Genomic DNA, 456,218 nt, shown 5'->3' on the forward strand with positions numbered 1-456,218 from the left:
GGACGGAAAGCAGCAGCGCTTTGTTATGCTCGATTTGCTCGTTGATTTTTTTTTCAAGCGTTCGCAAGTCGTCAGCTTCAAAAAACTCCACTTTGTCTTCAATCAAATCAAGGGAAATGTTCACCATGTCTTTGCCTCCTTTCATCGACAGTGTAGCAAATTTTCCCGCTTCCATCCACCCGCGCAATAGAAGCGGCGATGGGGAACAATACAAATGACAGCGAGCACGATCATTGAACGGCGGAAGAAGTTATGGTACAGTGGGAGCAGGTTATCATCTAAAGAATACTATGTTTATAGGAATTATAAACTTTATGGAGTGAGGCCATATGGGCAGGGAATTTCTTGGTTTGTTCGAGCAATGGGCGGAGTCATACGATCGATCAGTCGAAGGGGGAGATGAGCAATACCGCGATGTGTTTGCCGGTTATGATCGCATTTTAAACACTGTCGCTGATAAAGCCGGCCGTGTTGTGCTTGAATTTGGCGTCGGCACCGGCAATTTGACGAAAAAGCTGCTGGAGCGCGGCAAAACGGTATACGGCATCGAGCCGTCGGCGCCGATGAGAAAAAAAGCAACGGAAAAGCTCGGCGGCCGGGCGGTCATTATGGACGGCGATTTTTTGCAATTTCCGGTTCCTCCTGAGCCAGTCGACACCATTGCCAGCACGTACGCGTTTCACCATTTGACGGATGAGGAAAAAGACGAGGCGCTCGGCAAATATAGCCAACTGCTCCAAACTGGTGGTAAAATAGTGTTTGCCGATACGGCGTTTCGCGACAAAAAGGCGTTCCGCCAAGCTGTCGAAGCCGCACGGGAGCGCGGCTTCCACGATTTGGCTGACGATCTTGAGCGCGAATATTACACGACGCTTGACGTATTGGCTTCGCTGTTTGCCAGCCATGGCTTTTCCGTCTCCTTTGCGCAGCAAAACGCGTTCGTCTGGGTGATGGAGGCGGTGAAACAACCGACATAGAAAGAGGGAGAACGATGAAGGCAGCCATCATTGGAGCAATGGAAGAAGAAGTGGCCATTTTGCGCGCACGCATGGAAGGGCGCGAGGAAACGGTGATCGCCGGATGCGAGTTTTCCACCGGCCGCCTTGACGGTGCCGAGGTGGTGCTGCTCAAGTCCGGCATCGGCAAGGTGAATGCGGCGATGGGAACGACGCTTTTGCTTGACCGATTCCGCCCTGATTTCGTCATCAACACCGGCTCGGCCGGCGGATTTTTGCCGTCGTTGCGCGTCGGCGATCTCGTCATTTCCGATGAGGTCGTCCACCATGACGTTGATGTGACGGCGTTTGGCTACGCCTACGGGCAAGTGCCCGGCTTGCCGGCGCGCTACCGGGCCGATGGAGCGCTTGTTGAGGCGGCGAAGCAGGCAGCAGCGCGGCTTGACGGTTTGCAGGCGGCGGTCGGTTTGATCGCGACTGGCGATTCGTTTATGAACGATCCGGAACGCGTCAAATTTGTGCGCAGCCAGTTTCCGGAGCTGTGCGCCGTCGAAATGGAGGCAGCCGCCATCGCCCAAGTGTGCGTGCAGTTTGGGACGCCGTTTGTGGTGATTCGGGCGCTGTCCGATATTGCCGGTCAAGAGTCGGATGTGTCGTTTGAACAGTTTTTGGAGACGGCGGCGAAACACTCTGCACAACTGGTGTTGGCTGTGTTGTCCGCCATGCAGAAGCGAAAATAAACGCCAAAACGCAGCCGTCCCGCCGCCAAATGAGCGTGAGGAATGGAGTGACCAACGATGCGGGTAGCAAAAAGCATTCATGAATTAATCGGCCATACGCCGGTCATCGAGATTACACGCTTTCCGTTGCCGGAAGGCGTCCGTTTGTTTGCGAAGCTCGAGTATTTCAACCCAGGCGGAAGCATTAAAGACCGGCTCGGGCAAGAGCTGCTCGAGGAGGCGTTCGCGTCGGGAAAACTAAAAGAAGGGGGCACGATCATTGAGCCGACGGCCGGCAACACCGGCATCGGCTTGGCGCTGGCGGCGATCGGCAAGAACGTCAACGTCATTTTTTGCGTACCGGAAAAATTCAGCGTTGAAAAGCAGCAGCTGATGAAGGCGCTTGGGGCGCAAATTGTCCATACGCCGACCGAAGAGGGGATGGAGGGGGCGATTCGCAAAGCCGAAGAGCTCGCCCGCACGATTCCGGGCGCCTATTGCCCCCAGCAGTTCGAAAACCCGGCCAACCCAAGGACGTATTACAAAACGCTCGGGCCGGAGTTGTGGGACGACTTGGGCGGACAAATCGACGTTTTTGTTGCCGGCGCTGGTTCGGGCGGCACGTTCATGGGGACGGCGACGTTTTTAAAAGAAAAAAATCCGGCCATTAAAACGGTCATCGTTGAGCCGGAAGGATCCATTTTAGGCGGAGGCGAGCCGGGGCCGCACCGAACCGAAGGAATCGGCATGGAGTTTTTGCCGCCGTTTATGGATCCGGAGTATTTTGACGCTATTTACACGATTTCCGACGACGACGCTTTCCGCCGCGTCAGCGAGCTGGCAAGGCGGGAAGGGCTGCTTGTCGGCAGCTCGTCCGGCGCCGCGTTTCATGCCGCTTTGCTCGAGGCGGAACAAGCGAAGCCCGGGACGAACATCGTTGTCATTTTCCCCGACGGGAGCGAGCGATATTTAAGCAAAAACATTTACGAAGGTGGGCGATAAGATGAGACGAAAGACGATGCTCATCCATGGCGGCATCGCAGGCGACCCGTACACTGGGGCGGTGTCGGTCCCAATTTATCAAGTGAGCACGTACAAACAAGAGGAAGTCGGCAAACATAAAGGGTTTGAATACTCGCGCACCGGCAATCCGACGCGCGCGGCGCTCGAAAAGCTCATTGCCGACCTTGAAGGCGGTGAAGCCGGGTTTGCGTTTGCTTCCGGCATGGCCGCCATTACGGCTGTCATGATGCTGTTTCAAAACGGCGACCATATCGTGCTGACCGACGACGTCTATGGCGGCACGTACCGCGTCATGACGAACGTGCTGAACCGGTTCGGGCTTGAGGCGACGTTCGTCGACACGAGCGATGTCGCCAACATTGAAGCGCATATTCGCCCAAACACGAAGGCGATTTACGTTGAAACGCCGACGAATCCGCTTTTGAAAATCACTGACTTGCAAGCCGCCGCCGCCATTGCCCGTGCTCGCGGGCTGCTGTTGATCGTCGATAATACGTTTTCCACTCCGTACTTTCAAACACCGCTTGCGCTTGGCGCCGATATCGTCATCCACAGCGCGACGAAATATTTAGGCGGCCATAGCGACGTCGTCGCCGGGTTGGCGGTTGTCCGCACGCCGGAGCTTGCCGAGCGGCTCCATTATGTGCAAAATTCAACCGGAGGCGTGCTCGGCCCGCAAGACTCGTGGCTGCTTATGCGCGGGATCAAAACGCTTGGCGTGCGGATGGAAGAGCATGAACGAAACGCGCGCGCCATTGCCGCCTTTTTGGCCGAGCATACGTCCGTTGCCCGCGTCTATTATCCAGGCCTTCCAAATCATCCGAACCATGAGCTGGCCAAACAACAAATGCGTGGATTCGGCGGCATGATTTCGTTTGATGTCGGCAGCTTGGAGCGCGCCGAGAACGTGCTGTCGCGCGTGCGCTACTTTACGCTTGCCGAAAGCTTAGGGGCGGTCGAAAGTTTAATTTCGTTGCCAGGGAAAATGACGCACGCCTCGATCCCTAAGGAACGGCGCGAACAGCTCGGCATTACCGATGGCCTGATCCGTTTGTCGGTCGGGCTTGAAGATGTCAACGATCTGCTTGACGATTTGGCGCAGGCGCTTGGCTGAAATTGCCGCTCCCCCCTTCTGTCCATGTATGATACAGTGAAAGGGGAGAGGAGGGATCGGGCTTGAACGAGCAGCAACGAAACGAGCTGCGGGCGAAGGCGGGCGATTTCAAGATGTACAGCCTTGTCTTGTTCTCGCTCGGTGTGTTTTTCTATTTAGGGACGATCATCCCGGGAGCGCTTGAGGAAGCGAAAAAACCGTTCGCCTTGCTGGCGGTTGCCGGGTGTTTGGCGGCGGCGTTGTACTGCTCGCGCCGCGCTGCCCGTTATGTCTGTCAGCTTGAAGAAGAGAACCCATTTGAACCGTAAACCCGCCTTTTGCCGAAAGGTGGGTTTTTTCTCACGATCACGATTGAGCGGAGAAAGCCGCGGCAGGGGAACAGGGAAGAGAAGCGGTTCGCGCGTGCAGCCGAGGAGGAGCTTGTTGACCGCAAATGCTTTTTCCATCAACGATTGTTGTAAACATGTTCAGCAATGAAGGATGAAAGGGGAGACGATGTATGTCCATTGTACTCGTATGGCTGGTGACGTGGATAAAGCAAAGGGGAAACACCACTTGACTTAGTCGAAAGTGCGATCGGTGCTCCGCGCGCTGTTGTTGACCGTCGAATTTCATGAATTGTTCAAAATGTGGCAGAAGCGTTCCCCGTCTTCTTTGGTAAAATAAAAATAAACGAGAAGGCCAAGGAGGAAACGGGGATGTTCGCCATCGTCACGGCAGTTGTGATTACGGCGTCGATTGCGCTCGTCATCGCTGCGGAAGTGAGCGCCGAAGCAGGAGTGTAACAAGGCGGGCGCCTGTCTAGGATGGGAGGGGAACAGCAGGCGAGCTGCAACACAAGAAATGAGTGTGTTTGTTCACTGATACGGGTGGCACGTTTGCCCGCAGCCGGCCTCGTAAAGGGGGTCGGCTGAATTTTTTGTCCAGACACGGACAACATCGCCCCTGCATATACATAACGATAGGCGGTTTCCGCCGATGACAACAGGCGGGGGTGAGAGCATGTCCGGCATTTTCACGGCGTTTACGTTTCTGTTGAAAGAGCTGACGTTTCTTGTCTCGTATATTAAAAACAATGCGTTTCCCCAGCCGTTAAGCGCTCAAGAAGAGGAAAAGTATTTGGCGCTGATGGCAAAAGGCGACGAGCAAGCCCGCAACCGGCTCATCGAACACAACTTGCGCCTTGTTGCCCACATTGTGAAAAAGTTTGAAAATACGGGAGAAGAGGTCGAGGATTTAATCTCCATTGGCACGATCGGCTTGATCAAGGCGATTGAAAGCTATTCGCCGGGCAAAGGAACGAAGCTGGCAACGTATGCGGCTCGATGTATCGAGAACGAAATCCTGATGCACCTGCGTTCATTAAAAAAAACGCGCAAAGACGTCTCGTTGCATGAGCCAATCGGCCAGGACAAAGAAGGAAACGAAATCAGCCTGCTTGATATTTTAAAAGCCGAAGGCGAAGACATCGTCGATGAAATCCACTTGAACATGGAGCTCGAACAAGTCAAACAATATATCAGCGTGCTTGATGAGCGGGAAAAAGAGGTGATCATCAATCGCTTTGGCCTCGGTCGGCAGCGGGAAAAAACGCAGCGTGAAATCGCCAAAGAGCTCGGCATCTCGAGAAGCTATGTCTCGCGCATTGAAAAACGGGCATTAATGAAAATGTTTCATGAGTTTTACCGGCAGGAAAAAGAAAAGCAGTGATCATGAAATTCGGGAATGAGGCAGGCACCTGACCGGCGGCCTGTTTTCTTTTGCCAACGATACAAGTATTTAAATTATTATAAAAAAACAAAATATATTGATAGTTCCTTGCGACAAAGCGGTTTCATTCAAAAGTATTGACAGATTTTATTTTTAACAGCAAAATAATTTTGTCGTTTTTTGTCTAAAATTGTCTAAAGGGGGCGAAGCATGATGAGAAAGATCGGGTTAGCATGGCAGATTTTGATCGGTCTTATTCTCGGGATTATCGTCGGAGTCGTTTTCTACGGAAACCCGAACGTGGCAACGTATTTGCAACCGATTGGGGACATTTTTCTCCGTCTCATTAAGATGATCGTGATTCCGATTGTCGTCTCGAGCTTAATTGTCGGCGTCGCCAATGTCGGCGATGTGAAAAAGCTCGGGAAGCTGGGCGGCAAAACAATCCTTTATTTCGAGATTATCACGACGATTGCGATTGTCGTTGGCCTCTTGGCAGCAAACGTGTTCCAACCAGGCGCCGGCGTCAATATAAAATCGCTTGAGAAAACCGATATTCAATCATACATTGATACGACGAATGAAGTGCAGCACCATTCGATGGTCGAGACATTCGTCAATATCGTGCCGAAAAATGTGTTTGAATCCCTCGCGACAGGAAACATGTTGCCGATCATTTTCTTCTCGGTCATGTTCGGATTGGGTGTAGCCGCGATCGGCGAAAAAGGAAAACCGGTGCTTCGCTTTTTCCAAGGAACGGCGGAAGCGATGTTTTACGTGACAAACCAAGTGATGAAGTTTGCGCCGTTCGGCGTCTTTGCCTTGATCGGGGTGACGGTGTCGAAATTTGGCGTCGCTTCACTTCTTCCGCTCAGCAAGCTTGTTGTGCTCGTTTACGCAGTGATGGCCTTTTTCGTGCTCGTTGTGCTCGGCGGCACCGCGAAATTGGTAGGTGTGAATATCTTTCATATTATTAAAATCTTAAAAAATGAGCTCGTGCTTGCCTATAGCACGTCGAGTTCGGAGACGGTGCTCCCGAAAATTATGGAAAAAATGGAGAGGTTCGGTTGTCCGAAGGCTATCACCTCGTTTGTCGTTCCGACCGGCTATTCGTTCAACTTGGATGGGTCGACGTTGTATCAGGCGCTGGCGGCTGTATTTATCGCCCAACTCTATGGCATTGACATGCCGCTGTCGCAACAAATTTCGCTCGTACTCGTCTTGATGGTGACGTCCAAAGGAATCGCCGGCGTCCCGGGCGTTTCGTTCGTCGTGTTGTTGGCGACGCTCGGCACAGTCGGCATTCCGGTCGAAGGATTGGCGTTTATCGCTGGCATTGACCGCATTTTGGATATGGCGCGCACCGTTGTGAATGTTATCGGCAACTCGCTGGCAGCGGTCGTCATTTCGAAATGGGAAGGGCAATATAACGAAGAACAAGGGAAACAATATATTGCCGAACTGCGCCAGCAAAGCGTCTGACCGGGAAAACAGCGGCTGATCGTTCAGCCGCTGTTTCGCTTTATGCGCAAAAACAGTTGCCGGCCCGCAGTGTGTTCGCTATATTTATAGTGGAACATCATTTTGACAAATCTTGATTAAATGAGGGACGCATGTGAAACGTTGGATCATCATTGCGCTTTTGTCGGCGATCTGTTTATGGCTGCTGCCGTACAGCGTGCCGCTCCTGCTGGCGCTTGCCACCGCCCTCTTGTTGGAGCCGCCTATCCGCCGCCTGCAAGACCAGTATCGGCTGAAGCGCGCGCACGCCGTAACGGCGATTTTTTCACTCTTTTTGGTAATCCTTGGGTTTTCGCTTTATTTTTTAGTTGTCATTTTGGTTCAGCAAGTGATGGCGCTCTCGCAAAACCTTCCGTACGTGCTGAGCGAGGCGACAAAAGTGTTTAACCGCCTCATCGAAACGTGGCGGTCGTATTCAAGTTCGATCCCCCAGGAAATCATTGATTCGCTCGAGCGCGGCGTGCGCACGGTGCAACAGATGCTGCTGTCGTTTGCGACGAATTTGACGCAGTCGCTCGTTCATTATATCACCGCCATCCCGGCGTTTTTCATTCACTTTTTAGTCTATTTGGTCGCACTGTTTCTCATTTGCCTCGATTTGCCGCAGCTGAAGCAAGGCATGCGCCGCTATTTGTCCGAACGGACCGAACAGCGGCTCGGGATGGTCATCGCCCAGCTGAGCAAGGCGGGGATCGGCTTTATTAAAGCGCAATTTTTGCTCAGCCTGGTGACGTTTTTTCTCGCGCTGGCCGGGTTGCTCGTGCTCGGCATTGATTACGCTGCCTTGATGGCGCTCGTCATCGTCATCGTCGACATTTTGCCGATTTTGGGGACCGGCTCAGTGCTTGTTCCGTGGGGCATCATCAGCATGGCGAACGGCGACAATACGCTTGGCGTCGGGCTGATTGTGCTGTTTATCGTCATCACTGTCGTGCGGCGGATCATCGAGCCGAAAGTGTTTTCCACCAATTTGGGCATTTCCCCGCTTGCGGCGCTCGTCAGCGTCTACCTCGGCTTCCAGCTGCTTGGCTTTATCGGGCTGTTTGTTGGGCCGGTCGTTGTCATTTTGATCGAGGCGCTTGCCAAGGCCGGGGTAATTAAGTGGACGATCAAGCTGTGAACAGGTTGCCAGCCGTCGTCCTTTTCCTTTTTTATGAATTGGAACATTGAAACGGAACAGGGCATGAAACGGGTGGAGAGCCTGGAGAAAAGCAAAAGACCGCCGGACAGCAAGGCGGTCTTTTACTGTGCAGGCGCCGGTGAACGGCTTCCGTCGATGCGGGGCAAAATTAAAATCTCGACGCGCCGGTTTTTCATCCGGCCGGCGGCGGTCGTGTTCGTGGCGATCGGCTTGTATTCGCCATATCCTTTGGCGCTGAAGTAGCGAGGGTCGAGTTGCTTGTTCTCAAGCAGAACTTTCATGAAATTGACGGCGCGCATGACGCTCAGCTCCCAATTGGAAGCAAATTTCTCATTATGAATCGGCACGTTGTCCGTATGGCCGCTGATCATGATATTGCGCGGCGGGTTCATGACGAGCAAAGCGGAGATCTCCGCCGCAAGACGCCGGTCTTTCATGCGTACTTCAGCGCTGCCGGAGTCGAATAAAACGTCATCCAAAATGGTGATGGCAAGCCCTTCATCCGTCAACGATGTCTGCAATTTCCCTGTCAAGTGTTTTTGATGAATATAGCTGTCAATTTTCACTTGGATTTGTTTCAGCTCTTCTTTTTCTCCTTCGTTTATAGACGAAGAAGGAGTCTGAGACTGTTGCTGCTGATTTTGCTGCCGCCCTTTTTCGTCTTCCGCAGGCGGTGTGATCGGTTCAACGGGGCTTTGAAAATCAAACACCCCTGTCCCACCGGCAAAGGCGGTGCTGAAGGCGCGGGCGATTTCTTGAAACTTTTTTTTGTCGATCTGGCTGCTGGCAAACAGAACGATAAACAAGGCGAGAAGCAGCGTAAGCAAATCGGCGTACGGAATCAACCAAGATTCGTTTATGTGGTCATCGTGTGAGTGCTTTTTTTTCTTAGCCATTGACCGTTTCCCCTTGCGCTTGCGCCAGCGCCTGATGGCGTTCGCTTTCCGGCAAATAGGACGCAAGTTTTTGTTCGATCATGCGCGGGGCTTGTCCTTCCAAAATGGACAGCACCCCTTCAATCATGATGTAGCGCACGCGCGCCTCTTCCTTCGATTTCCGCCGCAGTTTGTTGGCAAACGGATGCCAAAGCACATAGCCGGTGAAAATGCCGAGCATCGTGGCGACAAAAGCGGCGCTGATCGCTTTGCCGAGCTCAGCGATATTTTCCATGTTCCCGAGCGCAGCGATTAAGCCGATGACAGCGCCCAACACCCCAAGCGTCGGCGCATACGTGCCGGCCTGTGTAAAAATGGCGGCGTTCGCCTCGTGCCGCTCTTCCATGGCGGCAATTTCTTCCGTCATCACATCGCGGATGAACTCTTGCGTCTGCCCGTCGATCGCCATGCTGAGCCCGTTGCGCAAAAACGGATCCTCGATGTCATCCAGCTTCGCTTCGAGCGCCAGCAGCCCTTCGCGGCGGGCGACGTTCGCCCAATCGACGAACAGCGGAATCAGTTGTTCGACCGTCGGCGTCGTTGATTCCGTGAAAATGACTTTGAAAAGTTTTGGCACTTTTTTAATTTCCTGCGTCGGAAAGGCGATCACGACCGCCGCGGCTGTGCCGACGAGAATGATCAAAATGGCGGCTGGATTGATCAATACAGCAGGCGAAACGCCTTTAAAGTACATGCCCAACCCGACGGCGATCACGCCAAGGATGAGGCCGATGACTGATGTTTTATCCAAATTGATCCCCCCGCTTTTTTGTGCAAACGATCCATGCTGTTTTGTTTTATGAAGAAACCATATTTATCATATACTGAATAGAGAAGGTTGAAAAGGGAAAAAGGTGTGACTTTGGACATAAAAAAGCCGCCCAGTCCGTCGGTCAATTGGAAAGGGGCAGCTCCGGCGATCGTCATATTTTTTTCAACTTAAACGTGCCGACCATTAAAAACGATAAAATGAGCGCCAAAAACATAAACGATTGCGGCGGAAAGTACGGAATGGCCAAATAGCCCAACGTCATCAACACTCCGGCAGCCGTGATCGGCAGCCCGGCGAAATAGCCGTTGTTCTCCGTAATGTTGAAACGAGCGAGCCGGAAGGCGCCGCAGGCGATATACAAGATGGTGAACACTGCCCCCGGCGCGCCGAATTCGTAAAACAGCGCTTCGTACATTAACAAGGCGGGCGCGACGCCGAAGGAGACGATGTCGCTCATCGAATCGAGCTGCTTGCCAAGTTCGGATTCAATGTTCATCTTGCGCGCCACAGCGCCGTCAAAGCGATCGACAAACGCTGCTAAAAAAACGAGCAGCACGCTCATATGAAGCTGCCCTTTCAGCGTGGTCAAGACGGAAAAGCCGCCAAGCGACAAGTTCGTCATCGTCAAAATGTTCGCCATGTTTGCTTTCAGCTTTTTTAACGTATAATCTAAATAATCCGATAAGAACAACTTTCCCCACTCCTTTTCCAACAGAAAGCGCCAAAAGAAAATTCTACTACCATTATACTCATTTTGGCGGTAATATGGAAGGTAGTAACGATTGGACGTTTCATAAATTGGAGGGAACGTGCTTGCGAAAATGGCTGTACCGTTTGTTGATTGAGCTGACCAACCACTCGCTTTCTTCAAAGCTGCTCGCTTCGTTTGCCAAATCGCGTCTCAGCGGGCTATTGATATCATCGTATGCAAAAATTTATCATATTAACCAAGACGAAATGGAAAAAAGCCTAAAAAATTATAAGACGTTGCAGCAACTGTTTGTCCGCCGGCTGAAGGCTGGGGTGAGGCCGGTCGATGCGGATGAGCATACGGTCGTCAGCCCGGTCGATGCTGTCATTGAAGACATGGGTGTGATACAAGAAAACTGCGAAATGATCGTCAAGGGAAAGCCGTATTCCATTGCGGAAATGCTCGGTAGCGTGGAAGCGGCGAAGCCGTATGTGAACGGGTTCTTTTTTATTCTGTATTTAAGCCCGAGCCATTATCACCGCATCCACAGCCCAATATCTGGAGTGATCGAAAAGCAGTGGGCGATCGGCCGCAAGTCATATCCGGTCAACCGTCTTGGCTTAAAATATGGGCGTCGGCCGCTCGAGAAAAATTACCGCCTCATCACCGAGGTCACAGCCGGCGGCAAGCGCTTGGCGATTGTGAAAATCGGCGCCATGTTCGTCAACAGCATCGAGTTGACCCATACGGGAGAGCAGCTCGTGAAAGGGGAGGAGATGGCGTATTTTTCGTTCGGTTCAACGGTCGTCTTGCTGTTTGAACGCGGAAGTTTCGCCCCTGACCCACGCATCGTTGCGCCGATGCCGGTGAAAGTCGGCGAACGGCTCGGCTATTGGCGCTAGGCGCCGGGATGAAGGCGGCAAACAAAAAAAGCCCGAAGGCCTCCGTTTCACGACGACAGCTTGATTTTATGGGTCAATGAGCGGCGCTGGATTTCCTTTTCGATCAATTCGATGAATTCCGGGCTTAAGTTGAGTTCTTTCGCCTTGAAGTACGACTCGATCAACAGTTCATCCGATAAATGTTTCATCGGCGAAGCCCTCCTTTTGAATGGAATGAAATGATGGGTTTATACATATAATGGTAGGTTACTTTCAATGTACCACGATTTGCAAAATAGAACAACCGTTCTGTTATCCACAGGGGGTGGTGGATAATGTGTGGAAAACTTGTTTATAAAGTAGTGTAGGCATGATCATCACTTTGTGAATGTTGTGGATAACAGTTATCCACAAACTAGGAGGGCGCGGAATTTGTCGAAAACTTTCTGTTCTGCATGTCTGCAGCCGGTCGGCTGCCAAACTTTGTTTTGAAATGAACGGCCAAATTCGCTATCATGGGAAAAGCAAAGACAAAGGCAGGTGAGCGATATGCTTCATTATTTTTTGCCAAGCCAATTTGTGAAGCGCGTCATTGACATTCAGCCGGACGAGCTGAAGAAAAAAGGGGTAAAAGGAATTATCACCGATCTGGACAATACGCTCGTTGAATGGGACCGGCCCAGCGCCACGCCGGAGCTGGTCGCCTGGTTTGAGACGGTCAAGCGGGCGGGCATTAAGGTTGTGATCGTATCGAATAATAATAAACGACGCGTGCAGTCGTTTGCCGAACCGCTTGGCATCCCGTTCATCTTTGAAGCGCGCAAACCGCTGACGCGCGCATTTTTGCAGGCACTGGCCATGATGGGGCTGAGCAAAGAGGAAGTCGTCGTCATCGGCGATCAGCTGCTGACCGATGTGCTTGGGGGCAACCGGCTCGGACTGAACACGATTTTAGTCGTCCCGGTCGCCCAGACGGACGGATTATGGACGCGCGTTAACCGGAAAATGGAACGGAAAATTTTAAACGCTATGCGGAAAAAAGGCATGATTTATTGGGAGGAATGATCGTGGAGCCACAACTGCGTTGCATCGGCTGCGGGGCGGCCATTCAGTTCGAAAACCCGAAAAACGCGGGGTATGCGCCAAAAAGCGTGCTCGAAAAAGATGCGGAAGAGGTGATTTGCCAGCGCTGCTTCCGCCTAAAACATTACAACGAGGTGCAAGATGTGCCGCTTGACGATGATGATTTTTTGAGCATGTTGCACCGCATCGGGGAATCGAAGGCGCTTGTCGTCAACATCGTCGATATTTTTGACTTTAACGGAAGCTTTATTCCAGGATTGCCACGGTTTGCGGCTGACAACCCGATTTTGCTTGTCGGCAACAAGGCGGATTTATTGCCGCGGTCGGTCAAATACCCGAAGCTGCTGCGCTGGATGCGCCGCATGGCGGAAGAGCTGGGGCTCTGTCCGGTTGACGTCTGTCTTGTCAGCGCAGCGAAAGGAATTGGCATGGCGAAGGTGATGGAAGCGATCAATCGCTACCGTGAGGGCGGCGATGTCTACGTCGTCGGCTGCACGAATGTCGGCAAGTCGACGTTCATCAATCGCATCATTGAAGAGGCGACCGGCAAAGGGAATGTGATTACCACTTCATATTTCCCGGGGACGACACTCGATATGATCGAAATTCCGCTTGAGAGTGGAGCGACGTTGTATGATACGCCAGGGATCATCAACCATCACCAAATGGCGCACTTTGTCGATGCGCGCGATTTGAAAATCATTACGCCGAAGCGGGAAATCCATCCGCGCGTTTATCAGCTCAACGAAGGGCAGACGCTCTTTTTCGGCGGTTTGGCCCGTCTCGATTACATCAAAGGCGGGCGCCGTTCGTTCGTCTGCTACATGGCCAATGAGTTGACGGTTCATCGGACAAAGTTGGAAAAAGCCGACTCCCTTTATGCCAATCAGCTTGGCGAGTTGCTGTCGCCGCCAAGCAAGCGCTATGCCGCTGAATTTCCGCCGCTTGTGCCGCGCTCGCTGTCGGTGAAAGAGCGGAAGACGGACATCGTCTTTTCCGGACTCGGCTGGGTGACGTGCAACGACCCGGGAGCTCAGCTTGTCGTCCATGCTCCAAAAGGGGTCGACGTATTTATCCGTCAATCGTTGATTTAATGGAAAGCGGGAGGGGGAGAAACGTGGAAAAGGTATACGGGTTGATTGGGTTTCCCGTCGAGCACTCGCTGTCGCCGCTCATGCATAATGATGCATTCGCCTGTTTGGGCATTCCGGCGCGCTATCATTTGTTTTCCGTCGAGCCGGGGCAAGTCGGGGCGGCGCTTGCTGGTGTTCGTGCGCTCGGCATCGCTGGCGTGAACGTGACGATTCCACATAAAATGGCGGTTATTCCGTTTTTGGACGAAGTGGACGAACATGCGCGCCGCATCGGGGCGGTAAATACAATCGTCAATGACAACGGCCGGCTCGTCGGCTATAATACGGACGGACCTGGCTACGTCAAGGCGCTCGAGGAGGAAATGGACGTCAGTCTCGACGGCAAGCGGATTTTGGTGATCGGCGCTGGCGGCGGGGCGCGCGGCATTTACTTTTCGTTGCTGTCGACGGCAGCCAAGCGCATCGATATGACCAACCGGACGGTGGAAAAGGCGGAGCAGCTCGTGCGCGAAGGGGAGGATGGCCGCTCGGCGTATTTTTCACTCGCCGAGGCGGAAACGCGGCTTGACGAATACGATATTATGATCAATACCACTTCTGTCGGCATGCATCCGCGTGTCGAGGCGCAGCCGCTTTCCCTTGAACGGCTGCAGCCGGGGACGATCGTATCGGATATCATTTACAACCCGCTTGAAACGAAGTGGCTGAAGGAAGCGAAAGCACGCGGCGCTCGTGTGCAAAACGGCGTCGGCATGCTCGTGTACCAGGGAGCGCTAGCGTTTGAAAAATGGACCGGCCAATGGCCGGATGTCAACCGGATGAAACAGCTTGTCATCGAAGCGTTAAGGAGGTAACATATGCTGACGGGAAAACAAAAACGGTTTTTGCGGGCGCAAGCTCATCATATCAAGCCGATTTTCCAAGTCGGCAAAGGCGGCGTCACCGAAGAGATGACGAAACAAATTGCCGCCGCGCTGGAGGCGCGCGAACTGTTGAAAGTGAGCGTGTTGCAAAACTGCGAAGAAGACCGCTACACCGTCGCTGAGCAGCTGGCAGCCGGGACGGGGGCCGAACTTGTGCAAGTGATCGGCAATACGATCGTCTTATACAAAGAGTCGAAAGAACACAAACAAATCGTTTTGCCTGACTGACAAGCGGCGCGGCCAAGATGAAACGGCGGGGGGAAGGAAGATGGGAAAAATCGGGATTCTCGGCGGAACGTTCGATCCGCCCCATTACGGCCATTTGATTATGGCGAATGAAGTGCTTGACGCCCTTGAGTTGTCACAAATTTGGTTTCTGCCCAACCGCCTTCCTCCCCATAAGCAGCACGAACAAGTGACGAAAAGCGAGGATCGGCTCCGCATGCTCGAGTTGGCGGTGGCCGGTCATCCATACTTTCATGTTGAGACGATCGAGCTTGAACGGGAGGGGCCTTCCTATACGTACGATACGGTCCAGCAGCTCGTCGCCATGCATCCGGATGATGAGTTTTATTTCATTATCGGGGCGGATATGGTCGAATATTTGCCGAACTGGCACCGCATTGACGAGCTGATTAAGCTTGTGACGTTTGTCGGGGTGAAGCGCCCCGGTTATTCCATGGAAACGCCATACCCGGTCGTCGAGGTGGAGGTGCCGCAGTTTGCCGTCTCTTCGTCGCTTATCCGCCAGCGGGTGCAAAACGGGCAGACGATCCGTTACCTCGTGCCGGAAGGTGTGAGACTTTATATTGAGGAGAAGGGATTATATGGAGCGAGAACAGGCGTTGCTGATTGTGAAACAACAGTTGACGGAGCAGCGCTACGAGCATACGCTTGGCGTTGTCGAAACGGCCGTTAAGCTAGCCAACCAGTATGGCGCCGACGCGAAAAAAGCGGAATTGGCCGCCATTTTCCATGACTATGCGAAATTCCGCCCGGTTGAAGAAATGAAACAAATCATTTTGGCGCACAATATGCCCAACGACTTGCTTGCGTACAACAGTGAATTGTGGCATGCGCCCGTCGGCGCCTATTTGGTGCAGACGGAAGTCGGCATTGACGATCCAGACGTGCTGGATGCCATTCGCTACCATACATCGGGAAGAGCTGGAATGACGCTGCTTGAAAAAATTATTTATTTGGCTGACTATATCGAACCGGGGAGGAAGTTTCCCGGCGTTGAGGAAGTAAGGCGCCTCGCCGAGGAAGATCTCGATCGCGCGCTGTTGCAGGCGGTGAAAAATACGATTGCGTTTTTGCTTGAGAAGCGCCAGCTCATTTATCCAGATACGATTCATGCGTACAATTCACTCGTGCGTGAAGTGAAGGGGGAAGAAAAACAGTGACGGAACAAGAGGCGTTGCAGCTTATCGTTCGCGCCGCGGATGATAAAAAGGCGGAAAACATTGTCGTGCTCAATATGAAAGGCATTTCGCCCGTTGCCGATTATTTTGTCATTTGCCATGGCAATTCGGACAAACAAGTGCAGGCCATCGCCCGCGAAATTCAAGACCAAGCGGAAGAGCACGGCTTAGCGGTGAAGCGGGTTGAAGGATTCCAGGAGGCGAAATGGGTGCTTGTGGACCTCGGCGACATCGTCGCCCACGTGTTTGCGAAAGACGAGCGCGACTATTACAATCTCGAACGGCTTTGGGGGGACGCCCCGATGGAAGACGTCGCGGCTGTGCTGCAGCCATGACCTATGCTCGTTTCGCCGATTGGTACGATGCGCTCATGGCCGAGGCGCCGTATGATGCGTGGCAATCATTTGTCGAGCGGGTTTTCGCCCGATACGCCAAACGGCCGGGACGGCGGGTTGTCGACATCGGCTGCGGGACGGGAGAGCTTGCCATCCGCCTCGCCAAGGCCGGATGGCAAGTATCCGGCGTGGATCTCTCTGAACATATGCTCGCCGTCGCCCAGGCGAAAGCGGAGGCAGCCGGTGTCAACGTGCCGTTTTTCGAGCAAAACATGGCGGAGCTGGACGGATTTTCCGGCCTTGATGGCGCCTTCATTTTTTGCGATGCGCTCAACTATTTGACAGATGAAGAGGACGTGAGACGGACGTTCGCCGCCGTCTCCCGCGCGCTCGGTCCTGAAGGGCTGCTGCTGTTTGACGTCCACTCGGTTTACAAAATGGACGTCTTGTTCCGCAATGCCGTCTTCGCCGATCAAGGCGACGATCTCAGCTACATTTGGACGTGCCATCCGCTTGACTGGCCGCACAGCGTCGGGCACGAACTGACGTTTTTCGCCCGCCGCGGCGATCTTTACGAGCGCTATGACGAATGGCACGAACAGCGCACGTTTGAGCGCGCTGTCTATGAGCGATGGCTCGATTCCGCTGGCTTTGAGGTGCTCGAGGTGACCGCCGATTTCACCGATGCGCCCCCGACCGAGACGGCGGAACGGTGGTTTTTTGTGGCGAGGAGGCGATGAGGGCGAGATCGACAAAAACGAAGGCGCTGTTGCCAGCGAAGCATTGGAGACATGGTTGAACACTGCGCCAAATAGGATGAAAAGAAGGAAAGAGCCGCATGGCTCTTTTTTTATGCGCATGTGGAAAAGAAGGGGGTGAATGTATGGCCAAACGTTGCGATCGACGCGATTGACGGCTGGGAAATTGAAAAAGATGTGTGAGTTAGAAGGATTATGCACCCGGCTATTAAGCCGGGTGAGGATTGAAACAAATTTGGTCAGGCCAAGCAGGAATTTGCCGCTTGCTGTCGAATTCATGTTCACGAAAATTGTTGCTTCACCTTTTCCACATCTTCTTGAAACTTCTCATGTGTTTTCGCCAGCACTTCTTCGAAGACGCCGTCGAGCCGCTGTTCGAGGACGGCGATTCCTTCCCCGGTGATTCCGCCTTTGACGCACACTTTTTCCTGCAGCGTCGGGAGCGTGTACAAGTTTTGCTTCATCAATTCCGCGAAGCCGATGATCATGTCGGTCACCAGCATCGTCGCCTGTTCTTTCGTGATGGCGGTTTTGGCCGCTGCGGCGTCGATGAAGCGTTGCAGCAAATAGCTGAAAAACGCCGGACCGCAGCTGGAGATGTCGGAAGCGACGCGGGTGATGGCCTCATCGATATACACCGGCGAGGCGATGCGCCGGAGAAGATCATCGATCGTTTGCCAGCAGTCGGCCGAACAGCGTGATCCGATTGTGATGAGTATGCTGCCGGAGAGCGCGCGGTTTGTGATGCTCGGAATGGCGCGCACGACTTGGCAAGGGACGGCTGTTTCAAGCTGTTTTACGCTGATCGGGCTTGTGATCGACACAAGGCAATGCTCCTTTGTCCAGTGCGGGGCCAGCTGCTGCAACAATGGGTGGATGTCGAGCGGTTTGACGCATAAAAAAACGAGACTGGATTGTTTGACGACTTCAGCCGCATCGGCAACCACTGCCATGCCGGGATGCGCGCGTTGTATCGCGAACGCTTTCGCAAGCGTACGGTTCGTGATGACGAGCTGATCCGCTTTCACAGCACCGGAGTCGAGGAACGCTTCGATTAAGATGGTGCCCATATTCCCCGTACCGATGACACCGATGTTCATGTGTTGTCCCCCCTCCCGGTTTTGGTTCACCGGAAATCTCTTTTTTGATATGTATGAGAAAAAGGCTCGGTTTATGACTTGAGATGGAAAGGATGGGATCGTATGTGGGAGCATGTGCAGGAGCTTGGCAAACGGTATGGAAAAGTCGGGATGTTCTTGTTGTTTGCCGCGGCGGCGGGGTTATGGGTGTTTCATCATCCGACGGATGAAAAGGGGCAAGTCGTTTTGCCGGCGGCGGCTGAAACGGATGCCGCCCGGACGGAAGAAAAAAAGAACGAGGCGTCAAAAACCGCTGTGGTGGATGTGAAAGGGGCGGTCGCGAACCCCGGAGTGTATGAGGTGGCGGCGGACGCTCGCGTTCGCGATGCCATCGCCCTAGCTGGCGGATTGACGGATGAGGCGGATGAAACGAAAGTCAATTTGGCAGCAAAAGTGCATGATGAAATGATGATTTACGTGCCGAAAAAAGGCGAGGATGCACCGGCGTCAAATGCCGTCAGCAAGTCTCCAAGCGATGGGGATCGAAACGGGATGCAAGTGGCCATCAATACGGCGACGGAAGAGGAGTTGATGCAGCTTCCCGGCATCGGACCGGCGAAGGCAAACGCGATCATCGCCTATCGTGAAGAACACGGGCCGTTTCGGCGGGTGGAGGATTTGTTGAATGTGACTGGAATTGGTGAAAAAACGCTGGAGAAATTGAAGCCGTATTTGCTTGTTCCGTAAGCGAGGCGGGGGAGGGCAATGCTTCTTAATTTATGGCGGATCAAGGCTGCTGTGGACGTTTTTCGGCGTTGACGGGGGCAAGAGGCAGTGGGTAGACTAAAAGCATGGACACGAGCGGAGGGATGGAAAATGGAACGCATCACATGGGATCAATACTTTATGGCGCAAAGCCATTTGCTTGCGCTGCGCAGCACGTGCACGAGGCTCGCCGTCGGAGCAACGATCGTGCGCGATAAGCGCATCATCGCCGGCGGGTACAACGGGTCGATCGCCGGCGGCGCCCATTGCATTGATGAGGGGTGCTACGTCATTGACGGTCATTGTGTGCGGACGATTCACGCCGAAATGAACGCGATTTTGCAATGCGCCAAGTTCGGCGTCCCGACCGAGGGGGCGGAGATGTATGTCACTCATTTTCCGTGCTTGCATTGCTGCAAGGCGATCATTCAAAGCGGCATCCGCGCGGTCTATTACGCCCAAGACTACAAAAACCACCCGTACGCCTTGGAGCTGTTTGCTCAAGCTGGCGTCCGTCTCGTGCAAGTGCCGCTGAAAATGGATGTGTTCGCCTTGCTTTCCGGCGGCGGGGAATCATGAAAGGACAAGCCGTCTATCCCGCTGCGGCGGCGCTTTTGGCCGTCGCGGCGGCCTCGCCGTCCCCAACCGCCTGTCTTCTCCTCGTTGTGTATCTCCTTCTTCTTTTCATCCGCCGGCCGCACTGTTTCCTTCCTTCTCTCGTTGCCGCTCTCTCCTTTTTTGCCTATTTTCTCATCGTTGACTATCATAACAACACTTCCCTTTCCGGCGGCCGACATTCGCTTTCCGTTCGTTTTTCCGCCGCGCCGGCAATTGACGGTGATCGATTGCAGGCGGCGGTGCAAGCTGGCAAGGAGCGGGTGCAGCTCCGTTACATCATTCGGACGGCTGCGGAAAAAGAGACGCTGCAAGCGCACCTGGTGCCTGGAACGGTATGCCGCGTCACCGGAACGCTTGAGCGCCCGATGCCAGCTGGTAATCCGTATGCGTTTGATTACCGCCTTTATTTGCGCCGCCACCGCATTCATTGGCTCTTTCTCCCTGAGGCGATCGATCTCTCTGCTTGCATGCGCGTCCGTCCCACTATCATCGAACGTCTTGAAGCCATTCGCGAGGCTGGCGTCCGCCGCATTGAAGCCCGGTTTCCGCCGGAAGCGGCTGGCATCGCCGCTGCACTGATTTATGGGGAGCAGCGCACCCTTGATGAGTCGGTCCTTGAAGGGTATCAGCAGCTCGGTCTCATCCATCTGCTAGCCATTTCAGGAGGGCATGTCACGCTGCTGATTGGCGCTGGTTTTGCCGGTGCGATTCGCTTCGTGACGAGGGAAGCCGTGCTGGCAGGGCTGTTGGCGTTTTTGCCTGTGTACGCCGTTCTCGCTGGCGCTTCGCCGTCGGTGCTGCGCGCTTGTGTGACTGGGATGATGGTGTTGGCCGTTCAGTGGAAAAAAGGAAGGATCCATCCGCTGGATGCGTTGAGTTGGACAACGCTTGCCTTGCTCGTCTTTGATCCCTATATGGTTTGGGATGTCGGTTTTCAGCTGTCGTTTCTTGTCACATTTGCTCTTCTTGCCCATGTGTCGGTGCTCGCCTCTGCTCGTTCGATGCTCCAAAACTTGCTTCAGACCGCGCTCGCCGCTCAGCTTGCCGCACTGCCGATTTTGCTTTACCATTTTTATGAAATTTCTGTTTGGAGCATAGGGCTGAATGTCTTCTTCGTCCCTTGGTATTCATTTGTCATTTTGCCACTCGCGTTTCTATCTGCAGTTTTTCCCTTTTCTCCGTTCATTTGGCTGTTTAGCCGTCTCATTGAGCTGACAGACGCGGTTGTCTATTTTTTCGCGGCCGATCACCCGTTTATGCTTGTGCTCGGCCGTCCGGGTCCGTGGTGCTTAGCTGGCTATCTGACGGCCATCACGGCGGCGTTTTTGGATTGGGAACGCGGCCGCCTGATCCGCGGATTGACAGCGGTGGCGGCGGCGACGGCGCTTCAGCTGGCCGCCCCATACGTGGATCCGCACGGGGAAGTGACGGTATTGGATGTTGGGCAGGGGGACTGTATTTATATTGAGCTTCCTTATCGAAAAGCAGTTTATCTCATTGACACGGGCGGGGCGGCAGAATGGGGAAAGGAATCGTGGCGCAGGCGGGCTCACCCGTTTTCCGTCGGCCGCGATGTCGTCGTCCCGTTTTTAAAAGCGCAAGGGGTGCGAACGATCGATAAGCTCATATTGACGCACGATGATGCCGACCATATCGGGTCCGCTCCTGAGGTGTTCGAAGCGGTCAAGGTGAAGGAAATGGTCACAAGCCCGGGGGCGCTGCCGCGCGTCCAAAAGATGGCGCGCCCGTTTTCCGGGCCGGTCCGCACCGCTGTGCGGGGAGAAAGATGGACAGAGGGAGGCGTGCAGTTCATTGTGCTCCACCCAGAAAAAGGCAACAACGAGGACAACAACGGTTCGCTTGTGTTGCTCGCCCGTCTCGGCGGCTTGATATGGCTGTTTGCTGGGGACATCGAAGAAGAGGCGGAACAGGCGCTCATCGATGCTTATCCGACGTTGCGTGCCGATGTATTGAAAGTCGCCCACCACGGCAGCAAAACGTCGACAACAGAGCCGTTTTTGCGGACAATCAAGCCGCGAGCGGCCATCATTTCCGTCGGGCGCTACAATCGCTACGGGCATCCGTCCTCCGAGGTGCTTATGCGGCTTAGGCAACAGCGGGCGATCGTTTGGCGGACGGATGAAAACGGAGCTATTCGCTATGTGTATGGCGAAAACGGTGGAACCTTTCAGGTGATGAAACCATAAGATGTAGTGCACAAAAAAGCGGAACGTTTCAGCCAAAACAAAAAATAAGGATTGCTTATGTAAGCAATCCTTATCGACCGAAAAATTCGATCAACGTTGCGATGATGAACATGGTAGCGAAAAAGCCGAACGACACGATGAATCCGACGGCGGAATCGACGGCGTCATTTCGTTGGCTTTGCACTTCTTTTTCAAATACGTTCATCGTTTTCCCCCTCCTCGTTCAATCATTTTTAGTATAGACGAAAACGTGTGAAAAATCTACCGCTGCTCGCTTCTTTTCCTTCCTTGACAACAGTTGACACAAATACTTTCAAACAGCCGGGAAAACATAAAAATAACCCGCTGGCCAATAAGGTCCTAGGACTTATAGGCTGGCGTTTATATAAAGGGGAACCGGTTTTTTCGGAAGCCGGTTCCCTTGTAAAATGACGAAAAACGGTGTATCTTTTCTAGCAGAGACGTTTGCTAGGGAATGGAGACGGGAACATGCTGGAACGCGTATGGGGAAACATGGAAAAACGGCGTTTTTCTCTTCTTTATTTATTATACGGCAATGAGCCGTTTTTATTAACGGAAACGTATGAGCGGTTGGTGAACGCAGCGCTTGGCCCCGAGGAGCGCGAGTGGAACTTGGCTGTGTACGACTGCGAGGAAACGCCGGTCGAGGCGGCGCTTGAGGAGGCCGAGACGGTGCCGTTTTTCGGCGAGCGGCGCGTCATTTTGGTGAAGAATCCATATTTTTTTACGGCGGAAAAGGACAAAGAGATCGAGCACGATTTGGCTAAGCTGGAGAACTATTTCAGGGCGCCGGCGCCGTTCTCGATCGTCGTCTTTTTGGCGCCGTATGACAAGCTCGATGAGCGGAAAAGAATTACCAAGCTCGCCAAGGAGCAGTGCGAAGTTGTGGCCGCCGCCCCGCTTCAGGAAGCGGAGCTGCGCGCTTGGGTGCGCCGCCGGTTGGAAAGCCAAGGAGCATCGGTGGCCGAGGAAGCCATTGAGCTGCTTTTGCAGCGGGCCGGAACGCGGTTGTCCGCGCTGGCGAACGAAATCGACAAGCTCGCTTTGTTTGCCGGACCGGGTGGAGTGGTGGATGAGGCGGCCGTCGAGCAGCTTGTCGCTCGCACGCCGGAAGAAAACGTCTTTGCGCTTGTCGAACAAGTGGCGAGGCGCGATATCCCGGGAGCATTGCAGACGTTTTACGATTTGCTTGAACATAGTGAGGAGCCGATCAAAATTTTGGCGTTGCTTGCAAGCCATTTCCGCCTGTTGGCGCAAGTGAAATGGCTCGCCCAAACAGGTTATGGGCAGACGCAAATCGCTTCGGCCCTCAACGTGCATCCGTTCCGCGTCAAGCTCGCCCTTGCCCAAGCCGCCCGCTTTTCCGATGCGGAGCTGACGGAAGCGATCACCGAGCTGGCCGCCGCTGATTATGACGTAAAAAGCGGAGCCATGGACCGCCGGTTGGCCGTTGAGCTGTTGTTGATGCGTTGGGGCGCTCGCCCGGGGCGGAAAAGCCAGCGATAAAAAGCATGCGCCGTTGGCTTTTTTGCCGTCTGCTTCGCCTGCATGGCGGCGCCACAAAGAAACACAAAGAAAAAAGTGGGGACAAAAAAACGACCTGGCGCCAGGTCGTTTTTCATTAGGAAGCTTGAATGCTGTTCAATTTTTTCGCTAAGCGCGATTTTTGCCGGCTGGCGGCATTTTTATGGATAAGGCCTTTGCTCGCGGCTTTGTCTAATTTTTTCGACGCGACAATGAACGCTTCTTTCGCTTTTTCCACGTCTTTCAATTCAACGAGCGCTTCAAATTTTTTGATAGCCGTGCGCATGGCCGATTTCATCGAGGCGTTGTGGGCCCGACGTTTTTCGCTCGTTTTCGCGCGTTTGATCGCCGATCTAATGTTCGCCACGTCCGTTCACCTCCGTTATCGTTCCGATTTTTGCTCTGAACAAGAACAAGTGTTATTCTATCAAACGTGTTTTGATTATGCAAGAGTGTTCAAGCAAAAATCCTTTACGAAATATGAATGACGGCGTTTCATTGCGGCGACAATAAAAGAAAACGGCACAAGGAGGAACGACATGAAACAGCAGCCGCTCGATTTGCGCATGTATTCGGTGCGCACCGACTTGGCGATCGAGGCGCATGAAATTGCGGTCGAGGAGCGTTTGCAACAAAAAAAGGAAGGCGCCTCCCCGATTGAGGGGGTCATCATCCGCGACCAAGAGATCGATGGCGTCAAGCTGTCGCACGCACACGTCACAGAACAAGGAGCGGCATCGATCGGCAAAAAGCCGGGCCATTATGTGACGATTGAGGCGCAAGGCATCCGTGAACAAAATACGGAATTGCAGCAAAAAGTGCAGCGTATTTTTTCGGAACAACTGAGCGCCTTTTTACAACGGCTCCGCATTCCCGAGCAAGCGAGCTGCCTAATTGTCGGGCTTGGCAACCAAAACGTCACGCCGGATGCGCTTGGGCCGCTGACGGTGGAAAACGTGCTTGTCACCCGTCATCTGTTTCAATTGCAGCCGGAAAGTGTTGAGGAAGGATTTCGCCCGGTGAGCGCCCTCGCTCCAGGGGTGATGGGAACGACCGGCATTGAGACGAGCGATATTATTGATGGCGTCGTCCGGAAAACGAAGCCGGATTTTGTCATCGTCATCGATGCGCTGGCCGCCCGTTCAATCGAACGGGTCAACGCGACGATCCAAATTTCCGACACCGGCATCCACCCCGGCTCGGGCGTTGGCAATAAGCGGAAAGAACTGAGCTACGAGACGCTCGGCATCCCGGTCATCTCGATCGGCGTCCCGACGGTCGTCGATGCCGTTTCGATCACAAGCGATACGATCGATTTCATTTTAAAGCATTTCGGCCGCGAAATGCGCGAAAGCCAGCGGCCGTCAAGCGCGCTGGCTCCGGCCGGCTGGGCGTTCGGGCGCAAAAAGAAGCTGACGGAGCAAGATATGCCGTCGCCAACCGAACGGTCGACGTTTCTCGGCATGATCGGCACGCTTGGTGATGAAGAAAAGCGGCGTCTGATTTACGAAGTGCTCGCCCCGCTCGGTCATAACTTAATGGTGACGCCAAAAGAGGTCGATTCGTTCATCGGCGATATGGCGAACTTACTGGCCGGCGGCTTGAACGCGGCGCTGCACCGGCAGGTTGACCAAGGTAACGTCGGCTCTTACACCCACTAGACAAAAAACGGTTCTATCTTTCCCGGCTTGGCCATACGTTAAAGTGAGGAGACAAGCCGGGAAAGGGTGGGAATATGAAACGATGGCGCTCCCCCAACGTCGTGATCGCCGTTCCAGGAGCCAGCTTAAAAAAAATGTTTATGCTCATCATCCTTGGATGCATGATGATGTTTATGCTCGTCGGAGCGCTTACGTCGCTGCGGCCCGAATACCGTCCGTCGTCATCATCGCTGAACAATATGGCCGCCCATTTTCCGGAAGAGATGTTCATTCGCCTGTTTGGGCTCGAAAACCGGTATTTTCTCCAAATGCTTCCAAAAGAACGGCAACAGACGAACTATTCATCGCTGTTGTTCCGCTTGGCGACAAGCATCAACCCCGACGATCCGCGCAGCTTGCTCGGCAGCGAGCTGCCGGGCTTTGCCTTGTATGACAGCAAAATTTTAATCGCCGGAGAAGGGACCGACTACACGAACATCCCGTATGAGTCGGCGCCACCGCTGGAAGTGATGTTTGCCGAGCGGCAGGCGTCGGTCGAGGAGCTTGAGCAAGCCGAGCAAACCCAAGACGAAAAAGCGCTCCCTCCCCCGAAGCAAACGACGCAAGGCCGAAAAGTCGTCTATATTTACCATACACATACGCGCGAGTCGTATTTGCCGGCTTTAAAAGGCGTAACCGATCCAAATTTGGCGTTTCATCGGAGCGTGAATGTGACCAAAGTCGGGGAGAAATTGATGGAAGAATTGGAGAAGAGGGGCATCGGCGCGCAAGTGAACAAAACCGACATCGAAGCGGAGCTGTTGAAAAAAGGAATGACATACACACAGGCGTATAACATGTCGCGGCAGACGGTCGTGGCAGCGATGAAGCAAAACCGTGACTTGCAATATTTTATTGACATTCACCGCGATGCGCGTCGCCGGAAGTATACGACCACGACGATCAACGGTGTTGATTACGCGCGCGTGGCGTTTATCGTCGGCGGTGAGAACGCGGAATACGAAAAAAACTTGCAGCTGGCGACCGAGCTGCACCATTTGCTGCAGAAGAAATACCCGGGGTTGAGCCGCGGGGTCATTAAGAAGCAAGGAGCAGGAACAAATGGGAAATTTAACCAAGATTTATCCAGGAACGCCATTTTAGTGGAGTTTGGCGGCGTCGACAATACGTTCGCCGAGCTGTTCCGTTCGGCTACGGCCTTTGCCGATGTGTTCAGCGAGTATTATTGGCAGGCGGAAAAAGTCGAGGCGCCGGCTCCGGCGGAGAAAAAGTAAAAAGGGGCATCGCATATGGCAAGATGGTTCATCCGGTTTAGCGCAGCGCTTTTCCTCTTGTTTTTTGGCGTGCTGCTCGGCATGCAGCAGGCGCACCGCGGCATTGAGAAGATGCGCGGCTATGCGGATTCGTCGCTTCCCGCCGTCATTGATCTCAAGAAAAACGGAAACGGGGAGATTGAGGCAGCCGTGTTCGGGCAGACAGTGGCGGCGGGCGATTTGCAGAAAAAACAAGAAGTGGTTCGGGAACTGAAAACGTTCAACCTCTTTTCTGAACTCGGCCGGCGGCTGGCCGATGGCGCAACCGCGCTTGTGGAAACGTTGCTGTCATTCGCTGGGCGGGCCGTCGACTAAATCGGTCCGCCGCTTTCGGCGCGGCGCCGGCAGACGATTCACCGCCTCGTATGGGCGGCTTTTTTGTTTGTCATTGAATCTTCTCTCCTCTGTTGCTATAATCAAAGCTAGTGTAGTTTTGCGAAAAAGCAGGAGTGAGAGACGATGAACCGGGAAGAACGGTTGAAACGGCAGGAACGGATTCGCAACTTTTCCATTATCGCTCACATTGACCACGGAAAATCGACGCTTGCGGACCGCATTTTGGAAAAAACAGGCGCGCTGTCGGAGCGCGAGTTGCGCGAGCAGACGTTGGACATGATGGATCTTGAGCGCGAGCGCGGCATTACGATCAAATTGAATGCGGTCCAGTTGACATACAAAGCGAAAAATGGCGAGGAGTATATTTTCCATTTGATCGATACGCCGGGCCATGTCGATTTTACGTACGAAGTGTCGCGCAGCTTGGCGGCCTGCGAGGGAGCGATTTTGGTCGTCGATGCGGCGCAAGGCATCGAAGCGCAGACGCTTGCAAATGTGTATTTAGCGATCGATAACAACTTGGAAATTTTGCCTGTTATTAACAAAATTGATTTGCCAAGCGCCGAACCGGAGCGCGTCCGCCAAGAAATCGAGGACGTCATCGGCCTCGATGCGTCTGAAGCCGTGCTCGCTTCAGCGAAAGTCGGCATCGGCATTGAAGAAATCTTGGAACAAATCGTGGAGAAAATTCCCGCTCCGTCGGGCGATCCAGACGCGCCGCTGAAAGCGCTCATTTTCGACTCGCTTTACGACCCGTACCGCGGCGTTGTCGCGTATGTCCGCATTGTCGACGGGACGGTGAAGCCGGGCCAGCGCATTAAAATGATGTCGACCGGCAAAGAATTTGAAGTGACCGAAGTCGGCGTCTTTACGCCGAAACAAAAAATCGTCGACGAGCTCACGGTCGGCGATGTCGGCTATTTGACAGCGTCCATTAAAAATGTCAAAGATACGCGTGTCGGCGATACGATCACCGACGCCGAACGGCCGGCCGCCGAGCCGCTCCCCGGCTACCGGAAGCTCAACCCGATGGTGTTTTGCGGCATGTATCCGATCGATACGGCGCGCTACAATGACTTGCGCGAGGCGCTCGAGAAGCTGCAATTGAACGATGCGGCGCTCCACTTTGAGCCGGAAACGTCGCAGGCGCTTGGGTTCGGCTTCCGCTGTGGGTTTCTCGGCTTGCTGCATATGGAAATCATTCAAGAGCGGATTGAGCGCGAGTTTCATATCGACTTAATTACGACGGCTCCGAGCGTCGTCTACAAAGTTCATTTGACCGATGGCACCGAAGTTTCGGTCGACAATCCGACGAACATGCCGGATCCACAGAAAATCGACCGCATCGAAGAGCCGTATGTGAAGGCGACGATCATGGTGCCGAACGACTACGTCGGGCCGGTCATGGAGCTGTGCCAAGGAAAGCGCGGCACGTTCGTTGATATGCAATATTTGGACGAAAAGCGGGTCATGCTGATTTATGACATTCCACTGTCGGAAATCGTGTACGACTTTTTTGACGCCTTAAAGTCGAACACGAAAGGGTACGCGTCATTCGACTATGAGTTGATCGGCTATCGGCCGTCCAATCTTGTCAAAATGGACATTTTGTTGAATGGCGAAAAAATTGACGCTTTGTCGTTTATCGTCCATCGCGAGGCGGCGTACGAACGCGGCAAAGTGATCGTGGAAAAACTGAAAGACTTAATTCCGCGCCAGCAGTTTGAGGTGCCGGTGCAAGCCGCCATCGGCAACAAAATCATCGCCCGCTCGACGATCAAGGCGCTGCGCAAAAACGTGCTCGCCAAATGTTACGGCGGCGACGTGTCACGGAAGCGGAAGCTGCTCGAGAAGCAAAAGGAAGGAAAAAAACGGATGAAACAAATCGGCTCGGTCGAAGTGCCGCAAGAAGCGTTTATGGCTGTCTTGAAAATCGACGACCAGAAAAAATGACGGGCAAGGCTGTCTCCTTCGGGGATGGCCTTGTTTGTTTATCGCCATGCGACGCTGACGGGAAGATGAGGGACGGCAGTCCGGCTGCAGCCGAAGGGAGGATGACGATGGCAACATCAGCATATTTTCACATTCCGTTTTGCGCCCATATTTGCCATTATTGCGATTTTAACAAAGTGTTTGCTGCCGGTCAGCCGATTGACGACTATTTGCGGGCGATGGACAAGGAAATGGCGCGGACGGCGGCCGAGTTCGGCAACCGTCTTGAGACGCTGTTTATCGGCGGCGGCACGCCGACGGTGCTGGAGCCGGCGCAGCTTGGGCGCTTGCTTGAGAGCATTCACCGCCATTTTCAGTTTGATCCGCAAACGGCTGAATTTACGGTTGAGGCGAACCCAGATGGGCTGACGAAAGAAAAACTCGCCGTTCTCCGCGAAGCCGGGGTCAATCGGTTGAGCCTTGGGGTGCAGACGTTTGATGACCGGCTTCTGCAAGCGATCGGCCGCACGCACCGGCGCGGGGATATCGTGCAGGCGGTAGAGCGGGCGAGGGAGGCCGGGTTTGTCAACATCAGCCTCGATCTGATGTACGGGCTTCCCGGGCAGACGATTGAGCAGTTTCTCGCCGATTTGGACGCCGCGTTTTCGCTTCACGTTCCGCACCTCTCCGCCTATTCGCTTATCCTTGAGCCGAAAACGATCTTTTACAACGAGTGGCGCAAGGGCCGACTCCATCTCCCGGGAGAAGAGGCGGAAGCGGCCATGTACGAAGCGGCGATGGAGCGAACCGAAGCGTGCGGCTACCAACAGTATGAAATCAGCAATTACGCGTTTCCGGGGTTTGAAAGCCGTCACAACCTCACTTATTGGAACAACGAAGAGTATTACGGCATCGGCGCCGGGGCGCACAGCTATATCGGCGGGGTGCGGCGCGCCAATATCGGTCCGGTCCGCCATTACATCGCCAAGGTGGACAACGGCGAATGGCCGCACCGCGATGTGCACCGGTTGACGCTTCAAGAGCAAATGGAAGAGGAAATGTTTTTAGGGTTGCGCAAAACGGAAGGAGTGTCGAAAGCTCGCTTCCGGCAAAAGTTTGGCCGCGATATGCACGATATCTTCGGCAAGGCGATCCGCGCCGAAGTGGAAAACGGGCGCTTGGAAGAAACGGAGACCCACGTCCGCTTGACAAAGCGCGGCAAGCTGCTCGGCAACGAAGTGTTCGCCGCCTTTCTCGGCGAAATGTAAAGATTGACATTTGCCGGGCGATTTGTTACCCTAGTAATAGATTTAGCACTCGAATTGATCGAGTGCTAATAGAGGTGAGAAACGTGTTAACGGACCGCCAACTGCTGATTTTGCAGGTGATTATCGACGATTTCATTCGTTCCGGGCAGCCGGTCGGTTCGCGGACGTTATCGAAAAAGCACCAAATTGCGTTCAGTTCAGCGACGATTCGCAATGAAATGGCGGATTTGGAAGAGCTCGGCTACATTGAAAAAACGCACATTTCCTCTGGCCGCGTGCCGTCGGAAAAAGGGTATCGGTACTACGTCGACCATCTGCTGCCGCCGCAGCGGCTGACAAGAGCCGATATTCAGAAAATCCGCTCCGTGTTTGCCGAACGCATCTATGAGCTCGAGAAGCTGATGCAAAAGTCGGCGCAAATTTTATCCGACTTGACGAACTACACGTCGATCGCCCTCGGTCCGGCGTTTAAAGAAAGCAAACTGAAGCGAATGCAAATCGTTCCGCTCAACGAGCAGACGGCTGTGGCCATCGTTGTGACCGATACCGGCCATGTCGAAAACCGGGTCGTGACGATTCCGCCATCGGTCAACGCCGGCGACCTTGAAAAGATGGTCAACATTTTGAACGGGCGGCTCAGCGGCGTTCCGCTCATCGATTTAAAAGAAAAAATCAAGACGGAAGTGGCCGATGTGCTGCGCCGGCACATCCGCAATTATGACAGCCTGCTCAATATGCTGATCGACACGCTCGATCTTCCTGAAGAGGAGAAAATGTTTTTCGCCGGCACAGCCAACATGCTCAATCAGCCGGAATTCAGCGACATTGAAAAAGTGCGCCCGCTTCTGAACATCATTGAGCAGGAAAAAGACATTTACCGTCTGCTTCGCAAGCAAAGCCAAAAAGGGGTGCAGGTGTCGATCGGCCGGGAAAACGAATTGCACGGCATGGAAAACTGCAGCCTCATTACGGCGACATACTCGGTCGGCGAGGAGCCGCTCGGAACGATCGCGATTCTCGGGCCGACGCGCATGGAGTATTCGCGCGTCATCACGGTGTTGAACCGCGTCGCTTCCGATTTGTCGGCCGCGCTGACGAAATGGTATCAAAATCAGTAACAATGGCCATATTGGTTAACGGATGGATTCGCCAATCCATCCGTTCCTTGTGGCCATTGATACATAGAATGACGAGCCCGAAGGGGAGGTGAAGGCAATGGAACAAGGGGACAAACGTGCTGGTCAAGCTACATACAACGAGCCGGAGATGGAACAGCCGGCATCGGCGGAAGAGGCAGGCGTGCCACCGGAAGGCGAAAGGGACGACGCTAGGCAAAACGATGCCGCCGGGCAAGGCGATGGGAAGCCGGCGGAGGCTTCAGCGGGGGCCGAACCTGCCGGGGAGGAGCGCGCCGAGACAGAGGAGCTGGCTGCCGCCAAAGCGCAAGTAGCGGAGCTGGAAGCGAAGCTGGCTGAGATGGAACACCGCTATCTCCGTCTGTATGCCGATTTTGAAAACTTCCGCCGCCGGACGCGCCAAGAGCTGGAAGCGGCTGAAAAATACCGCGCCCAAAGTTTGGCGAGCGATTTGCTTCCGGTGCTCGACAACTTTGAGCGCGCGTTGAAAATAGAGACGGAAAACGAGCAGGCAAAATCGATTTTGCAAGGAATGGAGATGGTGTATCGCTCGCTTTTGGACGCCTTGAAAAAAGAAGGCGTCGAGGCGATTGAGGCGGTCGGAAAACCGTTTGACCCCCATCTGCATCAGGCGGTCATGCAGACGGACGAAGATGGCTATGAGCCGAATACAGTCGTCGAAGAGCTGCAAAAAGGCTACAAGCTGAAAGACCGCATTCTCCGTCCTGCGATGGTCAAAGTCAGCCAATAACGGAAATGGAGGGTGATGAGCGATGAGTAAAATTATCGGCATTGACTTAGGAACAACGAACTCTTGCGTCGCCGTGCTCGAAGGCGGCGAGGCGAAAGTCATCCCGAACCCGGAAGGAAACCGCACGACCCCATCGGTCGTGGCGTTCAAAAACGGGGAGCGCTTAGTGGGCGAAGTCGCCAAACGGCAGGCGATCACGAACCCGAACACGATCATCTCGATCAAGCGCCATATGGGCACGGACTACAAAGTGGAGATTGAAGGAAAGCAATATACGCCGCAAGAAATTTCAGCCATCATTTTGCAATATTTGAAATCGTACGCCGAAGACTACTTGGGCGAACCGGTGACGCGGGCGGTCATTACGGTGCCGGCCTATTTCAACGACGCGCAGCGCCAAGCGACGAAAGACGCCGGCCGCATCGCCGGGCTTGAAGTCGAGCGCATCATCAACGAGCCGACAGCAGCAGCGCTTGCTTACGGCCTCGACAAAGAAGAGGATCAAACGATTCTCGTCTATGACTTGGGCGGCGGAACGTTTGACGTTTCGATTTTGGAGCTTGGCGACGGCGTCTTTGAAGTGAAAGCGACCGCCGGCGACAACCATTTGGGCGGCGACGATTTCGACCAAGTGATCATCGATTATTTGGTCAATCAGTTCAAACAAGAGCACGGCATCGATTTGTCCAAAGACAAAATGGCGCTTCAGCGCTTGAAAGATGCGGCTGAAAAGGCGAAAAAAGAACTGTCGGGCGTGACGCAGACGCAAATTTCGCTGCCGTTTATCAGCGCCAATGAAAACGGTCCGCTTCACTTGGAAACGACGCTCACGCGGGCGAAGTTTGAAGAACTGTCCGCCCACCTCGTTGAACGGACGATGGGGCCGGTTCGCCAGGCGCTGCAAGATGCCGGCTTGACACCTGCCGATATTGACAAAGTCATTTTGGTTGGCGGTTCGACCCGCATTCCAGCTGTCCAAGAAGCGATTAAGCGCGAGCTTGGCAAAGAGCCGCATAAAGGCGTCAATCCGGACGAAGTCGTGGCGATCGGCGCCGCGATCCAAGGCGGGGTCATTGCCGGCGAAGTGAAAGATGTCGTCTTGCTTGACGTCACACCGCTGTCGCTCGGCATTGAGACGATGGGCGGCGTATTTACGAAATTGATCGAGCGGAACACGACCATTCCGACAAGCAAGTCGCAAGTGTTCACAACAGCCGCCGACAACCAAACGACAGTAGACATTCATGTGCTGCAAGGGGAGCGTCCGATGGCGGCGGACAACAAAACGCTCGGCCGCTTCCAGCTGACTGGGATTCCGCCGGCGCCGCGCGGCGTGCCGCAAATTGAAGTGACGTTTGACATTGACGCCAACGGCATCGTCCATGTGCGCGCGAAAGACTTGGGGACGAACAAAGAACAGTCGATCACGATCAAATCGTCGTCCGGCCTGTCGGAAGAAGAAATCCAGCGCATGATCAAAGAGGCGGAAGAAAACGCCGAAGCCGACCGGAAGCGGAAAGAGGCTGCCGAACTGCGCAATGAAGCGGACCAGCTTATTTTCACGACAGAAAAAACGTTAAAAGAAGTCGAAGGAAAAGTGAGCGCCGATGAGATCAAGAAAGCGCAAGAGGCAAAAGATGCGTTGAAGGCGGCGCTTGAGAAAAACGACATCGATGACATCCGCAAGAAAAAAGACGCGCTGCAGGAAGCGGTGCAGCAGCTGTCGATCAAGCTGTATGAGCAAGCGGCGAAACAGGCGCAAGACGCTAGAGCGCAAGCCGACGCGGCCAAACGGGACAACGTTGTTGATGCGGAATTTGAGGAAGTGAAGGATGACAAATAATGCTGCCGAAAGTCAAAGTCAGGCCTGCCTTGGCTTTGACTTTTTTTCTAGCATTCACATATTGCCATTAACAAAAGGGAAATGATAAAATAAAATTTATGTGAATGAATCGGGAGTGGATGATCAACGATGGCGAAGCGCGATTACTACGAAGTTCTCGGCGTCAGCAAAAACGCGACGAAAGACGAGATCAAAAAAGCGTACCGAAAGCTTTCGAAGCAGTATCATCCAGACATTAACAAAGCGCCGGACGCCGCGGAAAAGTTTAAAGAAATTAAAGAGGCATACGAAGTATTGAGCGACGACGAAAAGCGGGCCCGCTACGACCGGTTCGGCCATGCCGACCCGAACGAAGCGTTTGACGGCGGCGGATTCCGAGGCGGAGGGTTTGATTTCGGCGGCTTTAGCGGCTTTGGCGGGTTTGAAGATATTTTTGAGACGTTTTTCGGCGGCGGGCCGCGCCAGCGGGCGAGCGGGCCGCGCAAAGGGGCCGATGTGGAATACATGATGACGCTCACATTTGAGGAAGCGGCATTTGGAAAAGAAACAGAAATTGAAGTGCCGCGCGAAGAGACGTGCGAAACGTGCCATGGCAGCGGCGCCAAACCGGGCACAAGCCCCCAGCCGTGCTCACGTTGCGGCGGCAGCGGGCAAATCACGAGCGAGCAGGCGACGCCGTTTGGCCGCATCATCAACCGTCGGACATGTCCGACATGTGGCGGGACGGGCCGGTACATTCCGGAAAAATGTCCGACATGCGGCGGGACGGGCCGCGTCAAGCAACGGAAAAAGATTCATGTCAAAATCCCGGCCGGCGTCGACGACGGCCAGCAGCTGCGTGTCGCCGGCCAAGGGGAGCCAGGGGTCAACGGCGGGCCGCCGGGGGACTTGTACATCATTTTCCGCGTGGAGCCGCATGAATTTTTCGAGCGCGACGGGCTCGACATTTATTGTGAAGTGCCGCTTTCCTTTGCTCAAGCGGCGCTCGGCGATGAGATTGAGGTGCCGACGCTCTATGGCGATGTGAAGTTGAAAATTCCGGCCGGCACGCAAACGGGCACGCGCTTCCGCCTGAGAGGGAAAGGAGTGCCAAACGTGCGCGGCTATGGACAGGGGGATCAGCACGTCATCGTCCGCGTCGTGACGCCGACAAAGCTGACGGAAAAACAAAAGCAACTGCTGCGCGAGTTTGACCGGCTTGGTGGGGAGACGATGCACGACGGGCCGCACGGCCGTTTTTTTGAGAAAGTCAAAAAGGCGTTTAAAGGAGAAGCGTGAGCGCGATGAAATGGTCGGAAATCAGCATTCATACGACGCACGAGGCGGTCGAGGCGATTTCGAACATTTTGCATGAGGCCGGCGCCGGCGGCGTGGTCATTGAAGATCCGTACGATCTTGTGAAAGACCGCGATGACTGGTACGGGGAAATCGTCGAACTCAATCCGGACGATTATCCGGAAGAAGGCGTCATCATTAAGGCGTATTTGCCGGTCAACAGCTTTCTTGGCGAAACGGTCGAACAAATTAAACAAGCGATTAACAATTTATGGCTATATGATATTGACCTTGGAAAAAATAAGATTACATTGAGCGAAGTGAATGAGAAAGAGTGGGCGACGGCGTGGAAAAAGCATTATCATCCGGTGAAAGTGTCGGAGAAGTTTACGATCGTGCCGACGTGGGAAACGTATGAGCCGGTTTCCGATGATGAGTTGATCATTGAAATGGATCCGGGCATGGCGTTTGGCACCGGCACCCACCCGACGACGGTCATGTGCCTGCAGGCGCTCGAAAAATATGTGCGCCCCGGCGATGCGGTCATTGACGTCGGCACCGGCTCCGGCATTTTAAGCATCGCTGCGGCGATGCTCGGCGCCCGGTCGGTGCGGGCGTTCGATTTGGATCCGGTCGCAGTCGACAGCGCACGGCTGAACGTCAAGCTCAATAAAGTGCAGTCGGTCGTTACGGTGGCGCAAAACAATTTGCTTGACCATGTCGATGAGCCGGCTGATGTGATTGTCGCCAACATTTTGGCGGAAATCATTTTGCGTTTTGCCTCCGACGCTTTCCGGCTGCTGAAGCCGGGCGGCCGCTTCATCACCTCCGGCATCATCCAGGCGAAAAAGCAGGACGTCAAAGACGGGCTTCTGGCGGCTGGGTTTGTCATTGAGGAAGTGAACGTGATGGAAGATTGGGTCGCGTTAGTCGCCATCAAGTCGTAAACAAAGAAGGGATGTTCGTTGCAGCGATATTTCGTTTCCGAACGGGAGCGCCGAGGCGAAGTCGTCACGATCAGCGGCGCTGACGCGCACCATATCGCCCGCGTCATGCGCATGAAGCCGGGGGATGCGATCGCTTGCGTCTTTCCGGACGGGCGCACGGCTGTATGCAGCATTGAACAAATTGCCAGTGATCATGTGCGCGCCCGTATTGTACAATGGAAGGAAGAGGAGCGCGAATTGCCGGTGCGCATTTATATCGCCCAGGGGCTGCCGAAAGGCGAAAAGTGGGAGTTTGTCATCCAAAAAGGGACGGAGCTTGGCGCCGCCGGCTTTCTGCCGTTTTTCGCCGCCCGTTCGGTCGTCAAATGGGACATGAAGAAAGCGGAGAAAAAAGTGGAACGGTGGAAAAAAATTGCGAAAGAGGCGGCCGAACAGGCGGAACGCACGTCATTGCCCGAGGTGCGGGCGCCGCTTTCGCTGGATGCGCTGCTTGCTTTTGGCGAAACGGTGGATCAACGTCTATTCGCCTATGAAGAAGAAGGGCGCGGGGGACGGCACGGTTCGCTGCCGGCGCTGCTTGCCGGCCTCAAGCCCGGCGGCACGCTGCTAGCCGTGTTCGGACCTGAGGGTGGATTTAGCCCTGAGGAGGCAAAGCGGCTCCGACAAGGCGGCTTTTTGCCGTGCAGCCTTGGCCCGCGCATTTTGCGCACGGAAACGGCGCCGCTTTATCTGCTTGCCGCGGCTTCCTATGAATGGGAGCTGCGCGCGCCAGATTGGGAGGCGGCGCAACAGTAATCAACGGTTTGAACAAATTCAGTCATGCTGCTAGCTCAGTGGCATGGCCTGCAGTGAGGTGAACAACATGCCAACAGTGGCTTTCCATACATTAGGCTGCAAAGTCAATCATTACGAAACAGAGGCGATTTGGCAGCTGTTTAAAAAGGCCGGCTACGAACGGACGGAGTTTGAGAGCCGCGCCGATGTGTATGTGATCAACACGTGCACAGTGACGAACACCGGCGACAAAAAAAGCCGCCAAGTCATCCGTCGTGCGGTGCGCCGCAATCCGGATGCCGTCGTCTGCGTGACCGGCTGCTATGCGCAAACATCGCCGGCGGAAGTGATGGCGATTCCGGGCGTCGATATTGTCATCGGCACGCAAGACCGGCATAAAATTTTGGACTACGTTGAGCAGTTTCAGCGCGAGCGCCAGCCGATCAACGCGGTCCATAACATTATGAAAACGCGCGTGTTTGAGGAAATGGATGTGCCGTCGTTCACCGACCGGACGCGGGCATCGTTGAAAATTCAAGAAGGGTGCAACAACTTTTGCACGTTTTGCATCATCCCGTGGGCGCGCGGCTTGATGCGTTCGCGCAATCCACAAGAAATCATCCGCCAGGCGCGCCAGCTTGTCGCCGCCGGCTATAAGGAAATCGTGTTGACCGGCATTCATACGGGCGGCTACGGCACCGATCTAAAAGACTATAACTTCGCGGCGCTGCTGCGCGATTTGGATGAGCAAGTGCCGGGGCTGAAACGGATTCGCATTTCGTCGATTGAGGCGAGCCAAATTACCGATGAAGTGATCGATGTGTTGCAGCGTTCGGACAAAATCGTTCGCCATTTGCACATTCCGCTTCAATCCGGGTCGAACACGGTGCTCAAGCGGATGCGCCGCAAATATACGGTGGAATTTTTCGCCGAGCGGCTTGCCCGCCTGCGGGAAGTGTTCCCGGAACTCGCCGTAACGTCCGATGTCATCGTCGGTTTTCCGGGTGAAACGGAAGAGGAATTTATGGAAACGTACCACTTTATCCGCGAGCAGCAGTTTTCCGAGCTGCACGTCTTTCCGTATTCGAAGCGGACTGGCACACCGGCGGCGCGCATGCCGGACCAAGTGGACGAAGAGACGAAACATGACCGCGTCCGCCGACTCATTGCCCTATCTGATCAGCTGGCGAAAGAATACGCGTCGCGATTTGAAGGGCACGTGCTCGAAGTCATTCCAGAAGAGCAAGACAAAGATCATCCGGGCATGTATATCGGCTATACGGACAACTATTTGAAAGTCCGTTTCCCGGGGACAGAAGAGATGGTCGGCGAACTCGTGAAAGTAAAAATCACGAAAGCCGGCTACCCGTACAACGAAGGTGAGTTTGTCCGCATTGTGCCGGATGGGGCAGCTCATTTCGTAAAGTTAAGCTCATAACCTGATATGGAGAGACAAGCACAGACACCCCAGCCTCAGCTGGGGTTTTTTCTTCTTTTTCTCGCGAACTATACAGATGACGGCTAGTTTTTGCCTTGCAGACATGGTATGATGGTAGACGTCAGACCTTTTATCTTTTTGCAGCGGCAGAAAGGGGCAAGTGTCCATGACAGTGAACATTGCGAACATGATCGACCATACGCTGCTCAAGCCGGAGGCAACGAAAGAGCAAATCGTTCAATTATGCGCGGAGGCGAAACAGTACGGGTTTGCCTCAGTATGCGTCAACCCGTCGTGGGTGAAAACGGCGGCGCGGGAACTTTCCGGCACGGATGTCCGCGTCTGCACGGTCATCGGCTTTCCGCTTGGGGCGACAACGCCGGAAACGAAAGCGTTTGAAACGAAAAACGCCATCGAAAACGGCGCGCGCGAAGTCGATATGGTCATCAACATCGGCGCCTTAAAAAGCGGAGCCGACGACTGGGTGGAGCGCGATATTCGCGCCGTCGTCGAAGCGGCAGCCGGAAAAGCACTCGTGAAAGTAATTATTGAAACGGCGCTTTTGACGGATGATGAAAAAGTGCGCGCTTGCCAATTGGCGGTGAAAGCGGGCGCTGACTATGTGAAAACATCGACTGGGTTCTCAGGCGGCGGCGCGACGGTTGAAGACGTCGCGCTGATGCGAAAAACGGTCGGCGACAATGTGGGCGTCAAAGCTTCAGGAGGCGTTCGCGACCGGAAAACAGCTGAGGCGATGATCGAGGCTGGGGCGACGCGCATCGGGACGAGCTCCGGGGTTGCCATCGTCAGCGGCCAAACTGGGCGCGCCGATTATTAAGCCCGCTTTTGGCCATGCAAACGCAAGATGGCCGTTTCGATGATGCCGACAAACGGCAACGCGACGGCTGAACAAATGGTGTTAAACAAGACGCTCACATGGGCGAGCTGCACATCCGGCGCCGGGCTGAGCATGGCGGCAAAACGGGCGAACGGCTCCGTCCAGAAGGCAAAGACGGCAACGCCGGCGACGTTCAGCCATAAATGGGTATAAGCGGTCAGCTGGGCTTCTTTGCTTGAACCGATGGAGGCCAGCAGCCCGGTAATGCACGTGCCGATGTTGGCGCCAAGCAATATCGCGATGGCGGCTGGAAGCGTCAACAACTGTTCGTTTAAAAACCCCATGGCGATGCCGATCGTCGCCGCGCTCGAATGGACGAGGGCGGTCAAGGCAATGCCGACGAAGAGTCCGATGGCGGTCGAGCTGTTCGTTTGCTTGAGCCAGGCGTCAACAAGCGGGTAATCGGCGAGCGGCTTGGCGAGGCTGGAGAAGCCGTTCATGGCAAACAGCAAGGCGGCAAGGCCGACGGCGATCATCCCGATGCTGTAAACGAAGCGGCGGCGTCCTATGAAGACGAGAAGTGCGCCGCCGATGAGAAGCGGAATGGCGCCGTCGCCGATATCGAGTGTCATCAGCTCGGTTGTGACAGTTGAGCCGATGTTGCTGCCTAAAATGATGCCGATGGACTGGCGAAACGATAAATAGCCGGTGGCGACGAGGCCGATCGTCATCACCATGACCGCCGAGCTGCTTTGCACGAGGGCGGTTGCCGCCATCCCGGTGAGAAATCCTTGCCATGGCGCAGCGGTAAAGCGCATGAGCCATCGTTTCAACCGATGGCCGGATAATGCGTAAAACCCGGCCTTCATCATGAACATACCGATCAGAAAAATGGCGGTGTAAATGGCAAACAGCATCAAAAGCGGCCCCACGGGCGATCTCCCCTTTCATCCTATATGTATGGGCCTCGTCCGCGGACGATGACTGCTTTTTTCGGCGCCGGGATCGCGCTTTTTTATTGACCTTTTCTGCCGGCATGTATTATAATTGACAAGTACAATATGCAATGGTTGTTGTTCGGAGGGAGGGAAGCAGGATGTCCAAAACGATCGTTCGCAAAAACGAGTCGATCGACGACGCTCTTCGTCGCTTTAAACGCGCCGTTTCGAAAACGGGTACTTTGCAAGAAGTGAGAAAGCGCGAATTTTATGAAAAACCAAGCGTCAGACGGAAGAAAAAATCTGAAGCGGCTAGAAAGCGCAAGCACTAAGAGCATGCATTAAAGAGGGTGTATAATCGGTGAGTCTTCTCGATCGTTTGAATGACGATATGAAGCAGGCGATGAAAAACAAGGAGAAAGAAAAGCTGTCTGTTCTCCGTATGCTGAAGGCGGCGCTGCAAAACGAGGCGATCAAGCTCGGCAAAAGCCCGCTTTCGGAAGACGAAGAGCTGACCGTTCTTTCTCGTGAACTGAAGCAGCGTAAAGACTCCCTCCGCGAATTTGAAAACGCTGGCCGTTCAGATCTTGTCGAAAAAGTAAAAACCGAAATTGACATCGTTCAGTCGTATATGCCGAAACCGCTGACAGAGGACGAACTTCGCGAACTGATCGAGCAGACGATCAAGGAAGTCGGGGCTTCGTCGAAGGCGGATATGGGAAAAGTGATGAGCGCCATCATGCCGAAAGTGAAAGGCAAAGCGGACGGTTCGCTCGTCAATAAATTGGTGCAACAACAGCTTTCATAAAACAAGCAATGGGCCTTGCCGGCAGGCGGGCCCGTTGTTTTTGAAAAGCGGTGCTAGAACCCCCTTTTGTCTCATACATATGAGATGAAAGGGGGGTCTTTTTGTATGGTGAAGAAATGGCGCCAGCAGATGAAGCGGTGGATGGCGGAAAAGCTCGAGCTTCCCGCCGATATCGTCATGGATCTGCCCCGCATCACGATGGTGGGGCACATACATATTTACATTGAAAACCACCGAGGGCTGCTCGCGTTCAGCGATAAAGAGCTCCGCCTTTTGCTGCAGAACGGGCAGCTGCTTGTCCGCGGCGAACAGTTTGTCATCAAAACGATTTTGCCGGAAGAAATTTTATTGGAGGGGAAAATCAGCCAAGTCGTTTATATAGAGGAGGACAAACGATGAAAAATGGATGGGTTGACACGTTAGCCGGCAGCGTGCGTGTCAAGGCGGAAGGAAAAGGGATCGAACGGCTGATCAACGCCTGCGTGCGCCAGGGCATCGCCGTATGGAATGTGAAAAATCATAGTCGGGAGACGGCGACATTTTTCATTAAGCTCAGCGATGTCAAGCGGTTTCGCCATATCGCCCGGCAAAGCGAGTGCAAGCTTTCGTTTGTCGGGAGAAGAGGGTTGCCGTTTTTTTGGCGACGGGCGCGGCGAAACAGCGGGTTTGGGCTCGGGCTGCTCCTTTTTGCGGCCATTGTATTTCTGCTGTCCAACGTTGTGTGGGGCATTGACATTGAAGGCGCCTCCCCCGAGACAGAACATCAAATCGTCCGCGAACTAAAACGGATGGGCGTCGAGCGCGGCGTGTTTCAATTTCTGCTCGATGACCCGGAAACGTTGCAAAGGAAACTGACCGAACGCATCCATGACATTACATGGGTCGGCGTCGAGTGGGAAGGGACGTTGCTGCATTTCCGTGTCGTGGAAAAAGAAATTCCGGAACCGAAAGAACCGATCCCCCCGCGCCATTTAGTCGCCAAAAAAGAGGCGGTGATCGCCGATTTGTTCGTTGAAGAAGGACAACCGCTCGTTTCCGTCAATGATTATGTACAAAAAGGTCAGCTTCTCGTTTCCGGCGTGATCGGCGCCGAGGGGAGAACGAAATTTGTACCGGCGACCGGAAAGGTGCTTGGCGAGACATGGTACAAGTCCACCGTTGTCCTGCCGCTTGAGACGACGTTTCATGTGTTGACCGGCGCGTTCGCCGAACGGCATTATATCGCAATGGGCCGCTTTTCCCTTCCAATCTGGGGGTGGGAGAAGCCGGCGTTCGCCCATACGGTCATCGAAACGAAAAAGCGGCCGTTTCGGTTTTGGAAATGGGACTTGCCGGTGTATTACGAGCGTGTTACGATTCGTGAAGCCGAGGAAGTGAAACGGAGCTATACGTGGGAAGAGGCGTTTGCAGAAGCGAAAAAGATCGCCCGCCGCGAGCTGCGGGCCAAGCTGCCGGAAGAGGCGGTCATTCGCGGCGAAAAAGTTTTGCATCAGACGAAAGAGAATGGTAAAGTAAGGGTAGAATTGCATTACGAAGTCATCGAAAATATTGCTGTACCACAACCCATCGTTCAAGGAGATTGAGAATGTCAGAGCAGTTTATCACGATCAGCCAACACGTGCGCAATCAACAGGAAGCGGCGGCGCTCTTTGGCGTTCATGACGCCCATTTAAAGCGGATTGAGAAAGAGCTTGGCGTGTCGATTGTGACGCGCGGGGAGACGGTCAACGTCTCCGGAACGCCGCAGCAAGTCCAGCTCGTCGATGAGCTGCTTCGCCATTTATTGATTGTCATCCGCAAAGGGGTGGCCGTCAGCGAGCGCGACATCATCTATGCCGTCCAGCTGGCGAAAAAAGGGGCGCTTGACGGCCTCATCCAGCTGTACGAAGAAGAGATTACGAAAAATGCCAAAGGGAAGTCGATCCGCGTCAAAACGCTCGGCCAGCGTTATTACGTGGCGGCGATTGAACAACACGACTTGACGTTTGGCATCGGGCCGGCCGGAACCGGGAAAACGTACTTGGCGGTTGTCATGGCGGTGAAGGCGCTGAAAAACGGCAGCGTCAAACGCATCATTTTGACCCGACCGGCTGTCGAGGCGGGGGAAAGCCTCGGCTTTTTGCCCGGCGACTTGAAGGAGAAAGTCGACCCGTATTTGCGCCCACTGTACGATGCGCTAAACGACGTGCTCGGAGCGGAGTATGTGCAGCGCCTCATTGAACGCGGCACGATTGAGATCGCTCCGCTCGCCTATATGCGTGGCCGGACGCTTGAGGATGCGTTCGTCATTCTGGACGAAGCGCAAAATACGACGCCGGCGCAAATGAAAATGTTTTTAACCCGGCTTGGTTTTGGGTCAAAAATGGTGATCACCGGCGATATTTCCCAAGTCGACCTGCCAAAAGGAGTCGAGTCGGGGCTGTCGGTCGCGAAGCGCATTTTGGCTTCCATCAGCGGCATTGCTTTTGTGTTTTTGGAGCAGTCTGATGTTGTTCGCCATCCGCTTGTGGCGAAAATTATTAATGCCTACGATGAGGCCGGCTTATAGAGCACAGACCGGGATGGATGGCACAGCTTTTCTTACAAAGCGAGGGGAAAACCGGTGGGAAGGCTTCGTTTTTTTCTCGAGCGGACAAAAGACGTCCGCTTCGTCCGCTTTTGGCTGTTTTTGTTTTTGGCTGCGCTGTTGTTTGCTGTGTTGTACTGGCAAGTGAAACCGCGCCAATATGAGCTGCGCCTGTTTGACGTCGCTAAAGAAACGATCCGCTCGCCGGTGACGGTTGAGGACAAAGAAGCGACAGCCAGGCTGAAAGAAGAAGCAGCCGCCAAAGTGGCAGACGTTTATACGTTGAAAAAAGAATATGCCGAAAACCGTGTCGATCTTCTTTCCTCGCTGTTTGCCGCCATTGAGAGCGTGCAAAACGAGGCGGGTTCGGGCCGTTCGCCCGGTGATTTGACAGCGAAGCTCGAGGAACGGCTGCCGCCGGAGTGGTTTGCCTACCTGTCCTCTGAAGAATGGCGGCGGCTGCTCAGCGCTTCTCCCGGTGAACTCGAGACAGCCAAAGAAGCAGCGTTGACGGCCGTGCATGCGGCCATGAGCGAGCGCATTTCCCAGGCGGAGCTTGACGAGGCGCGCGCGAAAGCAGCGACAGAGCTCAAGTATGCGGCGCTGTCGCCGGCGTTGCGCGAAACCGTCGCCAAGTTGTGCCGGCAGGCTGTCATTCCGAACGTCGTCTACGACCGGACGGCGACGGAAGAAAAGCGGCGGCAGGCGATGGATGAAGTGAAGCCAGTGAAAATTTTGCAAGGGCAAGTGATCGTGGAGGAAGGGCAATTTATTACGAGTGACATTTACCACCGGCTTGAGCTCGTCGGCCTGCTTGGCGGCGGACGCCCGCATTGGCCGGCCGCGGGGCTTTGTTTGTTCGTGCTGCTCTTGCTTGCGCCGCTCGCTTACTATTTCCGCGCCGAGAAGACGAATGAAAACTTGCTGCTTTATGGAGCGGTGTTCACGTTGATGATGGCGGTGATGGTGCTCATTCGCCTGCTGCCGTCCGGCGGGGCCGTTTCGGCCGGCTATCTCGTTCCGGCAGCGTTCGGTCCGATGCTTGTCCGCGTGCTGCTTGGCGAGCGGCTGGCGGTGATGACCGCCATCATTGGGGCGGTGTGCGGCAGCATCTTGTTTAATGAAGAAATCGGGGCGACTGGCGCCGTATCGGTGTCCTTGGCTGTTTATTTGCTCGCTGGCGGCCTGGCTGGGACGTTTTGCCTGCCGAAGGAGCTGGCGAAGGCGAAAATTTGGCGGGCCGGTGTGCTTGTTGCCGTCGTCAATACGGGTTTGCTCCTATCGTTGTTGCTAATGAAAAATGGCCGCTACTCGCTGGCTGAGATCGGCCTTTTTCTTCTCATGGCGGCGGCCTCCGGCATTTTCTCCGCCATTTTGACGATCGGGCTGCTGCCGGTGTTTGAGACGGCATTCGGCATTTTGTCGCCGCTTCGCCTCATTGAGCTGTCGAATCCAAATCACCCGCTGTTGCGCAAATTGTTGACGGAGGCGCCGGGGACGTATCATCACAGCATCATGGTCGCCAATTTGGCGGAAGCGGCGTGCGAGGCGATCGGCGCCGACGGCTTGCTAGCGCGCGTCGCCTGCTATTACCACGACATCGGCAAGACAAAGCGGCCCCGCTATTTCATTGAAAACCAAATGGGCGGCAATCCGCACGATCATTTGTCGCCGCAATTGAGCAAAAATATTATTATCGCCCATGTCACCGACGGCGTCGCCTTGCTTCGCAAGCACCGGCTGCCAAAGGAGATTGTCGACATCGCCGAACAGCATCATGGCACGACGCTGCTCAAGTATTTTTATCATAAAGCGCTCGAGCAAACGGGAGTGGTCTCCGAAGCCGAGTTCCGCTATCCCGGGCCGAAGCCGCAGACGAAAGAGGCGGCGGTCATCAACATTGCCGACAGCGTCGAGGCGGCTGTCCGTTCGTTGGCCAACCCCTCGCAGGAAAAAATCGAAAAGATCGTCCGGGGGATCATCGCCGACCGCCTGCAGGACAACCAGTTGAACGAGTGCGACATCACGATGAAAGAGTTGGAGATCGTCGCCCGTTCGCTTTGTGAGACGCTCAACGGCGTCTTCCATTCGCGCATTGAATACCCGGAAGTACGAAAGGAAAAGGTGAAGCATGCATGACCATTCACATCGACTTTATCGACGAAACGGGCGAAGTGACCGCAGAGCAGCTTGAGATGCTCGAGCAACTCCTTCGCGAAGCGGCAGCGAGCGAGAACGTGCCGGACGGGACGGAAGTGGGCGTCTCATTCGTGGACAACGAGCGCATTCGCCTGATGAACCGCGACTATCGCGGCAAAGACGCTCCGACTGATGTGCTTTCGTTCGCGTTGGAAGAGGAAGGAGAGGGCGAAGTCGACATCATCGGCGCCGATATGCCGCTGGTGCTTGGCGACATCGTCATCTCCATTCCGAAGGCGAAAGAGCAAGCGGCGGAATACGGGCATTCGTTCATGCGCGAGCTCGGGTTTTTGGCCGTGCACGGTTTTTTGCATTTGCTTGGCTATGACCACGAAACGGAAGAGGAAGAGCGCGTCATGTTTGCCAAGCAAGAGGAAATATTGACGCGATTCGGATTGACGCGATAGCCATGCGAGGTGCGAGGGAACGGGATCGTTTCGCCTGGGCTTGGGCGGGAATGAAGGCGGCGGTGAAGGAGGAGGCGCATTTGCGTTTTCACTTGGCGGCCGCCGTTGTTGCCTTTGCGCTCGGTTTCGCTGTCGGGCTGTCGCGCTGGGAGTGGATTGTGTTAGTGCTGACAGTTGGTGCGGTCGTTACACTCGAGCTGGTGAATACAGCCATCGAGCGCACGGTCGACTTGGTGACAGGAGAGTTTCACCCGCTGGCGAAAGCGGCGAAAGATATCGCTGCTGCGGCTGTGCTCGTGGCTGCCGGGGTTGCTGTCATCATCGGGGCGCTGCTGTTTTGGCCGCATCTTCGCTGAACGAACGAGAGATAAAATTCTAATTTTTCTGTTACATTTTTGTTTCAAATGATGAAATTGGCGGCGATTTTTTGTAAAATAAAAGAAAGCAGCGTTTGCTTTCAGGAAAGGAAGAGCCATTCATGGAGATCGAACAGCTCATTGCCGAAGCGAAAAAAGCGCGCGAATTCGCATACGTGCCTTATTCGAAATTCAAAGTCGGCGCCGCGTTGCTGACGAAAGACGGCAGTGTGTACCGCGGCTGCAACATTGAAAACGCCGCTTACAGCGTGTGCAATTGCGCGGAGCGGATCGCGCTGTTTAAGGCGTATTCCGAAGGGGAAACGGAGTTTGCCGCCCTCGCGGTCATTGCCGACACTCCCCGCCCGGTTCCGCCGTGCGGCGCATGCCGTCAAGTGATCGCTGAGCTTTGCCCTAGCGATATGAAAGTCATTTTGGCCAATATCAACGGCGATGTCAAAATCGTCACCGTTCAAGAACTGCTGCCAGATGCTTTTTCAGCGGAGGATATGTATGAATAAGGAAGGATACAAATCAGGGTTTGTTGCCATTATCGGAAGACCGAACGTAGGAAAATCAACGTTTTTAAACCGTGTCGTCGGGCAAAAAATCGCCATTATGAGCGACAAACCGCAGACGACGCGCAATAAAATCCAAGGCGTGTACACGGATGAGGACGCGCAAATCATTTTTATCGACACTCCCGGGGTGCATAAACCGAAGCATAAACTCGGCGATTTTATGATGAAAGTGGCGCTCAATGCGCTGCGCGAAGTCGATTTGATTTTGTTTATGGTCAATGCCGAGGAAGGGTTTGGGCGCGGCGAGGCGTTCATTATGGAGCGCTTGAAAGAAGTCGATACGCCGGTGTTTTTGGTGATCAACAAAATCGACCGCGTTCACCCGGATGAGCTGCTGCCGCTCATTGACCAGTACAAGGATTTGCACCCTTTTGCGGAAATTGTGCCGATTTCAGCGCTTGAAGGAAACAATGTCGAGCGTCTGCTGGAGCAAATTAAAGAGCGGTTGCCGGAAGGACCGCAATATTATCCACCGGATCAAGTCACCGACCATCCGGAGCAGTTTATCATCGCCGAGCTCATTCGCGAGAAAGCGCTTCACTTGACGCGTGAGGAAGTTCCACATTCGATCGCCGTCGTCGTCGAACGCATTGAGCGGCGCGAAGAGACGGGCACGGTTTACGTCGGGGCTGTCATCGTTGTTGAGCGCGATTCGCAAAAAGGAATCATCATCGGCAAGCAAGGCCGGATGTTAAAGGAAATCGGACAGCGGGCGCGCGCTGACATTGAGGCGCTGCTTGGATCCAAAGTGTTTTTGGAGCTGTGGGTGAAGGTGCAAAAGGACTGGCGCAACCGCCTTTCGCAGTTGCGCGACTTCGGGTTTCGCGAGGACGAGTATTGACGGCTAGAAAATTTTACGCGACATAAACGGGTTTTGCCCGAGCCAACCTATAGGTAAAACCACCAATATGCAATGCCTGCAGGCGGAAAGAGGTGTCATTCCATGCTTGAGTTTACGTGGAAGTTGTTTAGCCAAACAGGCAATATCGATACGTACTTGTTGTTTAAAGAGTTGGAACGGGAGCAGCGGCTCGGCGGTGAGGAGCAGAACACCGACCAGAAAGAAATCGACCAGCCGATCTCTTAGCATCGTCACTGGCCCAATTGGTGGTGGTTCAATGTTTGAAAAGTGTGAAGCGATCGTGATGCGGACCATCGATTATGGCGAGACGAATAAAATTGTCACATTGTTTACAAGGGAATGGGGAAAGGTGGCTGTGATGGCGCGAGGTGCGAAAAAGCCAAGCAGCCGCCTTTCTGCTGTTACGCAGCCGCTCGCCTATGGCCATTATTTGATCCGCCGCAGCCGCGGCGTCGGCGTTCTCCATCAAGGGGAGCTCATTGATTCGATGCGGGCGCTGCGTGAAGATTTGTTTGCCGCTGCCTATGCCGCGTATATTGTGGAGCTCACCGACAAAAGCACAGAAGAGCAAAAGTGCAATCCGTACTTGTTTGAGCTGTTGCGGCAGACGTTACAGTATATGAGCGAAGGGCGCGATTTAGAGATCATGGCGTTGATTTATGAGATGAAAATGCTCCCAGTGCTCGGCATTCCGCCGGTGCTTGACCGTTGCGCGCGTTGCGGGGCGACAGAAGGGAGCGTCTCGTTTTCGGTCAAGGAGGCGGGCTTCCTTTGTCATCGCTGCGAGGAGGCCGACCCGCACCGGATGCCGTTGTCGCCGGCGTCGGCCCGGCTGTTGCGCCTGTTTTTCCATATTGATCTTGCCCGGCTGGGCGCGATTTCGGTCAAAGAAACGACAAAGGCGGAATTGAAGGCGGTGCTGTCGGCGTACTACGATGAATATGCCGGCCTGTCGCTGAGGGCGAAACGCTTTTTGCAGCAAATGAGCGTGCTCAAAGACACACTCGCCCCCGATAGCGGCCAGGATGCTTAATTTTCCTTGTAAACGCGTGATGTAGTATAATATAAACAAGGATGATAGCGTGTGGGACCTTTTGGCAAGGTGGTGAGCGACGATCGAACTGAATAAACGCCAGGAACAAATTTTGCAAATTGTCAAAGACTACGGGCCGATCACCGGCGAGAGCATCGCCGAAAAGCTGAACTTGACGCGGGCGACGCTGCGGCCCGATCTCGCGATTTTGACGATGGCCGGCTATTTGGAAGCGCGGCCGCGCGTCGGTTATTTTTATACCGGAAAAACGGGCACGCAGCTGTTCGCCGATAAGATTAAAAAATTAAAAGTTGAAGACTACCAGTCCATCCCGGTCGTCGTCAACGAAAACGTGAGCGTCTATGATGCGATTGTCACGATGTTTTTGGAAGACGTCGGCACGCTGTTTGTCGTCGATGAGGAGTCGCTTCTTGCGGGCGTTTTGTCGCGCAAAGACTTGCTGCGCGCGAGCATCGGCAAACAGGAACTGACAGCGATTCCCGTTAATATTATCATGACAAGGATGCCGAACATCGCTGTTTGTTATAAAGATGATCCGCTGATTGAGGTGGCCGAACGGCTGATCGAGAAGCAAATCGACGCTATGCCGGTCGTGCGCAAAACGGAGAAGGGGTATGAAGTGATCGGCCGCATTACGAAAACGAATATGACGAAAGCGTTCGTCTCATTAGCCAAAGACGATGTGTGAGCGAAATGGAGGAACAAAATGAATCAACGCCTCGTTTATGTCGTATCCGACTCGGGCGGGGAGACGGCTGAGCTTGTCGTCAAGGCGGCGGCCAGCCAGTTTTACGCCTCGCCGGTTCAAATCAAGCGTGTTCCATACGTAGAGGATAAAACGACGTTAGCCGAAGTGGTCGCGTTGGCCAAAATGAACCAAGCCATTATTGCCTTTACGCTCGTTGTTCCGGAAATGCGCGAATTTTTGCTTGCCGAGGCGGCGCGCGAAGGGGTGGTCGCTTACGATATCATCGGCCCGCTCATCGAAAAAATGAGCGGCTTGTTCCAGCTGACGCCAAGGTATGAGCCGGGCCAGGTGCGCGTGCTCGACGAAGATTACTTCAAAAAAATCGAAGCGATCGAATTCGCCGTCAAATACGACGACGGCCGCGACCCACGCGGCATTTTGCGCGCTGATATTGTGTTGATCGGCGTATCGCGCACATCGAAAACGCCGCTGTCGCAATACTTGGCGCATAAGCGGCTGAAGGTGGCAAACGTACCGATCGTTCCGGAAGTCGAGCCGCCCGAGCAGCTGTTTCAAGTCGGGCCAGGCAAATGCTTCGGTTTGAAAATCAGCCCGGACAAGCTGCTGTCGATCCGCCGCGAGCGTTTGAAATCGCTCGGCTTGAACGATCAAGCCATCTATGCGAACATGGATCGCATTAAAGAAGAGCTGGCTTATTTTGACGAAGTCGTAAAAAAAATCGGTTGCGATGTCATCGATGTAACGAACAAAGCTGTGGAAGAAACGGCAAGCATCATTATGAAAAAGATCCATGGGCAGCGCGCTTTGCCCTCCACCCGGCATGAAAATGACTGCTCAAGGCGCTGCATTTTCACGGAAAAGTTGAAGTGTTAAGAACGTTGGATCCGCCTGTTTTGTCCGCACGATTTCCTGCCGGTAATCGTGCGCTTTTTTATGGCATACGTCCCTGAGTTATATTATAATAAAAAATTGCGGGAAAAATGACCCTGCATAGGTTTAGAGTGGGCATAAGTCGAGTAAACTATTTATAGCTGTTTGTCAAGGAAAACAAGGGAAAAGTTTTCGACAAAAACCGCCGGGCGCCCGAAAAAAAAGAAGGATTTTTGGGGATGATGTAGAATAATAGGGGGTGTGAAGCCTTCCCTTGCTTTAGGGGCCAGGTTGTCCGCTGCAACAAAGTCAAAAAAATGAAATGTTCCCTTTGGCCTTGAAATATAATATATCGAAGCGCCCTTTCGCCAGCTTGACGCCGTTTGCTTTACGGAGGCGGCGGGCGGATTGGGAGGGCCGGCTGTTGCGGGCAAGGGGGAAGGCAAAACGGAGGAATTGAAAAAATTTGTCGAAAGTAAAAGGGAAATCGGCTGACAGCCGAGAATAAATTAAATTATGATACGGGGTTGTTCGTATGGGACATCGCATTCCCGAAGAAACGATTGAAGCCATTCGCCGCGGCGTCGATATTGTGGATGTCATCGGCGAATACGTCCAGCTGAAACGGCAGGGCCGCAACTATTTTGGCTTATGCCCCTTTCATGGGGAAAAGACGCCGTCGTTTTCCGTTTCTCCGGAAAAGCAAATTTTCCACTGCTTCGGTTGCGGAGCAGGAGGGAATGCCTTCACGTTTTTAATGGACATCGAGGGCATTCCGTTTGTGGAAGCGGCCAAACGGCTTGCAGCCAAGGCAGGCGTCGATTTGTCCGTCTATGAGCTGGATGTTCGCGGGCGCGATGATGGTCAGACGGACGAGGCGAAGGCGATGACGGAAGCGCATGCCTTGCTGAAACGATTTTACCATCATTTGCTTGTTCATACAAAAGAAGGACAAGCCGCGCTTGATTACTTGCAGGCGCGCGGATGGACAAAAGAAACGATCGACCGGTTTGAAATCGGCTATGCCCCGGATGCACCCGATGCGGCGGCCAAGTTGCTGGAGAGCCATTCCTTTTCTCTTCCGGTGATGGAAAAGGCGGGGTTGTTGATGAAAAAAGAGGACGGGCGATACGTCGACCGGTTCCGGAACCGCATTATGTTTCCGATCCACGACCACCGCGGCGAAACGGTGGGGTTTTCCGGCCGCCTGCTCGGCGAAGGGCATCCGAAATATGTCAACAGCCCAGAAACGCCCGTTTTCCGCAAAGGGGCGATTCTATACCACTTTCATGCGGCGCGGGTGCCGATCCGCAAACGGCAGGAGGCGCTGCTTGTCGAAGGGTTTGCCGATGTCATTTCCGCAGCGCAGGCCGGCATCGATTATGCCATTGCGACGATGGGGACGTCGCTGACCGAGGAGCAGGCGCGCATTTTGCGCCGCCATGCGGACACTATAACGATTTGTTATGACGGCGACAGCGCCGGGATCGAAGCCGCTTGGCGCGCTGCTGAGCAGCTGAGCGCATTGGGATGCCGCGTCAAGGTGGCATCCCTTCCGAACGGTCTTGACCCGGATGAATATATACGTGTTTATGGCGGTGAACGGTTTGCCGGAGAAGTGGCTGCCGCCCGACCGCTCGTGGCGTTTAAAATGGCGTATTTGCGGCGCGGAAAAAATTTGCAGCACGAAGGGGAGCGGCTCCGCTATATTGATGAAGCGCTCCGGGAGATCGGCAAGCTGTCGAGCCCGGTGGAACAAGATTATTATTTGCGCCAGCTCGCCGAAGAGTTTTCGTTGTCGCTTTCCGCTCTTCATGAGCAGCTGTCCCGCAGCCAGCGCGAGAGGACAAAGCCGCGGGAGGCGCCCGATGGGGAAACGGCGCGGCCGATGCTGGCGAAAAAGTTGCTGCCGGCTTTTCAAAATGCGGAACGGTTGCTGCTTGCTCATATGATGAGAAGCCGCGATGTGGCGCTGGTCGTTCAAGAGCGGATTGGCGGCCGGTTTAACATCGAGGAGCATCGGGCGTTAGCCGCTTATATTTACGCCTTTTACGAAGAAGGGCATGAAGCCGACCCGGGTGCGCTCATCTCAAGAATCCCCGGCGAGTTGCAGCCGCTCGCGAGCGAGCTGTCGCTTTTATTGATCGCAGATGACGTTTCCGAACAGGAGCTCGAGGATTATATCAGGCATGTGTTGAATCGCCCAAAATGGTTAATGCTAAAGGTAAAAGAACAAGAAAAAACGGAAGCGGAGCGAAGAAAGGACTTTTTGACAGCCGCCCGCATCGCCAAAGAAATGATTGAAATGAAAAAAATGTTATCTTCCTCATAATATGGTGGTATGAGTTTTTAAAGGAGGTAATGAAATGGCCGAAAAACCAGCCCAATCAAAGCAGGCCGAGGCGGCTGCCGGCGAAACGCTGGAGCAGGTGAAAGAGCAGCTCGCTGAGCTCGGCAAGAAGCGCGGCATCCTCACATACGAAGAAATTGCCGAGCGGCTTTCCGGCTTTGATTTGGACTCCGACCAAATGGACGAATATTATGAATACTTGGCTGACCAAGGCATTGAAGTCATCAGCGAATCCGATTTGGAAGCCGATCCGGACATCGATGAGCTGGCCAAGGAGGCGGAATTCGACTTAAATGACTTATCCGTTCCTCCCGGCGTGAAAATCAATGACCCGGTGCGCATGTACTTAAAAGAAATCGGCCGTGTCCCCCTTTTATCAGCGGAAGAAGAAATTGAGCTGGCGAAGCGGATCGAACAAGGCGATGAAGAGGCGAAGCGCCGGCTGACGGAAGCCAACCTCCGCCTCGTCGTCAGCATTGCCAAACGGTATGTCGGCCGCGGCATGCTTTTCCTCGATTTGATCCAGGAAGGGAACATGGGGCTGATCAAGGCGGTTGAAAAGTTTGATTACCGCAAGGGCTACAAGTTCAGCACGTACGCGACGTGGTGGATCCGACAAGCCATTACGAGGGCGATCGCCGATCAAGCGCGGACGATCCGCATCCCGGTGCATATGGTCGAGACGATCAACAAGCTGATCCGCGTCCAACGGCAGTTGCTCCAAGACCTCGGGCGCGAACCAACGCCGGAAGAAATCGCCGAGGAAATGGATTTGACGCCGGAAAAAGTGCGGGAAATTTTGAAGATCGCCCAAGAGCCGGTGTCGCTCGAGACGCCGATCGGCGAAGAAGACGACTCGCATCTTGGCGACTTCATCGAAGACCAAGATGCGACGTCGCCATCGGAACACGCCGCTTATGAGCTGTTGAAAGAGCAGCTTGAAGATGTGCTTGATACGCTGACCGACCGCGAAGAGAACGTGCTCCGCCTCCGTTTCGGGCTTGACGACGGCCGGACGCGGACGCTGGAAGAAGTAGGCAAGGTGTTTGGTGTGACGCGCGAACGCATTCGCCAAATCGAAGCCAAAGCGTTGCGCAAGCTACGCCACCCGAGCCGCAGCAAACGGCTGAAAGACTTTTTGGAATGACCGTTCGTTCCATAGTTTACTTCTTCGGAAGTAAACTATTTTTTTTCTTCTTCTTTTGGCGAAAGGTGGAATGCAAATGAACCGGAGACGGCGGGAAACGATTATCCGAGAAATCGAGTATTGGAAACGTTCGCGCCTCCTGCCAGAGCATTATTGCAATTATTTGCTCGCGCTTTATACCGAGGGCGATGCTTCCCTGAGCCCGCGCCGCCCGTTGCGCAGCCGGCTGGAGGCCAGCCTTTGTTTATTGTTTCCAGCTGCCGCCCTTGCCATTTATTTTACTGAATTGTCATTTGTTTTGCAAACACTCCTTTGTGCCCTTTTTTTCGCTGTTTGCCTGTTTTTTTGCTGGCGGTGGCGGAACGAACGAGAACTTCTTCACTTTCCGCTCATCGGAAGCGCTTGGATTTTGCTCGTGGCATCCATGTTGGAGGTTGACCGATTTTTCCAGGGGCAAGCGGGTGCGCTAGCCGCTGCCGTGATCGGAAACTGTGTTCTCTGGTTTGTAGTCGGCCGTCTGCTTCGCCTTCGCTACTTTTCGCTCGCCGCTGTCAGCGGACCGCTGCTTGTAGCCGCCGCCATCTGGTGGCGTTGAGGTGTGTTGTTGCCTTTTCGGCAACTTAGGGCTTTTCCTTGTCCATTATTTACAGTAAAATAAAATTGTTTGCAACGTTCTTCATTATACATAAGGGAGGTAAAAGAGATGAACCGCAATCCGCTCATCCCGTTTTTCATCATCATGGCATTCGGGATTGTGCTGACGTTCGTCTTGTCGTTTAAAGGGCTAGGCGATGCGAAGGAAATGGCCAAAGAGAAAAAAGGCGGCGAAAAAACGGAACAAACGGCCGAATTCAATCCGGAACAGTTTTACCAACAAACGTGTTCTGGCTGTCACGGCCAAAACTATGAAGGCGGCGTCGGTCCATCGTTGAAAGGGATCGGACAACGGCTGTCGATGGATCAAATTAAAGACGTCATCCAACACGGGCGCGGCAGCATGCCGCCAGGGCTTGTGCCGGCGGATAAAGCCGATGCCATGGCGAAATGGCTCGCCGGTTTAAAATAATGGATGGTGAACATCCCTTTGCTTTTGGCAGAGGGATGTTTTGTTTAGTACAATAGAGGCGCGCGACCTTGAGAACAGGAAAGGAGGAAGGAGCGGCCGCCTTCGCCCAGCGGTGGAAGGAAGGCGGGCTGCACCAAAGGAGCCATGAACGAGTTTCGACTATCAAAGCGGTTGGCAACGGTCGCTTCCTTCATTCCGAAAGGAGCCGTGCTCGCTGACATTGGGTCGGATCATGCGTATTTGCCTTGCTATGCCTGCCTGCACGGGTATGTGTCAAAAGCCATTGCCGGCGAGGTCGCTGACGGCCCGCTTCGCTCCGCGCAGCAACAAGTGGAAAAGACGGGGCTTTCCGACCGCATTTCGGTGCGCAAAGGAGACGGATTGGCTGTCATCACTCCGGGGGAAGTGGATTGCATCACGATCGCCGGCATGGGCAGCTCCCTTATCACCCGCATTTTGGATGAGGGGAAAGAAAAGCTCGTCGGTGTCCAACGGCTCATTTTGCAGCCGAACATTGGCGCTGAACTGATCCGCCGCTGGCTCTTCGATCATGGGTGGGAGTTGATTGCCGAACGCATACTGAAGGAAGATGGGCAAATTTACGAAGTGCTTGTCGCCGAGCGCGGCGACGCCCGGCGGCCGTACCGCCATCTGGAGGCGGAATTGCTCCTTGGGCCGTTTTTGCGCCGGGAAAACAGCGAGGTGTTCCGCGAAAAATGGCAGCGCGAGCTTCTGCATTGGAAACGGATTATCGCCGATTTGGCGGAGAAAGGGGAAAGCGAGGCGGCTAGGGTGAAAATGCGCGAACTGGAGAAAAAAGTCCAATTGGTAGAGGAGGCGTTGCGATGAGCCGGGTTCCGTACGGTCATGAAGTTATTCAGCTTGTGGAACGGCTTGCCCCGAAACAGCTCGCCATGGAAGGGGACCGGATCGGCCTGCAAATCGGGACGTTGAACAAGCCGGTCCGGAAAGTGATGATCGCCCTCGACGTGCTGGAAGATGTCGTCGCCGAAGCCATCAATCAACGAGTCGATTTGATTATCGCCCATCATCCGCCGCTCTACCGCCCGCTTAAGCAGCTGTTGACGGACGACAGGCACGGGCGGACGATCGCGGCGTGCATCAAGCACGACATCGCTGTGTATGCCGCCCACACGAATTTAGACGTCGCATTTGGCGGGGTCAATGATTGGCTCGCCGAGGCGCTTGGTTTAAGCGAGACGGCGGTGCTCGTGCCAACATATACAGAACCGTTGAAAAAGCTCGTTGTCTACGTGCCGGCGAGTCATGCCGAGGCGGTGCGGGCGGCGTTAGGCGATGCCGGCGCCGGCCATATCGGACGCTACAGCCATTGCACGTTCAACAGCCACGGCATCGGAACGTTTTTGCCGGAAGAAGGAGCACAGCCGTTTATCGGGGAACAAGGGAAGCTCGAAGAAGTGGAGGAAGTGCGCATTGAGACGATCGTTCCTGCTTCCTTGGAACGGAATGTCGTTCAAGCGATGCTGGCTGCCCATCCGTATGAAGAAGTGGCCTATGATCTTTATCCGCTTGACAACGAGGGGCGCCGCTTTGGGCTTGGCCGTATCGGGAGGCTGCCGCAGCCGGTGACGCTGCGCGCCTTCGCCGAACAAGTGAAAACCGCATTTTCCGTCCCGGCCGTGCGCGTCGTCGGCCGGCTCGATGACCTTGTGCAAACCGTCGCCGTACTGGGCGGGGACGGAAACAAGTTTGTCGCTGCTGCCGCCTCGGCTGGAGCGGACGTGTACGTGACCGGCGATGTGTACTACCATACGGCCCATGACGCCCAGGCGCTCGGCTTGCGCCTTGTCGACCCGGGCCATAATGTTGAAAAAGTGATGAAGCAAGGATTAGCCCGCTATTTAATGGCAGAGCTCCGGAAGCGGCAGTGGGAAACGGACGTGATCGCCTCCAGCGTTCATACGGATCCGTTTCAGTTCATCTAAGCGGCAAGCGAAAAAGGCTGTTCCACCAGGCGGTTTTGCCGACTGCGGGACAGCCTTTGTTTATAAACGGGGCGAGCTGTTACTCGTCTTTCTTTACTTTTACTTTTGGCAAAATTTTGTGCAGCGGCACTTTCCGCTCCCGCTGCCATGTCGCCGGGTCGTTCGGGTCAAATTGCTCGAGGAAGTCGATCACTTCCTTGGTGATCGGCGTTGGGGTCGAAGCGCCGGCGGTGACGGCGACTTTTTTGGCATTTTTTATCCAATTGATGTCGATTTCCGTGACATCCGCGACGCGGTACGCTTTCGTGCCGGCAATTTCTTCCGACACTTGGGCGAGGCGATTGGAGTTGTTGCTGCGCGGGTCGCCGACAACGATCGTCACGTCGGCGTCCTTTGCCTGTTCGGCGACCGCTTCTTGCCGGAGCTGGGTCGCGAGGCAAATTTCTTTATGCATTTCCACGTGCGGGTACTTTTCCTTCACTTTCGCCATAATATCGGCGACGTCCCACTGGCTCATTGTCGTTTGGTTCGTCACCATAAGGCGCTTGTTTTCCAACGCGAGCCGTTCGACATCGTCGACCGTTTCCACAAGGTGAATGCGCTCCGGATTGATGCCGACCGCTCCTTCCGGCTCCGGGTGCCCTTTTTTGCCGATGTAAATGATGTCATAGCCATCCGCGAGCTTTTGTTCGATCAAGCGGTGTGTTTTCGTCACATCCGGGCACGTTGCATCGATCGTGACCAGCCCTTTTTCGAGCGCCCGCTTTTTCACTTCCGGCGATACGCCGTGGGCGGTGAAAATGACCGTGCCGCGGTCGATTTTTTCCAAAATCTCAAGCCGGTTTTCTCCATCGAGTGTAATAATGCCTTCTTCGGCAAACGCATCGGTGACGTGTTTGTTATGGACGATCATTCCAAGAATATAAATGGGCCGTGGCAATGACGGATCCAAAGCCGCATTGCGGGCGATCACCATCGCATCGACAACCCCGTAGCAATATCCGCGCGGGGTGATTTTAATGACTTCCATCGTTTTCCCTCCCTGCCGCCGACCGTGCGGCGGTTGTTCACCTTTCATTATATCGGAGAGCGGAAGGGAAGACAAAGAATAATCGCCCCAAACGGCAACAAGCAGCGCTGGGGCGGAAAATGGCTATATATACAGCTTGGGGGTTGATGGTTTGGATGCGGCTGGCGTGCGCTTTTCTGCTAGCTCTTCGCGCTTTGGCCGCGGAACGGGGCGTTTCTTGGCCGCCTGCCCTCCTGATTTTCGTTTCTCCTCTTCAGCCGGTGCGCGCTCCGGTTGGGTGGGGTTCTCCTCTTTTTTATCAGCTGGTTTCAGCTCACGAAAAATGCGGATCATCCCCGGAAGATTGCGGACGAGCGGCCCGTACTGCTGCACCATTGGCACAACGTTTTGTGCGATGCCGAGCATTTTTTGCACGTTGTTTAACATGCCGATAAACCCGCTGCCTGTGTTGGCTGTTGTGGCGGCGTTGGCGGCTGTGTTTTGCAATAGCGGCATCCCCGATGGAGATGGGACCACCGTTGGCGGCTGCCCGCGGGAAAATAAACGGGCTAGCAGGCCGCCTGCGCCGCCGGGGCGAGGGAACGGGGCCGGCATGCGGGCGAACGGGGCGGGCGGGGCACCGATGAATGGAGAAGGCATCATCGGGGGCCGGCTGTATCTCATGGCACTCATGACAGTTGCCTCCTTTCCACTGTGCGGATGAACAATCGTCCTCGTTCATACAATATGCGGGCGGGGCGGGAAAGGTTTTTCCCGCTGCCGTGGTCTTTAGTTGCGGCCGACCTCCGACATTCGCTATAATGGTGAAGCAAATGAAGCGGCTCAGGCAGAAGGGAGTTGTGGTGGAATGACGGAGACGCAGTTTACCCGTTTTTCGTTTCAACCGTTTGTCATCGAAGCCATTAAGGCGCTTCGTTTTTATAAACCGACGGAAATTCAAGAACGCATCATTCCGGGGGCGTTGCGCGGCGAAAGCATGGTCGGCCAGTCGCAAACCGGGACAGGGAAAACGCATGCCTATTTGTTGCCGATCATCGAAAAGATCGATCCGGAGCGTGCGGAAGTGCAGGCTGTCATCACGGCGCCGACGCGCGAGCTGGCGACGCAAATTTATCATGAGACATTGAAGATTACAAAATTTTGCCCGAAAGACCGCATGATCATCGCCCGCTGTTTCATCGGCGGGACGGATAAGCAAAAAGCGCTCGAAAAATTGACGGTGCAGCCGCACATTGTCATCGGCACGCCAGGGCGCATCAACGATTTCATCCGCGAGCAGGCGCTTGATGTGCATACGGCGCGCACTCTTGTTGTTGATGAGGCCGATTTGATGCTGGATATGGGCTTTCTCGTCGATGTGGACCAAATCGCCGCCCGCATGCCGAAAGAGTTGCAAATGCTTGTGTTTTCGGCGACCATTCCGGAAAAGCTGAAGCCGTTTTTGAAAAAATATATGGAAAATCCAACATTCGTCCAGGTCAAGCCGAGACAGGCGGCAAACGAAAACATCGAGCATGTGCTCATTCCGCTGCGTGGGCGCGAGAAGGCTAGGCTGCTTCATGATGTGCTTGTCAGCTACAACCCGTATTTGGCCATCGTGTTCGTCAACACGAGAAAGATGGCGGATGAAGTCGCCGACCTTCTTGCGGAACAAGGGCTGAAAGTCGGTGTGCTGCACGGCGATTTGACGCCGCGCGAACGAAAAAAAGTGATGAACCAAATCCGCGATCTCGAGTTTCAATACGTGGTCGCCACCGATTTGGCGGCGCGCGGCATCGACATCGAAGGAGTCAGCCATGTTGTCAACTACGAACTGCCGGATGATTTGCAGTTTTACATCCACCGCGCTGGAAGGACGGCGCGCGCCGGCTACAACGGCATTGCGGCGACGATTTACGAGCCGTCCGACCAGGATGCGATCGCCCGCTTGGAGAAAATGGGCATTTCGTTCGTCCACCGCGATCTTGTGCGCGGCGAATGGAAAGAGCTCCCGCCATGGAATCGGCGGAGCAAGCGGGCCGGCGAAAAGAAAGACGAACTCGCGCCGGTGATCGCCAAGCTGAAAAAGGCGAAGAAAGTGAAGCCGGGCTATAAGAAAAAGCTGCGCGCCGAGCTCGAAAAGAAGAAAAAGCGGCTTGGCCGTTTCAAATAATTGTAGTCTTGGCCCGGAATGAAACGAAAAGGGAGAGAAGAGGATGCTAAAAATCGGTTCACACGTGTCGATGAGCGGCAAAAACATGCTGCTCGCCGCCAGTGAGGAAGCCGTTTCCTACGGCGCGAATACGTTTATGATTTACACGGGGGCGCCGCAAAACACAAGGCGCAAGGCGATCGAGGAACTCAATATCGAAGCCGGGCGAAAACATATGGCGGCGCACGGCATTGAGGAGATCGTCGTTCACGCCCCGTACATCATCAACATCGGGAACACGGTCAACCTTGATACGTTTGCGCTTGGCGTTGATTTTTTGCGCGCTGAAATCGAGCGGACAGAAGCGATAGGGGCGAGCCAGCTTGTGCTGCACCCGGGTGCTCATGTCGGCGCCGGGGCGGAGGCGGGGCTCCGGCAAATCATCCGCGGGCTGAATGAAGTGTTGACGCGCGAGCAGACCGTGCAAATCGCGCTTGAGACGATGGCCGGCAAAGGATCGGAATGCGGGCGCACGTTCGAAGAGCTGGCGTACATCATTGATGGCGTCGCCTATAACGACAAGTTGTCCGTCTGTTTTGACACGTGCCATACGCATGACGCCGGCTATGACATTGTCAATGATTTTGACGGCGTGCTTGATGAATTTGACCGCATCATCGGTCTTGAGCGGTTGAAAGTACTGCACATTAACGACAGCAAAAACCCGCGCGGCAGCCGAAAAGACCGCCATGAAAACATCGGGTTCGGCCATATCGGATTTGCTGCGCTCAATTATATCGTCCATCATCCACAACTGGAGGATATTCCAAAAATTTTAGAAACGCCGTATGTCGGTGAGGAGAAAAACAACAAAAAACCACCGTACAAGCATGAAATTGCGATGCTGCGGGCAAAGACCTTTGATGATCGATTGCTTGAGAAAATTGCAGCTGACGAGCAATAAAAAAGGGCGTTCCGCCCTTTTTTACTTTTTTTGCACAAATTGCAAAAACAGTTCGTTCGCTTTTTTGGCGATCTCCGGCGAGGTGATTTTCGCCAGCTCGCGCACCCATTTTTTCCGTTCTTGCGGATCGAAAACGTTGAGATCATTCGTCCGGGCCAGATGGAGAATTTTTTTCGCCTGGCTGACGGTAATCGGCAGGCCGTAGTCCCGGCTGTAGGCCGCCAATTCCTCCGGGGTGATCGTTTTCAACTTTTGCTTGACAAGCTGTTGATAAAAATTCATTGCCACCGCCTCCTTCGTTCTTTTCCATCATATGGCGTGAACAGAAAAGGGGTGTATGATATAATGGAAATGAAAGCAAAGGGAGAAAGGGTGGTAATTTGGCGGCAAAACAGCATAAAAAGGAACCGTTGAACCATGTGTTGTACCGGGCGGTCATGATCGCCATCGGCGCGGCATTGGCTGCCTTCGCGATCGAGCGGCTGCTTGTTCCGAATAAAATGATCGATGGCGGCATTATCGGTGTTTCGCTCATCCTCGATTACTTGATCCCAGATGAATGGCGGCTGCTCAATTTTGCCACGCTTGTCATCCTCTTAAACGCCCCGTTTATGTATTTCGGCTACAAGCACATCGGCAAAACGTTTATGTTGTCGACGATTTTAGGCGTTGTCATTCTCGGAGCCGCTGAACGGGCATTTCATCATTTTTCCCCGCTGACGGCCGAGCCCATTTTGGCAACGGTGTTTGGCGGTTTGGCGCTTGGGCTTGGCGTCGGGTTGGTCATTCGCCATGGTGGGTCGCTCGATGGGACGGAAATTTTAGGAATTTTGTTGACGAAAAAAATCCCGTTTTCCGTCGGGGAGTTCGTCATGTTTGTCAACGTCTTTATTTTCGGCTGGGCGGCGTTTGTGCTCGGGGTCGAGGCGGCGATGTATTCGGTCATGACGTACTATATTGCTTCCAAGACGATCGACGCAGTCATCGAAGGACTTGATGAGACGCGGGCCGCTTTTATTGTCACTGATTATTATGCGGAGATTTCGGATGCCATTTTGCACCGCCTCGGCCGCGGAACGACGAAATTGATCGGCAAAGGCGGCTACACCGATGAAGAAAAAGAAATTATTTATGCGGTCGTCACGCGCTTGGAAGTGACAAAACTAAAATCGATCGTCAATGAAATCGACCCGGATGCGTTCATCACCATTATGCCGACGCATGAAGTGCGCGGCGCCCGCTTTAAATCAGCGATTCATTGAGGTTTACAAAACGCGGATGGCGGGGTATACTTGCATAGTGAAGCAAATCAGAATGATTCTGAATTAGCAAGGGAGAACCGCCATGGAGAGTGGGCTTGTTTTGCAAATTGAGGATGTGTCGTTCCGTTATGAAAACGAGAACGTGCTTGAGCATGTTAGTTTAACGGTGCCGAAAGGAGCATTTTTAGGATTGGTCGGCCCGAACGGCTCGGGAAAATCGACGCTGCTGAAATGCGTGCTCGGTTTGCTCAAGCCGTCGCATGGCCGCATTTTGTTGTTCGGTGAACCGGTTGAATCGTTCCGGGCATGGCATCGAATCGGCTTTGTATCGCAAAAAGCCAACAGTTTTAACCGCGGTTTCCCGGCGACGGTTGAGGAAGTGGCGGCGAGCGGATTGACGGCGAAACGCGGCTTGTTCCGCCTGTTGACGAAAGAAGACCGGCGGGCGGTCACGGCGGCGCTTGAGGCTGTTGGGCTGAGCGAGTTGGCGAAGCGCAATATCGGCGAGCTGTCCGGCGGCCAGCAGCAGCGGGTGTTTATCGCCCGGGCGTTGGCGAGCCAACCGGATTTGCTCATTTTAGACGAGCCGACGGTCGGCGTGGATGCCCGCCATGTGCACGAGTTTTATGAGCTGCTTGGCGATTTGAACCGCCGCGGTTTGACGCTTATCTTAGTGACGCACGACATCGGGACGATGACGGAGCGGGTCACCCATATCGCCTGTTTGAACAGACGCCTCTATTTCCATGGAAAAGCGGAGGAGTTTGAACAGCTTGGTGACGAAGCCATTTCGCAGTTTTACGGGCATCCGCTTCACGTTCTCTCCCACGAGCACTAGAGGGGCCATATAAACGATTGACGTTGGAGGAATGACACGTGTGGGAAGCCTTATGGCAGTACGAGTTTTTGCGCAACGCCTTCTGGGCCGGGGTATTGACCGGATTTGCCGCGCCGCTGCTTGGCGTGTTTATCGTTGTTCGGCGGCTCTCGCTCATCGCGGATGCGTTGAGCCATGTCACGCTTGCCGGCATTGCCGCCGGGCTGCTGCTCGGGAAGTCCGTGCCGGCGGCAGCCGGATGGAACCCGCTGTACATCGGCATGGGCTTTTCCGTCATCGGCTCGCTGTTTATCGAAAAGCTGCGTGCTGTGTACCGGCATTATGAGGAGCTTGCCATTCCGATCATTTTATCGGCCGGCATCGGCTTAAGTGTGATTTTGATTTCAGCGGCCAACGGATTTACAACTGATTTGTTTTCGTACTTGTTCGGCAGCGTGAGCGCTGTCAGCCGCTCTGATGTCGGAACGGCGCTCGGCGTCACGATTGTTGCTGTCGCCGTCATTTTCGCTTTTTACAAGGAATTGTTTCTTCTCTCGTTTGATGAGGAATATGCCCGCGTTTCCGGCGTCCGCGCCAAGCTCATTCATTTTTTGTTTATCGTGCTTGTCGCTCTCGTCATCGCGGCGTCGATGCGCATCGTTGGCGTGCTGCTCGTTTCTTCGCTCATGACGCTGCCGGTGGCCGCGAGCATCCGCATCGCCAAAAGCTTTAAACAAGCCATCGCATATTCCGTTTTCTTCGGGGAGCTTTCCGTCATCGTCGGCTTGCTGGCGGCATACGAACTCGATTGGGCGCCGGGCGGAACGATTGTCATGATGGCCGTGGCCATTTTGCTTCTCGTATTAGGATGGAAAAAATGGAGAAGGGGGCGGTCGCGATGAACGTTGGCGAAGCGTTGCGGTTAATGAAGGAAAAAGGGTTTAAATATACGGAAAAACGGAAACAAATGCTCGAGCTGTTTGCCGGCCGCGACAAATATTTGACGGCAAAAGAAGTGCTTGAGGCGCTTCGTCCCGCTTATCCGGGCTTAAGCGTTGACACGGTGTACCGCAATTTGTCGCTCTTTGCTGCGCTCGGCATTTTGGAGATGACCGAGTTGTCAGGAGAGAAACGGTTTCGGTTCGCCTGCGACGCCCGCCGCCATCACCATCATTTCATTTGCACCGAGTGCGGGAAAACAAAAGAAATCGATATATGTCCAATGGAAAGGCTGGCCACGCAGCTCGACGGCTACGAAATCGCCGACCATAAATTTGAAATTTACGGAACATGTCCGCAATGCCAAAAACATCTCCCGATATAAGACGGGAGATGTTTTTCTTATGGCGCCAAGCGCAGCTCGACTTCACGCTTGGCCTCGAGCCAATGCCGGACGCGGATGACATTGTCAGGAAGCGGACCTTGGTTGTATGGCGTGTCAAACAAAATGACCGGGATGCCGCATGCTTCTGCGATCTCACAAGCGTTATCGTATTTATCTTCAAAAAAGGCGGCCAGCCTGTATTGGCGGACGGCGGCGATTTTATCGTGGGATCCGATCAGCTCAATATGGTGGTAATGGATGCCGTGCCGTTGAAACCAGCGTTCGGTGAGCTCGTACAAATGGCGGCCGCGGGCGCTGATGTAATACAGCTCGTATTTGTCTTTCCAGCTGTCAATCACCTCAAGCGCGTAGCGAGCCAGCGGCGCACGTTCGTAAATGCCCGCCTCATTTTCCGCAAGCCACCGGTCCATTTCTTCCTCCGCCACGCCGTATAACGGCGCCAAATTGTATTGTGTAATGTCGTGTAATGCGAGCTCTTTGCCGAATGCTTCGTTTAAATACGGAATAAATGTGCTCGGACACGTAACCGTGCCGTCAATGTCGATCCCGAGCCGGTGTTTCATCGTCGCATCCCCCTTTTAGAAAATATTCACACTGATAAAATGGCACCGGTTTCTCATACTAAGAATGCTCCTTACTTTAGGAAAGCGAGGGAAGCATATGGCAGACGACCGCGAGCGCACGTATAATGGAAGTTACGTGCAATCGATCGAAAAAGAGGAACCAGAACGCACTTTCATGGAAGAAACAGCGGCGGAAGTCGCTGAACCGATTCGCCGCCGCGACGAGCGGGATGAAGAACGCGCGGACGGCGTCGGGCTCGGCTGGCTCGCTTTGGCCCTGTCCATCATCGCCTTGTTTATTTGGCCGATTTTGTTAGGGGCGACCGGCATTATTGTCGGGTTTATCGCGCGCCGGCGCGGCGCGGAAACGCTTGGGGCTTGGGCCATCGGGATTGGCGTCATCGCCATTCTCGTCCGCCTGTTTATTATGCCGTTTTATACGTAAAAAAAGCGAGGGTGTCCCCAAGGCGGGGACGCCCTTTCTCGTTATGCAGGAACATTCCGCTCATTGGGCGGCGCTACCTTTCAGAGCGGCTTTGTTTTCCTTTTGCTTTGCAAAATATTCTTCCGCCAGCTTGTCGATTTCTTTTTTCAGTTCTTCCACCATTTGTTCTTCCGGTACTTTGCGGACAATTTTGCCGTGGCGGAACAACAAGCCTTCGCCGCGGGCGCCGGCGATGCCGATATCCGCCTCGCGCGCTTCGCCCGGGCCGTTGACCGCGCAACCGAGCACGGCGACTTTGATCGGCGCCTTAATTTTGGCGATATAGTCCTCGATTTCATTGGCGATGCTGATCAAATCGATCTCAATCCGCCCGCACGTCGGGCAGGAAATGAGCGTCGCCGCATTGGAGGCGAGCCCGAACGTTTTTAAAATTTCGCGCGCCACTTTTACTTCTTCAACCGGGTCGGCGCTTAACGAAACGCGGATCGTATTGCCGATGCCTTTGCTTAAAATGGCGCCGAGTCCAACCGCGCTTTTGATCGTGCCGGAAAAAAGCGTTCCCGCCTCGGTGATGCCAACATGGAGCGGATAGTCGAACGTGCGCGCCGCTTTTTCGTACGCTTCAATGGCGAGGCGCACATCGGACGCTTTCAACGAAACGATAATGTCGTGAAAATCGAGTTCTTCCAAGATGCGGATATGGTATAAGGCGCTCTCGACCATGCCGTCGGCTGTTGGATATCCGTATTTTTCTAAAATGCGTTTTTCCAGCGATCCGGCGTTGACGCCGATGCGGATCGGCACGCCGCGCTCTTTCGCCGCTTTCACGACCGCTTCGACTTTTTCGCGGCGCCCGATGTTGCCTGGATTGATGCGAATTTTATCAACGCCGCCTTCGATCGCTTTCAACGCCAGTTTGTAGTCAAAGTGGATGTCGGCGACAAGCGGGATGTTGATTCGCTTTTTAATTTCCGGTATCGCCGCGGCGGCCCGTTCGTCCGGGCAGGCGACGCGGACGACTTGACAGCCCGCCTCCTCAAGCCGGCGGATTTGCGCCACCGTCGCCTCGACATCGTGCGTTTTCGTCGTCGTCATGCTTTGAATGATGACTTCGTTGCTGCCACCGATCGTCAGCGGACCGACGCGGACCGGCCGAGTCTTTGAACGATGGATGATTTCACCCACGGGAATTCGCTCCTTTAACATTCAAGTCGCTTTCTGCATTATTGTAACAGTGCCATCCGCCGTTTGACAAGCGATTCGCCGGCTAGCGATAGATCGGTACTTTATAAGTTTTCCCGATTTTTAATGTTTGCGCATGTTCGCCTGGATTTAACCGTTCAAAATCACGGATCAGCTGCTCGAGCGGAACGGGCAATGGACCGTTGAGTTCTTTCTCGATGATGGACAACAACGTATCGCCAGGGCGAATGGTCACTGTCCGGTACGGGATGGCCGCCTGTTTCGACTGGACAACTGCTGCCGCTGTTTCAGATGAAGGGTGAAGCGTTCCGATGACAAGGTCGCGGTAAACGATATAACTGGAAAGAAAGAGAAGCAGGAGAAAAATGAATTTTTTCATGACGCTTCCTCCGCATGCGTATATCTATTTCATATGTATGCTTGTCCAGCGAAAATATGTCTTCCTTAGCAAGGTCGTTGAGTTCATGAGGAAAACACTTCAACAAAAGAATGTCTCCAATTTGAAAAACGGCATCACCGTTCTTCTTTGCCTTCAAGGCTCGCTTGACGGCTTTTTGAAAATATTCCTGTTTTTTGTCTTTACAGAAACTCAACAACTGCTTTATAAGGGCCTAACGATGTCTCGCTACAATGGTCTTGTACGTTGAAAGTACGAAAACAAAACGGGAGGATTTCTGAATGTGGAGCAAACGAGTCAAATTGGGATTGGCCGCCTTGTTGATGACCGGCGTTTTGGCCGGCTGCGGGCAGACTGAAAAGAACAACGCGGGCGGCAATGAAGGAGCGGCAAAGAAAGAAGAAACCTACTCCGGCACCATTGCACTAGTGGGATCTACAGCGCTTCAGCCGCTGGCAGACTCCGGGGGGGCGGCGCGCGCGTCGAGGACGAGGAGAAAGAAGCAAAGCAGCGTAAGCACAAAAAAAGCTGTCCTGCATCGACAGGCAGCTTTTTTATATTTCCCGTTTGGCTGATGGCACTTCCTTGACTGCCAAAAAGAGAACGACAAGCGAAACGAACCAATGGATCAACGCGCCGTAGGGCACGACCGCTTGCACCGTTTCCATCACGGTGAAAAAGACGGTCGACAGCGTAATGGCGTAAGCCGACATCACCCATGTATGGCGGTAGCGCAGCGTTTTGTCGAGCACGCCGGCAAGAATCAGGCCGAAAAAGGCAAAGATGCACACGCTGATGAATTTCCCGGCGCAGGCGAGCACGTATAACACGAGCCCAAAAAGCGGAATGAGCACCGGGAGAAGCGACTGCAAGCTGGCAATAAACACGCGCACGTCCTCATCAGTGATGGTTACGTCTGGAAACGTGGCATAGCTGTAGTGCTGCGCCTGATAGCCGGCGACGAGCACGGCTTCATGCTTCAAGAGCGCGATGGCGTTCGGAAACTGCTCGACGTTCTCACTCGTCACTTTGCCGGTGCTGTCAAAAATGATCGTAAATCCGCCTTGATCAATATGAATCGGCGTGGCCGCCTCCGAGTGAAGTTCGCCGTTTTCAATCGAAAACGACGGCAACTCGTTATTCAATAAGGCGCTCGTTGTGCGGATGCCTTCAGTGAGCGACGAGGAGACATAGTAAAACGTCGGAAGAGTGGACAGCAAAGTCAGCAAAAACAAATAACCGATCGTTTTCCCAATTCCCTGAAATCGAAAGCGGGCGATGTCTTTCGGAGAATATAAGCTTTTCCACAGCTGGACGAATACGTTCATCGCAGACACACCTTTCTTTATCTCCTTTTCCATTGTAGCCGGGAAAGAGGAAGAATTCAACTTGAGACAAAGAAAAAGCGGGCATCTTCCCGCTTTAGTCAGAAGGCAAATGAAAGGTTTCAAGCAAGGCGCGCCATTGCAACACCCGTTCATTTAGTGCATCGGCTTCGGAACGAATGGCAGCCATATACTGTAGCTTGTCATTATGAAGAAACGGTCAACGGTGTGTTGAAAATATGTAAACAAAAAGCAAGGACAAGCAAATCGATTGAAACATTGTTCCAACTTTGGTAAGCTAATCTCAAGCGAACGCTTTGGCGTTCGTGTACATAAATCAAAAAGGAGGAGATCGGTATGCCATTTGAATTGCCAGCATTGCCGTATCCGTATGATGCTCTGGAGCCGCACATCGACAAAGAAACGATGAACATTCACCACACGAAGCACCATAACACATACGTTACAAATTTGAATGCGGCGCTTGAAGGACATCCGGATTTGCAAAACAAATCGCTCGAAGAACTGCTCAGCAATTTGGAAGCCCTTCCGGAAAGCATTCGCACGGCGGTGCGCAACAACGGCGGCGGCCATGCGAACCACTCGCTTTTCTGGACGATTTTGTCGCCAAATGGCGGCGGCGAGCCGACGGGTGAGCTGGCTGACGCCATCAACAAAAAATTCGGCAGCTTCACCGCGTTCAAAGACGAGTTTTCGAAAGCAGCGGCCGGCCGTTTCGGTTCCGGTTGGGCATGGCTTGTCGTGAACAACGGCGAGCTGGAAATCACAAGCACGCCGAACCAAGATTCGCCGATTATGGAAGGCAAAACGCCGATTCTCGGCTTGGACGTTTGGGAGCATGCGTACTACTTGAAATACCAAAACCGCCGTCCGGAATACATTGCCGCCTTCTGGAACGTCGTCAACTGGGACGAAGTGGCGAAACGGTACAGCGAAGCGAAAGCAAAATAATGAACAAAGCGGGGCGAAACAAAACGCTCCGCCTTTTTTTTTCGACGAAGGGGGCAGGCAAAGGGAGCGGTTTTCGTTGCGCCGGGTGCATAGAGGCGGCAGAAATGGCCACACTACCCGATAGATGAAAAGGGGAGTTTGCAATGGCATTTTTCCAAAAACTAACCGGCCAAGAACAAGTGAACCGCGACCTGTTGCTTTTGCTTTGCATCGGCGGGTTTTACGCGCTCGGTGTTTCCCTGTCGAACACGTTTGTCAACATTTATTTGTGGAAACAGACCGGCGATTTTCGCGATTTGGCATTGTACAACTTGGCGGTCGTCACGATGCAGCCGCTGACGTTTATCGTTGCCGGCCGTCTGGCGAAACAGATCGACCGCATTCTCGTTTTGCGGCTTGGCGTGTCATGTTTAGCCGTTTTTTTTGTCACGGTTTTGCTGGTCGGCTCCCGCGCCCATCAATATTTGCTCGTTCTCGGCGCGCTGCTCGGCGTCGGCTACGGTTTTTACTGGCTCGCTTTTAACGTGCTGACATTTGAAATTACCGAACCGGAGACGCGCGACTTTTTTAACGGTTTTTTCGGGGTGTTGACCTCATCAGCCGGCATGATCGGGCCGATTGCCGCCGGTTATATCATCTCATCGCTTCATGGAGCGAAAGGGTATACGTTCGTTTTCTCGCTGTCGCTCGGCTTGTTTCTTGTCGCTGTGCTGCTCAGCTTTTTCTTGAAGCGCCGCGCGGCCGCGGGGAAATATTTATTTTTCCGCATTTTAAAGGAACGGAATGAAAACCGGAACTGGCGGCTCATTACGAACGCCCATTTTTTTCAAGGACTGCGTGAAGGCTCGTTCGTTTTTGTCATTTCCGTGCTTGTCTACGTCAGCTCCCATAGCGAATGGGCGCTTGGCAAGTACGGATTGGTCAATTCCTTCACATCGTTTATCGCTTATTACGTCGTCTCCCGGTTGATGAAGCGGGAATACCGGATGAAAGCCATTTTGTTGGGCGGTCTTTTGCTGTATGCAGCCATTTTTCTCATCGTCTTTCATCCTTCGTACCCGCGCCTTCTTCTTTATGCCGTCACGATTGCCATCGCTTATCCGATTTTGCTTGTTCCGTACTCATCGTTGACGTTTGACGTGATCGGGAAAAGCTGGAAATCAGCGGAAGCGCGCGTCGAATATATCGTCGTCCGCGAGCTGTTTTTAAACGCCGGACGGGTGGCGTCGATTCTTGCTTTTTTGGCGGCGGTGGAGCTCTTTAACGAGCAGACGGGCATTCGTGTGCTGATGTTTGTATGCGGCGCCGGGCATTTGATCATTTATTGGTTCGTCCGCCGCATCCGCTTGACTGATGGCCATCCGGAGCGGGAGCGGCAAGGTCGGCTTTTGCTTCGGCCGAAGCTGGCCAATGAACGGGGCGGCCCGACAGCATAAAAGTCGCCCATGTTTTTCCCTAGCCAACCCCTTCTTTTTCTTTTACAATAGGGGGGAAAGGAGGGCCGGGGGATGAAACGGAAGAAACGGGCACAAGTGCCGATTCGGTTGAACATTTTGTTTTTCTTTGTCTTCTTGTTGTTTTCGGCGCTGATTTTGCGCCTTGGCGTCGTACAAATCGTCTACGGTGAAGATTATCGGCGCGAAGTGGAGCGGACGCAGGATGAAATCGTCAGCACGCCGGTGCCGCGCGGCAAAATTTACGATCGATTCGGCCGCGTGATCGTCGACAACACACCGCAAAAGGCGATTACGTACACGCGCTCCAAAACGACTCAGCCGGAAGAAATATTGGACGTAGCAAGGAAACTCGCCCAATACATCGACATTCCGGATGCAGAGGAAAAAGTGACGGAGCGAGACATGAAAGATTATTGGATTTTGACCCATCCGGAAGAAGCCAAAAAGAAAGTGAGCGAACAAGAACGGAAAAAGCTCGCTGACCAAGGGCTGACACAAAAAGAGATCGACAAAAAGGTGTATGAATGGACGCTTGACCGCATCACCAAGCAAGATTTGGCGCAAATTTCGAAGTCGGAGCTTGAAGTGATCGCCATTAAACATGAGATGGAGAGCGGCTACGCCTTGACGCCGCAGACGGTCAAAAGCAAAGGGGTGACCGACCGCGAATATGCGGTCGTCAGCGAACACTTAAGCGAGCTGCCTGGCGTCAATACGACCGTTGACTGGGACCGGAAATACGTGTATGACAATACATTCCGCTCTGTGCTCGGCAGTGTGACGGAAGAAGACGAAGGCGTCCCGCGCGAACGGCTCGATTACTTTTTAGCCCGCGACTACAGCCGCAATGACCGCGTCGGCAAAAGCTATTTGGAGATGCAGTATGAAGAAGTGCTGCACGGCAAAAAGGCAAAAGTGAAAAACGTTGTTGACAAATCGGGCAATGTCATCTCGGTTGAGCAAGTGTATCCAGGCGAGCGCGGCAAAGACCTCGTGTTAACCATTGATGCCGAGCTCCAGCAAAAGGTTGAGCAAATCATTCAACAAGAGATTCTGGCGACGAAGCGCAAAGGCCGATCGCCGCTCTTGGACCGGGCGTTTGTCGTCATGATGAACCCGAAGACGGGCGAAGTGTTGGCGATGGCCGGCAAGCTTCTTCAAGACGGCAAATTTGTCGACTTTGCCATCGGCAACATCACGTCCGCCTATGCGATGGGATCGGCGGTGAAAGGGGCGACCGTTCTCACCGGCTTTCAAACCGGGGTGCTTCATCCGAATACGTATATCAAGGATGAGCCGCTGTATATTAAAGGAACCCCGGTGAAAAAATCATGGAAGACGATGGGGACGATCAACGAACTGACAGCGCTCAAGCAGTCATCGAACGTTTACATGTTTAAAACAGCGATCGCCATCGGGGGCGGTGTGTACCGTCCGCATGCGCCGCTTCGCATCAATCCAGAGGCATTTGCGACGATTCGCCACTATTTCAGCCAATTTGGCCTTGGCGTGAAAACGGGCATCGATTTGCCGAACGAACTTAGCGGCTTCCAAGGACAAAGCACGCGCGGCGGATTTTTGCTCGACTTAGCCATCGGCCAGTACGATATGTATACGCCGATGCAGCTGGCGCAATACGTCTCGACGATCGCCAACGGCGGCTATCGGATGAAGCCACAGCTTGTCAAAGAAATTCGTGAGCCGTCCATTGGAAAAGAACCTAGCCGCGTCATCAAACGGTTTGAACCGGTTGTCTTAAACCGCGTCGATATGAAAACCGAGTACATTGAACGGGTGCAAGAAGGATTCCGCCGTGTGATGCAAGAGCCGGGCGGAACGGCGTATTCGTACTTTGCGAGTGCTTCGTACAAGCCGGCCGGCAAAACGGGGACGGCAGAGGCGTTTTACGATGGACCGATCCAAAGCCGACGGAATGATCCAACGTACAACTTGACGCTTGTTGGCTATGCGCCGTACAACGATCCAGAAGTGTCGTTCGCCGTTGTCGTCCCGTGGGCGACGCAAGGGGAGAGCGACGGGATTAATGACCGGATCGGCCGCCGCATTTTGGACGCCTATTTTGAATTGAAGGCGAAACGAATGGCTGGAGAGCCTGTTCAACCGCCAGCCGACGGCACCGAAACAACAGAACAATCTTGATGCTGAAGCTGATTCGATAGGGAGAGCTCCTTTTGTCGGATCAGCTCTTTTTATTTTTTAGCGGAAAGAGAAGCTATTGATGAAAAATAATGGATATTGGATATCTGGAGTTTACACAATCTTAACATTCTGTTTAAACCTTATTAACAGCGTCCATTTATGATAGGGCATGTAAGGAAAAACTAGGACATGTAAAAGAAAACAGTCAGGGGGAAAAGCGATGAGCAAATGGAAACGGCTGATGTTGTCGAGTTTGCTTGGCGGAACAATGATGATTGCTGCCGCCTGTGGAGGAGGAAATGGAGCGCAGGAAAACGAGGCGGACAGTGGATCCGCAACGAAAGAGCTGTCCGGTGAAGTGATCATGGACGGTTCCTCGACGGTATATCCAATTGCGGAAGCAGCTGCTGAAGAATATATGATGGAACAGCCAAACGTCAAAGTTTCCGTCGGTGCTTCTGGAACGGGAGGGGGATTTGAGAAGTTCACGAAAGGGGAAACCGATTTTTCGAACGCCTCTCGTCCAATCAAAGAGGAAGAAAAACAGGCAGCTGCCGACAACGGCATCGAGTTCCAAGAGTTTCAGCTTGCCTATGACGGTCTTTCTGTTGTGGTCAATAAAGAAAACGATTGGGTTGATTACTTGACGGTGGATGAGTTGAAAAAAATGTGGACGGAAGACGGCACGGTGAAAAAATGGTCGGATATCCGTCCGGGCTGGCCGGATGAGGAAATCAAGTTTTTCTCGCCTGGTCATGATTCTGGGACATATGACTACTTTGATGAAGTGATTCTGGAAGGAAAAGAACTGGTCAAAACGGCTCAACTTTCGGAAGACGACAATATCCTCGTTCGTGGGGTTGAAGGGGATCAATATGCGATCGGCTACTTCGGTTATGCGTATTACTTGGAAAATAAAGATAAGCTGAAAGTGGTTCCGATCGATGGCGGCAACGGGCCAGTCGAGCCGACAAACGAGACGATTGAAACCGGGAAATACACCCCGCTTTCGCGGCCGCTGTTTACGTATGTGAACGTCAAATCGTTGAAAGAAAAGCCGCAAGTGTATGACTATATGGAATTTTTGCTGGAAACAGCCGGGGACTTGGCGGAAGAGGTCGGTTACGTCCGCCTGCCGGAGGAAAAGTATAAAGAACAGCTTGAAACATTGGAAGGATTGAAATAGGTTTCGTTAGGCAGGCGACAAGGGGTGTCTGTCGGCCTAGACTTGTGACTGCGGTTGGAATAAGTCGGAAAGGAGTTTTCGTTTTATGGGGGTTCCAACGAAGAAAGAACAGCAGTTCTCGGTTCGGGAGATGATCGTTGAAAACCAAGCGCGGCAACATTGGACGAAAAGGATGGAAAAGCTCGCGCCGAAGTTCCTTTTTACATTGGCGGCACTCTCCGTGCTCGTAATGCTCGGCATTTTGTTTACCCTTCTTTTTGAGACGATCGAATTTTTCCGCCGTGTATCGATTGTTGAGTTTGTCACAAGCAAAGAGTGGCTTCCGTGGAATGAGGAACACGGATCGTTCGGAGTCGCTCCGCTTGTGACCGGCACGCTGCTGACGACCGGTATCGCTATGCTTTTGGCTGTTCCGATTGGGCTCGCTTCGGCCATTTACTTGAGCGAGTATGCGTCGGAGCGGACGCGCCGAATCATCAAGCCGGCGCTCGAAGTGCTTGCCGGCATTCCGACGATCGTGTACGGGTTTTTTGCGTTGACGATCGTGACGCCGTTATTGCAAAAGGTCATCCCGGATCTAGAGATTTTTAATGCGCTCAGCCCGGGGCTCGTCATGGGGATTATGATCATTCCGATGATCGCCTCGCTGTCAGAAGACGCGATGAGCGCAGTGCCAAACTCCATTCGCGAAGGCGCCTTGGCCCTTGGCGCGACAAAGTTTGAAGTAGCGCTTAAGGTCGTGCTTCCTGCCGCCGCTTCCGGAGTGATTGCCTCATTTATTTTAGGCATTTCCCGGGCGGTCGGTGAAACGATGATCGTCGCGGTGGCTGGCGGATCATCGCCGGAGTTTACGTTTGATGTTACGAAATCGATTCAAACATTGACCGCTTACATCGTCCAGGTGACAACCGGCGACGCCGGCTATGGGACGACGATTTATTACAGCATTTACGCTGTCGGGATGACGCTCTTTATTTTCACGCTGCTGATGAATATATTGGCGCAATACATTTCCCGCCGATTGAGGGAGGAGTATTGAACACATGGAAAACAAATTGGACAAACCGCTCGTTTGGAGACGAATGAAAGGAAGGCTGGTGCAAAACGCCGTCTTGCAAGCCATTTTTTTTGCTGCTACGATTTTTGGACTCATTGTTCTCGCATTATTATTATCCCGTGTCATCATGCAGGCGATCGGCTGGCTCGATGGTGATTTCTTAAACAGCTTTCCTTCGCGCCGTCCGGAGGAAGCTGGGATTAAATCCGGACTGGTTGGCTCCCTTTGGCTGATGATGATTGTCGCACCGGTTTCGTTTATTTTGGGGGTTGGGACGGCCATTTATTTGGAAGAATACGCGCGCAAAAACCGTTTCACCGCGTTGATTCAAACGAATATTTCCAATCTGGCCGGCGTGCCGTCGATCGTGTTTGGCCTGCTGGGGCTTACGGTTTTTGTCCGTGAGCTTGGGCTTGGGCGCAGTGTCTTGGCGGCCGGGTTGACGATGAGCTTGCTCATTCTTCCAGTGATCGTCGTCGCGGCCCAAGAAGCGATTCGTGCGGTTCCTCAGCAGCTGCGGGAAGCGTCGTATGCCATGGGGGCGACGAAATGGCAAACGATTTGTCGGGTGGTGTTGCCGGCGGCGCTGCCGGGAATGCTGACGGGGGCCATTTTGGCATTTTCCCGCGCTATTGGGGAGACAGCTCCGCTTGTGGTGCTCGGCATCCCGACGTTTATCGCCTACCTGCCGGGCAGCGTACTTGATACGTTTACCGCTATGCCGTTGCAAATTTACAACTGGACAGGGCGGCCGCAAGAGGAGTTTCAGCATGTAGCGGCTGCCGGGATTATCGTCCTGCTCGTCTTTTTAATTTTGATGAATTCGGTCGCGGTATTGATTCGCAACAAGTTTCAAAAGCGGTTTTAACGCAAAAATTTCGGGGAAGAGCGAAAGGAGACCAATCAGATGATGGCAACAAACACAAAGAAAACAAAACTCTCACCGTTGGTCGAATCGTCTGCGGCAACGCCGGCGGTCGAAGATGTTGCAACAAAAGGCGTTGTGTACGAGACAACAGATTTAAACTTATGGTATGGTGAACATCATGCGCTGAAGCACATTCATTTAACAATTTATGAAAATGAGGTGACGGCAATTATCGGGCCGTCAGGATGTGGAAAATCGACCTATATTAAAACGTTGAACCGAATGGTCGAGCTCGTGCCGAACGTCCGCATTGCCGGCCAGCTCGTCTACCGCGGGCGCAACATTTTTGACCCTTCCTATCCGGTTGAACAATTGCGGACACAAGTCGGCATGGTGTTTCAAAAGCCGAACCCGTTCCCGAAATCGATTTACGACAATATTGCGTACGGTCCTCGCATTCATGGCATCCGCAATAAAAAAGTGCTCGACGAAATTGTCGAAAAAAGTTTGCGAGGGGCGGCGCTTTGGGATGAGGTAAAAGATCGGCTGCACGATCATGCCTACGGGTTATCAGGCGGACAGCAGCAGCGATTGTGCATCGCCCGCTGTTTGGCGATTGAGCCGGACGTTATTTTAATGGATGAACCGACGTCTGCGCTCGATCCGATTTCCACGTTGAAAATCGAGGAACTTATTCAAGAATTGAAAAAACAATACAGCATCATTATTGTGACCCATAACATGCAGCAAGCGGCCCGCATTTCGGACAAAACAGCGTTTTTCTTGAACGGAGAAGTGATTGAATACGCAGAGACGAACAAGCTGTTTTCCAATCCGGCCGACCAGCGTACAGAAGACTACATTACCGGTCGTTTCGGATAAAAAACAAGGGAGGAAAGCCTGAAATGCGTGAAACGTTTGCTGATGACTTGCGAGCGCTGCACAACAAGCTGGTTGAGATGGGGCGGTTAACAGAAGTGGCATTGCAACAGGCGATTGACGCGTTTCAAACACAAAACAAACATTTGGCGATGGCCGTCATTGATGGAGACGGCTCGATTGACAAGCTCGAAGAAGAAGTGAACGACTTTGCGTTGTGGCTCATTGCGAAACAGCAGCCGGTCGCGACCGACTTGCGCCGCATCATCGCCGCGATCAAAATCGCGGGCGATATCGAGCGGATCGCCGATTTGGCCGTTAATGTCGCCAAGGCGTGCATCCGCATCGGCGGCGAGCCGTTCGTCATCGACATCCGCTCGCTAGTGTCGATGCACCAATTGGCGGCAGACATGGTATCGGCGGCTATGACGGCGTACGATCGGGAAGATGCATCGCTGGCTGCACAAATTGCCGATATGGATCGTCAGGTTGACGAGCGGTACGGGGAGATGATGAGAGCGCTGCTTGAGATGGAGAAAACAGATAAAGAGGCGCTGGCGCAAATGAACGTGCTGGCTCTCGTCGCCCGGTATATTGAACGGACGGCGGATCATGCGACCAATATCGCCGAGCATCTCCTTTATCTCGTCAAAGGGAAGCATTATGATTTGAATGATTGATGCAAATACAAAGAAGGAGGCAGTCTTTTCATCATTTGCCTCCTTCTTTCCGTTATGGTTTAGCAATCAAGCGGCTGATCGCCGCATAATCCATATCGCTTCGCACGTTATAGGCGCCGGGGCGGATCGAGCGCGTCAGCCCGTGCTGTTGCAAATACTCGCGAAACGTGCGAGCGCTTTGAATAATGCCGGCATCCTCAAGCTCTTTGGCGAACGTTTCCGGAGTGTCGCCTTTTTGGATGACAAGGCGGTATATGTATACTGTTTTCGCCGGTTGCGCAGCCGGCTGTTCAGCCGACGTTTGCCGGCCGCGGCGAAGTTGATCGTATTCGCTTTTCGCAATGGCAACAAGCCCGCGTTGTTCGAGAAACGCTTGCACTTCCGCTTCCGTCGGCGCATCGGGGGCGGAATGATAATACGAGACGCCGATGAATGACGTGGCAACAAGCAGGCCGAGAGCAAAGGCGCGCATCGTCCGTTTCTTCATCGCAGCAATCTCCTCACGATCCGCTCGACCTCGGCAACCGTCAAACCGGTCTCTTGCGCAATCTCTTCGAGCGGAAATCCTTGTTTATGCAAAAAGAAGATGCGCCGCTCGGTGTCGGAAAAAGGACCGCGGCGGGGCGGGCGCCGGCGCTCAGGGATGAGCAGTTCCTCCTCGATGACTTGCAGCCGTTTTTTCATTTGATACGTTTCTTGCGCCAACGAGACAGCCAGCTGGTCAATTTGTTCTTCAAGCGGCTTCCATTCGTCTTTGGCGAAAAAGGAAAGGACAAGCAAAAGAATCGATAAGGCCGCCAAGGCGATGATCGTGTATTCTACCATCATGAATCCCTCCTCTTTTCACTATATCATATCGCATTCTATTTGTGGCCGGTCTTGTGGAAAAAGATAAAATGGAGGGAAATAAAATTTAGAGGTGGAAATCGTCGCAGAAAAATGCTATCATAGAAAGGTCTGATTATATAAAGCACGTTTGGAGGGAAAAAGGATGCGTGTGAACATTACACTGGCATGCACAGAATGCGGCGAACGCAACTATATTACGTCCAAAAATAAACGCAACAACCCGGAACGTCTTGAACTGAAAAAATATTGCCCGCGGGACCGCAAAGTTACGTTGCACCGCGAAACGAAGTAAGCAGTAGGAACGCCATTCCTGCTGCTTTTTTATCTTTCGGGCAGAAAGGGGAGCGACGATGGACCGCAAACGGGAACTGCGCCGTCATATGCTCAGCCGGCTTCGGCAGCTTCCGGCGCCTGAAAAACGAGTTTGCGACCGGCAAATTGCCGGTTATTTATATCAATGGACGCCGTGGAAACAAACCCGGGCGATCGCCATCACGGTGGCGCGGGAGACGGAAGTGGATACGGCGCCGATCATTGAACAAGCTTGGAGGGAAGGAAAAAAAGTCGGCGTGCCAAAATGCGACCCAGCGGCGAAAACGATGACGTTTCGGCGGATCGTGTCGTTTGCCCAGCTTGAAGAGGCGTATGCCGGGCTGCTTGAGCCGATCGAGGAACAAACGACGGCGATGGATCGCGAGGAGTTTGATCTCATTATTGTTCCAGGAGTGTGTTTTGCCAAAAATGGCTTTCGGATCGGCTACGGCGGCGGGTATTATGACCGGTACTTGCCGGGGGCGGCGGCAGTGACGGCGGCGCTTGCCTATTCGTTTCAAGTGGTGGACGACATCCCAGCAGAAGAACATGACGTGCCGGTAGAGTTCATTATTACCGATAAAGGGGTCATTCGCTGTGAGCGGTGAATGGGCGTATATTGCTGCATCCGCCATCGCAGCCGGCGGCGGGTGGCTACTGCGCTTGCTGTCCGTCTCGGGAGCGGCGGCGACCGTTGTTGTCGGCGCCTTGGTTGGGTATGGTTTTTCATGGAGCGGGCTATGGTTGCTGGGATTATTTTTTGCCAGCTCCAGCTTTTTCAGCCATATCGGAAGGCGGAAAAAGGAGAAACTCGCCGAAAAGGTGGCAAAAGGGGGGCGGCGTGATGCGGTCCAAGTGCTGGCCAACGGTGGAGTGCCGGCTGCGCTCGGACTGCTGGCGGCGCTGCTCCCTGACCCGGTTTGGAACGAGCTGTTCGTCGTCGCGGTCGCGGCGGCGAACGCCGATACATGGGCGTCGGAAATCGGTGCCTTGAGCCGGCGTCCGCCGCGGACATGGCCGAGTTTTCAGCCGGTCGAGGCCGGCACTTCCGGAGCGGTGACGCTCCTTGGCACGGCCGCTTCCCTTGCTGGGGCGCTGTTCATCGCCGCCAGCGGCGCGTTGCTCCTTCCCGCTGCACCGTGGCTCCCCCTTGCACTGTTCGGCTGGTTTGGCAGCTGGCTGGATACATGGCTTGGCGCCGCCTGGCAGACCGTTTACCGCTGTCCGGTATGCGGGATCGCCACCGAGCGAAAACAGCATTGCGGTCGGATGACCGTTCAGGTGAAAGGATGGCGCTGGCTTGACAACGATGCCGTCAACGTCTTGTCGGCTGCCGGTGCGGTGCTTGCCGCCGCCCTTGTGCTGGGGCGTTAGGCCGTCTGCTTCATAATTAAGGGGAAAAAGGGAAAAAGAATAACGAGCATGTCATATTGATGAAGGGGGAACACCAATGAACAAATGGTCGTACTCGCTGTTGGCGGTCGCAGCCGGATGGCTCACCTATCGTTATCGTTACCGAATGGCTGACTGGGCGTTGCGCATTCCGCCGTTGCGAAAGCAGCTTGTTCGCTTTGCGCTCAACATTCCGGCGGTGCGCAACGCGGTTGTGTCGCAAATGTTGCGCTAGAGAGGCGGTGGCCGGCTGGCCGTTTTATGATGCCGCGAACGGGAAGCTGGCCACCCTTATCGTCGATTTCAAAGCGGGCGGGTGGAAAAAGCGCGCCTGGGGCGGGAACGGCACAGCCTCCCTCTGGCTTGCGCTGGATCATCCAGACAGCCGGAGCTTTGCTGTCCGCCGGGTTCGGCCTGCTGGAGAAAGGGAGAGGAGAACATGGTTGGAACGATGGATGTATTGTTTTGGCAGCTTGTTCATCTTTTGCTTCGCGGCGGTTACCGCATCGCGCGGATGGCCGAACGCGGGGATGAAGTATGGCTCGAATCGGCCCGCTGGCGGCGGCCGACACTCATCCGCCTCGTCCGCGCCGATTTCGACTGGAGTCGGTCGCTGCGTCTTGATATGGAATATACGTGGCAATTCATTCGGCGGATGGACGGACGGGCAATCGGCAGAGGAGGCCGGGTTGTCAACGTATACATCATGGCGTATCCGCCGGTTGATGACTGGGAGTTTCTCATTGACGAACCGCTGCCGCTTTTAGGGACGGGCGATGGCGCGTTTCATACGCTTCTCATTCATAGCGGCAACATCAATGACATGCTGCCGCGGCTCGAGGAGATGACCGGGGCGACGCTCCGCCCGGCTCCATCTGCGGAAGAGGAAGACCCGTTCGCCGCCGCCGAGCGTTTCAAACATCAAGTGCTGACGGAATGGCGCCGCCAACGGGAGGAAGAGCGGCGCATTTTTGAATACGGCAGGCCGGTGTTCACTTGGCTGCTGATGATCGTGCAAGTCGCTATGTTTTTTGTTCTCGAGTGGAGCGGCGGCAGCACGGACCCCAACGTCTTGATCCGGTATGGCGCCAAATTCAATCCGCTCATTGAGGCGGGGGAATGGTGGCGATTTTTGACGCCGATGTTTTTGCATATCGGGTTTTTGCATTTGTTGACGAACACGTTTGCGCTGTATTATTTAGGGACGACGACAGAGCGGTTGTACGGTTCGCTTCGCTTTTTGATCATTTATGCAACGGCTGGTTTTTTCGGAACGCTGTCGAGCTTTTTGTTCACTCCATCGATTTCGGCCGGGGCGTCCGGCGCCATTTTCGGATTGTTTGGGGCACTTCTTTATTTTGGGACGGTTTACCGGCATCTATTTTTTCGGACGATGGGCATGAACGTAATCAGCTTAATCGTCGTCAACCTGCTGTTTGGCCTGCTTGTTCCCGGCATTGACAACGCCGGCCATATCGGCGGGCTTGTCGGCGGCTTTCTGGCAGCGGGTGCTGTCCATTTGCCGAAGCAGACCGCTTCGGGACGGCAGGCCGGCGCATTGGCCGCCGCGTTGTTATTGGCAGCGTCCGGCTTATGGCTTGGTTTCCGCTAAGGAACTTGGATGAGCATGACTTTGTCTCCATTTTTCGCTTCAAGCAAAACAAGGATTTGACCGTAATCTTTCCGGATCAAAATAAGCGGCACCGTGCTGCCGATCGGCGAGAGGATGGAGCCATCCTCTTTTTTTATGCCGAGAACGTACGACTTATAGATCCCCTCCCATAGGCGGCCGATGATCGTCTGTGTTTTTGTCATCGACAAGCCGGGCAGCGGTTGTTCCGTATAAGCGACAAGCTCCGGCAAATAAAGGGCGTAGTAGTCTTCTTTCGATAGCGAAAAATGGGAAAGCAGCTCGTCCGCCTTATGGCGGAGAAATTCGTTCGTTGCCTTGTTCAAGACGCGCTGCCATTCGCGCTCGGCGTCCGTTTTCGGCCGGCGGAATGATGCGAGCGGATGGTATGGCGAGTCGATGACATACAAATACGCGCTTGACATCGTTTGGCTGCTTGTGATCGTTTCGCCCTTGTGCAGTTCACCATGATGGAACGAAATGGCTTGGAAAAAACGGCTGTCATGCATAATTGCTGTTTTTTCCATGGCGATCGTTCCGGTGTTCGTCTCCCATCGGGACAATACATCAACCAATCGGCCGTCAGCAAACAGCAATGAAACGTCTTGCCGCAAATAGGCGCGGCGGTTCAGCGTGGAGACAGTGGACCAACGCAGCGAATAGCGCCCGCGCTCTTTGTTTGTTGCAATCGCAAGAGTGGTTTTCGCTTCGGTAAACACCGTCTCGCGGTCAAGCGGGAAAAATTTAATCGTTTCCTCGGTGCGCTGACGCTCCCACCACGAAAACAGCGCAGCTATAGCGGCGAGAAAAAACGCTGCTCCTACGGCGGCCAACAACCATCGTCTCATGGCATCCTCCCTGAGCGGACAAGTTTCTACCAATATATGCATAGAAAGGGACATTTATGTATGAATTTCCTGCTGGTTGTCTATGATGGGGAGTATACAGTAACACGAGATGCAGGGGGATGGCGATGGACAAACGTGTGCCGAAACGGCCAGCTTCATGCCGTCTCCAAGACAATGCGGCTTACTTAGCCGAGCGGCTTGGGGTCGGCAAAAGCTTTGATGTCATCCGCCTCGACGTCGAGTATGGCGGCCGGGCGATGGCATTGTTTATGATTGACGGGTTTGTGAAAGACGATATTTTGCATTATTTAATGAGAAATTTGTCCCATCTAGACGAGGGCGAACTGGACGCTGATCCGCTCGAAAAACTGTTAAAAAGGCATCTTCCTTATGTAGAAATCGGGCAAACGAACGATCTCGAGGAGGCGGTCGCCGCCGTGCTTTCCGGACCGACGGCACTCGTCGTTGATGGCGTGGATCGCATCCTTTTAATTGACGCCCGCACCTATCCAGTGCGCGGCCCGCAGGAGCCGGACACTGAGCGGGTAGTGCGCGGGGCGCGCGACGGGTTTGTGGAAACGATCATCTTTAATACGGCTCTCATTCGCCGCCGCGTCCGCGACCCGTCGCTGCGGATGGAGTATGTACAGGTGGCGCGCCGCTCGAAAACGGACATTTGCATTTGCTATATTGAAGAAATTGCCAACCCGGAACTTGTCCGCCGCGTCCGGCAGTCGATTTCCGCCATCGATACGGACGGGCTCGTGATGGCGGAAAAGACGGTTGAAGAGTTTATTTCCGGGCGGCATTGGAACCCGTACCCGGTCATTCGTTATACGGAGCGTCCTGATACGGCGGCCGCCCATTTGTACGAAGGGCATGTGCTCGTCATCGTTGACGGGTCGCCAAGCGTCATTATCACCCCGGCAACGTTTTGGCATCATTTGCAGCATGCCGAAGAATACCGGAACAAGCCGATCGTCGGGGCGTATTTGCGGCTCGTTCGCTTTTTGGCTGTCTGGGCGTCGGTGTTTTTGTTGCCGCTTTGGTATTTATTGATGACGGAGCCGGAACTGCTGCCGGGGCCGCTGCAGTTTTTAGGAAAGGCGAAATTAGGCGATATTCCGCTTTTTGCTCAAATTTTGATGATCGAAATCGGCATGGATATGCTGCGAATGGCCGCCATTCATACGCCGTCCTCGCTGGCGACAGCGCTCGGTTTGGTGGCGGCGCTTATGATCGGCGGCATTGCCGTGGAGGTCGGCCTCTTTTCCAACGAAGTGATTTTATATTTCTCGGTTGCCGCCATCGGCACGTTTGCGACGCCAAGCTATGAGATGAGCTTGGCGAACCGGCTCGTCCGCATTGCTTTGCTCATTTTGTCGGGCCTGTTCGGCCTGTACGGCTATGTGCTCGGCCTTACCGTTTGGATCATCTCCTTGGCCCGGATGTCGTCGTTTGGCATCCCGTATTTATGGCCGTTTATTCCGTTTTCTTATCGGGCGATGCGCGATGTGCTCATCCGCTCGCCGATGCCGCTGAAAAACCGGCGACCGGCGATTCTTCACCCGCGCGACCCTGACCGCTGACGCAGGTGCTGATTTTTAGCGCCTGCGTTTTTTGTCTTGACGGCTGCGGATATTTGCCGATACACTAAAAAGGGAGAAAAGGAGAATCGATGACGATGAAGACAGTATACGATGTGCAACAGCTGCTCAAACAGTTTGGCACGATCATTTATGTCGGCGACCGGATCGCCGATTTGGAGCTGATGGAGGAGGAAGTGAAAGAGCTGTACGAGTCTCAGCTCATCGATGTCAAACAATTGCAGGCTGCGTTATTTGTTTTGCGGCAGGAAGCGCAAATCGAGCGGGAAAAACGAATGAGAAAAGGATGAGGGAATGGCGATGGAACAATGGTTGGTAGGCATCGATCTTGGCGGCACGACGACGAAGATGGCGTTTATTACAGAAGACGGAATTATTGTACACAAATGGGAAATTCCAACAGACACGTCCAACCGCGGCGAACGGATCGTCGCCCATATCGCCCGGTCGTTGGATGAAACGCTCGCCCGGCTTGGCGGAACGAAAGAACAGCTGCTCGCCATCGGAATCGGCGCCCCCGGGCCGGTTCAGGAAGAAACAGGAATGCTGTATGAAGCGGTCAATCTAGGATGGAAACACTACCCCTTAAAACGACAGCTCGAAGAAGAGACAGGGCTGCCGGTGGCCGTCGACAATGACGCGAATATCGCCGCCCTCGGCGAAATGTGGAAAGGGGCCGGGGGAGGGGCGCGCCATTTGCTGTTTGTGACGCTCGGCACCGGCGTTGGCGGCGGCGTAATCGCCAACGGGGCCATCGTGCGCGGGACGAACGGCGCCGGTGGAGAAATCGGCCATATGACGATGGTTGCAGACGGCGGCGCGCCGTGCAACTGCGGCAAAACGGGCTGTTTGGAAACGATTGCGTCGGCGACCGGCATTGTGCGGATTGCCGGCGAAAAGCTGGCTGCCAGCGAGCGTCCGAGCGCGCTCCGCGGCGGCGATGTCACCGCCAAAGCTGTGTTTGACGCCGCCAAAACGGGGGATGCGCTCGCGCTTGAGGTTGTTGAGGAGGTGACGCGCTATCTCGGTTTGGCGTTGGCGAATGCGGCTAATGTGACCAATCCGGAGAAAATTGTGATCGGCGGCGGTGTCTCGAAGGCGGGGGCACTGCTCGTTGAGCATGTCGCCGCCCATTTCCGCCGCTATGCTTTTCCGCGTGTCGCCGCCGGAGCGGAGATCGTGCTGGCAACGCTCGGCAATGACGCCGGAGTCATCGGCGGCGCCTGGTTGGCGAAATCGCTCATCGGCGCCTAAACCGAAACGGCTTGCTCCCTTGCTGGAGCAAGCCGTTGTTTTCATTTTTTGGCGCCTGCCGCATATGTTGAAGGTAGAAGAAAGGGAAGGGGAGATGGCGCATGCGCGTCCAAGCATGGCCTGGCGATACGCTTGAAAAATACGGGCAATGGTTTTCAGTGCCGACGGAGTTGATTGTAGACGCCAATCCACATGTCGACAAAGGAAGGCTGCGTCCCGGACAGACAGTCGCTATTCCGGGATATGGCGTCATCGAGTCATGGGAAACACTCTCCCGCAGTCTATCGCTGCCGATCGAGGCGTTGCGGCGGATGCCGGGGGCGATGGCGGTCATTGACGGAACAGCGCCGCTGCCTATGCGGATCGCCGCTCCTGTCGTTCGCAGCGTCCGGCCGTACGATTTTGCCGCTTTGACGGAGGATATTGACGCGATCGTCCGCCATTACCCGTTTGTGCGCCAGCGGACGATCGGATACAGCGTGCTCGGTTTGCCGCTTGTTGAGCTGCAAATCGGCCGCGGCCCGGTGCGCGTCCATATGAACGGATCGTTCCATGCCAACGAATGGATTACAACGGCAGTATTAATGGCGCTCATCGACGACTATGTGCGGGCGCTTGTCAATGACGACATGTTGGCCGGCCGCCGGGTTCTCGAGTATTACCATAAAACGACTCTTTCCGTCGTGCCGATGGTCAATCCCGATGGCGTCAATCTTGTGTTGAACGGTCCTCCCGAGAAGGAGCCGCACCGGAGTGAAGCCATCCGCATTAACGGTGGGGCCGCTGATTTTTCCCAGTGGAAAGCGAACATTCGTGGCATCGACTTAAACAACCAGTTTCCGGCCCGCTGGGAAATTGAACAGGCACGCAAACCGCCAAAGGGACCGGCGCCGCGTGATTTTCCCGGCTTCGCCCCGCTCACCGAGCCGGAGGCGAAAGCGATGGCAGCGCTGGCTGAAGAAGGGGATTTTGCAATGGTTGTTGCGTTTCATACACAAGGAAAGGAGATTTATTGGGGGTACGAAGGATTGGAGCCGCCAGAAGCGGAGGCGGCCGTCAAGGCGATGGCCGAAGCGAGCGGATACCAAGCGATTCGCTATATTGACAGCCACGCCGGCTACCGCGACTGGTTCATTCAGACATGGCGGCGCAGAGGCTATACGGTCGAACTCGGAGAAGGGGTCAACCCGCTACCGCTCTCGCAATTTGCGCAAATATACCGCGACAGCCTCGGTTTGTTTTTGGCTGCGCTCGAAATGGCTTGAAGGCGGCGTTTGCGGAGAAATGCCGCATGGGCTGCCAATTGCATCGCAATGCTCTGAAAGGTGTGAAAAAACGCAAGAGGCTCCGTCCGCCTCTTGCGTTTTCAGTGTGTGCCTGTCGGAATGCCGTGGTGCAAAATCGTCATCACTGTAAACCAGCCGAAAACCGCCGCTGTGCCAAGCCCAAATAAAAATCCGAGCACATTTTTCTCGCGCAGCGTGCGGAGCATGCCGTAAAGGGCGAGCAACGTCACGAGCGCAAAAATAATGACTGTACCCATCCGTTTTACCCCCTTGTGAAACAGTATGTACAAGCGAGCTCATTCTTTTTCATTGTAATCTTTTTTTTTTCTTTTGTCGAGGTCTGTTCCGCATTTGCATGTTTCTCTTTCATCGGCGGGAGAAAAACGGTAAAATAAGGATAACGCTGACCATGCCAACGATAAGGAGGAGACGGTGATGGAATGGACGCGCATTCCTGTCGGCCCGATTCAGGCGAACGCCTACTTGTTGTCGGCCGCGGACGGTGCATGTGTCATCATTGACCCTGGAGCGGAAGGAGCAACGATCGTGCGCCGAATTGAAGAAAAGAAATTGACCCCGCTGGCGATTTTGCTGACGCATGCCCATTTTGACCATATCGGCGGCATTTCTGATGTGCTCGCCCGCTGGGATATTCCCGTGTATGTGCATGAAAACGAAAAATCATGGCTGCAAGATCCGGCGCTCAACGGTTCACTTTATTTCGGCGGTCCGGTCGTTGTCCGTTGCGAGCCGACATGCCTTACAGGGCGGACGACGTTGACGATCGGTCCGTTTGTGTTTGACGTGCGGGAAACGCCTGGCCATTCGCCGGGCAGCGTCTCGTATTACTGTGAAGCCGCGCAGCTCGTATTTTCAGGCGATGCGCTGTTTGCCGGCAGCATCGGGCGCACCGATTTGCCGGGCGGCAACCACCAGCAGCTGTTGGCAAGCATTCACCGCAAGCTGTTGACGCTGCCTGAAGAGACGTTGGTTTTGTCCGGGCATGGACCGGAGACGACGATCGGCATGGAAATGGACACCAATCCATTTTTGCACGGGTTTTCTTGATTTCCCGGCAGCCGCCGCACGGCAGGGCTTCCGGAGAGGACATGGAAACAGGCAGACAGGCGTCTGCCTGTGAAGCCTGCAAAATAAAAAACCCCTCTCAGCCGCGCCAAGAAGGGTTTTTGGGGGATGTTCTATCCATAATAATGGGAGGGGATATAGTTAAGCTACTACTGTAATCATATACCATTGTTCTCACTATGTCAATAGTAAAAATAAAAAATTTAAGGAAGGAAACCATCATGGGACAACTGTACGAACAAATTGCCGCGGCGTCGGGAGGGCGGGTGTCATACGCCGATTATATGAACATGGCGCTTTATGACGCACAGGCGGGCTATTATATGCGCGAGCGGACGAAAATCGGCAGGAAGGGAGATTTCATTACGAACAGCTCGTTCGCTGCCGTATTCGGAAAAGCGCTTGCTTCGTTTTTCATTCGGATTGTCGAGCGGGGCGGCCTGCCGCCGGCGATTTGCGAGTGGGGGGGCGGGGATGGACGTTTGGCGCTGGCGATATTGGAAGAATGGGAGAAAAAAAGCCCTGATACATACCGTGAGCTGTCGTATACGATCATCGATCAAAGCCTGTTCCACCGTCAAAGGCAGCGGGAAACGCTTCGCGCGGCTGCCGATAAAGTGGAGCAATATGACAACGTCTCCCGCTGGCTCGCCGAGCGTGGGCCGTTTTCTGGGATCGTATTCAGCAATGAATTTTTTGACGCACTCCCGGTTCATGTGATTGCAAAGGAACAAGGGATTCTTTATGAATGTTTCGTCGCCGCCCGTGACGGTCGGCTCGTCGAGGAAAAGGAGCCGCTTTGCAATTTGGATATTGCTCGCTACTTGGCTGAGCGCGGCCTCTCGCTTGCCGAAGAGCAGCGCTTGGAAGTGCCGCTCGCGGCAAGATCATTTTGGCTTGACATCGGGCCGCAGTTTCGCCAGGCGGTGATGGTGACGATTGATTATGGTTATACGGACGAACAGCTGCGGGCGCCGGCGCGGCGGCACGGCAGCTTGCGGGGTTATTTCCGCCATCGGCTCGTCCCCGACCCGCTTCACCGTCCTGGGGAGATGGATTTGACGGCCCATGTACAGTGGGATGCCATCCGCTTGTACGCCCGGCAGACCGGGTGGGAGGAGGTGGCGTTTCTCCGCCAAGATCGGTTTTTGCTTGCTGCCGGTCTCTTGGACGAATGGGCAGTTTCCAAAAGCGCGGAGTTGTTTGCCCCGCCGAGCCGGGAAGACCGGATGCTTCGCGCGTTGGTCGCCGATGACGGCATCAGCCGTTTTTTCGATGTGCTCATCGGACAAAAAGGCGTGAAGCTTCCCATCCCGGACATTTGGGCGGCGCCGGAATTTTTGCCATAAAGACAAACAGGCAGAGAACGGGCTCTGCCTGTTTTCATTCGCCCATGCCGGGCACCATCATGAACGTCGTCCAGTATGTAAAAGCGGCAAAGAAAATCGTCAAATACGCCCCGAAAATGTAAATGTACATTCGCTCGGTCAGTTTCAAAAAGCCGACGAAAAGGAAAAACACGGTTTGGCCAAAGAAGATGAGCGATGTCGTATGCATATGGCCAAGATAAAACATGACGGCAAAAATGCCAGTCCAAAAAGCCAAGACGCGGAACATGCGATCCATTATGTATCCCTCCTTTTTGAGCAATCCATTGGTCTTTACTTATTATAATGTACAATGATTGGGAATGTAAATAACGCTTTCGGACAAGTGGTAAGAAATGATGCCAATGCCGGCCGTTGCTTGCTTCAGACAAAAAAGAAGGAAGGAGGGACGCTGTCACGGACGGATGATGGTGCGGTAGGCGCAGCGGTGGCTGCCTTCCATCATATTTTCCGTTTCCGTTACTTCAGCACCGGCAAACAGCGTCTCGACCATTCCCTCCAAAAAAGCGTGGTGCATGCCGCAGACGGTATCAGGTGCTTGCGCGGCGATTTCTTTGAACGGGCAGTTGAAAATATCGAGGTATAGCACTCCTTTTTCTTCATCATAGTGCAATTGCGGCAAAAATCCAGCCGCTTCGGCCGCCTCTTCCATTATGGCGATTTTGTCCGCCATGGTGAGCGCGCTCGCTGTGCCGTTATGCGGCAAACGGCTGGCGATGAGCTCACGGCCGAACCGCTTTCCTGTTTCACGCAACGCCTCGCTTCCAATGGGACCGAGTTTGGCCATCGTTTGAATGGCGATGCGGGCGAGGAGTTGATAATCGCGGAACGGAAAATACAGCCCGATCACTTCGTCGGACAGGCGGTACAGCCGGCTCGGCCGCCCGCCTTTTCCCGTTTTTTGCGTATCCGATACGACCATGCGAACGTCTTCAAGCTTCGTTAAATGCAAGCGGGCAACGTTTGGATGGATATGAAATTTTTCTGCGATTTCTTGAACAGAAACTTCGCGATGCACTTTTGCCATATATTCATAAATATGAAATCTTGTCGGGTCAGACAATACGCTTGTGATTTTCAGCGTTTGTTCCATTGGTTTCCCTCCTAAATGAATCATTGATATGGTTATTATAATGAAATCGTCCAAAGCGAGGAATGATTTTTGTCACTATTGGCAGTGAGTGGACTGACATTCAAAAAAATTTCACAAAAAAGCTGCGCCAAAAGCAGGATAACGACTCATGCTCGTCGAAATACAAAGCAGTCTGTCGAAAGGAGGGAATATGTGCTGAACGAGATCGAACAAACGGCAAACCGCCTTCTCGCCGAAGCGGTGCAGCGCCGCGCCTCGGATCTTCACCTCGTTCCGCGCCGCCGCGATGCCGCTGTTCGTCTTCGGCTTGATGGCATGCTTGTCGACGTTGGCGTGCTTTCGAAGGAAACGGCGGAACGTCTCATCGCCCACTTTAAATTTTTAGCCGGCATGGACATCGGGGAACGACGCCGTCCGCAAAGCGGCGCCATGGAAGTGGCTGAGTTTGGGGAAACGGTGTATTTGCGTTTATCGACATTGCCGACGCTCTACGATGAAAGCCTCGTCATTCGGCTTCTGCCGCAGCGCTTCTCTCTGCCGCTTCGCGAACTATCTTTATTCTTCCGCTCCACCGCACGATTATTTTCCTTCATGCAGCATCCGCAAGGGCTTGTGCTGTTGACCGGCCCGACGGGGTCGGGAAAAACGACGACCCTCTACACCCTTCTTGATCTTTGCCAAGCTGAAAGGCAACGCAACATCATCACGCTTGAAGATCCGATCGAAAAACAGAACGAACGATTGTTGCAAGTGCAAATCAATGAAAAAGCAGGCATCACATACGCCGCCGGGTTAAAAGCGGCGCTGCGCCATGACCCGGATGTGTTGATGGTCGGCGAGATCCGCGATCATGATACGGCGGCCATTGCCATCCGTTCAGCGTTGAGCGGCCATTTGGTCGTCTCGACGATGCACGCCGCCGATGCAGTCGGCGCCGTCTACCGGCTGCATGAATTCGGCATTCCGCTCGGCGATTTGGCCGAGACGCTGCTTGCCGTCTCTGCCCAGCGGCTTGTCGAGCTTTGCTGCCCGCTGTGCGGCGACGATTGCCATCCATCGTGCGGCCGTCTTGGACGACGCCGGCGCACGGCTGTTTATGAGTTGCTTTGCGGTTCAGCGCTGGAGGACGTGATTCGTTCCCTCTCCAATGGGAGAGGGAAGCCAAAGCGCTCTTATATGACGCTGGCGCGCTTGATCCGCAAGGGGATTGCGCTCGGCTACCTGCCCGTTCGCATGCTTGAGCTCGTCGGAGGGGGAGAAAGATGAAACGCAAAATGTGGCCGCTCGCTGAACAGGCGTTGTTTTTCACTCGGCTCGGCCGGTTGCTCGAGCGCGGTTACCCCCTTGGGCAAGCGCTTGAGTTTTTGGCCATTCAGGCTCCCACACACCGCCGGATGGAAGTGGAACGCTGTTTGCAGCAGCTGCGCGCCGGGCTGCCGCTGTTTGCGGCTGTCGAAGCGCTGTCGGTCGACCGCATGGCGGTTAACCTTCTCTTTTTTGCCGAACGGCATGGCGATTTACCGCGCGGCATGGCAGAGACAGGGGAAGCGCTGGCGCAAAAAGCGCGCTTCTACGAGCAGCTTCACCGCTTCAGCCGCTATCCGCTGTTCCTTCTTTCTTTGCTCATCATCATGCTCGTCTTGATGGAATGGTGGCTGCTGCCGCAGTTTGAACGGGCGGCGGCGGCGTTTTCTCCACAACGCGGGCACACCGCTTGGCTGCTTGCGGTGGTCGCCCATGCCCCTATGGCGATGGCGGCCATCGCCGTCTTGGCGGTGTTCTCTGGGCTGTTTTACACCGCTTATTTCCGCCGCTGGCCGGTCTCCCGAAAACTTCAATTCGCCTTGCGAATTCCAGGGCTTGCTTCGTTTCTGAGACTGTTCCTCACCTGCCTGACTGCCCGACAGCTCGGGCGCTTGCTGCAGGCCGGGTTGTCGGTTTATGATGCGCTCGGCGTGTTCAGCGAGCCGTCGTCCTGGCCATTTTTGCAAATGGAAGGCCGGCGCCTTCGCCACGGGTTGATGAAAGGGATGGCGCTTGACAGATTAATCGGCGCCGCCCGCTATTACGAACAAGAGCTGGCGCTTGTCATCCGCCACGGCCAGTCGAACGGCGAGCTTGGCAAAGAACTTGAACATTACAGCGAGTTTTTGCTGCAGATGATCGAAAAACGGGCCGAGGCTGCGCTGAAGCTCGTGCAGCCGCTTTTGCTGTCGGTTGTCGGGGCGCTGATTGTCGGCATGTATTTGGCCATTTTGCTGCCAATGTTTTCGATGTTGAACAGCTTGTAAAACAAGCGATAACTACATTTGTCGAGCGAGGAGGAATAGTTGTGAACCAAAAAGGGTTTACGCTCATTGAAATGTTGATCGTCCTGATGGTCATTTCCGTGCTGCTGCTCATTGCGATTCCGAACATTGCGAAACATAACAGCATGATTAACGAAAAAGGGTGCGAAGCGTTTCTGAACACCGTGCAGGCGCAAGTGAAGGCATACGAGATGGAACATAACAAAATTCCGACGGTGCAGGAATTGCTCGCTGGCCGCTATATCAAGTCGGACAAATGTCCGAACGGTCATGCCATCCAAATCAGCGCGAACGGCGATGTGAGTGAAAGTGGCTCGTAACGGCGGGTTTACGCTGCTTGAAATGCTGGTCGTTTTATCGGTCGTCCTTTTGCTGTCGGTGTTGGCTGTTCCGGCGTTCGGTGGGGCGGTGCGCCAGCAGGAGGAAGCGCATATGCTGGCCGTGCTGCGCGTCGACTTGTACAGCGCGCAGCAGCACGCCATCGCCCATCGGAGGAAGGTGTCCGTCTTTTTCAGCAATGGACGCGGTGAGTATAGGGCGGTCGAAGGAGGAAGCGGCCGGACAGTCGTTGTCCGCTCGCTTCCTGCGCCTTGGCGGTTTCAGCTCGGCACGCTCCGTAATCCGCTCATCTTTACCGATAATGGCAATATCGAGCAAGCGGGAACTGTTTGGGTGAAAAGCGGCCGGGGCAGCTACAAGGTGACGTTTTTGCTCGGGAAGGGGCGGTTTTATGTGCAAAAAATGTAGCCGCGGATTTTTGCTCATGGAAGCGTTGTTCGCGTTGGCGCTGTTATGGACGGCGGCCGCCGTTTTTCTGCCTATGTTGATGCAAATGGAGCTTGAACGGAACAACCTCGCTCTTGAAGAACAAGCGCAGCGGCTGCTGGCCATTGCGCTGTATGAGGAGCCGCTTGTTGGTGAAACGAAGGCATCGATTGGGCGGACGGTGTTTCGGCTTCGGGCGTATGAGGAAGGAGGGCGGATGTGGAAAGTCTGTGTGCGTTGGAACGATTATGCCGGCCGCGAAAAAGAACGGTGCGGGTACAGCAAGCGATAGGAAGTAAGGAAGGCGGGTTTGCATTGCTTGAGGCATTGATGGCCTTGGCTGTTGCTTTAGCGGTGGCCGCGGTCATCCCGGCGCTGCTTGCTGTCCGCCCGCTCGCCGCAGAGCCGAGCGACGGATTTGCGCGCTTGGAATGGAGGCTGTTTTTGCAGCAGCTGCAAATCGAGTTGAATGAAGCGAAAAAATGGTCGACGGATGGCCGTGTGCTGTACTTACACAAATGGAATGGCGAGACGGTCAGTTTCTCGTTGGTTGCACCAAAAGCGGAACTGATTCGTCAAGTGAATGGAGCAGGCTACGAGACGGCGCTCCGCCATGTGCGGGCGGTGTCCTATCGCATCGGCGCCCATGGCTTGTTTTTGCAAGTGACAGCCGATGACGGCAAGGTGTGCGACGCGTTTGTGGCGCGGATGTTTTAGGCAAGGCGGCGCTAAGCCTGGAACGAAGCGAGCGCATCATTGAGGCTTTATGGCCTCATGCTTTGCGCGGTGTCGGCAAGGAGGAAAAGACGTAAGGGGGGAGGACAAATGGGCCGCCAAGATGGGGTGATTTTCCCGCTTGTCGCGGTCGTCGCGTTGCTGCTAGCGTTTTTTATGACGAATGCCGCACTTTTATACGAGGCGGAGCAGAAGGCGGCGCACGCCGTCCGGCAGGCGGCTGAGGCGGACGAGCTCGTGCAAATGGCGGTGTTTGATGTAAAGGAACAAATTGCAGCAACGGCTGCTGTGACAACGAAACAGGAAGGAAAGTGGACGTATCCGCGCGGGGAGGCGGTCTGCCGGTGGCAAAAGGAAACGGAGGCGAGCGTCCGGGTTTTCTTGACGGTTCGCTCGGCGGCCGGACTGCAGCGGACGGTCGCCTTCACCGTTGCCCTTCCATCGCTCGATATTACGGAATGGACGGAGCAAAACGGGTGAACTGCTCCGCCGGCCGAAATTCATCTCCCGCCTACTCATCGGGCTGTGCCATTTACGTTTCTTGAGGAGGGGACTTCTTTCGGAAAACGGTTAAAAAAGGAAAGATGAGGAAAAACTAAAAGAAAAAAGGGGGGGCTTCGATGGCAGTCAACGACTATGTCAAATTTGTCACCCAGCGGTTCGTCACGTATATGGATATGCCAAAAGAGGAGCGGGCGCGGCGGCGGAGCGCGCGCAAACAAGAGCGGCCGCCGCTCTCTTACCGCTTGTTCGGCATCGTGCCGCTTTCGCTCCGTTTGTTGTTTCGGCGCCGCCTGTAATGGGCGCCCGCTGGCTTGCAGCCGGCGGGCGTTTTTGATGGGGAGGGATGGCGGAATCCGCGCCGGGCTCAGGCGCAGGCTTTTCGCACGGCAGCTCACGATGTGCGAGGCAGCAAGTAAAACAGCCCGCCGTTAATGACGGAAACGGTGATGCGCGGCTTGTACTGTTTTTCAAGCGCTTCTTTCTCGATATAATAACACTCCGGCTTTTCTTCCGTCTCTTTGTAAAACTCATCAAGCAAAGCTAAATCGTCGGCCCAGCGCCGGCGCGCTTCCTCGGCCCATGCATGATCGTCGGCGGCAATGCGGCCGCGGATATATTGCTCGAGGCGGGCGATGCCGCTTGGCGGCTTAATGAGCGGCGAAATTGTAAAACAATAGTCCGGGATTTTCGGCGTCAGCCGGCGCGCGCGGAGCCGCTCGTGGAACGATTCGATGATCGTGCCGCTGATGAGATGAAGGCCGAGAGAGACGATGGCATCTTTTTTTCGGTCGCATTCGTAGGAAATGACAACGTTCATCCCAAGCCATGGATGAAGGGCGGCATGGCTGGCGAGCGGGGCGTCCGGCTCTTCGTACAAACGAATGAAGCTGCCGCGTTTTTGCGCCGAGCGGAACAGCTGATGCAGCCGCGGCGCCCCGAAATGAAGCCGGTCGCCTTTCAGCTTTTCCGTCCGTTCGCTCGGGCGGGTAATCAGCGTGAGCTGCATCGGCTGCGGGACGCCGCCCGTCCGTTCGATGTAATGCCAGTAAAACGGCCGGTTCATCAGCTCTTTATCCATTTCTGGCGTCAGCTGGACCGTCATATAGTCGTCATTCGCTTCCAACAACGTGCACCCGTTGGCGGCAAAATAACGCTCCACAAAACGACGGATTTCATGTTGCTGCATGCCGTTTGCCTCCTTCCTTTCCGAGCTGCTCCGCCAGCTCGATCATCGCGACGATGTTTTCCATTTTGATTTTCATCTCCCCTTCGCTCCGTGAATGAACGAAGGCGTCTTCGAAGTAGCGTTCCAAGTTGGCGAGGTTCATTTTCGCCAAAATGTCGTCCAGCTCGCCGACTACCCGCTCGAACAAGCGGATTTTCTCATAGAGAAGCGTTAAAATATGCTCTTCGACTGTCTGTTTGACGGCGAAGTTGTAAATGTAAACGTCATCTGTCTGCCCGAGGCGATGGACGCGGCCGATCCGCTGCTCAAGGCGCATCGGGTTCCACGGCAAGTCGTAGTTGATGACATAGCGGCAAAATTGCAAGTTGATGCCCTCGCCGCCCGCTTCGGTGGCGATGAACACTTGGGCGTGGTGTTTAAACAGTTCCTGCATCCAGTCTTTTTTGCCGCGCCGGAAGCCGCCGCGAAACGGGACGGATGAAATGCCGTGCTGTTTTAAAAACCATTGCAAATACAGCTGTGTCGCCCGGTATTCCGTAAAAATAATCACCTTATCGTTAATGGAGCGGATCAGTTCAAGCGCTTTTTCCGCCTTTGAATTCGTCGTGACGGCGTTGATTTTTTCCAGCACCTGCTCAAGCGCTTCAGGAATGGCTCCTTCGCATTTCTCCATCATATTTTTTATGGTTAAAAACAGCGCTTCACGGCTGCTGCACGCCTCGCGAAGCAGCGTAATGAGCGAAAACGAACCGGCGAACGGCTCATGGCGGAGCGCCCTCACTGCTTCGTACAGTTCGCGCTCTTCATCCGTAAACTCGATCAACACCGGCTCGACATGGCGCTTCGACCATTCGATCGGTGTATCGGCGCGGCGGTTGCGGATCATTACTTTGTTGACGAGCGCTTTTAAATGCTCGTTCGCCTGCACCGCCCTTGTTTTGCCGTATGTTTTGGCAAACTGCTCGGCGTTGCCTAAATGGCCCGGCTTCAAAAGTGAGACGAGGTTGAAGATTTCCTCAATCCGGTTTTGAATCGGCGTCGCCGTCAGCAACAAACAAAACTTCTTTTTTAAATTTTGCACAAACTCGTAGTTTTTCGTTTTGTTGTTTTTCAGTTTGTGCGCCTCGTCGATGATGATCATATCGTATGGCTGTTCGTAAATGATGGAGCGGTGCGGCTCCTTTTTCGCTGTATCGATCGAAGAAACCACAATGTCGCATTGTTCCCAGATGTAGCTCTTTTTTTGCTGGACGGCCGGGATGAAAAACTTTTCGTTCAATTCTTTCACCCATTGTGAAACAAGGGAGGCGGGAACGAGAATGAGCGCTTTTTTCACAAGGCCGCGAATCATATACTCTTTTAGGACGAGCCCGGCTTCAATCGTTTTGCCAAGTCCGACTTCATCGGCCAAAATCGCTTTGCCGTTCATCTCTTCAACGACGCGGCGCGCCACTTCGAGCTGGTGCGGGAGGATCGTCAAATGCGGCAAGTGCTTAGGCGCCTGCAGGCCGTCAAATTCCGGCACGCTTAAATGATGGGTTGCCTCTAACGCCAGCTCATACATTTCCCAGCTTGCCCACGGCCCGTCTTTTTCAATGCGCTCAAGAAATTCCTTTTTCCACGTCTCGTCCATTTCGATCGCAATGTTCATGTCCATCCCCTTCCCTTGTAACGAATGTTTATTCCGTAAAAACCCTCTTTGTTAGACAAAACAAGAACATTTTGATGACTAATTTCTATAAAAGTTCGATCATTTCCTATTGCCCTTTTTGAGTGGTTAATGGTAGTATAAATTTAGAACATTCGCATGAATGGCGGTCAAGGGCGTTTCTTAGTATGCCCGCTTTGGAAAATTTTATTGATCGGCGGATGACGGCAAGGGGAGAGACTACGGAATGTAGCGCCGAAGGAGCAAGCGGAAACGCGAATCTCTCAGGCAAAAAGACTCTTGCTTGACGCAGCTCTGGAGAGCGCTTGCCTATCGGCGGGCCACCCAAGGGGAAACCGTCGGGACCTCGCTGCCGCCAAGGCGCAGGCAAGCGGCCGACGGGAAACTTTCAGGTGCCAGGACAGAGCCTCTCTTTTTCGCAAAGGGGGGAGTCTGTCCTTTTTTGCGTCATGCATTTCGATGAGGGAGGGAATCGCCTTGTTAAAGCGCACGCCGCTATTTCCGGTATACGCCCGTTACAACGCCAAAACAGTCGAATTTGGCGGCTGGGAAATGCCGGTGCAGTTTGCAAGCATCAAGGAAGAGCATGAAGCGGTAAGGACGCGCGCCGGACTGTTTGACGTCTCCCACATGGGGGAAATTGCGGTCCGCGGCCGCGGAAGCCTTGCCTTTTTGCAAAAACTGATGACGAACGATGTCGCCAAGCTTCGTCCAGGGCGGGCGCAATACACGCTCATGTGCAACGAAGATGGCGGCACGGTCGATGATTTGCTTATTTATCAAAAAGGAGAGAGCGACTATTTGCTTGTCGTCAACGCCGCCAATACGGAAAAAGATTTTGCCTGGCTGAATGAGCACATCGATGCGGATGTCGAGCTTGACAACGTTTCAGCGCAAACGGCGCAGCTTGCTCTGCAAGGACCAGCGGCCGAACGCGTGCTGCAAAAATTAACCAATCTGGATTTGCCGGCGATGCGTCCGTTTTCGTTCCAAGACAATGTGGAAGTGGCCGGCGTAAAGGCGCTCGTCTCGCGCACCGGCTATACGGGCGAAGACGGGTTCGAGATCTATTGCCAGGCAGAGGATGCCATCACGTTATGGGAGGCCATTTTAACAGCCGGGGCCGAAGACGGCGTCCTCCCATGCGGACTGGGAGCGCGCGATACGCTCCGGTTTGAGGCGTGTCTGCCGCTTTACGGCCAAGAATTGTCCGAAACGATCTCCCCGCTTGAAGCCGGGCTCGGGTTTGCCGTCAAAACGGAAAAAGAATCGCCGTTTATCGGCCAGGCCGCGTTAAAGCGGCAAAAAGAAGCCGGACCGCCGCGGCGGCTTGTCGGCATCGAGATGATGGACCGCGGCATTCCGCGCCATGGCTACCGGGTATTTGCCGGGAGCGCTGAAGTCGGATTCATTACGACCGGCACGCAGTCGCCGACGCTGAAGAAAAACATCGGGTTGGCGCTCGTGACAGCGGATGTTGCCGCAGCCGGTCAGGTCGTGGAGGTGGACATTCGCGGCAAGCGCTTGAAGGCGAAGATTGTACCGATCCCGTTTTACAAGCGGACGAAGTCATAAGCAAGAAGTCATAAGCAAGGAGGAAAATACGGTGCTCCATCGTTATTTGCCGATGACGGAAGAAGACAAGCAGGAAATGTTGCGAACGATCGGCGTTGCATCCATTGATGAGCTGTTCGCCGACATTCCAGAACAAGTGCGTTTTCGCGGCGAGTTGAACGTGAAACCGGCGAAGTCGGAGCCGGAGCTATGGAAAGAGTTAAGCGCGTTAGCGGACAAAAACGCCAACGCCAAGCAATATGTTTCCTTTTTAGGAGCGGGCGTGTATGACCACTATATTCCGGCCGTGGTCGACCACGTCCTGTCGCGCTCCGAATTTTATACGGCGTATACGCCGTACCAGCCGGAGATTTCCCAAGGCGAACTGCAAGCCATTTTTGAGTTCCAAACGATGGTATGCGAGCTGACAGGCATGGATGTCGCCAATTCGTCGATGTACGACGGCGGCACGGCGCTCGCGGAAGCGGTGCTGCTTGCTGCCGCTCATACGAAGCGGACGAAAGTGCTTATTTCCGCGGCCGTTCACCCGCAATACCGCGATGTCGTGCGCACGTATGCGAAAGGGCAGAGATTAGAGGTAAAAGAAATTGCGTACGACGGCGGTGTTACCGATCTTCAAGCGCTTGAAGCGGAAATAGGGGATGACGTGGCGTGTGTGGTCGTCCAATACCCGAACTTCTTCGGGCAAATCGAGCCGCTCAAGGCGATGGAGCCACTCGTCCATGAAAAGAAAAGCCTGTTCATTGTCGCGAGCAATCCGCTTGCCCTTGGCATTTTGACCCCGCCCGGCGCATTGGGGGCGGACATCGTCGTCGGCGATATGCAGCCGTTTGGCATCCCGATGCAGTTCGGCGGCCCACATTGCGGGTATTTCGCTGTCAAAGCGCCGCTGATGCGGAAAATTCCAGGCCGGCTCGTCGGGCAAACGAAAGATGAAGACGGGCGCCGCGGGTTTGTGTTGACGCTGCAGGCGCGCGAGCAGCATATCCGCCGCGATAAAGCGACATCCAATATTTGCTCGAACCAGGCGCTGAATGCCCTCGCCGCCTCGGTGGCTCTCTCGGCGCTCGGAAAACGGGGCGTAAAAGAGATGGCGACGATGAACATGCAAAAGGCGCATTATGCGAAACAGGCATTCGAACAGCACGGGGTTGTGTCGCCGTTTGCCGGTCCATTTTTCAATGAATTCGTCATCCGGCTCAACCGTCCGGTTTCTGAGGTGAACGCCCGCCTGCTCGAAAAGGGGATCATCGGCGGCTGCGACCTTGGCGGTGATTATCCGGAACTTTCCAATCATATGCTTGTTGCTGTCACCGAACTGCGCACGAAAGAAGAAATCGATCGGTTCGTCAATGAATTGGGGGATTGCCATGCATAACGATCAACCGCTTATTTTCGAACGAAGCAAGCCGGGACGGATCGCCTACAGCCTGCCGGCGCTCGATGTTCCGGCTGTCGATGTCAGCGAGCTTGTGCCGCCCGATTATTTGCGTTCTGAAGAACCGGAGCTGCCGGAAGTATCGGAGCTCGATTTGATGCGCCATTACACGGCGCTTTCCAAGCGAAACCACGGCGTTGATTCCGGGTTTTACCCGCTTGGATCGTGCACGATGAAATACAATCCGAAAATCAATGAAAACGTCGCCCGTCTCGCCGGGTTTGCCCACATCCACCCGCTGCAGCCGGAAGAAACGGTGCAAGGGGCGCTTGAGTTGATGTACGACTTGCAGGAGCATTTAAAAGAAATCACGGGCATGGATGCGGTCACCTTGCAGCCGGCCGCCGGCGCCCATGGCGAGTGGACCGGGCTCATGATGATCCGCGCTTACCATGAGGCCAACGGCGATTTCAACCGGACGAAGGTAATCGTCCCGGATTCGGCGCACGGTACGAATCCGGCGTCGGCAACCGTTGCGGGGTTTGAGACAGTGACGGTCAAATCGACTGCCGCCGGCCTTGTTGATTTGGAGGATTTGCGGCGCGTCGTCGGCCCTGACACAGCGGCGCTCATGCTCACGAACCCGAACACGCTCGGGCTGTTTGAAGAGCAAATCGTCGAAATGGCGGAAATCGTCCATGCAGCGGGCGGCAAGCTGTACTATGACGGCGCGAACTTAAACGCCATCCTCGGCAAGGCGCGCCCCGGCGATATGGGCTTTGACGTCGTCCATTTGAACTTGCATAAAACGTTCACCGGCCCGCACGGCGGCGGAGGGCCAGGATCGGGCCCGGTCGGGGTGAAAGCTGACCTTGTGCCGTTTTTGCCGAAACCGGTCATCGCCAAAGGGGAAAACGGCCGTTGCTACCTTGACTACGACCGTCCACAGTCAATCGGCCGCGTCAAGCCGTTTTACGGCAATTTCGGCATCAACGTCCGGGCGTACACGTACATCCGCTCGATGGGGCCGGACGGTTTGAAAGCGGTGAGCGAATACGCCGTTTTAAACGCCAACTATATGATGCGCCGTCTTGCCGAGTATTACGATTTGCCGTATGACCGCCATTGCAAGCATGAGTTTGTCTTATCCGGCAAGCGGCAAAAGAAACTTGGCGTCAGAACGCTTGACATCGCGAAACGGCTGCTTGATTTCGGCTTCCATCCGCCGACCATTTACTTCCCGCTCATCGTCGAAGAGTGCATGATGATTGAGCCGACCGAGACGGAGTCGAAAGAGACGCTCGATGCGTTCATCGATGCGATGATTCAAATTGCCAAGGAAGCGGAAGAAACTCCGGAAATCGTTCAAGAAGCGCCGCATACGACGGTCGTCAAGCGGCTTGATGAAACGACCGCAGCGCGCAAGCCGATTTTGCGCTATCAAAAGCCGACAAACTGATCCGTGATACCGACAAACGGCTCGCCCGACAGTGGGCGGGCCGTTTCGTTTGGGGACAGCTGCATTGCTATGGCGGCATTGACAGAAAAGTCGAGTTAGTTTATTATATAAACTAATAGCAATGGCTGATCCATCATTCGCGGTGCATACTAAAAGTCATGACGAAAAGGATGACCGAAAACGTGAGGACAGGGAACATCACTCTTGTCAAAAAAATAAATAAACAGCTCGTCCTGAAATTGATCCGCGACCAACACCCGATTTCACGCGCCGATATTGCGAAAACGACCGGACTGAATAAAGCGACGGTTTCAGCGCTCGTCGATGAGCTGATCGCCGAGCATTTTGTCCATGAAAGCGGCATCGGCGTCTCCACAGGCGGACGCCGGCCGCTCATGCTCCGCTTTAATGCCGACGCCGGTTCGCTTGTCGGCGTCGAGCTCGGCGTTAACTATTTGTACGCCGTGGTGACGAACTTAAATGCTGAAATCATATGGGAGCAGCGGCGTTCGTTCCGCCCGTCCGAAGGGCAGGAGGCGATTGTCGGCGAGATGGCCGAATTGGTTGAAGCCGCGGTCCGCCGGGCGCCGACGACGCCGTACGGCGTAATGGGAATCGGCATCGGGGTGCCGGGCGTTGTCCATACGGAAAGCGGGACGGTGATTTTTGCGCCGAACTTGCGTTGGGGCGATGTGGCGTTGGCATCGGCCTTGCAAAAGCGATGGCCGCAATATCCGGTCATCGTCGAAAACGAGGCGAAACTGGCGGCGCTTGGCGAAAAATGGTTCGGCGCCGGCAAGGAGTTTGCCCATTTTGTGTATATTAGCGCCGGCATCGGCATTGGCGCCGGCGTCGTCCTTCATCATCAGCTGTATCGCGGGGTGAACGGGCTAGCGGGCGAGATCGGCCATCATACGATCGATGTCAACGGCGTCCGCTGTACTTGCGGCAATACCGGCTGCTGGGAAATGTACGCTTCACAAAAATATATTGAACGCCGTTTGGCCGAAGAAGGCCGTTCGGAGTGGCTGGACGACCGCTTTTCCATCGCCGCGATGGCGCTGGCGGCGGAAAGCGATGAACCGTTGGCCGGCATTTTGGAGGAAACGGGGCGTTATCTCGGCATCGGACTGTTGCAGGTGATCTACGCGTACAATCCGGAGGCGATCATTATCGGCGGCCCGCTTGCTCAGGCCGGTGATTTCGTGCTTGATGCAGCGCGCAAAGAGGTGAGGGAGCGCATTCTCGTCAAAAAAGAAAGCGAGCCGTCTATCATCTCCTCCAAGCTGAAAGAGAAAAGCTGCGCCATCGGCGCGGCTGCTTCGGTGCTTGAGGCGGTCGTCCTGCCGCCGGAATTTGAGACGGCTCCTTGACGGCCGCAACAGCAAAGGCGCCTGCCTAGTCCGGCAGCGCGCCTCTTTTTGCCGATCGCTACGCTTTTTTCTTCACTTTCCCGGTCCACGTTTTAAATCCGCCTTTTAAATGGTACAAATCGCGATACCCTTTCCGGTAAAGCATTTGTGCGGCCCGCCCGCTGCGCAGCCCGTTTTGGCAATATAAATAAATCGGCTGGTCTTTGCGCAATTCTTTCATGCGCATGCGCAGTTGGGTCAGCGGGATGTTGCGCGCCCCTAAAATATGTCCAGCCGCAAACTCATCCGGTTCACGGACATCGATCAATTGCGCCTTCCGGTAGCCGGCGCGGAACTCTTCTTCTGTCAATGCTTTGACAATTCTCTTCTGCCAGAAGTACGTAATGACGGAATACACGATGACCGCCCCGAGAATAATGAGCAATGCTTCCACCCGTCATGCCTCCTTTCGCTTTGTCCGCTATTTCCTATTATATAGAGTTGCCGCTCGGAAGCAAAGTGTTTTCGCGATGACATTTTTCTTCCCTTGGCCGGCGTTGTTTGCTAAACTAGTAAAGGTGATTCTGAAAAGAAGGTGGAACGATGGCTAAAAAGGAAGTATGGCGCTTTATTGACTCCGGCGAGGGCTCGCCGTCGTTTAATATGGCGCTTGATGAGGCGCTCTTAGAGTGGCACAGCGAAGGAAAAATTCCGCCGACGGTCCGCTTTTACGGCTGGAATCCGCCGACGTTGTCGATCGGCTATTTTCAAAAAGTGGAGAAAGAAATTGATTTAGACGCGGTGAAACGGAACGGCCTCGGCTTTGTCCGCCGCCCGACTGGCGGGCGCGGCGTTCTTCATGACAAAGAGTTGACATACAGCGTCATCGTCTCCGAATCGCATCCCGCGATGCCGCAGACGGTGACGGAAGCGTATCGCGTCATCTCCCAGGGCATTTTGGAAGGATTTCGCTTCCTTGGGCTTGACGCGTATTTCGCCGTGCCGAAAACAGAAGAAGAAAAAGCGGATTTGCGCAGCCCGCGCTCGGCTGTTTGCTTTGACGCACCGTCGTGGTACGAACTTGTCGTTGAGGGGCGGAAAATCGCCGGCAGCGCGCAAACGCGGCAAAAAGGCGTCATTTTGCAGCATGGTTCGATTTTGCTCGATTTGGACGAAGACTTGCTGTTCAGCTTGTTTAAATATCCAAACGAGCGGGTGAAAGAGCGTCTGCAGCGCGATTTTAAAAAGAAAGCCGTCGCGATCAATGAGTTGACGAGCCGCACGGTGACGATCGAGGAAGCGAAAGAAGCGTTTTACAAAGGATTTGAAAAAGGATTGAACATCGTATTGGAACCGTACACGCTCACCGCCGAAGAGTTGGCGTACGTCGAAGAGCTGGCGCGGACGAAATACGAAAGCGATGAATGGAACTTTAAGCGTTAGGCGGCAATATGGAACATCGCTCCTGTTTTGGCAAAAACGGCATGGCTGGTCCGTTTTTCGCCGTTTTTTGTCTTTTTTTGCTTGACAAAAACGAAATGATCTGTTCTAAATCACAATATATAGTATGATTTTCGTAAAAAATCATACTATATATTGTTTTTTTCTGTTTGATATGGTAAGGTAGAGAAGACAGGGCAACATTGGCAAAAACATGAGAGATTATATAATTATATAAAAGAGGAGAGATAGGAGAATGACGGTGGCGTCGTCCGAAAAAATGAAAATCAATATTGACAAGCTGAACGAGGATATCCGCCTATTTCCGCAAGTGCATCCGATTACGCCGGATATGCACATCACCCATAAAGGCGTATCCCGTTTGGTCATGTTGGACCGTTATTCGTTTAAGGATACGGAAAAGCTGACGCTCACACCGGGCGATTTCGTTGTGTTGACGATCAAGGAGGACCCGAAATTCCCAGCCCGCGGTCTCGGTTTTATCGTCGATATTGACTGGGAGGCGAAAAAAGCGCGCGTGTTGATTGAAGACGAATACCGGCACGTGCTCGAAGGCGAGGAGGCGGAAACCGGCATTGTCCTTCGATCGCTCGACATTATCGACAAGCCGCTCGAGATTTTCTATGAGCAAATCGCCAAGCGCAATGCGACCGGGCTGGCGGCGGTGGAAAAGACCGAAGAAAAGCGGAAAGAGTGGTTCGAAAAGTTTTATCAAGAGCTCGCCAGCTTGAATTTTGTTCCGGCCGGCCGCGTGTTGTACGGGGCGGGTTCAGGCAAGGAAGTGACGTATTTCAACTGCTATGTGATGCCGTTTGTGAAAGATTCGCGCGAAGGCATTTCCGAACATCGGAAGCAGGTGATGGAAATTATGAGCCGCGGCGGCGGCGTTGGGACGAACGGCTCGACATTGCGGCCGCGCCATACGCTTGCGCGCGGGGTGAACGGCAAATCGTCCGGGTCGGTCTCATGGCTTGACGACATTGCGAAGCTGACCCACCTTGTCGAGCAAGGTGGCTCCCGCCGCGGCGCCCAAATGATTATGCTGGCCGACTGGCACCCGGACATTATCGAATTCATCGTCTCGAAAATGCAAAACCCGCGCATTTTGCGCTACCTGCTTGAAAATATGGAAGACGAGGGCATCAAAAAAGCAGCGCGCGACAAACTGAAATTCACGCCGCTCACCGAGCGGGAGCGGACGATGTACGAAGCGATCGTCCGGTACAAAAACGCGCCTGACTACGGCGGCTTCACAGAGGAAATTATCAAAGATGCCGAAGAAAAACTGCGCACCGGCGGTACATACACGGTGCACAACCCGGACTTTTTGACCGGTGCGAACATTTCCGTCTGCTTGACGAAAGAATTCATGGAAGCGGTCGAAAAGGACGAAGAATACGCGTTGCGCTTCCCGGACGTAGAAACGTATTCTGAAGAAGAAATGCGCATTTACAATGAAAAATGGCATGAAGTCGGCGATGTGCGCGAATGGGAACAAATGGGCTACCGCGTCCGCGTCTACCGGAAAATCCGCGCCCGCGAGCTTTGGAAGTTGATCAACATTTGTGCGACGTATTCAGCCGAGCCGGGCATTTTCTTCATCGACAATGCCAATGAAATGACGAACGCTCGCGCGTACGGACAAAAAGTCGTGGCGACCAATCCGTGCGGGGAACAGCCCCTTGCGCCATATTCGGTCTGCAACTTGGCCGCCATTAACTTGGCGAACATGGTGGACAAAGAGCGGAAAGTCGTGGACTATGAAAAACTGAAGCGTACGGTTGAAATCGGGGTGCGGATGCAAGACAACGTCATTGATGCTACGCCATACTTCCTTGAGGAAAACAAAAAACAGGCGCTCGGCGAGCGCCGCATCGGCCTTGGCGTCATGGGGCTTGCCGACTTGCTCATTTACTGCGAAAAAGCGTACGGCTCCGAGGAAGGAAATCAACTTGTGGACGAACTGTTCCGCACGATCGCCACGACCGCTTACCGGGCCTCGATCGAGCTGGCGAAAGAAAAAGGCAGCTTCCCGTTTTTGGTCGGCGAAACGGAAGAAGAAACGCAAAAGTTGCGCGAAGCGTTCATCAACACCGGTTACATGAAACGGATGCCGGATGACATTCGCCAAGATATTTTGAAATACGGCATCCGCAACTCACACTTGCTGACGGTGGCGCCGACAGGATCGACGGGAACGATGGTTGGCGTCTCAACCGGGCTGGAGCCGTACTTCTCGTTCTCGTACTACCGGAGCGGGCGCTTGGGCAAATTTATCGAAGTGAAAGCGGACATTGTCCAAGAATATTTGGACAAACATCCGGAAGCCGACCCGAACCATTTGCCGCCTTGGTTTGTGACGGCGATGGACTTGCCGCCGGAAGCGCACGCCGATGTGCAATGCATCATTCAGCGCTGGGTCGACTCGAGCTTGTCGAAAACGGTCAACGCGCCGAGAGGCTACACCGTCGAGCAAGTGCAAAAAGTGTACGAGCGTTTATGGCGCGGCGGCGCGAAAGGCGGCACCGTCTACGTCGACGGCAGCCGCGATGAGCAAGTGTTAACGTTGAAAGCGGAAGAAAACCGGATCGAAGAACAGCTAGAACTGCTTCCAGAAGAACAAGAGGAAAAAGAAACGAAACGCGCCGTCGTGCTTGTCGATACGATTCAAGATGTGCGCGCCACCGATGTGACGATCGGCTCCGAAATCGGCAACATTTGCCCGATTTGCCGCGAAGGAACGGTCGAAGAGATCGGCGGCTGCAACACGTGCACGAACTGCGGCGCCCAGCTGAAGTGCGGCCTGTAATGGTGATACGGATGGGTTTGGATGGATGAAACGCTGGTTTCCGTAGAGGAACCGGCGTTTTTTTACATAAAAGGCAAAAGCCAAGATGTAGTGGTAAAAGGAGGGAACGAAAGGGGGAGCGTCATGATTGTTCATGTCGTAAAACGCGGGGAGACGCTTTGGCAGTTGGCTCAGCGTTACGGCGTTCCACTCGAGCGGATTGTCGCCGCCAATGAACTGAGCGACCCGAACCGGCTAGCCCCATTCGCTACGGGGCGTCCATCCAATACGATGCGGCGGCCGCCTCGCCGTTTTACCGGTACACGGACGAGCAAGGCCGCCAGCACGAAGTATGGTTTGAAGACGCCCGCAGCGCGTTGGCGAAATTTGAATTGGTGAAAGAATACGGATTGCGCGGAATCAGCTACTGGGTGCTCGGGTATCCGTATCCGGAAAACTGGGTGCTGTTGGAAGACAATTTCCGCATTCGCAAGCGTGGGTAAGCTAAGCAGTTAGAGCGTATGCGCCGGTCATCGGGCATGCTCTTTTATTTTGTTTCTTGGAGTTCGAGCCGCTTTTTGAGTTGATACATTTCCAGATCGTGCTGGCCGATCTTATGATTTAAATATTCAATCGCAATGTTCGCGTTGCGCCAATCATGTGACAGTATCTCGAACATACGCCGATGCTCAGCCAGCTCGTCCTCGATTTTTTTGAAATGGCTGCGCGTTTCGATGATGAAATGGTCCAACTTTTCCTCGAGGCGCTGTTGTCGTTCTTCGAGGCGTTGTTGCCGTTCTTCGAGGCGCTGTTGTCCGGCTTCTAGTCGGTCGAGGCGTTCATGAATCGGCTGCAACTCCTCTTTCAGCACTGAGCGAAGCAATTCGACAAGCTCGTGAGACATTCTGCATCCCCCCTTTCAGCTTAGTTTTATTGTATCATTGCGTTTATGAGCTGTCATGGCAAATCGCAAAGGAGTACGAATGTTTTGAAAGGAGTGGATTTATCTAGTTTGACGTTTGAGCTCATCCAGCATCGGTTTACCAAGCCGGCCAAGCGGGTCATCGAGCAGCGTTACCCGAAAACCAAGCTCGATTTGGACGAATCGAAGCGCAAGTATAAGTGGGGGCGGTACGGCATCGGCAAATACGTGTATCGTGACGAGGAGGCGCAGGAGCTGGAGGAAACGATGCGTTCGTACATTGCCCGCTTTTTCCCGGCGGCTGAGGTGCAGTATTTTACGTAATGCCCCTTTTATGGTACAATAGAAATGATTGCTCTTTTTGTCTGCCAAAAGGGCCGACGCATCGGAGTGACGGTATAGGCCGGGGGATTTGCTGGCGGCAGGCAAACGTTGCAGGAGGGGACAAACGTTGCCGACACCGAGCATGGAAGATTATATTGAACAAATTTACTTGTTGATTGAAGAAAAAGGCTATGCCCGCGTTTCGGACATCGCGGAAGCGTTGTCCGTTCACCCTTCTTCAGTGACGAAAATGGTGCAAAAGCTCGATAAAGATGAATATTTGGTGTATGAAAAGTACCGCGGCCTTGTCTTGACGCCGAAAGGAAAAAAAATCGGCCAACGGCTTGTGTACCGCCATGAGCTGCTTGAGCAGTTTCTTCGCCTCATTGGCGTCAACGAAGAAAACATTTACCGCGATGTGGAAGGGATTGAACACCATTTGAGTTGGAACGCCATCGACCGGATTGGCGATTTGGTGCAATATTTTCAAGAGGACGAACGCCGTCTTGAGGCGCTGCGCGACGTGCAAAAGCGCAATGAGCAAGGGGAGTAAGCGACTGCTTGCTCTTTTTTGTTTTTCGTACTAAACGCCTTTTCTTTCTCTTACATATATATATAAACAGCGAGAAAGGGGAGGCGGCGATGGACATTGATCTCGTCTTTTCCGGCGGCGGAGTGAAAGGGTTTGCGTTGCTGGGGGCGTATGAGGCCATTGAAGAAAAAGGGCTGCGCTGGAAGCGGCTTGCCGGGACGAGCGCCGGGGCGCTGCTTGCTGCGCTACTGGCGGCTGGATACACCGCCCGTGAGATGACGCAGTTGTTCGAGGAGCTTAGGCTGGAGCAGTTTTTGGATGAACGGGCGTCGTGGGTTCCGTTTTCTGTTTGGAAGTGGGTGCGTCTATATTGGCATTTAGGAGTTTATAAGGGAAACGTGTTTGAACAGTGGATCGAATCGGCGCTCGCTGCCCGCGGAGTGCGTATGTTTCGGGATGTACCAGCTGACAGTTTGTATATCGTTGCCTCCGATGTGACGAACGGGCGCATCGTCGTGCTGCCGGATGATTTGGCGATATACGGCATTGACCCCGGCTCGTTTTCGATCGCCAAGGCGGTGCGGATGAGCACGAGCATTCCGTACTTTTTCGAGCCGGTCCGCCTTCACGGACGGGACGGCACCTCCCTCATCGTTGACGGCGGGGTGCTCAGCAACTTTCCGCTGTTTCTCTTTGATGAAGAAAAAGAAACGAAAAAACGGCCGGTGCTCGGCGTTCAATTGAGCGCCAAGCCCGGCCAGCGGCCGAAACGGCGCATTGCCAACGCGCTTGATTTGTACGAAGCGTTGTTTGAGGCGATGAAAGAGGCGCATGACGCCCGCTATATTTCGCGCCGCCATGAAAAAAACATCATCTTTTTGCCGGTGGAAAACGTTCTTGCGACCGATTTTTCCATCGACCTGGAAGCGCGCCGGCGTCTCATTGACTATGGGCGCGAGCGGGCGCGGCAGTTTTTGCAGCGGTGGGCGTTTTGAGCGCCCAAAACAAAAAAGAATCAAGCTAAAAGGAAGCCCGATTCTTTTTTTTGCCTTTTTTGCCCTCGATGACGGTCAAATGCGGAGTCGCCGTTCGCTTTTTCAACGGCCGTTTTAGTTTCGCCGGCTTCGGCTGCTTGTGCGCGGAGCGGGGATGAAGCTTTTTCGACTGCCGCACCGCTTTTAGATACGACAATCGTTCTTTGCTAGTGCGGCGTTGGTAGACGAAACGGTAAAAGAGATAAATCGCGGCTGCAAACAGCGCAACAAACAACAGCTGGCGAAACAGCACCGTCGGATGGGCAAAAAGGGTATACACAATGCCAAGCGTCCCAAGCAAAATCATAAGTCCGGCGAGCGGGTGAACAGCCCTGTGCCGCAATGAATCCACCCCCTTTACGATTACTGCACCGCTTTTTTCGCTTCCGCTTCCGCCTCTAAACGAAGAAGCTGCTGGAACGAAGCGATGGCCACTTCCACTTGGTCGTCGTCCGGCTCTTTTGTCGTCAACCGCTGCAGCCATAGACCGGGATAGCCCAGCCAGCGCAGCAACGGAATGTCCCTCCATTTATTTGTAAACTGCAGCACCTCAAACGAAACGCCGAGCACGACCGGAATTAAGGCGAGCCGGTTCACAATCCGCAGCCAAAGCGGATCGGTCGGCACGAACAAATACAGAAACAAGCCGACGATGACGGTAAATAAAATGAAGCTGCTGCCGCACCGGTAGTGAAGGCGCGAGGCGCGTTGGACATGTTCGACAGTGAGCGGCCAGCCCGCTTCATAGGCGTTGATCACTTTATGTTCCGCCCCGTGGTATTGAAAGACGCGTTTTACAAGCGGCGTCAAGGAAATAAAGTAAATGTAGCCGAGCAATAAGGCAAGCTTAAAAGCCCCTTCAAGCAAAATTTGCCCCGTTTTTCCCGGGATGAGCGGCTTGAAAGCGGCGGCGAGCAACGCTGGGATGAGCGTGAACACCGTTTTGGCGAACAAAAACGAGAGCACGCCGATCGCGGCGGCGCCGAGAATCAGCGTCAGGTTGGAACTGCTTTCGGCCTCCGTCTGTTCTTCCCCTAGGGCGACGTCATACCGTTCGCTTGCAAACTGCAAATGTTTGGCCCCGGTTGCGCTCGCTTCAATAATGGCGACGATGCCGCGGACAAACGGGATTTTTTTGAAGGCGGCCAGCGTCGGATTGGCGCGGCGCGGTGCGGAAAAGTACTCGATCGTTCCATCGGTGCGGCGAATGGCGGTGACAGAATGCGTTTTGCCGGCAAACATGACCCCTTCGACAACCGCCTGGCCGCCGTATAACGGTTTCTCTTGTTTCATCGGGCAAACACCAACCTATTTTTTATGTTTATTATTTTATTCTACAAGAAACGTCCGGAAACCTCTAGGTTGATGTTACTGTTATGATTTCCAAAAAATCCATTATTTACACAGAGGCGGTCATTTTTTTGCTTGATTCATGGGGCGGCAAATTGCAGGTCATACTAACAGACAAGGAGGTGTAGCATGATGGCGGAACAGAAAGGAAAACTGGAGCAAGAAAAAACGGAACGGCCGATGACGCTCGTGCAAAAAACGATTATCACCGGATTTGTCGGCGGGGTGTTTTGGAGCTTGATGGGCTATTTGGCTTACTTTTTCAACTTCAGCGAAATCAGTCCGAACATGGTTCTCATCCCGTGGGTCGCCGGCGATTGGAAATACGGCAAAGCCGGCAATTATGCGGCTATTGTGTTGATCGGCATCATTTCCATTGCGGCGGCGCTTCTTTACTATGCACTGCTAAGGAACATCCGCGGCATGTGGGCGGGAATGTTGTATGGCGCTGCGCTTTGGGTAGTGGTGTTTTATTTGCTCAATCCGCTGTTTCCGAACGTGAAGCCGGTTGCGGATTTAGAGACGAATACGGTCATTACAACGCTCTGCTTGTACATTTTGTACGGCGTGTTTGTCGGGTATTCGGTTTCTTTCGAGGCGCAGGAAATGAACCGGCCGTCGCCAAGCGCTGAACCGCAGGCGGCCAAGGAAGGAAGCTAAGCTGTCGGCCAAAGCAGGCGCATATGGCGGAAACTGCTGCGATCATGGTAAAATAAAGAAGGTTTCCATATTTTTTAGGCGCAGCCGATCTCGCGCATCGGCAACCGCCAACGTATCACATCGCCTTTGTATTACAATATTCATGGGCAGAGGAGAATGAAACATGGAAAAGCTGGAAAGGCTTCGAGCGTTGCTTGAAGAGCAGCATCTTGACGGGCTGTTGGTGACAAACGGCTGCAACCGCCGCTACATTACCGGATTCACTGGCACCGCCGGCGTTGCGCTTGTCAGCCGCCAAGGGGCGGTCTTTATTACGGATTTTCGCTATGTCGAGCAGGCGGCCAAGCAAGTTGAAGGATTTGAAATCGTCCAGCACAGCGGACCGATCGTCGATGAAATCGCGAAACAAGTGAAGCGGCTCGGGATCAAAACGCTCGGCTTTGAGCAGGAGCATGTGACGTATGCGGCGTACAAGGCGTATGAAGAGGCGATTGATGCCGAGCTTGCGCCGACATCCCATGTCGTGGAAAAGTTGCGCTTGATTAAGTCGGAAGCAGAGATTAAGATATTAAAGGAAGCAGCGGAAATTGCCGATGCTGCATTTGCTCATATTTTGTCGTTCATTCGTCCGGGCGTCAAAGAAATTGAAGTGGCGAATGAGCTTGAATTTTTTATGCGCAAACAAGGGGCGTCTTCGTCCTCCTTCGATACGATCGTCGCTTCTGGCTACCGTTCGGCGCTGCCGCACGGGGTGGCGTCCGAAAAAACGATCGAGCGCGGCGAACTCGTCACGCTTGATTTCGGGGCTTACTACAAGGGATATTGTTCCGACCTGACAAGGACGGTCGCCGTCGGCCAAGTCAGCGCTGAGCTGCAAACGATTTATGGCATTGTCCTTGAAGCGCAGCGGCGCGGCATGCGCGGGATCAAAGCGGGCATGACCGGCAAAGAGGCTGACGCACTGACGCGCGATTATATTCGCGAACAAGGGTATGGCGATTATTTCGGACATTCAACCGGCCACGGCATCGGCCTTGAAATTCACGAAGGGCCGACGCTTTCGGCCCGCTCCGATGCGGTGCTGGAGCCGGGCATGGTTGTGACGGTCGAGCCCGGCATTTACATCCCGGGGCTCGGCGGGGTGCGCATTGAGGATGATGCGGTCATTACCGCCGATGGGAACGAAGCGCTCACTCATTCGCCGAAAGAACTGATCATTTTATAACGGATAGCGTGAGGAGGATTTCGGGCAATGATTTCAGTCAACGATTTTCGCACAGGACTTACCATCGAGGTCGACGGCGAGATTTGGCGCGTCCTTGAGTTTCAGCACGTCAAGCCGGGCAAGGGTGCGGCGTTCGTCCGTTCGAAACTGCGAAATTTGCGCACCGGCGCCATTCAAGAGCGGACGTTCCGCGCCGGCGAAAAAGTGAACCGGGCGCAAATTGACACGCGCAAAATGCAATATTTGTACGCCAACGGCGATCAACACGTCTTTATGGACATGGAAACATATGAGCAAATTGAGCTGCCGGCAAAGCAAATCGAATATGAGCTCAAGTTTTTGAAAGAAAATATGGAAGTGTTCATCATGATGTACCAGGGCGAAACGATCGGCATCGAGCTGCCGAATACCGTTGAGCTGAAAGTTGTTGAAACCGAGCCGGGCATTAAAGGCGACACCGCTTCCGGCGGTTCGAAACCGGCCAAGCTTGAAACCGGCCTTGTCGTTCAAGTGCCATTTTTCGTCAACGAAGGCGACACCCTCATCATCAATACGGCTGACGGCACATACGTGTCACGGGCGTAAGAACCTGAACAAGGGCAGCACTGATCCGGAATGTTCCGGGCCGGTGCTGTTTTTATGCGCCAAAGGTGCCCCGTCCTGCTTCGTTGTCCATCCCCGTTTTCACCGGCAAAAACTTCTTCTGAAACGGCTTGTTCCCGCATACGTTTGTACTAATCCATCTCTATTTGAGGAGGGACACATGAAACATTGGCTGCGATCGATCGATTCGTCCGTTTTGGCGATGGCGGGCATGCGAATGTTGTCGGCGCTTATTGAACTGAGTGCAGCGCTGCTGATGTTGGTCTTTAATGATGTAAGAAAGGCGCTCGCCATTAACGCCGTGCTCGCTGCTGTCGGCCCGACTGTGCTGATCGTAACGATGGCGATCGGTCTGCTTTCGCTGGCGGATGAGCTTTCGTTTTCTCGGCTCGCGTTCATCGCGCTCGGGGTGGCGCTCATTTTGTTCGGCATTTACAAGTAAGGCATAAACAGCATCTTCCGCCCATACATATAGACTAGTCCACCAAAAAGGGGGAGGGCCATGGAAGCGGTATGGGGAATTTTGCCGAAAACGATCGCCGCTGTGCTGCAGCAGATGCCTTCCTGGGGGCGCAGCATCGAAGAAATCCGCATCCGTATTTCCCGGCCGCTTGAAGTGATCGTCGATGGGAAGGCCCGCTTGCTGCCATATGAAGTGACGAAAGAGGACGGCGTGTACTTGCTCAACAAGTTGAGCCATTATTCGATTTATGCCGTCGAAGAGGAGCTGAGGCGTGGATTTATGACGATTGAAGGCGGCCATCGCGTCGGGCTCGCCGGCAAAGTCGTTACAGAAGGGGGCAAGGTGAAAGCCATCCGCGATGTCGCCTCCTTTAACATCCGCATTGCCAAAGAGCAAATCGGCATTGCCGATCCGCTGATTCCGTATGTGTATGATGGGCGCTGGCGCCATACGATGATCATCGGTTCCCCGCAGACCGGCAAAACGACGCTGTTGCGCGACGCGGCGCGCCTGATCAGCAGCGGAACTGGGCGCATTCCGGCGCAAAAGGTAGCGATCGTTGACGAGCGGTCGGAAATCGCCGGCTGCGTGAAAGGCATTCCGCAATTTTCGTTCGGCCCACGCCTTGATGTGTTGGACGCTTGTCCGAAAGCGGAAGGGATGATGATGATGATTCGCTCGATGAGTCCGGATGTCATGATTGTGGATGAAATTGGGCGCGAGGAAGACAGCGAAGCGGTGCTGGAGGCGGCGAATGCCGGCGTTTCGATATGGACGACCGTGCACGGGCGCACCGTTCGAGATGTTTGGCAGCGGCCGACGCTGCGTCCGGTCATGGAGCAACGGGTGTTTGAACGGTTTATTGAGTTGACGAACGTCCCGCATCCCGGCTTCATCCGGCGCATTGTTGACGCCAACGGCGCCGTGCTGTACGAGCGGGCGGTGGCGGGCCGATGAAGTGGCTGGGCGCCTTGTTGATTCTTGCCGCCTCCACTTGGATGGGGATGGCAGCCGCCCGCGCCTTGTACGAACGGCCGCGCCAGCTTCGCCAGCTGAAAGCGGCGCTCAGGGCGTTCGAAGCGGAAGTGATGTACGGACATACGCCGCTTGCCGAGGCATCTCAGCATATCGCCCGCCAGACGGCCGCTCCGATTGGCGAGCTGTTTGCCCAGTTTGCGGCGGCGTTGCATGCGTGTGAAACGAGCGTGGCCGAAGCATGGGAAAAAAGCTTGCGGGCTGTATGGGGGAAGACCGCGCTCAAACAAGGAGAGTGGGAAGTAATGAAACAGTTTGGCGCCACGCTCGGCCAGTATGACCGGCTCACCCAGCAACAGCAAATCGCCTTGGCGCTCGCCCATCTTGAGCGGGAGGAAGCGGAGGCGCTGGACGATCAGGCGCGCTATGGCAAAATGGCGAAAAGTTTAGGCGTGTTAGCCGGGCTGCTGCTCGTCATTTTACTCATGTAGACAGGAGGCAGGACGAATGGGCATCGATGTCGATATCATTTTAAAAATCGCCGGCGTCGGCATCGTCATCGCGTTTTTGCATACGGTGCTCGACCAGATGGGAAGGAAAGAATACGCCCAGTGGGTGACGCTGCTCGGCTTTATTTATATTTTGTTTATGGTCGCTTCGATTGTAAGCGATTTGTTTCAAAAAATTAAAGATGTCTTTTTGTTCCGCGGATAGGGGGAGAGGCCATGGACATTTTGCAAATCGTCGGCCTCGGGTTGGTGGCGACGTTCCTCGTTGTGCTGCTGCAAGAACAAAAATCGAGCCTCTCCTTTTTATTGACTGTTTTTGTCGGATGCACCATTTTTTTACTTCTTGTTGACCAAATCAGCAATATTTTGCTGACGCTGCGGGAGATGGCGGAAGGCGCCCACATTCAAATGGTGTACTTGGAAATGATGTTGAAAATTATCGGCATTGCCTACATCGCCGAGTTTGCCGCGCAAATTTCCAAAGACGCCGGCCAAGGGGCGATCGCTGCCAAAATTGAGCTCGGCGGCAAAATCGTCATTTTGGCGCTCGCCGTCCCAATTTTGACTGCCATCATTGAAGCGGTCATCAGCCTCATTCCGGCGGCGCGATAAGGAGGGAACGGATTGAAGCGGACAGCGTTCCTCATTGCGGGGTTGCTCTCTCTCTTTTTTTGCCCGTTCGTCGTACAAGCTGCGAGCGATGGGCCGTACGTCAGCGAGCAGCTCGCTCATTTGGATGTCAGCGACATCCGCCGTTATTGGGAAACGATCGTCCATGAGTATGGGGGCTTTTTGCCGGAAAGCGAAAAAGGGCCGCTCTCCGATTTTTTAAGCGGCGACCGGCAATGGTCGCCCGTCGAGTGGCTGAAAGCGCTCGCCCGTTATTTATTTTATGAACTGCAAGTCAACGGGAAGCTGCTTGGGACGCTCATTTTGCTCGCTGTCTTCAGCACCGTGCTGCAATCGCTGCAAAACGCGTTCGCCCAGCAGGAGGTAAGCAAAATCGCCCACGCCGTCGTCTACATGGTGCTGTTATTGCTCGCCTTAAACAGCTTCCGCCTCGCAACCGGCTATGCGCTCGAGGCGGTGCGGACGATGAGCCATTTTATCATCGCCCTCGTTCCGCTTTTGCTCGCCTTGCTCGCCTCCTCCGGCGGCGTCGTATCGGCGGCGTTTTTCCATCCGATCATTTTGTTTTTGATGAACACAACCGGCGTTGTCGTGGAATATGTCACGCTCCCGCTTCTGTTGCTAGCGGCGCTTTTAAGTGTCGTCAGCACGCTCAGCGACCGGTACAAGGCGACCCAGCTTGCCGATTTGTTGAACAAGGCCGCCCTCGGTTTGCTCGGCCTCATTTTGACGGTTTTCCTTGGCGTTATGTCGGTGCGGGGGGCAACAGCGGCGGTGGCGGACGGGGTGGCGCTGCGGGCGGCGAAATTTGTCACCGGCAACTTCATCCCGGTCGTCGGCAAGCTGTTTACTGATGCAGCCGATACGGTCGTTGCCGCTTCGATGCTGCTCAAAAATGCGGTCGGATTGGTCGGGGTGGCTGTGTTGTTGATGATTGCCATCTTTCCGGCGGTGAAAATTTTCGCCATCGTCATCATCTACAAACTATCAGCCGCGCTGTTGCAGCCGCTTGGCGGCAGTCCGGTGCTGTCTTGCCTCAACATTATCGGCAAAAGCATCGCCTATGTGCTCGCGGCGCTTTTGATCGTCTCGCTCATGTTTTTCTTCAGCCTCACCGTCATGGTTATGGCAGGGAATATTACGATGATGGTCCGCTAGGAGGAACGTTATGCAGCTTGTGATTGAATGGGTGACGAACATCATTTTGTTTTTGTTGTTTGCCATCATCATCGATTTTTTGCTGCCGTCCGGGACGATGCAAAAATATGTCAAAATGGTCGTCGGACTTTTGCTTCTCCTAATTATGTTGACGCCGGTGCTCCGGATGGCTTCGGCGGATCCGGATCAGCTTGTCGCTTCAGCACTTGCCCGTTTTTCCGAAGGCTTCAAGGGGGAAGAGGAGATAAAAAATCAAATGGAACAACAGAAAAAAGAAATACAAGCTTCACAACGCGCATATATTTTAGAACAAATGGCTGTCCAGCTCGAAAACGACGTAAACGGGGAGTTGATGGAAAAGTATGGATTGAAGGCTGATGTCAAAGTTTACGCCGATCACAACGAAAATTGGCGCATGCCAGAGGACATCAAGACGATTGAAGTGGCGCTTTTGAAACAACGCCCTTCCAGCGCGGTGGAGCCGGTTGTCATCGATACAATAAAGCCGCCGGCTTTGCCCGAGAGCGATGCCTCGCTGGCTGAAGAGGTGCGCGCCTTTCTCGCCGGCAAATGGGAAGTCGATGAAAATAAAATTGCCGTGCAATTTAGAGGGAGGGAATAGGGGGGATGCTCTCGTTTTTCAAACGATTTCTTTCTTCCCCGCCCAAAGACGGGAACGGGGAAGGGGCGCGAAAACACATGCCGTTCTCATATGTCGTTGTCCTGCTGCTGGCCGGTGTGGCGCTCATGGCGGCGAGTCACTTTGCAGGTAGCGCAGACGATGCCGAAGCCAAGCCTTCCGCCAATCAGCCGGAATCCCCGTCCGAGCCGGCGTTTTTGTCGAGCAAGGAGACAAAGGATAAAGTGATCGCCGCCTATGAGGAACGGTACGAGAAGGAGTTGAAAGCCGCCCTCGAAGCAATTGAAGGGGTTGAGGATGTCACCGTTGTCGTCAACCTTGACTCAACCGAGCTGAAGCTGTTTGAGAAAAAACGCTCGACCCAGCAGCAAACGACCGAAGAAAGCGACAAGGAAGGCGGAAAACGGACGATTGAAAATCAGTCGACAAACGAAGAAGTGATCATCATCCGCAATGGCGACGAGGAAACGCCGCTTGTTGTCGCCACGAAAAAGCCGGATATTCGCGGTGTGCTTGTCGTCGCCAAAGGGGCCGACAACTTGCAAATTAAAAAATGGATCGTCGAGGCGGTGACGCGCGTGTTAAACGTTCCGAGCTACCGCGTCGCGGTCTTGCCGAAAAAATGACTCAAGTAAGGGGAGAGGAGATCGCCATGTTGAAAAAACAAACGGTATGGCTGTTGACGATGCTAAGCTTAGTAGTCGTACTGTCGGTGTATTATGTCACGGCGCCGAAAGAGATGGGCAACAGCCCGGCGCTCACCGCGAATGAGAAAACAGAAAAGCCGGCCAAACAACCAAGCGTAGCGGTGGAAGAGACTGGAGCGAAAGAGGAGCCGTCAACCGCAGGCGATGATTTGTTTACAGCGCTGCGCATGAAAATTGAGGATGAACGGAGCCGGCTGCGCGATGAGCTGAACGCCATTGTCGCTTCAGCGAACGCGACGGAGGAAGAAAAAAGTGAAGCGCTCGACAAAATTGAAAAATTGCAAGCATTGTCCGAAAAAGAAGCAACGTTGGAGACGCTCATCAAATCGAAAGGCGGGTATGAAGACGTGCTCGTGCGCGCCGATGACAACCAAGTGCGCGTGACGATCAAAGCGAAACAAAGCTCATCTAAATCGGCGAATGAAGTCATTCATATGGTGAAAAAAGAAATTCCGGATGCCCAATATGTCACCGTCGAGTTCCAGCCGGCCGGATGAACGCGCTGCTCTTTGCCAGAGCAGTTTTTTTTGCATAAAAACCTTTCGTTTGCCCTGCAGTTGTGTGTATAATCGTTATGAATACGTTTGATCACCGCCTGCAAAAGACGGGCTGACACTTGGAGAAAGGTGTGAGAACGATGAAAATTCAAGAAATCCGCGAATTGATTCGGTTGGTCGATCAATCCTCAATCGATGAATTTGTATATGAGCAAGGAGAAACGAAAGTACATATGAAAAAAGCGGTTGCTGTCGCCGTTGCACCGGCAGCCGCACCGGCGGCGCCCGCACAGGCAGTGGCAGCGGTCGAACCGACGGCGGCCCCGGCGCTTGCGCCTGTCCAAGTGGCGGCTTCGGAAGTGAAGCAGGCGCCGGAAACGGAACCGACGGCGGCCAAAGAAGCAAAGCCGGCTGTGGAAGGCAACTTGCATCAAATTACATCGCCGATGGTCGGCACGTTCTACGCAGCGCCGGCGCCGGACAAGCCGCCGTATGTGAAGCCGGGCGACAAAGTGAAAAAAGATACGGTTGTTTGCATCATCGAGGCGATGAAGCTGTTTAATGAAATTGAAGCGGAAGTCGATGGCGAAATTGTCGAGGTGCTCGTGCAAAACGGCCAGCTCGTCGAATACGGCCAGCCGTTGTTTTTGGTCAAGCCTGACTAAGGGAGAGAACGGACGATGATCAAAAAAGTGTTGGTGGCGAACCGCGGGGAAATCGCCGTCCGCATTATTCGCGCCTGCCGGGAGCTCGGCATTGAGACGGTCGCCGTCTTTTCGCAGGCTGACCGCGACGCCTTGCATGTGCAGCTGGCGGATGAGGCGTACTGCATCGGGCCGACCGCCTCGAAAGACAGCTATTTGAATTTCACCAACATCATGAGCGTTGCCACGTTGACCGGCTGTGACGCCATTCACCCGGGCTATGGCTTTTTGGCGGAGAACGAGGCGTTTGCCGAGCTGTGCCGTGAATGCAATGTCACGTTCATCGGCCCGAGCCCGGAAGCGATCGCCAAAATGGGGATTAAAGACATCGCCCGCGAGACGATGAGGGAAGCGGGTGTGCCGATTGTGCCGGGCTCGCGCGGCGTTATTGAAAGTCTTGAGGAGGCGCGGGCGATCGCCGCTGAAATCGGTTACCCGGTCATCATCAAAGCGACGGCCGGCGGCGGTGGGAAAGGAATTCGCGTCGCCCGCAACGAAGAAGAGCTCGTCAAAGGCATCAACATCACCCAGCAAGAAGCGGCGACGGCGTTCGGCAACCCTGGCGTTTATATTGAAAAGTATATCGAAGATTTCCGCCATGTCGAAATTCAAGTGCTCGCCGATTCATATGGCAACACCATTCATTTAGGAGAGCGCGACTGCTCGATCCAGCGCCGGCTGCAAAAGCTTGTCGAAGAAGCGCCGTCGCCGGCCCTTGACGACGACATGCGCCGGAGGATGGGCGAGGCGGCGGTCAAGGCGGCCAAGGCGGTCAACTACATGGGCGCCGGCACGGTCGAATTTATTTATGACCACCGGAACAAACAGTTTTATTTCATGGAAATGAATACGCGCATTCAGGTGGAGCACCCGGTCACCGAGCTCATTACCGGTGTCGATTTAGTAAAAGAACAGATCCGCGTCGCTGCCGGTGAAAAGCTGTCGCTCACCCAAGAGGACGTCTCCTTTAACGGTTGGGCGATCGAATGCCGCATCAATGCGGAAAACCCAGCGAAAAACTTTATGCCGTCGCCGGGGAAAATCGCCATGTATTTGCCGCCGGGTGGTCCGGGCGTGCGCGTCGATTCCGCCGCCTACCCGGGCTATACGATTCCGCCGTATTACGATTCGATGATCGCCAAACTAATCGTTCACGCGCCGACGCGTGAGGAGGCGATCGCCCGCATGAGACGGGCTCTTTCGGAGTTTGTCATTGAAGGCATTCATACGACGATCCCGTTTCACATAAAATTAATGGAGCATGAGAAATTCCAAAGCGGCGAGTTTAATACGAAGTTTTTGGAGTTATATGATATTATGAAGGCGGAATAGGAGGTGCCCCATGTCTGAACATATGTTTAACTCCGAACAGGAGTACACCGGGCTTGGCAAAGTCGAAATTGCACCGGAAGTGATCGAGGTGATCGCCGGCATCGCGGCCAGCGAAGTCGATGGCGTTGCGCAAATGCGCGGCAATTTCGCCGCTGGCGTTGCCGAGCGGTTCGGCAAAAAGCATCACGGCAAAGGCGTCAAAGTCGATTTGCGCGATGACGGGGTTGTCATTGACCTTTATTGCTTCGTCCAGTTCGGCGCGTCGATCCCGAACGTGGCGAAAAAGGTGCAGGAAAACGTGCGCCAGGCGCTTTGGAACATGACCGGCTTGGAAACGAGCGAAGTAAACGTGCACATCGTCGGCATTCAGTTTGAAAGCGGAAAACAGGAGCACGACACCGTCGAACAACGGTGACAAAAACAGAAGGCAGCTGCTTTCGGAGCAGCCGCCTTTTGTTTTTTTCGTCAAAGTCTGTTATTGTAATGAACGAGGCCATCAGCGGAGCCGGCGGTGTAAAATCGGCAGCAAGACGGGCGACGGGAAGGGGCTGGCTTTTTCCGAAAAATATGATAAGATTTTAATATAAATGTTCGTATTTAGAGAGGGGGGAAGGCAATGAAGCGGCATGAAGCGCGGGAAAAAGCGCTGCAGGCGCTGTTTCAAATCGACGTCGGGCACATTCCGCCGGAGGAGGCGCTGGCCAATGTGGCAGGAAGCAGCGAAGCGGATCCATTTTTGCGCCAGCTTGTACTAGGCGTCGTCGAGCACCAGGAGGAAATTGACGAGCTGTTGCGTGCCAATTTGGAAAAGTGGACGCTTGAGCGGGTGGCCAATGTGGACCGCGCCATCTTGCGCATGGCGACGTATGAGATGAAGTATGTCGACGATGTGCCGGTGAGCGTCAGCCTCGATGAAGCGGTCGAGCTGGCGAAAAAATTCGGCGATTGGAAATCCGGGAGTTTTGTCAACGGCGTGCTTTCGAAAGTGAAGGCGGCGCTGCAAAAATAGGACAGGCCGCCGGCTGCGCAAGCTTTCGGCGTCAAGTCAGGCAAACCGATATGGATGGACGAACAAGGAGAGGGGAACGAGATACGATGACAGCACAAATCATCAGCGGAGCAGAACTGGCCGCAACGATTCGCGCCGGGTTGGCGGAAGAAACAGCGAAGTTGAAGGAAAGCGGCGTTGAGCCGGGGCTGGCCGTCATTCTTGTCGGCGACGATCCGGCGTCGCATTCGTATGTGAAAGGGAAGCAAAAAGCGTGCGCTGAAGTGGGCATTCGTTCATTTCTTTACACATTTCCGGCGTCCATCAGCGAAGAGGAGCTGTTGGCGAAAATCCGCGAACTGAACGGCGATCCGGCGGTGCACGGCATTTTAGTGCAGCTGCCGTTGCCGGAGCATATCCGCGAATGGTCGGTCATTGAAACGATCGCCCCGGAAAAAGATGTCGATGGCTTCCACCCGATCAACGTCGGGAAAATGATGATCGGCCAGCCGGCGTTTCTTCCGTGCACTCCGCATGGCGTTCTCGTGATGGTCAAATCTGCCGGCATCGACATTGCCGGGAAGCATGTCGTCGTCGTCGGCCGGAGCAACATCGTCGGCAAACCGGTCGGCCAGCTGTTTTTGCGCGAGCATGCGACCGTCACCTACGCCCATTCGAAAACGCCTGATTTGCCGGCCGTCACGCGGCAGGCTGACATTTTGATCGTCGCGGTTGGCAAGGCGCGTCTCATCGGTCCGGACCACGTCAAACCGGGAGCTGTCGTCATTGATGTCGGCGTCAACCGTTTGGAGAGCGGTAAACTGTGCGGCGATGTTGATTTTGACGCCGTCAAAGAAGTGGCGGGCTATATCACGCCGGTGCCAAAAGGGGTCGGTCCGATGACGATTACGATGCTGTTGCACAACACGATCGAAGCGGCCCGGCAGCTCGCCGTGAAGTGAGGCGGTTTCGATGGAAGTGAAATACGTCACCGTCGGGGCGCTGACGAAATACATTAAGCGCAAATTTGACGTCGACCCGCATTTGCGCGATTTATGGGTGAAAGGTGAAATTTCCAACTTTAAGCAGCATTCGCGCGGCCATATGTATTTTACCTTAAAAGACAGCCAGGCGCGCATTGCCGCGGTCATGTTTGCCGGCTACAATCAACATTTGCCGTTCCGTCCCGAAGATGGGATGAACGTGCTTGTGCGTGGGGAAATTTCCGTCTATGAGCCGAATGGGAACTACCAGCTATATGTAAAAGAAATGCAGCCGGAAGGCATCGGTCGCCTGTATTTGGCGTATGAGCAGCTGAAGCAGCGGCTCGAGGCGGAGGGGCTGTTTTCTCCCGTCCATAAAAAGCCGCTTCCGGCGTTTCCGCGCTGCATCGGCGTTGTTACATCGCCGACCGGAGCGGCGGTGCGCGACATTATGACGACGATCCGCCGCCGCTATCCGCTTGCGAAAATCATTTTGTTTCCGGCGCTCGTCCAAGGCGACGGGGCGGCGCTGTCAATCGTGCGCGCCATCGAGCGGGCAAATGAGTTCGGCGGGGTTGACGTGCTCATTGTCGGCCGCGGCGGCGGTTCGATTGAAGAATTGTGGGCGTTTAACGAAGAAATCGTCGCCCGCGCCATCTTTGCTTCGCGCGTGCCGGTCATTTCCGCCGTCGGCCATGAGACCGATTTTACGATCGCCGATTTTGTCGCCGATTTGCGGGCGCCGACACCGACGGCGGCAGCAGAGCTGGCTGCGCCGCACGTCGGGGAGCTGACTGAGCGGCTCGCCGAGCGGAAATGGCGGATGATCCGCGCCATGAAAGAACAGCTCGCTGCCAGCCAGGAACGGTTGCGGCGGCTTCAAGCATCGTACGCTTTCCGCTATCCAAGGCGGCTGTACGAACAAAAAGAGCAGCAGCTTGACGTGTTGCTCGACCGGCTCGCCCGCCAGCGCGAACGGTTGCTCGACAAGAAGCGCCAACAATGGCGTGAGCTGCGCCTGCGGCTGTGGCGCCATCACCCGGCGGCCGAGCTTGAGCGGACGAAGGAGCGGCAAAAAGCGGCTGCCGGCGCGCTTGAAAAAGCGATGCGCACCGCCTTAGAGCGCCATGCGCTCCGCTTTCGTTCCCATGTCGCGCGGCTTGAGGCGCTCAGTCCGCTCCGCATCATGGAGCGCGGCTACAGTTTGGTGTACAATGAGCGGCGCGAGCTTGTCAAACGAATCGGCCAGCTTCAGGTCGGCGAGCGCCTGTCCATCCGGATTCAAGACGGACAAGTCGATTGTCAAGTGACGGGAGTGGAGGAGAAAACAATATGAGCGAAGAAAAAGAGCTGACGTTTGAAGAAGCGATGAAAAAGCTTGAGGAAATCGTCGAACGGCTCGAGGAAGGAAATGTGCCGCTTGAAGAGGCGATCGTCTTTTTTCAAGAAGGCATGAAGCTGTCGAAACTTTGCCATGATAAACTGCAGCACGTCGAAAAACAGCTCGAGTATATGTTGCGCGAAGACGGTCAGCTCGTGCCTTTTTCGCCGGAGGAGGAGTAAGCGGTGGCGCAGCTTTCAGTTGAACAGTTTCTCAACGAGCAAAAACAGGCGGTGGAAACAGCGCTCTCCCGTTATATAGAGCGCTTAGAAGGGCCGGCGAAGCTGAAAAAGGCGATGATGTACTCATTGGAGGCCGGCGGCAAACGAATCCGTCCGTTGCTGCTTCTGTCCACCGTTCGGGCGCTCGGCAAAGACCCGGCGGTCGGATTGCCCGTCGCCTGCGCGATTGAAATGATCCATACGTACTCTTTGATCCATGATGATTTGCCGAGCATGGACAACGATGATTTGCGGCGCGGCAAGCCGACGAACCATAAAGTGTTCGGCGAGGCGATGGCCATCTTGGCGGGGGACGGGTTGTTGACGTACGCGTTTCAATTGATCACCGAAATCGACGATGAGCGCATCCCTCCTTCCGTCCGGCTTCGGCTCATCGAACGGCTGGCGAAAGCGGCCGGTCCGGAAGGGATGGTCGCCGGTCAGGTAGCCGATATGGAAGGAGAGGGGAAAACGCTGACGCTTTCGGAGCTCGAATACATCCATCGGCATAAAACCGGGAAAATGCTGCAATACAGCGTGCACGCCGGCGCCTTGATCGGCGGCGCTGATGCCCGGCAAACGCGGGAGCTTGACGAATTTGCCGCCCATCTAGGCCTTGCCTTTCAAATTCGCGATGATATTCTCGATATTGAAGGGGCAGAAGAAAAAATCGGCAAGCCGGTCGGCAGCGACCAAAGCAACAACAAAGCGACGTATCCAGCGTTGCTGTCGCTTGCCGGCGCGAAGGAAAAGTTGGCGTTCCATATCGAGGCGGCGCAGCGCCATTTACGGCACGCCGACGTTGACGGCGCCGCGCTCGCCTATATTTGCGAACTGGTCGCCGCCCGCGACCATTAAAAGCGGAACGGCCGCCCTTGCTTCGGAGCAAGGGCGGCTGTGTTGCTTTTTTGCTTCCGCCCCATGATAGGTCTTTCATCTTCGCGCCGCGGCCATACAGTGGCGCCAAGGCCGGCGTTGGCGGCAAAAGTCGATTTTTCGCGGCGAATCATGTATAATAATACTACCTGTATTCTAGGGAATCGGCTCGGAGAATGACCGAATGAAAGCGAGTGATCTCATTTGGATTTGACGAAAATTGAACATCCGCGCGTGTTAAAAACGATGTCCATTCCGGAACTGAAACAGTTAAGCGCCGAGATTCGGCGGTTTTTAATTGAAAAGCTGTCCAAAACGGGAGGACACATCGGCCCAAATTTAGGGGTCGTCGAGCTGACGATCGCCCTGCACCGGGAGTTTGACAGCCCGAAAGACAAACTCATTTGGGATGTCGGGCATCAAACGTATGTGCATAAAATTTTGACGGGGCGCGCTGCTGAGTTCGACACGCTCCGCCAGTACAAGGGGTTGTCCGGCTTCCCGAAGCGGAGCGAAAGCGAGCACGATGTCTGGGAAACAGGCCATAGCTCAACGTCGCTGTCGGCAGCGATGGGCATGGCGATCGCCCGCGATTTAAAAGGGACGGATGAATACATCGTGCCGATCATCGGCGACGGGGCGCTCACCGGCGGCATGGCGCTCGAGGCGCTCAACCATATCGGCCATGAAAAAACGGATATGATTGTCATTTTAAATGACAACGAAATGTCGATCGCCCCGAACGTCGGGGCGCTGCACAACATCCTCGGACGGTTGCGAACAGCCGGCAAATATCAGTGGGTGAAAGATGAGCTTGAATTGTTGCTCAAGCGCATCCCGGCGGTCGGCGGCAAGCTGGCGGCCACGGCCGAACGTTTGAAAGACAGTTTAAAATACTTGCTCGTTTCCGGCGTGTTTTTCGAAGAGCTCGGGTTTACGTATTTAGGACCGGTGGACGGTCATGATTTTGAGGATCTGTTTGAAAATTTGCGTTATGCGAAGAAAATGAAAGGTCCGGTGCTCGTGCATGTGATCACGAAAAAAGGGAAAGGCTACAGTCCGGCGGAAAACGACAAAGTGGGAACGTGGCACGGCACCGGCCCGTACAAAATTGAAACTGGTGCGTTTGTGAAAACGAAGGAAGCCGGGCCGTCGTGGAGCGCGCTTGTCAGCGAAACGGTGCGCCGGCTCGCGCGCACGGATCCGCGCATCGTGGCCATTACGCCGGCGATGCCGGTCGGATCGAAGCTGGAAGGGTTTGCAAGCGAATTTCCGGATCGGATGTTTGATGTCGGCATTGCCGAACAGCATGCGACGACGCTGGCGGCCGGGCTGGCGACGCAAGGGATGAAACCGTTTTTGGCCATTTATTCGACGTTTTTGCAGCGCGCGTACGACCAAGTCGTCCATGACGTATGCCGGCAAAACTTAAACGTCTTTTTCGCCATTGACCGCGCCGGGCTTGTCGGCGCCGACGGCGAAACGCACCAGGGGGTGTTTGACATCGCCTTTTTGCGCCATGTGCCGAACTTGGTGCTGATGATGCCAAAAGATGAAAATGAAGGCCAGCACATGGTGTATACGGCTATCCGCTACGATGACGGGCCGATTGCCATGCGTTTCCCGCGCGGAAACGGCCTGGGCGTTCCGCTTGACGAGGAGCTGAAAGAGATTCCGATCGGCACGTGGGAAGTGTTGCGCGATGGCCGCGATGCGGCGATCTTGACGTTTGGGACAACGATCTCCATGGCGCTTGAGGCTGCCAACCAATTGGCGAAAGAAGGTGTCTCGGTCAAAGTCGTCAACGCCCGCTTTATTAAGCCGATGGACGAAGCGGTGCTGCTTGAACTGCTCGAAAGCCGCCTGCCGATTTTGACGATCGAGGAAGCTGTGCTACAGGGCGGCTTTGGCAGCGCCGTGCTTGAATTTGCCCATGACCGCGGCTACCATCAGGCGGTGATCGAGCGGATGGGCATCCCTGACCGGTTTATTGAGCACGGAAGCGTCAGCGAGCTGCTGCGCGAAATTGGGCTGACAGCCGCGCATATCGTTGACCGCATTAAAACGATGGCGCCAAGAAAACAGAAAAGGGCTTGAGACGATGAAAGGGAAAAAAGAACGGCTCGATGTGCTGCTTGTTGAACGCGGGCTGGCGGAAACGCGTGAAAAAGCGAAGCGGGCGATCATGGCCGGCCTCGTCTACTCGAACGACATCCGGCTCGACAAGCCCGGAGAGAAAGTGCCAACGGATATCCCGCTTGAAGTGAAAGGCAACCCGCTCCCGTACGTCAGCCGCGGCGGCTTGAAGCTCGAAAAAGCGTTGCGCGAATTTCAGATCAGCGTTAAAGGAAAAATTGTCCTCGATATCGGCGCCTCGACCGGCGGCTTCACCGATTGCGCCTTGCAGCATGGAGCGAAACTGTCCTATGCGGTCGATGTCGGCTACAACCAGCTTGCCTGGAAGCTGCGTCAAGATGAGCGCGTCGTCGTCATGGAGCGGACGAACTTTCGCTACGCGACGCCGGATTTGTTTACAAAAGGGCTGCCGGAAGTGGCGGTCATCGATGTGTCGTTTATTTCACTTCAGCTCATTTTGCCGGTCGTCAAGACGGTCATCGTTCCAGGCGGCGATGTTATTGCGCTTGTCAAACCGCAGTTTGAAGCAGGGAAAGAAAAGGTTGGCAAAAAAGGAATCGTCCGCGATCCGGCCGTTCATCGCGACGTGCTGGAGTCGATCGTTCAGTTTGCCTGCGCGGAACGGTTCGATGTTCTTCATTTGTCGTACTCGCCGATCACCGGCGGCGACGGCAATATCGAGTTTTTGCTTCATGCCGTCTATTCCGGCGAAGAGCGGGAAGGCGAAAACCGGCTCGCCAAGCCGATTGCAGACGTCGTCAGCGAAGCGCACGCCCGCCTCAGCCTTAAAGAGGGGGAAGAAAACGGCGCCTAAGCAACCGTCGGAAAGAAGTCCCGCCCCCAGCCGGACGGAGCCGCGACTGCGCATCTTAGGGAACGAGGAGGTGGCGCGATTTGAACAAAGGGCAAAGGCATATTAAAATTCGCGAGATTATCATGAACAACGACATCGAGACGCAAGACGAGCTGGTCGACCGGCTGAGGGAAGCCGGCTTCAACGTCACACAGGCGACCGTCTCGCGCGACATTAAGGAGATGCAGCTTGTCAAAGTGCCGATGGCCAACGGCCGCTATAAGTACAGCCTTCCGTCCGATCAGCGCTTCAACCCGCTGCAAAAACTGAAGCGGGCGCTCGTTGACGTGTTCATTAAGCTTGACGGAACCGGAAACTTGCTCGTGCTGCGGACGCTGCCGGGCAACGCCCACGCCATCGGCGTTCTGCTCGATAACTTGGACTGGGACGAAATCGTCGGTACGATTTGCGGCGACGATACGTGTTTAATCATCTGCCGGACGCCAAAAGACGCCAAAAAAGTGTCGAACCAGCTGCTGTCCATGCTTTAACCGAGGACCGGCCCGACTTTCCTCTGCGTCAGAGAGAGGAACAAACGGGGACGGTCCTTTGTTGGGATGTGAACACGTGTTTTATCATTAAGGCAGCCTGGACAAGGCAGGCGCCATTCCAGCGTTCAAGGGGAGGATGGAATGCTCGCTGAACTGTCGATTAAAAATTTCGCGATTATCGAATCGCTCTCGTTGTCGTTTGATAAAGGGCTGACGGTGTTGACGGGCGAAACAGGGGCCGGCAAGTCGATCATCATCGACGCCATTCATTTGCTCATCGGCGGGCGCGGTTCGTCTGAGTTCGTCCGTTTCGGCGCAGAGAAGGCCGAAATTGAAGGGCTGTTTTTGCTTGATGACGACCGCCATCCATGCTGCCAAAAATGTGCGGACATTGGCGTTGATGTCAGCGATGGGATGGTGGTGCTCCGCCGCGACATTTTGGCGAGCGGCAAAAGCATCTGCCGCATCAACGGCAAGCTCGTCACCACCGCCGTGCTGCGCGACATCGGTTCGACGCTCGTCGATATTCACGGTCAGCATGAGCATCAAGAGCTGATGGATCCATCCCGTCATCTGCCGCTTCTCGATGAGTTTGGCGGCGCGGAAACGGCGGCGGCGCTGGCGCGTTATCGCGCTCTGTATGAAGAGCGTGAAGCGTTGGTAAAAAAGTTGAAAAAGCTGAGTGAAAATGAGCAGCAAATGGCGCATCGGCTCGATTTGCTGACGTTTCAGCTGCGCGAAATCGAACAAGCCGGGCTCGAGATTGGCGAAGACGAGCGGCTGATGGAAGAAAAAGTGCGGATTGTGAATTTCCAAAAAATTTATCAAGCCATTCAGCATAGCTACGAAGCGCTCGCCGGCGAAGGACGCGGCTTGGATTCGGTCGGCCAGGCGATGGGCCATCTCGAGGACGTCGCTGCGATGGACGCGGAACTTAAAGAGGCGCATGAAATGGTGGCCAACAGCTACTATTTGCTCGAGGAAGTCATGTATAGGCTGCGCGACCAACTTGAGGAGCTTGAATACGACCCGATGCGGCTTGACGCCATTGAAAGCCGCCTCGCGGAAATCCAGCAATTAAAACGGAAGTACGGAGCGACGATCGCCGATATTTTGCAGTATGCCGAAGCGATCGCCGAAGAAATCGAGACGATTGAAAACCGCGACATGCATGTGCACGACCTCGAGCGGCAGCTTGCCGACGTGACCGGCAAATTGCTTGCCGAGGCGAAAAAGGTGACCAGCATCCGCCAGGCGTACGCCCGGCAGCTGATTGAGCGCATTCAGCAAGAATTGAAAGATTTGTACATGGAAAAAACGCAGTTTGACATCGTCTTCGCCAAACGCGAAGGTCCGCTCGACGCCCCGCTGGTCGACGGCGTGCCGGTCAAATTTGCGGAAGACGGCATCGATGTTGTCGAATTTTACCTGTCGACGAACGTCGGCGAGCCGCTGAAGCCGCTTGCCAAAACTGCTTCAGGCGGCGAGCTGTCGCGCATTATGCTCGCATTGAAGACGATTTTTTCGAAACACCAAGGCGTGACATCGATTATTTTTGATGAAGTCGACACCGGCGTCAGCGGCCGGGTCGCCCAGGCGATCGCCGAAAAAATTTACCGTATCGCCAGCCAGTCGCAAGTGCTTTGCATTTCCCACCTGCCGCAAGTCGCCGCCATGGCGGACACGCATCTGTTGATCGTGAAGGAAACGGACGGAACGCGGACCAAAACGGCCGTGAAAAAGCTCGATGAGGAGGAGAAGGTGAAGGAAATCGGACGGATGATTTCCGGCGTGGAGATGACCGAACTGACGAAGCAGCATGCCAAAGAGCTGCTCGAGCTGGCGGCGAAAATGAAGCGATAGCCTTGCTGTCCGTCCCCCGTCGGGCCGTTGCCCCCGCTGCGAGGCAATGGGCTGCCCGGATGAAAGTCCATCCAATCCGGGCAGCTTTTTTTATAAGCGTTGCGATTATATTTTCCCCTGTTCAGGCAAAATTAAAACTGTAACCGTTTTTGTATGGTGTAGGCGGGAGCGAGGAGAGTGAACGACATTGAAGAAAGAAATGGCCCGAAACATAGCAGGAGTGCTTCTCCTAGGCATGCTGATGGCGATCGGTTTTGCCAAACCGATGAAAGAATATTGGCAAATTCCAAAGCAGCTTGTGCTGTTTGAAGGCGATACGGTCGAATTTCGGGCGTCAGCCCTTCCGGTGCAAGCGGCCGTCCATGACCGAAACGCTCCCGAAACGCTCAATGTTGAGCAAAAAAACGGTTCGTGGTCTGTAAAGGCGAAACAGCGCGGAGAAGAAACGTTGGTTTTGCAGGTCGCCGGAATGCCGATTAAACAAGTGGATGTCAACGTGCTACCGACGCTGAAAGTCATCCCCGGCGGGCAATCGATCGGCGTCAAACTCAATACGGTTGGGGTGCTTGTGGTCGGCTACCACTTAGTCGAAACAGAAAACGGAAAGAAGTCCCCGGGGGAGGCGGCCGGCATCCAAATCGGCGACGTGATCACCGCCATTAACGGGCAAAAAATTGAAAACATGAGCGATCTCTCCCCTTTCATTGAGGAAGCCGGCAAAACCGGAAAACCGCTTCATCTCACCATTCTGCGCGATCAGCACTCCGTCACAGCGAAGCTCGTTCCGCTGAAAGACAAGCATGACGACGTGTACCGCATCGGCTTGTATATCCGTGATTCCGCCGCCGGCATCGGGACGATGACGTTCTATGACCCAAAATCGAAAACGTACGGTGCGCTCGGCCATGTCATTTCCGACATGGATACGAAAAAGCCGATTTTGGTGCAAAATGGGCAAATTATGCGCTCGACCGTCACCTCCATTGAAAAAGGGACGAGCGGCAATCCAGGCGAAAAGTTAGCCCGCTTCTCCGATGGCGAAGAGATGATCGGCACGGTGACGAATAACAGTCCGTTTGGCATTTTTGGTAAACTGACAAAGCCATTGCCGGACAGCCCATTCACGAAACCGATTCCGATCGCTTTGGCCAGCCAGGTGAAAGAAGGACCGGCAACAATATTGACAGTGGTCGAAAACGACAAGGTGGAGCAATTTGATGTTGAAATTGTCAGCAACGTTCCACAAAAGTTTCCAGCCACAAAAGGACTCGTCATCCGCGTCACCGATCCGCGCCTGCTCAAGAAAACGGGCGGCATCGTTCAAGGCATGAGCGGCAGCCCGATCATTCAAAATGGCAAACTTGTCGGTGCGGTGACGCATGTGTTTGTCAACGATCCGACATCGGGATACGGCGTCCATATTGAATGGATGCTGCAAGAAGCAGGAATCGATCTATATGGCCGTCAAAAAAAGGCGAGCTGACCGCGAGTCAGCTCGCTTTTTTTGCAGCCCAAAAATTTTTCAAAAAAGACGGCAAATATTTTGCCGATTGGGCATAGATATTTGGTGAAACATCCGTTAAAATGGAACATGTAAAGATTTTTCGACAAATACATGGTTAAAAAAACGAATATTGTCTAAAGAGCTCATTTTTTGCTATAATTTTTATTTTGCATTAATTTGTGAAAAAGAAAAGGATTTTTTGCTGCTGTTGTCGAATGTACGTTAACGGAAAGTTACATAGGAAGAAAATGTGGGGGAGGACGATCAAGTTGAGCATTAAAGTGTGTATTGCCGACGATAATCGCGAATTGGTGTCATTGCTTGATGAATATATTTCGAGCCAGCCGGACATGGAAGTGATCGGCACGGCGTACAACGGCCAGGACTGCCTGCAGATGCTTGAGGAAAAGCGGCCGGATATTTTGCTGTTGGACATCATTATGCCGCATTTGGACGGACTGGCTGTTTTGGAGAGAATCCGCGCCGGCTTCGAACATCAGCCCAATGTCATTATGCTGACGGCGTTCGGCCAGGAAGACGTGACGAAAAAGGCGGTTGAACTCGGGGCTTCCTATTTCATTTTAAAGCCGTTTGACATGGAAAACTTAGCCCACCATATTCGGCAAGTTTACGGTAAAACGACGCCGGTTGTGAGGAAAGCAGCCCCGGCGCCCCAAGTGCGCGACAACAAGCCGAAAAACTTGGACGCGAGCATTACGAGCATCATCCATGAAATCGGCGTTCCAGCCCACATTAAAGGCTATTTGTATTTGCGCGAGGCCATCGCCATGGTCTATCACGACATCGAGCTGCTCGGCTCGATCACGAAAGTGCTGTACCCGGACATCGCCAAAAAATACAACACAACGGCAAGCCGGGTCGAACGGGCGATCCGCCATGCGATCGAAGTCGCCTGGAGCCGCGGCAATCTCGACTCGATCTCATCGCTGTTCGGCTATACGGTCAGCGTCTCGAAAGCCAAACCGACCAACTCCGAATTCATCGCCATGGTGGCCGACAAACTGCGGCTTGAGCATAAAGCGTCATAAAGGGCGGAACGCGGTGAAGGCAAAAGAGGCGGGCCGAAAAAGCGGTTGACCGGCTTTTTGGCGCCGGCCTTTTTTGCGGCCGGGCGCCTACTCGAAACGCCAAGCCACCCGTTGATGAGGGCGGGCCGCTACGGTTCGTCATGCTCTGTTTCCTTTTTCTCAAGTTCGAGCAATTTTTTCATCAAAATATGCGGCGGCATGTGCATCACTTGCTCGATCGGCACGCCGAGCGCTTTTGCCAGCTTTTGCGCCGTCTCCAAGGAAATTTTCAGCGGCTGCATCATCTTCCCCTCCAGTGCCTCATACATTACTTTTAGTATAACCGATCACTGCCGCATTCGGCCAGCTTTGTCGGCCAAATGGCGAATTATATGGGAAAGGAAGAAACGGCATGACATATATTTTTGCCCACCGCGGAGCGGCGGGAACCCACCCGGAAAATACGATGGCAGCGTTTGAAGAAGCGCTGAAGGCGGGGGCGGATGGCATTGAGCTCGATGTGCAGCTGACGAAAGACGGCGAACCGGTCGTCATTCATGACGAAACGGTCGACCGGACGACGGACGGCAGCGGCTGGGTCAAAGACATCCTATACCGCGAACTCCGCAAGTTCAACGCAGCAGCGAAATGGGACGGCCGTTACGGCCATTGCCCGATTCCCCATCTCGAGGAAGTGCTCGCCTGGCTGGCGCCGACACGGCTTTTAGTCAACATTGAGCTGAAAAACAGCCTCGTGGCTTATGAAAGGCTTGAGCAAAAGGTGATCGCCGTTGTGCGCCGCTATGGGCTCGAGAACCGGACGATTTTCTCATCGTTCAACCATAACAGCATGCGTCTTTGCCGCCAGTTGGCGCCGGAGATCGAAACGGCGCTTCTTTATATGGAGCCGCTCTATGACCCGTGGACGTATGTGCAGGCGATGAACGCAGGCGGGGTGCATCCGTACCACCGAACGGTGACGGCGGACTTCGCCGCGGATGCGCGGCGCCGCGGCGTCGCAGTCCGGCCCTTTACGGTGAACAAGCCGAAAACGGCGAAGACGATGTTCGCCTATAAAGTGGATGCGATTTTCACCGACTATCCGCGTCAAGCGAAGGAATGGAAAGAGAAAACGCCTTAACGAAAACCGTTAAGGCGTTTTTTGGCTTTCCTTGAAATAGATGGTTTCCAATTCCGAATCAAGGCGTTTTTCGTTTTCGTTGAAAACGCGCCTGCACTTTGTTCCGTTTTCGGTCGCGGTGCAGCAAAAACCCGCCAATAAACGCCAACCCGGCTGCAAACAGCACAAGCCCGGCGAGAAATTGCAGCCATAAGGCGGCAAACGGCGGCTGCATGATGCCAAACAACGCATCGCGCATCCATTTAATGCCGAGCGCCGCCGCCAGCCCCGGAACGACTAAAATGAACAGCGCAATCATTCGCCCCATCGCGATCGCGTCCCTTTCCTAGCAGAAATCACTTCACCGATTATCATAACCGTTATCCGTCATTTGTCAAGGAACGAAAAAGCGGGTATGATAAAACTGCCTCGACGGATTGGCAGAAAAGGTTGGTGCAGACGATGAAGTCGAACACATTAATCGAGGAAGCAAGTCAATGTCAAGGTCGGACGGTGGCCGTGGCCGCCGCCGAGGATGAGGAAGTGATCGAAGCGGTGGCGATGGCGCTCGAGCATCGCCTCGGCCGGTTTGTGCTGTACGGAGACCGGGAGCGAATCGGACGGTTGCTCAAAGAAAAAGGGGGGGCGCGTTTTGCCGATGTCGACATCGTTCACACCAATTCGGTCGCCCAAGCGGCCGAACTGGCGGTGCGCGCCGTTCATTTGAATGAAGCAGATGCCTTAATGAAAGGGCACGTACCGACGGCAACCTTGCTGAAAGCCGTCTTGAACAAAGAATACGGGCTGCGCACAGGAAAGGTGTTGTCCCATGTCGCGGTGTTTGACGTGCCGGCGTTCGAACGGCTGATCATCGTGACCGACGCGGCCATGAACATCGCCCCCGATCTCGAGCAAAAAGTGCAAATTGTGAACAATGCCGTCAGCGTGGCGCGTTCCATCGGCATCGAGCGTCCGAAAGTCGCGGCGCTGGCGGCGGTGGAGACGGTCAATCCGGCCATGCCGGCAACCGTCGATGCAGCGGCGCTCGCGATGATGCAAAAGCGGGGACAAATCGAACATTGCCTGCTTGACGGGCCGCTTGCCTTGGACAATGCAGTGTCTATGACGGCGGCGAAGCATAAACGAATTGAAAGCGAAGTGGCTGGACAGGCTGATATTTTGCTCGTGCCGGACATTGAATCCGGCAACATGTTGTACAAGTCGCTCGTCTACTTTGCAAAAGCCAAAGTCGGCGCGGTCATCGCCGGGGCGAAGGCGCCGATCGTCTTGACGTCGCGCGCCGACTCGGCGGAAAGCAAACTGTATTCGTTGGCGCTCGCCATCTGTTCGGCAGTGAAATGAAAAGAAGGAGGCCATCTGAGATGGAATTGTTCAAATATATGGAAACTTACGATTATGAGCAAGTGCTGTTTTGCCAAGATAAAGAATCGGGTTTGAAAGCGATCATTGCCATTCATGACACAACGCTCGGCCCGGCGCTCGGCGGGACGCGCATGTGGATGTACAATTCGGAAGAAGAAGCGCTTGAAGACGCCTTGCGCCTCGCCCGCGGCATGACGTACAAAAACGCGGCCGCCGGCCTCAACTTGGGCGGGGGCAAAACGGTCATCATCGGCGACCCGCGCAAAGATAAAAACGAAGCGATGTTCCGGGCGTTCGGCCGCTTCATTCAAGGGCTGAACGGCCGCTACATCACGGCGGAAGACGTCGGCACGACCGTCGCCGATATGGATATCATCTATCAAGAAACCGACTATGTCACCGGCATTTCGCCCGAATTCGGCTCATCCGGCAACCCATCGCCGGCGACCGCCTACGGCGTATACCGCGGCATGAAGGCGGCGGCAAAAGAGGCGTTCGGCAGCGATTCGCTCGAAGGAAAAGTCGTCGCCGTCCAAGGAGTCGGCAATGTCGCGTATCATTTGTGCCGCCATTTGCACGAAGAAGGAGCGAAACTCATCGTGACTGACATCAACAAGGAAGCGGTGGCGCGCGCGGTCGAGGAATTCGGAGCGAAAGCGGTCGACCCGAACGACATTTACGGCGTGGAGTGCGACATTTTTGCTCCATGCGCGCTCGGCGGCATCATCAACGATCAAACGATTCCGCAACTGAAAGCGAAAGTGATCGCCGGATCGGCGAACAACCAGCTGAAAGAGCCGCGCCATGGCGACATCATCCATGAAATGGGCATCGTCTATGCCCCGGATTATGTGATCAACGCCGGCGGCGTCATCAATGTCGCGGACGAACTGTACGGCTACAATCGGGAACGGGCGATGAAAAAAATCGAGCAAATTTATGACAACATCGAAAAAGTGTTTGCCATCGCCAAGCGCGACAACATTCCAACGTATGTGGCCGCCGACCGGATGGCGGAAGAACGGATTGAAACGATGCGCAAAGCGCGCAGTCAATTTTTGCAAAATGGTCACCATATTTTAAGCCGCCGTCGCGCCCGCTAACAGCGGCGCGGGGCGGCCTCCGCCCCGCCGGCGGATGACGGAGGGACGACAACGATGCAAGAGCAGAAGTTCCGCATTTTAACGATCAATCCAGGTTCGACGTCAACGAAAATCGGCGTCTTTGAAAACGAACGGCCATTGCTCGAAAAAACGATCCGCCACGAGGCGGAGGTGCTTCGGCAATATAAAACGATTGCGGATCAGTATGAGTTTCGTAAACAAACGATTTTGCAAGCTCTCGATGAAGAAGGGATCAATTTATCGAAGTTGAACGCCGTCTGCGGCCGCGGTGGACTCCTCCGCCCGATCGAAGGCGGGACGTACCGCGTCAATGAGGCAATGCTTGAAGATTTGCGCCGCGGTTATTCGGGACAGCACGCCTCCAATCTCGGCGGCATTTTGGCGCATGAGATCGCCTCGGCCTTAAACATCCCGGCGTTTATCGTCGACCCGGTCGTCGTCGATGAGCTTGAGCCAATCGCCCGGATCAGCGGCTTTCCGCTCATTGAGCGGCGCAGCATTTTCCACGCCCTAAACCAAAAAGCGGTCGCGCGCCGCGTCGCCAAGCAGCTTGGCAAGCGGTATGACGAACTGAACTTGATCGTCGCTCATATGGGCGGCGGCATCACGGTCGGCGCCCATAAGCAAGGGCGGGTGGTGGACGTGAACAACGGGCTTGACGGCGAAGGCCCGTTCAGCCCGGAGCGTGCCGGGACGGTGCCGGCCGGCGATTTGGTGGCGCTATGCTTCTCGGGCGACTACTATCGCGAGGAAGTGATGCGCATGCTCGTCGGTCAAGGCGGACTTGTCGGGTATTTGGGCACGAACGATGCGGTGAAAGTCGAGAACATGATCGAAGCCGGCGATGAAAAGGCCAAGCTCGTCTATGAGGCGATGGCGTACCAAGTGGCGAAAGAAATCGGCGCGGCAAGCGCCGTATTGGCGGGCAAAGTGGACGCCATCATTTTGACCGGCGGGTTGGCGTATGGCAAATCGTTTGTCGAACGAATCACTCGCCGCGTGCAATGGATCGCCGATGTCATCGTCCATCCGGGCGAAAACGAACTGCAGGCGCTTGCCGAAGGGGCGCTTCGCGTCCTGCGCGGCGAAGAAGAGGAAAAAACGTATTCAGGGTGAAGCGGCTTCGCCGGTTTCAGTCCGGCATTGATGCGGCAACGGATGAGAAAGGGGAAGACAAGATGGCAAAAGAATACGATGTCGTCATTCTCGGCGGCGGCACAGGTGGCTATGTGGCCGCTATTCGCGCCTCGCAGCTCGGCTTGAAAACGGCGGTTGTCGAAAAAGGGAAGCTCGGCGGCACGTGCCTGCACGCCGGCTGCATTCCGTCCAAAGCGCTGCTCCGCAGTGCGGAAGTGTACGCGCAAACGAAAAATAGCGAGGCGTTTGGCGTCATCGCCGGTGATGTGCGCCTTGATTTCGCGAAAGTGCAGGCGCGCAAAGCGACGATTGTCGACCAGCTCCATAAAGGTGTGCAGCATTTGATGAAAAAAGGGAAGATCGATGTGTACGCCGGCATCGGCCGCCTGCTCGGCCCGTCGATCTTTTCCCCGCTGCCGGGGACGGTGTCGGTTGAGATGAACGACGGCAGCGAAAACGAAATGCTTGTCCCGAAATTCGTCGTCATTGCCACTGGTTCGCGGCCGCGCACGCTACCGGGGCTTGAGCCGGACGGCGAATTCGTGATGACATCGGATGAGGCGCTGCAAATGGAGGTGCTTCCGTCGTCTATCTTGATCGTCGGGGGCGGCGTCATCGGCATGGAATGGGCGTCGATGCTCAACGATTTCGGTGTGGAGGTCACCGTGCTTGAGTATGCCGATCGCATTTTGCCGACAGAAGATGAAGATGTCTCAAAAGAAATGGAAAAACTGCTCCGCCGCCGCGGCGTCAACATCGTCACAGGGGCGCGGGTGCTCACGGAAACGCTCGAGAAAGGAAACGGCGTCACGATCCAAGCGGAGCATCAAGGCGAGCGGAAAACGTTTGCGGCCGACAAGATGCTCGTTTCCATCGGGCGTCAGGCGAACATTGAAGGAATTGGTCTTGAAAACACCGAAATTGTTGTGGAGAAGGGATATATTCAAACAAACGAGTTCGGCCAAACGAAAGAATCGCACATTTACGCAATCGGTGATGTCATCGGCGGCCTGCAGCTGGCCCATGTCGCTGCCCATGAAGGGATTGTCGCCATTGAGCATTTGGCCGGGCGCAATCCAGCGCCGATTGACTATTCGATGGTGCCCCGCTGCATTTACACCCGTCCAGAAGCGGCGGCGGTCGGCTTAACCGAACAAGAGGCGAAAGCGAAAGGCTATGATGTCAAAATCGGCAAATTTCCGTTTAAAGCCATTGGCAAGGCGCTTGTGTTCGGTGAGGCGGAAGGGTTTGTGAAACTCATCGCCGACCGGAACACGGACGATCTGCTTGGCGTCCATATGGTCGGGCCGCACGTGACCGATTTGATTTCCGAAGCCGGGCTCGCCCGCGTGCTTGATGCAGCTCCGTGGGAAGTGGCCCATGCGATCCACCCGCATCCGACGCTGTCAGAGGCCATGGCGGAAGCGGCGCTGGCGGTCGATGGCAAAGCGATTCATTTTTAGTTCGTGGCGGCATGAGCTTGGCGCGTGATCATTGGTTGACTATGTGAATCTAAGGGAGGTTGTTGTGATGGCGCAAAACCGTCATCAAGCGCTCGGATTAAGCGATGACACGGTGTTGGAAATGTATGAAACAATGCTTCTCGCCCGCAAGCTCGATGAGCGGATGTGGCTGTTAAACCGCGCCGGAAAAATTCCGTTCGTCATCTCGTGCCAAGGGCAGGAAGCGGCGCAAGTCGGCGCGGCGTTCGCCCTCGATCGGACGAAGGACTATGTACTGCCGTACTACCGCGATATGGGGGTTGTGCTGACATTTGGCATGACGGCGAGAGAATTGATGCTGGCGGCGTTCGCCAAGGCGGAAGACCCGAACTCCGGAGGCCGGCAAATGCCTGGCCATTTCGGGCAAAAGAAAAACCGGATCGTCACCGGCTCCTCGCCCGTGACGACGCAAGTGCCGCATGCGGTCGGCTTTGCGTTAGCGGCGAAAATGGAAAAGAAAGATTTTGTCACTTTTGTCACCTTTGGCGAAGGGTCGTCGAACCAAGGCGACTTCCATGAAGGGGCAAACTTCGCCGGTGTTCACAAGCTTCCGGTCATCTTCATGTGCGAAAACAACCAGTACGCCATTTCCGTGCCGATTTCGAAACAACTCGCGTGCGAAAAAGTGTCCGACCGCGCTGTCGGTTACGGCATGCCGGGCTATACGGTCGACGGCACCGATCCGCTTGAAGTATACCGCGTCGTCAAGGAAGCGGCCGACCGCGCCCGCCGCGGCGAAGGGCCAACGTTGATTGAAGCGGTGACGTATCGGCTGACGTCGCACTCGTCGGATGACGACCATCGCGTCTACCGGACGGAAGAAGAGCTCGCCGAGGCGCGCGCCAAAGACCCGATCATCACATTTGCCAACTATTTGAAAGAAACGGGCGTTTTGACCGATGAACGGGATGAAGAAATTCAAGCGCGCGTCATGAAGGAAGTGAACGAAGCGACCGACTACGCGGAGAAGGCGCCGTACGCCGAGCCGGAGCACGCGCTTCGCTACGTGTATGCCGAGGAGTAAGGGAGGGGATTTGACGATGCCTGTTATTTCCTATATTGATGCGGTCACGATGGCAATTCGCGAAGAGATGGAGCGCGACCCGCGCGTGTTTGTGTTAGGAGAAGACGTCGGCCGAAAAGGCGGAGTGTTCAAAGCGACGCAAGGATTGTACGAGCAGTTTGGCGAAGAGCGCGTGATTGATACGCCGCTTGCCGAATCGGCGATCGTCGGCGTCGGCATCGGCGCGGCGATGTACGGTCTGCGCCCGATCGCGGAAATTCAGTTTGCCGACTTCATCATGCCGGCGGTCAACCAAATCATTTCGGAGGCGGCGCGCATTCGCTACCGCTCGAACAACGACTGGAACTGCCCGATCGTCATCCGCGCCCCATACGGCGGCGGTGTTCACGGTGCTCTGTACCATTCTCAATCGGTGGAAGCGATTTTCGCCAACCAGCCGGGGCTGAAAATCGTCATGCCGTCGACGCCGTATGATGTAAAAGGATTATTGAAAGCGGCGATTCGCGATGAAGATCCGGTGCTCTTTTTCGAGCATAAACGCGCCTATCGCCTCATTAAAGGAGAGGTGCCGGAAGACGACTACGTATTGCCGATCGGCAAAGCTGATGTCAAGCGTGAAGGAGAGGACATCACGGTCATCACGTACGGGCTGTGCGTCCATTTTGCCTTGCAGGCGGCCGAACGCGTCGCACAAGACGGCATTTCCGTCCATCTGCTCGATTTGCGCACCGTCTACCCGCTTGACAAAGAAGCGATCATCGAAGCGGCGAGCAAAACGGGGAAAGTGCTGCTTATTACGGAAGACAATAAAGAAGGCAGCGTCATGAGCGAAGTCGCCGCCATTATCGCGGAGCATTGTTTGTTTGATCTCGACGCGCCGATTATGCGCCTCGCCGGCCCGGACGTTCCGGCCATGCCGTATGCGCCGACGATGGAAAAATTCTTTATGATCAATCCAGAAAAAGTCGAAAAAGCGATGCGCGAATTAGCGGCGTTTTGAGGCGAAGACATTGCAGCCAAGATAGGAGGGTATCGATGTGGCCATCGAACAATTGACGATGCCTCAGCTCGGGGAAAGCGTCACGGAAGGCACGATCAGCAAATGGCTCGTTTCCCCGGGCGACAAAGTGAACAAATACGACCCGATCGCTGAAGTCATCACCGATAAAGTGAGCGCGGAAATTCCGTCGTCGTTTGCCGGCGTCATCCGCGAGCTGATCGCCAAAGAAGGGGAGACGCTCCCAGTCGGCGCGCCGATTTGCACGATCGAAGTCGAAGGCGCTGCACCGGCTTCGGAAGCGAAGCCGGCGGATGAAGCGCCGAAAGCAGAAGACAACGCCAAGCCAGCCGCTCCGAAAAAGGCCGGCCGGGCAAACAACGGCCGCTATTCGCCGGCCGTGCTCCGCTTGGCTCAGGAACACGGCATTGACCTCGAACAAGTCGAAGGCACCGGCCTTGGCGGGCGGGTGACGCGCAAAGATTTGCTGAAGCTCATTGAGTCCGGCCAAATTCCGAAAGCGGGAGCGGCACCGGCGGCGGAACAAGCGGCGCCAAAAGCGGAACCGAGAACGGAACAACCGGCCACAGCCGCCGCGGCGGCTCAACCGTCTGCCGCGGCCGCGCCAACTGCGCCGCAAGTAGCGCCGGTCAAACTAGCGGCCCCGAACGTCGAAGCCGGAGCGGGCGACATCGAAATTCCGGTCACCCCGGTGCGCAGAGCGATCGCCGCGAACATGCTCCGCAGCAAACACGAAGCGCCGCACGCTTGGACGATGGTCGAAGTCGACGTCACCGATCTTGTCGCCTACCGCGATGCCATCAAAGACGAGTTCAAGCGGCGTGAAGGCTTCAATTTGACGTATTTCGCCTTCTTCGTCAAGGCGGTCACCCAAGCGCTGAAAGAATTCCCGCAGCTGAACTCGACGTGGGCGGGCGATAAGATCATTCAACGCAAAGACATCAACATCTCGATCGCCGTCGCGACGGATGACGCCTTGTTCGTGCCCGTCATCAAGCACGCCGATGAAAAAACGATCAAAGGCATCGCCCGTGAAATCGCTGAACTGGCGGCGAAAACGCGCGCCGGCAAACTGCGCCCGGAAGACATGCAGGGCGGCACGTTCACCGTCAACAACACCGGCGCGTTCGGCTCGGTGCAGTCGATGGGCATTATCAACTACCCGCAAGCGGCCATTTTGCAAGTGGAAACGATCGTCAAACGACCCGTCGTCAAAAACGGCATGATCGCCATCCGCGACATGGTCAACTTATGCTTGTCGCTTGACCACCGCGTCTTGGATGGCCTCATTTGTGGACGCTTCCTTGCCCGCGTCAAAGCGATTTTGGAAAATATGAACAAAGACAACACGCCGATTTATTAACGGTTCCCCCATCGCCATCGGTTGGCGGTGGGGTTTTTGCATGGCGCGATTTCAAACTTCTCTCACAAATGTGAGGTATAATGGGGGCAGAAACGAATAGGTGAAGGAGAAACTCGAGATGAAACGAGAGAGCGTATGGATGCTGTTGTGTTTGTTCTTTATGCTAAGCGGCTGCGCGAAGACATCGTTTCCTCCGATCGCTGATTCGCTGTCGGTCGTCATCAGTCTCGATGTCAAAGCGGAAACGGTCACCTTTTTGAACGCGAAAAATGGCGGCAAAATCGCCCGCTGGAACATTGATCAGCCGTTTCAAGGCGGGGTGTTGAGCCCAGACGGCCGGACGCTTTTTTTGTACGGGCGGGATCTTGACGGGGTCTATCGGTACGATCTCGCGACCGGGAAGCTGCTTGGCGAATGGAAAATAGGAAGCGGCATTGTGAGCGCTGCTCCATCTCCGGATGGCCGCACGTGGTTTTTTGGCGACAGCACCCATCACGCGGTGCGCGTTGTGAGCCGGGACGGGAAAGAAATCGCCCGCCTTTCGGTCGGACGCTCCCCGATGACGCTGCTGGTCAATCGCGCTGGAACGAGGTTGTATGTGATCGATTTTCAAGACGAACGGACGTGGATCATCGATGTGGACCGCCGCCGCGTCATCCGTTCGTTCGCCGTGCCGAAGTTCGCCTTGGGCGGAGTGGTGCGCGAGCGACAAGAGGAGCTGTGGGTCGGCGGGCACGGCAGCGGAAGCCGTGTGGAAACGAACATTCATGTCTACTCACTGCAAGACGGCCGCTTGCTCCGGACGATCGCCGCTCCGGTCATGCCGGTCGATTTCGTCGAAACAGGCCGCGGCGTGTTTGTGCTAAGCCATGGCTCCAACACAGTTTACCAATTTTCCCTAGATGGAAAGAAACTCGCTTCGGCGTCTGTCGGCGCCAATCCATTTGCGATGGAAGCGGCGTTCGGTCGTTTGTATATCGCGAGCTATGACAGCGATGAAATCATCGTGGTCGATGAGGCGACGTTGCGTCCGCTTGTCCGTTGGAAGACGGGAGACGGCCCGCTGCAACTATTCATTCGGGAGGGACGAACATGAGCGAACGAACCGTTTTAATCGTCGATGATGAAGAAGAAATGCGCCTGCTCGTTGGCATGTATTTGGAAAACGCCGGCTTTCGCTGCCTCGAAGCAGGGGACGGGGAAGAAGCGCTGGTGCTGCTTTCGCAACATCCGGTTGATGCCGTGCTGTTGGACGTCATGATGCCAAAACAGGACGGATTCGCCGTCTGCGCCCGCATCCGCGAGCAGTCGGACGTGCCGATTTTGTTTTTGACCGCGCTTGGCGAAGAATGGGACAAAGTGAAAGGATTGAAGCTGGGAGGCGACGATTACATCGTCAAACCGTTCAGCCCGGGAGAGCTCATCGCCCGCCTTGAGGCGGTGTTGCGCCGGGTGCAGCGTGTCCGCGAGCACGACGGACGGCTGCAATTTGGCGACCTTGTCATCGACGAAAAAGGCCGAACCGTGACCGTTGGCGGCAAACCGGTGAAATTGACGTTGAAAGAGTTTGAGCTGTTGCTGTTTTTGGCGAAGCACCGCGGTCAGGTGTTCAGCCGCGACGACTTGCTCGTCAAAGTGTGGGGATATGATTATACAGGAAACGCTCGCACGGTCGATACGCATGTGAAAACGCTGCGCATGAAGCTGAAAGACGCCGCTCGCCATATCCAAACCGTCTGGGGCATCGGCTACAAGTTTGAGGGATGAACATGAAACGGCTTCGGTTAGGACAAAAACTATGGCTGTCGATCGGCGCCGCGGTCGTGGTGACGCTGGCGTTTTCTTTTGGTCTTCTCAATTATTTTTACCGGACGGTGTACATGAAAGAAGTTGAGCGAACGTTGATCGCGGAAGGGACGAGCCTCGCCCGCGACTATCGCGGCGGGGCGGTGACGGAGGCATATCGCCGTCAAATCGAATGGTATGACGAAAAATCAACGGCCACGATCTTATTGATTGACAACCCGCGCGAACTGAGCGCCTGCTTTCCGTTTCCGGTCCACTATGACGCGTTAGTCAGCGGCCGCGACCGGGAAACATTGTTAGCCGGGAAGCCTGTTGTCAAAACGGGATACGAAAAGCGGTTCGGCCGCCGCGTGATGGCGGTCGTCGTTCCGCTTTTGGACGGCAAGCGGCTTGAAGGAGCGATTTACTTGTATTTGCCGTTAGCCGACGTTCAGGAAGCAACGAAGCGGGCGGCCGCCGCGTTTTGGCCGTTGGCCGCCATATTCGCCGCCGCGCTTTTGGTTGTCGGCCGACGGATGGTGCGGCAGATGACCGAGCCGCTGCAGGCGATGGAACAAGCGGCAGAACGCATGGCGGAAGGACGCTACGAAGCGGACATCCCCGTGCGGAGCGATGATGAAATCGGCCGCCTGGCGGAGGCGTTCAACCAAATGGCGGACGCCATTGCTAAAGAAGACGAGCGGAAGCGCGAGTTTTTAGCGAACGTCTCGCATGAGCTGCGCACGCCGCTCAGCTATATGAAAGGATACAGCGAAGCGCTCCTTGCTGGCCTCGCGAAAACGAAGGAAGAAGAAAAGGCGTACCTTCGCCTCATCCGCCGCGAAACGGAGCGGATGGAGCGGCTGGTGCGCGATCTTCTTGACCTGGCGCGCCTTGAAGGGCAAAGCGTGCCGCTCGAGCGCGCGCCGGTGGCGTTCGCCCAAGTGATCGAAGATGTCATCGCCACGTACGAACCGATCGCCGCGCAAAAGCGGATCGAGCTGGCGTGCGAGTTGGACTATGACATCATCGTCAACGGCGACGCCGACCGGCTCGAACAAGTCGTGCGCAACTTGCTTGACAACGCCATCCGCTACACCCCAGAAGGCGGTGTGGTGACGGTGCGGCTTTCCCGCTTTTCGGAAGCGGAAGGCGAGCTTGTCGTCCAAGATACGGGCAAAGGCATTCCAAAAGACCAGCTCCCGTTTCTCGGCCAGCGCTTTTTCCGCGTCGATCGCGCCCGCACTCGCAAAGAAGGCGGCACCGGCTTGGGGCTTGCCATCGTCAAACAAATCGTCTCTCTTCATGACGGCGCGATTTGGTTCGACAGCGACCTTGGACGCGGGATGACCGTATTCGTCCGCCTGCCGCTCGTTCGGGAAGAGGAATAAACATCGTTCAAGATACAGGAATGGATGGTGTATAATCAATATAAAATTAGGAGGAAGGTGGAGGATATGGATTCACCAGAAAAGGAACAGGCCCCTATGACCTACAAAGAGTATGCGACATGGCCGGAAGGAAAACGGTGCGAGGTGTTGGATGGGAACATCATCAGCATGGCGCCGTCGCCGACACCGGAACATCAATCCGTTTCGCTCCAACTTTCCATTGAATTCGGGATGCATCTTCGTGGGAAGGATTGCCGCGTGTTGGCCGCCCCGATCGATGTGTATCTTTTCGAAGATCATCGAAAGGGATGGATGGATGAAAACGTCCGAAACTGGGTATGCCCCGATCTTGTCGTCATCTGCGACAAAAACAAAATTCAAAAAAACCGCATTGTCGGGGCTCCGGATTTGGTCGTCGAGATCTTGTCCCCCGCCACGGCCAAAATCGACCGGATGGACAAACGGATCGCGTACGAGCGGGCCGGGGTGAAGGAATATTGGATCGTTGACCCGGCGAATCAAGTGGTGGAAGTGTATTTGCGCGGAAAAACAGGAAGATTGGAACTTCATGGAGTGTACAACCGGGATGACGCCGTTTTGGTTCATGTATTGAAGGATTTCGTGATCGATTTGCGAAACATTTTCCAATGAATAAATGGCAGTTGAGATTTTCGCTAAGCGGCGATTTGGAGGGGGACGAGGGAGCATCGTCCAAGAGAGCATGCAACAACGCCCTCTTCCTTTCATGTTTTTTCAGGGCTTCTTGGAGGATTTGTGAATCGTTGAGATGGTGTTGTTTCGCCAAGTCATCGAGCCATTTCGGGATCGTTCATGTTTTTTTGACCGCTTTGTTTTCCATTTCATGGCGAAATGGTGGCATCAGCAAGTTGTTTGCCTTTTTGTTCATTGTCCAAACGCGGCCGATGTACTACAATAAACATAGAAACCGTTTTTCCCACACGAAGCGTCATCAGCGTTTTGTTCTGAGCAGACGGGTTCGAGAGGGAAAGGTGCGGCTTGAAAAGAAAGCGGTTTCTTATGTCTGGAAGGCAAAGGGGGATCGGAATGAGCGATGTCGCAAAGATGTCGGACTCGCTGATGAGTTTTCACGGCGCATCGCCCGCAATACGCAGCTGTACTTGCAGGAAGAAACGGGCATTTGCCGGACGATCGATCCATGGGCCGGTTCGTATTACGTCGAGACGTTGACGAACGAGTTGATGAAGCGGGCGTGGGTGCATATCGAAGAAATTGAAAGCTTGGGCGGGATGGCGAAAGCCATTGAAACGGGCATCCCGAAAATGCGCATCGAAGAAGCGGCGGCCCGCCGCCAAGCGCGCATCGATTCAGGAGCGGAAACGATCATCGGCGTGAACAAATACCGCCCGGACAAAGAAGAACCGATCGACATTTTGGAAGTCGACAACACCGCCGTGCGAAAGCGGCAAATCGAGCGGCTGAACGAGCTCAAGGCGACGCGCGATAGCGAGCAGATCGAAGCGGCGCTTGCCGCCATTACAAAAGCGGCGGAAACGGGCGAAGGGAACTTGCTTGAGCTTGCCGTCCAAGCGGCGCGCGTCCGGGCGACGCTCGGGGAAATTTCGTACGCGATCGAAAAAGTGGCGAGTCGCCATCGCGCCGCCATCCGCTCGATCAGCGGCGTGTACAGCTCGGAATACAAAAACGAAATCCAGCTCGAACGGGTGAAGCGGCGGGTGGAGCAGTTCGCCGAACTGGAAGGGCGGCGTCCGCGCATCTTGATTGCGAAAATGGGACAGGATGGGCATGACCGCGGGGCGAAAGTCGTCGCCACAGCGTTTGCCGATCTAGGGTTTGACGTCGACATCGGCCCGCTCTTTCAAACGCCGGAAGAAACGGCGCGCCAGGCGGTCGAAAACGACGTGCACGCTGTCGGCATCAGCTCGCTCGCCGGTGAACATAAAACGCTTGTGCCGCAGCTTGTGGCGGAGCTTGAAAAAATCGGCCGCGGCGACATTCTCGTTTTTGTCGGCGGCGTCATCCCGCCGCAAGACTACGCGTTTTTGTATGAGCACGGCGCCGCCGCCAGCAGCAAAAAGACTGGATGCACGCCATGATAAAGAATATATCGAAACGCGCTTTTTCGCCGACCCGATCGTGAAAGAGAAGCTTCCGATGCTCGAGAACAGCGTCATTTCCGGCGCCAAGCCGGTCACCGCCGCCGTCCGCGAGCTGATTGAAGCATACGAACGGAGCCTCGGCGGCGAAGTATGATATGATAAAGGCAAACCGAAGGAGGTGTTGAGATGTTCCAATTTCAATTTCCGCTCTATCACGACATCGTCGAACAAGCGCGGCGTGAAGCGGTCGAAGCCGGATTTGAAGAGCTGCGTACGCCGGAAGACGTCGATGCGGCATTCCGCCGTCCGGGCACCACGCTTGTCCTCATCAACTCCGTATGCGGCTGCGCCGGCGGCATCGCCCGTCCCGCAGCGGCCCATGCCGTTTACTACGACAAGCGCCCGGACCATTTGGTGACCGTCTTTGCCGGCCAAGACAAAGAAGCAACGGCCCGCGCGCGAGAGTATTTTGTCGGCGAGCCGCCGTCCTCGCCGTCGTTCGCGTTGTTAAAAGACGGAAAACTGTGTGCCATGCTCCACCGCCACGACATCGAAGGGCACGAACCGGTCGCCGTCGTGCAAAAGCTGCAGGCGCTGTTTGACGAATATTGCGAGGAAGTGTGAAAGGAGAACCCGAAGTTCGAAAAGGGACTTCGGGTTTTTGCATGACCATTATTGTTTGTGATAATAGAAATGAAGAAGGAAATTGATCGTATCAGTCAAATAAATGAGCAACAAGTCACAACTGTTTTAGATGGTGTTTCAGAAAATGTCATGAGTAAAATTTACAAAGAATCGGTATTAAAATTATTACTGTATCGAAAAGAATGGCTCGTAAATTGGTATATGGAGGTGAAATAAGCGATGCGCCCTTTTGTGCTTTGGTTAATTTGGCAAAATGAATGTACTCGGCAGCGATATCATATTGGAAACTTATTACACGATGGGGATAAGTATGTATTTTATTATGAACGTGTATATTCCTGCTTTCTATAGCGAGTTTATGTTTAACCTTATTCAAAATAACGGGCGTTATATGGCGAGAATTGAATCAATTCATGTTGAGGCTTTTCCACAGCGGAAAGTAAATATAAGTGTCTACGGTGAGCTCCTCCCATCTTGCCAGACGCAAGATCTCGATATGCTACATGAAATATCGTTAGAAGTGATTTAGTCTGTTCACTGTTTTCTGAAGTAGGCATGTTTGATTTCAGATGAATGAATATGTCCACGAAATCGAAACGCTACTGCAAAACATCAAAGAAGAAGTGATCGACCGTGATGTATGGAATGAGCCCGACCGTGTTTGAACGGCTGATGGCGTATTTCGCGGGCGAAGAAGATATACAAAAAGTCGTTTTGTTCGGCTCGCGGGCGCGCGGCATGGCCCGCTACAACTCGGACATTGACTTGTGCATTGACTAGACCGGAAAACAGAAGTGGAAAATCAAAGAGGATCTTGACGAGATTGTCGGCATTTACTCATGTGATGTGCTCTTTTTCGACGCGCTGAACGAAGCGATCCGGCGCGAAATCGAGCGCGACGGGAAGACGATTTATGAGAAATCTCCGTCGTGAGCCTAGGCGGCCTGCCCTGCATGAGCGGACAGCCGCCTTTTTTGTCCTTTTGCGCCTGTTGGGACAGATCGGCTTCGGAGCGGAGGCCAGGATTGTCCGTTTTTCCTTGCACCGAAAGGGCCGTCATCGGTACAATGAAGTCGGCAACCATTGGCAAAGGAGACTCGCGATGAAAATCGGCTATCGGACATTGAAAACGGCGGTGGGGGTGGCGCTGGCGATTGCCATCGCTCAGCTCATCGGTCTTCATAACTTCGCTTCTGCCGGCATTATCGTCATCTTATGCGTCCAAGTGACGAAAAAGCGGTCGCTTGAGACCGCCCGGGCTCGTTTTGCGGCGTGCGTTGTCGCGATCGGGTTTGCGGCGTTGTTTTTTACCGTCTTCGGCTATCATCCGTGGACGATTGGGCTGTTGCTTTTGTTGTTCATTCCGGTGACGGTTCGCTTGAAAATCAATGAAGGCATTGCGACAAGCTCGGTCATTATTTTGCATTTGTATGCGGCCGGGGACATCACGTGGGGATTGGTCGCCAATGAGATCTTGCTGGTAGCGGTTGGCATTGGGGTAGCGCTGCTGATGAACATGTATATGCCGAGCGCCGAGAAGCAGCTCAAAGAGTACCAGTGCATTGTCGAAGATTTGTTTCGCATTATTTTAAAAGAAATCGTCCGCTACTTGCGCACAAATGAGCTTGATTGGGATGGGAAGGAGCTGCCGCTTGCGGCGGAGACGCTCGACAAAGCGAAAAAGCTCGCCATGCGCCACGCCGACAATCAATTATGGCGGAATGAGGATGAATATGTCCGCTACTTCCGCATGCGCGAGCGGCAGTTGGAAATCATCGAGCATATGCTTCCGCTTGTGACATCGCTTGTCTACACGGTCGAGCAGCGGATGATGGTCGCCGATTTTATCGACGAATTAAGCGATGCCATTCACCCGGGAAATACGGCCGATCGGTTTTTGCGGCGCCTTGCCGAGATGCGCGAACAGTTTAAGGCGATGCCGCTGTCAACGACGAGCGAACAGTTTGAAGAGCAGGCGGCGTTGTTTCATTTGGTGCGCGAATTGGAGCGATATTTAATCATCAAAAGCGAATTCCATCTCGGAAATGAACGAAAACCGCAGCGGCTGAAGGCATGATGCAGGGCATATGTCCATCCGTTTTGGCGCACACTATAGCCAAACGCTCAAGCAAAGGATGGACGGATATGCGGGTATGGTTGGCCATTTGTCTCGTGATTGCCGAAGTATTGGGGGCTCCTTTTCAGACAGCGGCGGAGGCGAAGCCGCTTGTCATTGTGAACAAAGCGATCAATAAGCTCGCGCTCGTCCGCGACGGCCGCATCGAAGCCGTCTATCCGGTGGCGACCGGGGTGAATGCGGCGTTGACGCCGGAAGGAATGTTTACCGTGACGGTAAAGGCGAAACACCCGTATTATCGGAAAAAGAACATCCCGGGCGGAGCGCCGAACAATCCGCTCGGCACAAGGTGGATCGGTTTTGATGCGCGCGGGACGGATGGGCGCATCTATGGCGTCCATGGAACAAACAACCCTGCATCGATCGGGGGCTACGCTTCGCAAGGCTGTGTGCGTATGCACAACCGCGATGTCGAGCATTTGTACGAGCGAGTGCCGATCGGCGCACGCGTGCTCATTCTCCGCAGCAACGAGTCGTTTTACGACATTGCCAAGCGATACGGCGCCATCCAATGAGAAACGCAAGCTTCCTGTTTCGGAGCTTGCGTTTTTTGCCGGGTTAAAACCATAGGCTGATGCCGGCAAGGAGCGTCGTCAGCAGCATGCAAATGAGCATCAAGTAAACCACGAATTTTTGCGTTTTGCGCGACAACGGTCCGTCCTCCTTCCGTCCGCTGTTCTACGTTTATTGTAACGGCAAACAGCGGAGCGGACAAGGAAAAAAGCAGGATGAGAGATGAAACGAACCGCTCCATGGCTTGACCGTTGCGCAGACAAAGAAAAACAAAAAAAGCAGGATTTTTTGTCGAAACGGCGAATAATAAAACGTTGGCCTCATCATTTTGCGGCAAAGGGGTTGCAGACGATGCACGTGAAAAAAGTCGACCATATCGGCATCGCCGTCCGCTCGATTTAGAAAGCGCTTCCGTTTTATGCAGATGTGCTCGGCCTGCCGTTTCTCGGCATCGAGGAAGTCGAGTCGGAGCAGGTGAAAGTGGCGTTTTTGCAGGCGGGAGAGGCGAAACTGGAGCCGCTTGAGCCGCTGTCGGCAGAGAGCGCGGTGGCGAAAGTTATCGAGAAGCGCGGCGAAGGGATTCAGCATGTGGCGCTTGGGGTGGAAGACATCACCGAGCGCATCCGTGAGCTGAAGGAGCACGGCATCCGCATGATTCAAGATGCGCCGAAACGCGGCGCCGGTCATCGGCTTGAACGATTCGGGCGGCGCCCGCATTCAAGAAGGGGTCTTGTCGCTGGACGGGTACGGGCACGTTTTTTACCGCAACGCCATTTACTCCGGGGTCATTCCGCAAATTTCTGTCATCATGGGGCCGTACGCCGGTGGAGCCGTCTATTCGCCGGCTATCACCGATTTTGTGTTCATGGTCGAAAAAACGAGCCAAATGTTCATCACTGGCCCGAAAGTGATTGAAGCGGTGACCGGGGAGAAAATCAGCGCCGAAGATTTAGGCGGCGCCCGCGTGCACAACACGATCAGCGGCAACGCTCATTTTGCGGCGGCGAATGAAGAGGAAGCGCTCGCCGAGGTGCGGCGGCTCTTAGGCTATTTGCCGTCAAACAATAACGAAAAGCCGCCGTTTGGCCCGATTCCGGACGGGGACGATTACCGCCCCGATTTGGCTGATGTCGTGCCGATTGACGCCGTCCGCCCGTACGATGTGCGCCACGTCATCGCCCACGTCGTCGATGACGGATCGTTTCTGGAAGTGCAAAAAGATTTCGCCAAAAACATCGTGATCGGCTTTACCCGCATCAAAGGCGAAGTGGTGGGGCTTGTGTGCAACCAGCCGAAGTTTATGGCCGGCGGGCTTGACATTGATTCGTCCGACAAGGCGGCGCGTTTTATCCGTTTTTGCGATTCGTTCAACATCCCGATCGTTACGTTTGAGGACGTCACCGGCTTTTTCCCGGGCGTCAAGCAGGAGCACGGCGGCATCATCCGCCATGGGGCGAAAATTTTGTACGCCTACTCGGAAGCAACGGTGCCGAAAATTACGGTCATTTTGCGGAAAGCGTACGGCGGCGCGTACGTCGCCTTAAACAGCAAATCGATCGGCGCCGATGTCGTCTATGCGTGGCCGAACGCCGAAGTGGCCGTCATGGGGCCGCAAAGGGCGGTGAACATCATTTTCGCGAGCGAAATTGAAAAAAGTCCGAATCCGGAAGAAACGCGGGCGCAAAAAATTGCCGAATACCGCGAGAAATTCGCCAATCCGTATGTCGCCGCCAAATACGGCATGATCGATGACGTCATCGACCCGCGCGATACGAGAATCAAGCTCATTCAGGCGCTCGAGATGCTTCGAAACAAGCACGAGGAGCGGCCGAAGAAAAAGCATGGCAATATTCCGCTGTAAAAACGGGGTCAAGGGGCCCCGTTTTGTTGCTTGGCCTCTATTTTCGCATACGGATTCGCATCCATCAGGCTCATTCCGCTGCTATGTCTCCCATTGCTTACGGATTTTTTCGTCTGTCGAACCCGGGAGCTCGCGCTGGCGCATTGCGAACGTGGCTGTCAGCGCTGTGCGTGCCGATCGTTCCGGCGTCTGGTTTGGCTCTTGGCGGAACATTTCGGTATACTTAAGGTGGAATACATAAGCAGGAGGAAAAAAGCGATGGTCAATGAACAGCGTCTTGTCGACGAATTTTTTGAACTCGTGCAAATCGATTCGGAAACGAAGCATGAAAGGGACATTGCGAAAGTGCTCAAACAAAAGTTTGAAGCGCTTGGCCTCGATGTGATCGAAGACGATGCGGCCGCGAAAACGGGGCATGGGGCAGGCAACTTGATTTGCACGCTCGCGGCGACGAAAGACGGGGTGGATCCGATTTATTTCACGTCGCATATGGATACGGTCGTGCCGGGCAAAGGCGTGAAGCCATCGATTCAAGACGGCTATGTCGTCACCGACGGGACGACGATTTTAGGCGCGGATGATAAAGCGGGCTTGGCGGCGATGTTGGAAGCGATTCGGGTGTTGAAAGAGCAAAACATCCCGCACGGCGTGATCCAGTTTATCATCACCGTCGGAGAAGAGTCGGGGCTTGTCGGGGCGAAGGCGCTCGATCCGTCGCTCATCCAAGCGAAATACGGCTATGCCTTGGACAGCGACGGCAAAGTCGGCAACATCGTCGTCGCCGCCCCGACGCAGGCGAAGCTGAAAGTCGTTGTGCATGGCAAAACCGCTCATGCCGGTGTGGCGCCGGAAAAAGGGGTGTCAGCCATTACGATTGCGGCGAAAGCGATCGCGAAAATGCCGCTCGGCCGCATCGACGAGGAAACAACGGCCAACATCGGCCGCTTTGAAGGCGGCACGCAAACGAACATCGTCTGCGACCGCGTCGATATTTTAGCGGAAGCCCGTTCCCTCGTTCCGGAAAAAATGGAAGCGCAAGTGGCGAAAATGAAAGAAGCGTTTGAAACAGTCGCCGCAGAAATGGGCGGCCGCGCCGATGTCGAGGTCGAAGTGATGTACCCAGGCTTCAAGTTCAGCGACGGCGACCACGTCGTCGAGATCGCCAAGCGGGCGGCGGCGAAAATCGGCCGGCCGTGCAAGCTGGAGAAAAGCGGCGGCGGCAGCGATGCCAATATCATCGCCGGCTTCGGCATTCCGACGGTCAACCTCGCTGTCGGCTATGAAGAGATCCATACGACGAACGAGCGGATGCCGATTGAAGAGTTGGTCAAACTGACGGAAATGGTCATCGCCATTGTCGAAGAAGTCGCCAATGCCGAGTGAGCATCCCGAGGCTGGATGCTCTTTTTCTCGAGCGGAGAACATTCGCGCTGAAAAGTAGGATGAAAGCTGCCGATAAAAAAAGCAAAGGCAAGATGTGAAGAAGAGAGGGCTGGGGAATGGACAAATACGTCATCTTTCGCGTTGAGCGGGAACAGTACGCCGTTTCGATCGCGTATGTCGTCTCGATTGAAAAAATGACAGCGCCGACCGCCGTTCCGCATATGCCGGACTATATGGCCGGCGTCATGCGCATCCGCGGCGAGCTTGTGCCGGTGCTCGATATGCGAAAGCTTCTATATGGGAAAGCGATCGAGGAAACCGAGCAGACGCGTCTTGTCGTCGCCGCGGTCGACGGGTTGTCGGTGGCGTTTATCGTTGACGAAGCAAAGGAAATTGTCGATATTGAACCGGAAGTCATCAAACCGCTGCAACTCGTATCCGCGGAGCGAACGCCGTATGTCGTCGGGATCGCGACGCTGCCGGAGCGGCTGCTCACGGTGCTGGATCCGCGTGTCTTGTTTGCCCATTTGGACGAGGCAGAGGAGATTCGCGAGCAGGTGGCCGCTGCCCAAGCCGCTGTCCGGGCAGGAGAGACGGTATAGGTGTTTGCCTATACCGTTTTTTTCTTCCGCTCATATCCTAATCATGGAAATGAACTTCAACTCATGAAGAGGAGGCGCATTCCATGGTTCGACCGTTCGGTCCGTATATGGGCGGCTTTTATCCGCCGTACGTTGGCGGCTACGGCCACTATCCGTATGGCTACTATCCTTATTGGCACGGGGGCTACGGCGGCTATCACCATTTTCCATACGGGATGTATGATGGCCACTATCCGTTTTCCCCATACGGCCCGCACTATGGAGGCTACTAAGCATGAGGGGCGTTGCGCCCCTTTCATTTTCAATATGAAAATGGCAAACAAATCCGTCGTGCAGACTCGTTCCTAAATCGGTTTAGAAAAACTTGCAGGCAAACGTAAACGTATGGTATGTTGTTTGATGAACAAACAAAAAAACGGAAAGGGACGTTGAATCATGGCGAAACAGCAAATCGGCGTCATCGGACTGGCGGTCATGGGGAAAAACTTGGCGTTGAACATTGAAAGCAAAGGCTATTCAGTGGCGGTCTACAACCGTTCGCGCGAAAAAACGGACGAGTTTTTGCAAGAAGCGAAAGGAAAAAACATTGTCGGTACATACAGCATCGAAGAATTCGTCAACGCCTTGGAAAAACCGCGGAAAATTTTGCTGATGGTCAAAGCCGGAGCGCCGACGGACGCGACGATCGAACAGCTGAAGCCGCATTTGGAAAAAGGCGATATTGTAATTGACGGCGGCAATACGTATTTTAAAGATACGCAGCGCCGCAACAAAGAACTCGCCGAACTTGGCATCCACTTTATTGGCACGGGCGTCTCGGGCGGCGAGGAAGGGGCGCTGAAAGGCCCGTCGATCATGCCAGGGGGCCAAAAAGAAGCGCATGAGCTCGTGCGCCCGATTTTTGAAGCCATCGCCGCCAAAGTCGACGGCGAACCGTGCACGACGTACATCGGTCCGGACGGCGCCGGGCATTATGTTAAAATGGTGCATAACGGCATCGAATACGGCGACATGCAGCTGATCGCTGAAGCGTACTTCTTGCTCAAACATGTGCTCGGCATGGATGCTGCAGAGCTGCACGAAGTGTTTGCCGACTGGAACAAAGGCGAATTGAACAGCTACTTGATTGAAATTACGGCCGACATTTTCACGAAAATCGATGAAGAAACAGGCAAGCCGCTTGTTGATCTCATTTTGGACAAAGCTGGGCAAAAAGGGACGGGCAAATGGACGAGCCAAAACGCCCTCGATTTGGGCGTGCCGCTGCCGATCATCACGGAATCGGTGTTCGCCCGTTTCCTCTCGGCGATGAAAGACGAGCGCGTGAAAGCAAGCAAAGTGCTCGCAGGCCCAGCGGTGAAGCCGTTTGAAGGCGACCGCGCCCACTTCATCGAAGCCGTGCGCCGCGCGCTTTATATGAGCAAAATTTGCTCATACGCCCAAGGGTTTGCGCAAATGAAGGCGGCTTCTGAGGAATACAACTGGAACTTGCGGTACGGTGATATCGCCATGATCTTCCGTGGCGGCTGCATCATCCGCGCGCAATTTTTGCAAAAAATTAAAGAGGCGTACGACCGTGATCCAGCGCTTTCGAACTTGCTCTTGGATCCGTATTTCAAAGACATTGTCGAACGCTACCAAGACGCGCTCCGCGAAATCGTCGCCACCGCGGCGATGCGCGGCATTCCAGTGCCAGGATTCGCAAGCGCCCTCGCCTATTACGACAGCTACCGCACCGCGGTGCTCCCAGCCAACTTAATCCAAGCGCAGCGCGACTACTTCGGCGCCCACACGTACGAACGCGTCGACAAAGAAGGCATTTTCCATACGGAATGGTTGAAATAAGAAAAAAGCCCTTAGAGTCATTCGCTACTCTAAGGGCTTTTCGTGTTCGATAAAGCTAAAATTCGTTCCGTCAACTGGAACTGCATCTTCAGAATGGGATGACCACTGATCGAGTGGGCGAACGTTGGAACGGTTTTGGTTCTTCCCTCACTCGCTGCATCGTTTTAAAGCGCCTCGCGAATTAGCTTTTTGTAATAACGAACGGACAACACGCCAAACAGCGAATAGCAGACCGTGTAAATCGCCATCACCGTCAACATCGGCGTCCACAGTTCGGTGCCGAAAAAGAACCAGCCGGAACGGACAGCGAAATAGCTATGGGACAATCCCAGCAACAACGGAATGCCAAAGTAGAACAGCTGTTTCCGCCGAATGCCCCCGAGCAAGTCTTTTTCGGTGAATCCCAGTTTGCGCAAAATGGTGTAATTCGGCCGCTCTTCTTCGCCGGCGCCCATTTGCTTGAAGTAAAGAATGCAGCCGGATGTGACCAAAAAGGCGAGTCCTAAAAAGGTGACGACAAACATGATCAATCCGAACGTTTGCTTTTGGTGGCGGCTCATCATCAGGCGCGAATCGGCGATGGAGGAAAACTCCATGCGTTGAAACAACTGATCAGCCCGTTCAATATTTGTTTCGTCAGTCAGATGAATTCCGATATGCACCTTTTTCTTTTGTGGATCGGTTTCTTTTTGCAAATGATCAAACATTGTTTGGTCGACGATGACAGTCGGCGTGCCGTACGTGAAATGGTAGTTGACGTAATAGTCTTTTTTCATTCCAAGGTAATGAAGTGGGACCATGCAGCCGTTTACTTCTAAGCGAATCGTTCCCGTTTCTTTAAACGGCAAGAATTGACGGAGCATGTCCTGATATCCCGTCAGCAGTGCTTCATTAGGCTTGACATCGATGCGGCCTGTACTTGTGTCGCTGATCACCGATAGCGGCGCGGCGGACGGCTGAAACTGGAGCCGGCTTTGATCAGCGATGTCTAAAATCATCGAAATATCAGTCGGTGCTTCGATGACATCGATCATCGTTTCCCGATAGCGAATATCATGAGATCGCAGCGCCGCCGTAAAACGGGCGGCATCCTTTTTGTCCGTAAACGCGAAATCGGCGGCGACGTTGTTTTTGGCTGATTGCTCGGCTGAATAATAGGAAATATAGCTTAGTGAGATCAACCCGATCGCGATGGCCGACACGGTCGTGATGATCGTAAGCAGCAACGCGTTCGATTTCATGCGAAACATGAGCGACGATACCGATAGCACGTCGTTGATAGACAAATAGCCACCTTTTTGTTTTCGCCATAGGTGGAACAGAAAGCTGATCGTTCCTTTGAAAAATAAATAGGTGCCGATGATGACAGCGCCTAAAATGAACGCCATGGCCATGAATAATCCTTGAACGCTCTTCCAGTCGCTGCTAAACAATTTCGTCGATATACCATAGCCGCTGCCGATGAGGATGATCCCCACCATCCCTACGACCATGTTCCATACGGATACGTGTTTTGCTTCGGTTGTGGATGTAGTGCGGAACAAGGATAAAATCGTCTGTTTTTTGAGAAACAAGCGGTTCATCCCCATCATGAGAACATCAATCACGCTGAACACAATCAACGTTTGCACCAATGCTCGTCCAGAAAAGGAGAGAGATGCCGCTAGCGGAATATCGATGATTTTAAACAAAATCATCATCAACAGCTTGGAAGCGGCAAATCCCACCAATATGCCGATGATCAGTGTGCCGTAATAAAGAATGACGTTTTCGGCCGCCAGCATCAAAAAGATGTTTCGTTTCGTCATGCCGATCAACTGCAAAAGAGCGATCTCATGGCTCCGACGCTTGATAAACAGGGCGTTGGCGTACAAAAGAAAGACGGCGACAATCACGATAAGAAGCACCGCGCCTGTGCGGACGGCCGCCGCGCCTTTCACTCCCCCTTTGATGGCATCAAGCGATGGATCGTACTGCAATGTCACGAACGCGAAATACAAGGCGGAAGCAAACATCAAGGCAAACACGTACAAATAATAATGTTGGATGTTTTGTTTCAAGTTGCGGAACAGGAGTTGCTTCATGCTCATGGCCGAACACCGCCCAGCACGCCTTGCGTTTGCATAATGGCTTGGAAAAATTGCTGCCGCGTTTCCGTTCCTTTATACAGTTGCGTATACAATTGTCCGTCTTTGATAAAAACGACACGGCCTGAGAAACTGGCGGCGACCGGATCGTGGGTGACCATGATGATTGTCGTCTTCCGTTTTTTATTAAGTTGTTGCAGCTTGTGCAATAAATCGGAAGCCGATTTTGAATCGAGTGCGCCCGTCGGCTCATCGGCAAAAATGATGCTCGGTTCATGGATGAACGCCCGCGCCGCCGCAGCGCGCTGTTTTTGCCCACCAGAAATTTCGCTCGGATAGTGGTTTTGGATGTCAGTGATGCCAAGTTCAGCCGCCAATTCTGCAAATTTCTTTTCCGCTTCTCGCTTGGGCGTTTTCGTAATCGATAAAGGCAAAAGGACGTTCTCCTTCACCGTCAGCGTGTCAAGCAAATGATACTCTTGAAAGATGAATCCGACATGGCGTTTGCGAAATTCTGCCAGCTCTCGGTCTTTCATGGCGACGACGTTGTTTCCTTCGATGAAAATAGCGCCCTCGCTCACCCGGTCGATTGAGGAAAGAACGTTGAGGAGCGTCGTTTTCCCTGATCCAGAAGGCCCCATGATCGCGAGAAATTCCCCCTTCTCCACACGCAGATCGATGCCTTTGAGCACTTCTTGTAGGTTCTTTTTCGTTCCGTACGTTTTGTAGATGTTGGTTGCTTCCAATATGACCATCTCGTTTTCCCTCCTTCGTTTCTATCATAAGCAATGGGGTTGGTTTTTTCCTGCGTTTGGCCGAACAAAACGAAACCGCGTGTGACAAAATCGTCACATGCGGTGCGTGCGGATGATGTCATTTTCTTGTGGAAATAGGATCGTAAATGTCGTTCCGCGTCCGGGCGTGGATTCGACATGAAAGTCAAGAAGAAGCGGTTTGGCGGCTTTTTTCGCCAAATACAGCCCCATCCCCGTCGCCGCTTCATTTTGGTGTTCGGTGGTGGAGGTGAATCCTTTCTCGAAAATGCGCGGCAAGTCCTTTGGATCAATGCCCAAGCCGAAATCTTGAATTTGCAAGCGGGCATGGCCGTTTTTCATAAAGCTTTTCACGACAATGTCAGATGACTCGCTGTATTTCACCGCATTCGTGATGATTTGCCGGATGATAAAAGAAAGCCATTTGGCATCGCTTAGGACGGAGCGGACGTCCAATTGAAGGTCAAAGCCGATGCCTTTTTGCATACACCACGATTGCAGCGGTTTAATCTCATTGATGAGAAGCGGCTCAAGCTCGACTTGTTCGATATATAAGTCGTTTTCCATGTGTGGAAGCCGTCGTTGATGAAGTTGCTGATCAAGAAGTAGATGAATGCGCAGCCACTCGTACAAGAGTTGCGCTTTCGTGTTTTCGTCCCCGACCCGTTCGATGATGAGCCGCATGGCCGTCAGCGGCGTTTTCATTTCGTGAATCCATGACAACAGTTCATCTTTCTCTTGTTCCAACGTGGCGAGGTGTTCTTTCAGCTCCTGTTTCCATTGGTCCGTTTGGCTGGCGAGGACGCGTTCGACGATCTTCTCCAGTGGGCTTGCCGCCCGCAGGGCAGAGACGGGATCGAGGCCGCGCTCCCACTCTTGCAAACGTTGATAAAATGCCGTTTCTTTTTTCCAACGGATGATGACAAAGACAACAAAGATGATAGTCGTTAAAAAGACGATGTAAAGGATGGAGGAGAGCGGAATCGTCGGATCCAGATAAGCGACAAACAGGATGAACAGCTCCAGAAAGAGAAAGAGGGCCATCCAGCTTTTTCGTTCCCACAAATAGTCTTTGATCATCAGTGGCTCCCTTCTTCCGTAGCCATATAGCCTTGCCCAATTTTCGTTTCAATGAAGCGGCCCAAACCGAGTTCGTCGAGTTTTTTCCGCAGGCGGTTGACGTTGACGGTCAGCGTGTTGTCGCTGACAAACCGTTCGTCTTCCCATAGCCGTTTGATCAGCTCCGTCCGAGCAACGATCTGGTTTTTCTTGGCCAATAAATGTTTCAAAATCAACAGCTCGTTTTTCGTCAGCTCCACTGTTCCGTGTTCATTTGAGACTGTGCTTTTTTCATAGTCGACCGTTGCCCCGCACCATGTTTGCAGCTGAACGGGTCCGGCATTGTAGTTGTACACGCGGCGGAGCAGCGCTTGGATTTTGGCGATCAGCACATCGAAATGAAACGGCTTTTGGATGTAATCATCAGCTCCAAGCTGCATCGACATGACCATATCAGTCGGGTGGTCGCGCGATGATAAAAACAAAATCGGGACGTTCGAATGAGCACGAATCTGGCGGCACCAGTGGAACCCGTCAAATTTCGGCAGCTGGATGTCGATGATCACCAAGTGCGGCTTGCAAGCAGAAAACTCTTCCATCACACGACCGAAATCGCGGATGCCGCAAACGTCGTACGACCATTGTTCCAAACGTGCTTTGATTTCTTGAAACAACGTCACATCATCTTCAATGAGCAAAATGTTCAATTTTGCCTCACCCCACTTGTTTCTATTGGGAGTTCCGTTTTCATTATATTTGTTTCACCGTTCGGGGGAAAGGAGGTTCAAAAGGGAAAGCATGAAAATGCATTACACAGCAAAGCGATGGCCGCTGTTCGTGATCGGCGGCAGTTGGTGCATGCGGCCGAACAGGGGGCGTATGGCAAAAAGAGCTTGAAGTGATGATCAACGGTGGGCTATCATGGATATTGAGGATGGATAAGGAATGGTCAAATGTCGGTGCTCGATTGTTTGAGCTATGCTATGCGCAAGGAATGTATAAGGAAGGAATTAGAAATCATTGTTTGACGGGGGATTGGAATGGGAACAACATTTAGGAAAGGTTTTTTATTTTGTCTCTTCTTGTTTATCTGTCTTTTCCATGTGTTTCCTTCCGCTAAAGCGGAAGCGGCCGGACCGCGTACGCAACAGCTTCCTGGGCGCGTGCTCGATTGGGTCATGGATGATCAAAATGGGTATATTTATGCGCTCACGGAAAAGGGGATGTTATTATTTATTGAAGCGAGCACATTGTCGATCAAAAAGCAGGAACCCGTTTCTCTGCGGGCATACAGCGCTTTATGGCGGAAATATGCCCAGCGGTCGGTCACTCTTCTTTTGCGGGACGGGAAGCTGTATGTGCCGTCTGAAACATCGATAGACGTTTTTGACGTCAAAACAAAACGGCTGATTCAACGAGCCCCGTATAACGGATTGCCGTTTGGCCTATTAGGCAACAAAATCGTAACTTTCGGAAAGCAGTACGGGCGCGGGAAGACGACGTATGAGATGTACATGTGGGATTTGGCGGCGAAACGCCAAACAAGCCGGCTGATTGCTGATCCTAACTTTTTTTCCGTTTTTTCAGAGGAAAATACGTTGTTTTTCGATGAGAAGCGAGGTCTGGCCTTCATCGGCCGCAATGTTTCCATTCCTGATTTAGCGGTATTGCGCCTGTCCGATTTGAAGGTGGTGAAGCGAGTTTCGTATCAAGGGCCGAGAGGCAGCGCGCCCATCCATCCGCTCATCGTTGACGGAAGCGATGTGTTTTTTGCGGGAAGGCGCATTGATGCCGGAAATATCAACATGGTGCACGACTGTTATAACGGCCCCGTTTTAGATGTTCAAGGGGCCTACGTGGTGACAAATAAGGCGGTGTATGACCGTTACACCTCTGCTAAGATAAACGCGCTTCCATTCCCGACGAACTATGCGTTGATGGATGCAAAGTACAATTTGTATTTGATCAAAGAAGGGGAAAATCGAATTTATAAATATCCATTGCCGGCCGATGAGAGCTATTATGTTCGATCGTCCCATTATGCTTTCACCAATGTCCCCATTTCCCATTTGGCTTATGATTCGTCGACCGGATGGTTGTATGTGTTGTCCGCCGAAGACAGCAAACTGTTTGTCATTCGCGCCAGCGACATGAAAATGGTGAAAGAAATTCATCCCGGACCGCAGCCGACGGATGTAAAAATTGATGGCGGCAAGGTGTATGTTGCGCTATCGGGAGCGACGAAAATGGCGATTTACGACGCCAAAACAATGCGGTTTCTTGGAACGGTGCCGCTGATCGCTGCTCCGCGTTCATTGGCGATCGGGGACGGGAAAATTTTCTTCACGGACAATAGCCGCACGTTGACGGGATCGATTGCCGTTTATGATATGAAGACGAAAAAACAATGGCGAATCCCAAAGGTATTCATCAATCCGTTGATTGGGTATGACGAAAAACAAAATGTATTGTATGTCGGACAGGAAGGAACATCGGATCATGATCTGTATGCGGTGCGGCTTTCCGATTGGCATGTTTCGCAACTATTGTCCTTCCCTGGAGGGGATGATGCCTTTTTTATGAACGGCGGGGAGATTTTTTACGGAAAGGCGCGCATCAATCCAGCCCAGCCCGGCGCATTGGTGGCCGCTGAATTTCCGGAGCCGCTGCGGGCGGCGAGCCGTCAATATATCATCACCAGCCGTGCCATTTATAACCGGGCAACAGGAACGAAAATCGCCGATTTGTCATCTGAAGCGTTGCTCGCAACGGCTGGAGATGATGGAATGATCTTCACGTATCGAAAAGTGGCTACGAACCATTATTTGATTAAGCAAAAACTGTCTCAGTGAACTACCCCCACTTAATTTTCTAGCGAAAATTTGAAGTGGGGGCTTCCAAAGAAGTTTGACTGCTTCAAGCAATCCTTATTCTTTGAGGCGTGTCCACTTCGCCGCTAGAGCATAAGACACTCAGGTCTACAGCTTTACTTTTCTTTAAGATGTTTAATGCGCCATTGACATCCTGTTTACGAGTGGTGCCTTTGATTTTTTGCTTATCTTTTATGCTTTGAAGTCTGGCATTTTCTTTGTTAAACCATTGATTTATACTTTTTAATCTCCGCCCATCAATGATGAATGATCTGCCGTCTATATTTTACTGAATCTATCCTATTTTCAGCAAAATATAGTTAAGGCGATTCATCTCCCACTTACTCCGCTTCGCTTCGTTGAAGTGGGAGTCTTCTCGCCTAATTAAGATAAAATTGCCATTGCTGGGAGCGTTGGTGCTCTCCAAAGCGCATGAAACAGTTTTCACAACGTCTAGACGGGCTTCGTACCTCCGCCCGTCTCGTTTTATAAAGAAGCAAATATGTCATCATGAGGATGATGCCCAAAGGTGAATTTTCCAAGGCGTTCAATCACTGAAACACGTCTGTTCACAGATAGGAGGGTCTTTCCATGTCACAACAGCGTAAATCGATCATCCCCGACGGCTTTTTATGGGGTGGGGCGGTGACGTCGTTCCAGACGGAAGGGGCGTGGAACGAAGGCGGCAAAGGGCTGTCGATCGTGGATGCGCGCCCGATTCCAAAAGGGCATTCCGACTGGAAAGTGGCGGTCGATTTTTACCATCGCTACAAAGAAGACATTGCGTTGTTCAAGGAGCTCGGCTTTACCGCCTACCGGACGAGCATCGCTTGGACGCGCATTTTTCCGGACGGGGAAGGGGAGCCGAATGAAGCGGGGTTGGCGTTTTATGACGCTGTGTTTGATGAATTGAGGGCGAACGGTATCGAGCCGGTCATTACGCTGTACCATTTCGACTTGCCGCTGGCTTTGGCGAGAAAATACAACGGCTTCGCATCAAGGAAAGTCGTCGACTTGTTTGAGCGGTACGCGCGCACCGTATTTGCGCGTTACCGCGGGAAAGTGAACTATTGGCTGACGTTCAACGAACAAAATTTAGTGCTCGAACAGCCGTATTTATGGGGGGCGATCTGCCCGGAAGACGAAGACCCGGAAGCGTTTGCCTACCGCGTCTGTCATAACGTGTTTATCGCCCACGCGAAAGCCGTGAAGGCGCTGCGCGAAATCGCTCCCGAGGCGAAGATCGGCGGGATGGTGACGTATTTGACGACGTATCCGGCGACATGCCGGCCGGAAGACGCTTTGGCGAACGTGCAGGCGAAAGAGCTGTTCCTTGATTTCTTCTTTGATGTGTTCGCCCGCGGCGCCTATCCGCGTTATGTGACCAACCGGCTTGAGAAAAAAGGAATCTGCCTGCCGCTCGAAGCGGGGGATGAGGAGTTGCTCCGTTCGCAGACGGTCGACTTTTTGTCGTTCAGCTACTATCAAAGCCAAATCGTCCGCCATCAGGAACAGGATGAGCGGATCATCAAAGGGCTTGAACCGAATCCCTATTTGCCAAAGACGAAATGGGGCTGGGCGATCGATCCGATCGGGTTGCGGATGGCCTTAAAAGACGTGTACGCCCGCTACCAGATGCCGATTTTCATCACCGAGAACGGCATCGGGCTTGAGGAGGAGCTGAATGAGGACGGCACGGTCGAAGATGATGAGCGGATCGACTATTTGCGCCGCCATATCGAACAAATGAAGATGGCGATGGAAGAAGGAGTCGAGGTGATCGGTTATTTAATGTGGGGAGCAACCGACTTGTTAAGCTCGCAAGGGGAGATGCGCAAGCGCTACGGCGTCATTTTCGTCAACCGCGACGACGAGAACTTGCGCGATTTGAAGCGCTATAAGAAAAAAAGGGTTCATCACCAAAAGTTGTACTTGCACCTGTCATGAAAGTATGTTAGCTGTTTCTAGCCGAACCCGCAATGCAAAACGCTGGATATTTCTGTATCCGTATCCCCGACGTTTCATCAGCTTGATCTTGTTATTTGTTCCCTCCATTTTCCCATTTGAATAAGGGGATAAAATGCACGATATGATTTCGTCTGTTCGTTTGACGAGTGATTTTGCGATGGCGCGAACAGCAGAACAAGGACAAAACAAATACCTATGAACCCAGGCGTTCAAACGACGTTTCGCCTGTTGCTCATCTTTGCTTTTGAACACATAGCGAACATGTTGGAGCGATTGGTAAACAGACTTTAAGTAATCGCTTTCATTACACCATTCTCGTATGATTTGACGTTCTTCCTCCGTCAATTTCTCTGGGCATTGGCTCAATAAACGGCAAACGTAACGAACATTTCCGTGTTTCTTGCCTCCTTTGCCCAAATATTTGCGACAACGTTCTAAAGCATCGGTAAACAGCTGAATGACATGGAAATAGTCGACGACATGTGTCGCCTCTGGGCAAACCCGTTGAATCGCTTTTTTCATCGCTGGAGCCAAGTCACTCACGACATACTGAACGGAACGAGACACATGAGCCAATGCACGCCCAATGGCTTCCTCGTTCTTTCCTGCTTCCATGGCATACACTTCTCCCGTTTCGGCATCCATGATCGCCACTCCATAGTCGTGCCCTTTTCGAAAAGCAAACTCATCGACACAAACCGCCTTTGGTTGGACGTCATTCGATAGGAAGGAAGGGGCATGGGTATAAAACCATCGTTCAACGGTCGTGTAAGGAAGCTTGAGCATACGAGCCACCGCCTGAATGGATGTTCCGATGCAAGATTGCGCGACCCATCGCTGAAAAGCATCCGTCGCCACACTTCGAGGAGAGATGGCTGGATACGACGTGCTGAACGTCACGCCACACGTGCTACAACGTCTGCGCTCGACAGGAAGTTCGATCCAAAAAATTCCGATTCGCTGAGCATAGCCATGCATCCATTGCTTCTTTTTGTCTGTCATTTTGATCGTGCGCTTCAAGCAGACAGGACATAACGGGCATTGTTCGGGTAGAGAAAGTTCGAAAATCCAACGTTCCCCTTCTTTTCGCACCTTTTGAATCAAAACATCTGGTAAATCGATGAGTTCTTTGATAAACTGAGAGTACATGCGAATTTCCCTCCATGGTTTGGTTTGGTCACCTTTACCATACAGGAAAATTCGCATTTTTTGTACCCTCTATTTCCTCTATGCACACCTACCTTAAATGATCAAGTACAACTTGTGGTGAAGAGCCAAAAAAAGCTTCTACTGGTTCCAGCGCGTCATTCGCACGAACGGGGAAGAGCTGTAAACAGAGGCGGGGAAGCCCCCGCCATTTTACCAGTCTTTAGGGCGGCCATGGCGAATATTCAATTTGACATGATCAAACAGCCGGTCCCATCGGGGGACCGGCTGTTTTTACGGCTCGCGGTCCAACAGCAAGACGCGCGCCGGGGCGGCGTCGGTGCCGACGAGTTTGAGCGGAGCGGCGACCATGAAATAGCGGCCTTCGGGGACGTCTTTCAGCCGCAGCCCTTCGATGATGATGACGCCGGCCGAAAAGAGCGTTTTATGGGTCGGATGGCCTTCTTGCGCTCGCTCAATGCCAAGGGCGTCGATGCCGACGCCGCGGATTTGTTTGTCGGCTAGATACCGGGCCGCGTCTTCGGCGACGAAAATAAACTCAAAGTTAAATGCATCATCAAAGGAGTTTTTCGTTTTAAACAGAACGAAGTCGCCTTTTTGAATGTCAAGATGCGCGATGTCGTCTTTCGTGATCCGGTCGTTGACATCGGTTAAATCGAACAGCTTGCACGGGCCGACGAGGTCGTCCAATGGAATCGTTTCAAACGTCGCCCCGCCTTCGACCATATGAAGAGGGGCGTCAATGTGCGTGCCGGTGTGCACGTCCATGTCAATGCGCGATTCGGTCACATAGCCGTTGGTGACGGTGGTGCGCTTCGGTTGTTTTTCCGGTTTGTTTTTATATACGGGCATGCCCTCGTAAATCGGGGCCGTGACGTCATACACCTTCATCGTTCATTCGCTCCTTTGCATGAGAGATAATGCTCGCTTGTCCAAAAGGGCGGCGGGCGCAAACGATTCGCGGTTATGGCCGCGGATGCTCGATCGGCCACCAGTGGAAGCCGTCTTTTTTGAGCAGCTCGTCCGCGGCCGCCGGGCCCATGGAGCCAGCCGCGTAGTTCGGAAAGTCGGAAGCTTTTGTGTTCGCCCACACCTCAGAAATTGGGTCGACAAACTGCCATGACGCTGCTACCTCATCCCAATGGGTGAAGTTTGTCGCGTCGCCGCGCATGCAGTCGTACAGCAGCTTTTCGTACGCTTCCGGCGTGTTGATCCCATCGATGCAGTTGTTGCAATAGTCGAGTTGAAATGGAGCTGTTATGGTCGTCGATTCCCCGGTTTTTTTGCCGTTTAAATGAAGGGTGATCCCTTCGTCCGGCTGGATGTGGATGACGAGCAAGTTCGGGGCGATCGTCTCATTCGTCCGGTAATACAAGTTCATCGGTACATCTTTAAATTGGACGACGATTTTCGTCGATTTTTCCGCCATCCGTTTGCCGGTGCGAATGTAAAACGGCACGCCAGCCCAACGGAAGTTGTCGATCAGGAGTTTTCCAGCGACGAACGTTTCCGTGTTCGAGTCCGGATCGACGTTCGGCTCCTCGCGATACGCCGGCACGTGTTTGCCGTGGATCACCCCGCGCCCGTATTGGCCGCGCACGAAATAGCGGTCGACTTCATCGTGCGCAATCGGTCGCAAGGCGCGCAACACTTTCACTTTTTCATGGCGGATGTCATCGGTCGTTAATTTGATCGGCGGTTCCATCGCCAACAGAGCGACCATTTGCAGCATATGGTTTTGCACCATGTCGCGCAACGCCCCGGAATGGTCGTAGTAGCGGCCGCGGTCTTCGACGCCGAGCGTTTCGCTCAATGTGATTTGAATGTTGGCGATGAACCGGTTGTTCCAAAGCGGCTCGAAAATGGCGTTTGAAAAGCGGATGACCTCGATGTTTTGCACCATTTCTTTGCCGAGGTAATGGTCGATCCGGTAGATTTCCCGCTCGGAAAAGACGCGGCGAATCTCGTCATTCAGCTTCTCGGCGCTCGCCAAGTCATGCCCGAACGGCTTTTCGATGACGAGCCGCTTAAAGCCGTGCGTTTCCGTCAATCCTTCCGACTGCAAGCGGGAAGTAACGGTGCCGAAAAATTCCGGCGCCATCGCCAAATAAAAGATGCGGTTGCCTTCGGTCTTGTATGTGCCGTCGAGCTGTTCGAGGAGCGACTTTAAGCGCTGATACGACTCGGCTTCCGTCACGTCGAACGGATGGTAATAGAAATGGGAGGTGAATCGGCCGTCGGCGAGCTTTTGGTGAAACGCCGTTTCGACCGAGTCGCGCACATAGTTCCGGAACTCGTCGGCCGACAACGGGCGGCGCGCGACGCCGACGACAGCGAATTGCTCGTTCAAATGCCCTTTTTCATACAGGCGGTAAAGGGACGGAAACAGTTTCCGTTTCGCCAAATCTCCCGTCGCTCCGAAAATGACGATGATCGATTTCGGATTCATGTTGTCCACCGTATGTACCTCGCTTTAACCAAATTTGTCTCTTCAATGAAACCATTGTAGAGGTTTGCCGGTCGGAACGCAAACACTTTGTTGCTTTCCGGCGGGAAAGCGTTTATGTTCATGAAAGAGCCGGGCGCCAACCCGGCGTTTTTGAGCGCAAAAGAAAGTTGAAAAGCCGTTTTGACATTGGTACGCTAACAACAGGCCATATTGAGCGAGAAAAAGGAGTGAAGCGCGTTGGAACTGTTGTTTTTAGGCACGGGTGCCGGCGTGCCGGCCAAAGAGCGCAACGTATCGTCCGTCGCCCTGCAGCTGCTTGGTGAACGCGGGGCGACATGGCTGTTTGACTGCGGCGAAGCGACGCAGCATCAAATTTTGCATACCGCCATTCGCCCGCGCCGCATCGAGCATATTTTTATTACGCACTTGCATGGCGACCATTTGTTTGGATTGCCTGGACTGCTAGGCAGCCGTTCGTTTCAAAGCGGCGAGACGCCGCTTACGGTCTTCGGCCCAAAAGGCATTCGCGCGTTTGTCGAAACGGCCCTTGCCGTCAGCGGGACAAAGCTCCGCTATGAACTGAACATTGCGGAGATCGATGAGGGCGTCATTTTTGACGATGAACGGTTTTCCGTCATCGCCAAACGGCTCGATCACGGCATGCCGTCATACGGTTTCCGCGTCGTTGAAAAAGATTTGCCCGGCCCGCTCTTGGTCGAGCGATTGCAAGCACTCGGCGTCCGCCCCGGCCCGATTTATCAAGAAATTAAGCAAGGAAAAACGGTCGTGCTGGATGACGGCACGGTCATCGACGGGCGCGAATTTGTCGGGCCGCCGCAAAAGGGGAGAATCGTCGCCGTGTTGGGCGACACCCGTTTTTGCGAAGCGGCGATTGAACTCGCCCGCGATGCCGATGTCGTCGTCCACGAGGCGACGTTTGCCGCGGCGGAACAGCGGCTGGCCCATGACTATTTCCATTCCACGACCACAGACGCAGCCGAGGTGGCGAGGCGGGCCGGGGCGAAGCGGCTTATTTTGACCCATATCAGCTCTCGCTACCAAGGTGAGGCGGCGCTGCAGCTCGTCGCCGAGGCGCGCAGCGTGTTTCCGAACACCGAGCTCGCCGTTGATTTCGCCTCGTTTTCGATCCCGCGCGGTTAAAACCGCCAGCCGCGCTCATATTGGACGGGCGCCGAGATTTTTGCGCCCAGCTCTCTCGCCGCGGCGTATGGCCAATACGGGTTGCGCAGCAGCTCGCGCCCCAAAAAGACGAGATCGGCGCGGCCGTTTTGCAAAATTTCTTCCGCTTGCCAGCCGGACGTAATGAGGCCGACAGCGCCGGTCGGGATGTCTGCTTCACGGCGGATCAGTTCGGCAAATGGCACTTGGTAGCCGGGATAGACGTTCATGCGCGCCGGAACAATAGCGCCGGAGCTGACATCGACGAGGTCGACTCCTTGTTCTTTCATCCGCTTGGCGTATGGGACATAGTCTTTGGCCGTCAGCCCGTCCGGATGGTAGTCGGACGCCGAGATGCGGACAAAAAGCGGTCCGTCCCACACCTCGCGGACAGCGTCGATCACCTCGCCTAAGAAACGGTAACGGTTTTCCGGAGAGCCGCCGTACTCGTCTTGGCGCCGGTTGGAGAGCGGCGATAAAAATTCGTTAATGAGGTAGCCGTGGGCGGCATGGATTTCAATGACGTCAAAGCCGGCTTCCTTCGCGCGCCGTGCGCCGTTTTGGAACGCTTGCACCGTTTCTTCAATGTCGGCTTTCGTCATTTCTTTTGGCGTCGGCGACGAATCATCAAACGGGACGGCTGACGGAGCGATGATCTCTCCCGGCACTTGCGATTTTCTCCCTGCATGGGCAAGCTGGATGCCGATGGCCGCCCCATGCTCTTTCACAAGCCCAACGAGTTCGCGAAGCGCGGCGATATGGTCATCGCTCCAAATGCCTAAGTCGCGTTCAGAAATGCGACCTTGCGGCGTCACGCCGGTCGCTTCAACGATAATCAAGCCGACTTGGCCGACAGCGCGAGCCGGGTAGTGGATTTTATGCCACGTGCGTACGGCGCCGTCTTTCGTGTCGCACGAATACATGCACATCGGCGACATGACAATTCGGTTTTTCAGCGTCAGCCCGCGGATTGTATACGGCGAAAACAATACCGTGTTCATGACAAGCAGCTCCTTTCTAGGCCGATGAGTGGTTCATGACTGATGATAGCACGCTGCTTATCAAAAACAAAATAAAACGGATTGTCGCCGTGTTCGGGCTAGGCGGGAAAAGGAGCGGCGCGCTCCGGAGGTCCGCTCTTTACGCTTCGGCGATGGCAGAGAGAAGAGCGCTGCCGAGCTCTTCGGAGCGGGCCGTCGCCCGGCGGATGCAGGCGATGACCGCTTCTTGGAACCGGTATTGCTCAAGCACGCCAATGCCGGCTTCGGTCGTGCCGCCTGGGCTCGTGACTTCACGGCGCAGGACGGATGGGTGCTTGTCGGACGCTTTTAGCATCTCGGCTGCGCCGATGATCGTTTGCAAAATGAGCCGTTTGGCGACATCTCGCTCAAGGCCGATGTCGGCCGCCGCTTTTTCCATCGCTTCGACCAAGTAATACACATACGCCGGACCGCTCCCGGACAGGCCGGTGACCGCATGCAAGTCGCGCTCCGGCACAACAGCGACGATGCCGACCGTTTCAAACAGCTGTTTGGCGACCTCAAGATGTTCTTTCGCGGCGAAGCGGCCGCCGGCGATGGCGGTCGCTGATAAGCCGACGGCGGCGGATGTGTTTGGCATGGCGCGCACGACAGGGATGTTGCGTCCAGCGAGCCGTTCGATCGTCTCGGTCGTGATGCCCGCGAGCAGTGAAAGAATGAGCTGATGGGCGCGGAGGGTCGGTGCGATGGCGTTCATCGCTTCGACGACGTCTTTCGGCTTCATCGCCAAAATGACGATATCCGCTTGTTTGACGGCTTCTTGCGCGCAACCTGCCGTGCAAACACCGTATTGGCGCGCCAGCTCCTCAAGCCGAGCGCGGTTTTGTCGGTTGGCGACGACAATGTGCGCCGGATGGCAAAACGCTTTCGTCATGCCGGCGATGAGCGATTCCGCCATCGAGCCGGCGCCGATGAGCGCGATCGATCGTTCGTTGTTCATCATTCCACTCCTCCTTGCCTTGGTGTATCCATCCAAAAGAGAAAGGTTTCCCGTCCTGCAAAAGGACGGAAAACCTTCGTTTCCGCGGTACCACCTTTTTTGGCCTGATTTGGCCCAAGCGCCAAACAGGCCCGACTCTGCCCCGATAACGCCGGGGAGGCGTTTAGGTTGGCCTAACAGCTCCTAGGGTAGGTTCAACCGCAAAGAGGGCCGCAAAGCCTTCCAGCCGCGGGCTTCGCTCTCTGGTGCCGTTTGCGGTTTACTGGCCCTGTTCATCGCCGGTTTGCCGTATCCGTGATGTTATTAGTCATTATGCCGCGGGACAGGTGCTGTTGTCAAGAGAGGAGAGCGAATTTTTTTGCAATTTCGTCGTGCGGAAGAAAAAGGCATGACAAATGGATGAAATCGATGTAAACTGTAAAATAAAATATAATGAATAACTATTCATTTTGACTGATGAAACGGTTCGAACGGGATGGTTCATGAACTTGAGGAAAGAAGGGAACGCAATGAACGAGGAACGAGTGTATCGGATCACGGTGCCGACGCCGTTTCCGGTCGGCGATGTGCATATGTACGTGATCGCCAGCGATCGGTTGACGCTGGTCGATGCCGGAGTGAAAACAGAGGAAGCATGGCAGCTGTTTGTGAAGCAGCTTGGCGAGGTCGGTTATGCGCCAGAGGATATTGAACAAATCGTCATTACTCACCATCATCCGGATCATGTCGGCTTGCTTGATTATGTTCCGCATGCGCCGATCATCGGCCATCCGAAAGCGGATCCGTTTTTGCGCCGCGAACGTTCGTTTATGGAGCGGTACGTCCAATTTTTTCAGGAATTTTTTACGGAATGCGGCGTCGACCGCCGTTTGTTCAGTCAGCTGTCCAAAGAAGGCGGATCGCTTCGCTACGCAAGCCGGCGCGGGCTTGACATCATGGTGACGGAAGGGGACGCGGTGCCGGGGATGCCCGGGTGGCAGGTCATCGAAACGCCGGGGCATGCGCAAAGCCATATCGCCCTCTACCGCGAGGCGAACGGGTATGTGACGAAAAAGCAGGAAGCCGGCCGATACGTCTACGAAGCGGCGGGGGTGTCGGTGTGCGGCTGAAGGGGCGCCATGTCGTCATTACCGGAGCGTCGGGAGGAATTGGCGAACAAATCGCCTATGAAGCGGCGCGCCAAGGGGCGGTGCCGGTTCTCTTGGCGCGCAGTGAAGAAAGGCTGAAAGAAGCGAGCGCGCGGATCGAAGCGCAAACCGGTATTCGCGCCCCGTATGCATTGCTTGATGTCAGCGACCGCGGCATGATCGAGGCGGTTGTTTCCCAGCTCATTGCGGATCTTGGCGCGATCGATGTGTTGGTCAACAACGCCGGGTTTGGCGTCTTTCGCTATGTCGAGGACATCGACTTGGATGAAATGGAGAGGATGTTTGCCGTCAACGTCTTCGGCCTCATCGCCTGTACGAAGGCGGTGTATTCGCATATGAAAGAGAGAGGAAGCGGTCATATTATCAACATTGCGTCGCAAGCCGGCAAAATCGCGACGCCGAAGTCGAGCGTCTATTCCGCGACGAAACATGCCGTCATCGGCTTTACTGACAGCCTTCGCCTCGAGGCGGGGCGCTTTGGCATTTTTGTCACGGCCGTCAATCCGGGGCCGGTGGAGACGAACTTTTTTTCAACCGCTGATGAATCGGGAGAGTATGTGCGCAACGTGTCGCGTTGGATGCTGCGCCCGGAGGCGGTGGCGAAGCGTGTGGTCGACGTGATGATGACGCCGACGCGCGAAGTGAACATGCCGCGTTGGATGGATCTCGGCAGCCGGCTGTATCGCCTTGCGCCGAGTTTGGTGGAAAAGGTGGCGAAAGGGGCGTTTTTCCAAAAGTAAGCGAGGGTGTCCCAAATATAAGGGGCACCCTTTCTGATCATCGTCTAGACGCGCGAAACGCCTTTCCTCTTCTTGAAGAAAGATGGCCTTTGGGGCCAACCCCGTGTTCGTTTGACACGAGCCGGGTCAAGCGCTGGTGATGAACCGGTAGACGGCGTCATGGACAAGTTCATACATGTCCGCGTTTGGCTGCCTCTCTTTGGCGGCGGCAATGCGGGCGCAAAGCTCGTGCCAGTCGTCTTCGCCAAGCGGCATCATGTCATCATCATAGCCATAATGCCGCAGGCAGTTGCGCACTTGTTTTTGCAGCCATCGTTCGTCCATCGGCTTCTCACCGCCTTATTGTTTATCCGTTTCCGGCAAAGGGGCGCGGACGACCGATTGGAATCGGCCTTTATGTGAACCGTCGCAAAACGGTTTATTGTTCGACAGCCCACAACGGCAGAGCGAAAACGTTTGTTTGGTCACAAACGGCTTTCCTTCTCCATCGAGCAGTTCCACATCGCCGGTGACGCGCAGCGAACCGTTGTCATTCACTTTGATTTGCACGTTTGCCATCGCTTGTTCCTCCTTTGCTTTGACAGTTTCGCGTGTTGGCAGGTAAAATGAAAAAGAAAATCAATAAGGAAAAAGGAGTCAAGCATGAGTGTATCGATCACGTTTACGGATGCAGCCAAACGAGCGCTTGCCTCTATTGTAGCGCAATCCGAGCGGCAGTTAAAGCTGGCGTTTGACACGGACGGCTGCGGCTGTTTGGTCGACGGCGTGCCGGTGCTATGGCTTGTCGACAAGGCCGATGACGATGATTTGGCCGTCGAGACGAATTTCGTGCCGGTGCTCGTGGAACGGTCGCGCCTTATCTTTTTTGATGAAGCGATGACGATTGACGTCAAGCCGGGAACAACCGTTTTTCAGCTCAAAAGCCTAGGGCAAACGTTGAATGGTCATATGCCGCTTGTTGAGGTGAAATCCGGCGATGAACGGTAAGTTAGAGCAGCTCGCAAAGACGGCGAAGCAAAAAACATGGGTGTCGTTCACCCATGAAAACGATCCGTACAGCTTGCTTCATTGGTCGGTCGCCGGCCCGTATCATGAGGCGAAAGACGTCTGGCTGCTGCAAAACGAAATGACGTTTGAAACGAAAGAGTTTCCGACGCTGGAGGCGGCCATTGCTTGGCTTGGTGAGCATATGCCGCACATCACCGAAGTGTTGTAAAGGGGACGCCCTGAAAGCCGATTTGGGCTGCAGGGCGCCCCTTTTGATAAAAGCTGCATCGTCCATGTTGCGGTTATTGAGGACTGTTTTGCCGCTTGGTCGGGTGGATTGCTTTTTCCAATTCTTCTTTTGCGATCACCGGCTTGACCGTATCAGCGGATGGTTTCCCTTTTTGGGCGCGGTTTTTCGCCATCCATCATCTCTCCTTTTCTTTGTCGTGTAGTTGTATCGTTTGACAAATGAACGATTGTTATGCAAGGGGGGGCGGACATGATGAAGAAGATCGGGCGAAAAAAAGAGCAAGGGACGGAGGCTTTGACGATCGCCGACCGGCTTGGCGCCGCGGTGGAAGCGAAGCTGCTTGAGAAAAAGCGCGCACTTGCCGAGGAAGAAGCGCGGAGGCGAGCGGCAGAGGAAGCGCGGCGCCGCGAGGAAGCGCGCCGCCGTGAGGAACAGAAATCGTTTGCCGAGCTGCTTGAGGAAAGCGAGCTAGACTGGCGGAAATTTAAGTAGCGGAGGGGATGGACGATGAAATCGAATGCGGCAGCGACGCGCCCCTCTTCTTTTCCATTCTGGACGGCTGGAGCAGTCGTCGCGTTGGCCGTCAATTTGCGCGCGCCGCTTACGACGGTCGGCCCGCTCGTCGCAAATGAGCGGCCGCACGTACCGAACGAGAGCCCGTATGCGGCCGTCAACGGCCGCCGGGCTCTCGATTTGTTTGCATTTTTTGGCTCGATCTATTTTTCAGCAAGGCATGTCGGCTTTCTTTCCGCTCCTTTGGTTTTTATCTTAATTAGGCGAGAAGACTCCCACTTCAACGAAGCGAAGCGGAGTAAGTGGGAGATGAATCGCCTTAACTATATTTTGCTGAAAATAGGATAGATTCAGTAAAATATAGTATAATATAGTTAGATGGGAGGTGAAAACATGTATTTTTGTATCAAACAACAGCTAAATGGTTTGACCAAAGAAGAATACTTGACTCTTCGAGAACTGTGCCATATTGCCAAGAACATGTACAACGTCGGATTGTACAATGTCAGACAATACTATTTTGAACACAAGGAATTTCTTAATTATGAGAAAAACGATCATCTTGCCAAAACTAACGAAAACTATAAGCTGTTAAACAGCAACATGGCACAGCAAATTTTAAAAAAGGTCAATGAAGCCTTTAAATCTTTCTTTGGTTTGATCAGTCTTGCCAAACAAGGAAAATATGACCACAAGGCTATCAGTATTCCAAAATATCTTAAAAAAGATGGCTTTCATTCACTGATCATTGGCCAGATTCGTATAGACGGCAACAAATTCACGATACCGTATTCTCGCCTATTTAAAAAGACTCACAAGCCTATCACGATAACGATTCCGCCTGTGTTACTGGACAAAAAGATTAAGCAGATTGAAATCATTCCTAAGCATCATGCCAGGTTCTTTGAGATTCAGTACAAATATGAAATGCCTGAAGATCAAAGAGAATTAAATGACCAAAAAGCACTGGCAATTGATTTAGGATTAAACAATGTTGCCACTTGTGTCACATCAGACGGCAGATCATTCATCATTGATGGGCGGAGATTAAAAAGTATCAATCAATGGTTTAACAAAGAAAATGCCAGACTTCAAAGCATAAAAGATAAGCAAAAAATCAAAGGCACCACTCGTAAACAGGCTTTGCTTGCTATGAATCGCAATAATAAAGTGAATGATTATATCAACAAGACTTGCCGTTACATCATTAACTACTGTATTGAAAATCAAATTGGCAAACTTGTCATTGGCTATGCGGAAACATGGCAACGCAATATGAATCTAGGAAAAAAGACAAATCAAAACTTTGTCAATATTCCTCTCGGTAACATAAAAGAAAAACTAGAATATCTTTGTGAATTTTACGGCATTGAATTCTTGAAACAGGAAGAATCCTATACGTCTCAAGCCAGCTTTTTTGACGGCGATGAGATTCCTGAATATAATGCCGACAATCCAAAAGAATATAAGTTCAGCGGCAAACGTATTAAGCGCGGCTTGTATCGAACAAAGTCTGGCAAACTAATGAATGCTGATGTCAATGGCGCATTAAACATCTTAAAGAAAAGTAAAGCTGTAGACCTGAGTGTCTTATGCTCTAGCGGCGAAGTGGACACGCCTCAAAGAATAAGGATTGCTTGAAGCAGTCAAACTTCTTTGGAAGCCCCCACTTCAAATTTTCGCTAGAAAATTAAGTGGGGGTAGTTCACCGATGCACGTCGTACACCGAGCGTTTTGTCGTTTGTTTCAGCCATTCGTATTCGTCGGCATCAAGCGGCGGGGCGGAAGCGGCGGCGATGTTTTCTTCAAGCTGCCGAAGCCGGCTTGCGCCCGGAATGACGGCGGCAACGACCGGGTCATACAGGCAAAATTGCAGCGCGGTCGCGGTCAATGAACGGCGCCCGGCCGTTTTTTCCTTCAGCTTCGGGATGAGCGCCTGCAGTTCTTTGTAGGAATAATCGAGGTATCCATGTTCTTTCACCGCGCTGCTCGCTTGTTCAAGCGAGCGGCTCGTGAGCAAGCCTCTAGCGACCGGACCGCGGGCGATCACGCTGATGTGATGTTCGCGAAGAAGCGGGAACCATTCTTCCGGCCGCCGGTCAAGCAAGCTGTATTGCATCATGACGCTGACGATGTTCGAGCGCTTCACATATTCGCGAATGACGTTTGGGCGGATCGAGGAGATGCCGTACCAACGGATGACGCCTTCTTGCTTCAGCTCTTCGAACGCTTCAATCGTCTCATCGATCGGGTCGTCGATCGTGCCGCCGTGGAGCTGGTATAAGTCAATGTAGTCCGTTTGCAGGCGGCGCAGGCTCTCTTTGACCGCTTGTTTGATATAGGCTTTTGACGGATCCCAGTCCCAGCCGCTTCCGTCTCGGCGCCAACGGTTGCCGACTTTTGTCGCGATGATGACTTGGTCGCGTTTTCCTTTCACCGCTTTGCCGACAAATTCCTCGTTTAAGCCGCGGTCGTATAAATCGGCTGTATCCAAGTAGTTGATGCCGCGCTCCAATGCTTCATGGATGAGATAGATGGCATGGTTTTCATCAGTGCCGAGCGACATGCAGCCGAGGCCGATTTCGCTCACATACAAATCCGATGTGCCGATGCGGCGTTTGTTCATTTTTTGCGCCTCCTTTCGCGATCAATGACACGTCCATTGTACAACGGAAGCGAAAAAATGGCCAAACATGTAGTACAATGGAAAAGAATCGATCCAATTTGATAGGGGAGAATGAACATGGAGCTGTATGAAAAAACGATCCGCAAAGAGAAGCTGTTCAGCGGCCGCATCATTGACTTGTATATCGAGGAAGTCGAGCTGCCAAATGGGAAAACGAGCCGGCGCGAGGTGATCAAACATCCGGGGGCGGTGGCGGTGCTGCCGCTGTTGCCGGACGGGAAAATCGTTCTTGTCCGCCAGTACCGAAAAGCGCTGGAGCGCGCATTAGTCGAGATTCCGGCGGGCAAGCTAGAACATGGGGAAGAGCCGCTCGCTTCCGCACACCGCGAGCTCGAAGAAGAAACCGGCTACCGCGCCCATTCGATGCGCCATCTCATTTCCTTTTATACATCCCCAGGGTTTGCCGATGAACTCATCCATTTGTATGTCGCCGAGGGGCTGGAAAAAGCGGAGGACGGCGCCGGTTTGGATGAAGATGAGTTTGTCGAGCTGTTGGAAGTGACATTGGAGGAGGCGCTTGAGATGCTTCAACAACGCGACATTTACGATGCGAAAACGGCATACGCCTTGCAATATTTGCAGCTGCGCCGCGCGCTAGGGGAGCAAAATGCCGAATAAAAAAAACGAGCGCGGCCTCGGCTGTTATTATGCTGATTTACATATTCACATCGGCCGCACCGCCTCGGGCCGCCCGGTGAAAATTACTGGGGCGCGGACGTTGACGCTTGAGAACATCTTGCATGAGGCGGCTGAGGTGAAAGGGATCGACCTCGTCGGCGTCATTGACAGCCATGTGCCCGAAGTGCTGGACGAGCTCGAGCGGGCAATGGAGAAGCACGGTTGGCGCGAACATGAGGGGGGCGGCGTCAGCGCTGGGAAAGTGACGCTTTTGTTAGGCAGTGAAATCGAAGTATATGACGACCATTGCCATGGACCGATCCACGTGCTCGTTTTTTTGCCGACTGTGCAGACGATGCGCACGTTTTCCGGCTGGCTTGGCAAACGGGTAAAGAACATGTCGCTCAGTTCACAGCGCGTTTACGCCTCCGGCCGCGAGCTGCAAGCTGCCGCGAAAGAGCAGGGCGGCTGGTTCATTCCCGCGCACGCGTTCACCCCGTTTAAAAGCTTGTACGGAAAAGGGGTCAAGCACAGCCTGACAGAAGTGTTTGACCCGGATTGGATTGATGCCATTGAACTTGGGTTAAGCGCCGACACGGCGATGGCGGACCAGATCGCCGAATTGCATCGCTACCCGTACTTGACGAATTCCGATGCCCATTCGCTGCGGAAAATCGCCCGCGAATATGAAGAAGTGCGGCTCGCCGCCCCGACGTTTGCTGAATTGGAAAAAGCGCTGCGCGGTGAAGACGGGCGCGCGATTGTCGCCAACTACGGTTTAAATCCCAAACTCGGAAAATATCACCAGACGGTGTGCGAGCGCTGCCTTGCGCCGGTTGTACCGGACGTCGACCGCTGTGCGGCATGCGGCCATCATCGCTTCGTGAAAGGCGTGTTTGACCGGCTTGCGGAGCTGAAAACGGCGGAACGCGGGCCGAAACGGCCGCCGTACATTTATCAAGTGCCGCTTGAATTCATCCCCGGCCTTGGTTCAAAAGCGTATGAAAAGCTGCTCGCCCGTTTTGGCACGGAAATGAGCGTTCTTCATGAGGCGGCGGAGGAAGAGATCGCGGAGACGGTGGGAGAAAAGTTGGCCCAACTGATCGTCCTTGCCCGCAGCGGTGCGCTCCATATCGAGGCCGGGGGCGGTGGGAGATACGGGAAAGTGTGGGAGGGGTAACCACTCGGGCAGCGCTCCTGCCGTTCATCATCATGCCGTGCGTGCTGCTTGGCCCAGCCATGCGCCAATGGACCGAGGCGGCGTGCCGCCCGTGGAGTTGGTCACACGTCGGTGTTGAGCTGCTTTTTTATTCCATCACCAGCCTTTTAGAAAAACAGTCATACCGAAAGCGGATGGACATACAATCTACTAAGAGACAAAGTAGGAGGACGAAGCACAATGAGAACCCATCCGCTGAAATCGGCTATCGCTGTTCATTGGCGTGAACATGCTTCGCTGTACGTGTTTGTCATCGTCCTGTTTCTCATGGGCGTCATTTTCGGCGCCATTGTCGTCAACAGCCTCGGCTTCAGCCAAAAGCAAGATTTGTATTATTACTTGGCGCAATTTTTTGGACAAGTATCAAAAGACAACGTGGCAAGCGCCCACGACATGTTCCGTCAAAGCTACATGCATAACGTCAAATATATGGTCCTCATGTGGGTGCTCGGCATTTCCGTCATCGGACTGCCGGTCATTTTGGTTTTACTGTTTTTAAAAGGCATTGTCGTCGGCTTCACCGTCGGCTTTTTAGTCAATCAAATGGGCTGGAAAGGGTTTTTATTGTCATTTGTTTCGGTGATGCCGCAAAATTTGCTTGTCATTCCGCTCATGATCGTGATGGGCGTGATGTCGATATCGTTTTCCTTGCGGATGGTGCGCAATCAGTTTATGAAACGGCCGCACGAGCCAGTGTTCCCGATGGTGATGCGCTATGCCGCGGCGATGGCCGCGGCCGCCTTCGGGCTGCTTGTCTCTTCGGCGGTGGAAGCGTACCTTTCGCCGGTCTTGATGAAACAGGTGGTGAAATGGGTCGCTAATTTAATAATAATTATTATGTAGTAATCATTTTTGTTTTTTTGTGATAGTAATTATACTTTGAACCTTCCTGCGCACATTTGTTATAATGGGAGGTGAATGGCGAGGGAGGAATGAAAACATGGAAGATCGTGTGGAACGAATTAAGAAGCAGCTGCACTCAGCCGGCTATAAACTGACGCCACAGCGGGAAGCGACAGTAAGAGTCCTGCTTGAACATGAAGAAGACCATTTAAGCGCGGAAGACGTCTACCTCCTCGTGAAAGAAAAATCCCCAGAGATCGGACTGGCGACCGTATATCGGACGCTCGAGCTGCTCACCGAGTTGAAAATTGTCGATAAAATCAATTTCGGGGACGGGGTGTCGCGCTATGACCTCCGCAAGGAAGGAGCGGCCCATTTTCATCACCACCTCATCTGCTTAGAATGCGGGTCGGTGGCGGAAATTCAAGAAGATTTGCTTGAGAATGTCGAAGCGATTGTTGAGGAGAAGTGGAAATTTAAAATTAAAGACCATCGTTTGACGTTCCACGGCATTTGTCACCGTTGCCAGCAAAAGCATGAAGAAAAATAAAACCTTTTCCAACGGGAAAGGTTTTTTGCGTATAAACAACGAAACAAATGGCATATCCTCATACTACCAAGCTGACAAGCAACTGATAGGGAGGATGCCATGAAAACCGTTTGGCAAATGGTGAAAGTGTTTCTTTTATTTACGGGATGCACCATTTTATTTTATTATAGTCTTGTATGGTTTAACCGCGAGTACGAGTATTACCACCGATACGATGAGCCGAAGGGATCGGCGGTCAAAGTATCGGCGGCGGAGAGTGCGCCGCCAAGTTGGCTCGACCGGCTGATATTTTTTTATCGCGACGGGGAGTAGAGAGCGTTGGAATACGAGTTGAAAGATTTTCTGCATTATTTGACGGTGGAGCGGAATTTGGCGCACAATACGATCGTTTCGTATGAACGCGATTTGAAAAAATACGTCCGCTATTTGCGTCAAGTCGAGCAGCTTCAGGCGTGGGGCGAAGTGGAGCGCCTCCATATTCTCCATTTTTTAAAGTTTTTAAGCGAACAAGGGCAATCGGCGCGGACGATCGCCCGCCATTTGGCGTCGATCCGTTCGTTTCATCAGTTTTTGCTAAGGGAGAAAATCGCGGCGCAAGACCCGACCGTCCATATCGAAACGCCGCAGTTTGAACGGACGCTGCCGAAAGTGCTGTCGGTCGAGGAAGTCGAGGCGCTGCTTGCAGCGCCGCAAGTGAGCACACCGTTTGGGTTGCGCGACAAGGCGATGCTGGAGCTGTTGTATGCGACCGGCATGCGCGTCAGTGAGCTTGTGCAGCTCAACTTAAGCGACGTGCATTTGACGATGGGGTTTGTCCGCTGCTATGGAAAAGGGCGGAAAGAGCGGATCGTGCCGATCGGGCGCATGGCGATTGAAGCGCTTGCCCACTATTTGGAGCGAGGGCGCCCGCAGCTTGTCAATCCGCGACGACGGGCAACGGAGGCGCTGTTTTTGAACCATTATGGCCAGCGGTTGACACGGCAAGGGTTTTGGAAAATTTTAAAGCGGCTCGCGAAAGAAGCCGGCATCGAAAAAGAATTGACGCCGCATACGCTTCGGCATTCGTTTGCGACGCATCTGCTTGAGAACGGAGCCGATTTGCGCGCTGTGCAAGAGTTGCTTGGGCATGCCGACATTTCGACGACGCAAATGTATACGCATGTTACGAAAACGCGCCTAAAAGACGTGTACAAACAGTACCACCCGCGCGCCTAGTAGCTGCCGTATGCTAGGCGCTTGCCTGTCGTTTTAGTTGTCAGACTTCTGACCAATTGTCCATAGGCGTGTTTTCGCGAAAATACGGGAACGATAAAAAGAGACTCCATTTTTCATTGCAGGCAGGGGGAATGAATGTGAAAACGACATACCGGCGCGTTTTTTTGATTGTGATGGATTCAGTCGGCATCGGTGAGGCGCCGGATGCCGAGAAATACAACGACAAAGGAGCGGATACGCTCGGCCATATCGCTGAGTATCGCGGCGGCCTCTATATGCCGAACATGGCGAAGCTCGGCCTAAGCCATATTCGTGAGATCAAAGGGGTGCCGAAAGTCGAGCGACCGCTCGCGTACTATACAAAAATGAAGGAAGCATCGGCTGGAAAAGATACGATGACAGGCCATTGGGAGCTGATGGGCCTTCGCATCGACAAGCCGTTCCGCGTCTTTCCGAACGGGTTCCCAGATGAATTGATCGCTGAGCTCGAGCGGCGCACCGGCCGGAACGTGATCGGCAACAAACCGGCGAGCGGAACAGCGATCATCGAAGAGCTTGGCGAAGAGCATATGAAAACAGGGGCGATCATCGTCTATACATCAGCCGACTCCGTCTTGCAAATCGCCGCCCATGAACAAGTTGTGCCGCTTGATGAATTGTACCGCATTTGCGAAATCGCTCGTGAATTGACGCGCGACGAGCCGTATATGGTCGGGCGCGTCATTGCCCGACCGTTCATCGGCAAACCCGGCCATTTTGAGCGAACCGCCAACCGGCACGACTATGCGCTTAAGCCGTTTGGCAAAACGGTGATGAATGAATTGAAAGACGCCGGTTATGAAGTGATTGCCATCGGGAAGATCGCCGATATTTACGACAATGAAGGAGTTACCCAGTCGTTGCGAACGACATCCAATATGGACGGAATGGATAAGCTCGTCGACACGCTCGGCATGGACTTTACCGGGTTGAGTTTCGTCAATCTCGTCGATTTTGACGCTAAATACGGCCATCGCCGCGACCCAAAAGGTTACGGCGATGCGCTCGAAGAGTTTGACGCCCGGCTTGCCGATGTGTTGCCGCGCTTGACAGCGGACGACTTGCTTATCATCACCGCTGACCACGGCAACGACCCGATTCACCATGGAACTGACCATACGCGCGAATATGTGCCGCTTCTTGTGTACAGCCCGCGATTTCGCGGCGGCAAGCCGCTCCCAGTCCGCGAGACGTTTGCCGATGTCGGCGCAACGATTGCGGATAACTTCCAAGTCAACCGGCCGCCGTACGGAACAAGCTTTTTGGCTGATTTGGCCTAACTTCATAAAGAACGATGAGGGGGAAAAGAATGGATCGACAAGCGATTGAAAAAACCTCCGGTCATTTGCGCTCATTGATGCCAACTCCGCCTGAAATCGGTCTCATTCTCGGCTCGGGGCTCGGCGTGCTCGCTGATGAAATCGAAGAGGCGGTTCGCATTCCGTATGAAGATATTCCCGGATTTCCAATGTCGACCGTTGAAGGACACGCTGGACGGCTCATATATGGGCGGCTTGAGGGGGCGACCGTTGTCGCCATGCAAGGGCGGTTTCATTATTATGAAGGGTATTCGCTTCAAGAAGTGACGTTTCCCATCCGGGTGATGAAGGCGCTTGGCGTCCGCGAATTGATCGTGACAAACGCTGCGGGCGGCATCAACGAACGGTTCCAGCCCGGCGATTTCATGATCATTTCCGACCATATCAACTTGCTGGGCACAAATCCGCTCATTGGTCCGAACGATCCGGAGCTTGGTCCTCGCTTTCCAGACATGACGGAAGCGTACAGCCGGCGGCTGCGCGAGCTCGCCAAGGAAACGGCGGCGAGACTTGGCGTTCGCGTGCATGAAGGAGTATATGTCGCCAATACGGGGCCGTCGTACGAAACGCCGGCGGAAATCCGCATGATTCGTACGCTCGGCGGCGATGCGGTCGGCATGTCGACCGTCCCGGAAGTGATCGTCGCCCGCCACGGCGGCATTGAGGTGCTCGGCATTTCGTGCATTTCGAATATGGCTGCAGGGATGTCGGATGCTCCGCTTCACCACGACGAAGTGGTTGAAACGGCCGAGCGGGTGAAGACGGACTTTTTGCGGCTTGTGAAAGCGATTGTCGCCGAAATGGCGAAATCAAAACGAAAAAGGTGACCGCGATGCGAATGGTCGATTTGATTGCGAAAAAGCGCGACGGAAAGGCGCTGACGAAGGAAGAAATTGAGTGGATCGTCCGAGGGTATACAAACGGGGACATTCCCGATTACCAAATGAGCGCGCTCGCGATGGCGATTTATTTTCGCGGCATGACCGAGGAAGAAACGGCCGCGCTGACGATGGCGATGGTGCAATCCGGCGAAATGCTCGATTTGTCGAGTATTCGCGGCGTGAAAGTCGATAAACATTCGACCGGCGGGGTCGGCGATACGACGACGCTCGTTTTAGGGCCGCTTGTCGCTTCTGTCGGCGTGCCGGTGGCGAAAATGTCTGGGCGCGGCCTCGGCCATACGGGCGGCACGATCGACAAACTCGAGTCCGTGCCCGGGTTTCATGTCGAGATCAGCAAAGACGAGTTCATTCGACTCGTGAATGAAAACGGAATCGCCATTATCGGCCAAACGGGCGATTTGACACCGGCTGACAAAAAGCTATATGCGCTTCGCGATGTGACGGCGACCGTCAACAGCATTCCGCTCATCGCCTCGTCGATCATGAGCAAAAAAATCGCCGCTGGGGCTGATGCCATCGTCTTGGATGTGAAAACGGGCGCCGGAGCGTTTATGAAGAAACTTGACGAGGCGCGCCGGCTCGCTCGAGTGATGGTCGACATTGGCAAGCGCGTCGGCCGCCGGACGATGGCGGTCATTTCTGACATGAGCCAGCCGCTCGGCTATGCCGTCGGCAACGCCTTGGAAGTGAAAGAGGCCATCGAAACGTTAAAAGGAAACGGGCCGCACGATTTAACCGAACTTTGTTTGACGCTCGGCAGCCATATGGTCTATTTGGCGGAGAAGGCGCCATCGCTTGATGAGGCGCGCCGTTTGCTTGAAGAGGCGATTCGCAGCGGGGCCGCCATCGCGGCGTTCAAAACGTTTTTGGCCGCTCAAGGTGGAGATGCATCGGTCGTCGACGATCTGGATAAATTGCCAAAGGCGGCCTATACGTCGACCGTCACGGCGGCTGCCGACGGCTATGTCGCCGAGATGGCCGCCGATGACATCGGCACGGCCGCCATGTGGCTCGGCGCCGGCCGGGCGAAAAAAGAAGACGTGATCGATTTGGCGGTCGGCATTGTGCTCCATAAAAAAATCGGTGATCGCGTGCAGAAAGGGGAAGCGCTCGCCACGATTCACAGCAACCGGCCAGATGTGCTTGACGTGAAAGAAAAGATCGAGGCGGCTATTCGTCTGTCGCCGCAGCCGGTTGCTCGGCCGCCGCTCATTTATGAGACCATCGTATAGAGAGGGACGCTGGCGATCCGCAAGGAAAAAAGCAGTTGTTCAAGTAGAAGACGCCTGAAACGCGTGTTTCGGGCGTTTTTTTTTGTTTTTTGGAAAATGAGCTGTTTTTTGTATAAAAATATCTCACCTGGAAAAAATGGCATGTATAAAGAATGGAGGTTTGGGAGATGAAAACGAAAGTCACTCGTCTTCTTTTATTGCCGTTTCTTCTTTTTCTTCCTCTTTCTGCCCATGCCGAGGCGAAAGAGATGAAGGAGGCGAAAGTGAAGCTGGCCGATGAGGCGAAATCAGCCATTTTGATTGAACGCGACACCGGCAAAGTATTGTATGAAAAAAATGCCCATGAACCATTGCCGCCGGCGAGCATGACGAAAATTATGACGATGCTGTTGATCATGGAAGCCATCGATGAAGGAAAGCTGTCCTACGATGAAAAAGTGCGGGCGAGCGAATACGCCGCGTCAATGGGTGGATCGCAAATTTTCCTCGAGCCGGGCGAGGAAATGACCGTCGATGAGATGCTGCACGGCATTGCCATCGGTTCGGCCAACGACGCGTCGGTCGCTATGGCTGAGCGGATCGCCGGGTCGGAAGAAGCATTTGTCGAGATGATGAATAAAAAAGCGAAACAGCTTGGCTTAAAAAACACCCATTTCGCCAATGCGACCGGCCTGCCGGCGGAACATCACTACAGCAGCGCTTATGATATGGCCATGATGGCGCGCGAACTGTTGAAATATGAAGATATTACGAAATATACGAGCAAGTACGAAGGCTATTTGCGCGAAAATACGGACAAAAAGTTTTGGCTCGTCAATACGAACCGGCTTGTCAAATTTTATCCGGGCGTTGACGGCCTGAAAACCGGATATACAGCCGAAGCGAAATATTGTTTGACCGCCACGGCGAAAAAGAACGGCATGCGCGTCATCGCTGTTGTGTTTGGAGCACCGACGCCGAAATCGCGCAATGCGCAAATTACGAAGATGCTCGATTACGCGTTTTCCCAATATCGAACTCACCCGGTGTACAAACGGAATGAAACAGTCGCCCGCGTCAACATAAGCAAAGGCAAACGGTCATCCGTCGAAGCGGTGACGTCGGAGTCGGTGTCGGTGCTGACGAAAAAAGGACAGTCGGTCGAGCAGATCGAAAAAGTGATCAAAGTGAAAGACAATGTGAAAGCACCCGTTTGCAAAGGCGATGAGCTTGGCGTCCTCATTTTAAAACAGGATGGAAAAGAAATTTTGCACAGCCCGATCGTCGCCAAGCAAACGGTCGAAGAAGCGAGCTTTTGGGACTTGTTTAAGCGGGTGTTTGGCCGCTTCGTGCAAGTGGGATAATGTCAAGTTTTGCGGTCTTTTCGCTCTCTTTGGCGAACGACCACTAGTTTTGTCGGGCGGCAGGATTTCGGGCGGACAGCAGCGAAATGTCTCCATATCCTGAAATGGACAAGGGGGAACACGCTGTGAGTCTCGCGATCGACTTGGAAGTGAAGCAAGACGTGCTCATCGTTCGCCTGTCTGGGGAGCTTGACCATCATACAGCCGAAGAATTGCGTGAACAAGTGACGGATGTGCTCGAAAACCGAGCGATCCGCCATATCGTGCTCAATTTAGGACAATTGACGTTCATGGACAGCTCTGGCCTCGGCGTCATTCTCGGACGCTATAAACAAATCAAAAACGTCGGCGGGCAGATGGTTGTATGCGCCGTATCGCCGGCCGTCAAACGGCTGTTTGACATGTCGGGTCTGTTTAAAATCATCCGCGTTGAGGCGGATGAGCAATTCGCCTTGCAAGCATTGGGGGTGGCGTAAATGCGCAACGAAATGCACCTCCAATTTTCTGCCCGCAGCGAAAATGAATCGTTCGCCCGTGTGACTGTGGCGGCGTTCGTCGCCCAGCTTGACCCGACGATGGACGAACTGACGGAAATTAAAACGGTTGTCTCTGAGGCGGTGACAAACGCGATCATTCACGGCTACAACAACGATCCGAACGGCATCGTCTCCATTTCGGTCATCATTGAAGACGGTGTCGTCCATTTGACGGTGAGAGACGAAGGAGTCGGCATTCCTGACATCGAAGAAGCGCGCCAGCCGTTGTTTACGACAAAGCCCGAGCTCGAGCGGTCAGGGATGGGCTTTACCATTATGGAAAACTTCATGGACGAAGTCATCGTCGAATCGGAAGTGAATAAAGGGACGACTGTGTATTTGAAAAAGCATATTGTGAAAAGCAAAGCGTTATGTAACTGAGGGAGACATGCCTATGGATGTCGATGTCAAGCAAGATCAGTCGCCAATCAAAGATCAGGAGATGAAAGAGCTGATCCGCCGCAGCCAAGAAGGCGATCAAGAAGCGCGTGATGAAATTATTGAAAGAAACATGCGCCTCGTCTGGTCGGTCGTTCAACGTTTTTTAAACCGCGGCTATGAAGCGGATGACTTGTTTCAAATCGGCTGCATCGGCTTGTTAAAGTCGGTCGACAAGTTTGACCTGTCATATGACGTCAAGTTTTCGACGTACGCCGTGCCGATGATCATTGGGGAGATTCAGCGGTTTCTTCGCGACGACGGCACCGTCAAAGTGAGCCGTTCGCTGAAAGAGATGGGCAACAAAATCCGCAAGGCGAAAGATGAGCTGTCGAAAACGCGCGGGCGGGCGCCGACGGTTACGGAAATCGCCGACCATTTAGGCATTTCGCCAGAAGACGTCGTTCTGGCTCAAGAGGCGGTCCGCTTGCCGACATCGATTCACGAAACGGTGTATGAAAACGACGGCGATCCGATTACGTTGCTTGATCAAATTGCTGACGCCGACGAGACGTCATGGTTTGACAAAATCGCCTTAAAAAAAGCGATCGAAGAACTCGACGAGCGTGAGAGGCTGATCGTCTATTTGCGCTATTACAAAGACCAAACCCAGTCCGAAGTGGCATCGAGGCTCGGCATCTCTCAAGTGCAAGTATCCCGGCTGGAAAAGAAAATATTGCAGCACATAAAGGACAAAATGGACGGATAGTCCATTTTGTCCGCACGGAGTGGGCAACAAAATGGACGGATAGTCCATTTTGTCCGCACAAAGTGTTCTCAAAATGGACGGATGTCAATTCATCGGCGGTGAACCATGAATCGCATCCGTCTTTTGGTCTGTAAGCGCATTTTGGAACGCTTTTTCCAGAGCAAGCAACAAAAGTCTAAAAAAGAATGGGCATTTTTTGCCCATTCTTTTCTATTTTTATGAAATCGATGGTGAACGCCGACAGGCCGCATGATCGGTGTTTTTGCCAACCAAACTAAAGAAAAACAAAATGGGGATAAAGGTGTGAAGCAGATGGCAACCACTGTGTTTATTAAGCCACGCCATCGCGTGCAAGTGAAACCGGGAGCGGTCGTCACGCTCGGAGAAGTGGCCCAAATGACGGGAGGAGATGGCGGGCTGATTCGCCGGCTGAAGGCGATTCCGCTCTACCGCATCCAGCCGAGCGACAAGAACATCGTCATTATCGATATGATGCACATTGTTCGGGCTGTGCTTGATGCCGACCCGTCGCTTGATGTGCAGATGGTCGGCCCCTCACAGACGATCGTGGAAGTTGTGTACGAAAAACGGCGGTTTTCAATGGCTTCTTTTCTTCTCGTTTGGCTTCTTTTGTTCGTCGGTTCAGCCATGGCGATCATGAATTTCCACGAAGATGTGAGCATGCAGCAAGCGCATCGCCATCTTTACCAGATGATGACCGGCCAATCGGTCGATAAACCGCTGCTTTTGCAAATTCCATATTCGCTTGGGCTCGGCATCGGGATGATTTTATTTTTCAACCATTGGTTCCGCAAACGAATCAACGAGGAGCCCAGCCCTCTTGAAGTCGAAATGTTCAACTACCAGCAGGCGATCGATCAATACGTCATTTTGCACGAAAACAAAGAAAGCATGAGGCATCTTGACGACGCTTAAGGTGTTGCTGGTAGTGTTCGTCGGCTTTGCTGGAGGGCTGGCGGTCGGAACCGGGTTTGTCGCCTTTTTGGTTGTGCTTGGCGTCATTCCGCGCTTGACGCAGCTGACGAAAACGACGAAGCGCATTCACGCCTATGAGTGGAGTGCTGTCGCGGGTGCCATTGTCGGCGGCTGGATGAGCCTGTGCCATTCGGTGTGGCATTTATCCAAATATTGGCTTGTGCCGATCGGATTGTTTCATGGTGTGTTTATCGGAATGCTCGCTGCCGCTTTAACAGAGGTGTTGAACGTTTGGCCGATTTTAGCGAAGCGGATCGGCGTCGATGATAAAATCGTCATTTTACTTATGGCCATCGCCTTTGGCAAAGTGGCCGGTTCGTTGTTTCATTGGCTTTATTTTGTCGATCACTTTCGCTGACAAAGGAGGAAGGAAACGTGGGATTAAAGTCCGATTATGTCCGTGAGGTGAAGGCGTTTCAGCCTTCTCCCCCATACGCCGCCAATGCGGTAAAAGCGTTTCTTGTCGGCGGGGCGCTTTGTGCGTTGGCGCAATGGCTCGTTGATTGGTATGGCGGCACGTTTGCCGCTTCGCCGCTCGAGGCTCATCTGTGGGCGTCTATGGTGATGGCCGGATTGGCGATTGTGCTGACGGCCGTCGGGAAATATGATGATTTCAGCCAATTTGCCGGTGCGGGGGCGACGATGCTCATTACAGGGCTGGCCAATGCCATCGCGAGCGCTGCCATCGAACATCGCAGCGAAGGATGGACGGCCGGGGTGGCCGGGCAGATGTTGAAAGCCGGTGGGGCAGCGGTCATTTATGGTCTGATTGCCGCCTATGTGCTTGGCCTTGTTTGGCCGTGACGAAAAGAGGGATTGGCCATGAAACGTGTCGGAAAGCAGACATGGGTGTTTGACGATGGTGTTTACATCCAAGCGGCCGCTGCCGCAGTCGGGCCGCTTGAAGCCGACGGGCCGCTCGGAAGTTATTTTGATGTTTGTCATCGCGACTTATATTGCGGCGAAGCGACGTGGGAGCTGGCCGAGCGGAGGCTGATGCGGGAGGCGGTGGATTGCTGCTTGCAAAAGGCGGGCGTCTCTGCCGAAGAAGTCGATCTATTTTTGGCCGGTGATTTGTTAAACCAAAATGCGACATCGAACTATGTCGCCCGCGAGCTGCCGATTCCGTTTTTATGCTTGTTCGGCGCCTGTTCGACCTCGATGCAAACGTTGGCGGCAGCCGCTGCGTTTGTCGCTGGTGGATTGGCTGATCGGGCGCTTGCGGCGACAAGCAGTCATAACGCGACGGCCGAACGGCAGTTTCGCTACCCGACTGAACTGGGGGTGCAAAAGCCGAAAACGGCGACGTTCACCGTCACGGGCGCCGGTGCCGCGCTCGTTGGCCGCGCGCCGGGACGTTGGCGCGTCCGGGCGGCGACGATCGGCAAAGTCGTTGACGCCGGGCTGAAAAACCCACTCGACATGGGGGCGGCGATGGCCCCGGCGGCGGCCGATACGATCGAGCAGCATTTCCGTGACTTAGGCGTCTCGCCGGGCGATTACGATTTGATTGTCACCGGCGACTTGTCGCGCGTCGGCAGCGTCATCGTCCGCGAGTTGCTTGCTGAATCAGGCTACGATGTGACCGACGTTTACAACGATTGCGGGATGATGATTTACCGGCCAGATCAAAAGGTGTTCGCCGGCGGCAGCGGCTGCGCCTGCTCGGCGGTCGTCACGTACGGGTATTTGCTTCAAGAGCTCGCCCGCGGAACGTTTCGACGCCTGTTTGTCGTCGCTACCGGGGCGCTCTTGAGTCAAACGATGGTGCAGCAAAAACAGTCGATCCCAGCGATCGCTCACGGCGTCGTCATCGAAGCGGCTCGACAGGAGTCGGATTTGCCGCCGTAGGACGTCTTTTATTTGGGAACGATCAGGAGGGAATGTGATATGGAATACGTCCGTGCCTTTCTCGCCGGCGGGCTGCTGTGCGCCATCGTTCAGCTCATCATCGACCGCGGCAAATGGACGCCGGCTGGCGTCGCCGGTTCGCTTGTCGTCTTTGGCGTACTCCTTGGCTTTGGCGGCGTCTATGATCCATTCGTCGCTTGGGCTGGCGCCGGGGCGACGATGCCGCTATGCGGATTTGGGTATTGGTTGGCGAAAGGGGCCATGGTAGAACCGCGGCCGGAGGGATTTGTCGAAACCGGAGCAGCGGTGTTCCGATTTGCCGGCGCCTTGTTCGCTTTTATCGTGGCTGGCTCTTTTGCCGCGGCGCTCACTTGCAAACCGAAAGGGTAGAGATGATGGAAAAACGACGAGTCATTTTAGTAACGGATGGGGACGAGTTCGCCTGCCGGGCGATTGAGCGGGTTGCAGCCGAAATCGGCGGCCGTTGCATTTCTCGCTCGCAAGGCAATCCGACGAAACTGAGCGGTGAACAGTTGGTCGAACTCATTTTGCAAACGCCGCACGATCCAGTGTTTGTCATGTTTGACGATTGCGGCGCCCTCGGGGAGGGGGCCGGAGAGCAGGCGCTTCGCTATGTGGCGACGCATGAGCAAATCCAAGTGCTCGGGGCGCTGGCGGTTGCCTCCAATACGCACCAGCATGAATGGACAAAAGTGCATGTGAGCATCGACCGTGACGGCGTGATGACCGAATATGGGGTCGATAAAGAAGGCGTCCGGGACCTCGAGATCGGGCGGATCAATGGCGATACCGTCTACTGCCTTGACCGGCTGAACATTCCGCTCATCGTCGGCATCGGCGACATCGGCAAAATGGGATATCGAGACCATGCGAAATACGGAGCGCCGATTACGCGCAAGGCGGTCGAGTTGATTCTCGAAAGGAGTGGTGGACATGCCGGAAAAAGAAAAGAAACCGAAAGCGCCGATCGCGAAGCGGCTCGTTGACAACGCGAAGTTTTTGCAACAGCGGATCGGCGTCGGGACAAGCTTTGATTTAGGCGTGCGGAAAATCTATATCCTAAACCGGGAAGTACATATTTACTACTGCAACGGTTTATGCGATACGCAATACATTATCGAATTGTTAAAACAAATTGTGCACGTCAACGATGATGAACGCCAGGCGTCCCAAGCGTGGCAGATCATCGAAAATCGACTCGTTCATCAGCAAGTCAGTCCGGTGACGAGCCTCGACGAAGCGGTTGACAAGCTGCTGTCGGGCTTGATCATCGTCTTAATTGAAGGCGAATCGACCGGATTTGCTGTCGACGTCCGCAGCTATCCGGGTCGGCAGCCGCAAGAGCCGGATACGGAAAAAGTTGTGCGCGGTGCCCGCGACGGCTATGTCGAGAACATCATTGTCAACACGGCGCTCACCCGCCGCCGCATCCGCGACGAGCGGCTGCGCTTTGAAATTTTGCAAGTCGGCGAGCGGTCAAAAACGGACGTATGCATCGCCTATATTAAAGACGTCGCTGACCCGGGGCTTGTTGAACTCGTCAAGAAAGAGTTGCAGCAAATCAACGTCGATGGACTGACGATGGGCGACAAAACAGTTGAAGAGTTTTTAGTCAAGCAAGGATACAACCCGTACCCGCTCGTCCGTTACACCGAGAGGCCAGATGTAGCAGCGACGCACCTGCTTGAAGGGCACGTGCTCATTATGGTTGATACATCGCCAAGCGTCATCATCACGCCGACAACATTTTTTCACCACGTCCAGCATGCCGAGGAATACCGGCAGTCGCCAGGGGTCGGGACGTTTGTGCGCTGGGTGCGGTTTTTAGGCATTTTAACGTCGTTGTTTTTGCTGCCGCTTTGGGTGCTGTTTGTCCTTGAGCCTGAACTGCTGCCGAAAGAGTGGGGGTTCATCGGTCCGAACAAGCAAACGAATATTCCGATCATCGTGCAAATTTTGATCGCTGATTTTGGAATTGAGCTTTTGCGGATGGCAGCCATTCATACGCCGACGCCGCTCTCTACGGCGATGGGCTTGATCGCCGCTGTCTTGATCGGGCAAATCGCGATTGACGTTGGGCTGTTTGTGTCGGAAGTCATCTTGTATGTTTCCGTCGCGGCGATCGGTTCATTTGCAACGCCGAGCTATGAGCTGAGCGTGGCCAATAAAATTTCCCGCCTGGCGCTCGTCGTGCTCGTCTTCTTGTTTAAGGTGCCCGGATTCGTCATCGGCGCGACGGTTTATTTGCTTTGGCTCGTTAGCATCCGTTCCCTCAACACGCCGTACTTATGGCCGTTCATTCCGTTTGACCCGGCGGCATTTATGCAAATTGTCGTCCGCCGCTCGGCGGCCGGGGCGAAAGTGCGTCCGAGCATCGTTCATCCGCAGGACGTGCGAAAGCAACCGACATGACGCAGGTCGTCATCGCACAAGCGGCCGTTTCCATTGGCATATATGGACGGCCGCTTTCTCCCTTTTGGCGCTATTGAAACTTTTTTATAATTATGATACGTTATACTTGACGTTTCGCACCTTTGCAAGCGCCATTGGCAAGTCGTCCGTCCGCCTAAGGAGGGCGGGCGCTCGATGCAGAGGGCGCACGCGGCTGTATGACAGCCTGCCATGCGGCGGGGCTGATTGCTCTGCGGCTTTGTTTTTTTCAAGGCAGGCGCCGGTTGCGAAACTGTCTTTTTTGCTTTTGGTATGCATGTTTGCGCCACTTTGATGAGGAATGAGGGATTTCAATGTTTTTTCATGGGACGAGCCGCGTCAATGAAAAAGGGCACTTGGAAATTGGCGGCGTCGATACGGTCGAGTTGGCGAAAACGTATGGAACGCCGCTTTATATTTATGACGTTGCTTTGATCCGCGCGCGGGCGCGCGCGTTTAAGGGAGCGTTCCGCCGCCATGGCGTGCAGGCGCAAGTCGCCTACGCCAGCAAGGCGTTTTCTTCAGTTGCCATGGTGCAGCTGGCCGCTGAGGAACAATTGTCGCTCGATGTCGTCTCAGGCGGAGAGCTGTATACGGCTTTGGCCGGCGGGTTCCCGCCGGAGCGCATCCATTTCCATGGCAACAACAAAAGTTGGGATGAACTGGCGATGGCGCTTGAACACGGGGTCGGCTGCATCGTGGCCGACAACTTTTACGAGCTCGAGCTGATTGAACAATTGGTGGGGCCATCCGGTCGAGCGGTTCCGGTTTTGCTTCGCGTGACGCCAGGGGTTGAGGCGCATACGCACGATTACATTTTAACCGGACAGGAAGACTCGAAGTTCGGCTTTGATTTGAATAACGGTCAAGCGGATGAAGCGTTCCGGCGCGTCATGGCGTCGGCTGCGTTTCAACTGCTCGGCGTCCATTGCCATATCGGATCGCAAATTTTTGAAACGACCGGCTTTGTGCTCGCCGCACGAAAAGTGTTTGCGAAGCTGGCCGAATGGCACAAAACGTGTGGGTTCGTTCCTGCGGTCGTCAACCTTGGCGGCGGCTTTGGCATCCGCTATACGGATGAAGACGACCCGATTCCGGTGTCAGCGTATGTCGACTGTATCGTGGATGAGGTGAAAACACAGGCGGAAGTGCATCAACTTCCGATGCCGGAAATTTGGATTGAGCCCGGCCGCTCGCTCGTGGGGGATGCCGGAACGACGATTTATACGATCGGCTCGCGAAAAGAGGTGCCGAACGTCCGCACCTATATCGCCGTTGACGGCGGCATGAGCGACAACATCCGCCCGGCGCTGTATGGAGCGAAATACGAAGCGGTGCTGGCCAACCGGGTGTTGGGCGATCGGATGGAAGTTGTGTCCATTGCAGGGAAGTGTTGTGAATCAGGCGACATGCTCATTTGGGACATCGCACTTCCGGAAGCGAAACCGGGCGATTATTTAGCCGTCTTTTGCACCGGTGCTTATGGCTATTCGATGGCGAACAACTACAACCGTCTGCCGCGTCCGGCGGTCGTATTCGTCGAAAACGGCGACGCCCAGCTCGTCGTCAAACGGGAAACGTATGAAGACTTGATCCAATATGACTTGCCGTTGAAGGCGAAAGTCAACCAATGAAGGCGGCCCTGGAAAAGAACGGCCGCCGCCAAGAAGAGAAGGCGCCCTAATGCAGCAGGGCGCCTTCTCTCATTGTTGGTTGGCGGAAAAGGCCGATTTGATGGCATTCCAAATTTCTTTGAGGATGTCGATCAAATTTTGGATGAATGTTTTCCCTTCTTCTGACTGCAAAAACGCAGACAGCTGCTCTTTCGCCTTGCTCAGCTGGTCGTTCACTTGGTCCCAATTGATGTCGGCGTTTTGCATTTTGTGAAAAAGGGAGACGAGAGCGTTGATTTCATCGGCGCTTAATGTGATGCCAAGATCATTGGCGATTTTTTCAATCAAGGCGCGCAAGTCAGCGTCCGTTTGCGGCGGGTTGTTGGCGATTTCCTCTTTGATTTTCGCCAGCAAGGCGACCGCTTTGTCCGCGCCGATCGAATCAGCGAGCTTGGCCGTTTGCACCATTTCCTCGTTGGCTACCTTTTTTACGTCATCTGGAATCACCTTGTCGGACGAAATTTCGTACGCCTTCATCAGCCCCGTCAGCGCTGCGGTGCCGGAAACCGGAAACGGAGCCGTGATATAAATATCGGCATCTTTCACCCCAGCGGTGATCAAGGCGTTTGTATACATCTCTTTCGTCACCCATGTGATGTTGTGCGTCTCAACGTGAAGCCCTGAGCCCGGTTCACCGATGGTGATCATGGACGATGAGATGGCGCGCGTGCCGATTTGTGCCTTCGGGATGAGTCCATCCAAATATTTATGCTCCTCGGCGTTCGAGACCGTGATTGTCTGCGCTCCGTCCGGCGCTTTCATTTCTTCCAGCACTTTTTGTTTTTGTTCAGCGGTCAAATTTTCACCAAGCGTGACGATGACATCACCCGGCGCGGCATCGGCGGCTGCGATGGCCGGAAACGCCAGCAGCATCGCCCAAAGCAGCGATGAAGCAATCGTTCGTTTCACATTGCTCGCCTCCTATCTACCAACCATGCACTACCATTATAACGTACGCTGGCGTGAATTTCTATTCGGAACGGCGCTTTGCCTTCGCCGCCAAGCGGCGCACGAACAACAAATGACAAAGCAAAATCAGAAACAGAAGCGGATATAAGGCGGCTGAATAGGAAAGCTTTCAGCCGTGGTAGTAAAAAATTTCTGTCCTCAGCGCCCCATTTCATACAAAAAGGAAAAGAGCGACCATCCGCCGATATAGGCGGCCTGCACCCAAATCGGATGATGTATCGGGTATCCGTTTAAAAACAAGGAGGTTGACGGTGACGTAAATGAAAACAATAAATACATAGGCCAGTCCGTCGACTCCAACATCAAAATACCCGTATAAATGGTACTTGACATCGAGAAACAAATCCGTTGAAAGGCCGAAGAAAACCGCAAACAGCGAAGTTGTATACATTTCAAGGCCTGAAAGCCGTTTTGGCATGAGGAGAAACGAAACAGAAAAGACGATTACCGTCACCGCCATCAACAACACCGTCGGACGCCCCCTTGCCAGTTTTGCTACGTCTATCATTCATCACTAGTGTACCCATTCCGATTCCATATAAATAATTATAATAAATATATTATATTAAAAAAACAATGAGCAGTTCGACGAGGCGGCATTTTGGCTTTCTTTCCCTTCATGATATGATAAAAGCGGTTGAAGCGTAAAAAAGGAGCTGAAGTACCATGGCGAAAAAAGGATATATTTTGATGGAAAACGGTGGGAAAATCGAATTTGAACTATTCCCGAACGAAGCGCCGGTGACGGTGGCCAATTTTGAGAAGCTCGCAAACGAAGGCTTTTATAACGGGTTGACGTTCCACCGCGTCATCCCTGGATTTGTCAGCCAAGGAGGATGTCCACGCGGCAATGGAACGGGCGATGCCGGCTATACGATCCCGTGCGAGACGGACAACAATCCACACCGACATGTCATCGGCGCGATGTCCATGGCGCACCGCGGCCGCGACACCGGCAGCTGCCAGTTCTTTATCGTCCACGAGCCGCAGCCGCACTTGGATGGGGTGCACACCGTCTTTGGCCAAGTGACATCGGGCATGGACGTCGTGAAGACGATGAAAAACGGCGACGTGATGAAAGAAGTGAAAGTATTTGACGAACCGTAAGCAACGGACGGAAGACGAGGAGCGGACAAGCCGGAACAATTGGCTTTTGTTTTTCATTTTGCTGGGGATGAGCCTATTGTGGGGAGCGGCGTACTGGTTTTGGGTCGTACAATGATGATTTCCGGCCGCTCTTGTGGTATAATAAACCTAACAATATAGTGAAGCCTCCTTCGGGGCAGGGTGAAATTCCCGACCGGCGGTGATGAGGCGCTATGCCTCTCAGCCCGCGAGCCGTATCGGCACGATCCGGTGTGATTCCGGAGCCGACAGTATAGTCTGGATGGGAGAAGGATGGCGATGTGCGCACGGTTGTTTTCGGCCGGCCTGGACGGCCGGCGCCGGTTTGGTGTAGCGGCGGCCGCTTTGTGTCGGTCGGTATGACATAGTTAACGAACAAGTGTTCTTGTTTGTTTGGCTGCACATCATGGTTCATTCTCTCATCAACGAACCCCCGGGGAAGTTCCGGGGGTTTATTTTTTTAGAAAAAAGGGGGGAGTGTGGTGTATCGCGATGAACATTATATGCGGCTTGCGCTCGATGTCGCGAAAGCCGGAATCGGGCAAACATCCCCCAATCCTGTCGTCGGTGCTGTTGTGGTCAATGGCGGAGCGGTCGTCGGGCTTGGCGCCCATTTAAAAGCGGGAGAGCCGCATGCGGAAGTGCATGCGATCCGCATGGCCGGCGAGAAGGCGCGCGGGGCAACGGTGTACGTGACGCTTGAGCCGTGCAGCCATTACGGCAAAACGCCTCCATGCGTGGATTTGCTCATTCAAGCCGGCGTCCGCCGCGTCGTCATCGCGACAACCGACCCGAATCCGCTCGTCGCCGGGAAAGGGATCGACAAGCTGCGACGGGCGGGCATTGAGGTCGATGTCGGGCTGCTGAAAGAAGAGGCGGATGAGCTCAACCGGGTGTTTTTTCACTATATCGCGGCAAAAACGCCGTTTGTGACGTTAAAATACGCGTGCAGCCTCGATGGGAAAATTGCGACGGCGACCGGGGAAAGCAAATGGATTACGTCCGAGGCGGCGCGCCAAGATGTGCACCGCCTTCGCGCCCAGCATGACGCCATTTTGGTCGGCGTCAACACCGTGTTGGCGGACAATCCGAAGTTGACGGTCCGCATCGGGGAGCAACGGAAAAATCCGCTCCGCATCATTTTGGATACAAACTTGCATACGCCGCTTGACGCCCATGTCGTCACCGACCGGGAGGCGGAAACGTGGATCATCACCGGGAGCGGCATCAGCTGGGAAAAGGCCGAGGCATACGAGCGCCTCGGGGTGCGCATCATCCCGATGGCGGCTGCGCACATTCATGTGCGCGACGTGCTCCGGCTGCTCGGTGAGCAGCGCATTACGTCGCTGTTTGTGGAAGGCGGCTCGCGCGTTCATGACAGTTTCCTCCGGGCAGGGGCGGTCAATGAAGTGGTCGCCTACATCGCCCCGAAGCTGATCGGCGGCCGCGAAGCGCCGACGCCGGTCGGCGGCCTCGGCTTCTCGCGCCTTGAAGAGGCGATGGAGCTTGACATCCGGCAGTTGGAGATGGTCGGCCCGGATATAAAAGTCGTTGCTGCGGTGAAAAAGAGGGGGGAGTAAGGATGTTTACCGGTATTATTGAAGAGGTCGGCACGGTTGAACAAATGAGGCAAACGGGCGACGCCATCGTGATGGCGATTGGCGCCCGCCGGGTGCTCGAAGACGTTCGCCTCGGCGACAGCATCGCCGTCAACGGCGTCTGCCTGACCGTCACGTCGTTTACTGACCGGCGGTTTACCGTCGATGTCATGCCGGAGACCGTCAAGGCGACGGCGCTCAAAACATTGAAGCCGGGATCGAAAGTGAACTTAGAGCGGGCGATGGCGGCTGGCGGGCGGTTTGGCGGCCATTTCGTCACCGGTCATGTGGACGGCGTCGGGCGCATCGTCCGCCGATGGCCGAAGGCGAACGCCGTCTACTATGAAATTGAAGCGCCTCCCCCGCTTCGCCCGTACATGATTTATAAAGGATCGGTCGCCGTCGATGGGACGAGCTTGACGATTTTCGGTCTGAGCGAGCGCACGTTCACCATTTCGCTCATTCCGCATACGCGTGAAGCGACGATTTTAGGCGAAAAGCAGCCGGGCGACCTCGTCAATATCGAGTGCGATATGATCGGCAAATACGTCGCTGCTTTTCTTGCCGCGAAAGAGGAGCTGCCTTCTGGAGTGACGAGCGAATTTTTGGAGCGGCATGGCTATAAATAAACGGGATAGGGGGCAACTTCAGATGTTTGACACGATTGAAGCGGCACTGGACGCGCTGAAAAACGGCGAAGTGATCATCGTCTGCGACGACGAAGACCGGGAAAATGAGGGCGATTTTGTCGCATTGGCTGAAAAAGCGACGCCGGATGTCGTTAATTTTATGATCACCCATGGCCGCGGGCTTGTGTGCGTGCCGATTACGGAAGAGTTGGCGGCGCGGCTCGGGCTTGAGCCGATGGTCGCGCATAACACCGACGCTCATGGGACGGCGTTTACCGTCAGCATCGACTACAAGACGACGACGACCGGAATCAGCGCCTACGAGCGGGCGGCGACCATTCGGGCGTTGCTCGATCCAAATGTGAAAGCGAGCGATTTTAAACGGCCTGGCCATATTTTTCCATTGATTGCCAAACAAGGCGGCGTCCTGCGGCGCGCCGGCCATACGGAAGCGGCGGTCGATTTGGCCCGCCTTTGCGGGGCGAAGCCGGCTGGCGTCATTTGCGAAATCATGAAAGAGGACGGAACGATGGCGCGCGTTCCGGATTTGCGGCAAATCGCCGACCAATTCGGATTGAAAATGATCACGATCAAAGATTTGATCGCCTATCGGAGCCAGCGGGAAAAACTAGTGAAGCGCGAGGTCGACATTTGGCTGCCGACTGAGTTCGGCGAGTTTCGCGCCGTCGGCTACACGAACGTGCTTGATGGCAAGGAGCATGTGGCGCTCGTCAAGGGAGACATTATTCCCGACGAACCGATTCTTGTGCGCGTCCACTCCGAGTGTTTAACCGGTGATGTGTTCGGTTCGTATCGGTGCGACTGCGGTCCGCAGCTGCATGCGGCGCTGCGGCAAATCGAAGCCGAGGGGCGTGGGGTGCTGCTTTACATGCGTCAAGAGGGGCGCGGCATCGGCCTGATGAACAAACTGCGCGCCTATAAGCTGCAAGAGCAAGGCTACGATACGGTCGAGGCGAACGAAAAGCTCGGCTTCCCGGCCGATTTGCGCGACTACGGCATTGGTGCGCAAATTTTAAAAGACCTTGGCGTCACGAAAATGCGTCTGCTCACGAACAATCCGCGCAAAATCGCCGGCTTGAAAGGGCACGGGCTTGAAGTTGTCGAACGGGTGCCGCTTCAAATGCCAGCGAAAAAAGAAAATGAAAAATACTTGCGCACGAAATATGAAAAACTAGGGCATATGCTTCATTTTTGAAAACAGGAGGAGAAAAAACATGCGGGTTCTTGAGGGAAATTTAGTCGGCACCGGGTTGAAAATCGGCATCGTCGTTTCTCGTTTTAATGAATTCATTACGGGCAAGCTTTTGTCAGGGGCGATCGACGGTTTGACGCGCCATGGCGTCAGCGACAATGACATCACGGTCGCCTGGGTGCCGGGCGCATTTGAAATTCCGCTCCTCGTGAAAAAAATGGCGGAATCGAAGCAGTTTGATGCCGTCATTGCGCTCGGCGCCGTCATCCGCGGGGCGACGAGCCATTTTGACTACGTGTGCAGCGAGGCGGCCAAAGGCGTCTCCCACGCCGCGCTCTCAAGCGGCGTCCCGGTCATTTTCGGCGTATTGACGACCGATACGATCGAGCAAGCCATTGAACGGGCCGGCACAAAGGCGGGCAATAAAGGCTGGGAAGCGGCCGTTTCGGCCATTGAGATGGCGAACGTTTTGCGGACATTTGTGTAAAAAGGCATGAAATGGTTCACAATATCAGTGAGAATGTTTATAATACGTATAGAGAAAATGACAACGTGTTTTCCTTTTCGGAAAAGCGTTTGTCGATAATGAGGGATTTTTATGTTGATCCGTTATCGAAAAAACTATGAGAAAATCGCCATGGGACTGTTGTCGTTTATGCCGACGGAAAAAGATTTGAAACGGCTCCAGCAGACGATCAAACAGTATGAAACGAACAGCGACTGGCAGCTGTTTTTATGGAAGGAAGGGGACGATATCGTCGGCATTATCGGCGTCCTGTTGTGCGCTCCTGATGTTGTGCAAATCCAGCACATCAGCGTCAATCCATCGCATCGCCACCAAGGGATCGGAAAACAGATGGTCAAGGCGTTGAAAGAGGCGTACCCCGACCGTCGGCTATGCGCGAACGAGTGGACCGCCTCGTTTTTCGATAAATGCCAAACGTGCTAGCCCAACGAGACAAATCGGCGCAACGCCGCGCTGTTGCGGGCGGCAGAGGGGTTATGTCCCTTCTGCTTTCGCCCGCTTTTTTTGTTCGCGGGCGGCGATGACGTCCGAACGGTCGCGCCGCCGGTGTTTGTCTACAAGGTCGATATCAGTGAGATCGCTCGCCTGCCCCCAAACAAGCTGCCGCTCGGCGCAGGCGGCTTGGCACTGTTCGTACAGGGAGCGGTCGCGAATCGGCAGCTCAATGCTTTCATACGGTTCGCCGCGGGCAATCCGCTCGGCGGCCTCTTCAAGCAGCACGGCCAACTCCTTCTCGTCAAGGCCGAGCCGGCGGATCATCCCGCGCGCCTCCTCAAGCAACGTCCGCGCCCGTTTGATAAGGCGGAGCGCGCCGGAACTGTTGCCGCGCCGGTAGTGGTAAAAGGCGACGGCAATTTGGATGAGAATGAGCCATTCCCGTTTCCGTCCGTCGCGCTTCCATTGTTCTTCTAAAATCTCATGACATTCGAAATAATCGCGGTTGCCATGGAAATGGACTAAATAGTCGATATATGCTTTTGGATACATGGGCCATCGTTCCTTTCGCCGAGGCGTGTTTCGCGGTAGGCGACCTTGTTGCCAGGCAAAGCCGTGCAACTGCCGGCGTTGCGGCAGGGCTCTCCTTGTATTATACGTTTTCATGGCGTTCGAGGCAAAAACCGTCTCATTTCCGTTCGCTTCGCCGCGGAATTATGATACAATAAGTATATTGCCAGCAAGGTTCTCCAATGTGCGCATCGGCGCGGGGAATGGCTGCGGAAAAATGGTGGGATGGATGTGCAAGTGCCGTATAACGTCAAAATTGAAGCGTTTGAAGGGCCGCTTGACTTGCTTTTGCATTTAATCAACCGCTATGAGATCGATATTTACAACATTCCGGTGGCGCAAATTACGGAACAGTATATGGCGTACATTCACGCCATGCAAGAGCTTGAGCTTGATATCGCCAGCGAATATTTGGTTATGGCGGCTACGCTGTTGGCGATGAAAAGCAAAATGCTGCTGCCGGTGTCCGACGAACACGCCGAAGACGACAGCTTGGAATTCGCCGAGGCGGACGATCCGCGCGAAGAGCTGATGCAGCGGCTTCTTGAGTACAAAAAGTTTAAGGAAGCTGCACGCGAGCTGAAGCGGCGCGAAGAAGAACGGGCGCTTCTGTTTACAAAACCCCCGAGTGACTTGAGCGCGTACGCCGATGAAAAAAAAGCGTCCGCGCCGCTTGATGTCAACGTCTACGATATGCTCGGCGCCCTGTCAAAACTGTTGCGCCGCAAAAAACTGCAAAAACCGATGCGGACGAAAATTGCCCGCCAAGATATTTCCGTTGAAAAGCGGATGGCGGAAATTTTGCATGAACTGCAGCAGGCGAAAGAACGGAAAAACTTTTATGAGTTATTTCCGTCCTGCGACCGTTCGTATATCGTTGTCACTTTTTTGGCTATTTTGGAATTAATGAAACAAAATAAAATCATCGTTGAGCAAGAGCGGAATTTCAGCGATTTGTTTCTCGCCGCCAATCATCTGGCCGGTTGAGGCGGTTCGCGATGGCGGACCGCTTTCCTTTTGCCTGCTGGGCCCATCGGCTGATGGTCGGTGCGAAGGCGAGACGGACAGCTGCTGATTCGGAAAAGGCTCATGAGCAAGTTTTGCTCTTCGCCCAGGCGTGAAAATGTCTGCTCAAGGCATGCGCATCTTCACGAAAAAGTCTCATGGGCAACGTTTTGCCCTTCACCCAGGGATGAAAATCACGCGTCAGTCCTGCATTTTCGCGGAAAATGCCGGGAAGCCGCAAGATGGCTGCAGTTGCGATCAAAACGGTGAAAAAGGAAAGGGGAGAAGGGAGAATGGACCAAAAGGAAATGAAAACAAACAGCGCTGCTGGTGCGCCGGCTCCATTCAAAGCGATCGTGGAAGCGCTGTTGTTTGCCGCTGGCGACGAGGGGCTGTCGCTTGCCCAAATTGCCGCTGTTTTGGATATTGGCGAGCCGGAGGCGAAAGCAGTGATGGCGGCGCTCCAGGAAGACTGCTGCCGCGAAGAACGCGGCATTCAGCTGGTCGAGCTGGGCGGCGTGTTTTTATTGGCGACGAAGAAAGAGTATGCTCCGTATTTGAAAAAGCTGGTCGAAGCGCCGGGAGCGTCGCCGCTGTCGCAGGCGGCGCTCGAGACGCTCGCCATTATCGCCTACCGCCAGCCGATTACGCGCGCTGAAATCGAGGAAATCCGCGGCGTGAAAAGCGACAAGCCGCTGCAGACACTCATGGCGCGGGCGCTCATTAAAGAAGTCGGCCGCGCCGAAGGGACTGGGCGGCCGATTTTATACGGGACGACGGCCGAATTTCTCGACTATTTCGGCCTGAAAACGATTGAAGAACTGCCGCCGCTGCCAGAATGGACGGACGATGGCGAGGTTGAGCGGGAAGCTGACTTGTTTTTCGGAAAATTGGCGGAAAATTTGAGCGACGGACAGCCGTAATATGGTAAACTAAAGAAAAAACGACTGACCGGGAAGGGGTGCGCTCATGAACATTTGCCGCCTGCACGGCGAAGAATTGCAAAAATCGCAGTCGAATACGTTTGAGGACTACTTCAACCGATCGGAAGTCACGTACCGCGACGGCGGCGAAGAGCGGACGCTGTCTGTGTTGTATTTGCGCCATTTTGAGGCGGCGCTGCTTGATTGGCTGCCGTATGAAAGCGATCCACTGTTTACGGCTAACGGGCGCGACATTCGTTTGCGCGACATCATTGCTTTTGTCTGTTTATGGAAAAATCCGGCGTATCGGAAGCGAAAGCGCGTCTACATTCATGATGAAGAGGAATTGCGCCGCTATTTTGCCGCTCTTGACACCGAGGCGCTCGAGGCGCTTGTCGGCGAATGGGCGAAACCGGCGCATGCCGCCTGCCAGAGCGCGCGCCGCAGTGAAACAAAAGCCGTGTGTTCCGTGCTTGGCGGGGCCGGCAAAACGGCTATACGGGCAAGAAAAAGCGGTTCCTTCGGGCGAACCGCTTTTTTTCTTATGGACTATTGTGTGCGCGGCTTGGTCGGATCGCAGGCCGGAGCTTTCACTTCGCCGGTCGTTTCCGCCAGCTTTTGCAAGTAGTAACATTCTTCGCGCGCCATATGGTCGGCCATCAGCGGCGACTGCATGCCTTGGACGTAATAGATGCTTTTCCCCTCCTTCTGTTTTTTCAGCTGAGTATGCCCTCGCTCCTCTATGTATGAGCAGCCAAAAATTTGGGTGAATGCGGACAAGAACGATTTCCGCAAGCAGGCATACGATATGGCGAAAAAAGCAGGAGGAGGTTTTTACCAAATGAACGATCAAGAGAAGTTCGCCCAGTATGCCGCTGAGGTGAACGAATGGGCAAGACAAGTTGAGAAAGCGTTGGCGTTGCGCGGAGCCAGCACGGATGGCGCTTCGTCGCTGTGCGGGTTCATTGCCGCGCATGACGGCGAGTGGACGGAAGAGGCCGTCCGCGAGCTTCAGCGCCTTGTTGATGACGTATACGCCGCCGCGCTTTGCCGCTATGCCGAAGAGTCGGCCGAATGGGGAAGGCAGGTGGAGCATGCCTTGTCCGTGCGTGGGGTAGCTGAGGATGTTGGCCTTTCTTCCTTGTTGGCGTATATTGACGAACGGAACGGTGCGTGGACAGAGGAAGCGGTTTCCGAACTCCAGCGTCTTGTTGACGACGTGTACAACCGGGCCGTCCGTCTTGCGGACTTTTCGGCCGCCGAAAAAGACGAAGAGGCGCTGTTTCTGGAAGAGGAAGCGCCGCTGGTTGAATCGGGCGGTGTTGGCGAAGACGGCGAGGAAGAACGGCTGGACGTCGGCGAAGAGGGGAAGCGGGAGGAAGAGTCGGAGCAGCCTTTTGATTCGGCAACAGCACAGGCAGAACCGGCTTCGTCGCTCCCTTCGGACCTTCATGACGAAGAGCGGCAACAGCCGATCCCGCCCGGCAGGCATGTGCTGCCGCCTTTGCCGTACAGCTATGATGCGCTTGAACCTCATATTTCCGAAGAAATTATGCGCCTTCACCATACGAAGCATCATCAAAGCTACGTCGATGGTCTGAACAAGGCGGTGCGCATGATGGCCGAAGCGCGCCGGACGAACAATTTTGAACTGCTGAAGCATTGGGAGCGGGAAGCGGCGTTCCACGGCTCCGGGCATTATTTGCATACAATCTTTTGGTACAATATGCATCCAGAGGGCGGCGGCGAGCCGCGCGGGGAGCTGCGGGCGCAAATCGAGCGCGATTTTGGCAGTTTTACCGCCTTTCGCCGTCATTTCACCGAAGCGGCGAAAAGCGCCGAAGGGGTCGGCTGGGCGCTGCTCGTTTGGGCGCCGCGAGCGCACCGTCTGGAAATTTTGCAGGCGGAAAAACACCAGCACATGGCGCAATGGGATGTGATTCCGCTTCTTGTGCTCGATGTGTGGGAGCACGCCTATTACTTGCAATATAAAAACGACCGAGCGGCATACATCGAACATTGGTGGAACGTCGTCAATTGGCGCGATGTCGAAGCGCGTTTTCATGAGGCGCGGAAGTTGCGCTGGCAGCCGTTTTAACATCTTTCCGAAAGAAGTCTGAGGGTGTCCCAAACACAACGGGACACCTTTTTTTATTACAAGAGGTAGGAACAAATCACTTCGGTGACACGATATATTGTATCTCTCTCAAAGAGGACGATCTTTTGGGACAGCCTCAGCTGAATGTTGGTAGGCTTTAGCCAATCCATACGATTGAATATGGTTAGAACGGACACCTTCGGAATGAAGGGAAGCGTAATTGTGTGTGGCTTACCATTCGGCGAACACGCACAAGTCGCTTGAAGTCCCCCGCCTCTAAGCGAAGCGTAGGCGGTGGGGAGTTCACCCGAGCGGGGAAGACCCCGCTTCTTTTTTTAGATGAAGGCCGTTTCGGGGGTAGTTCGCCGGAAGCGCCGCCCCGGTAGGTTTTGCCGCAATTTTTCATCATATTTGTCCCACCGGCGCATACACTTGTACAGAACATGGCCTTGGTATGTCGCGATCTTCCCTCTATTGCACTCATTTCAGGTTGAATGGAAAGGAGGAACAGGCGATTCCTCTCCGCTCCTTAAAGGAGGGGGATCCTCGCCGATATGAGATTGAATAAGAAGAAGCGGCTCATTGCGCTCATTCTTGCACTCGCTGCGGGGATTATGGCATTTGTTCCAGAGCGGATGCACGCTATGGATGGGGTGAGCGCAAAAAGCGCGATTTTGATAGAGCAGCATTCCGGGCGGGTTTTGTTTGCCAAGGATGCCTATACAAAACGGCGCATCGCCAGCATTACGAAAATTATGACCGCCATTTTGGCGATTGAATCGGGGAAGATGGACGACACGGTGACGGTCAGCGCCCGCGCTGTCCGGACCGAAGGGTCGTCAATTTACTTGCGCCAAGGGGAGAAAATCAAACTGCGCGATTTGGTATATGGGCTGATGCTTCGTTCCGGCAACGACGCGGCGGTGGCCATCGCTGAACATGTCGGCGGCAGCGTCGAGGGGTTTGTGTTTTTAATGAACAAAAAGGCGGCTGAAATCGGGATGCGCGACACAGAGTTTGCCAATCCGCACGGATTGGACGATGCGGAAAACCATTACTCAACGGCCTATGATATGGCGTTGCTCATGCAATACGCGATGAAAAACGAAGAGTTTCGCCGCATTTCCGGAACGAAAGTGTACCGCGCCCCCGCTCCGCCCGGCGAAGACGGCGCGCGTGTGTGGCGAAATAAAAACAAGTTGTTGACAAGTCTTTACGAATATTGCACCGGCGGCAAAACCGGCTATACGAAACGGGCCCATCGCACGCTCGTGACAACGGCGTCCAAAGGCGGCATCGATTTGATCGCCGTGACGTTGGATGCACCGGACGATTGGAATGACCATATCGCTATGTACGAATATGGATTTTCTCATTATCACATCGCCAAAGTGAGCAGCGAGCGGGTGGTCGACAAAATTTCTGATCCGTTTTACCGCGGGCGGCTGCAGGCGGTCCGCGATTTGCGATATCCGGTGACCGATAAAGAGGAGAGCGGGCTGCGGGTGAAAGTGTATTTGCTGAAGCCGCGCAAAGAATGGAAAAAATACCCAGAAAAGGCACCGACAGAGGTCGGAAAGGCGGTGCTTTATTTGCATCAAAAGGCGGTTGATTCGGTGCCGCTGCTGTATGAACCGGGAAAGGAAGAAAGCGGCCGAGGGTTTTTATGGCAAGTATTTCGCTTTTTAGGTGTGAGAAGCGATGGTTAACCTCATTTGGGTGATGATGGCGGTCATTGGCATCGTCTTTGCGGCGGCCAACGGCACGATGGACGAAGTGAACAAAGCGGTGTTTGAAAGCGCCAAAGAAGCGGTGACGATCAGCATCGGCATGGTCAGCATTTTAGTGTTTTGGCTCGGGCTGATGGCGATCGCTGAACGCGCCGGCTTGCTTGACAAAGCGGCGCGCCTGTTTATGCCGCTCGTACGCCGCTTGTTTCCAGAGGTGCCGCCCGGCCATCCCGCGCTCGGCTATATCGTCTCGAATATGGTCGCCAACATGTTCGGCCTTGGCAATGCGGCGACGCCGATGGGCATAAAGGCGATGGAGCAGCTAAAAAAGCTCAACGGCGGCCGCGACGAGGCTAGCCGGTCGATGGTGACGTTTTTGGCCATGAACACATCAGGCATTACGCTCATTCCGACGACCGTCATCTCGATTCGCATGACGTACGGTTCAGCGGCGCCGAGCGAGATCATTGGGACGACGATCGTCGCTTCGACGATTTCGACGATTGGGGCGGTATTGATTGACCGGTACTATTATTGGAAACGGATGCGGAAAGGCAGGAAGCCATAATGGCTATCGTCCAACTTCTTTCTGTTTGGCTGATCCCTGCGCTCATTGCTTTTATTTTGCTTTACGGTACAGCAAAGAAAGTGCCGACGTACGAAGCGTTTGTGGAAGGCGGCAAGGAAGGGATCGAGATCGCGTTTTCGCTCATCCCGTATTTGGTCGGCATGTTGGTGTCGGTCGCCATTTTCCGAGCCTCAGGGGCGCTTGATGCCATGATGGAAGTGATCAAACCGCTGGCTGATGCCATTGGACTGCCGGCCGAAGTCGTTCCGCTTGCGGCTCTCCGCACGCTTTCCGGCACGGCGGCGCTCGGCATGACGACCGATTTGATCGCTACTTACGGCCCGGATTCGTTCATCGGGCGCCTTGCTTCTACGATCCAAGGCAGTACGGAGACGACGCTTTACGTGCTCACCGTCTATTTTGGCGCCGTCGGCGTCAAAAAAATGGGCGATGCGTTAAAAGTCGGCATTTTGGCCGACATTCTCAGCTTTATTGTTTCTGTTTTCATCGTTTTGTTTGTATTCGGGCGCTAGCGGCGCCTTTTTTCGTTCCCGCCGTCCGGCGGGTTTTTTGTTTGCAAAGGGGACGGGAAAGGTGAAAAATAAAAGTGCCGCACTTGTATCTGTTAGACGGAAAGGGTAAGATGATGAAAGAGGTGAGAGAGAATGGAACGGTTGCAAAAAGTGATCGCCCGCGCCGGCATCGCGTCAAGGCGCAAGGCGGAAGAACTCATTTTGCAAGGGCGGGTGAAAGTGAACGGCCGAGTCGTCAAGGAGCTTGGCGTCAAGGTCGGGCCGCGCGATGATGTCGAAGTCGACGGCATCCCGATCGAGCGCGAAGAGCCGGTGTATTATTTGCTGTACAAGCCGCGCGGGGTGATTTCCAGCGTCAAAGATGACAGAGGCCGCAAAGTGGTGACCGATTTTTTCAAAGATCTGGACAAACGCATTTATCCGATCGGGCGGCTTGACTACGATACGTCTGGACTGCTTTTGTTGACGAATGACGGCGACTTTGCCAACCTGCTTATGCACCCGCGGTATGAAATTGAAAAAGTGTACATTGCCAAAGTGAAAGGCATTCCAACGCACGAGCAGCTGAAACGGCTCGAACAAGGAGTGCAGTTGGAAGATGGCATGACGGCGCCAGCCAAAGTGAAGCTGCTCTCCGCCGACCGGAAGAAGGGGACAGCCATTGTGGAAATCCGTATCCACGAAGGACGAAACCGGCAAGTGCGCCGCATGTTTGAGGCGATCGGCTGCGAGGTGCTGAAGCTGAAGCGGGAGCGGTACGCGTTTCTCGATTTGAAAGGGCTGCGCCCCGGCGAATACCGCGAGCTGACACCGCATGAGGTGAAGTTGCTGCGCGTCCTTGCCCAATCCGGGGGAAGAAAATGACGAAGATTGTCACATAACGTTCAATCCTTGCGCATAAACGAGCGAGGGACTTTGCTATAATGGAAAATGGTAGATTGTGAACCGCTTGCCTCCCCCTCTAGCGTTGGCTGTGGGGGAGGAGAAGCGTAAAGGGGTTTGAACGATGAAAAAGCAACAGCGCTTAGTGATGAGGACAGCGATTTTGCTCGTGTTGCTCGCGGCGATCGGCTATACGATTTACGCCAACTTTTTTACTGAGAAACAGGCAGTCGCCGTTGGAACGACGGCGCCTGACTTTGTGCTGACCGACTTGAAAGGCCGGGAGCACCGCCTCTCAGACTATCGCGGCAAAGGTGTCTTTTTGAATTTTTGGGGGACGTGGTGCAAACCGTGTGAGCGGGAAATGCCGTATATGAACGAACTGTACCCGCTCTATCAAAAGCAAGGTGTCGAAATTTTGGCGGTCAATGTCGGCGAACCGAAGCTGAGCGTCGAGAAATTTGCGGAGCGGTTTGGTCTGACCTTTCCGATTGTGATCGACCGTCAAGATCAAGTGTTGAACGCCTATAATGTCGGCCCGCTGCCAACCACGTTTTTGATTGACAAAAACGGCGAAGTGAAGAAAATCATCACCGGCACGATGACAAAAGCAGACATTCAGCGCCATTTGGAAAGCATTAAACCGTAAGGAGTTTTGCATCATGAAACAAGTCAAATGTGAATGCGGGCACGTCAACCCGCATGGCACGGCGTTTTGCGAATCATGCGGCAAACCGCTCGAGGAGTGGGCGGGGAAAACGCTTTTGGACATGCGCTACGAAGGAAGCGCGCGCCGGTCGCAAACGTACAAGCGAACATTCATCGATCAAATTTGGGCGTTTTTCTCGTCGGTCAAAGTCGGAGTGGCACTCATCGTCATTACGCTCATTGCTTCGGCGATCGGCACGATTTTCCCTCAGCAAATGTATATTCCGCCGAACGTCGATCCGGCGGAGTATTATAAGCAGCAGTACGGTTGGGCAGGGAAGCTGTATTATGAGCTCGGCTTTAACAACTTGTACGGCTCATGGTGGTACGTCCTGCTCATCGCTTTAATCGGCGTTTCGCTTGTCATTTGCAGCTTGGACCGGGTCGTGCCGCTATATCGCGCCTTGAAGCGGCAAGGGGTGAAGCGCCATCCGCATTTCTTGGAGCGGCAGCGGTTGTTTGGCGTCTCGCATGTGAGCGATCTCGACAAAACGATGGCCGTGTTGAAAGAACGGCTGGCTGCGCGGCGCTACCATGTCTGTGAGGAAGACGGGCATTTGCTCGCTGAAAAAGGGCGTTTTTCCCGTTGGGGGCCGTACGTCAATCATATCGGCCTCATCATTTTCTTGATCGGGGCAATGCTTCGTTCCGTTCCCGGCATGTACATCGATCGGGTGATGTGGATTCCGGAAGGGGAGACGAAAGAAATTCCGGGGACAAACGGCCGCTACTTTTTAAAGAGTGAAAAATTTATTTTTGAAACATATGAGAAAGGCAAAGACAACGAAGTGTTCAACGCTGCCATCGACCGCGTCGGCAACGGGATGATCGCCAAAAACTATCAAACAAACGTTGTGTTGTATAAGCGCGTCGGTCCTGTGATCCCCGGCGCCAAGCCGAAGCTTGAAAAAGTGAAGGAGTATCCGATTCGCGTCAACGAGCCGCTGGAGTTCGACCATTATGCGCTCTATCAAGTCGATTTCCGCTTGAATGAGCCGAAAGCGATGTCATTTCAGTTGGCGGACAAGCAGTCGGGGAAAACGTTCGGCACGGTGACGGTCGATTTGTATGATCCGAAAGAGTTGTACAATCTCGGACATGGGTATCGCGTTGAGCTATTAAGCTATTTTCCTGATTTTGAGTTTGATGAAGACGGCAATCCGTCAACGAAGTCGCGCGTGCCGAACAATCCGGCGTTCGTGTTCAAAATGTACGCGCCGGACCGTCCGAAAGGGGAAGTCAGCTTCGTCGCCATCCAACAAACGATCGAACCGTTTGGCAACAACAAGTACAAAATGGCGTTCGCGGGGCTTGAGACGCGCAATGTCTCCGGCTTGACCGTCCGCCGCGATTTCACGCTTTGGATTTTAGGGGTAGGCGGCGCGATTTTCATGATCGGGCTCATCCAAGGGATGTATTGGAACCACCGCCGCATTTGGGTGCAACGGGTCAACGGCGAGCTATGGATCGCCGCGCACACAAATAAAAATTGGTTCGGCTTGAAAAACGAGCTGCGCCGTTTGCTTGACGGCACTGGTGTGAATATGCCGGCCGATCAGCTCGAAGAAGGGAAACAGGCCGGACAAGGGGGGCAAGCTCATGGACATGACACAGCTTAGCAGCACATTGCTCTATATTTCGTTTGTGTTATATTTGATCGGCACGTTTTTTTTTGGCGGCGCCATTCGCGACAAACGGAAGGAGCGGCAAGGAAAGGATCGTTGGTCGCAGCTTGGCATTGCCGTGACGATCATCGGTTTTCTCACCCAGGTCGGGTATTTCATCACGCGTTGGATCGCTGCCGGGCATGCTCCGGTGAGCAATTTGTTCGAGTTTACAACGTTTTTCGGCATGATGCTTGTCGCTGCTTTTATCATTGTTTATTTCATTTACCGGTTGAGCGTGCTCGGCCTGTTTGCGCTTCCGGTCGCGTTGCTGATCATCGCCTATGCGAGCATGTTTCCGCGGGAAATTTCGCCGCTCATTCCCGCCTTGCAAAGCGATTGGCTGCACATCCATGTGACGACGGCGGCCGCCGGGGAAGCGATTTTGGCGATCAGTTTTGTCGCGGGTTTGATTTATTTGATTCGCGTCGTCGATCAGTCGAAGCCGTCCAAGCGCACGTTTTGGCTGGAAGTCGTCATGTTTTGCCTTGTGGCGACGCTCGGCTTTGTCATCGTCTCAACAGCGTTTAGGCTTTCCGGGTACGAAGCGAAGTTCACGTGGGTTGATAAAAACGGCCAGGCGGCCGAAGTCGAGTACCATATGCCGGCGCTTGTCGGGCCGCATAAAGGAGAGCTGGTGAAAGAAAGCGCCGGCCGCATGGAGCCGCTTGTTGAAATGCCGGCGATCATCAACGCGAAAAAACTGAACACGGTCATTTGGTCGCTCATGGCCGGTGCGGTGCTGTATGCCGCTTTTCGTCTTGTGTTGCGCAAGCGCATCGCCGCCGCGCTCAAGCCGCTTGTGAAAAACGTCAACTTGGATTTGACCGATGAAATCGGCTACCGGGCGGTGGCGATCGGCTTTCCGGTGTTTACGCTCGGGGCGCTCATTTTCGCGATGATTTGGGCGCAAATCGCCTGGACCCGCTTTTGGGGCTGGGACCCGAAGGAAGTGTGGGCGCTCATTACGTGGCTGTTTTACGCCGCTTTTTTGCACCTCCGGCTGTCAAAAGGCTGGCATGGGGAAAAGTCGGCATGGCTTGCTGTCATCGGCTTTGCCATCATCATGTTCAACTTAGTAGCGGTCAACCTCGTCATCGCGGGACTGCACTCGTACGCTGGAATGTAAGCACAAGGCAAACGGATGTCCTATTGGCGGGCATCCGTTTTTTCAGTAAACTAGAAAATGGGGGACTGTTTCTATATAGACTCCCATGACAAAAAAATTTCGTCACCATCGGAAGGATGAAAAGACCTCTATGTTGAATTTTACAACTTTACACATTTTGGAGTTCGGGTATTTTCAGGATATATAAGTTGCAATAAAGATTTTCCGATTGTGCGATTCTGTTTTCCTTCATAACAAGTCATTTTGATAGAATGCGGTGGGCGCTCTACTGGATGTAAAACAAAGTTTCAACTTATATAGATGCAATTTAATGCTTTAACATTTTTCGTTTTGACCGGTCATTGCATCCAACTGTCGAGTGACCGAACAACGCCGCTTAAAGACCCATGAATGGGTCTGTGAAGCGAGTCGTTGTTCGGTCTTCCGTCACGCTAAGGCGTGACGGAGGCAAGCCACACGCTTGCCTTCGACAGTCGAAAATGGGCAAACCTCTTTTCTGTCAAGGATATGTTAAACTTCTTTGTTGCATCTATATAGCTGATGAAGGAGGGTGCTTTGGCATGGAAAAGCAAGAAAAGCCGGTTCGTATTTTGGTGGTGGATGATGAGGAGCGCATCCGCCGGCTGTTGAGAATGTATTTGGAGCGGGAAAACTATGTGATCGATGAGGCCGGCGACGGCAATGAAGCGTTGGTGAAGGCGTTGACCAACGACTACGATGTTATATTGCTGGATTTGATGCTGCCGGGCAAAGACGGCATTGACGTCTGCAAAGAAATTCGCGAGCAAAAAACGACGCCGATCATTATGCTGACGGCCAAAGGCGAGGAGTCGAACCGCGTTCAAGGATTTGAAGTCGGCACGGACGACTATATTGTCAAGCCGTTCAGCCCGCGCGAAGTCGTGCTGCGCGTAAAAGCGCTGTTGCGCCGCGCGGCGAATGCCGCTTACGCGCCGGTGGAGACGACGGCGAAAGACGTGCTTGTGTTTCCGCATTTGACGATTGACAACGACGCCCACCGGGTGACGGTCGACGGCAAGAAAGTCAGCTTAACGCCGAAAGAATATGAGCTGCTTCTCTTTTTGGCCCGCTCGCCCGACAAAGTGTTCGACCGCGAACAGCTGTTGAAGGAAGTATGGCATTACGAATTTTTCGGCGACTTGCGCACGGTCGACACCCACATTAAACGGTTGCGCGAAAAGTTGAATAAAGCGTCGCCGCAGGCGGGAAAAATGATCGTCACCGTCTGGGGCGTCGGCTACAAGTTTGAGGCAGTGAACGACTGATGTGGCTGTTTCGCAGCGTCGTCGGCAAGCTATGGTTTACGATTTTGTTGCTCGTTTCGTGCGTGCTGTTTATTTTAAGCATTTTGCTTATTAAATTTTTGGAAGATTATTATGTGCAGGAAGCGGAAAACGACTTGACCCGCCTGGCGGCAAAAGTGGCCGAGGTGATGCACGATTACCGCGATGAGCAGCTTGCCCGCTCGATCGCTTGGACGCTTGTGGACAATCGAACGAAAGCCGTCATCGTCGTTGATGAGTCGCACTATTGGTATTCACCCGATGGCGCTGACTTGCATGACGTGCCGCTGTCGTTCATCCGCCAAGATGCCGATTTGCGCCGCGTCTTCACCGATCGGACGACGGTGAAAAAACGTCTGTATGCGCCGGAGTGGCAGCACAATGAAGAGCTGCCTTACGACATGATTATCGTCGGCGTGCCGCTATCGATGCCGGGCGGCAGCCGCGGCGCTGTTTTCATTTACCAGTCGCTTGAGGCGATCGCCGATGCAACGGAGCATACGAAAGAGCTCATTTTTCTTGCCGCGTTTATCGCCATTGTCATGACGACGTTTTTTGCCTTTTTCTTGTCGACGCGTATCACCGCTCCGCTCCGGAAAATGCGGCAAGCCGCGTTCGAAATGGCGCGGGGCCATTTCGATATGAAAGTGCCGATTTTAACGAACGATGAGATCGGTGGGCTGGCGATGGCGTTCAACCAAATGGGACGGCGTCTGCAGTTTAACATCAACGCCTTAAACCAGGAAAAAGAACAGCTCGCCAGCATTTTAAGCAGCATGGCCGATGGCGTCTTGACGTTTAACCGCGACGGGGAAATTTTGATTACGAACCCGCCGGCTGAGCGGTTTTTGCAGGCGTGGTATTTTGAGCAAGGAAACGACGCGGAAGCGATGGCGCCGTTGCCGCCGCAAGTGAAAGAGCTGTTCGCCCGCGTTGTTCGCGAGGAGAAGGAGCAATCGACCGAAGTGACGCTGCAGGGGCGGACGTGGGTCATTTTAATGACGCCGCTGTACGGCAAAACGATGGTGCGCGGCGCGGTGGCTGTTTTGCGCGACATGACCGAAGAGCGGCGGCTTGACAAGCTGCGTAAAGACTTTATCGCCAACGTTTCGCACGAATTGCGCACGCCGATTGCCATGCTTCAAGGCTACAGCGAGGCGATCATCGACGATATCGCGGCAAGCGAAGACGAGAAAAAAGAGATGGCGAAAGTCATTTATGACGAGTCGCTGCGCATGGGCCGCCTAGTGAATGATTTGCTTGATTTGGCGCGCATGGAAGCCGGGCATATCGAGCTGCACTATGAACAGGTGAAGCTCGCTCCGTATATTGAGCGGGTGATCCGCAAGTTTCACGGGCTGGCGAGAGAAAAAGGGATCGAGCTGGAGGCCGAATTCCGCGATGGCGACATGGACATCGCGTTTGATCCCGATCGGATTGAGCAAGTGCTGACCAACTTGATCGATAACGCCATCCGTCATACAGAATCAGGCGGCGCGGTCCGCTTGATCGCTGAACGAAGCGGCGACGGCGTGACGATCCATGTCCAAGATTCGGGCTCCGGCATCCCGGAAGAAGACTTGCCGTTTGTGTTCGAGCGGTTTTACAAAGCGGATAAAGCGCGCACGCGCGGCCGTTCCGGAACGGGATTGGGCCTTGCCATCGCCAAAAACATCGTCGAAGCGCATAAAGGGCTCATCACCGTCCACAGCAAACTGAACGAAGGAACGACGTTTTCGTTTTATTTGCCGGCCCGCGGGCCGAAAGGAGCGTAGCGCCGTTTGGAAGAACGGGGAAGCCACAGCTTCCCTGCTTCTTTCACGTTGAAGTTTTTTTATAGTGGTATAGACAACTAGAATATATAATATCATTATAAAAACAGAAGGTGGGAAATCGCGATGAAACGATGGATATTGAAAAATGCTGCGGTGTATGCAGAAGCAGACAACATTCAACAAGGGTATGTGCTGATCGAAGGGGAAAAAGTGGCGTCCATTGGCCCGATGTCGTCGTGCCCGGCAGAAGCGGGGGCGGAAGTGATCGAGCTTTCTCCACGGTTTGCTGTCGTGCCTGGTTTCATTGACGTTCATATCCACGGGGCGGCTGGAGCGGATGTTATGGATGCGACCCCGGAGGCGCTTGACAAGATGGCCAACGCCTTGCCGGCGGAAGGGACGACCAGTTTCCTGGCGACGACGATGACGGCGCCAAGCGAACAAATCGAAGCGGCGCTTCGAAATGTCGCCCGTTATATGGCCGAGGAGAATCGCCCAGGGGCGGCGGAGGTGCTCGGTGTTCATCTGGAAGGACCGTTTTTGTCGCCGAAGCGCGCCGGGGCGCAGCACCCGCGCCATCTCGCCGATCCGGACATCTCACTGTTCCAACACTGGCAAAAGGCGGCAGGCGGCCACATCCGCCTTGTCACGCTCGCCCCGGAGCGGAACGGGGGGCTGGAACTTGCCTCCTACTTGAAACAGACGGGTGTGATCGCTTCGATCGGCCATTCCGATGCCGTTTACGACGAAGTAAAAGCGGCGGTCCATGCAGGGGTGACGCATGCGACCCACCTGTTCAATGGGATGCGCGGCATCCATCACCGTGAACCGGGTGTCGCCGGTGCTGTGCTTATGTTTGAAGAAGTCATGTGCGAGCTGATCGCCGATGGGCTGCACGTCGCGCCGCCGATGGTTCGCTTCGCTTACCGGAATAAAGGAAGCGAGGGGCTTATCTTAATCACCGACGCCATGCGGGCGAAATGTCTCGGCGATGGGGAGTATGATCTCGGCGGCCAAGAGGTGGAAGTCTGCGGCGGGGAGGCGCGGCTTGCCGACGGAACGCTGGCGGGAAGCGTGCTCAAGCTTGGCGAGGCCATCCGCCGTGTGTTCGACTATACGGGTTGCACGTTGGAAGAGGTGATCCGCATGGCGAGCTGGAATCCGGCGAAACAGCTTGGCGTGCTTGATCGGAAAGGCAGCTTGCGGCCCGGCAAAGACGCCGATGTCGTCGTGTTGAATGAACGATATGAAGTCATGATGACGTTTTGCCGTGGCGCCCTTGCCTATCGCAAGCAGGATGAAAGGGGTGAAGAGCGATGGCTTTGAAGCTTTTGAAAGCTGCTGACTACGCAGAGATGAGCCGCCAAGCGGCGGACATCATCATCAAACAAGTCAAAGAAAAGCCGAACGCCGTTCTCGGCTTGGCGACCGGCTCGACGATGCTCGGCGTGTACCGCGAATTGGCCGCCGATCATCGGCAGCATGGGACATCGTATCGGCTCGTGCGCACGGTCAATTTGGATGAATACGTAGGCCTTGGCCCGGATCATCCGAACAGCTATCGCTATTATATGAATCAGCATTTGTTTGCCCAATTGGACATCCCGCTTCACGAGACGCATGTGCCGGATGGCTTGGCCGCTGATCTTGACGAAGAATGCCGCCGTTACGAGCGGCTCATCGATGAATTGGGCGGCATCGATTTGCAGCTCTTGGGCATCGGCCGCAACGGCCATATCGGCTTTAACGAGCCAGGAACGCCGTTTTCGACAGCCACCCACGTCGTCGAGCTGACCGAGCTGACACGGGAAGCGAACGCCCGCTTTTTTCCATCGCTTGATGACGTGCCGCGCTATGCCATTACGATGGGAATTGCGACCATTTTGCGCAGCCGCCGCATCGTGCTGTTGGCGTCAGGGGAGGAAAAAGCGGACGCCATGGCCCGGCTTCTCGAAGGCGTTGTCACACCGGACTTGCCGGCTTCCGCGCTTCACCTTCATCCGGACGTGACGATCATCGCCGACTGCGAGGCGCTCTCGCTCATCCCAAAGGAAAAGCGGCGGGTGGATGCGCCGTGATCGATAAACAGTCGCCGATTCCGATTTACTATCAGCTCGAGCAATATATGAAAGAAAAGATCGAAAAAGGGGAGTGGCAGCCGGGCGAAATGATCCCGTCTGAGCGCGAGTTGGCGGAAATGTATGACATCAGCCGGATGACCGTTCGGCAGGCGGTCAACAATTTAGTGAACGATGGCTATCTCATCCGCCGGCGCGGGAAAGGAACATTTGTCGCCGCCCAAAAAATCGAGCAGCCGCTGAAAGGGCTGACGAGCTTTTCCGAAGATATGCGGGCGCGTGGCATGGAGCCGGGCACGATCGTCCTCAGCTTTGAGACGGTTCCGGCTTCCGAGAAGCTCGCTGAAGGACTTGGCGTCACGGAAGGCGATGACCTTTACGAAGTCCGCCGCCTTCGGTTGGCCGACGGCTTGCCGATGGCGTTGGAGACGCTGTACATTCCGGTCAATCTCGTCCCCGGACTGACGCGTGATGTTGTAAGCGGTTCTGTATATGAATTTATCGAAAAAGAAAAAGGTCTGGTCATCGGCTCTGCAGTTCAAACATTGGAAGCCTCGGTCGCCCGCCAGGTGGAGGCGGAGCATCTGAAGATGAAAGAAGGAGCGCCGGTGCTGCTGCTTGAGCGGCGCACGCACCTTGTCGACGGCCGGCCGCTTGAAGTCGTCAAATCGGTGTACCGCGGCGACCGGTACAAATTTATGATTGAGATGAAAAGGGGAGGATCATGATGTTAGGTTTTTTACAGCGTTTGGGAAAAGCGTTAATGCTGCCGATTGCCGTTTTGCCGGCGGCAGGATTGTTGCTTCGGCTCGGTCAGTCTGATTTATCTTAATTAGGCGAGAAGACTCCCACTTCAACGAAGCGAAGCGGAGTAAGTGGGAGATGAATCGCCTTAACTATATTTTGCTGAAAATAGGATAGATTCAGTAAAATATAGACGGCAGATCATTCATCATTGATGGGCGGAGATTAAAAAGTATAAATCAATGGTTTAACAAAGAAAATGCCAGACTTCAAAGCATAAAAGATAAGCAAAAAATCAAAGGCACCACTCGTAAACAGGCTTTGCTTGCTATGAATCGCAATAATAAAGTGAATGATTATATCAACAAGACTTGCCGTTACATCATTAACTACTGTATTGAAAATCAAATTGGCAAACTTGTCATTGGCTATGCGGAAACATGGCAACGCAATATGAATCTAGGAAAAAAGACAAATCAAAACTTTGTCAATATTCCTCTCGGTAACATAAAAGAAAAACTAGAATATCTTTGTGAATTTTACGGCATTGAATTCTTGAAACAGGAAGAATCATATACGTCTCAAGCCAGCTTTTTTGACGGCGATGAGATTCCTGAATATAATGCCGACAATCCAAAAGAATATAAGTTCAGCGGCAAACGTATTAAGCGCGGCTTGTATCGAACAAAGTCTGGCAAACTAATGAATGCTGATGTCAATGGCGCATTAAACATCTTAAAGAAAAGTAAAGCTGTAGACCTGAGTGTCTTATGCTCTAGCGGCGAAGTGGACACGCCTCAAAGAATAAGGATTGCTTGAAGCAGTCAAACTTCTTTGGAAGCCTCCACTTCAAATTTTCGCTAGAAAATTAAGTGGGGGTAGTTCACCATCATCGGTTATGTGTGGGTCAATCTTGACCCGCTCAGCAAAAAGCTCGGATTGATTTGGATCGCGATTGGACTCGTTTACCTGATCTTTTTGCGGCTCACGAACAAAGACTCTCGTCTAAGCGGGGAACTGTAGTCGCTTGTAAGGCCTGACGCCGTCATAAAAGGCGTTGGGTCTTTGATTTTTAGAGGCGATGAAACGTTTTTCCGATCTCGACGTATTACATAGATGAAAGGTATGAGATTACGGCGCCTTGTTAAGGCAAAACGCCGTTCATCCGCCAATAGGCGGGCGCCGATAAAACGTGGAAGGAGCCGGAGGAACATGAGCATGTTTGGAAAAGTCGCCGCCGATGTGCTTGGGTTAAGCGACATCGGTGCGGTCATTCAGCCGAAAGACTATGACAAAGTCGATGCCGATGATTATGTGATGCACGAGGATGGGGAGAAAATCTATTTTCTTATCAAATCAAAATCGGATGAGTATTGCTTCACCAACCGCGCGCTCATTCATTTGGACGGCACGAGCGCCGCGAGCAAAAAACGGACGCTGCGCCGCTACGATTACTACAAGCATCCGATTTCCGACGTATCGCTCGAAACGGCCGGGACGGTCGATTTGGATGCGGAAATTAAATTTAAAATTGGACCGCATTCCTACTCCATTGATGTGCATAAAAAGCATATTGAGGAACTGAAAGATTTGTATAAATCGCTGTTGGCGATCGCGGAGATTTGCCATGAAAACGAAACGAAGTTCCACTATGCGGAGCGGAGTTTGGAACTGGCGGCCAAGGTGTTGGCCAACATGCGCGGTGACGGCGCCAATGTGTCGGCGGATTTTCAAGCCGTGAATGAATACGCTTTTCGCTGGCTGACGGAAGCGAAAAAGAACTATACGGTGAAGGATTTCGGCTTTGTGTTTGACAAATATATTCAACAGTGACGAGATGAAGGTTGTATCGGGGAAAGACGCCGTGCCAGAGGTGAGGCGTCTTTCCTAATTTTTTTAGCGACATATGGAAAAGGAACGTTTCTCCGCAGCCGGAAGAAACTCAAAAGATGAGGTTTGTGGGAATCGATGAATAGGCAACATGGCGGCATTTGACATCACGGAGCTCGATGCAACGGCGCATGCGGCGTTCCGTACAAAACACGGACACTGGAGCCGAGCTGCCTGACCGCAAAAGTGATCGATGACCGCCTGCCGCCAGCCCACTGTAAAATTCACAGTTGTCAAATGCCAGGCCTTGCTTTAATATAAAAATGTCCATATCCGACAAATTCATCAACTCGCAGCAAGGCGCCGAAAAGGCTTAATAGGGAATCCGGTGGGAATCCGGAGCTGTCCCCGCAACTGTCAATGCGGACGAAATGAAATCGCCACTGTACGGACAGATGGCTTGCGCTGTTTTCCGTACGGGAAGGCTTCAGAGTAGGATGAAGCATGAGCCAGTAGACCTGCCTTGCTTGCCGCAGTTTCCGAATCTTCGGGGGGTGAGACGTGGAAACAGTCGTACAGGGCATTGTTGTGCCCATTGGCGGTCTGTTTCGTGCTCATTCCCCGTTCGGACGGAATGGGCTTTTTTGTTGTACATACATCATCGAAGGGGGAATGACGGATGAAACGTTGGACATGGCCGGCGGTGGTGGCGGTGTTCTTCCTTTTGGCCGCCGTGCTGGTCGGCTGCAGCAGTGGAGCCAATAGCAACGCCCAGCCTGCGAAAAAAGAAGAACCGAAAACGGAACAAGCGGCGTTTCCGGTGACGGTGAAAGACGGGCTTGGCGAGGATGTCACGATCAAAGCGGAACCGAAAAAAATCGTCTCGCTCATCCCGAGCAATACGGAAATCGCCTATGCGTTGGGGTTGGGCGATAAGATCGTCGGCGTCAGCGATTTTGACAATTATCCGGAAGACGTCAAAACGAAAACGAAAATCGGCGGCATGGAATTCAACGTCGAGAAAATCATTTCGCTCAAACCGGATCTCGTCTTGGCCCACGCGTCAAGCGCCCATAACTCGCGCGATGGCCTCAAGCAATTGAAAGACGCCGGCATTACCGTGCTTGTCGTCAATGACGCGAAGTCGTTCGACGATGTATATGCGTCCATCGACTTGATCGGCAAAGCGACCGGGACGTCGGACAAAGCGAAGCAAGTGATTGATGAGATGAAAGAGAAGCTTGCGAAAATCAAAGAAAAAGCGAAACAAATCCCGGCGGACAAACAGGCCAATGTCTGGATTGAAGTGTCGCCGCCGCCGCAAATTTATACGGCCGGCAAAGGGACGTTTATGGATGAGATGCTTCAAGTGATTTCGGCGAAAAACGTCGCCGGCAGCTTGGAAGGCTGGCCGATGGTGACGGAAGAAAAAGCCGTGGCCTATAAGCCGGATGTCATCATCACGACATACGGCGGAGCGAAGCAAGTGTTGGCGCGCGCCGCTTGGAAAGACGTGCCGGCGGTGAAAAACAAGCGGGTGTATGACGTCAACACCGACTTAGTAAGCCGACCGGGTCCGCGCCTTGTCGAAGGGGTCGAGGAACTTGCCAAAGCCATTTACCCGGATGTGTTCAAGTAAAATGTGGATGTATATATTGGCCGTCACCGCGGCCGTGTTATCGCTTCTCGTAGGGGTATCGACAGGATCGCTGTCGATTCCCTTTTCTTCTATTGTCCGCATTTTGGCGGCTGAATGGTTCGGAGCGGCGCTGCCTCGCCACATTCCGGCTGATTGGGTGCCGATCGTGATGGCGATCCGCTTGCCGCGCGTCGTGCTTGCGTTTTTGGTCGGGGCGTCATTGGCGCTGGCCGGGGCCGCGTTTCAAGGGCTGTTAAAAAATGCGCTCGCCGATCCGTACACGCTCGGTGTCTCGTCCGGCGCGTCGGTCGGGGCGGTGCTCGTCATCTTTCTCGGCTGGCAATGGCCGTTCTTTGGCACGTTCACGCTGCCGGTCGTGAGCATCTTGTTTGGCATGGCGACGCTTGCCGCCGTTTTGGCGTTCACTCGCGCTGTGGAGCGGCGCATGTCGGTTGAGACGATCATTTTAGCCGGCATTATCTTCGGCGCGTTTTTCAGCGCGTTCATTTCGCTCATGATCGCGTTGACCGGGGAAGAATTGCGGCAAATCATCTCATGGCTGATGGGGAGCGTGGCGATGCGCGGCTGGAAATACAGCGGGCTGTTGCTGCCGTTTTTTCTCGTTGGGGCCGCAGTGCTCATCGCCAACAGCCGCGAGTTGAACGCGTTTGCCTTTGGCGAGGAGGCGGCGCTTCATGTCGGCGTTGATGTTACGCACCGAAAAGTCATCATTTTGACGGCAGCGGCGCTGCTCACCGGCGCGGCGGTGTCGGTGTCAGGGACGATCGGCTTTGTCGGGCTTGTCGTTCCGCATATGGTTCGGCTTGTGTGCGGGCCGAACTACCGGGTGCTGTTGCCGCTGTCGCTCTTGTACGGCGGTGCGTTTCTTGTGCTTGCCGATGTGGCGGCGCGGACGATCATTGAACCGCGCGAACTGCCGATCGGCGTCATTACGTCGCTGATCGGCGCTCCGCTATTTGCCGTCTTGTTTTTCCGAAAAACGAAACGAAAGATGGGATGACGATGCTCGAGGTGCGGGCCGTATCGCATCGATACGGGCAGCAACAAGTGCTTGATGGTGTGACGTTTGCCGTGGAAAAAGGCGAAATATTCGGCATCTTAGGGCCGAATGGAAGCGGGAAAACGACTTTGATCAAACTCATCAGCAAAGAGCTGCCGCTGGCAAGCGGGGAGATCGTCATCGATGGCCGAACGCTCTCGGCGCTGTCTGCGAAGCAATGGGCGCGGATGGCCGCCGTCTTGCCGCAGACAGCGGAGGCGGCGCCCGGCTATACGGTGAGGGAAACGGTGGCGCTCGGCCGCTATCCTCATCAGCGCGGCTTCTTTCCGACGTGGACGGAGGACGATGAAGCCGCCCTCCGAGACGCGCTTGCGGCCGTCGGCCTGACGGGGAAAATCGATGAACCGCTCGAACGATTGAGCGGCGGCGAGCGGCAGCGCGCCTATTTGGCCCGCGCACTCGCCCAAGAGCCCAAGCTGCTCTTGCTCGATGAGCCGACGAACCATATGGATGTGAGCGGCCAAGTCCGGCTTTTGGACCGGCTCGCCGAAGCGGCGCACGCCCGCGGCTTGACGGTCGTCGCCGTTTTCCACGATATGAATGCGGCGAGCTTGTATTGCGATCGGGTGCTCGTGCTGAACAAAGGGAAAATAGCCGCGCTCGGCGCCCCTGCGGATGTCATGACGCCGGCGTTGCTTGAGGAAGTGTTTGCCGCGCCGATTGTGCGTCTGGCCCATCCGGCGTCGGCAACGCCGATGTTTTCGTTCATGCCGAACAAGAAGCAAGGGGAATCGCCGGTCGGCGGGCTGCGGCTTTCCTTTCTTGATGACGCCGCTGTGCTTACTGCGGCCGCGCCGCTTCGCGTCCTGTCCTCGGCATTGATCGGCGCCGGATTTCAATGGGCGACCCATTTTGTCAACCGCCAAGTCGGGTTGGATTACGATTGCAGTGATGCGGAAGGAGACATGCGCCGCTATTTGGAGCAGCACGGGTTTCCGCCGGAACGAACGGTCGGCATGATGACAGCGGTTGATGTCCGAGATGCTGTTTGGCTTCAGAAAGAAGGGGAAGCGTTTTCGGTTGCGGTCATGGCGACCGCTGGCGTCGGCAATGCCGTCGATGCCTCTCGGGCGTGGCAGCATCAGCCGCTAGCGGCAAGACCGGGGACGATCAACATGGTGGTGGTCATTGACGGAGTGCTGACGGAAGCAGCGTTTGTCCAGGCGGTGATGACAGCGACAGAAGCGAAGGCAAAAGCGCTCGCCGACTGTTCGGTTTGCGACCCGGAAACCGGGACGCTTGCCACCGGTACGTCGACCGATTCGCTCGCTGTGGCGGCGACGCAAACCGGGCAGGTCTTTGCCTATGCCGGAACGGCGACGGAGCTTGGCCGGGCGCTCGGCCGGCTTGTGTATGAGGCAACAGTTGAGGCGCTTGGCCGCTGGGAGAAGCGGAGGAAACGGCGATGACCCATTTGGCCGCATTGACGTTGGCGCTGTTTCTCGATGCCCTCGTGGGCGATCCGCGCTGGCTGCCGCATCCGGTGCGCGGGATGGGAATGATGATTGCGTGGCTTGATCGCCGCTGGAATCAAGGAACAAAGCGGCGGACGAAAGGGGCGGCGGCCGTGGCGGTCGTGTTGGCCGCTGTTTACGGGATATCGGCGTTCATCGTTTATGTGGGCTACGCGCTGTCCGTATACGTAGGGGTGGCGATCGAGGCGGCCCTCATTTTCACCGCCATTGCGACGAAAAGCCTCGCTGAGGCGGCTGAGGACGTGCGCCGGCCGCTGGAAGCAGGCGATCTTCCTGCGGCGCGCCGCGCGCTGTCCATGATCGTCGGCCGCGACACCGAGCGGCTCGATGAAGCCGGCATCACCCGCGCCTGCGTGGAGACGGTGGCGGAAAACACGAGCGACGGCATCACCGCTCCGCTCTTTTATGCGGCCTTGGGCGGTGCGCCGCTCGCGTTATTGTACCGGGCGGTGAACACGTGTGATTCCATGATTGGATACAAAAATGAGAAGTATCGCGAATTTGGCTGGGCGGCCGCGCGGCTGGACGATGCGTTCAACTACATTCCAGCGCGGCTGACGGCGCTTGTGATGGTGTTGGTCTTTGGCGGCCGCTGCTTTCGTTTGGCGCTGTCGATCTTATTTCGCGATGCCCGCCGCCACCCAAGCCCGAACAGCGGCTGGCTTGAGGCGGCGATGGCCGGGCTGCTTGGGGTGCAGCTCGGCGGAACGAATACATACGGCGGCGTGGTCTCGAGGAGGCCGACGCTCGGTGACCCGGCCGCCCCGCTTCGCGCCGCCCACATTCGCCAAGCAGTCCGCATCATGATTGGAACGGTGCTAGTGTTTACATTATTGCTATGGATTGGGGGGATAATCGTTGCGTTGGCCGGCGCATGGGGCGAATCCGCGCGCGTTGTATGAGCAATGCGGATTGGCCCCTCCAGACGAATACATTGATTTCAGCGTCAATACGAATCCGTACCGGCTGCCGTCGTCAGCTTGGCCGAGCGGTGAGGAGTGGATTCGCTGGGCCGGGGAGTATCCGGATTCGGAAGCGAAGGCGCTCAGGGAGCTCGTTGCCAAGCAGGAGCAGATTCGACCCGGACAAGTGCTGATGACGAACGGGGCGGCGGAGGCGATTTATTTGTTGGCCGCGCTATTTGCCGGTCGGCGCGTCGGCATCTTGGAGCCGACGTTTTCCGAGTATCGGCGCGCCTGTCTCGCTTATGGATGCGATGTGGAGGGATTCGCGGCCGATGAAGCGCGGGGCTTTTCTTATGACTTGGATGAAGCGACTGCCTGGGCAGGCAAGCAAGACATTATCTTTTTATGCCATCCGAACAATCCGACGGGGACGGTGATGGAGGAAGGTGAATTGAGATCACTGGTGGACGCGGCGCACACGGCTGGCACCTATGTAATCATCGATGAAGCATTTTATCCGTTTTGGCGCGGCGGGTTTACGGCGATGCGCTGGTTGGGATGCTATCCGCGCCTCATTGTGCTTCGATCGTTGACGAAAATCCATCACCTGGCCGGCGCGCGCCTTGGTTATGTCGCTGCTGACGAGGCGGTGATCGCTTCGCTGAAAACGCATCAGCCGCCATGGAGCACAAACGGCATCGCCCAACAATTGGCGCTTCGTTTCATGGCGATGGAATCGTTTGTCAAGTGGACGAAAGAACGGATCGCCGCCGAGCGGGAGCGGGTGTTTCGGTCGCTGCCTGCCGGGCGGTATGACGTCTCGCCATCGGTCGTGAATTTTTATTTGTTGCGTCCGTGTTCAGGACGGACAGAGGAGCTGTTTTTTCATTTGTTGAAGGAAGGGGTTGTGCCGCGCCATACGATGAATTTCCCGGGGCTTGACGGCCGCTACATCCGGCTCGCCGTCAAAACGCAGGTGGAGAATGACCGGCTGCTTGAGGCGCTTGAGAGGTGGGATGGATGATCGTGTTTGTGAGCGGCGCGGTGCGCAGCGGCAAAAGTGAAGCGGCAGAGGTGTGCGCCATCCGGCTGGCCGCTGGCGAGACGCTTCATTATGTTGCCACCGCCTGGGCTGCCGATGCGGAAATGGAAGAGCGCATTCGCCGCCATCAAGAGCGGCGCATGGGGATGACGGCGCCTTGGGTGGTGTGGGAAGCGCCGGAAGGGCCTGATCAGTTGTTGGCTGCACTTCGTCCGCCTGATGTTGTCCTTCTCGACTGCTTGACTATGTGGTGGGCGAATGTGTTATTTGCCGGAGATGAATGGAAAACAGAGGAAGGAGCGTTCGCCGCTGCCCGTTGCCTGCTCGACCAAGTGCGGGCGTGGGCGGCGGCATGCCGCGCTGTTGTCATTGTGTCCAATGAGTTGTTTTCTGGCGGCGTGCCGAATGACCTCGGCACATTTCGCTACATGAAAATGCTCGGTTGGCTTCATCAACAGTTGGTCGCGGAAGCAGAAGCCGCCGCCGTGGTGGAATGCGGTCTTCTTCGCGTGAAGAAAGGACGGTGGCCGCAATGAAGCGGGCATGGAATGGCTGGCTGCTGGCGCTGCAGCTGTTTACGATCATTCCCATTCAGCGTTCGATTGAATGGAATGCCCCGCATGTCCGCTGGCTTGTGCGCACAATGCCGCTGGCTGGAGCGCTGCTCGGGACGCTGGCTGCCTTGGTGTACGGCGCCTGTGCGGCGCTTTCGTTCGGTCCGCCTTCTTTTTTGGCTCTCTTTCTTCTTTGGCTTGGCATTTGGCTTGCCGGCGGGCTGCACGCCGACGGTTTTATGGACGTGAGCGATGCCTTTTTTTCGTACCGGGACGCCAAGCGGCGGCAAGAGATCATGGCCGATTCGCGCGTCGGCGCGTTCGCTGTGTTGTCGCTCATTTGTTTGTTATCGTTCCGCTGGCTGTTTTTGCATGAAGCGATCAAAGCGGGCATTTCCCCTGCCCTGTTTATTGCCATTCCACTGCTGTCGAGAGCCGGGGCTGTCTGGCTTCTTTCCGCCGGCAAGCTGGCCAAATCGACAGGAATGGCGGCCTCGCTTCGCGAATATAGTTCATGGCGCGATGCAGCATGGGCGCTGGGATTGGCATGCCTTGTGCTTTTGCTTCTTCCGGCGGCGGGCGTTCCGCCGGCGGCGGTTGTGGTGTTGGCTGCGGCGATGGCGCTTTGTTCCCTCGCGGCAAAGCCGTGGGCGGAAAAGCAGTTTGGCGGCGTGAGCGGCGATGTGCTCGGCGCGCTCATCGAAGGGGGAGAGACCGTGCTATGGGGCGTCCTTTGGCTGTTACGCTTATCCGTCATGGGATGACGGAACTGAATCGGCGCAATGCATATATCGGCTGGACGGACGCGCCGCTTTCGGCCGCGGAACATAGCAGGCTGCGCCGTTTGCGGGTCGAGTGGCCATATCCGGTCGACTGCATCGTGACAAGCGATCTTCGCCGTTGCTGGGAGACGGCGTCGCTGCTGTTTGGCAGCCGCGAGCCGGACTGGTGTACGAGCGGATGGCGCGAGCTTTTTTTTGGCGTCTGGGAAGGGAAAACGTTCGCCGAACTCGAAACGGATCTCGCGTACAACCGATGGCTCGAGTCGCCATTTTCGACGGCGCCGCCCGCCGGAGAAAGCTATGTTTCGTTTCAAGCGCGCATCAAACGGGCGCTCGCTGAGACGGTTGCGTTGGCTGAGCGGATGGGCGCCCGCCATGTGGCGATCGTCACCCACAGCGGTCCGATCCGTTTCGTGCTTGAACAATATGCGCCGGACGTTCGCCCGTTTTGGGAATGGAAGGTGCCGTTTTCCGGCGGGTATACGCTCGAATCAACGATCGAGCGTTGGAAAGGGGGAGAACGGTGCATTTCGTTGTCGGCGGTGCGTTCCAAGGAAAGCGAAAATGGGTGCGGGAACGGTACGGAATAAGCGACGGTGTTCATATCGTATGGCATGACGGCTATCAGGAGCCATACGGGTGGCCGGATGGCGCCAAGACGGCGAAAACAGTTGTCTTGGATGGGCTCGAAGCCGCCATCCGCCGCCTTCCGGACCCAGAGGAATGGGAGCGGTTTTTCTGCGCTTGGAAGCAGTGGGAGGAAGGAGCGGCCGGCCGCACGGTCGTCTGGATCGGGACAGACGTAACGCAAGGCGTCGTTCCGACTGACCGGCAAGAACGGCGCTGGCGCGACGCCGTCGGCCTGTGCTATCAACGGCTTGCCGCCGTATGCCATCGCGTCGACCGGCTTTGGTGCGGGTTGGCGGAACGATTAAAATAGGTAGCGTCAAAAGTTCTATGAAAACTCCACACAGATCATCCCATTGAGCATCGTGGGGCATGCGGAGGGCCGGATTCGCCCTTGACCAACACCCGCCAAAGGTGCGGAAGAGTCGTCAAGGGCGACGGGGACAAAAAAGAAGGCAATAAGAAAGCCGCCCTTGCCATGACCGAATTTTACCTTTGGCGGTGTTCGGTTGGTCAAGGGTTCGCTTCGCCGAATCCGGCAGGAGTTCTGTTCAACGGGCTCCGGAGGACAAAAAAGTCAGGCCGCCTCTTGTTGGAGAAACGCTTGTGCCATGGCGATCAGCTTCGTCCACCGGGCCGGCATATGCGGAAGATCCGCCAGTTCCGGGATGACGACCGGCACCCGGCCTTCGAGCGCGCTGTGTGGGCGCAGAAAGTTGAAATACGCCACAAACAGCGTCACAAAGGACACCGAGCCTTCTTCCGCACCAAACCCATGGGTCGGGCGGTAGTTGCCTTTAAAGGTCCGGTTGAATCGCTCGATGATCTGCTTGAGAGGGCGAAACTCTTCCGAGACCGGATCCTCATTGGTCAGCCCGATCACTTGGCGGACGTCAAATGAAATCCCGTGTTGGGCGAAGAAGTGTTGCGCCAGCAGGTAAATCGGGTTGCCATCCACGACGAACGACAAGTCGTCTGGGAGGGACGCTAGCTTCCTGAGGACATCATCGATGGCCTTGATGGCCGAGAGCGTGTCCCGGTTGGGCGAGACGCGATACGACAGCACGATCTTTTTGACGGCGTCAAACATAAAGAACAGGTAATGCCAGCGCCCTTTGACGCGAATATACGTCTCGTCCCCGCAAAACGAACCGGACAGCTCATACGGGAACCGGTCGACAAAGGGCTTGATCCAAAGCGCGACGCTGTTGGCGTAGTTGAGCACCGTCTGATGGGAGATCGAGACGCCATGGATGTCCTTCATGGCGGCGGCGGTCTCCCTCGAGGACATCCCAAAGTTGACGTAGTACGTCAACACGAGCCCCAACACGTGCGGCGACGCAGCCAGCCGGGACAAATCGACCTTCGGCTTGATGAGCGACGAGGAAGCCAACGGGAGAAAGTCAAACAAGAACTCTCGAAACAAATACCGCACCTTGAAGGCTTGAGGATCCTGTTGAAACTGTTGGCGCTCCTTCTTCGTCATCCGGCGAAGGTTGGCCTGGTAAAACGGGCAAGCGTTGTTCTTGCACTTATAGATGTTGTATTCTTTGCGTTCCTTGATTTTTTCCAGCGTCTTTTTGCAGTGCGGGCAGCGAAAGACCGCTTGCTTGGTGAACCGATTTCGGTGGTTGAACCGGCACTGGCACACTTTGCATTGGTATTGCCCGTTTCCGCCGTTATTGGCGTACAGGTAAGAAGAGGGAGCCTGGCAGCGAGGGCAGGTCAACGAATCCGGAACACGGTGTTTCGCATTCGCGCGGCGCTGGATGGGCCGTAAAGGACGTCCGTGCTGGGCTTCATAGTCTGCCAACAGCTTCCGGTAATCAAGGGTTTCCGGCACATCGATGATCGGAAGGTCATCGACCTGAAGTTTCCGGTACGGCTTTTGGATGGGTTCGTCCAAGTCCTCGAGATTCAAGGATTTTCCCACGATCACACCCATCAAATACACAATGATTTGATATTGGGTCTTGATTATTTCGAGCAAATAGGCTAATAATTGAGGTAACAAAGCTTGTCACTCCTTTGTTTTGGCTGTTGGGTGTCGTTACCTCAATGATGGCCGAAAACAACGGGGGTGGCAAGCTTTTTTTCTTCCAACCGTTGAAACTCAAGGGAAAACCGTGAGTGTGGAGGATAAACTTTTGACAATACCTTAAAATAAAGGGGAGAGGAATTATGAAATTGTATACGCGGACTGGAGACAAAGGAAAAACAAGCTTAATCGGCGGGCGCGTCGATAAAGATCATTTGCGCGTCGAGGCGTATGGGACGATCGATGAGGCGAACTCGTTCATCGGCTGGGCGCTGGCTCTGCTCGCTGACGATGAACGGTTTCACGATCTTTGCGCCGAATTGCAAAAAATTCAGCATGAACTGTTTGACTGCGGCGGCGACTTGGCCATCGTCAACGGCAAGCTGCCGTATAAAGCGACCGAGGAGATGGTCGCCTTTTTGGAGCAGCGCATTGACGCCTATGTCCAAGAGGCGCCGCCGCTTGAAAAGTTTATTTTGCCGGGAGGGTCGAAGGCGGCTGCCGCGCTTCATCTGGCGCGCACGGTGATAAGAAGGGCGGAGCGCTGCATCGTTTCGTTGCAAAAAGCGGAGCCGATCAACGACGTTGTTCTGAAATATATGAACCGCCTGTCCGACTATTTGTTCGCTGCCGCCCGGGTTGTGAACGCCCGCTTAGGGGTGAAGGATATCGAATATGAGCGGAGCGCCATTGTGTTCCGCGACAAGGAGGAGAAGCAATGAGCCGCCGCCTCGCTTGGATGGCTATTTGTTTGGCGCTTTCGGTCGCCGGGTCGTTCATCAAGCTGCCGACGTTTGTCGGCAGCATCGCGTTAGACAGCGCTCCGGCGCTCGTTGCCGCCGCCATCCTTGGTCCGCGCGCCGGAGCGGCGGTTGCAGGGCTGGGGCACCTTATTTCGGCGGTGGTCGGCGGGTGGCCGCTCGGCCCGTTCCATTGGCTTGTCGCATTGGAAATGGCCGGGCTCGGCGCGCTGTTCGCTGTACTGCATCAGCGGGGATGGAAAATAGGCAGCGCCGCCGCCTTTTTCATCGGCAATGCGTTGTTAGCCCCGCTGCCGCTAGTGGGTTCGTTCGGCTGGCCGTTTGTGCTTGCCGTCATTCCGCCGCTTTCCGCCGCCGCTTTGGTCAACGTGTTGATCGCGCTGGCCGTTGCCCCGGCGGCTGCCCGTTTGATGGCGAAGGCGGGGGCGCCGCATGCGTGATGTGCTCTTCCTTCCATTGACCGAAGGCAGAGAGCTCGCCATTGCCGTCGACGGCTCGGCGGCGGTCGGGGACAAGCCGGGTGATACGGTGCATGCTCCGGCGGAGACGGTCGCATATTTTGCCGCCCGCGTCGCCTTGATGGAATTGCTGAGTGTCGGGGCGGAAGCAAACGCCGTCGTCTTGCAAAACTTTATGGGGGATGACCGATGGGAAGCGCTTTGCCGCGGCATTGAACGAGTCTGCCATGAACTTTCTCTTCGCCTTCCGGTCACCGGCAGCACGGAATCGAATTTTTCCACCGTCCAGTCGGCGCTTGGCGTGATGGCGGTCGGAACGGTGGCGGCCGAACGGAAGCGGATCGGCGTCACGCCGGAGGGAGCGAAGTTTGCCGTCATCGGCCGCCCGCTCGTCGGCCCGGCCGTGCTGGCGCATCCTCAATGGGTCGCGCCGCTTTCGCTGTTTGTTGAGCTTCTCGCCTCTCCGTCTGTTTATGAGCTCGTCCCGATCGGTTCCAAAGGCATTTACTACGAATGGATGCAACTGTCGGCCGCCAACGGCCGCCAAGGGCGGGCTTGCGCCTGCCCGCTGCCGCTCTTTGCCTCTGGTGGTCCGGCGACGTCGTTTTTGATCAGCTATGACCGGGCGGCAGAGGGCGAATTGCGGAAGCGAGCCGGCCGCCTCTTTTTTCCGCTCTTTGCCGAGCGATAGCCGGTTCGCTCGGCCGTCTTCCTTTTTCGTCCAAAAAAATGGTTCCCTTTTTGCATGAGACCCGTTATCATGAAGATAATGGAATGGTTCGGCTTTGGTCCATGGAAACGAATAGGGGGAGAGACACGATGGACCCCGTTTTTGAACAGTTGTACGAACAATATCACGATGATTTTTTTATATTACATGGTGCGAAATCGAGAGCATGCCGAAGATTTAGTGCAAGAAGTGTATGTGAAAGTGCTGCGTTCGTACAAACGGTTTAAAGGGCAATGTAGTGAAAAGACGTGGCTGCTGTCCATTGCGCGCCATGTGGCGATCGATTTTTTTCGCAAGCAAAAACGACGCCAGTGGGTGAAGGCATCGGAGTGGAGCGAGGAGCAGCTCGGCGCTGACGAGCCGATGCCGGAGGAAATCGCGATTCAAAACGAGGAAATTCAACTCATGTACCGCTGCTTGGCGCGCTGCACGGTCGACCAACAGCTTGTGCTCGTCCTCCGATTCATCCAGTCGCTGTCGATTGCTGAAACGGCAGCCGCGCTCGGCTGGACGGAAAGCAAAGTGAAAACAACGCAGCACCGCGCGCTGAAGGCGCTGAAACAACATATGGAGGAAGAGGCCGAACGGGAGGAGTGGCGGCATGAAAAAATTTCCCTGGAATGAGCGATGCATCGAACATAGCCTTGAGCAGCTGCCCATGGTGAAAGACCGGCGCACAAAAGAAGATGTTTACGAACGGCTTCAGCGCACCCAGCGCAAGATGCGCTGGAGACGGCGTTGGCTTTCGGCGGCATCGATGGCCCTCTTTCTTGCGGTTGTTGCTGTCGGAATGAATGCGGCCGCTCCGGAGCGCGCGGAACAGCAGCAGCGATCCTCTACCGTCAAAACGCTAGGAGCCGAGAGCGCTCCCCCCCAAGTTGAGACGATAATGGCCGCTGATGCGACGCCGGCGCAGGAAGATGCCGGCGTCATGGTGGTCGGCTTGCCTGATGCGGCAAACGGCCGGGTGGTGCCAGTGGCGGTTCCGCTCAGCGGCCGATTGGCCCCCGAAGAGCGGTTCACGGCAGCGCTGCGCGTGCTTGGGCGCTCTCCGCTGCGGGCGGCGTCCGCTTGGTTTGATGGAGTGGTCATTCAGCCGGCCGCCGGGGGGACGGGGGAATGGATGGTGCACGTCCCGGCTCAGCACCGCGTGTTTTCGGCCAGCCGCAAAGAGCAGAAGCTGTTTGTCGACGCCCTCGTCGAAACAGCGCGGCAAATGGGGGAGCGGCGCCTCCGCTTTTTCACCGGAGAGAAGGAAGGGCTTGAGTTGCCGGCGCTCGGAATGGTAAAAGCGACAAAAATCAAGGAGCGGCAGCGAATGTATTATAAAAACAGCGCTTCGTTCGGCTATACAGTGCTCGTTCCGGCGCCGGGCAGCGCTCGCACGTTTTCGAAGGCGCTGAAGCAGATGAAAACATCGACGATCCGCGGGCTCGAGCCGGCCATTCCGCCGGGAGTAAACGTGGAGCTGGCTGATATGGATGCGCGGCATGCGATGGTCCGGATTCAGCTGACCGCTCAGCCACATGAAGAGGACGCGGCGCGCATGGCGGAGGCTGTGCTGCTGACAGCGAAAGAGTTTGGCTTCCGTGAGGTGACGTTTGCGGCTGACGGGTTGTCGAACTTGGGCCCGTATCCGGTTGGAATGCGAATCCGCGTGCCGGCCGGGCCGAACGCTCTGTTGATGGCGGCCGGCTGGTAGCCGCCGCCGTTTGCGTCGTTTTGTTACGATCTTCACTTTGTTGTTCTATCGGAGATGATATTGGCATAAGACATATATGGCGCAAAGAAGGCAAGGAGGGGTGGCAGATGGATGATCTCATGACACGGCTCTTGGCGGTCGCCGGCGTCGCGGTATGCGTCGGGCTGTTGTTTCTCGTCGGCGCGAACGGATGATTGGGTGATGATTCGCCAAACGGTTGTCCTTTCTTGCGGTGATGCGTTATAATGAAAAAAACAGCAGGAGGGGAGAAACACTGTGCTGACTGATTATCACAACCATTTGGAGCGGGGGACGCTGACGCTCGATTATTTGCGCCAGTTCACCGATGAAGCCGCGAAAAAAGGCATTCAGCATTTTGGCATTTCCGAGCATGCGTATCATTTTTACCAAACGAAAAACATTTTGTCCAACCCGTGGGTGGAGGCGCGCCGGTGCTACGATATGGCCGACTATGTCCGCTTGTTCCACGAAGCGTGGGATGCCGGAATCGACGTGAAAATGTCGATTGAAATGGATTACACTCCCGGCAAACATGAGGAAATGGCTGCGTTTATCCGCTCGTACGAGTTTGACTATGTCATCGGTTCGATCCATTGGGTCGACGATTTCGGCATCGACTTAGTCGAGTTCCGCCGTGAATGGGAACGGCGCGATTTGTATGATACATATCGCAAATACTTTGACCAAGTCGTAACGCTCGCCGAGTCGAACTTATTTGATATTATCGGCCATTTGGATTTGGTGAAAATTTTTAAATACGTTCCGGAAGATGAAGAGTTTTTGCTTGAGCAATACGACCGGGCGACGACAGCGCTCGCCAATTCGAAGACGTGCGTCGAGATCAGCACGGCCGGGCTGCGCAAGCCGGTCGGCGAGCTGTATCCCGATCCGCGGCTGCTGCAAATGTGCTATGACAAAGGCATTCCGATCGTGTTGTCCTCGGACGCGCACGTGCCGGGCGATGTCGGCGCCGACTTTGACAAGGCGGTTGAACTCGCCCGCAGCGTCGGCTATACCGAACTCATGACGTTCTCGAAAGGCGAGCGGAAAGCGGTGCCGCTCGGTTAAGCAGCTCACATTTCGCACCTTGAATAAAAATTCGAAATAAGCCCGATTTGACCGAATAAAAATTAGTTATTTTACAATTTTTGTATAAAAATTATTTTGATACGAATATCCGGGGTGTTTTTTTGTATATTATGCAAAGGTTGCGAAATATGAGAAGCAGAATGGACGGCGGAAGCAGGCCGCCATGCACAGAAGGCAGCCATGGGCGCCTGTTGCAAGGCGCTGCGCCGCCAACGATGAAAAAAGCAGGCTTCCCGTTTGGGAACCCTGCTTTTTTTGTTTTCGTTACGCTTCGAGCCGTTTGACGGTTTCAATATCGTCAATTTGCGCCAGCGCTTTTAATACCGCGTCATCGACTGGTTTGTCGAGCGATAGGATCATCATGGCTTTTCCGCCCGCTTCTTGGCGGCCGACTTGCATTGTGGCGATGTTGACGTTATGCGCCCCGAGCACGTTCCCGACTTTCCCGATCATCCCCGGGCGGTCGTGGTGCTGAATGTAAAGGAGATGGCCTTCCGGCGCGAAATCGATCGTGACGCCGTCAAAATGGACGATGCGGTCGCCGTAGTTCGGCACATGCGTTCCTTTGATCGTAAACGTTTTGTTCTCGCCATGGACAGTGAGCGAAATGCAGTTTGCATAGCCGTGCGTCTCATCAGAGAATTTTTCGCCGTATGTGATGCCGCGCTCTTTGGCGACCATGGCGGCGTTTACCTCATTGACGGTGGAAGCGACGCGCGGCCGCAGGAAGCCGGCAAGCAAGCTGCGAGTGATGTACGTCGTTTCCAAATCGGCGACCGTGCCGGCGTAGGTGACCGACAGCTCTTGAACCGGAATGTTCATAAACTGCGAAGCAATTAAACCGAGCTTTCGGCCTAAATGATAGAATGCTTGAATTTTCTCATAGACGTCTTTCGACAGCGCCGGCAGGTTGATCGATGATGTGACCGGTTGCCCTTCAAAAAAGTGGAGCAGCTCTTCAGCGACTTGGGTGGCGACGTTCAGTTGCGCTTCAACCGTCGACGCCCCTAAATGCGGCGTAACGATGACATTATCAAACGCCAGCAGCGGGTGGTCGCCCGGGGGCTCCTGTTCAAAGACGTCGAGAGCGACACCGGCGACATGGCCGCTTTCCAAAAACGGAATGAGCGCCTGCTCATCAATAATGCCGCCGCGAGCACAGTTGATTAAGTATACCCCTTTTTTCGTCTTTGCCAAATTTTCCGTGCCAAGCAAGCCTCTTGTTTCTTTCGTCAGCGGTGTATGAACGGTGATGATGTCGGCGACTGCCAGCACCTCATCAAGTGAATGGATGGAGACGCCGAGCTTCTCCGCCCGCTCTTTCGTCAAAAACGGGTCGTAGACGTGCACGGTCATGCCGAACGCCCGTGCCCGCTTTGCTACTTCTGATCCGATGCGGCCGAAGCCGATGATGCCCAATTTCTTGCCGAACAGCTCGTTGCCGACAAACGCCGAGCGGTTCCATTCCCGCGATTTGACAGAAATGTGCGCTTGCGGGATGCGGCGGACGAGCGCAGCCATCATGGCAAACGTATGCTCTGCGGCGGAAATCGTATTGCCGTTCGGCGCGTTAATGACGACAATGCCGCGTTTCGTCGCGGCGTCGACGTCAATGTTGTCGACGCCGACCCCGGCGCGGCCGACAATTTTCAGCTTCGGCATTTTCGCCAACAATTCTTCCGTCACTTTCGTTGCGCTGCGCACAAGCAAGGCGTCAAACGTGTGCAATTCGTCCTCCGCTTCGCTCACGTTTTTTTGAACGATGTCGATGTGCGCCGATGTGCGGAGCGGCGCCAAGCCTTCTTCGCTAATGGCGTCGGAAACGAGTACGCGAACCACAGCAGATGCCCCTTTCTGTTTCGAAGATGTTAAATTTCTGATAATTTAACATAGCAAAGCGCTTTCTGTCAATGGAAAGCGAAGAAGTCATACCAATGACAACGCTTTCTGTTTTGGGGAATGTTCGTGTTTCCAAAAGAAAACCGCCCATATCCAAAGATATAGGCGGGATTGTTCGGAAATAGCTGAGGTTCGCATTGGATGTACAACGTTTTAGGCGATTATTTTTTGTTTTGTTCGTTGTAGCGGGCGATGCACTCATCGATCAGTTTTGCCGCAGCTTCCGGCCCTTCCCATGTGCCGATTTCCGTCCGCTTGCCTTGCAAGTCTTTGTACCGTTCAAAGAAGTGGGCGATTTCTTTCAGCTTGTGCTGCGGCAGGTCTTCAATCGAGCGGACTTCATCAAAGCGCGGGTCTTCGACTGGCACGCCGATGAGCTTCGCGTCCTCCTCACCGCTGTCGACCATGTTCAAAAAGCCGATGACGCGCGTATCGATGACGCAGCCCGGGAATGTCGGATTCGTTGTGATGACCAAAATGTCGAGCGGGTCGCCATCGAGCGCCAGCGTATTTTGCAAGTAGCCGTACTCAGCCGGGTAAAACATCGGGGAGTACAAGACGCGGTCGAGTTTGAAAACGCCCCGCTCTTTGTCGAACTCGTATTTGTTTTGGCTGCCGGTTGGAATTTCGATAAACGCTTCGACAATTTTATTTTCGAATGCCACAACCCGTTCCTCCTTTTTTGGTTGTTATGTACGCATGAAAACTCGCCCGCCGGCGCCCAGGGCGGGCAAGACAATCTTATTGTAGCATGTTCCCTTGCGGCGCGCCACTTGTCAAATGGCATTTTTTCACGCTTTCGTCAAAAAACCCTCTTGCCGATTCGGCAAGAGGGGAGATTTCAGTCGAATTTATTTGGATCGCCGTTAAACGGCTCGTCAGCGACTTTGATCGACTCGGTCGGGCAGCCTTCAAACGCATCCATCATATCGTCGATTAAAATGTCCGGCACTTCGACAATCCCTTGGTTGTCGTCAAGCGTGACGTAGGCAATGCCGTCCTCGTCATAATCGTAAATATCCGGAGCTGCCGCGCCGCATGCTCCGCAGGCAATACATGTTTCTTTATCGACAATCGTATACTTTGGCATAAAAATCGAACCTCCCCAATTTTTTGGAAACGGACGGGTCATCTCCGTGTTACCTGCTCGGAAATGAACTTTTCACTTTTTTATAATAAGACCGTTCGTCCCGCTTTTCAACTAAAAAATTGCTCTCCTGTATTTTTACACATATGTCCCTTGTTTATTTTTGTTCCAAAATCGTTTTTTCATTGCAAACGGCTTGTGCGATTTTTGTTACAATAGAGGTGGGGAGGAATCAAAGATGCGGCACGGTTACGCCTCGTTTTTGCTTGCCCACTGCTTGCGCCGCCTAAACGGTGAACGGACGCTGGCAGCGGTGTACCATTTGTTGTCTGGAAAAAAATCAGCCCAGACGCTGCAAGACTGCAAATGGTTTCAACTTGCGCCGTTTTTCGGCACATGGAAAGACGTGACGATGGACCGATTGGAGGAGGCGGCCCTCGTGCTCGTTCGGAAGCAGCGGGCCGCGCCCGTCCATGACCGGACATATATATTGACGGAAAAAGGGCGGCATTGGCTCGATGAACAGGCGGCATCGTTCCCCCGCTATGTGAACGGCTGGCGCTACCATGAGGTCGAGCCGCTTTTTTGGCAGCGGCTGTCGCTCATTGGGCAGACGCTGTCCAACCTCTCCCATGGACAGCGTTTTATCCCCATTTGCCGCGACGAGCGGACGCTGTTATGGGTGAAGCAGTATTTGCTGGGCAAGGGATCGCGCCAAACGTTGGCGCGGGCGCTTTATGACGAGCTCATCCGGCTGCTTGCGGCTGTTTCTGAAGAAGCGGCGACGGTGTTTGCGCTCCGGCTGACAAGCGCCCGCCGCATCGGCTGGACGGCGGAGCAAATTGCCGCTTGGCTGCAAAAGGATGTGCTGTATGTGCAGTTTCAGTTTCGCAACGCGCTTCATTATATGATGGCTGAAGCCGAAGCCGGGCGCGCCCCGGTGATGGCCGAGCTGATGGCCGGGCTGGCGCCGGTGCAGCTGACACAATCGGCGCAAAAAACGTACGAATGGCTGCAAAAAGGAAAGACGATCGACGAAATCGCCGCCCTTCGGCGCTTGAAAAAAAGTACAATCGAGGATCATGTCGTCGAGTTGGCCGCCAATGTGCCCGATTTTTCGATCGACCCGTTTGTCGCCGCTGAAAGGGCGGCGGCGATCCAGGCCGCGGCGCGGGCGCTCGGGACGCGCAAGCTGAAGCGTATTCGCGAGGCGCTTGGCGGAATAGCGAGTTATTTTGAAATTCGGCTCGTGTTGGCAAAGGAAGTGGGACGTTGGATGAATTAACGAAAACATTGCTTGAGCGGTTCGGGCACGCGTCGTTTCGGCCCGGACAGCGCGATGTGATCGAAGACGTGCTCAGCGGGCGCGATGTGCTGGCGATGCTGCCGACTGGAAGCGGCAAATCGCTTTGCTATCAGCTGCCGGCGTATTTCCTCCCGGGGAGCGTGCTCATTGTCTCGCCGCTCGTCTCCTTAATGGAAGATCAAGTCGAGCAGTTGCGCCGGCGCGGTGAAAAGCGCGTTGTCGCGTTCCATAGTTTGCTCGATGCGGAAGAAAAATGGCAAGCCCTCGCCTCGCTTCCAGATTTTCGCTTTATTTATGCCTCACCGGAAATGCTGCAATCTGAAACGTTTTTGGCGGCGCTCCGGCGCGCTCGTGTTTCGTTGTTTGTCGTCGATGAGGCGCATTGCATTTCACAGTGGGGTTATGATTTTCGCCCGGACTTTTTGAAGCTCGGAGCGGTCCGCCATGCGCTCGGTTCGCCGCCGTGTCTGGCGCTGACGGCGACGGCTACGCCGGAAGTGCAGGAGGACATCATCCGCACGCTCGGGATGGAGCGGACGCGCCGCCATATTTATTCCGTCGACCGCCCGAACATCGCCTTGGCGGTGGAACATTGCTTATCGGTTGAGGACAAAGCTGCGCGCTTGGCCGAATGCGCGAAACGGCTCCGAGGACCGGGGATCGTGTACTTTTCAAGCCGGCAGTGGGCTGAAGAAATGGCGCGCCGGCTGGCGCAAAACGGGGCGGGTCGGGTCGCCTATTACCACGCCGGCATGGATGGGGAACAACGGCTGCTTGTGCAGCAGCAGTTTTTATATGACGAGCTCGACATCGTTTGTTGCACAAGCGCGTTCGGCATGGGGGTGGACAAAGGAAACGTCCGTTTTGTGCTTCACTTTCATATGCCGGCCCAGCTTGAGGCGTATGTGCAGGAAATCGGGCGCGCCGGGCGTGATGGGGCGCCAAGCCTTGCGGTATTGTTTTACGCGGACGGCGACCGGGCGATCGCCCAGGCGGTCGCCGAAGCGGAGCTTCCCGACTCGACTGCGCTCCGCGAGTGGTGCCGGCGGCTGCCGGAAGACGCCGTCGGCGGTGGATGGCGCGCTATGGTTGATGCCGGCGGATTTACGGACATACAAAAACGGCTGTTGGCGTACTTTTTAGAATGGGGACAAACAGCGGCGCCCGAACAGCTGACGGCCGCGGCGAAGGAGCGGCTGTATGAACGGATGGCCGCTGCCATCGAGGCGCGGCGGCGTTGGAAGCGAAAAAAATTGCGCGAAATGGAGGAATGGGTGCACGCCTCTTCATGCCGGCGCGCGGCGATTGTCCGCGCGTTCGGGGAGGAGCTATCGAACAAACCGGATGCTTGCTGCGACAACTGCGGCCTGGAGACGGATCGTTTCATGGCGGACGGCCGCCGTCCCGAGCCGGCGCCCGTCCGGCCTTGGCGCGAGGAGCTATGGCATATGTTTTTTGGCGGGAGGCGGCGCGATGAGGCGGCAAAGTGAACAAATCAAACAGATGACAGACCGCGAAGTGCTCATCCATCTTTATATCACGCAAGGGTTGCTGCTGCTTTTGGCCGGCGGCAGCTCGCTGTTTTTATTTGCTCGGGAGGAGTGGCGTCGGCTTTGGCAGTTTGAGCTGCGCGATGTGCTCGTGTACGGAGCCGGCGGGGCGGCGTTCGTGCTCGCTGCCGAGTTTTTGGCGATGCGCTATTTGCCGGACGATTGGCATGATGACGGCGGCGTCAATGAAAAAATATTCCGCGGCCGCTCGATTCCGCATCTCTTTTTTTTTATGTGCGCTCATTGCGGTGACGGAAGAATGGCTGTTTCGCGGCATTGTGCAGACGCATTGGGGGCTATGGGCGGCAAGCGCCATTTTTGCCGTGCTGCACGTCCGGTATTTGGAAAAATGGTTTTTGTTTATGGTCGTCGTGCTGCTCAGTCTCTTTCTCGGCGTCCTTTACGAGCAGACTGACAGCTTATGGGCCGCCATCACCGCTCACTTTTTGATCGATTTTGTGCTTGCCTTACATGTTCGGTTCAAACGGGGGGCAGAGGAAGAAAGGGAGTGAAGCGATGGAAGAGGCATCGGGTCGCCTGGCGCGGAAAAAACGCCCGGCGTCAAGCGCGGGGGCGCCGCCATCGCGCCTAAAACGGCGGCGGCAAAAAGAGGAGCAAAAACGAAAATACATTCCCATCCGTTTGCTCGCGTTTTTGTTTTTAACGCTGCCGGCTGCGGTGACGGCTGTTTACTATGCCCAGTCAAAGCCTGGAACGATCACAGTCGTCCGCCATGAAGAAAGCGGCAGCCGGGAGACGGTGCGCATTATTCAAGAAGATGGCGCGAAGGCGGAACAAACATCAGAGCCGAAGCGCGCCGCGGGTGACGGGGCAAAAAGCGAATCCGACGCGCAGACCATCACCCATGTGGTGGCGGCGAACGAAACGCTCTATAGCATTGCGATGAAATATTACGGAACGCCTGCCGCCATGGAGATCATCAAAAAAGAAAACGGCTTGTCAACGAGCCGGCTCGAGCCGGGGCAAACGCTGCGCATTCCGTTCCCCGCTCAGACGGAATAAGCGGTTGCGCCCGCCGGCCGAAAAAATGGCCGCGCGCGTTCCCCTTTGTTCTAATCTGTCTGTTGCCCGCATATGATGGACAATAGAATACGGACAAGGGGAGAGCGCCATGACCCGGTTTCCGGATGAATTTTCCCTCGATGAAGTGACAAAAGAAATGTTGCTTGCCGTCATTGAAAAAAAGAAAAAATGGGAGCGGCTTGAAAAGCGGTCGACGCTTTTGCAGGCGGCCGCGTTGGCCGGCTTGGCCGCGTTCCTTCTTTATATCATTGCCAACGCTGCAGCGATCACGGCGTGGAGTGAACGATTCGCCTGGTTTTTTGCCGCCCCGGCCCACCTTTTCATCTTGCTCCTGTTATGTACGGTGTATTGGCTGGCTGTTTATTATTATAAAGGAAAAAGTGAAAAGGCGGAAAACGACTTTCATGCCCTCCGTTGCGAAATTATCCAGAAAAGCATCGATTTATGGAAAAATGAAGAACAATGGAATGGGCGTCACCGGCTGTTTGAATGGCTGAAGCGGGAGTACGACATCAACCTATATTATGAAAACGGCTGAATGGGAGCCCATCCAGCTGTGCTTTGTTTAGAATATTTTTTTCTGGTTGCGCTCTTCTTTCAAAATTTCCACTGCTTCGCGGAATCGCTGCGCATGAATGATTTCCCGCTCGCGCAAAAAGCGGAGCCCATCGTTTAAATCCGGATCGTCGCTCATGTTGATGATCCATTGGTAGGTGGCGCGCGCTTTCTCTTCAGCGGCGATGTCTTCGTACAAGTCGGTGATGGGGTCGCCTTTTGCTTGAATATACGTCGCCGTAAACGGGTTGCCGGCGGCGTTATGGTAAAAGAGGGCGCGCTCATGATCGACGTAATGAGGCTCAAGGCCGGCTTCTTTCAGCTGCTCCGGCGTCGCGTCTTTCGTCAGTTTGTACACCATTGTCGCGATCATTTCCAAATGAGCGAGTTCTTCGGTGCCGATGTCGTTAAGCAGCCCGATCACTTTCGGGGGCAGCGTATAACGCTGGTTTAGGTAACGGAGCGCCGCCGCCAGCTCTCCGTCCGCCCCGCCGTACTGTTCGATTAAATACTTCGCCAATCGCGGGTTGCACGTGCTGACGCGAACCGGGTATTGCAGTTTTTTTTCATAAATCCACATGATCCGTTCCTCCTTGCGTTCGTGATGAATCAGCTACACTTGCCAAGGCCAAGGCGCGTCGTCCCAGTTCCACGGGTAGTTCGAATAGCTATGGCCGAACTGCTCAAGCGGGCCATAGGCGGCTTCAAACTGTTTTTTCAGCTGCTTCCGCTTTTGCGCGAGCTGGTTAAACTGTTGAATGGCTTGATAATCGTTCGGGTGGGTGTCCAAATAAAGCGTCAGCTCGACGAGGGCAAAATCGACGGCTTGCAGCTCCTCAAGCTGCTCGTAATACTCCTTGGGCATTTGTTTCATGAACCATCACCTTTTCCCTTCGTAAGGGCTGTAGTAAGGATCGTAACACACTTGCCAGAGCGTTCCTTTCATCAACGCCTCGCGCAGCGGAAACTGCGGCAAATTCGGCGGTTGGAAGCCGACATACAAGTTGGGCGCGGTGACGTACGTTTTGACGCGGATCGGCGGGCACGGGTCAAACGGGCTGATGTACGGCTCATATTGTTTGCGCGTCGTAAACATAAAACCCCCCCCTTTTTTGGCAAAGTTCAGTCTATATGTATGATGGAGCCATGTCGTTCATGCCTGTTTGCCATGACGAATAATGAGGATCGGGCTAAGGAGGAAACCATGGGCCGTCTATCGATGACCGCCATGGCCGCTGTTTTGTGCACGTATTTGTTTTTTCGCTGGCTGCCGCCGCTCGAGCCGTTCTCGCTGGAGCGGTTTTTGACCGATTTGCTGTTTGCCCCGCTGCGGACATGGCTTGCGCTCGTTTGCTTTTGGTTCGGGACGGCTGCCAACGGGGCGCTCATCCGCGCGGCAGTCGGCGGGACGGTGCGCCTGTTGTCCGGCCGGCGGTTTCGTGTCGGGGAATGGGTGGCTAGTTTGGCGGCGCTCGGCCATTTTTATTGGGCGTTTCGGTTTCATTGGCCGCTGGCGGCGCTTTTTTTCGTTTTTTCCTTTTTTTATGGTATGATGACGATGAGAGACCGCCGATTGACCAAAGATGATCGGCTTTAGCAGGAGGGAGGGCTCAAATGGCAGGGCAGCACGGCGGTGTTAACGAGTAACGGCTACGGGACGACCGGGGTGCCGCTTCGCCTCGGAGCGCCGGCAGAGACTCATCTCATCACGATTGTGCCCGGAAAACCGACACCCGAGAAAAAATGCTTGTCTAAAACCGGGAAAACGATGTAAACTCATTAATAACAATAAACACAATAAACGAACCAATTGCCGATTGCGTCATACAATAACGGTAAGAGATGGCTCTGTAGGTAAGGAGGGGTGTCGATGCGTCTTGAGCGCTTGACCCACAACAAAATTAAAATTTTCTTGACGTTTGACGATTTGCTGGACCGCGGGTTGACGAAAGACGATTTGTGGAAGGACACGTTTAAAGTCCATCAGCTGTTCCGCGATATGATCGAGGAAGCGAGCGAAGAGCTCGGCTTTGAGGTGAACGGATCGATCGCGGTCGAAGTCTACTCTTTACCGGCACAGGGCATGGTCGTTATCGTCACGAATGAAGGCGACTACGACGACATGGAAGAAGAATTCGCCGACGATTACATTGAGATGCAGGTAACGCTCGATGAGAGCGATGACATATTTTACGAATTCCAAGCGTTCGAAGATGTCATCCAGCTCGCTCATCGCCTGCATGCGGTCGGCTGCCTCGACGGCACGCTTTATTCGTACCAAGGCCGCTTTTACTTGCACGTTGCCGAGGAACCGCCGATTCCGCTCGACAACTTTGTCGCCTTGCTGGCCGAGTTTGGCAACCCGGCCACGATAACGATACACCGTGTGCAAGAATATGGAAAACAGTTGATCGAACGGCGCGCCATTGCGCAGCTCGTTCACTATTTTCGGGCCAACTAGGGCGCAGCCAAGACTCCTTTATATGGACAAGGAGTCTATTTTTTCGCGCGAAAGGCTTCCATAAAGCGGTTCGCGCGTTTCATCATTTTTCCTTTGCAGATGCCGACAGAAGGTGTATACTATGACATGGAAGGCGACAAACTATTATAGCGAGCTTATAGGAGGTTTACGTATGGCAGCCGATAAGCATACGGAAGATAAGGGGCAACAATACGACGTGCTGGCGTCGACACAAATTGTTATACATAGAGCGTTGGAAAAGCTTGGCTATCCGGAAGAGGTGTATGAGCTCTTGAAAGAGCCGATCCGCGTGCTGACCGTTCGCATTCCGGTGCGCATGGATGACGGATCGGTGAAAATTTTTACCGGCTACCGGGCGCAGCATAACGATGCCGTCGGCCCGACGAAAGGCGGGGTGCGCTTCCATCCAGACGTCACCGAGCGCGAAGTGAAAGCGCTGTCGATTTGGATGAGCTTAAAGTGCGGCATCGTCGACTTGCCGTATGGCGGCGGCAAAGGCGGGATCGTCTGCGACCCACGCACGATGTCGTTCCGCGAACTGGAGCGTTTAAGCCGCGGCTACGTGCGCGCTATCAGCCAAATCGTAGGGCCGACAAAAGACATTCCGGCGCCGGATGTGTTTACAAACTCGCAAATTATGGCGTGGATGATGGATGAGTACAGCCGCATCCGCGAGTTCGATTCGCCGGGCTTCATCACCGGGAAACCGCTTGTCCTCGGCGGTTCGCATGGCCGGGAAACGGCGACGGCCAAAGGAGTGACGATTTGCATTCGTGAAGCGGCGAAAAAACGCGGCCTGTCGCTCGAAGGCGCGCGCGTCGTCGTCCAAGGGTTCGGCAACGCCGGCAGCTATTTGGCCAAATTTTTGCACGACGCCGGAGCGAAAGTCGTCGGCATTTCTGATGTGTACGGCGCGCTGTACGATCCGAACGGCCTTGACATCGACTATCTGCTCGAACGGCGCGACAGCTTTGGCACGGTGACGAAGCTGTTTAAAAATACGACTTCGAACAAAGAGCTTCTTGAGCTCGATTGCGATATTTTAGTGCCGGCGGCCATCGAAAACCAAATTACGGCTGAAAACGCCCCGCGCATTAAGGCGAGCATCGTCGTCGAGGCGGCGAACGGGCCGACGACGCTCGAGGCGACGGAAATTTTGACGCAACGTGGCATTTTGCTCGTCCCGGACGTGCTGGCGAGCGCCGGCGGCGTGACGGTGTCGTACTTCGAATGGGTGCAAAACAACCAAGGGTACTATTGGACGGAAGAAGAAGTGGAACAGCGGCTTGAAAAAGTGATGGTCAAAGCGTTCAATAACGTGTATGAAATGGCGCAGACGCGCCGCGTCGACATGCGACTTGCCGCTTACATGGTCGGCGTTCGCAAAATGGCGGAAGCGTGCCGATTCCGCGGCTGGGTGTGAGGCGAGCAAGCAAGTGATGTTTGCAAGCTTTCGCGAAATCCCCTATCATAAGATAGGGGATTTTTTGCTTCGTGCGAGGTGACAAAAACATGAGGAAAGAAACAATCATCATCGTCGGCGGCGGACCGTGCGGGCTGGCGGCGGCGATTGCCTTGCAAGACGCCGGGTTTTCGCCGCTTGTAATCGAAAAAGGGAACATCGTCCATTCGATTTACCGTTTTCCGACGCATCAGACGTTTTTCAGTACGAGCGACCGGCTCGAGATCGGCGGGGTGCCGTTTATTACAGAAAACCGGAAGCCGACGCGAAATCAAGCGCTCGCTTATTACCGGGAAGTCGTGGTTCGCAAGCAAGTGCGCGTCAATGCTTTTGAAGAAGTGAAAACCGTCAAGCCGCAGGCAGATGGAGCATTTCTGATTGAAACGACAAAAGGGACGTACCGCGCGCAGTACGTCGTCATCGCCACCGGCTATTACGACCATCCGAACTATATGAACGTGCCGGGGGAAGAGTTGCCGAAAGTGATGCATTACTTTAAAGAAGCGCATCCGTACTTCAACACGGACTGTGTTGTCATCGGCGGCAAAAACTCGAGCGTCGATGCGGCGATGGAGCTCGTCAAAGCCGGGGCGCGCGTGACGGTTCTCTACCGGGGCGGGGAATATTCCAAAAGCATTAAGCCGTGGATTTTGCCGGAATTTGACGCCCTTGTGAAAAAAGGCGTCATTCGCATGGAATTTCATGCCCATGTGAAAGAGATCACGGAAGATGCGGTCATTTACGAAGTGAACGGGGAGACGAAAACGATCAAAAATGATTTCGTGTTCGCTATGACCGGCTACCATCCGGACCATCGCTTTTTAATGAACATCGGCGTCGGCGTCGATCCGGACAGCGGCCGGCCGCACTACGACCCGGAAACGATGGAAACGAACGTCCCAGGGGTGTTTATCGCCGGGGTGATTGCGGCCGGCAATAATGCGAACGAAATTTTTATTGAAAACGGCCGTTTCCATGGGGACGCTATCGCCGCCTGCATCGCCCGGCGCGAGCGGGAAGCGGCGGCCCGAAAGCCGCTATACTTGAATCCGCACGGCGGAAACGGGCGCTGTGATGGAAAACGGGAAAGTGAGGGTGACGAATGTGGCTGAACGGAAAGTTGTGCTGCTGACGACTGGCGGCACGATTGCCAGCAAACGAAATGAGCGCTCCGGCCGCCTAAAGGCCGGGGCATTGAGCGGCGAAGAGCTCGCTTCGCTCTGCCATTTGCCAAAGGAAATTGAAGTGGTGGTTGAGAGCGTGTTTCAGCTCCCGAGCATGCATTTGACGTTTTCGCATTGGCTTGAATTGAAAAGGCGGATTGAGGCGCATTTCGCCGATTCGTCTGTGGATGGCATCGTCGTCACCCACGGGACGGACGCGCTCGAGGAAACAGCGTATTTTCTTGATTTGACCATTGACGATCCGCGGACGATCGTCGTCACCGGCTCGCAGCGGGCTCCGTTTGATTTAGGGAGCGATGTGTATATCAACATCCGCCATGCCATTTATGCCGCGTGCGCTGAAACGCTGCGCGGGGCGGGGACGGTTGTCGTATTCAACGAGCGCATTTTTGCTGCGAAATATGTGAAAAAGGAGCATGCTTCCAACATTCAAGGGTTCAACGCATTCGGGTTCGGCTATTTGGGCATTATCGACAACGATGAAGTGCACGTGTACCAAAAGCCGATCCGGCGCGAGCATTTCCGGCTCGTGCATCCGCTTCCGCCTGTCGACATTGTGAAATGTTACGTGGAGGCGGACGGCAAGTTTATTAAAGCGGCCCGGGAAAGCGGCGTCGCCGGAATCGTGCTTGAAGGAGTCGGCCGCGGGCAAGTGGCGCCGAACATGGTGGATGAAATCGTCAAGGCCGTCAACGACGGGATTAAGGTCGTGGTGACGACGAGCGCTGAGGAGGGGGCGGTGTATACAACGTACGATTACGTGGGAAGCGCCTATGATTTGCATAAAAAAGGGGTCATTCTCGGCAGCGACTATGACGCGAAAAAAGCGCGCATCAAGCTCGCCGTCGCTCTCGCCGCCGGTGCCGCCGTTGACGGCTTGTTCGCCTATTAGGTCGGCGGGCCGCTTGGCAATTTCGTCTTTTTCATCGCTCTGTTTCGTGGTACGATAGAGATAAACCGACAAAGAAACGGGGATCGGCATGTTTTCGTTGATTTCTGCCGGCGTCGCCCCCGGGGTGGCGCTGCTTAGCTATTTTTATTTAAAGGACGAGTATGAGGCCGAGCCGCTCTCCTTTGTGCTGCGCATGTTTTTTTTCGGCGCCTTGCTCGTTTTTCCGATTATGTTTATTGAGTATGTGCTCGCTGCCGAAGGGATCGTCTCCTCGCCGGCTGCCGAGGCGTTTTTCTCGGCGGCGCTGCTTGAGGAGTTCGTCAAATGGTTTGTCGTCTATTTTTTTGTCTACGACCATGACGAATTTGATGAGCCGTATGACGGCATTGTGTACAGCGCCAGCGTTTCGCTCGGATTTGCGACGCTCGAAAACATTTTGTATTTGCTCGCCAACGGAGTGGACACGGCAATCGCCCGGGCGCTCTTGCCGGTCTCAAGCCATGCCCTGTTTGCCGTCATTATGGGGTTTTATTTTGGCAAAGCCAAATTTGCCGGCCGAAAGCGCCGCTATTATTTATGGGCGTCGTTTTTGCTGCCGTTTTTCCTTCACGGCGTTTACGACTGGATTCTGCTCGCCCAAAAGCAGTGGGGGTATTACATGGGGCCGTTCATGCTCATCTTATGGTGGGTGGCGTTGCGCAAAGTGAAACAAGCGAAAGAATCCGTCCGCGTTGAGAAGATGCCATCCGTGAAAAGCCAGGCGTAACATGCTTGGCTTTTTTTGTTTTTTCTGCATAAAAAGGAGAAGTTGAAGAAAAATAGGGGTAAAAACGGCGATGGTTGACGGGAGGTTTGCATATGACAAGGAAATTGGTCATGCTCATGTTGATCGGCCTGATGACATGGATGCATCCGGCCGGCCATGCGGCTGCTTTTTCCCCGCAGGTGATTCAGCGTGGCGCGGTTGGCGACGATGTCATTGAATTGCAGGCGCGGCTGCAGTATCTCGGCTTTTACAACGGAAAGATTGACGGCGTGTTCGGCTGGCGCACGTATTGGGCGCTGCGCAACTTTCAATACGAATACGGGCTGCCGGTCGATGGTCTGGCCGGCGCCGAGACGAAACGAAAGCTCGTGAACGCATCGAAATATTACGAGTCGTTTGTGAAAGAGCAAATCCGTCAAGGAAACGAGTTCACCCATTACGGCGGCATTCCGCTCAGCCAGCAGGTGAAAAAGCGCGGCGGAGGCGGCAGGCGAACGGTGAAAACGACAGCATCCAATGTGCCGAAAGGGTTTTCGCAAAATGACATTCGACTCATGGCGAATGCTGTCTACGGCGAGGCGCGCGGTGAGCCGTACATCGGGCAAGTAGCCGTCGCGGCCGTCATTTTGAATCGGATCGAACACCCGTCGTTTCCGGACACGGTTGCCGGGGTGATCTTTCAGCCTGGGGCGTTCACCGCAGTGGCCGACGGACAAATTTGGCTGACGCCGAACGAAACGGCGAAAAAAGCGGTGCTCGATGCCATCAACGGCTGGGACCCGACCGACGGGGCCATTTACTACTTTAATCCGGCGACGGCGACAAGCGCTTGGATTTGGAGCCGGCCGCAAATCAAGCGAATTGGAAACCATATTTTTTGCAAATAAAAGGAGGGAGACGAGATGGTGCGAAACTTACTGATTGCAGCGCTTGTCGTCGCTGTCGTCGGCACTGGTTACTGGGGCTACCGCGAGCATCAAGAGAAAAATGCGATCTTGATTCATACGGAGAACAACTATCAGCGCGCCTTTCACGATCTGGCCTATCAAATTGACTTGCTTCACGATAAACTGGGCGCCACGCTGGCGATGAACTCGCATGCGTCATTGTCGCCGGCGCTCGCTGAAATATGGAAAATTGCCTCGGAAGCCCATTCCGATGTCGGCCAGCTGCCGCTGTCGCTTTTGCCGTTTAACAAAACGCAAGAATTTTTGTCGCAAATCGGTGAATTCACCTACCGGACCGCAGTGCGTGATTTGCAAGAGGAGCCGTTGACAAAAGAAGAGTATAAGACGCTGCAAGGGCTGTATAAAAGTGCCGGGGCGATCCGCCAAGAGCTGCGCAATGTGCAGCATTTAGTCTTGGAAAACAATTTGCGCTGGATGGACGTCGAACTGGCGCTGGCAACGAACGATCAAAAAGAAGACAACATCATCATTGACGGCTTCAAAGCGGTTGAAAAAAATGTTGATACGTTCTCAAGTTCGTCCGAGTTTGGTCCGTCATTCATCGGCCTGGCCAACGAGGAAAAAGGATTCGTCCGCGCGAAGGGCCGCCCGGTTTCCAAAGATGAAGCAAAGCGGATCGCACGCGATTTTCTCGGCTTGAAAGGAACGGAGAAGATCAAGGTGACGAAAAGCGGCAAAGGGGCCGACGAACGCTTTTACAGTTTGACGATTCACGATCCGAAAACAAAAGGCGATATTTACATGGATATAACGAAAAACGGCGGCTATCCAATTTGGGTGTTAAACAGCCGGCCGGTTGGCAAACCGACGATCAGCCTGCATGAGGCGGCCAACCGCGGAATGGCGTTTTTGAAGCGGCACAAATTCACCGGGTTTGAGCTGTATGACAGCACACAGTACGATAACGTCGCCGTGCTCACGTTTGTGAAAAGCGAAAACGGCGTCCGCATCTACCCGGAAGCGATCCAAATGAAAGTGGCGCTTGACAACGGCCATGTCGTCGGCTTTACGGCGCGCGACTATTTGTCGTCGTCCATCCCGCGCCCGCTGCCGAAACCGGCGATCACTGCCGAAGAAGTGAAGAAAAAGTTGAATCCGCATCTAAAGGTAATGGAACAGCGCCAGGCGGTCATTATGAACGACTTGCAAAAGCCAGTGCTTTGCTACGAGTTTTTAGGGACGCTCGGTGATGATACGTATCAGCTGTTTATGAACGCGTCAACCGGCATAGAGGAAAAAGTGGAAAAGCTTGAAAGCGTCGAACCGAATTACGAATGAAAACAGAGGGAGGCCTGAGACCATGGCTTCCTTTTTGTTTCCGTCCGCCTCAAGCGCCCACTCTGTGGTATAATGATCGTACAAAAACGGCATCCAGCTGAAAAGGGGAAGCGGAAACATGATGATCAAAATTGGGGATCCGATTCGGCTTGAGCCGCTTGATGGCTCGGCACGCCAATACCGAAGCAAAGTGCTTGCCGTCGATGGCGGGGCGATCCATATTGGCTACCCCGTTGACGAGCAGACGGGAAAAACAGTGTATTTGTTAAACGGGATGCAGTTTAAGGCAAGTTTTGTCAGCCAAGAAGGAGCGTTATACATGTTTGACACCGAGGTAAAAGGGAAAGTGCATGATCCGTTGCCAATGGTGGTCTTGGATTACCAAGGCGACGAATATGTCATCCGCATTCAGCGCCGCCGCTATGTGCGGGTGAGAGCGAATGTTGACGCTGCCGTCCACCCGCTTGGTGGAGGCGAGTTTGCCCCGTTTGTGACGATGACAGCCGATATTAGCGCAGGCGGGGCCGCTCTTTACATTCCGATGACGCACGCGCCGCTTCTGCGCCCCGGCATGTCAGTCGAGCTTTGGCTCGTGCTGACGATGCGCTCCGGCGACTGTCATTATGTGCGCACGAAGGCGACGGTCGTCCGCATGGCTGTCGACGAGCACAGCGGGGCGAGAATGGCGGTCGAGTTTGCCGGCCTCGCCTCGCAAGATCGCGTCCAGCTCATCCGCCACAGCTTCGAACGGCAGCTTGAAGAGAAGGGAATAAATAAGGCGACGGCGTGGAATACTGCTAGAAAAAACGGAAGGCGGGGTTGTTCGTCATGAAGCGGATCGAAGAGCTGTTATGGAAGCTTGTCGCGATTCAGGCGATTTGTCTGCTCATCGCCCAATGGCTTGTTCTGTACACGCCGGCGGCGCTTTATATCGGCAAAGTATATGAGTATGAGGGAGTCGCCAAGCCGACAAAAACAGAAACGATCGAAACGGCCGTCGACCGCTGACGGCGGATATGGTACAATGAACATGAGAATATGCAGGAGTTTCCTGCATTTTTCTTTGTGCCCTGATCAAATGATTTAGACAAAGCAGGAGGAACTATGAAACAACGGATTAACATCGCCATTGACGGACCTGCGGCAGCCGGAAAAAGCACGGTTGCCAAACTGATCGCCCGACGCCTCTCCTACGTGTATATTGATACGGGCGCGATGTATCGCGCGCTGACGTACCGGGCGCTCCAATGCGGCGTCGATGTCCATGATGAGCAAGCGCTCTTGTCGCTCCTTCGCCATACGCATATTGAACTGCAGCCTTCGCCGCAAGGGCAGCTCGTGTTTGTCAACGGCGAAGACGTCACGGACATCATTCGCGGCGAGGCGGTGACGAATGCGGTGTCGTTCGTCGCCCAGCATCCGCTGGTGCGCGAGGAGATGGTCGCCCGCCAGCGCGCCATGGCCAAAGGCGGCGGCGTCGTCATGGATGGGCGCGACATCGGAACGAACGTGCTGCCGAATGCCGAGGTGAAAATTTTCTTAAAAGCTTCGGTTGAGGAGCGGGCGCGGCGCCGGCATGAGGAAAACATCGCCCGCGGCTTTCCGTCCGACTTTGAAACGTTGAAAGAAGAGATCGCCCGCCGCGACCGCCTTGACTCGGAACGGGAAACGGCGCCGCTGCGCAAGGCGCCGGATGCCGTGGAAATCGACACGACGTCGTTGTCGGTCGAAGAAGTGGCGGCGCGCATTATGGAAGTTGTCAATGAAAGGATTGGATGACGGTGGATTTTTATTCCTTCGCCAAAGGAATCGTCAAAGGAGTGCTCACCCCTTTGTACCGTATTCAAACGATCGGGGTTGACCGCTTTCCAAAAGAAGGCGCGGTGCTTCTTTGCGCCAACCATATCAGCAACCTAGATCCGCCGGTCGTCGGCATTACGGCGCCGCGGCCGATTCGGTTTATGGCGAAAGAAGAATTGTTTCGCGTTCCGGTGGTGAAAACGCTCGTCAAAAACTTGCACGCGTTTCCCGTAAAGCGCGGCATGAACGACCGCCAGGCGTTGCGCATAGGGCTTGAGGTGCTGAAACAAGGCGAAGTGCTCGGCATTTTTCCCGAGGGGACGCGCAGCAAAGATGGCCGGCTGAAAAAGGCGCTGCCCGGCGTCGGCTTTTTCGCTTTGCGCACCGATGCGGCTGTCGTTCCATGTGCGATCATTGGCCCGTACCGGCCGTTTGTGCCGCTCAAAGTCGTGTACGGGGCGCCGATTGATATGGCGCCGCTGCGCGCGCGGAAGGCGAGCCCGGAGGAGGCGGCCGACTACATTATGGATCATATCCGCCAACTGCTTGAACAACATCAGTAAGCATTATAGTACATGTTGATTGAGAAAATATGGTATACTAATTAGAAAAGCGTCCTTATTTTGCCGACAGCCGGCCGCGGCCTCGGCGCGAGGCGCGCTTTTGGCAGGATCGCCAGTCGATGAAGGAGGGGTTTTTACGATGACAGAAGAAATGAATGTGCAAGTGAATGTGTATGGAGTGGGCGATATCGTCCGCGGCAAAGTGGTGAAGCTTGAGGACAAGCAAGTGCTTGTCGAAGTCGAAAACAGCAAGCAAAATGGCATCATCCCAATCAGCGAGCTGTCGAATTTGCATATCGAGAAGCCGAGCGATGCCGTTGCCGTTGGGGATGAAGTGACGGCAAAAGTCAAAAAAGTGGAAGAAGGCAAAGACGGGGAAGAAGGGCTGCTCATTTTATCGAAAAAGGCAGTCGATGCCGAGCGGGCGTGGGAAGAGCTTGAGCGCAAGTTCGCAAACGGCGAGGCGTTCGAAACGGTCATCAAAGACATCGTCAAAGGCGGGCTTGTCGCCGATGTCGGCGTGCGCGGCTTCATTCCGGCGTCGCTTGTTGAACCGTACTATGTTGAAGATTTTTCCGATTACAAAGGAAAAACGCTCGCCGTCAAAGTGGTGGAGCTCGACCGCGAGAAAAACCGCGTCATTTTGTCGCACCGCGCTGTTGTTGAGGAAGAGCAAGAGCGGCAGCAGAAAGAGCTGCTTTCCCGCATTGAGCCGGGCCAAGTGCTCGAGGGCGTCGTCCGCCGCATTTCCGATTTCGGCGTCTTTGTCGATGTCGGCGGGTTTGATGGGCTCGTACATATTTCCCAGCTTTCCCATACGCGTGTCGCCCATCCGTCCGAGGTGGTGAAAGAAGGCGATGCGGTGAAAGTGAAAGTGCTGGCCGTCGACCCGGAGAACGGGCGTCTGTCATTGTCCATCAAAGAGGCGCTTCCGGGTCCGTGGGAAGGCATCAGCGAAAAAGTGAAGCCGGGCGATGTCGTCACCGGGACTGTGAAGCGGCTTGCTTCATTTGGCGCGTTTGTGGAGATTTTCCCGGGCGTCGAAGGATTGGTCCACGTATCGCAAATTGCCAACCGCCGCATCGGTTCGCCGCATGAAGTGCTGAAAGAAGGCGATGAAGTGAAAGCGAAAGTGCTCGATGTCAACGAGGCCGAGCACCGCATTTCCTTAAGCATCCGCGCGCTGCTTGAGGAAGAAACGGCCGCTCCGGCGGAAGATTACAGCCAGTATACGAAAACGGCGGAATCGCGCGGCTTCCAGCTCGGCGAAGTGATCGGCGAGCAGTTGAAAAAATTGAAATAACCTAAGTGTAAAAAAAGGGTGTCCGAGAAAGGCCGGAACACCCTTTTCTTATTATGATCGCGTATAGCGAGGTTTTCCACAGGCGGCCGCGTTGTTACTGCCCGTTCCGTTCGCGCGCTTCTTCCGGCGTATCAAGCCGGGCTGCGCCTTTGTAGGCGAATGACTGGTCGCGGTCGGACTCGACGCGCCGCGATTGTTTCAGCTTTTTCTCCTGACGGTCTTTTCCCATACACCCCGCTCCTTTCTCGATGAATATCATTTTTACTATGACCGGGCGTTCTTTTTTCTATGCATGAATGAACGGCCATAAAAGATGACATAATGGACATAATAAGGGGTGGAAAAGATGGAAGGGACTTATTTTTATCTCTTTTTTTGGTTCATATGGATTGTCGCCACCTTTTTGATGAAAAAGACGGGCGAACGGACGAGGCTGGCGGCGTTCGCTCTTGTGATGATCAGTTCCGCGTCGTTGACGGTGGAAATCGGTGTTGTCCGCGCCACGTTGGCGTTTTTCGTTCTTTTTTTATGTTCATGTTATGCGGCCATCGAGCGGCGGCCATGCCGCCTTCCGTTTCTGGCGCTGTCGGCGTCCGGCTTGGCGTTTGCCTATGCCGCCTTCCGCCTGCTTTCCTTGTTTGATCCGGTTTGGATTTGGCTTGACGGCCAGTGGATGCTTGCTTGGTGGCTCGTTATCGTCAGCAGTTTGTTTCATCGCCGCTTTGCCGCCCGCCTTCTTTGTCTGGCGCTTGGCGGCTGCCAAGGGGAAGCGGTATACGCCATGGCCATTCACCGCATGGCGCCCGACTATGTGCTCGGTTCGTTCTCGTTTTTCGACGCGGCGGCGATCAGCGCGTCGTGTTTGCTTATTTGGGAAATGATCCGCTTCCTGTCGCTTCAGCTCGAGGAAAAACGGCCTGTAAGGGGGGCGAGACAGCCGTGAACGAATATACGTTTCCCATTTTATACGGTGTCGCTGTCGGAGTGCTGACCCGCCTTTATTTGTTGCGCACCGATTACCGGCAGTATCCGACATACTTGCACGGGCGGACGATCCATATCGCATTGGGGGTGATCGCTGCCGGTCTAGGGACGGTCGCCGTGCCGGCGATCATGGAAAAGGAGTTTGCCGCCATCACGTTTTTGGCGTTGGCCGCCTCACAGTTTCGCGATGTGCGCAACATGGAGCGCAACACGTTGAACGAGCTTGACCAGTATGAATTAGTGCCGCGCGGAAAAACATACATTGAAGGCATTGCGATTGTGTTTGAAGGGCGGAACTATTTGGTCATTTTCGTTTCGTTTTTATCGACTCTTTTTTATTTAGTGTGGAACGTTTGGGCGGCGCTCGCGGCCAGCGCCATCGGCATGATGGTGGCGCGGCGATTTATGAGCGGGAGCCGGTTGAAAGATATCGCCGATGTGAAATATGTCAAACCCCATTTTGAGGGGGCAGGGCTGTATGTGGACAACATTTACATTATGAATATCGGCTTGCCGGCGCGGAGGGAAGAAATTTTGCGCTACGGGATGGGGTTTATTTTGACGCCGAAAAACTTCAACGCCCGAACAACGATCGCCAACCTTGGGCAGCGGCAGGCGATTTTGCACGATGTGTCGACGGCGCTCGGCATTTACCGCGACTCCGGGACGCCGGCGCTCGTGCCGCTCGCCAAACGTGATTTAAACGACGGGCGCGTCGGCATTTTCATTTTGCCGCAAGTGGAGGATATCGAGAAGGCGAAAGCGGTCATTGAGAATGTTCCGGTGTTGGAGAGCGCGATCCGCATGCCGGGCGAGCGGCGTTGGAAACGGAGAGGGGGCAGCGGTGATGACGCATGAAAAAATGATTTTGGCGGTCATTACGATCAACGGTGAAGCCGTCGCTGGGGGTGCGCCGATCTTTGTTTGCCGCACGAAGGAGGAGATGGAGCGAATCGCCGCCAATTTGGAGGCGATTTTGGACGGCATCGCCCATGAGCTCAGCGACGGGCTGCTTGTGATCGTCAAGCATTAGGCGGTTGTTGGGTGTTTCACTTTTTGATAAAATAAAGCAGTTGCAGCACGTTTTGGTTCATCGCCCAGCGCCTTCCCCGCTTTTCAAGCCGGGTGGGCGGCAAAGGCGCGGATCGCCCAAGCGTGCTTGGCAGGGATGGATGTCTGGTCTGGAAAAAGGCGCCTCTTCAAGAGCAAACGAAACAAAAATGAGGATCAAAAGGGTGGTAGCATGGCAAATCCAGTTGTAGCGATTGTCGGCCGTCCGAATGTGGGGAAATCAACGATTTTCAACCGCATTGTCGGAGAGCGCATTTCCATTGTGGAAGACGTGCCTGGGGTGACGCGCGACCGCATTTACAGCAGCGCCGAATGGCTGAACCATACATTTTACTTAATCGACACCGGCGGCATCGACATCGGCGATGAGCCGCTGCTTGTGCAAATTCGCCAACAGGCGGAAATCGCCATCGATGAGGCGGATGTCATCATCTTTATGACGAACGGCCGCGACGGTGTGACTGCGGCTGATGAAGAGGTGGCCAAGCTGCTCCGCCGGTCGAACAAGCCGGTCGTGCTCGCCGTGAACAAAATCGACAATCCGGAAATGCGTGATTTGATTTACGACTTTTACGCGCTTGGATTCGGGGAGCCGTATCCGATTTCCGGGGCGCACGGGACGGGGCTTGGCGATTTGCTTGACGCCGTCGTCCGCCATTTTCCAAAAGGGGCCGCCGAAGAGTATGAAGAGGACGTGATTAAGTTTTGCCTCATCGGCCGTCCGAATGTCGGCAAATCGTCGCTTGTCAACGCCATCTTAGGGGAAGAGCGGGTCATTGTCAGCGACATTGCCGGGACGACAAGGGATGCGGTGGACACGTCGTTTGTGCGTGAAGGGCAGGAATATGTTATTATTGATACGGCAGGAATGCGCAAACGCGGAAAAATTTACGAAAGCACGGAAAAATACAGCGTGCTGCGCGCGTTGCGGGCCATTGAACGGTCGGATGTCGTTCTTGTCGTGCTAAACGCCGAAGAAGGCATTCTCGAGCAAGATAAAAAAATCGCTGGCTATGCGCATGAAGCCGGGCGCGGGGTGATTCTCGTCGTCAACAAATGGGACGCCATCGAAAAGGATGACAAAACGATGGCTGAATTTGAGCGGAAGATTCGCGCCCACTTCCCATTTTTGGACTATGCCCCGATTTTATTTGTGTCGGCGAAGACGAAACAGCGGCTCCATAAGCTGCTGCCGCTCGTGCAGCTTGTCAGCGACAACCATGCGATGCGCGTTCAGACGAACGTGCTCAATGAAGTCATTATGGATGCGGTGGCGATGAACCCGACGCCGACGCATAACGGCAAGCGTTTGAAAATTTATTATATGACGCAAGTCGCCGTCAAGCCGCCGACGTTCGTCGCCTTTGTCAACGATCCGGAATTGATGCACTTTTCGTACGAACGATTTTTGGAAAACCGCATCCGCGATGCGTTTGGCTTCGAGGGTACACCGATCAAAATCATCGCCCGCCCGCGGAAATAAGAAAAGCGGAAGGCTGCGACAATCGGATAAAGGAAGTGGGAAACGATGGAGAACATCGCTGTATTGGGCGCAGGAAGCTGGGGGACGGCGCTGGCGCTCGTTCTGGCTGACAACGGGCACCGCGTTCGGCTTTGGGGGCAGCGGGCTGAACAGATCGAGGAAATCAACCAACGGCGGACGAATGAAAAATATTTGCCGGGCGTCCGCCTGCCGGAAGCGATCATCGGTTATCATGATCTTTGCGCTGCGCTCGACGGCGTGTCCGTAACGGTGCTCGCTGTGCCGACAAAGGCGATCCGCGGCGTGCTGCAAAAAGCGCGCGCGTGCCTGGCGGCGCCGGTCACCGTGGTCGCCGTCAGCAAAGGCATCGAGCCGGGGACGCACAAGCGCGTATCGGAAATTGTCGCTGAGGAAATGGGCGAATGGCTGGAAGACGTTGTCGTTCTTTCGGGGCCGAGCCATGCGGAAGAAGTGGTGCTCCGCCATCCGACGACGGTGGCGGTGTCATCGCCGAATATGGAAGCGGCGCAGCGCATTCAAGATCTATTTATGAACCATCACTATTTCCGCGTGTATACGAACCCGGATTTAGTCGGTGTCGAAGTCGGCGGGGCGCTGAAAAACATCATCGCCTTGGCCGCCGGCATCAGCGACGGGCTCGGCTACGGGGATAATGCGAAAGCAGCCCTCATCGCAAGAGGGTTGGCCGAGATTGCCCGGCTCGGCTGTGCGCTCGGCGCCAACCCGCTCACCTTTTCCGGGCTGGCCGGAGTCGGCGACTTGATTGTCACGTGCACAAGCACCCATTCCCGCAACTGGCGGGCCGGTTATATGCTTGGCCAAGGAAAAAAACTTGACGAGGTGCTCGAAAGCATGGGGATGGTTGTCGAAGGGGTGCGGACGACAAAAGCGGCGTACGAGCTGGCGGGAGAACTCGGCGTCAAAATGCCGATTACCGAGGCGCTCTATGAAGTCTTGTTCGAAGGGAAAGAGCCGAAAGAAGCAGTCGATTCGCTCATGGCGCGCGGAAAAAAGCAGGAAATGGACGATGTCATAAACATTTTTGCCGAGCCGTAACGCTGAAAATAGGCGGATGGCGGTACAAGTCGTCCCTGTTTTGCATACAATATGACGAACCATCATCGGCTTGAGCTTCCGGAAGGGTATAAGGTGATGCTGAAGTAAAGAAAGCCCCGCTTTACTTCAGCTTTTTTTATGGCGATGATATAATAGTTGTCGAAAAAAGGAGCATTCCCGTTAGGAGCTTTTCCGGGGACTTGATCAAAAAAAGCCCTCTTGGTATGATGCAGGGGTGTCAAACAATACCTACCATCATGCCAAGGAGGACTTCAGATGAATTGTACACAAAACTATAAAATTGATCAAGTTACGGAACAAACGCTTGTCGTGGGCATCGATATCGCGAAACGAACCCACTACGCCTGCTTCGTGGATGACCGGGGGCGCGTGCTTCGCAAGTCGTTCCCGATCTTCCAGTCGAAAGAGGGGTTTCAGCAGCTGTATAAAGCGATTCAGGAGGCGATGCAAGCGTTTGGGAAGTCAGAGGTGATCGTCGCGGTGGAGCCGACCGGGCACTACTGGTTGAACCTGGCCTACTTCCTCGAGGAGCACGGGATCCCGTTGGTCATGGTCAACCCGGCGCATGTGTGCCGGTCGAAAGAACTTGATGACAACCTGCCGACGAAACACGACGCCAAAGACGCCCTGGTCATTGCCAGACTGGCAAAAGACGGACGATTCCTCGTTCCCCGGCTGCTGCACGAGATTGAAGCCGATTTGCGCGTGGGGAGCACGCTCAAAGAGAAGCTCCGCAAGGAACAGACGGCGGTGAAAAACGCGATCGTCCGCTGGACGGATCGGTATTTTCCAGAGTTTTGGACCGTGTTTCGTGACTTGGGGAAAACGGCGCTTTCGGTGTTGGAGTGGACGCCGCTTCCGGCTGATATGGCCGGCCGGACGGTGGAGGAGCTTCTTGAGGTGTACCGGCAAAGCGAAGGGATGAAATGCCCGCAGAAGGCCAAAATTCAGGCGTTGATCAACACCGCGAAGGACTCGATTGGGGTGACGGAAGGGACAGCGATGGCCCGGTTTGAGATCGCCGCGCTCGTCCGCCGATACCGCCAATTGGAGGCGGAGATCGCTGCACTGGACGCCGAGTTGAAGGCATTGGTTCAAACGACGATGGAGTACCAATGGTTGAAAACGGTCGACGGGTTGGGAGACGCCACGATCATCGATCTGCTGGCGGAGATCGGCAGCTTCGCCCATTATCGGGACCCGCGCCAATTGGTGAAGTTGGCGGGCCTGACGCTCAAGGAGAACTCCTCCGGCCAGCGCAAAGGGCAAAAGCACATCTCCAAACGGGGACGGAAACGGTTGCGCTCGGTGCTGTTTCGGGCGATGATTCCGCTGATTCGGCATAACAAGGCGTTTCGCGAGCTGCATGAGTATTATACGACCCGATCCGTCAATCCGCTGACCGGAAAGCAGTCCATCGTCGCCTTGTGCCGGAAGCTGTTGAATGTGCTGTTTGCGATTTGTACGAAGAAACAAGCGTTTGACGCGGAGCGAATGAAACAGGACGTCTTGTCCCAGGTGCAACGGGCGGCCTAAGGCCTCCCCCTGCGAACGGAAGAATCGTTGGACAACGAGATGACACCGGAGAAGCTGGCGTGATTTCATCCATTCGACCTTGAGTCCCTAAAGGAGCTTGGCCGGCCTCCGCCTGATGACGAGACCGAACGAGGGAATGTTGGCGCGAAGACGCCCGGAGACATGGGAGGGTTCGTCCTCATCAGCGACGCGGAGATCCAAAGGGTGCATCGAATATGCTTCCCCCCCCCGCGGCAGGAAAATATAACCAGCCGTGGCCGCGAAGCGCACCCTAGGTCTGTAAGATATCCACAAAACTGAAAAAGGATGTAAGGGATTTTGTCGAAAAATATTTTTTGGACACCCCTGAGAGGCCGAAAAGCCTTGATAGATCAACATTTCTAGAGGGAGGAACACGTATGTCACCGGCTTTAGCGAAAATGTGGATCGCCATCGCCTCAATGGTGTTCATGTTTATTTCCGTCGGTTTCATTTATTTGAGCCGCTACAAGCTCAAGATTCGCTGGCTTCGCTTTTTGCTGGCGGTTATCGCTTACGTCCTGTTGATTCTCGCTGGCATCATCATTATTTTTGTCGTGTTCAGCGGACCGACGCAGCAATAGGCAAAGGATGGAGGAACTATGAAATGGATTGCTCGCTTTCTTTTAGCCTGTTTGTTTCTCGTGCCGCTTTCCGGCTGCTTGTATCCGCAAGAGCGGCTTAAGCAAAACCAAATTCCATACAAAGACCAAGTGGCGGCCGTCCAATCGGCGGTTGACGAATACCGGAAGGCGACCGGCGGATTGTTGCCGATCAAGACGCGCGACATGAAAACACCGATGTATTTAAAATATCCGGTTGACTTTCAAAAGCTCGTTCCCCGCTACATGCAGGAACCGCCGGGCAACGCCTATGAAAGCGGGGGTGTTTTCCAGTATATGATCATCGATGCGGAAACGAACCCGACGGTCAAGCTTCTTGACCTGCGTCTCGCTGAGCGCATCCGCGATTTGAAGCTGCGGCTTTCGATGTATACGGATCGGCACGGTTATCCGCCATTTCAAGATGTCGTCGCACCGGGCGTATTTACGCTCGATTACAAAAAGCTCGGCTATAAAGAGCCGCCTTATGTCGTCAGCCCGTTTTCCGGCAACAACTTGCCGTTTGTCATCGACGGGAATGGAGAAATTTACATTGACTACCGTTCTGATTTGTATGCGGCGTTGAAAAAATATCCGCACCACTACAAGCCGGGTGACGATATTCGCCCGATTTTGACCGACCATTCGCTGTTCGTGCCGGCGTACTCCCTTCCGTACACGATCGACGCCAAGACGAACGAGCCGATTTTTTTCACGAAATGAGTCATCATCCCTTCTCTGGAAAAATACATTCTAGAGAAGGGATTTTTATTTATGGTTTTTAGTCATAACCGAATCGGACAACATCATATGCATATAGTGTCCGACTATGCTAGCTCATTCCAATGTTTCTTATAACGACCGAAGGACTGGAGGGGAGTCATTTGGAAAAGGTCGATATTTTTAAAGATATCGCCGAGCGGACCGGCGGCGACATTTACTTAGGGGTCGTCGGCGCTGTCCGCACCGGGAAATCGACGTTTATTAAGCGGTTTATGGAGCTTGTCGTCATTCCGAACATTAAAAACGAAGCCGACAAGGCGCGCGCCCAGGACGAACTGCCGCAAAGCGCCGCGGGCAAAACGATCATGACGACGGAGCCAAAGTTCGTGCCCAACCAGGCGGTGACGGTGAAAGTCGACGAGGGGCTTGAAGTCAACATCCGTCTTGTCGACTGCGTCGGCTATGCTGTTTCCGGCGCGAAAGGGTACGAAGACGAAAACGGGCCGCGGATGATCCACACGCCTTGGTATGAAGAGCCGATCCCGTTCCAAGAGGCGGCGGAAATCGGGACAAGAAAAGTCATCCAAGAACATTCGACGATCGGGGTCGTCATCACAACGGACGGCACGATCGGGGAAATTCCGCGCCAAGCCTATGTAGAAGCGGAAGAACGGGTCATTAGCGAGCTCAAAGAAGTCGGCAAGCCGTTCATTATGATCGTCAACACCGTTCGGCCGCACCATCCGGAAACCGAGGCGCTTCGCCGCGAGCTCGCCGAAAAGTACGACATTCCGGTGCTCGCCATGAGTGTGGAAAGCATGCGCGAAGCCGACGTGTATAACGTGCTTCGTGAAGCATTATATGAATTCCCGGTGCTTGAAGTGAACGTCAACTTGCCGAGCTGGGTGATGGTGCTGCGCGAAGATCATTGGCTGCGCGAAAGCTATCAAGAAGCGGTGCGCGACACCGTCAAAGACATCAAACGGCTGCGCGACGTCGACCAGGTTGTGCAGCAGTTTGCCGAGTACGATTTCATCGAAAAAGCGGCGCTTGCCGGCATCGAAATGGGGCAAGGGATCGCCGAAATTGACTTGTATGCACCGGATGAGCTGTACGATCAAATTTTAAAAGAAATCGTCGGCGTCGAGATTCGCGGCAAAGACCATCTGCTTCAGCTCATGCAAGACTTCGCCCATGCGAAAGCGGAATATGACCAAATCGCCGACGCGCTGAAAATGGTCAAACAAACCGGTTACGGCATCGCTGCGCCCGCTTTGTCTGACATGAGTCTTGACGAACCGGAAATCATCCGCCAAGGGTCGCGCTTTGGCGTCCGCCTCAAGGCGGTGGCTCCGTCAATCCATATGATCAAAGTCGACGTCGAATCCGAATTTTCTCCCATTATTGGAACGGAAAAACAGAGCGAAGAGCTTGTCCGCTATTTGATGCAAGATTTTGAAGACGATCCGCTGTCGATTTGGAACTCCGACATTTTCGGCCGTTCGCTCAGCTCGATCGTCCGCGAAGGCATTCAGGCGAAACTCGCGCTCATGCCGGAAAACGCCCGCTACAAGCTGAAAGAAACGCTTGAACGCATCATCAACGAAGGCTCCGGCGGCCTCATCGCGATTATTTTATAGAAAAGCGGCGGCGAGCCGGAGCTAGACAATAAGAAAAGCGGAGGCGTCGAGATTTGCTCCCCCGGTCGGGGGCTTTTTTTTGTTTTTTTGAATCATGGATCTTTCACGGGGGAAAAATCGTTGAAACCCTTGAGAAATAAGGATTGGCACTTGATTATGCGCATGGCGTTATGGTAATCTTTTATCTGAAATCGTTGTTTTGGTGAAATATGCCTAAAATTGGCCGCTTTGGCGAAAAAAATGTTGAATTATCGCGATAAATTGGTTAAGATTAGGCATGTCACTGCATCTTGGCGGAATCAAGGCAGTTCCGCCTAAAAGCGGCGGGCGGCGCTGAACGGTCAAGGGGACGCTTCCATCGGCGGCACGGGCGCATGTTCTGTCAGTCTTTCTGAACGAAGGCAGAATCATTGGCTGCACCGGTGCGACGCCTTTCATGCGCCGGCCTTTTCGCCGCCGAAGCCGTCAACGTCTATGTATAGAAAAGCAGAAAAGTGTGCACAAATGGTAGTAAACAAGAACAGCTCCTTGGGAGGAGGTGAATGACATGAACAAGACGGAATTGATCAACGCGGTAGCCGAAACAAGCGGTCTTTCCAAAAAAGATGCAACAAAAGCCGTTGATGCGGTATTTGACTCGATTACAGAAGCGTTGCGAAAAGGCGATAAAGTGCAATTAATCGGCTTTGGGAACTTTGAAGTGCGCGAGCGCGCCGCCCGGAAAGGACGCAACCCGCAAACGGGCGAAGAAATGGAAATTCCGGCGAGCAAAGTTCCTGCATTCAAACCGGGTAAAGCGTTAAAAGATGCCGTAAAATAAGCCTACATAGCTGAGGCAGGAGCTAGGAGGAAAGGGCTGGTGTTGCACCGCCCTTCTTTTTTGTTTTTTTTTGCTCTCTATGTTAGAATCGGATTACATGCAGTTTTTCTAATGCAGGAGGATGTTGTTTGCATGCCGGAGATCAATTTTGCGCAAATTGAATATGCAGTCCGCTTGATTTTGGAAGCGATTGGGGAAGACCCAAACCGTGAGGGGCTTGTCGACACGCCGAAACGAGTGGCGAAAATGTACGCCGAGGTGTTCGCCGGACTGCACGAAGACCCCAAGGAGCATTTTCAAACCGTATTCAGCGAGGAACATGAGGAGCTTGTGCTCGTTAAAGATATTCCGTTTTACTCGATGTGCGAGCACCATTTAGTGCCGTTTTTCGGCGTTGCCCACGTCGCCTACATCCCACGGGAAGGAAAAGTAACCGGGCTAAGCAAGCTCGCCCGGGCGGTCGAAGCGGTGGCGCGCCGCCCGCAGCTACAGGAGCGCATTACGGCGACAGTCGCCGATTCGATCGTCGAAGCGCTCGAACCGCACGGGGTGATGGTCGTCGTCGAGGCGGAACATATGTGCATGACGATGCGCGGCGTGAAAAAGCCGGGGGCGAAAACGGTGACAACGGCAGTGCGCGGCGTGTTTGAAACGGATGTTGCCGCCCGTTCGGAAGTGCTTTCGCTCATTAAAGCATAAGGAGGGGGAAAGGATGTATACGAACAGCGACTTTGTTGTCATTAAAGCGCTTGAAGACGGAGTGAACGTCATTGGATTGACGCGCGGGGCGGATACACGGTTCCATCATTCGGAAAAGCTCGATAAAGGCGAAGTGTTGATCGCCCAGTTTACAGAGCACACGTCGGCGATTAAAGTGAGAGGCAAGGCGTATATTCAAACGCGCCATGGCGTCATTGAGTCGGAAGGGAAAAAGTAAGTTGGCAAATGTCTAGCAAACTAGAGCGTTTTCGACAAAATTATGTTATAATGAGTCCGTTATGGTGGTGCGGATATTTTCGGGGACAAGGGTGGTTCATGTGGATGACATCACGGTGAAATTGGCGTCATTGAAAGAACAAATTGAGCAGCTGCTCCATCACCCATATTTGCGCGAGCATTTGCCGGCGCCGGCGATCGATGAAGATCGCCTGCTGCTCTCGCTGTCAATGCTCGATGGCGCTTCAACGGCGCCGAGTGAGGCGGAGCGGTGCATCATCGCCATGATGCTCATGCAGATCGCCCTTGATACCCACGATGAGGTGACAGATGACGGCGGCGACTTGCGGGCGCGGCAGCTTGTCGTCCTGGCCGGCGACTTGTACAGCGGGCTGTACTATGAGTTGTTGGCGCGTTCGGGCGAAACGGCGCTCATCCGCTCGTTCGCCGAGGCGGTCCGCGATATTAACGAGCAAAAAGTGCGGCTTTACGAAAAAAAAGTAGAGCGGATCGAGTCGTTGTTTGCGGCGGTCGGCACGATCGAATCGGCGTTGCTTGTCAAGCTCGCCGACCGCATGGCGGCGCCGCAGTGGGGGCAGTTTGCCTATTCGTATTTGCTGATGCGGCGTCTGCTGCTCGAGCAGGAAGCGTTCATCCGCACGGGAGCTTCGGTGCTCTTTGAGCAAATGGCGCAAATCGCGTTCCCGCGCGCGAAAACGTTGACGAAAGAGCAAAAGCGGCATTTGCTCCGCTTTTGCCGCCGCTATATCGACGGCTGCCGGGAGGCGCTGTTTGCGGCGAAACTGCCGGTCAACGGCCTGCTGCAGCTCCGCGTGGCCGAGCTTTCCGGCGGGTTTCAAGCCATCGCCAAAAAGACGGTGGAAGAAGGGTAGAACGATGCATCAATCGAAAGAAGAGCGAGTCCATCGCGTATTTGAAAACATTTCTGCGCATTATGACCGGATGAACTCCGTCATCAGCTTCCGCCGCCACTTGAAGTGGCGCAAAGACGTGATGCGGCGGATGAATGTGCAAAAAGGCAAAAAAGCGCTCGATGTGTGCTGTGGGACGGCTGACTGGACGATCGCCTTGGCGGAGGCGGTCGGTCCGGAAGGGAAAGTGTACGGCCTTGATTTCAGCGAAAACATGCTGAAAGTCGGCGAACAGAAGGTAAAAGCGCGCGGGTTGCATAATGTGAAGCTCATTCACGGCAATGCGATGCAGCTGCCGTTTCCTGACAATTCGTTCGATTATGTGACGATCGGCTTCGGTTTGCGCAACGTCCCTGACTATATGACCGTGCTTAAGGAAATGCACCGGGTGACGAAGCCGGGCGGCATAACCGTCTGCCTGGAAACGTCGCAGCCGACGTTGTTCGGGTTTCGTCAGCTTTACTATTTTTACTTCCGGTTTATTATGCCGCTGTTTGGCAAGCTGCTGGCGAAAAGCTATGAGGAGTACTCGTGGCTGCAGGAATCGGCGCGCGAGTTTCCGGGGCGGGACGAGCTGGCCGAGATGTTCCGCGCCGCCGGTTTTGTCGATGTCGAGGTCAAACCGTACACGTTTGGCGTGGCGGCGATGCACTTGGGCTATAAACGGTGAGTTAAGGTGAACAACATGAAGTTAAAGGCGATGTATTCGTTTTTAAGCGATGATTTAGCGGCGGTCGAAGAGGAGCTTGAGCGGGCGGTTCAGTCGGAATACGGGCCGCTTGGGGAAGCGGCGCTCCATCTGTTGCAGGCGGGCGGAAAGCGGATCCGTCCCGTTTTTGTCTTGCTTGCCGCCCGCTTCGGCCAATATGACCTTGAGCGGATGAAGCATGTTGCCGTTGCGCTCGAGCTCATTCATATGGCTTCGCTCGTCCACGACGATGTGATCGACGACGCCGATTTGCGCCGCGGCCGGCCGACGATCAAGGCGAAATGGAGCAACCGGTTCGCCATGTACACAGGGGATTATTTGTTTGCCCGCTCGCTCGAACGGATGGCGGAGCTCGGCAACCCGCGCGCCCATCAAGTGTTGGCGAAAACGATCGTGGAAGTGTGCCGCGGGGAAATTGAGCAAATTAAAGACAAGTACCGGTTTGATCAGCCGCTGCGCACGTATTTGCGGCGCATCCGTCGGAAAACGGCGCTGCTCATCGCCGCGAGCTGCCAGCTTGGCGCCCTCGCTGCCGGCGCGCCGGAGCCGATTGTGAAGCGGCTGTACTGGTTCGGCCATTATGTCGGCATGTCGTTTCAAATTACCGACGACATTCTCGATTTCACTGGGACGGAGGAACAGCTCGGCAAACCGGCCGGAAGCGACTTGCTGCAAGGAAACGTCACCCTTCCTGTGCTGTATGCCTTGAGCGATGAGCGGGTGAAGGCGGCCATTGCAGCTGTCGGTCCGGAAACGGACGTTGCGGAAATGGCGGCGGTCATTTCCGCCATTAAGCGGACGGACGCCATTGAGCGGTCGTATGCGTTAAGCGACCGTTACCTTGACAAGGCGCTTCACCTTCTTGACGGACTGCCGATGAATGAGGCGCGCGGCCTGTTGCGCGACCTCGCCCTTTACATCGGGAAAAGGGATTATTAACGCTTTCAAGGACGTTGTTGCTAATGGCGCGAAACAATGGTACTATGGTGGTTGGGAATCCGTTTCCTAGTACATACGACAGTAGGGGTGGAGAATGAATGGCAGAACGGACATTTTTAATGGTAAAGCCAGACGGGGTTCAGCGCAATTTGATCGGCGAAATTGTTTCGCGCTTTGAGAAAAAAGGCTTCCAGCTTGTTGGAGCGAAGCTGATGCAAGTGTCGCGCGAGCTGGCTGAGCAGCACTATGCCGAACATAAAGAGCGTCCGTTTTTCGGCGAGCTTGTCGACTTTATTACATCCGGGCCGGTGTTTGCGATGGTGTGGGAGGGCGAAAATGTAATCGCCGCCGCCCGGCAAATGATGGGGAAAACGAACCCGCAGGAAGCCGCACCGGGCACGATTCGCGGCGACTTCGGCTTGACGGTCGGCAAAAACGTCATTCACGGCTCCGATTCCCCGCAAAGCGCGGAACGCGAGATCAACCTGTTTTTCAAAGAAGAAGAGCTTCTCCACTATACAAAACTGATGAACGAATGGCTCTATTAACAAAAAGACCGGCCGCCCATCGGCCGGTTTTTGCCGTTTTTGTACATTGACAGGAGAGAGGAACAGGGGAAGATGGACGATTATGCGCAATTCATTGCCAAAGTGAAGCGAAAAACCGGCATTGACTTATCGCTATATAAGGAAGCCCAGATGAGGCGGCGTTTGGCGTCGTTGTACATGAAAAAAGGGCTAAAGAGCTTTGCCGAGCTGTTTGCAGCGATGGAAAAAGACTTGTCGCTCTGGCATGAATGTCTTGACCGGATGACGATCAACGTGTCCGAGTTTTATCGCAACGCCAAACGATGGGAGGTGCTTGAACGCGTCATTTTGCCGCGGCTGTTGACGAAACATCCGCGCCCGAACGTGTGGAGCGCCGCCTGCTCAACCGGCGAGGAGCCGTACACGCTCGCGATGGTGCTCGCAAAACGATTGCCGCTTCACCGCGTGTCGGTGTTGGCGACCGACATTGATGATAATGCGCTCGCCCGCGCGCGCCTCGGCTTGTACAGCGAACGGTCGCTTGTAGAGTTGCCCGAGGAAATGAGAAAAAAGTTTTTTACGAAAGAAGGCGAGTATTATAAAATAGACGAAAGGCTGAAACAAACGGTCAAGTTTCAAAAGCACAACTTGCTCGCGGATCCGTTTCCGCGCAACATGGATTTGATCGTTTGCCGCAACGTGCTCATTTATTTCACTGAAGAGGCGAAGCAGATGCTGTATCGGAAATTTCATGATGCGCTCCGGCCCGGGGGCGTGCTGTTTGTGGGGAGCACGGAGCAAATTTTTAACCCGTCCTTATACGGTTTTGAAGTCGAGGAGACGTTTTTTTATCGGAGAAAATAGCGGGTGCCGCGCTCTTTTTTTACAGAAACTATTTTCATTTTTCAAATTTATGATATATTTTTACATAAACGCGTTAAAGAGCTGAAGGGAGAGACAAACATGCGCTACTTGACAGCAGGGGAGTCGCACGGGCCGCAATTGACGGCGATTTTGGAAGGAGTGCCGGCTGGGCTTGAGCTGCGCGCCGAGCATATCAACAAGGAGCTGGCGCGCCGGCAAAAAGGGTATGGGCGCGGGCGGCGCATGCAAATCGAAAAGGACGTGGTGAATATCACCGCCGGCGTCCGGCACGGGAAAACGCTCGGCTCGCCGATTGCGCTGGTTGTGGAAAACCGTGATTTTAAACATTGGCAAACGATTATGGCCGTTGAACCGATCGATGATGAAACGGAGATCAAACGAAAAGTGACGCGTCCGCGCCCGGGTCATGCCGATTTAAACGGCGCCCTGAAATACGGACATCGCGATATGCGCAATGTGCTTGAACGCTCATCGGCAAGGGAAACGACGGTGCGCGTGGCGGCCGGAGCGGTGGCGAAGCGCATTTTGGAGGAAGTGGGCATCCGCGTCGCCGGGCATGTCATCGAAATCGGCGGGGTGCGCGCAAAGAAGCTTGATTACCGCTCCCTGGAGGAATTGCAAAATGTGACAGAAGAGTCGCCGGTGCGCTGTTTTGATCCGGAAGCGGGACAAAAAATGATGGAAGCGATCGATTTGGCAAAGAAAAACGGTGATTCGATCGGCGGCATCGTCGAAGTGATTGTCGAAGGCGTTCCCGCCGGGGTCGGCAGCTACGTTCATTACGACCGGAAGCTCGATGCGAAAATCGCGGCGGCGATCGTCAGCATTAACGCCTTTAAAGGCGTCGAATTCGGGATCGGGTTTGAAGCGGCGCGCCGCCCGGGAAGCGAAGTGCACGACGAAATCATTTGGAGCCCGGAACAAGGCTTTTCGCGCCGGACGAACCGCGCCGGCGGCTTTGAAGGCGGGGTGACGACGGGGATGCCGATCGTCGTGCGCGGTGTAATGAAGCCGATTCCGACGCTGTACAAACCGCTGCAAAGCGTCGACATCGACACGAAAGAACCGTTTGCGGCAAGCATCGAGCGGTCGGACAGCTGCGCTGTGCCGGCGGCGAGCGTCGTTGCCGAAGCGGTCGTCGCCTGGGAAGTGGCGGCGGCGATCGTCAGCCAGTTCGGGCAAGACCGGATCGATTTGATTAAAGAAAACATCGAGCGCGCCCGCCGCTATGCAAAGGAGTTTTAACGATGATCGAACGGACGATTGAAACGGCGACGAAGCAATACCCGCTCCTCTTAGGCGACGGAGCGGTCCGCGCGTTGCCGTGCTTGCTTCGGGCGCTCTCCTGCCCGCCGGGGACGAAGATGTTGATCATCACCGACGATGTGGTGGCGCCTCTTTATTTGGATGAAGTGCGCGCCACGCTTGCCGCTGCCGGTTATGATGTGTATGCCTACATCATTCCAAACGGCGAGGCGGCGAAGTCGTTTGACAACTATTACGCCTGCCAGACGGCGGCTCTTCAGTGCGGCCTTGACCGCCGCTCGCTCATTGTCGCGCTTGGCGGCGGCGTCGTTGGCGATTTGGCCGGATTTGTGGCCGCCACCTATATGCGCGGCATCCGCTACATTCAAATGCCGACGACGCTTTTGGCCCACGACAGCGCCGTCGGCGGCAAAGTCGCCATCAACCATCCGCTTGGCAAAAATATGATCGGCGCTTTCCACCAGCCGGAAGCGGTCGTCTATGATACCGCCTTTTTGCGCACGCTGCCTGAGCGCGAGCTCCGTTCAGGATTTGCCGAGGTGATCAAACATGCGCTCATCCGCGACCGCCGCTTTTACGACTGGCTGCGCGCAGAAATCAAGACGCTCGCCGACTTGCAGGGCGGCAAGCTCGCCTATTGCATTGAAAAGGGCATTGATATTAAGGCGTCCGTCGTGCGTGAAGATGAAAAAGAAACCGGGGTGCGCGCCCATTTGAATTTCGGCCATACGCTCGGCCATGCGCTCGAGAGCGAGCTCGGCTACGGCGTGCTGACCCATGGGGAGGCGGTGGCGGTCGGCATGCTGTTTGCCATCTTGGTCAGCGAGCGGCTTTACGGCCGGTCATTTGCCGAGCACCGCTTTGCCGAATGGTTCGCTGCGTACGGCTTTCCGGTTTCGCTCCCCGACGGGCTGGCGCCTCACCGGTTGCTCGAGAAAATGAAAGGCGACAAAAAGGCGTACGCTGGGACGGTGCGGATGGTTCTTTTGCGTGAAATCGGCGATGTGGAAGTCGTGGAACTCGAAGATGACAAGCTGCTCGCGTGGCTGTGCGAGTTTGCTGGACAGGGGGGAGAGTGATGATCCGCGGCATTCGCGGGGCGATTACAGTGGAGCGAAACGAGGCCGGAGAAATTATAGCGGCAACGGAAACGTTGCTGCGCGAAATGGTCCGCGCCAACGATGTTGCCGCCCATGACGTTTCGTTCGTGCTCATTTCCGTCACTGACGACATCACGGCTGCGTTTCCGGCTCAAGCTTTGCGCCGCCTTGACGGCTGGACGTACGTGCCTGTCATGTGCACGCGAGAAATTCCAGTGCCCGGTTCGCTGCCGCGCTGCATCCGCGTCATGATGACGGTGGAGACAGACAAACGGCAAGATGAGATTTGCCACGTCTATTTAAAGGATGCAGCCATGCTGCGGCCGGATTTGTCGTTGACAAAAAAAACAGAAATGTAATATAGTTAAAATAACTTCTTTGCCCGCCGCCGGCGGGCTGCCAGAAGCCGAGCAAGAGCTGAGAACGAGTGCAGGGTAGATGAGAATGAGCGAGTTTAGCTGAGGTGAGCATTGATTCCCTTTTGCTTGCATCTGCCCAAAGACAATGGTCTTTGGGCGTTTTCTTTCCCCATTTTCGCCTCATAAACTCTCATTCTCCGCCCGATGAATCAGAAAGGGAGGAGAAAGGGATGTCCATTGATCGGCTAGCCGCTTTTTTAGCGGATGCTCGCCAGTTTCGCACCATCCCGATCATGCGCAAATTTTTAGCCGATGTCATCGAACCGTTGCAAGTGTTTGCCAATTTGCGCGAGGAAGCGGTGTTTCTGCTTGAAAGCAAAGACGACGAATCGCCATGGGCGCGTTATTCGTTTATCGGCGTGGCCCCATTTTTGACGCTTGAGAGCGAGACAGGAGAAACGTTTTTGATCAAAGACGAGAACGGAAATGTCCAAATGACGGCGTCGACGTTGAAAGAAGCGTTTCAAGCGGTCGAGCGGGCGCTTTGCGTTAAGCCGCTCGCCGAAGCGGCGCCGTTTACGGGCGGCGCGGTCGGCTTTTTAGGCTATGATTTCATTTCCGCCATTGAAAAGGTGCCGCGCCATCGTGCCCCCGACCTAGCCATGAAAGCCGGGCATTTTGTGTTTTGCGAGTCGCTGTTCGCTTTTGATCACGAAAAACGCGAGCTGTCTCTCATTCATTATATCCGGTTGAAGGGTCATGAAACGATGCAGGAGAAAATCGCGATATACCGAGCCGCCGAAGAACGCATCGCCGCGCTGGCAGCGAAAGCGTCGCGCCCTCGGGCCGAACAGCCGCTGCTGCCGGCCGAAGACGAGGCCGAGCGGGCCGCCTTGTTCTCGAAAGCGTCGTCCAATTACGAAAAAGAGCAATTTTTGCGTGACGTCGAGGCGGTGAAACAGTATATTGCGGCCGGCGATGTATTTCAGGCGGTGCTGTCGCAGCGGTTCTCCGTCCCGGTGCAAGCGGGTGGGTTCGCCATTTATCGCATCTTGCGCCACATCAACCCGTCGCCGTACATGTTTTATTTTCGGCTTGACGGCATTGAAATTGTCGGTAGTTCGCCGGAAAAGCTCATCCAAGTGCGCAACCGGCGCGCCGAGATCGACCCGATCGCCGGAACAAGGCGGCGCGGACGCTCGCCGGCGGAGGATGAAAAGCTCGCCGACGAGCTGTACCATGACCCGAAAGAGCGGGCGGAGCATTATATGCTCGTCGATTTGGCGCGCAATGACATCGGCCGGGTGGCGAAGTACGGAACGGTCGAGGTGCCGGTGTTGATGGAAATCGGCAAGTTCTCTCATGTGATGCATTTAATTTCCAAAGTCGTCGGCGTGCTTGACGACGACATCCACCCGATCGACGCGCTCTTGGCTGCTTTTCCGGCTGGAACGGTGAGCGGGGCGCCCAAAGTGCGGGCGATGCAAATCTTGCAGGAGCTCGAGCCGACCGCCCGAGGATTGTACGCTGGAGCGATCGCGTACATCGGCTTTGACGGCAGCATTGATTCGTGCATCGCCATCCGGACGGCGGTCATTAAAGACGGTTATGCGTACGTGCAGGCCGGCGCCGGCATTGTCGCCGACTCGGTTCCGGAGCTTGAATGGAAAGAGACGCGCAACAAGGCGAGCGCCCTCATTTACGCCATCGAACAAGCGGAACGATTATTTGCGAAAGGGGAACAGATCGTATGTTAAAGCGGTTGCTTTCCAAATGCGCGGAAGGGGAAACATTGACGGAAGCGGAAGCGTACGAAGCCATGAATGCCGTGATGTCCGGCGAGGCGACGGACAGCCAGATTGCGAGTTTGGTATCCATCTTGCGCGTGCGCGGCGAGACGGTCGATGAGATCGCCGGGTTTGTGCGGGCGATGCGCGATCGGATGACCACGATCGACGCCGGCGATGACGTCATCGACACGTGCGGGACGGGCGGCGACGGGGCGGCGACGTTCAACGTCTCGACAGCGGCGGCCATTGTCGTTTCGTCGCTCGGGGTCAAAGTCGCCAAGCACGGCAATCGCGCCGTTTCCTCGAAAAGCGGAAGCGCCGATGTGCTCGAGCGGCTCGGCATCGACATTCCCGCGTCGCCTGAGGCCGCCAAACAGGCGCTCGAAACAAAAGGATTGGCGTTTTTGTTCGCCCCCTTGTATCATGCGGCGATGAAATATGCTGCCGGCCCGCGGAAAGAGATCGGGTTTCGCACGATCTTCAATTTGATCGGCCCGCTGGCCAATCCGGCGCGTTGCAAGCGGCAAGTTATCGGCGTCTATTCGACCCGCTACGCCGAGAAGCTGGCGGAAACGATGCGCCGTCTCGGCTCTGAGCACGTGGTGTTTGTCACCGGCCGCGACGGGCTCGATGAGTGCAGCATCGCCGCTGAGACGGATGTTGTGGAACTGAAAGACGGTGACATTCGCCGTTTCGTCCTCACTCCGGAAAGCGTCGGCCTGCGGCGCGGCGGGCTCGCTGACGTGCAAGTGCGCAGTTCGGAGGAAAGCGCCGCACTGCTTGAAGCCGTCATGGACGGCACGGCGCCGGCGAGCGCGATCGATATCACCGCCCTCAACGCCGGCGTTGCGCTGTACGCAGCCGGCAAGGCGGAGACGATCGCCGCTGGGGTGGCGATGGCGAAAGACGCCATTTTGGTCAAAACGGCGTACGAGCAGCTGCAGCGCCTGCGCCGAAAGGAAGTGGTCCACGGTGCTTGAGCAAATTTTGGCAACCAAACGGGAAGAACTCGAAACATTGACCATGCCAGAACCGCTGCCGGAGCCGAAGCGCCGGCCGTTCGCCGCGGCGCTCCGGCGGCCGCGGCGGGCGCTCGGTTTGATCGCTGAAGTGAAAAAGGCGTCGCCGTCAAAAGGCCTCATTCGCGCCGATTTTGATCCGGCGGCCATCGCCAAAGCATACGAGCGCGCCGGAGCCGATGCGATCAGCGTGTTGACGGATGAACGTTACTTCCAGGGACACCGCAGCTATTTGCGCCTTGTGAAAGAAACGGTGGATATTCCGGTGCTGCGCAAAGATTTCATCATCGACCGCCGGCAAGTGGAAGAAAGCGCCCGGCTCGGGGCTGACGCGATTTTATTGATCGGCGAGGCGCTGGCGCCGGAAACGCTCGAGGCGCTTTACCGCGAGGCGTACGACATCGGGTTGGAATGCCTCGTCGAAGTGCACGCAAAAGAGACGCTCGAGCGGCTGCTTGACCGGTTCACTCCGGAAGTGATCGGCATTAACAACCGCGACTTGCATACGTTTGTGACGGCGCTTGAGGCGACAAAAGCGCTGGCGCCGCTTATTCCGCCGTCATGCGTTATCGTCAGCGAAAGCGGGATCAGCTCTTGGCGCGACGTCGAAACGGTCCGCTCGTACGGGGCGCAGGCGATGCTCGTCGGCGAGTCGCTCATGCGCCAGGCGGACGTCGAGCGGGCTGTCTACCGGCTGTTCGGGGAGGATGGCGGCCATGATCCGGCTTAAATATTGCGGCAACCGCTCCGCCGAAGATGTGCGGGCCGCCTTGGCAAGCGGGGCGGACTACCTCGGGTTTATTTTTGCGGACAGCAAGCGGCGCGTCTCGCCTGCTGAGGTGAAGCGCTGGCTGGCGTCAGCGCCGCTTGGCGGCAAACAGCTCGTCGGGGTGTTTGTCAATGCCGCGGCGGAGCAGATTGCCGCTGTCACTGCTGAATTGCCGCTTCATATCATCCAATGCCATGGCCGCGAGACGCCAACTGAGGTGGCTGCTGTGAAAGAAGTGACACGGCGCGCTGTTTGGAAGGCGATCCATCACGACGATGGAGCGCTTGAGGCGATGAAGCAGTACGCTGGGGTGGCTGATGGCTATGTTGTCGACAGCCGCGTCGCCGGCTTGTGGGGCGGGACCGGCGTCGCGTTCGACTGGGAGGCGGTGCCGCGCTATTTGGAAGAAGCGGCGCGCCAAGGCGTGCCCTGCTTCATCGCCGGCGGCGTCACACCGGACAATATTGAGCGACTGCTCCTCTACCGCCCGGATGGCATCGATATCAGCAGCGGCATTGAAACGGACGGGCGCAAAGATCCGAAAAAGATGAAACAGATTGAAGAAAAAATAACATATTGGGCTAAAGAAACAAAGGATGTTTTCGAAACCGCAGCGAACACATGCCCAGACAACGTTGGAGCATGTTTCACGTTTGGAAACAAGAAGGTGGGGATGAGTGATGGAACGCGTTCCGAATGAACATGGGCGGTTTGGCGATTTCGGCGGCAAGTTTGTCCCGGAGACGCTCATGCTTCCGCTTGAGGAAATCGAAGCCGAGCTTGACAAAGCGCTGGCGGACGAATCGTTCAAACAAGAATATATCCGCATTTTGCAGCACTACTCCGGGCGGCCGACTCCGCTCACGTTCGCGCCGAATTTGACACGGCAGCTTGGTGGCGCGAAAATGTATTTAAAGCGCGAAGATTTAAACCATACCGGCGCCCATAAAATCAACAATGCCATCGGCCAGGCGCTTTTGGCGAAACGGATGGGCAAGAAAAAGCTGATCGCGGAAACCGGCGCCGGCCAACATGGGGTGGCGGCCGCGACCGTGGCGGCCCATTTCGGGATGGACTGCATCGTCTTTATGGGAGAGGAAGACATCAAGCGGCAAGAGTTGAACGTATTTCGCATGAAGCTGCTTGGCGCGGAAGTGGCGCCGGTCTCAAGCGGCAACCGGACGTTGAAAGACGCGACAAACGAGGCGATTCGCTATTGGGTCGCCCATTGCGACGACCATTTTTACATGATCGGCTCGGTGGTCGGCCCGCACCCGTACCCGAAAATGGTGCGCGAGTTTCAACGCATCATTGGCGATGAGGCGAAAGAGCAGTTTCTCGCCTGCGAAGGGAAGCTGCCCGATGTCATCGTCGCCTGCGTTGGCGGCGGCAGCAACGCCATCGGCATGTTTTACCCGTTTTTGCAAGATGACGTCCGCCTTGTCGGGGTGGAAGCCGCCGGCAAAGGCATTGACACCCCTTACCATGCCGCGACGATCACGAAAGGGACGAAAGGGGTCATCCACGGGGCGATGACGTACTTGCTGCAGGATGAGTACGGGCAAATTGTCGAGCCGTACTCGATCTCAGCCGGCCTCGATTACCCCGGCGTCGGTCCGGAGCATGCCTATTTAGCGAGCATCGGCCGCGTCCGCTACGAAAGCGTGACCGACGAGGAAGCGGTCGCGGCGTTTCGGCTGCTGGCGCAAACAGAAGGCATCATTCCGGCGATTGAGTCGGCCCATGCGGTGGCGAAAGCCGTGGAGCTCGCCCAAGCGATGTCGCCGGATGAAACGGTGCTCATTTGCCTGTCCGGCCGCGGCGATAAAGACGTGCAAACGATGATGCGCCATCTTGGCGCGAAAGAAGGTGAAGATGTTGCTGCTATCCGTTAATCCGCCGCTGTTTATTCCCTTTATTGTCGCCGGCGACCCGTCGCCTGAGGTGACGGTGGATTTGGCCTTGGCGCTTGAGGAGGCCGGCGCCGATCTATTGGAGCTTGGCGTGCCGTACTCCGACCCGCTCGCCGACGGACCGACGATCCAGCGCGCCGCCGCCCGGGCGCTTGCCGGGAACATGACGTTGCCGAAAGCCATTCATCTCGTCGCCGAAATGCGAAAAAAGGGGGTAACCATTCCGATTATTCTCTTTACGTATTACAATCCTGTGTTACAATTAGGAGAAGAGTCCTTTTTTGCTTTAGCGCGGGAAAATGGCGCCAACGGCGTGCTCATTCCCGATTTGCCGTTTGAAGAAAGCGGTCCGCTCCGCGAACTGGGCGAGCGGTTTGGCCTTCCGCTCATTTCGCTCGTCGCGCCGACGTCAAAGCAGCGGATTGAGCGGATCGCTTCGGCAGCGCAAGGGTTTTTGTATTGCGTTTCCTCGCTTGGCGTCACCGGTGTGCGCGAAACGTTGCCGGAGTCGCTTGGCGATTTTGTCAGTGAAGTCAAGCGGCATAGCCGTGTGCCGGTCGCTGTCGGGTTCGGCATCTCCACGCCCGAACAAGTGGCGATGCTGAAAGAGGTGTGCGATGGCGTCGTCATCGGCAGCGCCCTTGTGCAAAAAGTGGAACAGTTGGGGGAACGGCTGCTGGCGCCGGAAGAAAAAGAAGCGGCCATCGCCGAGTTTGCCGCCTACGCCCGCTCGCTCGCCGCGCCGCTTCACGCGCCGTGTTCTTTGCGCTAAAAGTTCCGATGATGAAGGAGTTGGCAACGCGAATGCAAGTGAAAGAGCAGCTTCGGGGACTTCCCCCATACCAGCCGGGAAAATCGATTGAGGAAGTGAAGCGGGAATACGGCCTTTCTGATATTATTAAACTAGCTTCCAATGAAAATCCGTATGGGTCGTCGCCGGCGGCCAAAGCGGCCATCGCCGCCGAGCTTGACCGTCTTGCCGTTTATCCGGACGGCTACGCCCGCACGCTGCGCGAAAAGGTGGCAACGCATCTTGGCGTCAAGGAAACGCAGCTTTTGTTTGGCAACGGCTCGGATGAAGTTGTGCAAATTTTTTGCCGCGCCTTTTTGGAGCCGGGCACGAATACGGTGATGGCGGCGCCGACATTTCCGCAATATCGCCATAACGCGGTCATCGAGCGGGCGGAAGTGCGCGAAGTGCCGCTTGTCGACGGGCGCCATGACTTAGAGGCGATGCTGTCTGCCATCGATGAACGGACGCGCCTCGTTTGGATTTGCAACCCGAACAACCCGACCGGCACGTATGTGAACGAAACGGAATTGCGCGCCTTTTTGGACCGCGTGCCGCCGCATGTGCTTGTCGTGTTGGATGAAGCGTATTATGAATACGTCACGGCTCCCGATTATCCACAGACGGTGCCGCTTTTAAATGAATACAGCCAGCTCGTGGTGATGCGCACGTTTTCAAAGGCGTACGGGCTCGCCGCGCTCCGTATCGGCTACGGCATCGCCAGCGAAGCGCTCATCCGCGCCGTTGAACCGGCGCGCGAGCCGTTTAACACGTCAACCGTCGCTCAAGCGGCCGCGGCGGCTGCGCTTGATGACCAGGCGTTCCTCCGCGCCTGCGTCGAACGAAACCGCGCCGAACTCGAGCGGTATTACCGCTTTTGCGACGAGCACGGCCTCAAGTACTATCCGTCGCAAACAAATTTTGTATTTATCGATTTCGGCATTGATGGCAATGAGGTGTTTCAATATTTGCTCGAGCGGGGCGTGATCGTCCGCTCCGGCCGGGCCCTCGGTTTGCCGACCGGTGTGCGCGTCACGATTGGCACGAAAGAGCAAAACGACCGAGTGTTTGAAACGATTGCTAGCATGCTGCGGGAAAAACAGCTCGCCTGACCGGCTTCGCGGCCGCCCAGGCGGAACGATGAGCCCGTTGCTTTTCAGAAGCAGCGGGCGTATGTTTACATACAAAGAAGGTGAGACCATTGGAAGGAAACGTGTTTATCGTCGGCCTCGGCTTAATCGGCGGGTCGATCGCCTTAGCCATTAAAAAGGCGCATCCAGCAGCAGTCGTCATCGGCTACGATGTCAACGGCCATCAGCTTGGTTTGGCGCGTTCGCTTAAGGTGATTGACGAAACGGCTCGCACGCTTGAGGAGGGGTTTGCCGCCGCGGATTTGATTGTTCTTGCCACTCCGGTCATGCAGACCGAATCGATTTTAGCCGCCATGCCGATTGAGCAGCTGAAGCGCGGTGTGATCGTCACCGATGTTGGCAGCACGAAGCAGCGCATCGTCCAAGGCGCGCGCCGTCTGTTGGAGGCGGGCGTGGCGTTTATCGGCGGCCATCCGATGGCCGGATCGCATAAAAGCGGAGTGGCGGCCGCCCGCGCCCATTTGTTTGAAAACGCCTTTTACATTTTGACGCCGACGGATGATGTGCCGCTCGAACGGGTGGAAACGCTAAAACAATGGCTTTCCGGGACGAAGGCGCAGTTTGTCGTGTTAACGCCGGAAGAGCATGACCGCATCACCGGGGTGATCAGCCATTTTCCGCACTTGATTGCCGCCAGCCTCGTCCATCAGGCGCGCGAGTACGAAAGCAAAAACGCTCTTGTCAGCCGGCTTGCGGCCGGCGGCTTCCGCGATATTACGCGCATTGCATCGAGCAATCCGGAAATGTGGCGCGATATTCTCATTCATAATAAACGCGAGATGCTCGCGCTGTTTGACCGCTGGATGGCGGAGATGGAGCGGCTGCGCTCGTTTGTCGAGGAAGAAAACAGCATCGCCATTTACCATTACTTTCTCGAAGCCAAGCAGTTTCGCGATGGGCTGCCGGCGCGGACGAAAGGAGCGATCCCGTCGTTTTACGATTTGTATGTCGATGTGCCGGACTACCCGGGCGTCATTTCCGAGGTGACCGGCTATTTGGCGCAGGAAAACATCAGCATTACTAACATTCGCATTATTGAGACGCGCGAAGAAATTTACGGGGTGCTCCGCCTCAGCTTCCAAAGCGAAGACGACCGGGCGCGGGCGAAGGCGTGCCTCGCCAAGCATACGAACTATGCGACATATGAAGGATAGCAACGAAAAAACAATGGAGGGATGTTGCATGCAGCTGCCAACAAACGTGTCATCGCTCCGGGGGACGCTTGAAGTGCCCGGCGACAAATCGATTTCCCACCGCGCCGTCATGCTTGGGGCGCTCGCTTCCGGCCGGACGGTCATCGATCACTTTTTGCCCGGCGCCGATTGTTTAAGCACGATCGATTGTTTCCGCCGCCTTGGCGTCGACATCCGCCGGGACGGGACGCATGTTGTGGTTGAAGGAGCAGGGCCGGGCGGGCTGCGTGAGCCAAGTGCTGTGCTTGATGTCGGCAACTCTGGCACCACGGCGCGCCTGCTTTTAGGCATTTTGGCCGGACAGCCGTTTCACGCCTGTCTCATCGGCGACGAGTCGATCGCCAAGCGGCCGATGGCGCGAGTGACGAAGCCGCTTCGCGAAATGGGAGCGCACATTGACGGGCGCGATGGCGGGAATTATACGCCGCTTTCCATCCGCGGTGGTGCTCTCCGTCCGCTTCGCTACACCTCGCCGATCGCAAGCGCTCAAGTGAAATCGGCGATTTTGCTTGCCGGCTTGTTTGCCGACGGGGTGACGTCTGTGACCGAGCCGCACCGCTCGCGCGATCATACGGAGCGGATGGTTCGGCTGTTCGGCGGCGAGATGAAAGTGGAAGGCTTGACCGTCTCGGTCGCCGGTCCGCAGCGTTTGCGCGGAACGCACGTTTACGTTCCCGGCGACATTTCCTCGGCCGCCTTTTTCCTTGCCGCAGGGGCCATTGTGCCGAACAGCGAAATTACGCTGAAAAACGTCGGCCTAAATCCGACGCGGACCGGCATTATTGACGTGCTCATACAAATGGGCGCTGAGATTGCAATTGAACATGTCCGCCATGAGGACACAGAGCCGGTCGGCGACATCACGGTCCGCACGTCGGCGCTTGGCGCTGTCGAAATTGGCGGCGACTTGATTCCAAGGTTGATCGATGAAATCCCCATCATCGCCTTGCTCGCGACGCAAGCCGAGGGGACGACGGTCATTAAAGACGCCAGTGAATTGAAAGTAAAAGAGACGAACCGAATCGATACAGTTGTTACGGAGCTGAAAAAGTTCGGCGCCGATATTGAAGCGACCGATGACGGCATGATCATCCGCGGCAAAACGCCGCTCGCGGCCGATGGGATCGTCGTAGACAGCCATGGCGACCACCGGATCGGCATGATGCTCGCCATCGCCGCCTGCTGCGCCAAAGGCACGGTCCGTCTTGAGCGTCCGGAGGCGGTCGCTGTCTCGTACCCGGCGTTTTTCTCTGATTTGCGCTCTTTAGTAAACGGGTGAGAACGAACGTCCAAGGATGGAGCGAAAGCGGGAGTGAACCCGCCGGCTGTTGATGCCCCCGCCCCAAGCGGGCGGGCGGTCATATTTTGCATTGTCCGTTCATATGTTGTCAATAAGAGGAATAATTGGCGCCGCTTTTTGAAATCGGATACATTACCCAACAGCTGGTGCGGCGCGGTTGGCGAGCGGATCGGTTGCCGAAACGGCGATTGTCGATTATGATAAAACATGTTCCCGTTGTGCCGGTACATACCAATGCGGACAGCGAGGGCGGGAAGCGCCGCCCTGTCAGGCAACCTACTTGTCGTTGTAAGAGAGGTTTCGAAACCATGACACGTGTTGAACAAATCATTCGTCTAGTGGAAAACGGAAATGTTGACGAAGCGTTGGCGCTTGTGCCAAAAGTGAAAAAGTACGGCAGTGATGAGGAAAAATATACGCTGGCCGACTGTCTATACTCATGGGGGATGCTCGAGGAGGCAAAAGAGCTGCTCGAGGAACTGGCCAGCCGCTATCCGGACGACGGCGACGTCCGTCTGTTTTTGGCGGAAGTGTATACCGAGCTTGAAGCTGAAGACGAAGCGCTCGCCATTTTGATGGACATCAGCGAAGACGATCCGCAATTCGTCCGGGCGTGCCTGCTTGCGGCGGACCTGTATGAAATGCAAGGGCTGACCGAAGTCAGCGAACGGAAGCTAAAACAAGCGTACGAGAAAGCGCCGGATGAACCAGTCGTGCAATTCGCCTTAGCGGAGTTGTACTTTTCGCTCGGCGAGTACGCCAAAAGCGTGCCGCTTTATGAACAAGTGAGGAAAACGAACCGGGAGATCGCCGGCGTTTTGGTCGCTGAACGGCTCGCCGAGTCGCTTAGCCGCATCGGGGAGTTTGAGGCGGCGCTTCCGCACTATGAGGCGGCGCTTAACGAAAAAACGGACAGCCGGACGCTGTTCGCCTATGGGTTCACCGCCTTGCAGGCCGGCTATACGCAAACGGCCATTGACAAGCTTGGCGCCTTAAAAGAGCTTGATCCTGACTATGCTCCGCTTTACTTATATTTGGCCAAAGCGTATGAACAGGAAGGACAGCTTCAAAAAAGCTACGAAACGGTGCGGGAAGGCATCAGCATCGATGAATGGAACAAAGAGCTCCGCCTGTATGCCGGCAAGCTCGCGCTGAAACTGAACAAACCGGCCGAAGCGGAAGAGCAATTGCAAAAGGCGCTTGAAATCGACAATGGCTATGTCGAGGCGCTGACGGTGTTATCGGCGCTTTGGCTTCATGAGCAACGCTATGAGGACGTCGTGTCGCTCCTCGAGCGGGCGATGGCCGACGGCGAGTATGATCCGCAGTTTGAGTGGGATTTAGGGCGCGCCAAACACCGGTTGGAGCTGTATGATGATGCATTAAACCATTACGCCGAGGCATATAATTTCTTTAAGCATAACGTCGATTTTCTCGAAGAGTACGGATATTTTCTCATCGAAGAAGGAAATCGGGCCGCAGCGAGAGAAATATTTCAACAAATTGTTGTTCTCGACCCAAGCCATACGGAAGCGGCCGAGATGCTGCTTGAGCTCGAGGAGTAGGGGAGAAGCGGTGATCGAACCTCTTTCTTGGAAACCGATCGAGGGGGAAGCGCACAATGACGCACGTATCCGTCAATGAAAAAAAAGAATTCATCCGTTGGTTTTTAAGCCACTATCAGTTGAAACGGCGCGAATGCGTCTGGATTTTAAACTATTTGATGAGCCACGACCAATTGATGCAAAAGGTGCACTTTGTCGAGAACGCCCAATATTGCCCGCGTGGCATCGTGATGTCGACCCATTGCGTGGATGACGTGCCGTTTCGCTTCTACAAAGGGAATGTGATGACAACCGATGCAGAGAAATCGTTCCATGACATCCGTTTAAACCGCGACGAAGATATTTACATTCAACTGAATTTCCGCGCTTCTTTTCATTCGCCGCAATATGTCGCCGTGCTTGAGGAAAATCCGCACGCGCCCAAACAGGCGCAAGTGAGCGAAAACGACCAGCGCCTCGCCGAGCAGTTTTTGGAACGCTCCATTTACGAATTCCGGCGCGGGCGGCTCATGAAGCTGATTGACGAGGCGCTCGACCGCCATGATGAAGAGGCGTTCCGCCGCCTGACCGATGAATTAAACAAATTGTAAAAACCTTGCCGCCGGCAAGGTTTTTCTTTTGTCGAAAAATATGGTATGGTGATAAGGAACGAACTTTATGGCAAAGGGGAGTAACGATGAAATGGACAAGCGGGGACGTCGCCATCTACGAAAAAGAGCGCGACTACATTGATACGGCACTCATTCCGCTTTTGCCGGTGGCCATCGACCAAGGAGCGAGGCGGCTCGCCTCGGGCGGGGAGTTCGTCGGGCTTGTGGCCGCCGAGGCTGAGCGGCAGCTGAGAGGCCGTGTGTTTTTGCTGCCGGCGTTTGTGTATTTTGCCGATGAACCGCGGCCATCGCTGGCAGAGCGGCTGGCGGGCTGGACAAGCCGGCTTGGACAAGAGGGGATGAAGCATGTGTTTTACGTGACGTGTGACCCGGCGTGGCAAGAGGGCGAAGAAGCTGACCGCGTTTGGCTCGTTCCGGACGTTCCGCTCGAGAACATGGAGGAATCGTACAGGCACGAACTCGTCAAGGAGCAGGCGGCCGAGCTGATCCGCTTTTTCGTCAGCTGCTGGACAAAAAGGTAAGCTGGGCAAAGTCCGACGTTTTGCCGCCTGCGATATTGACCTTCTCCAGCAACTGAGCTATCATTAGAATGTCCTAGTTTTTCATATGTGTTATACATACAATCGTCCGGTGCGGACTTGATTTTGCATAGAGGGGGGAAGACGATGAACGACAACAAACATCGTGTAACGAGACGTCAGTTTTTAAACTACACGCTGACCGGCGTCGGCGGTTTTATGGCGGCAGGAATGCTGATGCCGATGCTCCGTTTTGCTTTCGATCCGGTCTTGAAGGATGAAGCAGGGACGGAGATGGTCGCGGTGGCGGACGTCAAAGAAATTACGACCGAACCGAAGCGCTTCGACTTTAAAGTGAAGGTGAAAGACGCTTGGTACGAGTCGGAAGAGCCGAAATCAGCTTGGGTGTACAAGGATGAAAAGGGGGACATTATCGCCCTGTCGCCGATTTGCAAACACCTTGGCTGTACGGTTGACTGGAACACGGATAAAGAGCATCCGAACCATTTTTTCTGTCCATGCCACTATGGTCTCTACACGAAAGACGGCACGAACGTTCCGGGGACGCCGCCGCAAGCGCCGCTTGACCGTTACGAGTACAAAGTGAAAGACGGCAAGCTGTATTTAGGCAAGGCGAAACCAAGAAAGGAGGCGTAATGCGTGTTAAACAAGCTGTATGACTGGGTTGATGAACGCTTAGATATTACGCCTTTATGGCGGGATATCGCCGATCACGAAGTTCCGGAGCACGTCAACCCGGCCCACCATTTTTCCGCCTTTGTCTATTGTTTCGGCGGGCTGACGTTTTTTGTCACGGTCATTCAAATTTTGTCGGGCATGTTTTTGACGATGTACTACGTCCCGGATATTAAAAACGCATGGGAATCGGTGTATTATTTGCAAAACGAAGTAGCGTTCGGCCAAATTGTGCGCGGCATGCACCACTGGGGGGCGAGCCTTGTCATCGTCATGATGTTCTTACATACGTTGCGCGTCTTTTTCCAAGGGGCGTATAAAAAGCCGCGCGAGATGAACTGGATCGTCGGCGTATTGATCTTTATGGTGATGATGGGTCTTGGCTTTACCGGTTACTTGTTGCCATGGGATATGAAAGCGCTGTTCGCGACGAAAGTCGGTTTGCAAATCGCGGAGGCGACGCCGCTTATCGGTCCGGCGATCAAAACGCTGTTGGCTGGAGATCCGGAAATTGTCGGCGCGCAAACGTTGACGCGCTTTTTTGCCATTCACGTCTTCTTCTTGCCGGCCGCTTTGCTCGGCTTAATGGCAGCGCACTTTTTAATGATTCGTAGACAAGGCATTTCCGGTCCGCTATGATCGGTCGGCCCGCGTTTCGAGGCGATAGAAAAAAGGAGGGAATCACGCAATGCATCGCGGAAAAGGAATGAAATTCGTCGGCGATTCCCGTGTTCCCGCGGTAAGAAAACCGAATATTCCGAAGGACTATTCAGAATATCCCGGGAAAACGGAAGTGTTTTGGCCGAACTTCCTGCTCAAGGAATGGTTGGTCGGTTCGGTCTTTCTCGTCGGTTTCTTATGCTTGACGGTCGCCCACCCGTCGCCGCTTGAGCGGATCGCTGACCCGACGGACACGACGTACGTGCCGCTGCCTGACTGGTATTTCTTGTTCTTATACCAATTGCTCAAATACTCGTATGCGTCTGGTCCGTATACGGTCGTCGGCGCGATCATCATCCCGGGGTTGGCGTTCGGCGCGCTCTTATTGGCGCCGTTTTTGGACCGCGGCCCAGAGCGCCGTCCTTGGAAGCGTCCGGTCGCGACCGGGATGATGCTGTTGGCGCTTGCGGCGATGATTTATTTGACATGGGAAGCGGTCGTCACACACGACTGGAAAAAAGCGGCTGAACAAGGGAAAATTCGCGCGGAAGTGGAAATTGATACGAACGCGGAAGGCTATAAAATCGCCCAAGCGAACACATGTACATCGTGTCACGGACAAAACTTGTCCGGCGGTGCTGGTCCGTCGCTCATCGGCACCGGCTTGACGCCGGAAGAGATCGCGAAGATCGCCAAAGAAGGGAAAGGCAACATGCCAGGTGGCATTTTTAAAGGCACGGATGAAGAGCTGAAAAAAATGGCGGAATTCATCGCCGGCTTAAAAGCGGAATAATTCGTTCGGCACGGAAAAGCTGACTCGCGTTAGTCAGCTTTTTTCGTGCTAACATGAAACCGAGGCGAGGTGCAGATGATGGCATGGCTTTATGCAATATTGGCCGCCCGGCCGGTTGTTTGGTTGCTGTTGTTCGTGAATGCCGCCGGCACCGTTTACGGCTATTATTGGTACCGCTATCAACTTGCGGAGACGCCGCCCGTCTTTTTGCCGTTTGTTCCCGACAGCCCGACGGCGAGCCTTTTTTTTGTGCTCGTCCTCACCGCTTGGTTGCTGGGTCGATCCTCGCCGCTGTTTGAGGCGCTCGCGTTGGTGACGCTTGTCAAATACGGGATTTGGGCCGTCGTCATGAACGTGCTCGTTTGGCGCGTCACGGGGACGCTCGATTGGGCTGGCTGGATGCTCGTTGTGTCGCACGGGGCGATGGCAGTCGAAGGCGCACTGTACGCTTCGTTTTATCGGTTTCGCTCCGTCCATCTCGCCTTGGCGGCGGTTTGGACGCTGCATAACGATGTCATCGATTACGTGTTTGGCATGATGCCTCGTTACCATATGTTGGAACGACACGCCGATCAAATTGGCTATTTTACCTTTTGGTTGAGCATGGCTTCCATTGCCGCTGCGTATTGGCTTGGCATCCGCGTGCGGCGGCAGCCGCTTTTGCCAGGCGGCCGTATCGATTTCCGTCCGAAAGCGGAATAGAAAATTCAGCCGCGTCTTGATGGCGGTTCCTTGGTCTACTCTTGTCCACTCCTTCATACATTGTAGTAATGAATGAGGGAGGGACGATGATGAAACGAATCGGGCTGGCCATGTTGTTATCGTTCATCTTTTTATGGCCAGCGCTCGTTGGCGCGGCCGGACGACCAAGCGGTTGGGAGCAGCTGGACGATATTTCCGACGAGGCGCTGCAGTTAGGGAAAAACGAGCGTTTTGCCGAAGCAAAAGAGGTGCTCCTCTATTTTTCTGAACGATTTTTTGCCCTTGAGGCGAAAAAACGGTTGAAAACGGCCGATGAGCTGCGGGCGGTGACTGTCACGCACGAACATGCCGTCAAAGCGATGACAGCGCCGATTCCAGACGAGGACAAGGTCGTTGCTCTTACACAGTTCCGCCTTGTCGTCGATGCTGTTCACTCCACCTATCAACCGCTCTGGTCCGAGATGGAATCCGCCGTCATGGAGGCGTTTGCCGTGATGGAACAGGCGGCGGAGCGCGGAGAGAGGAAGGCGTATGCGGCTGCCCTTCGCCGGTTTATGGATCGCTATGCCTTGATTGAGCCGAGCGTGAAAATCGATGTGCCTCCGAAAGAAGCGAAAAAGGTCGACCATGACCTCGAAGTGCTGCAAGGCGCTTCGTTTTGGCGGCTTGGCCAAAGCGAGCAGCGCGAGCAGCTTGCTGCCGCGCGCCGCAATATAGAAGCGTTGTTTGACGGGGTGAAAAAGGACGAAGCCGACCCGTCGCTCATTTGGGTCATGATTTCGACCGGTGGAATGATCGTCTTAACGTTGACGTATGTCGGCTGGCGGAAGTACAGAGGAGAAAAAGAGGCGAAGCGGGCGCGGCAGCCGGAAGAATAGGAGCCGGCTTGCTTTCAAGAGGGGGAATGGGTTCCCCCTCTTTTTTATTTTGACGGCTGCGCGGCACCTGGCAAGCCGGGCATGCCCCGAGATGTTGAGGACAGGGACTCAGTCCTTATTGCTCCAGCGGCCGCTTGTGCTCATCGAGCGTAAACCCTTCGCCGAGCACGTCGTGCACATCGGTGACCGCGACAAAGGCGTGCGGATCGACGGACATAATGACGCTTTTGAGGCGGGGCAATTCGTTTTTGGCCACGACGCAATACAGCACGTCACGGTCGCGTTTCGTATACGAGCCGCGCCCTTTGAGCACAGTGACGCCGCGCTCCATCTCTGTCAAGATCCGGTTGGCGATCTCTTCGCTTTTTTCTGAGATGATGGTCGCCCCTTTTGCCGCATAGCCGCCTTCCTGCAGAAAATCAATGACCCGGGCGGCGATAAAGACGGCGACCAACGTATACATCGCCTCGCGGTATGACAGGTAAAGAAGAAGTGACAACGTGATGACGGCGGCGTCAAAGGCAAACATCGTTTTGCCCATGCTGATGCCTTTGTATTTATGGACGAGGCGGGCGATAATGTCGACGCCGCCGGTTGTGCCGCCGTAGCGGAAAATAATGCCGAGGCCGACGCCGATAAACACGCCGGCAAACAGCGCTGCCAGCGTCATGTCGTGACGGAGCGGCATATGGATCATGTAGCGTTGGAAGATCGATAAAAAAATGGAAACCGCGACCGTGCCGATGACAGTATAAAGAAACGTCTGGCGGCCGAGCAACCTCCAACCGATCAAAAAGAGCGGAATATTGAGCGCCAGGTTGGTGATGGCCGGATCAAAACCAAACAAAAAATAAAGAAGAAGCGTAATGCCGGTAAACCCGCCTTCCGCCAAATTGTTTTGCATGTTGAAATGAACGAGCCCGAAGGCGAAAATGGCGGCGCCAAGCAAAATAAACAGGCAGTTTTTGATCTTTAGTCCAAAAATCATACCGTCCCTCCGTCCGCAAAAATAGTCGGCGTCTTCATTATAGAGGAACTTGTCCGCCTAGGCAATGATGGCCGGAAGCGCGATGATTTGGCACAAGGCGAAAACATTTGTCAAATGTGCTGCTTTTCGTTAACATGGAAACAGGCGAGGTGATGGCCATGCAGGAGAAAACGATGAAACAGATGCAGCGTGAAGTAGACGAATACATCAGCCAGTTTAAGGAAGGCTATTTCAGCCCTCTCGCCATGCTGGCGCGGCTGACCGAAGAGCTCGGCGAACTGGCGCGTGAAGTGAACCACTACTACGGAGAAAAGCCGAAAAAAGCGACTGAACAAGAAAAAACGGTGGAAGAAGAGCTGGGCGATTTGCTGTTTGTGCTCATTTGTTTTGCCAATTCGCTCGGCATTGATTTGCAGGCGGCGCACGATCGGGTGATGGACAAGTTTCGCACCCGCGACCGCGACCGCTGGACGCGGAAGGAGGAAGAATCATGACGATTCGCATCGTCATCGCGGGGCCGCGCGGCCGCATGGGCCGCGAGGCGGTGGCGCTCGTGCAAAAAACAGATCATTTCGAGCTGGCTGCGGTCATTGACCGCCGCTATGATGGCCAAAATTTGGCTGACATCGAAGGGTTTGCCGGCGTCAATGCCCCCATTTACACCGATGCCGCCCGTTGCTTTGTCGAGGTGAAGCCGGATGTGCTCATCGATTTGACGACGCCGGAAGTTGGAAAGCGGCATGCGGAGCTGGCGCTGCGTTACGGCGTTCGTCCGGTTGTCGGCACGACGGGATTCACGCCGGAAGAGATCGAGCGGCTGACCGAACTCGCTGAGGCGAACAACATCGGCGCCATCATCGCGTCCAACTTTGCCATCGGCGCGGTGCTGATGATGAAATTCGCCCGCATGGCGGCCAAATATTTCACGGATGTAGAAATTATCGAGCTGCACCATGACCAAAAGCTGGATGCTCCGTCCGGAACGGCGTTGAAAACGGCGCAGCTCATCGCCGAGGTCCGTCCGTCGAAAAAGCAAGGTCATCCGGACGAAAAAGAAACGCTTGAAGGGGCGCGCGGAGCCGCGTACGACGGCATTCCGATCCACAGCGTCCGCCTGCCGGGGTTTGTCGCCCATCAAGAAGTCATTTTTGGCGGTGACGGTCAGACGTTGACGATCCGCCATGACTCGTTTCATCGGAGTTCATTTATGTCCGGGGTGAAGCTTGCCGTCGAGACGGTCATGCATTTACATACGCTTGTGTATGGGCTTGAACATATTTTAGAATAGCGCGGCTTGCGCAAACGAGGGAGGGGGAAACGTGAAAATCGCCTTGATTGCCCACGACAAGAAAAAAGAGGACATGGTCGCCTTTGCGACCGCCTATGCGCCCGTGCTGGCCAACCATGAACTGTATGCCACCGGCACGACCGGGCTGCGCATTCAGGAGGCGACCGGCCTTGCCGTCCACCGCTTCCAGTCCGGACCGTACGGGGGCGACCAAGAAATTGGGGCGATGATCGCCCGCAATGAAATGGACCTTGTCATTTTTTTCCGCGACCCGCTGACCGCCCAGCCGCACGAGCCGGACATCAGCGCGTTGATGCGCCTTTGCGACGTCTATGCCGTGCCGTTGGCGACGAACATCGGTACGGCCGAGCTGCTCATCCGTGCGTTGGAGCGCGGCGATTTGGCATGGCGCAGCATTGTGCGCGGCCGAACAAAAGGCGGGGAGGAATCGAAAACAGAAAGGTGACAGCGATGACGGAAACGTGTGATTTATTGGCGTTTGGCGCCCATCCGGATGATGTTGAAATCGGCATGGGCGGAACGATCGCCAAATACACGCGCCGCGGTTTTCGGGTGATCATTTGCGATTTGACGAAGGCGGAGCTGTCGTCCAACGGCACGGTCGACGAGCGGCAGAAAGAGGCGGCCGAGGCGGCCCGGCGGCTTGGCGTGGCGCTTCGCCTCAACCTCGGGCTGCCGGATCGCGGCCTTTTGATCAGGGAAGAGGCGATTCGCCGCATCGTGTCGGTCATCCGCCGCTACCGCCCGCGCGTCGTCTTTGCTCCGTATTGGGTCGACCGTCATCCCGACCACGGGCAATGCGCCCGCCTTGTCGAGGAGGCGGTCTTTTCTGCCGGCATCCGCCGCTACGGCGCCGGGGAGCTTGGCGACGCCCACCGCGTCCGCGCTATGTATTATTACATGATCAATGCGTTTGAACGGCCGCATTTTCTGATCGATATTAGCGAGACGGTCGGCGACAAGCTGGCGAGCCTGCGCGCGTATGAAAGCCAATTTGAAAAGCGGCCCGGTTCGGTGGACACGCCGCTGACAAACGGCTACATCGAGACGGTGGAAAGCCGCGAGCGTTGGTTTGGCCAGCAAATTGGCGCCGCCTATGCCGAAGGGTTTTTGTCCAAAACGCCGATTCATCTTTTTGATTTATTCGAGGAGGCGCGATGAAGCTGAAAATCGGGATTGTTTGTTATCCGACAGTCGGAGGCTCAGGGGTCGTTGCCACCGAGCTCGGCAAGCTGCTGGCCGAAAAAGAGCATGAGATCCATTTTATTTCCTCGAGCATGCCGTTTCGGTTGAACAAAGTATATGGAAACATTTATTACCATGAAGTGAACGTCAATCAGTATTCGGTCTTTCAGTATCCGCCGTACGATTTGGCCCTTGCCAACAAAATCGCGGCGGTGGCTAAGCGCGAACGGCTCGATGTGCTTCATGCCCATTACGCCGTCCCGCACGCCGTTTGCGCCGTGCTGGCGCGACAAATGGTCGGCGAGCTGCCGATTGTCACGACGCTGCACGGCACCGATATTACCGTCTTGGGTTATGATCCGTCGCTGTCTGACATGATCAAGTTCGGCATTGAGCAGTCCGATATCGTCACCGCGGTGTCTGACGCCCTCGTGCGGCAGACGTACGAGTTGCTCGATGTGCAAAAACCGATCTATACGGTGTACAACTTTGTCGACGAACGCGTGTACCGCCGTCGGGAGGCCGGCCATTTGCGGCGGGAATACGGCATCAGTGAACAGGAAAAGGTCGTGATCCATGTCTCCAACTTTCGGAAAGTGAAGCGCGTGCCCGATGTCGTGCGGGCGTTTGCCATCGTCCGCCGCCATATGCCGGCCAAGCTCTTGCTTGTCGGCGACGGCCCAGAAATGACCGTCGTCTGCCGGCTTGTCAAAGAGCTCGGGCTCAACGGCGATGTCCGATTTTTGGGGAAACAGGACAAACTCGAAGAGCTGTACTCGATCAGCGATGTGATGATGCTCTTGTCGGAAAAAGAAAGCTTCGGGCTTGTCCTGCTCGAAGCGATGGCGTGCGGCGTTCCGTGCATCGGCACCGCCATCGGCGGCATTCCGGAAGTGATCGAAGACGGAAAAAGCGGGTTTTTATGTCCGCTTGGCGATGTTGAAGAAGCGGCTCGGCGGACGCTTATGCTGCTGACCGACCGCCGCCTTCATCAAGAGATGGCGCGCCAGGCCGTGCAAACGGTCGAGCAAAAGTTTCGTTCGTCCGACATCGTCGGGCAATATGAACAGCTGTACATTTCGCTCGCCGCAAGGAAGGTGAAATGATGAAACCGCCGTTTCAAGAGGCGCTCGGCATCATTCAACAGCTGAAACAGCATGGCTATGACGCCTATTTCGTCGGCGGAGCGGTGCGTGATTTGCTGCTTGGACGCCCGATCGGCGATGTGGATATTGCGACAAGCGCCTTGCCGGAAGACGTTATGGCGATTTTTCCAAAGACGATCGATGTCGGCTCGAAACACGGCACGGTCGTCGTTGTCCATAAAGGAAAAGCGTATGAAGTGACAACATTTCGCACGGACGGCGACTATGAGGACTACCGCCGTCCGGAGTCGGTGACGTTTGTCCGCTCGCTTGAGGAAGACTTAAAACGGCGCGATTTTACGATGAATGCCATCGCCATGGACGAATATGGGGCTATCATTGATCCGTTTGGAGGGCGAGAGGCGATTCGCCGGCGAATCATTCGCACCGTCGGAGAGGCGGAAAAGCGGTTTCGTGAAGATGCGCTTCGCATGATGCGGGCCGTTCGCTTTGTCAGCCAGCTCGGATTTGCGCTTGCGCCGGATACGGAACAGGCGATCGTCCAAAACGCTCCGCTTTTGGCCCACATTTCAGTCGAGCGGATGACGATGGAGATGGAAAAGCTGCTCGGCGGTCCGTTTGCCGCCAGGGCGCTGCCGCTGTTGGCCGAAACCGGATTGAACGTTTACTTGCCTGGTTTGGCAGGGAAAGAGAAGCAACTGCGTCTGGCGGCGGCTTATCGTTGGCCATGGCTTGCCGCGCGCGAAGAACGGTGGGCGCTTTTGTGCCATGCGCTTGGTGTGCAGGAAAGCCGGCCGTTTTTGCGCGCGTGGAAGCTCTCGAACAAAGTGGTCGACGAAGCGGGCGCCATTTTGACGGCGTTGGCTGACATTCCACGGCCGGAAGCATGGACGAACGAACAGCTGTTTTCCGCCGGCCTTGAGCGGGCGCTCTCGGTGGAAACAGTGCGCGCCGCCTTCACCGGCGCGCCGCCTGGGCCATGGCATGAGAAACTGCGCCGCCGCTTTGCCTCCTTGCCGATCAAAACGAAAGGGGAGCTGGCGGTCAACGGAAAAGACGTGATCGAGTGGGTCGGGAAACCGGCCGGCCCGTGGGTGAAAGAGGCGCTGGACGCCATATGGCGGGCGGTCGTCAACGGAGAAGTCGAGAACGAGAAGGAGCGGATTTACGCATGGCTCATGGAGCGCAATCGGACACGCGAAAAAAACTGTTAGAGCTGTTTGCAGAAGCGAACGGCGAGTTTTTGTCGGGACAAAAAATCAGCGAACGGCTCGGCTGTTCGCGGGCGGCCGTATGGAAACACATCGAGGAGCTGCGCAAAGAAGGCTTTGAACTCGAAGCGGTGCGCCGCCTTGGCTATCGGATCGTAAGCACGCCGGATAAGGTGACGGCGAATGAAATCCAGCTCGGCCTGAAAACGGAAACGCTCGGCCATACGATCCATTTTTTCGAGGAAGTCGATTCCACGCAGCGCATCGCCGCCAAGCTGGCGTACGAAGGGGCGCCGGAGGGGACGCTGGTCGTCGCGGAAGAGCAAAAAGCCGGCCGCGGGCGCCTCGATCGGAAATGGTTTTCTCCGAAAGGAACCGGCATTTGGATGAGCCTTATTTTGCGCCCGCCCATCCCCCCGCAGCGGGCGCCGCAATTGACGCTGCTTGTGGCGGTGGCCATTAGCCAAGCCATTCAAGAAGTGACCGGGCTTGTCCCGAATATTAAATGGCCGAACGACATTTTGCTTCACGGCAAAAAAGGCGTCGGCATTTTAACCGAGCTGCAGGCCGATCCCGACCGCGTCCACTCGGTCATCGTCGGCATCGGCATTAACGTCAATCAAACAGCGGAACAATTTCCCGAGGACATTCGCGCCATCGCCACGTCGCTTGCCATTGAAAAAGGCGAACGCATCAAGCGTGCGCCGCTCATTCAAGAAATTTTGCTCCGCATCGAGCGGCTGTATAAGCAATATTTGGCGCACGGCTTCCGCTCCATCAAGCTTCTTTGGGAAGGGTATGCGGTTTCGATCGGCAAGCCGGTGACGGCAAGAACGCTGGGCGGAACGATTCGCGGCATCGCCCGCGGCATCACCGAAGACGGGCTGCTCATTCTCGAAGATGAGGAGCAAAACACCCATTATATTCACTCAGCCGATATTCAGTTGTAAATTGCCACTAGAAAAATTGTGATAATTTTATTAAAATACAAGGCGAGGAAAGGGCAGTATCTTTGTCAAGAAAGAGCTGCACCGAGGCTGGCAACATGAATAAATGGTTGAGACGATCTGCCTTGATCCTTACTCGAAGGACTGGGACAGAGGGGTGAACGAAACCGACGGCGGTTTATGGCGTCCTTCTTTCTCAAGGCGGGAAAGAAGGACGTTTTGTTTCGGTCGCGTCACCTCCTCTGCAACAAAAGGGGAGGGAGTCAATGTGAAGACGAAAACGGATTTTTTTCGCATGAAACAGACAGGCGAGCCCATCGTCATGGTGACCGCCTATGATTTTCCATCGGCCAAGCTCGCGGAGCAAGCCGGGGTGGACATGATTTTGGTCGGCGACTCGCTCGGCATGGTCGTGCTCGGCTATGACTCGACGATTCCGGTGACGGTTGAGGACATGATTCATCATACGAAGGCGGTGCGGCGGGGCGCGCCCAACACGTTTGTCGTCACGGACATGCCGTTTATGTCCTACCATGCGTCGAAAGAGGAAGCGTTGCAAAACGCCCGGCGCATCATGCAGCAATCGGGGGCGAACGCCGTCAAAGTGGAAGGAGCCGATGAAGTTACCGGCGTCATCGCCGCGCTGACGAAAGCCGGCGTGCCGGTCGTCGCCCACCTCGGGCTGACACCGCAGTCGGTCGGCGTCCTCGGCGGCTACAAAGTGCAAGGCAAAGATGCGGAAAGCGCCAAAAAGCTTATGGATGATGCGAAACAGTGCGAACAAGCGGGCGCGATCGCCTTGGTGCTCGAATGCGTGCCAAGGCAGCTTGGCGCCGCCATTGCCCGGGAGCTTCATATTCCTGTCATCGGCATCGGCGCCGGGGCCGAGGTGGACGGCCAAGTGCTCGTGTATCATGATGTGCTCGGCTACGGTGTTGACCGTGTGCCGAAGTTTGTCAAACAATACGCCGTCATTCAAGATGCCGTCGTCCAGGCATTGGCCAACTATGTCGCCGATGTCAAACTGCGACAGTTTCCAGAGCCGGCGCACGCGTTTACCATGAAGGAAGAAGAATGGGTGGCGTTATACGGAGGAAAGCAATGATGATCGTTGTTGACCGCATTGCGACAATGCAGGCGTTGATGCGCCAATATCGCCGCGAAGGAAAAACGATTGGGTTCGTCCCGACGATGGGCTATTTGCACGATGGGCACGCCGCGCTCATCGACCGGGCGCGCGAAGAGAACGATATCGTTGTGCTCAGCATTTTTGTTAACCCGCTTCAGTTTGGACCGAACGAAGATTTTGCCCGCTACCCGCGCGATTTTGAGCGCGACCGGCGCATCGCCGGCCAGCATGGCGTGGACGTATTGTTTCACCCGGAGGTGGACGAAATGTATCCGGCGCCGCTCTCGGTGCAAGCGGTCGTCAAGGCGCGCACCGATGTGTTGTGTGGGCGGTCGCGGCCCGGTCATTTCGACGGCGTGGCGACCGTGCTCATTAAGCTGTTCAATATCGTCATGCCGGACCGCGCCTATTTCGGGATGAAAGACGCCCAGCAGGTGGCCGTTGTCGCCGGCTTAATCCGCGACTTTAATTTTCCGATCGAGCTCGTGCCGGTGCCGACGGTGCGCGAGACCGACGGGCTGGCGAAAAGCTCGCGCAACGTTTATTTATCGCCGCAGGAGCGAAAGGAAGCGCCGGCGCTCTACGAGGCGCTTAAGGCCGCAGCAGCGGCTGTTGACCGCGGGGAGCGGAACGCGGAAGCCATCCGCCGCCTCGTGCGGGAGCATATTGAGGCGCATACGCATGCGGAAATCGATTATGTTGAAGTATGCTCATATCCCGATTTAACGCCGCTTTCGGCGCTCGCCGGAACGGTTCTCATTGCGGTTGCCGTCCGGTTTGCGGGCGCCCGCTTGATCGATAACATCATGGTCGAGTTGCCTGCAGCGGACAGGCGAGGGGAGTAAAAGGGGGGATCGTCCATGTTTCGTACGCTCATGAACGCCAAAATTCATCGCGCCCGTGTGACGGAAGCGAACCTGGATTACGTCGGCAGCATTACCATCGATGAAGATATTTTGGACGCCGTCGGCATGGTGGCTAATGAAAAAGTGCAGGTGGTCAACAATAATAATGGAGCCCGCTTTGAAACGTATATCATCCCCGGGGAGCGCGGCAGCGGCGTCTTTTGCCTAAACGGCGCGGCCGCCCGCCTCGTGCAAAAAGGGGATATCATCATCGTAATTTCGTATGCGCTCGTTCCGGAAGAAAAAGTCGCCGCGCATCGTCCGAAAATCGCCATTATGGACGAACACAACCGGATCGCGCAGCTTATCGCCGAAGAGCCGGCACATACGATTTTATAATGTGGTCAAAAAGGGGCTTTCCGCCCCTTTTCGTTTTGAGGTGATCGTTTATGGCAATGCGCTTTGTCATTATTGATTTGGAGACAACCGGAAACGGGCCGAAAAAGGGCGACCGGATCATCCAGCTCGGCATGGCGGTGGTGGAAGGCCGCTCGATCGTGGCGCGGTTTGCCAGCTTTTTCAACCCTGAACAGCCGATCCCGCCGTTCATCCAACAGCTGACCAATATTGACGAGCAGACCGTTGAAGAGGCGCCGCTGTTTGCCGATAAAGCGGGCGAGATTGCCGCCATGATGAAGGGGGCGTATTTCGTCGCGCATAACGTCGATTTTGATTTGCCGTTTTTGCAGGCGGAGCTCGAGCGGGCCGGGCGTCCGCCGTTTGCCGGTCCGACGATCGATACGGTGGAACTTGCGCGCATCGTGCTGCCGTCGGCGGAAAGCTACAAGCTTGGCGATTTGGCGAAACAGCTCGGCCTTCGCCATGATCGCCCGCACCAGGCGGACAGCGATGCGGAAGTGACCGCCAAACTGTTCATTGCCCTGCTCGGACGGCTGCACCGCCTGCCCTTGTTGACGCTTGAACAGCTGCGCCGCCTCGCCCGCCATTTGAAAAGCGACATTTATTCGCTCTTGGACGCCGTCATTGCGGAAAAACGAAAAGAAGCGCCAGTGGATGACACGGTCGCGGTATACCGCGGCATTGCGCTGAAAAAACCGGCGCCAAAGCCGGATGACGGCAGACGGCATTCCCCTTCCGCCTCGTTCGCTGCTTTTTATGAACAGGCGCCGCCCCTTCCGCTTCCTGGCTACAAACGACGTGAGGGGCAGTGGGAGATGATGCGGCTTGTCTATGAGGCGCTGTCGACGTCCCAGCATGCGCTCATTGAGGCGGGAACCGGGCTCGGCAAATCGCTCGCCTACTTGATTCCCGCCGCCTTTTTTGCCGGTGAGCGCCAGGAGCGGGTCGTGGTAAGCACGCATACGCTTCAGCTGCAAGAGCAGCTCATCCGCCGCGATTTGCCCGTGCTGCGGCAAGTCGTGCCGTTTCCGCTTCGGGTCGCCGTCTTGAAAGGGAAGCAAAACTACCTTTCCCTCGACAAGTTCGTTTCGTTTTTGTCTGAACCGTGCGATACGTACGATGCGGCGCTGTTGAAGTGCCAGCTGCTCGTCTGGCTGCTTGAGACAGACAGCGGCGATTTGGACGAATTGAATGTGTCGTCCGGCGCCCGTCTTTTGTTGTCAGAGCTGGCCATTGGCGAGGGGGAAGACGGCGGGAGGCATCATTTTTTCGCCCAAGCGAAACAACGCGCCGAGCGGGCGAATATTGTCATTACGAACCACGCGTTTTTGCTTCATGATTTGACAGCTTCTTCGCCGCTTTTGCCGCCGTTTCGCCATCTTGTCATCGATGAGGCCCATCGGCTCGAGGACGCTGCCGCCCATTCGTTTGGCGAACGGATTGACTACGTGTCTTTTCGTCTGCTGACGGCCAAAATAGCGCAAACGCTTGGAAAATGGCCGGAAGCGGAGCACGGTGAAGCGGAAGACGCGATCGCCCGCTGCCAACGGCGTTTGGAAGAGTTGCAATTTGAAGGGGACGAGCTGTTCCGTTTGCTGCGCCGCTATGCGCTTGCGAAAAAGCCGGCGCGGGCCGGCCGTTGCCGCTACCGTTTTTCCCCGGCTGACGAGGGCGGCCGGACGTGGCAGGCAGCGACGGAGTTATGCTGGCGTCTGCGCGACTCGGCAGCGGCGCTATGCGGTGCCGCGATGCCGCTTGTGTCAGCGCCCGCCGCGGATGGTTCTCCGTTGCCTGCTTCGCTGGCAGCGGATTTGGCGGCGTTGGAGCGACAGCTGGCAACGCTTGTCCGGCTGTTGACGGAAACGGATCCCAGCGCCGTCCGCTGGATCGAAGCGGATGAGAAAGGGGCGGCGAACGCCGTCCGCCTTTATTCCCAGCCGGTCGACCTCGCCGATTTTTTTGCGGACCGGCTGTTTATGAAAAAGCGGAGCGTCATTTTGACTTCCGCAACGCTTACGGTTCGCGGGCGTTTCGCGTATATGACGAGGCGCCTCGGGTTGGACGAGTTTTATCCGCTGTGCCGCTCGTTTCCGGCGCCGTTTCGCTACGAGGAACAGGCTGCGCTCTTTGTGCCGGCGGACATGCCGCTCGCTTCCGCTGTTTCGGTCGAGACGTATGCCGAGGCGGCAGCGGCGGCCATCACAGCAGTCGCCCGGCGCGTCGGCCGGCGGCTGCTTGTGTTGTTTCCATCGTACGAATTGTTGAAAATGACCGTCGAGGCGTTAAAAAACGACGAGGCGGACGAACCATTTGTCTTGATCGCTCAAGGGGTGCAAAGCGGCAGTCCGGCCAAACTCATCCGGACGTTTTTGCAGTTTGAGCGCGCTGTGCTGTTTGGGACGAGCGGTTTTTGGGAGGGGGTCGATTTGCCGGGGGATGCGCTTGATGCGCTCATCATCGCGCGTTTGCCGTTTGCTCCTCCGGACGATCCGGTGATGGAAGCGAAAAGCGAACGCATTCGTGCACGGGGAGGCGATCCGTTTTATGAGCTGTCGCTTCCCGAGGCCGTCCTCCGATTGAAGCAAGGCGTCGGCCGTCTCATCCGCACCGAGCGCGACAAGGGAGTGGTGTTCGTCCTTGACCGCCGGTTGACGAACGCTCCGTACCGAGCGGACTTTCTCGCGTCGTTGCCGCCGTTTCCTGTGCATGAGGGTGGACTTTTGGAGCTGCTCGATGCGGCGGACGCCTGGCTTTGGCAAGGCCGCCGGCCCAATGGCGTTTAGGGCATGTCGTCGCTTCCTTCTCATAAAGAGAGGGGAAACGGTGCAATCTAAAGATGGCAGGCAGCAAAAAAATTCCCCGCATCGAGCGGGGCGGAAGGAAGCAAATTTGCGTTGGCGGTGTAGGCGGGCAAATTTGTTATGAAATGGTCGGACAAACCTGCTATAATAGGGAAGAAGCACAACTGCGATGCTGGCAGCCTGCGGCTTTCGCTGCCTGGCTGCAGATCTGCTGTATTTGTATTGTTGCCGGAGCCGCCGGCCTGTATAAGTAACAAAATTTGCGCCGCACAGGAGGAAGCGACGAAAATGGAAAGCAAAATTGAAGTGCTCGCCACCGTCAAAGTCCAGCATTCCGACGATTTGTACAAAATTGTCGACTGCTTGAACCGGACGCTGAAGCGCAACAATTTAATGTTTGGCCTTGCTTTGGATGAGAACGACAGACGACAGGCCGTCTTCACGATTTACCGGACGTGATCGCGATGAAAAAATGGGGATGGTTGGCTCTCCTTTTTTTTGGTTTCCTCATTTGGCAGGCATGGTCGATTTATGGAGAGGCGATGGCGCCCAAACGGTCCATGGCGGAACACGCGCTTGCGCGGGCGAGGGAGGCAGTCGGATTGATTGACGTCAAGAAAGTCTATACATATTATGGGGATGAAGCGTACACTGTATTCATCGGCCGGACGAAGCAAGAAAAAACGGACGTCGTCGTTTGGGTGCCGGAAAAAGGAGGAAATGTCGTCGTCAAGCGGGCGGACAGCGGCATCAGCGAAGCAAAAGCGCGCGCCATTTTAGAGCGCGACCGCCGCCCGCAGCAGATCATTGACGCGACGCTCGGCATGGAAAAAGGCGTGCCTCTTTGGGAGTTGACATATATCGATTCGGAAGGAAGGTATTCGTTTTATTACCTTCATTTCACCGATGGCGCGTTCTTGAAGAGGTACAGTTTTCAACGATGAGGACATGAGGGGGAAGAAGCGATGAAACTGGCAAAACGGGTGGCGTCGCTGACGCCATCGGCGACATTGGCCATTACGGCGAAAGCGAAAGAATTGAAAGCGGCTGGATACGACGTGATCGGCCTCGGGGCCGGAGAGCCGGATTTCAATACGCCGCGGCACATTCTCGATGCAGCGGTAAGAGCGATGAACGAAGGGCATACGAAATATACGCCCTCGGGCGGGCTGCCGGCGCTGAAGGCGGAAATCATCAAAAAGTTTGCCCGCGATCAAGGGCTTGAGTATGAGCCGGCGGAAGTGATTGTATGCGTCGGGGCGAAGCACGCCCTTTACACCCTCTTTCAAGTGCTGCTCGACGAGGGCGATGAGGTCATCATCCCGACGCCGTATTGGGTCAGCTACCCGGAACAAGTGAAGCTCGCCGGCGGCGTTCCCGTTTATGTGGAAGGGCTGGAACAACACGATTTCAAAATTACGCCAGAGCAGCTGAAGCAGGCGATCACGCCGCGGACGAAGGCGGTCATCATCAACTCGCCGAGCAACCCGACCGGCATGATTTACACGGCCGAAGAACTGAAGGCGCTCGGTGACATTTGCTTAGAATACGGCCTCTTGATCGTCTCCGACGAAATTTATGAAAAGCTGATTTACGGCGGAGCGAAGCATGTCTCGATCGCTGAGCTGGCGCCGGAGCTGAAAGCGCAGACCGTCATCATCAACGGGGTGTCGAAGTCGCATTCGATGACGGGATGGCGCATCGGGTATGCAGCAGGTCCAAAAGAAATCATCAAAGCGATGACCGACTTGGCGAGCCACAGTACATCCAACCCGACGTCAATCGCCCAATACGCGGCCATCGCCGCGTACAGCGGCCCGCAGGATCCGGTGGAAGAAATGCGCCGAGCGTTTGAAGAGCGGCTCCATATCATTTACGACAAGCTTGTGCAAATTCCAGGGTTTACATGCGTCAAGCCGCAAGGGGCGTTTTACTTGTTCCCGAACGCCCGCAAAGCGGCGGAGATGGCGGGCTGCCGCACGGTCGACGAGTTCGTCGCCGTCTTGCTCGAAGAGGCGAAAGTCGCCCTCGTGCCCGGCTCCGGGTTTGGAGCGCCGGACAATGTCCGCCTGTCGTATGCGACTTCGCTTGAGGCGCTGGAAACGGCGGTGGAACGCATCCGCCGATTCATGGAAGCGCGCGCGTAACCAAATCCACGCGGGGCAGGGTGGATATGCTGTCAGGCGGCAACGGCCGGTGCAGTACAAAGCGCCGCATTTCGCCGCCCCGACCTGGCCGTTGCTGCCGTGTTGGCGCAACGGTATAATAGCGAATGATGGACGTGTCAATCATTGGAGGGAATAAGTACGTGAAAACGACGATTGCGGAAGTAAACCAATATGTCGGCCGGCAAGTCACGATTGGTGCCTGGCTGGCCAATAAGCGCTCGAGCGGAAAAATCGCCTTTTTGCAGCTGCGCGACGGGACGGGCTTCATTCAAGGCGTCGTCGAAAAGGCGAACGTCTCAGAGGAAGTATTCCAACGCGCGAAAACGTTGACGCAAGAAACATCGCTGTATGTGACCGGAACAGTGCGCATTGACGAGCGCTCGCCGTTCGGCTACGAACTGTCGGTTACGGACTTGCAAGTCATCGATGAAGCGGTCGATTACCCGATTACGCCAAAGGAGCACGGCGTCGAATTTTTGATGGACCATCGCCATTTATGGCTTCGGTCGCGGCGTCAGCATGCCATTATGAAAATCCGCAACGAGGTCATTCGGGCAACGTACGAGTTTTTCAACGACCGCGGGTTCGTCAAAGTCGATGCGCCGATTTTGACCGGCAGCGCGCCGGAAGGAACGACCGAGCTGTTCCACACGAAATATTTCGATGAAGACGCGTATTTGTCGCAAAGCGGCCAGCTGTATATGGAGGCAGCGGCGATGGCGCTCGGCAAAGTATTTTCATTCGGCCCGACGTTTCGCGCTGAAAAGTCGAAAACGCGCCGCCATTTGATTGAATTTTGGATGGTCGAGCCGGAAATGGCGTTTTACGAGTTTGAAGACAACTTGCGGCTGCAGGAAGAGTACGTCTCCTATCTTGTGCAGTCGGTGCTCAGCCGCTGCCGGCTCGAGCTTGGGCGGCTTGAGCGCGATGTGTCCAAACTTGAGTTGGTCACGCCGCCGTTTCCGCGCCTGACGTATGACGAAGCGATCAAGCTTTTGCACGACAAAGGGTTCACCGACATCGAGTGGGGCGACGACTTCGGCGCGCCGCATGAGACGGCCATTGCGGAAAGTTTCGAGAAGCCGGTCTTTATCACTCATTACCCGACGTCATTAAAGCCGTTTTATATGCAGCCGGATCCGAAGCGGCCGGACGTTGTGTTGTGCGCCGACCTCATTGCCCCGGAAGGGTACGGGGAAATTATCGGCGGCTCGGAGCGTATCCATGATTATGACTTGTTAAAGCAACGCCTTGAGGAACACCATTTGCCGCTTGAGGCGTATGAATGGTATTTGGATTTGCGCAAATACGGATCGGTGCCGCACTCTGGGTTCGGGCTCGGCCTTGAGCGCACGGTCGCTTGGATTTGCGGCGTCGAGCATGTGCGTGAAACGATCCCATTCCCGCGCCTTCTCAACCGTTTGTATCCGTAACCCCCTGCAAAAAAGGGGGTTTTTTGCCGCCGGCATGTTATACTATAGTTGAGGTGCATCGGCATGGAAAAGAAAAAGGTGGCCGAATGGCTGGCGCAAGGAAGCGTCGCCGTTCCAAAGCTGTTATTGAACCATTATAAACAGCTTGGCTTGAGCGAGGCGGAACTCGTGCTGCTTTTGCATATGCAGTCGTTTTTTGAGCAAGGGATCACCTTTCCGACGCCGGCGGAGCTGGCCGAGAGAATGACGGTCCCGGCGGCGGAGTGCATGGAAATGATGCGCCGCCTTTTGCGAAAGGGGATGGTGGCCATTGAGGAGCATACGGACGAACGCGGCATCCGCAGCGAAAAGTATACGCTCGAACCGCTTTGGGAGCAGCTGGTTCACCATTTGTATGCAGAAGCGGCCAAGGATGAGTGCGGCGGCCAGCAGGAGGAGGAAAGCCTATATACGGTTTTTGAGCAAGAATTTGGCCGCCCGCTCTCCCCGTTTGAGTGTGAAACGCTCGCGATGTGGATCGACCAAGACGGCCATGAACCGGCCATCATTAAAGCTGCGCTGCGCGAGGCGGTGCTGTCGGGAAAACTGAACTTTCGCTACATCGACCGCATTTTGTTTGAGTGGAAAAAGAACGGCATCCGCACGATCGAGCAGGCGCACGATTACGGCAAAAAATTCCGCAAGCCGAAACCGCTCGCCCGCCCGGCGAAACAGGAGACAGGAGAATTTAAGCAGACGATTCCGTTTTTCAACTGGCTTGACTCGTAAACGAGAGCGCAGTCTCTCGTTTTTGTTTGGCCAAAATCGCGAAATGCTCGTATGGATGGCCAAACATCGCGAAAGGAGGAGAGAGGGATGCTGACGAAGCAGCAAATCCGCTGCTGTTTGGACGTGATGGCGGACATGTTTCCCAATGCCCATTGCGAACTTGTGCACCGCAATCCGTTCGAACTGTTGATCGCGGTCGTTTTGTCAGCGCAATGCACCGATGCGCTCGTCAATAAGGTGACGAAACATTTGTTTGAAAAATACCGAACGCCGCACGATTACATCGCGGTGCCGCTTGAAGAGCTGGGGCAAGACATCCGATCGATCGGATTATACCGGAACAAAGCGAAAAATATTCAAAAGTTGTGCGCGATGCTGATTGAGGAGTACAACGGTGAAGTGCCGCGCGACCGCGATGAATTGATGAAGCTGCCGGGCGTCGGAAGGAAGACGGCCAACGTCGTCGTCTCCGTGGCATTTGGCGTGCCGGCCATCGCCGTTGATACGCATGTCGAGCGGGTCAGCAAGCGGCTCGGCTTTTGCCGTTGGGACGCGTCAGTTCTGGAAGTGGAACAAACGTTGATGAAAACCATTCCAAAGGAAGAATGGTCGATCACCCACCACCGGATGATTTTTTTCGGCCGCTACCATTGCAAGGCGCAGGCGCCGCAATGCCCGGTATGCCCGCTTCTTCGTTTATGTCGCGAGGGAAAAAAGCGGATGCGAAAGAGGGAAAACAAACGTGCGCGTGCCGACTGAATGGGCTCGCCCGCTTTTTCCCGGACGGGCATATTTCTAGGCAAGTCGCCATGAAAAAGCGGATGGCTTATCGGGCCATCCGCTTTTTTGAGGCAGGTGATCTCACTGGCGGCTTCCATTTCTCATGCCAGCATTGCCGCTGTTTCCTGATTGTGGATTGGTCGGCGTCGTTGGGGTTGTTGGTTTCGTCGGCGTTGTTGCGCCGCCATTCCCTTGGCCGTTGTCTTCGCCGCCGTTGTCTTCGCCGCCATTGTCTTTGCCACCATTGTCTTTGCCGCCGTTGTCCTCTTCGCCGCCATCATCGCGATCTTCGTTGCCATTGCCGTTGTTTCCGCTATTTCCGCCATTGTTGTTATTTTGATTGTTTCCATTGCCCCCATGATCATCGCTGTTATCCCCGTTCGTGCCGCCATTTCCGGCGCCACGGTTGTTGCCATCACCGTTCGCTCCATTGCCCGGCGCCGTCGGCTGCTCGCCGCCAGGGATGCGGATGCTCGTGATCGCCGGCTTGCTCATCCGCTCGCCTTCCTTGGCATAGACGGCGATCGTGTACGAAGCCCCTGGCGCCACGTTCGTAACTGTCACGCCTAAATCTTTGGTCGTGACCGTTTCCGTATGCCCTTGCTCGTCTTTGATGCGCACTTCAAACAGCGTGTCGTCGGTTTTCTCATCATACGACCAAGAGACGGAAATCATGTTGGCAGCTTGGTCGTACGAAGCGGCCAACCCTTTGACAGCCGGGAGCTCTTCCGGCTCATCTTTTGCGACTTTTGTCGGTTCGGTGCCGCGCACGAACAATTCATACGTAATGTCGCTTTCAGGCGTGTATTTGCCGGCAAGTTTCGGCGGATTCGTGCCTTTTTTGATCGGCAGTTTGACGACGCTGTCCGGCCGCTGAAACTCTCCGCTGCCATCGTCGAGATGGGACATCAGATCTTTCAGCAAGAGCTTCGGAATGCGCTGCTCCCGACTCCCTAATGTAGCTGTTTCGCTTTTTTTGCTGAAGCCGACCCAAATGGCCGCCGTGTAGTTTGGCGTATAGCCGATAATCCAGCTGTCCGGCACATCGTCCCGTTTGAGGCCAAACTTCGCGCCGTCTTTGCCGTAGTTTGTCGTTCCGGTCTTGCCGGCGAGCTCCAACCCTGGAACATAGGCGGACCGCCCAGTGCCAGAGCGGATGACCGATTTAAGCATGTCGGTAATCATGTATGCGGTGTAATCATGCATGACTCGCTTCGGTTTTGGCTTTAAGTCCATTTCCGTGCCGTCTGGGAAGACGATTTTCGTCACTGCATACGGCTTCGTGTAAACGCCGTTGTTGCCGAAGGCGGCGTAGGCGCCGGCCATCTGCAACGGCGATACGTAGCGCGATATGCCGCCGATTGCGTACGGCTCATATACTTCGTCAAAGCCCATGCCGAGCCGGTTGGCAAACTCTCTCGCCCGCTCTTTGCCGACCGCTTGGAACGTTTTTAACGCCGGGATGTTGCGCGACCATGTGAGGGCATTGCGCACCGTCACCGGTCCGGCGTAGCGTCCGCCGGCGTTGCGGATCGGGGTGCCGTCGGAGTACGTATACGGCTCGTCAACAAGAATGTGCGCGGTTGACCATTTTAAATATTCGATCGCCGGCCCGTAGTCCAAAATCGGCTTAATCGTTGAACCGGGCTGGCCGACAGGCTGAATTGCGTAGTTGAAACCGAACTCGATGTTGTCGCGGTGGCGTCCCCCGCCTAATGCGCGAATGGCGCCCGTTTTCGTGTCGACGAGGGCGATTCCCGACTGCAAATCTTTTTTGGCGGTAAAATGTTGATCGGAGTTTAATAGCTTTTCAACGTACGACTGCGCCTCTTGATCAAGCGTCGTGTAAATTTTCAGCCCGTCTTCAAAGACGTTGACATTGGCTTTGTCCGTCACTTCTTTGATCACTTCGTCAATGAAGGCGTCGTATGGCACGGAATTTTGCGGCTTTTTCCGCTCGGTGAGCATCGATTTGATCGGCACCTGCTTCGCTTTTTCCGCTTCTTCCGCACTGATAAAGCCATGTTTCACCATGAGCGACAAGACAGTGTCGCGCCGTTTTTTCGCCGCCTCCGGATGATCGTACGGGTTGTACCGGTTCGGGCTTTGCGGCATGCCGGCCAAGAGCGCTGCCTCAGGGAGCGTCAGCTCTTTTAAGTTCGTTTTGCCGAAGTAATATTCCGCCGCCCGGGCGACGCCATAAATGCCGTCTGAGTAATAAATTTTGTTCAAGTACATTTCCAAAATTTCGTGCTTCGAATACTTTTGCTCAAGCTGCAAGGCGAGCCACGCTTCTTGCGCTTTCCGCTCCAACGTTTTCTTTGATGAGAGGAACGTCATTTTCACGACTTGCTGGGTGATCGTGCTGCCGCCTTCCGCGCCGAACCCTTCGCGAATATTGGCGATGACCGCGCCGGCTAGACGGACGATGTCGATGCCGTGATGCTCGTAAAAGCGGGCGTCTTCGGTCGCCAATACCGCATTTTCCAGCACTTTCGGCACGTCCTTGTATGAGATGTACGTCCGTTTGTAACCGCCCAGCTCGGCGACTTTCTTTCCGCTCATATCGTACACGGTCGACGAGAGCGGATCTTTAATTTTCGCCTCATCGAGCGGAGGGGCGTCCTTGACAAAGTAGGCGAACGCAGCCACCCCCCCGATGGCGCCAAGGGCGATCATCAGCACTATCGCAATGGCGATCGCTTTCAACCAGGACCTCCCTCTTTTCTTTTTCGCCTTTTTTTGTTTCGTCTGTTTCGCTGCCTGCTTTCGTTCCACACGAGAACGATATTCACCAGACATAAGCAAATCCTGCCTTTCTTACAAGTTTTCACCTTAAGCGGTGAAGTACACGTTTTCTATTACACTAATATAATCAATTCTCGGCTGGTAGCCAAGCGGGATATAATGCCCGTATTGTTCGATCTCCCGTTTTGGGATCGACTTTCTTCCCCCGGCTTCTTGCTCATTCCAGCGGGCAATTAAGTGGGAGGCGTCAAGCAAATACGTTTCATTGAGCAGGGAAAAACGCAAAATCGCAAAGCAAATGCCGCCGTGGGCCATGACTTGCGCCATATGGCGGATTTGGTGAGCATGGAAATTTTTCAGCGGAAACGACGTTTTGTTTCTCGTCTCCTTTGCCTCAAAGTCGATGTATTTGCCGCGATAGATGCCGTTGTAGTCGGTCGTCGACGCCTGCCGGAAATAGGCCTCTTTGATGACGGCGGCGCTCCGTTTCGGATAATCGACGCGGACGATTTGCACCGGAGTCGGCTTTTTATGGATGACAGCGATGCCGTGCTCCCGATAATATTCATTCGTCGCGTTTAAGTCGTCTTCGAGCGTCATGCCGCGGTTGGCATAGCCGGCTGCCGCCGGCGGTCGCACCGCGCTCGGTCCGTTTCCGCGGTATTCTTTTCCTCCTGGATATTTGAGTGCCATCGCGTTCATCTCCTTTGAATGGTTTTTATTATACCATACGCTCGGAAAAGATGCGCCTTTTTTTCTTCCCCACGGCTGCGCCTGCTCTTGTTGTCGAATGGCGGCCGCATCCCGCTTTCTTTGCCGAATCTGTTCTACTTTTGTCGCTGCAGCAGGGAGTGATCCCCTTGGACGCGAATGGAATATCATCACGCCAGAAATGGGGGAGAGGAAATGGAAAAACGGTTAGTGAAAAAAGAAGAGATTGAAAAGCAGCTTCAGGAAATTGTCGCGCTCATCGAGCAGGTGGACGCGAAAATGGAAAAGGTGATCGCGGATGTCATTGAGGAGCGGTACGCCCAAAACAAAGAGCACCTCGCGCATCTTGAAGGGCGGATCGCCGGCGTCGAACGGCGGCTTGATGGGAAAAAAGCGAACGCGGAGCGACCGTTGCCGTCAAAACTGTATTTTGTGTAAACAGCCGGCGGCAGAAACGCTGTCCCCTCGGCTGCGGGGACAGCGTTTTCCTTTTACGTATCTTTTCCTGTTGTGATCGAGACAGGGCCGCCTTCAGCCGTCGCGACTGTGTTGATTTCATATTCGACCCGCTCGGTATGCTTCGGCGGCGCCGGCTCGCCATGTTTCGGTTTTTCGTGGTCATGTCCTTTCAATTTATGGTTGAAATGGACGCCTCGGCCCATTGCCCAACACCCCCCTTGCTTATTACGATGGGGATTTCAGGCCGAAAGTATGCAAAAAAAAGAAGGGAAAAACTCCCTCGAGACCTAAAGTCCAGCGTATTCTTCCGTTTCGTCCGGCTGACAGGCGCCGGCTTGTTCCAGCTCGCGCACTAAGTCGCGATATTGGGCAAGCGAAATTTCCCCGCGCAAATAAAGGCGACGGGCGAAATCGAGCAGTTCGTTCGCCTCAGCCGGCTCGCAATGTTTGACCGCCATGAACTTATGTTTCAATTCCGTGATGCTCATTGATGCTTTTCCCCCTTCCCCCTTTTTTACATCGTACCATGAAAATAGGAGGAAAGGGCGATTTCCGAAAATTAAAACTTCCGACAAGAGGTTACATGTCCGCGCGCACGCGGCCCAGTATACACACATATATTAGTGGCAGCTGATCCCCTGTTTTCGCTGGGGGAATCGATGATCAAAGATGGGGAGGATACACATGCACCGTTATCCGCGACAAATTTCGCCGCCGCCCGCCCACGGACCATACAGCTTCGGCGGCCATTGGCCCTACTCATACGGCTGGCCCTTCCACCTTCCGTCGGCGCCCATTCATTGGCCATATGCTTCGCCATTCCACGCTGCCGCGCCTTCGCACCCGATGCCATACCCGAAACCAGGGTCGCTGCTGCCGCCGCGCCCGTCTTTTCTCGCCCAGTTAAAAAACAGTGACGGGACGTATGATATTAACAAAATGATGAACACGATGGGGCAGATGATCAATGTCGTCAATCAAGTCAACGGCATGTTAAAAGGGCTGCTCAGCACGTTTAAAGAGTAACGAAGGGGCTGACCCAAAACGCGAATGCGTTTTGGGATCAGCCCCCACTTTTTTGCCTCAAATATAGAAGAATCGCCCTTTTTTCTGGTAGAATAGAGTCACCAAAACCACTACCACCGAAAGAAGGGCGATTCTTTTATGAAACATGATCATATTTCCTTTAAAGAGTATACCATGGACAACCTCTCTTTGCCAAGCAACATCGCCGATCTCATTCCACGGGATAACATGGCCCACGTGGTTCATGAGATGGTTGAACGCATCCCGATGGAGACGTTTCTTGCTTACTACAAAGGAGGGGGCGCCTCCGCCTATCATCCGAAAATGATGACCAAAATTCTCCTTTACGCTTACACCCAAAAAATGTATCATGGCCGTGAGATTGCACGGCAGCTCGAAGTCCACCTTCCCCTCATGTGGCTAAGTGGATTTCAAAAGCCGGACTTCCGTTCCATCAATCGGTTTCGTTCGGAGCGGATGAAAGACCTGATTGACGACCTGTTCCGGGAAATGATCACGCTGCTCGTGGCCGACGGCTATGTCAAGATGGAAGATTATTTTGTGGATGGAACGAAAATTGAAGCGAATGCCAACCGGTACACCTTCGTTTGGCGCAAATCGGCTGAGAAGTACCAGGAGAAACTCCAAGCCAATGTCGATCGGCTGATTGCCCAGATCGAGGTGATCGTGGAAGAAGAAAAGGCGGAAGACATCGACCCTTCGCCGGCCTTTACGTCAGAAGAAATCCGAAAGAAAACCGAGGAGTGGGAAAAACGGTTGGAGGCCGAGCCGGACAACCAACCGTTGAAGAAGGCCATCAAGAAGATGAAGGAGGACTACTTGCCCCGCAGTGAAAAGTATGAACACCAACTCCATGTATGCGGGGATCGCAACAGCTATTCCAAGACCGATGTGGATGCCACCTTCATGCGGTTGAAGGAGGATCACATGCGAAACGGCCAGCTCAAGCCGGCCTATAACGTACAGGTGGGTTCTTCCGGCCAATTTATTTTGGGGTATTCCCTTCATCAGAGGCCGGGCGACACTCGTTGTCTTCTCCCGCATTTGGAGACCGTTCGAGAGAAGTACGGCGTGGAACCCGAACGTTTGATCGCTGACGCGGCTTATGGCTCGGAAGAGAACTACGTGAAGCTGGAAGAGAAGCACATATCGGCCTTGATCAAGTACCATACGTATGAGAAGGAGAACACGCGCAAGGTCAAGAAAAATCCGCATCATCAGCAGAATTGGACCTATGTGGAAGAAGAAGACGTTTGGATTTGCGCCAATGGGAAAAAGCTGGTTCGCACCGGAACTTCGAAACAGACCACGGAATCAGGATACACCTCGGTCACCCGACACTACCAATGCCATGAATGCGAAGGATGTCCGTTCCGTTCGGCCTGCACGACTTCCAAGTATGGACGAACCACGCAATGGAACCCCGTCTATCATGAACAAAAACAGAAAGCCCGCGAACGGTTGGAGAGTGAAGAAGGGCAAGCCCGATACCGCCAACGCCAAACCGACATTGAGAGTGTATTTGGGCAAATCAAACAAAATCGCGGGTTTCGTCGCTTTGTCCTGCGAGGCCTCCAAAAAGTTTCCATCGAATGGGGGCTGGTTTGTGCTGCCCACAATCTTCTCAAAAAAGCCGCTAGGGACAAGCAATTGTCCTTGGTGGCGTAAATGAGGGGGAGAACAGAGTCGGAATTTTGTTCCGTTTGGTAAAATATACAAAAACCAGAGAGGGCTGACTCCAAAAGTCCGCTTTTTGGCGGACTTTTGGGTCAGCCCCTTTGCCCTGTCAAATGAGCAGCTCGTACACTTCATTCAGCTGGTAGACGCGCTCATAATCGCGCTCATCCATCGCGTAGCGGATTTCATGGGGCAAAATGCGATCCAAAAAGGCGCTCTCTTCTTGCGTCAAGTCGCGGACAAACTCGCCCTCGCCCCGGTACGGTTTGCTGATCAGCTTTTTGTAAATACGCTTTGGCGTCTCATCATGGCAGTCCAAATAATTGGACAAAATTTCCCGCAAATAGGCGAGCGTTTGTTCCATCACGATCCGCCCCCCTTCAAAAAACGAGACAAACGTTCGACTGACGTTTGGTTTGCCTTCCGCATACGGGTTTTCTTCTGTGACGCGGTCTGGATCGAGATTCGTTTTGATGACAAGCCGCGGCTCAGCGGACGGCTCATTGATCAGCCGGTCGTTCAACTGTTTGAAATCGGGCAGTTTGGCCATTCGTTTTGCACCTCCTAACAGTAGCGTAGCTTAGCAGTGTCGAAAGTATGTATGGCGCGGTTATGTTCCGAAAAAAAACGCGCAACCTAATCGCAGACGGCAAGGAGGTGACAGACAGTGACCAACCGCAACGACAACCGGGAACGGAAAAATAAGTATCCACACAATCGTGAAGAAATCGCCAAGGAATGGGACATCCAAAAAGATCCGACGCCGGAACACAACAACCGGTATGGAAGCCCTTCGCATAAACAATAGAAGCCCGATAGGAAAAAAGCCGCTCCCGACATGGGGAACGGCCTTTTTAATGGCTTGGGTGGACGGAAGGCGCTTCTTTGGATTTTAATCGATACCGATGTATTTCCGTTTTTGCGGCAGGCGAATGACGAGTGTACCGTTTTGGAATGAAGCTTTCACTTCATGTTCGGCCACCGGATACGGAAACGGAATCATCCTCGCCACGCGCCGCCGCTGCTGGCGCCGTTCGTATACATGGCCGCTGTCGTCGGACGATTCGATCGTTTCATGGTGATCGATGACAAGTTGCAGCCCGTCTTCATGCCACTGCAGGCTAATTTGATCCCGCTTGATGTCCGGCAGACGGACGATGATTTGATAGTCGCGCTTCGTTTCTTTCACCTCGATCGGGATGTACGCCGCGGCAAATGTTTGGGCGAAGTAATCGTCAAGCGTTTCAAACAGTTTTTGCAATGGTCGTTCATCGAACCATTGGTTCACGAGTTTCCGCAAATGATGGAACGGGTGATTGCCGTCTCCGTTTGCAGGCGGTTGAAACGGTCCGTTCATTGCACTCCCTCTCTTTCCATTCCGCAAAGTGGCAAGGTTCCTCCGCCCGCCGTTTCCGCCGCTTGGACGGCCGGCAGCCATAGAGGCGATCCGCTTTATTGTCAATGTATGTACGGACGGGAAAAAAGTCACTTTCCGCTTTTTTTAGCGATTTCTCATGCGGTTTTAACCCGTTTGGAATATAATGACACCACTATCTATGGTCATGCACACAAATACCGCTGCCGCCCACCGGCAGCGCGAGGAAGGATGGCGTGATGCATTGGATTCATTGGCTGGTGATGTTGTTTTTTTCTGGAACGGCTGTATCGCTTCTTTCGTACCAAGCGTTTGAAATTGTTCAGGCGATTGTCCACTCGTTTGTGAACCGCCACTCGTGAGCGGCTGCCTTTGGATGTGCGGGAAGCTTGCGGGGCGGCGTCCGCTTTCGCTTGGCTGCTGATCGCCCCGTTGGCGATTGGCTTTTTCTTTGTCTGTAGTAAAATGAAAGTGTGGAAGCGGCGCAAGGCGGGTCCTTGCTCCGGGATGGAGGACAAGAACTAGAAGCAAGAAAGGGGACGGAGACCGTGAACGGACGGATTTTATTAATTGAAGATGAAGCCGGCTTGGCCCGGTTTTTGGAGCTGGATTTAACGCATGAAGGCTTTGATGTGCACGTGTGCGGCGACGGGCGTGAAGGGCTTGAACTCGCCTTGTCGGAATCATGGGATTTGATTTTGCTCGATGTCATGCTGCCTCGCTTAAACGGCATGGAAGTATGCCGCCGCATTCGGGCGGCGAAATCGACGCCGATCATGATGATCACGGCGTGCGACAGCGTGTTTGACCGCGTCATGGGGCTCGATAACGGGGCCGATGACTATATTGTCAAGCCGTTTGCCATTGAGGAGTTGCTGGCCCGCATCCGCGCCTTGTTCCGCCGTGTTCATTCTGAAGCCGACGGGCAAGTGTTGGCGTTTAAAGATTTGGTCGTTGACACGCAGGCGCGCACGGTAAAAAAGGGGGACGAGTTTATCGAGCTGACGAAGCGCGAGTACGATTTGCTCGTCGCCTTTATGCAAAACATCAACGTCGTCTTGACGCGCGATGTGCTGCTTGACAAAGTGTGGGGGTTTGACGCCGAGGTGGAGACGAACGTCGTCGATGTCTATGTCCGCTATTTGCGGCAAAAGCTCGATGAACACGATAAGGAACGATATATCCAAACGGTGCGCGGCGCTGGATATGTGATGCGGCCATGAAGCGATTCCGCCCCCGCGAGCTCTCGTTGAAGGGGAAGCTGACCATCTTGTCTGCCGGAGCGATTTTTATTACGTACTTTGTCTTTACCTTTTTGCAATACCACATTGTCAAGCAATGGCTGCTGAACGAAGAAGAAAAAACAATGGAACAAACGGTGGCGGAAATTGAAACGTATTACGCGGAAAAACGTAATATATCATGGGAAGATGTTCGCCGCCGCCGTTCGTTTTTGGAAAAACTGAATGAGCGCTATCAGCTCATCCGTGTCACCGACGAGAAGGGAAACGTCGTCGTCTCGGTGTCAAACGGCGCCGCCGTCTCGCTCTCGCCAAGCGATATGCCCGACCGGTTGAAAATGGATGAGCATTTCGTCAACAACGAACGGTTTTTGCTGCTGCGCAAGCCGCTTCATATCGGACATTTGCGCGGAACGATTGAAATCGCCCGCCGGTTGACGAAGTTTCAACAAGTAACGAACATGCTTTTCCTTATTATGACGGTGATCGGTTTTGGCGCGATGGCGGCGAGCGCCTTCGCCGGGCGGTTTATGGCGCAACGGTTCATCAAACCGCTAAAAACGTTGGCGGAAACGATGGCCGACATCAAAAACAACGGGCTGAAACAGCGGATTGATGTGCCTCCGGCGCGCGATGAAATGGCCGAGCTGATGATAATGTTCAACAGCATGATGGATGACATTGAGCGCACCTTTGCCATGCAGCGGCAATTCGTCGAAGATGCGTCCCATGAATTGCGCACGCCGCTTGCCATTTTGCAAGGCCATCTTTCGTTGCTGCAACGGTGGGGGAAGCACAACCCGGAGATTTTGGAAGAATCGCTTGAGGCGGCGATGAAAGAGACGGAGCGGCTCAAGCGCCTCGTCCTTGAACTGCTTGACTTGTCGCGCGTTGAGGCGATCGTGATTCCAAAAGAGATTGCTCCTATTGACGCTGCTGCGGCCATCGGGCAAATCGTGAAAAATTTCCGCGTTTTGCATCCCGATTTTCAGTTTCTTGTTGATCAGCCGGAAACGCCGCTGCCGCGTCTGGCGATGGCCAAGCATCATTTTGAACAATTGCTGTTCATTTTGCTTGACAATGGGGTAAAATATTCTCAACGGGTGAAAAAAATCACCATTTCTCTGCGAGAGGAAGGGCCATTTGTGACGGTCGCCGTCCGCGACCATGGCATTGGCATTCCGAAAGACGAGCTGAAAAACGTTTTTTTGCGCTTTTATCGCGTCGACAAGGCGCGCAGCCGCGAACAAGGCGGCGCCGGGCTCGGGCTTTCCATCGCCAAGGAAATCATCGATAAATACGGCGGGCAAATTACAGTGGAAAGCGAGATCGATCAAGGAACGACGGTCGAACTGGCCATTCCGAAAGCGGAATAGGAGGAGAGTGAGAGACATGGGACATTCCCATGGCGAAGAGACGGCAGGCAAAAAAGCGATTCATTACGTTGTCGAGAAGTTCCGCAAGCGCGGGGTGAAAATCGCGACATGCAAACCGCGGACAATGATGTCACTGTCATGCTTAGATGAGATCGACAAAATGAGAGGATGAATCGAAGAAAAGAAAATGGAAGCGAAACAGCGCATCATTCCGGCCATTAAAACGATGAAGCAATTTGACGCCTTTTTGTCAAGCGGGTACACGGTCGGTGTATTGCTTGAGGTACATATTGCCCAGTTAAAAAGCATCTTTGCCTATGCGTGCCGGCATGGCAAGGAGTTGCTCATTCACGTCGACTTGGTGCAAGGGCTGAGCCATGATGAACATGCGGCGGAATACCTTTGCCAAGAGTTCCGCCCTCATGGCCTCATTTCCACGAAAGCGGGCGTCATTATGAAGGCGCGGCAAAAACGAGTCTTGGCCGTGCAGCGCATCTTTTTGCTTGATTCACACGCGTTGGAGAAAAGCTATCAGATGATTGCGAAAACGAATCCGGACTGCATCGAAGTCATTCCGGGCGCCATGCCGCACATCATCCGCGAAGTGAAAGAACGGACGGGAAAACCGATTTACGCCGGCGGCCTCATCCGCACGGTCGACGATGTCGAGCAGGCGCTTGCAGCTGGGGCGGTGGCGGTGACCACGTCCAACGAAACATTATGGCGCCACTACAATGGATAATGCGTTGAGCTGGCCAAATCGGCCGCAGTCTGCTATAATAAAAGCAACAAGTTAATCATCAGTCAGGAGACAAGGAGAGACCATGCACACATGGTAGGCGAAGGCTTATCGTGTTTGCAATGGTCTCTTTTTGTCTTTTTCAAAAGGAGGAATCATGCATGGCATTCTCAAGCAAACAGCGGAACAACGTTCTCGAAGCGATGAGCGAAAAGCCATACGATCTGTTGGTGATCGGCGGGGGAATCACCGGGTGCGGCATCGCCTTGGATGCCATCTCGCGCGGCATGACGGTCGCGCTTGTCGAGATGCAAGATTTCGCCGCCGGCACGTCAAGCCGGTCGACGAAGCTTGTTCACGGCGGCTTGCGCTACTTAAAGCAGTTCGAGGTGAAGCTTGTCGCGGAAGTCGGGCGCGAACGGGCGATTGTGTATGAAAACGGCTCGCACGTCACCACACCGGAGTGGATGCTGCTGCCCATTTACCGCGGCGGAACGTTCGGCAAATGGAGCACGTCGGTCGGCCTTTGGCTGTATGACCGGCTGGCTGGCGTCAAGCCAAGCGAGCGGCGCACGATGCTTAATGCCCGACAGACGTTGGAAAAAGAGCCGCTCTTAAAGCGCGACGGCCTGATCGGCGGCGGCTATTACGTCGAGTATCGGACCGACGATGCCCGCTTGACGATCGAAGTGATCAAAAAAGCGGTCGAGCTTGGCGCCGACGCCGTCAACTATGTCAAAGCCGAACAGTTTTTGTATGACGAGCGCGGCCGCATCACCGGCGCCCGCTGCCGCGACTTGCTCGGCGGACGAGTATATGACATCCGCGCCAAAAAAGTCGTCAATGCCGCCGGACCGTGGGTTGATGCGCTGCGCGACAAAGACGGATCGAAAACCGGCAAGCGGCTTCGGCTGACAAAAGGCGTCCATATCGTCATCGATCAAAAGCGTTTTCCGCTCAAGCAGGCCGTCTATTTTGACACCCCGGACGGCCGGATGGTGTTTGCCATTCCGCGGGATGGGAAAACGTATGTCGGCACAACCGATACATTTTATGACGATGATCCTGCTCATCCGGCCATGACCGAAGAAGACCGTGATTACTTATTGCAGGCGATTCACTACATGTTCCCGTCCGTCGGCATCACCGCTGATGATGTCGAGTCGAGCTGGGCTGGCGTCCGTCCGCTCATTTATGAAGAAGGGAAAGACCCGTCGGAAATTTCCCGCAAAGACGAGATTTGGACATCGCCATCCGGCCTCATCACGATCGCTGGCGGCAAACTGACCGGCTATCGGAAAATGGCAGAAACGGTCGTTGACCTCGTCGCCAAACAATTGGAAAAAGAAGAGGGAAAAACGTTCCGCCCGTGCCAAACGAAACAGCTGCCAATTTCCGGCGGCGATGTCGGCGGCTCGCATCGGCTGCCGGCCTTCATCGCCGAAAAGGCGAAGGAAGCGGCGCGCTATGGGCTGACAGAAGAACAAGGGGCGCGGCTGGCAAAACAGTACGGCACAAATGTCGACCGGTTGTTTGCGTTAAGCAGCGAGTACGACCGCTCGTCCGGCTTAACGCGCGAAACGTTCGTCCGCCTCGTCTACGCCATCGAGGAAGAAATGGCGGTCAAACCAGTCGACTACTTCATCCGCCGCACCGGGGCGCTGCTGTTTGACATCGACGCCGTCCGGCGGGAAAAAGAAGCGGTTATCGCGTTTATGGCGCGGTATTTAGGGTGGACGGGGGAAGAGCGGGACGTGTATGAGAAAGAACTCGACAAGGAACTGCGACGAGCGGTGTTGGCAGAGGAAGGAGCGAAGTGAACCAATGATCATAAAGGAAATGATGAGCGCCTGAATCCAGGGCGCTTTTTTGATGGATTTTTTCGTAAAAATTAAGTAAAATTTAAACAAAAACAAAGCGGGGGAAGAGAATGTCAGTTGCATACAATCCGCAAACGAAGCAGTTTCATTTGCGGGCGGGCAAGGCGAGCTACGTGATGCAGCTTTTCCGCTCCGGCTATTGGCGCGCGGCGCGTTCCGCGACCGCGAACGCCCGATCTTGATCAATAACTGGGAAGCAACGTATTTTGACTTCAATGAAGAAAAGATCATGAATATCGCCCGAACAGCGGCGGAGCTTGGCATCGAACTGTTTGTGCTTGACGACGGCTGGTTTGGCGAACGCGATGACGACCGCCGTTCCCTCGGTGATTGGGTGGTCAATCGGCGCAAACTCCCCAATGGCCTGAACGGACTGGCGAAACAAGTGAACGAACTCGGGCTGCAGTTCGGCTTATGGATCGAACCGGAAATGGTGTCGCCAAACAGCGAGCTGTATCGGAAACATCCCGACTGGTGTCTCCATGTGCCGAACCGCCCGCGCTCTGAAGGACGGAACCAGCTTGTGCTCGATTATTCCCGCCAAGACGTGTGCGACTATATGATTGAAACGATCTCGAACGTGCTTGCGAGCGCCCCCATCACTTATGTGAAATGGGACATGAACCGCCATATGACGGAAATCGGTTCGGCCGCCCTGCCGCCCGAGCGCCAGCGCGAAACGTCGCACCGCTATATGCTTGGGCTCTATCGCGTGATGGACGAGATCACCGCGCGTTTTCCGCACATTTTGTTTGAAAGCTGCTCCGGAGGCGGAGGGCGGTTTGACCCGGGGATTCTCTATTATATGCCGCAAACATGGACGAGCGACAACACTGACGCTGTCTCGCGCCTGAAAATCCAGTACGGTACAAGCCTCGTTTACCCAGTGAGCGCCATGGGCGCCCACGTCTCGGCCGTGCCGAACCATCAAGTCGGGCGGGTGACGTCCCTCAAGACGCGCGGCCATGTGGCGATGTCAGGCAACTTCGGCTATGAGCTCGATATCACGAAATTGACGGAAACAGAAAAACAAATCATTAAGGAACAAGTCGCGTTTTACAAAGATGTGCGCCGCCTCGTCCAGTTCGGCACGTTTTATCGGCTACTCAGCCCGTTTGAAGGCAACGAGGCGGCATGGATGTTCGTCTCGGAAGATCAGTCGGAAGCGCTCGTCGCCTACTTCCGCGTTCTGGCCGAAGCGAACGCCCCGCTGTCGCACTTGCGCTTAAAAGGGCTTGACCCGAATCAAGACTATGAAATCGAAGGCCTTGGCGTCTACGGCGGCGACGAGCTGATGTATGCCGGAGTGGCGGTGCCGCACCGCTTGGGCGATTTTATCAGCATGATGTGGCGATTGAAAGCTGTTCAACGATAAGAAGGGATGCTGTCGCTCGAGCCTATGCACCTGTCATAAACGAATTGAACCCGGTGTCTTAGATGCCGGGTTCAAACTGTTTGAGCTTCTCGATGATGCGACGCTTCCGATAGAGCATCTTCCCGGTTTCGGCGATGTCTTCCATAAACGATTTGTTAAACAGCGAACCGAAAATGACACCGATGATCGGAACGGCTTGAAACAGCTTTTTCCACCCGTATTGGTCACGGAACGTCATCATCACTTCCCGCCAGCCTTGCAGTTCGGAAAAGACGCGCCCGCGTTCATTGGAGAACGACGAAAGTTCGTCCAAAATCGCTTTTTTCCCGACGATGTCCGCCGTGGCAAACTGCAGGCATTTGACGACAAACACGCGCTCCTCTTTTTCCTTCGGGTCATATCCGTACACGATGGCGATCTCTTGCAGCGTTTTCAGCGCTAAGCCGAGAAGCGCTGGGATGTCCACCGCCAGCGTCAGCGCCCCGCCCATTCCAGTCGCCGCCCCTTGCAGCTGGGCGAACGTGACGCGCTCATCGATCAACTCGTCGCAAACGCGATCCATCGTCGCAAGCGGCAAGTGCGGCACTTCGGCCAACGACGATACGCCAAGCTTGTCCAATACCTTTCCTTCATTCACTAAGTATTGCCCGCCGCTTTGAATATAGCTGCCCAATTCATCAAGCAGCTGCCCGAGTTTTCGATGGACGGCTTTTGGCGTCAGCTTATCGAGCACTTGAAACGGCAAGCGGCCGAGCTTTTCCCAAAACCAAAGGTCTTTTTGGGAGTGTTCCCAGTGGGTGATGGTTTGGAGTTCTTGTTTCAACATCTGTCGCGTTTCCATCTCCGCTCCGCCTCCTTCCTATATTTATTAAGGTGAATAAATGCTCAAACGATTATACGTATTAAAAAAGATTTTGTTTCGCTGTTGATTTTTAGTAAATTATTAACTATAATATTTACTATAAAGGCTTGAAGGAGGCCCTCTCATGATCCCCATCTTAAAACAGCAATTTATCGAACTTTTCGGCGGCTTGGGCGAAGGCATCCGCGCTTTCTTCGCCCCCGGCCGCGTCAATTTGATCGGTGAGCATACGGATTACAACGGCGGGCATGTGCTGCCGTGCGCGCTTGCGATCGGCACGTATGCGCTTGTCCGGCAAACGGATGAGCCGTTTGTCCGCTTTTATTCGCAAAACTTCCCGGAAACGGGAGTGATCACGGTCTCTTACGATGACTTGTCATACCAGAGCGAGCACGGTTGGGCGAACTACCCGAAAGGGATCTTGGCCGCGTTTCAAGCGTTACGTCCGCTTGAGACCGGATTGGACATTTTGTATTACGGCACGATCCCGAACGGCGCAGGACTGTCGTCATCCGCGTCGATTGAGCTTGTGACCGCGGTGATGCTCAACGAACTGTTCAGGCGCGGGCTTGATCAGCTAGAGCTTGTGAAAATGAGCCAAACCGTAGAAAATAAATACATCGGCGTCAATTGCGGCATTATGGATCAGTTTGCCGTCGGCATGGGGAAACAAGATTGCGCCATTCTGTTAAACTGCCATACGCTCGAGTACCGCTATTTGCCGCTCGTGCTCAACGATTGTGCGATCGTCATCGCGAACACAAACAAAAAGCGCGGCCTGGCGGACTCGGCGTACAACGAGCGGCGGGCGACGTGCGAGGCGGCGCTCGCGAAGCTGCAAAGCGTGCGGAACATCGCCTCGCTCGGCGAGCTGACAAGCGCAGAGCTGGCCCGTTATGAACATCTTCTTTCCCCGCTTGAGCAAAAACGGGCCCGCCATGCGGTGACGGAAAACGAGCGGACGCTTGAAGCCGCCCAGGCGCTTGAGCAGGGAGACCTCGTCCGCTTTGGCGAGTTGATGAAACAGTCGCATTTGTCGCTGCGCCATGACTATGAAGTAACCGGAGCCGAACTTGATACGCTCGTGGAGGCCGCATGGTCGCACGAAGGAACGGTCGGGGCGCGCATGACCGGAGCCGGATTCGGCGGCTGCACGGTGAACATTGTGAAAAAGGCATGCGTTCAAGATTTCATTGAACGGGTCGGAAACGCGTATGCCGAAAAAATCGGTTATGAAGCAAGCTTTTATGTCGTTGACGTTGGTGACGGGGCGAGAGAACTCACGGAACTGGAGGAGATGAGCCGATGATTTTGGTTTGCGGAGGGGCAGGGTATATCGGCAGCCATGCGGTGTACCGTCTGCTTGAAAAAGGGGAGCGCGTGGTCGTGGTGGATAACTTGCAGACGGGGCACCGGGAGGCGGTTCACCCTGATGCGGTGTTTTGCCAAGGCGATATTCGCGACCGCGATTTTTTGCGCAAGGTGTTTCGCCAGCATGACATTGAGGCGGTCATTCATTTTGCGGCGAACTCATTGGTCGGTGAAAGCATGGAAGAGCCGCTGAAGTATTACGACAACAACGTGTACGGGACACAAGTGCTGCTTGAAGTGATGAAGGAATTTGGTGTCAAGCAAATCGTCTTTTCTTCAACCGCCGCCGTGTATGGGGAGCCGAAACAAATCCCGATCATCGAAACCGATCCGACCGAACCGACGAACGCGTACGGAGAAACAAAGCTGGCGATGGAAAAAATGATGAAATGGGCGGACCGCGCCTACGGCATCCGCTCGATTTCGCTCCGCTACTTTAATGTCGCCGGGGCGTACGGCACGACAATCGGTGAGGACCACAACCCGGAGACGCATCTGATTCCATTGATTTTAAAAGTGCCGCTTGGCCAGCGCGAGGAAATTTCCGTTTTCGGCGATGACTACGACACGCCCGACGGCACGTGCATCCGCGACTACATCCATGTGCTTGATCTCGTCGATGCCCACGTGTTGGCGCTTGAAAAACTGCGGAATGGAGCGTCCAGTGACGTGTACAATCTCGGCAACGGCAATGGCTTCAGCGTCAAAGAAGTGATCGAAGCGGCGCGGCAAGTGACCGGACACCCGATCCCTGCCCGCGTCGTGGCGCGGCGGCCGGGCGACCCGGCGCGGCTTGTCGCTTCATCGGAAAAAGCAAAGCGCGAGCTCGGCTGGGAGCCGAAATACTTGTCCATTACGGATATCGTCGCCTCGGCGTGGGAGTGGCACAAAGCGCGGCCAAACGGATATCGGGGTGTGTAAACATGGAAACGATTTTTGCGGCGATTGAACAACTGATCCGTTATGCCGAGCAACGCGGCCTTTTAGCGCCGGAAGATGTGGTGTACGCGCGCAACCGCCTGCTGGCAACGCTCCGACTCACGGAATGGCAGCCGGCCGAGGTCAAGGACGTTCCCTTGGCCTCGCCGGCCCCGGTATTGGACGCTATGATTGATTGGGCGTATGAACAAGGATTGTTGGAAACGAATACCACAACCGAGCGCGATATATGGGATGCGAGACTGATGGACTGCGTCATGCCGCGGCCGTCGGAAGTGATCCGCGCCTTTTACGAGCGATACCGCCGCAGCCCGCAGGAGGCGACGGACTGGTTTTATTCGTTGAGCCAAGCGTCCAATTACATTCAAACGGCGCGCATCGCCAACAATCAGCACTGGAAAGTGTCAACCATCTATGGAGAATTGGATATCACCATTAACTTGGCGAAGCCGGAAAAAGACCCGAAGGAAATCGCCAAATTAAAAGAGATGCCGTCATCCTCGTATCCAAAATGTGTATTATGCAAAGAAAACGAAGGGTATGAAGGAACGTGGCGTCATCCCGCCCGTTCCAATCACCGTGTCATCCCGATCACGTTATTGGATGAACAGTGGTATTTCCAATATTCTCCCTACGTGTACTATCATGAACATTGCATCGTCTTCCACGCCGAACATGTGCCGATGAAAATGGAGCGGAAGACGCTTGAGCGCTTGCTCGATTTCGTCGAAAAGTTCCCGCACTATTTCATTGGCTCGAACGCCGACTTGCCGATTGTCGGCGGCTCGATTTTAGTGCATGACCATTTCCAAGGCGGGCGTTATCCGTTTGCGATGGAAAAGGCGGAGATCGAAGAGTGTATCCCGCTTCCATCGTTTCCGTCGGTCACAGCCGGCATCGTGCGCTGGCCGATGTCCGTCATCCGTTTGACTGGACCAAAAGAGGACGTGTTGGATGCGGCTGCCTTTTTGTATGAAACATGGCGGACGTACAGCGACCCAAGCGTCGAGATTATGGCCTACAGCGGCGATGTTCCGCATAACACGATCACCCCGATCGCCCGGCGGCGCGGCGATTTGTTTGAGTTGGACATCGTTTTGCGCAACAATCGGACGTCAGCGGAACATCCGTACGGCATTTTCCATCCGCATGAAGAATTGCATCATATTAAAAAAGAAAATATCGGCTTGATCGAAGTGATGGGGCTGGCGGTGCTGCCGGCACGGCTTGCCGTGGAACTGGAGACGCTGGCCGATTATCTCGTGCATCGGACAAAAAAAGAAGACTGGGACGAGGCGATGCTGAAACATTGGGATTGGTGCGAAGCCATTCGCTCGGCCTATCCGGACATCACGAAGGACAACGTCCATGACATTTTGCGGCACGAAGTCGGACAACGGTTTGTGACCGTGTTGGAACATGCCGGGGTGTTTAAGCGGGACAAGCGAGGGAAGGACGCGTTTCGCCGCTTTCTGCAGCACGCTGTGGAGCGCATGTCGTCTCTTGTTTAAATGCGGCGAAAAAACGCGTTTCATATGAAACATAAGGAAGGGATTGCAAACAGACGATGGCTACGTTAAAAGAAATCGCGGAAAAAGTCGGCGTTTCGGTCGCGACGGTGTCGCGCGTGCTTAATTACGATGCGACGCTGTCCGTTTCCGATGAAACGAGAAGGCGCATTTTTGAAGTCGCCCAAGAGCTGAACTACAAAACATTGCGGGAACGAAGCCAGCAAGCGCGCGAATCGTTTCGCTTCGGGCTCATTCACTGGTATTCGGAGCGCCAGGAAATCGATGACCCCTATTATATGGCGATTCGCCTCGGAGTGGAAAAAGAGTGTTTTGACCGCGGCATCGAACTCGTCAAATTGTTTAAACAGCACGGCGCCTATCCGATCGAACGGATGGAGGCGCTCGATGGCATCATCGCCGTCGGAAAATTCGGGCCGAAGGAAGTCGAGGTTTTTGCCGCCGGGGCCAAACAAATTGTGTTTGTCGACTGTTCGCCTGATGAGCATCGGTTTGATTCAGTCGTCATCGATTTGCGTCAAGCGACGGTGACAGTGCTTGATTATTTGCTTCGGTTGGGGCATACGAAAATTGGCTATATCGGCGGCCGTGAATATGTCGACGGGGAAACGCCGATCCGCGATGAGCGCGAAGCGGCGTTTTACGAATATTTGTATGTCAAAGGGCTGTATGATTCCCGCTATGTATGGATCGGTGCCTTCACTGCTGAAGATGGCTATCGGCTGATGAAAGAGGCTGTTTCAGGCGGCGACTTGCCGACGGCGTTTTTCATTGCCAGTGATTCGATGGCGATTGGCGCCCTGCGTGCGCTGCATGAAGCCGGGATCGCTGTTCCGGAAGAGGCGGCGATTGTCGGATTCAATGATATTCCGACGGCAGCATTTCTTCACCCGCCGCTTTCGACGGTGAAAGTATACACAGAATTTATGGGTGAAACAGCGGTTGAGCTGCTCATCGAACGGTTGACGACGAAACGAGCGATTTGCAAAAAGGTCGTCGTGCCGACAGAGCTCGTCATCCGCTCAAGCAGCGAGGGCAACGAAAAGGGGAGCGGTCGATAAGCCGCTCCCTTCTGCATTAATGGAACTCGATATCAACGCGTTTTTTCGTTCCTGTCGTTGTTTTCGGGATATGAATGTCAAGCACGCCGTTTTTGTACGTCGCGCGAATGTTTTCCGTCGCCGCATCCGCCGGCAGGGTGATCGAACGCTGGAAGCGACCAAAGAAGCGTTCGCGCCGGTGCATTTGTTCTTCTCTTACATCGTGTTGGCGTTGAATCGTGCCGCTGATGGTCAACATGTTGTTCTGCACGTCAATGTGCACATCCTCTTTCCGCTCCAGCCCCGGTAAATCGCACGAAACGACGTATTCGTTGGCCGTTTCATGCATGTCGATGCGCGGCATCCAGTGCTGCTCATCCATATGAGTGAACAGCGATGGAAAATCACTAGCAAAAAAGCGGTTCATATCCCGGCGAATCGATTCCAAGTGCCGGAACGGGTCATACGGAATTAACGCCATAACTGCCATCCTCCTTAACAAGAAATGTTTTTTCGCTCAGTAGTGTGAACCGGATTCGTCTGTTTTATGTATGATTGGCTTGCAATTGTTCCATCACCGTCAAATACGCTTGAATGAGTGCTACTTTCATGCCATCCGGCAAGTCAGAAGCGGCCACCCGCTTAACGGCGTAATAAAACTTCACTTCGGACGATTGCCGCACGCGCGGATGCGTCCATTCATCGCGCAACTCTTGCCTTATCGTTTCATACAAAAGAGTTTGGCTTTCTTGTTCATCAAGCGGTCCGGCCGCCAGCGATCGGTTCGGCCAAAGGCGGCGGTAGCCGTCAAGCAGTGCAGAAAATGGATAGGTCACGGCTGTTTCCCTCCTTAAAAAATATACATAGCGATCCTCGAGGTCTGCTCCTTGCAACATATTCTTTTTAAGAAATTATATCATACAGCAGTCGAAGCGATTCGGGAGGCCAAGTCGAATGTAGATAGTGGGGGCTGGTTTCGTTTGCTGTCGTTGTAAGGCAGCCCAACCGTGGGACGCACGGGGATGGCTTGGTTGACAGCCTGCCGTGGGGCGGGTGTTCCCCAAAATCTCCCACCTCTAAGCGTTAGCGTAGGTGGGAGAGCGTTCAACCTAAAAAAGTAGTTGACATAAGGTGAGATAGTGTATAAAATAAAAATCGCCGCTTCGACGGAATGTCGGAGTGCAACGATCGAACAATCATGAAATAAAAAAACTATTGACAAATAGTTAACACTGCATATAATGAATAATTGCCGCGACGAAATGAACGCGGTAATAAGTTAGAAGAGAATCAGTAGTTGACATTTTTGAAAGATTGTTTATAATAGTAACTGTCGTTCCTTGAAAACTGAACGAAACGAAGCGCGACGAAAAGCGGAGGTCCGCATGGGCCGAAGCAAAAGCCAATCAACTTTCTTTGGAGAGTTTGATCCTGGCTCAGGACGAACGCTGGCGGCGTGCCTAATACATGCAAGTCGAGCGGACCGGATTGGGGCTTGCCTTGATTCGGTCAGCGGCGGACGGGTGAGTAACACGTGGGCAACCTGCCCGCAAGACCGGGATAACTCCGGGAAACCGGAGCTAATACCGGATAACACCGAAGACCGCATGGTCTTCGGTTGAAAGGCGGCCTTTGGGCTGTCACTTGCGGATGGGCCCGCGGCGCATTAGCTAGTTGGTGAGGTAACGGCTCACCAAGGCGACGATGCGTAGCCGGCCTGAGAGGGTGACCGGCCACACTGGGACTGAGACACGGCCCAGACTCCTACGGGAGGCAGCAGTAGGGAATCTTCCGCAATGGGCGAAAGCCTGACGGAGCGACGCCGCGTGAGCGAAGAAGGCCTTCGGGTCGTAAAGCTCTGTTGTGAGGGACGAAGGAGCGCCGTTCGAAGAGGGCGGCGCGGTGACGGTACCTCACGAGAAAGCCCCGGCTAACTACGTGCCAGCAGCCGCGGTAATACGTAGGGGGCGAGCGTTGTCCGGAATTATTGGGCGTAAAGCGCGCGCAGGCGGTCTCTTAAGTCTGATGTGAAAGCCCACGGCTCAACCGTGGAGGGTCATTGGAAACTGGGGGACTTGAGGGCAGGAGAGGAGAGCGGAATTCCACGTGTAGCGGTGAAATGCGTAGAGATGTGGAGGAACACCAGTGGCGAAGGCGGCTCTCTGGCCTGCACCTGACGCTGAGGCGCGAAAGCGTGGGGAGCAAACAGGATTAGATACCCTGGTAGTCCACGCCGTAAACGATGAGTGCTAAGTGTTAGAGGGGTCACACCCTTTAGTGCTGCAGCTAACGCGATAAGCACTCCGCCTGGGGAGTACGGCCGCAAGGCTGAAACTCAAAGGAATTGACGGGGGCCCGCACAAGCGGTGGAGCATGTGGTTTAATTCGAAGCAACGCGAAGAACCTTACCAGGTCTTGACATCCCCTGACAACCCAAGAGATTGGGCGTTCCCCCTTCGGGGGGACAGGGTGACAGGTGGTGCATGGTTGTCGTCAGCTCGTGTCGTGAGATGTTGGGTTAAGTCCCGCAACGAGCGCAACCCTCGCCTCTAGTTGCCAGCATTCGGTTGGGCACTCTAGAGGGACTGCCGGCGACAAGTCGGAGGAAGGTGGGGATGACGTCAAATCATCATGCCCCTTATGACCTGGGCTACACACGTGCTACAATGGGCGGTACAAAGGGCTGCGAACCCGCGAGGGGGAGCGAATCCCAAAAAGCCGCTCTCAGTTCGGATTGCAGGCTGCAACTCGCCTGCATGAAGCCGGAATCGCTAGTAATCGCGGATCAGCATGCCGCGGTGAATACGTTCCCGGGCCTTGTACACACCGCCCGTCACACCACGAGAGCTTGCAACACCCGAAGTCGGTGAGGTAACCCGCAAGGGAGCCAGCCGCCGAAGGTGGGGCAAGTGATTGGGGTGAAGTCGTAACAAGGTAGCCGTACCGGAAGGTGCGGCTGGATCACCTCCTTTCTAAGGACGAAAAGCGGAGGCCGCAATGGCCAACTGTCGATACACAGCGCTTTCGTTTCGTTCAGTTTTGAGGGAACGAGTCATGTTCTCTCAATGACAAAAATCGTTCCTTGAAAACTAGATAACCGGAAAAGCGGAGGCGAGTGTTTCGCCGCGATGGGCAAATGTTCTTCGCCTGCAAGGGTGCTTGCACCCGGAAGGCGAAGGTTATTTGACCCCGAGCGGCGGCGAGCCGACGCTAGACAATAAGGAAGAAGCCGAGAGCGCTGTAGGTTAAGCTAGAAAGGGCGCACGGTGGATGCCTTGGCACTAGGAGCCGATGAAGGACGGGGCAAACGCCGAAACGCTCCGGGGAGCTGTAAGCAAGCGTTGATCCGGAGATGTCCGAATGGGGGAACCCACTGTCCGTAATGGGGCAGTATCCATGCCTGAATCCATAGGGCATGGAGGGCACACCCGGGGAACTGAAACATCTTAGTACCCGGAGGAGAAGAAAGCAAACGCGATTCCCTGAGTAGCGGCGAGCGAAACGGGAACAGCCCAAACCAAGAGGCGTGCCTCTTGGGGTTGTAGGACCGCTCATTGTGGGAGTGAGAAAGGAACGGGGTAGACGAACCGGTCTGGAACGGCCGGCCAGAGAAGGTGACAGCCCTGTAGTCGAAACTTCGTTCCCTCCCGAGCGGATCCTGAGTACGGCGGGACACGGGAAATCCCGTCGGAAGCAGGGAGGACCATCTCCCAAGGCTAAATACTCCCTAGTGACCGATAGTGCACCAGTACCGTGAGGGAAAGGTGAAAAGCACCCCGGAAGGGGAGTGAAAGAGAACCTGAAACCGTGTGCCTACAAGTAGTCAGAGCGCGTTCATGCGTGATGGCGTGCCTTTTGTAGAATGAACCGGCGAGTGACGATGGCGTGCGAGGTTAAGCCGAAGAGGCGGAGCCGCAGCGAAAGCGAGTCTGAACAGGGCGAAAAGTACGTCGTCGTCGACCCGAAACCAGGTGATCTACCCATGTCCAGGGTGAAGGCCGGGTAACACCGGCTGGAGGCCCGAACCCACGCACGTTGAAAAGTGCGGGGATGAGGTGTGGGTAGGGGTGAAATGCCAATCGAACTTGGAGATAGCTGGTTCTCCCCGAAATAGCTTTAGGGCTAGCCTCGGGATGGAGAGTGTTGGAGGTAGAGCACTGATTGGGCTAGGGGCCCTCATCGGGTTACCGAACCCAGTCAAACTCCGAATGCCAACGACTTATGCCCGGGAGTCAGACTGCGAGTGATAAGATCCGTGGTCGAGAGGGAAACAGCCCAGATCGCCAGCTAAGGCCCCAAAGTGCACGTTCAGTGGAAAAGGATGTGGAGTTGCAAAGACAACCAGGATGTTGGCTTAGAAGCAGCCACCATTTAAAGAGTGCGTAATAGCTCACTGGTCGAGTGACTCTGCGCCGAAAATGTACCGGGGCTAAACGTGCCGCCGAAGCTGCGGGATGACCGTTGGTCATCGGTAGGGGAGCGTTCTAAGCGCGCCGAAGCCAGACCGGAAGGACTGGTGGAGCGCTTAGAAGTGAGAATGCCGGTGTGAGTAGCGAAAACAGAGGTGAGAATCCTCTGCACCGAAAGCCTAAGGGTTCCTGAGGAAGGTTCGTCCGCTCAGGGTTAGTCGGGACCTAAGCCGAGGCCGAAAGGCGTAGGTGATGGGCAACAGGTTGAGATTCCTGTACCACCTCCTCACCGTTTGAGCAATGGGGGGACGCAGGAAGGTAGGGCGAGCAGGCTGCTGGAATAGCCTGTCCAAGCGGTTAGGCTGCCAGATAGGCAAATCCGTCTGGCATAAAGGCTGAGCCGTGATGGCGAAGGGACCATCGGTCCCGAAGTCCCCGATCCTACACTGCCAAGAAAAGCCTCTAGCGAGGTGAGAGGTGCCCGTACCGCAAACCGACACAGGTAGGCGAGGAGAGAATCCTAAGGTGCGCGGGAGAACTCTCGTTAAGGAACTCGGCAAAATGACCCCGTAACTTCGGGAGAAGGGGTGCTCGTTTGGGTGAAGAGCCCGAACGAGCCGCAGTGAAAAGGCCCAAGCGACTGTTTATCAAAAACACAGGTCTCTGCGAAGCCGAAAGGCGACGTATAGGGGCTGACACCTGCCCGGTGCTGGAAGGTTAAGGGGAGCGCTTAGCGGAAGCGAAGGTGCGAACCGAAGCCCCAGTAAACGGCGGCCGTAACTATAACGGTCCTAAGGTAGCGAAATTCCTTGTCGGGTAAGTTCCGACCCGCACGAAAGGTGTAACGACTTGGGCGCTGTCTCAACGAGAGACCCGGTGAAATTATACTACCTGTGAAGATGCAGGTTACCCGCGACAGGACGGAAAGACCCCGTGGAGCTTTACTGCAGCCTGATATGGAATTTTGGTATCGCTTGTACAGGATAGGTGGGAGCCTGGGAAGCCGGAGCGCCAGCTTCGGTGGAGGCGGCGGTGGGATACCACCCTGGCGATATTGAAATTCTAACCCGCACCCCTTAGCGGGGTGGGAGACAGTGTCAGGCGGGCAGTTTGACTGGGGCGGTCGCCTCCCAAAAGGTAACGGAGGCGCCCAAAGGTTCCCTCAGAATGGTTGGAAATCATTCGGAGAGTGCAAAGGCACAAGGGAGCTTGACTGCGAGACGGACAGGTCGAGCAGGGACGAAAGTCGGGCTTAGTGATCCGGTGGTTCCGCATGGAAGGGCCATCGCTCAACGGATAAAAGCTACCCCGGGGATAACAGGCTGATCTCCCCCAAGAGTCCACATCGACGGGGAGGTTTGGCACCTCGATGTCGGCTCATCGCATCCTGGGGCTGTAGTCGGTCCCAAGGGTTGGGCTGTTCGCCCATTAAAGCGGTACGCGAGCTGGGTTCAGAACGTCGTGAGACAGTTCGGTCCCTATCCGTCGCGGGCGCAGGAAATTTGAGAGGAGCTGTCCTTAGTACGAGAGGACCGGGATGGACGCACCGCTGGTGTACCAGTTGTCCCGCCAGGGGCACCGCTGGGTAGCTATGTGCGGACGGGATAAGCGCTGAAAGCATCTAAGCGTGAAGCCCCCCTCAAGATGAGATTTCCCACCGCGTCAGGCGGGTAAGATCCCTCGAAGATGACGAGGTCGATAGGTCCGAGGTGGAAGCGTGGCGACACGTGGAGCTGACGGATACTAATCGATCGAGGGCTTAACCTAACAAGAAAAGTGGAGGCCGCCTGCTTATCGGCGAGGCGCGCTGGAGGGCCTGCGAGCGGGCTTAGCCCGCCGCAGCAGGACCGAAGCGTCGCGAGCCGATGGCGGCCGGAACTAGACAGCGAAAAGCGCAGGCGAGCGGCGGCGAGCCGGAGCTAGACAATGAAAAGTGAAAGCGCCCCGGCTTCTTCCCGAAACGGTTATCTAGTTTTGAAGGAATGAATTCTTCTCATGATGCGGAAGTAGTTCAGTGGTAGAACACCACCTTGCCAAGGTGGGGGTCGCGGGTTCGAGTCCCGTCTTCCGCTTTTCCATCATGCGCTCGTAGCTCAATTGGATAGAGCATCTGACTACGGATCAGAAGGTTAGGGGTTCGAATCCTCTCGAGCGCGTTTATTAACTAACTTCAAAAAAGATATTGACAAAAAAACAATTAGCGATTATATTTTTATTGCAGTCGTTTCTAAGACAAGTCCTAATGATATTGATTATGCGGGTGTAGTTTAATGGTAAAACCTCAGCTTCCCAAGCTGAAGTCGTGGGTTCGATTCCCATCACCCGCTTTCCTTTATTTTATCGTGAATATCGTATGGATATTGTTCCAGCAGCTCAGCAGGATAGAGCAACGAGCAAAGTCATCTTTGAAATGGCTACGAGTTGCCCCGACGCATCGGGCTTCTTCGAATCGGCTTGTAGAGGAAGGGGCAGCGAGGATATTGGAGTTTCCTAATGGATTGTGTCCCAGTAGCTCAGTAGGATAGAGCAGCGGCCTTCTAAGCCGTCGGTCGGGAGTTCGAGTCTCTCCTGGGACGCCACTTACATACGATTCGTTCGGGTTAAAATCCTCAAAGCCCTTGATACGACCGCGTTTGCGGTCGTTTTTCATTTTTTGGGAATCTCGAAAAAACGATAGGATCCGAAAAAATTTTGCACGAATTTTGCGCGGTGATCACAGGGCATTATAGAGTTCCATCATGGTTTGATCTACCTGCCGCGATTCTTTTTTTCCTTCTCGTCTATGATGTGAGAGTAGAAATCTTCATTTGAAAGAGCGTGCAAACGTTCCGAAAGAATGTGCAAAATCCAGAATAATCCGTAAAAATTTTGCACATGACTCACATTTCGCACCCTAACAAGGTCAAAACGAAGGATTTTTTATTTCATTTTTCAGAATAACTTCTTGACTGTAGATGAGCAAATTCACTAACATAAATTTACATCGAAACAAAAAAGGAGACATGAACCCGATTCCTTGGTTAGAATAGATGTGCTACCAAACCATTCACAAGGAGGTTCATGTCTCATGAATAGATTAGCACATCATCAAGACGAACCGGATTCTCTATCCGAACGGCGTTGCCGTCCAAGCGAAGCAGTTGGCCCGCTCCATCGAACCGAATGACACTCACCTCGTCACGGTGGGAGAAGAGCATTATCGCGTCTATCGTTACGAAGGAGCGCTCAACGGTCTCGACCATGCGGTGGTGCTGCTCGCTTGGAAAGCCAATCAGCCGATGACATCGGAACATCTTCACTGCGTCTTGAGCACCGACCGGGAGCTAAGCGATGAAGACATCTTGCGCCACTATGCCCAACGCTGGTCGAGCGAATGTTTTTTTCGACAAGCTCGTGGGCGTAACCACCATTGAAAGTTCCTTTGATTGGCCTCATCGCCTATTGGGTCGAATTTTGTCTCGCAAATGAAAACAAATTGAAACGTTCATGGCGGCGAAAGTTTGTTAAAATGTATAGGATAGAAATAAAATTAGAAAACGTGCCATACAATGAACATGCATGGCAAATATACGAGTCAGGTGATCGACATGGGGTTTGAACAGCAACTTGTTCATAAAACATTTTACGAGACGCTCGTCGAGGCGGGGGAACGCGACGTTGTCAGCGCGCTTGGCGATATTTTTTTCACGGCGCATCGGGATGGCGCTGATTTGTCGTCGATTCGCTTTGCCCAAGGGGAAGTGTATTTCCACCGCCGCGACTACGAAGCGGCGATTTTTAAATGGGAACAAGTCCATCACGACGATTTGCGCCCGTGGGCGCAAAAAAATATCGCCGACAGCTACTATGAGCTTGGACGGCTCGAGCTGGCCGAGGAGCTGTACCGTTCGATTGAGACGGAAAGCGAAACGTTGCATGCGGAAATCATTTTGCGCCTGTTTTCGCTCTACCGTGAGTTGGGGGAAAACGCGAAAGCGGATGATATGATTAAGCGCGGTGTGACGTTGTATCCGGATTATCCGAACATGACCGAATGGGCGCGCGCCTTTTTCGAGGAGCAAGGTGATTGGGAAAGCGCCGTCGAGCTTGCTTTAGGAGAGGCGGTGCGGACGTCGGCGCGCCGCTGGGCGGACATCTTGACCGGTTATGTGGAACAAGGACATGCGCGAACGATGGCGCCTGCGCGGTTTTCACGCTGCCTGGCGCTGTTGTACGAAACGGATCGGGTGAAGTTTGAACGGCTTGTGCAGGCGCTATGGAACGGGTATCGGGATGGTGACCTCTATTTTTCGTGGCTCGCGGAGTGGAATCGCCTCTATGATGAGTTGTCGATCGGCCGCGACTACGACTGGAAGCGAATTCCTGGCCTTTTAGGGGAAGCCTATGCAGGATTGATGAAAGGCCCGTACCGATTGAAAGAGTTGGTGGAAGTGGTGCCACCGCTTGTCAAAAGCTGGGTAAGTTTAGCCGACGGTCCGGAGACAGCGGTGGCCGCGGCTGCCTTGTTGGCGTGGAGTGAGAAATTTCCTGAGGCGTTTGAAGAAGAGACGGTCAACGACGCCGCTAAGCGGCTCGTCCATGCGAAACGGCAAGCTGGGGAAGCGGGTGTGTCGCTATTTGAAGAAATTGCCGATTGGGCGGAAGAGCAGCGGGCGGGCTCGCATTTCCGCTTCCGCTGGTTCGTGCGGCAGTTGTCTGATTCGCGGACGCATTTCGTTTTGGTCGCTGGGGCGTCGCGCCATGAGCGGTTGGCGTTTTTGCGGACGTTGGTCGGCGAGGCAGCGTTGGCGGCGCCATCTGCGCCGGTGCTGGCATGGAGAAACGGCGGGGAGATGGAAGTCGCGAAAATCAGCGACGACCAGTTTACCGTTTTTTCGAGCATTGACGAATTTCAACAAGCAACGGGCGGCCGCGGAAGCCGATTCTCCGATGACGCTGTCATTGAATGCACGGCGCCGTTTTCACTCGTGCCGCAAGGGATTGTCTTGTTGGATATCGGCCCGCTCGGCGGGAGCGCTTCATCCGACCATGAAGCGCTTGTGTCGTTTTCGCTTGCTGACAGCATTCTTTTTCTTCTCAACGGCGAGGATCCGTTTTCTAGCGCCGATGAACAGTTGATGTTGCAACTTCGCGAGCGGGCGCCGTCTGCGCCGATGTGCGTTTTGCTTCCTCCGGGCGACGGGATGGTGGATGAAGAGGAGACGGCGAGAATCGTTGAGGAAGTGGAAGCGCACGTTCGTACGATCGTTCCGGAAGCCAATGTCATGGTCTATTCGCCGCATGCGCCAAACCGCAAGCAGCAGCAAGCCCTCGTCGGCTGGCTTGAGGAGATGCGCCGATGCGTGTCCCCTGTCCGCCGCGAGGAAGCGATTTTAACGACGATCCGCCAGTTCATCGCTCATTTGTTCCAGCAGCGAGCCGAGGCGGAAAGTCGACTGGCGGAGCTGGTCGTATGGAAAAAAGAAATGGCGGCCAAACTGAGCGGCGCCATTCATCAGCTTGGCGACCTGCAAGAGGAGAAAACGGCCAAAACGGAAAAGTTGTTCCACACCGTCTTGGCGGAAATGCGGGGCGAGCTGTTGACGGCGATTTCCGATCTGTTGCGCAGCATGGCGGATCTTGTGAGCGAAGACAGCGATTTTTCCCGCTTGCATCTTGAACTGAACGACAAAGCGAACGAACGGCTTCGCGCTTACCTTGATGAAGAGGCGCTGCCAAAGCTGCGCCGCGCCATGGAACAGTGGATTGCAGCGACGGAAGACGAATTCAACGAATGCCAGGTGTTTTTGCATGAAATGGGCGAAGGGTTTAACGCCATGTTCGGCCAGGAACGACTCAAGCTCGAATGCGATTTTCACCTTCTCGCCGATTGGCGGCGCGATACGGATCGGTTGATCAACGGGGTGCAAGTGGGCAAGGTGAACGTTTTCTTGCGGAGAACGCCAAGCCAGCTGCTGTTGAAAGGGGCGGGCAAACTGCTCGGCGCCTTCGCGCAAAATAAGGCGATGCTGGCGCAAAAGTATAAGCAGTTGATCCAGACGCAAGATTACGCTGAGGTGGTGGAGGCGATCATCCAGCAGTTGTTGCTGCCGTTTGAATGGTTTGCCAAATCGCTTGAGCGTGATGTCACTCAATTTTTCCATGCGCCATTGACGGCGCTCGATGAAACGTTGAAACGGCTGGAGCTGGAGATCGCTGCCCAGGAAGGCGAGCTCAAACATATGCGCAAAAACCCTGAGGCGTACCGCGACCCGCTTGTCCTCTTTGGCATCCGTTTGCGGCAATGCGAGCAGCTGGCGCAGGCGGCATCTGCCGCTGTGCAATTGCTACAGGACGAAAACAAATCAATCCGTTCGGTCTAATGGTTCCGTGCAAAACCGTGCTTGAACGGAATAAGGCTGCGCCAACGGTCGGGTCTGGCCGCTCGTTTGGCGCAGCCTTATTGTTTAGAGCTGGCGAAACCGATTACGCCAGTTCGAATGCCCAGTTGCCACTGCGGAAAATCGGCTCGCGCTTCCCGTCTTTCGTCACGCCGTCAATGTTCAGATCAGCTGAGCCGATCATAAAGTCGACGTGGACGAGGCTGTCGTTGACGCCGCGGCGGTCAAGCTCCTCTTTGGAAAGAGAGGCGCCGTTTTCGATATTGGTCGGATACGCCTTGCCGAGCGCCAAATGGCAAGCGGCGTTTTCATCAAACAGCGTGTTGTAAAAAATGAGATTGGACAGCGACACCGGCGATTGGTGCGGCACGAGGGCGACTTCCCCGAGGCGGCGCGCGCCGTCATCGGTGTCAAGCAAGTGCTTAAGCGTCTCATATCCTTGTTCGGCGCTGAAGTCGACGACTTGCCCGTCTTTGAACGTGAGCGTAAAACCATCGATCACGTTGCCGTTGTAATTGAGCGGCTTCGTGTTGCGCACTGTGCCGTTGACGCCGTCTTTATGCGGCATGGTAAACACTTCTTCGGTCGGGATGTTGGGATTGAAGCGCACGCCGCTTTGACTCGTCGCCGCGCCGCCGTGCCAGACGTGCCCGTCGACGAGCTCGACTGTGAGATTGGTGCCTGGCGCTTCGTAAACGAGCTGTTTGTATTGCTTGTTGTTTAAGTAATCGACGATGCGGGCGAGCCGGTCGTTATGTTCGCGCCAGGCAGCGATCGGATCGTCTTGGTCGATGCGGGTGATGCGGAAAATCGCTTCCCATAATTTGTCGATGGCTTCTTCATCGCGCAGATCGCCAAATACTTTTTGCGCCCACGCCGGTGTGGGGACGGAAATGAGCGACCAGCAGTTCCGGTCGGCCATAATGGCGCTCCGGTAGTTGGCGAGCGCTTGCGCTGCTGTTTTATTGGCGGTCGCGATCCGCTTTGGATCGACGTCTTTTAACAAGTCCGGATTCGGGGCGTGAATGGATAAAAAGGCAGCGCCTTGTTCGGCGAGTTCTTCCATCGCTCTTGCCCGCCACATCGGATATTCGGAAAACGCTTCTTCTGGGGCGTGGTGAAATTTAATGTATGTAAGCGCCTCGTCGTTCCACTCGACATACACGTGTTTCGCCCCGGTTTCGTACGCGGTTTTGGCGATTTTGCGGACGAGCGGCGCCGCTTCGAGCGGGGCGTTGACGAACAGCGTCTGCCCGGGCTGAATGTTCACCCCGACTTTCACCGCCAGTTCGGCGTATTTGTCCAATTCCTTCTCCCAACGGTTCATCTTGTTCACTCCTTTTTTTGGATTCATCTCCACTTTATTATAATTCCCACCGCCTTGCAACTTAGGGAACTTTACATGTGGACGCTGTCCGGACGAGAGCGAAACATTCCGATGTAGGACGCGCCTCATGTTGGAATAACAGGATGGGTTGACACATAACGGTGTTGCCGCACATGGCGCTCGACTTGCTGCCGCCGTGGCTCGCGGGAGTGCTTTTGTCCGGCATTTTGGCCGCATCGTGACAACGGCCGATTCGCAGCTGCTCGTGATCACGAGCTCCATCAGCGAAGATATTGTCCGCCGCTCGCTGCGCCTTCGCCTGTCGGAAAAACAGCTTGTCGCGCTTTCCCGCGCGGTAGTGGTCATCGCCGGGCTGCTTGGCTTGGTGCTGGCGACGACATCGGAGTCGCTTGTGTATTTCATTGTCAGTTGGGCATGGGCAGGGATCGGCTGCACGTTGTCGCCGGCGATTTTGCTCTCTTTCTTCTGGAAGCGGTATTCCGGCGTCGGCGTCATCGAAACGATTGTGGCCGGTTTTGTCAGCACGGTCATTTGGATTTCTTCTCCGCTTGAGGCCATCGTTAGCTCGCGGTTTACGACATTTGCCATTGCGCTGGCGGCCGGGGTGCTGTTTAGCCTGTTGTTCCCTGACCGGCAACGGACGATGTAACCGATAACGTCAGTACATGAACATGAGGGTGTCCCGAAAGAAGCGGGGCACCCTTTCTGATTGTTGCGTATCTGCACTGAACGCTTGACGATATCTCGCTTCTTTTGAGAAAAGGAGGAGGTTCATCCACGAGCGGGACAGGCGATTTCCATCCGGTTGCGCCCGTTTTGTTTGGCTCGATAAAGCGCCTGATCGGCAAGGGAAAGAACGGTTTCCGCGCTCTCATTTGGTTGCGGGACGGCGACGGCGGCTCCGACGCTGACTGTGACGACACAAGCAGCGGGCGAGGAACCGTGCGGAATGGCGAGCCGCTCGACGTTTGCCCGCACCGCCTCAGCGGCAGCCGATGCTTCGGACGGCGAAGTGTGCGGCAAAATGACGGCAAATTCCTCACCCCCATAGCGCGCTGCCGTCCCGCCGTATTGCTTGGCTGTTTGTTCAAGCGACAAGGCGACTTTGCGCAAACAGTCGTCCTCGCATTGATGGCCGTACGTGTCGTTGAACCGTTTGAACGAATGCGGGCGTCGGCATCAGTCACCATAATCCCTTAGCTCGTATGTTCGACAATTTGCTCGTACAAGTGATCCATTTATCTTAGTAGCATGTTCTTTCTTTTCCCCTCCATTGAATCGTTCCTTTTCTCTAAAAATTAACATTGTTTATTTTATTTTCCGGTATGAGAGGCAAGGCGCCAATCCTTTTTCCTGTGAGGAAAGGCCTACTGCGATGGAACGAATCTTGCATTTATCATTCCGTCATAACTTTTTGAAGATATTGTGAAATAGTGAGCAACTCTGCGCCGCCAGGCGAAAAAACGATTAAGATAAAAGTGTAAGGAACATCTTCCAAAACGAAAGGGGAGAAACACGATGGTTGTCAAATGGTTGCGCGAACACGTCACGGCATCGGTGTTGATGGTCGTATTCCGCTTGTATTTAGGATATGAATGGATGACGGCAGGGTGGGAAAAAATCACGCAAGGGTTTGACGCCACCGGATTTTTAAAAGGAGCGTTGGCGAAAGCCGCTGGGGAACATCCGGCCGTGCAAAGCTGGTGGGCGGCGTTTATCGAACACGTGGCGTTGCCGAATGTCGGATTGTTCAACGTTCTTGTGCCATGGGGTGAATTTCTCGTCGGGATCGCGCTCATTCTCGGATTGTTTACGACGTTTGCCGCCCTCATGGGAGCTGTGATGAACTTCGCCTTCATGTTCTCAGGCACGACGAGCACGAACCCGCAAATGGTGCTTCTTACCGTCTTTCTCCTCGTCGCCGGGGCCAATGCGGGACGATATGGCTTGGATCATTGGGTGCTGCCATATCTCCGCCACTGGTGGAGGGATAAAACGCATCGTCCACACCGACCGGCCTCATCGCATCAATGACCGTCACCAAGCCGCATGCGCTGCTTCAGGCTTCCTCCTTTTCCGAACGGCCGCTCCTTCTCCAACGTGGAAGGGGGTGGTCGTTTGCCGCGTCGGATAAAATGATTGGCTGTTCGAGAAAGGAATTTGGCGAATGACGGCGAAATGATATGCATATGGATGAAGCAGGAGACATGAACAAGTATTTGAAATCGTTTTCTGCAAGGTAACATACTAACCATTCAGTATTTTTTTATAAGGGATGGTGAAACGAATGAATGAAACACGCCCATACTGGCCGAGCGGGCTGCCGAAGGAACTCCGCTATGAGCTCGGCGAACAGCCGCTCTATGGCTATTTGCGCCATCGCGGCGAACGCGAGGAAAACGAGCCGGCGTACATTTTCTATAACAAGGTGATCACGTGGGGAACCTTGCTCGATCACGTTCACCGTTTTGCCCGCTATTTGCGGGAAAAAGGGGTGGAAAAAGGAAAGGTGGCGCCGTCTGAGTTGATCGAATGGGCGAAAGTGCATATGGCGGCGTTCAAGTATCCGCGTTATATCGAATTCATCGATGAATTGCCGGCGACGCCGTCAGGCAAAGTATTGCGAAAGCTGCTTCCAAGAGAATAAATATAGCGGCGGAGTTTGGCGCGGGCCGCCCCGCCTTTTCCGAAAAAAGGGGGATCACGGTGGACAATTTGCGGCAATTAACAGACGAACTGATGGCGAAAAAAGCGAGCGGCTGCTCGCCGCTTGGCCGACGGGGGGTTAATGGAAGTTAATGGGGAATCCCCCTCCGCCAGTGGCGGAGGGGGTGGCGCTGGGCTGTTTCTCTTTCATCGAGGGGCAGCGGTCGGATGCCGCATGTGAGAGGTGAAAAGTCGAAAAATACATTGACAATCCAATGGAAATGGAATATTCTTTAATTAGAAAGATGTCTAAATATCGAATGTTTTTGTCCGTATTTAGATAATTTCCTAAATGTCTAACTATAGACCGGCATGAAAAATCGTTTGCATGTGCCGCGTACGAAGCTGTGATAAACGAAAGATGCCCCTTTAGCGGTTCATCCAACGAAAACTCGTTTGCAAGGTGGAATCGCCATTGTCATTCAACGAAGCGTTTAAAGCGATCGCCGACCCGACGCGCCGGAAAATTTTATCCTTGTTGCGGAACGGGGAGTTGACAGCAGGGGAGATCGCTTCGCATTTTGATATGCAAAAACCGAGCGTCTCGCATCACTTGAAAATTCTCAAACAGGCTGATTTGGTGCAAGACCGGCGTGAGGGACAGCATATCTACTACTCTCTGAACACGACGGTGTTTCAAGATTTGCTGCGCTGGTTTTACGATTTTGTCGAAAGGGGAGAGAAACATGTGGAAGAGTAATCGGCTTGCGATCATGCTTACAGTTTTCGCCTATGTCATCAGTCTGGCTGCCATTCCTTATTTGCCGGATCAAGTGGCCATTCACTGGAACGCAGCGGGTGAAGCCGACGGCTTCAGCAACAAATGGTTGGGTGCCTTCCTTCCCCCCTTATTGATGACACTTCTCATCATGTTGATGGGAGTGTTGCCGAAGTTTGACCCGAAAAAAGAAAGTTACGGCCGTTTTCAAAAAAGCTATCGCATTGTCAACGCGGCGCTCGCCTTCTTTTTCTTGCTCCTGCATATCGCAACATTGGCGTACAATCTCGGAGTTCCGGTTGATGTTGGACGGCTTGTGCTGATTGGTGTCGGAGTGCTGTTCATCGTGTTGGGAAACTACATGCCGAAAATCAAACCGAATTATTTTATCGGCATCCGCACGCCGTGGACGTTGGAAAGCGGGGCCGTTTGGAACAAAACGCACCGCCTTGGCGGCAAGGTGTTTATCGTGATGGGGATTTTGTCGATGCTCACCGCGTTTTGGCGCGGGGAGATGAGGGTTGTTTTGTTTCTCGTCATCATCGTTGTCGGCAATTTGTATCTCATCGTTCAATCGTTTCTTTATGAGCAGCAAGAACAGCGCAACCGTTCATAAATAGTTTGAGGCGAGAATGCTCTCTTTCCCCTTCGCTATCGTAAACCCGTCTCATTCGGGGCATGCTAGGGATGAAGGAGGGGAGGGCGATGAAACGGAAACCGGACAACCAACGCGCCGGGCATCCGGCCCGCGCCGCCGACACACGGACGGCAGGCCGGACAGCGATGAAGGAACAAACGGTGCAAGAGGCCTACAAAGAGCGGGAAGAGCTGACGGCCGATTCAATCAAAAAGCGGGAGAAAGGGCGATTCCTTTCTCTCGCTTTTTTGCGGTTAAGCATGCTCTTCTAAGCTGGCGACCGGCACGCTTTGTTTTTGCTTCGGGTTGTCAAGCGGGTGGATCGTTGCTACGCCTTTTTGCTGGTCGACATGCTCAATGTAAATGCGCTGGCCGTTGTACGTGACGTTTGCCATCACCGGCGACGACGCGATTTCTTGCGCCCGACGGACATCCATCTGAAACACCTCCTTATTTGCCGATAACACGCATAGTATGACAGGTGTGCGATTGAACTATGCATGTGGCCGAGATCGGAAAGAATAATTTTCAAAACAATGTGCTAAATAATCAATCAACAAAACCGACCATCTTTTCCTAGCCGATTCACACGTTTTAATGTAAACTATTTTTTATAAATAGTTTACATATAAGGGGGATGGGGATGAAAACCGAACTAACCGCCCAACTGCTCGAATGGGAACAAAAAGCGCAAAAACGCCAGCTGCGCCGGGCAGAGGCGTCAGGCGCTTCGGTCATGTTGGACGGAAAGCCGATGTTGAATTTAGCGTCCAATAATTATTTAGGGTTAGCGGATGATAGGCGGCTGATTGAGGCGGGCTGTGAGGCGATGCGAACCTACGGGGCTGGAGCGGGCGCATCGCGGCTCATCGTTGGGAATCACCCGCTCTATGAGCGGGCGGAAGCCGCATTGAAACAATGGAAAAAGGCAGAAGCGGCGCTTATTTTCAACAGCGGCTACACGGCCAACATCGGCGTGTTGACAGCGTTAATTGGCCGAGATGATCTTGTCTTTAGCGATGAGTGGAACCATGCGAGCTTGATTGATGGCATCCGCTTGAGCAAAGCCGCCTGTTTCCGCTATCGTCATAACGACATGAATCAGCTGGAGTCATTGTTGAAGCAATCTCCGCCCGGTAAGCGGAAATGGATCGTCACCGATGCCGTTTTCAGCATGGACGGCGATTGGGCGCCGCTACCGGAGCTTGTCGAGTTGAAACGGCGCTACCGCGCGATATTGATTGTCGACGAAGCGCACAGCGGCGGTGTGTTCGGACCGAACGGCGAAGGGCTGCTTCACCATTTCGGGCTTGAGAAGGAAGAGGATGTGCTCGCCATCGGCACCTTCAGCAAAGCGCTCGGCAGCTTCGGCGCGTATGTAACAGGAGAGCCGTGGCTGGTCGACTATTTGATCAACAGCGCCCGCAGCTTCATTTTTACGACCGTCTTGCCGCCATCGGTCCTTGCCGCCAATGAAGCGGCTATTCATATCGTTCAATCCGAGCCGGAGCGGCGCCAGCGGCTGCACGCCTTAAGCGAACAGTTCCGCACGAAACTGAAACAGCTTGGGTTTGACACCGGCGGCAGCGAGACGCCGATCGTTCCGGTGATCGTCGGCCCGAACGACCAGGCTGTGGCGATGAGCGAGTTGCTGCAGGAAGCAGGCATTGCAGCCGTCGCCATCCGGCCGCCGACCGTCCCTGAGGGAACGGCGCGCATTCGCTTTTCCATCACCGCGGCGATGACGGAAGAAGACATTGATATGGCGGTTGACCGTATCGCTTGGGCAGGAAGGCAGATTGGATTGATTTCATAGGGAAAAACGGCGTCACGAGGAGGAAACGCGTGAGAGAACAAAAAAACCAGCCGGACGTTTTTTCGGCTGGTTTCCTTCGATCGGGATGACAGGATTTGAACCTGCGACCCCACGCACCCCATGCGTGTGCTCTACCAAGCTGAGCTACATCCCGAAATGGATGGTGAGACATTTTCGATTATACAAGAAAAGCAGGACAAAATCAATGGCGAATTTTGCGTTGAGTTGGAAAAGGATGCCGTTGAAAGACTATCGGCATCCTTGTTGCTGACAAGTCTGTTTTTTTCTGTTTTCATGCTCCTTTGAACGTATCTTCCTCTGTCTGTCCGCCCCTGCTTTTGCGACAGAGAATTCGCCATTGATTATACGACAAAGCATGCAAGATATCCCGCTAAAGAACTCGTGATTGGAAACGAGTTGTTCAGCAGAGACTCTTTTTAAGTTGAGGAACTTTGCAAAATCGACTCGACTTCCGCCACAAAAACTGCCGATAGGCCGAAAAGAATGGTTTTCCCCGTCTTCTACACGCCTTGGAAAACGAGCGCGGTGTCAATCGTTCCGATCACAGAATCGAACGTTTCTCCGCAGGCGATGATCGTCTCGGCGTATCGATCATGTTCGAGTGTGCACTGACGGATCGTTTTGTTGTATGGGTCGGCGATCCAGTATTCTTCCACTCCGTAGGCACAGTACAAATCTTTTTTCAGCGTCACATCGATTTTGTAGGTTGACGGGCTGACAACTTCGATGACGATGAGCGGCCGCCCCTTATAGCCGCCGATGATTTTTTCCGGCCGTTCGCAATAGACAGCGACATCCGGCTGGATAAACTCGTTCATCACGTTTCCGTTCTTTTCGAGTTTCACGGATAAGTTTGAAATCGGTTGACATGGGCTTTTTCCTTTGATCATGGAAACAAGATTGTCGCAAACGATTTGATGTTCCCATGACGGGGACGGGGACATGTTGATGGCTTCTTGCATGCTCCTCACCTCTTTTTCATTATACTTGAAACGGTTCTCCCTTGCCTACAACGGGTTGTGGAGAAAAAGAAAACGCTAGGTTGCCAGGCGGTATTCAAGTATACTATAAAGAAAACGGGAAAGGAGGCCGTTTTGATGCCGATGCCGGAAAAAGGGCAGCCGTTCACCTATGCGCAATACATGATGCTCGACGAAGATGTACGATATGAGGTCATTGACGGCCAAGTCTTCAACATGTCTCCCGCTCCGACGCCGAAACATCAGGCAGTGCAACGTGAATTGTTGGTGGAATTTGCGACATATTTGCGGGGGAAAGAATGCACCGTATTTGGCGCTCCGATCGACGTTTGTTTGGCGGATCGGGATGATCCGGAACAAATTCGCGAATGGGTTGAGCCGGATCTTGTCGTTGTCTGCGACAAAAACAAAATTCGTGAAAAACGAATTGTTGGCGTGCCGGATCTCGTTGTGGAGATTATTTCAAAATCAACGGTGCGCAAGGATAAAATCGTCAAATTTCACCGTTACGAGCGGGCAGGGGTGAAAGAATATTGGATTGTCGATCCGATGAATGAGACGATTGATGTCTATGTGCTCGAAGAAGGGAGATTCCGCCACCAAGGGATGTATGTCCGCGATGATACGATTCCTGTTCGCATGTTTCCCGGATTTGTGATCGAATTGAAAAACGTATTTGCCGAAGAAGAATAAGAAAAACGGCTGCTGTTCAAACCGCATGCTCCCCTTGTTCGTTTGTCGCGGGCGGATCCATCAGGCGGGGGGCAAGAGGCTGCCTGCGGGGGAATCGATGGCTGTTTGCCACACACTTGGGCATAGAAAAGGAAAAAACAGGCGATACTAACGATCGGTGATGCTTGTGTACAACCAAGAAGAACTGGTCCGCTTTGTCGAAGAAGCGAAGCAGTACGCCCGCTACGGAAAAGTGGCTGACTACATCCCCGCCTTAGGCAAGGCGAACCCGAATGAGCTGTCGATCGCCATTTACACGCCGGATGACGAGGTGGTAAGCGCCGGGGATGTGACGGTGAAAGTGACGCTGCAAAGCATTTCCAAAATTATTGCGCTCGCCCTTGTGCTCATCGACCGGGGCGAGGATGAGGTGTTCCATAAAGTCGGCATGGAGCCGACGGATTATCCGTTTCATTCCATTGCCAAATTAGAGGAAAAGCCTGCCAAACCGCTGAATCCGATGATTAACGCCGGCGCGCTTGTCGTCACGTCGATGATTCAAGGCGGCTCGGTGTCCGAACGGCTGGAACGGCTGTTAGCGTTCGTCCGCCGTCTCGCTGGCAACGAACGCATTTCGTACTCCGACGAAGTGGCCCGCTCCGAATATGAAACAGCGTTTTTAAATCGTTCGCTTTGCTATTTTCTCAAGCAGCATCGTATCATTGATGAAGATGTCGAAGAGCTGATGGAATTGTACACGAAACAGTGCGCCATCGAAATGACGTGCATCGACCTGGCGCGCATCGGCTTGGTGCTCGCGCTTGACGGACGCGATCCGCATTCGAGTGAGCCGCTCATGCCGCTTGATGTCGCCCGCATTTGCAAAACGTTCATGGTCACGTGCGGCATGTACAACTCATCAGGTGAATTTGCCATCAAAGTCGGCATTCCGGCGAAAAGCGGCGTCTCGGGCGGCATTCTCGCTGCCGTGCCCGGGCGGTGCGGCATCGGCGTTTTCGGCCCGGCTCTCGATGATAAAGGGAACAGCTTGACCGGGGTGAAACTGCTCGAGCGGCTGTCAAAAACGTATTCATTAAGCATTTTCTAAGGAGGAAATCACGATGAAAACATTTACGGTCCAGTTTCACCGCGAAGACGACGTCGAAGCGATGAACGTCGGCAAGTTGAGCCAAGAGGATTTTGACAAGGCGACCGAAGGCGGGACGCGGCATCTGTTTGACCTTGACACGAACATCGGCTATTTCGTCTTTTTTGACGCCGAGGACAACGAAGGCAAGGTATCGTATTTAATGCTTCAATACGAAGAAGACAGCGAAGACCCGAGCGCGTGCTACAGCTTTGAGCTGAAAGACTTTTACGAATTTATGGCGCTTTACTTAAATGACCTTGAATTCGCCGACGAAGAAGAAATGGCGGAAGATGGCGAAGAGGAATACGGCCCGATTCACCATTTAGCCCATTTGCTTTATCATATCGTCGAGGAAGGGAAGACGGTGGAGGTATGAGGCATATCCCAAGCCAAACGGCTTGGGGTTCTTTGTTTATAGGGCAAAAAAAGAATTTGGGGGCTTGACGAACGATTTTACGGCGATGTAAGATGGTTTTGTAATCGATTACATAATAAGCTGACAAAGCGGACAAGGGGCGCGATGCTGATAGACAGGCTGTCTTCATTGAAAAGGAGAAACGGAAAACGATGCCCGCTTTTCGGCTTTTGGCGAGAAAAGGACAGACAAGCGAAAACGAGGATGATTCGCCCATTTGTATGTAATCGATTACAAACAATCGATGCATAGACAAGCAGTGGGGGATGCCAAGTCAAAAGTCAATGGATGTCATGTCCAGGAGGTGATTGGGGCAGTCGAAGCAACCACTATACGCGATGCCATGCGGTGTTTGACAAATCCAAAATTTAACTTAATTAGGCGAGAAGACTCCCACTTCAACGAAGCGAAGCGGAGTAAGTGGGAGATGAATCGCCTTAACTATATTTTGCTGAAAATAGGATAGATTCAGTAAAATATAGACGGCAGATCATTCATCATTGATGGGCGGAGATTAAAAAGTATCAATCAATGGTTTAACAAAGAAAATGCCAGACTTCAAAGCATAAAAGATAAGCAAAAAATCAAAGGCACCACTCGTAAACAGGCTTTGCTTGCTATGAATCGCAATAATAAAGTGAATGATTATATCAACAAGACTTGCCGTTACATCATTAACTACTGTATTGAAAATCAAATTGGCAAACTTGTCATTGGCTATGCGGAAACATGGCAACGCAATATGAATCTAGGAAAAAAGACAAATCAAAACTTTGTCAATATTCCTCTCGGTAACATAAAAGAAAAACTAGAATATCTTTGTAAATTTTACGGCATTGAATTCTTGAAACAGGAAGAATCATATACGTCTCAAGCCAGCTTTTTTGACGGCGATGAGATTCCTGAATATAATGCCGACAATCCAAAAGAATATAAGTTCAGCGGCAAACGTATTAAGCGCGGCTTGTATCGAACAAAGTCTGGCAAACTAATTAATGCTGATGTCAATGGCGCATTAAACATCTTAAAGAAAAGTAAAGCTGTAGACCTGAGTGTCTTATGCTCTAGCGGCGAAGTGGACACGCCTCAAAGAATAAGGATTGCTTGAAGCAGTCAAACTTCTTTGGAAGCCCCCACTTCAAATTTTCGCTAGAAAATTAAGTGGGGGTAGTTCACTTGCCTTGACGATCAATACGGCGGAAAAATACAAAACCGTTCCGGTCGGCATTGCCATGTTCCAAGGCCAGTATACGATCCCGTGGGGCGAAATTTCTGCAGCCACCGTGGTGGTGACGATCCCGCTTGTGATCATGGTGCTGTTGTTTCAGCGCCGCATCGTTTCCGGGCTCACGTCCGGTTCGGTAAAAGAATAAGGAAGAACAAAGGGGGCCGGCCGGCATCCTTTTGTTTTTGGAAACATCCACGCGAAATTCTTTGGTCGGCGCTTGCGCGGGTGATTGAAAACGGGTCATTCTATATTTTTGTCACGTTTCTCGTCAGCTATGGGACGACATTTTTGGGGATGGAAAAAAGCATTTTCGTCAATGCGACGATTATCGCCGCGGTGATCAACGCGCTTTCGATCGTCTATTCCGGCCATTTATCCGATCGGTGGGGTCGCCGCCGCGTCTACATGACGGGCACGATTTTGCTGATGCTTTGGGCGTTTCCGTATTACTGGCTGGTCAATACGAAAAGCGTCGGACTCATCTTCTTGGCGACGGTCGTGGCCATGGTGTTCCACGGCATGCTGTATGGCCCGCAGGCGGCCATGATCGCGGAAAACTTCCCGACGCGGCTTCGCTACAGCGGCGCTTCGCTCGGCTACCAGCTGGCCTCAATCATCGCCGGCGGCCCAGCGCCGCTCGTGAGCACATGGCTGTTGCACAAATACGGCAGCGCCACCGCCATCTCCTTCTATATCGTCGTCATGGGCTTGATTTCACTCGCTGGGGTGAAAATGCTGCAAGATCGCGCACGCCAGGCGATTGATTAGATGAATCGGACTGAACTCCATTATGGGCGCCTTTGCGTTCAGGCAAGGGCGCTTCTTCTTGCCGCCTGCTAAGGATGCCGGTGGGCGGGATATGTTTGCCTTACACGTTCATGCTCATGATAATGGTGTGGTGCTTGAATCCGAATGTTTCATACAGTTTCATCGCTTGATTCCCTGCATATACACGCAAACGAACCTCTGAATATCCATCTTGTTTCAGATGTTCGATGCCGGCTTCTATTAATTTCCTTGCCATTCCCTTTCCTCTAAATTCTTCTAACACAAACAATTCATAGATGAATCCATATCTTTTCCCAGTAAGCAGGTCTTGACTTGCTCCGATTAAAATCCAACCTATCAGATGATTGCCTTCCGTTGCGATCAAATAATAGCTCCCTTTCTGCAATAATGGCTCAATCAGCTGTTTGACTTTTTCCTCTGACGGTTTTACTTCGCCTAATGTGCCTTCGAATAATGCTTGTGGTGTAAGTGATAAAATCGTTTTGTATTCCGAATCGTTTGGTTTTCTAATTTCCATGGAGTTCCCCTCTCCCAATGATTCATAGATGGTTGGTTAGGCTTTTTTAGGCACTAGATCTTCGAAAGTCACGGGCTTCACAAACACGGCGGTCTCCGGGCATCTTTAGGCCATGCTGTTCGTACGACGATCGGTTGGCCGCTTGTCGCCGCCAACCGTCTTCTTTCGGTATTTTCCAGGGCCATCCACTTGCTTTTGATTTCCCTACTTTTCAAGCAATCCCCGAACATCTTCCTCTGGGAGATCCACCAATCGGGCAATGTCTTCCACCGTCATTCCTTTGCGCGCCATGTTGCGGATCAGTTGCTTCATTCCTTGTTTCATTCCTTGCTTGATCCCTTGTTCAATCCCGCGTTTCATTCCTTCTTCCAATCCCTCTTTCCTTCCCTTTTGCTCATAGGAAATGATCAGCTCCAACACTTTTTCTCTTTCTTTCGTTTCCATCGCCTTCACCTCTCTTTGCAGTTGCTGTTCTTCTTCCTCCGACAGCTTCACATACGTTTCAAAAAAGCCCAACAAGAGCCGCTGCCTCGCTTTATCCAGCTCCAATCGCACCAACATGCGCAAACACTTTTTTTCAACTCGACTTTCTCACTTTCAGTATACCCCATTTTGCCAAGGAGGGCAGCCGCGATCGGATTGTCATGCCGGATGTAGTCTCTCCAATGTTTCTTGCGCAGCTCTACGGGGAAAAAGCGAAACTGCAGCACGTCGCCAAAGGGAAACTCGATTGAGAATACGGATGGTTCCTCGCGAAAGGCCTCATAGCTGAAGACAGCGATCGGAACGATGCGGGTGCGGTATTTTTCAAACAAACGGCTGAAATAGATAAACATGCGCTCTGGAAACGATGGTTGCACGTAGCTTTGATTCTCCACATGAACGATGATCAGCCCGTCTTCCCCTTTCAGCTTCGTCTCGACCAATAGATCGACGCGGTATTTTTCACCTGCCGTGACATCAGTGAACAGTTCTTCGGACAGGAAGGACAAATGGCGGAAATCAATGTGTTCGTGCATGTCGGGGAAAAAGAGAAGGAGAAACTCTTCGAAGAACGTTTGAATCAGCTCTTTGAACAATCGGTCATGGTCAATGGCCATTCGATCACCTCGCTTTGAAATGTTACATTATCAACTGATTCGTGAGCAGAAGAAAAAATCCTGCATGGAAACTATAAAAAATCGATTACGAGAAGGCTGGTGGAAAAACGGCTGTCACCAGCCAATCAACGGCATTTCGCCAAAAAGAAGGAGCAACCCATGTCTAAGACGGATCGAAAAAACAACGATTGACAACCGTCCTGTCTTTCCGATACGATGGTAATGTAATCGATTACATAAGCGAGAGGACTACGACCAATGGCAAGCATAAAAGATGTGGCGAAACGGGCGAACGTATCGACGGCGACCGTGTCGCGCGTGTTGCGCAACACGGGCAACGTCACCGAGGAGACAAGGCAGCGCGTGCTTGAAGCCATTGAAGCGCTGAACTACCAGCCGAACGTGCTCGGCCGGTATTTGCGGCGGATGGAGACCGAGACGGTGCTCGTCGTCGTGCCCGATATTACGAATCCGTTTTTCTCGAAGGTGCTGCGCGGCATTGAAGCGGTCGCCCTCGAGCACGGCTATCAAGTGCTGCTTGGCGATACGCAAAATGACGCGCGGCTTGAGGAGCAATATTTGAACGTATTGCCGCAGCGGCAAGTCGACGGGATGATTTTTTTGACCGCCCGCATCCGCAAAGAGCTGATGGAAGAGATGGCGCGCCAGTTTCCGATCGTCTTGGCGTGCGAGTATCTCGAAGGGACGGATATCCCGACCGTGTCCATTGACAATATCAGCAGCGCCCGCAAAGCGACAGAACACTTGATCCGCCTCGGCCATCGCCGCATTGCCCACCTGTCCGGGCCGATGAACATCATTTTAAGCCGCGATCGGCTGCGCGGCTACCAACAGGCGCTGGCCCAGCATGAGCTTGAGGCGGACGCTGCGCTCGTGCAGGAAGGCGATTTTACCTATGAGTCCGGATATAATTTGACGCTGAAGCTGCTCGCTCTTGAGAAGCCGCCGACCGCGATTTTCGCCGCCAACGATGAGATGGCGATCGGGGCGGTTAAAGCCATTCGCCATCGCGGCGGACGCGTTCCCGACGATGTGGCCGTTGTCGGATTTGACGACATTCAAATGGCCTCGATTTTTGAACCGAGCCTCACAACGATCGCCCAGCCGATGTTTGAGATCGGCCAAAAAGCGATGGAATTGCTGCTTGCGCTCATTGAAGGAACGAGCGCGCGGCGGCGTCAGCTTGTTCTTCCCGATCGGCTCGTCATTCGCGATTCGTGTGGAGGAGAGCGCTCTGGGCAAAGGGGCTGACAGCGCTCTCTGTCCGGTGCGGGGAACGGGCGGATTTTTTTGCACGGTGATGTAATCGATTACATCACTTAGAAAACGGACGGCGAATCGGTGGAGCATATGGGACAGAGAAAACAAATGAGCGCAAGGGGGAAAAGGACATGGGAAACACACTTCCAATCCGCCTCGGCTTGATCGGAGCCGGAGGGATTTCCAATGAACACATCAAGGCGGCGCTAAACCTTTCCGAGCGCGCCGTCTTGCAGGCGATTTGCGACGTCAATGAACAAGCGGCCGCGGAGAAAGCGAAAACGTACGGCTTCCGTGAAGTGTATCGCGACTACAAGGAACTGCTCGCCTCACCAGATGTCGATGCCGTCATCATTACCGTGCCGAATTTTTTGCACGCCCAAGTGTCAGTCGACAGCTTGCGGGCCGGGAAACACGTGCTTTGCGAAAAGCCGATGGTGACGAAAGCGGAAGAGGCCGACGCCATCATCCGCGCCCGTGATGAGTCGGGAAAACAGTTTATGGTGTCGTTGAACAACCGCTTCCGCCAAGCAGCGCAATGGCTGCATGAGCGAATTCAATCCGGTGCGTTCGGCGAGATTTATTACGCGAAAACGGGCTGGGTGCGCCGCCGCGGCATTCCCGCATGGGGGGCATGGTTTTTTGACCGCGAGCGCTCCGGCGGCGGTCCGCTCATTGACTTGGGTGTCCATATGCTCGATGTGACCCTTTGGCTACTCGGCAATCCGAACCCGGTTGCCGTGACAGGGAAAACGTACGCGAAGTTTGGCCCGCGTCGCCAAGGGGCATGGCCGGGAACGACGTTTTCGCCTGATGCCGCCTATACGGTCGAAGATTTCGCCGCGGCGTTCATCCAGCTCGAAAATGACGCGACGGTGCTGCTGGAGACGAGCTGGGCGTCGCACATTGAAGAAGAGCGGGCATATGTCGAATTTCTTGGCACGGAAGGCGGCGTGCGCTGGGAGTGGAACATCGCCGGCAACCGCCAAGAAGTGAAATGGTTCCGCAACGAACACGGCGTTTCGGCCGATGTCACGCTCCATTTTGAGGACCAGGGCGAACGGGTGGCGCTCCTTGACCACTTTGTCACGAGCATCACGGAGGAGACGGCACCGCTTTGCACGGCGGAACAAGGGCTTACGATCGCCAAAGTGTTAGAAGCGATTTACGAATCGTCCGAAAAAGGGCGGCAAGTTCGCATCGAATGGTGAGAAACGCTCCATGAATCGCACTGGCGTCCCAACGAGTCGCGAACATGGGGAAACATTCCAAAAAACACTCGGCCTAGCCGCATACAGGCAGGCCGAAAGAACCAAGGGGGATCAATGAATGACCACACCCATCCGCGTCGTCGTCTGGAACGAATTTCGCCATGAAAAGAAAAATGAACAAGTAAGAGCGATTTATCCGGAAGGCATGCATACTGTCATCGCGAGCTACCTGGCTGAAGCGGGATTTGACGCCGCGACCGCTGTCTTGGACGAACCGGAGCACGGCTTGACCGACGAGGTGCTCGACCGGTGCGACGTCCTCGTCTGGTGGGGGCATATCGCCCATGACGAAGTGAAAGATGAGGTGGTCGAACGCGTCCACCGCCGCGTGCTCGAAGGAATGGGGCTCATTGTCCTTCATTCCGGCCATTTCTCGAAAATTTTCAAAACGCTGATGGGGACGACATGCAATTTGAAATGGCGCGAGGCGGATGAAAAAGAGCGTCTCTGGGTCGTCGCCCCGGGCCATCCGATCGTGGAAGGAATCGGATCGTACATCGAGCTTGAGCAGGAAGAAATGTACGGCGAGTTTTTCGACATCCCAGAGCCGGACGAAACGATTTTCATCAGCTGGTTTGAAGGTGGAGAAGTGTTCCGCAGCGGCTGCACGTTCACGCGCGGGAAAGGGAAAATTTTCTACTTCCGCCCTGGCCATGAAACGTATCCGACGTACCATCACCCGGATGTGCTGAAAGTGATCGCCAACGCCGTCCGCTGGGCCGCGCCAGTCAACCGCGGGGAAATCGTTTTCGGCAACGTCAAGCCGCTTGAGCCGATCAAAGCGAAACAAAGAGGGGTGACGCCATGAACCAGATCAACGTCGGTATTATCGGCACCGGCTTTTCCGCTTCTTCCCATATTGAGGCGCTCCGCCGCCTGCCGTTTGTGAACATCGTCGCCATCGCCTCAAGCAGCCAAGAAAAAGCGGAGGAAGCCGCTCGCCGATTCGGGATTCCGAAAGCGTACGGCGACTACCGCGCTTTAATTGACGACCCGGACGTCGAAGCCGTGCACAACTGCACGCGCAACGTCCTCCATTTCCCGATCAACAAGGCCGCGCTCGAGGCAGGGAAACATTTGTTGTCGGAGAAGCCGCTCGCCATGGACAGCGAACAGTCGGCGGAATTAAAGCGGCTCGCTGCACAAAGCGAAAGCCTTAGCGCGGTCTGCTTCAACTACCGCCACTACCCGCTCGTTGTCGAGGCGAAAGAGCGGCTCGCCCGTGAGGTGAAGCGCGTTCATTTCGTGTACGGCGGCTATGTGCAAGACTGGCTCTTGTATGACACGGACTACAACTGGCGGCTCGACCCGGCGCAAAACGGCCCGTCGCGCGCCATCGCCGACATCGGCTCACACTGGTGCGACACGGTGCAATACGTGCTCGGCAAGAAAATCGTCGAAGTGTTCGCCGACTTGCGCACTGTCCATCCGGTCCGCTACAAGCCGAAGCAGGAAGGGAGCACGTTTGCATCCGGGCATGCTCAAGACGCCGAGCCCGTCCAGATTGACACGGAAGACGGCGGCAGCGTGCTCGTCCATTTTGACGACGGCACTCACGGCGCGTTTACGATTTCGCAAGTGAGCGCTGGCCGGAAAAACCGGCTCTATTTTGAAATCGCCGCCGATGAGATGACGCTCGCCTGGGACCAAGAGCACCCGAACCGCCTCTGGGTCGGGCGCCGCAGCGGCCCGAACGAAGAAATCGTCCGCGACCCGGCGCTTTTGTCGCCGCAAGCCGCCGCTTACGCCCATTACCCGGGCGGCCATGAAGAAGGCTGGCCGGACGGGCTGAAAAATTTGTTCCGTGATTTTTATGGCGCCATCATCCGGAAACAACGCGGCGAGGCGCTCGGGGAACTGCCGTTTGCGACGATCGCCGACGGCCACCATACGATGACGATCGTCGACGCCATTTTGGAAAGCCATCGCACGAAACAATGGGTGCGGGTGGCGGAATAAGCGTGGGAGTTCGTTCGATCCGCTCATCCGACGAGAAGCAACAACAGCGCGGCGCGGCGGCCGTCCGGCCGTTGCGCGCCGTCAAAAGGGGGAGAATGACAAAATGAAAGTAGGCGTATTCACCGTCTTGTATCAACAGCTGCCGTTTGAGGAGATGCTGGACAAAGTCGCCGCCATGGGCATCGAAGCCGTTGAGCTTGGCACCGGCAATTACCCGGGCAGCGCCCATTGCGATCCCGACGCGCTGTTGGATCAGCCGGAAAACATCAAAGCGCTGAAAAAAGCTGTCGCCGACCGCGGCCTCGTCATCAGCGCGTTAAGCTGCCATGGCAACCCGCTTCATCCGGACAAAACGTTCGCGAAACAGTCACATGACACGTGGCGGAAAACGGTCAGGCTCGCCGAGCAGCTCGAAGTCCCGGTCATCAACGCCTTCTCCGGCTGCCCGGGCGACCATCCCGGCGCCAAATACCCGAACTGGGTCACATGCTCCTGGCCGCCGGATTACTTGGAAATTTTAAAATGGCAATGGGAAGAAGTCGTCATTCCGTACTGGCACGAAGAAGCCGCGTTCGCCAAGGAGCACGGCATCACGCAAATCGCCTTTGAAATGCATCCGGGCTTTGTCGTCTACAACCCGGAAACGCTCCTCAAACTGCGCGAACATGTCGGCGACGCGATCGGCGCCAACTTCGACCCGAGCCACCTGCTTTGGCAAGGCATCGACCCGGTTGAGGCGATCAAACTGCTCGGCCGCGAAAAAGCGATTTTCCATGTCCATGCGAAAGACACGTACCTAGACGAAGCGAACATCCGCAAAAACGGCGTGCTCGATACGAAACATTACAGCCAAATCCTCGACCGCTCGTGGGTGTTCCGCACCGTTGGCTACGGACAAAGCGAAAAAATGTGGCGCGACATCGTCAGCGCCCTGCGAGCCGTCGGCTACGACTACGTGCTGTCAATCGAACACGAAGATATGCTCGCTTCGATCGATGAAGGGCTGTCCAAAGCCGTCGCGCTTTTGAAAAAGGTGCTGTTCAAAGAAGAACTGCCCGAGATGTGGTGGGCGTAAAAAAATGGCGGCAAGGGAAAATGATCCCTTGCCGCCCGCCGTTTCAGCGTAAGCGCGAAAAAGACCCTCCAACGCCTGCCAAGAGGCGCACCTGCTTTAGACCACTTGCGCCGTCTCGCGGCCTACGCGCCCTTTCATGAACAGCAGCCGGTGCCCGTCCACCGTCAAATCGATCATCGCGCCATCCAACACATCATCGCCTGACTTTTTTCCGTTTGCCTGCAAGTACGCGACCCGGTACCACTTGCGCCCGTACTCAAAATACATGTACCGCCCGCGCCGGAAATCGATCCAAAACTTCACCGCCTCGCCGTTTACGGTCTTCCAGACATACCCCCACGCCCGGTCTTGGCGGATCGGCGCCATTTTTGGACGCGCGGAATTGATGACTTCATAATACAGGCGGTGTTTGATGTCAAACAGCACCATTCCGTTTGCCTCCTTTTGGACATGATACTATATGTATAGCGCCAAACGAGCAAAAATAGACATGCTGGCTCACTCATTTCGTCTCAGCATTCGCCCTGCGAGCAACCGAACGGCCAACGTCAACAGAAACATTGTAACGAGTGAGTATTCCCACTTCCAACCATGATATTCGATCAAATCCGTATACCGTTCAAAGACAACCTCAAGGGCCGTCAGCACCGCCGCATACCCCGCGCATTGCGCCGCCACACCCGGCCAGCGCGCCCGGCGCGAGGTGGCATAGACGTACACACTGACAACCGGATAGAGAAGATATTCAAAAATGACGCTGTTATTTGTATAAGAAGCAAAAAAACGGACCGGATACTCGAGCAGCCCGGCCCCCGCCACGATCGAACCGAAAAAACTCGCCGCATATGAATTGAGCAAAAACGAAAGCCATACTTCCCTTGGTGAAAAAACGCGGAAGCTGAGCCCCAGCAAACCGATGCCCACCGCAGCAAGAAGCCAAAGGATCGAGTGTTCCATCATAGCCCCCAAGCGCGAATGATGTCGATTTTTCTTAGTATGGAATGAAAGAGGGGGGAGTATGTGAAATTTTTGGTGTTTTCATTTTGCAACAGGCAATAGGCCTTAGAAACGACGGTCTTCTGTGTGTTCTTTCCTATGAAAAAAAGGCGAAATTTTGTAAAATGGTAGTATAGTTTTGTAAATGGAGGAATGGACATGCCGATATACAACAAACTCGTTCGCGACTGCATTCCAACCATTATTGAACAAGCGGGAAAAACGTTCACAACCCGCATACTTGACGATGAAGAGTATAGGAAAGAACTGCAGAAAAAAGCGTTTGAGGAGCTTGAGGAATACGTCCAAGCGGAAACGGATGAGGCGGCTCTTGAAGAGCTCGCAGACGTGTTGGAAATTATCCATGCTTTGGCTGAATGCCATGGCGCTTCGATCGAGCAAGTGGAACAAATCCGCGCCAAAAAGGCAGAGAAGCGCGGCGGCTTTCGGGAGAAAATTTTCTTGATTGAGGTTCACGATGAGTAAGGTGAAATTGATTTCCAACCGTCTCCTTGACAAGCTGCAGGAACAGATGAGCCGCTCGTCGACGATATACATACTGACATCGTTTGCCATGAAGTCCGGCGTTCACCTGTTGAAGGGCAGTTTGCGGGCAGCTGCAGAGCGGGGGGCGGATATCAAAATTTGCGTTGGTGATTACTTGTTTGTCACTCAGCCAGAGGCGCTGCGCGAGCTCATATCCATCCACCCGGACATCGAGGTCCGCTTGTATCGGAGCGAGGGAATTTCCTTTCATCCAAAAGCGTACCTATTTGAAGATGCAGAAGGCGGCTACTTCATTGTCGGTTCTTCCAACTTGTCCCGTTCGGCGCTCACTGACGGTGTCGAATGGAACCTTGGGCTGGATAAGAGCGTTGATGAGGATGTATTTGCCGAAGCAATGGAGCAGTTTTTAAAGCTGTTTTACGCTCCGGAAACGGTGCTGGTCAATCGAGAAACGATTGCTGACTATGAAAACGAGTATCAAGATTACCATCAGCGGCATCCCAATTTAGCCCGTATATGGGCGGAGACTGAGGAAATCGAGTTGATGCTTCCGACGGAAACGGAGAAGAAGCAAGAGGAGGAGACGGCGGACAAGATCGATGTTGTCCATGAAACGGCGGTGCCATATGGAACGATCCAGCCGCGCTTTGCCCAAGTTGAGGCGTTGGAGCGGTTGGAAGCTGCCTATGAAGAAGGGTACGACAAAGCGATGGTTGTCATGGCGACCGGGCTGGGAAAAACATACTTGGCCGCTTTTTTTGCCCGCCGTTTTTCGCGGGTGCTGTTTATCGCCCATCGCGAAGAAATTCTTCGCCAGGCGAAGCAGTCGTTTGAACGCGTGATTCCTGATCGAACAGCAGGACTGTACGATGGCAATCAAAAAGAAGGAAATGCCGACATGGTGTTTGCCTCGATCTTTACGTTGAGCATGAAAAAACATTTGCATTCGTTTCGTCCCGACGCATTTGACTTGATCATTGTCGACGAGTTCCACCATGCGGCGGCCCGCTCGTACGACCGCGTTCTTCGATATTTTCAGACGAAATTTCTGCTGGGCATCACGGCTACTCCAGATCGGAGCGACAACAAAGACGTATACGCCCTTTGCGACGGAAATGTCGCGTATCGCATCGATTTTATCGAAGCGGTGCAGCGCGGTTGGTTGGCTCCCTTCCATTATTACGGGGTCTACGACGACACAGACTATTCGCAAATCAAGTGGCTTGGCAATCGCTATGATGAGGAAGAGCTGCTTCAAGTGCAGCTTCGCGAGGAGATGGCGGAGAAGATTTTGCGAGCGTGGGAGAAGTATAAGAAAACAAGGACGCTTGTCTTTTGTTCATCGATCAGGCAAGCCGATTTCCTGTCCCAATATTTCCAGCGTCACGGCTACCGGACGGTCAGCCTTCATTCGAAGCAGACGGCTATTTCGCGCAAGCAGGCTATTGCCATGTTGGAACGCCGTGAACTGGACGCCATTTTCACCGTCGACTTGTTCAATGAAGGGGTTGATATTCCTTCTGTCGATACACTTTTGTTTGTGCGGCCGACAGAATCGTTAACCGTCTTCACCCAACAAGTCGGGCGCGGGCTGCGGCTGTACGAAGGCAAGGACTATTGCGTGATTATTGATTTAATCGGAAACTATCGGAATGCGGATGTCAAATTGCGCCTGTTTGATACACAGCGGGGCGAAACGAAGAAAAAGGCACGGGAACCTGTTATGCCAACGGTTCCGGAAACGTGCGAACTGCATCTCGATGTTCAAGCCATCCATCTTCTCGAAGAGATGCAGAAAAAACGCCAACCGCGCAAAGAACGGCTGCTTGCCGATTATCGGCAGTTGAAACAGGAGCTTGGCAGACGGCCGACGTATTTGGAACTGCATCTCCATGGCCGAAGTGAAGCAGCGGAATACAAACAAGAGTTCGGATCTTATGTCGGCTTTTTATATTGGGCAGGGGAGTTGTCGGAGCTGGAAAAGGAAGTGTTCCGAAAATACGAACCATGGCTTGTTGAAGTGGAGCGCACGGTGATGTCGAAAAGCTACAAAATGGTGGTCCTAAAAGCTATGCTGGAGCGCGGGTCATCGGGCTGGCATGAGCCAATTACCCCGCAACAAGCGGCGGCGTTCTTTCACCGGTACTTAACGGAAAAAGAATATCGGAAGCGCATTGATTTTTCCGATGGGGAAACGAAACGCCTTTGGCAGTACGACGAGGAAAAGGTGAGCAAACTGATCGCCCGCATGCCAATGACGAAATGGAGCGGCAGTTCAAGGGGGCTGATTTCCTTTGAAAACAACGTGTTTGCTCTCCAGTTTTCCATTGCGCGCGAACACGAAGAAATATTGTACAACTGGACAAAAGAGATTTGCGAGTATCGGTTGCACGTGTATTTTGAGAAAAAGGAAGGCTTGATGAACTAAGAGGTTGGTGATTTAGTACAAAATACTCCCATCTCCACATGTTTCTCAATTAGAGAAAAACTGTGGAATCAGCCTTCTTTTTGGCGAAATACCGTTGATTTGCTCGTGACAGCAGTTTGTCACCGGCATTCTAGAAGTGCTGCAATTCCTTAATCCAAAAATTCTGGGGCGGTTAGAAATACTTTGATCGATCGTTTCACATCAAATAAATTTAGAAGTCGGAAGAGAAGAAACAAATTTATTTTTTTCAAAAAGACAAATTCCGACAACATTTTTAGTCGAAATACGGTAATATGTAAGCCAAAAGGAGGTGCGTCATGAGGCTTACTTGTTCTTTTAAAGCGGAAAGAATGCCTGTTTCATACCGCATGATGTTGGTGTCAGTGATAAAAGAAGCATTACGAGTGTCGGATGAGCAATATTATGAGCGTTTGTATGACAGTGTTTCCATGAAACCATTTTCGTTTTCTACATACTTAAAAAACTTCCGGTTTGCCGATCAAGAGGTTTATTTAGAGGGGATAACGATAACCGTTAGTTCGCCTGATCATGAGTTTCTCTTGCACTTATACAACGGTTTGCAACAAAAGCAAGTATTTTTATACAAGCACTATCAGCTTGTGAAAGAAAAAATCCGCATGCTGCCGGAGAAAACGATCACAGATTCTACCGTGGTGTTTCGCACTCTTTCTCCGATGTTGGTTGAAGATAAAAACCAGAAGCCGGTCAGTCCAGATGCTCCTGATTATGAGGAGCACGTGAATTATTTAGCAGATCTGATTTTGCGGCAGTATCGGGGAAATGGGCTATTGTCGCCCTTGATTGTGCGACCGTTGCGATGGCGCAAGGTGGTCGTGAAGGAGACGAATCATGAATTCGAGGCAACGCATGGGGGTGGCGACGTTTTATATTTTACAGCCTACCAAACTCTCTTTTCGCTAACTGGTCATCCAACCGATTTGCAGCTGCTGTATCAGCTCGGGTTGTCGAAACGGCGCAATCAAGGATTTGGCTTGCTTGAGGTAGAGGAGGTGCGGGGATGAGGATTGAACTCCGCATGGGCGAGTGGATGGTGACAATGGGGCTTGTCGGGCTGTACCGTGTTTTCGAATACGGGCTGGAAAATCGTTTGATTGATCAGCAGTACAAAAACAGCATCCGAATCGTTCCACAGGGGCTTGAGTTGGAGACAGGCGTACTTCCACTATTACCGCGAGCATATTTTCATTATTTGCTCGACGAATACAGTACGGCAAAGCGAACTAGAGAGAGATTGCTTTCCTACCTTGGACAGGCAAAAAAGGAAAATTTGTTTTCAACGGCTCTGGCCAATATAAAAAAGACGATTACGGATACGGGGAAGAAAATTCAACAGTATTTCCCCGATGAACCGATCAGTCCCTTGCTTGAAGCGCTTAAGTCAATAAAAAAACCAGAACAAATCGAGCAATTGGAGCAATGTATTGCGGAATTCCAACAACTACTTTCCAAAGAAGCCATTAATGAAAAGCTGACATTAAATTATTTTAAAGCGGCTGTTCTCAAATCTTTTTTTGGACAAGTATCGTTCTTGAATGTTTCGAAAAATCATTTGGATTTAGAAGGGCATATCGAACAATTTCAAGCCGATTATATTGTTCCGGTGCAACGTGATCTTCAATTGGAACAAATCTTGCGCTCTGCTTCGGCAGAGAAAGACGTTCTTCGTTTTTTGGATGAGCATGTTGAATATGAGCCGTTTAAAGCGTTGAAGAGAGCGTGGAAAAAGAAGCCTTTGCCACAAATGCAAGAAGAACTGAAATTGGTGTATGAATGTATGCTTTTCCCTGGCCGCATTGCTTTTTATAATTTCGAAGAAATGATTTTTTCCCCGATTGGGATAACAAGTAAGGCTTTTAATTTCAATTGGGACTTGCAGGACAAGCAACCGAAACCGATTTCATCTTTGGCGAAACTTGTGTTGTTTTTTGCGCCTGCTGGTGCGGCCATTTACTTGAAGAAAGAAGGACTTCAAGACCAAACCGAGTATCGCATGTACGCAGGCTTTGTCCAATCCGATGCGCCATTCCCGGAGATTTTACAGAAAAACAACCATCTGAAGCAGATGAAGCAGCAAAAAGATCCGTTTGACCGCATCGTCAGCAAGCTCGTCCAAAGTGTAACGAAAGAAGCAAGCTATGTGGTTGACCATCTATTTTTCTTAGAATTTTCTTCTGACTATGACAGCAAAAAAACGCATTTGCACTATTACCATCTTCCATTGTATTTAGCCCGTTATTTTGTTGAATATCCTGGAAAGTTGGATTACGTCCATTATGACTATCGAGAACAGTTCATCCAAGACGTACTGCGCGGAGCGGATCCTGCTCGAGTCATTTATCAATATTTGCGTGATTGTATTGAAAATGGACGTTCCCACATCGGCCCTTACATCGCTATTCGCGAACGCAGCCGAATTATGCAGCTGAAAAGGGGAGGAAAAGAGATGGAAAAAACAGACAAAAGGGTATATGCCCTATATCGGTGCGGCCAAGAGATTCGAAAGGCATTGGAACAGGCTGGAAGTCCAAAAACGGCCGACCGTTATTCTGCCAGCCCGAGTAAAAAAATTAGCGCCATTGCCTATCGGTTGTTAAACGCAGCGAAAGCGGGGGATCGGAAAAGCTTCTTGGATACGTTGTTCCGGCTTCATATGTCAGCGGATCAGCCCATTTCTCCGCTTTTCTTAAATGCGCTGCATGAGCGGGATTTGGATTTTCCTGCTGTAGCCAACGCCTTTATTGCTGGGTTGCTGTCTCAAGAAGGACAAGGAGAACAAGAGGAGGTTGTATCATGACGAAAACGGTCACGATGACGATTGTCTTTCAAGCGGGATCGCTAAACTATGGAGAGGGCATTGCGAATATTTCCGAATTGAAAAAGTTTCATCGCGGAAATGGAGAGGCGTACACATACGCATCGCGGCAAAGTTTGCGCTACGATATCGTGCGTTTAGGAAATGAACTGTTTGGCTGGAACTTAAATACCGTTGATAAAGCGAGCGGGGTTGTTCAGTTCAAAAAAGATGTCACCATCGAAGATTCCGTTGAAATGGATTTATTCGGGTACTTAAAAACGGATAAAAGCTCGCAAAAACGCGCTGCTGTCGTGCGTTTAAGCCATGCTGTTTCCCTTGAACCGTATAAAAGCGATTTGGAATTTTTGAATAACATGGGGCTAGCCAGCCGAATTGGGACTGATCCGAATTTGGCTCAGATCGAGCAGCACCAAAGCTTCTATTGTTACACTATCACGATAGACTTGCATCGCATTGGCGTCGATGGGGAGGTCGAGCTGTCCAATCAGGAAAAAGCGAAACGCGTCCAGCAATTGCTTGATATTGTGAAATTGCTGAATCGGAATATTCGCGGCCGTCGTGAAAACTTGTCCCCGCTATTTGTCATCGGCGGAGTATACGATGTAGCGAATCCGTTTTTCCTCGGGAAAATTCGCCTGTCCTCTTCGCCGCGAGGGTGGGAAATTGATCTTGCCCCGATTGAGGACACCATGGCGCAAACATTCGCTGGCAAGGCAGTTGCTGACGAGACGCGCATCGGTTTAGTAAGCGGCATATTTGCGAATGAAGATGAATTTGCACAACGATTTGCAGAGAAGACTGGATCAGTGGAGCAGTTTTTCCGCCATATTGCTGAACAAGTTCAAACATACTATGGTGAATGATAATGAAGGCGTTGCGTTTAAAACTATTTCAAGAGACAGCGTGCTATAAAAAGCCGTTCGCTTCAAAGGTGGCGGAAACATATCCGCTTCCGCCTTATTCTACGGTTAAAGGAATGATTCACGCGTTGCTTCGCGCGGATCGTTTCATCCCCATGCGCCTAAGCGTCCAAGGGGAGTATGAGGCGAAACTGCTCGACTATCAGCGGCATTACTTTTTTAAAAAACGAAATGTCGCTGCTTTTCCGCTGATCCTTGACGGGATTCAAGATGAGTTGTTTTCGTACGATGCCAAAGAAATCACGACAATGCCCATTTATACACATTTGTTGTACCGAGTTGATTTGCTGATTCACGTTGAGGCAGAAAAAGAAGTTCTTGAACGGATAATTCATGCCATCGAAACTGGCGAAAACCATTATAGTTTAGGCAGATGGGAAGATTTGGTCCGAATTGATGAATATAAAATCGTTCAGGTAGATGAATTGGATGAAGAGAAAGATTTGCGCTATTACGCCTACATTCCCCATCATTTGCTCGATATAGACATAAAGCATATCCCATATGAACTCCCTTGGAAATACGAAGTCGTGAACGGAGTGAGAAAATGGGAGAAAATCAATGTGGGATACGTGCGGAAGGGGACGACAGCTCCAGAGGGAGTGTGCGTTGATGAAGATGGGGAACTTGTATTTTTCCATTTGTAGAAATAGGAGGAAATCAAACGGTCATGTTTTATGCAAAGTCCGAAACGAAAGAGACGATCCGTGAACATACGGATCGTCTTCTTGATAATTGGCGATTACTAAAGGACAGTTATGGAGACCGATTGATTCGCGTCAATGAACGAATGTGGGAATTGCTTCGATTAGCGATCGAGTACCATGACATCGGGAAAGCGAACACGGTGTTTCAAAACAAAATCCGCCGCGCCATTCAAGAAGAACTGTTGGAAACTGATTGCGACGCCAATGTACCGCATAACTATCTGTCTGTCGGTCTTGTTCCATTTGAGCAATTGAATTTGACGAAAGAAGAAATTCGGCTGTTAACTCATGCCATCGGCTACCATCATGAGCGGGATAAACGGCCTGATAAAGAAGCGATCCGTGATATTTTAGAAAACGATTTACAAAAGCAAAGAGAGGCTATTGCCCATCATATGCGACTGCCCTTGGCTGAAAAGGTATCGTTTCGATTTGTGGATCGGTTGCTAAAACGGTATACCATTCATGACGGGGAGTCATTTTGGGATTATGTATTGTTAAAGGGCCTCTTGCAACGAATTGACCATGCGGCCTCAGCGCACCTTCCCGTCGAATCGGACGTTCATCAAGATGTTGGCGTCTATGTGCGACGGTATATGGAGAATAAGTCGTTTCATCTCAACGATTTACAGCGTTTTACAGCAGGTCACACCCATAAAAATGTGATTGTGATAGCACAAACAGGCATGGGAAAAACGGAATCTGCCTTATTGTGGATCGATCGGGATAAGGCATTCTTCACCTTGCCCCTTCGCGTCAGCATCAACGCTATTTATGAACGAGTTCGTCATCAAATGGGATACGATGCCGCAGGTCTTTTGCATTCTACAAGCGCTTTCTATTTGGTGGGGTAGCGTCAAAAGTTCTATGAAAACTCCACACAGATCATACCATTGAGCATCGTGGGGCATGCGGAGGGCCGGATTCGCCCTTGACCAACACCCGCCAAAGGTGGGAAAGAGTCGTCAAGGGCGACGGGGACAAAAAGAAGGCAATAGGAAAGCCGCCCTTGCCATGACCGAATTTTACCTTTGGCGGTGTTCGGTTGGTCAAGGGTTCGCTTCGCCGAATCCGGCAGGAGTTCTGTTCAACGGGCTCCGGCGGACAAAAAAGTCAGGCCGCCTCTTGTTGGAGAAACGCTTGTGCCATGGCGATGAGCTTCGTCCACCGGGCCGGCATATGCGGAAGATCCGCCAGTTCCGGGATGACGACCGGGACCCGGCCTTCGAGTGCGCTATGCGGGCGCAGGAAGTTGAAATACGCCACAAACAGCGTCACAAAGGACACCGAGCCTTCTTCCGCACCAAACCCATGGGTCGGGCGGTAGTTGCCTTTAAAGGTCCGGTTGAATCGCTCGATGATCTGTTTGAGAGGGCGAAACTCTTCCGAGACCGGATCTTCGTTGGTTAGGCCGATCACCTGGCGGACGTCAAACGAAATCCCGTGCTGGGCGAAGAAGTGTTGCGCCAGCCGGTAAATCGGGTTGCCATCCACGACAAACGACAAGTCGTCTGGGAGGGACGGCAGCTTTCGCAGGACATCATCGATGGCCTGGATGGCCGAGAGCGTGTCCCGCTTGGGCGAGACGCGATACGACAGCACGATCTTTTTGACGGCATCAAACATAAAGAACAGGTAATGCCAGCGCCCTTTGACGCGAATATACGTCTCGTCCCCGCAAAACGAACCGGACAGCTCATACGGGAACCGGTCGACAAAGGGCTTGATCCAAAGCGCGACGCTGTTGGCGTAGTTGAGCACCGTCTGATGGGAGATCGAGACGCCATGGATGTCCTTCATGGCGGCGGCGGTCTCCCTCGAGGACATCCCAAAGTTGACGTAGTACGTCAACACGAGCCCCAACACGTGCGGCGACGCAGCCAGCCGGGACAAATCGACCTTCGGTTGGATGGGCGACGAGGAAGCCAACGGGAGAAAGTCAAACAAGAACTCTCGAAACAAATACCGCACCTTGAAGGCTTGAGGATCCTGTTGAAACTGTTGGCGCTCCTTCTTGGTCATCCGGCGAAGGTTGGCCTGGTAAAACGGGCAATCGTTGTTCTTGCACTTATAGATGTGGTATTCTTTGCGTTCCTTGATCTTTTCCAGCGTCTTTTTGCAGTGCGGGCAGCGAAAGACCGCTTGCTTGGTGAACCGATTTCGGTGGTTGAACCGGCACTGGCACACTTTGCATTGGTATTGCCCGTTTCCGCCGTTATTGGCGTACAGGTAAGAAGAGGGAGCCTGGCAGCGAGGGCAGGTCAACGAATCCGGAACACGGTGTTTCGCATTCGCGCGGCGCTGGATGGGCCGTAAAGGACGTCCGTGCTGGGCTTCATAGTCTGCCAACAGCTTCCGGTAATCAAGGGTTTCCGGCACATCGATGATCGGAAGGTCATCGACCTGAAGTTTCCGGTACGGCTTTTGGATGGGTTCGTCCAAGTCCTCGAGATTCAAGGATTTTCCCACGATCACACCCATCAAATACACAATGATTTGATATTGGGTCTTGATTATTTCGAGCAAATAGGCTAATAATTGAGGTAACAAAGCTTGTCACTCCTTTGTTTTGGCTGTTGGGTGTCGTTACCTCAATGATGGCCGAAAACAACGGGGGTGGCAAGCTTTTTTTCGTTCAACCGTTGAAACTCAAGGGAAAACCGTGAGTGTGGAGGATACACTTTTGACAATACCTTTGGTGGAACGGGGGGAAGAAAACTGGGAGGCGATTAAGCAACAGTCGCAACAGTTGTCCATGAAGCTGCTTTTCACAACCGTTGACCAAATTTTAAAGTTTCCTTTTTATTATCGAGGATTTGAAAAAGAATTGGCAAGCATGGCAAACGCCAAAGTGGTGATCGATGAAATCCAAGCGTATGATCCAAAAATTGCTGCGATGTTGATTAAGTCATTAGAAATGATTAAAAAAGTAGGCGGTCGATTCATGATTATGACAGCCACATTGCCAACTTTATATTTGGATGAACTCAAGCGCCGAAGTATTATCGATGAAGAAGACACCGTTTTCGGCGAATTTATTGACAGCCAAAATCACCGTCACCGTATTCAGCTCCATGATGAAGAAATAACAGAAGGAATAGAGGACTTTGTCAAAATGGCGCGTTCATCCCAAGTGTTAGTCATTGTGAATACGGTTCGTCGGGCGATGGAATTGTACGAACGATTATCCGAAATGGGCAGCGATGTACCTGTTCATTTGCTGCACTCACAATTTACGCAAGAAGATCGTCAATGGCTCGAGCGGCAAATTCAAGAGTTCAATGAGGCAAAGACAAATGGGGTGTGGATTACGACCCAGCTTGTCGAGGCAAGCATTGATATTGATTTCGACTATTTATTCACAGAAATGTCTCCACTGGATAGTCTGTTTCAACGTCTTGGGCGTTGTTATCGAAGAAGAGTGATTGAAGGGGAACAATGCAACATCCATATTTTTACACAAAACGTTTCTGGGGTTCCATCTGTATATGATGGGCATCTCGTGTGTGAAAGCACGGAGTTGTTGAGGCCTTTTGACAGACAAATTCTCGATGAAAGAACAAAAATTGAGCTGGTTGGCAAGTTGTATGAACGTGAGAGATTGAAAGGAACTTCGTTTTTGCAGGAGTTCGAAGATGCGTTAGCTATGTTTGACCATTTAGATCCGTATGAAATGAGCAAGAAAGAGGCGCAGCGGAAACTGCGTGACATTCAGACCGTTCCCATCATTCCACGGCGAATTTACGACGAAATCGCCGATGTCATCGATGAATGCCGTCGTTGCCGAAACTGGCAAGAGCGGATTCGTTTGCGCATGGAGATCGAAAAGAAGACGATCAGCGTCCACCGTTTTCTTGCGGAGAAATGTGTCTCAGAACGATTGCCCAAACCGTTTGACCACATATACATTGCCGATGTTGAGTACGATTTTGATCGCGAAGTGGGGAGAGGGAGAGGGATTCAGTTTGATACACCACTGTCAGCATTTTACTAAGGAGAGAGCAGTGAATGGCTAGCGGTGTTCAAATCCATTATTACAAAGTGTGCAAGCGGAAATTATGGTTGTTTTCCAAAGGAATTGGAATGGAAGAAGAGCACGAACGAGTGATCGAAGGAAAAATTCTGCACGAACGGGCGTATCCACGCTTGAATGAGAGAGAGATTCTCATTGATGACACGTTTAAGCTGGATGCATTAGAGGAAGAGTACGTTCGCGAAATCAAAATTTCCAGTAAAATGGCTGAAGCGGACCGTTTTCAAATGTTGTACTATCTTTACGAACTGAAAAAACGAGGCATTCATAAAAAAGGATTGATCAGCTATACGAAGGAAAGAAAGACGGAGGAAGTGATATTAACAGAAGAAGACGAGCGAAAGGTGGAAAAGGCTTTAAAAGACATCTATCAAATTTTGCAACTTCCCTCTCCCCCACCTCTTAAAAAACTATCATATTGCTCGAAGTGTGCATATTACGAATTTTGTTATGCACTGGAAGGTGACGAATGATGTTGAAAGATCATTATATCTTTTCAAATGGGCGGCTCAAGCGAAAGGACAATACGATTTATTTTTTAGATGAAAAACCTGAATCCGTGACAGCAGCTCATCAAAAGCACCGGAAAACGTAATCATATCAAGGGTTTAGCCCAGTTTCGGATGTTCACTTATTGAGTGAAAAGCAAAAAGTGTGATATTTGTTGATTTATCAAGCTTTCTCAGCAGTTTGAACGCGTTTTTATCACGGATTCAGGGAAAAAGAAAACAAGAGATCGCTTCCTGTGCATCAAATCGAAAATTTATATATATTTGGGGAAGTGGACTTCAACTCCGCTTTGCTTAATTTGTTAAGCCAGCATGAAGTTCATTTGCATATTTTCAATTACTATGGATTTTACGCAGGCACATTCTGTCCGAGAAATCGAAAAGTGTCTGGTTTTACCGTTGTGCAGCAGAGCGCTCATTATCTTGATAATGGCAAAAGGTTGTATATCGCCAAGATGTTTTTGGAAAGCGCTGTGCATCATATGCTGCGGAATATTCGCAGGCATCGAGAGAAAACGGAAATTTATATCCATCAGATCGAAGAAGAGACAAAAAAATTGGATGCGGCAAGTACTATTCAAGAGTTAATGGGAATTGAGGGACGGATTCGCCAACATTATTATCAATCCTTTAACGGGATTTTGAAGCAAGACTTTACGTTTGAAAAGCGGACAAAGCAACCTCCGCGCGACCCGCTGAATGCTTTGATATCATTCGGAAATTCCTTATGTTATACAACTGTTTTGGGGGAAATTTACAAGACGCCGCTTGATCCTACGGTTAGTTTTTTGCACGAACCGTCGACAAGACGATTTTCGTTAAGTTTGGATTTATATATATGCTCATTGAAAAGTTAACCTTCGTATAAGTGGTGCCCACTCCGGTTATACTGCTCCTAAGGAAAAGCATGGAAAAGGAGCGGAATTCTGCATGAAACGTCTCAAAATCACCAACGATCACGGATGGACACCTCGGACACTTCGCAAACAGGAACGGAAAATCAAAAACACCCTTCTTCGCCAACGGGTGATGGCGGTTCGCCTGGTCATGGAAGGCTATTTGGGCAAAGAGGTGGCCTCCATGGTCAACGTGTGCCGACAAACCGTTTCCCATTATGTGTCGCTGTTCAACGAAGGCGGTCTGGAGCTCTTGCTTCATCGGGATTTCGCCCCCGGGCGGGAGCCGTTTCTCACCGAAGAACAGCAGGAAGAGATCAAACAGCTTGTGTTGACCACCACTCCCGCGGAACTGGGCTGGGACGTCGCTTCGGCGTGGAACACCAAACTCCTGCAATCCTATGTCGAAAAGCACTTCGGTGTTTCCATTTCCCGCGAAGCGTTGCGAAAACTCCTGCACCGCAAAGGGCTGTCGTGGACACGGCCGACCTACACATTGGCGAAAGGCGATCCGGATCGACAAAAGAATTTTGAGAAACAGATCGACTTCATAAAAAAAAACTTAATGGATCCTGATTCGGTCTTGTTGTACCTTGATGAAACACATATCCGCTCTTACCATGTCTTGCGGTCCACATGGTCGGAAGTCGGCCGCCAAAAACAAGTGCCGACGTTCGGCCATCATGCCCACGTATCGCTGTTTGGCGCGGTCAACATCCACGATGGCGAAACGGTGCTTCATCAAACGACCGCTGCCAATGCCGCGACGTTCTTGGATTTCTTGAGAATGCTCAAAGAGCGCTATCCGGACCGTCTCATGGTCTTGGTGTTGGATAACGCCCGCATTCACCATGCCAAAATGGTCAAGGAGTTTTTGCAGGAAGAAGGGCAGTGTTTTCACTTTATTTACCTTCCTCCCTATTCGCCACAGCTGAACCCGATCGAACGCTTATGGAAATGGCTGAAAGATACGGTGATTGCCAATGTATTTCACAAGGATCGCAACGATATCATTCAAGCCATTACTCGGTTTGTCCACTACATCCACGAACGTCCGGAGGAAGTGCTGCAGCGCTTAGGGTGTGCAGGATGACTGAGAAGTTAACTCTTCATGTTGCATGTATATAATTTTCGTAAAGCATCGTTGTGTCTGTTTTATCTGAACGGAGTGGGATTTAAAGACGACGAACTCGAAGCGCTAAAACTCACGTCCGTGTTTTATCTGAACGGAGTGGGATTTAAAGGCGCGTGTTCGAGGAACACACCGGAACCGACGGACGTTTTATCTGAACGGAGTGGGATTTAAAGCGAAACAGCACCGCTGGACTTTCCGTTGACGCCGCGTTTTATCTGAACGGAGTGGGATTTAAAGTACGGAACGTTGCAAAAGTTGAATCCAGGTGTGAATCCAGTTTTATCTGAACGGAGTGGGATTTAAAGTTAGCAAAAGCAGTGAGAGAACACAAAGGATGGAGAGTGTTTTATCTGAACGGAGTGGGATTTAAAGACAAAAGGCGATCTATTGACACGCTGGGTGGTCCTGTTTTATCTGAACGGAGTGGGATTTAAAGGGCAGAACCCCTAAATATGAATAAACAGGTGCTTGCTGTTTTATCTGAACGGAGTGGGATTTAAAGTTGAATCGCAATAAACTTTTGATAGACTCTTTTGCGCGTTTTATCTGAACGGAGTGGGATTTAAAGATAAGTTCCTCGCCGAGTACGAACGGCGCAAGGCCGGGTTTTATCTGAACGGAGTGGGATTTAAAGCACGCCTGACCGCGAGGAAAAGCGCCAAAACGGACGCCGAGTTTTATCTGAACGGAGTGGGATTTAAAGATGGGTTCTTTTGTTCTTCCTTCTCTTTCTCATTCGTTTTATCTGAACGGAGTGGGATTTAAAGTTTTGCTTCTTGTATGTTGTAGGCGGTCGGATCAATGTAGTTTTATCTGAACGGAGTGGGATTTAAAGTGAAAAACATTGTAGTAAAAGACGGCATGACTTACGTTTTATCTGAACGGAGTGGGATTTAAAGACTCATGGATTTTTGCAAGGTACAAGTTATACGTTGTTTTATCTGAACGGAGTGGGATTTAAAGGCAATTGTCGTACATTAACTTGCGGACTTTGGCGGCGTGTTTTATCTGAACGGAGTGGGATTTAAAGCCGTCATCTAATTTTCGTAAAGCATCGTTGTGTCTGTTTTATCTGAACGGAGTGGGATTTAAAGCGCGAAGTAATTAAAGACGCGGCACTGATTGCATGTTTTATCTGAACGGAGTGGGATTTAAAGAGATGTAACGCAGGATTTAAAATAAAAGAGGAATTAGGTTTTATCTGAACGGAGTGGGATTTAAAGATATAACAGACATTATGCAGGTGATTCAAGGGTATTTGTTTTATCTGAACGGAGTGGGATTTAAAGGAAGTGCATAGACTTATTGCTATAGGAAACATTGAAACAGGTTTTATCTGAACGGAGTGGGATTTAAAGTTGCAACAAGAACATATTTTGCTGGAATCATTTGCACCTGAATCCGTGATGGTTGGAAATCAACTTTGATTTTGGTGTTAGTTCTATGGATATATGATCCATACATCCCTTTTTTTGATGATTCCCTGCACCACTTTCATGTTTGAAAACGAGATAAATCCTCTTTTATGGAGATACAAACCAAAAAAGAGACAAAAAAAGTACAGGGGGGAGTGATGGATATGAGTACCCGAACATCTGTTTGTTATCTCACATTTCGCACCCTCTCAACGAAAATCGGGAGGATTTTTTCGTTCCGATGTCGAATGAATCCTTGACACACAAGGAACGTAAAGGAGTTTTTCTCTTATGAACGTTCAAGTCAAAAAGGTCTATCGCAATTATTATTTGAATATAATAAGTGCCCTATTCAAGAAACTGGGCCTGCCCCAATTGATTGACCATCTCGTTCCCGTTGATCCACAGTGCCAGACTCGAGTCAGCGATGCCGTTCAGGCCATCATCTACAATATGTTTGACGGCCGGCAAGCCCTCGTTCACGTGGAACGATGGGCTCAGGAGATCGATCTAGAGAAACTCATCCGTCCCGGTCTCCATCCTTCCTGGTTGAACGACGATGCCTTGGCTCGTCATCTCGACCGCTTGTATGAGGCCGATATTCACAAGGTGATCAGCACTTGCTTGATTCACATTTATCGCAAAGAAGGCCTTTCCCTCCGAGCCTTTCACGCCGATACGACGGACAAGACGGTTTACGGCGCGTATGAATCGGCCTCATTAGAGGCTTTGCAGATCACACATGGCTATAACCGCCATCATCGTTGGCAAAAACAGATCGGTTTCGGACTGGTCGGCAACGAGGACGGCATCCCGTTTTACGGCGATGTGCACGACGGCAACCTGCCTGACAAAACGTGGAATCCGGAGGTGCTGTCCCGTGTCCACGAACAGCTGAAGCAGGCCAAAATCGAAGACGAATGGATTTACGTGGCCGATTCTGCCGCGATGACGAAAGAGACCCTGGCGCAAACCAAAGCGGCCAACGCCTTTTTGATCACCAGAGGCCCTTCGTCGCTCCGGATCGTGAAAACCGCGCTGGCCGAAGCGGATGCTGAGGACACGACGTGGAGCGATCCCTTTACGTTGGCGGAGAGAAACGGCGCCACGTACCGGGTATGGGAAACGGCCTCGACGTATGAAGGCCACCCCGTTCGGCTGATCGTTGTTGAATCGAGCGCGCTCGACCAGCGCAAAGGAAAGACGCTTGAAAAAGAACGAACCAAAGAAGCGGAGCTTCTTCGCGAGGAACAAGCCCGTTGGGAGCGTCACCCCTTCTCCTGCCGGGAAGATGCCGAACAAGCCTTGGCGTCCCTCAAGGCGTCCCTTCGCCCCCGGTTTCATCGGGTTGAGGCCGCGGTCGAAGAGATCGTACGCCCGAAAAAACGGCGCGGACGGCCGAAAAAAGGGGCGGAACCCGAGGTGGAGACGCTGTATTTCTTGCACCTTGACGTCGAATTCGACCAAGACGCGTGGGAACAGGCGAGACGGAAAGCGTCCCGGTTTGTCCTCGTCACGACCGTTCCGAAGGAATGGAAGGGCCAACCCATGGATGCCCAAGAGATCTTGAAGCTGTATAAAGGGCAGATCTCGGTGGAAATGAACTTCGCTTTTTTGAAAGACCCTTTTTTCACGGATGAGATCTATGTCAAAAAGCCAGAACGAGTTGCGGTATTGGGCTATTTGTTTCTCTTGGCCTTGGCCATTTACCGCGTCTTTCAGCGCCGAGTGCGCCAGTTCATCACACCCGAACACCCATTAAAGGGCGCCGGAGGCCGCAAGCTGACCCGACCGACGGGACGGGCGATTTTTCAGCTGTTTCAATATGTGAACGTCATCCTGCTGGAGCTGCCGGATGGGCGCATCCAACGCTCACTGGATCGCTCCCTCACCCCTGAACAATGAAGGATTCTGCAGGGGTTGGGGCTGGATGAGAGCATTTACGTGTAACGTCATACGGAACGACCATCGATGGTAAAAAAAGGATTGCCATCGCTCGTCGTGTTGGTCAAAAAGTTATTCTGAAAAACTAAATAAAAAATCCTTTGTTTTGACCTTGTTAGGGTGCGAAATGTGAGTTGTTATCTTGCCTCTTTCCATTTTTGATACACATTCAGTAGGAGTATACTGTACCCACTCCTTCGCGTCAGTTTCATCCAGATCTGTCGTGATCGGCGGACGAGTCGACCTGCCATCGTGATCACCGTCTGAATAATCGTCTTGATGCGACGGCGTTTCACTTTGTGGTGCAACGGATGTCTCGGATCGCTTAATAGATCTTGTCCAATCAGACGAAGAAGATTGTAAACGAAGGCTCCCATGACCAACACGAGCGCATTCGTTTTCATCTTCCCAGATGGAAGCCGCTCTAAATCTAAGTCGCTCTTCAGTTCGCTATGAAACTGTTCGCATGTCGCATGGTCATGATACAACGCGAGCACATCGCTCATTCGAACATGCTCGTATCCTTTGAGCCGCACCCAATAGCTTTCCACTTCATAATCAGGAACGAGCATCAGCTGTCCATTTCGTTCCATCGTCCGTTCCGTCACTTGGGTGACTTGAACGTACGTATACGTGTTTCCATCGATCGCTGCGGTCTGTGGAAGGCATAACTCATACGTTTGTACTCCTTCGCTTTGTCCATCATCGACGCGTCTGCCCTTTTGCGAAGCGATCTGGAACCAAAGCGCTTTCGATTCTCGGCGTAAGTTTCGCTTGATGACAAAGTCCACGTCTTCCTTTAGGCATACGTGCACATTCGCTTCTGCATCGTTTCCTGCATCCATGCGAACAAGCAGACGAGATGAAGTCAGTTGACGAGCTCGACGGATAGCGGTGACTAAAAACGAGGGCATGTTGTCTTGCACATGTTGTTTCCCTGGACGCAACTCGGCATGAACGAGATACCCTTCCTTCCCTGCATACGCAAACAACGGTGTAAAACCGTCAAATCCTTTATACGTTCGACTGACTCCTTCTTTTTTCGTATCGGAGTTGTCAAATGGGGAACCATCTATATCAAGGGGAAGCCATGTCGTCTTTCCTTTGGTCCAACAAGGGGACAAAGTGGCATGTCGTTGAATCAACAGACGTATGGACTCCTCCCAAAGAATCGTTTCGGTCATCGGAAGACAAGCGAGCTGATCGAGTCGTTGTCGCAAGGTTGGAGAGGAAGGCACGTGCTGAATCCCCATCGATGCCGAAAAGATATCGTCCTGACGATACGCTTCGATATGATCGAAATCCGTTTTTCCTGTGGCAAGCAAGCCAATCATCGAGCGAATGACATCGCTATGGGAAATGTGCACTTCTCGACGAACCGTTGGAAGCCGAAGTGCGTTTACCCGTTTATCCAGTTTCGTTTGGTGCAGTAAGTAGCCAACGAGAGCAAGCCCAGCACTTGGGGTAATCGCTTCATCTGTCAATACAAACCGAATCGGGAAATCTTTCATCATATCACCTACTTGATGAAGAATCGTCAACGTCGTTTTCCCTTATCGTATCAACGGTTTGCGACCATTGTAAAGATGTTTTGTCACGGATTCAGGTATAATAGACCTCATTCTTAAAAGGATTCTTGTGAGATACGATTGAACTTGCAGGAAATTCAGCCACGAAACGGTTTTTTTTCATATCATACACGGCAATTTTCTCGCTCGGATACATGCGGGCAAACAAATACTGGTTCACAATTCTCATCTTATAGATATATGTTTCGGACTGATATTTAAGCGGTAAAATATGTTCTTTTTTACCTGTCGATAGATTCCATTTAAGCAAATTCGCTTTTGCTCCGAGCGAAATAAACAAAGTATTGGAACCTTGATCATACACAATTGATTTTGCGAATTTCTTACCCGGTTCTAAAGGTGATAAGCCGCTGACACGTTTTTCTTTAGCTTTACTAAAACTAAAGAAATTAGCCCCATATGCGGTTGTTGCAAATAATTTTTGATTAGAATGTGTAATATCTTGAATAGCTACTTCTTTAGAACCGCCTAATTGATTACCAAAATTCTTGAATGAAAACGTATTAGGATCAAAGCGATAAATACTGCCTTTATTCGTGCCGCCAATCCATAAAACTCCCCCTTCATCTATGTCCATGGCCCAAGCAGCAGTGGAATCCAAGAGTGGAAATGTTTTCTTGACCTTTCCCGTATTGAGGTCTAAAACAGCTAGTACTGTAGGTGTTCCGTGCAAAATCATATACAAATAACAATTTCCTTTTTTATCCATGGCGGCACGTGAAGTATTAACAGAGATATTGCGCACCTTAGGACCTAAATCCGTCAACACTCCATAAGGTGTGGAAATAGATTTTGCATAAGCAAAAAAAGGGTGAATGAAAAAAAGGAAAAAATTGAAAATCATAAAAGAAGAAACCAATAATAAATGACGCTTAAACTTTAACATAAACGACACTCCCGCAATGCTTCGGTGAGAAACGGCTCTCGCCCAGGGGCAAAATCCCGATGAAGCAGGAGTTCCAGGCCCCCCTTCGTTAAACAGCGACACATAATGGGAAACGGTTTGGCGGCACACGTTGACCATGGAGGCCACGTCTTTGCCCAAATAGCCTTCCATGACCAGGCGGACGGCCATCACACGTTGGCGGAGATGAGCGTTTTTGATCTTCCGTTCCTGCTTGCGGAGTTTCCGGGGCGTCCATCCATGGTTGTCGGTGATGTTGAGACGTTTCCCATGCTTTTCCTTAGGAGCAGTATAACCAGAGTGGGCACCGCTTATGCGAAGGTTAATGTAAATTATCACTTTATTTCGGAACAAAAGAGACATTTTTTTGCACATTCCTTCAGAAAGCCCTCTCCCCTTTTCTGAAAGAATGTGCTAAATTTTTTGTGAATTATTTCGGAAGAGAAAATCCATCGGTTCATAGGAGGGGGAGGAGGACGTGATTCAATTTCATGACTTTGGCATTGACGTCCAAACGTATGCAGAGCGTGGAAAAGAAAACGACTTCCCTCTTCTGAAAAAGTGTCCGCATTGCCGGGCCAAGCGCCCGTTGCACCGCCACGGTTACTATGAGCGAAACGCATTGACCCCACATGGTGATTATCGCATTTGGATTGTCCGGTATCGCTGTCGGGAATGCTTGAAGACGGTGAGTGTGCTGCCTTCCTTTCTCCTCCCGTATTTTCAGTATACGTTGTCCGCCATATGGCAAGTCGTGAAAGAGCAGTTGGGATTGACCGAGGGGACGAACCGGGCTCCGTTCCTCCTGACAAAGGACGGCATCATCTTTTATGTCCGACGGTTCTACCGAAACCTATCAAGCCTTCACAGCTTTTTTGCGAGGCGGTGGAGGATCATAGGCCCTATCGTGAAAAAAGAAAAGGAACGGGCTTCCTGGTGGATCCGGACGTTGGAGAAACACGGTCTTGATTCGGTCATCAGAGACATGTGGAAGGACGGATTCCGACACCCTTTTGCGAATCAAATGGGATCCTGATTTTACATACATACCCTAAATTGGAAATAGTTGAGGTTCCCACAAACCTTTCCTATCGACGGAGAAAAAGCGATCCGGTACGATAAGGGCAGACGGACCGGAACGGTCCTGATTCCAAGTGAGACAAGGAGGAGATTCGAATGGATGAGTCGATGAGACACGACATTGCCCTGTTTCGGTACGGGCTAATCGCTCCGTTGGTGAATGGGCAGGTGGAACCGAAGACGTATCTGAAAGATTTGTCTTGATGTTGGCCGGGCTGCCCCATTTACAGGGGAAGCTGCGGCTCAATCAGCACCGCCCTCTCGACCAGCGGATCATCATGCGATACCGGATGGGGCCGCTGGAGAAGGAAGAGGTGGCGGGCTACATCGAACATCGGATGAAACAGGCCGGGGCGAAGCATCCGATCTTCACCCCATCGGCGTTAGAGGCGATTGCCCTGCAGTCGCGGGGATGGCCTCGGGTGATCAACACGTTGGCCACGACGTGCCTGTTATACGGGTATCAGCTGAAAAAGGACGCCATTGACGAAGAAGTGGTGCGCATGGCCGCAGAGGAAATGGGGTATTAGCACGAAAGGGGCCGAATCGGCCTCTTTTGTGCTTTCTCTTTTCCATAGGTCCATCAGGCGCGCTGGAAATCTTCATCTGAAAGAGCGTGCAAACGTTCCGAAAGAATGTGCAAAATCCGGAGCAATCCGCAAAAATTTTGCACATTATTTCCGAATCCGCCTGAAATAATTTGAAAAAGGGATTCTGAAATAATGTGCTAGTTTACACATTGCTCGGCCAGCATCATGCGTTGATGCGGCCCTATCACTCCTTTCAACGCGCGCCGGAGCTCTTCCGTTTTTTGTTTCAGCCGCCCTTTGGCGAGCTGGGCGCAACAGCGTTCATACAAGACGCGCATCGGTCTCCCTCCCTGCTTCGTTCTCAAAAACAGCTGGTGCAGTAGCCTTTGTTCAAGCATTCTATCCTGCGTGCTTCCCTCAAGGGAGCGACATTCCGTAGTGCACCAGACTACTGGGGTCCGTCTATATATCGGACTTTTACGTACCATAGATACAACGACCTCATGACCCCAGCTGCAAGGAGACCATTCGACAGAAGGTTGTTTTCATCCTTCCGATGGTGACGAAATTTTTTTGTCATGGGAGTCTATATAATATTTTCTATTCTCTTCTTAATACTAGGGTGAGTTTCAAACAAGTTATAACTTTTTTCAGGGACAAGTTTCTGTTTTTGCAGAATACTAAGAGTTTCCTTTGCACATTTTTTCCGACAAATGAACTTGCAAATCGATCAGCAGATAATTCGCGCCGCTGTGAAAAAACGAAGTGTATATACATGCAACGAAAAAGTTTAACATATCATTGACGGAAAAGTCGCTTATCCACTTTTCGACTGGCGGTGACCGAACAATCACCCGCTTCGCAGCCCCATACATGGTTCCGGAAGCGGCATTGTTCGCTCGCCCGACAGTCGATCCAATCGCTCTGTAAAAACTACAAATGTTAAAGATTCAAATTGCACCTATATAGCAGACGAACGGCTGAGAATGTCTCCTTCTTCAGCTTGCCAACGATGAAGTGGAATGAAGGAGACGTTGTCAAGTGCTTTCCTTGACAACGTTTCCTCATTCCACTATCCTAACAAGCAGCTGAAGAAGGTGGGTATTTTTCACACTGTCTACTTGACAGGGATATGTTCAAAATAGCGAGTTCCCTTTCATTGTCTTTGGCGAGGAGACCCCCACTTCAACGACCAAAGGGAGTAAGTGGGGGAGGAATCGCTGGACATCGCGTTTTGATGTTCGATCATTCCATGAAGTGATCGGTTCTCAAATGTTCGCTGATCATCCCCCCTCTTTTTTGTTCCATTGTATGTAACTTGTTTTCTTTAAATGGAATTCTTGAATGAATTATAACAAAGTTCGCTTTCGTTTGTCCATAACTTACTGAAAAATTTGAACTGTTTATGCAATCCGTTCAGACAATGGACGGGCAGGAAGACAGGCCTAACGCAGCATATGTCCCTTCACACAGACGTTTAAATGAAAAAAGGCTTCGCCGCCCTTTCTCTTGTTGAAAGCAAAAAGGAAAGAAACGCGAAAAAAAGCTTGAACGGCGGTGAATGAAGATGCTAAAATGGGAGTAATTTTCCACTGAAAGAAATGAAATTCCGTTTAACGGAACATAAGGAAGGGGGGAACAAACAGGTGCAGGAAGAAAAAAAACACGAAGCCGGCTTGCGCACGGTGCAGCGGGCCATTGACATCTTGTATTGTTTTACCCTCGAGGAACAAGAGCTATCACTCACGGAAATTGCGAAAAAGATTTCGCTCGCCAAATCGACGACGACGCGCCTGCTCGCCACGCTGGAGCAAAACCGCTTGGTCGTCAAAGATCCGGAGACGTTAAAGTACCGTCTTGGACAAGGATTGTACTATTTAGGATATATTGCCGGCAAATCGATTAAAGTGCGGGAAATCGCGCGGCCGGTGATGGAGCGGCTGCGCGACGAGACGCGGGAGACGGTGAACTTATACGTGCTGGAACAAGATGCCCGCGTTTGCGTCGAACAGTGCGAGGGGCTTCAGGCGCTGCGCCATATGGTGAGAATCGGCGAGCGGCTGCCGCTTTGGGCGGGGGCGGGGGGAAAAGTATTGTTGGCCTATCAATCGCCCGAAGTTCAAGAGCGGATTTTTGCGCAAGTGCCGACAAAGGAACGATTGGATCGTCTAGCGGCGGAGCTTGAGGTGATTCGGGAGCGCGGCGTTGCGTCTAGCATCGATGAACGGGAAGTCGGCTCTGCGGCCGTTGCGGCGCCCATTTTCGACATCCGCGGGGAAGTGGGCGCCTGCTTGTCCGTCTCTGGGCCGGCGCATCGATTTACACGGGAAGTGATGGAACAATTCGAGAGGCTCGTAAAAGAAGGAGCACAAGCCATTTCCGAAAAACTAGGTTATCGACCAGGTAGCGTCAAAAGTTCTATGAAAACTCCACACAGATCATCCCATTGAGCATCGTGGGGCATGCGGAGGGCCGGATTCGCCCTTGACCAACACCCGCCAAAGGTGCGGAAGAGTCGTCAAGGGCGACGGGGACAAAAAAGAAGGCAATAAGAAAGCCGCCCTTGCCATGACCGAATTTTACCTTTGGCGGTGTTCGGTTGGTCAAGGGTTCGCTTCGCCGAATCCGGCAGGAGTTCTGTTCAACGGGCTCCGGAGGACAAAAAAGTCAGGCCGCCTCTTGTTGGAGAAACGCTTGTGCCATGGCGATCAGCTTCGTCCACCGGGCCGGCATATGCGGAAGATCCGCCAGTTCCGGGATGACGACCGGCACCCGGCCTTCGAGCGCGCTGTGTGGGCGCAGAAAGTTGAAATACGCCACAAACAGCGTCACAAAGGACACCGAGCCTTCTTCCGCACCAAACCCATGGGTCGGGCGGTAGTTGCCTTTAAAGGTCCGGTTGAATCGCTCGATGATCTGCTTGAGAGGGCGAAACTCTTCCGAGACCGGATCCTCATTGGTCAGCCCGATCACTTGGCGGACGTCAAATGAAATCCCGTGTTGGGCGAAGAAGTGTTGCGCCAGCAGGTAAATCGGGTTGCCATCCACGACGAACGACAAGTCGTCTGGGAGGGACGCTAGCTTCCTGAGGACATCATCGATGGCCTTGATGGCCGAGAGCGTGTCCCGGTTGGGCGAGACGCGATACGACAGCACGATCTTTTTGACGGCGTCAAACATAAAGAACAGGTAATGCCAGCGCCCTTTGACGCGAATATACGTCTCGTCCCCGCAAAACGAACCGGACAGCTCATACGGGAACCGGTCGACAAAGGGCTTGATCCAAAGCGCGACGCTGTTGGCGTAGTTGAGCACCGTCTGATGGGAGATCGAGACGCCATGGATGTCCTTCATGGCGGCGGCGGTCTCCCTCGAGGACATCCCAAAGTTGACGTAGTACGTCAACACGAGCCCCAACACGTGCGGCGACGCAGCCAGCCGGGACAAATCGACCTTCGGCTTGATGAGCGACGAGGAAGCCAACGGGAGAAAGTCAAACAAGAACTCTCGAAACAAATACCGCACCTTGAAGGCTTGAGGATCCTGTTGAAACTGTTGGCGCTCCTTCTTCGTCATCCGGCGAAGGTTGGCCTGGTAAAACGGGCAAGCGTTGTTCTTGCACTTATAGATGTTGTATTCTTTGCGTTCCTTGATTTTTTCCAGCGTCTTTTTGCAGTGCGGGCAGCGAAAGACCGCTTGCTTGGTGAACCGATTTCGGTGGTTGAACCGGCACTGGCACACTTTGCATTGGTATTGCCCGTTTCCGCCGTTATTGGCGTACAGGTAAGAAGAGGGAGCCTGGCAGCGAGGGCAGGTCAACGAATCCGGAACACGGTGTTTCGCATTCGCGCGGCGCTGGATGGGCCGTAAAGGACGTCCGTGCTGGGCTTCATAGTCTGCCAACAGCTTCCGGTAATCAAGGGTTTCCGGCACATCGATGATCGGAAGGTCATCGACCTGAAGTTTCCGGTACGGCTTTTGGATGGGTTCGTCCAAGTCCTCGAGATTCAAGGATTTTCCCACGATCACACCCATCAAATACACAATGATTTGATATTGGGTCTTGATTATTTCGAGCAAATAGGCTAATAATTGAGGTAACAAAGCTTGTCACTCCTTTGTTTTGGCTGTTGGGTGTCGTTACCTCAATGATGGCCGAAAACAACGGGGGTGGCAAGCTTTTTTTCTTCCAACCGTTGAAACTCAAGGGAAAACCGTGAGTGTGGAGGATAAACTTTTGACAATACCATCGACCATAAGGGGGAGAGCATATGGCGATTGCAAAGCGTGCTGTCCGTGTGCGCAATGTCTTGATCGGGGGAGACGAACCGTGCATTTGCGCCCCGGTCGTCGGAGCGGACGCGAAGCAAGTGTTGGAGGAAACAAGGCAAATCACGGAGAAAAAGCCGCATCTCATTGAATGGAGGGCGGACTTTTTCGAGGCGATTCGGGACGAACAGGAAGTGGCGGCCACATCGAGAAAGATGCGGGCGATTGCCGGAGACATCCCGATTTTGTTTACGGTTCGTTCCGAACAGGAAGGCGGGCAACCGATTTCGTTGACGGAAGAGGAAAAGATTCGGTTGTTTGAAACCGTCTGTGAAAGCGGGGCGATCGATTTGCTTGATTACGAGCTTGCCCATGGGCCGCGCATCCCGATCGTCCGGGAGCTGACGCGCCGCTATGGAGTGCGCCTTGTGTTGTCTTACCACAATTTTGATCATACGCCATCGAAGGAAGAGCTTGTCGCGAAAATGCGTCAAGCGGAACAATGCGGCGCCGACATCGCGAAAGCAGCTGTGATGCCGAAAACGCGGGGGGATGTGCTCACGCTGCTGCAGGCGACGGAAGAAGCGCGAAAAGAGGTGGACATCCCGCTGATCACGATGTCGATGGGGGCATTGGGCGCCATCACCCGCCTGGCAGGCGGATTGTTCGGCTCTGCCGTCACCTTTGCAGTCGGACGGCAAAGCTCGGCGCCGGGGCAAATTCCGATTGAAGACGTCCGGACCGCGTTGTCGGTCATCATGACATACGGACAATAAATCGAAATGGGGGAGGAGATTGTCATGGCGCGTTTGCCGCTGGAAGGCGTCAAAGTGCTCGATGTGTCGACAATGATCGCGGCGCCGTTTGGGGCGGTTTTGCTCGGTGATTTTGGCGCCGATGTCATCAAGGTGGAATTGCCAGGAAAAGGGGATACGCTCCGCCATGTCGGGCCGTTCAAGGATGGGGAGCCGCTCCGCTGGCCCGGACTGGCGCGCAATAAACGGTCGCTCACGTTGGATTTGCGCAAAGAAGAAGGAATGAATATTTTTAACTTCCCTCCGAAAGAAGTCTCCTACTTCTAAACGTGAAGGTGCGCCGGCACCAGTGAAAGTGGGAGATGAATTTCGGTTGGCGTTAGCCAACGAATAGGATAGAATATGGCTAGAACGGACACCTTCGGAACGAAGGGAAGCGTAAAGGGTTCTTGTGTGTGGCTTACCGTTCAGCGAACACACACAAGTCGCTTGAAGCCCCCACCTCTAAGCGAAGCGTAGGTGGTGGGTAGTTCACAGAGTTTGTCCGCCACGTCGATATTGTCATCGAAAATTTCCGCTCCGGCACGCTCGAAGGTAGCGTCAAAAGTTCTATGAAAACTCCACACAGATCATCCCATTGAGCATCGTGGGGCATGCGGAGGGCCGGATTCGCCCTTGACCAACACCCGCCAAAGGTGCGGAAGAGTCGTCAAGGGCGACGGGGACAAAAAAGAAGGCAATAAGAAAGCCGCCCTTGCCATGACCGAATTTTACCTTTGGCGGTGTTCGGTTGGTCAAGGGTTCGCTTCGCCGAATCCGGCAGGAGTTCTGTTCAACGGGCTCCGGAGGACAAAAAAGTCAGGCCGCCTCTTGTTGGAGAAACGCTTGTGCCATGGCGATCAGCTTCGTCCACCGGGCCGGCATATGCGGAAGATCCGCCAGTTCCGGGATGACGACCGGCACCCGGCCTTCGAGCGCGCTGTGTGGGCGCAGAAAGTTGAAATACGCCACAAACAGCGTCACAAAGGACACCGAGCCTTCTTCCGCACCAAACCCATGGGTCGGGCGGTAGTTGCCTTTAAAGGTCCGGTTGAATCGCTCGATGATCTGTTTGAGAGGGCGAAACTCTTCCGAGACCGGATCTTCGTTGGTTAGGCCGATCACCTGGCGGACGTCAAACGAAATCCCGTGCTGGGCGAAGAAGTGTTGCGCCAGCCGGTAAATCGGGTTGCCATCCACGACAAACGACAAGTCGTCTGGGAGGGACGGCAGCTTTCGCAGGACATCATCGATGGCCTGGATGGCCGAGAGCGTGTCCCGCTTGGGCGAGACGCGATACGACAGCACGATCTTTTTGACGGCATCAAACATAAAGAACAGGTAATGCCAGCGCCCTTTGACGCGAATATACGTCTCGTCCCCGCAAAACGAACCGGACAGCTCATACGGGAACCGGTCGACAAAGGGCTTGATCCAAAGCGCGACGCTGTTGGCGTAGTTGAGCACCGTCTGATGGGAGATCGAGACGCCATGGATGTCCTTCATGGCGGCGGCGGTCTCCCTCGAGGACATCCCAAAGTTGACGTAGTACGTCAACACGAGCCCCAACACGTGCGGCGACGCAGCCAGCCGGGACAAATCGACCTTCGGCTTGATGAGCGACGAGGAAGCCAACGGGAGAAAGTCAAACAAGAACTCTCGAAACAAATACCGCACCTTGAAGGCTTGAGGATCCTGTTGAAACTGTTGGCGCTCCTTCTTCGTCATCCGGCGAAGGTTGGCCTGGTAAAACGGGCAAGCGTTGTTCTTGCACTTATAGATGTTGTATTCTTTGCGTTCCTTGATTTTTTCCAGCGTCTTTTTGCAGTGCGGGCAGCGAAAGACCGCTTGCTTGGTGAACCGATTTCGGTGGTTGAACCGGCACTGGCACACTTTGCATTGGTATTGCCCTTTTCCGCCGTTATTGGCGTACAGGTAAGAAGAGGGAGCCTGGCAGCGAGGGCAGGTCAACGAATCCGGAACACGGTGTTTCGCATTCGCGCGGCGCTGGATGGGCCGTAAAGGACGTCCGTGCTGGGCTTCATAGTCTGCCAACAGCTTCCGGTAATCAAGGGTTTCCGGCACATCGATGATCGGAAGGTCATCGACCTGAAGTTTCCGGTACGGCTTTTGGATGGGTTCGTCCAAGTCCTCGAGATTCAAGGATTTTCCCACGATCACACCCATCAAATACACAATGATTTGATATTGGGTCTTGATTATTTCGAGCAAATAGGCTAATAATTGAGGTAACAAAGCTTGTCACTCCTTTGTTTTGGCTGTTGGGTGTCGTTACCTCAATGATGGCCGAAAACAACGGGGGTGGCAAGCTTTTTTTCTTCCAACCGTTGAAACTCAAGGGAAAACCGTGAGTGTGGAGGATAAACTTTTGACAATACCCGCTCGAAAAATGGGGCGGCGGATATGAAGAACTGAAGCGGATCAATCCGAAGCTGGTGATGATTCGCGTCTCGGGCTACGGGCAAACAGGTCCGTTTCGCGAGAAAGCCGGATTCGGCACGCCGGCGACGGCGTTCAGCGGGTTTACGTATTTGCAAGGGTATCCGGGCCGTCCGCCGGTCAGCCCGATTTTGAGCATTAAAGATATTTTTGAGCATCCGCATTACCAAGCAAGGGAAAACATCATCGAAGTCGCCCATCCGCGCCTTGGCAAAATTAAAATGCCCGGCATTGTGCCGAAATTCGAAAAAACACCAGGCGCCATCCGCCGCACTGCTCCGGATTTAGGCGAGCATACCGAAGAGATTTTGCAAACGATGCTTGGCATGTCCAAGGAAGACATTGAGCGGCTGCGAGAAAACGAGATCATATGAATGAACGAACGGCGGCTTGCCACCTTCCCGGCTCCTTGCCTTGTGCGAGGCTGCCGGGTTTTTTGTTTCGAAGTTTGTTTTCCCGGCAGCCCACGCCTTGCATTGACACTGCTTGCCGCCAGCCTTTATACTTTTGATAGGTGAAAGCGACGGTAAAGCAGGTGATTCGAACGGTGTCAGATAAAAAGCGTTCCCGCGTGACGCTCGAACAAGTCGCCAAACACGCCGGCGTGTCGCGGGCGACCGCCTCGCTTGTCGTCCATGGGAGTCCGAATATTTCGAAAGAAACGCGAAAAAAAGTGCTCCAAGCGATGAAAGAGCTTGGCTACGTCTATGACCGCGTGGCGGCCAATTTGCGTTCGCAGCGTTCGTCGACAGTTGGTCTTATTATCACCGAACTTGACAACCCGTTTTTTTTTCGAATTGCTCGTTGGCGTCCATGAGGCGCTCGATCAGGAAGGATATACGGTCATTTTAGGCACGACGTTTGACCGGCTGGAAAAACAAGACGCCTTATTGTCGACGATGCTGGAGCATCGGGTGGGCGGTGTGATCATGAGCCCGGTTCCTGGATGTTCGGCAGAGATGCTCGAGCGGCTGCGGCAGTGGGATATTCCTGTTGTATTGTTTGCCCGTGATGAACTTCCGGCCGGACAGTTTGATTATATTGGGATCGATAATATAGCCGGCGGGCGGATGGCGGTCGAGCATTTGCTCGAAGGCGGCCATCGGCGCATCGCCTTTATCGGTGGGTCTCCGCAATCGTCCGTATGGAAAGCGCGCCGGTCGGGGTACAGTGAAGCGTTGCGTGCGGCGGGCATCGAGATGGATGACACGCTGCTTGTGCCATCGGCGACGACAAGGCAAGGCGGGCGGATGGCGGTCAAACGCCTGTTGCAGCACCCGAACCTGCCGACAGCGCTCTTTTGTTACAACGATGTCGTCGCGTTTGGGGCGATGCTTGGCTTAAAAGAGGAAGGGATCGTTCCAGGGCGCGACATCGCGGTCGTCGGGTTTGACAATATTCAAGAATCGGCGCTGTTTCAGCCACCGCTCACAACTGTCGCCGCGTTTCCTGAGAAGATCGGCGCCTATGCGGCCAAGCAGCTGCATGAACGCATGAAAGGGGATGCGAGTGCACCGAAACGGACGATTTTGCAGCCGGAGCTTGTCATTCGCCAGTCTTCTGGGAAGAGAGAGGAAAAGAGGTGAAGCAGCGTGGAGAGGCAGACGGTCATCCCGCTTCGCGAGCGAAATATCATTTTGATCGGCTTTATGGGGGCGGGGAAAACAACGATCGGGCAGCTTGTCGCGAAGAAGCTGTACCGCGACTTCATCGATGTCGACGCGGAAATCGAGCGGCGGCACGGGATGACGATTCCGGAGATGTTCGCGCAAAAAGGGGAAGCGTATTTTCGGCAGGTTGAGCGCGAGCTGATCGTTGATTTGTGCACGAATACAAGGTTGAAAATTCTTTCGCTCGGCGGCGGCGCGTATTTGCAGGAAGACGTGCGGCGCGCCTGTTTGGCCCACGGCATCGTCTTTTTCCTTGACTTGTCGTGGGAGCATTGGAAGGAAGAGCGGCTGCCGCTTATTGTCGACAGCCGGCCGGTGTTGAAAAACAAAACGTTGGAAGAAGTGGAGCAGCTCTTTTTCCAGCGCCAATCAGCCTATGCGCTCCATCATTCCCGCGTCATTATCAATGAGCTCGAGGCTGAACAGGCGGCGGACCAAATTGTTCAGTCGATTAAATGGACGTGGGATGTGTACGAGCCGAACCGTTGAGAGGATTTAGCCGCGGGCAAGCAAGCTCCTAGGCAAAGGGGCTTGCTTTTTTGATTCCCTCATTGGCAAGGGTTGCCGCCACTTGATTGGAAATGGACTTCGGTTGACCAAAAAAGAAATTTCGAATGCCGCATCCGCCTGTTCTTGCCGGACAATCGTTTCGTGTGTTATAAATAGGGGAAATAGGTGAAAGATTGAGAGAGTGGGGAGATGGAGAAGCGGGTGTTCAGCTGGCTTTATGTGTATATGGTCTTGGCAGTGCTGGTTCTGTTCGCGCCCTATTGGCTTTGGTGGCTGAAACCAGAAACAAAGCTTGATTTGCTCATTGTCGACAAAACGGTGCCCGATCGGTCGTATCACGAGCATCAAGGGCTCGTTTGGGTCTTGAATCAGCAAAAATACGTCCACGGCAACGGAGAGCGATACAAAGCTGCGCGCGATTACGCCGGGTTTGCGCCGAAACAGGATGAAACGTACGAGGTGCGGCCGCTGCCAAAGGAGATGGCACGGTACGATGCGGTCTATATCGTTGACACATATGGGGTATATGAGGAAGAGTTTGTCCACAAGCAAACGGACGGCGCGCGGGCGAAAGTGTACGGCGGGCTTGAGCGGCAGGAGATGGAGTCGCTTTGGCGGTTTGCCCGCCAAGGCGGGAAAACGTTGATCGCCGAGTTCAATTCGATGGCCCATCCGACAGAAAACGAAGTGCGCGCCTCGTTTGCCCAGCTGTTCGGCCTTGAGTGGACCGGCTGGATCGGCCGTTATTTTCCTGATTTGAACAGCCAGGAAGTGCCAGTGTGGGTGAAAGAAAACTACAAAGCGCAATACGGAAAGGCGTTTTCGTTCCGCGGGCCGGGTATGGTGTTGATCGATGAGTCGGATCGGCTTCTTGTCCTCGATCGGCGCGACCTTGGCGGCGGTGGCGTCATGTTTTCCTCCACAAAAGCGGGGGAAGCCCGTTGGGGCGGCAAGATGCGCACATCGTATTCGTATTGGTTTGACATCGTCAAGCCGCTTGATGAGCGCATGGTGCTCGCAACGTACACGCTGTCGCTGTCTGAGCGCGGGAAAGAGAAGCTGCGGGCGATCGGGCTGCCGTTTTCCTTTCCGGCCGTTGTCCGCTATGAGACAAAGATGTATCAGTCGTATTACTTTTGCGGCGATTACGCTGATCAAGGGAAACTGCCTTCCGTTTATCAGACCGTGGGGCTGGATGTATGGCGCAAATGGACGGAGGACGGCCGCTCGGACAACGGCGCGGCCTTTTACTGGAAGGCGTACGTGCCGATGATGAAAGCGATTTTGCGGGAAATCAAGGCATATAAGGAAGATGGCAAGCTGCAGGACGCCGTTCAAACGGTGGAACAAAGCGGCGTCCGCTTGGCGGGAACGGTCGGGCGCGACTATTTGCAAGTATACCGCAACGGGAGATGGGAGCCGCTGCTCATCAAAGGAGTCAACCTCGGCATCAGCAAACCCGGCGCGTTTCCGGGAGAGGCGAAGATTACGAAGGAAGAATATTTCCGCTGGCTGCAGTATATCGGGGCGATGGGGGCGAATGCCATCCGCGTCTATACGATCCATCCACCGGCGTTTTACGAGGCGCTTTACGAGTACAACCAAATAGCGAAGCAGCCGCTTTATTTGTTCCATGGCGTCTGGATCGATGAAGGGACGATGCTGCGGACGAAGGATGTGTGGGCGCCTGAGGTGAGTGAGGCGTTTCGCACGGACATTCGCCGTACGATTGACCTCGTTCATGGCAAGGCCCGCATTGCAAAACGGCCTGGGCATGCCGGCGGGATGTACCGATACGACCTTTCTCCGTATGTTCTCGGCTGGATTTTCGGTGTCGAGTGGGATCCGGACGTTGTGGCGGCGACGAACGAAAAACACTCGAAGCAGGGCGACTACCGCGGCAAATACGTATACACGAAAGGAGCCAGCCCGTTTGAGGCATGGCTGGCCCGTATGATCGACGAAGCGGTGGCGTATGAAACGGAAACATACGGCTGGCAGCGGCCGGTCAGTTTTACGAATTGGGTGACGACCGACCTCCTCCGCCATCCGGCCGAACCGTTTGTGAAAGAAGATTTTGTTTCCGTCAACCCGAATGTCATGTACGCCACCGACAAGCTGCGCGCCGGGCTGTTTGCGTCATACCATATTTATCCGTATTACCCTGACTTTTTGAATCGTGAGGAAAAATACGTCAGCTATGTTGACCAACGCGGCGAGCAGAACAGCTATGCCGGCTACTTGCATGACATGAAGGCGGCGCACCGGATGCCGATTTTGGTCGCTGAATTTGGCGTTCCTTCTTCGCGCGGCATGGCGCATCGAAATGTACATGGGAAAAATCAGGGGTTTTTGTCGGAACAAGAACAAGGAACGATCGACCGGGAGCTGTTTGAGGACATCGTCCATGAGTGGATGGCGGGAGGGCTGTTGTTTTCCTGGCAGGATGAATGGTTCAAGCGGACATGGAACACAATGGATTATGACAACCGGGACCGCCGCCCGTTTTGGCTGAACGTGCAGACGAACGAACAACAATTTGGATTGCTTCGGTTTGAGCCAGGTCCAAGCGCAGCCGCGATGATGAAGGTCGACGGCCGAAAAGACGATTGGACATTCAACGGAATCCGGCCAGCTTGGACAGAGGGCAAGCGGGCGCTGTACGTCACAAGCGATGAAGGGTATTTGTATGTGCGGCTTGACAGCGGACGCATCACCGATCGGACGACGGTCTACATGGCGTTTGACACGATTCCGAACCAAGGGCAATCGCTCCTGCCCGGCCTGTCTGGCGTCCGGACAGCGGGAATTGACTTTGCCTTGGTCATTCATGGAGAACAGAGCGCCCGGCTGCTTGTCGACAGCTACTATGACACGTTTTACTTCCATTACGGAAAAGAGCTGCATATGATGCCGGCGGCCCCGTACGCCAATCGCAAAGATAACGGCGTCTACCACCCGATTCGCCTGACGTTGAACAAAAAATTGGAGGAAATCCGCGGCAAGGCTGTGCCGTTCGACTCATATGAAACAGGGGTGTTGCGGTTTGGCACAGCCAACCCCGACGATGAGGCATACGATTCACTCACGGATATCAGCGTCAGCCGCGATGGCGATATGTACGAAATCCGCCTGCCATGGGCGCTTTTGAACGTGACCGATCCGAGCCGGCGCGAGGTGATGGGCGACATGTGGTCGAAAGGCGGGCTCAAAAGCCGTGTCATCGTTGAAGGCATTCGTCTTGGTTTGTACGTTGAGGATGGAGACGATTCGTTTTCTTTCCCGGCGATGAACGGGAATGTGCTGCCGGCCGCGCGATTTTATGAGTACACGTGGCCGGTGTGGGAGGCGCCGCGCTATCATGAGCGGCTGAAGCAGTCGTATGAGGTGATGAAAGAGGCGTTTTCACGCGTGGACATCGCAAAGCAGCAGGGAGTGGAATAAAAAGAAAAGGGCTTGCCTCCTCTCGACATCATGATCATTCATCAAAGCAGGCGCCTGTTCAAACAACAGAAGGCAGAAGCCAAACCGATCGTCAAGCAGGAAAGTGCCGGCGGCGCTTTGGCTGCAGGCGTTGAGCGTGAAAGTGTTCGGAGTGAGCGATTTTAGCGTGCTTCTTCCGGAAGCGTTGGCGGGGGTTGCCTCGACGTGGATGATGTACGTGATCGTCAAGCCGTGGGCGGGGCGGATAGCGGCGCGCTGGGCAAGCTTCGTGTTTTCCTGCTATTGACCGGAAAGTGTGCGATCAGTTACGCTATATGAGAGAGCGAAGCCGGTTTGTTCGGGGGCTGGTAAGTTGGGTCGGCTTCCGGCAGACGGCGGTTGAATACGAACGGGAGCCGCGTTTCGCCGGTGAGACGAAATACCCGCTCAAAAAGATGATTCGGTTTTCGCTTGATGGCATCACCTCGTTTTCATACAAGCCGTTGAAGCTGGCGAGTTGGTTTGGGTTCTTGTTGTCGGCGGCCAGTGTGGTAGGGATGTTCGTTGTCCTTTATCTTAAATGGTTTGCTCATTCAACGGTCGCTGGCTGGGCGTCATTGTTGATGGCCGTGCTGCTTGGCAACGGGGTGACACTGCTCATGCTCGGCGCGATTGGCGAATATATCGGCCGGATTTACGATGAAGTGAAAGAGCGTCCGCTCTATATTGTCAATGAAACGTGGGGAGTCGGAACGAAACATGAACGAAAGCCTTCGTATATTCCGTAAAGAAAAACAAGCCGTATGGCGGTTTGGCCTCGTTGGGGTGAGCAATACCGCGGTGGACTTCGCCGTCTTTTTTTTGTTGACTGCTGCAGGCGCTAAGGCGGCGGTTGCCCAAGCCGTTGCCTACGGCGCCGGGATGGCGAACAGCTACATTTGGAATCGGCGTTGGACGTTTCAAGTCAAACGGAAAGCCAATATAAAGGAAGTTTTGCGCTTTCTTGTCGTCAACGGGCTGTCGTTCGGTGCATCGCTTGCCGTTTTGCTGGCCGCGGAACGGTTTGCATCGCTCTGGCTGGCGAAACTGGCGGCGACAATCGCCGGGATGGCGGTAAACTTTATCGGCAGCCGCTATTGGGTGTTTGTGGAAATGGAAAAATAAGGAAACGATCCGGAAGCCATGCGTTGGGTCCGGATCGTTTTATGCTTTAGAAACTTAGTGAAAAAGGAAGCCGTCTTCGTTGCAGCCATCGTTATGACTCCCGAATTTGCCCCGTCCCGTACACGAGCGATTTCGTTGTCGTGATGGCGACAAGCCCCATCGGACCACGGGCGTGCAGCTTTTGCGTGCTGATGCCGATTTCCGCTCCGTAGCCGAACTGTTCGCCGTCCGTGAAGCGGGTGGAGGCGTTATGGTACAAGACCGCCGCGTCGACCGCTTGGAAAAAGCGGCGGACGTTCGCTTCGTTTTCGGTGATGATCGCTTCTGAGTGCTTCGTCCCGTAGCGGCGGATATGGGCAATCGCCTCATCGACATCGGCAACGAGCTTAACCGCTAAAATCGGCGCCAAATATTCCGCATGCCAGTCGTCTTCCGTCGCCGGTTTGATGAACGGGTGCGATGACGCGAGGCGGTCGTCGCCGCGCAGCTCCACACCGCGGGCGTGCAGCGCCTCAAGCAAGTCGGCGGCATATGGCCAACGCTCATGGATGAGCACCGTTTCGATGGCGTTGCAGACGGACGGACGCTGCAATTTGGCGTTCAGGACGATGTTGATCGCCATTTGCCGCTCGGCTGATTCGTCGATGAACATATGACAGTTGCCGACGCCGGTCTCAAGCACCGGCACGGTGGCGTTTTCGACGACCGAGCGGATGAGCCCGGCTCCGCCGCGCGGGATGAGCACATCCAAGTAGTTGTTGAGACGGAACATACGCTGCGCCGTTTCCCGGCTCGTGTCTTCGAGCAGTTCAATCGCCGTTTCCGGAACGGTCGTCGTGCGGAGCGCTTCTTTCATGACGCGAACGAGCGCTTTGTTCGAATGAAGCGCTGATGTGCTGCCGCGAAGCAAAACCACGTTGCCCGTTTTCAAGCAAAGGCTCGCCGCATCGACCGTCACGTTCGGGCGCGCTTCGTACACCATGCCAATGACCCCAAGCGGCACGCGCACCGTTTGGATGCGGAGCCCGTTCGGCCGCGTCCACTCTGCGATGATTTCTCCGACCGGGTCAGGAAGCGAGGCGACTTGGCGGACGCCGTCGATGATTTGATCCATTCGTTTGTCGGTGAGCTGCAGCCGGTCGAGCAGAGCCGGTGACAGCCCTTGCTCGCGGCCTTGGGCCATATCTTTTTCGTTTTCTTGCAAAATGAAGGCGCGTTCGCGGTCGATGGCTTTGGCGATCTGTTCCAATGCGGCGTTTTTTTCTTTCGTAGACAGCATGGCTAACGTTTGTGACGCCGTTTTCAACCGTTCGGCTTTTTCGAGCAGTTCGCTCATTTCGATACACTCTCCTTTCGCAACGTGACCCAATTGTCGCGGTGGATGACTTCCGGGCGGTGAAGGTAAGAGTATTGCCGCGCTTCCTCACTCGGAAGTCCTTTTACTTTTTCTAAATCGGCGGCGGCATAATACACTTGGCCGCGGCCGATCGTGATCCCTTTCTCATTGACAACATCGACGACATCCATCGCATGAAAGTCGCCGGAAACGGCCGTGACGCCGGCGGGAAGCAAGCTTTTGCCGCGCGCAAGGAGCGCTTCCTCCGCGCCGCTGTCGACGGTGATCGTGCCGGCGACAGGCGCGTGATACGCGATCCATTGCTTGTGCATTTGCATTTGCTTCGGAAATGGGGCGCCGATGTACGTCCCATCACCTTTTCCGGCTAAAATATCGGCGAGTGCTTCTTTGCCTCGCCCGGTGCCAATAAAGACGCTGACGCCGAAGGACAACGCTTTTTGAGCGGCGAGAAGCTTTGAGCGCATGCCGCCGGTGCCGACTGCCGAGCCGCTGCCGCCGGCCGCTTCGATCATTTCGTCGGTAATGTGCGGCAAAAAGGTGTATTTTTTCGCTTGTGGATTCGTTTTCGGGTTGGCGTCATACAGCCCGTTAATGTCGGTAAGCAACATGAGCGCATCGGCGTGCAAAAAGCCGGCGACAAGCGCCGACAGCATATCGTTGTCGCCAAACGTCAATTCTTCAACGGAAACGGAGTCGTTTTCATTGATGATCGGGATCGCCCCGTGTTCGAGCAGCGTCGTCATCGTGGCGAACAAGTTGCGAAACCGTTCGCGGCTATAAAAGTCGCTGCGCGTCAACAACAGCTGAGCGGCCGTAAAGCCGAATTGGGCGAACGCCGAGCTGTACGCCTGCATGAGCAAGCTTTGCCCGACGGCAGCCGCGGCTTGTTTGCCGGCGATCGTCGTCGGCCGCGCCGGGTAGCCGAGCGGCCCGAACCCGGCGGCGACAGCGCCGGACGTGATGAGAATGACGTCATGGCCGAGCTGTTTCAGATAGGCGATGGCTTCAACATGGCCGTGCAGCTTGTCGCGGCAAAGGCCACCTTTCGGATCGGTGAGCGAGCTGCTGCCGATTTTGACCACTACGCGCTGCCGTTTCATCGCGTTCCTCCCTCCTTTGCGTGTTGAATGGCATGAGTTGGATTGCCTAGCCGTCCTGCGAAGCGGCCGGCCAATAAAAAACGCTTTTCCTCCTTATCGCAAAAGGACGGAAAAGCGTTCCGCGGTACCACCTTTTTTGGCGCCTAAAGCGCCCCCTCGAGCCTGTAACGCAGGCGTGCGGCTTATGTTTGCATAAGCGGCCGTCTAGGGCAGGTTCAACCGGCTTCCCGCGAGGAACCTTCCAGCCTATGGGTTCCACTCTCTGGCGCGTTCCCTCGGTTTACTAGTCCCGTGCCGTTCCTGTTGTTTTCTTGTCAAGGAGTGCAATTTGTAAGAAATTATGACGCCAAATGCTCCGGTTGTCAAGAGGAAAGGCTGATTTTTCTGACTTGTTTTTTCGAAGTGGATTTTGAAAACGAATTCATAATAAAGGTAATTGTCTTTCTATTAGAAAAAGTGGTACAATACTAGCAATCAATCAAACCGCATGATGGAGGGACCGATGATGAAAAAACGGCGCAGCGACATGATCAAAAAAGGATTTGACCGTGCTCCGCACCGAAGCCTATTGCGAGCGGCGGGCGTAAAAGAAGAAGACTTTGATAAACCGTTTATTGCGGTGGTGAATTCATACATCGACATTATTCCGGGGCACGTTCACTTGCAAGAGTTTGGGAGAATCGTGAAAGAAGCGATTCGCGAAGCGGGCGGCGTGCCGTTTGAAATGAACACGATCGGCGTTGACGACGGTATTGCGATGGGTCATATCGGGATGCGCTATTCGCTGCCGAGCCGGGAAATCATCGCCGATTCGATCGAAACGGTTATCTCGGCGCATTGGTTTGACGGCATGGTGTGCATTCCGAACTGCGACAAAATTACGCCGGGAATGATGATGGCGGCGATGCGTCTTAACATTCCGACGATTTTCGTCAGCGGGGGACCGATGAAAGCCGGCGTGACGAAGGATGGGCGGAAAATTTCACTGTCATCTGTATTTGAAGGCGTCGGGGCGTATTTAGGGGGAACGCTCGATGAGAAAGGGCTTGAAGAACTCGAACGGTACGGCTGTCCGACGTGCGGATCGTGCTCGGGCATGTTTACGGCCAACTCGATGAACTGTCTCGCTGAAGCGCTCGGGCTTGCACTGCCGGGCAACGGCACGATTTTGGCGGTTGACCCAGCGCGCAAAGAGCTGGTCCGCCAATCGGCAAAGCAGCTGATGTATTTGATCGAACATGACATCAAACCGCGCGACATCGTCACCGAAAAAGCGATCGACAATGCGTTTGCCCTCGACATGGCACTTGGCGGCTCGACGAATACGGTGCTGCATACGCTGGCGATCGCCAACGAAGCCGGCATCGAGTACTCGCTTGAGCGCATCAACGAAGTGGCGGCGCGCGTGCCGCATTTGGCCAAACTCGCCCCGGCGTCGGACATCCATTACATCGAAGACTTGCATGAAGCGGGCGGCGTTTCGGCCGTGTTGAACGAGCTGGCGAAAAAAGAAGGTACGCTTCATTTAGATACGCTCACCGTCACGGGCAAAACGCTCGGGGAAAACATCGCCGGCTGCGAAGTGAAAAACTATGACGTCATCCGGCCGATTGACAACCCGTATTCGGAAACGGGAGGGCTCGCCATTTTGTTTGGCAACCTGGCGCCGGACGGCGCCGTCATTAAAACCGGGGCGGTGCAAGGCGGCATCACGCGCCATGAAGGGCCCGCGATCGTCTTCGACTCCCAAGAGGAAGCGCTCGAGGGCATTGCCAGCGGGAAAATCAAGCCGGGACATGTTGTCGTCATCCGCTACGAAGGGCCAAAAGGCGGCCCAGGGATGCCGGAAATGCTGGCGCCGACGTCGCAAATCGTCGGCATGGGGCTCGGCACCAAAGTGGCGCTTGTCACTGACGGCCGCTTCTCCGGCGCCTCGCGCGGCCTATCCGTCGGCCACGTTTCACCGGAAGCGGCCGAAGGCGGACCGATCGCGTTCATCCAAGACGGCGATATCATCGAGATCGATACGGTGAAACGAACGATCAACGTCAAGCTGTCCGATGAAGAGCTCGAACGCCGGAAAGCGAACTGGAAAGGCTTTGAACCAAAAGTGAAAACCGGGTATCTCGCCCGCTACTCGAAACACGTCACCTCGGCGAGCACGGGGGGGATTATGAGGATTTAGCGGATTTCTGTAAGAGCGTTGTCCCCTTCCAAGCGCGCGAGGGACGCCATTAGACGATCAGAATCAAAAGAGGCGGTTTTTCCGCCTCTTTCATTTATTTTGGAAAGGAGCGTCCATCGCCTCCCTCCTGTTTTCGGTTGATGTTGACAATCACCATCCTAGCAGGGAGAGAGTCCTTTTTTCACGACATTTGCTTATTCTACCGCGCTTCGCTTGGTGGCCCCGACGAGCGTCGCGAACAAAAGTTCGCAACCCTCGTCGGGGATCATTTCGGAATGTCACCCACAAATATTTTACTTACACTGCCGCCATTTTCGTTTTTGTTTCTGCTCAACTTTCATGCATTCAGGTGCATCTTCATCGTCGAAATCGCCATTTGGTCAAGCAAGAGGACGCTGTCATCATCGCCATTCATCTTTTAGGAAAGCTGCTCGGTTTTACATCCGAACGGGCATGGCATCGTTTTGTCACGGGAAATTTGTTCACAAACGGCTCGTTTCTTGAACGCTCCCGATACAACCGCCGTTGCCGGGCGCTTGGTTTCGCCATCAAATGGATCCGTCATGAGCTGGCAAAACGCGGTCAACATCATGCCTATGCCGTCGTGGACAGCTTGCCGCTCCCGTTGTGCCATACGGCAAGAATGCATCGCGTCAAACGGTTTCAAGAGATCGCCGACATCGGGTATTGCGCTTCCAAAAAGCAATGGTACTACGGGTTGAAGCTGCACCTTCAAGTGACCGATCAAGGGCTGCCAATGGGGTATGTGGTGACGGAAGCATCTTGCCACGATCGAATCGCAGCCGAAAGCGTGATGACCCAAATTCCCCACCCGTATAACTTTGGGGACAAAGGATTCATTAGCCGTGACTTGCAAAAAAGGCTGTACGAAGAATACCAAATGGCGCTTTGGACTCCGTCTCGAAAAAACCAGAAACATCGTGCGTCTGAGACATGGGAGCAGTGGATCCAACAAAAACGCAAAGTGATCGAGACGGTGTTCTCGGTTCTGGTTGACCACTATCGCATCACGGGGATCCGAGCCAATTCGATTATCGGATTTGAAGTGGCACTAGACGGTATATTGTTAGCTTATTCCCTGGTTACACTTGGGCTAGTTGAGCGCTAAAGCTCAACTAGCACCACGGGTTAATAGCGAACAGTGCCAGGTACTGTTCGCTAATTATGGTACTATGAACACTGTTGTCTATAAAAAACAAGAACTTCAATGGTTCTGAAAGTTGGAATCATTGTTGTGTTTATCACTCTATCACAACCATTTTACGGTATGCCCAACATATGGCGATGGGTTTGAAAAAGGAGATGGAAGATAGATATGTACATCTTTAGATATATTGAGAAAAGAGAGACAAGTAAATCTTCCGTTACATATTGTAGCGGGAGATTTATTGTTATTTAATAAGAGAATAAAATGAACAATAAAAAACAAATGCTCAAAAAATGTTTGACATATTATGCATTTGTTAGTAAATTATAATTGAAGATGAAAAAATATAAAAAAGAGAACAAAATGAACAATAAAGGATGTGGTTGTATACGTAAATTTATTCGCGAAAAAGATTTGCGGACCGAACGTTTAGATCCGTATTTTTATCAAATTGAATTGGAGTTGAAAAAGAAATTAGAAAATAAACAGACTGTTCCTTTACGGATGTTATGTAAAGAAATTACAGATGGAACAAGAAATGCGACAGAGTTTGTTGGTTATAGAACGAATGTCCCTTATATCCGCTTATCAAATATTGTGGATAATAAGTTAGTGCAAAAAGGGATGAAATATTTATTTGATTTAGATGGAATTGAGGAGAAAGCGGTTGTTAGGAAAGGGGATATTTTAATTTCGAAAATTGTCTCGCTTCCTAAAATTGCTCTTGTTGATGAGGAATATGATGGTGCTGTTATTAGTCCTGATATTATAAAAATTCGTCCTGTGGATCAACAAGCTCAAGAAATATTAATGAAGTTTTTTTCTTCAAATATCGGAATGCTTTCATTAAAGAAAATGGCGGTTCCATCTGTATTGCCGAAAATTTCGCTTAAACAACTAGAAGGTTTAGTAGTTGTAACAGATATAGAAGAATGCTGGGAAACATCAAAAGGTGTTTTAAAACAAAAACTCTCCGATTTATATGAAAATAGGTTGAATGAGAAGAACATACCACTGCCAACAAGGTTTTGGATCGAGAATCAATTTTTAATGGATCGATGGGATGTTCATTATTATCGTTATCAGCAATCCGATATTTTTAAACAATTAAAATACAAAATCAGAAATGAGAACTGGGTAAAGCTAAGGGATGTGTGTGAAATATTGACTCATACACTAAGCCCAATAGATTATTGGGATAAACAAATTAGATATGTCGGTTTAAAACATATCGATGCTCAGCAATATAAAATCGTAACAACAGAGACAGTGTTGTTTAATAAGGTGCAAAGTAGGGCGCGCTATGTATTACAAGAAAATGATATCTTGGTTGGTGTGGTTGGACCTTACATTGGTGAAAGTAACCATCCATTAGCGTTTGTCAATAAGAGCTATCAAGGTGCAATTGCTTCTAGCGCATTTACTGTAATACGCGCGATCAAAATATCACCGTACTATTTATTATGGTGTTTAAATCATCCTCTAGTGAAATTTCAAATGAAAATGAAGAGACGCGGGCAGTGGCAAATAATGATAGGGTTAGAGAGTTTGAAAAATTTATATATACCTATAGTAGAAATCTCAAAAATACAGCTCATAGAAGATTGGTTAGAAAAGTTATTGAATACCTAAAGTAAGGAGGATTTGTGTAGTGGTCAGAGTGATTTCTTTGTTCAATCATAAAGGCGGTGTGAGTAAAACAACAACAACTTTTAACCTAGGTTGGGTACTAGCTGATCTAGGATATAGAGTAATTATGGTAGATGGAGATCCACAATGTAATTTAACGGGAATGGCATTAGATTTTTCAGGGATGGATGATTTTGAAGAGTTCTATGAGAAGAACCCGGATGGTAATATTAAGGATGCTTTAAAGCCAGCTTTTTTGTCTCAACCAGTTTCTCTTCAACCTGTCAAATGTTTGGAAGTGTCAGGTAGGGAGAACTTATTTGTTTTACCAGGACACGTAGGATTTGCAGAATATGATGTACCACTAGGCATTGCTCATGAAATGACTGGGAGCTTGCAAGTAACCCAAAATTTGCCAGGTTCTATTAATTATTTAATTCAGGAAACGGCAAAGTCTTATAATGCAGATTTTGTGTTAATTGATATGAGCCCAAGTATCAATTCAATTAACCAAAATTTATTTATGTTAAGTGATTATTTCATTATTCCATGTAGTCCAGATTATTTTTGCCTAATGGCCATTGATTCTCTTTGTAATGTCTTTCCTGCTTGGGTAGAATGGGGGAAAAGAGTGAAAGAAAGTAGAGTTTATGCCGAAGCTTTTTATCCGGCACCATCTACTCCACCAAAATTTTTAGGAACGATTTCGCAGAGATATCGTCCTAGGGATAAAAATCCGGCAAAATCTTTTCAAAAATGGATTGATAAAATTAATGAAAAAGTACAATTTAAACTAGTACCAACATTAAGAGAGTTAGATATGTTAATTGATAAATATGATGTCCAAGAAGATGGTTCGACACCGGATTATAATTTATCGTATATTTCAGATTTTAATAGCTTGATAGCACAATCTCAAAAACACAAAGTAGCTGTATTTGCATTAACGGATGAACAGATTGAACAATCAGGAAAAATACTAGAGACTCAAAAGAGAAATCGTGAAGATTTCAAAAAAGTTTTTTTGGAGTTGGCTGAAAAAATTATTCATAGAACATCAGTATAAACAATTAAAGGATGTGGTAACAGCAATGATTTTACATGAATATTTAAAAAATCCAAAAACCATTGACCAACTTGTGACGATTGCAAAGGAAAATGGGTTATACTGGAACCGCGCACAAATAGAATTATTTGTGCGCTTAGATCCAAGTATCATTCAAAATGCAGAAGGGCTTTGGACAGTGAAGCAAGATGAACGTCGGCAAATGATATTGGCAGCGATTGAGCGGGCGTTACAAGGTCGCCCGATGACAAAAATTGATCCAGATGTTTTCGCCCAGCTCCCTGCTGATGTCATTGTACCGCAAAGCGAAATTATTGATGTTGCCATTAGCAGCGGTAAATATGAATCACCGCGCGAAAATTTGCTTCGTGTAAAACGGAATTAGGGGGAAATAACGAATGGAAACAACAATTCAACACGTACAAGAACAATTAAAAATGAAAGGATATGGTCAATTCTCTGAACTTACTACAAATGAAGAAGATGGAACAAAGATTTTCACAGCGACAGGAGATGACAAAGTCGTTTACGTGAAAATCTTTGAAAAAGACGCTGATTTATCATATGCGGTGCAACAATCTGCACTAATTGAAGCGCAATATCATGAATCGGCTCCTGACTTTATTTGGGCCACGAATGGAGATGTAAACTATTACGCCGATTGTATTGAATCTGCGCCAATTGCAGAAATTCCATCTGTTGTGGATGTAACAAAAAAAGAAAAGAAAAAATTAACAAAACAAGAACTTTGGTCGCTTGATATTTATTCTAGTCTGCAAAAACGATTTGATGATTTACATGAGCGTCTTTACGGTCCTGCTGGTGCCGATAATATTAGTTCTACGAACGAGGCAATCGATGAACTGAGTAAATTACTGTTTATGGAAATTTTCCGCCTTTATCACCCTGATTATGTATTAAAAGAAGGAGAAAATGCTGGTTTAAAATTATATGACATTTTAAAGTATGAGTACATAAAGCAACATGGCAAAAAAGCGGTAAAACAAATCAAAGATGCATTTAAAGAAATAAAAAATCATGAAGATTATGTAGCGATCAACGACAAAGGTGAAAAGTGCTACATCTTTCACGAAGAAGAGTTTATTAAGTTAGAAAATCCGGCAAACTATGTTGCCGCATTTGAAGCTTTTCAAGAGCTCGGTGAGTTCGAAGATGATAATGGAGCAATTAAAAAGGCGACGTTAAAAGATGTAACCGCTGATATTTTAGGACGTCTATACGATGTGTTACTACGCGGAAAATATGACAGTAAAGTCGGTCAAGCAACGTATTTAACACCGCGTCAGGTAACCGAAGCAATGGTAGATATGGTAATGCATGATTTAACATCGAATCCAAAAGAAGCAGCCAAATTGCTAGAAACAGATGAAAATGGAAATCCAACCTTCCGTGTACTTGACCCAACTTGCGGATCTGGAGGATTTTTAATTAAAGCCTATGAAGCAATAAAAAGATACTTTACGAGAGAATTTGCTGGGATTCAAAAAGAAAAAATAACAGAGCATTTAGAAAAAATGAAAGAGCATAGCTTTGTTGGTGCCGATAAAACACGGAGCATGATTTTAAAAGCACGTTTGAATATGGCGATGCACGGATTGCCAAAAGCTCCGATTTTCTGGGTAAGCGACTCGTTAATGACCGATTCATTGCAACCTGAATCATTTGATGTGATTATCACAAACCCGCCGTTTGGCTCCGGTTCTGTATCCAATAAAACAGAAGAAGGCAGAGCCATTTTAGAACGTTATACATCCGGCATTGACGAAGACGGAAAACCGATGAAAAAAGGTTTATGTCTTGGAGCAAAGCCAAATAATAAAGGTGTTTGGAAACAAGTCAATTCGACAGACCAAGCGGTATTATTCATTGACCGAAATTTAGAGTTATTAAAACCAGGTGGTTATTTGATTATGGTCCTTCCAGATGGAATTTTAAGTAACTCAAGCTATAAACATGTACGTGAATATTTAATGGGTAAGAAAAACGAAGTAACAGGCGAATTTGAAGGTGGCCGCGCGATTGTGAAAGCGGTTGTTTCATTACCGACAGTTACATTCCAATTATCTGGTACAGGTGCGAAAACGTCATTCCTTTATATTAAAAAGAAAGAACATGAAAATGAAAAACAAGGACCAGTGTTTATGGCTGTTGCGGAAGAAATTGGGTTTGATGTGAAAAATAAAGTCGAAGTACAGCTTGGAAACGACCGGAACGATTTATTAAAGATTGTTGATGCGTATAAGAAAGGGGTTTAAAACACACCTCATGAAAACTGATGCAAAGTACGTAAATACAAGCTATATTGCAGATAGATTAGATGCCAATTACTATTCAGACAAATATTTGGTAATAGAGCAACAAATTAAAAATTCAGGCTATAAAGTTGTTAAATATCACGATATATGCGATGTCATAAAGTGTGGTCCATTTGGTTCTTCGGTTCTTGCAGAAAATTATAATGATACAGGGATTATAATGATAAGACCGTTGAACTTAAAAGAGGTGTTATTGTCCGAAGATGAATTAGTTCGCTTCCCAGAAGAATCATTAGGGACAGATTTTCCAGTATTTGAAGCAGGGGATATACTTTTTGCAAGAGTAGGTACACCTTCATGTTCAATAATTCCCAATTCTATTGAGAAGGTAACTATTAGTCCTAATATAATAGCCTCAAAACTAAAAAAGACAATTAATAAATATTATGTAGCGTTATTTTTAAATACTGACTATGGATTAAACCAACTTGAGAGAAGATTTAAAGCTGTTTCTCAACCTACCATCTCTACAGACGAAATAAAAACAATAGACATTGTTCTACCTAACGTTCATATTCAAAACTACATCGGCAACAAAATCCGAAAAGCGGAAGAGTTACGGGAAGAAGCGAAGCGATTAAAGGACGAAGCTGAATCGCTTCTCAGTCTAGTACTTAAATTAGATGAGTTTAAATATGAATCCACAAAATCATGGGTTGTTAACGCGGAGTTTTTAGAACCATATTTAAATGTTCAGTTTTATAATAAAGAGTGGCTCTTCACCACAAGTTGTACTTGATCATTGAAGATCGGTGTGCATAGAGAAAATAGAGGGTACAAAAAATGCGAATTTTCCTGTATGGTAAAGGTGTCCAAACCAAACCATTGGAGGAAAATTCGCATGTACGCTCAGTTTATCAAAGAACTCATCGATTTACCAGATGTTTTGATTCAAAAGGTGCGAAAAGAAGAAGAACGTTGGATTTTCGAACTTTCTCTTCCTGAACAATGCCCGTTATGTCCTGTTTGCTTGAAACGCACGATCAAAATGACAGGAAAAAAGAAGCAATGGATGCATGGGTATGCTCAACGGATCGGCATCTTTTGGGTGGAACTCCCTGTGGAGCGTAGACGTTGTTGTACATGTGGCATGACATTCAGCACGTCTTATCCCGGAATTTCCCCTCGAAGTGCAGCGACGGATGCGTTTCAGCAATGGGTGGCGCAATCTTGCATCGGAACATCCATTCAGGCGGTGGCTCGTATGCTCAAGCTTCCGTACACGACCGTTGAACGCTGGTTTTATACCCATGCCCCTTCCTTCCTATCGAATGACATCCAACCAAAGGCAGTTTGTGTCGATGAGTTTGCGTTTCGAAAAGGACATGATTACGGAGTGGCAGTCATGGATGCCGAAACGGGAGAAGTGTATGCCGTTGAAGCAGGAAAGAACGAGGAAGCCATTGGACGTGTGTTGGCTCCTGTGTCTGGTTCTGTTCAGTATGTCGTGAGTGATTTGGCTCCAGCGATGAAAAAAGCCATTCAAGGGGTGTGTCCGGAAGCGAAGCATGTGGTCGATTATTTTCATGTGATTCAATTGTTTACGGAAGCGTTGGATCGATGCCGCAAATCCTTCGGAAAAGGGAACAAGAAACATGGGCATGTTCGGCATGTTTGCCGCTTATTGACCCAGTGCCCCGAGAAACTCACCGAGGAGGAGCGCCAAACGGTGCGGGAGTGGCAGAAAGAGAGTGATTCCTTGCAGGCTGTCTATCAATCCCTTCAACATTTTCGTTATGTATCCAAAAGCCAAAACGAGCGACAAGCGAAACGTCGTTTGAACGCCTGGGTTCATAGGTATTTGTTTTGTCCTTGTTCTGCTGTTCGCGCCATCGCAAAATCACTCGTCAAACGAACAGACGAAATCATATCGTGCATTTTATCCCCTTATTCAAATGGGAAAATGGAGGGAACAAATAACAAGATCAAGCTGATGAAACGTCGGGGATACGGATACAGAAATATCCAGCGTTTTGCATTGCGGGTTCGGCTAGAAACAGCTAACATACTTTCATGACAGGTGCAAGTACAACTTTTGGTGATGAACCTAAAGAGTATTTGAGTTTCCAAAAACATTTAAAGTCTCTAGGAATTTCTTTATTTAAAATGAGTCAAGTTTTATATAAAATCATTAAAAATAATTCACCAGATGAAAATGATAGAGTTGAAAAAGGAATCCCATCACTTATTGTTTCAGATATTGATCCATATAGAATTGAGATAGAAAATGCAAAAATTCAAGTTTCACAAGATTATTATAAGGCTAATGAACACCAAGCAATCTGTGTAGACGATGTTGTTTATACAACGGCAGGACCACCTTTGGGAGAAGCTTGTCTATATAGATGCAACAAAGAAGTTTAACATATCCTTGACAGAAAAGTGGTTTGCCCATTTTCGACTGTCGAAGGCAAGCGTGCGGCTTGCCTCCGTCACGCCTTAGCGTGACGGAAGACCGAACAACGACTCGCTTCACAGACCCATTCATGGGTCTTTAAGCGGCGTTGTTCGGTCACTCGACAGTCGGATGCAATGACCGGCAAAGACGAAAAATGTTAAAGCTTTAAATTGCATCTATACCTGAATCCGTGATGGTTGGAAATCAACTTTGATTTTGGTGTTAGTTCTATGGATATATGATCCATACATCCCTTTTTTTGATGATTCCCTGCACCACTTTCATGTTTGAAAACGAGATAAATCCTCTTTTATGGAGATACAAACCAAAAAAGAGACAAAAAAAGTACAGGGGGGAGTGATGGATATGAGTACCCGAACATCTGTTTGTTATCTCACATTTCGCACCCTCTCAACGAAAATCGGGAGGATTTTTTCGTTCCGATGTCGAATGAATCCTTGACACACAAGGAACGTAAAGGAGTTTTTCTCTTATGAACGTTCAAGTCAAAAAGGTCTATCGCAATTATTATTTGAATATAATAAGTGCCCTATTCAAGAAACTGGGCCTGCCCCAATTGATTGACCATCTCGTTCCCGTTGATCCACAGTGCCAGACTCGAGTCAGCGATGCCGTTCAGGCCATCATCTACAATATGTTTGACGGCCGGCAAGCCCTCGTTCACGTGGAACGATGGGCTCAGGAGATCGATCTAGAGAAACTCATCCGTCCCGGTCTCCATCCTTCCTGGTTGAACGACGATGCCTTGGCTCGTCATCTCGACCGCTTGTATGAGGCCGATATTCACAAGGTGATCAGCACTTGCTTGATTCACATTTATCGCAAAGAAGGCCTTTCCCTCCGAGCCTTTCACGCCGATACGACGGACAAGACGGTTTACGGCGCGTATGAATCGGCCTCATTAGAGGCTTTGCAGATCACACATGGCTATAACCGCCATCATCGTTGGCAAAAACAGATCGGTTTCGGACTGGTCGGCAACGAGGACGGCATCCCGTTTTACGGCGATGTGCACGACGGCAACCTGCCTGACAAAACGTGGAATCCGGAGGTGCTGTCCCGTGTCCACGAACAGCTGAAGCAGGCCAAAATCGAAGACGAATGGATTTACGTGGCCGATTCTGCCGCGATGACGAAAGAGACCCTGGCGCAAACCAAAGCGGCCAACGCCTTTTTGATCACCAGAGGCCCTTCGTCGCTCCGGATCGTGAAAACCGCGCTGGCCGAAGCGGATGCTGAGGACACGACGTGGAGCGATCCCTTTACGTTGGCGGAGAGAAACGGCGCCACGTACCGGGTATGGGAAACGGCCTCGACGTATGAAGGCCACCCCGTTCGGCTGATCGTTGTTGAATCGAGCGCGCTCGACCAGCGCAAAGGAAAGACGCTTGAAAAAGAACGAACCAAAGAAGCGGAGCTTCTTCGCGAGGAACAAGCCCGTTGGGAGCGTCACCCCTTCTCCTGCCGGGAAGATGCCGAACAAGCCTTGGCGTCCCTCAAGGCGTCCCTTCGCCCCCGGTTTCATCGGGTTGAGGCCGCGGTCGAAGAGATCGTACGCCCGAAAAAACGGCGCGGACGGCCGAAAAAAGGGGCGGAACCCGAGGTGGAGACGCTGTATTTCTTGCACCTTGACGTCGAATTCGACCAAGACGCGTGGGAACAGGCGAGACGGAAAGCGTCCCGGTTTGTCCTCGTCACGACCGTTCCGAAGGAATGGAAGGGCCAACCCATGGATGCCCAAGAGATCTTGAAGCTGTATAAAGGGCAGATCTCGGTGGAAATGAACTTCGCTTTTTTGAAAGACCCTTTTTTCACGGATGAGATCTATGTCAAAAAGCCAGAACGAGTTGCGGTATTGGGCTATTTGTTTCTCTTGGCCTTGGCCATTTACCGCGTCTTTCAGCGCCGAGTGCGCCAGTTCATCACACCCGAACACCCATTAAAGGGCGCCGGAGGCCGCAAGCTGACCCGACCGACGGGACGGGCGATTTTTCAGCTGTTTCAATATGTGAACGTCATCCTGCTGGAGCTGCCGGATGGGCGCATCCAACGCTCACTGGATCGCTCCCTCACCCCTGAACAATGAAGGATTCTGCAGGGGTTGGGGCTGGATGAGAGCATTTACGTGTAACGTCATACGGAACGACCATCGATGGTAAAAAAAGGATTGCCATCGCTCGTCGTGTTGGTCAAAAAGTTATTCTGAAAAACTAAATAAAAAATCCTTTGTTTTGACCTTGTTAGGGTGCGAAATGTGAGTTGTTATCTTGCCTCTTTCCATTTTTGATACACATTCAGTAGGAGTATACTGTACCCACTCCTTCGCGTCAGTTTCATCCAGATCTGTCGTGATCGGCGGACGAGTCGACCTGCCATCGTGATCACCGTCTGAATAATCGTCTTGATGCGACGGCGTTTCACTTTGTGGTGCAACGGATGTCTCGGATCGCTTAATAGATCTTGTCCAATCAGACGAAGAAGATTGTAAACGAAGGCTCCCATGACCAACACGAGCGCATTCGTTTTCATCTTCCCAGATGGAAGCCGCTCTAAATCTAAGTCGCTCTTCAGTTCGCTATGAAACTGTTCGCATGTCGCATGGTCATGATACAACGCGAGCACATCGCTCATTCGAACATGCTCGTATCCTTTGAGCCGCACCCAATAGCTTTCCACTTCATAATCAGGAACGAGCATCAGCTGTCCATTTCGTTCCATCGTCCGTTCCGTCACTTGGGTGACTTGAACGTACGTATACGTGTTTCCATCGATCGCTGCGGTCTGTGGAAGGCATAACTCATACGTTTGTACTCCTTCGCTTTGTCCATCATCGACGCGTCTGCCCTTTTGCGAAGCGATCTGGAACCAAAGCGCTTTCGATTCTCGGCGTAAGTTTCGCTTGATGACAAAGTCCACGTCTTCCTTTAGGCATACGTGCACATTCGCTTCTGCATCGTTTCCTGCATCCATGCGAACAAGCAGACGAGATGAAGTCAGTTGACGAGCTCGACGGATAGCGGTGACTAAAAACGAGGGCATGTTGTCTTGCACATGTTGTTTCCCTGGACGCAACTCGGCATGAACGAGATACCCTTCCTTCCCTGCATACGCAAACAACGGTGTAAAACCGTCAAATCCTTTATACGTTCGACTGACTCCTTCTTTTTTCGTATCGGAGTTGTCAAATGGGGAACCATCTATATCAAGGGGAAGCCATGTCGTCTTTCCTTTGGTCCAACAAGGGGACAAAGTGGCATGTCGTTGAATCAACAGACGTATGGACTCCTCCCAAAGAATCGTTTCGGTCATCGGAAGACAAGCGAGCTGATCGAGTCGTTGTCGCAAGGTTGGAGAGGAAGGCACGTGCTGAATCCCCATCGATGCCGAAAAGATATCGTCCTGACGATACGCTTCGATATGATCGAAATCCGTTTTTCCTGTGGCAAGCAAGCCAATCATCGAGCGAATGACATCGCTATGGGAAATGTGCACTTCTCGACGAACCGTTGGAAGCCGAAGTGCGTTTACCCGTTTATCCAGTTTCGTTTGGTGCAGTAAGTAGCCAACGAGAGCAAGCCCAGCACTTGGGGTAATCGCTTCATCTGTCAATACAAACCGAATCGGGAAATCTTTCATCATATCACCTACTTGATGAAGAATCGTCAACGTCGTTTTCCCTTATCGTATCAACGGTTTGCGACCATTGTAAAGATGTTTTGTCACGGATTCAGGTCTATATAGTAGTTGATGAAATGCTTCCATTACTAAGTGGAGCACATGTTGCGGTTTTAAGAACGAATGAGAAATGCAAACCAGGGTATTTAACATGTGTATTAAATTCTCTTGTAGGTTTTTTAGAAGTTCAAAAGCACTCTTATGGAATTAGACAACAGTATTTATTTAATGAGCAATTGTCTAATTTTGTAATTCCGGTAATTGCACAAGAAATTCAAGATGAGATTCATGAAAAAATTTCAAAAGCAATCAAGTTTGAAATTCAATCAAAAAAATTTATCTCGGAAGCCAAACAAGATGTCGAAGACTTAATCGAAGGCAAGTTCGACGAATCGAAAATTTCCGAAGGAGTGTAAAGGCACTCCTTCTTTTCTAGGAGGTGAATGCGTTGGAGTTGAAAAGGTTACATAGTCATTTAGAGAAGCTGTATCACTATGGTGAAACAGCTTATGTCGCTGAGCTTGAGCCGTTTGTTAGAAAAGGTCTTTTATATGTGCATGAGAAAAAAGCAGTGATCACGAACAATTGGATTGCGTTTGTGAAGCGGTTTCCGAATCAAACTGATTTCCTTCATACATTGTTTTGTTTTGATGAGGATTATCAACAATATTTGTTAAAAACGTCGTTGTTAACCGTATTAAAAATGCGTGAAGCTGAGGATATTGATGGAATTGTTGATTTCGTTCATAAAATGCCAAAGTTTGCGGGGGAAATCGTAAAAATATTAGATGAGTTGAAGCATGGTGAACGGTACGAAACGGAATCTTTAGAGCAGCATGTAAAGGAAGTTGAGCCTCTTTTTCGTGAGCACAATCATTTTATTTTTAACGGGGCACCGTATTATCAGCGCATTATTTACTATCTAGCCCATATCCAACAGTATCAACAAGAAGCGGTTGAACAAGACAAACCGCTCGGTAAAAAAATTGATGAACAATGGGCAAAAGGACGAAAAATAGCTGCTAACTTCCAGTTATCGCCGTTAAAGGATCAGCCTCTTGTGGTATTAGCACCGCATGAGCCAAATATTGCATTAAAGAATCCGTTATTTAAACATATTTTCACACATCCTTGGAATCTTTTTGTTTTCCTTTGTTGCGTTGTCCGCGAACAGACGGAGGCGCAAGGAATGACAACCATTCGGTTTCATGCGGTGAACGACGAAGTTGACGTTATTTTAATGTCGTCAAAAAATCAAGAATATCGCTATGGAACGATCAACGATTTCGTTTTAGAGTTTTGTAAAGTGAGCAACTATCAACTATTTCCAAAAGAAATCGCTTGTTTAGAAACGATATTCCACTATTTACATGATCGTGGTTTTTTAACGATTGTCGATGAAGAATATCGCATTCCAAGCCATATCGAAGATGAGTTATACAATACAAGTTTATTTATTCCGCTGATGGCAGGCAGCAAACAGCTTCGCCAACGGATCGAACAGTGGATTGATGAATTGAGGGACAGAGGATGAAACAAATAAAACTATCGATTGAACGATTTTGGATTGAGCCAGGAAATTTTGAAAGATGGTGTGAGTTGTTATCGCGCATTCCAGAGAAAACCGAAGCGCGTTCCATCAAGGAAATCGCAAAATTGTACTTAGGAAAAGATGTGGAAGAAAAAGATAAAAAACTAGACCGTTCCAAAGAATTGTTTGGACTACATGGTTATGAGTACGTAAAAAATTCATGTAATTTTGAAATTAAAGGTGTCCATTTCCTAACACGAACAGATGATGGATGTTTGATTCGTACAGAGGAAGCGAATGAACTTGTAGCTGCGTATGAACAACAGCACGGATGGGAATTGTTGCTTGCAAAACAACTGTTACGATATTCGCCAAGAACACGAGTCATTATGCATTTATTGTTGAATGATGGCTTTTTTGAAACAAACGGTCAATCGCTCGAACAGCTAAGTAAGTGGACACTGCGATTTGACGATGTTGCGTATCATCCGTTTTCAAGCAATCCAGAGCTTAATGATATGAATTTTCTTCTTCATGCTTTTAAAAATGAAGCGTTAGGGAATGATTGGCGTAATATTCTTGCTGAAGAAGAAATTGAATTAGATGAAGATTGGATGTTTGTTGGCTCAAACGGTAAAGAGCCGGCAAAAACAAATATTTCTTCGTTTATGCGTGCGCCGATGCAATTATTTGCTTATTTAGACTGGTTTATTGAAGCAGATGTCGGAATCATCATTTTAAATAAAGAAAAGGTGTTGGAACACATCGGTTCACATTATTTATTTTCATTGACGAACGCTCAGAGTATATCAGAAATCGAATGGTTAAAGAAAAAAGTGAACGAAGAGAAGGATGATCGTGGTTTTGTTGCAATTGAACCGTTGCTTCGTAAGCTGATGGAGCGTTTTTATCCAACGTGGGAACAAGGGCTTGCGCGCTTTGTCGATTATTATATGACAAAAGGTATTCGTGAAGGTTTGTTTTATATTGCTGATTATGAATCAGGCCAGCCGAGACATGGAAGGGGTTATTTAGGCAAACGAGAATACCAATTATTAAAACTTGAATTCCAGCGATAAAGGGGTTGAAAAGATGAGCAAATCTGTCTGGTTAAAAGATGGGGTTTCCACATTTCCGGTTCAGCAGCCAATGGTCGGTCAGCGTGAATTTTATGAGGCGTTTAAAGAATATTTACAAGATTTAAAGTCAGCGCCAATGGCACGAGTTTTTACATTGATTGCTAAATGGGGAATTGGTAAATCGCGCATTGCTTATGAATTAGTGAGCGAAGCGCTTGGAATTGATAAAGGATGGACGATTCGTGACCAATCAGGTCAACTGCAAAAAGTCCGGTTATTAAAGCCAGATTTCGCTGACGGCATTTTACCTGTTTATATTCGTTATGAACAAATGCATGAGGACCTTCTTTATGGGGAAAACTGGGTCGGTTATGGGGCGTATGTAGCGTTAGCAAAATTAGCGGAACAACAACCTGCCCGCACGATTCAAGGTTCGATTGTGAAACATATTCAAGATCATTTTCTCCCGCTTGGTTTTTCACCAGAGAAATTGGCTGGGGCGATTGAGTTAGGGCGGCATGAAACAAATGATTTACTACAACATATTGATCAGCTTGATCAACTTGTCCAAAACGGTTTAGCTTACTTAAAGCAGTTTGGCATTGAGCATTTAATGGTTATTGTCGATGAAGTAGAATCCGAGTACGAATTATTTATGGATGGGATTCAAGAGCAAAGCGAAGAGCGGAAAAAGAAATTAGACGGTGATGCGATTAAAGTGATCACATCAGCGATTAAACATGAAGATAGCCGCACTCGCCATCCAAATGTCTCTTTCTTGTTGCTTTGTTCACCGGCAATTGGCGATCAAATTAAAGCACTCGAGGCGTTGGCCCGTCGTTTAGATAAATTAGAAATCAATCAAAACTCCTATGCAGATATTAGCGATTATGTCGCATCGTTACAACAAAGTGGAAAATTACGTAAATATCCTGCAGGTCTTGTTGAAGCAGCTTACACGATTGCCGCCGGAAACTTCGGCTGGTTAAATGTGATTATGGCCCATTGTGATCAATATCTTGAGAAGCATCCAGATAAGGAAACTGGTGAGATTTTACAAGATTTGGCTTATTCAGTGCCGCGTTTTAAAGAAAGTTTAATCGATCATTCGCAACTAGATTACATTAATACAAAGCCAGCGCATATTCCGTTTGTAAAAAAAGCGTTATTACGTCAACTGCCGTATCCGAAAGATTATTATAGTGCGGAAGAACAACAAATTTTATTATCAGCGAAACATATTGAAGGCATACCATTATTTAAAGAGTTTGTCGCTTTGCCGCTTACGAAAAATGATTTAGGTTTTTATCTTGTGAAAAACAAATATAAAGCCGAATCAGATCATTTATTCGTAAATGAAACGACAGGTGAATCATTTAGTTTAGATGTACTGTTACGGAGTCTCGAAACATTCTCAATTAATGCTCCTAAAGGGACTTTTATTGTCGGAAAGGAACGGGAAACGTTTTTAGCGCAAGTACGCATGCTTTATCCGAAAGACGAAGTCGTTGAAGCAGCGGAGCTTTTATATACGTATCTCGAGCAACGAATGAAAACAGAACTACTCGAAACATATATTGGCCCAAACTTTGCGTTCCTTGAGCGGTTAAATCGTCGCTATGCTGTCAAAACAGGTATTGCGAACTATTTATTAAATGAAGAAAAAGATCAACAACTTCAACAACATTTAAATGAGTTGGTGAAACAATATGATAAAGACGGAGAAATTCAACGCCTTCTTCTTGGTTTTGCAAGAGCGATTGAGCAAGATTATCCAGAAGTGCAAACGATTCAGATAAAAGGAAATAAATGCGGGCTCCGCATAAAGGTAACAAACCATCTATATTTAGGGGTTCATCCAAAAAAAATCGTCGACATTATTTGGGCTAGCAAACTAACTTCCTTGCACGATCTTGTTGACAGCAAATTACTAGATAGCGGAAATCACCCGATTATCATTTTAGCACCGACCGCTGATGCGGAAACAGAAATCGATGATATAAAACGAAAGTATGAGCGTCTTGGCCGTTGCTTGCTCTTTTTCCAAGTGACGAATTCGCAGAAGAAAGTATTAGAAGCGTTATCGGTTGAGCGTGAGATGATGGATATCCGCAAGTCAGCCCATCAATTAACGCAGCCATTCCGCGCAAAAATTCGTGCGATTACAGATGAAATTGCAAGGGTAGCACGAACTTGGTTTGAACAAGTCGATAAAGAAGGATATGTGTTACGTCCAATCGTTTTTACGAAATCAGAGGAAGACTCTATTCCATTATTAGCAGAAGGATATGCGAAAATGATTATTCACGATGCAACAATTGCTGAACTAGGGGCAAAACAAGGCGTAAAATTTACAGACAGCGAAGATTTTACTCGCTTTCAACATGCTTTAAAAGCGACGAAAGTTCCGGCTAAATTAGATAAGGAAGGTTATCGCGATACAGGCTTGTTTATTCAAAATAACGAAAATGATCAATATGAAGTGCAAATTCCAACTACGTTTGCTTCTTTAATGTCTTTTATTGGAAATCGCCGTGTAACATATAAAGAAATTGAAGAAGCGTTTTTCTTTAGTTCTGTTGATGTGATTAAACCACCAAAAATCGTTGAACAATGGATGACGTTCTTGCAAGCGCTAAAATTCGTACGAATCGACAACTATGCTCATGTTGAAAATGTCACGTCACATACGTTAGAAGCAAAGCGGGATAAAATTAAACAATGGTATGAGAAAGAATATGATCAACTAGTGGACGAATTCAAAGAAACGTTTGATCAAGCTCGCATCGAACTATTGAAACGATACAAACGCCATGGAGACTTAGAGAAAATTGACGAAGCATTGCGTAACATCGATTTAAAACTGTTGCAAGCTCATACAAACAACCATCTCGCTATTTGGAAAGAGCAATTAAGTTATTTGCAACAATTTCATGACGAATGTAATTTCATCTTTGATGAGGAAAAATGGGATACGCTTCAACCAAACGAGCGTAACTTCGCGAATATCACATTTGACCGGAATGATATGCCAATTTGGCAAAAGCTTAAGCTTGTGCAACAGTTCCACGAGTATGTATCAACGATTCAAAAGGATATTCTCGCAAAAATTCACGAGAAAGTAGAGGAAATGAAAAACACAAACGAGTATAAAGGTTACTATATACCAATTTCACCGTTTACGTATGTGCTTGAATTATATAAAAACGAAATTGAAAATGCGATGAATCATGTCAAATCTTCACAATTGCGAACAATGGTATCCAATAAAGAAACACTTGCGCATCATTTATCGTTAGGGAATTATAAGGAAGCGATTGACCGTTTAAATATCATTATTTCTCAAATAGGCTTAAAGAAAGTCGATCAAACAAAGGTTGAGTGGAAAGAAAGAAGCGGTATCATTGGGCGTTATTACGATTTGAAAGATAAATTTGTACAAATGGTAGACCTTTTTGTAGAATCGAAGCCGAAAGTTGAGAAATGGATTGCTTATTATGAAAATAGTAATGCTGATGTGAAAAGTGAGGTAGGGATTGCTGAGCTTTCCACACTATTTGACAAGTTAACCGTATTTTTAGAATCTGGTTTCGAAGAAGCGGTTGATGATATTTGTATTGCAAAAAAAGGAAATCCAATGACACTGATAGATGAAACGGAAAAGCTGTTGAAAGAACACAAAAACGATATGACGGATTTAAGAGCTCAAATCACAAATGTTGATAATATAACTAGGAAAAAGCGGAATCAGCTCTATGATGACTTATTAATTGATGCTGTGAACCGTCTTTTCCGCCTGCAACATAAACTGCCATACCAACCGGACTTAAGTGCACCAATTCAAGAAGCAACATACGAAGAAACAATAGAAAAAGTAGAAGCGGAAATGAAAGAATTAGAAACATATGCACATCAATTTTTTGCTGATCATGCTCAATTTGTGCAATTTGAGTTTTATAAAGAAGTTGTTGCCCGCAAAGGAGAGTTAGACTGGGCCAATTATCAAAAAGAAAAGGAAGAGCTTGAGCAAATTGGGTTAATTCGGACAAAAGTGGAGGTTCTCTAATGTCGAGCCTACAGATTTTAAAACCATTCGCAAGACGGACAGAGTATAAAATGTTGCGCGAATGGTTTGATATCGAAGAGAAAGCTGTTGGAGAGTTACGGCCAGGGGTTTGCGTTATTCCCGCTATCATTCTTTTAAAAATGTCAGAAAGCGATCGTTTAAACCTAATTCAATGGGCAAAATTCTGGGGGAACCAGTTAATGGTTTTCCCCCCGTATTTTAATTTAGATATTTCTTCATTATTGCAGATGAATGACTCGATTTCCATTAAAGAAATGAATGAATGCACATATGAAGGAATTCCGGTGCGCGAAGAAATAGCGACTAATTTAACTCCCAAAATTCAATTAACGACTAAACAAACCGTTGCCGTTGACTTTTACTACGATACAAGTAGCGGATGCATTACTATCACAACATTGCCGCTTCTTGATTACCGGTTGCTTGAGCAACGCGAAATATGCCAACGTCTATTTCAATCGTTAATGCACAGTAATGAAAGAGATACAAAAAATGAAATTAGGGAAGAAAAACAAGTGATTTTTAAGCCCGTTCATCACTATTTACTTCTTCTCTCAGCAGCCGACGTTATAGAACAACAACAGCTCGTTCCGTTAATTCAAAAGTTTTTCTATTTGGAAGTACGTGAAAATGAGGTGAAAAGTGCTTTTGCTGAGCTCGCAAATTTACATTATATCCATTCAGACGGAACCATCACTGAGAAAGGGCAACAGTATATTAAGGAAAATGGTTATCGGGCATTTGTGAGAGAAATCGTAAAGCGGAGGAACGATGATGGAGAATGGTAAAATGAAACAGGACACCGCGATTGCCAATAGTCTAGTAGCGAAAATCCAGTTAGGGTTACCAAGTACTGTTACGAAATTAAGCGCGAAAATGCGTTTTATTGATCACATTGCTCCGAAGCTTCGTAACAGCGGTGTCATTCGTCCCATTGAAAAAAAATCGCCACTGACGATTCGGGTATCGGGGATTGCAACAGCAAGCAAAACAATACCAGCATTTGGTGGTATTTTATATAGTGCTGGTGCCGTTCGTCAAGATTTATATATAGAGGAAGGCTCTGTGTACGAAACATTTCAAGACAGCCTCGTTGACATTGACGAAGCCGATGATATCGATGTTACTAAAAAACTAAAATTCATTCATATTACGCAAATGTATGATTTGTTAGAAGAAATGGTGCAAGAATCTATTCCGCCGCAAATGGTAATCGTTGATACACCATTATTGTTAGAACGTTCCGATGCACCGTTAGAATCACATGAACAGTTATTGAAAGATTATGAGCAATGTAAAGAACGAATAGAACGATTTTGGTCTATGTATCAAGATAAAATGTACCCGTTTAATCCTCATGGAATTCAATTAGTCTCTCTTAGTACGAAACGGTTTGGTTCCATCTTTTACGGGCTAACAGCTGTAGAACGAGAAAAATATATTATTGACACGATTCATTTTTCTAAATTACAAGATATTGAGGAGTCTTTTTATAAGATTAAAAAAGTAGGTGTAAAAAAATTACTCCACGGTATTTTAACGCGTCGAACGAGAACGGCAGCTTATCAATATGATATTTTAACTTCGGACAATCGGCTAGAGCCGGTAAAAGTAAGAGAGCTTGGACTAATCAACTTTCATTTACGAGCCGGGATGAGAACAATGCCTTTACTTGCAGAAATGATAGGGAGTAACAAAGATTGGGATTCAAAGGCCATTAATGAATTAGCATCCTATATTGTTTCCCTTTTTACAGTGGATCAGCCAAAAGCACTTCCACTGCCGCTTTGGTATGCCGAGTACGCTCTAAAACCAATTCGAAGTGGTGCCATTCTTCATTATTTTAAAACACAGGCACGCGAAATGATTAAAAAGGAAGAAGTAGAAAATGTTTGGACCGAAGAAGTAGACTTTTTCGGGGAGGATGAATGATGAGCCAAGAAAAATATATCGGTAAACTAATTGGGAATACCGGAAACCCGAATGATTTAAAAATGGTGCTTCAAGATAGCTTTTCCGCACGTCGTGGTGAATTTGTGAAAATTTTGCATCAAGAACGTCCAGATGAAGAACCGACATATGTTCTTGGGAGGATTACCTCTATTTCTCGCAGCAATATTTTATATAACAGCGATCTTGGAGAAGGATTGAATTCGATCGAATTATTACCCGGAACACAAATGACTGGGGAGACACTATTTGCTTCCATTGACCTTGTCGGTTACAAGGAACCAGCCACAGGACAAATTCGCATTCCACGTCGCCCGTTAGATCCGGGAAGTAAAGTATATGGTGTTGATTATGAATTTCTTTCTAAGTTTTATCAATTTGATGAAAATAAAAGCATTGCGATTGGCAACTTAATCGGCTATGAACGTGGAGAAAATATTGTTCCTGTTTACTTGGACGTCAATAAATTAGTGACAGAGCATTTAGCGGTTTTGGCGATGACGGGTTCAGGAAAGTCTTATACGGTCGGTCGTATCATCGAACGACTAGTGGCGCAAATGAATGGAACCGTTGTTGTGTTTGATACGCATGGTGAGTATGGAAAGGCATTTGAAAAAGGGGATATTCATTTCAATACCAACCTTGATCATATTGAAGATGAAAAAGAGCGGGAAAGCATTTTATTTATTCAAGAACGTTTCCGTGCTTTACAAGCGGCAGGAGGCGGCATTCATGTGTATACGCCACAAATGGAAGAGTTTGATTATAAATACGCTGGTAAGAATAAACATCTCGCGTTGCAATTTGACCGTTTTGAAATGGATGATTTTGAAGAAATCTTGCCTGGTTTAACAGAACCTCAACAACGAGTACTCGATGTAGCGATTCGTTATTGGAAATACAAATACCCACATCCGCCCCGTGATATTAAAGATTTGCGTGAGTTGCTTTCAGGCGATTTAGAAGAGTTACGGAATTGGGATGAAATAACGGAAGCAGAAGCAAGAGCTTTAAGCGGCAGAAGTGCAGCGGTCGCTTCGATGAAATTGAATCGCGTCATTAACGAAGCGCGAAGCTTTTATACGAAAGCGATCGGTGAGCCAACGGATATTTATAAATTAATTGGAGAAATGAACGAAAAATATGGACGATTAATCATTATTGATTTGCAAGGATTGTCAGACGATGCAAAGCAAATTGTCACGGCTCTTGTATCCAGTGAAATTATGCGTGCAGCGGCAGATAAACAACGCCCGATTCGTCCTTGTTTCCTTGTATATGAAGAAGGTCATAACTACGCTCCAGCAGGTACACCAACGATTTCGAAAAAAATTATTAAAAAAATTGCCGCAGAAGGCCGTAAATTCGGGGTAGGTTTTGCCATCGTTTCACAACGTCCTTCGAAATTGGATGCAGATGTCACATCGCAATGCAACACGATTATTACTATGCGTCTAAAAAATCCAGATGATCAACGTTTCATTACGAAAACGTCCGATATGTTAACGAAAGCCGATATTGATGAACTCCCGTCTTTATCTACAGGAGAAGCGTTAATTACGGGGCGTTCGATTCCAGCTCCACTATTAGTGAAAGTTGGAACAAAAGCGTTAGTTCATGGTGGTCAATCTCCGGAAGTTGTCAAAGAATGGGGCGTATTCGGTGGATAAAGAGCAATTAAAGGCAATAATTATTGAAGAATTTAAGACTGGAAAAATTCGCAATTCACTTTTTCCGATGCTTTCCGTTCATGGTATTCGAGATTATTCCGAAACTGTTCATTCTGCAGGACTGAATTATATTACGGAAATCGGCAGACATATTCAAGGAGTAACAGCTTTATCTGAATGCCCTGTTTATCCAATTAACCAACAATATGGTCATAGCATTACTCGAGAAGTTCGGCCGGATTCTGTATGGTATCGTCAACAAGACGTAAAGCCCATTCTTGTTTCAGAGTTTGAGCGATTTGAAAATTCAAAGGGCAAGCATGATAAACTAAGAGAGAAGATTGAAAATTTATTATTAGCATATCATCAACTTGGTGGCGATTTACCATTGATTCTTTTTGTCTACTGGTCTTACAGCGGGACTATTCCGAAAAATATCGATAAATACATTAGTATTTTTGATGAAGGGTTTACGTTACCTAACGGTCGCTTTATTCCAGGGATTAATTCGTTTGTTACCGATTATCTCGTTTTTCAAGCAGTAGCAAGCGGAACGAAGGAAAATCTCACCATAAATGAATGGATTCAAGTGAGGTAACAATTATGGTGCATAAGCGTTATTCCATTCAACCAAAAAAGGATATGAATATCGGGGATAAATATATTTTGCAAGAAATGATAGGAGAAGGGTCGTACGGATATGTATGGAAAGCCATTCGCTGTGAAGACGAAGAAATCGTCGCGTTAAAAATCCCAAAAAGTCAAGAACGTGGTGACGCAGCATTAGAGGAAGGAAAACGTTTTATTGGCGTTTTCCATGAAAATATTATCAATATTTATTGGATGGGAAGAGTAGACGGTTATTTTATCATTGAAATGGAACTGTTTGATGGGAAGCCCCTCTCACAAGAGTTAAGTGAAGAGGGAATCAGTCATCCACGGACATTTCAAAAAATGTTTGATATTTTTGATCAAGTACTAAATGGTGTTGAATTTATGCACTCCCTACGCATAACGCATGGAGATATCAAACCTGACAATATTTTAATAAATGAAACTACTGTAAAATTAACGGACTTTGGAACGAGTCGATTGATTGAAGATGTTTTCGTAAAAACAATTGATGGTGCAGGAACATTTGCTTATATTGCTCCTGAAGTTCTCCATTCGCAAACGCGATATTTAAATTCTGACATTTATTCTTTAGGGGGTTTGCTATATCAATTGTTAACAGGAAGAACCCCACATGACACATATTTTAACGTGATTCATAACGTTCCTTTTCCAAAACCAAGAGAATTGAACGATAGTATTACACCTTCGATGGAAAAGGTAATCATGAAGGCGTTAGAGAGAAATCCGGAAATACGATATCAGTCGGTTACCGATTTCCGCGCCGAATTTAAAAAAGCGGTAGAGGAACATTTCAAACAGCAACAAGTTGAAAAGTTTATTCCTCGTGCAACATTAGCAAACAAACAAGATCCGTTAGAATTAGCAATGTTGAATTGTAAACTCAAAAAATTTACATTAGCGAAAAAAATTTTGACGACAGAAATTACAAATGGAAATACAATGCCAGAAATCTTATTGCAACTGGCATACGTATATTACAAAACAGACCGATTATTTGAGGCATTGCGGCAAATTGAAAATATTGAAGAAATTACAATTGAGGATATACGCCAAGCAAGTTTTGCTACAGCTGTAAAAAATCTAAAAGCAAGAATTTTCTTAGCAATGAAAAAGTACGAGGAAGCGCTACGCTTATATGAAGAATTGTATCAAAAAGAACCAGGAAATTTAGATTATCGTTATAAATTAGCACTATGTTATGGGGTGTGCGGACAGGAAGAAAAAAGTATTCAAATTCTAGAACAAATTAATCGAGAGACTCCAGGAATTTGGGCTGTTGTGAAAAAACTTGGTCAAGCGTACGACCAAAAAAAGGATTACGAACGGGCAAGAGCCTATTTCAAATATGCTTTAAAACTAAGGCCAGATGATGAGTACGTAAAGCAGAAGTTGGCTCTTTATGAGTATTATTTGTAATTCAATGATAATTAGAGAATAAAGTAAGCCAATTAATCCCGTAGCACTATAGTGTGATACCTCACATTTCGCACCCTAACAAGGTCAAAACAAAGGATTTTTTATTTAGTTTTTCAGAATAACTTTTTGACCAACACAACGAGCGATGGCAATCCTTTTTTTACCATCGCTGGTCGTTCCGTATCACGTTACACGTAGATGCTCTCATCCATGCCCAATCCCTGCAGAATCCTTCGCTGATCAGGGGTAAGGGAGCGATCCAGTGAGCGTTGGATGCGCCCATCCGGCAGCTCCAGCAGGATGACGTTCACATATTGAAACAGCTGAAAAATCGCCTGTCCCGTCGGCCGGGTCAGCTTGCGGCCTCCAAGACCCTTCAACGGGTGTTCTGGAGTAATAAACTGACGCACTCGGCGCTGAAAAACGCGGTAAATAGCCAAGGCCAACAGAAACAAATAGCCTAATACTGCGACCCGTTCTGGTTTTTTGACGTAAATCTCATCCGTGAAAAACGGATCTTTCAAAAAAGCGAAGTTCATTTCCACCGAGATTTGCCCTTTATACAGCTTCAAGATCTCTTGGGCATCCATGGGTTGGCCCTTCCATTCCTTCGGAACGGTCGTGACAAGGACAAACCGGGACGCTTTCCGTCTCGCCTGTTCCCACGCGTCTTGGTCGAATTCGACGTCAAGGTGCAAGAAATACAGCGTCTCCACCTCGGGTTCCGCCCCTTTTTTCGGCCGTCCGCGCCGTTTTTTCGGGCGTACGATCTCTTCGACCGCGGCCTCAACCCGATGAAACCGGGGGCGAAGGGACGCCTTGAGGGACGCCAAGGCTTGTTCGGCATCTTCCCGGCAGGAGAAGGGGTGACGCTCCCAACGGGCTTGTTCCTCGCGAAGAAGCTCCGCTTCTTTGGTTCGTTCTTTTTCAAGCGTCTTTCCTTTGCGCTGGTCGAGCGCGCTCGATTCAACAACGATCAGCCGAACGGGGTGGCCTTCATACGTCGAGGCCGTTTCCCATACCCGGTACGTGGCGCCGTTTCTCTCCGCCAACGTAAAGGGATCGCTCCACGTCGTGTCCTCAGCATCCGCTTCGGCCAGCGCGGTTTTCACGATCCGGAGCGACGAAGGGCCTCTGGTGATCAAAAAGGCGTTGGCCGCTTTGGTTTGCGCCAGGGTCTCTTTCGTCATCGCGGCGGAATCGGCCACGTAAATCCATTCGTCTTCGATTTTGGCCTGCTTCAGCTGTTCATGGACACGGGACAGCACCTCCGGATTCCACGTTTTGTCAGGCAGGTTGCCGTCGTGCACATCGCCGTAAAACGGGATGCCGTCCTCGTTGCCGACCAGTCCGAAACCGATCTGTTTTTGCCAACGATGATGGCGGTTATAGCCATGTGTGATCTGCAAAGCCTCTAATGAGGCCGATTCATACGCGCCGTAAACGGTCTTGTCCGTCGTATCGGCGTGGAAGGCTCGGAGGGAAAGGCCTTCTTTTCGATAAATATGAATCAAGCAAGTGCTGATGACGTTGTGAATGCCAGCCTCATACAGGCGATCGAGATGACGGGCCAACGCATCGTCGTTCAACCAGGAAGGATGGAGATCGGGGCGGATGAGTTTCTCACAATCGACCTCCTGAGCCCAATGTTCCAAGTGAACAAGGGCTTGCCGGCCGTCAAACACATTGTAGAGGATGGCCTGAACGGCATCGCTGACTCGCGTTTGGCACTGCGGATCGACGGGCACGAGATGGTCAATCAATTGAGGCAGACCCAGTTTCTTGAATAGGGCACTTATTATATTCAAATAAGAATTGCGATAGACCTTTTTGACTTGAACGTTCATAAGAGAAAAACTCCTTTACGTTCCTTGTGTGTCAAGGATTCATTCGACATCGGAACGAAAAAATCCTCCCGATTTTCGTTGGGAGGGTGCGAAATGTGAGTTACTATAAAAATTAAAAATAGTATAACGTTATTATAACGTAATAATATTTTTTGTTATATTAACTTGAAAACGATTTCAAGCAGTAAAGCAAAGGAGAGGGGACGCGATGAAGGTCATGTTATCGCCAAACATGTCACAAAGCTTCGATTTGTTTTTCCATATGCGCGAACACGAACAGGTGGTGTTTTGTCTCGATGAAGCGACTGGCCTAAGGGCGATCATTGCCATTCACAGCACCGCGCTTGGGCCGGCGCTCGGCGGCTGCCGGATGCATCCGTATGCCACGACGGAAGAGGCGCTCGCCGATGCGCTTCGGCTGTCGAAAGGGATAACGTATAAATGCTTGGCCGCTGATGTCGATTTTGGCGGCGGCAAAGCGGTGATCATCGGCGACCCGAAAGACAAATCGCCGGAATTGTTTCGTGCGTTCGGCCAGTTTGTCGAGTCATTAGGCGGCCGGTTTTACACAGGCACCGATATGGGGACGACGTCGGACGATTTTGTGCACGCGCTGAAAGAGACGAATTGCATCGTTGGCGTTCCGGAAGCGTATGGCGGAAGCGGCGACTCATCCGTGCCGACCGCCGAGGGCGTTGTTTACGGCATTCAGGCGACGAACGATGTTGTGTTTGGCAGCAAGCATTTGCATGGCAAAACGTATGCGGTGCAAGGGCTCGGAAAAGTCGGAAAAAAAGTGGCGCTTCGTTTGCTTGAAGAAGGGGCGGACCTCATACCCGTCAAGTTAGCGGTATAAAATTTTTTAGGATGATACGCATGTTCGAAAAATCAATCAAAGGATGAAGAGAAAACCAAATGCTGGGCATGCCAAATAACCCTCAAGAAGAGGGTTATTTGTCATTTATATCCATAACCTACACTACCATATCCCCAATTTCTTTAAAAGATCCGATACCGTTTCCTCTCCTTTCCTTCGGTCTTTCCTCGCGTGTTTCCTTAACAGAGACAGGAGAGATGGAAGGGCGGTTTCCATCGCTTGGGGATGCAAAAGAAACCGATGCCAATACGATTGGAGGATATTAAGCGCTTTCCATTCACTGATCTTGATTCCCTCCCGTTGATGCCAATACCTTCGGGCTTGGAACAGAAGAGTCTGCGTGACTAAAATGGCAATCAATGTCCCATATAAGTGGCATTCGAATCGTTCCTTCTTCATCTTTTTGACACGGTCAAGGTCAAATAAGGATTTCCAGCCCTTAAATAACAGCTCCACTTGCCAGCGCAGCGAACAGCTCATAAACTTGTTGCGCATCAAACGATTCTTGTGGTAAATTGGTCAGTAAGATGTGATATTTCTTTTGTTCAAGGGTTTGGCGTGACAGCGCCTTCCCTTTCTTTTTTTCCTTTTTCCGCACGTACGCCAGCCGTTTTTCCCATTCTTCCGCCGTGAGACGGCGAAAAATCAGACGCGGAACATACAGGCGTTGGTGTCCGATATACACGTGTTCCACTTCCACGGCTTCCCCCTCGCCCAATCGATTTCCTATCGATTCCCAATCCCATTCGTGCCACTCCCCGTCCTGTTTGATATAGACTTTGATATCGGAACGCAACCGGGTAATATAATAAGCACCTCGAGCATCGATCTCCGCCAGCGTGGCGAGTGAAAAAAACCCCAGATCCCGAATGCAAAGGTCATTCGGTAAAATCGTGTGCTGGGTATGATAAGCAAAGCGGGCATCGGAATCATTGGCCTGTTGGACGCACAGCTGAAGACAGGTTCCCGATAACAGCTCATACTCAAATTGGATTTTGGCGCCAGATGAAACCGAACCTTGATAGTCCTCACCATAGTCGGCCGGAAGTAAAAAACTGGTAGAGTCTAAGATCCGCAGACGGGTGAAACAAGCGCGATACGTCTCGATGATGGAAGAGAGTGCCGGACGTTGATGCATCAGGAGAGTAAAAAAGACCTCTTTTAAAAACGCCACGGCACGAGGCGTAAACCGCTGATTCAGTCCTTCATTCGAGAGAGAGCAATCATGCCAGAGCGCCAAATCGGCACACAACCGCTGAAGCGACTGACAGGCGAGCGATCCGTCTCCCCAAGCACATAGCGTCAGAAAGGCTTCCGCTGTTAATGAACGCTGCCGCTGAATGAATCCGACTTTCCGTGCCAGACGGGTCAGTTCTTCAGAGGAGAAGAGTTGACGAATCGTTGTTATCCATGCCTTCATCTTTTTTGCCATCAAAAAACAATCCTTTCCAACGATGATTTTCGTTAGAAAGGATACCATGTTTTTGGCGCTGAAAAAAGATCAAATTCTTAACTTGATGGCTATGGTACAGCATCCCCACATCCCCTTTCATTTGGTGAACTGTGTCATGATCAGTATAACACATTTTGCACGGGGACGGAAATAAGCGGAATGCACGATATCTTTTCCGCTGCCAAGAACCATCCATTCATGTACCAATGCCTTACGGGGCGAGCAAAAGCGGCAATGAGGCGGTCGTCATCCTTTGATGGCAAGGCGCAAATCTGCAATTGCCGCTTCGTGTTCAATCGATCGGCGGCATAACATATCGATGATCCGTTCTTGGCGCAGCCATAGCTGCATTTGTTGCTCTTGATTTTGTTCAAGCCGTTTGACGATCACATCGATTTCCTGAATGGCTTGATGAACAGCGGCAACTCCTTTTTGCCATTTCAGCTTTGACTTCATTCAGCTCTGCTTTTGTCGCCGCATTGGTTTTGATGTCCTCGAGCTCCTGCTTGGTCGCCAGATTGTTTCTCATCTCTGACATTTCTTGCTGTATGACCCAATCTTGTCCAAAACAAGACGCCACGGTTCGCTCATTGGCAATGAAGATAAGGAATTTGCGGTGGGCGCAAAGATGCAGGTGAAATGGAAGAGAGGAAATGGTGCTGTTGCGGAAGCGACGATTCCCTGTCATTGATTATACATGAATCAACAAGACGCGGAAAAGGTTTTTTCTGTACGATGAAAAGATGTATTTTTTATTTGAATAATATTATTTTTTCTTGATGTTTCTTTATTATAATGTGAAATTATGAATCATGCAAAATTTTTTTGACAATATAAACATAATGAATTATTATATTAAAAGAATTTAAAGGAGGTAAGTAGTGGTTATGTCATCCATTGACAAGCAACAAATCGCTGCTAGCGTTCCCCAGCGCGGCTTTATCGGCCATCCGAAAGGGTTGTTTACGCTCTTTTTCACGGAATTTTGGGAACGCTTTTCGTATTACGGCATGCGCGCCATTTTAGTGTATTACATGTATTATGAAGTATCGAAAGGCGGGCTCGGGCTTGATGAGCATCTGGCGCTCGCGATTATGTCGATTTATGGGGCGCTGGTGTACATGTCCGGAATCATTGGCGGTTGGCTTGCTGACCGGGTGTTTGGCACGTCGCGCGCGGTCTTTTACGGCGGCCTTCTCATTATGGCCGGTCATATCGCCTTGGCGATTCCAGGCGGGGTGGCGGCGCTGTTTGTGTCCATGGCGCTCATTGTCTTGGGAACTGGGTTGTTAAAACCGAACGTTTCGAGCATTGTCGGCGATATGTACAAGCCTGGCGATGACCGCCGCGACGCCGGATTCAGCATTTTTTACATGGGGATTAACCTTGGCGCCTTTTTGGCTCCGCTTGTTGTCGGTACCGCGGGGATGAAGTATAACTTCCACCTCGGCTTCGGACTTGCGGCCGTCGGGATGTTTCTCGGATTGATTGTCTTCATCGCGACAAGAAAGAAAAACCTCGGGTTGGCCGGGACGTATGTGCCGAATCCATTGACGCCAGCGGAAAAGAAAAAAGCGGCTTCCATCATGGCCGTAGGGGCGGTCGTGATTGCCGTGCTGCTAGCCATCTTGATTCCAAACGGCTGGTTCACTGTGGAAACGTTTATTTCTCTTGTCGGCATCTTAGGCATCATCATCCCGATCATCTATTTTGTCGTCATGTACCGCAGCCCGAAAACGACGGCTGAAGAGCGGTCGCGCGTGATCGCGTACATTCCGTTGTTCATCGCTTCAGCGATGTTTTGGGCCATTCAAGAACAAGGATCGACCATTTTGGCGAACTATGCGGACAAGCGGACACAGCTGGATGTCGTCGGCATTCACCTTTCACCGGCTTGGTTCCAATCGCTGAACCCGCTGTTTATCATCCTCTTAGCGCCGGTGTTCGCGTGGATGTGGGTGAAGCTTGGCAAACGGCAGCCGACGATCCCGCAAAAATTCGCGCTCGGCTTGTTGTTCGCCGGCCTGGCGTTCATCGTCATCCTCGTGCCGGGGCATTTGAGCGGCGGAGGGCTTGTCCATCCGATTTGGCTCGTGTTAAGCTACTTCATCGTCGTGCTCGGGGAGCTTTGCCTGTCGCCGGTCGGCCTGTCGGCGACGACGAAACTTGCCCCTGCCGCTTTCTCAGCGCAAACGATGAGCCTTTGGTTTTTATCGAACGCCGCCGCGCAAGCGATCAACGCCCAGCTTGTGCGCTTTTATACACCCGAAAACGAAACGGCCTATTTCGGCACGATCGGCGGGGCGGCGGTTGTGTTAAGCGTCATCTTGTTTTTGCTCGCCCCGAGCATTCAGCGGCTCATGAAGGGTGTTCGTTAATATCACGCTGATGTTTGTATCAACAGGGAAAACAGATGATCCAAAAGATTACAAATCTGTGACAGGATGCTCTGCGTTGGCAGAGCTTCTTTTTTTATTCAAAAAAAATTTACATAAATCAAAAAATAAGTTCAGATGGTGTTTACAAAAATGGATTACGATGGAATAGAAAAAGAGGAAAGGGGAGAAAAGCGGATGGCGTTTCTTGAGCTGGTCGAGGTGACGAAATCGTATGGAGGCAAAAAGAGCGCGGTCGAGAATGTGAATGTCGCGATTGAATCAGGGGAGTTTTTTGTTCTTGTTGGCCCATCGGGAGGCGGCAAAAGCACGATTTTGCGGATGATCGCTGGCCTTGAGCCGCTGACATCAGGATATGTGCTGATCGATGGGCAGGTGGCGAATGATTGGCCCCCTCACGCCCGCCGGTTATCGATGGTCTTTCAAAATTATGCGCTATATCCCCATTTGACGGTGGAGCAAAATATGCGGATTGTCTTGCAGGCGCAAAAGGTGCCGAAAGAAGAACAAGTGAAACGTTGCATGGAAGCGGCGGAATTGCTTGGATTGACCGATGTGCTGCATAGGAAGCCGCGGGAATTGTCAGGGGGGCAGCGTCAACGCGTTGCCTTAGGGCGAGCGATTGTCGCGCAGACTCCGCTTTGTTTGATGGATGAACCGCTCTCCAATTTAGATGCCAAGCTGCGTGCGAAAATGAGGAGCGAGCTTCGACGTTTGCAACGTCAGCTCGGCATGACTGTGATTTATGTCACGCACGATCAGACGGAAGCGATGACCATGGCTGACCGGATGATGATTTTGCATGACGGCCGTCCGCAACAAATCGGCAGTCCGCTTGATGTATACAATAGCCCAGATAACACGTTTGTCGCTTCATTTATCGGAACACCGCCGATGAATTTGGCGGAAGCGCATGTGCTGAACCATTCCCTCTTATTGCAAAACGAGCGGCCCATCCGTCTTCTGCGTCGTTCTTTGCCGAAGGCTGAACGGGTGATCGTCGGACTGCGGCCGGAACATATTGAGCCGGCGGAATCAGGAGAAGAATCTATGGCCGTCAAAGTCAGCCATGTCGAGTGGCTCGGCAATGAAACGTTAGTGACGTTTGAGTTGGCAAAAAATCTTTATTGGACAGCACGATGGAATGGACAATGGCGCATCCGCTTGGGAGAGGTGGTGCCATTGACGTTTGATGAGCAGGATTTCCTGTTTTTCGATGCGTCTGGAAAGCGAATTGGAGCCCCGTCCATCAAGCGGGAGCATTCCCGTTAGGAGCTTTTCCGGGGACTTGATCAAAAAAAGCCCTCTTGGTATGATGCAGGGGTGTCAACCACATCTCTCACCATACCAAGGAGGACTTCAGATGAATTGTACACAAAACTATAAAATTGATCAAGTTACGGAACAAACGCGAGTCAGTCAAGACTTTGTGGAGAACATTTTTTCGGTTCACTACGGGTGTTGCCAATCACTAGTTAGCGAACCATTTTCAGGAATTCATTCGTAAGCGCTTTCGGACTCTCATCCCTCATCTTGAGGCGATGATACGATATTCCATTTTTTTACATCCAACCACCATCCCGGAGCGCCGACAACGCTTGATGGATCGGCGTCCCGGATGACCGCTGCAGACACGGTAGATTCTGACGCACCACATCTGCCCACAACCGTCCTGCCTTCCGTTTGGCCTGTTCAACCCGCTTGGACTTCGTCGAGGCCGAGGCTGCCGTTCGGGTCTCTTCTTCCTCCACCAACTGCCCATTTCTCCGCCAAATCCCGTCGATTCGGGCTGCCATCGCCCTCAGAAACGCCCGAAGCCCTTGGTCTTTCCAGCTGCGGCGGGATTTCACCCGATGCGCAAACCGGCTCATCACGCTCTCGGCGTGGCCCATCGGACGCATGCCGGTCGTCTCCACCCCTTGCTCCGACAGCCACTCCCGATAGTCCCGGATGCATCCCGGCATCGACTCGATCCGGCGGATCATGGCAGCCATCTGCTTCTCTTTCGCTTCGTCCTCCAACGTGCCGACCGCGCTGTTCAGCTCCACGAGAAGCCCCTCTTCGTCTTGTTTCGCCAGCTTCTTCCGCACCTCCTGCCAACGCGGATGGCCGGACAGACACTGACGCAGCTCCCGCGCCACATGAAATCGATCCAGCTGAAAGCACGCCCGCTTCCCAAAATACTCCCGGCAGGCCGTGATCCACGACGCCGCGTCGCCGTTGATGATCAACAGGTCCCGGCACGGATCATAGGCATATTCGTTCATCAGCCACTCCTCAAACCGTTCCCACACGTCTCCCTCCCCTTCATGGAGGTAGTGGCGCCGGTTCACGAACTCGAGCTGCGAACCGTTTCGTTTCCATCCCTCGTGAACCGCCAGGATTTTCTCTTCTTTCGCCCGTTTCCCTTTCCCCTGGCGGGAAATAAACAGTCCATCCGCCTCCACAAACAGCACCCGGCCGTGCCGTTGGGAAACAGGGCGGTGCAGCGAGACAGGGGCCTCCAGCACCAGTTGGCGAATCGCCTCGTGGCTCATGACCGCATACCCCACGATCGACTCCAACGTACGGGCCGCTTTGCGGTAGGAAGAGCACTCTACGGCCAACTCGACCGCCGTTTCCTCGAGGCAAGGACTGATCGATCGGGCCCCATCAAAGCCTAATTCGGCATCCAGCAAGAAGGTATAGTTCCCCGTTTGCCGGTCATAGTAGTAGTTCCGTCGAAACGTCACTTCTCCAAACAGCGTTTGGATCGTAGTCGGCCGTTTGTCTTTCAGCTGATACCGGCGCTTGTCCCGCGCTTCCGCCAGTTGTTGATCAATCTCCTCCAAAAGGGCCGCCAACAAGACAGCGAACACCTTTTGAAGAGTTCTGACTAATTGTTCCTCCAGCTCTTTTAATAAAGGCCATTCTGTGGTAAGATGTTTCATGGACTCTTTCCCTCCTGTTTTCGGTTGATGTTGACAATCACCATCATAGCAGGGAGAGAGTCCTTTTTGCATGACATTTGCTTTTTTCTACCGCGCTTCGCTTGGTGGCCCCGACGAGCGTCGCGAACAAAAGTTCGCAACCCTCGTCGGGGATCATTTCGGAATGTCACCCACAAATATTTTACTCACACAACAAACGCTTGTCGTGGGCATCGATATCGCGAAACGAACCCACTACGCCTGCTTCGCGGATGACCGGGGGCGCGTGCTTCGCAAGTCGTTCCCGATCTTCCAGTCGAAAGAGGGGTTTCAGCAGCTGTATAAAGCGATTCAGGAGGCGATGCAAGCGTTTGGGAAGTCAGAGGTGATCGTCGCGGTGGAGCCGACCGGGCACTACTGGTTGAACCTGGCCTACTTCCTCGAGGAGCACGGGATCCCGTTGGTCATGGTCAACCCGGCGCATGTGTGCCGGTCGAAAGAACTTGATGACAACCTGCCGACGAAACACGACGCCAAAGACGCCCTGGTCATTGCCAGACTGGCAAAAGACGGACGATTCCTCGTTCCCCGGCTGCTGCACGAGATCGAAGCCGATTTGCGCGTGGGAAGCACGCTCAAAGAGAAGCTCCGCAAGGAACAGACGGCGGTGAAAAACGCGATCGTCCGCTGGACGGATCGGTATTTTCCAGAGTTTTGGACCGTGTTTCGTGACTTGGGGAAAACGGCGCTTTCGGTGTTGGAGTGGACGCCGCTTCCGGCTGATATGGCCGGCCGGACGGTGGAGGAGCTTCTTGAGGTGTACCGGCAAAGCGAAGGGATGAAATGCCCGCAGAAGGCCAAAATTCAGGCGTTGATCAACACCGCGAAGGACTCGATTGGGGTGACGGAAGGGACAGCGATGGCCCGGTTTGAGATCGCCGCGCTCGTCCGCCGATACCGCCAATTGGAGGCGGAGATCGCTGCACTGGACGCCGAGTTGAAGGCATTGGTTCAAACGACGATGGAGTACCAATGGTTGAAAACGGTCGACGGGTTGGGAGACGCCACGATCATCGATCTGCTGGCGGAGATCGGCAGCTTCGCCCATTATCGGGACCCGCGCCAATTGGTGAAGTTGGCGGGCCTGACGCTCAAGGAGAACTCCTCCGGCCAGCGCAAAGGGCAAAAGCACATCTCCAAACGGGGACGGAAACGGTTGCGCTCGGTGCTGTTTCGGGCGGTGATTCCGCTGATCCGGCACAACGAGGCGTTTCGCGAGCTGCATGAATATTACACGACCCGCCCCGTCAACCCGCTGACCGGAAAGCAATCCATCGTCGCCTTGTGCCGGAAGCTGTTGAATGTGCTGTTTGCGATTTGTACGAAGAAACAAGCCTTTGACGCGGAGCGAATGAAACAGGACGTCTTGTCCCAGGTGCAACGGGCGGCCTAAGGCCTCCCCCTGCGAACGGAAGAATCGTTGGACAACGAGATGACACCGGAGAAGCTGGCGTGATTTCATCCATTCGACCTTGAGTCCCTAAAGGAGCTTGGCCGGCCTCCGCCTGATGACGAGACCGAACGAGGGAATGTTGGCGCGAAGACGCCCGGAGACATGGGAGGGTTCGTCCTCATCAGCGACGCGGAGATCCAAAGGGTGCATCGAATACGCTTCCCCCCACGGCAGGAAAATATAACCAGCCGTGGCCGCGAAGCGCACCCTAGGTCTGTAAGATATCCACAAAACTGAAAAAGGATGTAAGGGATTTTGTCGAAAAATATTTTTTGGACACCCCTGAGAGGCCGAAAAGCCTTGATAGATCAACATTTCTAGAGGGAGGATTCATTTGATTTATTCTTTGTAATACGTAGTCTATCAATAAGGAGATTGGTATACCGAACAAAATAACTAGCGGAAGTACACATATTATAGAGTAGAGTAAGGACTTGACAAGAACTTCTAATAGTCCCTCTAAAATATTTAATTCCTTTGATACAGTGACACCTTTGGATTCAATTAGATAATATAAAAAACCTGAATTAATTGAAGTTAGTATCCCTGATATCAATTTTATCTTTATATCCCTAAACAATGAAATCCTCCCTCTAGAAATGTTTCCTTGATGAAAAGTCGTTAACGTCGTCTTCTTTTATCATCAACGGTTTGCGACTATTGTAAAGATGTTTTGTCACGGATTTAGGGAAGATATTGAAGATATTAAAGCGCCAAAATCATAGAGTTTTCTTCGTGATACACCGGTGGCTATGTCGTTGACAATGGTGCTGTTATTTTTTGTCGTTGCTCCGTTTGCCGGAAAATCGTTTATCCGAGAAGGAGTTAAGCGGCGGTGTCAATTTTCTTTTCTTCTCTCTTATGCAAGGAATCACGTTTGCTGCAGGAGTCTATGTCGTACTAGCAGGCGCACTGGTCACAGGTGCGCCGCCCATGGGGTACATCCTAACCCGATGGGACGGGGTGATGACACTCCCCGAAGCTTTTGCGTTGTCCGAACCAGAAATGGATGAGGACGCAAACGATCCAAGAATCCCATGCCTTTAAGTGTGTGGAGTGTCAATCTACTTTCTTCAGCAAATACATCTCCTCCTCCACTTTCGCGATGCGGCCAAGTTGATAATCAAGCCGCTGATGAATGAGGGAGATGTCTTCTTTTGTCGCCATTTGCTCGCGAAGGCGGGAAAGATCGTCTTTTGTTGCCATCTGCTCGCGAATGCCGGCCATTTCTCCGCGGAGGCTGGCGATTTCATGGCGCATGCCGTCTTGAATGCTGCGCTGTTCGAGTTGATTGTCGCGGATCGCTTTGATCATGTCCGTGTTTTCTTTCATCTGCTCTTTCAGCCAGCGCAACTCTTCTTCCTGCTTGTCCATCCGTTGTTCCAGTTTGTCCATTCGTTGTTCAAGTTGGCCCAATTTTTGCTTCACCGTTTGCATGTCTTGCTTCAGGACGGACATGTCATCGACAAGTCCTTGAACAAGTGTGGTTAACTGCCGCAACAGCTCTTCCATGAAGAAACCTCCCTATCGAGAGGGGATTTTGCTTGGGGCGTTTCAACCATGAAACGTGAGGAGTCCAAGATGTGGAAATAGGAGAGGAAACGCCTACAAGCTCATTATATCATGGCTTGGCTAGGTCATCACTCCTAAATTGAGGAAAAGAAAAGGGATAAATAGGGGGTGTGTTGAATACGTCATTAGCAGAAGTTGTGGTAGTTTGAAGAAAATAGATGGATGGGAGAGGGAGCATGAACGCATGGATCAAGGGAAGAAATGTGGCGCTTATGTGTATGGCGTCCGTCTTTTTATTTTCCTGCAGCAATGCGGCTGATCGCGGCGTCGAGGAAGTGCTGGCAGCGCCAAACGAACTGGCGGGGCAAACCATCGAGCATCCACCGCTGCCGAGTCCGATCGATAAGATGGTGATAGCGTCAGCCTCTGCCAAACAAGCGGCGCCGAACCCGAACGAAGTGCGCATCACCATCAGCGCGGCGGGCGATGTGACGCTCGGGCGCGATGAAAATTATGGCTATGCGTATTCGTTTGATGAAGAAGCGAAGAAGCACGGCTTGCGCTATTTTACGAAATACATTGAGCCGATCTTCAAAAAGGACGATTTTACGACCGTCAATTTGGAAACGACGCTGACGACCTCGACGCGGAAGGCAAGCAAGACATTTCGTTTCCGCGGCCACCCGAGTTATGCGAAAATCTTAACCTATGGCGGCATTGAGGCGGTGAATCTGGCCAATAATCATACATACGATTATTTGCAAAAAGGATATAACGATACGATCGCCAGTCTAAAAAAAGAAAAGATCGGTTATTTCGGCCGTACGCTTCGGCTCATGAAAACGGTCAAAGGCATTCAAGTCGGGGCGCTCGGCTATGAAGGTTGGAGCAATACCAGCACATTGCGCAAGCAAATCGCCAACGATATTCGCACGCTTCGGAAACAAGGAGCCGACATCATTCTAGTCCATTTCCACTGGGGAGTGGAACGAAGCTATGTGCCAAACAGCACGCAAAAGGTGCTCGGCCGCTTTGCGATTGACAGCGGCGCCGATTTGGTCGTCGGCCATCACCCGCACGTCGTGCAAGGGATCGAGGAGTACAAAGGCAAATTTATTGTCTACAGTTTAGGGAATTTTATGTTTGGCGGAAACAAAAACCCGAGCGACAAAGATACGTTTGTTTTCCAGCAGGTGTTTTCTTTTCAAAACGGCAAGCGGACGGCCAAAAAAGAAATCCGCGTCATCCCGTTTCGCATTTCATCGGTGACGACAAGGAACAACTACCAGTCGATGCCGTTAGCGGGAGGGGAAGCAGCCCGAGTGAAACGGAAAATTGTTTCGCTGTCGGCGAAAATCAAAAAGCCGACTTGGACCGCGTACGAGGTCAAATGAAAAAGGGAGGGTGTCTCGGAAGGGCGGGACACCTTTTCTTATTGATGGAACTATGTTGTATTTGTCGAAAAAGGCTGGCGGTTTGATGAAAAAGCAACCCAAAACCGGATTTTCTGTTGGCAAACGCCCTGTTTCAACGAAACCAATCATTTTTCGCCGCTCTTCTAAGGAAAAACACCTTTTTGGGCCATCCCTTCGTCTGTTTTAGGCTTTACGGAACGATGGATGCGCATGCTCTTCTGCTTTTATCTTTTTGGCAGCAAGCCTTCGTGCGTTAACGTTTTCCGTGTATGACTTCCCCTTAACAACGTATATTAACCGTTGAAACAGAAGCCGTTAGGCGAAGGAGGTGTGTGTCGAATGAATCGCCTGTTTCAATGGTTTCGCATCCGGCGCAACCACCGTTTCTGGAATTCATGGTTGGCGCTTACCGGACGGCGGAGAAACAATGGCGCCATCTGGACGCTTGTCAGCTTAGGGGTAGGTGCGGCGGCCGCCGCGATGGTTGGCGCTAGAAGGAGATCGGGCATAGGGTGGATGACGGCAGGACCGATGCAAAATATGATCCGCGGCCTAAACCGCTGGATGGGGCGGCGAATGGGCACGACGCGTGTTGCTCCGGCGGAGTTTGCCGAAGAAATGGCTCCTTGGCAGCGAGACGGCCAAGGGAATCAGTAACGGTTTTTATTCTTTTTGCGGGCTGGCAGTGCGGCGCTTAACAGCTTGTTCCTTGCCGCATGCGGCCCGCCTTGTGTTTTGATCATGCGTCATTGCTTTTGGAAAAAGCAAAGGGGTAAGCGCCAGTTTGTAAACTGCGTGGTAAAAAGAAGGGGAAAGGCGGCCGGCGCTCTGTTTTTTTGCGGCAGTCATTGGCATTTTCTCTTGAAAAACAAGGAAATTTGCACCATAATAAAAGAAAATTCGAAATATAAAGATATTGGAGTCTGTTGGCGAGCAGCTTGAACGGTAGTCGTCGATTGAGGGAAAGAATCAAGGGAGAGGGGAAAGAGATGGCGCATGTCAACATTGAAGCGGTGGGGGATGGGGTATATCGTGTTCCGATTCCTGTCCCCTTCCCAATGAAATATGTGTATTGTTATGTATGTCGTACTTTCCGCCGCCGGTGAGCGTGCCGGTCGTGCTTGGCATGCTGTTTCAGCAAGTGCTCGCGTCGATGTACCATCGCCTGCTGGACAAAACGTATCATTTGTCGTCGGGCCGTCAGGCGTCGTTTGTCGAAAGCGCCCGGTAGGCGGTCAGCGGCGTCGGGCGAGGGAGTAAAGGGCCAAAAAGATTGCTCATCCGGGTCGGACGGGCACCGGCAGCAATCCAAAAAAAGCGTTGCCGGCGGCAGCAGTTCGCGGATGGGCGATGGATCTGCTGCGGTGGAGGGACAGGGCTGAGCCGGCCTAGCGGCTTGGCGCATGTTCCCGTTCCGGTGAACGGATGAGGTGGCGGCGGAGGGGGAGGTTGAGCTCCATAATCCCCTCGACGACTAGCCGGGCGATTTCTTTCGCTCCTCGTTTGTGAAAATGCGTGTTGTCTTCGATTCCGTGCGGATAATTTGCATGCTCGCCGGGCGCAAGCCATAGAAACAGCTGTTTCGTCTGTTCCGGGCCGAGCTGTTCAAACCGTTGTCTGCTTTTTGCCGTCAAATCGATGACGGGAACGTGCTCTCTCTCCCCAAGCGCCTTCATGGCTGCAGGATAAAGTCCATGCGAGTTGAGCGCTCGTCCGTCGGCAGAAAAGCGCCGCCGCTCGACCGGAGTGATGAGGACAGGGGTTGCTCCTTTCGTGCGGGCGCCGTCAATATACCGTTTCAAGTATGATTGGTAGGAGGTGAATGGTTCGGTGTAGCGTGCCGGATCGTTCACCTTTTCATCGTTGTGACCGAATTGGATGAACAAGTAATCCCCTTTTTTCATTTCCCGCAAAATGCGGGAGAGCCGTCCTTCTTCGACAAAACTTTTCGCGCTTCGGCCGGAAGCGGCCATATTTTTGACCACTACGTGATCGTCAAACCAGCCGTCAAGCATTTCCCCCCATCCGGCTCGCGGTGCGCGGGAGCGGGGAGCGGCGGCGACCGTCGAGTCGCCGGCCAAATAGATCGTTATGACGGCCCGTCCGCCCGTTTTGGATGCTTTTCCATCCGTGTCCGGTTGGGCGATGAGGGCAACGCTGGCGGCGATGACAGCCAAGCAAAGGAATGCGGCTTTTTTTCTTCTCAATCGGATTCCTCCTATCCGGCAGCTGCTCGTCTTTTCGGTTTGTTCCCCGTTATCGTTGCTCGCTGCCATTGCCTTTATGCGCCATTCGTGCTAGTCCACCGTTTGGAATCGGCGGTAAAATTCCCATATTATTGAAAGAAAAAGACCGTAACCGGCAACTGAATACCAATGGCTCCATTCGGCCGTGTGGGTGAACAAACCGTACGTCTCGGCTTTGGCCTCCAATGCGGCCGCCAATGCCGACAATGCAGCGATGAGCCCCATGCGCCCAAGGCGGCTAAGCCGCTCCATGAGGGCAAGAAAGAAGACGGTGCCGAGCGGAAGAACGACGGCCGTAAAGAAAATATCGATCGAAAAGACAGAAGGAAAGGGCCGTTTCGGGAACGCATACAGCCCTTTTCCCACGAAATACAAATCCAAATACGTCCCCGTCCAAGATGCAAGCAGCGCTGAAGCCACGTAGGCGCGGCGGCTAGCGCGCATGAAAGAAGAATAGCCAACCATCCGTACGAGGCCGTGATGGAACGCTGCCATGACATAGTGCATCACCCTCTCGCTGTCGGCGAGAAACGAAATATGACGGCACAAAAGTGCATTTTTCTCTTTCCCTCATCAGAAAACCCGACAATTGCCGGGATTGAATAGCCTGGTTATTTAGTATAGAATATTCAGGTAATTCTGAATAAAGGGGTTCAGTCGATTCGAGGGGAGGAGAAGGAGAGCGTGATGAAATGCTGTCGGGTTATGTTTGTGTTGCTCGGATTATGGCTTGTGTTCGGCCTATCAGTCTCGGGAGGGCGAGCTGAAGCGGCAGTTTCACGCGCCAACGATGCGCCGATTGTACTTCTCCATGGCTTTACTGGCTGGGGAAGAGAAGAAATGTTTGGGTTCAAGTACTGGGGCGGCGTACGCGGCGATATCGAACAATGGCTGAACGACAACGGATATCGAACGTATACGCTGGCGGTCGGACCGCTCTCGAGCAACTGGGACCGGGCGTGTGAAGCGTACGCCCAGCTTGTCGGCGGAACGGTCGATTATGGGGCAGCCCATGCGGCAAAGCACGGCCATGCGCGGTTTGGCCGCACGTATCCGGGGTTGCTGCCGGAATTGAAAAGAGGAGGCCGCGTCCATATCATCGCCCACAGCCAAGGAGGGCAGACGGCCCGTATGCTTGTCTCGCTCCTGGAGAACGGAAGCCAAGAAGAGCGGGAGTACGCCAAGGAGCACAACGTGTCGTTGTCGCCGTTGTTTGAAGGCGGACATCGTTTTGTGTTGAGCGTGACGACCATCGCCACCCCTCATGACGGAACGACGCTTGTCAACATGGTTGATTTCACCAATCGCTTTTTTGACTTGCAAAAAGCAGTGCTGGAAGCGGTGGCTGTCGCCAGCAACGCGCCGTACACAAGCGAAATATACGATTTTAACTTCCCTCCGAAAGAAGTCTCCTACTTCTAAACGTGAAGGTGCGCCAGCACCAGTGAAAGTGGGAGATGAATTTCGGTTGGCGTTAGCCAACGAATAGGATAGAATATGGCTAGAACGGACACCTTCGGAACGAAGGGAAGCGTAAAGGGTTCTTGTGTGTGGCTTACCGTTCAGCGAACACACACAAGTCGCTTGAAGCCCCCACCTCTAAGCGAAGCGTAGGTGGTGGGTAGTTCACTATTCGCGCCTTTTATTTGCGACTTGGCGAGTTTGCGGCCTTAAAACGAGTATTTTGCGAAAAAGCCATCTCGATCGGATGGCTCTTTTTTTTGAGGAGCAAGCTCTTGAGTTGTATGACGGCTGCGGATGTCCGATGGTATAATAGGGGCAAAGCAAGCGGATGGGGGAATGGACGTGAAGCCGCCTGAGCGGTAAAAGGAACGGTATACGTATCAAGATTATGTCAAGTGGGACGGACGGTGGGAGTTGATCAACGGCGTACCTTACAACATGGCACCGGCCCCTTCATTTGTCTACCAGTCGATCGTCGGTGAATGGTATGTCGCTTTGCGAGCGTTTTTTCGCGAAAAAGGATGTGCGGTTGTCATGGCGCCGTTTGATGTGCGGTTCGATGAACAGGCCGACTATGAACAAGCCAAGCATGTCGTGCAGCCAGACATCTCCGTCATTTGCGATCAAAGCAAAATCGGCAGCCGAGGCTGCGATGGGCCACCTGACTTGGTGGTGGAAGTGCTTTCGCCGAGCACTGCGCTGAAAGATCGGAACGAAAAATATAAGCTGTACGAACAGTTTGGCGTCAAGGAATATTGGATCGTCGACCCGCTGCATCGGACGGTGGAAGTGTACGGCCGCGGTGAGAAAGGGTATGAGAAGCGGAGCGTCTTTGGCGAAGGCGATGTGCTCGTCTCGTTTTTGTTCGCTGATTTGACGGTTTCGCTGGCTGGCATATTTCAAAATATAGAGGGTGAGGGATAACGATGCGGTTAGCGGAAGAGGAAGTGCAAGCGCTGCTTGAAAAAGCGGACGGCTGGAAGTTGACGGATGAACGATGGATTGTGAAAAAATACCGTTTCCAAGACTACTTGCAAGGCATTGAATTCGTCCGGCGCATCGCCGCGATTTCGGAAAACGCCAACCACCACCCGTTCATTTCGATCGACTACAAGCTCATTACCGTGAAACTGTCTTCATGGCGGGCGAAAGGGCTGACGAAGCTCGATTTTGACTTGGCGAAGCAGTATGATGAGGTGTACGAACAGATGAAGCAGGGGGGAGGGGAATGATGGAACATCGCACAGCACTCATCACCGGCGCAGCGCGGGGAATCGGCTATGAAGTGGCGAAAACGCTGGCGGAACATGGTGCAAACGTGGTGCTCGTTGATTTGCGTCAGGAAGAAGTCGAGCAAGCTGCTCGTTCGCTTCGGGAGTTGGGCTATGAAGCGGTCGGCGTGAAATGTGATGTGACGGTTGAACAAGAGGTGAAGCAAGCGATCAACGAGGCCGTCAACCGGGGCGCCTTGATGTTGTCGTGAACAACGCCGGATTGCAACATGTGGCGAACATCGAGGATCTCCCGACGGAAAAATTTGAACAGCTCATCCGCGTCATGCTTGTCGGCCCATTTTTGGCCATCAAGCATGCGTTTCCCGTTATGAAACAGCAGCGATATGGCCGCATCATCAACATGGCGTCGATCAACGGACTCGTCGGGTTTGCCGGCAAAGCGGCGTACAACAGCGCGAAGCACGGGGTGATCGGCTTAACGAAAGTGGCAGCGTTAGAAGGGGCGCCATACGGCATTACGGTGAACGCCCTTTGCCCGGGCTATGTGGACACCGAGCTCGTCCGCGGCCAGCTCGCGGATTTGGCGGCAACCCGCAACGTGCCGCTTGAGAAGGTGCTTGAGGAAGTGATTTACCCGCTTGTGCCGCAGCGGCGGCTGCTGTCAGTGGAAGAAGTCGCCCATTATGTCCTCTTTTTGGCGGGCGAACAAGCAAAAGGCATCACTGGCCAGGCGGTGGTGATCGATGGCGGGTATACGGCGCAGTAAACTCCCTCTCTTCGCCTTGCTTGAAGCGAGAGCCTTCCTTTCGGGATGATGATCAAACGCCCTCGGCACATGCCACGGGCGTTTCGATTCGAGTCGCTCAGCTCAAGGCAAATTCGAAGCTGGCTAGGATTTTGACTTCTTTCCCGACAAGGAATCCGCCGGTTTCGAGTGCGACGTTCCATACCAATCCGTAGTCTTCGCGGTTGATCGTTCCTTCGACATCAAAACCGACCGAGATGCCGCCGGTGAGCGGGTTTTTCACTTGGCCGTTGTATTCGACTTTGAACGTTTCCGTTCTCGTCACGCCGCGGATCGTCAGCTTCCCGGTCACTTCATATTCCGTGTCGGACAGCTTGCGCACGGATTCACTGACAAACGTAATGGTTGGATAGTTCTCGACATCGAAAAAGTCGGCCGAGCGGAGATGGTTGTCACGGTCGGCGTTTTTCGTGTCGATCGAGGCGGCATCGATCGTCGCTTTGACTTTCAGCGACTCGAGTTCGTTGATGTCGCCTTCGACCTCAACGTCAAAGTTGGTGAATTCCCCTTTCGCTTTGGAGATCATCATATGTCTTACTTGGAAGGCGACAGAGCTGTGCGCTTTGTCGAGTTGGAATGTTGTCATCGCTTTTCCTCCTCTTGATGATTCATATTCGCACCACTATCATAACAAATGTATATCTCGAAATCAAATATTTTTATTAAAGATTATTAGTATGGAGCACAGGGGGCTTTCCATGATAAGATGAAAGAAAAATGATGTGCGGAAAGGGAGAATAAGATGAATGAAATCGGCCTTTTAGCGAAAATCAAACAGCAAATGGAACGGTTTTCACCGGCGGAAAAAAAGGTAGCCGCCTACATTCTCGACCATGCCGAACTCGTGCCGAATATGACGACGAAGGATTTGGCCCAGGCGTCTGACACAAGCGAAGCGAGCGTCGTTCGTTTTGTCTCATTCGTTGCTAGCGAAGAGCGGCGCAGTTGGCATAAGGAATGAAAAAGGTTGACCTGTCCTAAAGGCAGCCCCATCATCATGTAGAAGACTGGCCATTTAACAGGAAACGCAACTTCCTCATCCCGAGTTCCAAGTTTTTCGCATTTGCGGGTCGTGAAGTGAAGGGGATGGTGGATTCCCCACCCCTAGAAGCCTAGTGAAAAACGGGGCGTCGCGCGCAAATCAACGGCGTTGGATCAGAATCGCAAGCCCGTCCGGCAAGGTTTCTCTAATTGAAAAATAGGCGGGGCCATCAGCCTTCTTCACTAAATCACCAACTTTCTAGACGCGCTTCAGCTCGAGAAAAAAAGCCGTTAAAAACTTCCGCACATTCATCCGGCATTCCGTCTCAGCTTGGCCGCGTTCGAGCTCTTTCATCCGTCGACGGATGTCACCGAAATCAAACAGCCTAGGTGCGAAATGCTCAAACGTCGGGTTCGTGTAGTCAGTCAGGCCGAGGGAAGCGAGATGGGTGAACGCCTGCAAGACGAGCCGACGGATGCGCTGTTCCATCGCCCGCGCTTCCTTGGCCGTTTCAGTCGGGGACAGGCCGTATTCCCGCTGGACGAGTTCGGCGTACAGCTCTTTCAGCGGCGGCAGTTCGCGGACGGGAAGGCCTTTTGCTTCTTGCTCGGCCAGCCAGCGCACCACAAGAAGCACGTCCGCGCTGCCCGCTTCGCCGGCGACCCCGAGAAGAAGGAGAAGCTGCTCAGCCTGCTGTTCCATGGCGGACGGCTTGGAGACGGCGGCATCGGCCGTTTGCGGCTCAAGCCCTTTGAGCACCTGGCGGATCGACTCGAGCGAGCGGACGGCGGACATGTGATCGGCGACGCGTTTCAGCACGGACAGCACTTCATAGCGGTTGATCGGTTTTTGAATGTACGTGTCAATGCCATGCAAATAGGCTTGGCCGATCATTTCTTTGTTTTCAACTTGAGAAATCATGATAAAGGTTCCGGCAAATCCTTCTTCCCGCAACGCCTTGATCGTCTGAATGCCATCACGCCCTGGCATTAACAAGTCAATGAGCACCACATCCACGTGAAGCAAGTCGGCCGCGCGAACGTGCAGTCCATCTTCGGCACAGCCGACCACCTCGCCAAGTTCGGATTCATGAATCAATTTTTCAAGCATCTTTCTGACAACAGGGTCATCTTCGATTAGAAAAAAACGAAGCGCCATCTTCCTGTTCTCTCCCTTCCTTGACTTGCTTATATGACGGCATTCCCTTGCCTGTCGGCCTCGTGATCGGACATTTCGGCTGTGATCGGCGTGCTTTGCAGGAGGCGGACTGTCGGCACCGCAAGGCGAAACACCGTCTGCCCCGGCTCGCTTTTGACGAGCTGGAGATGTCCGCCAAGCGCTTGGGCGATATCGCGTGCATGGGTGAGACCGATGCCTGTTGACGGATTGCCTTGGCGGTCGTATTTTGTTGTGAATCCGGGCTGAAAAATCCAAGTGATGTCATCGGCCGCAATGCCGGGGCCGGTGTCTTCCACTTCGATGATCAGTTCGCTTCCGTGAAGACGCGCATGCAAGGTGACAGCCCCCATTTTCTCAATTGCCTCGACGGCGTTCGATACCAAGTTGTTCAACACGGAAAGAAGTGGATACAATTGGTCGGTCATGAGATCGATATGGCCGTTGTACGAAAATGTGATCGTTTTTCCGGATAAGTTGGCGTATTTTTCATTGGCGCGAATGACCATGGCGCACAGCTCGGCAATCGGCACGCGTCCGCGCACCGATTGGCGCCCGATGAGCTTGGAAAGGCCGGCGAAAATGCGTTGCATATCCTTTTTCGTCTCATGAATATGTTCGGCAAGCTCTAGGGCGACGCGCGGTTCAACGTGCTTTCGTTCGATCAACTGCGAGTAAAGGTCATAGCTTTTGCGCGTCATGTCTTCCATGAGAGCCATGGATTTTTGCAAGTAAAACATTTCTTCATATAATCCGCTGCTCACCATCATGAGCCGCTCGAGTTCTTGCTTTCTCGCTTCGGCGAGCGAGCGGACATGTTTTGTCACCCACATGTTGTAAACGCCGATGACGCAGAAACTGCGCAAAATGGCGAACAACCATAAGACGATGACTGTTTGGCCGCTGAAGGCAAACGGCTCCCCCATCCAATACCGGATCCCTAGTTCACAGGCGTTCGCCAAAAAATCAAGCGCCGCTCCAACCACTCCAGCCCGAATCGGTGCGGCCATTCGCTGGCGAAACCGAACAGCAGCCGCCATTATGGAAAAGCTGATATAATACCCGGCTGCCGGGAGATGGGTCAGCAGACTCTCAGAAGTCGACATTTCTCCGGTCAACGAGTCCAGAAAGACGCGAAATCCAACGACTGCTGCTCCCGTGCTGGCGCCGATGACAAACGGCGAAAGGGAGCGAAAGGCGACAAGCCCGAGAAAAAAGACAGCGCTGCCGAGCGAGACGCGAAACGGGCTGTCAAACGGGTTCATTTTCATTTCGCCTAGAAACGCGGCAGCCGAAAGCAAAAGCAAAAAGAGCCAAAGCGGTTCTTTTTTTGTTGGTGTCAGTGGACGTCACCGCCTTTGTGAAAGTCGTGAACGAATCTCCAATTCTATTATATAACAGGAAAGCGGAAACAACGGGTGATTTTCGTGAAAAATATTCATTCCCCTTTTGACGCCTCAACGAGCGATGGAAATGGACGCTCAGGGAGCCAGCGGTGCCGCGAATGGCAAGAAAAAACCGTATGCCCCAGCTGAAAAAAGGGGATACGGTTTCCTTATCGCTGGCGGTATTCCAACCGGCGCGAAACGAGCGACAGTGAATAGTTGACGATAAAGTACATGAACGCCACAAGAATGAAAATCGGGATGACAAAATTGACGTTGCGGCCGTTAATGATTTGCGCATGGTTCATCAATTCCGGCAACGAAATGACAATGGCGAGCGACGTATCTTTCAATAAAGAAATGAATTGGCTGACGATCGGCGGCACCATGCGCCGCAATGCTTGCGGCAAAATGATGTACCATAGCGTCTGCCCATACGTAAGCCCCGATGAGCGCGCCGCTTCGATTTGTCCCTTATCAATTGACTGCAGGCCGCTGCGGACGATTTCCGACAACATGGCCGATTCAAAAATGACCAAGGCCGAAATGGCGGCATATAGTTTATCCAGCTTTAATCCGACTTCCGGAAGGGCGAAATACGTAAAGAAAATGATCAAGAGCAGCGGCAAGTTCCGGATTGTTTCGACCAGCACAGCCAGCAGTTGGGAAAGCACCGGGATTTTCGTATAGCGAATGACCCCGATGACAATGCCGAAGATAAAACTCAAAACAATGGAAATGAACGCCACTTCCAACGTGACGAGAAACCCTTGAAGCAAAAACTTCAAATGGGCGGGCGCATAGGCACCGGCAAAATCCATCATTTGGCCTCCTTTCCTACCGCGCCTTGAGCAGCCGGCGTTCTAAGTAGCCGACGCCAAGGCTGAGCGGGATCGTTAAGACGAGGTAAAACAAGGCGACGAAAATGTAAACGTCAAAGGTGACGAACGTTTTCGAGGAAATCAAGTCGCCGTAATACATTAAATCCAACCCGGCGATGACGCCAAGCACCGAAGAGTTTTTCACCAAGTTGATGAACTGGTTGCCAAGCGGCGGAATGACGATTTTCACCGCCTGTGGCAAGATGACGTAACGCATCGCCTGCAAGTAAGTCAACCCCGATGAGCGCGCCGCCTCCATTTGTCCTTTCGGAACGGCTTGAATCCCCGAGCGGATCGCTTCGGCGATAAAGGCGGCGGTATATACCATCAACCCGAGCGTTCCAGCGGTAAACGAGTCAAAACGAATGCCGACGGCGGGCAAGCCCATAAAAAAAACGAACACGATCAACACAAGCGGGATGTTGCGGATAAATTCCACGTACGCCATTCCGATCCAATTGAGCGGGCGAATCGGCGCGATGCGGAAAATGGCGATGATAGTCCCCAGGGCCAAGCTGCCGATCAGCGCCAGCACGCTGGCCTTGATCGTATGGCCAAACCCTTGCATGTACAAATCCCAATGTTCAACTAAAATAGAATAGCGCAACAAGGCTAAACGCCTCCTTTCCTCGCTGACTCATGGCCTGTCCTTTGGGCAAACAGGTGGGCGGATATTGTTCCGCCCACCGTTTCGCCTGTTATTGTTGCGGCTTTTTGCCGATCCATTTTTCGTAGATCTTATCGTATTCGCCGTTTTCTTTAATTTCTTTCAAGTATTCGTTGATAACTTGCAGCAGTTCTTTGTCTCCTTTGCGGACGGCGATGCCGTACGGTTCTTCGGTGAACGTTTCATCAAGGACGCGATAGTTCGGATCTTGTTTGGCCATCCCCCAAAGCAGCGCGTTGTCGGTCGTAAGCGCATCGCCTTGGCCGGCTTTCAATGCGGTAAACGCTTCCGCGTAGTTTTCAAATTCAAGCACGTTGACTTGCGGCGCGACTTTGCGGATGTTTTCCGCCGATGTCGATCCTTTCGCTGTCAGAACGGTCATGCCTTTTTTCAAGTCTTTCACGCTGTTGATCGGGCTGTCTTTTTTGACGAGCAACGATTGCCCGGCCATAAAGTACACATCCGAGAAATCCACTTCTTTTTTCCGTTCCTCGGTGATCGTCATGGTGGCGATAATGGCGTCAATTTCCCCGTTGTTCAGCATCGGGATGCGCGTTTTTGACGTCACTTCTTTCAATTCAATTTTGTTTTCATCGCCGAGAATTTTTTTCGCCAACCCTTTGGCAATATCAATGTCAAATCCTTCGACTTTTCCGGTTTCCGGGTTTTTCAACCCGAATAAGTTCAAATCATATTTGACGCCAACGATGAGTTTGCCGCGTTGTTTAATTTTTTCAAGCGTATTGGTCGCTTTGGCGGTTTCCGACGATGTTCCGCCTTCTCCTTTGTCCGTTGTGCTGCAGCCCGTTAAAGCAACAGCGCTCAATAAGGCCGTCAAGGCGACGGCGATCCACCATTTCCATGCTTTCTTTCTCATGAACAAAACCCCCTTTGATTGACCGGAATTAATGGTTTAAAATGCGGCTTAAAAAGACGCGCGCCCGTTCTTCTTTCGGGGCCGCGAAAAACTCCTCAGGCGGCGCTTCCTCTAAAATGCGCCCTTGATCCATAAAGACGATGCGATCGGCCACCTCGCGGGCAAACCCCATCTCGTGGGTGACGACAACCATCGTCATCCCTTCTTTCGCCAGCTGCTTCATGACATCGAGCACTTCGCCGATCGTTTCCGGGTCAAGTGCTGATGTAGGCTCGTCAAACAGCATGATTTTCGGTTTCATCGCCAATCCGCGGGCGATGGCGACGCGCTGCTGCTGGCCGCCGGACAGCGCGGATGGATAGGCGTTCGCTTTGTCTGGGATTCCGACTTTTTCCAAGTAATACATAGCGATCTCGTTCGCTTCTTTTTCAGACATGCCGAGCACTTTGCGCGGCGCCAACGTGATGTTTTGCAAGACGGTCATGTGCGGGTATAAGTTGAAATGTTGAAACACCATGCCGATATTGCGCCGCAGTTCGTTAATGTTGATGTGTTTGTCGTTCACTTTGATGCCGTCTACGATCAATTCACCGCTTGAGATCGTCTCGAGCCGGTTGATGCAGCGCACGAGCGTGCTTTTGCCCGAGCCGGATGGCCCGATAATGACGACGACTTCCCCTTGGTTGATCGTCAAGTTAATGTCTTTCAACACATGAAAATCGCCGTAGTATTTGTTGACTTGGTGGAAATAAATCAATAGCCCCCCTCCTTTGTGACAAATTTGTGAATGTTTTTCGAATTGATTGTAAATACGCATCTACGAAAATCTACGGAAATCTACAAAAATTTTGTGAATCGATTGAAAAAGACGATGATGGACGCAAAGAAGGGGAAGTCATTTTTTGAATAGTAAGGCAAATCTCTTTGCAAATCAGCGATCGAGGATTATAATGAGGACATGAAAAATTTGGCATTGATTGCCGTCAAAAGGAGAGGGGAGCGAAGGTGAAGTATCGAAAACTCGGCCGCACGGGGCTGAAAGTCAGTGAGATTAGTTTAGGCAGCTGGCTTACATATGGAAATTCGGTGGAAAAAGAAACCGCGATCCGCGTCATTGACAAGGCGTACGAACTTGGCATCAACTCGTTTGACACAGCGAACGTCTACGCGTGCGGGGAAGCGGAAAAAATCGTCGGCGAGGCGCTGCGCAAATATCCGCGCGAATCGTATGTCATCGCGACGAAAGTGTTTTGGCCGATGGGCGACGGCCCGAACGACCGCGGCCTGTCGCGCAAGCATGTGTTTGAGCAGCTCCATGCGAGCTTAAAGCGGCTGCAACTGGATTATGTCGATATCTACTACTGCCACCGCTATGACAAAGAAACGCCGGTCGATGAGACGTTGCGTACGATCGATGATCTCGTCCGCCAAGGAAAAGTGCTGTATGTCGGCGTGAGCGAATGGACGGCCCAGCAAATTCAAGAGGCGCTCGGCGTGGCCGACCGCTACTTGCTCGATCGGATCGTCGTCAATCAGCCGCAATACAACATGTTTCACCGTTATATTGAAAAGGAAGTCATCCCGGTGTGCGAACAAAACGGCATCAGTCAAATCGTCTTTTCGCCGCTCGCCCAAGGGGTGCTGACCGGCAAATACAAACGAGGTCAAGCGTTGCCGGCTGACAGCCGCGCCGCTGATCCAAGAGCGAATACGTTTATCCAAGGATTGCTCAATGACGAAGTGTTAACGAAAGTGGAACAACTCGAAAAAATCGCGGCTGAGCTTGGCATTACGTTGTCCCAGCTTGCCCTCGCTTGGGTGCTGCGCCAGCCGAACGTCGCCAGCGCCTTAATCGGCGCCAGCCGCCCGGAACAAGTCGAAGAGAACGTCAAAGCGGTCGATGTCGTGCTCAGCGAAGATGTGCTCGAGAAAATTGAGGGGATTTTGGCGTAAAAGAGGTGAGGGTGTCCCAAAAGGATCGGGACACCCTTTCTTATTACCGTATATAGACAATATGTTGTGTTTTGTTAAGGAAAATTACCCTTTTGGGTCAGTCCCCTTTTTATCACCTCGAACCGAGAAGGTCTCAACTTCCAAGCATGAGCGTAAGTGGGGGATGAACCGGCGTCTTCCACCAACGATCTTCCCCTTGCACCAAAAGAACAAAGGAAGGGCTTCGATTGCGATCTTTTTGAGGAAGCTTAACGGTAGGATGCACACGGATGGCTTAGCTGACCGCTTACCGTATGTTAGGGTGTTCCCGAGAATCCCCTACTTCTCTACGTGAGCGCGGGTGAGGAGTGTTCAGAGGAGATTGGCTATTTGGTGCTCCATTTTGCGGCCGCGCTTATGCGGGAGAGAAAAGGGTGGCGGGTGCTCGTCATTTGTTCGAGCGGGCTTGGGACGGCGAAAATCTTGGCGACGAGGCTGAAAAAAGAGATTCCGGACATCGTTTCGCTGGAACAAGCGTCCGTGTTTGAATGGAAAGAGAAAGATGCAAGTGCGTATGATCTTGTCGTCTCGACCGTGCCGCTGGCCGATGAAGGCGGCCCGTACTTCACCGTCAGCCCGATGCTGACGGAAGAGGAAGCGCGGGCGATTCGTGAATTTTTAGAGCGAAAATCGGCCGCTGAAAAGCGGATGAGGAAAGAGTCAACCGCACAGAGAAACAGGCCAGCGCTCGAGGCGATGAAGGCGGTTCGGCGCATCAGCGAGACGATCGTCCACCTTTTGGACGGTTTTTCCCTGGAGGTGGTCAAGAGGCGCTCTGTTCATGAACTATTGGCGGACGCGTGCCGCCGCCTTGAACGAAGTGGCGTCATCGTTGATGCCGATGTCGTCATCGAGGAGCTGCGGCGCCGCGAGTCGCTTGGCGGGCTTGGCATCCCCGGCACTACATTGGCGCTGTACCACGCCCGAAGCTTCGCAGTTTTTCGCCCATCGCTTACGATGTACCGGCTTGATGCGCCGCAAACGGTGCCCGGCATGGACGGAGAGCCGATGGAGATCAACACGGTTGTGCTGCTGCTCGGGCCGTCAGATACCGATAAGGAGATGCTCGCTGTGTTAAGCGAAGTCAGCTCCTTGCTTGTGAAGGATGAGCAAATCCTTGCCGTTTTGGCGCATGGCGGCTAGAAAGAAGTATATTCACTTGTCAGCGCCCATTTGGAGCAATTTTTTGATCATTACTGGACATCAACGAAGGAGTGAAAACGATGGTAACCCATTCGATTTTAAACAAAGAAAACATTGTGCTAAATGCCCAACCCAAAACAAAAGAAGAGGCGATCCGCCTTGCTGGCGAAGTGCTCGTCAAGCAGGGGTATGTCGATCCGGCGTATGTGGATGCGATGCTTGAGCGGGAAGAACTGACAACCACCTACATCGGCAACAACGTTGCCATTCCGCACAGAACGGAAGCAGCCAAAGCGCTCGTGAAACAGTCCGGCATTTCGATCGTGCAAGTCCCGGGCGGCGTCGATTTTGGCGGCGGCAATACGGCTCTGATCGTGATCGGCATTGCCGGCAAAGACGGGGAGCATTTGGATATTCTGTCAAAACTGGCGATCGTCTGTGCGGAAGCGGACAATGTCGAAGCGATGGCGAACGCCAAAACAGAAGAAGACATTCTTGCGCTGCTCCATGAGGTGAACGGCTGATGCAGGCGGTTCATTTTGGCGCTGGCAACATCGGCCGCGGCTTTATCGGCAGTCTGCTGGCTACGTCGGGATATAAGGTCGTTTTTGTCGATGTCAACGAACAAATCGTCCGCCTGCTCAAGGAGCGGGGGGGAGTATCGGGTCATTGTTGCCGGCGAGCGGCAAGAGGAGCAATGGGTGCGCGGCGTTTCGGCGCTGAACAGCCAAACAGAGCGGGAGCAAGTC

At 53.1% G+C, this 456,218-nt stretch carries 450 protein-coding genes, 5 tRNA genes, 2 rRNA genes, 42 pseudogenes, 1 CRISPR repeat array and 3 riboswitches (2 of these 503 only partly in view); of the genes and pseudogenes, 398 read left to right on the plus strand and 101 right to left on the minus strand.

Going from position 1 to position 456,218, the window contains the following annotated elements; genetic code table 11:
• Positions 1-127, minus strand: partial view of a YrzA family protein gene (locus NSS88_RS13360; protein WP_063165193.1) — the 5' portion only. The gene continues 83 nt to the left of window position 1, outside the view; only the first 127 of its 210 coding nucleotides appear in the window; the start codon lies at positions 125-127; the stop codon falls past the left edge of the window.
• A gap of 202 nt (positions 128-329) precedes the next feature.
• Between NSS88_RS13360 and NSS88_RS13365 the strand changes: the two genes are divergently transcribed.
• From NSS88_RS13365 to ytvI, 9 genes are all read left to right on the plus strand, one after another.
• The gene (locus NSS88_RS13365) at positions 330-977 is read left to right on the plus strand and encodes a class I SAM-dependent methyltransferase (protein WP_033014748.1); all 648 of its coding nucleotides are present in this window, start codon (positions 330-332) and stop codon (positions 975-977) included.
• 14 nt (positions 978-991) lie between these two features.
• Positions 992-1,696: a 5'-methylthioadenosine/S-adenosylhomocysteine nucleosidase gene (gene mtnN, locus NSS88_RS13370; protein WP_061580799.1), complete on the plus strand. Its 705-nt coding sequence runs from the start codon at positions 992-994 to the stop codon at positions 1,694-1,696.
• A 57-nt stretch (positions 1,697-1,753) separates the two neighbouring features.
• The gene (locus NSS88_RS13375) at positions 1,754-2,677 is read left to right on the plus strand and encodes a PLP-dependent cysteine synthase family protein (RefSeq protein WP_033011950.1); all 924 of its coding nucleotides are present in this window, start codon (positions 1,754-1,756) and stop codon (positions 2,675-2,677) included.
• Position 2,678: 1 nt separating this feature from the next.
• A complete protein-coding gene (locus tag NSS88_RS13380; RefSeq protein ID WP_033011952.1) occupies positions 2,679-3,812 on the plus strand; it encodes a bifunctional cystathionine gamma-lyase/homocysteine desulfhydrase in 1,134 nt (377 codons plus the stop codon).
• A 62-nt stretch (positions 3,813-3,874) separates the two neighbouring features.
• The gene (locus NSS88_RS13385; RefSeq protein WP_055357961.1) at positions 3,875-4,120 is read left to right on the plus strand and encodes a YrhC family protein; all 246 of its coding nucleotides are present in this window, start codon (positions 3,875-3,877) and stop codon (positions 4,118-4,120) included.
• A 321-nt stretch (positions 4,121-4,441) separates the two neighbouring features.
• Positions 4,442-4,597 (plus strand): hypothetical protein, encoded by a 156-nt coding sequence (locus tag NSS88_RS13390; protein WP_160331347.1) that lies wholly within the window; start codon positions 4,442-4,444, stop codon positions 4,595-4,597.
• A gap of 217 nt (positions 4,598-4,814) precedes the next feature.
• Positions 4,815-5,522: an RNA polymerase sporulation sigma factor SigK gene (gene sigK, locus NSS88_RS13395; RefSeq protein ID WP_055357962.1), complete on the plus strand. Its 708-nt coding sequence runs from the start codon at positions 4,815-4,817 to the stop codon at positions 5,520-5,522.
• Positions 5,523-5,735: 213 nt separating this feature from the next.
• A complete protein-coding gene (locus NSS88_RS13400) occupies positions 5,736-7,004 on the plus strand; it encodes a cation:dicarboxylate symporter family transporter (RefSeq protein WP_049626615.1) in 1,269 nt (422 codons plus the stop codon).
• Positions 7,005-7,137: 133 nt separating this feature from the next.
• Complete coding sequence (gene ytvI, locus NSS88_RS13405) at positions 7,138-8,163, plus strand: sporulation integral membrane protein YtvI (RefSeq protein ID WP_055357963.1); 1,026 nt, start codon at positions 7,138-7,140, stop codon at positions 8,161-8,163.
• A gap of 122 nt (positions 8,164-8,285) precedes the next feature.
• Here ytvI and motB read toward each other — a convergent pair whose 3' ends face one another.
• From motB to pssA, 3 genes are all read right to left on the minus strand, one after another.
• Entirely contained in the window at positions 8,286-9,080 is a 795-nt protein-coding gene (gene motB, locus NSS88_RS13410) for a flagellar motor protein MotB (protein ID WP_033014740.1), read from the minus strand.
• A complete protein-coding gene (motA, locus tag NSS88_RS13415) occupies positions 9,073-9,870 on the minus strand; it encodes a flagellar motor stator protein MotA (RefSeq protein ID WP_033014738.1) in 798 nt (265 codons plus the stop codon). Before motA ends, motB begins: the two co-directional genes overlap by 8 nt.
• A 172-nt stretch (positions 9,871-10,042) precedes the next feature.
• Positions 10,043-10,582 carry a CDP-diacylglycerol--serine O-phosphatidyltransferase gene (gene pssA / locus NSS88_RS13420; protein ID WP_049624293.1) on the minus strand — a complete coding sequence of 180 codons (540 nt, stop codon included), beginning with the start codon at positions 10,580-10,582 and terminating at the stop codon, positions 10,043-10,045.
• A gap of 122 nt (positions 10,583-10,704) precedes the next feature.
• Here pssA and NSS88_RS13425 point away from each other — a divergent pair, with 122 nt between their 5' ends.
• Positions 10,705-11,484: a phosphatidylserine decarboxylase gene (locus tag NSS88_RS13425; RefSeq protein WP_033014734.1), complete on the plus strand. Its 780-nt coding sequence runs from the start codon at positions 10,705-10,707 to the stop codon at positions 11,482-11,484.
• A 47-nt stretch (positions 11,485-11,531) separates the two neighbouring features.
• Here the strand turns inward: NSS88_RS13425 and NSS88_RS13430 are convergent, their stop codons facing one another.
• Positions 11,532-11,672 carry a sporulation histidine kinase inhibitor Sda gene (locus tag NSS88_RS13430; RefSeq protein ID WP_008879941.1) on the minus strand — a complete coding sequence of 47 codons (141 nt, stop codon included), beginning with the start codon at positions 11,670-11,672 and terminating at the stop codon, positions 11,532-11,534.
• A 340-nt stretch (positions 11,673-12,012) separates the two neighbouring features.
• Between NSS88_RS13430 and NSS88_RS13435 the strand changes: the two genes are divergently transcribed.
• From NSS88_RS13435 to NSS88_RS13470, 8 genes are read left to right on the plus strand one after another with little or no spacing between them, the layout of a single operon-like run.
• The gene (locus NSS88_RS13435; protein ID WP_055357964.1) at positions 12,013-12,528 is read left to right on the plus strand and encodes a YqeG family HAD IIIA-type phosphatase; all 516 of its coding nucleotides are present in this window, start codon (positions 12,013-12,015) and stop codon (positions 12,526-12,528) included.
• Between the two features lie 2 nt (positions 12,529-12,530).
• A complete protein-coding gene (gene yqeH, locus NSS88_RS13440; protein WP_033014730.1) occupies positions 12,531-13,640 on the plus strand; it encodes a ribosome biogenesis GTPase YqeH in 1,110 nt (369 codons plus the stop codon).
• A gap of 23 nt (positions 13,641-13,663) precedes the next feature.
• A complete protein-coding gene (gene aroE / locus NSS88_RS13445) occupies positions 13,664-14,494 on the plus strand; it encodes a shikimate dehydrogenase (protein ID WP_049624294.1) in 831 nt (276 codons plus the stop codon).
• A 3-nt stretch (positions 14,495-14,497) separates the two neighbouring features.
• Complete coding sequence (gene yhbY / locus NSS88_RS13450) at positions 14,498-14,791, plus strand: ribosome assembly RNA-binding protein YhbY (RefSeq protein ID WP_033014727.1); 294 nt, start codon at positions 14,498-14,500, stop codon at positions 14,789-14,791.
• Positions 14,792-14,831: 40 nt separating this feature from the next.
• The gene (locus NSS88_RS13455) at positions 14,832-15,482 is read left to right on the plus strand and encodes a nicotinate-nucleotide adenylyltransferase (protein ID WP_033014726.1); all 651 of its coding nucleotides are present in this window, start codon (positions 14,832-14,834) and stop codon (positions 15,480-15,482) included.
• Positions 15,391-15,969, plus strand: coding sequence for a bis(5'-nucleosyl)-tetraphosphatase (symmetrical) YqeK (gene yqeK, locus NSS88_RS13460; protein WP_033014725.1), 579 nt, complete (start codon positions 15,391-15,393; stop codon positions 15,967-15,969). Before NSS88_RS13455 ends, yqeK begins: the two co-directional genes overlap by 92 nt.
• A complete protein-coding gene (rsfS, locus tag NSS88_RS13465) occupies positions 15,966-16,322 on the plus strand; it encodes a ribosome silencing factor (RefSeq protein WP_033014722.1) in 357 nt (118 codons plus the stop codon). Before yqeK ends, rsfS begins: the two co-directional genes overlap by 4 nt.
• Positions 16,319-17,062, plus strand: a complete 744-nt coding sequence (locus tag NSS88_RS13470; protein WP_055357965.1) for a class I SAM-dependent DNA methyltransferase — start codon at positions 16,319-16,321, stop codon at positions 17,060-17,062. The genes rsfS and NSS88_RS13470 overlap by 4 nt, the downstream gene beginning before the upstream one ends.
• A gap of 299 nt (positions 17,063-17,361) precedes the next feature.
• Here NSS88_RS13470 and comER read toward each other — a convergent pair whose 3' ends face one another.
• Positions 17,362-18,180: a late competence protein ComER gene (comER, locus tag NSS88_RS13475; protein ID WP_049625188.1), complete on the minus strand. Its 819-nt coding sequence runs from the start codon at positions 18,178-18,180 to the stop codon at positions 17,362-17,364.
• Between the two features lie 102 nt (positions 18,181-18,282).
• Between comER and NSS88_RS13480 the strand changes: the two genes are divergently transcribed.
• The 3 genes from NSS88_RS13480 (at position 18,283) to NSS88_RS13490 (ending at position 21,749) form a co-directional block, all read left to right on the plus strand.
• The gene (locus tag NSS88_RS13480) at positions 18,283-18,906 is read left to right on the plus strand and encodes a helix-hairpin-helix domain-containing protein (RefSeq protein WP_033014716.1); all 624 of its coding nucleotides are present in this window, start codon (positions 18,283-18,285) and stop codon (positions 18,904-18,906) included.
• Positions 18,907-19,035: 129 nt separating this feature from the next.
• Positions 19,036-19,503 (plus strand): ComE operon protein 2, encoded by a 468-nt coding sequence (locus NSS88_RS13485; protein ID WP_033009609.1) that lies wholly within the window; start codon positions 19,036-19,038, stop codon positions 19,501-19,503.
• Positions 19,500-21,749: a DNA internalization-related competence protein ComEC/Rec2 gene (locus NSS88_RS13490; protein ID WP_341085026.1), complete on the plus strand. Its 2,250-nt coding sequence runs from the start codon at positions 19,500-19,502 to the stop codon at positions 21,747-21,749. The genes NSS88_RS13485 and NSS88_RS13490 overlap by 4 nt, the downstream gene beginning before the upstream one ends.
• Before the next feature lie 70 nt (positions 21,750-21,819).
• On the opposite strand, the gene NSS88_RS13495 is transcribed toward NSS88_RS13490, so the two are convergent.
• Positions 21,820-21,954 (minus strand): YqzM family protein, encoded by a 135-nt coding sequence (locus tag NSS88_RS13495; RefSeq protein ID WP_011231993.1) that lies wholly within the window; start codon positions 21,952-21,954, stop codon positions 21,820-21,822.
• Between the two features lie 284 nt (positions 21,955-22,238).
• On the opposite strand from NSS88_RS13495, the gene holA reads away from it, so the two are divergent.
• Positions 22,239-23,276 carry a DNA polymerase III subunit delta gene (gene holA / locus NSS88_RS13500; protein ID WP_049624506.1) on the plus strand — a complete coding sequence of 346 codons (1,038 nt, stop codon included), beginning with the start codon at positions 22,239-22,241 and terminating at the stop codon, positions 23,274-23,276.
• Between the two features lie 115 nt (positions 23,277-23,391).
• On the opposite strand, the gene rpsT is transcribed toward holA, so the two are convergent.
• On the minus strand, positions 23,392-23,661 hold the full coding sequence (gene rpsT, locus NSS88_RS13505; protein ID WP_033014711.1) for a 30S ribosomal protein S20: 270 nt from the start codon (positions 23,659-23,661) through the stop codon (positions 23,392-23,394).
• Positions 23,662-23,833: 172 nt separating this feature from the next.
• Here rpsT and gpr point away from each other — a divergent pair, with 172 nt between their 5' ends.
• From gpr to deoC, 13 genes are all read left to right on the plus strand, one after another.
• Positions 23,834-24,955 (plus strand): GPR endopeptidase, encoded by a 1,122-nt coding sequence (gene gpr, locus NSS88_RS13510; RefSeq protein ID WP_033014710.1) that lies wholly within the window; start codon positions 23,834-23,836, stop codon positions 24,953-24,955.
• 74 nt (positions 24,956-25,029) lie between these two features.
• On the plus strand, positions 25,030-26,229 hold the full coding sequence (gene spoIIP / locus NSS88_RS13515; protein ID WP_049624505.1) for a stage II sporulation protein P: 1,200 nt from the start codon (positions 25,030-25,032) through the stop codon (positions 26,227-26,229).
• A 15-nt stretch (positions 26,230-26,244) separates the two neighbouring features.
• Positions 26,245-26,583, plus strand: coding sequence for a DUF3679 domain-containing protein (locus tag NSS88_RS13520; RefSeq protein WP_341085031.1), 339 nt, complete (start codon positions 26,245-26,247; stop codon positions 26,581-26,583).
• Between the two features lie 144 nt (positions 26,584-26,727).
• Positions 26,728-28,557, plus strand: a complete 1,830-nt coding sequence (gene lepA, locus NSS88_RS13525; RefSeq protein ID WP_033009627.1) for a translation elongation factor 4 — start codon at positions 26,728-26,730, stop codon at positions 28,555-28,557.
• Between the two features lie 107 nt (positions 28,558-28,664).
• Entirely contained in the window at positions 28,665-29,804 is a 1,140-nt protein-coding gene (hemW, locus tag NSS88_RS13530; protein WP_341085035.1) for a radical SAM family heme chaperone HemW, read from the plus strand.
• 83 nt (positions 29,805-29,887) lie between these two features.
• Positions 29,888-30,922 (plus strand): heat-inducible transcriptional repressor HrcA, encoded by a 1,035-nt coding sequence (gene hrcA / locus NSS88_RS13535; protein WP_047818719.1) that lies wholly within the window; start codon positions 29,888-29,890, stop codon positions 30,920-30,922.
• A gap of 97 nt (positions 30,923-31,019) precedes the next feature.
• A complete protein-coding gene (gene grpE, locus NSS88_RS13540) occupies positions 31,020-31,691 on the plus strand; it encodes a nucleotide exchange factor GrpE (RefSeq protein WP_033014705.1) in 672 nt (223 codons plus the stop codon).
• A 22-nt stretch (positions 31,692-31,713) separates the two neighbouring features.
• The gene (gene dnaK, locus NSS88_RS13545; protein WP_055357971.1) at positions 31,714-33,534 is read left to right on the plus strand and encodes a molecular chaperone DnaK; all 1,821 of its coding nucleotides are present in this window, start codon (positions 31,714-31,716) and stop codon (positions 33,532-33,534) included.
• A 129-nt stretch (positions 33,535-33,663) separates the two neighbouring features.
• Entirely contained in the window at positions 33,664-34,812 is a 1,149-nt protein-coding gene (gene dnaJ / locus NSS88_RS13550; protein ID WP_055357972.1) for a molecular chaperone DnaJ, read from the plus strand.
• 5 nt (positions 34,813-34,817) lie between these two features.
• A complete protein-coding gene (gene prmA, locus NSS88_RS13555) occupies positions 34,818-35,756 on the plus strand; it encodes a 50S ribosomal protein L11 methyltransferase (protein WP_055358088.1) in 939 nt (312 codons plus the stop codon).
• Positions 35,757-35,774: 18 nt separating this feature from the next.
• Complete coding sequence (locus NSS88_RS13560; RefSeq protein WP_055357973.1) at positions 35,775-36,551, plus strand: 16S rRNA (uracil(1498)-N(3))-methyltransferase; 777 nt, start codon at positions 35,775-35,777, stop codon at positions 36,549-36,551.
• A 67-nt stretch (positions 36,552-36,618) separates the two neighbouring features.
• The gene (mtaB, locus tag NSS88_RS13565; protein WP_055357974.1) at positions 36,619-37,968 is read left to right on the plus strand and encodes a tRNA (N(6)-L-threonylcarbamoyladenosine(37)-C(2))-methylthiotransferase MtaB; all 1,350 of its coding nucleotides are present in this window, start codon (positions 36,619-36,621) and stop codon (positions 37,966-37,968) included.
• Positions 37,969-38,134: 166 nt separating this feature from the next.
• Positions 38,135-38,806: a deoxyribose-phosphate aldolase gene (deoC, locus tag NSS88_RS13570; protein WP_055357975.1), complete on the plus strand. Its 672-nt coding sequence runs from the start codon at positions 38,135-38,137 to the stop codon at positions 38,804-38,806.
• Here deoC and NSS88_RS13575 read toward each other — a convergent pair.
• The gene (locus tag NSS88_RS13575; protein WP_055357976.1) at positions 38,803-39,738 is read right to left on the minus strand and encodes a Na/Pi symporter; all 936 of its coding nucleotides are present in this window, start codon (positions 39,736-39,738) and stop codon (positions 38,803-38,805) included. The two genes, deoC and NSS88_RS13575, sit on opposite strands and share 4 nt — an antisense overlap.
• 164 nt (positions 39,739-39,902) lie before the next feature.
• On the opposite strand from NSS88_RS13575, the gene rpsU reads away from it, so the two are divergent.
• The 20 genes and pseudogenes from rpsU to NSS88_RS13675 all read left to right on the plus strand — a co-directional run bounded on the left by rpsU (position 39,903) and on the right by NSS88_RS13675 (position 56,686).
• The gene (rpsU, locus tag NSS88_RS13580; RefSeq protein WP_008879912.1) at positions 39,903-40,076 is read left to right on the plus strand and encodes a 30S ribosomal protein S21; all 174 of its coding nucleotides are present in this window, start codon (positions 39,903-39,905) and stop codon (positions 40,074-40,076) included.
• A gap of 29 nt (positions 40,077-40,105) precedes the next feature.
• Positions 40,106-40,552 (plus strand): GatB/YqeY domain-containing protein, encoded by a 447-nt coding sequence (locus tag NSS88_RS13585; protein WP_033009641.1) that lies wholly within the window; start codon positions 40,106-40,108, stop codon positions 40,550-40,552.
• A 105-nt stretch (positions 40,553-40,657) separates the two neighbouring features.
• Positions 40,658-40,951 carry a sporulation protein YqfC gene (gene yqfC, locus NSS88_RS13590; protein ID WP_033014691.1) on the plus strand — a complete coding sequence of 98 codons (294 nt, stop codon included), beginning with the start codon at positions 40,658-40,660 and terminating at the stop codon, positions 40,949-40,951.
• Positions 40,948-42,135, plus strand: a complete 1,188-nt coding sequence (yqfD, locus tag NSS88_RS13595) for a sporulation protein YqfD (protein WP_061580803.1) — start codon at positions 40,948-40,950, stop codon at positions 42,133-42,135. Before yqfC ends, yqfD begins: the two co-directional genes overlap by 4 nt.
• A gap of 2 nt (positions 42,136-42,137) precedes the next feature.
• The gene (locus tag NSS88_RS13600) at positions 42,138-43,100 is read left to right on the plus strand and encodes a PhoH family protein (protein WP_341085063.1); all 963 of its coding nucleotides are present in this window, start codon (positions 42,138-42,140) and stop codon (positions 43,098-43,100) included.
• Positions 43,101-43,154: 54 nt separating this feature from the next.
• Positions 43,155-45,257 (plus strand): HD family phosphohydrolase, encoded by a 2,103-nt coding sequence (locus NSS88_RS13605; protein ID WP_055357979.1) that lies wholly within the window; start codon positions 43,155-43,157, stop codon positions 45,255-45,257.
• Complete coding sequence (ybeY, locus tag NSS88_RS13610) at positions 45,254-45,724, plus strand: rRNA maturation RNase YbeY (RefSeq protein ID WP_033014683.1); 471 nt, start codon at positions 45,254-45,256, stop codon at positions 45,722-45,724. Before NSS88_RS13605 ends, ybeY begins: the two co-directional genes overlap by 4 nt.
• Before the next feature lie 2 nt (positions 45,725-45,726).
• Positions 45,727-46,080, plus strand: coding sequence for a diacylglycerol kinase family protein (locus tag NSS88_RS13615; RefSeq protein ID WP_033014681.1), 354 nt, complete (start codon positions 45,727-45,729; stop codon positions 46,078-46,080).
• A 122-nt stretch (positions 46,081-46,202) separates the two neighbouring features.
• A complete protein-coding gene (locus NSS88_RS13620) occupies positions 46,203-46,601 on the plus strand; it encodes a cytidine deaminase (RefSeq protein WP_055357980.1) in 399 nt (132 codons plus the stop codon).
• The gene (gene era, locus NSS88_RS13625; RefSeq protein ID WP_033009655.1) at positions 46,594-47,502 is read left to right on the plus strand and encodes a GTPase Era; all 909 of its coding nucleotides are present in this window, start codon (positions 46,594-46,596) and stop codon (positions 47,500-47,502) included. The genes NSS88_RS13620 and era overlap by 8 nt, the downstream gene beginning before the upstream one ends.
• A 102-nt stretch (positions 47,503-47,604) precedes the next feature.
• Entirely contained in the window at positions 47,605-47,748 is a 144-nt protein-coding gene (locus NSS88_RS13630; RefSeq protein WP_064502498.1) for a YqzL family protein, read from the plus strand.
• A 31-nt stretch (positions 47,749-47,779) separates the two neighbouring features.
• Positions 47,780-48,556, plus strand: a complete 777-nt coding sequence (recO, locus tag NSS88_RS13635) for a DNA repair protein RecO (RefSeq protein ID WP_055357981.1) — start codon at positions 47,780-47,782, stop codon at positions 48,554-48,556.
• An 82-nt stretch (positions 48,557-48,638) separates the two neighbouring features.
• On the plus strand, positions 48,639-49,265 hold the full coding sequence (locus NSS88_RS13640) for a helix-turn-helix transcriptional regulator (RefSeq protein WP_255350126.1): 627 nt from the start codon (positions 48,639-48,641) through the stop codon (positions 49,263-49,265).
• 18 nt (positions 49,266-49,283) lie between these two features.
• A pseudogene (locus NSS88_RS13645) lies at positions 49,284-50,075 on the plus strand (pyruvate, water dikinase regulatory protein); the annotation flags it as partial.
• 616 nt (positions 50,076-50,691) lie between these two features.
• On the plus strand, positions 50,692-52,488 hold the full coding sequence (gene dnaG, locus NSS88_RS13650) for a DNA primase (protein WP_061580804.1): 1,797 nt from the start codon (positions 50,692-50,694) through the stop codon (positions 52,486-52,488).
• Between the two features lie 34 nt (positions 52,489-52,522).
• A complete protein-coding gene (gene rpoD, locus NSS88_RS13655; RefSeq protein WP_033014671.1) occupies positions 52,523-53,653 on the plus strand; it encodes an RNA polymerase sigma factor RpoD in 1,131 nt (376 codons plus the stop codon).
• Between the two features lie 76 nt (positions 53,654-53,729).
• The gene (locus NSS88_RS13660; protein WP_055357983.1) at positions 53,730-54,248 is read left to right on the plus strand and encodes a hypothetical protein; all 519 of its coding nucleotides are present in this window, start codon (positions 53,730-53,732) and stop codon (positions 54,246-54,248) included.
• Between the two features lie 108 nt (positions 54,249-54,356).
• On the plus strand, positions 54,357-54,719 hold the full coding sequence (cccA, locus tag NSS88_RS13665; protein ID WP_055357984.1) for a cytochrome c550: 363 nt from the start codon (positions 54,357-54,359) through the stop codon (positions 54,717-54,719).
• Between the two features lie 144 nt (positions 54,720-54,863).
• A complete protein-coding gene (locus NSS88_RS13670) occupies positions 54,864-55,568 on the plus strand; it encodes a tRNA (adenine(22)-N(1))-methyltransferase (protein ID WP_341085068.1) in 705 nt (234 codons plus the stop codon).
• A complete protein-coding gene (locus tag NSS88_RS13675; protein WP_341085070.1) occupies positions 55,565-56,686 on the plus strand; it encodes a Nif3-like dinuclear metal center hexameric protein in 1,122 nt (373 codons plus the stop codon). Before NSS88_RS13670 ends, NSS88_RS13675 begins: the two co-directional genes overlap by 4 nt.
• Before the next feature lie 79 nt (positions 56,687-56,765).
• On the opposite strand, the gene NSS88_RS13680 is transcribed toward NSS88_RS13675, so the two are convergent.
• Together NSS88_RS13680 and vrrA are read right to left on the minus strand one after the other, a co-directional pair.
• Positions 56,766-57,716: a 4-hydroxy-3-methylbut-2-enyl diphosphate reductase gene (locus NSS88_RS13680; protein WP_033007940.1), complete on the minus strand. Its 951-nt coding sequence runs from the start codon at positions 57,714-57,716 to the stop codon at positions 56,766-56,768.
• Positions 57,717-57,839: 123 nt separating this feature from the next.
• A complete protein-coding gene (gene vrrA / locus NSS88_RS13685; RefSeq protein WP_055358089.1) occupies positions 57,840-58,379 on the minus strand; it encodes a VrrA/YqfQ family protein in 540 nt (179 codons plus the stop codon).
• A gap of 184 nt (positions 58,380-58,563) precedes the next feature.
• Here vrrA and NSS88_RS13690 point away from each other — a divergent pair, with 184 nt between their 5' ends.
• Complete coding sequence (locus tag NSS88_RS13690) at positions 58,564-59,868, plus strand: DEAD/DEAH box helicase (RefSeq protein WP_055357986.1); 1,305 nt, start codon at positions 58,564-58,566, stop codon at positions 59,866-59,868.
• A 43-nt stretch (positions 59,869-59,911) separates the two neighbouring features.
• Complete coding sequence (locus NSS88_RS13695; RefSeq protein WP_049624492.1) at positions 59,912-60,811, plus strand: deoxyribonuclease IV; 900 nt, start codon at positions 59,912-59,914, stop codon at positions 60,809-60,811.
• A 21-nt stretch (positions 60,812-60,832) separates the two neighbouring features.
• Here NSS88_RS13695 and NSS88_RS13700 read toward each other — a convergent pair whose 3' ends face one another.
• Positions 60,833-61,093 carry a DUF2624 domain-containing protein gene (locus NSS88_RS13700; protein WP_033010236.1) on the minus strand — a complete coding sequence of 87 codons (261 nt, stop codon included), beginning with the start codon at positions 61,091-61,093 and terminating at the stop codon, positions 60,833-60,835.
• A gap of 98 nt (positions 61,094-61,191) precedes the next feature.
• Here NSS88_RS13700 and NSS88_RS13705 point away from each other — a divergent pair, with 98 nt between their 5' ends.
• The 4 genes from NSS88_RS13705 (at position 61,192) to NSS88_RS13720 (ending at position 64,214) form a co-directional block, all read left to right on the plus strand.
• Positions 61,192-62,073, plus strand: a complete 882-nt coding sequence (locus NSS88_RS13705) for a YitT family protein (protein ID WP_080985661.1) — start codon at positions 61,192-61,194, stop codon at positions 62,071-62,073.
• An 82-nt stretch (positions 62,074-62,155) separates the two neighbouring features.
• Complete coding sequence (locus NSS88_RS13710) at positions 62,156-62,911, plus strand: metal ABC transporter ATP-binding protein (RefSeq protein WP_049624491.1); 756 nt, start codon at positions 62,156-62,158, stop codon at positions 62,909-62,911.
• Between the two features lie 38 nt (positions 62,912-62,949).
• A complete protein-coding gene (locus NSS88_RS13715; RefSeq protein WP_055357987.1) occupies positions 62,950-63,792 on the plus strand; it encodes a metal ABC transporter permease in 843 nt (280 codons plus the stop codon).
• Positions 63,789-64,214, plus strand: coding sequence for a Fur family transcriptional regulator (locus tag NSS88_RS13720; RefSeq protein WP_033014648.1), 426 nt, complete (start codon positions 63,789-63,791; stop codon positions 64,212-64,214). The genes NSS88_RS13715 and NSS88_RS13720 overlap by 4 nt, the downstream gene beginning before the upstream one ends.
• Before the next feature lie 17 nt (positions 64,215-64,231).
• Here the strand turns inward: NSS88_RS13720 and NSS88_RS13725 are convergent, their stop codons facing one another.
• Positions 64,232-64,798 (minus strand): nucleotidase, encoded by a 567-nt coding sequence (locus NSS88_RS13725; RefSeq protein WP_033014646.1) that lies wholly within the window; start codon positions 64,796-64,798, stop codon positions 64,232-64,234.
• Positions 64,799-64,895: 97 nt separating this feature from the next.
• On the opposite strand from NSS88_RS13725, the gene NSS88_RS13730 reads away from it, so the two are divergent.
• On the plus strand, positions 64,896-65,243 hold the full coding sequence (locus tag NSS88_RS13730; protein WP_061580805.1) for a hypothetical protein: 348 nt from the start codon (positions 64,896-64,898) through the stop codon (positions 65,241-65,243).
• 60 nt (positions 65,244-65,303) lie between these two features.
• Here NSS88_RS13730 and ispG read toward each other — a convergent pair whose 3' ends face one another.
• Positions 65,304-66,428 (minus strand): flavodoxin-dependent (E)-4-hydroxy-3-methylbut-2-enyl-diphosphate synthase, encoded by a 1,125-nt coding sequence (gene ispG / locus NSS88_RS13735; RefSeq protein WP_033014644.1) that lies wholly within the window; start codon positions 66,426-66,428, stop codon positions 65,304-65,306.
• Positions 66,429-66,510: 82 nt separating this feature from the next.
• Positions 66,511-66,825, minus strand: a complete 315-nt coding sequence (locus tag NSS88_RS13740) for a LysM peptidoglycan-binding domain-containing protein (protein WP_011231945.1) — start codon at positions 66,823-66,825, stop codon at positions 66,511-66,513.
• Between the two features lie 299 nt (positions 66,826-67,124).
• On the opposite strand from NSS88_RS13740, the gene NSS88_RS13745 reads away from it, so the two are divergent.
• Positions 67,125-67,418 carry a hypothetical protein gene (locus NSS88_RS13745; protein ID WP_033014642.1) on the plus strand — a complete coding sequence of 98 codons (294 nt, stop codon included), beginning with the start codon at positions 67,125-67,127 and terminating at the stop codon, positions 67,416-67,418.
• Here the strand turns inward: NSS88_RS13745 and NSS88_RS13750 are convergent.
• Positions 67,398-68,171: a DUF1189 domain-containing protein gene (locus tag NSS88_RS13750; RefSeq protein WP_061580806.1), complete on the minus strand. Its 774-nt coding sequence runs from the start codon at positions 68,169-68,171 to the stop codon at positions 67,398-67,400. The genes NSS88_RS13745 and NSS88_RS13750 overlap by 21 nt on opposite strands.
• A 354-nt stretch (positions 68,172-68,525) precedes the next feature.
• On the opposite strand from NSS88_RS13750, the gene sodA reads away from it, so the two are divergent.
• The 8 genes from sodA to phoU all read left to right on the plus strand — a co-directional run bounded on the left by sodA (position 68,526) and on the right by phoU (position 77,427).
• Complete coding sequence (gene sodA / locus NSS88_RS13755) at positions 68,526-69,140, plus strand: superoxide dismutase SodA (RefSeq protein WP_033010224.1); 615 nt, start codon at positions 68,526-68,528, stop codon at positions 69,138-69,140.
• A 143-nt stretch (positions 69,141-69,283) separates the two neighbouring features.
• On the plus strand, positions 69,284-70,576 hold the full coding sequence (locus tag NSS88_RS13760) for an MFS transporter (protein ID WP_033014640.1): 1,293 nt from the start codon (positions 69,284-69,286) through the stop codon (positions 70,574-70,576).
• A 72-nt stretch (positions 70,577-70,648) separates the two neighbouring features.
• Positions 70,649-72,757, plus strand: coding sequence for a peptidoglycan D,D-transpeptidase FtsI family protein (locus NSS88_RS13765; RefSeq protein ID WP_061580807.1), 2,109 nt, complete (start codon positions 70,649-70,651; stop codon positions 72,755-72,757).
• Positions 72,758-72,977: 220 nt separating this feature from the next.
• Positions 72,978-73,943: a PstS family phosphate ABC transporter substrate-binding protein gene (locus NSS88_RS13770; RefSeq protein ID WP_033010220.1), complete on the plus strand. Its 966-nt coding sequence runs from the start codon at positions 72,978-72,980 to the stop codon at positions 73,941-73,943.
• 85 nt (positions 73,944-74,028) lie between these two features.
• Positions 74,029-74,982, plus strand: coding sequence for a phosphate ABC transporter permease subunit PstC (gene pstC, locus NSS88_RS13775; RefSeq protein WP_055357991.1), 954 nt, complete (start codon positions 74,029-74,031; stop codon positions 74,980-74,982).
• Positions 74,983-74,986: 4 nt separating this feature from the next.
• Positions 74,987-75,868 (plus strand): phosphate ABC transporter permease PstA, encoded by an 882-nt coding sequence (gene pstA, locus NSS88_RS13780; protein WP_033014634.1) that lies wholly within the window; start codon positions 74,987-74,989, stop codon positions 75,866-75,868.
• Between the two features lie 39 nt (positions 75,869-75,907).
• A complete protein-coding gene (pstB, locus tag NSS88_RS13785; RefSeq protein WP_049625179.1) occupies positions 75,908-76,750 on the plus strand; it encodes a phosphate ABC transporter ATP-binding protein PstB in 843 nt (280 codons plus the stop codon).
• A gap of 23 nt (positions 76,751-76,773) precedes the next feature.
• Complete coding sequence (gene phoU, locus NSS88_RS13790; protein ID WP_033014630.1) at positions 76,774-77,427, plus strand: phosphate signaling complex protein PhoU; 654 nt, start codon at positions 76,774-76,776, stop codon at positions 77,425-77,427.
• A 52-nt stretch (positions 77,428-77,479) separates the two neighbouring features.
• Here the strand turns inward: phoU and NSS88_RS13795 are convergent, their stop codons facing one another.
• Complete coding sequence (locus NSS88_RS13795; RefSeq protein ID WP_033014624.1) at positions 77,480-77,914, minus strand: endolytic transglycosylase MltG; 435 nt, start codon at positions 77,912-77,914, stop codon at positions 77,480-77,482.
• A complete protein-coding gene (locus tag NSS88_RS13800) occupies positions 77,911-78,252 on the minus strand; it encodes a hypothetical protein (RefSeq protein ID WP_033010212.1) in 342 nt (113 codons plus the stop codon). The genes NSS88_RS13795 and NSS88_RS13800 overlap by 4 nt, the downstream gene beginning before the upstream one ends.
• A 166-nt stretch (positions 78,253-78,418) precedes the next feature.
• On the opposite strand from NSS88_RS13800, the gene rpmG reads away from it, so the two are divergent.
• From rpmG to NSS88_RS13825, 5 genes are all read left to right on the plus strand, one after another.
• Entirely contained in the window at positions 78,419-78,568 is a 150-nt protein-coding gene (gene rpmG / locus NSS88_RS13805) for a 50S ribosomal protein L33 (protein WP_011231931.1), read from the plus strand.
• 58 nt (positions 78,569-78,626) lie between these two features.
• The gene (locus NSS88_RS13810) at positions 78,627-79,196 is read left to right on the plus strand and encodes a 5-formyltetrahydrofolate cyclo-ligase (protein ID WP_049625178.1); all 570 of its coding nucleotides are present in this window, start codon (positions 78,627-78,629) and stop codon (positions 79,194-79,196) included.
• The gene (locus tag NSS88_RS13815) at positions 79,186-79,962 is read left to right on the plus strand and encodes a DUF92 domain-containing protein (RefSeq protein WP_049625177.1); all 777 of its coding nucleotides are present in this window, start codon (positions 79,186-79,188) and stop codon (positions 79,960-79,962) included. The genes NSS88_RS13810 and NSS88_RS13815 overlap by 11 nt, the downstream gene beginning before the upstream one ends.
• Before the next feature lie 76 nt (positions 79,963-80,038).
• Positions 80,039-80,215, plus strand: a complete 177-nt coding sequence (locus NSS88_RS13820; protein WP_162839640.1) for a hypothetical protein — start codon at positions 80,039-80,041, stop codon at positions 80,213-80,215.
• Positions 80,216-80,419: 204 nt separating this feature from the next.
• On the plus strand, positions 80,420-81,592 hold the full coding sequence (locus NSS88_RS13825) for a rhomboid family intramembrane serine protease (protein WP_341085089.1): 1,173 nt from the start codon (positions 80,420-80,422) through the stop codon (positions 81,590-81,592).
• On the opposite strand, the gene NSS88_RS13830 is transcribed toward NSS88_RS13825, so the two are convergent.
• The gene (locus NSS88_RS13830; RefSeq protein WP_055357995.1) at positions 81,589-82,458 is read right to left on the minus strand and encodes a hypothetical protein; all 870 of its coding nucleotides are present in this window, start codon (positions 82,456-82,458) and stop codon (positions 81,589-81,591) included. The genes NSS88_RS13825 and NSS88_RS13830 overlap by 4 nt on opposite strands.
• A gap of 125 nt (positions 82,459-82,583) precedes the next feature.
• Between NSS88_RS13830 and NSS88_RS13835 the strand changes: the two genes are divergently transcribed.
• The 4 genes from NSS88_RS13835 to NSS88_RS13850 all read left to right on the plus strand — a co-directional run bounded on the left by NSS88_RS13835 (position 82,584) and on the right by NSS88_RS13850 (position 86,584).
• A complete protein-coding gene (locus tag NSS88_RS13835; RefSeq protein WP_055357996.1) occupies positions 82,584-84,047 on the plus strand; it encodes a spore germination protein in 1,464 nt (487 codons plus the stop codon).
• Between the two features lie 95 nt (positions 84,048-84,142).
• A complete protein-coding gene (locus tag NSS88_RS13840) occupies positions 84,143-84,355 on the plus strand; it encodes a YqgQ family protein (protein ID WP_033014816.1) in 213 nt (70 codons plus the stop codon).
• A gap of 10 nt (positions 84,356-84,365) precedes the next feature.
• Complete coding sequence (locus NSS88_RS13845) at positions 84,366-85,319, plus strand: ROK family glucokinase (protein WP_033014814.1); 954 nt, start codon at positions 84,366-84,368, stop codon at positions 85,317-85,319.
• Between the two features lie 101 nt (positions 85,320-85,420).
• Positions 85,421-86,584 carry a M14 family metallopeptidase gene (locus tag NSS88_RS13850; RefSeq protein ID WP_033014614.1) on the plus strand — a complete coding sequence of 388 codons (1,164 nt, stop codon included), beginning with the start codon at positions 85,421-85,423 and terminating at the stop codon, positions 86,582-86,584.
• A gap of 101 nt (positions 86,585-86,685) precedes the next feature.
• Here NSS88_RS13850 and NSS88_RS13855 read toward each other — a convergent pair whose 3' ends face one another.
• On the minus strand, positions 86,686-86,862 hold the full coding sequence (locus NSS88_RS13855; RefSeq protein ID WP_033010201.1) for a DUF2759 domain-containing protein: 177 nt from the start codon (positions 86,860-86,862) through the stop codon (positions 86,686-86,688).
• 178 nt (positions 86,863-87,040) lie between these two features.
• Here NSS88_RS13855 and NSS88_RS13860 point away from each other — a divergent pair, with 178 nt between their 5' ends.
• Both NSS88_RS13860 and NSS88_RS13865 read left to right on the plus strand, forming a co-directional pair.
• Positions 87,041-87,673, plus strand: a complete 633-nt coding sequence (locus tag NSS88_RS13860) for an MBL fold metallo-hydrolase (protein ID WP_049625174.1) — start codon at positions 87,041-87,043, stop codon at positions 87,671-87,673.
• A 239-nt stretch (positions 87,674-87,912) separates the two neighbouring features.
• Positions 87,913-89,040: a class I SAM-dependent methyltransferase gene (locus tag NSS88_RS13865; protein WP_341085094.1), complete on the plus strand. Its 1,128-nt coding sequence runs from the start codon at positions 87,913-87,915 to the stop codon at positions 89,038-89,040.
• Between the two features lie 34 nt (positions 89,041-89,074).
• On the opposite strand, the gene NSS88_RS13870 is transcribed toward NSS88_RS13865, so the two are convergent.
• Entirely contained in the window at positions 89,075-89,317 is a 243-nt protein-coding gene (locus NSS88_RS13870) for a DUF2626 domain-containing protein (protein ID WP_033010198.1), read from the minus strand.
• A gap of 156 nt (positions 89,318-89,473) precedes the next feature.
• Positions 89,474-90,172: a helix-turn-helix transcriptional regulator gene (locus NSS88_RS13875; protein WP_011231918.1), complete on the minus strand. Its 699-nt coding sequence runs from the start codon at positions 90,170-90,172 to the stop codon at positions 89,474-89,476.
• A gap of 192 nt (positions 90,173-90,364) precedes the next feature.
• Between NSS88_RS13875 and comGA the strand changes: the two genes are divergently transcribed.
• From comGA to NSS88_RS13915, 8 genes are all read left to right on the plus strand, one after another.
• On the plus strand, positions 90,365-91,438 hold the full coding sequence (gene comGA, locus NSS88_RS13880) for a competence type IV pilus ATPase ComGA (RefSeq protein ID WP_011231917.1): 1,074 nt from the start codon (positions 90,365-90,367) through the stop codon (positions 91,436-91,438).
• On the plus strand, positions 91,435-92,463 hold the full coding sequence (comGB, locus tag NSS88_RS13885; protein WP_033016395.1) for a competence type IV pilus assembly protein ComGB: 1,029 nt from the start codon (positions 91,435-91,437) through the stop codon (positions 92,461-92,463). Before comGA ends, comGB begins: the two co-directional genes overlap by 4 nt.
• A gap of 41 nt (positions 92,464-92,504) precedes the next feature.
• Complete coding sequence (gene comGC, locus NSS88_RS13890; RefSeq protein ID WP_080706542.1) at positions 92,505-92,801, plus strand: competence type IV pilus major pilin ComGC; 297 nt, start codon at positions 92,505-92,507, stop codon at positions 92,799-92,801.
• Positions 92,785-93,228 (plus strand): competence type IV pilus minor pilin ComGD, encoded by a 444-nt coding sequence (comGD, locus tag NSS88_RS13895; protein WP_227412606.1) that lies wholly within the window; start codon positions 92,785-92,787, stop codon positions 93,226-93,228. The genes comGC and comGD overlap by 17 nt, the downstream gene beginning before the upstream one ends.
• Positions 93,212-93,538, plus strand: coding sequence for a hypothetical protein (locus tag NSS88_RS13900; protein WP_033016399.1), 327 nt, complete (start codon positions 93,212-93,214; stop codon positions 93,536-93,538). Before comGD ends, NSS88_RS13900 begins: the two co-directional genes overlap by 17 nt.
• Before the next feature lie 23 nt (positions 93,539-93,561).
• Positions 93,562-93,963 carry a competence type IV pilus minor pilin ComGF gene (gene comGF / locus NSS88_RS13905; protein WP_230581369.1) on the plus strand — a complete coding sequence of 134 codons (402 nt, stop codon included), beginning with the start codon at positions 93,562-93,564 and terminating at the stop codon, positions 93,961-93,963.
• Between the two features lie 108 nt (positions 93,964-94,071).
• Positions 94,072-94,461, plus strand: a complete 390-nt coding sequence (comGG, locus tag NSS88_RS13910) for a competence type IV pilus minor pilin ComGG (protein ID WP_033016402.1) — start codon at positions 94,072-94,074, stop codon at positions 94,459-94,461.
• Between the two features lie 140 nt (positions 94,462-94,601).
• Positions 94,602-94,781 carry a YqzE family protein gene (locus NSS88_RS13915; RefSeq protein ID WP_033016405.1) on the plus strand — a complete coding sequence of 60 codons (180 nt, stop codon included), beginning with the start codon at positions 94,602-94,604 and terminating at the stop codon, positions 94,779-94,781.
• Between the two features lie 95 nt (positions 94,782-94,876).
• On the opposite strand, the gene NSS88_RS13920 is transcribed toward NSS88_RS13915, so the two are convergent.
• The gene (locus NSS88_RS13920) at positions 94,877-95,671 is read right to left on the minus strand and encodes a YqhG family protein (protein WP_033016406.1); all 795 of its coding nucleotides are present in this window, start codon (positions 95,669-95,671) and stop codon (positions 94,877-94,879) included.
• Complete coding sequence (locus tag NSS88_RS13925) at positions 95,658-97,322, minus strand: DEAD/DEAH box helicase (protein ID WP_049626130.1); 1,665 nt, start codon at positions 97,320-97,322, stop codon at positions 95,658-95,660. Before NSS88_RS13925 ends, NSS88_RS13920 begins: the two co-directional genes overlap by 14 nt.
• 218 nt (positions 97,323-97,540) lie before the next feature.
• Positions 97,541-97,629, plus strand: a riboswitch (glycine riboswitch).
• Positions 97,630-97,817: 188 nt separating this feature from the next.
• On the opposite strand from NSS88_RS13925, the gene gcvT reads away from it, so the two are divergent.
• The 4 genes from gcvT to NSS88_RS13945 all read left to right on the plus strand — a co-directional run bounded on the left by gcvT (position 97,818) and on the right by NSS88_RS13945 (position 103,125).
• Positions 97,818-98,915 (plus strand): glycine cleavage system aminomethyltransferase GcvT, encoded by a 1,098-nt coding sequence (gene gcvT, locus NSS88_RS13930; protein ID WP_033016486.1) that lies wholly within the window; start codon positions 97,818-97,820, stop codon positions 98,913-98,915.
• A gap of 31 nt (positions 98,916-98,946) precedes the next feature.
• Positions 98,947-100,293 carry an aminomethyl-transferring glycine dehydrogenase subunit GcvPA gene (gcvPA, locus tag NSS88_RS13935; protein ID WP_049625172.1) on the plus strand — a complete coding sequence of 449 codons (1,347 nt, stop codon included), beginning with the start codon at positions 98,947-98,949 and terminating at the stop codon, positions 100,291-100,293.
• Positions 100,286-101,752, plus strand: coding sequence for an aminomethyl-transferring glycine dehydrogenase subunit GcvPB (gene gcvPB / locus NSS88_RS13940; RefSeq protein WP_033010187.1), 1,467 nt, complete (start codon positions 100,286-100,288; stop codon positions 101,750-101,752). The genes gcvPA and gcvPB overlap by 8 nt, the downstream gene beginning before the upstream one ends.
• Positions 101,753-101,934: 182 nt before the next feature.
• A complete protein-coding gene (locus tag NSS88_RS13945; protein WP_064213575.1) occupies positions 101,935-103,125 on the plus strand; it encodes an ROK family transcriptional regulator in 1,191 nt (396 codons plus the stop codon).
• Positions 103,126-103,183: 58 nt separating this feature from the next.
• Here NSS88_RS13945 and NSS88_RS13950 read toward each other — a convergent pair whose 3' ends face one another.
• Positions 103,184-103,558 (minus strand): rhodanese-like domain-containing protein, encoded by a 375-nt coding sequence (locus tag NSS88_RS13950; RefSeq protein WP_033016410.1) that lies wholly within the window; start codon positions 103,556-103,558, stop codon positions 103,184-103,186.
• Between the two features lie 149 nt (positions 103,559-103,707).
• Between NSS88_RS13950 and NSS88_RS13955 the strand changes: the two genes are divergently transcribed.
• The 3 genes and pseudogenes from NSS88_RS13955 to NSS88_RS13970 all read left to right on the plus strand — a co-directional run.
• Positions 103,708-104,547, plus strand: coding sequence for a lipoate--protein ligase family protein (locus tag NSS88_RS13955; RefSeq protein ID WP_033010185.1), 840 nt, complete (start codon positions 103,708-103,710; stop codon positions 104,545-104,547).
• A 253-nt stretch (positions 104,548-104,800) separates the two neighbouring features.
• Positions 104,801-107,374, plus strand: coding sequence for a vitamin B12-dependent ribonucleotide reductase (locus tag NSS88_RS13960; protein ID WP_049624630.1), 2,574 nt, complete (start codon positions 104,801-104,803; stop codon positions 107,372-107,374).
• 242 nt (positions 107,375-107,616) lie between these two features.
• Positions 107,617-107,856: pseudogene (locus tag NSS88_RS13970) on the plus strand (spore gernimation protein); the annotation flags it as partial.
• Between the two features lie 44 nt (positions 107,857-107,900).
• On the opposite strand, the gene NSS88_RS13975 reads toward NSS88_RS13970, so the two are convergent.
• Positions 107,901-108,257: a hypothetical protein gene (locus NSS88_RS13975; protein ID WP_049624628.1), complete on the minus strand. Its 357-nt coding sequence runs from the start codon at positions 108,255-108,257 to the stop codon at positions 107,901-107,903.
• A gap of 84 nt (positions 108,258-108,341) precedes the next feature.
• Here NSS88_RS13975 and NSS88_RS13980 point away from each other — a divergent pair.
• From NSS88_RS13980 to NSS88_RS13990, 3 genes and pseudogenes are all read left to right on the plus strand, one after another.
• Positions 108,342-108,599 (plus strand): annotated as a pseudogene (locus tag NSS88_RS13980) (spore photoproduct lyase family protein); the annotation flags it as partial.
• A gap of 127 nt (positions 108,600-108,726) precedes the next feature.
• On the plus strand, positions 108,727-109,152 hold the full coding sequence (gene mntR, locus NSS88_RS13985) for a transcriptional regulator MntR (RefSeq protein ID WP_033016413.1): 426 nt from the start codon (positions 108,727-108,729) through the stop codon (positions 109,150-109,152).
• 89 nt (positions 109,153-109,241) lie between these two features.
• A complete protein-coding gene (locus NSS88_RS13990) occupies positions 109,242-110,126 on the plus strand; it encodes a patatin-like phospholipase family protein (RefSeq protein ID WP_049624627.1) in 885 nt (294 codons plus the stop codon).
• Positions 110,127-110,151: 25 nt separating this feature from the next.
• Here NSS88_RS13990 and NSS88_RS13995 read toward each other — a convergent pair whose 3' ends face one another.
• The gene (locus tag NSS88_RS13995) at positions 110,152-110,508 is read right to left on the minus strand and encodes an SA1362 family protein (protein WP_049624626.1); all 357 of its coding nucleotides are present in this window, start codon (positions 110,506-110,508) and stop codon (positions 110,152-110,154) included.
• Between the two features lie 20 nt (positions 110,509-110,528).
• Complete coding sequence (locus NSS88_RS14000) at positions 110,529-111,458, minus strand: DUF1385 domain-containing protein (protein WP_033016420.1); 930 nt, start codon at positions 111,456-111,458, stop codon at positions 110,529-110,531.
• 186 nt (positions 111,459-111,644) lie between these two features.
• On the opposite strand from NSS88_RS14000, the gene NSS88_RS14005 reads away from it, so the two are divergent.
• The 20 genes from NSS88_RS14005 (at position 111,645) to NSS88_RS14100 (ending at position 126,049) form a co-directional block, all read left to right on the plus strand.
• Positions 111,645-112,175 carry a YqhR family membrane protein gene (locus NSS88_RS14005; RefSeq protein WP_033016421.1) on the plus strand — a complete coding sequence of 177 codons (531 nt, stop codon included), beginning with the start codon at positions 111,645-111,647 and terminating at the stop codon, positions 112,173-112,175.
• A 163-nt stretch (positions 112,176-112,338) separates the two neighbouring features.
• A complete protein-coding gene (locus NSS88_RS14010) occupies positions 112,339-113,400 on the plus strand; it encodes a M24 family metallopeptidase (RefSeq protein WP_033009385.1) in 1,062 nt (353 codons plus the stop codon).
• Positions 113,401-113,427: 27 nt separating this feature from the next.
• Entirely contained in the window at positions 113,428-113,985 is a 558-nt protein-coding gene (gene efp, locus NSS88_RS14015) for an elongation factor P (RefSeq protein WP_033016423.1), read from the plus strand.
• 178 nt (positions 113,986-114,163) lie between these two features.
• On the plus strand, positions 114,164-114,445 hold the full coding sequence (locus NSS88_RS14020; protein ID WP_033009388.1) for a YqhV family protein: 282 nt from the start codon (positions 114,164-114,166) through the stop codon (positions 114,443-114,445).
• A 60-nt stretch (positions 114,446-114,505) separates the two neighbouring features.
• A complete protein-coding gene (spoIIIAA, locus tag NSS88_RS14025) occupies positions 114,506-115,423 on the plus strand; it encodes a stage III sporulation protein AA (protein WP_033016424.1) in 918 nt (305 codons plus the stop codon).
• Positions 115,420-115,932, plus strand: a complete 513-nt coding sequence (gene spoIIIAB / locus NSS88_RS14030) for a stage III sporulation protein SpoIIIAB (protein ID WP_033009392.1) — start codon at positions 115,420-115,422, stop codon at positions 115,930-115,932. Before spoIIIAA ends, spoIIIAB begins: the two co-directional genes overlap by 4 nt.
• A 16-nt stretch (positions 115,933-115,948) precedes the next feature.
• The gene (gene spoIIIAC / locus NSS88_RS14035) at positions 115,949-116,155 is read left to right on the plus strand and encodes a stage III sporulation protein AC (RefSeq protein ID WP_020960538.1); all 207 of its coding nucleotides are present in this window, start codon (positions 115,949-115,951) and stop codon (positions 116,153-116,155) included.
• An 11-nt stretch (positions 116,156-116,166) separates the two neighbouring features.
• Complete coding sequence (spoIIIAD, locus tag NSS88_RS14040; RefSeq protein ID WP_049624625.1) at positions 116,167-116,562, plus strand: stage III sporulation protein AD; 396 nt, start codon at positions 116,167-116,169, stop codon at positions 116,560-116,562.
• A 12-nt stretch (positions 116,563-116,574) separates the two neighbouring features.
• Positions 116,575-117,738: a stage III sporulation protein AE gene (gene spoIIIAE, locus NSS88_RS14045; protein ID WP_033016426.1), complete on the plus strand. Its 1,164-nt coding sequence runs from the start codon at positions 116,575-116,577 to the stop codon at positions 117,736-117,738.
• A gap of 10 nt (positions 117,739-117,748) precedes the next feature.
• Complete coding sequence (gene spoIIIAF / locus NSS88_RS14050; RefSeq protein ID WP_033016427.1) at positions 117,749-118,360, plus strand: stage III sporulation protein AF; 612 nt, start codon at positions 117,749-117,751, stop codon at positions 118,358-118,360.
• Positions 118,361-118,365: 5 nt separating this feature from the next.
• A complete protein-coding gene (gene spoIIIAG, locus NSS88_RS14055; RefSeq protein ID WP_033009400.1) occupies positions 118,366-119,004 on the plus strand; it encodes a stage III sporulation protein AG in 639 nt (212 codons plus the stop codon).
• Between the two features lie 26 nt (positions 119,005-119,030).
• Complete coding sequence (locus NSS88_RS14060) at positions 119,031-119,582, plus strand: SpoIIIAH-like family protein (RefSeq protein ID WP_033016429.1); 552 nt, start codon at positions 119,031-119,033, stop codon at positions 119,580-119,582.
• Positions 119,583-119,722: 140 nt separating this feature from the next.
• The gene (gene accB / locus NSS88_RS14065) at positions 119,723-120,247 is read left to right on the plus strand and encodes an acetyl-CoA carboxylase biotin carboxyl carrier protein (RefSeq protein WP_049624624.1); all 525 of its coding nucleotides are present in this window, start codon (positions 119,723-119,725) and stop codon (positions 120,245-120,247) included.
• Between the two features lie 15 nt (positions 120,248-120,262).
• The gene (gene accC / locus NSS88_RS14070) at positions 120,263-121,618 is read left to right on the plus strand and encodes an acetyl-CoA carboxylase biotin carboxylase subunit (protein WP_049624623.1); all 1,356 of its coding nucleotides are present in this window, start codon (positions 120,263-120,265) and stop codon (positions 121,616-121,618) included.
• Positions 121,619-121,628: 10 nt separating this feature from the next.
• Positions 121,629-122,033, plus strand: coding sequence for an Asp23/Gls24 family envelope stress response protein (locus NSS88_RS14075; protein WP_055358013.1), 405 nt, complete (start codon positions 121,629-121,631; stop codon positions 122,031-122,033).
• Positions 122,034-122,234: 201 nt separating this feature from the next.
• Positions 122,235-122,627 carry a transcription antitermination factor NusB gene (gene nusB, locus NSS88_RS14080; protein WP_033016434.1) on the plus strand — a complete coding sequence of 131 codons (393 nt, stop codon included), beginning with the start codon at positions 122,235-122,237 and terminating at the stop codon, positions 122,625-122,627.
• Positions 122,628-122,713: 86 nt separating this feature from the next.
• The gene (gene folD, locus NSS88_RS14085) at positions 122,714-123,568 is read left to right on the plus strand and encodes a bifunctional methylenetetrahydrofolate dehydrogenase/methenyltetrahydrofolate cyclohydrolase FolD (RefSeq protein WP_033009410.1); all 855 of its coding nucleotides are present in this window, start codon (positions 122,714-122,716) and stop codon (positions 123,566-123,568) included.
• A gap of 10 nt (positions 123,569-123,578) precedes the next feature.
• Positions 123,579-124,925, plus strand: a complete 1,347-nt coding sequence (gene xseA / locus NSS88_RS14090) for an exodeoxyribonuclease VII large subunit (protein WP_033016436.1) — start codon at positions 123,579-123,581, stop codon at positions 124,923-124,925.
• Complete coding sequence (locus NSS88_RS14095; RefSeq protein ID WP_033009414.1) at positions 124,922-125,152, plus strand: exodeoxyribonuclease VII small subunit; 231 nt, start codon at positions 124,922-124,924, stop codon at positions 125,150-125,152. The genes xseA and NSS88_RS14095 overlap by 4 nt, the downstream gene beginning before the upstream one ends.
• A gap of 3 nt (positions 125,153-125,155) precedes the next feature.
• On the plus strand, positions 125,156-126,049 hold the full coding sequence (locus NSS88_RS14100; protein WP_061580534.1) for a polyprenyl synthetase family protein: 894 nt from the start codon (positions 125,156-125,158) through the stop codon (positions 126,047-126,049).
• On the opposite strand, the gene NSS88_RS14105 is transcribed toward NSS88_RS14100, so the two are convergent.
• Positions 126,046-126,201, minus strand: a complete 156-nt coding sequence (locus tag NSS88_RS14105) for a hypothetical protein (RefSeq protein WP_160331341.1) — start codon at positions 126,199-126,201, stop codon at positions 126,046-126,048. The two genes, NSS88_RS14100 and NSS88_RS14105, sit on opposite strands and share 4 nt — an antisense overlap.
• 70 nt (positions 126,202-126,271) lie before the next feature.
• Here NSS88_RS14105 and dxs point away from each other — a divergent pair, with 70 nt between their 5' ends.
• From dxs to spo0A, 6 genes are all read left to right on the plus strand, one after another.
• Positions 126,272-128,164, plus strand: a complete 1,893-nt coding sequence (gene dxs, locus NSS88_RS14110) for a 1-deoxy-D-xylulose-5-phosphate synthase (RefSeq protein WP_061580535.1) — start codon at positions 126,272-126,274, stop codon at positions 128,162-128,164.
• Between the two features lie 4 nt (positions 128,165-128,168).
• A complete protein-coding gene (locus tag NSS88_RS14115) occupies positions 128,169-129,017 on the plus strand; it encodes a TlyA family RNA methyltransferase (RefSeq protein ID WP_341085114.1) in 849 nt (282 codons plus the stop codon).
• An 80-nt stretch (positions 129,018-129,097) separates the two neighbouring features.
• Positions 129,098-129,547: a transcriptional regulator AhrC/ArgR gene (gene ahrC / locus NSS88_RS14120; RefSeq protein WP_033016443.1), complete on the plus strand. Its 450-nt coding sequence runs from the start codon at positions 129,098-129,100 to the stop codon at positions 129,545-129,547.
• Positions 129,548-129,688: 141 nt separating this feature from the next.
• A complete protein-coding gene (gene recN / locus NSS88_RS14125; RefSeq protein WP_033009423.1) occupies positions 129,689-131,410 on the plus strand; it encodes a DNA repair protein RecN in 1,722 nt (573 codons plus the stop codon).
• Positions 131,411-131,597: 187 nt separating this feature from the next.
• Entirely contained in the window at positions 131,598-132,893 is a 1,296-nt protein-coding gene (gene spoIVB / locus NSS88_RS14130; RefSeq protein ID WP_081106590.1) for a SpoIVB peptidase, read from the plus strand.
• 290 nt (positions 132,894-133,183) lie between these two features.
• The gene (gene spo0A, locus NSS88_RS14135; RefSeq protein ID WP_049626131.1) at positions 133,184-133,963 is read left to right on the plus strand and encodes a sporulation transcription factor Spo0A; all 780 of its coding nucleotides are present in this window, start codon (positions 133,184-133,186) and stop codon (positions 133,961-133,963) included.
• 128 nt (positions 133,964-134,091) lie between these two features.
• Here the strand turns inward: spo0A and NSS88_RS14140 are convergent, their stop codons facing one another.
• Positions 134,092-134,244: a YycC family protein gene (locus NSS88_RS14140; RefSeq protein WP_064502501.1), complete on the minus strand. Its 153-nt coding sequence runs from the start codon at positions 134,242-134,244 to the stop codon at positions 134,092-134,094.
• 110 nt (positions 134,245-134,354) lie between these two features.
• On the opposite strand from NSS88_RS14140, the gene NSS88_RS14145 reads away from it, so the two are divergent.
• Positions 134,355-135,083, plus strand: a complete 729-nt coding sequence (locus NSS88_RS14145) for a glycerophosphodiester phosphodiesterase (protein ID WP_033009425.1) — start codon at positions 134,355-134,357, stop codon at positions 135,081-135,083.
• A gap of 58 nt (positions 135,084-135,141) precedes the next feature.
• On the opposite strand, the gene NSS88_RS14150 is transcribed toward NSS88_RS14145, so the two are convergent.
• Entirely contained in the window at positions 135,142-135,390 is a 249-nt protein-coding gene (locus NSS88_RS14150) for a DUF2627 domain-containing protein (RefSeq protein ID WP_033009427.1), read from the minus strand.
• A gap of 134 nt (positions 135,391-135,524) precedes the next feature.
• Between NSS88_RS14150 and yqiS the strand changes: the two genes are divergently transcribed.
• From yqiS to NSS88_RS14205, 11 genes are all read left to right on the plus strand, one after another.
• Positions 135,525-136,424, plus strand: coding sequence for a phosphate butyryltransferase (gene yqiS / locus NSS88_RS14155; RefSeq protein WP_055358017.1), 900 nt, complete (start codon positions 135,525-135,527; stop codon positions 136,422-136,424).
• Between the two features lie 20 nt (positions 136,425-136,444).
• The gene (locus NSS88_RS14160) at positions 136,445-137,548 is read left to right on the plus strand and encodes a leucine dehydrogenase (RefSeq protein WP_033009431.1); all 1,104 of its coding nucleotides are present in this window, start codon (positions 136,445-136,447) and stop codon (positions 137,546-137,548) included.
• Between the two features lie 54 nt (positions 137,549-137,602).
• A complete protein-coding gene (buk, locus tag NSS88_RS14165) occupies positions 137,603-138,685 on the plus strand; it encodes a butyrate kinase (protein ID WP_055358018.1) in 1,083 nt (360 codons plus the stop codon).
• 62 nt (positions 138,686-138,747) lie between these two features.
• Positions 138,748-140,169, plus strand: coding sequence for a dihydrolipoyl dehydrogenase (lpdA, locus tag NSS88_RS14170; RefSeq protein WP_055358093.1), 1,422 nt, complete (start codon positions 138,748-138,750; stop codon positions 140,167-140,169).
• Positions 140,170-140,236: 67 nt separating this feature from the next.
• Positions 140,237-141,232, plus strand: coding sequence for a thiamine pyrophosphate-dependent dehydrogenase E1 component subunit alpha (locus NSS88_RS14175; protein WP_061580537.1), 996 nt, complete (start codon positions 140,237-140,239; stop codon positions 141,230-141,232).
• A gap of 16 nt (positions 141,233-141,248) precedes the next feature.
• The gene (locus NSS88_RS14180; protein ID WP_055358020.1) at positions 141,249-142,232 is read left to right on the plus strand and encodes an alpha-ketoacid dehydrogenase subunit beta; all 984 of its coding nucleotides are present in this window, start codon (positions 141,249-141,251) and stop codon (positions 142,230-142,232) included.
• A 37-nt stretch (positions 142,233-142,269) separates the two neighbouring features.
• On the plus strand, positions 142,270-143,613 hold the full coding sequence (locus tag NSS88_RS14185) for a dihydrolipoamide acetyltransferase family protein (RefSeq protein ID WP_049626385.1): 1,344 nt from the start codon (positions 142,270-142,272) through the stop codon (positions 143,611-143,613).
• Between the two features lie 118 nt (positions 143,614-143,731).
• The gene (locus tag NSS88_RS14190) at positions 143,732-144,709 is read left to right on the plus strand and encodes a YncE family protein (protein WP_049625108.1); all 978 of its coding nucleotides are present in this window, start codon (positions 143,732-143,734) and stop codon (positions 144,707-144,709) included.
• Complete coding sequence (locus NSS88_RS14195) at positions 144,706-145,380, plus strand: response regulator transcription factor (protein ID WP_049625109.1); 675 nt, start codon at positions 144,706-144,708, stop codon at positions 145,378-145,380. The genes NSS88_RS14190 and NSS88_RS14195 overlap by 4 nt, the downstream gene beginning before the upstream one ends.
• 2 nt (positions 145,381-145,382) lie before the next feature.
• Positions 145,383-146,789, plus strand: a complete 1,407-nt coding sequence (locus tag NSS88_RS14200; RefSeq protein WP_049626386.1) for a sensor histidine kinase — start codon at positions 145,383-145,385, stop codon at positions 146,787-146,789.
• 66 nt (positions 146,790-146,855) lie between these two features.
• Positions 146,856-147,440, plus strand: coding sequence for a Uma2 family endonuclease (locus NSS88_RS14205; protein ID WP_049624849.1), 585 nt, complete (start codon positions 146,856-146,858; stop codon positions 147,438-147,440).
• Between the two features lie 94 nt (positions 147,441-147,534).
• Here the strand turns inward: NSS88_RS14205 and NSS88_RS14210 are convergent.
• Positions 147,535-147,669 (minus strand): annotated as a pseudogene (locus NSS88_RS14210) (type II toxin-antitoxin system HicB family antitoxin); the annotation flags it as partial.
• A 217-nt stretch (positions 147,670-147,886) separates the two neighbouring features.
• On the opposite strand from NSS88_RS14210, the pseudogene NSS88_RS14215 reads away from it, so the two are divergent.
• From NSS88_RS14215 to NSS88_RS14240, 5 genes and pseudogenes are all read left to right on the plus strand, one after another.
• Positions 147,887-148,855: pseudogene (locus NSS88_RS14215) on the plus strand (methylmalonyl-CoA mutase family protein); the annotation flags it as partial.
• A 219-nt stretch (positions 148,856-149,074) separates the two neighbouring features.
• The gene (locus NSS88_RS14225; RefSeq protein ID WP_049624851.1) at positions 149,075-149,512 is read left to right on the plus strand and encodes a BrxA/BrxB family bacilliredoxin; all 438 of its coding nucleotides are present in this window, start codon (positions 149,075-149,077) and stop codon (positions 149,510-149,512) included.
• 657 nt (positions 149,513-150,169) lie between these two features.
• A pseudogene (locus NSS88_RS14230) lies at positions 150,170-150,466 on the plus strand (nucleotidyltransferase family protein).
• 169 nt (positions 150,467-150,635) lie between these two features.
• Positions 150,636-151,610: an aromatic acid exporter family protein gene (locus NSS88_RS14235; protein ID WP_033016459.1), complete on the plus strand. Its 975-nt coding sequence runs from the start codon at positions 150,636-150,638 to the stop codon at positions 151,608-151,610.
• Between the two features lie 68 nt (positions 151,611-151,678).
• Complete coding sequence (locus NSS88_RS14240; RefSeq protein WP_049624854.1) at positions 151,679-152,185, plus strand: L,D-transpeptidase; 507 nt, start codon at positions 151,679-151,681, stop codon at positions 152,183-152,185.
• A gap of 43 nt (positions 152,186-152,228) precedes the next feature.
• Here NSS88_RS14240 and prli42 read toward each other — a convergent pair whose 3' ends face one another.
• Positions 152,229-152,321 (minus strand): stressosome-associated protein Prli42, encoded by a 93-nt coding sequence (gene prli42, locus NSS88_RS14245; RefSeq protein ID WP_152908485.1) that lies wholly within the window; start codon positions 152,319-152,321, stop codon positions 152,229-152,231.
• A gap of 213 nt (positions 152,322-152,534) precedes the next feature.
• Between prli42 and NSS88_RS14250 the strand changes: the two are divergent.
• The 6 genes and pseudogenes from NSS88_RS14250 to gndA all read left to right on the plus strand — a co-directional run.
• Positions 152,535-152,867 (plus strand): annotated as a pseudogene (locus NSS88_RS14250) (VOC family protein); the annotation flags it as partial.
• Positions 152,851-154,044 (plus strand): annotated as a pseudogene (locus NSS88_RS14255) (acyl-CoA carboxylase subunit beta); the annotation flags it as partial. The pseudogenes NSS88_RS14250 and NSS88_RS14255, both read left to right, overlap by 17 nt.
• A gap of 258 nt (positions 154,045-154,302) precedes the next feature.
• Positions 154,303-155,427: a tripeptidase T gene (locus NSS88_RS14260; protein ID WP_049626387.1), complete on the plus strand. Its 1,125-nt coding sequence runs from the start codon at positions 154,303-154,305 to the stop codon at positions 155,425-155,427.
• A 116-nt stretch (positions 155,428-155,543) separates the two neighbouring features.
• Complete coding sequence (locus NSS88_RS14265; RefSeq protein WP_341085127.1) at positions 155,544-156,029, plus strand: chemotaxis protein CheW; 486 nt, start codon at positions 155,544-155,546, stop codon at positions 156,027-156,029.
• A gap of 83 nt (positions 156,030-156,112) precedes the next feature.
• Entirely contained in the window at positions 156,113-156,301 is a 189-nt protein-coding gene (locus NSS88_RS14270; protein ID WP_061580543.1) for a hypothetical protein, read from the plus strand.
• Positions 156,302-156,464: 163 nt separating this feature from the next.
• Positions 156,465-157,874, plus strand: coding sequence for an NADP-dependent phosphogluconate dehydrogenase (gene gndA / locus NSS88_RS14275; protein WP_055358713.1), 1,410 nt, complete (start codon positions 156,465-156,467; stop codon positions 157,872-157,874).
• Between the two features lie 164 nt (positions 157,875-158,038).
• On the opposite strand, the gene NSS88_RS14280 is transcribed toward gndA, so the two are convergent.
• From NSS88_RS14280 to NSS88_RS14295, 4 genes are all read right to left on the minus strand, one after another.
• Entirely contained in the window at positions 158,039-159,964 is a 1,926-nt protein-coding gene (locus NSS88_RS14280; RefSeq protein WP_061580544.1) for an FtsX-like permease family protein, read from the minus strand.
• The gene (locus tag NSS88_RS14285; RefSeq protein WP_015375338.1) at positions 159,961-160,716 is read right to left on the minus strand and encodes an ABC transporter ATP-binding protein; all 756 of its coding nucleotides are present in this window, start codon (positions 160,714-160,716) and stop codon (positions 159,961-159,963) included. The genes NSS88_RS14280 and NSS88_RS14285 overlap by 4 nt, the downstream gene beginning before the upstream one ends.
• 93 nt (positions 160,717-160,809) lie before the next feature.
• Positions 160,810-161,814 (minus strand): sensor histidine kinase, encoded by a 1,005-nt coding sequence (locus NSS88_RS14290; protein ID WP_049624858.1) that lies wholly within the window; start codon positions 161,812-161,814, stop codon positions 160,810-160,812.
• On the minus strand, positions 161,814-162,500 hold the full coding sequence (locus tag NSS88_RS14295; protein ID WP_015375336.1) for a response regulator transcription factor: 687 nt from the start codon (positions 162,498-162,500) through the stop codon (positions 161,814-161,816). Before NSS88_RS14295 ends, NSS88_RS14290 begins: the two co-directional genes overlap by 1 nt.
• Positions 162,501-162,833: 333 nt before the next feature.
• On the opposite strand from NSS88_RS14295, the gene NSS88_RS14300 reads away from it, so the two are divergent.
• On the plus strand, positions 162,834-164,645 hold the full coding sequence (locus NSS88_RS14300; RefSeq protein ID WP_011231821.1) for a YncE family protein: 1,812 nt from the start codon (positions 162,834-162,836) through the stop codon (positions 164,643-164,645).
• 64 nt (positions 164,646-164,709) lie between these two features.
• Here NSS88_RS14300 and NSS88_RS14305 read toward each other — a convergent pair.
• Positions 164,710-164,943 (minus strand): annotated as a pseudogene (locus NSS88_RS14305) (transposase); the annotation flags it as partial.
• Between the two features lie 311 nt (positions 164,944-165,254).
• On the opposite strand from NSS88_RS14305, the gene NSS88_RS14310 reads away from it, so the two are divergent.
• Complete coding sequence (locus NSS88_RS14310) at positions 165,255-166,610, plus strand: glycoside hydrolase family 1 protein (RefSeq protein WP_341085131.1); 1,356 nt, start codon at positions 165,255-165,257, stop codon at positions 166,608-166,610.
• Here NSS88_RS14310 and NSS88_RS14315 read toward each other — a convergent pair.
• From NSS88_RS14315 to zwf, 3 genes are all read right to left on the minus strand, one after another.
• Positions 166,605-167,780 (minus strand): ISL3 family transposase, encoded by a 1,176-nt coding sequence (locus NSS88_RS14315; protein WP_050367897.1) that lies wholly within the window; start codon positions 167,778-167,780, stop codon positions 166,605-166,607. The genes NSS88_RS14310 and NSS88_RS14315 overlap by 6 nt on opposite strands.
• A gap of 291 nt (positions 167,781-168,071) precedes the next feature.
• A complete protein-coding gene (locus NSS88_RS14320) occupies positions 168,072-168,689 on the minus strand; it encodes a cyclase family protein (RefSeq protein WP_061580547.1) in 618 nt (205 codons plus the stop codon).
• A gap of 73 nt (positions 168,690-168,762) precedes the next feature.
• On the minus strand, positions 168,763-170,256 hold the full coding sequence (zwf, locus tag NSS88_RS14325) for a glucose-6-phosphate dehydrogenase (protein WP_061580546.1): 1,494 nt from the start codon (positions 170,254-170,256) through the stop codon (positions 168,763-168,765).
• 228 nt (positions 170,257-170,484) lie between these two features.
• Here zwf and rnz point away from each other — a divergent pair, with 228 nt between their 5' ends.
• Positions 170,485-171,408 carry a ribonuclease Z gene (rnz, locus tag NSS88_RS14330; RefSeq protein WP_033016476.1) on the plus strand — a complete coding sequence of 308 codons (924 nt, stop codon included), beginning with the start codon at positions 170,485-170,487 and terminating at the stop codon, positions 171,406-171,408.
• Here rnz and namA read toward each other — a convergent pair.
• Positions 171,405-172,427 (minus strand): NADPH dehydrogenase NamA, encoded by a 1,023-nt coding sequence (gene namA, locus NSS88_RS14335; RefSeq protein ID WP_049626669.1) that lies wholly within the window; start codon positions 172,425-172,427, stop codon positions 171,405-171,407. The two genes, rnz and namA, sit on opposite strands and share 4 nt — an antisense overlap.
• 139 nt (positions 172,428-172,566) lie before the next feature.
• Positions 172,567-173,406 carry a pyrroline-5-carboxylate reductase ProI gene (gene proI, locus NSS88_RS14340; RefSeq protein WP_049625499.1) on the minus strand — a complete coding sequence of 280 codons (840 nt, stop codon included), beginning with the start codon at positions 173,404-173,406 and terminating at the stop codon, positions 172,567-172,569.
• Between the two features lie 509 nt (positions 173,407-173,915).
• Here proI and NSS88_RS14345 point away from each other — a divergent pair.
• A pseudogene (locus NSS88_RS14345) lies at positions 173,916-174,446 on the plus strand (MBL fold metallo-hydrolase); the annotation flags it as partial.
• Between the two features lie 59 nt (positions 174,447-174,505).
• Positions 174,506-175,294: an SDR family NAD(P)-dependent oxidoreductase gene (locus NSS88_RS14350; RefSeq protein ID WP_049626761.1), complete on the plus strand. Its 789-nt coding sequence runs from the start codon at positions 174,506-174,508 to the stop codon at positions 175,292-175,294.
• A gap of 126 nt (positions 175,295-175,420) precedes the next feature.
• Here NSS88_RS14350 and NSS88_RS14355 read toward each other — a convergent pair whose 3' ends face one another.
• Both NSS88_RS14355 and NSS88_RS14360 read right to left on the minus strand, forming a co-directional pair.
• Entirely contained in the window at positions 175,421-175,618 is a 198-nt protein-coding gene (locus tag NSS88_RS14355) for a YqzH family protein (RefSeq protein WP_049626760.1), read from the minus strand.
• A gap of 15 nt (positions 175,619-175,633) precedes the next feature.
• Positions 175,634-175,852, minus strand: a complete 219-nt coding sequence (locus NSS88_RS14360; RefSeq protein ID WP_047818654.1) for a CDGSH iron-sulfur domain-containing protein — start codon at positions 175,850-175,852, stop codon at positions 175,634-175,636.
• A gap of 84 nt (positions 175,853-175,936) precedes the next feature.
• On the opposite strand from NSS88_RS14360, the gene NSS88_RS14365 reads away from it, so the two are divergent.
• From NSS88_RS14365 to NSS88_RS14385, 5 genes are all read left to right on the plus strand, one after another.
• A complete protein-coding gene (locus NSS88_RS14365; RefSeq protein ID WP_033016481.1) occupies positions 175,937-176,281 on the plus strand; it encodes an iron-sulfur cluster biosynthesis family protein in 345 nt (114 codons plus the stop codon).
• Positions 176,271-176,510 carry a YqkC family protein gene (locus tag NSS88_RS14370; protein WP_033009050.1) on the plus strand — a complete coding sequence of 80 codons (240 nt, stop codon included), beginning with the start codon at positions 176,271-176,273 and terminating at the stop codon, positions 176,508-176,510. The genes NSS88_RS14365 and NSS88_RS14370 overlap by 11 nt, the downstream gene beginning before the upstream one ends.
• 270 nt (positions 176,511-176,780) lie before the next feature.
• Complete coding sequence (locus NSS88_RS14375) at positions 176,781-177,023, plus strand: YqkE family protein (RefSeq protein ID WP_033009052.1); 243 nt, start codon at positions 176,781-176,783, stop codon at positions 177,021-177,023.
• A 15-nt stretch (positions 177,024-177,038) separates the two neighbouring features.
• On the plus strand, positions 177,039-177,392 hold the full coding sequence (locus NSS88_RS14380; RefSeq protein WP_049626759.1) for a hypothetical protein: 354 nt from the start codon (positions 177,039-177,041) through the stop codon (positions 177,390-177,392).
• Between the two features lie 45 nt (positions 177,393-177,437).
• On the plus strand, positions 177,438-178,685 hold the full coding sequence (locus tag NSS88_RS14385) for an RNA-guided endonuclease InsQ/TnpB family protein (protein ID WP_339240482.1): 1,248 nt from the start codon (positions 177,438-177,440) through the stop codon (positions 178,683-178,685).
• A gap of 64 nt (positions 178,686-178,749) precedes the next feature.
• Here the strand turns inward: NSS88_RS14385 and NSS88_RS14390 are convergent, their stop codons facing one another.
• On the minus strand, positions 178,750-179,670 hold the full coding sequence (locus NSS88_RS14390) for an aldo/keto reductase (protein WP_033017162.1): 921 nt from the start codon (positions 179,668-179,670) through the stop codon (positions 178,750-178,752).
• 117 nt (positions 179,671-179,787) lie between these two features.
• Between NSS88_RS14390 and NSS88_RS14395 the strand changes: the two genes are divergently transcribed.
• From NSS88_RS14395 to lysA, 21 genes are all read left to right on the plus strand, one after another.
• Positions 179,788-180,348 carry an NUDIX domain-containing protein gene (locus NSS88_RS14395; protein WP_049626213.1) on the plus strand — a complete coding sequence of 187 codons (561 nt, stop codon included), beginning with the start codon at positions 179,788-179,790 and terminating at the stop codon, positions 180,346-180,348.
• Positions 180,338-181,528 carry an endonuclease Q family protein gene (locus tag NSS88_RS14400; RefSeq protein WP_049625004.1) on the plus strand — a complete coding sequence of 397 codons (1,191 nt, stop codon included), beginning with the start codon at positions 180,338-180,340 and terminating at the stop codon, positions 181,526-181,528. Before NSS88_RS14395 ends, NSS88_RS14400 begins: the two co-directional genes overlap by 11 nt.
• Before the next feature lie 219 nt (positions 181,529-181,747).
• Complete coding sequence (gene spoIIM / locus NSS88_RS14405; protein WP_033017158.1) at positions 181,748-182,410, plus strand: stage II sporulation protein M; 663 nt, start codon at positions 181,748-181,750, stop codon at positions 182,408-182,410.
• A gap of 97 nt (positions 182,411-182,507) precedes the next feature.
• A complete protein-coding gene (fur, locus tag NSS88_RS14410; RefSeq protein ID WP_033017157.1) occupies positions 182,508-182,960 on the plus strand; it encodes a ferric iron uptake transcriptional regulator in 453 nt (150 codons plus the stop codon).
• Positions 182,961-183,059: 99 nt separating this feature from the next.
• Positions 183,060-183,272: a YqzK family protein gene (locus NSS88_RS14415; RefSeq protein WP_033017156.1), complete on the plus strand. Its 213-nt coding sequence runs from the start codon at positions 183,060-183,062 to the stop codon at positions 183,270-183,272.
• Positions 183,273-183,278: 6 nt separating this feature from the next.
• Entirely contained in the window at positions 183,279-184,175 is an 897-nt protein-coding gene (gene xerD / locus NSS88_RS14420; RefSeq protein ID WP_011231797.1) for a site-specific tyrosine recombinase XerD, read from the plus strand.
• Positions 184,176-184,306: 131 nt separating this feature from the next.
• On the plus strand, positions 184,307-185,494 hold the full coding sequence (deoB, locus tag NSS88_RS14425; protein ID WP_020278266.1) for a phosphopentomutase: 1,188 nt from the start codon (positions 184,307-184,309) through the stop codon (positions 185,492-185,494).
• A 29-nt stretch (positions 185,495-185,523) separates the two neighbouring features.
• A complete protein-coding gene (locus NSS88_RS14430) occupies positions 185,524-186,360 on the plus strand; it encodes a purine-nucleoside phosphorylase (RefSeq protein WP_049626212.1) in 837 nt (278 codons plus the stop codon).
• Positions 186,361-186,365: 5 nt separating this feature from the next.
• On the plus strand, positions 186,366-187,667 hold the full coding sequence (locus tag NSS88_RS14435; protein WP_033017153.1) for a pyrimidine-nucleoside phosphorylase: 1,302 nt from the start codon (positions 186,366-186,368) through the stop codon (positions 187,665-187,667).
• Positions 187,668-187,834: 167 nt separating this feature from the next.
• A complete protein-coding gene (locus tag NSS88_RS14440) occupies positions 187,835-189,010 on the plus strand; it encodes a D-alanyl-D-alanine carboxypeptidase family protein (RefSeq protein ID WP_061580656.1) in 1,176 nt (391 codons plus the stop codon).
• Positions 189,011-189,135: 125 nt separating this feature from the next.
• Positions 189,136-189,486, plus strand: coding sequence for an anti-sigma F factor antagonist (spoIIAA, locus tag NSS88_RS14445; protein WP_011231792.1), 351 nt, complete (start codon positions 189,136-189,138; stop codon positions 189,484-189,486).
• Complete coding sequence (gene spoIIAB / locus NSS88_RS14450) at positions 189,487-189,927, plus strand: anti-sigma F factor (protein ID WP_033017151.1); 441 nt, start codon at positions 189,487-189,489, stop codon at positions 189,925-189,927.
• A 13-nt stretch (positions 189,928-189,940) separates the two neighbouring features.
• On the plus strand, positions 189,941-190,693 hold the full coding sequence (gene sigF / locus NSS88_RS14455; RefSeq protein WP_328062808.1) for an RNA polymerase sporulation sigma factor SigF: 753 nt from the start codon (positions 189,941-189,943) through the stop codon (positions 190,691-190,693).
• 312 nt (positions 190,694-191,005) lie between these two features.
• The gene (locus NSS88_RS14460) at positions 191,006-191,629 is read left to right on the plus strand and encodes a stage V sporulation protein AA (RefSeq protein ID WP_033017149.1); all 624 of its coding nucleotides are present in this window, start codon (positions 191,006-191,008) and stop codon (positions 191,627-191,629) included.
• A complete protein-coding gene (locus NSS88_RS14465; protein WP_033017146.1) occupies positions 191,616-192,047 on the plus strand; it encodes a stage V sporulation protein AB in 432 nt (143 codons plus the stop codon). The genes NSS88_RS14460 and NSS88_RS14465 overlap by 14 nt, the downstream gene beginning before the upstream one ends.
• Positions 192,048-192,064: 17 nt before the next feature.
• Positions 192,065-192,493 carry a SpoVA/SpoVAEb family sporulation membrane protein gene (locus NSS88_RS14470; RefSeq protein WP_011231787.1) on the plus strand — a complete coding sequence of 143 codons (429 nt, stop codon included), beginning with the start codon at positions 192,065-192,067 and terminating at the stop codon, positions 192,491-192,493.
• Between the two features lie 18 nt (positions 192,494-192,511).
• Positions 192,512-193,540 carry a stage V sporulation protein AD gene (gene spoVAD / locus NSS88_RS14475; protein WP_055359113.1) on the plus strand — a complete coding sequence of 343 codons (1,029 nt, stop codon included), beginning with the start codon at positions 192,512-192,514 and terminating at the stop codon, positions 193,538-193,540.
• Between the two features lie 39 nt (positions 193,541-193,579).
• Positions 193,580-193,930, plus strand: a complete 351-nt coding sequence (locus NSS88_RS14480) for a SpoVA/SpoVAEb family sporulation membrane protein (protein ID WP_033017142.1) — start codon at positions 193,580-193,582, stop codon at positions 193,928-193,930.
• Positions 193,931-193,935: 5 nt separating this feature from the next.
• Positions 193,936-194,547, plus strand: coding sequence for a stage V sporulation protein AE (locus tag NSS88_RS14485; protein WP_020278271.1), 612 nt, complete (start codon positions 193,936-193,938; stop codon positions 194,545-194,547).
• Positions 194,495-195,973 carry a spore germination protein gene (locus tag NSS88_RS14490; protein ID WP_055359114.1) on the plus strand — a complete coding sequence of 493 codons (1,479 nt, stop codon included), beginning with the start codon at positions 194,495-194,497 and terminating at the stop codon, positions 195,971-195,973. The genes NSS88_RS14485 and NSS88_RS14490 overlap by 53 nt, the downstream gene beginning before the upstream one ends.
• Before the next feature lie 332 nt (positions 195,974-196,305).
• The gene (lysA, locus tag NSS88_RS14495) at positions 196,306-197,625 is read left to right on the plus strand and encodes a diaminopimelate decarboxylase (protein ID WP_033017140.1); all 1,320 of its coding nucleotides are present in this window, start codon (positions 196,306-196,308) and stop codon (positions 197,623-197,625) included.
• A 69-nt stretch (positions 197,626-197,694) separates the two neighbouring features.
• On the opposite strand, the gene NSS88_RS14500 is transcribed toward lysA, so the two are convergent.
• Together NSS88_RS14500 and NSS88_RS14505 are read right to left on the minus strand one after the other, a co-directional pair.
• Positions 197,695-198,573 carry a DUF1002 domain-containing protein gene (locus NSS88_RS14500; RefSeq protein WP_049624997.1) on the minus strand — a complete coding sequence of 293 codons (879 nt, stop codon included), beginning with the start codon at positions 198,571-198,573 and terminating at the stop codon, positions 197,695-197,697.
• 211 nt (positions 198,574-198,784) lie between these two features.
• Complete coding sequence (locus NSS88_RS14505) at positions 198,785-199,102, minus strand: hypothetical protein (RefSeq protein WP_049624996.1); 318 nt, start codon at positions 199,100-199,102, stop codon at positions 198,785-198,787.
• 197 nt (positions 199,103-199,299) lie between these two features.
• On the opposite strand from NSS88_RS14505, the gene NSS88_RS14510 reads away from it, so the two are divergent.
• The 7 genes from NSS88_RS14510 (at position 199,300) to NSS88_RS14540 (ending at position 204,147) form a co-directional block, all read left to right on the plus strand.
• Complete coding sequence (locus NSS88_RS14510; RefSeq protein WP_033017138.1) at positions 199,300-199,740, plus strand: peptidylprolyl isomerase; 441 nt, start codon at positions 199,300-199,302, stop codon at positions 199,738-199,740.
• On the plus strand, positions 199,727-199,855 hold the full coding sequence (locus tag NSS88_RS14515; RefSeq protein WP_255350139.1) for a hypothetical protein: 129 nt from the start codon (positions 199,727-199,729) through the stop codon (positions 199,853-199,855). The genes NSS88_RS14510 and NSS88_RS14515 overlap by 14 nt, the downstream gene beginning before the upstream one ends.
• A 47-nt stretch (positions 199,856-199,902) precedes the next feature.
• Positions 199,903-200,036: riboswitch (FMN riboswitch) on the plus strand.
• Positions 200,037-200,240: 204 nt separating this feature from the next.
• Positions 200,241-201,338, plus strand: a complete 1,098-nt coding sequence (gene ribD, locus NSS88_RS14520; protein ID WP_080985682.1) for a bifunctional diaminohydroxyphosphoribosylaminopyrimidine deaminase/5-amino-6-(5-phosphoribosylamino)uracil reductase RibD — start codon at positions 200,241-200,243, stop codon at positions 201,336-201,338.
• 2 nt (positions 201,339-201,340) lie between these two features.
• A complete protein-coding gene (gene ribE, locus NSS88_RS14525; RefSeq protein ID WP_033017136.1) occupies positions 201,341-201,985 on the plus strand; it encodes a riboflavin synthase in 645 nt (214 codons plus the stop codon).
• Between the two features lie 22 nt (positions 201,986-202,007).
• Positions 202,008-203,201: a bifunctional 3,4-dihydroxy-2-butanone-4-phosphate synthase/GTP cyclohydrolase II gene (locus NSS88_RS14530; protein WP_033017135.1), complete on the plus strand. Its 1,194-nt coding sequence runs from the start codon at positions 202,008-202,010 to the stop codon at positions 203,199-203,201.
• 19 nt (positions 203,202-203,220) lie between these two features.
• Positions 203,221-203,685, plus strand: a complete 465-nt coding sequence (gene ribH / locus NSS88_RS14535; RefSeq protein WP_049624247.1) for a 6,7-dimethyl-8-ribityllumazine synthase — start codon at positions 203,221-203,223, stop codon at positions 203,683-203,685.
• 111 nt (positions 203,686-203,796) lie between these two features.
• Complete coding sequence (locus NSS88_RS14540) at positions 203,797-204,147, plus strand: GNAT family N-acetyltransferase (RefSeq protein ID WP_033008266.1); 351 nt, start codon at positions 203,797-203,799, stop codon at positions 204,145-204,147.
• Positions 204,148-204,198: 51 nt separating this feature from the next.
• Here NSS88_RS14540 and NSS88_RS14545 read toward each other — a convergent pair whose 3' ends face one another.
• Positions 204,199-204,711: a DUF309 domain-containing protein gene (locus NSS88_RS14545; RefSeq protein ID WP_049624248.1), complete on the minus strand. Its 513-nt coding sequence runs from the start codon at positions 204,709-204,711 to the stop codon at positions 204,199-204,201.
• A gap of 243 nt (positions 204,712-204,954) precedes the next feature.
• Between NSS88_RS14545 and NSS88_RS14550 the strand changes: the two genes are divergently transcribed.
• The 3 genes and pseudogenes from NSS88_RS14550 to NSS88_RS16775 all read left to right on the plus strand — a co-directional run bounded on the left by NSS88_RS14550 (position 204,955) and on the right by NSS88_RS16775 (position 207,107).
• The gene (locus NSS88_RS14550) at positions 204,955-205,716 is read left to right on the plus strand and encodes a segregation/condensation protein A (RefSeq protein ID WP_033017133.1); all 762 of its coding nucleotides are present in this window, start codon (positions 204,955-204,957) and stop codon (positions 205,714-205,716) included.
• Between the two features lie 311 nt (positions 205,717-206,027).
• The gene (gene scpB, locus NSS88_RS14555; protein WP_047818634.1) at positions 206,028-206,657 is read left to right on the plus strand and encodes an SMC-Scp complex subunit ScpB; all 630 of its coding nucleotides are present in this window, start codon (positions 206,028-206,030) and stop codon (positions 206,655-206,657) included.
• 46 nt (positions 206,658-206,703) lie between these two features.
• Positions 206,704-207,107 (plus strand): annotated as a pseudogene (locus NSS88_RS16775) (hypothetical protein).
• 99 nt (positions 207,108-207,206) lie between these two features.
• Here NSS88_RS16775 and NSS88_RS14560 read toward each other — a convergent pair.
• A pseudogene (locus NSS88_RS14560) lies at positions 207,207-207,335 on the minus strand (DUF2935 domain-containing protein); the annotation flags it as partial.
• Positions 207,336-207,498: 163 nt separating this feature from the next.
• Here NSS88_RS14560 and NSS88_RS14565 point away from each other — a divergent pair.
• The 25 genes and pseudogenes from NSS88_RS14565 (at position 207,499) to NSS88_RS14685 (ending at position 232,118) form a co-directional block, all read left to right on the plus strand.
• Entirely contained in the window at positions 207,499-208,755 is a 1,257-nt protein-coding gene (locus tag NSS88_RS14565) for a superoxide dismutase (RefSeq protein ID WP_341085164.1), read from the plus strand.
• A 560-nt stretch (positions 208,756-209,315) separates the two neighbouring features.
• Positions 209,316-210,464, plus strand: a complete 1,149-nt coding sequence (locus NSS88_RS14570; protein WP_081106602.1) for a D-alanyl-D-alanine carboxypeptidase family protein — start codon at positions 209,316-209,318, stop codon at positions 210,462-210,464.
• Positions 210,457-211,053 carry a nucleoside recognition domain-containing protein gene (locus NSS88_RS14575; protein WP_055359120.1) on the plus strand — a complete coding sequence of 199 codons (597 nt, stop codon included), beginning with the start codon at positions 210,457-210,459 and terminating at the stop codon, positions 211,051-211,053. Before NSS88_RS14570 ends, NSS88_RS14575 begins: the two co-directional genes overlap by 8 nt.
• Complete coding sequence (locus NSS88_RS14580) at positions 211,053-211,586, plus strand: spore maturation protein (protein WP_011231766.1); 534 nt, start codon at positions 211,053-211,055, stop codon at positions 211,584-211,586. The genes NSS88_RS14575 and NSS88_RS14580 overlap by 1 nt, the downstream gene beginning before the upstream one ends.
• Positions 211,587-211,718: 132 nt before the next feature.
• Complete coding sequence (locus NSS88_RS14585) at positions 211,719-212,450, plus strand: pseudouridine synthase (protein WP_011231765.1); 732 nt, start codon at positions 211,719-211,721, stop codon at positions 212,448-212,450.
• Positions 212,451-212,592: 142 nt separating this feature from the next.
• Complete coding sequence (resA, locus tag NSS88_RS14590) at positions 212,593-213,117, plus strand: thiol-disulfide oxidoreductase ResA (protein WP_055359121.1); 525 nt, start codon at positions 212,593-212,595, stop codon at positions 213,115-213,117.
• A 13-nt stretch (positions 213,118-213,130) separates the two neighbouring features.
• A complete protein-coding gene (locus tag NSS88_RS14595; RefSeq protein WP_055359122.1) occupies positions 213,131-214,795 on the plus strand; it encodes a cytochrome c biogenesis protein ResB in 1,665 nt (554 codons plus the stop codon).
• Positions 214,782-215,969 (plus strand): c-type cytochrome biogenesis protein CcsB, encoded by a 1,188-nt coding sequence (gene ccsB / locus NSS88_RS14600; protein ID WP_055359133.1) that lies wholly within the window; start codon positions 214,782-214,784, stop codon positions 215,967-215,969. Before NSS88_RS14595 ends, ccsB begins: the two co-directional genes overlap by 14 nt.
• Before the next feature lie 560 nt (positions 215,970-216,529).
• Positions 216,530-217,255, plus strand: a complete 726-nt coding sequence (locus tag NSS88_RS14605; RefSeq protein ID WP_055359123.1) for a response regulator transcription factor — start codon at positions 216,530-216,532, stop codon at positions 217,253-217,255.
• Entirely contained in the window at positions 217,255-219,048 is a 1,794-nt protein-coding gene (locus tag NSS88_RS14610; RefSeq protein ID WP_055359124.1) for an ATP-binding protein, read from the plus strand. Before NSS88_RS14605 ends, NSS88_RS14610 begins: the two co-directional genes overlap by 1 nt.
• A 123-nt stretch (positions 219,049-219,171) precedes the next feature.
• The gene (gene nagA, locus NSS88_RS14615; protein ID WP_055359125.1) at positions 219,172-220,374 is read left to right on the plus strand and encodes an N-acetylglucosamine-6-phosphate deacetylase; all 1,203 of its coding nucleotides are present in this window, start codon (positions 219,172-219,174) and stop codon (positions 220,372-220,374) included.
• Positions 220,365-221,126 carry a glucosamine-6-phosphate deaminase gene (gene nagB, locus NSS88_RS14620; RefSeq protein WP_055359126.1) on the plus strand — a complete coding sequence of 254 codons (762 nt, stop codon included), beginning with the start codon at positions 220,365-220,367 and terminating at the stop codon, positions 221,124-221,126. The genes nagA and nagB overlap by 10 nt, the downstream gene beginning before the upstream one ends.
• Entirely contained in the window at positions 221,123-221,854 is a 732-nt protein-coding gene (locus tag NSS88_RS14625; protein ID WP_055359127.1) for a GntR family transcriptional regulator, read from the plus strand. Before nagB ends, NSS88_RS14625 begins: the two co-directional genes overlap by 4 nt.
• Positions 221,854-221,952 (plus strand): annotated as a pseudogene (locus NSS88_RS14630) (PTS transporter subunit EIIC); the annotation flags it as partial. The gene NSS88_RS14625 and the pseudogene NSS88_RS14630, both read left to right, overlap by 1 nt.
• Before the next feature lie 110 nt (positions 221,953-222,062).
• Positions 222,063-222,689 (plus strand): annotated as a pseudogene (locus NSS88_RS14635) (RNA-guided endonuclease TnpB family protein); the annotation flags it as partial.
• A gap of 399 nt (positions 222,690-223,088) precedes the next feature.
• The gene (locus tag NSS88_RS14640) at positions 223,089-223,703 is read left to right on the plus strand and encodes a PH domain-containing protein (protein ID WP_055358769.1); all 615 of its coding nucleotides are present in this window, start codon (positions 223,089-223,091) and stop codon (positions 223,701-223,703) included.
• 338 nt (positions 223,704-224,041) lie between these two features.
• A riboswitch (cobalamin riboswitch) is annotated at positions 224,042-224,240 on the plus strand.
• Positions 224,241-224,379: 139 nt separating this feature from the next.
• The gene (locus NSS88_RS14645) at positions 224,380-225,339 is read left to right on the plus strand and encodes an ABC transporter substrate-binding protein (protein WP_049626497.1); all 960 of its coding nucleotides are present in this window, start codon (positions 224,380-224,382) and stop codon (positions 225,337-225,339) included.
• Positions 225,326-226,360 (plus strand): FecCD family ABC transporter permease, encoded by a 1,035-nt coding sequence (locus NSS88_RS14650; protein ID WP_200910069.1) that lies wholly within the window; start codon positions 225,326-225,328, stop codon positions 226,358-226,360. The genes NSS88_RS14645 and NSS88_RS14650 overlap by 14 nt, the downstream gene beginning before the upstream one ends.
• Complete coding sequence (locus tag NSS88_RS14655; protein WP_055358767.1) at positions 226,357-227,829, plus strand: adenosylcobinamide amidohydrolase; 1,473 nt, start codon at positions 226,357-226,359, stop codon at positions 227,827-227,829. Before NSS88_RS14650 ends, NSS88_RS14655 begins: the two co-directional genes overlap by 4 nt.
• Positions 227,826-228,797 (plus strand): adenosylcobinamide-phosphate synthase CbiB, encoded by a 972-nt coding sequence (cbiB, locus tag NSS88_RS14660; protein ID WP_055358768.1) that lies wholly within the window; start codon positions 227,826-227,828, stop codon positions 228,795-228,797. Before NSS88_RS14655 ends, cbiB begins: the two co-directional genes overlap by 4 nt.
• The gene (gene cobD / locus NSS88_RS14665) at positions 228,754-229,824 is read left to right on the plus strand and encodes a threonine-phosphate decarboxylase CobD (protein ID WP_049626500.1); all 1,071 of its coding nucleotides are present in this window, start codon (positions 228,754-228,756) and stop codon (positions 229,822-229,824) included. Before cbiB ends, cobD begins: the two co-directional genes overlap by 44 nt.
• Positions 229,821-230,378: a bifunctional adenosylcobinamide kinase/adenosylcobinamide-phosphate guanylyltransferase gene (locus NSS88_RS14670; protein WP_049626501.1), complete on the plus strand. Its 558-nt coding sequence runs from the start codon at positions 229,821-229,823 to the stop codon at positions 230,376-230,378. Before cobD ends, NSS88_RS14670 begins: the two co-directional genes overlap by 4 nt.
• A complete protein-coding gene (locus tag NSS88_RS14675) occupies positions 230,375-231,160 on the plus strand; it encodes an adenosylcobinamide-GDP ribazoletransferase (protein ID WP_049626502.1) in 786 nt (261 codons plus the stop codon). Before NSS88_RS14670 ends, NSS88_RS14675 begins: the two co-directional genes overlap by 4 nt.
• Positions 231,118-231,768, plus strand: coding sequence for a histidine phosphatase family protein (locus NSS88_RS14680; RefSeq protein ID WP_049626503.1), 651 nt, complete (start codon positions 231,118-231,120; stop codon positions 231,766-231,768). The genes NSS88_RS14675 and NSS88_RS14680 overlap by 43 nt, the downstream gene beginning before the upstream one ends.
• Complete coding sequence (locus NSS88_RS14685; protein ID WP_033013967.1) at positions 231,702-232,118, plus strand: bifunctional adenosylcobinamide kinase/adenosylcobinamide-phosphate guanylyltransferase; 417 nt, start codon at positions 231,702-231,704, stop codon at positions 232,116-232,118. The genes NSS88_RS14680 and NSS88_RS14685 overlap by 67 nt, the downstream gene beginning before the upstream one ends.
• A gap of 264 nt (positions 232,119-232,382) precedes the next feature.
• On the opposite strand, the gene NSS88_RS14690 is transcribed toward NSS88_RS14685, so the two are convergent.
• On the minus strand, positions 232,383-233,819 hold the full coding sequence (locus NSS88_RS14690; RefSeq protein ID WP_095859072.1) for a DDE-type integrase/transposase/recombinase: 1,437 nt from the start codon (positions 233,817-233,819) through the stop codon (positions 232,383-232,385).
• 167 nt (positions 233,820-233,986) lie between these two features.
• On the opposite strand from NSS88_RS14690, the gene NSS88_RS14695 reads away from it, so the two are divergent.
• The 6 genes and pseudogenes from NSS88_RS14695 to NSS88_RS14720 all read left to right on the plus strand — a co-directional run bounded on the left by NSS88_RS14695 (position 233,987) and on the right by NSS88_RS14720 (position 238,583).
• Positions 233,987-234,565 (plus strand): cob(I)yrinic acid a,c-diamide adenosyltransferase, encoded by a 579-nt coding sequence (locus tag NSS88_RS14695; RefSeq protein WP_055358562.1) that lies wholly within the window; start codon positions 233,987-233,989, stop codon positions 234,563-234,565.
• The gene (locus NSS88_RS14700; protein WP_055358563.1) at positions 234,562-235,044 is read left to right on the plus strand and encodes an ECF transporter S component; all 483 of its coding nucleotides are present in this window, start codon (positions 234,562-234,564) and stop codon (positions 235,042-235,044) included. The genes NSS88_RS14695 and NSS88_RS14700 overlap by 4 nt, the downstream gene beginning before the upstream one ends.
• Positions 235,037-235,753, plus strand: a complete 717-nt coding sequence (locus NSS88_RS14705) for an AIR synthase related protein (RefSeq protein ID WP_055358564.1) — start codon at positions 235,037-235,039, stop codon at positions 235,751-235,753. The genes NSS88_RS14700 and NSS88_RS14705 overlap by 8 nt, the downstream gene beginning before the upstream one ends.
• A 128-nt stretch (positions 235,754-235,881) precedes the next feature.
• Positions 235,882-236,416, plus strand: a pseudogene (gene sigX, locus NSS88_RS14710) (RNA polymerase sigma factor SigX).
• Positions 236,394-237,494: a hypothetical protein gene (locus tag NSS88_RS14715; protein ID WP_061580574.1), complete on the plus strand. Its 1,101-nt coding sequence runs from the start codon at positions 236,394-236,396 to the stop codon at positions 237,492-237,494. The pseudogene sigX and the gene NSS88_RS14715 overlap by 23 nt, the downstream one beginning before the upstream one ends.
• 276 nt (positions 237,495-237,770) lie before the next feature.
• Entirely contained in the window at positions 237,771-238,583 is an 813-nt protein-coding gene (locus NSS88_RS14720) for a histidinol-phosphatase (RefSeq protein WP_033010517.1), read from the plus strand.
• A 285-nt stretch (positions 238,584-238,868) separates the two neighbouring features.
• Here NSS88_RS14720 and serA read toward each other — a convergent pair whose 3' ends face one another.
• From serA to NSS88_RS14735, 3 genes are all read right to left on the minus strand, one after another.
• The gene (serA, locus tag NSS88_RS14725) at positions 238,869-240,443 is read right to left on the minus strand and encodes a phosphoglycerate dehydrogenase (protein WP_047818613.1); all 1,575 of its coding nucleotides are present in this window, start codon (positions 240,441-240,443) and stop codon (positions 238,869-238,871) included.
• Between the two features lie 221 nt (positions 240,444-240,664).
• Positions 240,665-241,168 carry an inorganic diphosphatase gene (locus tag NSS88_RS14730; protein WP_020754674.1) on the minus strand — a complete coding sequence of 168 codons (504 nt, stop codon included), beginning with the start codon at positions 241,166-241,168 and terminating at the stop codon, positions 240,665-240,667.
• Positions 241,169-241,344: 176 nt separating this feature from the next.
• On the minus strand, positions 241,345-241,593 hold the full coding sequence (locus NSS88_RS14735; protein WP_049626684.1) for a ferredoxin: 249 nt from the start codon (positions 241,591-241,593) through the stop codon (positions 241,345-241,347).
• A gap of 235 nt (positions 241,594-241,828) precedes the next feature.
• Between NSS88_RS14735 and NSS88_RS14740 the strand changes: the two genes are divergently transcribed.
• From NSS88_RS14740 to NSS88_RS14760, 5 genes and pseudogenes are all read left to right on the plus strand, one after another.
• On the plus strand, positions 241,829-242,875 hold the full coding sequence (locus NSS88_RS14740; RefSeq protein ID WP_033013972.1) for a helix-turn-helix domain-containing protein: 1,047 nt from the start codon (positions 241,829-241,831) through the stop codon (positions 242,873-242,875).
• Complete coding sequence (locus tag NSS88_RS14745) at positions 242,863-244,386, plus strand: RecQ family ATP-dependent DNA helicase (protein WP_061580575.1); 1,524 nt, start codon at positions 242,863-242,865, stop codon at positions 244,384-244,386. Before NSS88_RS14740 ends, NSS88_RS14745 begins: the two co-directional genes overlap by 13 nt.
• A pseudogene (locus NSS88_RS14750) lies at positions 244,370-244,958 on the plus strand (lysostaphin resistance A-like protein). Before NSS88_RS14745 ends, NSS88_RS14750 begins: the two are co-directional and overlap by 17 nt.
• Positions 244,959-244,962: 4 nt before the next feature.
• Positions 244,963-245,469, plus strand: coding sequence for a LysM peptidoglycan-binding domain-containing protein (locus tag NSS88_RS14755; RefSeq protein WP_033013975.1), 507 nt, complete (start codon positions 244,963-244,965; stop codon positions 245,467-245,469).
• Between the two features lie 109 nt (positions 245,470-245,578).
• Positions 245,579-246,028 (plus strand): YpbF family protein, encoded by a 450-nt coding sequence (locus NSS88_RS14760; RefSeq protein WP_055358568.1) that lies wholly within the window; start codon positions 245,579-245,581, stop codon positions 246,026-246,028.
• Between the two features lie 27 nt (positions 246,029-246,055).
• Here the strand turns inward: NSS88_RS14760 and NSS88_RS14765 are convergent, their stop codons facing one another.
• The 3 genes from NSS88_RS14765 to NSS88_RS14775 are packed head-to-tail and all read right to left on the minus strand — an operon-like array spanning position 246,056 to position 247,141.
• A complete protein-coding gene (locus NSS88_RS14765) occupies positions 246,056-246,625 on the minus strand; it encodes a manganese catalase family protein (RefSeq protein WP_033010523.1) in 570 nt (189 codons plus the stop codon).
• Positions 246,626-246,658: 33 nt separating this feature from the next.
• The gene (locus tag NSS88_RS14770) at positions 246,659-246,919 is read right to left on the minus strand and encodes a spore coat protein CotJB (protein ID WP_031408620.1); all 261 of its coding nucleotides are present in this window, start codon (positions 246,917-246,919) and stop codon (positions 246,659-246,661) included.
• A gap of 6 nt (positions 246,920-246,925) precedes the next feature.
• Positions 246,926-247,141 (minus strand): spore coat associated protein CotJA, encoded by a 216-nt coding sequence (locus NSS88_RS14775; RefSeq protein WP_341085184.1) that lies wholly within the window; start codon positions 247,139-247,141, stop codon positions 246,926-246,928.
• A gap of 108 nt (positions 247,142-247,249) precedes the next feature.
• Between NSS88_RS14775 and NSS88_RS14780 the strand changes: the two genes are divergently transcribed.
• The 14 genes and pseudogenes from NSS88_RS14780 to rpsA all read left to right on the plus strand — a co-directional run bounded on the left by NSS88_RS14780 (position 247,250) and on the right by rpsA (position 258,743).
• The gene (locus NSS88_RS14780; protein WP_044730990.1) at positions 247,250-247,642 is read left to right on the plus strand and encodes a hypothetical protein; all 393 of its coding nucleotides are present in this window, start codon (positions 247,250-247,252) and stop codon (positions 247,640-247,642) included.
• Between the two features lie 36 nt (positions 247,643-247,678).
• Positions 247,679-247,819, plus strand: a complete 141-nt coding sequence (locus NSS88_RS14785) for a hypothetical protein (RefSeq protein WP_369813960.1) — start codon at positions 247,679-247,681, stop codon at positions 247,817-247,819.
• Positions 247,820-247,915: 96 nt separating this feature from the next.
• Positions 247,916-248,506 (plus strand): genetic competence negative regulator, encoded by a 591-nt coding sequence (locus NSS88_RS14790; protein ID WP_033013981.1) that lies wholly within the window; start codon positions 247,916-247,918, stop codon positions 248,504-248,506.
• A 172-nt stretch (positions 248,507-248,678) separates the two neighbouring features.
• Complete coding sequence (locus NSS88_RS14795) at positions 248,679-249,950, plus strand: Glu/Leu/Phe/Val family dehydrogenase (RefSeq protein ID WP_055358569.1); 1,272 nt, start codon at positions 248,679-248,681, stop codon at positions 249,948-249,950.
• Between the two features lie 89 nt (positions 249,951-250,039).
• Positions 250,040-251,023, plus strand: a pseudogene (locus tag NSS88_RS14800) (YpdA family putative bacillithiol disulfide reductase); the annotation flags it as partial.
• Positions 251,024-251,093: 70 nt separating this feature from the next.
• Positions 251,094-252,065 (plus strand): asparaginase, encoded by a 972-nt coding sequence (locus tag NSS88_RS14805; RefSeq protein WP_055358599.1) that lies wholly within the window; start codon positions 251,094-251,096, stop codon positions 252,063-252,065.
• A gap of 88 nt (positions 252,066-252,153) precedes the next feature.
• On the plus strand, positions 252,154-252,831 hold the full coding sequence (prsW, locus tag NSS88_RS14810; RefSeq protein ID WP_044744941.1) for a glutamic-type intramembrane protease PrsW: 678 nt from the start codon (positions 252,154-252,156) through the stop codon (positions 252,829-252,831).
• Positions 252,832-252,923: 92 nt separating this feature from the next.
• Entirely contained in the window at positions 252,924-253,718 is a 795-nt protein-coding gene (gene sleB, locus NSS88_RS14815; RefSeq protein WP_055358570.1) for a spore cortex-lytic enzyme, read from the plus strand.
• 15 nt (positions 253,719-253,733) lie between these two features.
• Positions 253,734-255,077 (plus strand): germination protein YpeB, encoded by a 1,344-nt coding sequence (ypeB, locus tag NSS88_RS14820; protein ID WP_055358571.1) that lies wholly within the window; start codon positions 253,734-253,736, stop codon positions 255,075-255,077.
• A gap of 121 nt (positions 255,078-255,198) precedes the next feature.
• The gene (locus NSS88_RS14825) at positions 255,199-255,909 is read left to right on the plus strand and encodes a flagellar brake protein (protein WP_055358600.1); all 711 of its coding nucleotides are present in this window, start codon (positions 255,199-255,201) and stop codon (positions 255,907-255,909) included.
• Positions 255,906-256,085, plus strand: coding sequence for a YpfB family protein (locus tag NSS88_RS14830; protein ID WP_033010533.1), 180 nt, complete (start codon positions 255,906-255,908; stop codon positions 256,083-256,085). The genes NSS88_RS14825 and NSS88_RS14830 overlap by 4 nt, the downstream gene beginning before the upstream one ends.
• Before the next feature lie 96 nt (positions 256,086-256,181).
• On the plus strand, positions 256,182-256,856 hold the full coding sequence (cmk, locus tag NSS88_RS14835; protein WP_033010534.1) for a (d)CMP kinase: 675 nt from the start codon (positions 256,182-256,184) through the stop codon (positions 256,854-256,856).
• Complete coding sequence (locus NSS88_RS14840) at positions 256,853-257,440, plus strand: lysophospholipid acyltransferase family protein (RefSeq protein ID WP_033010535.1); 588 nt, start codon at positions 256,853-256,855, stop codon at positions 257,438-257,440. Before cmk ends, NSS88_RS14840 begins: the two co-directional genes overlap by 4 nt.
• A 139-nt stretch (positions 257,441-257,579) precedes the next feature.
• A complete protein-coding gene (gene rpsA / locus NSS88_RS14845) occupies positions 257,580-258,743 on the plus strand; it encodes a 30S ribosomal protein S1 (protein WP_061580576.1) in 1,164 nt (387 codons plus the stop codon).
• 94 nt (positions 258,744-258,837) lie between these two features.
• Here rpsA and NSS88_RS14850 read toward each other — a convergent pair whose 3' ends face one another.
• Entirely contained in the window at positions 258,838-258,972 is a 135-nt protein-coding gene (locus NSS88_RS14850; protein WP_064502497.1) for a YpzI family protein, read from the minus strand.
• 117 nt (positions 258,973-259,089) lie between these two features.
• On the opposite strand from NSS88_RS14850, the gene NSS88_RS14855 reads away from it, so the two are divergent.
• The 37 genes and pseudogenes from NSS88_RS14855 (at position 259,090) to ypjB (ending at position 292,719) form a co-directional block, all read left to right on the plus strand.
• A complete protein-coding gene (locus NSS88_RS14855; RefSeq protein WP_061580577.1) occupies positions 259,090-259,686 on the plus strand; it encodes a YphA family membrane protein in 597 nt (198 codons plus the stop codon).
• Complete coding sequence (locus NSS88_RS14860) at positions 259,683-260,585, plus strand: YIEGIA family protein (protein WP_033013989.1); 903 nt, start codon at positions 259,683-259,685, stop codon at positions 260,583-260,585. The genes NSS88_RS14855 and NSS88_RS14860 overlap by 4 nt, the downstream gene beginning before the upstream one ends.
• Entirely contained in the window at positions 260,575-260,760 is a 186-nt protein-coding gene (locus tag NSS88_RS14865; RefSeq protein ID WP_033010543.1) for a capping complex subunit for YIEGIA, read from the plus strand. The genes NSS88_RS14860 and NSS88_RS14865 overlap by 11 nt, the downstream gene beginning before the upstream one ends.
• A gap of 210 nt (positions 260,761-260,970) precedes the next feature.
• Positions 260,971-262,281, plus strand: a complete 1,311-nt coding sequence (gene der / locus NSS88_RS14870; RefSeq protein WP_050367460.1) for a ribosome biogenesis GTPase Der — start codon at positions 260,971-260,973, stop codon at positions 262,279-262,281.
• Positions 262,282-262,326: 45 nt separating this feature from the next.
• Positions 262,327-263,358, plus strand: a complete 1,032-nt coding sequence (locus tag NSS88_RS14875) for an NAD(P)H-dependent glycerol-3-phosphate dehydrogenase (RefSeq protein WP_033013991.1) — start codon at positions 262,327-262,329, stop codon at positions 263,356-263,358.
• Between the two features lie 276 nt (positions 263,359-263,634).
• Entirely contained in the window at positions 263,635-264,915 is a 1,281-nt protein-coding gene (locus NSS88_RS14880; protein ID WP_341083684.1) for an IS110 family transposase, read from the plus strand.
• A gap of 398 nt (positions 264,916-265,313) precedes the next feature.
• Positions 265,314-265,517 (plus strand): DUF2768 domain-containing protein, encoded by a 204-nt coding sequence (locus tag NSS88_RS14885; protein ID WP_049624816.1) that lies wholly within the window; start codon positions 265,314-265,316, stop codon positions 265,515-265,517.
• Between the two features lie 18 nt (positions 265,518-265,535).
• Positions 265,536-266,258, plus strand: coding sequence for a hypothetical protein (locus NSS88_RS14890; protein ID WP_033013993.1), 723 nt, complete (start codon positions 265,536-265,538; stop codon positions 266,256-266,258).
• 161 nt (positions 266,259-266,419) lie between these two features.
• Positions 266,420-267,898, plus strand: coding sequence for a stage IV sporulation protein A (spoIVA, locus tag NSS88_RS14895; RefSeq protein ID WP_055358572.1), 1,479 nt, complete (start codon positions 266,420-266,422; stop codon positions 267,896-267,898).
• A gap of 547 nt (positions 267,899-268,445) precedes the next feature.
• Entirely contained in the window at positions 268,446-268,718 is a 273-nt protein-coding gene (locus tag NSS88_RS14900) for an HU family DNA-binding protein (RefSeq protein WP_008879623.1), read from the plus strand.
• 132 nt (positions 268,719-268,850) lie between these two features.
• A complete protein-coding gene (gene folE / locus NSS88_RS14905) occupies positions 268,851-269,417 on the plus strand; it encodes a GTP cyclohydrolase I FolE (protein ID WP_033013996.1) in 567 nt (188 codons plus the stop codon).
• A gap of 13 nt (positions 269,418-269,430) precedes the next feature.
• Positions 269,431-269,655, plus strand: coding sequence for a trp RNA-binding attenuation protein MtrB (gene mtrB / locus NSS88_RS14910; RefSeq protein ID WP_033013997.1), 225 nt, complete (start codon positions 269,431-269,433; stop codon positions 269,653-269,655).
• Between the two features lie 61 nt (positions 269,656-269,716).
• The gene (locus NSS88_RS14915; protein WP_049624818.1) at positions 269,717-270,547 is read left to right on the plus strand and encodes a heptaprenyl diphosphate synthase component 1; all 831 of its coding nucleotides are present in this window, start codon (positions 269,717-269,719) and stop codon (positions 270,545-270,547) included.
• 4 nt (positions 270,548-270,551) lie between these two features.
• The gene (gene menG / locus NSS88_RS14920; protein ID WP_033013998.1) at positions 270,552-271,256 is read left to right on the plus strand and encodes a demethylmenaquinone methyltransferase; all 705 of its coding nucleotides are present in this window, start codon (positions 270,552-270,554) and stop codon (positions 271,254-271,256) included.
• Positions 271,257-271,271: 15 nt separating this feature from the next.
• Entirely contained in the window at positions 271,272-272,234 is a 963-nt protein-coding gene (gene hepT / locus NSS88_RS14925; RefSeq protein ID WP_033009740.1) for a heptaprenyl diphosphate synthase component II, read from the plus strand.
• 98 nt (positions 272,235-272,332) lie between these two features.
• Positions 272,333-272,782 (plus strand): nucleoside-diphosphate kinase, encoded by a 450-nt coding sequence (gene ndk / locus NSS88_RS14930; RefSeq protein ID WP_044744929.1) that lies wholly within the window; start codon positions 272,333-272,335, stop codon positions 272,780-272,782.
• A gap of 72 nt (positions 272,783-272,854) precedes the next feature.
• A complete protein-coding gene (locus NSS88_RS14935; RefSeq protein ID WP_055358573.1) occupies positions 272,855-273,625 on the plus strand; it encodes a CheR family methyltransferase in 771 nt (256 codons plus the stop codon).
• Between the two features lie 99 nt (positions 273,626-273,724).
• On the plus strand, positions 273,725-274,891 hold the full coding sequence (aroC, locus tag NSS88_RS14940) for a chorismate synthase (protein ID WP_047819336.1): 1,167 nt from the start codon (positions 273,725-273,727) through the stop codon (positions 274,889-274,891).
• Between the two features lie 2 nt (positions 274,892-274,893).
• Positions 274,894-275,991, plus strand: a complete 1,098-nt coding sequence (gene aroB, locus NSS88_RS14945; protein ID WP_055358574.1) for a 3-dehydroquinate synthase — start codon at positions 274,894-274,896, stop codon at positions 275,989-275,991.
• Complete coding sequence (gene aroH / locus NSS88_RS14950; protein WP_033010070.1) at positions 275,991-276,371, plus strand: chorismate mutase; 381 nt, start codon at positions 275,991-275,993, stop codon at positions 276,369-276,371. Before aroB ends, aroH begins: the two co-directional genes overlap by 1 nt.
• A gap of 230 nt (positions 276,372-276,601) precedes the next feature.
• A complete protein-coding gene (gene trpE / locus NSS88_RS14955) occupies positions 276,602-278,128 on the plus strand; it encodes an anthranilate synthase component I (RefSeq protein ID WP_033014003.1) in 1,527 nt (508 codons plus the stop codon).
• Positions 278,122-279,141 carry an anthranilate phosphoribosyltransferase gene (trpD, locus tag NSS88_RS14960; protein ID WP_049624821.1) on the plus strand — a complete coding sequence of 340 codons (1,020 nt, stop codon included), beginning with the start codon at positions 278,122-278,124 and terminating at the stop codon, positions 279,139-279,141. The genes trpE and trpD overlap by 7 nt, the downstream gene beginning before the upstream one ends.
• Positions 279,134-279,910 (plus strand): indole-3-glycerol phosphate synthase TrpC, encoded by a 777-nt coding sequence (gene trpC, locus NSS88_RS14965; protein ID WP_053532478.1) that lies wholly within the window; start codon positions 279,134-279,136, stop codon positions 279,908-279,910. The genes trpD and trpC overlap by 8 nt, the downstream gene beginning before the upstream one ends.
• Positions 279,897-280,520: pseudogene (locus NSS88_RS14970) on the plus strand (phosphoribosylanthranilate isomerase); the annotation flags it as partial. The gene trpC and the pseudogene NSS88_RS14970, both read left to right, overlap by 14 nt.
• A 109-nt stretch (positions 280,521-280,629) precedes the next feature.
• On the plus strand, positions 280,630-281,844 hold the full coding sequence (gene trpB / locus NSS88_RS14975) for a tryptophan synthase subunit beta (RefSeq protein WP_055358575.1): 1,215 nt from the start codon (positions 280,630-280,632) through the stop codon (positions 281,842-281,844).
• A complete protein-coding gene (trpA, locus tag NSS88_RS14980; protein WP_171698129.1) occupies positions 281,825-282,634 on the plus strand; it encodes a tryptophan synthase subunit alpha in 810 nt (269 codons plus the stop codon). Before trpB ends, trpA begins: the two co-directional genes overlap by 20 nt.
• A 32-nt stretch (positions 282,635-282,666) precedes the next feature.
• Positions 282,667-283,764, plus strand: coding sequence for a histidinol-phosphate transaminase (gene hisC / locus NSS88_RS14985; protein ID WP_033014006.1), 1,098 nt, complete (start codon positions 282,667-282,669; stop codon positions 283,762-283,764).
• Between the two features lie 89 nt (positions 283,765-283,853).
• Positions 283,854-284,957, plus strand: a complete 1,104-nt coding sequence (locus tag NSS88_RS14990; protein ID WP_055358576.1) for a prephenate dehydrogenase — start codon at positions 283,854-283,856, stop codon at positions 284,955-284,957.
• A 28-nt stretch (positions 284,958-284,985) separates the two neighbouring features.
• Entirely contained in the window at positions 284,986-286,275 is a 1,290-nt protein-coding gene (gene aroA / locus NSS88_RS14995; RefSeq protein ID WP_055358577.1) for a 3-phosphoshikimate 1-carboxyvinyltransferase, read from the plus strand.
• A 329-nt stretch (positions 286,276-286,604) separates the two neighbouring features.
• Positions 286,605-287,861 (plus strand): tetratricopeptide repeat protein, encoded by a 1,257-nt coding sequence (locus NSS88_RS15000; protein ID WP_341085197.1) that lies wholly within the window; start codon positions 286,605-286,607, stop codon positions 287,859-287,861.
• A gap of 56 nt (positions 287,862-287,917) precedes the next feature.
• Positions 287,918-288,451, plus strand: coding sequence for a ReoY family proteolytic degradation factor (locus NSS88_RS15005; RefSeq protein WP_033014010.1), 534 nt, complete (start codon positions 287,918-287,920; stop codon positions 288,449-288,451).
• A gap of 86 nt (positions 288,452-288,537) precedes the next feature.
• The gene (locus NSS88_RS15010; RefSeq protein ID WP_055358579.1) at positions 288,538-288,993 is read left to right on the plus strand and encodes a YpiF family protein; all 456 of its coding nucleotides are present in this window, start codon (positions 288,538-288,540) and stop codon (positions 288,991-288,993) included.
• A gap of 144 nt (positions 288,994-289,137) precedes the next feature.
• Positions 289,138-289,647, plus strand: coding sequence for a QcrA and Rieske domain-containing protein (locus tag NSS88_RS15015; RefSeq protein WP_055358580.1), 510 nt, complete (start codon positions 289,138-289,140; stop codon positions 289,645-289,647).
• 3 nt (positions 289,648-289,650) lie between these two features.
• Positions 289,651-290,325 (plus strand): menaquinol-cytochrome c reductase cytochrome b subunit, encoded by a 675-nt coding sequence (gene qcrB, locus NSS88_RS15020; protein ID WP_011231676.1) that lies wholly within the window; start codon positions 289,651-289,653, stop codon positions 290,323-290,325.
• A gap of 49 nt (positions 290,326-290,374) precedes the next feature.
• Positions 290,375-291,139, plus strand: coding sequence for a menaquinol-cytochrome c reductase cytochrome b/c subunit (locus NSS88_RS15025; protein ID WP_055358581.1), 765 nt, complete (start codon positions 290,375-290,377; stop codon positions 291,137-291,139).
• A gap of 78 nt (positions 291,140-291,217) precedes the next feature.
• On the plus strand, positions 291,218-291,841 hold the full coding sequence (locus NSS88_RS15030; protein ID WP_055358582.1) for a DUF1405 domain-containing protein: 624 nt from the start codon (positions 291,218-291,220) through the stop codon (positions 291,839-291,841).
• A gap of 89 nt (positions 291,842-291,930) precedes the next feature.
• Positions 291,931-292,719 carry a sporulation protein YpjB gene (gene ypjB, locus NSS88_RS15035; protein ID WP_055358583.1) on the plus strand — a complete coding sequence of 263 codons (789 nt, stop codon included), beginning with the start codon at positions 291,931-291,933 and terminating at the stop codon, positions 292,717-292,719.
• A gap of 115 nt (positions 292,720-292,834) precedes the next feature.
• Here the strand turns inward: ypjB and NSS88_RS15040 are convergent, their stop codons facing one another.
• Positions 292,835-293,707: a YitT family protein gene (locus NSS88_RS15040; RefSeq protein ID WP_055358584.1), complete on the minus strand. Its 873-nt coding sequence runs from the start codon at positions 293,705-293,707 to the stop codon at positions 292,835-292,837.
• 158 nt (positions 293,708-293,865) lie between these two features.
• On the opposite strand from NSS88_RS15040, the gene NSS88_RS15045 reads away from it, so the two are divergent.
• The 17 genes from NSS88_RS15045 (at position 293,866) to nth (ending at position 309,788) form a co-directional block, all read left to right on the plus strand.
• Positions 293,866-294,201: a nucleotide pyrophosphohydrolase gene (locus NSS88_RS15045; protein WP_033010114.1), complete on the plus strand. Its 336-nt coding sequence runs from the start codon at positions 293,866-293,868 to the stop codon at positions 294,199-294,201.
• Positions 294,198-294,995: a 4-hydroxy-tetrahydrodipicolinate reductase gene (dapB, locus tag NSS88_RS15050; protein WP_341085203.1), complete on the plus strand. Its 798-nt coding sequence runs from the start codon at positions 294,198-294,200 to the stop codon at positions 294,993-294,995. The genes NSS88_RS15045 and dapB overlap by 4 nt, the downstream gene beginning before the upstream one ends.
• Positions 294,996-295,026: 31 nt before the next feature.
• Positions 295,027-295,461 (plus strand): methylglyoxal synthase, encoded by a 435-nt coding sequence (gene mgsA / locus NSS88_RS15055; protein WP_033014018.1) that lies wholly within the window; start codon positions 295,027-295,029, stop codon positions 295,459-295,461.
• A 5-nt stretch (positions 295,462-295,466) separates the two neighbouring features.
• Positions 295,467-296,177: a bacillithiol biosynthesis deacetylase BshB1 gene (gene bshB1, locus NSS88_RS15060; RefSeq protein WP_033014019.1), complete on the plus strand. Its 711-nt coding sequence runs from the start codon at positions 295,467-295,469 to the stop codon at positions 296,175-296,177.
• On the plus strand, positions 296,174-297,307 hold the full coding sequence (gene bshA, locus NSS88_RS15065; RefSeq protein WP_055358585.1) for an N-acetyl-alpha-D-glucosaminyl L-malate synthase BshA: 1,134 nt from the start codon (positions 296,174-296,176) through the stop codon (positions 297,305-297,307). Before bshB1 ends, bshA begins: the two co-directional genes overlap by 4 nt.
• Positions 297,307-298,521, plus strand: coding sequence for a CCA tRNA nucleotidyltransferase (locus NSS88_RS15070; protein WP_055358586.1), 1,215 nt, complete (start codon positions 297,307-297,309; stop codon positions 298,519-298,521). Before bshA ends, NSS88_RS15070 begins: the two co-directional genes overlap by 1 nt.
• The gene (locus NSS88_RS15075) at positions 298,479-299,468 is read left to right on the plus strand and encodes a biotin--[acetyl-CoA-carboxylase] ligase (protein ID WP_055358587.1); all 990 of its coding nucleotides are present in this window, start codon (positions 298,479-298,481) and stop codon (positions 299,466-299,468) included. Before NSS88_RS15070 ends, NSS88_RS15075 begins: the two co-directional genes overlap by 43 nt.
• Before the next feature lie 265 nt (positions 299,469-299,733).
• Positions 299,734-300,570, plus strand: a complete 837-nt coding sequence (gene panB, locus NSS88_RS15080) for a 3-methyl-2-oxobutanoate hydroxymethyltransferase (RefSeq protein WP_033010092.1) — start codon at positions 299,734-299,736, stop codon at positions 300,568-300,570.
• Complete coding sequence (panC, locus tag NSS88_RS15085) at positions 300,570-301,439, plus strand: pantoate--beta-alanine ligase (protein WP_033014059.1); 870 nt, start codon at positions 300,570-300,572, stop codon at positions 301,437-301,439. The genes panB and panC overlap by 1 nt, the downstream gene beginning before the upstream one ends.
• A gap of 15 nt (positions 301,440-301,454) precedes the next feature.
• Positions 301,455-301,838, plus strand: coding sequence for an aspartate 1-decarboxylase (gene panD / locus NSS88_RS15090; RefSeq protein WP_033010095.1), 384 nt, complete (start codon positions 301,455-301,457; stop codon positions 301,836-301,838).
• 50 nt (positions 301,839-301,888) lie between these two features.
• A complete protein-coding gene (gene dinG, locus NSS88_RS15095; RefSeq protein WP_055358588.1) occupies positions 301,889-304,642 on the plus strand; it encodes an ATP-dependent DNA helicase DinG in 2,754 nt (917 codons plus the stop codon).
• A gap of 306 nt (positions 304,643-304,948) precedes the next feature.
• Positions 304,949-305,119 carry a YpmA family protein gene (locus NSS88_RS15100; RefSeq protein WP_081106597.1) on the plus strand — a complete coding sequence of 57 codons (171 nt, stop codon included), beginning with the start codon at positions 304,949-304,951 and terminating at the stop codon, positions 305,117-305,119.
• A gap of 5 nt (positions 305,120-305,124) precedes the next feature.
• Positions 305,125-305,604 (plus strand): cell wall elongation regulator TseB-like domain-containing protein, encoded by a 480-nt coding sequence (locus NSS88_RS15105; RefSeq protein ID WP_033010097.1) that lies wholly within the window; start codon positions 305,125-305,127, stop codon positions 305,602-305,604.
• A gap of 21 nt (positions 305,605-305,625) precedes the next feature.
• Positions 305,626-306,807 (plus strand): pyridoxal phosphate-dependent aminotransferase, encoded by a 1,182-nt coding sequence (locus tag NSS88_RS15110; RefSeq protein WP_049624833.1) that lies wholly within the window; start codon positions 305,626-305,628, stop codon positions 306,805-306,807.
• 161 nt (positions 306,808-306,968) lie between these two features.
• Positions 306,969-308,261, plus strand: coding sequence for an asparagine--tRNA ligase (asnS, locus tag NSS88_RS15115; protein ID WP_341085204.1), 1,293 nt, complete (start codon positions 306,969-306,971; stop codon positions 308,259-308,261).
• A gap of 63 nt (positions 308,262-308,324) precedes the next feature.
• The gene (locus NSS88_RS15120) at positions 308,325-309,029 is read left to right on the plus strand and encodes a DnaD domain-containing protein (protein ID WP_033014027.1); all 705 of its coding nucleotides are present in this window, start codon (positions 308,325-308,327) and stop codon (positions 309,027-309,029) included.
• A gap of 87 nt (positions 309,030-309,116) precedes the next feature.
• Entirely contained in the window at positions 309,117-309,788 is a 672-nt protein-coding gene (gene nth / locus NSS88_RS15125) for an endonuclease III (RefSeq protein ID WP_055358590.1), read from the plus strand.
• A gap of 102 nt (positions 309,789-309,890) precedes the next feature.
• On the opposite strand, the gene NSS88_RS15130 is transcribed toward nth, so the two are convergent.
• Together NSS88_RS15130 and recU are read right to left on the minus strand one after the other, a co-directional pair.
• Positions 309,891-312,611, minus strand: coding sequence for a PBP1A family penicillin-binding protein (locus NSS88_RS15130; protein WP_341085205.1), 2,721 nt, complete (start codon positions 312,609-312,611; stop codon positions 309,891-309,893).
• A 33-nt stretch (positions 312,612-312,644) separates the two neighbouring features.
• Complete coding sequence (gene recU, locus NSS88_RS15135) at positions 312,645-313,250, minus strand: Holliday junction resolvase RecU (protein WP_033010104.1); 606 nt, start codon at positions 313,248-313,250, stop codon at positions 312,645-312,647.
• A gap of 213 nt (positions 313,251-313,463) precedes the next feature.
• Here recU and NSS88_RS15140 point away from each other — a divergent pair, with 213 nt between their 5' ends.
• The gene (locus NSS88_RS15140) at positions 313,464-313,706 is read left to right on the plus strand and encodes a hypothetical protein (protein WP_033014029.1); all 243 of its coding nucleotides are present in this window, start codon (positions 313,464-313,466) and stop codon (positions 313,704-313,706) included.
• 53 nt (positions 313,707-313,759) lie between these two features.
• Here NSS88_RS15140 and NSS88_RS15145 read toward each other — a convergent pair whose 3' ends face one another.
• Complete coding sequence (locus NSS88_RS15145) at positions 313,760-313,930, minus strand: hypothetical protein (protein WP_162839627.1); 171 nt, start codon at positions 313,928-313,930, stop codon at positions 313,760-313,762.
• An 84-nt stretch (positions 313,931-314,014) separates the two neighbouring features.
• Entirely contained in the window at positions 314,015-314,215 is a 201-nt protein-coding gene (locus NSS88_RS15150) for a YppF family protein (protein WP_033011260.1), read from the minus strand.
• Between the two features lie 196 nt (positions 314,216-314,411).
• Between NSS88_RS15150 and NSS88_RS15155 the strand changes: the two genes are divergently transcribed.
• Positions 314,412-314,753, plus strand: coding sequence for a YppG family protein (locus NSS88_RS15155; protein ID WP_055358592.1), 342 nt, complete (start codon positions 314,412-314,414; stop codon positions 314,751-314,753).
• A 138-nt stretch (positions 314,754-314,891) separates the two neighbouring features.
• A complete protein-coding gene (locus NSS88_RS15160; protein WP_201027872.1) occupies positions 314,892-316,442 on the plus strand; it encodes an IS1182 family transposase in 1,551 nt (516 codons plus the stop codon).
• Positions 316,443-316,560: 118 nt separating this feature from the next.
• Here the strand turns inward: NSS88_RS15160 and NSS88_RS15165 are convergent, their stop codons facing one another.
• Positions 316,561-316,815: a sigma-G-dependent sporulation-specific acid-soluble spore protein CsgA gene (locus tag NSS88_RS15165; protein ID WP_033011258.1), complete on the minus strand. Its 255-nt coding sequence runs from the start codon at positions 316,813-316,815 to the stop codon at positions 316,561-316,563.
• A gap of 303 nt (positions 316,816-317,118) precedes the next feature.
• On the opposite strand from NSS88_RS15165, the gene NSS88_RS15170 reads away from it, so the two are divergent.
• Positions 317,119-317,259, plus strand: coding sequence for a hypothetical protein (locus tag NSS88_RS15170; protein ID WP_162839628.1), 141 nt, complete (start codon positions 317,119-317,121; stop codon positions 317,257-317,259).
• An 84-nt stretch (positions 317,260-317,343) separates the two neighbouring features.
• Here NSS88_RS15170 and NSS88_RS15175 read toward each other — a convergent pair whose 3' ends face one another.
• Positions 317,344-317,808 carry an Hsp20/alpha crystallin family protein gene (locus tag NSS88_RS15175; protein WP_033014031.1) on the minus strand — a complete coding sequence of 155 codons (465 nt, stop codon included), beginning with the start codon at positions 317,806-317,808 and terminating at the stop codon, positions 317,344-317,346.
• A gap of 257 nt (positions 317,809-318,065) precedes the next feature.
• Here NSS88_RS15175 and NSS88_RS15180 point away from each other — a divergent pair, with 257 nt between their 5' ends.
• The 8 genes and pseudogenes from NSS88_RS15180 to NSS88_RS15215 form a co-directional block, all read left to right on the plus strand.
• On the plus strand, positions 318,066-318,188 hold the full coding sequence (locus tag NSS88_RS15180) for a hypothetical protein (RefSeq protein WP_255350134.1): 123 nt from the start codon (positions 318,066-318,068) through the stop codon (positions 318,186-318,188).
• 186 nt (positions 318,189-318,374) lie between these two features.
• Positions 318,375-319,049, plus strand: a complete 675-nt coding sequence (locus NSS88_RS15185) for a response regulator transcription factor (RefSeq protein ID WP_033014032.1) — start codon at positions 318,375-318,377, stop codon at positions 319,047-319,049.
• Positions 319,046-320,443 carry a HAMP domain-containing sensor histidine kinase gene (locus NSS88_RS15190; protein ID WP_055358593.1) on the plus strand — a complete coding sequence of 466 codons (1,398 nt, stop codon included), beginning with the start codon at positions 319,046-319,048 and terminating at the stop codon, positions 320,441-320,443. The genes NSS88_RS15185 and NSS88_RS15190 overlap by 4 nt, the downstream gene beginning before the upstream one ends.
• 16 nt (positions 320,444-320,459) lie before the next feature.
• Positions 320,460-320,615 carry a hypothetical protein gene (locus NSS88_RS15195; protein WP_162839629.1) on the plus strand — a complete coding sequence of 52 codons (156 nt, stop codon included), beginning with the start codon at positions 320,460-320,462 and terminating at the stop codon, positions 320,613-320,615.
• Between the two features lie 15 nt (positions 320,616-320,630).
• Positions 320,631-321,185: a glycerol-3-phosphate responsive antiterminator gene (locus NSS88_RS15200; protein ID WP_055358594.1), complete on the plus strand. Its 555-nt coding sequence runs from the start codon at positions 320,631-320,633 to the stop codon at positions 321,183-321,185.
• A gap of 158 nt (positions 321,186-321,343) precedes the next feature.
• Positions 321,344-323,002, plus strand: coding sequence for a glycerol-3-phosphate dehydrogenase/oxidase (locus NSS88_RS15205; protein WP_055358595.1), 1,659 nt, complete (start codon positions 321,344-321,346; stop codon positions 323,000-323,002).
• Between the two features lie 110 nt (positions 323,003-323,112).
• Positions 323,113-323,244 carry a hypothetical protein gene (locus NSS88_RS15210; protein WP_255350135.1) on the plus strand — a complete coding sequence of 44 codons (132 nt, stop codon included), beginning with the start codon at positions 323,113-323,115 and terminating at the stop codon, positions 323,242-323,244.
• Positions 323,202-324,437, plus strand: a pseudogene (locus tag NSS88_RS15215) (alpha-galactosidase); the annotation flags it as partial. The gene NSS88_RS15210 and the pseudogene NSS88_RS15215, both read left to right, overlap by 43 nt.
• Before the next feature lie 58 nt (positions 324,438-324,495).
• On the opposite strand, the gene NSS88_RS15220 reads toward NSS88_RS15215, so the two are convergent.
• Entirely contained in the window at positions 324,496-325,278 is a 783-nt protein-coding gene (locus NSS88_RS15220; protein WP_049624916.1) for an EcsC family protein, read from the minus strand.
• Positions 325,279-325,423: 145 nt separating this feature from the next.
• Between NSS88_RS15220 and NSS88_RS15225 the strand changes: the two genes are divergently transcribed.
• The 4 genes from NSS88_RS15225 to NSS88_RS15240 are packed head-to-tail and all read left to right on the plus strand — an operon-like array spanning position 325,424 to position 330,199.
• Positions 325,424-326,608: a galactokinase gene (locus tag NSS88_RS15225; protein ID WP_055358596.1), complete on the plus strand. Its 1,185-nt coding sequence runs from the start codon at positions 325,424-325,426 to the stop codon at positions 326,606-326,608.
• Positions 326,605-327,591 (plus strand): UDP-glucose 4-epimerase GalE, encoded by a 987-nt coding sequence (gene galE, locus NSS88_RS15230; RefSeq protein WP_055358597.1) that lies wholly within the window; start codon positions 326,605-326,607, stop codon positions 327,589-327,591. Before NSS88_RS15225 ends, galE begins: the two co-directional genes overlap by 4 nt.
• 2 nt (positions 327,592-327,593) lie before the next feature.
• Positions 327,594-329,120 carry a UDP-glucose--hexose-1-phosphate uridylyltransferase gene (gene galT / locus NSS88_RS15235; protein ID WP_055358598.1) on the plus strand — a complete coding sequence of 509 codons (1,527 nt, stop codon included), beginning with the start codon at positions 327,594-327,596 and terminating at the stop codon, positions 329,118-329,120.
• Between the two features lie 56 nt (positions 329,121-329,176).
• Positions 329,177-330,199, plus strand: coding sequence for a LacI family DNA-binding transcriptional regulator (locus NSS88_RS15240; protein ID WP_011231632.1), 1,023 nt, complete (start codon positions 329,177-329,179; stop codon positions 330,197-330,199).
• Positions 330,200-330,215: 16 nt separating this feature from the next.
• Here NSS88_RS15240 and NSS88_RS15245 read toward each other — a convergent pair whose 3' ends face one another.
• Positions 330,216-330,659, minus strand: coding sequence for an Hsp20/alpha crystallin family protein (locus tag NSS88_RS15245; protein WP_049626402.1), 444 nt, complete (start codon positions 330,657-330,659; stop codon positions 330,216-330,218).
• A gap of 64 nt (positions 330,660-330,723) precedes the next feature.
• Complete coding sequence (locus NSS88_RS15250) at positions 330,724-331,014, minus strand: hypothetical protein (protein ID WP_011231630.1); 291 nt, start codon at positions 331,012-331,014, stop codon at positions 330,724-330,726.
• A gap of 577 nt (positions 331,015-331,591) precedes the next feature.
• On the opposite strand from NSS88_RS15250, the gene NSS88_RS15255 reads away from it, so the two are divergent.
• From NSS88_RS15255 to NSS88_RS15290, 8 genes and pseudogenes are all read left to right on the plus strand, one after another.
• Positions 331,592-333,150: ribosomal RNA gene (locus NSS88_RS15255) — 16S ribosomal RNA — on the plus strand.
• A 271-nt stretch (positions 333,151-333,421) separates the two neighbouring features.
• Positions 333,422-336,354, plus strand: a 23S ribosomal RNA gene (locus NSS88_RS15260).
• The 16S and 23S rRNA genes sit together here with 4 tRNA genes alongside, the layout of an rRNA operon.
• A gap of 233 nt (positions 336,355-336,587) precedes the next feature.
• Positions 336,588-336,659: transfer RNA gene (locus tag NSS88_RS15265), tRNA-Gly, on the plus strand.
• Positions 336,660-336,669: 10 nt separating this feature from the next.
• Positions 336,670-336,743, plus strand: a tRNA-Arg gene (locus tag NSS88_RS15270).
• A 100-nt stretch (positions 336,744-336,843) separates the two neighbouring features.
• Positions 336,844-336,914: transfer RNA gene (locus NSS88_RS15275), tRNA-Gly, on the plus strand.
• Positions 336,915-337,089: 175 nt separating this feature from the next.
• Positions 337,090-337,166: transfer RNA gene (locus NSS88_RS15280), tRNA-Arg, on the plus strand.
• Between the two features lie 504 nt (positions 337,167-337,670).
• Positions 337,671-337,982 (plus strand): annotated as a pseudogene (locus NSS88_RS15285) (IS701 family transposase); the annotation flags it as partial.
• 153 nt (positions 337,983-338,135) lie between these two features.
• A complete protein-coding gene (locus NSS88_RS15290; protein ID WP_341085206.1) occupies positions 338,136-340,949 on the plus strand; it encodes a tetratricopeptide repeat protein in 2,814 nt (937 codons plus the stop codon).
• A gap of 103 nt (positions 340,950-341,052) precedes the next feature.
• Here the strand turns inward: NSS88_RS15290 and NSS88_RS15295 are convergent, their stop codons facing one another.
• On the minus strand, positions 341,053-342,294 hold the full coding sequence (locus tag NSS88_RS15295; RefSeq protein ID WP_033017195.1) for an aminopeptidase: 1,242 nt from the start codon (positions 342,292-342,294) through the stop codon (positions 341,053-341,055).
• Between the two features lie 158 nt (positions 342,295-342,452).
• On the opposite strand from NSS88_RS15295, the pseudogene NSS88_RS15300 reads away from it, so the two are divergent.
• Positions 342,453-342,964, plus strand: a pseudogene (locus tag NSS88_RS15300) (sodium:solute symporter family transporter); the annotation flags it as partial.
• Between the two features lie 122 nt (positions 342,965-343,086).
• Here the strand turns inward: NSS88_RS15300 and NSS88_RS15305 are convergent.
• Positions 343,087-343,467, minus strand: a pseudogene (locus NSS88_RS15305) (diguanylate cyclase domain-containing protein); the annotation flags it as partial.
• Positions 343,468-343,833: 366 nt separating this feature from the next.
• Here NSS88_RS15305 and NSS88_RS15310 point away from each other — a divergent pair.
• From NSS88_RS15310 to NSS88_RS15335, 5 genes are all read left to right on the plus strand, one after another.
• On the plus strand, positions 343,834-344,349 hold the full coding sequence (locus NSS88_RS15310) for a DoxX family protein (RefSeq protein ID WP_033017197.1): 516 nt from the start codon (positions 343,834-343,836) through the stop codon (positions 344,347-344,349).
• A gap of 253 nt (positions 344,350-344,602) precedes the next feature.
• On the plus strand, positions 344,603-344,962 hold the full coding sequence (locus NSS88_RS16780; protein ID WP_049624779.1) for an AMP-binding enzyme: 360 nt from the start codon (positions 344,603-344,605) through the stop codon (positions 344,960-344,962).
• 474 nt (positions 344,963-345,436) lie between these two features.
• The gene (locus NSS88_RS15325) at positions 345,437-345,721 is read left to right on the plus strand and encodes an autorepressor SdpR family transcription factor (protein ID WP_015375228.1); all 285 of its coding nucleotides are present in this window, start codon (positions 345,437-345,439) and stop codon (positions 345,719-345,721) included.
• A complete protein-coding gene (locus NSS88_RS15330) occupies positions 345,708-346,355 on the plus strand; it encodes an SdpI family protein (RefSeq protein WP_341085207.1) in 648 nt (215 codons plus the stop codon). Before NSS88_RS15325 ends, NSS88_RS15330 begins: the two co-directional genes overlap by 14 nt.
• A gap of 89 nt (positions 346,356-346,444) precedes the next feature.
• A complete protein-coding gene (locus NSS88_RS15335) occupies positions 346,445-346,648 on the plus strand; it encodes a hypothetical protein (protein ID WP_049624781.1) in 204 nt (67 codons plus the stop codon).
• On the opposite strand, the gene NSS88_RS15340 is transcribed toward NSS88_RS15335, so the two are convergent.
• Positions 346,631-346,813 (minus strand): small acid-soluble spore protein H, encoded by a 183-nt coding sequence (locus NSS88_RS15340; RefSeq protein WP_049624782.1) that lies wholly within the window; start codon positions 346,811-346,813, stop codon positions 346,631-346,633. The two genes, NSS88_RS15335 and NSS88_RS15340, sit on opposite strands and share 18 nt — an antisense overlap.
• A gap of 206 nt (positions 346,814-347,019) precedes the next feature.
• On the opposite strand from NSS88_RS15340, the gene bioF reads away from it, so the two are divergent.
• Positions 347,020-348,192, plus strand: a complete 1,173-nt coding sequence (bioF, locus tag NSS88_RS15345) for an 8-amino-7-oxononanoate synthase (RefSeq protein ID WP_341085208.1) — start codon at positions 347,020-347,022, stop codon at positions 348,190-348,192.
• 80 nt (positions 348,193-348,272) lie between these two features.
• Here the strand turns inward: bioF and NSS88_RS15350 are convergent.
• Both NSS88_RS15350 and NSS88_RS15355 read right to left on the minus strand, forming a co-directional pair.
• A tRNA-Pro gene (locus tag NSS88_RS15350) sits at positions 348,273-348,346 on the minus strand.
• Positions 348,347-348,713: 367 nt separating this feature from the next.
• Positions 348,714-349,175 (minus strand): Uma2 family endonuclease, encoded by a 462-nt coding sequence (locus NSS88_RS15355; RefSeq protein ID WP_061580688.1) that lies wholly within the window; start codon positions 349,173-349,175, stop codon positions 348,714-348,716.
• Between the two features lie 135 nt (positions 349,176-349,310).
• Here NSS88_RS15355 and NSS88_RS15360 point away from each other — a divergent pair, with 135 nt between their 5' ends.
• The 6 genes and pseudogenes from NSS88_RS15360 to NSS88_RS15385 all read left to right on the plus strand — a co-directional run bounded on the left by NSS88_RS15360 (position 349,311) and on the right by NSS88_RS15385 (position 353,426).
• Positions 349,311-349,886, plus strand: coding sequence for a Uma2 family endonuclease (locus tag NSS88_RS15360; RefSeq protein WP_055358991.1), 576 nt, complete (start codon positions 349,311-349,313; stop codon positions 349,884-349,886).
• A gap of 160 nt (positions 349,887-350,046) precedes the next feature.
• Positions 350,047-350,973, plus strand: a complete 927-nt coding sequence (glsA, locus tag NSS88_RS15365) for a glutaminase A (protein WP_055358990.1) — start codon at positions 350,047-350,049, stop codon at positions 350,971-350,973.
• 13 nt (positions 350,974-350,986) lie between these two features.
• A complete protein-coding gene (locus NSS88_RS15370; protein ID WP_020279271.1) occupies positions 350,987-351,391 on the plus strand; it encodes a hypothetical protein in 405 nt (134 codons plus the stop codon).
• Positions 351,392-351,911: 520 nt separating this feature from the next.
• A pseudogene (locus tag NSS88_RS15375) lies at positions 351,912-352,538 on the plus strand (RNA-guided endonuclease TnpB family protein); the annotation flags it as partial.
• A gap of 70 nt (positions 352,539-352,608) precedes the next feature.
• A pseudogene (locus NSS88_RS15380) lies at positions 352,609-352,803 on the plus strand (carbohydrate ABC transporter permease); the annotation flags it as partial.
• Positions 352,800-353,426, plus strand: a complete 627-nt coding sequence (locus tag NSS88_RS15385; protein ID WP_328074984.1) for an MFS transporter — start codon at positions 352,800-352,802, stop codon at positions 353,424-353,426. The pseudogene NSS88_RS15380 and the gene NSS88_RS15385, both read left to right, overlap by 4 nt.
• Positions 353,427-353,526: 100 nt before the next feature.
• Here NSS88_RS15385 and NSS88_RS15390 read toward each other — a convergent pair whose 3' ends face one another.
• Both NSS88_RS15390 and NSS88_RS15395 read right to left on the minus strand, forming a co-directional pair.
• A complete protein-coding gene (locus tag NSS88_RS15390) occupies positions 353,527-353,964 on the minus strand; it encodes a GNAT family N-acetyltransferase (RefSeq protein ID WP_061580961.1) in 438 nt (145 codons plus the stop codon).
• Positions 353,965-354,168: 204 nt separating this feature from the next.
• A pseudogene (locus tag NSS88_RS15395) lies at positions 354,169-355,064 on the minus strand (Rpn family recombination-promoting nuclease/putative transposase).
• Positions 355,065-355,322: 258 nt separating this feature from the next.
• Here NSS88_RS15395 and NSS88_RS15400 point away from each other — a divergent pair.
• From NSS88_RS15400 to NSS88_RS15420, 5 genes are all read left to right on the plus strand, one after another.
• Complete coding sequence (locus NSS88_RS15400) at positions 355,323-356,336, plus strand: LacI family DNA-binding transcriptional regulator (RefSeq protein ID WP_341085209.1); 1,014 nt, start codon at positions 355,323-355,325, stop codon at positions 356,334-356,336.
• 140 nt (positions 356,337-356,476) lie between these two features.
• Positions 356,477-357,556, plus strand: coding sequence for a Gfo/Idh/MocA family protein (locus NSS88_RS15405; RefSeq protein WP_341085210.1), 1,080 nt, complete (start codon positions 356,477-356,479; stop codon positions 357,554-357,556).
• Positions 357,557-357,674: 118 nt separating this feature from the next.
• Positions 357,675-358,424, plus strand: coding sequence for a ThuA domain-containing protein (locus tag NSS88_RS15410; protein ID WP_341085211.1), 750 nt, complete (start codon positions 357,675-357,677; stop codon positions 358,422-358,424).
• Entirely contained in the window at positions 358,421-359,575 is a 1,155-nt protein-coding gene (locus NSS88_RS15415; protein ID WP_341085212.1) for a Gfo/Idh/MocA family protein, read from the plus strand. The genes NSS88_RS15410 and NSS88_RS15415 overlap by 4 nt, the downstream gene beginning before the upstream one ends.
• A gap of 103 nt (positions 359,576-359,678) precedes the next feature.
• Positions 359,679-360,650, plus strand: a complete 972-nt coding sequence (locus tag NSS88_RS15420) for a sugar phosphate isomerase/epimerase family protein (protein ID WP_341085213.1) — start codon at positions 359,679-359,681, stop codon at positions 360,648-360,650.
• Between the two features lie 96 nt (positions 360,651-360,746).
• Here NSS88_RS15420 and NSS88_RS15425 read toward each other — a convergent pair whose 3' ends face one another.
• Together NSS88_RS15425 and NSS88_RS15430 are read right to left on the minus strand one after the other, a co-directional pair.
• Positions 360,747-361,079, minus strand: coding sequence for a hypothetical protein (locus tag NSS88_RS15425; RefSeq protein ID WP_061580956.1), 333 nt, complete (start codon positions 361,077-361,079; stop codon positions 360,747-360,749).
• A gap of 69 nt (positions 361,080-361,148) precedes the next feature.
• Complete coding sequence (locus NSS88_RS15430; RefSeq protein WP_233434096.1) at positions 361,149-361,607, minus strand: CBO0543 family protein; 459 nt, start codon at positions 361,605-361,607, stop codon at positions 361,149-361,151.
• 198 nt (positions 361,608-361,805) lie between these two features.
• Here NSS88_RS15430 and NSS88_RS15435 point away from each other — a divergent pair, with 198 nt between their 5' ends.
• The 7 genes from NSS88_RS15435 (at position 361,806) to NSS88_RS15465 (ending at position 369,919) form a co-directional block, all read left to right on the plus strand.
• Positions 361,806-362,132 carry a nucleoside triphosphate pyrophosphohydrolase gene (locus NSS88_RS15435; protein ID WP_033015496.1) on the plus strand — a complete coding sequence of 109 codons (327 nt, stop codon included), beginning with the start codon at positions 361,806-361,808 and terminating at the stop codon, positions 362,130-362,132.
• Positions 362,125-364,581, plus strand: a complete 2,457-nt coding sequence (locus NSS88_RS15440; protein WP_061580955.1) for a DEAD/DEAH box helicase family protein — start codon at positions 362,125-362,127, stop codon at positions 364,579-364,581. Before NSS88_RS15435 ends, NSS88_RS15440 begins: the two co-directional genes overlap by 8 nt.
• Before the next feature lie 317 nt (positions 364,582-364,898).
• Positions 364,899-365,624 (plus strand): CRISPR-associated endoribonuclease Cas6, encoded by a 726-nt coding sequence (gene cas6 / locus NSS88_RS15445; protein ID WP_061580954.1) that lies wholly within the window; start codon positions 364,899-364,901, stop codon positions 365,622-365,624.
• Positions 365,621-367,417, plus strand: a complete 1,797-nt coding sequence (locus tag NSS88_RS15450) for a hypothetical protein (protein ID WP_061580953.1) — start codon at positions 365,621-365,623, stop codon at positions 367,415-367,417. Before cas6 ends, NSS88_RS15450 begins: the two co-directional genes overlap by 4 nt.
• Positions 367,414-368,301, plus strand: a complete 888-nt coding sequence (gene cas7i / locus NSS88_RS15455) for a type I-B CRISPR-associated protein Cas7/Cst2/DevR (protein WP_061580952.1) — start codon at positions 367,414-367,416, stop codon at positions 368,299-368,301. The genes NSS88_RS15450 and cas7i overlap by 4 nt, the downstream gene beginning before the upstream one ends.
• A 2-nt stretch (positions 368,302-368,303) precedes the next feature.
• Entirely contained in the window at positions 368,304-369,005 is a 702-nt protein-coding gene (gene cas5b / locus NSS88_RS15460; RefSeq protein ID WP_061580951.1) for a type I-B CRISPR-associated protein Cas5b, read from the plus strand.
• A 23-nt stretch (positions 369,006-369,028) separates the two neighbouring features.
• The gene (locus NSS88_RS15465; protein WP_341085218.1) at positions 369,029-369,919 is read left to right on the plus strand and encodes a CRISPR-associated endonuclease Cas3''; all 891 of its coding nucleotides are present in this window, start codon (positions 369,029-369,031) and stop codon (positions 369,917-369,919) included.
• A 259-nt stretch (positions 369,920-370,178) separates the two neighbouring features.
• Here NSS88_RS15465 and NSS88_RS15470 read toward each other — a convergent pair whose 3' ends face one another.
• Positions 370,179-371,615 (minus strand): DDE-type integrase/transposase/recombinase, encoded by a 1,437-nt coding sequence (locus tag NSS88_RS15470; protein ID WP_289667381.1) that lies wholly within the window; start codon positions 371,613-371,615, stop codon positions 370,179-370,181.
• Between the two features lie 133 nt (positions 371,616-371,748).
• On the opposite strand from NSS88_RS15470, the gene cas3 reads away from it, so the two are divergent.
• The 5 genes and pseudogenes from cas3 to NSS88_RS15495 all read left to right on the plus strand — a co-directional run bounded on the left by cas3 (position 371,749) and on the right by NSS88_RS15495 (position 378,958).
• Positions 371,749-373,059, plus strand: a complete 1,311-nt coding sequence (gene cas3, locus NSS88_RS15475) for a CRISPR-associated helicase Cas3' (protein WP_341085220.1) — start codon at positions 371,749-371,751, stop codon at positions 373,057-373,059.
• A gap of 14 nt (positions 373,060-373,073) precedes the next feature.
• Complete coding sequence (gene cas4 / locus NSS88_RS15480; protein WP_013144993.1) at positions 373,074-373,571, plus strand: CRISPR-associated protein Cas4; 498 nt, start codon at positions 373,074-373,076, stop codon at positions 373,569-373,571.
• A gap of 239 nt (positions 373,572-373,810) precedes the next feature.
• A pseudogene (gene cas1 / locus NSS88_RS15485) lies at positions 373,811-374,440 on the plus strand (CRISPR-associated endonuclease Cas1); the annotation flags it as partial.
• Positions 374,441-374,537: 97 nt separating this feature from the next.
• A complete protein-coding gene (locus tag NSS88_RS15490; protein WP_339239467.1) occupies positions 374,538-375,596 on the plus strand; it encodes an IS630 family transposase in 1,059 nt (352 codons plus the stop codon).
• Positions 375,597-375,655: 59 nt separating this feature from the next.
• A CRISPR array of direct repeats spans positions 375,656-376,996; the repeat unit is 29 nt; unit sequence GTTTTATCTGAACGGAGTGGGATTTAAAG.
• Positions 376,997-377,344: 348 nt separating this feature from the next.
• On the plus strand, positions 377,345-378,958 hold the full coding sequence (locus tag NSS88_RS15495; protein ID WP_340994618.1) for an IS1634 family transposase: 1,614 nt from the start codon (positions 377,345-377,347) through the stop codon (positions 378,956-378,958).
• A gap of 176 nt (positions 378,959-379,134) precedes the next feature.
• Here NSS88_RS15495 and NSS88_RS15500 read toward each other — a convergent pair whose 3' ends face one another.
• Together NSS88_RS15500 and NSS88_RS15505 are read right to left on the minus strand one after the other, a co-directional pair.
• Positions 379,135-380,508: an IS1380-like element ISGsp2 family transposase gene (locus NSS88_RS15500; protein WP_047752210.1), complete on the minus strand. Its 1,374-nt coding sequence runs from the start codon at positions 380,506-380,508 to the stop codon at positions 379,135-379,137.
• 91 nt (positions 380,509-380,599) lie between these two features.
• Positions 380,600-381,865 (minus strand): helix-turn-helix domain-containing protein, encoded by a 1,266-nt coding sequence (locus tag NSS88_RS15505; RefSeq protein WP_445297972.1) that lies wholly within the window; start codon positions 381,863-381,865, stop codon positions 380,600-380,602.
• A 103-nt stretch (positions 381,866-381,968) separates the two neighbouring features.
• On the opposite strand from NSS88_RS15505, the gene NSS88_RS15515 reads away from it, so the two are divergent.
• Together NSS88_RS15515 and NSS88_RS15520 are read left to right on the plus strand one after the other, a co-directional pair.
• Positions 381,969-382,526, plus strand: coding sequence for a DUF6431 domain-containing protein (locus NSS88_RS15515; protein ID WP_341082712.1), 558 nt, complete (start codon positions 381,969-381,971; stop codon positions 382,524-382,526).
• Between the two features lie 223 nt (positions 382,527-382,749).
• Positions 382,750-383,100 (plus strand): annotated as a pseudogene (locus tag NSS88_RS15520) (ExeA family protein); the annotation flags it as partial.
• A 197-nt stretch (positions 383,101-383,297) separates the two neighbouring features.
• Here NSS88_RS15520 and NSS88_RS15525 read toward each other — a convergent pair.
• Complete coding sequence (locus tag NSS88_RS15525; RefSeq protein WP_200910057.1) at positions 383,298-383,438, minus strand: hypothetical protein; 141 nt, start codon at positions 383,436-383,438, stop codon at positions 383,298-383,300.
• Between the two features lie 1,263 nt (positions 383,439-384,701).
• On the opposite strand from NSS88_RS15525, the gene NSS88_RS15530 reads away from it, so the two are divergent.
• The gene (locus NSS88_RS15530; RefSeq protein WP_341085226.1) at positions 384,702-385,550 is read left to right on the plus strand and encodes an IclR family transcriptional regulator; all 849 of its coding nucleotides are present in this window, start codon (positions 384,702-384,704) and stop codon (positions 385,548-385,550) included.
• A 217-nt stretch (positions 385,551-385,767) separates the two neighbouring features.
• Here NSS88_RS15530 and NSS88_RS15535 read toward each other — a convergent pair whose 3' ends face one another.
• On the minus strand, positions 385,768-387,204 hold the full coding sequence (locus NSS88_RS15535) for a DDE-type integrase/transposase/recombinase (protein ID WP_095859072.1): 1,437 nt from the start codon (positions 387,202-387,204) through the stop codon (positions 385,768-385,770).
• Between the two features lie 167 nt (positions 387,205-387,371).
• Here NSS88_RS15535 and aroD point away from each other — a divergent pair, with 167 nt between their 5' ends.
• Positions 387,372-388,145: a type I 3-dehydroquinate dehydratase gene (gene aroD, locus NSS88_RS15540; RefSeq protein WP_014196097.1), complete on the plus strand. Its 774-nt coding sequence runs from the start codon at positions 387,372-387,374 to the stop codon at positions 388,143-388,145.
• Positions 388,146-388,169: 24 nt separating this feature from the next.
• Positions 388,170-388,418 (plus strand): annotated as a pseudogene (locus tag NSS88_RS15545) (CoA transferase); the annotation flags it as partial.
• 564 nt (positions 388,419-388,982) lie between these two features.
• On the opposite strand, the gene NSS88_RS15550 reads toward NSS88_RS15545, so the two are convergent.
• On the minus strand, positions 388,983-390,419 hold the full coding sequence (locus NSS88_RS15550) for a DDE-type integrase/transposase/recombinase (protein WP_011231201.1): 1,437 nt from the start codon (positions 390,417-390,419) through the stop codon (positions 388,983-388,985).
• 146 nt (positions 390,420-390,565) lie between these two features.
• On the opposite strand from NSS88_RS15550, the pseudogene NSS88_RS15555 reads away from it, so the two are divergent.
• From NSS88_RS15555 to NSS88_RS15585, 7 genes and pseudogenes are all read left to right on the plus strand, one after another.
• A pseudogene (locus NSS88_RS15555) lies at positions 390,566-390,997 on the plus strand (CoA transferase); the annotation flags it as partial.
• 173 nt (positions 390,998-391,170) lie between these two features.
• A pseudogene (locus NSS88_RS15560) lies at positions 391,171-392,209 on the plus strand (LacI family DNA-binding transcriptional regulator).
• 6 nt (positions 392,210-392,215) lie between these two features.
• Positions 392,216-392,782: a shikimate kinase gene (locus tag NSS88_RS15565; RefSeq protein ID WP_015375117.1), complete on the plus strand. Its 567-nt coding sequence runs from the start codon at positions 392,216-392,218 to the stop codon at positions 392,780-392,782.
• Positions 392,783-392,992: 210 nt separating this feature from the next.
• Positions 392,993-396,247 (plus strand): hypothetical protein, encoded by a 3,255-nt coding sequence (locus NSS88_RS15570; RefSeq protein ID WP_341085227.1) that lies wholly within the window; start codon positions 392,993-392,995, stop codon positions 396,245-396,247.
• 100 nt (positions 396,248-396,347) lie between these two features.
• Positions 396,348-396,527, plus strand: a pseudogene (locus tag NSS88_RS15575) (glycosyltransferase family 39 protein); the annotation flags it as partial.
• Positions 396,520-397,014: pseudogene (locus tag NSS88_RS15580) on the plus strand (glycosyltransferase); the annotation flags it as partial. The pseudogenes NSS88_RS15575 and NSS88_RS15580, both read left to right, overlap by 8 nt.
• Positions 396,986-397,390: a GtrA family protein gene (locus NSS88_RS15585; RefSeq protein ID WP_014196089.1), complete on the plus strand. Its 405-nt coding sequence runs from the start codon at positions 396,986-396,988 to the stop codon at positions 397,388-397,390. The pseudogene NSS88_RS15580 and the gene NSS88_RS15585, both read left to right, overlap by 29 nt.
• A 91-nt stretch (positions 397,391-397,481) precedes the next feature.
• On the opposite strand, the gene NSS88_RS15590 is transcribed toward NSS88_RS15585, so the two are convergent.
• Positions 397,482-398,726 (minus strand): glutamate-5-semialdehyde dehydrogenase, encoded by a 1,245-nt coding sequence (locus tag NSS88_RS15590; RefSeq protein ID WP_341085228.1) that lies wholly within the window; start codon positions 398,724-398,726, stop codon positions 397,482-397,484.
• Positions 398,723-399,847: a glutamate 5-kinase gene (gene proB, locus NSS88_RS15595; RefSeq protein ID WP_055358159.1), complete on the minus strand. Its 1,125-nt coding sequence runs from the start codon at positions 399,845-399,847 to the stop codon at positions 398,723-398,725. Before proB ends, NSS88_RS15590 begins: the two co-directional genes overlap by 4 nt.
• 505 nt (positions 399,848-400,352) lie before the next feature.
• On the opposite strand from proB, the gene ilvD reads away from it, so the two are divergent.
• From ilvD to NSS88_RS15645, 10 genes are all read left to right on the plus strand, one after another.
• Entirely contained in the window at positions 400,353-402,032 is a 1,680-nt protein-coding gene (gene ilvD / locus NSS88_RS15600) for a dihydroxy-acid dehydratase (protein ID WP_049624951.1), read from the plus strand.
• A 310-nt stretch (positions 402,033-402,342) separates the two neighbouring features.
• A complete protein-coding gene (locus NSS88_RS15605; protein ID WP_051049851.1) occupies positions 402,343-403,161 on the plus strand; it encodes an IS982 family transposase in 819 nt (272 codons plus the stop codon).
• Positions 403,162-403,563: 402 nt separating this feature from the next.
• Positions 403,564-404,832, plus strand: a complete 1,269-nt coding sequence (locus NSS88_RS15610) for a hypothetical protein (protein ID WP_044746795.1) — start codon at positions 403,564-403,566, stop codon at positions 404,830-404,832.
• Between the two features lie 19 nt (positions 404,833-404,851).
• The gene (locus NSS88_RS15615; RefSeq protein WP_044746796.1) at positions 404,852-405,895 is read left to right on the plus strand and encodes a ParA family protein; all 1,044 of its coding nucleotides are present in this window, start codon (positions 404,852-404,854) and stop codon (positions 405,893-405,895) included.
• A gap of 25 nt (positions 405,896-405,920) precedes the next feature.
• Positions 405,921-406,280, plus strand: coding sequence for a hypothetical protein (locus NSS88_RS15620; protein ID WP_044746797.1), 360 nt, complete (start codon positions 405,921-405,923; stop codon positions 406,278-406,280).
• 13 nt (positions 406,281-406,293) lie between these two features.
• Positions 406,294-408,171, plus strand: a complete 1,878-nt coding sequence (locus NSS88_RS15625) for an HsdM family class I SAM-dependent methyltransferase (protein WP_341085229.1) — start codon at positions 406,294-406,296, stop codon at positions 408,169-408,171.
• A 10-nt stretch (positions 408,172-408,181) separates the two neighbouring features.
• Entirely contained in the window at positions 408,182-408,970 is a 789-nt protein-coding gene (locus NSS88_RS15630) for a restriction endonuclease subunit S (RefSeq protein WP_341085230.1), read from the plus strand.
• 102 nt (positions 408,971-409,072) lie between these two features.
• Positions 409,073-410,248 (plus strand): ISL3 family transposase, encoded by a 1,176-nt coding sequence (locus NSS88_RS15635; RefSeq protein WP_050367390.1) that lies wholly within the window; start codon positions 409,073-409,075, stop codon positions 410,246-410,248.
• Positions 410,245-410,595, plus strand: coding sequence for a hypothetical protein (locus tag NSS88_RS15640; protein WP_341085231.1), 351 nt, complete (start codon positions 410,245-410,247; stop codon positions 410,593-410,595). Before NSS88_RS15635 ends, NSS88_RS15640 begins: the two co-directional genes overlap by 4 nt.
• 527 nt (positions 410,596-411,122) lie before the next feature.
• The gene (locus NSS88_RS15645) at positions 411,123-412,736 is read left to right on the plus strand and encodes an IS1634 family transposase (RefSeq protein ID WP_340994618.1); all 1,614 of its coding nucleotides are present in this window, start codon (positions 411,123-411,125) and stop codon (positions 412,734-412,736) included.
• A 176-nt stretch (positions 412,737-412,912) separates the two neighbouring features.
• On the opposite strand, the gene NSS88_RS15650 is transcribed toward NSS88_RS15645, so the two are convergent.
• A complete protein-coding gene (locus NSS88_RS15650; RefSeq protein ID WP_047752210.1) occupies positions 412,913-414,286 on the minus strand; it encodes an IS1380-like element ISGsp2 family transposase in 1,374 nt (457 codons plus the stop codon).
• Between the two features lie 80 nt (positions 414,287-414,366).
• On the opposite strand from NSS88_RS15650, the gene NSS88_RS15655 reads away from it, so the two are divergent.
• The 9 genes from NSS88_RS15655 to NSS88_RS15695 are packed head-to-tail and all read left to right on the plus strand — an operon-like array spanning position 414,367 to position 426,694.
• Positions 414,367-414,741 (plus strand): hypothetical protein, encoded by a 375-nt coding sequence (locus tag NSS88_RS15655; RefSeq protein WP_341085232.1) that lies wholly within the window; start codon positions 414,367-414,369, stop codon positions 414,739-414,741.
• Positions 414,742-414,773: 32 nt separating this feature from the next.
• Complete coding sequence (locus NSS88_RS15660) at positions 414,774-415,859, plus strand: hypothetical protein (RefSeq protein ID WP_339240532.1); 1,086 nt, start codon at positions 414,774-414,776, stop codon at positions 415,857-415,859.
• On the plus strand, positions 415,856-416,935 hold the full coding sequence (locus NSS88_RS15665) for a hypothetical protein (protein WP_044746802.1): 1,080 nt from the start codon (positions 415,856-415,858) through the stop codon (positions 416,933-416,935). Before NSS88_RS15660 ends, NSS88_RS15665 begins: the two co-directional genes overlap by 4 nt.
• Positions 416,936-416,948: 13 nt before the next feature.
• Entirely contained in the window at positions 416,949-421,001 is a 4,053-nt protein-coding gene (locus tag NSS88_RS15670; protein WP_341085233.1) for a hypothetical protein, read from the plus strand.
• Entirely contained in the window at positions 421,001-421,810 is an 810-nt protein-coding gene (locus tag NSS88_RS15675) for a hypothetical protein (protein WP_049626188.1), read from the plus strand. Before NSS88_RS15670 ends, NSS88_RS15675 begins: the two co-directional genes overlap by 1 nt.
• Positions 421,797-422,954, plus strand: coding sequence for a hypothetical protein (locus NSS88_RS15680; RefSeq protein WP_049626187.1), 1,158 nt, complete (start codon positions 421,797-421,799; stop codon positions 422,952-422,954). The genes NSS88_RS15675 and NSS88_RS15680 overlap by 14 nt, the downstream gene beginning before the upstream one ends.
• Positions 422,954-424,642: a helicase HerA domain-containing protein gene (locus NSS88_RS15685; RefSeq protein WP_044746806.1), complete on the plus strand. Its 1,689-nt coding sequence runs from the start codon at positions 422,954-422,956 to the stop codon at positions 424,640-424,642. Before NSS88_RS15680 ends, NSS88_RS15685 begins: the two co-directional genes overlap by 1 nt.
• On the plus strand, positions 424,635-425,240 hold the full coding sequence (locus NSS88_RS15690) for a hypothetical protein (RefSeq protein WP_044746807.1): 606 nt from the start codon (positions 424,635-424,637) through the stop codon (positions 425,238-425,240). The genes NSS88_RS15685 and NSS88_RS15690 overlap by 8 nt, the downstream gene beginning before the upstream one ends.
• A gap of 5 nt (positions 425,241-425,245) precedes the next feature.
• Entirely contained in the window at positions 425,246-426,694 is a 1,449-nt protein-coding gene (locus NSS88_RS15695) for a protein kinase domain-containing protein (protein WP_341085235.1), read from the plus strand.
• A gap of 188 nt (positions 426,695-426,882) precedes the next feature.
• On the opposite strand, the gene NSS88_RS15700 is transcribed toward NSS88_RS15695, so the two are convergent.
• A complete protein-coding gene (locus tag NSS88_RS15700) occupies positions 426,883-428,541 on the minus strand; it encodes an IS1634 family transposase (protein ID WP_341085237.1) in 1,659 nt (552 codons plus the stop codon).
• Positions 428,542-428,749: 208 nt separating this feature from the next.
• Here NSS88_RS15700 and NSS88_RS15705 point away from each other — a divergent pair.
• Both NSS88_RS15705 and NSS88_RS15710 read left to right on the plus strand, forming a co-directional pair.
• A pseudogene (locus NSS88_RS15705) lies at positions 428,750-429,373 on the plus strand (Glu/Leu/Phe/Val dehydrogenase dimerization domain-containing protein); the annotation flags it as partial.
• 83 nt (positions 429,374-429,456) lie between these two features.
• On the plus strand, positions 429,457-429,684 hold the full coding sequence (locus NSS88_RS15710) for a hypothetical protein (RefSeq protein ID WP_231107645.1): 228 nt from the start codon (positions 429,457-429,459) through the stop codon (positions 429,682-429,684).
• Positions 429,685-429,823: 139 nt separating this feature from the next.
• On the opposite strand, the pseudogene NSS88_RS15715 reads toward NSS88_RS15710, so the two are convergent.
• The 3 genes and pseudogenes from NSS88_RS15715 to NSS88_RS15725 all read right to left on the minus strand — a co-directional run.
• Positions 429,824-429,874, minus strand: a pseudogene (locus NSS88_RS15715) (hypothetical protein); the annotation flags it as partial.
• Positions 429,858-430,850, minus strand: a complete 993-nt coding sequence (locus NSS88_RS15720; protein ID WP_268760371.1) for an IS4 family transposase — start codon at positions 430,848-430,850, stop codon at positions 429,858-429,860. The gene NSS88_RS15720 and the pseudogene NSS88_RS15715, both read right to left, overlap by 17 nt.
• Positions 430,851-431,117: 267 nt before the next feature.
• Complete coding sequence (locus NSS88_RS15725; RefSeq protein ID WP_047818497.1) at positions 431,118-431,327, minus strand: hypothetical protein; 210 nt, start codon at positions 431,325-431,327, stop codon at positions 431,118-431,120.
• Between the two features lie 431 nt (positions 431,328-431,758).
• Between NSS88_RS15725 and NSS88_RS15730 the strand changes: the two genes are divergently transcribed.
• Both NSS88_RS15730 and NSS88_RS15735 read left to right on the plus strand, forming a co-directional pair.
• Positions 431,759-433,249, plus strand: a complete 1,491-nt coding sequence (locus tag NSS88_RS15730; RefSeq protein ID WP_049626630.1) for a peptide MFS transporter — start codon at positions 431,759-431,761, stop codon at positions 433,247-433,249.
• A 195-nt stretch (positions 433,250-433,444) separates the two neighbouring features.
• Complete coding sequence (locus tag NSS88_RS15735; RefSeq protein ID WP_049626631.1) at positions 433,445-434,539, plus strand: ABC transporter ATP-binding protein; 1,095 nt, start codon at positions 433,445-433,447, stop codon at positions 434,537-434,539.
• A 290-nt stretch (positions 434,540-434,829) separates the two neighbouring features.
• Here the strand turns inward: NSS88_RS15735 and NSS88_RS15740 are convergent, their stop codons facing one another.
• Positions 434,830-436,197: an ISLre2-like element ISGsp3 family transposase gene (locus NSS88_RS15740; protein WP_341082672.1), complete on the minus strand. Its 1,368-nt coding sequence runs from the start codon at positions 436,195-436,197 to the stop codon at positions 434,830-434,832.
• A 163-nt stretch (positions 436,198-436,360) separates the two neighbouring features.
• Here NSS88_RS15740 and NSS88_RS15745 point away from each other — a divergent pair, with 163 nt between their 5' ends.
• Both NSS88_RS15745 and NSS88_RS15750 read left to right on the plus strand, forming a co-directional pair.
• A complete protein-coding gene (locus tag NSS88_RS15745; RefSeq protein ID WP_341085239.1) occupies positions 436,361-437,629 on the plus strand; it encodes an IS110 family transposase in 1,269 nt (422 codons plus the stop codon).
• Positions 437,630-438,387: 758 nt separating this feature from the next.
• Positions 438,388-438,598 (plus strand): annotated as a pseudogene (locus NSS88_RS15750) (PTS transporter subunit IIC); the annotation flags it as partial.
• Between the two features lie 150 nt (positions 438,599-438,748).
• On the opposite strand, the gene NSS88_RS15755 reads toward NSS88_RS15750, so the two are convergent.
• Positions 438,749-439,201, minus strand: a complete 453-nt coding sequence (locus NSS88_RS15755; protein WP_049626545.1) for a hypothetical protein — start codon at positions 439,199-439,201, stop codon at positions 438,749-438,751.
• Between the two features lie 236 nt (positions 439,202-439,437).
• Here NSS88_RS15755 and NSS88_RS15760 point away from each other — a divergent pair, with 236 nt between their 5' ends.
• The 4 genes and pseudogenes from NSS88_RS15760 to NSS88_RS15770 all read left to right on the plus strand — a co-directional run.
• The gene (locus NSS88_RS15760; RefSeq protein WP_341085240.1) at positions 439,438-440,595 is read left to right on the plus strand and encodes a CapA family protein; all 1,158 of its coding nucleotides are present in this window, start codon (positions 439,438-439,440) and stop codon (positions 440,593-440,595) included.
• A gap of 360 nt (positions 440,596-440,955) precedes the next feature.
• On the plus strand, positions 440,956-441,273 hold the full coding sequence (locus NSS88_RS15765) for a hypothetical protein (protein ID WP_033017107.1): 318 nt from the start codon (positions 440,956-440,958) through the stop codon (positions 441,271-441,273).
• 332 nt (positions 441,274-441,605) lie between these two features.
• Positions 441,606-441,704 (plus strand): annotated as a pseudogene (locus NSS88_RS16785) (MBL fold metallo-hydrolase); the annotation flags it as partial.
• A pseudogene (locus tag NSS88_RS15770) lies at positions 441,689-441,847 on the plus strand (bile acid:sodium symporter family protein); the annotation flags it as partial. The pseudogenes NSS88_RS16785 and NSS88_RS15770, both read left to right, overlap by 16 nt.
• A 157-nt stretch (positions 441,848-442,004) precedes the next feature.
• Here the strand turns inward: NSS88_RS15770 and NSS88_RS15775 are convergent.
• Both NSS88_RS15775 and NSS88_RS15780 read right to left on the minus strand, forming a co-directional pair.
• Positions 442,005-442,823 carry a rhamnogalacturonan acetylesterase gene (locus NSS88_RS15775; protein WP_341085242.1) on the minus strand — a complete coding sequence of 273 codons (819 nt, stop codon included), beginning with the start codon at positions 442,821-442,823 and terminating at the stop codon, positions 442,005-442,007.
• A 90-nt stretch (positions 442,824-442,913) separates the two neighbouring features.
• Positions 442,914-443,411, minus strand: coding sequence for a CBO0543 family protein (locus NSS88_RS15780; RefSeq protein WP_341085243.1), 498 nt, complete (start codon positions 443,409-443,411; stop codon positions 442,914-442,916).
• A 138-nt stretch (positions 443,412-443,549) separates the two neighbouring features.
• On the opposite strand from NSS88_RS15780, the pseudogene NSS88_RS15785 reads away from it, so the two are divergent.
• From NSS88_RS15785 to NSS88_RS15800, 4 genes and pseudogenes are all read left to right on the plus strand, one after another.
• Positions 443,550-444,251: pseudogene (locus NSS88_RS15785) on the plus strand (esterase/lipase family protein); the annotation flags it as partial.
• A gap of 411 nt (positions 444,252-444,662) precedes the next feature.
• Positions 444,663-445,250, plus strand: a pseudogene (locus NSS88_RS15790) (Uma2 family endonuclease).
• Positions 445,251-445,252: 2 nt separating this feature from the next.
• Complete coding sequence (locus NSS88_RS15795) at positions 445,253-445,558, plus strand: 4a-hydroxytetrahydrobiopterin dehydratase (RefSeq protein WP_055358152.1); 306 nt, start codon at positions 445,253-445,255, stop codon at positions 445,556-445,558.
• Positions 445,555-446,327, plus strand: a pseudogene (locus NSS88_RS15800) (3-hydroxybutyrate dehydrogenase). The gene NSS88_RS15795 and the pseudogene NSS88_RS15800 overlap by 4 nt, the downstream one beginning before the upstream one ends.
• 97 nt (positions 446,328-446,424) lie before the next feature.
• Here the strand turns inward: NSS88_RS15800 and NSS88_RS15805 are convergent.
• Complete coding sequence (locus tag NSS88_RS15805) at positions 446,425-446,952, minus strand: YceI family protein (protein WP_015375055.1); 528 nt, start codon at positions 446,950-446,952, stop codon at positions 446,425-446,427.
• Between the two features lie 156 nt (positions 446,953-447,108).
• Between NSS88_RS15805 and NSS88_RS15810 the strand changes: the two are divergent.
• Positions 447,109-447,279, plus strand: a pseudogene (locus tag NSS88_RS15810) (MurR/RpiR family transcriptional regulator); the annotation flags it as partial.
• Positions 447,280-447,606: 327 nt separating this feature from the next.
• Here NSS88_RS15810 and NSS88_RS15815 read toward each other — a convergent pair.
• The 6 genes from NSS88_RS15815 to NSS88_RS15840 all read right to left on the minus strand — a co-directional run bounded on the left by NSS88_RS15815 (position 447,607) and on the right by NSS88_RS15840 (position 453,091).
• The gene (locus NSS88_RS15815) at positions 447,607-448,506 is read right to left on the minus strand and encodes a response regulator (protein WP_055358150.1); all 900 of its coding nucleotides are present in this window, start codon (positions 448,504-448,506) and stop codon (positions 447,607-447,609) included.
• A gap of 29 nt (positions 448,507-448,535) precedes the next feature.
• Positions 448,536-449,789: a sensor histidine kinase gene (locus tag NSS88_RS15820; RefSeq protein ID WP_235468459.1), complete on the minus strand. Its 1,254-nt coding sequence runs from the start codon at positions 449,787-449,789 to the stop codon at positions 448,536-448,538.
• Between the two features lie 290 nt (positions 449,790-450,079).
• Positions 450,080-450,730, minus strand: a complete 651-nt coding sequence (locus tag NSS88_RS15825) for an amino acid ABC transporter permease (RefSeq protein ID WP_015375051.1) — start codon at positions 450,728-450,730, stop codon at positions 450,080-450,082.
• 16 nt (positions 450,731-450,746) lie between these two features.
• Positions 450,747-451,400 carry an amino acid ABC transporter permease gene (locus NSS88_RS15830; protein ID WP_055358149.1) on the minus strand — a complete coding sequence of 218 codons (654 nt, stop codon included), beginning with the start codon at positions 451,398-451,400 and terminating at the stop codon, positions 450,747-450,749.
• An 88-nt stretch (positions 451,401-451,488) separates the two neighbouring features.
• Positions 451,489-452,334, minus strand: coding sequence for a glutamate ABC transporter substrate-binding protein (locus tag NSS88_RS15835; protein WP_011231463.1), 846 nt, complete (start codon positions 452,332-452,334; stop codon positions 451,489-451,491).
• 28 nt (positions 452,335-452,362) lie between these two features.
• Positions 452,363-453,091 (minus strand): amino acid ABC transporter ATP-binding protein, encoded by a 729-nt coding sequence (locus NSS88_RS15840; protein WP_013145090.1) that lies wholly within the window; start codon positions 453,089-453,091, stop codon positions 452,363-452,365.
• Between the two features lie 248 nt (positions 453,092-453,339).
• On the opposite strand from NSS88_RS15840, the gene NSS88_RS15845 reads away from it, so the two are divergent.
• The 4 genes and pseudogenes from NSS88_RS15845 to NSS88_RS15860 all read left to right on the plus strand — a co-directional run.
• Complete coding sequence (locus tag NSS88_RS15845) at positions 453,340-454,287, plus strand: aldo/keto reductase family protein (protein WP_055358148.1); 948 nt, start codon at positions 453,340-453,342, stop codon at positions 454,285-454,287.
• 372 nt (positions 454,288-454,659) lie between these two features.
• Complete coding sequence (locus NSS88_RS15850) at positions 454,660-455,469, plus strand: PTS sugar transporter subunit IIA (protein ID WP_235468463.1); 810 nt, start codon at positions 454,660-454,662, stop codon at positions 455,467-455,469.
• Between the two features lie 80 nt (positions 455,470-455,549).
• Entirely contained in the window at positions 455,550-455,993 is a 444-nt protein-coding gene (locus tag NSS88_RS15855) for a PTS sugar transporter subunit IIA (RefSeq protein ID WP_055358147.1), read from the plus strand.
• Positions 455,993-456,218 (plus strand): annotated as a pseudogene (locus NSS88_RS15860) (mannitol-1-phosphate 5-dehydrogenase) (it continues 937 nt past the right edge of the window). The gene NSS88_RS15855 and the pseudogene NSS88_RS15860 overlap by 1 nt, the downstream one beginning before the upstream one ends.

Origin of the sequence: Geobacillus sp. FSL W8-1251 (genome assembly GCF_038005945.1) — a bacterium.
GTDB lineage: Bacteria > Bacillota > Bacilli > Bacillales > Anoxybacillaceae > Geobacillus > Geobacillus stearothermophilus.

Excerpts from the sequence above, each read along its gene's own strand:
- spoIIM (WP_033017158.1), top strand. The coding sequence starts at position 181,748 with ATGAGAACCCATCCGCTGAAATCGGCTATCGCTGTTCATTGGCGTGAA.
- NSS88_RS15590 (WP_341085228.1), bottom strand. The coding sequence starts at position 398,726 with ATGAGCGAACTGCTCGAAAAAGCCGAACGGTTGAAAACGGCGTCACAA.
- prsW (WP_044744941.1), top strand. The coding sequence starts at position 252,154 with ATGTTTTCGTTGATTTCTGCCGGCGTCGCCCCCGGGGTGGCGCTGCTT.
- cbiB (WP_055358768.1), top strand. The coding sequence starts at position 227,826 with ATGACCCATTTGGCCGCATTGACGTTGGCGCTGTTTCTCGATGCCCTC.
- NSS88_RS14760 (WP_055358568.1), top strand. The coding sequence starts at position 245,579 with ATGACCCGGTTTCCGGATGAATTTTCCCTCGATGAAGTGACAAAAGAA.
- NSS88_RS15695 (WP_341085235.1), top strand. The coding sequence starts at position 425,246 with ATGGTGCATAAGCGTTATTCCATTCAACCAAAAAAGGATATGAATATC.
- NSS88_RS14755 (WP_033013975.1), top strand. The coding sequence starts at position 244,963 with ATGGAAGAGGCATCGGGTCGCCTGGCGCGGAAAAAACGCCCGGCGTCA.
- NSS88_RS14440 (WP_061580656.1), top strand. The coding sequence starts at position 187,835 with ATGAAAACGAAAGTCACTCGTCTTCTTTTATTGCCGTTTCTTCTTTTT.
- dnaJ (WP_055357972.1), top strand. The coding sequence starts at position 33,664 with ATGGCGAAGCGCGATTACTACGAAGTTCTCGGCGTCAGCAAAAACGCG.
- NSS88_RS15330 (WP_341085207.1), top strand. The coding sequence starts at position 345,708 with ATGTGGAAGAGTAATCGGCTTGCGATCATGCTTACAGTTTTCGCCTAT.
- NSS88_RS14095 (WP_033009414.1), top strand. The coding sequence starts at position 124,922 with ATGAGCGAAGAAAAAGAGCTGACGTTTGAAGAAGCGATGAAAAAGCTT.
- mtrB (WP_033013997.1), top strand. The coding sequence starts at position 269,431 with ATGTATACGAACAGCGACTTTGTTGTCATTAAAGCGCTTGAAGACGGA.
- NSS88_RS15530 (WP_341085226.1), top strand. The coding sequence starts at position 384,702 with ATGAAATTCCGTTTAACGGAACATAAGGAAGGGGGGAACAAACAGGTG.
- NSS88_RS14480 (WP_033017142.1), top strand. The coding sequence starts at position 193,580 with ATGGAATACGTCCGTGCCTTTCTCGCCGGCGGGCTGCTGTGCGCCATC.
- NSS88_RS14595 (WP_055359122.1), top strand. The coding sequence starts at position 213,131 with ATGAAACAAGTCAAATGTGAATGCGGGCACGTCAACCCGCATGGCACG.
- sodA (WP_033010224.1), top strand. The coding sequence starts at position 68,526 with ATGCCATTTGAATTGCCAGCATTGCCGTATCCGTATGATGCTCTGGAG.
- NSS88_RS13470 (WP_055357965.1), top strand. The coding sequence starts at position 16,319 with ATGACCTATGCTCGTTTCGCCGATTGGTACGATGCGCTCATGGCCGAG.
- NSS88_RS13380 (WP_033011952.1), top strand. The coding sequence starts at position 2,679 with ATGAGACGAAAGACGATGCTCATCCATGGCGGCATCGCAGGCGACCCG.
- NSS88_RS13725 (WP_033014646.1), bottom strand. The coding sequence starts at position 64,798 with ATGAAACACCGGCTCGGGATCGACATTGACGGCACGGTTACGTGTCCG.
- yqiS (WP_055358017.1), top strand. The coding sequence starts at position 135,525 with ATGAAGTCGAACACATTAATCGAGGAAGCAAGTCAATGTCAAGGTCGG.
- NSS88_RS13795 (WP_033014624.1), bottom strand. The coding sequence starts at position 77,914 with ATGAAGAAACGGACGATGCGCGCCTTTGCTCTCGGCCTGCTTGTTGCC.
- folE (WP_033013996.1), top strand. The coding sequence starts at position 268,851 with ATGCCGGAGATCAATTTTGCGCAAATTGAATATGCAGTCCGCTTGATT.
- NSS88_RS13820 (WP_162839640.1), top strand. The coding sequence starts at position 80,039 with ATGAACAAATGGTCGTACTCGCTGTTGGCGGTCGCAGCCGGATGGCTC.
- NSS88_RS15745 (WP_341085239.1), top strand. The coding sequence starts at position 436,361 with ATGTCACCCACAAATATTTTACTCACACAACAAACGCTTGTCGTGGGC.
- NSS88_RS13825 (WP_341085089.1), top strand. The coding sequence starts at position 80,420 with ATGGTTGGAACGATGGATGTATTGTTTTGGCAGCTTGTTCATCTTTTG.
- NSS88_RS14310 (WP_341085131.1), top strand. The coding sequence starts at position 165,255 with ATGTCACAACAGCGTAAATCGATCATCCCCGACGGCTTTTTATGGGGT.
- NSS88_RS15755 (WP_049626545.1), bottom strand. The coding sequence starts at position 439,201 with ATGGAAGAGCTGTTGCGGCAGTTAACCACACTTGTTCAAGGACTTGTC.
- NSS88_RS14145 (WP_033009425.1), top strand. The coding sequence starts at position 134,355 with ATGACATATATTTTTGCCCACCGCGGAGCGGCGGGAACCCACCCGGAA.
- NSS88_RS14885 (WP_049624816.1), top strand. The coding sequence starts at position 265,314 with ATGTCACCGGCTTTAGCGAAAATGTGGATCGCCATCGCCTCAATGGTG.
- NSS88_RS14140 (WP_064502501.1), bottom strand. The coding sequence starts at position 134,244 with ATGCAGCCGCTGAAAATTTCCTTGGAGACGGCGCAAAAGCTGGCAAAA.
- NSS88_RS14400 (WP_049625004.1), top strand. The coding sequence starts at position 180,338 with ATGCCGAATAAAAAAAACGAGCGCGGCCTCGGCTGTTATTATGCTGAT.
- NSS88_RS14435 (WP_033017153.1), top strand. The coding sequence starts at position 186,366 with ATGCGAATGGTCGATTTGATTGCGAAAAAGCGCGACGGAAAGGCGCTG.
- NSS88_RS15625 (WP_341085229.1), top strand. The coding sequence starts at position 406,294 with ATGGAAACAACAATTCAACACGTACAAGAACAATTAAAAATGAAAGGA.
- rpsA (WP_061580576.1), top strand. The coding sequence starts at position 257,580 with ATGACAGAAGAAATGAATGTGCAAGTGAATGTGTATGGAGTGGGCGAT.
- ccsB (WP_055359133.1), top strand. The coding sequence starts at position 214,782 with ATGACACAGCTTAGCAGCACATTGCTCTATATTTCGTTTGTGTTATAT.
- NSS88_RS14115 (WP_341085114.1), top strand. The coding sequence starts at position 128,169 with ATGAAAGGGAAAAAAGAACGGCTCGATGTGCTGCTTGTTGAACGCGGG.
- NSS88_RS15220 (WP_049624916.1), bottom strand. The coding sequence starts at position 325,278 with ATGGAAACGCGACAGATGTTGAAACAAGAACTCCAAACCATCACCCAC.
- NSS88_RS14795 (WP_055358569.1), top strand. The coding sequence starts at position 248,679 with ATGGCAGCCGATAAGCATACGGAAGATAAGGGGCAACAATACGACGTG.
- NSS88_RS14675 (WP_049626502.1), top strand. The coding sequence starts at position 230,375 with ATGAAGCGGGCATGGAATGGCTGGCTGCTGGCGCTGCAGCTGTTTACG.
- NSS88_RS13435 (WP_055357964.1), top strand. The coding sequence starts at position 12,013 with ATGCTTCATTATTTTTTGCCAAGCCAATTTGTGAAGCGCGTCATTGAC.
- nagA (WP_055359125.1), top strand. The coding sequence starts at position 219,172 with ATGAAACGATGGATATTGAAAAATGCTGCGGTGTATGCAGAAGCAGAC.
- NSS88_RS14780 (WP_044730990.1), top strand. The coding sequence starts at position 247,250 with ATGGGCCGTCTATCGATGACCGCCATGGCCGCTGTTTTGTGCACGTAT.
- deoB (WP_020278266.1), top strand. The coding sequence starts at position 184,307 with ATGAATGTGAAAACGACATACCGGCGCGTTTTTTTGATTGTGATGGAT.
- der (WP_050367460.1), top strand. The coding sequence starts at position 260,971 with ATGGCAAATCCAGTTGTAGCGATTGTCGGCCGTCCGAATGTGGGGAAA.
- NSS88_RS14650 (WP_200910069.1), top strand. The coding sequence starts at position 225,326 with ATGTGTTCAAGTAAAATGTGGATGTATATATTGGCCGTCACCGCGGCC.
- NSS88_RS14060 (WP_033016429.1), top strand. The coding sequence starts at position 119,031 with ATGTTGAAAAAACAAACGGTATGGCTGTTGACGATGCTAAGCTTAGTA.
- NSS88_RS15440 (WP_061580955.1), top strand. The coding sequence starts at position 362,125 with ATGAGTAAGGTGAAATTGATTTCCAACCGTCTCCTTGACAAGCTGCAG.
- motB (WP_033014740.1), bottom strand. The coding sequence starts at position 9,080 with ATGGCTAAGAAAAAAAAGCACTCACACGATGACCACATAAACGAATCT.
- NSS88_RS13955 (WP_033010185.1), top strand. The coding sequence starts at position 103,708 with ATGGCTAAAAAGGAAGTATGGCGCTTTATTGACTCCGGCGAGGGCTCG.
- NSS88_RS14705 (WP_055358564.1), top strand. The coding sequence starts at position 235,037 with ATGCGTGATGTGCTCTTCCTTCCATTGACCGAAGGCAGAGAGCTCGCC.
- NSS88_RS13430 (WP_008879941.1), bottom strand. The coding sequence starts at position 11,672 with ATGAAACATTTATCGGATGAACTGTTGATCGAGTCGTACTTCAAGGCG.
- NSS88_RS15665 (WP_044746802.1), top strand. The coding sequence starts at position 415,856 with ATGAAACAAATAAAACTATCGATTGAACGATTTTGGATTGAGCCAGGA.
- NSS88_RS14680 (WP_049626503.1), top strand. The coding sequence starts at position 231,118 with ATGGGGCGTCCTTTGGCTGTTACGCTTATCCGTCATGGGATGACGGAA.
- NSS88_RS14225 (WP_049624851.1), top strand. The coding sequence starts at position 149,075 with ATGTTCCAATTTCAATTTCCGCTCTATCACGACATCGTCGAACAAGCG.
- fur (WP_033017157.1), top strand. The coding sequence starts at position 182,508 with ATGGAAGATCGTGTGGAACGAATTAAGAAGCAGCTGCACTCAGCCGGC.
- spoIIIAC (WP_020960538.1), top strand. The coding sequence starts at position 115,949 with ATGGGCATCGATGTCGATATCATTTTAAAAATCGCCGGCGTCGGCATC.
- lysA (WP_033017140.1), top strand. The coding sequence starts at position 196,306 with ATGTTTTTTCATGGGACGAGCCGCGTCAATGAAAAAGGGCACTTGGAA.
- NSS88_RS13960 (WP_049624630.1), top strand. The coding sequence starts at position 104,801 with ATGACGGTGGCGTCGTCCGAAAAAATGAAAATCAATATTGACAAGCTG.
- NSS88_RS13865 (WP_341085094.1), top strand. The coding sequence starts at position 87,913 with ATGGGACAACTGTACGAACAAATTGCCGCGGCGTCGGGAGGGCGGGTG.
- NSS88_RS15225 (WP_055358596.1), top strand. The coding sequence starts at position 325,424 with ATGATCCCCATCTTAAAACAGCAATTTATCGAACTTTTCGGCGGCTTG.
- NSS88_RS15190 (WP_055358593.1), top strand. The coding sequence starts at position 319,046 with ATGAAGCGATTCCGCCCCCGCGAGCTCTCGTTGAAGGGGAAGCTGACC.
- NSS88_RS13760 (WP_033014640.1), top strand. The coding sequence starts at position 69,284 with ATGGCATTTTTCCAAAAACTAACCGGCCAAGAACAAGTGAACCGCGAC.
- NSS88_RS15405 (WP_341085210.1), top strand. The coding sequence starts at position 356,477 with ATGGGAAACACACTTCCAATCCGCCTCGGCTTGATCGGAGCCGGAGGG.
- panC (WP_033014059.1), top strand. The coding sequence starts at position 300,570 with ATGATCGTTGTTGACCGCATTGCGACAATGCAGGCGTTGATGCGCCAA.
- NSS88_RS15490 (WP_339239467.1), top strand. The coding sequence starts at position 374,538 with ATGAAACGTCTCAAAATCACCAACGATCACGGATGGACACCTCGGACA.
- NSS88_RS15740 (WP_341082672.1), bottom strand. The coding sequence starts at position 436,197 with ATGAAACATCTTACCACAGAATGGCCTTTATTAAAAGAGCTGGAGGAA.
- NSS88_RS14765 (WP_033010523.1), bottom strand. The coding sequence starts at position 246,625 with ATGTGGATTTATGAAAAAAAACTGCAATACCCGGTTCGCGTCAGCACG.
- NSS88_RS15290 (WP_341085206.1), top strand. The coding sequence starts at position 338,136 with ATGAACATGCATGGCAAATATACGAGTCAGGTGATCGACATGGGGTTT.
- NSS88_RS13710 (WP_049624491.1), top strand. The coding sequence starts at position 62,156 with ATGGAGAGTGGGCTTGTTTTGCAAATTGAGGATGTGTCGTTCCGTTAT.
- NSS88_RS14565 (WP_341085164.1), top strand. The coding sequence starts at position 207,499 with ATGAACGATCAAGAGAAGTTCGCCCAGTATGCCGCTGAGGTGAACGAA.
- NSS88_RS14865 (WP_033010543.1), top strand. The coding sequence starts at position 260,575 with ATGACGCATGAAAAAATGATTTTGGCGGTCATTACGATCAACGGTGAA.
- scpB (WP_047818634.1), top strand. The coding sequence starts at position 206,028 with ATGGACCAAAAGGAAATGAAAACAAACAGCGCTGCTGGTGCGCCGGCT.
- NSS88_RS13830 (WP_055357995.1), bottom strand. The coding sequence starts at position 82,458 with ATGAGACGATGGTTGTTGGCCGCCGTAGGAGCAGCGTTTTTTCTCGCC.
- NSS88_RS14205 (WP_049624849.1), top strand. The coding sequence starts at position 146,856 with ATGGATTCACCAGAAAAGGAACAGGCCCCTATGACCTACAAAGAGTAT.
- aroH (WP_033010070.1), top strand. The coding sequence starts at position 275,991 with ATGATCCGCGGCATTCGCGGGGCGATTACAGTGGAGCGAAACGAGGCC.
- NSS88_RS15400 (WP_341085209.1), top strand. The coding sequence starts at position 355,323 with ATGGCAAGCATAAAAGATGTGGCGAAACGGGCGAACGTATCGACGGCG.
- NSS88_RS15735 (WP_049626631.1), top strand. The coding sequence starts at position 433,445 with ATGGCGTTTCTTGAGCTGGTCGAGGTGACGAAATCGTATGGAGGCAAA.
- NSS88_RS14005 (WP_033016421.1), top strand. The coding sequence starts at position 111,645 with ATGATGGCGGAACAGAAAGGAAAACTGGAGCAAGAAAAAACGGAACGG.
- NSS88_RS13520 (WP_341085031.1), top strand. The coding sequence starts at position 26,245 with ATGGCAAGATGGTTCATCCGGTTTAGCGCAGCGCTTTTCCTCTTGTTT.
- NSS88_RS14365 (WP_033016481.1), top strand. The coding sequence starts at position 175,937 with ATGAGTGTATCGATCACGTTTACGGATGCAGCCAAACGAGCGCTTGCC.
- NSS88_RS14285 (WP_015375338.1), bottom strand. The coding sequence starts at position 160,716 with ATGGTCATATTGGAAGCAACCAACATCTACAAAACGTACGGAACGAAA.
- NSS88_RS13400 (WP_049626615.1), top strand. The coding sequence starts at position 5,736 with ATGAGAAAGATCGGGTTAGCATGGCAGATTTTGATCGGTCTTATTCTC.
- NSS88_RS15730 (WP_049626630.1), top strand. The coding sequence starts at position 431,759 with ATGTCATCCATTGACAAGCAACAAATCGCTGCTAGCGTTCCCCAGCGC.
- rpmG (WP_011231931.1), top strand. The coding sequence starts at position 78,419 with ATGCGTGTGAACATTACACTGGCATGCACAGAATGCGGCGAACGCAAC.
- NSS88_RS14510 (WP_033017138.1), top strand. The coding sequence starts at position 199,300 with ATGGCGAAAAAAGGATATATTTTGATGGAAAACGGTGGGAAAATCGAA.
- hisC (WP_033014006.1), top strand. The coding sequence starts at position 282,667 with ATGCAAGTGAAAGAGCAGCTTCGGGGACTTCCCCCATACCAGCCGGGA.
- NSS88_RS14585 (WP_011231765.1), top strand. The coding sequence starts at position 211,719 with ATGGAACGGTTGCAAAAAGTGATCGCCCGCGCCGGCATCGCGTCAAGG.
- namA (WP_049626669.1), bottom strand. The coding sequence starts at position 172,427 with ATGAACACGGTATTGTTTTCGCCGTATACAATCCGCGGGCTGACGCTG.
- NSS88_RS15570 (WP_341085227.1), top strand. The coding sequence starts at position 392,993 with ATGGAGAAGCGGGTGTTCAGCTGGCTTTATGTGTATATGGTCTTGGCA.
- gndA (WP_055358713.1), top strand. The coding sequence starts at position 156,465 with ATGGCGAAACAGCAAATCGGCGTCATCGGACTGGCGGTCATGGGGAAA.
- NSS88_RS13690 (WP_055357986.1), top strand. The coding sequence starts at position 58,564 with ATGACGGAGACGCAGTTTACCCGTTTTTCGTTTCAACCGTTTGTCATC.
- NSS88_RS14890 (WP_033013993.1), top strand. The coding sequence starts at position 265,536 with ATGAAATGGATTGCTCGCTTTCTTTTAGCCTGTTTGTTTCTCGTGCCG.
- pstA (WP_033014634.1), top strand. The coding sequence starts at position 74,987 with ATGGAAAACAAATTGGACAAACCGCTCGTTTGGAGACGAATGAAAGGA.
- NSS88_RS14670 (WP_049626501.1), top strand. The coding sequence starts at position 229,821 with ATGATCGTGTTTGTGAGCGGCGCGGTGCGCAGCGGCAAAAGTGAAGCG.
- dnaK (WP_055357971.1), top strand. The coding sequence starts at position 31,714 with ATGAGTAAAATTATCGGCATTGACTTAGGAACAACGAACTCTTGCGTC.
- NSS88_RS14315 (WP_050367897.1), bottom strand. The coding sequence starts at position 167,780 with ATGTACTCTCAGTTTATCAAAGAACTCATCGATTTACCAGATGTTTTG.
- spoVAD (WP_055359113.1), top strand. The coding sequence starts at position 192,512 with ATGAAACGTGTCGGAAAGCAGACATGGGTGTTTGACGATGGTGTTTAC.
- NSS88_RS13630 (WP_064502498.1), top strand. The coding sequence starts at position 47,605 with ATGCTTGAGTTTACGTGGAAGTTGTTTAGCCAAACAGGCAATATCGAT.
- NSS88_RS15130 (WP_341085205.1), bottom strand. The coding sequence starts at position 312,611 with ATGTCTGGTGAATATCGTTCTCGTGTGGAACGAAAGCAGGCAGCGAAA.
- era (WP_033009655.1), top strand. The coding sequence starts at position 46,594 with ATGAATAAGGAAGGATACAAATCAGGGTTTGTTGCCATTATCGGAAGA.
- NSS88_RS13485 (WP_033009609.1), top strand. The coding sequence starts at position 19,036 with ATGGAACGCATCACATGGGATCAATACTTTATGGCGCAAAGCCATTTG.
- NSS88_RS14010 (WP_033009385.1), top strand. The coding sequence starts at position 112,339 with ATGGAAAAGCTGGAAAGGCTTCGAGCGTTGCTTGAAGAGCAGCATCTT.
- NSS88_RS15025 (WP_055358581.1), top strand. The coding sequence starts at position 290,375 with ATGCATCGCGGAAAAGGAATGAAATTCGTCGGCGATTCCCGTGTTCCC.
- NSS88_RS14460 (WP_033017149.1), top strand. The coding sequence starts at position 191,006 with ATGGCAACCACTGTGTTTATTAAGCCACGCCATCGCGTGCAAGTGAAA.
- NSS88_RS13770 (WP_033010220.1), top strand. The coding sequence starts at position 72,978 with ATGAGCAAATGGAAACGGCTGATGTTGTCGAGTTTGCTTGGCGGAACA.
- NSS88_RS15140 (WP_033014029.1), top strand. The coding sequence starts at position 313,464 with ATGGAAAAACGGTTAGTGAAAAAAGAAGAGATTGAAAAGCAGCTTCAG.
- NSS88_RS14180 (WP_055358020.1), top strand. The coding sequence starts at position 141,249 with ATGCCTGTTATTTCCTATATTGATGCGGTCACGATGGCAATTCGCGAA.
- NSS88_RS15815 (WP_055358150.1), bottom strand. The coding sequence starts at position 448,506 with ATGGCGCTTCGTTTTTTTCTAATCGAAGATGACCCTGTTGTCAGAAAG.
- ypjB (WP_055358583.1), top strand. The coding sequence starts at position 291,931 with ATGAAACGAATCGGGCTGGCCATGTTGTTATCGTTCATCTTTTTATGG.
- phoU (WP_033014630.1), top strand. The coding sequence starts at position 76,774 with ATGCGTGAAACGTTTGCTGATGACTTGCGAGCGCTGCACAACAAGCTG.
- NSS88_RS14735 (WP_049626684.1), bottom strand. The coding sequence starts at position 241,593 with ATGCCAAAGTATACGATTGTCGATAAAGAAACATGTATTGCCTGCGGA.
- buk (WP_055358018.1), top strand. The coding sequence starts at position 137,603 with ATGCAAGAGCAGAAGTTCCGCATTTTAACGATCAATCCAGGTTCGACG.
- NSS88_RS15370 (WP_020279271.1), top strand. The coding sequence starts at position 350,987 with ATGAAAACATTTACGGTCCAGTTTCACCGCGAAGACGACGTCGAAGCG.
- NSS88_RS14880 (WP_341083684.1), top strand. The coding sequence starts at position 263,635 with ATGAATTGTACACAAAACTATAAAATTGATCAAGTTACGGAACAAACG.
- NSS88_RS14290 (WP_049624858.1), bottom strand. The coding sequence starts at position 161,814 with ATGATCAAAGACTATTTGTGGGAACGAAAAAGCTGGATGGCCCTCTTT.
- NSS88_RS14415 (WP_033017156.1), top strand. The coding sequence starts at position 183,060 with ATGAAAACCGTTTGGCAAATGGTGAAAGTGTTTCTTTTATTTACGGGA.
- NSS88_RS14280 (WP_061580544.1), bottom strand. The coding sequence starts at position 159,964 with ATGAGCATGAAGCAACTCCTGTTCCGCAACTTGAAACAAAACATCCAA.
- NSS88_RS13495 (WP_011231993.1), bottom strand. The coding sequence starts at position 21,954 with ATGAACGTATTTGAAAAAGAAGTGCAAAGCCAACGAAATGACGCCGTC.
- NSS88_RS14270 (WP_061580543.1), top strand. The coding sequence starts at position 156,113 with ATGGTTCGACCGTTCGGTCCGTATATGGGCGGCTTTTATCCGCCGTAC.
- spoIIIAD (WP_049624625.1), top strand. The coding sequence starts at position 116,167 with ATGGACATTTTGCAAATCGTCGGCCTCGGGTTGGTGGCGACGTTCCTC.
- NSS88_RS15175 (WP_033014031.1), bottom strand. The coding sequence starts at position 317,808 with ATGAACGGACCGTTTCAACCGCCTGCAAACGGAGACGGCAATCACCCG.
- NSS88_RS13800 (WP_033010212.1), bottom strand. The coding sequence starts at position 78,252 with ATGGTAGAATACACGATCATCGCCTTGGCGGCCTTATCGATTCTTTTG.
- pstC (WP_055357991.1), top strand. The coding sequence starts at position 74,029 with ATGGGGGTTCCAACGAAGAAAGAACAGCAGTTCTCGGTTCGGGAGATG.
- NSS88_RS13615 (WP_033014681.1), top strand. The coding sequence starts at position 45,727 with ATGCGAGGTGCGAGGGAACGGGATCGTTTCGCCTGGGCTTGGGCGGGA.
- NSS88_RS13990 (WP_049624627.1), top strand. The coding sequence starts at position 109,242 with ATGGACATTGATCTCGTCTTTTCCGGCGGCGGAGTGAAAGGGTTTGCG.
- yqeK (WP_033014725.1), top strand. The coding sequence starts at position 15,391 with ATGGAGCGAGAACAGGCGTTGCTGATTGTGAAACAACAGTTGACGGAG.
- NSS88_RS15335 (WP_049624781.1), top strand. The coding sequence starts at position 346,445 with ATGAAACGGAAACCGGACAACCAACGCGCCGGGCATCCGGCCCGCGCC.
- NSS88_RS13730 (WP_061580805.1), top strand. The coding sequence starts at position 64,896 with ATGGCAGACGACCGCGAGCGCACGTATAATGGAAGTTACGTGCAATCG.
- NSS88_RS14900 (WP_008879623.1), top strand. The coding sequence starts at position 268,446 with ATGAACAAGACGGAATTGATCAACGCGGTAGCCGAAACAAGCGGTCTT.
- NSS88_RS15725 (WP_047818497.1), bottom strand. The coding sequence starts at position 431,327 with ATGAAGTCAAAGCTGAAATGGCAAAAAGGAGTTGCCGCTGTTCATCAA.
- NSS88_RS14830 (WP_033010533.1), top strand. The coding sequence starts at position 255,906 with ATGAAGCGGATCGAAGAGCTGTTATGGAAGCTTGTCGCGATTCAGGCG.
- NSS88_RS15430 (WP_233434096.1), bottom strand. The coding sequence starts at position 361,607 with ATGGAACACTCGATCCTTTGGCTTCTTGCTGCGGTGGGCATCGGTTTG.
- NSS88_RS13600 (WP_341085063.1), top strand. The coding sequence starts at position 42,138 with ATGTCAGAGCAGTTTATCACGATCAGCCAACACGTGCGCAATCAACAG.
- NSS88_RS13900 (WP_033016399.1), top strand. The coding sequence starts at position 93,212 with ATGTGCAAAAAATGTAGCCGCGGATTTTTGCTCATGGAAGCGTTGTTC.
- NSS88_RS15610 (WP_044746795.1), top strand. The coding sequence starts at position 403,564 with ATGAACAATAAAGGATGTGGTTGTATACGTAAATTTATTCGCGAAAAA.
- cas5b (WP_061580951.1), top strand. The coding sequence starts at position 368,304 with ATGAAGGCGTTGCGTTTAAAACTATTTCAAGAGACAGCGTGCTATAAA.
- NSS88_RS14695 (WP_055358562.1), top strand. The coding sequence starts at position 233,987 with ATGAAATTGTATACGCGGACTGGAGACAAAGGAAAAACAAGCTTAATC.
- NSS88_RS15100 (WP_081106597.1), top strand. The coding sequence starts at position 304,949 with ATGGAAAGCAAAATTGAAGTGCTCGCCACCGTCAAAGTCCAGCATTCC.
- recO (WP_055357981.1), top strand. The coding sequence starts at position 47,780 with ATGTTTGAAAAGTGTGAAGCGATCGTGATGCGGACCATCGATTATGGC.
- NSS88_RS13700 (WP_033010236.1), bottom strand. The coding sequence starts at position 61,093 with ATGAATTTTTATCAACAGCTTGTCAAGCAAAAGTTGAAAACGATCACC.
- NSS88_RS13680 (WP_033007940.1), bottom strand. The coding sequence starts at position 57,716 with ATGGAAGTCATTAAAATCACCCCGCGCGGATATTGCTACGGGGTTGTC.
- NSS88_RS13675 (WP_341085070.1), top strand. The coding sequence starts at position 55,565 with ATGAGCCGGGTTCCGTACGGTCATGAAGTTATTCAGCTTGTGGAACGG.
- NSS88_RS15410 (WP_341085211.1), top strand. The coding sequence starts at position 357,675 with ATGACCACACCCATCCGCGTCGTCGTCTGGAACGAATTTCGCCATGAA.
- trpD (WP_049624821.1), top strand. The coding sequence starts at position 278,122 with ATGTTAAAGCGGTTGCTTTCCAAATGCGCGGAAGGGGAAACATTGACG.
- NSS88_RS14260 (WP_049626387.1), top strand. The coding sequence starts at position 154,303 with ATGGTCAATGAACAGCGTCTTGTCGACGAATTTTTTGAACTCGTGCAA.
- trpE (WP_033014003.1), top strand. The coding sequence starts at position 276,602 with ATGTCCATTGATCGGCTAGCCGCTTTTTTAGCGGATGCTCGCCAGTTT.
- NSS88_RS14200 (WP_049626386.1), top strand. The coding sequence starts at position 145,383 with ATGAAACGGCTTCGGTTAGGACAAAAACTATGGCTGTCGATCGGCGCC.
- NSS88_RS13695 (WP_049624492.1), top strand. The coding sequence starts at position 59,912 with ATGCTAAAAATCGGTTCACACGTGTCGATGAGCGGCAAAAACATGCTG.
- NSS88_RS13860 (WP_049625174.1), top strand. The coding sequence starts at position 87,041 with ATGGAATGGACGCGCATTCCTGTCGGCCCGATTCAGGCGAACGCCTAC.
- aroC (WP_047819336.1), top strand. The coding sequence starts at position 273,725 with ATGCGCTACTTGACAGCAGGGGAGTCGCACGGGCCGCAATTGACGGCG.
- NSS88_RS14850 (WP_064502497.1), bottom strand. The coding sequence starts at position 258,972 with ATGGGAAAAGACCGTCAGGAGAAAAAGCTGAAACAATCGCGGCGCGTC.
- NSS88_RS14610 (WP_055359124.1), top strand. The coding sequence starts at position 217,255 with ATGTGGCTGTTTCGCAGCGTCGTCGGCAAGCTATGGTTTACGATTTTG.
- NSS88_RS14020 (WP_033009388.1), top strand. The coding sequence starts at position 114,164 with ATGAAACATTGGCTGCGATCGATCGATTCGTCCGTTTTGGCGATGGCG.
- NSS88_RS15010 (WP_055358579.1), top strand. The coding sequence starts at position 288,538 with ATGAAATGGACAAGCGGGGACGTCGCCATCTACGAAAAAGAGCGCGAC.
- NSS88_RS15710 (WP_231107645.1), top strand. The coding sequence starts at position 429,457 with ATGCTGGGCATGCCAAATAACCCTCAAGAAGAGGGTTATTTGTCATTT.
- NSS88_RS15720 (WP_268760371.1), bottom strand. The coding sequence starts at position 430,850 with ATGGCAAAAAAGATGAAGGCATGGATAACAACGATTCGTCAACTCTTC.
- NSS88_RS14605 (WP_055359123.1), top strand. The coding sequence starts at position 216,530 with ATGGAAAAGCAAGAAAAGCCGGTTCGTATTTTGGTGGTGGATGATGAG.
- NSS88_RS15295 (WP_033017195.1), bottom strand. The coding sequence starts at position 342,294 with ATGAACCGTTGGGAGAAGGAATTGGACAAATACGCCGAACTGGCGGTG.
- NSS88_RS15040 (WP_055358584.1), bottom strand. The coding sequence starts at position 293,707 with ATGATTTTTGGACTAAAGATCAAAAACTGCCTGTTTATTTTGCTTGGC.
- bshA (WP_055358585.1), top strand. The coding sequence starts at position 296,174 with ATGAAGCTGAAAATCGGGATTGTTTGTTATCCGACAGTCGGAGGCTCA.
- NSS88_RS15505 (WP_445297972.1), bottom strand. The coding sequence starts at position 381,865 with ATGTGCAAAAAAATGTCTCTTTTGTTCCGAAATAAAGTGATAATTTAC.
- NSS88_RS15420 (WP_341085213.1), top strand. The coding sequence starts at position 359,679 with ATGAAAGTAGGCGTATTCACCGTCTTGTATCAACAGCTGCCGTTTGAG.
- nagB (WP_055359126.1), top strand. The coding sequence starts at position 220,365 with ATGGCTTTGAAGCTTTTGAAAGCTGCTGACTACGCAGAGATGAGCCGC.
- NSS88_RS14390 (WP_033017162.1), bottom strand. The coding sequence starts at position 179,670 with ATGAACAAACGCCGCATCGGCACATCGGATTTGTATGTGAGCGAAATC.
- spoIIIAB (WP_033009392.1), top strand. The coding sequence starts at position 115,420 with ATGAAGTGGCTGGGCGCCTTGTTGATTCTTGCCGCCTCCACTTGGATG.
- ypeB (WP_055358571.1), top strand. The coding sequence starts at position 253,734 with ATGGTGCGAAACTTACTGATTGCAGCGCTTGTCGTCGCTGTCGTCGGC.
- cmk (WP_033010534.1), top strand. The coding sequence starts at position 256,182 with ATGAAACAACGGATTAACATCGCCATTGACGGACCTGCGGCAGCCGGA.
- cas4 (WP_013144993.1), top strand. The coding sequence starts at position 373,074 with ATGGCTAGCGGTGTTCAAATCCATTATTACAAAGTGTGCAAGCGGAAA.
- NSS88_RS15765 (WP_033017107.1), top strand. The coding sequence starts at position 440,956 with ATGAATCGCCTGTTTCAATGGTTTCGCATCCGGCGCAACCACCGTTTC.
- NSS88_RS14150 (WP_033009427.1), bottom strand. The coding sequence starts at position 135,390 with ATGGGGCGAATGATTGCGCTGTTCATTTTAGTCGTTCCGGGGCTGGCG.
- sigF (WP_328062808.1), top strand. The coding sequence starts at position 189,941 with ATGGATGTCGATGTCAAGCAAGATCAGTCGCCAATCAAAGATCAGGAG.
- NSS88_RS13925 (WP_049626130.1), bottom strand. The coding sequence starts at position 97,322 with ATGAACATTGCGATCGAAATGGACGAGACGTGGAAAAAGGAATTTCTT.
- NSS88_RS14740 (WP_033013972.1), top strand. The coding sequence starts at position 241,829 with ATGCGGCACGGTTACGCCTCGTTTTTGCTTGCCCACTGCTTGCGCCGC.
- NSS88_RS13720 (WP_033014648.1), top strand. The coding sequence starts at position 63,789 with ATGAACGTTGGCGAAGCGTTGCGGTTAATGAAGGAAAAAGGGTTTAAA.
- NSS88_RS15805 (WP_015375055.1), bottom strand. The coding sequence starts at position 446,952 with ATGACAACATTCCAACTCGACAAAGCGCACAGCTCTGTCGCCTTCCAA.
- NSS88_RS15200 (WP_055358594.1), top strand. The coding sequence starts at position 320,631 with ATGGAAGCGAAACAGCGCATCATTCCGGCCATTAAAACGATGAAGCAA.
- NSS88_RS14855 (WP_061580577.1), top strand. The coding sequence starts at position 259,090 with ATGGAAGGGACTTATTTTTATCTCTTTTTTTGGTTCATATGGATTGTC.
- NSS88_RS14300 (WP_011231821.1), top strand. The coding sequence starts at position 162,834 with ATGGGAACAACATTTAGGAAAGGTTTTTTATTTTGTCTCTTCTTGTTT.
- NSS88_RS15210 (WP_255350135.1), top strand. The coding sequence starts at position 323,113 with ATGTCAGTTGCATACAATCCGCAAACGAAGCAGTTTCATTTGCGGGCG.
- nusB (WP_033016434.1), top strand. The coding sequence starts at position 122,235 with ATGAAGCGGCATGAAGCGCGGGAAAAAGCGCTGCAGGCGCTGTTTCAA.
- NSS88_RS15030 (WP_055358582.1), top strand. The coding sequence starts at position 291,218 with ATGGCATGGCTTTATGCAATATTGGCCGCCCGGCCGGTTGTTTGGTTG.
- NSS88_RS15855 (WP_055358147.1), top strand. The coding sequence starts at position 455,550 with ATGGTAACCCATTCGATTTTAAACAAAGAAAACATTGTGCTAAATGCC.
- menG (WP_033013998.1), top strand. The coding sequence starts at position 270,552 with ATGCATCAATCGAAAGAAGAGCGAGTCCATCGCGTATTTGAAAACATT.
- NSS88_RS15195 (WP_162839629.1), top strand. The coding sequence starts at position 320,460 with ATGGGACATTCCCATGGCGAAGAGACGGCAGGCAAAAAAGCGATTCAT.
- lpdA (WP_055358093.1), top strand. The coding sequence starts at position 138,748 with ATGGCAAAAGAATACGATGTCGTCATTCTCGGCGGCGGCACAGGTGGC.
- NSS88_RS15155 (WP_055358592.1), top strand. The coding sequence starts at position 314,412 with ATGCACCGTTATCCGCGACAAATTTCGCCGCCGCCCGCCCACGGACCA.
- NSS88_RS15820 (WP_235468459.1), bottom strand. The coding sequence starts at position 449,789 with ATGAACCCGTTTGACAGCCCGTTTCGCGTCTCGCTCGGCAGCGCTGTC.
- NSS88_RS14380 (WP_049626759.1), top strand. The coding sequence starts at position 177,039 with ATGAAATCGAATGCGGCAGCGACGCGCCCCTCTTCTTTTCCATTCTGG.
- comGB (WP_033016395.1), top strand. The coding sequence starts at position 91,435 with ATGAAACGCAAAATGTGGCCGCTCGCTGAACAGGCGTTGTTTTTCACT.
- NSS88_RS14655 (WP_055358767.1), top strand. The coding sequence starts at position 226,357 with ATGACGATGCTCGAGGTGCGGGCCGTATCGCATCGATACGGGCAGCAA.
- NSS88_RS15835 (WP_011231463.1), bottom strand. The coding sequence starts at position 452,334 with ATGAGAAAGAAAGCATGGAAATGGTGGATCGCCGTCGCCTTGACGGCC.
- NSS88_RS15450 (WP_061580953.1), top strand. The coding sequence starts at position 365,621 with ATGAGGATTGAACTCCGCATGGGCGAGTGGATGGTGACAATGGGGCTT.
- NSS88_RS15670 (WP_341085233.1), top strand. The coding sequence starts at position 416,949 with ATGAGCAAATCTGTCTGGTTAAAAGATGGGGTTTCCACATTTCCGGTT.
- NSS88_RS14375 (WP_033009052.1), top strand. The coding sequence starts at position 176,781 with ATGATGAAGAAGATCGGGCGAAAAAAAGAGCAAGGGACGGAGGCTTTG.
- yqfC (WP_033014691.1), top strand. The coding sequence starts at position 40,658 with ATGGTGAAGAAATGGCGCCAGCAGATGAAGCGGTGGATGGCGGAAAAG.
- NSS88_RS14700 (WP_055358563.1), top strand. The coding sequence starts at position 234,562 with ATGAGCCGCCGCCTCGCTTGGATGGCTATTTGTTTGGCGCTTTCGGTC.
- NSS88_RS14175 (WP_061580537.1), top strand. The coding sequence starts at position 140,237 with ATGGCGCAAAACCGTCATCAAGCGCTCGGATTAAGCGATGACACGGTG.
- NSS88_RS13480 (WP_033014716.1), top strand. The coding sequence starts at position 18,283 with ATGTGGGAGCATGTGCAGGAGCTTGGCAAACGGTATGGAAAAGTCGGG.
- NSS88_RS15495 (WP_340994618.1), top strand. The coding sequence starts at position 377,345 with ATGAACGTTCAAGTCAAAAAGGTCTATCGCAATTATTATTTGAATATA.
- trpB (WP_055358575.1), top strand. The coding sequence starts at position 280,630 with ATGGAACGCGTTCCGAATGAACATGGGCGGTTTGGCGATTTCGGCGGC.
- NSS88_RS15760 (WP_341085240.1), top strand. The coding sequence starts at position 439,438 with ATGAACGCATGGATCAAGGGAAGAAATGTGGCGCTTATGTGTATGGCG.
- NSS88_RS13810 (WP_049625178.1), top strand. The coding sequence starts at position 78,627 with ATGGACCGCAAACGGGAACTGCGCCGTCATATGCTCAGCCGGCTTCGG.
- NSS88_RS14575 (WP_055359120.1), top strand. The coding sequence starts at position 210,457 with ATGGTTAACCTCATTTGGGTGATGATGGCGGTCATTGGCATCGTCTTT.
- NSS88_RS13875 (WP_011231918.1), bottom strand. The coding sequence starts at position 90,172 with ATGGAACAAACGCTGAAAATCACAAGCGTATTGTCTGACCCGACAAGA.
- NSS88_RS15165 (WP_033011258.1), bottom strand. The coding sequence starts at position 316,815 with ATGGAACAAACGCTCGCCTATTTGCGGGAAATTTTGTCCAATTATTTG.
- aroA (WP_055358577.1), top strand. The coding sequence starts at position 284,986 with ATGCAGCTGCCAACAAACGTGTCATCGCTCCGGGGGACGCTTGAAGTG.
- ribH (WP_049624247.1), top strand. The coding sequence starts at position 203,221 with ATGCGGGTTCTTGAGGGAAATTTAGTCGGCACCGGGTTGAAAATCGGC.
- NSS88_RS15630 (WP_341085230.1), top strand. The coding sequence starts at position 408,182 with ATGAAAACTGATGCAAAGTACGTAAATACAAGCTATATTGCAGATAGA.
- NSS88_RS15435 (WP_033015496.1), top strand. The coding sequence starts at position 361,806 with ATGCCGATATACAACAAACTCGTTCGCGACTGCATTCCAACCATTATT.
- accC (WP_049624623.1), top strand. The coding sequence starts at position 120,263 with ATGATCAAAAAAGTGTTGGTGGCGAACCGCGGGGAAATCGCCGTCCGC.
- NSS88_RS14160 (WP_033009431.1), top strand. The coding sequence starts at position 136,445 with ATGGAATTGTTCAAATATATGGAAACTTACGATTATGAGCAAGTGCTG.
- hepT (WP_033009740.1), top strand. The coding sequence starts at position 271,272 with ATGAAGTTAAAGGCGATGTATTCGTTTTTAAGCGATGATTTAGCGGCG.
- NSS88_RS15500 (WP_047752210.1), bottom strand. The coding sequence starts at position 380,508 with ATGAAAGATTTCCCGATTCGGTTTGTATTGACAGATGAAGCGATTACC.
- NSS88_RS15145 (WP_162839627.1), bottom strand. The coding sequence starts at position 313,930 with ATGGGCCGAGGCGTCCATTTCAACCATAAATTGAAAGGACATGACCAC.
- aroD (WP_014196097.1), top strand. The coding sequence starts at position 387,372 with ATGGCGATTGCAAAGCGTGCTGTCCGTGTGCGCAATGTCTTGATCGGG.
- bioF (WP_341085208.1), top strand. The coding sequence starts at position 347,020 with ATGAAAACCGAACTAACCGCCCAACTGCTCGAATGGGAACAAAAAGCG.
- NSS88_RS14000 (WP_033016420.1), bottom strand. The coding sequence starts at position 111,458 with ATGAAACAAGAGAAACCGTTATACGGCGGCCAGGCGGTTGTCGAAGGG.
- NSS88_RS13660 (WP_055357983.1), top strand. The coding sequence starts at position 53,730 with ATGAACCGGAGACGGCGGGAAACGATTATCCGAGAAATCGAGTATTGG.
- mtaB (WP_055357974.1), top strand. The coding sequence starts at position 36,619 with ATGCCAACAGTGGCTTTCCATACATTAGGCTGCAAAGTCAATCATTAC.
- NSS88_RS15700 (WP_341085237.1), bottom strand. The coding sequence starts at position 428,541 with ATGAACGTTCAAGTCAAAAAGGTCTATCGCAATTCTTATTTGAATATA.
- comER (WP_049625188.1), bottom strand. The coding sequence starts at position 18,180 with ATGAACATCGGTGTCATCGGTACGGGGAATATGGGCACCATCTTAATC.
- ybeY (WP_033014683.1), top strand. The coding sequence starts at position 45,254 with ATGACCATTCACATCGACTTTATCGACGAAACGGGCGAAGTGACCGCA.
- NSS88_RS14915 (WP_049624818.1), top strand. The coding sequence starts at position 269,717 with ATGGTGGTGCGGATATTTTCGGGGACAAGGGTGGTTCATGTGGATGAC.
- NSS88_RS14580 (WP_011231766.1), top strand. The coding sequence starts at position 211,053 with ATGGCTATCGTCCAACTTCTTTCTGTTTGGCTGATCCCTGCGCTCATT.
- accB (WP_049624624.1), top strand. The coding sequence starts at position 119,723 with ATGAAAATTCAAGAAATCCGCGAATTGATTCGGTTGGTCGATCAATCC.
- NSS88_RS14370 (WP_033009050.1), top strand. The coding sequence starts at position 176,271 with ATGAACGGTAAGTTAGAGCAGCTCGCAAAGACGGCGAAGCAAAAAACA.
- NSS88_RS14355 (WP_049626760.1), bottom strand. The coding sequence starts at position 175,618 with ATGGACGAACGATGGCTGCAAAAACAAGTGCGCAACTGCCTGCGGCAT.
- NSS88_RS14640 (WP_055358769.1), top strand. The coding sequence starts at position 223,089 with ATGTTTGGAAAAGTCGCCGCCGATGTGCTTGGGTTAAGCGACATCGGT.
- NSS88_RS14265 (WP_341085127.1), top strand. The coding sequence starts at position 155,544 with ATGGACAAATACGTCATCTTTCGCGTTGAGCGGGAACAGTACGCCGTT.
- NSS88_RS13740 (WP_011231945.1), bottom strand. The coding sequence starts at position 66,825 with ATGAAAAAATTCATTTTTCTCCTGCTTCTCTTTCTTTCCAGTTATATC.
- NSS88_RS13915 (WP_033016405.1), top strand. The coding sequence starts at position 94,602 with ATGGCAGTCAACGACTATGTCAAATTTGTCACCCAGCGGTTCGTCACG.
- NSS88_RS14190 (WP_049625108.1), top strand. The coding sequence starts at position 143,732 with ATGAAACGAGAGAGCGTATGGATGCTGTTGTGTTTGTTCTTTATGCTA.
- NSS88_RS15525 (WP_200910057.1), bottom strand. The coding sequence starts at position 383,438 with ATGCGCGTCTTGTATGAACGCTGTTGCGCCCAGCTCGCCAAAGGGCGG.
- NSS88_RS14875 (WP_033013991.1), top strand. The coding sequence starts at position 262,327 with ATGGAGAACATCGCTGTATTGGGCGCAGGAAGCTGGGGGACGGCGCTG.
- vrrA (WP_055358089.1), bottom strand. The coding sequence starts at position 58,379 with ATGAGATACAGCCGGCCCCCGATGATGCCTTCTCCATTCATCGGTGCC.
- NSS88_RS15245 (WP_049626402.1), bottom strand. The coding sequence starts at position 330,659 with ATGGCGTTAATTCCGTATGACCCGTTCCGGCACTTGGAATCGATTCGC.
- comGG (WP_033016402.1), top strand. The coding sequence starts at position 94,072 with ATGGGCCGCCAAGATGGGGTGATTTTCCCGCTTGTCGCGGTCGTCGCG.
- spoIIAB (WP_033017151.1), top strand. The coding sequence starts at position 189,487 with ATGCGCAACGAAATGCACCTCCAATTTTCTGCCCGCAGCGAAAATGAA.
- NSS88_RS13750 (WP_061580806.1), bottom strand. The coding sequence starts at position 68,171 with ATGAACGTATTCGTCCAGCTGTGGAAAAGCTTATATTCTCCGAAAGAC.
- NSS88_RS14385 (WP_339240482.1), top strand. The coding sequence starts at position 177,438 with ATGTATTTTTGTATCAAACAACAGCTAAATGGTTTGACCAAAGAAGAA.
- spoIIIAG (WP_033009400.1), top strand. The coding sequence starts at position 118,366 with ATGCTCTCGTTTTTCAAACGATTTCTTTCTTCCCCGCCCAAAGACGGG.
- NSS88_RS13765 (WP_061580807.1), top strand. The coding sequence starts at position 70,649 with ATGAAACGGAAGAAACGGGCACAAGTGCCGATTCGGTTGAACATTTTG.
- cas7i (WP_061580952.1), top strand. The coding sequence starts at position 367,414 with ATGACGAAAACGGTCACGATGACGATTGTCTTTCAAGCGGGATCGCTA.
- NSS88_RS15415 (WP_341085212.1), top strand. The coding sequence starts at position 358,421 with ATGAACCAGATCAACGTCGGTATTATCGGCACCGGCTTTTCCGCTTCT.
- folD (WP_033009410.1), top strand. The coding sequence starts at position 122,714 with ATGACAGCACAAATCATCAGCGGAGCAGAACTGGCCGCAACGATTCGC.
- spoIIP (WP_049624505.1), top strand. The coding sequence starts at position 25,030 with ATGAAACGATGGCGCTCCCCCAACGTCGTGATCGCCGTTCCAGGAGCC.
- spoIIIAF (WP_033016427.1), top strand. The coding sequence starts at position 117,749 with ATGCAGCTTGTGATTGAATGGGTGACGAACATCATTTTGTTTTTGTTG.
- NSS88_RS15465 (WP_341085218.1), top strand. The coding sequence starts at position 369,029 with ATGTTTTATGCAAAGTCCGAAACGAAAGAGACGATCCGTGAACATACG.
- NSS88_RS14485 (WP_020278271.1), top strand. The coding sequence starts at position 193,936 with ATGGAAAAACGACGAGTCATTTTAGTAACGGATGGGGACGAGTTCGCC.
- pstB (WP_049625179.1), top strand. The coding sequence starts at position 75,908 with ATGATGGCAACAAACACAAAGAAAACAAAACTCTCACCGTTGGTCGAA.
- trpA (WP_171698129.1), top strand. The coding sequence starts at position 281,825 with ATGTTGCTGCTATCCGTTAATCCGCCGCTGTTTATTCCCTTTATTGTC.
- prmA (WP_055358088.1), top strand. The coding sequence starts at position 34,818 with ATGAAATGGTCGGAAATCAGCATTCATACGACGCACGAGGCGGTCGAG.
- NSS88_RS14395 (WP_049626213.1), top strand. The coding sequence starts at position 179,788 with ATGGAGCTGTATGAAAAAACGATCCGCAAAGAGAAGCTGTTCAGCGGC.
- nth (WP_055358590.1), top strand. The coding sequence starts at position 309,117 with ATGCTGACGAAGCAGCAAATCCGCTGCTGTTTGGACGTGATGGCGGAC.
- NSS88_RS14770 (WP_031408620.1), bottom strand. The coding sequence starts at position 246,919 with ATGAAACAAATGCCCAAGGAGTATTACGAGCAGCTTGAGGAGCTGCAA.
- NSS88_RS14530 (WP_033017135.1), top strand. The coding sequence starts at position 202,008 with ATGTTTGACACGATTGAAGCGGCACTGGACGCGCTGAAAAACGGCGAA.
- NSS88_RS15620 (WP_044746797.1), top strand. The coding sequence starts at position 405,921 with ATGATTTTACATGAATATTTAAAAAATCCAAAAACCATTGACCAACTT.
- NSS88_RS15675 (WP_049626188.1), top strand. The coding sequence starts at position 421,001 with ATGTCGAGCCTACAGATTTTAAAACCATTCGCAAGACGGACAGAGTAT.
- NSS88_RS13840 (WP_033014816.1), top strand. The coding sequence starts at position 84,143 with ATGAAGACAGTATACGATGTGCAACAGCTGCTCAAACAGTTTGGCACG.
- NSS88_RS13455 (WP_033014726.1), top strand. The coding sequence starts at position 14,832 with ATGGGAAAAATCGGGATTCTCGGCGGAACGTTCGATCCGCCCCATTAC.
- NSS88_RS13855 (WP_033010201.1), bottom strand. The coding sequence starts at position 86,862 with ATGGGTACAGTCATTATTTTTGCGCTCGTGACGTTGCTCGCCCTTTAC.
- NSS88_RS15105 (WP_033010097.1), top strand. The coding sequence starts at position 305,125 with ATGAAAAAATGGGGATGGTTGGCTCTCCTTTTTTTTGGTTTCCTCATT.
- NSS88_RS13745 (WP_033014642.1), top strand. The coding sequence starts at position 67,125 with ATGTGGAGCAAACGAGTCAAATTGGGATTGGCCGCCTTGTTGATGACC.
- NSS88_RS15650 (WP_047752210.1), bottom strand. The coding sequence starts at position 414,286 with ATGAAAGATTTCCCGATTCGGTTTGTATTGACAGATGAAGCGATTACC.
- dnaG (WP_061580804.1), top strand. The coding sequence starts at position 50,692 with ATGGGACATCGCATTCCCGAAGAAACGATTGAAGCCATTCGCCGCGGC.
- yqfD (WP_061580803.1), top strand. The coding sequence starts at position 40,948 with ATGAAAAATGGATGGGTTGACACGTTAGCCGGCAGCGTGCGTGTCAAG.
- NSS88_RS15240 (WP_011231632.1), top strand. The coding sequence starts at position 329,177 with ATGGCTACGTTAAAAGAAATCGCGGAAAAAGTCGGCGTTTCGGTCGCG.
- panD (WP_033010095.1), top strand. The coding sequence starts at position 301,455 with ATGTTTCGTACGCTCATGAACGCCAAAATTCATCGCGCCCGTGTGACG.
- NSS88_RS15340 (WP_049624782.1), bottom strand. The coding sequence starts at position 346,813 with ATGGATGTCCGTCGGGCGCAAGAAATCGCGTCGTCGCCGGTGATGGCA.
- NSS88_RS13490 (WP_341085026.1), top strand. The coding sequence starts at position 19,500 with ATGAAAGGACAAGCCGTCTATCCCGCTGCGGCGGCGCTTTTGGCCGTC.
- NSS88_RS15645 (WP_340994618.1), top strand. The coding sequence starts at position 411,123 with ATGAACGTTCAAGTCAAAAAGGTCTATCGCAATTATTATTTGAATATA.
- glsA (WP_055358990.1), top strand. The coding sequence starts at position 350,047 with ATGCTTGTGTACAACCAAGAAGAACTGGTCCGCTTTGTCGAAGAAGCG.
- NSS88_RS15360 (WP_055358991.1), top strand. The coding sequence starts at position 349,311 with ATGCCGATGCCGGAAAAAGGGCAGCCGTTCACCTATGCGCAATACATG.
- mtnN (WP_061580799.1), top strand. The coding sequence starts at position 992 with ATGAAGGCAGCCATCATTGGAGCAATGGAAGAAGAAGTGGCCATTTTG.
- xseA (WP_033016436.1), top strand. The coding sequence starts at position 123,579 with ATGGAAGTGAAATACGTCACCGTCGGGGCGCTGACGAAATACATTAAG.
- NSS88_RS13365 (WP_033014748.1), top strand. The coding sequence starts at position 330 with ATGGGCAGGGAATTTCTTGGTTTGTTCGAGCAATGGGCGGAGTCATAC.
- NSS88_RS13375 (WP_033011950.1), top strand. The coding sequence starts at position 1,754 with ATGCGGGTAGCAAAAAGCATTCATGAATTAATCGGCCATACGCCGGTC.
- hemW (WP_341085035.1), top strand. The coding sequence starts at position 28,665 with ATGGCAACATCAGCATATTTTCACATTCCGTTTTGCGCCCATATTTGC.
- proI (WP_049625499.1), bottom strand. The coding sequence starts at position 173,406 with ATGAACAACGAACGATCGATCGCGCTCATCGGCGCCGGCTCGATGGCG.
- NSS88_RS14195 (WP_049625109.1), top strand. The coding sequence starts at position 144,706 with ATGAGCGAACGAACCGTTTTAATCGTCGATGATGAAGAAGAAATGCGC.
- cas6 (WP_061580954.1), top strand. The coding sequence starts at position 364,899 with ATGAGGCTTACTTGTTCTTTTAAAGCGGAAAGAATGCCTGTTTCATAC.
- NSS88_RS14715 (WP_061580574.1), top strand. The coding sequence starts at position 236,394 with ATGAAAAAATTTCCCTGGAATGAGCGATGCATCGAACATAGCCTTGAG.
- NSS88_RS14935 (WP_055358573.1), top strand. The coding sequence starts at position 272,855 with ATGGACGATTATGCGCAATTCATTGCCAAAGTGAAGCGAAAAACCGGC.
- sleB (WP_055358570.1), top strand. The coding sequence starts at position 252,924 with ATGACAAGGAAATTGGTCATGCTCATGTTGATCGGCCTGATGACATGG.
- NSS88_RS15000 (WP_341085197.1), top strand. The coding sequence starts at position 286,605 with ATGACACGTGTTGAACAAATCATTCGTCTAGTGGAAAACGGAAATGTT.
- NSS88_RS14360 (WP_047818654.1), bottom strand. The coding sequence starts at position 175,852 with ATGGCAAACGTGCAAATCAAAGTGAATGACAACGGTTCGCTGCGCGTC.
- NSS88_RS13850 (WP_033014614.1), top strand. The coding sequence starts at position 85,421 with ATGCGCGTCCAAGCATGGCCTGGCGATACGCTTGAAAAATACGGGCAA.
- sigK (WP_055357962.1), top strand. The coding sequence starts at position 4,815 with ATGTCCGGCATTTTCACGGCGTTTACGTTTCTGTTGAAAGAGCTGACG.
- NSS88_RS15075 (WP_055358587.1), top strand. The coding sequence starts at position 298,479 with ATGGCTCATGGAGCGCAATCGGACACGCGAAAAAAACTGTTAGAGCTG.
- NSS88_RS15150 (WP_033011260.1), bottom strand. The coding sequence starts at position 314,215 with ATGAGCATCACGGAATTGAAACATAAGTTCATGGCGGTCAAACATTGC.
- yhbY (WP_033014727.1), top strand. The coding sequence starts at position 14,498 with ATGCTGACGGGAAAACAAAAACGGTTTTTGCGGGCGCAAGCTCATCAT.
- NSS88_RS15795 (WP_055358152.1), top strand. The coding sequence starts at position 445,253 with ATGCGGTTAGCGGAAGAGGAAGTGCAAGCGCTGCTTGAAAAAGCGGAC.
- dinG (WP_055358588.1), top strand. The coding sequence starts at position 301,889 with ATGGCAATGCGCTTTGTCATTATTGATTTGGAGACAACCGGAAACGGG.
- NSS88_RS13920 (WP_033016406.1), bottom strand. The coding sequence starts at position 95,671 with ATGCAGCAACATGAAATCCGTCGTTTTGTGGAGCGTTATTTTGCCGCC.
- NSS88_RS15310 (WP_033017197.1), top strand. The coding sequence starts at position 343,834 with ATGGTTGTCAAATGGTTGCGCGAACACGTCACGGCATCGGTGTTGATG.
- NSS88_RS14490 (WP_055359114.1), top strand. The coding sequence starts at position 194,495 with ATGCCGGAAAAAGAAAAGAAACCGAAAGCGCCGATCGCGAAGCGGCTC.
- NSS88_RS13870 (WP_033010198.1), bottom strand. The coding sequence starts at position 89,317 with ATGGATCGCATGTTCCGCGTCTTGGCTTTTTGGACTGGCATTTTTGCC.
- galT (WP_055358598.1), top strand. The coding sequence starts at position 327,594 with ATGGAAACGATTTTTGCGGCGATTGAACAACTGATCCGTTATGCCGAG.
- dapB (WP_341085203.1), top strand. The coding sequence starts at position 294,198 with ATGACGATTCGCATCGTCATCGCGGGGCCGCGCGGCCGCATGGGCCGC.
- rpoD (WP_033014671.1), top strand. The coding sequence starts at position 52,523 with ATGGCCGAAAAACCAGCCCAATCAAAGCAGGCCGAGGCGGCTGCCGGC.
- NSS88_RS13835 (WP_055357996.1), top strand. The coding sequence starts at position 82,584 with ATGGACAAACGTGTGCCGAAACGGCCAGCTTCATGCCGTCTCCAAGAC.
- deoC (WP_055357975.1), top strand. The coding sequence starts at position 38,135 with ATGACAGTGAACATTGCGAACATGATCGACCATACGCTGCTCAAGCCG.
- gcvPB (WP_033010187.1), top strand. The coding sequence starts at position 100,286 with ATGCATAACGATCAACCGCTTATTTTCGAACGAAGCAAGCCGGGACGG.
- NSS88_RS15205 (WP_055358595.1), top strand. The coding sequence starts at position 321,344 with ATGGCATTCTCAAGCAAACAGCGGAACAACGTTCTCGAAGCGATGAGC.
- ndk (WP_044744929.1), top strand. The coding sequence starts at position 272,333 with ATGGCAGAACGGACATTTTTAATGGTAAAGCCAGACGGGGTTCAGCGC.
- NSS88_RS14075 (WP_055358013.1), top strand. The coding sequence starts at position 121,629 with ATGTCTGAACATATGTTTAACTCCGAACAGGAGTACACCGGGCTTGGC.
- NSS88_RS14105 (WP_160331341.1), bottom strand. The coding sequence starts at position 126,201 with ATGATTCGCCGCGAAAAATCGACTTTTGCCGCCAACGCCGGCCTTGGC.
- lepA (WP_033009627.1), top strand. The coding sequence starts at position 26,728 with ATGAACCGGGAAGAACGGTTGAAACGGCAGGAACGGATTCGCAACTTT.
- NSS88_RS14550 (WP_033017133.1), top strand. The coding sequence starts at position 204,955 with ATGGATGTGCAAGTGCCGTATAACGTCAAAATTGAAGCGTTTGAAGGG.
- proB (WP_055358159.1), bottom strand. The coding sequence starts at position 399,847 with ATGAAACGGCAGCGCGTAGTGGTCAAAATCGGCAGCAGCTCGCTCACC.
- aroB (WP_055358574.1), top strand. The coding sequence starts at position 274,894 with ATGATCGAACGGACGATTGAAACGGCGACGAAGCAATACCCGCTCCTC.
- NSS88_RS14840 (WP_033010535.1), top strand. The coding sequence starts at position 256,853 with ATGACGGTGGATTTTTATTCCTTCGCCAAAGGAATCGTCAAAGGAGTG.
- gpr (WP_033014710.1), top strand. The coding sequence starts at position 23,834 with ATGAAACAGCAGCCGCTCGATTTGCGCATGTATTCGGTGCGCACCGAC.
- NSS88_RS15110 (WP_049624833.1), top strand. The coding sequence starts at position 305,626 with ATGAAACTGGCAAAACGGGTGGCGTCGCTGACGCCATCGGCGACATTG.
- NSS88_RS14825 (WP_055358600.1), top strand. The coding sequence starts at position 255,199 with ATGATCAAAATTGGGGATCCGATTCGGCTTGAGCCGCTTGATGGCTCG.
- holA (WP_049624506.1), top strand. The coding sequence starts at position 22,239 with ATGCTGGAACGCGTATGGGGAAACATGGAAAAACGGCGTTTTTCTCTT.
- NSS88_RS14320 (WP_061580547.1), bottom strand. The coding sequence starts at position 168,689 with ATGAAGGTGTATGACGTCACGGCCCCGATTTACGAGGGCATGCCCGTA.
- NSS88_RS15005 (WP_033014010.1), top strand. The coding sequence starts at position 287,918 with ATGACGCACGTATCCGTCAATGAAAAAAAAGAATTCATCCGTTGGTTT.
- ilvD (WP_049624951.1), top strand. The coding sequence starts at position 400,353 with ATGAAAAAACGGCGCAGCGACATGATCAAAAAAGGATTTGACCGTGCT.
- NSS88_RS14775 (WP_341085184.1), bottom strand. The coding sequence starts at position 247,141 with ATGTTTACGACGCGCAAACAATATGAGCCGTACATCAGCCCGTTTGAC.
- NSS88_RS15680 (WP_049626187.1), top strand. The coding sequence starts at position 421,797 with ATGGAGAATGGTAAAATGAAACAGGACACCGCGATTGCCAATAGTCTA.
- NSS88_RS13670 (WP_341085068.1), top strand. The coding sequence starts at position 54,864 with ATGAACGAGTTTCGACTATCAAAGCGGTTGGCAACGGTCGCTTCCTTC.
- NSS88_RS14645 (WP_049626497.1), top strand. The coding sequence starts at position 224,380 with ATGAAACGTTGGACATGGCCGGCGGTGGTGGCGGTGTTCTTCCTTTTG.
- NSS88_RS14790 (WP_033013981.1), top strand. The coding sequence starts at position 247,916 with ATGCGTCTTGAGCGCTTGACCCACAACAAAATTAAAATTTTCTTGACG.
- NSS88_RS14545 (WP_049624248.1), bottom strand. The coding sequence starts at position 204,711 with ATGTATCCAAAAGCATATATCGACTATTTAGTCCATTTCCATGGCAAC.
- NSS88_RS14235 (WP_033016459.1), top strand. The coding sequence starts at position 150,636 with ATGAAAATCGGCTATCGGACATTGAAAACGGCGGTGGGGGTGGCGCTG.
- NSS88_RS15160 (WP_201027872.1), top strand. The coding sequence starts at position 314,892 with ATGAAACATGATCATATTTCCTTTAAAGAGTATACCATGGACAACCTC.
- NSS88_RS14430 (WP_049626212.1), top strand. The coding sequence starts at position 185,524 with ATGGATCGACAAGCGATTGAAAAAACCTCCGGTCATTTGCGCTCATTG.
- cccA (WP_055357984.1), top strand. The coding sequence starts at position 54,357 with ATGAACCGCAATCCGCTCATCCCGTTTTTCATCATCATGGCATTCGGG.
- NSS88_RS15390 (WP_061580961.1), bottom strand. The coding sequence starts at position 353,964 with ATGGAAATTAGAAAACCAAACGATTCGGAATACAAAACGATTTTATCA.
- NSS88_RS14540 (WP_033008266.1), top strand. The coding sequence starts at position 203,797 with ATGTTGATCCGTTATCGAAAAAACTATGAGAAAATCGCCATGGGACTG.
- NSS88_RS15635 (WP_050367390.1), top strand. The coding sequence starts at position 409,073 with ATGTACGCTCAGTTTATCAAAGAACTCATCGATTTACCAGATGTTTTG.
- efp (WP_033016423.1), top strand. The coding sequence starts at position 113,428 with ATGATTTCAGTCAACGATTTTCGCACAGGACTTACCATCGAGGTCGAC.
- NSS88_RS15425 (WP_061580956.1), bottom strand. The coding sequence starts at position 361,079 with ATGGTGCTGTTTGACATCAAACACCGCCTGTATTATGAAGTCATCAAT.
- rpsU (WP_008879912.1), top strand. The coding sequence starts at position 39,903 with ATGTCCAAAACGATCGTTCGCAAAAACGAGTCGATCGACGACGCTCTT.
- NSS88_RS15640 (WP_341085231.1), top strand. The coding sequence starts at position 410,245 with ATGACAGGTGCAAGTACAACTTTTGGTGATGAACCTAAAGAGTATTTG.
- NSS88_RS13620 (WP_055357980.1), top strand. The coding sequence starts at position 46,203 with ATGGAGATCGAACAGCTCATTGCCGAAGCGAAAAAAGCGCGCGAATTC.
- spoIIIAA (WP_033016424.1), top strand. The coding sequence starts at position 114,506 with ATGGAAGCGGTATGGGGAATTTTGCCGAAAACGATCGCCGCTGTGCTG.
- NSS88_RS13845 (WP_033014814.1), top strand. The coding sequence starts at position 84,366 with ATGGAACAATGGTTGGTAGGCATCGATCTTGGCGGCACGACGACGAAG.
- recN (WP_033009423.1), top strand. The coding sequence starts at position 129,689 with ATGCTCGCTGAACTGTCGATTAAAAATTTCGCGATTATCGAATCGCTC.
- recU (WP_033010104.1), bottom strand. The coding sequence starts at position 313,250 with ATGGCACTCAAATATCCAGGAGGAAAAGAATACCGCGGAAACGGACCG.
- NSS88_RS15015 (WP_055358580.1), top strand. The coding sequence starts at position 289,138 with ATGAACGACAACAAACATCGTGTAACGAGACGTCAGTTTTTAAACTAC.
- NSS88_RS15685 (WP_044746806.1), top strand. The coding sequence starts at position 422,954 with ATGAGCCAAGAAAAATATATCGGTAAACTAATTGGGAATACCGGAAAC.
- ribE (WP_033017136.1), top strand. The coding sequence starts at position 201,341 with ATGTTTACCGGTATTATTGAAGAGGTCGGCACGGTTGAACAAATGAGG.
- NSS88_RS14240 (WP_049624854.1), top strand. The coding sequence starts at position 151,679 with ATGCGGGTATGGTTGGCCATTTGTCTCGTGATTGCCGAAGTATTGGGG.
- NSS88_RS15585 (WP_014196089.1), top strand. The coding sequence starts at position 396,986 with ATGAACGAAAGCCTTCGTATATTCCGTAAAGAAAAACAAGCCGTATGG.
- NSS88_RS15355 (WP_061580688.1), bottom strand. The coding sequence starts at position 349,175 with ATGCAAGAAGCCATCAACATGTCCCCGTCCCCGTCATGGGAACATCAA.
- resA (WP_055359121.1), top strand. The coding sequence starts at position 212,593 with ATGAAAAAGCAACAGCGCTTAGTGATGAGGACAGCGATTTTGCTCGTG.
- NSS88_RS15120 (WP_033014027.1), top strand. The coding sequence starts at position 308,325 with ATGGAAAAGAAAAAGGTGGCCGAATGGCTGGCGCAAGGAAGCGTCGCC.
- galE (WP_055358597.1), top strand. The coding sequence starts at position 326,605 with ATGATTTTGGTTTGCGGAGGGGCAGGGTATATCGGCAGCCATGCGGTG.
- NSS88_RS15070 (WP_055358586.1), top strand. The coding sequence starts at position 297,307 with ATGAAACCGCCGTTTCAAGAGGCGCTCGGCATCATTCAACAGCTGAAA.
- NSS88_RS13975 (WP_049624628.1), bottom strand. The coding sequence starts at position 108,257 with ATGTCTCACGAGCTTGTCGAATTGCTTCGCTCAGTGCTGAAAGAGGAG.
- grpE (WP_033014705.1), top strand. The coding sequence starts at position 31,020 with ATGGAACAAGGGGACAAACGTGCTGGTCAAGCTACATACAACGAGCCG.
- NSS88_RS15045 (WP_033010114.1), top strand. The coding sequence starts at position 293,866 with ATGCAGGAGAAAACGATGAAACAGATGCAGCGTGAAGTAGACGAATAC.
- NSS88_RS15180 (WP_255350134.1), top strand. The coding sequence starts at position 318,066 with ATGCATTGGATTCATTGGCTGGTGATGTTGTTTTTTTCTGGAACGGCT.
- bshB1 (WP_033014019.1), top strand. The coding sequence starts at position 295,467 with ATGACGGAAACGTGTGATTTATTGGCGTTTGGCGCCCATCCGGATGAT.
- NSS88_RS16780 (WP_049624779.1), top strand. The coding sequence starts at position 344,603 with ATGAATGAAACACGCCCATACTGGCCGAGCGGGCTGCCGAAGGAACTC.
- NSS88_RS15825 (WP_015375051.1), bottom strand. The coding sequence starts at position 450,730 with ATGGATTTTGCCGGTGCCTATGCGCCCGCCCATTTGAAGTTTTTGCTT.